Here is a 461,373-nt window from a genome sequence, read left to right as displayed (position 1 = left end):
AAAAGCCATGTTTGCCTGGAGCTGGCAGACAACTACCGACTACCACGGCGAAATTATTCTGAAAGAAGCCTTCGAGCCAAACCGGTATGTATTCGATTATGACACGCAGGAAGAAGTCTATGCGTACGTTCAGAAGCTGGCCAATGACGCGCTGACCGACCTTAACCGTACCGATGGCAATGTGTCGCAGGCATCACTGGCGCGGGGCGATCTGACCTACGGTGGCGATCGCAGCAAATGGATCAAGTTCGTTTATGGCGTATTGGCCCGTAATGCCAACCACATCAGCAACAAAAGCACGTACAAACCCGATGCCGTAATTGATTTCTGCAATAAGTCGCTGGCCAGCAATGCCGATAATTTCAACGTACCATTTACAGCAGGCGGCAATTCGGCTCTGGCCAACTTTTTTGGTCCTTCCCGAAGCAATCTGGGTACCTATCGGCAAACTGATTTTCTGGTGAGCCTGCTCGATGGTCGTGTATTTAAAGGGGTTGTCGATCCTCGCCAATCCATCTTGACCACTGCCTCACCCGATGGTGTTTATCGCGGTGTGACACCTACACAGGGCGACCCCAACAACCTGAATGGCAATACCAAACGCATTCCAACTTTCTGGGGCGAATTACCCAACCTTGTCGTAGCGGGCACCACGCCAGGTAAGTACGTTTACAAAGACGGTGCGCCGTTTCCAATCCTGACTTACTCCGAAATCCAATTCATTAAGGCAGAAGCCGCGTTTATCAAAGGCGATAAGGCGATGGCCCTGACTGCTTATCAGGCCGGAATTGGGGCCGCCCTCGACTATGCGGGTGTGGCCGCGGCCGATAAGGCAAAATATCTGGCCAGTGCTGCAGTAGCACAAGCTGCATCCGATCTGAAAATCAGCGACATCATGCTGCAGAAGTACCTCGCCTTAGTCGGGCATGGAATCATCGAAACCTGGGTCGATATGCGCCGTTATCGCTATGCACCAACTGTCTATACGGGTTTCACACCGCCATCAACAGAGCAGCTTTTCCCCGATAACAACGGGAAAATTGCCTATCGGGTACGGCCACGTTACAATTCAGAGTATGTCTGGAACCGGGCATCGCTGGACAAATACGGCGGAAATGCGCTTGATTACCACACCGTTGAACCGTGGTTTATCCAGAAATAAATTGGGTGGTGTCGATTTTCTGGAATCGACACCTACTTAAGAGAACAAAGACAGGTACTAAAAAGCCGATACCACGTCAACATGAAACATATTCTAAAATCAATATTGCTCTTTAGCACTGGCCTGCTATTGCTCGCCTGTGGCGATGAAGCTAATTTTTTGGATTCGGTGGCTCCTTCAACAGGTGCCCGGGTGAAATTTTATAACCTGGCTCCCGACGTGACAGGAGTCGACATTTACGTAAACGATCAAAAATTTTCGGGCGTAAATACCGTACCGCCAGCCACATCGCTTCCACTGAGTTACACAAACTCATTTCCAGCTCTGGATTACGCGCTGGTAACACCAGGCACTGCTAAAGTGAAAATTGTAGCCCCTGCCAGCACTACGGCCAGTTCGGATGCCACATTGGCTACAACCGACCTTACGACTCAGGCCGACACGTATACATCGGTGTTTTTTTACGGGAATGCACCAGCTTACAGCAGCCTGATTCTGACCGATAATCTCACAGCAGCTGATCCAACTAAAGCCTACGTTCGCTTTATCAATTTGGTATCGGGAGCCGATGCCAGTGCTACGTATGACCTTGCCATAAACGGTGCAGTTGTTGCCACTGGTGTAGCGCCGTTGAAAGGTGTTGCTACGTTCACGGCCATTCCGGCTATTGCCTATAATACCACTGCCGTACCGGTGCAGCTTCGGGCAGCAGGTACAACGACGCTTGTGGGTGCGGCAACGACTTTACAGCCATACGCTGGTCGATTCTACACATTTATCGCCAGAGGAATTGTGGGCGGAACAGGCGCAAGAGCGGTGGGTATAACGGTTTCTACGAACCGGTAATTTTCTCGTAAACCTTCCAGGGTCTTCATGCTTATGTGCATGAAGACCTTTTTTTATGCCTGCCATTTTCCGGGTACTTTCTAATTTCCCGACTATCCCTACTGATTCAACCAGAAATAATCCGATATCATTTTTCTTCTCGTAGCTGGATCATGTGGGGAGCGATTTGTTACAATCGTTAGTGCCCGCTGTATCATCGTTTCAGAAATTGAGTGATCGGGCAATCCTATCGGTTAATTATGTCGTAAGTACTACATGAGGTGGTATGTCGTTGCTTCCGGGAAGTATACAACCGTCAGACCGTCAGTCTATTGGATAAGCTTTTCTGTTATCAAAGGCAACCCAGCATTGCGGTATATAAGTGAAAACTGTTCATTGATTATGATGCTTAGCGTTATAATACCAACACTTAACGAAGCCAATAACATTGGACAACTGGTGCACGACATTAAAACGTATGGTGGTCAGGATGTAGTTGATGTGCTCGTCGTTGACGGAGGCAGTTCCGATCAGACTATAGAACGAGCAAAACAGGCAGGGGCCAGCGTTATTGTTTCTCCCCTGCCCGGACGCGCCTATCAGATGAATTATGGAGCCCGGCTTACTACAGGTAATGTACTTTACTTCGTCCATGCCGATATAAAAATTCATCCTGATTTTGTGGCCGACATCACCAATTCACTAACAGATGGGAATGAGGCTGGGTGTTATCGGTTTCGTTTTGCGTCGTCTCATCCTTTATTACGGCTGAACAGTTATGGCACTCGCTTTCCAGGGCTAATGAGTCGCGGGGGTGATCAAACATTGTTCATTACACGTTCATTGTTTGACAAACTGGGTGGATTTCGCGAACGCTACGTTGTCATGGAAGACTTTGATATTATTGCCCGCATTCGGTCAATAGCTCGATTTTGCATTATTCCCAAGGATGTTATCGTCTCGGCCCGCAAGTATGAAGCGAACAGCTGGTTGCGTGTCCAGATAGCTAATCTAACCGCATTTTCACTCTTTTTTATGGATGTGTCGCCAATGCGAATTGCCCGCACGTATAAACGAATGCTGAAAAATGTATAGAAAATGAAGTAGAACAGAAACAGTTTGTGCCATACACTTTAGATCATGCATTGATAAGCGTATGAAAACGGTATTGCTGACGGGCGCCAACGGTTTTCTGGGCGGGCATTTATGCCGGGAATTACTTCAGCGTGGTTATGCTGTCCGGGCGTTTGTTCGTCCGGGAAGTGACAAGCGTGCACTCGACGGTTTACCATTAGATATCTGGACGGGTGATCTTCGTGAGCCAGCAAATGTACGGGCAGCAACCTATGGTTGTGATTATGTTATTCATGCCGGTGCTTTGACACAGGTTAATCCAGCTCGTTCACGAGCAGTTGTCGATAGTAACATTAACGGTACGGCAGCCGTTTTGGCCGCTGCCGTGCAGGCCGATATTGAACGGCTGATCTTTATAGGAACGGCCAACGTCTTTGGATTTGGTACCAGAAATAACCCCGGCGATGAAACTTTACCCTACATGGGAGCTCGGTATGGCCTGGATTATATGGATAGCAAACGGGCAGCAACCGATCTGGTCCTTCAGGCGGTTCAAAGCGATGCACTCCCGGCAGTACTAGTCCATCCGACATTTATGATTGGCCCTCTGGATTATAAAATCACATCAAATTCACTGCTACTGGCTCTGTATCGACGGCAAGTGGCAGGCATTCCGGTTGGCGGAAAAAATTACGTTCATGTTGCTGATGTAGCCACCGCAACGGTGAATGCCTTAACAATGGGAGCCGTTGGTGAGTCGTATATTCTGGGCAATGAGAACTTAAGTTACCGGGAGTTTTTTTCGCTTGTGGCCGATGTATCAAAAATCAGCAAACCTGTCTTCTCTGTTCCTCCCCTACTAGCGTCATTAATTGGTCAGCTAAGTGAAGTACAGCTACGACTACTTGGGCATCCAACCCGTCTTAATTCAGCCATGGCGATGGTCGCCAATGACGGGCACTACTTTCGTGTAAAAAAAGCAATTGATGCACTCAACTTACCCCAGACTCCAATCCGGGTCGCTGTTAGGCAGGCTTTTGACTGGTTCCGAACCCATAATTACCTCTAAACGGGTGAACATTGCCGCTAACCCTATCTTCTCTGAGCAGCAGAAACTCAAAAAAAGTAGCTCTGGAGCATCCGCTCTTTTTGCCGGAAAAGTAGCCATAGTCACCGGTTCCGAATCAGGTATCGGCCGTGCAACCGCCCGTGAACTCTGCCAGCAAGGGGCCAGTGTTGTGCTCAATGGTCTACATCTTGACCGACTGGAGCAAACCCGAATTGACTTTCAACGGGAAGGGCATCAGGTGGTTAGTTGCCTGGCAGACGTGACCGATTTCGCTCAGTGCGAATTGCTGATTTCGACGGCCATAAAGGCATTTGGTCGTATTGATATCCTTGTTACGAATGCGAGCATATCGATGCGAGCCTATTTTGTAGATCTCGCACCGGATATTTTTCAACGTGTATTAGACAGCAATGTCTATGGCTCGGTCTATCCGCTTAAAGCCGCACTCCCCTATCTTATCCAATCTGCCGGAAGCGTCACATTTATTTCTAGTATCTCGGCGCTGAATGGAATGCCCAGTGGTTCAGCCTATTGCGCCGGTAAAGCCGCACTTGTCAATCTGGCGCATACGCTACAGCTTGAGCTTCATCCAACGGGCATTCATTTTGGTGTGGTTCACATTGGTTTTACCGAGAATGATCCCGACAAACGGGTACTTGACGGCCATGGAAACCCTGTGCCAATTGCTTATCGAAATCCACGTTGGCAAATGACCCAGACTGAAGTAGCCCGGGCCCTGTTAAAGCATATTCATCGACGACGAAAAAAAACGATTCTCTCACCCACGGGTAAACTTAATTACTTCATGAATCGGTATTTTCCACGTCTAGCCGACCGTATTGTTCTCTGGACAATGAAAAACTGGGCTCACTTCTACGAATAAAGTGTTACCGCTTCACGAATCGTTGACGCAAGACACGGCTATCTGTCGTTCGGACCTCCAGTATATAGATTCCGGCTGGCAATGCCGACACATCAAGTTGGTTTATGGCACTGGTTGACTGGCTCACGGGGTGGCCCTGCATTGTATATACCATAACCTGCCCGATTTTGGCGCTGCTGTTGATACGAATTGTCAAATCACGATCAGCGGGATTTGGTGATAGATTGAGCTCATCGCCAGTTAAAGCAGCTTCATTAAGAACAGCGACTAGTTTAGAGTAGCTTGTTTTACCATCAATGTCGACCTGTTTGAGCCGGTAATAATTCCAGCCAGCCATAGGCACTTCATCAATGAACGAATACTGTTGTTTTGCATCACTCGTGCCTTTTCCCTCGACGCGGCCAATCAGTTGAAACGACTCAATATCAGCACTACGCTCAATATCAAAGTGCGCATTATCATGTTCTAATGACGTTGCCCAGGTTATTGCTACTGTTTTTGACTCTGTATAGCGGGCATTGAAGCCGGAGTAAGTAACAGGAAGAGGAATATCTGTGCCCTGTACAGTTACCATATCGAAGCGATAAGTACCGCTTGTACTATAGCCGCCACTAACTCCTTCATAAGCAGTTCCGCCACTACCACTCATTGTTGAAACAACTCGAAAACGAGCATTAGCATTGTTATTTAAGGCCGTAACTGATGAGAAATCAAACGTGTTACCATTAACCCAGGTAGTAGCAGTTGCTATTGTAATGGTGCTAAAGTCGACCCAGCTAGTGCCTCCAGTTGTGGAATACTGGATCGTTGCCATTTTTGCAGCTGATGCGCTCAGACGGAGGTCAAAAGAAAGTTTGATGTTCTGCTTGCCAGCCGTCGATACCCGTATTTCAAGCCCTGCGCTTTTGTTGTTTGTACCCTGAGCGGGAAACGATGCCAGGTTATCCGCAGAATTAAGAAGTAATGCGGGATCAGAACTCCCTGAGCCACTGTTAAATGCCGATGTAGTTCCGCCAACATTGGCTACGCTACCACTTCCTATAGAAGGCGTTGTCGTCCCAAGTCCAAGCAGTCCGTTAAAGTTCCATTGGGTGATTATCTGTGCCTGTGCAGCCAGGGTGAAAAACAACGAAACGATCAATAGGTAAATTTGCTTCATGGATCAATTGTATTTTTTATAAACTATTTAATGACAAATGTATAAAAATATATGTTACATTATTTCATATTTGATTATTTAATGAATTTTGATCATTTAATACAAAAAAAGCCCCTGACTTCAACGTCAGGGGCTTTCAATCTCTATTTTGCTGGCAACAAATACTAAGCTATAGTTTCCAGTTCTCTGTTCACTTTACGACTGCGTGAACGATCAGCCGGTTTTAAGCGAAGCAGAATGCGTTCTTTAATGCGCATCCAGCGTTCATATAATTTAGATTCTTTCAGAAAATTCCACTTTTCGGTTTTCTCTTCCTGCTTATGCTCTTCCGGATCATAAAGCATACCGGTGCAGAGACAATGTTTGCGGTTAGTGCGGGTTAGAATATCGAAATTAGCACAAGTCTGGCATCCTTTCCAGAATGCCTCATCGCCGGGCAACTCACTGAGTGTCACGGGCTGATAGCCCAGATCAGAGTTGATTTTCATCACGGCCAGACTTGTCGTAATACCAATAATCTTGGCATCCGGAAACATTGTCCGGGAAAGTTCGAAGGCTTTCCCTTTGATCCGTGTAGCGATACCACTCTTGCGATGTTCAGGATGAACAATCAGACCGGAGTTCGCCACGAATTTACCGTGCTCCCATGTCTCGATGTAGCAAAACCCAACCCAATCGCCCGAAAGGGTCATGGCAATAATGGCTTTACCTTCGAGCATTTTCTCCATAACGTAAATGGGTGAACGCTTGGCGATACCGGTTCCCCGGGCTTTCGCGCTCTCTTCCATTTCATGGCAGATTGTTTCGGCTAACCGCAGATGATTTTCATTGGCAACCTGAACAATGTATTGATCGTTTACTATTTCTGGCGTAATCATCGTCGTTAATAAGGCGGTTAGTTAACCGCAAACGGAGACGGCGTAATCCGTGCTGTTTGTTAAGATGAAAAAATGAGAAAAAGGCGGAAAACGTTTACCACATAGGCAAACAAAATGAAATGGTCCTTTCGGACCTAAACCGAAATGGCGTAGTATGGAAGAAGGTCGGTATGTATACGAGCTTAGCCATCGGTTTTTCGCTGAAAACGCGGACAATGTTAGAGAGATTATCCGGGTCTTGCAATAGAATAACGGTTTTTTTTTAAGATAGTTCGGCAACGGTCAAAACATTATCATTAATTGCTGTTCATACGCATCGCTCCACGAATTTCTGCCTGTTAATCAGGCTCATTTACTACCTATTACAAGTCAAAAACTTCCAATAACTCACGGCTTATTAACCTTTTATACACGATGACCAACTTTAAGCGAAAGCTTTCCAGTCATCAATCATACGGATTCCTTTATAAGGAGTAGTGTAGCAAAAAACGGGCCTACCGTCAATTTAGTATAAAGGAATGTTGAAATTAACCTGATCGCCGTACTTGATTATGGAGGTAACCACTCGTTTGACGATATGAATCGCCCCAGCGTTAGGGCTACTTCGTGTTAGTATAGAAGCGATTCGTGACTACTTTAGGAATAATAAGCTTCCGATTATGCCGATTACACGTCTACAGCATGAGTTACTGTATACTGGCTTGACCAGTGTTTTTGGTGAATTTGATGATCGCTTTTTCGCTTTAATTGAGCCTCAACTTCAGTGGGTGGAGATGAGCGGGGGCGACGTGCTCTTTAATCAAAATGATCCTGGTGACGCCATGTATTTTGTAAGTAGCGGACGCTTGCAGGTTTTCGTCGATGATAGCGATGGGAACCCCAGGCGAATTGGCGAAGTCATGCGGGGTGGAATCGTGGGCGAAATGAGTATTCTGGCCAATGAGCCTCTTTGGGCTACGGTCATTGCCTTACGCGATAGTGTCCTGATAAGGATTTCGAAAGAGGTTTTTGAACTACTCATCGCAGCCAATCCAAAAGTGGCGATGAACCTGAGCAAACGAATAATTGAGCGGCTTAAGTTCGCTCAACTTCCCCAGAAATCCATTAAGAAACGGGCCAATATCTGTCTGCTTGCCCTCCATGAACATATTGATCTGGAGAAAATAGGCCATGATTTAAGTGAGGTACTCCAGCAGAAAAGTACTGTTTACATCGCATCCAGTAAACTGGTGAATCAGTTATTTCAGAGCGATATAGCCCAGACGGCTAAAATTGACTGCGAAGAAAACTGGCAACTCTCCAACTGGCTCGATGAACAGGAATTACAACATGACTTTTTGATTTTGCTGGCCGACAAACCGGTTCGTCATGAACCTTATAACGAGTGGACAAAGCGGTGTTTACGTGAGGCCGATGAAGTCGTGCTGATTGCCGATGCCCAGCAATCTTTCCAATTGACCGATGCCGAAAAACACCAGCAGCTGGGGCGTTTGGTAACGGACCACATGCAGACACTGGTGCTGGTACACCCCGCCGATACGGTTACTCCCCACCATACTGCCGACTGGTTGCAGCACCGGCCACTGGTAAAACAGCATTATCATATTCGGCAGGGGCTGTCCCGTGATATAAGTCGTCTGGCCCGACTGCTTAGCGGAACGGCCATCGGGCTTGTACTGGCTGGGGGTGGCGCTAAGGGGTTTGCGCATCTGGGTGTATTAAAAGCCCTTCAGGAGTTCGATATTCCGGTTGATTTTGTGGGCGGTACCAGTGTTGGCGGCCTTCTGGCAGCGTCCATCTCATTCGATCAACCGCTGGATATTATGCGGCAGCATTTGAAAAAAGCAGCGTTTTTTAATCCAACTAAAGATTATAACTGGCTACCGTTGATTTCGCTCATCAGGGGAAAACGAATCGACCAGATGATTCAGGATACGGTCAGGGCTTTTATCGGACATTCGGAAGCGGATATTGAAGATATGTGGCTGACTTTGTTTACAGTATCGAGTAATTACACTCTGGCTCGCGAAGAGATCCATACGCGGGGGCCACTGGTCAAATACCTGAAAGCGACGACGGCTATTCCGGGCGTATTTCCTCCGGTTATCGATGGCGACAATCTGCTGGTCGATGGTGGAATGTTCAATAATTTTCCGGTAGATGTAATGAGCCGAATGCCCGTTGGCAAAGTGATTGGCGTTGATTTGAGCATCGATAAACTCCATAAGATGACTATCGATACCATACCAAGCCCAACTGAACTGTTGCGCGACCGGCTCCGACCAAAAAAGCTGCGAAAATACCGACTTCCTTCGTTACTCGCGATTATGCTCAATGCTACCCTATTGAGTAGTGCGGCCCGGCGAAACGAAACCAAACAGCACCTGGATCTTTACTTTAACCCCGACGTAACTCAATTCGGGCTGATGCAGTGGGCTTCGTTCGATAACGTAGTAGATATGGGTTATGAGCACGCCAAAAGCATATTACTGCAAATGACCGAAGCTGAACGGGAGGCTTTTCGGGGGTAAATTCGTCTTGATGTCGCGTCGGTCCTGATACATCAAAACGACGAATACAAGTTTCCTGCCAGAAGCCAAGAGTCAGTCTAAGTCTCGACTGGCAGCCGGTACAGCAAAAGCACCAGATTACTGACCCTAGAATCATTGAATGCCTTCAACTCCCTGTTGATCAGCAAAGATAAATCTACATGCATGAGCTGCCTGTTAGTCGTCTTCAAATAAATCGTACCGTTATTGCCGAAAGTAGGTGATTCAACTTTCAGATTTGATAAGTAGCTTGCAGTACTACCGGCCGTACCGTTATGCTACATCTCCGTAAATCCCTTTTCCGTATCCTCGAGACCTCGGCTGGCAAGCGCCGGGGAATCAGTTTGATCTTCAATCTGCTGCTGATCACCATTATTACGCTAAACGCACTTGCGATTGTACTTCATACTGTTCCGGAATATAATCAGCGTTTTGCCCGATTATTTTACGATTTTGAAGTGTTTTCAGTCGGTTTTTTTACCGTCGAATATGTGTTGCGCATCTGGGTATGCGTCGAGAATGAGAAGTATCACCATTGGTTCTGGGGGCGGGTGCGCTACATTTTCTCTACAGCTGCCCTCATCGATTTTCTAGCCATTTTCCCCTTTTACTTTACCTTATTTGCCACCGATCTCGCCATCGTCCGGATTTTGCGGCTATTCCGAATTTTTCGTCTGTTTCGCATCTCGCGCTATTCGCACGCATTCCGCATGATTCAGAGTGTGGTCAAGGACAAAAAAGAAGAACTCATTTTAAGCACAATACTTGTCATTTTCATGCTGATCATTGTCTCCAGTGTCATGTATTATGTCGAGCATTCGGCCCAGCCCGATAAGTTTTCGAGCATTCCGGCTACCATGTGGTGGGGTGTTACCGCAATGACAACGGTTGGATACGGTGATATTCACCCAATAACTCCGCTTGGAAAATTGCTGGGCGGTACTGCGGCTATTGTCGGAATTGGGCTGTTTGCTTTACCAACCGGTATTTTAGTATCAGGCTTCAATGAACATATCCGTGTTCAGAAGAAACCAAGAATCACCTACTGCCCTCATTGTGGAAAAGAGATCGTCAATCATTAATCGTTGGTAGAATAGCCAGTTTGGTAGACGGCAAAACGGGGATTTCCTACTATTTCTGTCTTGTTTTGGTGATGGAATGAATGGTCTGTAAAAATCACGTTCATAGTACTATAGGCCATATTCTGGGTCATTTATTATGAATAAAACAATGCTTGCCGACAGCTAATAATCGAGCAAACAGGGCCAACTGACCCAATCCCTCGTTTGAAATCCGGCCTGACCTTGCTAACTTTGAGTATGGAAAATTTCGTGGTCTCGGCCCGCAAGTACCGTCCTGCCACCTTCGACACCGTCGTAGGACAGGAGCACATTACCACCACACTTAAAAACGCGATCAAGACCAATCACTTAGCGTCAGCGTTTCTATTCTGTGGGCCGCGGGGAGTCGGCAAGACGACCTGCGCCCGTATTCTGGCCAAGACAATTAATTGCCAAAATCTAACTGCCGAGGGTGAAGCCTGCGATACCTGCGAGTCATGCGTGAGCTTCAACCAAAGTGCGTCGTTTAATATTCACGAACTGGATGCGGCTTCTAATAACTCCGTTGAAGATATCCGTAATCTGATCGATCAGGTTCGTTATCCGCCCCAGTCGGGTAAGTATAAGATTTACATCATTGACGAGGTGCATATGCTCTCGTCGGCGGCTTTTAATGCCTTTTTGAAAACACTGGAGGAACCCCCCTCCTACGCTATTTTCATTCTGGCAACGACCGAAAAACACAAAATTCTGCCGACAATTCTGTCACGATGCCAGATTTTTGACTTTAACCGGATTCAGCCACAGCATATCGCCAGCCACCTTGCCCAAATCGCACAAAAAGAAGGCATCGTGGCAGAAAGTGAAGCGCTTGACCTAATCGCCCAAAAAGCCGATGGTGGGCTTCGCGATGCGTTGTCGATGTTCGATCTGAATGTCACGTTCGCTGCCGACCGAATCATCCGGTATAAGGAGGTGCTGGATAATCTGCACATCCTCGATTACGACTACTATTTCAAACTGACCGATCTGCTGTTGTCGGGCAATCTACCGCAGAGTCTCCTCACGGCGGATGAAATTCTGCGCAAAGGATTTGATGGCCACCAGTTTGTAGTTGGTTTATGCCGCCACTTCCGCGATTTACTGGTTTGCAAGGATGCAGCAACCGTTCAGTTACTGCAAGTGACCGAGAACGTTCGGCGGCAGTACCTCGACCAATCGGCACGGGCTCCCATGTCATTTTTGCTGTCGGCGCTGAGCCTGGGCGGGCAGTGTGATATGAACTACAAGCAGGCCAAAGACCAGCGGTTACATACCGAACTTTGGCTGATGAAACTGGCCAATCTGCGTAACCTGCTCAATTGGGAGGCTGTCCCTGAGTTACCGCTCAATGGCTCACTAACCAGCGAGTGTTCTACTGCCGATCAGCCGGCAGATGAAAAAAAAAACAGCGATCCAATTCACGAACAGCCCATTCAGTCAGCAGCTAGTATCGGCCAGTTGATTGAACAGCACCCAATCACCAGCGAACCCATTAATGGTTACAGGACTGCCCCGGCAACAAACGGCACCAATGGAACGGCGTTTACAGGTAGTCCTACAAATGGGAATACAGCCGTAGGCAGCACATCCATTATCGATACGGCTACCCTACCAAATCCTTCTACAATAAAGCCAAAGATTGCTCCACCAACACGCCCGGCCACGAGCCGTCTTCGGCCAACGGTTGCGCTAACTGCCAGCCCTGTTCAGCCTACGACAGAAACGGCGGAAGAAGTTGTTGTAGCCGTGCCTATGCGGCCAGATAAACCATTCAGTCTGGAGGAGTTACAGGATTCCTGGTTAACATTTGCCAAAATCCGGCATAGCCAGAATGATTCCGCTACGGAACAGCTGGTATTGAATCGAGTAATCACGCTCGATGGCACTACTATTCATATAACCCTGGACAACACTTTGCAGGTCGGTTACCTCACAGAGTTAAAGCCCGAATTGCTTGGCTATCTACGCTCCGAACTACAGAATAGCAAGATCCAGGTTGAACACACGGTGATGGTTCAGGAGGTTAAGAAGATGATTTACAGCTCGCTGGACAAATTTAATTACCTCGCCGAAAAAAATCCGGCTCTGCATGAACTCAGAAAGGTGCTGAACCTGGAAGTTGATTATTAATCTGAACCGGGATTTAAGTGATTCTAAGATTTACAGGGTTTTGTTTGTCTCTTTCCTGAATACGTGAATGAAGCAAAATCAGATTAATTCTGAAATCATTTAAATCCCGGTTCAGACAGGCTAAACGCTTCTGCTGGGTTATCAACCAGAATCTGTTTCCAGTCGTTTTTCGTGAATCCCTGTTTATTCAGGATCGGCATAAGCCGTTTAAACAGGACTGTATAATCCCGGTCAATGGAGCCTCCATCTGGTTTCGCAGGATCATACCAGCCTGCATCGTGCGAAAGGAGCGTCCGATGAAGGAATCTGTTTTCTTTCATCAGCAAGAGTGTTTCGGCATATTTATCAACATTGCTGTCGTCTAAACCATCCAGGCTAACCCAGGCACCTTCCCGAACAAAACGGGCATAATGAACTGTATTGCTGCCCTGCGCATGAACCCACACAAATGCCTCTGGCCGAACACCTTCCTTTTTCAGAATAGCTAACTCCTCAAAAGCGGGAATGTAGGGGCCTGTATGCGAGCAGATGGTCAGACCAGTACGTTTGTGTGTACGGGCGGCCGCTATGACGAGCTTCCGATGAAGTTCCGACAATGATCCAGGATTAACTCCGATTTTGATAAACCCCGGCCGAATATCCGTTCCATCAATGCCCTTCTCAAAATCAGCGACCCAGCGTTCGGCCAGTTGGTCGGCGGTTTCAGTTCGGGCATGAGCCGGTATAAATTTATTATCGGACGCTCCATAATAACCCGTATTCGTCAATATCCGGACACCAGATTGCTGAGACAGTTGCTTTAGTAATAGCGGATCTTTACCAAGGTAGGACGGTGTACAATCCAGAATGGTTTGACAACCCATCTGTTTTAACTCCGTCAGATGAGGTAGCATTTTTGCAACGACCTCGCTTCGATTCCAACGATCCTGACTAATCCTGTCCGCGCCAATAAAGTCTACCAGCACGTGTTCATGAATGAGTGTCAGACCCATGGCCGATGCGGATAACGGTCCCGTTACGGTCTGAATAATCCGTTTGGGTTTGCGAACAAACAATAGGCCAGCCAGTGAGCTTTGCAAAAACGAACGACGGGAGTACATATTCTGACAGCGAAAGACAACCTATACAAGGTCGGTCATTCTGTATGAAGCCATGCGATGGTTAACCATCGCGGCTTCATAGCATAATGACCGACCGAAGATTCTTCACAGCACAAGTCAATCATTGACCTGTTTTACCTATACGCTTTCGCTTCCTGGATTAACGACTTATATTCCCCAACAGCCAACGCTTTTTTATAGTATTGTCTGGCCCGGTTCCGATCGTTGGAGCGAGCGGCAATCCGTGCAATTCCGCTATAGGCAAAGGCATGATATTCCTTCGTATAGGATTCACTGAAGGGTAATTTAAGAGCTGTCTCGTAGAACTGGGCGGCCGCTTTATCATCTTTATCGGCATATTCGGCCAGCATACCCTCGAATGTGTTGACAGCCAGGGGTACGAGCTTATTGGACATTTGCTTCAACCGTTGCACGTAAAGTCGCGCTTCGGTATACCGTCCCGACAGCAACAAAGACTCTGCGTTGATCATACCAAACAACGGGTTATTTGAGTATTTATCAGCCAGGTATTTCGTATAAACAACCGCCCGGACGGGGTTCATCTCATGCTTGAGGTAGATATGAGCCAGGTAGTAATTGGCCACGGGTCGCATAAACATACCTTTTTTGCTGGCAACGTCCATCTGTTTCAGGCCTTGTACCATATCGCCATCCTGAAAGAAAAGCATGAACGGCCGAACAACCGAATGATCCATCGGGTAGCGTTCTATGTAATAATTGTAAAGACCCGATGTGAAATGAAAATCAGGACTCTTATTCACTAAGGCGAAACCCGTCCGTAGAAAACTATACGCTTTTTTCGACTCACCGACAGCTTTAAGGGACTCGCCTTTGTTATTATACAGCGAAGCCAGATAACTGTGGGCCGTCAAGGCAAAAAACACCCCTTCCGGATCATCTTCGTTTTTATCGAGCATCTTTTTAGCCAGCTCCAGCCCCTGATTCGCGGCCTGAACGAATTGCGCCGTAGCCACTTTATTCTCGTGAAGGGGCAAATACTGCAACTCCAGTTCAGTGGCTTTAAGAATCGGGCTGACGGGGTGCTGTGGATACCGGGACTGAATCTGCCGAATTAACCCATCGGCTTCCGAAAACTCGAAATTATAGATATGATCCAGCGTTTTCAGAACAGTTTGTTGCAGGCCTGAGTCAGTTAAGGCCTGAGCCCGCATACATAGCGGCAGGCACAACAGGCTGAGAAAAAAAAGGATATTTTTCAAGATCAATACTATTGTAGTCAAGAACCATCGTTTGATTCTATACAAGCAGGACCGTACTTTTGTTAACGGCGTATTATCTAACGAGGGCTATACGCAAAAGTTTTACCATGATTTATTACGAACAGTTTGTGCTGGACAATGGCCTGCGGGTTTTTGTTCATGAAGATGAATCGACGCCCATAGCGGCTGTTAATATTCTCTATAATGTTGGCTCCCGCGACGAAGATCCGTCACGCACAGGCTTTGCCCACTTGTTCGAGCATCTGATGTTCGGCGGTTCACGGCACATACCGAGCTACGATGAACCGTTGCAGAAGGTTGGGGGCGAAAACAATGCCTTTACCAGCCCCGACATTACCAATTATTACATCACCCTTCCGGCAGCCAATCTGGAAACGGCTTTCTGGCTCGAATCAGATCGAATGCTGAGCCTTTCTTTCGATCCACAGGTACTCGATGTACAACAGAAAGTAGTGATCGAAGAATTTAAGCAGCGGTATTTGAACCAGCCTTATGGCGACGTATGGCTGAAACTGCGGCCGCTCGCGTATCAACAGCACCCCTACCGCTGGGCAACCATTGGCAAAGACATCAGTCATATTGAAAATGCCACACTGGACGATGTAAAAGCATTTTTCTTTAAATATTATCTGCCCAATAACGCGATTCTGGTGGTGGCAGGCAACGTAACCGTTGAGCAGATCAAGCAGTTATGCAAGAAGTGGTTTGAGCCAATTCCGGCGGGAGAGCAGTACATCCGGCAGTTACCGTCTGAGCCGATCCAGGGCGAAGCCCGAAAGCTGGAAACATCGGCAAAAGTCCCCCTAAATGGCTTATATAAAGCCTATCACATGCCCGGTCGTTTTGATCTTGATTTCTACCGTACCGATCTCCTGAGTGATATGCTTGGGCGGAGCAAATCGTCACGGCTCTATCAGAAACTACTCCGCGACAACCCATTATTCAGCAACGTAGGCGCTTATCTTACCTCGTCTATCGATCCTGGCCTTCTGGTCGTTCAGGGAACGTTGAATGCGGGTATCTCTCTCGAAGAAGCTGACGCAGCCGTCGAAGCCGTTATTCAGGAATTTGTTGAGCAGACCGTGCCAGAAGATGAGTTGGCCAAAGTGAAAAATCAGGCTGAAGCAACGCTTGCTTTCGCAGAAGTTGAACTGCTGAATCGGGCCATGAATCTTGCGTTCGCGGCCAATTCGGGCAATCCGGATCTTGTCAATGAGGAAGCCGCTCACATTCAGGCCGTCACCGCCGATGATGTACAGAGCATAGCAGGCAAGGTGCTGCGGAAAGAAAACTGTTCGACGCTGTATTACCGGGCTGCGTAGCATGAAAATACGAGTAGGACAAGGATACGACGTTCACCGCCTGGAAGCAGGACGACCTTTCTGGCTGGGAGGTATTCATATTCCGAGTGCATTTGGACCCGTTGGCCATTCCGACGCCGATGTAGTTTGCCATGTGTTGTGCGATGCGTTGCTGGGTGCCGCTAACATGCGCAACATTGGCTATCATTTTTCCGATAAAGACCCGCGCTGGAAAGGCGTAGACAGCAAGTTACTGCTGGCCGAAGTGCTAAAAATGGTGCGTGGTGCAGGCTACGAAATCTCGAATGTGGATGTGACTGTCGTTTTGCAGGAACCAAAACTCAATCCGCACATCCCGGCCATGAAAGCGTGTCTGTCGGAGGTTATGGCCATTCCAGAAGATGATATTTCAATTAAAGCAACCACCTCCGAACACATTGGGTTTGTGGGCGGGGCGAAGGTATTGCAGCTCATTGTGTGGCGCTTATCTTTAGGGGTTAGTTTGTAAATACAATCTGTCTATGAAGAACCTCCTCTACCTTCCGGCAATCCTGCTGACAGGATTAGTTGCCTGTGGTCAGCCTAAACCTGCCCAACCCGCCGAACCTCTGGGCTTTGAAGAATATGATCCGGTTTCGACGCTAAAAGTGCCGGAACATAAACTAACACGCTCGAAATATCCATTCATCGATGTGCATAACCATCAGTATCAGATGGATAATGCCGATCTGAGCAAGCTTATTGCGCAGATGGATAGCCTGAATATGGGGTTGATGGTTAACCTGAGCGGACGCGGATTTAGTAGCAACGAAACCGAAAGCACTAAATTCTTCGATAATGCAATGGCCAATGTTCAGAAAAGCAACCCGAAACGGCTGGCCCTGTTCACAAACCTTAATTTCGGCGATGTGAACGATAAAGACTGGACAGCGAAGGCTGTAAAAACCCTTGAAGACGACATAAAAAAAGGAGCCCGCGGATTGAAGATCTATAAAAATCTGGGATTCAGCGTCAAAGACGACAAAGGCAAGCGCGTTCGCGTGGATGATCCACGCCTTGACCCCATCTGGGCCAAATGTGGTGAACTGGGCGTTCCGGTATTGATTCATACAGCCGATCCCAAATCGTTCTGGGACCCCATGGACCGCTACAACGAACGCTGGCTCGAACTGAAGCTCCACGCTGGTCGCAAACGCTCTCCGAATGACCCTGTCCCCTGGGAACAACTCATTGCCGAGCAGCACAATGTATTCCGCAAACACCCGAAAACTACGTTCATTGCGGCACACATGGGCTGGTATCCGAATGACCTCAATAAACTCGACAGTTTAATGAAAGTTTTCCCAAACATGAATGTCGAGATTGGGGCTGTTATTGCCGAACTGGGCCGCCAGCCCCGAGCCTCCCGGAAGTTTTTCGAGAAATATCAGGATCGTATTCTATTTGGTAAAGACAGTTGGGTTCCATCAGAATATGCGACTTATTTCCGCGTCCTCGAAACCGACGATGAATATTTCCCTTACCATAAAAAATACCATGCGTTCTGGCGCATGTATGGCATGGGGCTTCCGGATGAAGTTCTGAAAAAGGTGTATTACAAAAATGCCCTGCGCATTATTCCTGGCCTTGATAAGGGGCAGTTTCCGAAGTAATTTTTAAACGCACTGGTCGCCAAGTACGCTGAATGACTTGGCGGCCAGTGCGCTATCCTTTGCGTGTAAGCATGAAAATCACCCAGATTGCCCTCTATCGCTTCGACATTCCGCTGAAAGCACCAATTGCTATTTCACTGGGTACGATTGAAAACGCCCGGAACATACTAGTCGAAATTCAAACCGACGAACATATCACCGGTTGGGGCGAAGGGTCACCTTTCTGGATGATCGTTGGCGAAACGCAGGCATCGGGCCTGGCTGCGGCCGATGACATGGCCCGACTGCTGATTGGTCGTGATCCGCTCGATATAGAAGGTTGTATCAATGCACTGACACGATACCTGCCCGGCCACCCGACTACGCGCTCGGCCTTCGATATGGCTCTGTATGACATTGCTTCCAAAGCCGCCCGGATGCCGCTCTACCAATTTTTAGGCGGATCGAAACGGCCACTCGTCACCGATGAAACGATCTATATCAACACGCCCGAACGGATGGTGGAAGATGCGATGCGGATTCAGGAAAAGGGTGCAGATGCCATCAAGGTAAAGTTGGGCACCACATTACAAGACGATATCAGACGTATCGAAGCCATTCGAAAAGCGATTGGCGATAGTACACCCATCCGCACCGACGCCAATCAGGGATGGGATGTAGTGACTGCTTCAGGTGTGCTCCGTGCTATTGGTAATTGGAATGTACAATACTGCGAGCAACCGATTAAGCGTCATGATATTGCCGGGCTACGCCAAATTCGCCAGCTTTCGACCGTGCCGATCATGGCCGATGAAAGCCTGTTCGATTCGACGGATGCGATCCGGCTGGTACGTGAAGAAGCCGTTGATTACTTCAATATTAAACTCTCCAAAAGCGGAGGCATTTTTGAAGCCCTCAAAATCAACGCCATCGCCGAAGCCGCCGGTATCCCCTGCATGATCGGGTGTATGTCGGAGTCGCGGTTGGCATTAACAGCCAACGCACATTTTGCTGCTGCCCGTCAAAATGTGCGTTTCTGCGATCTGGATGGCTGTTTTGAACACGCCCATGATCCGATCTACGGCGGCATTACCTACAACGGTTATCAGATTACGCTACCCGATACACCCGGAATTGGTGCTGAAGTAGACTCCGCGTTCCTGGCCAAATCGGAGCGAATGACAATTAGTTAAAAATGAAGAGTCAACATTCTTCACTCTTCATGCATAATTCTTCATTAGATGACTATCACCACCGTCCAGTCTGAAGCTGATGTGCAGGGAATTCTGGCTCTGCAACAGGCAAACCTCCGCAAAAATGTACCCATCGAGGTCCAGGTCGAGCAGGGGTTCGTAACGGTCGAGCATGACCCCGCCGTTCTGAGCCGCATGAATCTGGAGGCTCCAAGCATTATTGCCAAAGATGGCGAAAAGGTAGTCGGTTACGCCCTGACGATGCTGCCGGAATTCGGAGCCGATGTTCCGGAATTATTACCTCTTTTCGGATTGATCGACACACTACAATACGATGGTAAACCTCTACGCGACCATGCCTGGTATGTAATGGGGCAGGTTTGTGTGGCAGATGGTTATCGGGGACAACGGGTATTCGACCGGATGTTTCAGCACCACCGCGATGTTTATAGCGACCGATATCAGGTCTTAATAACCGATATTTCGGCTAACAACATCCGCTCCCTTCGCGCTCACGCTCGCGTTGGCTTCGAATCACTACACGAATTCTACGACCCAGCCATTGGCGAAACCTGGGTGATTGTCTTGTGGGACTTCCAGAAGTGAAGTCAATCCAGAAGGTACAGAAATCGGTATCGACTTGTTTTCTAGCCCTTATTTTTCTTGTAAACTAACGGACTTCCTTATAGCGATTTCGCCAAAAAAAATTCGAATCCTGTTCGAACAGGCATTGGAGTAAACACAACGTTCAGGGTACTTTAGTTAATAAAAGATCGCTCGCACACGTTCCAGATAATACAGAAAGGCATTCGTTGAAGAATAACAACGTCAATACATTTAAAACCAAATCGTCATGAATCCGCAAAAAACTGCCGTTGTCCTGATCGAATATCAGAACGATTTTACGTCGCCGGGTGGTAGCCTGCACGATGCCGTTAAGGGTGTAATGGAATCAACCAACATGCTGGCCAACACCCTCGATCTGGTCCAGAAAGCCCGTGAAGCCGGAGCCGTTGTTATTCATTCGCCGATTAGCTTTCAGGAAGGCTATTTTGAGATTACGAAGCATCCATATGGGATTCTGAAAGGTGTGGTCGACAGTCAATCCTTCCGGAAAGGTTCGTGGGGCGTTGACATTATCGACTCGCTGGCCCCACAACCCGGTGATATTGTGCTGGAAGGCAAGCGCGGTCTTGATGCGTTCGCCAGTACCAATCTTGACTTTATTCTTCGGAGTAAAGGCATCGAAACGATTGCGCTGGGTGGTTTTCTTACCAATTGTTGTGTGGAATCGACCATGCGATCTGGTTACGAAAAAGGCTTTGAAGTCGTGACGCTTACCGACTGTACCGCCACACTTAGCGAAGAAGAACAAAAATTTGCCTGCGCCAAAAACTTCCCGATGTTTTCTAAACCCATGACCCACGATCAGTTTTTAGATGAACTGACAGGTGAAGCTGTTCAGGAAGTAGAAACACGGGGCTACTCGGCCTGATTCTGTTTGAAATCCTACATTTCCAGAAAACGCGACTGACGCCGATAGAGCAATTGGCTCCAGTCGCGTTATTTTTAGTAAATTCATGAACTATTCCTGTTCGCCACTCTTAGGTAAGAGCCGCTATTCCAGTCAATGAGTAGGCATACACCCTCAGATTCTTATCAGAGAAGGCGCGTAAAACGTTCTGTTTCTGAACACGGCAGGAAAGAGCAGGAAAGTTCTCTCGTCATTACGTATCATCTTTACAAGTTACTGTCATTTTCCCTGACCGGTGGGCGGTTGATCCGCCTGACATTTTCCTAAACCGTTTTTCTATGAATGCCATTTTGGGAGTTTTTTATCATGCTGTCGGCGGGTTTGCTTCCGGCAGTTTTTATTTGCCCTTCCGTAACGTTAAGCAATGGTCGTGGGAGAGTGCCTGGATTGTCGGCGGGGTGGCATCATGGATCATTGTGCCCTGGGTAATGGGTAGTATAACCGTACATGGGCTTGTTCCGAGTATTACATCGGCCGATAGCAATACGCTCTTCTGGACCTACTTTTTTGGCGTTCTCTGGGGTATTGGCGGATTAACCTTCGGCCTGACGATGCGGTATCTGGGTATCTCTCTGGGTATGGCCGTAGCACTGGGTTATTGTTCGGCGTTTGGCACACTCGTACCCCCCATCTGGGACGGAAAAATAGATATGCTTCTCTACACCAGTACGGGCCATTACACTTTGGGCGGAGTTGCGTTATGCTTAGTGGGCATTGCCGTTTGTGGCTGGGCGGGTGTATTGAAAGAGCGGGAACTTAACCCGGCGCAACAAAAAGCCACCGTTGCTGAATTTAACCTTAAAAAAGGGATTATCGTCGCTACCATTTCGGGCATTCTGAGTGCCTGTTTCGCTTTTGCGCTCACAGCAGGGAAACCGATTGCAAAAATGGCCGTTACGAACGGAACCGACCCGCTCTGGCAAAACAATGCCATTTATCCGGTGCTGATGTTCGGTGGCTTTACGACCAATTTCATCTGGTGTATGATTCTAAACCGCCGAAATCGGTCGTTCGGTGATTATACGGATAGTCAGACACCGCTGCTTCGCAACTACATCTGGGCAATGCTCGCCGGAACGACCTGGTATTTTCAGTTTTTCTTCTACGGCATGGGCGATAACTACCTGCCCGATGGCATTCGGTTTGCGGGCTGGACAATGCACATGGCCTTTATTATTACCTTCAGCACACTCTGGGGATTAGTGCTTTGGGAATGGCGGGGAGCCAGCCGCCGAACCTATAGTGTGGTGTTTGCTGGTTTACTACTGATTGTTCTGTCGACCGTATTAATCGGTCTGGGAACCCAGGCTTAAGGAGCCTGTCGTTGAGTTTATTGACAGAAATAGGCTCGTTTGTGCGCCGTATTTCGTTATTTTCGTAGGTGATTTCATGTAAAAGATGAACGTAGGCTTATTTATTCCCTGTTACGTCGATCAGTTTTATCCGAATGTGGGCATTGCCACACTACGCTTGCTCGAATCACTCGGTGTTAAAGTTGTGTTTCCAATGGAACAGACCTGCTGCGGCCAGCCAATGGCCAACTCTGGCTTCCAGAGCTTATCGGCCGGTTGCGACAAAAATTTTATCCGCAATTTCGCTGATTGCGACGTTGTTGTCGGGCCTTCCGGCAGTTGTGTCCTGCATTTAAAAGAACACCTTCATTCCGACGAACAACCCGCCGAAGCAACCCGGCTACGCAACAATGTTTATGAACTCTGCGAATTTCTGACGGATGTTCTGAAAGTCGAAGAATTGCCCAAAGCGCGTTTCCCGCATCGGGTGGGGTTACATACCAGTTGCCACGGCCAGCGGGGTCTGAAATTGTCGTCAATGTCAGAACTGGTCGCGCCCAAGTTTTCGAAACCCGAACACTTGCTGAATCTGGTGGATGGCCTCGACCTCGTACCACTCTCTCAGCCTGACGAATGCTGTGGCTTCGGTGGCACATTCTGCGTGTTTGAAGAAGCGTTGTCATCCAAGATGGGGAAAGATCGCGTCGCTGATCACCTCCGTCATGGCGCTGAAGTGATTACAGGTGGCGACATGTCGTGCCTGATGCAGTTAGAAGGTGTTTTACGTCGTCAGAAAAGTCCGGTACGCGTGATGCACATTGCCGAAATTCTGACATCAGGGAATTAAATAACAAACGAATGGATACTGCATCTCCCAAACACGCCAAAGCCGCTGAGGCTTTCCTGCGTGACGAGGAAAATACGGACTGGCATAATGAAACACTCTGGTTTGTGCGCAGCAAGCGCGACCGGGCCGCTCAATCGCTGCCTGAGTGGGAGCAATTGCGCGAACAAGCCTCGCAAATAAAGGCGCATACGCTCTCGAAGTTAGACGATTACCTGATCCAGCTGGAAGAAAATGCCCGACAAAACGGCATTATTGTTCACTGGGCAGCCAACGGCGACGAACACAATCAGATCGTGCTGGATATTATGCGGAAGCATAAGGCTACCAAGATCGTCAAGAGTAAGTCCATGCTCACCGAAGAGTGTCATTTGAACCCTTTCCTGATCAAAGAAGGAATTGAGGTTATCGACACGGATTTGGGCGAGCGGATTGTGCAGCTTCGTAATGAGCCGCCGAGCCATATTGTTCTGCCCGCCATTCACCTCAAAAAGAAACACATCGGCGATCTGTTTCACATCCATTTAGGTACTGAAGCCGGAGCAACCGATCCGCAATACCTTACCGAAGCTGCCCGCATTCACCTTCGTCAAAAATTCCTGCTGGCCGACGTAGCCATAACGGGTGTCAATTTCGCCATTGCCGAAACAGGCGGTTTTGTCGTCTGCACCAACGAAGGCAACGCCGATCTGGGTGCCCATCTGGCCAAGGTTCACATTGCCTGCATGGGTATCGAAAAAGTCATTCCGCAGGCCGAACACCTTGGTGTATTCCTGCGACTGCTGGCTCGCTCGGCTACGGGTCAGGCGGTAACGACCTATTCCAGCCATTTCCGGAAACCCGCGCCGGGCCAGGAAATGCATCTGGTGCTGGTCGATAACGGTCGGACACGCCAGTTGGCCAGCCCCGACTTTCGTAACTCACTGAAGTGCATTCGCTGTGGAGCCTGCATGAATACCTGCCCGGTGTATCGGCGTAGTGGCGGACATAGCTACCATACAGCTGTTGCGGGGCCTATCGGTTCCATTCTTGCCCCAAACATCGACATGAAAGAGTATGCTGATTTACCTTTCGCGTCAACGCTCTGCGGCTCATGCACCAACGTTTGCCCCGTTAAGATCGACATCCATCAGCAGTTGTATAAATGGCGGCAGGTATTGGGCGAAGCAGGAGCTGTAGAGTCTACTAAAAAAGTGGGAATGACCGGTATGGATGTTTTATTTAGTCATCCGTGGTTGTATCGGTTTGCCGGTCGGGCAGGACGTTGGTTCATGCAGAAATTTCCGTCGCTGGCCAACAAACCTGGCCTGAATCCGTGGGCCATTCATCGCGATATGCCTAAGCCCCCCGAGCAGAGTTTCCGGGATTGGTATGCTCAACAAAACCAGAAAACAAATGGCTAACCCAACCACCCGAGAAACCATTCTGGCCGCTATTGGCCGGGGTAAACCCGATTTACTGCCCTTACCTGAAACAATTGGTTTTCCACCCAATATTTCGGTGGATAATCTGGTAGACTCGTTCATGAAAATGGTGCAGACCAATGGGGGCCAGGCCATACGGGTACCTTCATTGGTGGAAGCCAGTGCATTCCTGGCCGAAGAGTATGACCTTACGTTACCGATACTAAGTCGCGTTCCAGGCCTTGATATTAGCAATTTTACCCCGCAGGAGGATCTCCGCCTTTTAGATGATCTTCATCTGATTGTCCTGCAAGGCATTGTTGGCGTTGCCGAAAATGCAGCGATCTGGCTCGATGAAACAGCGATCGGTATCCGTGCCATGCCCTTCATCACGCTCAATCTATCGATCGTATTGTCAGAAAAGAACCTCGTTGGCAACATGCACGAAGCTTACCGGCTTATCGACACCAGTACAGGATTCGGAACGTTCATTGCGGGCCCATCCAAAACCGCCGACATTGAACAGTCGCTGGTGATTGGTGCTCATGGCTCCAAAACATTAACCGTATTTTTATTGCCCTGAAAAGGAGAATCGGTTCAGGCCCGGCTTTTGGCTGCATACTTTTATCTAAGAACGTATGCAGCTCAATCGTAGGCTTTTTCTGAAACAATTAGGTTTTGGTGCCGCGGGTATTGGCCTCCTCTCATCGCTTCCCGGCGAGGTATGGGCAAAAGGCACAACCAGGCTTCTCCGCAGTACGCCCGAAGCACAGGGCATATCATCGGCAGGTTTGCTGAATTTTGCCAATGCTGTCGAAACGCAGAAACTAAACGTACATAGTATGATGGTGCTGCGTCATGGCAACGTAGTAGCCGAAGGCTGGTGGGCTCCCTATGCACCTGACCTCAAACACACGCTCTATTCGCTGAGTAAAAGCTTTACATCAACAGCCGTTGGCATGGCCGTTACCGAAAAACGCCTGACGGTCGACGATAAAGTCATCAAGTTTTTCCCGGACGATGTTCCGGCTACGGTCAGCGAGAATCTGGCAGCTATGCGTGTGAAAGACTTGCTCACAATGTCGACCGGTCATGATAAAGAGCCTGCTGTTCGCGCCGAAAAGAACTGGGCGAAAGCATTTCTGGCCCAGCCGGTTGAGCATCAGCCTGGAACATTTTTCCTTTATAACAGCATAGCCACCTACATGCTGTCGGCCATTGTTCAGAAACTTACCGGCCAAACTGTGCTGGCTTATCTGAAGCCTCGCCTTTTCGACCCGCTGGGTATCGAAGGAGCAGACTGGGAAGTCAATCCACAAGGCATTAACACCGGCGGATGGGGATTGAGAGTCAAAACCGAAGACATCGCCAAATTCGGACAGCTTTATCTGCAAAAAGGCGTCTGGAATGGCAAGAAAATACTGCCCGCCAACTGGATTGAGGACGCAACCAAATTCGAAATCCAGTCAAAAGGCGGATCGCGAAAAAAAGAAGAAAATGACTGGCTACAGGGTTATGGTTATCAATTCTGGCGCTGTCGGAATGATGCCTACCGGGGCGATGGTGCCTACGGACAATACTGTATCGTTCTGCCCAAAGTAGATATGGTTGTTGCGATCACAAGCGAAACTGGCGATATGCAGGCCGTTCTGGACAATGTCTGGAACCACATTCTGGGAGCCGTAAAAGATAAAGCACTGCCAGCGGATGCGAAAGCACAGACTGACTTGAAACAGAAGCTAACGTCGTTGGCACTTCCTTTACAGAATGTGCAGTCGACTTCGCCAATCATCGCGCAGATTGACAATAAAACGTTTAACATTGCCGAAAATGCCCTCCATGTCAAAGCGGTCTCACTGAATTTTGGGAAAGACGGCGGCATTTTCAGAATTCAGGACGATAAGGGCGAACACCGCATCAACTGCGGCATGGGTCGCTGGGTCGAGAAAGAAACCGACCTTTCTGCACTGCCGCTAAAATTGACACCAACATTGATTCCGGGCGAAACTCAGACCAAAATTGCTTCCAGCGGCACCTGGACCGACCCCAACACCTTTGTGTTGACTGTGCGGTTTATTGAAACAGCCCACTACGAGACCATAACCTGCAACTTCGACAAAGACACGGTCAAGGTCGAATTCAGGAAAAGCCTGGCTATTCTCAACTCAGCCATAAAAGATGATCGGCCTGTATTGCAGGGGCGGTTGCTGGCTTAAATAAAGTAGGCAGTAAACAGTCAACAGTGGGCAGTATTCAGTTGGCAAAGGCCCATTGTTACTGCCCATTGCCTACTATCGACTGGATCTTGTATGTTTGTAGTCGGATTCCCCGATTTTGTATGTGGAAAAAGATTGCGTTAGGGGTACTATTGATTTTGGTTGTCTTTGGTATATGGCAGCGGGAATTGGTCAGTTATGGATGGATGCAGGCCCGTGGTCAGCTCCGCATTTTATGGAATACAAAGCCTGTTGATGAAGTTCTGGCCGATAGGACTTATCCGGACTCATTAAAACGAAAAATAGAACTTATCCGCGAAATTAAACGTTTTGCAATTGACTCGCTTGGGTTAGATAAGTCAGGTAGCTATGAATCCTTCTATGACCAGTATGGAAACCCAATCCTATGGGTCATTACGGCGGCAGAACCCTACCAACTTGTTGCCCGACAATGGCATTTCCCGATAATTGGCACATTTTCGTATAAAGGTTTTTTCGAAAAAGATCGGGCCGATTCAACAGTTGCCGAATTGAAACGAGAAGGCCTCGATACGCGTATAGGTGAAGTATCGGCCTGGTCGACTTTAGGATTTTTGAATGATCCGATCCTGTCCAGTTTTCTGGACCGACCGGTTGGAAGTCTGGCAGAACTGATTATTCACGAATTGACACACGGGACATTGTTCGTCAAAAACAGTTTAGAATACAACGAGAATCTGGCTGATTTTGTGGGCGAGTACGGCGCATTGCGCTTTCTGGCTCAGAAATATGGCATAAATTCAACGCCCTACCGTGACTATTTGGCCACGAAAGCGTTTTATGAACGGTATGACCAACACATCCTGCGTGGAACCCAAATGCTCGATAGTCTTTACCGAACATTTAACATTACAACGGTTGTTGCGGTTAAAGACTCATTGAAGTGGCAAACCATCCGGCAGATTGTTGTCTCGTCGGATACAATTACCGACGAACGGAGCAAGGGCGCGATACGTTCAATAAAAAAACGACGTTGGGACAAACTAAACCTACCGAATAATGCGTATTTTATTGGTTATCTGACCTATAGAAAGCAGCAAAATCGCTTCCGGCAGGAATTTGAGCATAAATTTGGCGGAGACTTTAAACGGTATCTGACTTTTCTTAAACAAACTTATCCATCTTTATAAACGATGCCCGAAGTGGGCGGTTGTTCCTATGAAGAAGTACTTAATTGGCCTTGGTATCATCTCCATTTTGGGAACTGGTTTTTCGACCCTGAACGCTTACCGGCGTGTGGTCAATACCAGCTTTGGACCGGGCGAACATCTTGAATACCGGGTTCACTACGGGTTTCTGAACGCGGCCGAAGCTATTGTAGACGTTAGTCCAACGGTTTACAAGGTCAATGAACGGCCCTGTTATCGCGTCAATGTAGACGGGCGTACGGTTGGCGCTTTCGATCTCGTAACGCGTATTCGTGATACCTGGCGCTCATACATCGACACCTCGGCCATTCTTCCTCAAAAGTTCTATAGCAACCTTCAGGAAAACAATTATCGCAAAGAGGAAAACATTACGTTTAACCACGAAGCCAACACGGTGAAAGCGGAAGAACGTACCGAACGCGATGTGTTTAAGGTCCCTGATAACGTCCATGATTTCATTAGTGGTTACTATTTCCTGCGAACGTTTGATTTTAGCCGTATCAACAATGGGCAAGTCATTGAGCTGCCCGCTTTCTACGATGATACGGTCTACAACATGAAGGTTCGTTACCGTGGGAAGGATGTTATAAAAACGAAATCTGGCAAAATTAATGTCCTGAAGCTCAACCCTGTTCTACCTCAGAACAAATTATTTAAAGACGAAGAATCGATCCGTATTTTTGTGTCTGATGACGCCAACAAGGTTCCAGTTAAAGTTGAGGTTGATTTGTGGGTTGGCTCGATGGTAATGGACCTGAAACGTAATGTTGGCCTGAAACAGCAACTGAAATATTATTAGAAGCCTGCATTACATTTTTTTTAACGTGACCAGACGACTTAAGCGAACTAACACTCGCTCGAATGCCGTTAGTCGGCTCCATCGAAAGGAATAAAACGACTCTCTGGTCGAGCCGAAGCTCTCATAGAAGCTTGCAATAGATTGCTTCTCCGGGCTTTCGAAATCGAACACGAGCTTCTGACCTGCATAGTCCCGGATGACCTGATCGATCAGTAGCGTCCGGGCATTTTTTTTTCGTCCTGTCTCCGATGCCGCATTAAACAGGTAAATAATTCGATTGCCTTCCCGCACAAACAAGGCCCCCGCTTCAATGCGCCCTTCCTGCATGGCATACCGCAAAATGCCAAATCCTCGCTTTACTAACTCATCCCCAAGATTGGCAAAAATCGTATACGCCCAATCAGCTACACCACCCCGAATGGTATCAGCATGGTTCAGGCGAAACAGCCCAAGTAACGGATTCAAATCGGATGAGTCACTAATGGTCCAGTTGGCGGCTTCGGCCCGACGCAGATTTATCCGGCGATCGGACGAATATTGACGAAACACAGCGTCGTAACCGACTGACAAGTCAAGTACGTGTGTGGTAAGTGTTTGTGCCTCACAGGAAAGTGGTTTCGATACATTCAGGCTTAATGAAGATCCATAGCGAAACCGATTCTGAATCGCTTGTAAAAAAAGAGCGGGATCAAGGGACGTATCCAGGCTAAAAACAGACAGGAACTGGCAGAAAAAGGGCTGATGAACGACCCACGGATGCAATATTCCGGCAACCTGCTTCCGGCGAAGTGGCACAGGCATTACTGCCCGATAATTTCCTCGCTCATCATATACAACTAACCCCATCCAGCACCAGTCGGGAGCTGGCAACACAGCATCCAGATACCACGAATAGCCATAAACGATTCGTTGTGTTGATGCCAGCACACAGGCATCCCAGGCAGCGGCATTCAGTTGCTGCCGAGGCACAAATGTTGGCATTATAGAGTCAGCAGGTTGGCGGGAAGAGAGTTGGCTCATCGATTATACTGCGCCTGCTATAGGCTGTGAATCGCCTATTTAAAAAGCGCCTTCAGCTTTTCGATCGAAGCGCGGGTTTCGGCATTTTTAGACACCTGATCGCTGATTGTCTGAATGGCGTGAATAACGGTGCTATGGTCGCGCCCACCGAAATGATAGCCGATCGATTTGAGTGACAGATCCGTTTTTTCTTTGGCCAGATACATAGCCACCTGACGCGGATAAACCAGTTCACGTTTGCGGCTCTTGGCCTTCAGATCGGCGATTGTTACGTTAAAAAACCCAGCAACAGTCTCCTGAACTGAATCGATCGTGACTTCACGTTCCGAATCTACGACGATGTTGCGAAGCGTATGCTTGGCCAGTTCAAGATCGATTTCGCGCCGGTTCAGCGATGCCTGCGCCATCAGCGAAACAATAACACCTTCTAGCTCACGAACGTTAGTATTCACACTATGAGCCAGATATTCAATCACGGTATCTTCGATATAAATACCTTCAGCCTGAAGTTTTTTCTGAATAATGGCAATACGCGTTTCCAGATCGGGCGTCTGTAGATCGGCCGAAAGCCCCCATTTAAACCGCGACAGCAGCCGATCTTCCAATCCATCCAGTGCCCGCGGAGCACGGTCGGAGGTCATGATAATCTGTTTACCAGACTGATGGAGGTGGTTGAAGATATGGAAGAAAATTTCCTGCGTCTTCTCTTTTTTCTGTAAAAACTGAACATCGTCAATCACGAGCACATCCACCTGCATATAGAACGCTGTAAAATCGCGTATCCCATCGCTACGGATAGCATTCAGAAACTGGTTGGTGAACTTCTCCGACGTTACATAGAGAACAAACTTGTTCTGGTTGTTATTCTTGATGTAGTTCCCAATTGCCTGAACCAGATGTGTTTTGCCAAGCCCCACTCCCCCGTGAATCATAAGCGGGTTGAACGACGTAATGCCCGGACGTTCGGCCACGGCATAGCCAGCCTGCCGCGCCAATCGATTGCAATCTCCCTCCACATAATTGTCGAAGGTATAGGTGGGATTCAGATATGAGTCGAGTGTGAGCGAATCGAGGTCTTTAAGCTGGAATGGGCTTTTTAAAATGTCTGGGTTGACGTTGTCGGGTTTGGATGTCTGGGGTGATTTTGTCGTTGGCACATTAACCGTCAACGGGCGATTTTGCTCATTGCCTTTGTCGACGATGATTGAATACTCCAGTTGCCCATCACGACCAATGGCCGTATCCAGCGCTTTACGCAGGGCATGAACGAAGTTTTCTTCGAGCCACTCGTAAAAAAATTCACTCGGGACCTGAATCGTCAGTACATTACCGCTGAGCCGAAGGGGCACAATTGGCTCAAACCATGTATTGAAGCTTTGTTCGGGTACAATCTCCCGAATAACGCTCAGACAGCGATTCCATACCGTCATCACTTCACGCTGCATGGTTGTCTGGGTAGTTACATTCACGGGAGTACATTTCTGTTACGTTGGTGTCGCCAAAAAAGGGAGACAAATGTAGGGAATAATCTGACCGAAACTACCGGGCCGGATGGCGTTTTTTTTGAACCATAACGCCTACCCTATCATTCATTAAGCTAAAATTAATTGTTTCAGACGGAACGTCAATGACTTACAGTAATCCCTTTGAATAATGCAACAGACTTGTTACCTAAGGGGATAAGAAAGCGTTTTTGTCCCCGAAAAGAGAAAATACTACTTTTACTTACGCACTTTATAATTATTCAATGGAGCCACTTTTGAGTGACCTCTTTCCGGACGCCGACAAGTCTGCCTGGCTGATGCAGGTTCAGAAAGAACTGAAGAGCACTAGTACTGGCAATTCTCCGTATGAGAGCCTCCGTTGGCCCACTGACGAGGGTTTTGTTGTTGAACCCTATTACACAGCCGATGATCTGAATAGTCTGCCGCTCGAAACGATACAGGCAGTACAAAAGCAAGTTCCAGGCTGGCTCAATGTGCCGGAGCGACAAATCACCAACGAACGAACTGACAGTATAATTTTACGTGATTCGATCAATCGCGGGGCCGATGCGCTTATTCTTAACCTGCCATCGGCTGCTATTGATTTATCGTGGCTGCTGAATGGAATTAAATTAAGTGACAACCCTGTTTTTTTCAAAACCAACGACCCGACGGCATTCGTTGACTCATTGAAAACCGTTGCGCCTTATCAACTAAGGGGTGGCTTACTCACTGATCCGATGGCACAATGGCTACAATCCGGCCAACCCGTTGGCGCTGGTTATCAGACGGTAGCCGATGTCACGAAAGCCACCTTTGATTCACCTCAGTTCCGAACAATCTGCGCTAATAGCCATTTATTCCACAATGCCGGTGCGACGGCTACGCAGGAACTGGCCTTTCTGCTGGCATCACTCGCCGACCAGTACGACCATCTGACTGATCTGGGCTTGACGATTGAACAGCTCGTGTCCAAAACGCTGCTGTCCGTATCGGTTGGCACCCATTATTTCATGGAGATCGCCAAGCTTCGTGCCCTGCGTGTCCTGCTGGTTCGATTTCTTACAGCTTATGGGTCAGTTCAGTCATCGTTGTTTATTCACTGCCAAACCTCTACGTTCTACGACGCAGCCGTTACGCCTTACGCCAATTTATTACGGGCAACAACCGAAACAATGGCGGCTGTGATGGGCGGCTGTGATGCCCTGACTGTTCATCCCTACGATACGGTTTCAGGCTTAACATCCGATCATGAGTTTGCCGACCGCATTGCCCGAAATATATCGATCCTGCTAAAAGAAGAAAGCTATTTAAACAAAGTCGCTGATCCGGCTGCGGGTTCATACTACATCGAAAATCTGACCCAGCAGCTGGTCGAATCAGCGTGGGCATTGTTTCTGGCGGTTGAAAAACGGGGAGGATTTGAAAGAGCATTTACCGATGGGTTTATTGCCGGCGAAATTGAGCAAGCCTATCAGGCTAAAGTCGACGCAATAAGGGCTGGTAAAGTATTGGTTGGCGTCACGAAGTTTCGATCCGATGAGATCATGAATCAACTGAATCAGTCGTCAGAAACGTCAGCAAGTTTATTACCCGACCGCCGATTAGCTGCCGAATTTGAGTAAACGCACCGATCTATGAAACCCGACTTCAGCAAGATACAAACTCAGTTGCCCGTTCAGTGCGAGCCGTCACCAAACCTCACTCAACAGCCTAACACCTTCCCCACCGCTGAAGGTATCAGGCTCAAACCTCATTTTTCGGCTGACGATATCGATGACGCGAAACACCTGAATTATGCGGCTGGAATTCCGCCGTTTCTGCGTGGGCCATACGCGAGTATGTATGTCCGCCAACCCTGGACAATCCGGCAATACGCAGGCTTTTCAACCGCCGAAGAATCGAACGCGTTCTACCGGCGAAACCTCGCAGCCGGTCAAAAAGGCTTATCGGTTGCGTTCGATCTGGCCACGCACCGGGGCTACGATTCCGACCACCCACGCGTAGTAGGCGACGTAGGTAAAGCTGGGGTAGCCATTGATTCAGTGGAAGACATGAAGATTCTGTTCGACCAGATTCCACTCGATCAGATGTCGGTGTCGATGACGATGAATGGGGCCGTATTACCGATTATGGCGTTTTTTATCGTGGCGGCCGAAGAACAGGGCGTTCCATCCGAAAAACTATCCGGCACGATCCAGAACGATATTCTGAAAGAGTTTATGGTCCGGAACACCTACATCTACCCGCCTGAACCGTCGATGCGAATCGTTGGTGATATTTTCGCGTACACGAGTCAGCATATGCCCCGATTCAACTCCATCAGTATCAGCGGCTATCATATGCACGAAGCGGGTGCACCGGCTCAGCTCGAACTGGCCTATACGCTCGCAGACGGGCTCGAATACATTCGTACAGGGTTACGCGTGGGTATGGGCATCGACGATTTTGCGCCCCGTTTGTCGTTCTTCTGGGGTATCGGCATGAACCACTTTATGGAGATCGCCAAACTACGGGCAGGTAGGCTTCTCTGGGCAAAACTAGTGAAACAGTTTGACCCTAAAAATTCAAAATCACTGGCGCTGCGAACTCACTGCCAAACCTCCGGCTACAGCCTGACCGAGCAGGACCCGTTCAACAATGTGGCCCGAACAACGATCGAAGCGCTGGCCGCCGTACTGGGTGGTACGCAGAGTTTACACACGAACTCACTGGATGAGGCCATTGCCCTACCAACTGATTTTTCGGCCCGCATTGCCCGAAACACGCAGCTTTATCTCCAGTACGAAACCGATATAACCCGTGTAGTCGATCCGTGGGGCGGCTCTTACTACGTTGAATTTCTAACAAAAGAATTAGCCGAAAAGGCCTGGGCACTGATTGACGAAGTCGAGCAATTGGGCGGCATGACCAAAGCTATTGAAACGGGTTTGCCCAAACTACGCATTGAAGAAGCAGCCGCCCGGAAGCAAGCCCGGATTGACGGTGGTAAAGACGTGATTGTGGGCGTAAATCGCTACAAACCTGCATCTGACACCCCGATCGAACTTCTCAACATTGACAATCAGGCTGTGCGGGAATCCCAGATTCAACGGCTGGAACGAGTCAAGGCAACTCGCGACAATGATCGGGTAAAAGCCGCGCTTGCAGCACTTACAGAAGCAGCCGGGAACCGGTTACCGAATACCGGAACAAATCTACTGACCCTTGCTGTTGAGGCCGCCCGACAACGCGCCACGCTGGGTGAAATTTCTGACGCTATGGAAAAAGCATTTGGCCGCCATAAGGCCACGATCCGTGCTGTATCGGGTATTTACTCGGCCGAAGTATCGGATGATGAGAACTTCCGGTTAGCCCGTGAGATGAGTGATCGCTTCGCCGAACTCGACGGTCGACGGCCCCGGATTCTGGTTGCCAAAATGGGGCAGGATGGCCACGATCGGGGTGCCAAGATCATTGCGACAAGCTTCGCCGATCTGGGCTTCGATGTTGATATGGGACCGCTGTTCCAGACACCCGCCGAAGTAGCCCGACAAGCTGCCGAAAACGATGTGCATATTGTGGGCGTATCGAGCCTGGCAGCGGGCCACAAAACATTGGTGCCACAACTCATCGACGAACTGAAAAAGATTGGCCGCGACGATATTCTGGTTATTGCCGGGGGTGTTATTCCGGCACAGGATTATCAGTTTCTGTATGACGCGGGTGTTAAAGGCGTTTTCGGGCCGGGAACCGTCATTTCGATTGCTGCCCAGAAGATTCTGAGCGAGTTGATGAAAGATCAAAATTAAGATGGTTATAGCTAATCTCCGTTGCGTCATTATTGAAGACGAGCCACTGGCGCAGGAGCTACTCGAAAAGTATGTTCGTCGTGTACCATCGCTTCAATTAATTGCCACATTCGACGATGCCATTGAAGCATTTGAGCAATTGCCCGCCCTCCAGGCCGATCTTATTCTGTTGGACATCAATATGCCCGAAATGACGGGCATTGAATTTTTGCGGGCCTACCCGACCCCTCATCCCGCCATAATTCTGACAACGGCCAATCCCAATCATGCACTCGACGGATTTGATTTTGGTATAACCGATTACTTGCTCAAGCCCATTCCGTTCGACCGTTTTCTGAAAGCCATCGGCCGGGTCAAAGAGCGATTCCCACAAACGAAAGTGGGTATTATGCCCCTTTCCACTCCAGTCGTAGCGGATCAACCGGGGCCTGAGCTTACGAATGAATTCATCTATCTGAAAACGGATAAAAAGCTGGAGCAAATTCGATTCGATGACATCATCATGGCCGAAGCCCTGGGCGACTACATCAAGGTTTTTCTGGCAGATCGGTTTCTCGTCACGAATCTTACGATGAACAAACTAACCGAAAACCTGCCTTCTGATCGCTTTTTACGCATTAATCGTTCATTTCTGGTTCAGTTGAAGCACGTCAAAACGGTCGAAGGAAATTCCGTAATACTCACTAATGGCCGTGATCTGGTTATTGGGTCAAGCTATCGGGATACGGTAAAGGACCAGATTCGACGGTGGTTGGTGGCCTAGCTATTACGGCTTGGCAGGCAACTTTCCAGACTGGAGCTGCTTTACGGCTACGTCCAGCCACTCTGATTCAGGCAGGTGAGCCAGGCTGATATCGGGCAGAATACCCGTTGGATCGATAGGAGCCGTGTCGGTCCAGGGCGATTTGGCCATCGGAATGACCAATCGTAAGTCGGGGCAGGGAAGCGGTAGCGGGTGTCGTAGATCGCCGTAATCCATCATACCCGACGTGGGACTACCCATCACCGAAACACCGGGGCTCTGCTTGGCAATCTGAATGATAAACTCTGAGCTACTGGCGCACACATCGTTGATAAGCACGACCACACGACGGGGATTTGGGCGAATATTGTCGAGTTTTATCGTTACATCAGCACTTCCATTATTGACCAGTTCCCCCATGTGTTGCTTCAACTTTTCCACGAATAACTTTTCTTTGGCCCACTGGGCTGGCGTATAGTACCCCGAATCCCGTTCGATCATCTGGATGTTATCGACCGACGATCGCATGAGCCACCCTCCCGGCCACGTAACAGGCTTCGAATAAACGTAGGGCAAGAGTTTTTCCCAGGTATTGTTCCCTCCTCCGTTGTCGCGCAGGTCGATAATCAGGTTGGGGGTTTGGCTAAGCATAGGCTCATGATAGCGCAGCACCGAATCCATGACCTTATCGGAGAGCGAAAAACCACGGCGCAAGCTGATCAGGGCTACGTCGTTGGCCAGGGGTTTTATGTAAAAACCGTTGTTGACCCGATTGGCAGCGAGTTCGGCCTGTTCAGCGGCTGTTGACGTAAACGGAAATTCACGAATAAGGGTCATCCCCCAATAGGCGTAGAAAATATTGCCATGCTGCTTTGTTGGGTGCTGGTGATTACTGCGTCCAGACAAGATGGCTTTTACGAAATAGGATTGCCCATGACGCTTGGCTCTGAACAACTCCAGCCCCGGCCGAATAGTCGTGTCCTGACTGCTTAGCACAATACCCTGATAATCGAATCCATTGGGGGAGCGGCCTGGCTGATGCAAAATAGCAACCTCAACCTTACCATTCTCGCTACGCCAAATGCCCACTGGCTCATCTCTGCGGGCATTACTCGTCAGCTGCCGAGCCTTAGCCAGCGTTAGTGGTTCGTAGTTTCTGGGTAGTTTGGCGGTTTGATAATTGCCCAGTTGCAGATGCCGATCCTGGAAAAATAACGTGTAGGCAGTCAGCAAATCAAAACAGGTCCCCTCAACAGTCGTGCGGGCGGCCACCGTACGAAGGCTATCGCACAGCCGATTATAGGCTATCTGTTTCTTTCCGTTGGTCTTATCCATAAAACCGGCATAATTGAGTTGAACTTTCCTGACAATAGCATCAAAATTATGGACGCACTCGCAATTAGGCTGTGCCTTCAACACAAGTGTAGTTAGGAGCAGAAACCAGAGCAGTAAAAAACGTAAGTTGGGCATCGGAAGCGTTTCGTTTACTAGATGATGGCCAAAATTGGCCTACTGATAAACGTTGGTCTACTTTTTTCGATGAACATGCTTTTTTTTTCGATGAATCCATCGCCAGTTATTTCAACGATAATCTATCGACATCCAGCGAATGTATTTGCTTAAGCCGGACATGAGCAAAATCTTTGTCTTAAATCAATCAGCCAATGCTACTAAACCTGCTCACGAACGAAATCCGATACCGGGGTTATATACGGCTTCTGTTTCATGCCTTGCTGCTGGTTGGTATTGGTGCATTGGTGGGCATTTTCTACCTATCCTGGTTTGGACAGGGAGGATTTACAATAGGTATCTGGGCTGCTTACGGGCGTGAAGTGATTGGGGTTGCCATTCAGTATTATCTGTTGGTCTGGCTATTCCGAAGCGTTGGGACCAGGCTTATTTTCCTGCTACCTGGCCTATTGGCTTATTACTGGCTTACGTATACCTATTATTTTGTAACAGCCATTCAGGTCTACCAGTACACAAATGTCGATGACTTTTCAGGTGCAGCCTATCACTTTATCCAGCATAAAGACCAGTACTGGCAAACGCTGTTCTCCTTCAATACACTGATGCGGCTGGTGCGTTTTCCGATGCTAATGACGCTTTTTCCGCTCCTGTTGTGGGCTGGTGTAGCAGCTTACCGTCGGCAGATTCTCCAGACTCAACTGGAATACAATTATCTTAAAAGTCAGGTTAATCCTCATTTTCTGTTCAATGTGCTGAACAGCATCTACGCCCTGACCGAAGAAGAGAACCCGCGAGCCGCTCAAATTGTGCAGCAGCTATCGGGCATGATGCGGTATACACTTTACGAAACCAGCGAAGCCTTGGTACCGCTTACCAGAGAGCTGGATTTCATACGCGACTATGTGGCATTGGAAAAGCTACGAACGGGAAAACGCCTTTCGTTAACGATAGAGCTACCCGATGCGATTGATAAACCGCTGCAAATCGCCCCGTTTATTCTGATCACATTTGTCGAAAATGCCTTTAAGCATGGTGTAGAGAACACCACAAAAAAAGCCTGGGTCACAATTTCCGTTCAGTTACTGGCTGAGCGACTTCATTTGCATGTGTCGAACAGTAAACCAGAAACTCAAAAGTCGGCTACGAGTGGGCTGGGGCTGGCTAATGTTCGTAAACGGCTAACGATGCTTTATCCAGGCCGATACTCCCTTCAGGCTAACGATACCGGTAGCACTTATTCCGCTGATCTCTATATCCAGCTCCGGTCGTTATCACTATCTAGTAGCTCAAAGGGAGTGGCAACAGAAAATCCCCGACCCGTTACCAAATAAGTTATCCTCAGAAATCTGCACCATTACCCCCTCTTTTCATGTTAGCTCATTACGAACTAATTCCCGACGTATTATGAAAATTGGAGTAATCGGGGCCGGTAACATCGGCCATACAATCGCCCGTTTGCTTATCAAGGCAGGTCACGAAGTTGCCTTAAGCAACTCGCGCGGTCCCGAATCATTGAAAGATATTATTGATGAACTAGGCCCACAGGCCCATGCCGAAACCGTTGACAATGCAGCCGCTTTCGGTGAAATTGTCTTGCTGGCGGTTCCCTGGCGATCACCCGAAGCACTCCCCCACCCCGATCTGGTTGCGAATAAAGTGGTGATCGATGCCATGAATCCCTACGGCACGGGTGGCAGCGTTATTGACCTGGGCGAGTCAACATCGAGCGAGGAAGTCGCCCGGCGCCTACCCGATACCCGACTGGTTAAAGCCTTCAATACAATCTGGTATAAGCATTTAGCTGAACTGGGCGACGTTTCGAAACCCGAAGCCGAACGCCGGGCGATCTTCATTGCCGGGAATGATTTAAACGCTAAATCCATCGTTTCAGACTTGATTCGGGCTATAGGCTTTGCCCCCATCGATGCGGGTTCACTCCGCGAAGGAGGGCGAAAGCTAGAGCCTAACGCGCCCTTATATGGCAAAGAGCTAACTGCAACCGAAGCGCAGGAAACGCTGACCAACTTATAAAATAAGTCCCCGCCAGATGATCTTCCGACGGGGACTTATTGAGTTTCAGGCACTAAATAAACACTTGGTACTGCAATATCAGCTGGCCACGTCGACCACCCGACGAAATTTGTGAAGTGCCCGTTGATGGCTCGTAGTAAGGTCGGTTCTGGTAATCGAGTGTAAGCTTACCGTTGTGGCCTTTAATCAGGTAATTGACGCCGACATTGTAAACGCCAAGCGTACTTGTTACCCGCTGATAAGTAGCGATCTGAGCCTGTACGTAAGGCATGAGCGTGCCATTACCGGGCCCAAACAGATCTCGTTTCAGGAGGTAGCCAAACTGACCATATACCACACTACCCGTTCCGAACATTGGGAACGCATTACCCTGGGTGCCACCCAATGCACCGGGCCGTTGCGCGGTAACAATATCACTGGCAGGATTCATCGCACCGTTGAAACGAAGATAATTTGTTCCGTAATCGGTATGAAAATAGCCAAGATAGGCGTTAAGGGCCGTTCCTTTTTCCCGATTCAGGGGCATATCCAGAAACGAAGCAATCGACCACAGGTTCATGTTCTGATAAGTCGTATCGCCGGGTGCGTCTACGCGTACCATTGCGTTTTTCTGCGTAATAAACCCAGCTTCCAGGTTAAATACTTTTTTCGCGCCCAGATACGTACCCGTATTATAGCCAGGTGCCTGGTGAGCTTCCTTATCGAAGAATTGCCACATCAACAATCCCTGAAATTGTTTAGTATGGCCTTTTAACGCGAAAATGGAATTAGGTCCATAAACTGGCAATGCTGAACCATTGGTCTGGATTGGGAATGGATCACTGATAGCCACACGGTAATCGAGGTGGCCAACCTGCCCGCGGGCATAGAGGCTTAATTTGCGGGAAAACTGGTCCGTTTGATCAACGGTAGCCTGCGCAAATACGGGCACATCCATCGTCATGATGGTACCCACGCTGGGTGCACTAAACCGCGAAAGCCCATTCACAATGGTCAAACCAGCGCCAATGTTCAGGTAGTTTTTGTTCCTGAACACTAAATATTCACCAACCGCATCGTGGAAAAAAGCCTGTATTTTTCGCTGCGATGATGCGGTTTGATTAAATCCACCATTCAGGTAGTTAAAATTGTTCATCCCAAACTGGAAGTACAGGAAAACATGATCGCTGAGTTGGCCGAACATCTGAATTCGTGTCCGACGGAGGCCAATGGAGAACGCATTATCTTTTGGAACACCAATAACGGTCGATCCGGGGTTATTCTGGTTGAACTGTAACCACGCCTGATTCAGAAATGTAGCCTTAAAAAAGTGCGAACCCGATTCGTTGAGGTTGAATTTCAACTCGTTTTTTTCGGCTGATGGCTTTGGCGTAGTCGCTGGTCTGTCACCAGGTGTATCGACTGATGGGGTAATGGGTTGTTGAGCAAAGGTAAACTGGCTGGTTAATAAAAGAGCCCCAAGCCACACAGTTTTCGCGGTTTTATTCATGCTACTTCCGTTTTTGGATATTCAATAAAGCTTTGTTCACGGCAGGGAGGCAAGTCCAGCCATTCGTTAAATTGTGATTAAACTTAGGATAACATCGTGTATTATGTCGTTATATTTTTAAGAAGTAAAATCAAAAAGCCGCCTACTGTTAAAATAGGCGGCTTTTTGATGTAATAATTATCGCTAAAAACCGTAGAATGGCTTCCAGCGAGAGACCCGATTGGTTTATACCTCTGCAGGATTTGCGGGTACAGGCTTATCTTTTTTACCTGTCACTCGTCCATACAAACGACGGAAACTATTAAAAATATTCTCGAATGTCAGGTATACAGTCGGAACCAGTACCAGCGTCAACAGCAGCGAACTGATCAGTCCACCGATAATAACCCAGGCCAGTCCATTCTTCGACTCCGAACCATCGCCAGTGGCCAATGCCATCGGTAACAGACCAATAGCCATCGCGATGGTCGTCATCAAAATCGGGCGAATCCGTTCACGACCGGCTTCCACGAGTGCATCGACCGTACTCTTACCTTCTTCTTTCTGCGCATTGGCAAAGTCTACCAGCAGAATAGCGTTCTTAGCCACCAGACCAATCAGCATGATCATACCCAGCATAACGAAGAACGAAATCGGCTGCTCGGCCAGCGCCAACGCCAGGAATGCACCGATTATGGCCATCGGAATCGAGAACAGGACCACAAACGGCCGGAAATACGAATTATACAAGGCCACCATCAGCAGGTAAACAAACGTAATGGCCAGTCCCAGCGCAATACCCAGGCTACTGAAAGCATCCGATTGACGTTCCAGATCGCCCTTAAGCTTATAGGTTACGCCACCGGGCAACTCTTTGGTCTTCAAAATATTATCAATCTCCGTACCAACCGTACCCGTTGGGCGACCCACCACGTTAGCGTTAACGAACAGAGAACCAACCCGGTTATACCGTGTCAATTGAGTTGCCCCCGTACCAAGCTGTAAATCAGCAATCTGCTGGACTTCGATTAGTTTACCCTGCGCATCGGGCACTGTAAGATTACCGACATCGTCTTTACTCTGGCGGTTAAATCTATTCAGCTCTACCCGAATATCGTAATCACGGCTGCCAACCCGGTATTTACTGTCCGTATTGCCCGAAAAAGCAGTTTGTAACGTTGCGCCTACATTAGCTACGGAAACCCCATATTGCGCCATTTTACGCCGGTCGAGGTTTACTTTGAGTTCCGGCTTCGGATCGTCTACGGCTAATTCGACATCGGTGGTTCCGCTGACCGATTTCACGACCTGCTTCACAATGGCCGCTGCCTGTTGTAGATCCTGCTGGGTATTACCCTGCAACAGAATCTGAATCGGAGCCGCATTAGCCCCGCCCGTAATTCCAACGGGTGCCGATTTTACGTTCAGGCCGGGTGTTTTCAGAACCTCCGCTTTCGTTTGGGCGGCAAACTGCTCAATCGAAATACTACGCTCCTGCTTCGGAACAATGGTTACCGTAATTTCTGCTTTATGATATGGTGTTGAACCCAATCCTCCACCCGACGCCGAACTCGAATAGCCAACGTTGCTGTTGACTTTCCTGACTAGCTTATTCCCCATCAGTTGCTTCTCGATCTTCTGACAGATACGGTTCGTCTCGGCAAGGCTATTGAATGGTTCACCCTCGATCTGCACGATAAATTCGCCCTGATCGCTCTGCGGGAAGAACGTCGTACCAATAAATCCTCCACCAACCAGACCAAACGACCCGATAAGGAGAACAATAGCCGTAAGATATACCCAGCGTTTATGGCGAAGGCTCCAGGTCAGCAGGCGGGCATACCCATGCTTGAGTGAATCAAACTGCCGTTCGAACCACGACAAAAACCGTTTGCCCAAACCGGGGCCGCTGAGGTCTGTTTCTTTCGCAAACCGTGACGCCAGCAAGGGTGTAATGGTGAATGACACCACCAGCGACATGAGCGTTGAAAACACAACCACCAGTGAAAATTCACGGATAATATTCGCGATCAGTCCCTGCACAAAGACGAGCGGCAGAAACACCACCACGTCAACCATCGTAATGGCTACTGCCGTAAAACCAATCTCATTTCGACCATCGAGGGCGGCAGTCCGTCGGTTTTTACCCATTTCAAGGTGCCGGTAGATGTTTTCCAGTACCACAATCGAGTCATCGACCAGGATACCGACCACCAGCGACAGGGCCATCAATGTCATCAGATTCAGTGTAAAACCGAGTACATACATCGGTACGAAGACCGAGATAATCGAAGCCGGTACCGACACCATCACAATAAAAGCGTTTCGGATGCTGTGCAAAAAGAGCAGCATCACCAGCGCCACGAGCACAACCGCAAATTCAAGGTCAAATATTACCCCATCGGCCGAAGCAAGCGTATAGGTCGACGAATCGCTGGTAATCTCGAATTTCAGCCCAATGTTGGCATATTGTTTTTCAATACCGCCCAGAATGCCCCGCACCTGCTGACTGATCGCAACGGCGTTGGCATCCGTTTGTTTCTGAATGGATATTCCGATGGATTCGCGTCCATTGATCCGGTTAATGGTTGTTGCGTCGGCAACGCCATCTGTCACGGTTGCTACATCGTTCAGTACGACTTTCGTGCCCGTGGCCGATGTGATCAGAGCCGCATTCCGAATCTGGTTGATGTCGGTAAATTTGCCCGCCAGCCGGATGGCATACTGAGCCTGATCGGTTTCGATACGACCGGTTGGGTAATCGAGGTTGGCCGAGTTGACTGCCTGCGTTACCTGCGCCAGCGACAGGTTATAAAGTTTCAGTTTATTCGGATCGATACCAATCCGGATTTCACGCTCGCGACCACCCGTCAGTGTAACCTGCCCGACACCGTCTACTTTTGTCAGCTGTGTCCGAATCTGATCATCGACCAGATCATAGAGCTTGGTCGCTTCCAGGTTAGCGCGAACCCCCATCCGGATGACAGGCACATCGTCGGTCGAGAACTTTTGCAGAGTTGGTGACTCTACTTCGTCGGGCAGTTGCGAAAGAACCGCATTTACTTTTCGTTGTGCATCCTGCAAGGCCTGATTAGGGTCAGCACTGGCAGCCAGCTCGATCTGAATAATCGACAACCCTTCCTGACTCGTCGAACTGATGTTTTTCAGATTTTCGAGCGATGACACGGCATCTTCGAGTTTGCGCGTCACCGAATTTTCGACCTCCCCTGCCGCAGCCCCCGGATAGGTCGTAATGACGGTCACGACCGATGCATCAAACTTAGGCAACAGGGTGTAGTTCAGGCTTTTGTAGGATATATATCCTAAAATACCCAGGATAGTAAAAGCCACTACAACCAGCGTCGGGCGTTTGATGGCTATTTCTGTTACTGACATAAGACTATTATTTTCAGTTTGTAGTGTTCAGTTTAAGGTATTCAAAGGGTTGAGGTAAACAGGTTTAAGTGCTTCTCTCCCCGTAAACCCAAACTGAAAACTGAATTAAGGATTTACCGCTACCGACGTATCCGTTTTCCCCTGAGCTGCACCATTCTGGTTAACAGTGACTTTGGCCCCGTTACTTAGATTCAGCTGACCATTTACAACGACTGGTTCGCCCTGTTTCAGGCCATCGAGCACCTGGTATTGATCGCCATTGTCGTAGCCAAGCCGGATTTTACGCAGCCGGGCTACGTTGTTCTGCACCACATAGACACTGGCACTGTCGGCACCACCAACCAGGGCACGACGCGGAATAAACAATCCGGCAATCCCTTTTTTGAAGGTGAAGTTGGCATTGGCCAGCGTACCCGCTTTCAGCTGGTTTTTGCTGTTGTTGCTCAGATAAATTTCGACCGGGTAATTATGCAGATCATCGCCTTTAGGGCTGATATAATGCACACTTCCCGAAAAAGTTACCCCCGGAAACGCCTGAGCCGTAATCGTTGCCTTATCACCCTGTTTAAGCTGATAAACCGCCTGTTCCGGCACATTAACAACCAGTTTCAATTCCTGTAAATTAATCACCGATGCCAGAACCGCACCCACAGCTACATATTCGCCATTCTCTACCTTTTTGTCGTACACGTACCCACTGATAGGGGCAACCACCGCTCCATTGCCCAGTACACGCTGCTGCTGTTTCGAATTCAGGAGAGCGGTTGCATACTGGTCTTTGTATTTCTGATAGGTTTCCTGGGTTACGGCTCCACCTTTCAGAAGTCGCTCGTAACGCTCCATTTCGCGTTTGGCATTTTCGACGGCAGTCTGGTTGTTTTCGACAACAATACCCTGTACTTCGTCCTGGATATAGCCAACCTGCTGGCCTTTTTTGACAAATGAGCCCAGCACCAGTTTGAAGTTCTGAAGCTTTCCACGCGTTTCAGAAATGATATTCCCTTCATACTGTGCTTCTACTGTTCCCAGCAGCGACAGGTTCTGGTCGAGACGCTCGTAAGAAACAGGCTGTACATCCACAACGGGCGTTGTCTGGAATTGTACCGAAGACGTCTTGGCGGCCTCAATATCTTTTTTGTTGTTTATCAACCGGAAGGCAATCAGTGCGATAAGGGCAGCTACCGCTCCAATAATAATAATTCGTTTCATGGTAACTGTTTATTTTTGAGTGACGTATTGAAGAATGGTTCCCTGTGAGTTTTCGTAATCCAGCCGGGACTGATACAGACTAATCAGTTTATTAGCCAGGTTGTTTTGAGCGGTGGTTAACGCATCTTTAGCATCGATCAAGGTAACCGATGTAGCGATTCCTTCCTTGTACTCCAGTTCGGTAACGGTCAGAATCCTGCGCGCCAGTTCGATGTTATCGCGTTCACGCTGAATGTCGGTCACCAGATTCTGGTAGCTTACCTGGGCATTGCTCAGACTCAACTGCGCCGACTCGCGCGTCAGAATCTGCTGAAGCCGCAGCGTTTCGAGATTCAGCCTGTTTTCGCGATCACGATACCGGCGCTGATTGCCGTCGAAAGGCGTCCAGGATAAGGTCAGGCCAATTGTCGAGCTTTGGAACCAGGGCAGACTCCCATCAAAAAAGCTGAACGTTTGTCGTTGGGCGTTCGTGGCATACGTACCATAGAAACCAAGCGATGGATAATACCCCCGGTTGTTAGATTGCCGGTTTAGGTCCTGCAACTGCGTATTCAATAACAATTGGCGAAAATCGGGGCGGTTCTCAAAAAAGCGACTGTCGGCAAGAGGCAATTCGTTCACCTGCAACTCTTTTTCAATGGCCAGCGGCTGAAGCGACAATGTTTCTGAAAGTGGCATACCCATCTGGAATTTCAGTTGGTTAATGGCCTGCTCGTAGTTGCGGTTTGCCTGTTCCAGCTGCGACTGTAAATTGTTGCGGTTTAACTGAATACGCCCAAAATCGATCTCACGTGTGGTCCCGTTTTTCAGCCGAACCTGTTCCTGTTGCAGCAGCGTGTCGGACGAGTTCAAATCACGGATGGTCAGGCGTTTCTGTAAATCAATGACCAGAGTCTGATAATACGCTTTGGCAATGTTGTATGCCTGCGTTTGTTCAGCCAGTATGGTTGCCTGCGCCTGTACCTGGGTTGAAATTTTGGCTGCCTTCAACGCCAGCCCAAACGAAGGATCGAAGAGTTTCTGATCGACGCGCCCGGTCAGCGTTGTATTGTATTGCGTACCGAATTTTACAGGGACAAATGTTCCGGGTTGGCCCAAAAACTCGCCGGGCAGCAACTGCACCGGAATCTTAACGTTATCCAGCACCGAACCCGAAACGGAAACCTGCGGAAGATTTCGACCAATAACCTGCTGTGTTTGTGCAAGCGATATTTGCTCATTCACCCGCGCGATCTTGATGTTTGGGTTGTTTACCCGTGCGTACTCAACACACTGTGCAAGCGTGTACCCACCCGACGGCGCATCCTGTGCACTGACCCAGTTTGCCAGTAGACCCAGCACTATCAGCATTGTCTGCTTCATGCCTTTCATTGTTTCTAAAAATTATAACCTTAAGATGTGAATGATGGGAGTTAAAGGCTCCGAATAAACCGGCGAATGGCTCGTTCAAAAAGCAAATCTGGTTGCTGAAACAGGGCTACCATTTTAGGATCTTCCACTCGCTCAAGCAGTTTAGCACCCTGTTCGGGCTGAATGTTGATAATCAAATTAATATAACCCTGCATCAGACAAAACCAGTTAAAGATCACTTCACCGATATTTTCTGGTCCTGAACAGAGCTCCCGGAACAAACTTTCAATTTTCAGTTTGCCTTCCTGCATACCTTCCCGAACCATTTCCCGTTGCTGGGCCATGCGTTCCGGGTTGTGCATCAGCCGGAATACTTCCGGTTGTTCGCGGGCAAATGTCCATTGTACCATCGATAGCCGGACAATTTTCTCTTCAGCGCTCAATTCCATGGCCAGAATCGCATCAAACGTCTGCCGATTGGTCGTGTGCCCCTCTTTTACGATGTTGAGAAGGACATCTTCTTTGTTTTCGAAATGCTCGTATACAATCGGGGGCGTATAGTCGATAGCATCGGCAATACTTCGAATAGTCACGGCATTCCAGTCTTTCTCGCGGGCTATTTGCCGGGCTGCATCCAGAATACGTTGCCGTATCTCTGCTTTCTGCCTCGTTCTGCGGTCTATTACACTCATTTTCTAACGCTATGCAAAATATCTAACAAAGATAGATTTTATTTGTTTCGTTAAATTCGTTTTTTTAAACTTTTTGATAAACGGCTGTTTTTAAACGGCAAATGGCTTTCGCATCTCAACGAAGCAGAAGCCATTCCATAAAAAATACTATATTTTATACTTAAAAAAATGATTTCGGAATTGATACAGATAATTGCTTTTAAGACACGTTTATAGCTCCCACATGCGACAGGCTAAACTATAAGAATAGTATCCTATATATCCTGATAATTGCCCGGTATGAGCCATTATTTCCCAGAAAACAAGCATAAACAAGACTAACATGAGTCTAATTAGCTGTTATCGATATGCAATTCAGTCGTGTTTTTGTTAGATAGGGATTATCAATATCAATTGAGATTATTTTTGTTTAGATTAATTATAAATAATTTTTTATCCTCTGGTTTTTACTGTTCATTTGTATAAGGAATCGCCAGATAACAGGTTAATAGGCGTAGTATCTTAGATCATCAGCTCATAATCTTCGACTTACAAACAGATTATGAGTAAACCATGGATCTTAGACGGGATACAGCAAAACAGGGGTGATGAGTGATATCAAACTTAAAACCGGAAAGCTGCTATAGTCATATAGTAGATAACAATAAGTAATTGTGTAAAGTCAGGAAATGCCTAAATTTTAGTAAATAGAACGGACCAGATGCAAAAACGGTATCGAGCCTCTCGATACCGTTTTTTATTAATCAGCCTTTCTCAGCGAACCGTACACGATTAAGTTACTTCTATTTAGCTCACCAAGCAGAACTTACGCTGACCAGGCATTATGGCTTCCAGTCGCAGTCTGGCGAAAGCCACTCCTGGCCTGGATCGATCGGGGCTCCGTCGGGAGGGGCTTGTGCACTAGTTGGGCGCAGATCGGCAATATTGCCTTCGGCCCGGCGAATCTGATCGCTGGCAAACAATCGATGGGCGGCTGATTTAGGGTTCGCACTGGGTGCGCCAAGTTTGCTCTTTAATTGGTCAAGCTTTTGAAGAGCAACCGCCCGCGCCTGTGATGTTACTTCCGGATTGTTGGCCAGCTCAATTAGTTTTTGCAGGAACAACTTATCGGTAAGCCGTTTTACTTCGGCCTGATAACCATCCGTTGGATCAGCTTTATACCAGGTAGCATTAAGCAATTGCTCAAGCATTGTCTCCAGGCTAACCTGTGCCGGGTCGATAGCAGACTGCACGACTAAACGACTGACGCGCTCGGGGTTCAATAACATCTGAAGTGTCATACCAGCCGCGGCTTCGGGCGCACCCATCGGATCAAATGTGATACCTGTCCGGCGTTTGAATACTTCCCGTGGATTAGGATCATACCGGAATGGGCGGGGCGGAATCATCGCCATGATAGACGTTGGAAGCGCCAGAAAAGTCGGATCAATCGTTGCTAACAAGGCATCGATCGCGCGCTTCTGTTCCTGTGCCGGAACGGTCGACATAACAGGTTGCCCATCACCACGCAAAGCATTGGTATACGTTTGTCCACCGACTACTTTCGCAGCGGCTTCTACCTGATACCGGTGGAACATATACATCGGAACAAGCACTTCTTCAAGCGTTGCCATTGGGGCACCGGCCGGAATCTTGTTAGCCGAAAAGTTTGCCAACGCTATTTTTCGAACTTCCGACACGCGTTTTAGTTCATCGACGGCATTAGCACCGTTGTCCCATAGATGCGTGCCGGGGTGTGCAGACCCTTCGGGCCGGGCATCCTGATCGGTCAGGAACGTCAGACCTGCCTTGTGCATATCGACCACGATCTTGTCCAGCGCCTGTTTCTCGTCTGTTCCACCCGGAAACTGCTCGTAACCATACCGGATACTCCATTTATCGTACGTTCCAATACCTTTGGCATATGCGTCTGACAGATCGATGCCAGCCCCTTTTACCTTGGCGACCATTGTTGGGTAATCCATAACCGACGCCCGATTTTGCGTACTGGCGATGTAATTGTGGGGTAAGCCAAGCGTATGCCCAACTTCGTGCGCAGCAAGCTGCCGCAATCGGTCAAGCGACATCTGGAGCATCGGATCATTAGCAGGATTCATTGCGCTGGCAAAGTCACCGATCAACCCCTGCGCAATCAAATAATCCTGACGAACGCGAAGTGAGCCAAGGGTAACTTTCCCCTTGATGATTTCGCCCGTGCGTGGGTCGATGATACTCCCGCCATACGACCAGCCCCGCGTTGAGCGATGAACCCACTGCACCAGATTATATCGTACGTCCATTGGGTCGGCATCGGCAGGAAGCAGCTTCACCTGAAATGCATCTTTGTAACCGGCGGCTTCAAATGCCTGATTCCACCAGGCGGTTCCCTCCATCAGCGCCGAACGAATCGGTTCGGGCGTGCCAGGATCGAGGTAATAAATGATTGGTTTAACAGCCTCGCTAACGGCTGCCGATGGGTCTTTCTTCTCCAGCCGGTGCCGCGAAATATAGCGCTTCATAATTGGCTGACTCACGGGCGTTGCATAGTCAAAATACTCGATACCACCGTAACCGATGCGCGGATCGAACAGACGTGGTTTGTAACCTGCGTCGGGAAGTTGCACAAACGAATGGTGCTGGTGCATGGTCACGGCCGATGGCGTAGGCACAACCTCGCGCAGGTAAGCGCCCGGATTATCGCCCGTAAGGGTTATGATCGTCTCGAACTCCGTATTTTGCGGAAAGGATTTTGTATGTGGCAGGTACATGGCACTCCGCGCCGGATCAAATTTGAAGGCTCCCTGCTTGGTTCGGGTGATGGCCTGCACAGCGCCAACCGCGTCCTGCATCAGAAAAGGAGTCAGATCAACCAACACTTTGCCTCCTTCTTCGGCCGCAATGTCAAAACCAGCATGAACCGACTTGGCAAACGACTCTTCTACTGCCCGACGTTCGAGGGGGTCGTTGCTAATGGCACGATAGGCGTAGTTTGGTTCGATAAGCAATACTTTCGGACCACTGCGCTGAAACTTCACAATGTGTTCCTGCCCTAGCCGACCCCGATCAAGGCCAATGTCATTGGAACCCACCCCCTGAGCCAGGGTTGGATAGTACAGAAATTCAGTATCGAACTTTTCGATTTCAAGCCAGATCTTTCCTTTTTTAGCATCCCAATAATAAGTCAGGAAACCAGGAGCACGCTCCATACCTGATGTGAAAGTGGCAATACTGGCAGACGTATTCGTGGGCGACTGGGCATTAATTTGGCTATAAGCCGATAGTAAGAGGTAAAAAAGAGCAAATACGCGTTTTTTCATACTAAATGATCGGTTGTATTTGCCGCTCAAGATACAGCCAAATCGCTTATGTATTGATGCCAAAAGCTGGAGACTGCTTAATCACTACCAGATTAAACAACACAAAAAGCTATTAGAAATCATAAAAGCAGCCCCAATTTGCTCAGCGGGCAAGTTGCCGTTTCAGTACTCCACCGATAAAACTGCCGATAAATGTTAGCCCTATCGACCCATATAGGCTAAATAACTCCAATTCCCGTTTGCCGCTTGTTTCTGGAATCGTAGTGAAGAATATGTAACTGATCCAAAGCGTCAACGCCTGTACGATTGCCAGTAACCACCCTTTCTTTGGTTCGAGAAAGCCAATGGTGGCGGCTGCTACGGCTGCCAGCAAATAAGGCAGGTGAACAACCGTCGCTTTTTTGATCACCACTAATAAAATCGCACTGTTGACTAAAATAAGCACGACATGGCTCAAAAATTTGCGATCAAAAAACGCTCTTTGCAGCGAACTGGCAGAAGATTTTGTCGTCTCGGTGGCTTGTCGGATCGTGGCAGCGCGATCCAGATCATTCGCTGCTTCATCGCTTTGCCGGAGTTGCCGACGGGTCAGACCACGCCATTGATAGGGAGCGGCCAGTTCACCCTTTGAATGAAAAACCGCTTTGTCGAACTCCAGGAATGCCGTTTTATAATCCCGCTGATCATACAGAATCTGTCCCATTTCCAGGTGCAGTTCAGCCACAGTGTCGTCGTAGCTTTCGCCAGTCTTTAAGGCATTTACAGCAGCGGGCACATTTCCTAAAGCACGATAACAGCGGGCTAAATACAGATAGGCGATACTCGACTTAGGTTCAGTCTTGATATGCCGGGTAAAGTACTCAAGTGCATCACTGAACTGCCCATTCGTATACAACCTGACCCCAACCTGCACGACTTCGAGTTCTTTCTCGGATTCGTTTCGAAGGTCAGCGTAGTAGCGCAGATAAATGATATAACCAATTATAGCAGCTGTTACGAGTATTTCCATAGGTCAGGAAAACTGGGTATGTCAGGTAAGTTCAATTACCCCACTGAGCCAGTCAACGTTTGGTTAACACTAAATGGTCTAAAAGGAACAACATACCGGCGCTGATCAACTTATCATTTACCACAACGAAACAGCAAATTTAACCGTCCCCATTGGTGATCCAACGCATTTTTAAATTCGCTGGTGCGCAGCGATTGTGTGAACGAAAGCTGTGTATTTTTATAGGCAATAACACCCCCAAAGTCAATCTGGCCCAGAAAATGTTTCAGTTCAACGGCAGGGAGTGCATAGTAATTATGAACTCCATTGAACCAGCCTCCCTGAAGCAGTGAGTTATCGAGTACCGCCCGAAACGATGTTCCCAGAGTTGCATAGAACTGCACCCGTCGCCGTGAACGGCCCGCAGAAGGATCATATAACCCGGTGGCGTTCTGGAAGTAATCATTGAACAGTCCAATGCGTATCAAGGTGCCCATACTGGCGTAATTACCAAGCATACCAATATTCGCATCCACCCGGCCAATAAGGTCGAACACGGGCGTAACCTGCGGAACAAGACGAGCTTCGTAACCAACGTAATAGCTGATTGCCGGATCGTTCTGCATCTGCGTGCCCCATCCCTGCGGCTCCTTAAAATTCTCGGCCAGATGAAATCCCTTTTGTACTTCAGCGGCTCCGCTTAGTGGACCTATAACACCTACGATGAGCTTTGACGTTAGCTTACGACCACTTACGGCATCACTCGTAACCAGACCCCACGATAGATACAGATAACCCGCGTATGGGCGATCATTCGGATAGAGAGGTCGGTCACGAACCGATAAATTACGGGGCGTGTAAATTTCCTGACCTATCCCGAAATCATACTGATAGTCGTATCGGCGATCCGATTTGGCCGTTAATTTCAGTAAGGCATACTGAGTCGGCCATTTCTGAAAACCGTTGCTGAGTAGTTTTAAGTGAATGCCGTTGGTGTAATACCGATCAGATGTGTTTTTAGCACGGAGCTGAAATGCGTCATTATCCCAGGCCAACTGAAAGTAACTGCCAGTAGACAAACTGTCGGTAAATGGCACCGATTGAGCCAATCCACCGACAGTTTTTATCAACAGGAAACATAGCAAAGTTATCGGCAGGAATCGCAGCACAAGTGTATGTACGTATTCAAACGCTAGTTGGGATTGACAAATATACTCAAATTACAACAATCAGTAACTTTAAGTATTCGTTAACCACAAAAAACATATTAACAGGGCTTTCGCTCAGAAGCGTGCCACGGTTAACAGGAGCAGTCTCAGTAACCGTGGCACGCTTCTGAGCGAAAGCCCTAATTAAATAACAAACTAATTGATCCCTGCGCCTTTCAAATTGGTTTCCAGATAGGTTGTATATTGCTGATAAAGTAAGAGTTGCGTACCCGAACTATAAGCCACACCGTGTGCACCTGGTGGGTATATGCGCAGGTCGGCATCCTTGCCTGCGTCTTCGAGTGCATTCATGAGCTGGAATGTGTTGCGCACATGCACATTCTCGTCCATAGTCGAGTGAGCGATGAACATCTTGCCAGCCAGGTTTTTGGCGTAGGTAGACACTGCACTAACTTTATACTTGTCGTCATTTTCCGGCAGTACACCCATATAACGTTCCGTATAAATGGAGTCATAAAGCCGCCAGTCGGTAACTGGAGCCCCTACGAGCGCAACCTTGAATACGCCGGGGTGGGTAAGCATGGTGTAGCTGCTGGTATAGCCACCATAGCTATGCCCACGAATGGCCAGTCGGCCACCGTCAACCCACGATTGCTTGGCGAGCCAGGCTGCGGTTTCGGCGAAATCCTGACTTTCATATTTACCTAATTTCTCGTAGACAACCTTCTGGAAATCGCGACCATAACCTCCACTCCCCCGATTATTGACGCTTACTACGATATAACCTGTCTGAGCCAGCCATTGATGCCAGCCCGTCGTGGCAAAATCATTATAAACCGACTGGGCACCCGGTCCGCCGTAAATGTCCATAACGACCGGATATTTTTTAGTCGCATCAAAATCAAGCGGTTTGATGATCGAAATATCGATTGCCTGACCATCAGAAGTGGTAAATGTAGTCAGCTCTTTTGGCGCATAGGCATGACTGGCCACGTAATCAGCTACTTTTTTGTTCGACTCCAGCGCTTTGATAAGCTGGCCTTTGGTGTCACGTAGTTCAACCTGCGTTGGTGTCTGTACATTCGAATATCGATCGATAAAATACTGACCGTTGGGCGAGAAATTGACGGTATGACGCCCCGCCACTGTTGTTAACCGGCGTTTATTTTTACCGTCCAGATCGGCAACAAAAAGGTGCCGTTCCAGTGGCGACACTTCTGTTGACGTGAAATAGACCTTTTTCGCTTTCGGGTCAATATGATGAAGGTAAGTTACCCCCCATTTCCCACTGGTAACAGCATTGAGTAGTTTACCCATATAATCATAGCGGTAGAGATGAGCAAATCCATCGCGGTCCGATACCCAATAAAACTCCTGAACACCCGCCGGGAAATACAGTAAGTGGTTGATGCCCGCAAAGAAGTCAAAAACATCGATCCAGGTCGTTGATTTTTCTTCAAGAATCGGTTTAGCCTCGCCAGTACGAGCGTTTGTCATGAACAGCTGCATGTGGTTTTGCTTACGGTTCAGATGCAGAACGGCGAGCTGACCTTCCAGGTTTGTCCAATAAATACGTGGAATATAGCCGTCGCCCAAATCGACCTTCATCCATTGCTTTGTTTTATTGGCAATCTCAATGACGCCGATGCGAACCGTCGGATTTTTATCGCCCACGCGCGGGTAAGGCAACGAATCGAATTTCTCGTCAAATCCTTTATAATCAGTCAGTTTATAGATTGGCACTTGTCGTTCATCCGATTGCCAGAAAGCCATAAACTTGCTATCGGGAGACCATTCCCAGGCCTGCGCCAGGCCAAATTCTTCTTCGTAGGCCCACCCAAAACGACCGTTATAGAATGCTGGCTTAGCATCATCCGTCAGCTGCGTTTCTTTCTGGGTAGCAAAGTCAAATACAAACAGATTACCACCCCGCTCATAGCCTACTTTCTGACCATCCGGTGCCAGCTCGGCCGTTTGTGCATCTTTCGCGACAAGTTTCAGGCTCTTGTCGGCCACCGCATATACGTAATAATCCGACACGCCCGACCGCCGGTACACGGGTCGGAAATTGGTCTGAAACAGGATATTTTTCGAGTCCTTCGACCATTGGAATGAGCCGTAGGTAAAAGGCTTGTCGGTTTCAGGGAATTTAAGCTGGCTACCATCGAAAACGACCTCTTCCTTCTGATCTTTTGGCGACAGGGTTTTGATAACACTTTGCCCGTCGATGAACGAGAACTTATTGCCCCCTTCGATCCAGTTCACACTGCGCGGGCCATTCGATCCAGTAAGCTGCCCGGTTGCCTGGAGTGCTTGCTGAAGGCCAGCATACCGCTGTTTGGTTTGTGAATTAGCCGTTTGAGCTGCTACGGTCCAATTCAGTAAGACAGCTATGCAGAAGAGCCAGCTGGCTTTGGTACGAGTGATCATGCGTCTGTTGACTTAATTGAAAACACCAAAGCTACTGAAAAATGGTTTTCGTAAAGCAGTTCGCACTTGCTTACAGGTAAGTCTTAAGGTAGCGTTTTGACAGGAATTAACTGCATTAAAAAGCGGACATAGAACTCACTGTGCGGCTTTTGCTATAATTTGGATGAGCGGTAATTGAGCAAAATAATTTATAAGTATATTTCGCACTTTGGCAAATCTTTTTAATTGTATTAACTAACTACTACTTACCTATGACTAACAGGTACTCACCCGTTGGCCATAGCTTCCAGAAAGTCTGGATGCTATGGCTTACCCTGTTACTATGCGCGAATGCATTCGCGCAGAACACACGTTACACGATTAAAGGCCATGTCACGGATCCAGAGAAACAGCCACTTCCTGGAACAACAGTCGCTATTGTTGGTACAACGCTCGGTACAACGACCGATGCCGACGGCGATTTCACACTTACTGTAACACTCAAACCGGGTCCGGTAACAATTGCCTTCTCGGCCATCGGCTACGAAACGCTACGAAAACCAATCACACTCGGTAATGCTGAACAAGTTACGGCCGATGCAGAGTTAGCTGCCGCCACGACCAACCTGGACGAGGTTGTGGTGACTGGCTCAACCTTATCGGCCCCCAAACGAGAACTGGGGAATGCGATTAGCACAATTAAAGGAGCAGACCTGCAACAGAGTGGTTCTGCTAATCTGATCAACTCATTACAGGGGAAAGTGCCGGGCGCACAGATTACGCAGAACTCCGGCGACCCGGCCGGCGGTATCAGCATCCGGCTTCGCGGGATTAAGTCGCTGGTTGGCTCGTCTGACCCGCTCTACGTTGTCGATGGTGTTATTGTGAGTAATGCCAGTACCAATGTGTCGCAGATTGCGCTGTCGAACGATGTAGGAAATGCAAACGTTGGGCAGAATCGCCTGTCGGATATCAACCCCGACGATATTGCTACCCTGAACGTAATCAATGGTGCAGCTGCGGCTGCTCAGTATGGTTCACGGGCTGCCAATGGTGTCGTAATTATTACAACGAAACGCGGGCAGAGCGGTAAAGCACAGGTAACGTTCTCGACATCGTTTACCATTAACGAACTTCGAAAAGGTGTACCTGTAAATACCTACGGGAAGCAGTTTGGTTTTGCTGCACTCCGGCTCTATCCCATCGGTGGAATTACAGCGGCTCAGGTTGCATCCAACCCCGGTACAACCATAACGGATATTTACCGCGATGGTGCTTACACCTCCCTAGCCACCAATCTGGTCGATGTACAACGTTACAATTATTTCGATCAGATTTTCCGGACAGGTTACGGCACGGATAATAATCTATCGGTTTCGGGTGGTCGCGACAACACGCAATTTTACGTTTCGCTGGGTTATCTGAAAAACGAGGGAATCATTAAAGGCACCGATTTCACCCGCTATAATCTCCGCGCCCGTGTTGATCAGCGGTTAACGAACTGGGCTAAACTGTCGGTAGGATTAAGTTATGCCAATAGCCTTTCTAATGAGAAAGCGAATGGTAACGTGTTCTATAGTCCTATTAACTCGGTCAACATCACCAATAACATCTACGACATCACCAAGCGTGATGCAGCCGGAAATTTGCAGGCCGTTGAACCAACCCGTGTGAACCCACTGTCGACTATCGACGATATGAAGTTTTCGCAATCAGTGAGCCGCACGATCAATAGCCTTCAGTTGAATCTGACACCGCTCAAAGGCCTTACTATCGATTATATCGCGGGTGTAGATGCCTATTCGCAGTTCGGTAAAAACTATATTCGTCCGTATCCGTATCAGGCCATTGCCGGTCTTCCGGCCGCTCGTTACCCGCTTGGTTTTGCGGCCACTGCTACCAATCAGGTACTGCAATTCAACAATGATCTGAACGCACAGTATGAACGGCAATTCAGTGATAAATTCAAACTGAATGCGGCTATTGGGTATAGCTACCAGTATTTTCAATCCGACTACTCGATCAATAGCGGACAAAACCTGACTCCCTTCATCGAAACAGTGAGTGGTGCCAGCAACACAACCTATCAGGTGCGTTATGACCTGGATCGGTACAGTTTGAGCGGATTATTTGCTCAGGCCACTTTAGGTTTCCGGAATCTGGCATTCATTACCGGGGCCGTCCGTCGCGATCAGTCGTCGAAATTCTCGCCAAGCCAGACAAATCAGTATTATCCAAAAGTGAGTGGTTCATTCATCGTATCGGATCTTGATTTCTGGAAGAATCTTTCGTTCAGCAATACATTCAATAGCCTGAAACTGCGGGCTAGTTATGGCGAAGCCGGTAACCTGTCAGGCATTGGTTCTTACGCTCGTTTCTATCAGTTTAGCCCGGTTGGTTTCCTTGGCAAAAATACCATTACGCCCGGCACTCAATTAGCGAACCCAGATGTTCAACCCGAGCGTATGGCCGAATTGGAAGGCGGAATTGATCTCGCTTTCCTCAGTGGTCGGATTGGCTTGGGAATAACCGCCTATAATCAGAAAATCAGCAGCCTGGTTGTAAACCGGACAGTGGCACCCACTACGGGTGGTACGAGTATTGTCAATAACGTAGGGTCTATGGAAAACAAAGGGTTTGAGATCGTTCTGGATGTCAATCCCGTCAAAACGAAAGATCTGAACTGGGACTTTACCGTTATCTACAACCATAACCGAAACAAGGTGCTGGATCTGGGTGGCCAGCCGATCATTAATCCCGATGCATCATCGGCATCGGGTACACCGGTCAACCTGATTGTTGGTCAGCCGGTTGGTGTTTTCTACGGAAGTGCCTATGCGCGCAATACTGATGGCTCATTTATACTTTCACCGTCGGGCTTCCCACAGTCAGAACGAGCTACAGGACAGGCGAATGGAGCTATTGCTTACGTACCCGCCCGTAATTCTGATGGTTCGGTCGACGTAAGCAAACCAACGGCCAACGTCATTATCGGCAATCCGAATCCAAAATGGACTGGCTCATTCAGTACGAATCTATCGTACAAAAAGCTGAACCTGCATATTCTGCTGGACGCCGTTCAGGGTGTCGACGTCTTCAATGCCGATAAACGGACGCGTCAGGGGGTAGGATTGGGGGATTATGCCGAACAGGAATTGCGCGGTACACTAAAACGCGGGTACATTTTTGGCATTTACAATACGCAGGAATTTCGTGTTGATCCGGGTTCATACACCAAACTGCGTGAGGTATCGATCAGCTATACATTACCTCCGCTGGTTAAAGGTATTAGCCGCTTAAACGTGGCCGTGGTAGGCCGTAATTTGTATTCGTGGGATAAATACACCGGTTTCGATCCCGAAACGAATGCCGGGGGCAACAACGATTTGTTACGAGGCATCGACTTCGGAAACGTCCCCATTCCACGTACGTATCAACTTAAACTGTCTGCGACATTTTAATCATGAAAAAACTTCACATACCCATTCTTGTGGTCAGTCTGCTTCTAACACAGGCTGCCTGCAATCAGCAATATTTGAACCCAAGCACCATCAGTCAGTCGCAGGCAGTCAGTTCGCCCGATGGGCTGATGACACTTTGCAACGGGCTACAATACCGCTACACAACCGGTGGCGCGTTGAGCGTACTTTATGCCAGCACCGCCGGTGGTGGCCTGACTACCCGCGAAGATTTCGTATTGAACGTTGGCAATGCCGACGAAGCGAATCTTGCGCTGGGTGCCAGTAACGTTAACAACATTAATAGCGTTGTGCGTAACCTATGGACACAGAGCCACTTAGTGCGGTCGAACGCAGAATTGATCCTGGCGAATATCGGTGTAGTTAATGACGCTGGTACGAAAAGTGGAATTGTTGCCTATGCATCGATCTTCCGGGCCTTATCGCTTGGCACACTGGGGTTGTTTTTTGAACAGTCACCGATTACAACAGGCAATAATGCGCCCTTCGTTCCCAGAGCACAGGTGTTTAAAGAAGCCATTACTACACTTGAAGCAGCCGCAACACAGGTAGCCTCAGCGCCCGTTTCGGCCGACTTTACGAGTAAAGTTGTCACGGGAATTGACCTGGCTAACACCATTCAGGCCCTGATTGCCCGCTATGCGCTATTTTCAGGCGATTATGACAAAGCACTGGCTGCTGCGGCCAAAGTTGACTTAACAAAAAAGTCAATCTATAACTTTGACGATAATACCCGTAATCCGCTGTTTGAATACACCTTTGGTAATCTGAACGTGTTTCAGCCTACCAATGCCAGCCTCGGTCTGACTGGTGCATTGGCTCCTGATGCCATTGATAAACGAATTGCTTTTTTAACCAAAGTCAGTTCTAATCCGGCGGTAGCCCCTGTCATTGCCACAGCTTTCTATACGGCAAACAATGCGGCTGTGCCGGTCTATTTACCCGGTGAGATGCTGCTGATTCAGGCGGAAGCGTATGCCCGGAAAGGCGATTTGACGAATGCAGTGGCTCAACTGAACAGAGTCCTTACCAAAACAGCTGCGACAGATGCATTCGGGCTTGGTGCCGCATTACCTGCCTATACGGGTGCACAAACCGCCGACGCTATTCTGACCGAGATTTATCGGAATCGTCAAATTGAGCTGGCTTTTCAGGGTTTCAGACTCGAAGATAGTCGCCGGTTTAGTCGACCAGGGCCAGGCACTGCCGGAGCCGAGCGAAATCGAAACTTCTTCCCGTATCCCCTGACCGAACGCAACAATAATACAGCGACTCCAGCCGATCCGGCGATTTAAGAAAAAGTAAAACGAAGGAAATAAACGGGAAGCGGGAAAGGATTATGCTCTTTCTCACTTCCCGTTTTTTATTTTCACAGCTTCACCGGTAAACCCGTGCGAGTCGATTCATAAATAGCCTGAAACAGGGCAACTACCTTTCGGCCATCGTCTCCCGTTACCGATGGCGGGCGGTTCTCGCGAATGGCATCCCGGAATTCGGCAATCTGGAGTCCGAAGTAATAAACTGTTGCGTCGATTGTGTTAAAGAAAGCGGTGTCTTCTTCAACGAACTGAGCCAATAGATTCTCTTCGCCGGGCACTGTCCAGAGATCATTGACGGGTGGATCGGTAATACTCGACATCCCGGCAATGAACAAAGCGCCACCGTCGGTCTGAACACCTACCGATGCGCCGTTTTCACCGTGAACATGAACCTTACCGAAAATGCCCGGCTTCTGCGAATTACTCACGATGATATTTCCCAGCCCGCCGTTCTTAAACTTGATGATAGCCAGGGCCGTATCATCTACTTCAATATAGGGGTGGTTCAGGTTGCGCCACACACCATACACTTCGTCAATCTCGCCCATGTACCATAGAAGCAGATCCAACTGGTGTGGCGACTGATTGACCAGAACACCTCCGCCTTCGTCAGCCCAGGTTCCTCGCCAGGCATCACTTTGATAATAGGCTTCACTGCGCCAACCGAGCATCTGAACCGTTCCGAGTACAGGCGTTCCTATTTTTCCCTCGTTAATAGCCCGGCGAATTCGCTGGCTGGGTTCGTAGAAACGTCGCTGGCTGATAACACCCAGATAACGGTTGTTGCGGTTAGCGGCTTCGATCATTGCGTCACAATCTTCGAGCGACGACGCAAGCGGCTTTTCGACCAATACGTGTGACCCCGCATTGAGAGCCGCTACCGTAGGTTCGCGATGGGCGGGATGTGTCGTACAAACCAGGCACAGATCGACATTCTCACGATCGACCATGTCGTATATGTCGCTGTAAGCCCGGATACCGTATTGGTTGGCAAAATCTTCTGCTTTTTGATAGGTCCGCCCATAGACAGCAACCAATTGGGTGTCGGGCGTTTGCAAAACGGCTTTGGCATGAAGGTGAGCCACTTTGCCAGGGCCGATAATGGCGATATTCATAATAGCGATTTGTTAACTTTCAATAGTACGGCTTTTGCCTACCATGCGGAACTGCTCCATCAATACTATCTAAATGAATGCACTTGCCACATATCTACTGATTTGTTTTGCACTAATTAAAGCATAAGCTCAAACAAAGTCGGAATCATAAACTATTGATTCAACGAGTTTGTCCGAAAAATTTGGTGATCACATAAAACAAGAAAGCCGGGTCAAACCGTTGCTGATCTGTACCCGGCTATCTTCGAGTGGTGTACGAAACAGTGATTACGGCTTCAGAACCACTTTAATTAATCCCTTTTCTTTTTCATAGAGCCGCCGAAACCAGTCGGCCCCTTCTTCGAGAGGTACTTCCGCGCTAAGAATGGCTTCGACGTTCATGCGTCCCGACGAAATCAGCGCCAGTGCGGCTTCATATTCCCCATTTATGGCACAGGAACCCTGCAACCTCAATTGCCGGGTTACCACAGCCTGCAATGGCATTTCGACGGTGGGCGCCAGATTTCCGACCAGCGTTACGGTCGCTCCCTTCCGCACACAGTCGATGGCGGTTTTGACAGTTGGGCCAGCGCCAACTACCTCAAAAGACACATCAGCGCCACGCCCGTTGGTGATTGCCTGTACCTGTTTGGCCATATCGCCACTTCGGGCATTGAGCGTATGTGTGGCACCCAGAGTTTTAGCCAGCGCCAATCGGTCGTCGTCGAGGTCAATAGCGATGATGGAGCCGCAACCGGCCAGTTTAAGCACCTGAATAACGAACAGCCCGATCATGCCCGCTCCAACAACAACGGCCGAATCATTAACCTGAATGGGTGTCAGGCCAACCGCATGCAGCGCAACCGCAACGGGTTCTACCAGTGCAGCCTGTGTGAAGGATACATTATCGGGAATGGCATACAGAATATGCTGTGGAACAGCCACGTATTCGGCAAAAGCGCCCTGTCGTTTAAAATCCGGCGTAGATACCCCTACGACTTCACGGCCATCACTAAGATTATACATACCCCGACGGCTATACCAGTCATCGAGAGCATATACTGTTGAATCAAATGTAACGCGGTCGCCAGTCGCCCAATTGTGAACATCGGCACCTACTTCGGCAATAATACCCGACGCTTCGTGGCCCATAACGATGGGTGGAATGCGTCGGCCACTGCTACCGTCCATGCCATGAACATCGGAACCACAGATGCCCACCGCCTGAACCCGTACCAATACTTCATTGGGCCGAACCGTCGGCTTTGGCACGTCCTGTAGATCGAACTGATTGTATTCGGTTAAAACAAGTGCTTTCATACATCATGCGAACGTCTAGTCCGCTTTTTATACCTAACGACTAAAGCAGACATCCCGTCTGCGTTACTATTTCTGGTAAATTTTAATGAACACATCGACCGACACCTGTTCATAATCGCCCCGCTGTAAATGGGGATTTATTTCATAGGTAATGACCTCCTCGACCGAATCGGGCATTTCACCAAATAATTTTGCAGCTGTTGACGCGGTGTATTTCTTTTTCACCCAGACCAGTCGCTGATCGGGATCTTTACCCCACGCTGGATTATCGCCCAGAACCAGTTGAATTTTTGCCCAATCATTGAAAAAATACTCCTGCAACAGTGGGATAATTCGATCCCGAAAAGCATCGCACAGCTCAGCATGAGTCGCTATGGTTGTCAGGTACGCATGGCCAATCTGGTGGTCCCGATCAAGGAGGTATTCAATCCGTTCATTTATAGTTCGGAGTAATTGGGCTAAATCGACGCCATCTACAAAACTCAGGACCGTTGGATCAGGTGTCATTTCCCGGAAGGCAAACCGTCGACGCAAGGCAATATCCAGCAGGGCAATCGAACGGTCGGTTGTGTTCATCGTTCCAACTACAAACAGATTGATGGGGACCCCGAACCGTTCCTGCGAGTAGGGTAATGTTAGCCATAATTCATTCTCGGCGCCAAGTCGTTTGTCGGCTTCGAGGAGTGTGATCAAATCGCCGAATACGCTGGCAACATTGGCTCGGTTCACTTCATCGATAAGCAGATAATGGGCCGGAGCCTGCCGGAGCCGACGGGTTCGATTTTCGGCTGTATCGTTCAGGCAATCGGCCAGTGTAGCATAACCGGCCAGATGAATCGCCGACAGGCACGCTTTGTGAAAAATACCTCTTCGGATTCGGTAACTGATCTGCCCATTGATCACTTCCGGCCGGATACCTTCAACGAATTCCTCGTAGCTATAGGATGGATGGAAGGTAATCAGGCTCGAATTCTCTTTTTGTAAATACGGCTGTAAGGCAAATGTTTTTCCCGTACCCGGCGGCCCGAACAAAATCAGGTTATGCGGCTGAATGGGCAAGTCTGGGAGGACTTCATAACCGGCTTCGGGTTCTTCCACAGCATGACCATTCATACCCCGTTCGCCGAGTGTAGGATCATCGGCGAGCCGAATAAGATCGCTCAGAAATGCTTCATCTTCGGCCGCCCGATACACATCCGCATTATGCCGGGCCGAATGCGGTCCTCGTTTCGTACTCTCAACGAGTTCGAGCAGGCAATCTTCCCAGCACGTTCGCAGTGTTGGCTGATACAGCAAATGAACGTTCGACTGGCCCACAATAACCCCCAGGTAATCCGATTTTTCGGTAATGGGTTCAAAGACGAGTTCATCGATGCTTTTCAGGCGATCCTGACATGATTTCTTTACTGTCAGATGGTATTCGACCTCTCCCCTACGCGGTTTTTGGATGCGCAGTGCCTGAAAGAAGTTGATATCGGCCGAAATAACACCCTTTTCGCGTCGGCCCGGCGAAAAAGCCAGCCGCGCGTCGCCATTGGGCAGGTTAATAATATCAATTAACTCCTTTAGCAAGCCAAAGAAACGCCGAACCGCTTCGGAATGACCGATGGCGCGGATATTTTCAATAAGTGGTTGCTGATGAGTTTCTGTTAGCACGTGAATACAACGATTTTCTTCTTTTTTGGTGTCCTAAAGTATAGCAATAAGTCGTTCTCTCAAAACAACGCTATAACCTGTTGCGAAGCTACAATTTTTTAAGCGTACACTTTAGGTAAGACTATTGTAGAACTATACATTTGCTATTGCTTATCCAGCTAGATATGAAAACTAAATTTCTACTAATTTCTCTATTCATAGCAACTTTGCTGGCAGGAATGTATGCCTGCAAATCGGAGGAGAACCCGGTTATTGCTACCTGCCGCCTGAGCAATACAACCGATCAGCTTGTAGAATCCACCGGCCAATTGACCGACGAGCTAAAACGAACGTTCGCGTATAACAAGGGGACATTGGCATCCATTGCCGAAAAATCAAAAAGCCAGGATGCTACCTTTACCACAGCCTTTACGGATTCCCGCATTGCATCGGCAACAAATGGTCAGGATATTATAATGCTGGCTTACGGATCAGCCACAACGCCAACAAGTTCAACGTTCAGCCGGGGAGGGAAAGTGATGTCTACGTTTGTAATGGAGTATAACCCATCGGGGCGTATGACTAAAATCACGGAAAACCGGCAGGTGTTACCAACTAATTCGCTAACCAAGCAACGGGTCTATACTTTCAGTTACGATACCAACGGAAACCTGACCAACGAACGTGCTCAATTTACGTTAACTGATGGATCTGTTGTTCAGCAGGAAACGGAGTACGTATTCGATACGAAACCTTCGCCCTATAAACGCTTTGATGAACTGCCTTTGCTGACGGTTGTGGCACTGAGTCAGACTGTTGAAACGCGACCCGGCCGCTTCTGGCAAATCAATTCCCCGCTCTCCCTGAAGGCTTATAACCTGACGGCGACAGGCAGCCGGTCGAACCTCCGCGAGTCATCGACCTTCACGCCCGTGTATGACACCGATAACAAGCTAACGAGTCAGGACCAGAACGCATTACTCTATCAGTCAAGCGTTCCTGATCCGGTGACGAAAAAAAACAGACAGTCGTTTACCTATCAGTGTGATTAATTACGCCAAATAACTCCCGATACTGACCACATCGGCGAACACCCCCGAAGCCGTTACTTCAGCACCAGCACCAGGTCCTTTTATTACCAGCGGGCGCTCTTTGTAGCGTTCCGTTGTGAACGACACAATATTATCGGCCCCGGTTAACTGATAGAACGGGTGATCGACTCCTACCGGCCGCAGCCCAATGGTTGCTTTGTTATTCTCAAAACTGGCAACAAACCGGAGTTTTTCGCTTTTTGATTCAGCTTCTACAAGCAAGTTCTCAAAGTAAGCGTTGTTGCGTTCCAACTCCTCGAAAAAGGCGGAAATAGTAGGCGCATCGAGACACGACTGTGGAAGCAGATTCGTGATTGTTACATCCTCAGGTTCGAGCGGAAAACCAGCCTCACGGGCCAGAATGAGAATTTTTCGGGCTACATCCAGTCCGCTCAGGTCATCGCGGGGATCGGGCTCGGTATAACCTTTTTCTTTGGCTTCCCGGACTACATCAGCAAAGGAAATACCGGGCCGGAACGTATTGAAAATGAATGATAACGTACCGGACAGAATGGCTTCGATTTTCAGGAAACGGTCGCCCGCTGTCATCAGGCCCTGCACGGTATTGATGATTGGCAATCCGGCCCCGACATTAGTCTCATAGAGAAACTTGACACCCCGGTTGAGGGCCGTTCGCTGCAATCGTCGGTATTCGGCATACGAGCCGGAATTGGCCACTTTGTTGGGCGTTACAACCGAAATGTTGGCATCTAACAACGACTCATAAAACTGTACGATATCTTTATCCGACGTGCAGTCGATAAACACCGAGTTAGGCAGGTTATAATCTTGAATTTTCTCCACAAAAGCGGGTAGCGAGGTGGTTACACCTTCGGTCAATAGCCGTTCGCGCCATTCGTCGAGAGCAATGCCTTTGGGATCGAGGAGCATTTTTTTGGTATTGGTCATGCCCACAACACACACCTTCAGGAGTTTTTCGGTACGCAGAAATTCGAACTGGTTGAAAATCTGTTTCAGCAGGGTTTTACCGATCAGGCCCGTACCGACCAGATACAAATTCAGCACCCGTGCTTCAGACTGAAAGAAGATGTTATGCAGGGAGTTAAGCGCTTTCGAGAGGTTATTTTTGTTAATAACGACCGAAATATTGATCTCCGACGAACCCTGCGCAACGGCCACAATGTTGACCCCGTTTTTGCCCAGTACCGAAAACAGTTTCCCGGCAATCCCAGAGCTTTTCTTCATGCCTTCACCCACGGTAGCAATTACCGATAGGTCGCGCTCAATAACGATATTGTCGATATGGCCATGCGAAATTTCGGTAGCAAACTCGTCGTCGAGGATCGTTTTCACATTTTCGGCACCGCGTGGATCGATGGCGAAACAGATTGAGTGTTCCGATGAAGCCTGTGAGATCAGAATTACGCTGATTTTATGCGCTGCCAGCACCCCAAACAACTTCGCCGATACACCCGCAACACCAATCATGCCCGATCCCTGCACGTTCACCAGGGCGATGTCGTCGATACTCGAAATGCCGGTAATGGTATATTGCCGCCGTTCGGCAGTACGGCTAACTACCGTGCCGCTGTGCGTTGGATTAAAGGTGTTCAGGACCCGAATTGGGATGTTACGGGCAAAAGCGGGTTGCAGGCTGGGCGGATAAATGACCTTCGCCCCAAAATGCGACAACTCCATCGCTTCGGCATACGTAATTGTCGGAATATTGAATGCATTGGGCACCTTCCTCGGATCGGCCGTCATCATCCCGTCGACATCGGTCCAGATGTCGATGATGTCGGCGTTCAGGGCTGCTCCAAGGATGCTGGCGGTGTAGTCGGAGCCACCCCGGCCGAGGGTTGTTGTTTCGTTCTTTTCGGTCGAGCCAATAAACCCCGTTACCATTTGCACCGGAGCGCCGGCTCGGTCATTCGTTTTGGCGAAATGCTCCTGAATCAGTTGATTCGTAAGGTTATAGTTTACTTCCGCCTGCCCAAATTGTGCATTGGTTTTAATAATTGTACGGGCATCGCAAAACTGCGCTGGAATACCCCGGCTTTTTACACATTCGGTAATGACCGTTGTGGATAAGCGTTCGCCAAAACTGGTGATGAGGTCATGAGTACGAAGCGTCAGTTCGCGGATAAGCGACACTCCCCGGAGTAAATCTTCCAGTTCATTAATAATGCCCCGAATATGGGCAAAAACTTTACTCTGTTCTTTTACAGGAATCAGCGCTTTAATGACATTGAAGTGCCGGTCTTCAATCCGCCGAACTAATTCCATATAATCGGTTTCACCGGTGGTAGCCATCCGGCCAATTTCAATGAGCTGGTTTGTTATACCCCCCATTGCCGAAAACACAACTGTTATCTGATCGCCATTCTGTCGGTGATTGTCAATAATCTGGATAACCTGTTTGATACTTTCGACAGTGCCAACCGACGTACCGCCAAATTTCAGAACCTGCATAAAATAATGAATAATGGAGAATGGAGAATGAATAACAGGTTCATGCACAGGATTCATTGTACATTAGCCATCATTCATTTAAAGTAGCTGTTGACGAAGGTAGTTTTGGGAGGGCAAAGATAAGAGGGTGAGCAGACTTTTAGACGATTTTAACAGAAAAGGCGCATCAGTGATGCGCCTTTTCTGTCAGGAACAGTGCGATAAGCTACGCTTCTTGATGAACGGAATGGTCCGGTTTCATCAGTTGCCAGCTTGTTCCAATCGCAATTGCATCTTCAGCCAACGCAACCAGCGGGTCGGGCAGGCCCTGTTCATGCGTGAGCCAGTGACGGATATGAAAAAAAGCTACCGTTCCGATCACCGCGCCCAGTCCACCAATGAGGGCACCACAGGCCACCGATTCGCCCTCGATCTCGCTAAACGCAGCCCCCGATAAAGCACCAGACAACACCCTGCCAATGAATTGGGGAGGCATTGTACGGTCGGGGGCGTTTGGCACTTTGTCTCCAACCAGTTCACCCCCGGCCAGTAGTTTCAATATAGTCGCCGTTGTCGGTGAAGTCAGAAAATGGAGCTTTGAGTTGGCTAGTCCTCCTGGTTGGTCGTGCGCTAGTTTATGGCTGATAAAAGCAGGTGCCATCATACTGCGCATTCCCGCAACAATACCAATCTGTAAGGTCTCTAAATACGTTCGATTCATGATTTCTTTGCGTTGAGTACAGTTTTTTGATGTGAACCCGTGCCACGGTTCCGAACCGTGGCACGGGTTCACATCAAAAAAGCGAATTATGTAATCAAAACAGCCACGACAGCCCTTTGTTTGATTCCGTAGCTGCTGGGTTGCTTTACCGTAATCGCATCACATGTCCACCAACAGCAGCCAATTTCACGGAGAAGCTTACCATACCACTTTGTTGTGTCAGGTGGTTTGGATTCCGGGCAACGCCGAGAGTTCAATTGTCTGGACCACAGGTTTTGTCGGGCTAAAATTTGGGCCAAACACATCATTTCCCTGAACTATCAGGCTCAACTCCGAATCGTCGACAAGCGTTTTACCCTCAAACATCACCCGGTAAGTCGGCGCGGTTTTCGTTAGCATAAACGAGAAAACGATTCGACCGCTGAGCGACCTAAGGCGTAGGTTTCTTTGGGGCCAGAACTGGTACAGAAAAACCGTAAATCAGCAGAAAAAATAAGGAAATCTGTTCCATTAAAACATCGTATTGGCGTTTGCAGACGTGCCTGGCACAAGCTGTAGAACATCCCAGTGTTCAACAATTTTACCGGCATCGTCAAAACGAAAAATGTCGATTCCGGCCCAATCTTCGATGCCTGTACCATCGGCAGTCGGCCATTGCTGAAAACAGTGAAGCACCACTAAATTACCCTCAGCAATGGCTCGCTTTACGTCCATCCGCTTACCCGGATACGCCTTGTTCATCTGTTCAAAATAGGCAATAAAGCCCTCTTTGCCATCGGCAACCATTGGATTATGCTGGATGTATGTCTCTCCAACATACTTCGCAATGGCCTCTGCTGGCTGGCATTGATTAAACATAAGATCGTAGAAGCCAATAGCATTCTTCTTGTTTTGTTCCAGTTGATCCATAGTCCCGATTGGTATATGTCGTATTAGTCTGATAAGTAATCTACATAGCGTCGAAATTGTTACGGCAGCTTACCGATCTGGTATCCAAGGTAAACGAATTTTATTGGAGCGGGCAAAGTCGTGTTTATACAGGTAAAGAAATCCAATTGGGAACCATCGCCGTAAGTCTACTGAACCGTTTGAAAAACACGGTCTTTTCGACACATAACTTTTTACTCAGTATGAGCAAAGAACAGAAAGATTCGGGCTTGACCATGTTGCCGGGTCAGTTGGAGCCGGTGATGGTAGGACGCCGGTTATTTCTACGATACGCCGGGGCTGCGGTAGCCGGAGGTGCTGTTTTAGCCTCCTGTAAAGATGAAGAGAATCCAACAACAGTCCCCTCATCGGTCGATTTAGGGATGGGTGATATCGGTATTCTCAATTACGCTTATGCGCTCGAGCAGTTGGAAGCGGCTTTCTACACCCAGGTAATCGCTACTCCGTATACGGGCATCACCGATGCAGAAAAAACCCTGTTGACCGACATTCGCGATCATGAGATCATTCACCGCGAGTTCTTCAAAGCAGCGATTCCTGTAGCAAATCGCATCACAGACCTGACGCCGAATTTTACGGGTATCAACTTCAGTGATCGAGCCAGTGTATTAGGGACTGCTAAAGCATTCGAAGATCTGGGGGTATCGGCCTACAATGGTGCCGGTCGCCTGATTAAAGATCCCAATTATTTAGTCTTAGCGGGCAAAATTGTGTCAGTAGAAGCTCGTCATGCAGCGGCCATCCGCGACCTGCTCAATCCAAAATCAGCCGACTTTGCCGGTGACGACATTGTTGCACCCACAACGGGTCTTGATCCAGCGACCAAACCAGCGGATGTATTACCAACCGCACAAAAATTTGTGCAAACACCCTTGAGCGGTGCCAATCTTCCAACCGCCTAAACCTGACACAACGCCATGAATTTATTTAAAATCTTCTCTGAAATTGAGCAATTTGATCCCGAAGCGACTGAGCGATACAGCTTTTATTCGCGTCGGAATCTGATTAAATACGGTACAAATCTGGCAGCGGCAGCTATTCCTACGCTTGTGGCTACCACATTCAATCAGGCGTTTGCTCAGGCTACGACTCCACCGTCGGCAGCAGCTATTGAGGTAGCGAATTTTGCGCTGACGCTCGAATACCTCGAAGACGAATTTTACAGAACGGGACTCGCAGCGGCCGGCCTTGTTCCGGCCGCCGACAGAACAGTTATCAGCCAGATCAGCAAACACGAAACGGCCCACGTAAATCTGCTGAAAACGGCGCTGGGAGCCGGAGCAGTAGCCAAGCCGACGTTTAAGTTCCCTGCCGGTACGTTTACGAATTACACGACCTTTCTTGCCACTGCCCGTGCCTTTGAAGATACAGGCGTGCAAGCCTACAAAGGTCAGGCGGCAACCCTGATCAATGACAAAGATATTTTGCAGATAGCCCTTCAAATTCACTCCGTTGAAGCCCGGCACGCATCAGAAATCCGCCGGATGCAGGGAATGAAAGGCTGGGTTTCTGATACCACGCAGACGTCGTTCACCCAGGCCGGAATTAACCTGAAAACGCTGACGGGCAAATCAGACGATGCCATCCGTGAAGCATTCGATGAACCGCTCACCAAAGATGCGGTACTAGCCATCGTGAAGCCGTTTTTGGCTTAAACCCAATTGCGGCCACGTATAGGGAGGCCGGGAAACCGGCAAGGTGATGAAAGGCATCGGAGTTTTCTCTGGTGCCTTTCTTGTTTTCCTTTCCCATCCGACTCTTTTTTTGTTGCTTGCGGGTAAATTCGCCAGTGTCGGTGGCACAGCCGGTATGAAATTCCTTCGTATAGTTTTTAGAGTCCTGCTCGGACTGCTTGTATTCCTTCTCTTATTTCTGGCTATCAGTCTGGCGCCTGTAGACGAAACGCCATATCGTGAGATGCCGTACTACGCCCAAACCAAACAGCGACTCGCCATGCTTCAGGTTCCGCCTGCTGGCAGGCAACCGCTTCGGGCGGGCTGGGCCAAAGTCAACATTACGCCATCCTACACGACACCGACTGGCGGGTATGGCGAACGGTTAGGAAAACACTGGAAGATTATCAGCGATTCGATTTTTGTTCGGGCGATCATGCTCGACAATGGCGGCACGAAAGTAGCCGTAATAGCTCTGGACCTCGTCATCACGCCCCCAACGGTAGCTGAAGCGCTCAAAAAACGCTTACCAGAGGTTGGTCTTCAATGGGAAAACCTCTATATGGGCGCTATCCATTCACACAACAGCATTGGCGGCTGGGCACCCCGTTTGGTTGGTCAATTGATTGCCGGAAGTTATGATGAAAAAATCGTGACGCTCATTACCAACGGCATTCTGGCGGCTATTCGCAAGGCCCAATCGAACATGGCGCCTGTTCAAATCGGCTTTGGCGAAACCGATGCTACGGACCTTATTTCGAACCGACTTAGTTCGTCGGGTCCTACGGGCCCACTCGATGGAAAAATCAGGCTGCTGGAGCTTCGGAAAAAGTCCGGGGAGTCGGCACTACTTTGCTCATTTGCTGGTCACCCAACACTTTTCGACGGCGACAATAGTGCTTATCTCAGTCGCGATTACCCCGGTTCACTGGTCGATCGATTGGAGAAAAAATCGGCTACGTTTGCCCTGTTTCTGGCCGGAGCGGTTGGCAGTACCGCACCCAAACCACGGGGAAAAACCGACTTTCAGGAGATTCGTAATTATGCGGGCGATCTGGCCATACGCATTGAACGCACGATGCCAACGATTCAGACTCATCCAGACAGTACGTTATCGATACTGACGTTACCGCTCGGTCTACGCGAGCCGAACCCACGCGTGATCGGAAACTGGCGGGTTCGCCCGTGGTTGTTTTATGCGCTTTATGGCGATTATCCGTCCGACTTAAAAGCCCTACGCATTGGCGAAACCGTACTGCTCGGTACTCCCTGCGACTTTTCCGGGGAATTAGCGGCCGAGCTTCACCCACTGGCAGCAAAAAAAGGACTTCACCTGATGGTGACCAGCTTCGATGGTGGCTATATCGGCTATATTACACCCGATCGTTATTACGATCGGCAAGCCTACGAAATCCGCGACATGAACTGGTTTGGCCCTTACAACGGAGCCTATTTTGAGGAAATGATGGCAGGATTACTGGAGAAATTTAACTGAATTAATAACTCAGTAAAGTTGGCAAAATACGTTCAGACAAACTCCGGGCCTTTGTGACTCGTGATTTCAAACGCAAATTAATTGCTAACAATTAAAAAAATTTCACCACTCCTCAAAAAAAACTACCCCTTGATAACCAATCAATTACACAGAAATAATCTCTTTAAGGAGAAAATGTAGGTGGCTTTCTGAAAAAAAGTTTCTTCCAAAGAAATCTGAAAAATCTCTTTTCACGTAAGAATGATTGATAACACTTTTCTTTTCGCGGGCTGCTCTTTCGGGGGTGGCCTATTTCTTTTTATATAGCCTTAACTAATTGGCGTTGAGGGCATACAAAAACGGTCGTCAATCTGAGCGAGTGCCTTGCCCAGATTACGACTGCTTCTTCTATCTATACATACTCTGAACGCTCTGGCATTGAGGAGGTAGAGCGTTCATAACAAAATCACGCTGGCTTTATGGGCAACGTCTGACAGGGACATGAGTAGTAATAGAACGAATCTCCGAACTACCCGGCCAGCCCTAATGATACATCCATAGTTCTCCTGTGTACCTTATCCTACATTCAGCGTTCTGGCAAGACAACCTACCGATTGTCTTTTTTTCGCCTTACGGAGGTTCGCGCAGCTACTTCTGCCTGGAACTTAATCTTTAATTGCCGGTCAAGTTCTTTATCACGCGGTACATAAATACTGGTTTTGCCATCCGAAAATTTGAGCATCCAGTAGGCGTTGTCTGTAGTAGGAGGAATGGATGTATAAATAAGTTTGGACATGATTTGGGTGATAAGAAAAAAGTCTCCTAAAGACACATTCTTTAGGTAGCTATGCCAACTTTGTACTCATTAACAGAAATAAAAAATACAGCGCATGCAATAGTATTAGCCTCAGCCAGCTTATACGGCTTTTCTAACATCAATTGCATTGGGGCCTTTTGGCGTTCTGGTAATTGAAAAGCTCACCTTATCCTGTTCGTTGATGGGATCGATCAGTGCATTTATGTGCACAAAAATACTGTCCTGAGACTGTAGGTCTTTGATGAAGCCATAACCCTTCGATGCGTTAAAGAATGTAACTACTCCCTGGCGGATCACGTCTGGAGCAGCTTCATCTTCCTGTTTAGCAACGCCAAGCTGTATGTCTTCTTCGTTGATTTGTCTCTTTCTTCTGGGATCGGGAGGAGTAGACGAAATATTGCCGTTCTCATCGACGTATGCCAGCATCTGGTCAAGAGGTTGACCTTTCTGGGCATTCGCTTTACGGTCCTCTCTCTTTTCCTGCTTATCTTTTCTCTTTTTTTGTCTTTGCTTTTCTTTTTCTTTTTTACTGAACGTTTCCATAGTTCGTGTTTATTCCCGTGGGCTTACCATGTTATAACATCATGATTTTATATCGAGAATGATGCCCTTTTTAGATCAAATAGCCTGATTATAAGTATAATTAAATCAATCTATTTCTTATTGAACCATAGTTAACTGAAATAAGTTGTTCGTTACTCACTTATTACAAAAATCTTCCTGATTTGTATACATTAACGGGCAATAGGGCCGCTTCAGGCGGATTCGCCTTGCTATTTTCACAAAAAAGCCCGGTATAAACCGGGCCCTCCTTGGTAGTGTACTTTAACACAGTGCCCACACACAGGCACAAGCGACTAACCGAGTGTATAAGGCAAGTGTTTGACTCTGGATAGGGGCAGATCCTTTTTTGATACAATGGCTACCTACTCAGGGTACATTGTATTCTATCGTTGCCTGATCCAGCGTTTTAGCGTAGCTGTTTATTATTTCGTTTATAAATAGAAACGCTCCATTGCTCGATTCATCATTGACGATCGGTTCATTTTCGTAGGTGTTACCCGGATTTCGGGAAGTTGCCTGTCCTTTAAATAATATGACTCCGTTTTCGAGTGTGGCCAGCAGACGTATCTGAATGGGTTCTCTGATTGTTTTGAACTCTGTTATCGTTCTGTATTCAGTTATGATCGCCCCTTCTTCTTCATTCGCAACGTCGATATCAAATCCTGCCTCTTCCAGATAAGACTGAACCGATTCAAACAGGGCAGAATCGGCTAAGGTGGTCGTTAGTTCAATGGCATCAGCTCCCTTTGGAATTTTCTGCGCCTTGACGGCCACCGAAACAAGTACCAGATTGAGGACTAAGCAGAGCAATAGTTTCATTGTCTTGGGTGCAAAGAGGATGACAAATATTCTTTTATTTGGCCACAACAACCAAAATTTTATGCGAAAGCATTAGGGTTTAGATGCATTTTGGTATCCTTAGTACTAAACAAAAAACGCCCGGCCAATATGCCCGGACGTTTCGATACCCACCGTAACTTGTAAGCCACAAAAATACAAAAAACGCCGAATGTAATGCTGATCTATTAAGTACAGAGCACTAGCATCAGGCGTTTTTTTTATCAAAAGTATCGTTATCCCGGATAAGAATATATTTATTTATACAAAAATATCAATATAGACTACTTAACAACAAAGTATTCATAAACTCACAGTCTGTTTACCTGCTTTCAGTGGTAAGGCTTTTCCTTTCCAACGGAGTGTACCTGTCAGATTGGCGGGCAAAGTGATCGTTCCGGTCAGGCTACCTGTCGGTGTTTTCTGAAACTGCACAGCGATGTCACCCAGCGGATGTGGCATCTGCCCTTCTACCGTTGTCAGGTCGCCCAGATAGGGCTCGATACGCACCGATTTAAATCCTGGCTCAGCCGGACGGATTCCACAGGTGATCGATAAAAATTCATAGAGTGGTGAAGCACTCCAGGCGTGGCAATCAGAGCGGGTCGGTTCAGGATTCTCGGCAAAGGTGGTCAAACCCATAGCCAGCATGTCGCGCCAGGGTTTCAACTGCGCTACGAACTGATCGCCAAGACCTGTTTTCTTCATGGCTTCAAACAGATAGTATTTGAAGTAGAAAGTTGCCTGGGTCAATGTATCGGAACCGATGTTTTTCTCCGTCATCACTTTTTGCAACAAGGCTGCCTGCTGAGCAACGGGCACCGCATCCGTTAATACGGCAAGAATATTCGCGTGCTGGCTGAATATGTTTTTTCCGGGCTGACCAGGAGGTAATATGGGCGTATCGGCAATAAGACCCCGGCTGGCATCCCAGCACTGAGCAAACACGGCTTTGTTTAATTTACGACCTAATTCGCGATAGTGTTCAGCGCGTTCGTTCAGACCATAATGCGATAGCAGATCGCCCGCCCGGAAGTAGGTATACGCCTGTTGTAACGACAAAATACTCGACCCGCCTTTCCGCGCGCCGGCCGGAACACCCCCTGCTGCTTCGTCTTTCGCGTTTTGCCACTTCGACCAGTCTACGAAATTCCACCATTCCAGCGGACCATTCAGGCCCGTCTTGGCAATACGCTGTTCGTGCCAGTTCAGTACGCCCAGAATTCCGGGCAGCATCGACTTTACAAACGCATCGTCCTGGCGGTTCATCCAGTAATCATGCACCATACAGACCCAGAACAATGAAAAAGTTGGAATCACCTGAAAATCAGCCGATGGGTAGCGGCTTTGGGTCAGTCCGTCGTTAAAGCGGCTATGTTCATAGTCTGTAATAGCTTTTCGCATCAGTCGGTCGTCGCCCGTTACGTAGAGTGAAATCATTGATTGAATGCGTGTGTCGCCCGTATACTGCAACTGTTCGTAGTAAGGGCAATCGTAATAGTTTTCGCCCGCACAGAGCCGCGCTGTTCGCCAACCCACATTCCAGAGCGATTTGAGGGTAGTGTCACTGGCTGCGAATCGAGCTTTTTCTTCGAACGGATAACCCGTAAATTGCCCAAGCAGATCATCCAGCACAAGCGATTCCTCTTTGGTATCAACGGTCAATTGCAGATAACGATAGGTACGGAACCAGAGCGGCCTGAATGTACGCTTGCTGTTACCATCGGCAATGAACTGATCCTCAAAACCACGCATCGTGCGACCTTCAATAGCGTTTCGATTTCCTTTCAGCCCTTTAGCATCGATCAATGCCTCAGCATACGCCAGTGTTACGGTAGCTCCTTTCCCTTTGCTAACGGTCAGTTCCGGGTATGCATTGGTCAGATAGCCCTGATCCAGAAGGAAAACCGCCTTTGTATTGGCCGGAACCGTCACAGGTGCTTTCCCTTGCAGGAAAGCGTTCTCCATTTTGCCGTTTTCGCTCCGCCGAACGGTTGCCAGCCGAACGCTTTTTTCCTCCATCATGGGAATCGTACGAGGCACTAATCCCCAGTTTCCATCGGTGCCCAGGCCACGCGGTTTGGTCGGAAAACCGAGTGGCTTAGCAGAAACCCAGGCTTTGTCGTCAAAATTTGGCTGTTCCCAGCCCCAGGGGTAAGTGGCGGCATCGACTCGATCGCCATCACCCACAACGATGTAAGTACGAAGCTTAGGAATGTCGTTCCTGATGGGAGAATAAGCCGGATTATGCAGTATTCTCCAGCTAGCGTCTGTGTTGGCTATTTTTTCAGTGTCGCTATCACCCTGTAACAAAAAACCCAGCTGATAGCTCATCTGCGAAAAAGGAGCGCCTTCTCCCATGTACCACACCTGTGCAGCCAACGTGTTTTTTCCTGCCTGTAGGTATGGTGCAAGATCGATGGTTTCGTAATTCCAGTTTTGCGTATCACTGCGGGCAGGCCCGATGGCTACGGCTTTTCCATTGACAAACAGCCGATAGCGGTTATCAGCCGACACATGAACCACAAAACGGGTGGGCTTCTGCGGCAGATCGATGGTTTTCCGAAAATGAAAGATACCATACTGCCGGGACGGAGCAGTTGGATGCAAAATCCAGCGGGCGGGCCAGTATTGGCTGGTCCAGTTGGAAGGGGATGTCTGGGCAAATAGCGAATTGGCTAGAAACAGCAATCCGGCTATCAGATTTAACCGACGAATGACACAAGGGAGGGCGTTCACGCAAGTACGTTTTTGGGCAAAAATACAACCTGGCCCCTATTGTTTAAGCAGAGACCTACAAGTTGGTGTTTGCTCACACGTAAACACCGTTGGCTATCGAATTTACTGTCCTACCTTTTGACGCCCACGGGACTATGGGCAGACTCCGTAACAGAAGCCGTTTGCGTTACGCTATCAGATGCGCTGAATCAGTTCTTTTACCTGATGCACTTCGCGGCCCATAATGTGATCGATGATCGACTGAGCGTGTTCGCGACCATTCTCGATAAAGACTTTTTCAGTATAAATTCCAGCCATAACTGTTCCACAGACGTAGAGCCCAGGCACAGTCGTTTCGAAGGTTTCTTTGTTATAGACAGGCACCTGCGTAACCGGATCCAGTTCAATACCACAGCGACGAAGCAATTCAGCATCAGGAATATAACCCGTCAATACCAATACAAAATCAGCAGGCAGATGGCTTTCTTCCCCGGTTTTCAGGTTATTTATGGTTACTGTTTTCTCACCGATCTGCGTTACCACCGAGTCGAATACGGTTTTGATTTTCCCTTCTTTTACCCGGTTTTTCACGTCTGGCACAAGCCAATATTTCACCGTACTCCGGAAATCTTCACCCCGATGAACAACTGTTATGTTCACGTCATGACGATACAACTCAAGTGCTGCTTCGACCGCCGAATTGGATGCCCCGATTATGACTACATTCGTGAACGAATATTTGAATGGTTCGTCGTAGTAGTGCGACACATGTGGCAGGTTTTCGCCCGGAATACCCAGCCAGCGCGGACGGGTAAAATAACCCGTAGCCATAATTACCTTACGGGCCTGATACTGCTCACCCGTTGTCGTTGAAACCGTAAACAGGTCGTCTTCTTTCTGAACGTCCCAAACGGTCTGGAATAACTTAAAATTCAGGTGATAATAAGCTGCTGCCTTCCGATAATACTGCAACGCTTCATCACGACCCGCTTTTACCCCCGAAATCGGGAAAGGTAGTCCGCCAATTTCAATATTTTCGGCCGTTGAAAAGAAGCGCATTCGCCGGGGATATTGCCGGATCGATTCGGTCAGACTACCCATTTCCAGGATCAAATGACTAAGCCCGGCTTTGGCTGCTTCAATACCAGCGGCCAGCCCGCAGGGGCCACCACCAACGATAATGACATCAAAAAGTTGCATAATAGTAACGCGGGCTTAACCCGCAAAATAGGCAGGTTTTCACCCGCATTACAGTATTTTAACACACAAAAAGACCTCAAAGGTTGCGTCATTGAGGTCTTTTTACACGTTCGTCCGGAATTCCAACGGAGCATCTCCCCTGGCGATCTGTTTCTCTTCGGGAACGGGATTCCCGGTTGTATCTGTTGTAAGTTGCAAATTGCCAGGTACCATTAGCTTAAACACCAGCTCGCTGGCACTGGCAGGCAAAACACGATAGCTCTGTAAAAAACGTATATTCTTCTTTACCATTCCTTTTGTTTAACGATGTCCATTGGCAGGCCACTCTTAGACAAATTCTTTACCAGCAACTGGCTGTTTTCTGCCTATATTTACTAGACGTACCGATTTGATTCGTGGAAAATCAACCTTACTCACTCTTTTCATCCCTGGAAGCCGAAGAAGTCACTTTCTTCGCTGATTTGATTTTACCGATTCCGGTACCCAAATTATTTACCTATCGCGTGCCTCGCGGTATGGCCGACATACTCAAAATTGGCGCCAGAGTTATTGTCCCTTTTGGAAAAAATAACGGTCGCGTACTGACCGCCGTGGTGTATAGGCTGCATAACACACCACCCGGCAATTATCAGGCGCGTTACATTAGCGAAATACTTGACGAATACCCATTAGTAACAGGCTATCAGCTAGAGCTTTTCAATTGGATGTCAGCCTATTACATGTGCTGCATTGGCGATGTAATGAATGTGGCCTTACCATCTGGCCTGAAGATCTCCAGCCAATCGAAGGTGCAGTTCAACCCTGATTTTGACTATCCGGAACTGCTCACCGAATTTGAGTCAACCCTGCTGACCGAACTCAAAAAACACCCTGCCCTCTCCTACGATGAACTTAGCCGACTGGCGGGCGAAAGCACCAATATTCCGGCTTTGATCAAATCGCTGATTGGTAAAAAAGCGGTCATCGTTTTCGAAGAAGTCAAAGAAAAATACATTCCCAAGATGGTGCGGAAGGTCAGGCTGCACCGGAATTATGAGGAGCGGGAACAGTTACTGGTTCTTCTCCAGCGGCTCGAAAAATTACCCAAACAACAGGAAGTGGTCATGCGCTACCTGAGTCATATACCGCTTCAGCGCGACCCAACGCTCAACCAGAAAGGCCTGGATAAAACCATCCTCAATCAGGATGAAGAGCTTTCGCAATCGTCGCTTTCGACCCTCCTGAAAAACGGCGTTTTTGAAGCCTTTGAGGTGATCCAGCCCCGTTTCTCTGACAATTCACCCGCGTCGTCGGTTGAGATTAAACTAACGGATGCCCAGCGGACGGCCTCCCGGCAAATCATGGCTCAGTTCGAGAGTCAGAACATTGTACTCTTTCACGGCATCACGGGCAGTGGTAAAACGGAAGTGTATATCGATCTGATTCAGCAGGCGATCGGCAGCGGGTCACAGGTATTGTACCTGCTCCCTGAAATTGCGCTTACAACCCAGATTGTTGTTCGGTTGCAGCGTGTTTTCGGCGATAAAATGGGAATCTATCACTCCAAATTTTCGGATAACGAGCGCGTGGAGGTCTGGAAAGGCGTTGTATCGGGTCAGTATCAGTTTGTAGTGGGGGTACGGTCTGCGGTCTTTTTGCCCTTCGACAACCTCGGACTGATCATTGTAGACGAAGAACACGAAACCTCGTATAAACAGCACGATCCCGCTCCCCGCTACCACGCCCGCGACGTAGCCATCATGCTGGCTCACTGGCAACAGGCTAAAGTATTGCTGGGATCAGCGACCCCATCGCTCGAAACGTACTATCAGGCCAGGCAAGGCCGCTACGGGCTGGTTGAACTGTTCCAGCGTTTTGGTGAAGCAACGCTGCCAAATATTGTATTAGTCGATACCAGGCAGGAGAAAAAACAGAAAACGATGAAAAATGAGTTTTCATCTGCGCTGCTTTATGCCCTGGAAATGAACATGGAACGGAAAGAACAAAGCATTCTGTTTCAGAATCGCCGGGGTTATTCGCCTTACATGCAGTGTGAAGACTGCGACTGGACGGCCGAATGTCCCAACTGTGCCGTTAGTCTGACCTACCACCAGCGGGATGCCGAATTGCGCTGCCACTATTGCGGCCACAAAGAAGAAGTGCCTCGTGTATGCCCAACCTGTGGCTCCACAAAAGTGCGTACGATCGGCTTTGGTACGGAAAAACTCGAAGATCAGTTACAGATTTATTTCCCTGAATCACGAATACTACGGATGGATCTGGATACGACCCGCGCAAAAAATGCGTATCAGCAGATTATTCAGGAATTTGAGGGTGGCCAGGTGGATATGCTCGTCGGTACACAGATGATCACGAAAGGACTGGATTTCGACAACGTCAGCTTGGTGGGTATTTTCGATGCCGACCGCCTGATTCGTTTTCCTGACTTCCGGGCTACAGAGCGGGCCTTTCAGATGCTTACACAGGTCAGTGGTCGGGCCGGTCGCCGGGCTGGCCGCCAGGGAACCGTATTGATCCAGACCAGCAATCCGCAGCAGACGATCCTGCAAAAGATCATCGAGAATGATTACAAGGGCTTGTATGACGAAGAAATTCAGGAACGACAGGATTTTAATTACCCTCCGTTTTCGCGTCTGATCAAACTAACGGTTCGCCACCCAGACCGAGCCATCAGCCAGCAGGCTGCCGAACGACTTGCTGCCGAACTCACTGATGCACTGGGCAGTAGCCGTGTCTTAGGACCCGAAGAGCCACTTGTCGAGCGGATTCGGAACCAATTTCTGTTCGACATTCTTATTAAGTTAGAACGTGATAAGGTGAATGTTAAGGCAGTTAAAGCCTATATTCAAGACCGAATCAACGATATTCTGACCGACAAAGGGCTGCGGCAGGTCAGTGTAGTGGCTGATGTGGATTGCCTTTGAGCAACCGACTGCCTTTTGTTCTGTTGCCTTTCAGGATGAACACCGCCAGCAACTTACGGTGTACCTGATCCTAATTTCATGATCGTATATGGCCAAAGTACTCATTCAGTTTGCACATCCGGCATTGAGTAAATCCAATGTCCATAAAGTATTGATTAATTATTGCCGTGACATAAAAAACGTGACGTTCAATGATCTTTACGAGTACTACCCAGACATGTATATTGATGTAGAACGGGAGCAGAGGCTTTTACTGCAACACGATATTATCGTTTTTCAGCATCCTTTCTACTGGTACAGTTGCCCGGCCCTCATCAAGCAATGGTTCGACTTAGTGCTGGAACATAACTGGGCCTATGGCTCACACGGGAACGCGTTGGTCGGGAAAAAAATGTTCAATGTTATTTCGAGCGGTGGTGCCCAGGATGCCTATTCCGAAACGGGTCGTAACCGGTATACTGTACATCAGTTTCTGGCTCCATTCGATCAAACAGCCATCACCTGTAAAATGGAGTACTTACCCCCGTTCGTTATTCATGGCACGTACCGCATTACCCCCGAAGACATAAAGCGTTATGGGGAGCAATACCGAACCATTTTATCTGCCCTCGCCAATGACCAGCTTTTGGCGCTGGATTATAAGCAGGTAGACTACCTCAATGAGCTGGTCCCTGCCTTGCAGACACTTCAACATTAAGCTTACATCATTCCGTCAACTCTCCTCTACGAAACGTATCAACGATGAAAGAAACATTCTTTTTTCAGGCGATGGTTTATCTGGCCGCAGCCGTCATTATGGTCCCGATTGCCAAAAAATTAGGATTGGGGTCTGTGTTGGGCTACCTGCTGGCCGGTATTATTATTGGCCCGGCCTGCCTGGAATTCATTGGCAGCGAAGGAACCGACATTATGCACTTCGCCGAATTTGGGGTTGTGATTATGCTTTTTGTCATTGGGCTCGAACTGGAGCCATCCCGGCTATGGCGTCTACGCAAATCCATTCTTGGCATGGGTGGCATGCAGGTTGGGCTTACATCTGTATTGATTGCGGGTTTGGCCATGCTTTTCGGTATTGACTGGAAACAGTCACTGGCATTGGGCATGATTACATCGCTTTCGTCTACAGCCATTGTGCTACAATCGCTGAACGAAAAAAACCTTATGAAAACAGCAGCCGGGCAAAGTTCGTTTGCCGTGCTGCTGTTTCAGGACATTGCTGTCATCCCCATGTTAGCACTGTTTCCGTTGCTGGCCAGCGAAACAAACGTAGCAACCGCCGAGGGCGGTCATGGCAGTGCTAGTCTGGTAAGTTCACTACCTTCCTGGCTACAGCCAATTGTTGTGCTGAGTTCCGTAGCCGCTGTTGTGGTAGCGGGTCGGTATGCAACTCCACCCCTTTTCCGCGTCATTGCACGAACCGGTATGCGGGAAATGTTCACGGCCACCGCCCTGCTGTTGGTGGTAGGTATTGCTGTATTAATGACAACAGTCGGGCTAAGTCCTGCTTTGGGTACATTTCTGGCAGGTGTCGTACTGGCCAATAGTGAGTATCGTCATGAACTGGAAAGTGATATCGATCCATTCAAGGGTTTACTGCTAGGCTTATTCTTTATCGCCGTTGGAGCATCCATAGACTTTCCGTTAATTCTTGCTAAGCCATTGCTGATTATAGGTTTAGTTGTCGGCATTATGATCTGCAAGCTACTTGTCCTATTCAGGCTGGGAAAGTCTTTTTCGCTTTCGACCGATCAGAATTTCATTTTTAGCTTTGGCCTTTGTCAGATCGGCGAATTTGCATTCGTCCTGTTCAGCTTCTCTTCCCAGCAGGGTATTCTATCCAAAGAATTGACAGATACCATGACAGCAGTTGTGGCCATCAGTATGGCCTTTACGCCCCTGGTGATGGTACTGAACGAAAAACTGATTCTGCCCCGATTGGGTGTCAAGGAAGCCGCTGAAGAACGGGAAAGCGATATCGTTGAGGAAGACAATCCCGTAATTATTGCAGGCTACGGGCATTTTGGAAGCACCATAGGCCGTTTTTTGCAGGCCAATAACGTAAGAACAACCGTCCTGGATGTCAACAGCGACAATGTCGATCGCCTTCGCCGGATGGGGTTCAATGTCTATTATGGAGATGCCAGTCGTCACGATTTACTGGAAATAGCGGGTGCGGCTAAAGCTAAAGTTATTGTTATTGCCATTAGCGATGAAGAAAAACGTCTTGAGCTGATCGAAACGATCAAAAAGCATTTTCCGGAGCTTCACATTCTGGTTCGTTCGACCAACCGTTACGATGCCTACGACCTGATGAACGCGGGTATATTGCACATTTACCGCGAAACATTAGACACCAGTCTTCGCCTGGGCGTTGATGTCATGAAATTATTGGGGCATCGGGCACACGAAGCCAACCGGGCGGCAAAAATGTTCTTTACGCACGACGAGCGAACCCTGAAACGCCTGTCGGCCATTCGTAATGACGAAGAATACTTCTATGCGGTTCGTCAAAATCAGGAAGAACTAGAGCGAGTCATTCAGGCCGACCGCACTGCGCATACTCTTCAAATTGATGAAGGCTGGGATGAAGAGAGTCTTATTGCCGAAAACAAAGGCATTAGCTATGAATAAAGGACTGGTTTGTTTATTGATACTGTCAACATAACGAATTCAGCCTCCCGTTTCGAAGCATGGTTGGCCAACCTGGAGGTGCTGGCTTTTATAGTTCATAGCATCGGCTAGCTATACCTATTCACCTTGTTTTACGTACACAGCAAACGCCCGGTTTCGATGAGATCGGGCGTTTTTATAAGCTGCGTCTAAATCAAGCCCGTACTTTTCCTACTAAAAATATAAGTAGTATTTACTAAGTAGTAAAAATAGTTTATAACTAATACATCTAATCCCCTCATATCTACGTATATACCCCTGTTTTTGTGCCTGATAAACGAAAACCAAATCTCTTTATTCACCATTTATCGCCCTTCTCTTTACCCTATGCAACTAACAATACTTTTTGCTGCTACTGGCTAAGTTCTATCCCGAGCCGACTCTCTCACATGTCTGCTACGTTGGCGGCTCTACGGGTTCATCGATTTAATCCCTGTTCTGTTTACTCATCCTTTGTTTAACCAATCCTCGTATATGAAAAACCTGTTTACTTTTCTAACTTGTTTAGCTGGTGTCTTAGGGCTCTATTCTTCGGGACAAGGCCAGCTCATTGACCGACTCAGGTCAAGACAACCCAATCCATACAACCTTCAACCGGTGGGCCGGCCAGCTCAGCCACGGACGAATCGTCCACTTCAGTCCCGTAATTCTTCACTCACCCAGCCAACAGCAACCGCGCCAGCCGGGGCGGCTCGTCTGACAGCGGCCACCTCACAGACCTTTACCTACTCTGGCCAGATCGTTACCTACACGGTGCCCTCGGGCGTCACTTCGCTAATTATTGAAGCTCGAGGAGCCGAGGGAGGGGATAACCCTAATTCGCAATTTCCCGCCGGCAAGGGGGCCATTATCAGAGCTCAGGTCAGCGTCACCCCTGGCCAGGCGCTGTCTGTTCTGGTGGGCCAGCAGGCACCAGCAGTTAATAACTCAAGAAATGGTGGAGGGGGCGGCTCGTTTGTGGTTGGCCCTGGTAATACCCCCCTGGTAATCGCCGGGGGGGAGGCGGTAGTGGAGGGTCCGGTGAGACGGCTGTTGACTCCGATACCAAACACGGACAGCTGACCGGTACTGGCGGAGCGGGGGGTAATGATGGTTCGCCCGGAGGCAGTAATGGGGAGGGCGGAGGTACTAAAGGCACTTCCATGAGTTCTGGGGGTGGTTTATTAACCAATGGGGCTGATAACGTACTTTTCAACGGCGGAGGCAGGGCCTTTGTCAATGGCGGAGCGGGGGGAACTAGTGATGGTGGAAGTTCGGGTACTTTTGCGGGGGGTGGTTTCGGGGGCGGAGGCTCAGGAACCGGAGGTTCAGGAGGGGGTGGAGGCGGTGGTTACTCCGGCGGTGGTGGTTGTAATTTAGCTGGTCGCCAAAGTGTTGGAGGGGGTGGGGGCTCGTTCAGTGCGGGTACACGGTTATTCGAGGCCGGTGGGCCTACCGATGGCAACTCAGGCAACGGCCTGGTCATCATATCCTCTCCCCCTGCCTGTGAAGCCTTTACGGCCACTCTGGCCAGTAGCGGCACACTGACCTGTGCCAAAACTAGTGTCAGCCTCAGCGCTGGTGGAGGGCTTGAGGGAGCTACCTACCAGTTCAGTAGCCAGCCCTCACCGGTCAGCAGCGCAACCACTAGTGTGACCAATTCGGGGCCTTACAGTGTGACGGTGACGAATCCCGGTGGCTGTTCCTCTACGGCTACCACTACCGTCATGAGCAGCACCTCAGCCCCAACGGTGAGCATTACCCCTTCCAGCACCGCTGTCTGCGCCGGTCAGACGGCTACCTTCACCGCGTCGGGCAGCCCGGCTAGTTATAGCTGGAGCAGTGGGCAGAGTACAACCATGATCTCTACGACAGCCCAGGGACCTTACTCGGTGACGGCTACCAGCACCGGGAATGGCTGTCGCAACACGGCCACCGCTAGTCTTACCGTCAACCCCCTACCCCCGGCCAGCCTGCAAAACAATGGTCCGTTGACCTGCGCTCTGACAAGCGTGACCTTAACCGCCAGCGGAGGGAGTACGTATCAGTTTAGTGGCCCTTCAGGTGCGATCGCCAGTTCGGCCAACACGGCTATCGTCAACCAACAGGGCGTTTACTCGGTAACGGTAGTCTCCAGCAGTGGCTGCTCGGCGACGGCTACGACCACGGTTAGCAGTAACACGGCGCTGGCAGCGCCAGGCCTGCAAGCCTCTTCGCTCTCAACCACTAACCAGCCCATCTCCGTAACGGCTACGGGTTGTGGGGGTACCATCAACTGGATACCGCAGGGGGGAGCCGGTCAGGCTACGGGCACTGTTTATACCTTCACCCAGCCGGGTAACTATACCCTCACCGCTACCTGCTCAGTGGGCAGTTGTACTAGTTCCCTGGCAACTCCGGTAGCCTTGCAGATTCTGCCCGGTGGCTTTGCTATCCAGGCCGTCAAGATGGTCAATTGTACGCTCATCGATGAAGCCAAGGGCGGCTATCAGGTCCAATTCACCCCCCAGTATAGTGGCTCCAATGGCAATCAAATCACCTTCGCGGTGGTCAATGAAAAGGCGGCTACCACGGAGGCTCCACCCTACTCCTTAAAGCTCTATACGGATAACCCGGTGATTACCCTGGTAGCCAATCAGGCGGGAAGTACCGAAGCGCGGTATGCCTACAACTGGTTTGCCTCCTGCCAGAGCGGCACTGATCCCAACCAGCAGCCCACCACGAGTGGTATTCCCAACCAGACCATCCTGGTGAATCAGGCCTATCAGTTGAATCTGAACAACTACTTCTCGGATCCCGATGGGCAAACGCTAACCTATTCCGCCACAGGTTTACCTAGTGGACTCTCAGTCAGTGGCAGCTTGATCAGCGGTACACCTTCGACTACGGGTGTCAGTAACGTTCAGGTAACGGCGCTGGATCCGGGCGGCTTACAGGTGAGCAGTAGCTTCCAACTCACGGTCAATCCGATGCCCAGTACACCAGCTGGTTTTACGATTGTGGGTGTCTCGACGGTAAGCTGTGAGGTGTTGAGCCCTGGCCAGCGCCGGGTAACCTTTACGCCCCAGTATGGCGGAGTAGACAGCTCACCCATCTCCTTCTCGGTGGTCAATGAGATGCCAGCTACGGCCAGTCCGGGTCCTTATAGCCTGAATCTGTACACGGATAATCCGAGCATTACTCTCAGTGCAAAACAGGGCGCTACAACGGCAACCTATCTGTATAACTGGCTGGCGGTCTGCACGGCTCCCACCCGAGTGGGGGTGGCCGAAGCCGGAGCGGGTTTACAGGTGACTGTATTGGGCAATCCGGTGGAGGGTAAATCCGTTGAGGTTGAAATTCGAGGGATAGCGGGTCAGGCCGTGCAGTTGAATCTGGTGGACATGCAGGGTAAAGTCCTGCATCAGCAGCGTCTTGAGGAAGCGAACTCATTGGAACGTGTGAGTGTGCCGGTGGACAATAGCAAAGGATTATTGCTCCTGCACGTAAATACGCCTTCTGAGCGACAACAAATCAAGGTGCTCAAGCCATAGTAGCATGTGAAGCAAACTTCCTGCTAACTCAAAAAGCCCGGACCAAGTCGATCCGGGCTTTTTAAGTTGACAGCAAATACTATTTTTTTATAAACTAACTGGCATTGAGTTTGGCTTATTAGACTTACGGCCACGCTTAACAAAGCGAACTCGATTATTAAACCGGGTATTGCCATTCACCCCGGTAAGCACGGCTTAGGAGTTTATTCGCTTCCGGATCATTCGGAATCTGTTGGCCATCCCAGGCCACACTCCGCCCTAATTTCATCGAAAGCATACCCAGCAAGGCCATGTTTGTTGAGCGGTGGCCGATTTCGATGTCGCAAACGGGCAGTTTATTGGTTTTAATACTGTCCAGAAAATTTGCCCAGAGTAGAGCGATGTTCTGATCGTCAGGCTTATCGAGCTGAGCATCCTGATGAATCGGGGGCTTTTTGGAGTCGGCAGGATAGAAAGTCCAGCCATCGAGCCAGCCCATGTGAAATGTGCCTTCTGTTCCGTAGAAATACACCCCAACGGCCTGCTGTGGATGTGTTTTCTCGGCGTTATTACCAGCAAATGTCCGGTGTTCCCAAACGGCGGTAAAATCCTCAAACTCAAATGTAGCTACTTGATGATCCGGTGCATCGCTGCTATCTTGCTTGATCGATCGACCGCCAGTCGAATACACTTTACGCGGGTGCTTTTCTTCTGTCCACCACAGAATCTGATCCATCCAGTGAATTCCCCAGTCGCCGAGGGTGCCATTCGCATAGTTCAGAAAATTACGCCAGCTTCGGGGGTGCATAGCCGGATTGTAGGCTCGCAGCGGAGCCGGACCGCACCACATATTCCAGTCCATTTCCTGGGGTGCTTCGCCATCGGGTGTAGGCTGGCCTGCTCCGCCCGCATAGTGCACAAAAGCCCGCGCCATACCAATTTTCCCGACCTTTCCCGACTTCAGAAACTCCATCCCTGAAACATTGTGGGGCGACACCCGACGGTGCATGCCAACCTGACAAATCTTGCCCGTTTGTCGGGCTGTCTTAACCATTGCTTTCCCTTCGTTGATAGTATGGCTAATGGGTTTCTCAACATATACGTGCGCTCCTGCCTGCATAGCCGCAATAGCAATAAGCGGATGCCAGTGATCGGGTGTGGCTACAATAACGATTTCGGGCTTTTCGGCCGCCAGCATCTCCCGGTAATCCCGGTATAGTTTGGGCGTATCAGATGTGAGTTTACTTAATTCATCGCCGGTCTTTTTGAGTTGGCGCGTATCTACGTCGCAGAGGGCGACGATCTTCGACTCGCCAGCCTGAACGGCGGCTCGTAGAATATTGCCCCCCCACCAGCCCGCTCCAACAACAGCAGTACGGTATTTTTGAGCAGGTTTGCGTGCAATAAATGCCCGGACTTGAATGGGATCGGTAATGAGCGTAGCTCCGGCAAGTGCCGAGGTTTTTAGAAAGTCAGAACGATTCATGCGAAAGAAAGAGTCTATTAAAACCAAAAGGCCTGTTTACTCTTTCTTTACCGATTTTGATGATTAATTAACCTATGTCCTTGACAGGCCGCAAGCTACGGGATGTGACAACCCATTAATCGCTTAGGCTTGAGAGGAGGGGTTTCCCCGAAAGTGCTCCGGCCAGTAGGATCGACACACCAATGAAATACAAAATCGCAACAAAAACGACCTGCCGAGGGCGTTTAGCCACATAATAGCCAAAGAGTGGCAACAGCTGAATGGCATGCATCCCGAAGAAATGAGCGACCCGCAGATCACCATAGCGCGTACTCCAGTTCGTTATGGGCAAGCCCGGTCCACCGTCTGGTGCTCCCACCGTGTGGCTCAACCGGATTGCCATAACGAAACCTTCGAAGGCAAAGATGACAAATAGCAGAATTCCGAGTCGAATGCCCCATAAATATTCTGCTTTTATGCCTACCGATTTATGTTTAAAAAATAAATACCCAATATAAGTCGTCCATAACGTAAATACGGTAATGGCAAACCCCATTAAATCGAAGAGTCGGGCATTCAGAGACGATGTAATGTTAAAATGCGACAATTTACCCAACGCAGCCTGGCCGGTAATAATGACCATTTCTAGAGTCATCATGACAACAAAAACCCAGCTATAGATCACCACCTTTCGCCGATGTATGAGCAGGCCGGTAAAGCAGGCCATTGTCCAGCACAGAATCCAGATCGAGATAAAGAATTTTGCAGGCTTAATAAACGCATTGATACCCAGCACCTCCCGATCAGTAACGAATGATAATCCGATGCATACGACTCCACCAATCAGGCAAACCAAGCCGAACCCGTACAGGATGGCATTTCGGCTTTTCAACGTTTGTAGCATCATATTCATGGAGTCTGTCGGTTACATTTATTCGACTTTTGCCTGCCCTAGTACGCGCAGCAGATTACCACCCCAGATTTTGGCGATGTCGGCCTCCGAATAGTTCCGGCGCACCAGTTCAACCGTCAGGTTTTCAATCTGGCTTACATCTTCGAGACCATTAACGCCCCCGCCCCCATCGAAATCAGAGCCGATGCCAACGTGGTCGATCCCGACGAGTTTAACGATATGATCAATATGGTCGACAATATCGGACAGGCTGGCCCGTTCTGAGGCATATATCTTCGCCACGGAATCGCTTTGTGCCGTCATCCGGGCTTCCATTTCGGGGGTTACAACCTTGCCTACCCTGGCCATCCGGATTTTTGTTTTGGCAGCCCGGTTCGCATCAGAAGGTTTTTTGAGGTAATCGCTCACAAAGTTTACCTGCACCACCCCCCCTTTGGCAGCAATCGCTTTAATCATATCGTCGGTCATATTTCGGGGAAAATCACACAAGGCTCGACAATTGGAATGCGACGCAATAACGGGCGCCTTCGATAAAGCCAACGCGTCATAGAAGGTGCTGTCGGCCACGTGCGAAACGTCGATCAGAATACCGAGTCGATTCATTTCAGGCACTACTTTCTTCCCAAAATCACTCAATCCACCATAAATCGGCCCATCAGGATCAGTGGATGAATCGCCGATAAGGTTATTGGCAAAGTGAGTCAGGGTCATGTAACGACACCCTAAATCATAATACGTTTTGAGCATTGACAGATCACTACCAACCGGATATCCGTTTTCCATTCCAATAAAAACGGCTCGCTTACCAGCCTTCTGGATTCGGTATGCATCAGCGGGTGTTGTGGCCAGTTCGGCTAGATTCGGGTATTTTTTCAATGCCTGATGGATCAGATCAAACTGGTTCAGGGCATTTCGTTTGGCTTCGGCATGCCCTTCGTCCGTACGAGGCCCCTGCGAGGTATATACGGCAAAAAACATGGCATCCATACCGCCTGCTTTCATCCGCGGAAAATCGATCTGCGACCCATCCCGTTTGGTATCATGCGTAGCGCCAACATCGAACCCCTGTTTTTGCATCATGATCGGTGCATCGGCGTGGGTATCGAGCGTCAGAACGCGCTGGTGAATTTTATGCGCTTTTTTCACCAGTTTATCATCATCGATTGGCGGATGGCTCGTATACGAATTAAAGGCCAGAAAGGCCGACAGAATGAATGGAAACATAACGGATCAGATTGTAGAGGAGAGTGACACTCATTCGAAAACTACGCATTGCCCAGCGCAATGTCAAACTTTCGCCCGAAACGTGCTGTTATCGCATTACCTTTGTTGTCTTAACCATTGACTGATAGAGTGACTGCATGATTGAATCAGCAACAATTCAATCATGCAGTCACTCTATCAGTCAATCATTCAATCTATGGCTGTTGTACCTTACAAAGATAAAGACACCTCCAAACGCGAACAGGTCGCCGAAATGTTTGATAGCATTTCGCCAAAATACGACTTGCTCAATCACGTTTTGAGCGGTGGTATTGATATTCTCTGGCGCAAACGGGCAATCCGTGAACTCCGTCCATATGGCCCAAAAACCATTCTGGACATTGCTACCGGAACCGGTGATTTTGCCCTCGAAGCGCTGGCCCTGAAGCCTGAAAAGATAATTGGTGTCGACATTTCAGAGGGTATGCTCGCTGTTGGCCGCGACAAGATGAAGCAGCGCGGAGTGGATAAAATCATTGAGATGCGGTCGGGGGATTCAGAACGTTTACCCTTTGGAGACAATGAATTCGATGCTGTCATCGTTTCGTTTGGTGTACGTAACTTTGAGAACCTGCTTAAGGGGTTGACTGACATGCACCGAGTAGTACGTCCAGGTGGCGTATGCGTAGTGCTGGAGTTCTCGAACCCGCGCCAGTTCCCATTTAAGCAAGTATACGGTTTTTACTCCCGGACTATCCTGCCGCTCATTGGGCGCGTAGTGAGCAAAGACGCGTCGGCTTATACCTACCTGCCCGAATCGGTGCAGGCGTTTCCCGATGGCACTGACTTTCTGCGTATCTATGAAGCAGCCGGATTCACCAATACCAAATGGATACCCCTTACTTTCGGCGTCGCGTCAATTTACATAGGTCACAAACGGTCAGGTCAGGATTGATCTGGTCGGGATGGGCTATACAGTGGCCACAACGCACTCGCTCGACTCTATTCGTTTTTCTGCTTGTTGCCATCAGTTTGCAGACACAGGCGCAGGGATACAAATACGTTCGGAAGCATCTGGAACGCTATGATGACAAAAGCATTCACTATGGCTTCTTTTTCGCAGCTCCAGTTACACGGTTTAGTGTTGGCCATAGCCCATCCTTTTTGACTGCGGATTCGGCTTACCGCATTTATTCACCCAATAAACCCAGCTTTCGTGTTGGTTTTGTTGTGAATGCGTTTCTGGATGACCGTTTCGATCTTCGCCTGACTCCCTCTGTATCGTTATTTAGCCGGGAGGTGCATTATGATTATCCGGGCGGTACCTCAAAAACGGAGGTACGAGAATCGACTTGGGTTGATTTTCCCCTCTTACTAAAATACAAATCGGAACGTCGGAATAACTCTCGAATGTATCTGCTGGCTGGCGGTGCATTCAGTATCGAAACGAATGTACGACGGAAAGAGCTTCAGGGAGCAAGTCGCTTAAGCACCGGGACAATGGATTTGGCAATCGAATATGGTATTGGTTTTGAGCAGTTCTTTGAGTTTTTCAAGTTCGCCCCTGAACTACGTTTCTCACACGGCTTGATCAATCTTTATCGGCCCACGAGCAACGCAGCCGGTGTTGGCATCAACCGATTGACAACGCATTCGGTCACGCTCTATCTGAATTTTGAGTGATCTGTTTCGTCCTCTGGCTATCAGTCGATTAGAAAAAAGTTTAATTTTTTTCATAGAAATGCTTGCAAAACGACTCTATAGCCCCCTATATTTGCACTCCCAAACGACAACAATCGGGCGGCAAAAAAAATAAATTTGGGAGTTTAGCTCAGTTGGTTCAGAGCATCTGCCTTACAAGCAGAGGGTCGGGGGTTCGAATCCCTCAACTCCCACGCTGAAAATCAAGCACTTACAACGTAAAAATTGTAAGTGCTTTTTTATTTGATACACAATTTGATACACAGTGCGGCTCTAAAGAAAATGCGATGACTAATCGTCTCCGATTCCGCTCCCCCTCTTTCGCACTTTTGTGGCTATCGATTCTTATCCTCTCACTTTACGAGTGTAAGTCGCCATCAATACCCGTTCCACAAAACACCACGCCGACTCGTGACGATAACATGGCCATGGGCAATCCTGATGGAGTCAAGCGAAAGCAGCCCCAACGCTTACTAATCACCCGACCAGCCTACAGTTTATAAGCGAAGCGGCAGGCTGGTGCAGCTTAGCACCTGAATCGTTAACCAATGGCTTAAAAAGTTCACAATATCAGTAGACTCCTATCGCTTGTCGGTTATGATGCTAACTTATTCTTGCGACAGGTAGTATGCGCAAGAATATTACTAAAGTTCATCTATATTATCAACTGTTAGCATATCTATCACTATCTCAAACTTGTTCGGTTTTATGAAGCAATTTATCTACCTCTGCTTGCTGTTGCTCACGTCTGGCTCCCTGCTGGCTCAGAACAACTATGTGGCCACGTCACCAATTTCAGCCACACCAGGCGCTAATAACACCCTGGTGGGTGCCGATGCCGGGAATAGTTCAATGATGGGGTCTTCTAATACGTTTTTAGGCTCCAGTGCGGGGAGGACTAACTCGACAGGAGCTAACAATGCATTTATCGGCTATCAGGCGGGTTTCTCCAATACCACCGGCTCTGAAAATGCCTTCATCGGCTATCAGGCCGGCTATTCTAATCAAACGGGTGGGAATGCCTTTATCGGGCATCAGGCGGGCTATGCCAACACCAACGGGGCTAACAATGCCTTTATCGGTTATCAGGTGGGTTTCTCCAATACCACCGGCTCGGCCAATGCCTTCATCGGCTTTCAGGCCGGGAAGGCTAATACGACGGGGTCTAACAACTCTTTTATCGGCAACAGTGCTGGCATTGCTAACACCACCGGTCTTGATAATGCCTTCATCGGCACCTATGCAGGATACTCTAATACCACAGGCAGCGATAATGCCTTTGTCGGTCATGCGGCTGGTAACGCCAACACGACCGGCAACGGTAACGCCTTTGTGGGACCCTTTGCCGGGTATGCCAACACTACGGGCCATAGTAATGCCTTTCTTGGACAGCGGGCAGGGCAAAATAACACCACGGGTTTTTATAATACGTTTGTGGGTAGTGTATCGGGCTTTTCCAATACAACAGGAGTTAACAATGCCTTTATCGGTCAGGAAGCAGGCTTTGAGAACACCACCGGTGAGCTTAATACGTTTCTGGGCGCATCAGCAGGCCGTACTAATACCACCGGAGTAGCTAACACCTATGTGGGCGGTCGAACGGGCTATTATATCCTTGGAGGTAGTCGAAATACCTTCCTGGGAGTGGATGCCGGGTTTTCGGGTGGATTTGTCAATTCTTCCGATAACGTCTGTATTGGCTATAATTCAGGCTTCCTCCTCGGCAGTTCACTAACCAATGCGGTGGCTATTGGGGCCAATGCCAAAGTTGGCCAGAGTAACTCAGTGGTTCTGGGCGGTACAGGCGTAAATTCGGTGAGTGTGGGCATTGGCAATACAACTCCTTCGGCTAAACTGCACATCACTAGCGGGGTAGCCAATACGTCGGGCTTACGCTTAGAGAACCTCACCAGTTCCTCACCTGCCAGCACCACCGCTCAGACTAAGTTTTTGTCGGTCGATGGCAGTGGTAATGTGATTCTGGTCAGTTCTACCAGTTCGCTCCGGGAAGCGGCTACCGAGACGCTGTGGCAACGGAACGGTTCTTTTCTGGAAAGTGCACAAGGTGAGGCTGTCGTTATTGGTCAGGGTGTCAGCAAGACGCCTGCGGGCTATAAGCTCTTTGTAGCGGAGGGAATTCTGACCGAGAAAGTAAAAGTTGCGATTAAGACCACTGCTGACTGGTCAGATAAGGTCTTTGAGAAAGATTATAAGCTCAAAAGTCTGAGAGAGGTTGAGCAAGCCATTCAGCAAAGGGGCCATTTGCCCGGTCTGCCTTCGGCGGCAGAGGTTGTCAAGCAGGGCATTGATGTGGCGAAGATGGATGCTAAGTTACTCGAAAAGATCGAGGAGTTGACCCTGTATAGTATCCAATTGGAAAAACAGAGCCAAAAACAGCAAACAGAAATTGACGAGCTGAAAGAACTGGTTAAGCAATTACTGGAGAAGAAATAATAATCATTCATTTAAGAGTCTCAAAGCTCGGGACTATCTATTACCGAGCTTTGAGGCTCATGCTGTGTACAAATGTAGATTTGACTTTGGCATATTATCCAAAATTGATTTTGCGAGATTGATGGTTTCTTTCGCTGGCAAACAAATCCATATTACGTTTTTTAAAAAGTGCAGGAAGGATTCTAATTGAATGGAATCGGTTCACAGCTATACCCGATACCCTGTGGATAAAATGTACAAAAAGCATGATTTGGTTAGCAGACACCTCCCAAAACTCGGTTCAAAGGATCATTGATGAGGCAATCTGATAGTGTCAGCTGTCAAACCCCCTATATAGACTTTGACAGAGATACCATTGATTCGAGAATAATAGAGGGAAAAATAAAAGATGTTTTTCGAGCCTCACTTTCGTCACTATCTCCACTTTTTCTCTAGTAGTTTGTCTTCATCCTGGTTACATCTTCAACTGGAAGCAGTCCCCGAAGCGCCTACCACAGATAACGAAAGGCATAGCCAATTTCCATGCTAAATACTATAGCGCTCACTTCATCCAGCATCCGGATTAAGTCCGGGTTTTTCTTTTGGCTGCCCGCTTTCGTAATGGCCACATGAATGTGGTCGGTGTGAGGCCCGTTACCACCCGTATAAGGACGAGGACCGCCTTTTTCAACACTCCAAATCTTCGTATTCCAGATGACATGATCGACTCCTAAGCTTTGATGATACCGGATGAACCCATCTCGCAGCGCATCGCCGATGTGGCGTTGTTCCGCATCAAATGCATTCAAATAAATATCGGCAGCCCGCCCTTCGGAATGGAAGGAAAAGCTACCTGTCTTTGTCGTCCTCTCCACATATCCCCCTACGCCTCTGCCTCTAGGATGCTTTTCGGCAATGATAGGAAAGTAAGTCGGGATCTGCTCCCGCATAAATAGAATAAGGGGCTGGGTTTTGTCCCAGTTTACTTTGGATAGATCAGCCATGTCGGTACTTGTTTATGGGAATACATTAGCTTATAAACTATTGGTATGTAGAAGAATAAAAAGATTTGGTACAGAGTATTGAAACAAAACTAATTTATTTGTCACCCTGTGAATTGTAAAAATGCGACATTTCACTAGTCAATACTCAAACACAATATGGCTTTGTAAACACAAAGAAATCCCTGGTTCGGGACCATTTATTACCCATGCCGCCGTTCACTAAATACGCGTAGTAGCTATCGACTAAGGACGGTCTTTGATGCACATCTAACAATCGCACCATTATGAAATACCTATCCTTTTTTGCTATTGCGCTGCTGTTATCCAGTTGTAGCGCTACGTTTATTCCTACTGAAGTACAAAATGGAAAGCTATTGGGCATCATGCCAATGAAACACGGCAAGGCTACTTATCAATACACATCAAAGCTGCAGGCCAGCCGGGAGGACATTTTCCGCCAGTCCCGGCGGTGGGCGGCTTTTCACATCAAGAATGCGCCGAGTGCCTTGCTGATCGGGGATAATTTAACGGGAGACATTATCGTGAATGGTACCATCAGTGGCCGAACATATGTGATGAATAAAACCAATTACATTCTGCCAACGGTTAATTACGCAGCCAGTATTGAGAGTTATGAGGGCTCATTCCGGGTCACCTTTACTAATTTCTGGTTTGATGGTGTATTGTCCCATCCGGTAGAAACCCGGCTAAAGAGCTTGTCCAAAAAGTCAGTGAGTCAGCAACTGGAGATCATTCACAACGAAGCCGAATCGATGCTGGCTGACATCCGGACCTTTATTGCCTCAGAAATCAGGGAGTCGCCAACGACGAGCGAAAAATAATTCTTCTCTACCACCTGCTGGAACGTCCAGATCTGATGATTGTGGGTCTTACTTTATTGCCTTCTAGAAGCAGGCAACGTACTACCCCTCTAACTTCTGCACTCGTTTCTCAATAAAGTCATTGATCTATATAGGCATTCCTTTATACTTCAAACGTGTTGCTTTGTATGGCAAAGTGCATTAAGTTTACAGTAGATAATTAAGCAAATGGCAAAGACAACTACAACCTATCGGCTTTCTGAAGAAACACTGGGCAAAATCAAAGATCTATCTGCAACTTTTGATGAAAAGGGCGGAAAAGTCATTGAAAGGGCGATTAATTTTCTCTATGCGAACCAAGCAGAAGCCATTGAGTGGGAAAGTAAAATGCGAATTGCCAGTTTAAAAGCGAAGTGACATAATCACTACAGGTTTATTCAATAAAAATATATTCGCAAATCTAAATGCAACACGTTTTACATAGAACGTGTTGCATTTTTAGTTTATCCCAGTTAATATTGCGTAAGCTTGAGTTAAATAGAAGAGACCACACAGTATCGAAAGATTGCCTGGTTGAATTGTTTAACCTACCAGTAAACAGTAAGCCCCCTCGCTACGGCCCTAGGAAAGCACAGTGAGGGGGACTTATAGAATCATCTTTAAACTTTCATCTAAAAATGAAGACGGTGCAAATTTACCGTACAGGGGATTCCTGTGCAAACACATCTTCGCCAGTGGTCCAAAACACCACACCAGCGGCAAAATCAGGGGTACTCCTTATCCAGGACTACAAACCCCGTATCTCCTTCATCCTCTCCGGCGGCTTCGGTGACCAGTTGGCCAATCCCCACCAGGTGCAGGCCATGCGCGAATCCATTAGGGCCTGGTTCATGACCTGGATACCCCGATGGGAAGAACAACCCGGATCCGGTTTGACCGAGGCTATCTGGCTCTATCAGTACCTGGATGAATTTCTGAGCGATATGTCCATGGCTATTCTGGAAGATCAAGCCAAAAATGACTAGCCATGAATCAGCCTAATAAGCCCTTTGAGTTTCCTTATTACCTGGAGGAGGCCATGGCAGACCTGGAGAGCGCTTTCGCCCTCAAGGCTGATCTTCGGGAAGTATTTACGGTTTACTTTCTCTCCGAGGAGCACATCACCCTCACTAGTAAAGCCCGTAAGTGGGCGTATTTCGAGTTGTACAACAGCCTGACTACGCTGTTGGAGCACTATATCATGCAGCGGCTGGGACCGTTGCCTGATCAGCCGACTCTGCCACTACCTGCGAGTGAAGAGGACTCGTTGCAAACGGGGATGCTGCCCCAGTTTACGGCGAACCCGCACCTGTGTGAAGATGTGCTTAAGCTCCGGGAATGGGTGTTTTTTCTGCAGGAGTCGGGCCGCATTCAGGAGAAGCGGATCGAGTGCCAGGAGCAACTCATTGCCACCGAGGCTCAGATGCGCTACATCCAGCAGCAGCAGATCGCGGCTCTGAAAGGCCTCAATGAACGGCTGACCCGGTTGCAGACCGACACCACGGCCCGGCTTAATTAACGATTACTTTTTATCTCGACTGGTCTAGAAATTACTACCTGCATGCACTTCGAGTTACCATCTAATCAATCTTTCCTTCAACTAGTTAACGTCTTTTAACCCCAAAATACCATGTATAAATACCATCGCCCCGATGCCTCGCTGGACGTTCACTTCAGCTATCGGAAAAGCCGATCCAAAGCCACTTTAAGCACACCCGACGCCAGACCCACTTATGACTGCTCGGTGTACGTTAGCCTAACCGTTGGACACAATGAATACGGTCCCTATGCTACTGGCTAAGCAGGGAGGGCCAGGCCAATGAATAATACCCTTAGCAGACGTTGCCAAACGGTACGAGTTCGGTTCGAGTTTAGAAAAACCCGCGCCACCAAACACAACTATGCCGGTACGGCCGATGCCCTGCCCGATTGTGATGGATGCCTTTACGTCAAGCTTTATTTAAACGACATTGCCTGCACGCCCTTCTCGACCCGGATCAAAACCTTTCGCTCCATCTGGGATGGTCGCAAGGCGCTGCGGGTGAGCCAGGAGAGTCAGGCGCTGACCAAACAGATCGTCGACTTTCAGACCCTGATCGAAACGGTTCACGAAGAGCTGTGCCGCTCGGGCCGGGTCGTTACGCTGAAAGCCATTCAGAAAAATATCTTCTGGCTCCGAAAGAACAGCAAAAAAGGCGACCTGTCGGCGGCTTCCTCCCGGCTGGGTCCGCTCGAAGTGGTGAGCCTGGCGACGGTCTATAAGGAGTTCCGGCGGATTCGCTCCAAGATGATTCAGGAAAACGGCATCATTCGCAAGCCTGACGAAATCTCGCTGGGCACCTACAAGACCTACGGGGTCCGCTGGCGGCTGATCGATCGCTACCTCAAACACATCGGGGAGCCCGACTACCCCGTACTGGATGTCAACGTCGCCTTTGCCACCAACTTGCAGGAGTTCATTATCGATCAGCGCAAAACAACGGGAATGCCTTATGACAGCTCGACGGTACGCGCCGTGATTACCCTACTGAAGAGTCTGTTAAAATATGCCGTGGCCAAGGGCTATCTGGGCGATAAAAGCCCGCTGAGTGATTACACGGTTCGGGGTGGTTCGACGCCCAACCCCAACCCGATCACCCGCGAGCAGCTTGATTACCTGGAAACCCTGACGCTTAGTCCTGAACTGCGCGCGGTCTGCGATAGCTGGATGGTGGCTGCGGAGTTGTGTATGCACCATGCCGATTATTTGAAGTTGCAGACCGCCCGGATTATCGACCTGGAGGGGGAACAGTTCGTTCAGCTATCCCGCACCAAACAGAAAGGCACCCGGCTCAAACAAACCGTGTTCCTTACGCCCCGCACCCAGCGGATAATCTTAAAGTACGGCGGCCTATCGGGGCTGGTCTACGAAGATTATAACTATTTCTCCAAGCGCCTGGTCAAACTATCGGATCAGGCCCGGCTGGTAAACGAAGAGGGCAAACTAATCAAGCTCCGCTTTGGTGATGCCCGCGATACAGGCCTGACCCAGTGGGCCATCGAGGGGGCCAACAGTGTGCAGCTCTCCACGATGGGCGGCTGGTCGAAGCCCTCCTATTCGGATCGTTACATCAAAAACGCGCTGGGCATTGTCAGTGCGCTGGTCAAGCGCACCAAAGAGACGGTGACTAGTGGCTCCGAAGTACCACAAAAGCCAGCACCTAATCGCGCCCACCCTTTTCTGCATATTCACAAAGCCTCCTAAGCAGAGAAATGGTCAACGTATGCGGGATACGTTCGGCGCAGAGGCCATTCACTCCCGACGGGTATAAATCAATTGACGGGTACTTACTAGAGTGTATGTGCCCTGTCGCTGGGTATAGTTCTTTCTGGGTCTAAACAACCTAAAACGTGGATAAAGGCAAACGCCCGGTTTCGATGAGATCGGGCGTTTTTGTGAAGGTTTAAGGCGGTATGTGTATAAGATAAAGTCATAATAGAGATGTATGAAGACTTTAACCGCCTAGTATATTCTTCGCCTATTTCCTGTAATCGATATTACTTTGCTACCCTATTCGCCAATGCTGGCTTGATCCGTGATTTAACTCCTTTCTATGAAAACACCTGTTTACGCATTAATCATTCCTCTGATTCTATTGACTTTTCAACTACAAGCTCAGAACAACTTTATTCTTACTGCTCCTGCCTCAGCAACTCCTGGCTCAGCGAATACCATTATTGGCCTACAGGCAGGCAATAGTATAACCTCTGGATCGGCGAATACATTCATAGGTCGTCAGGCTGGTTATTCAACCACGGAAGGCAACCTTAACACATTTTTAGGAGATGCTACTGGCTATTCCAATACAACCGGCTTTCGCAATACGTTTTTAGGATATCAATCGGGAAATAATAACGCAACTGGCTATCAGAATACGTTTGTTGGCTCTGATGCTGGCTATTCCAATACAACCGGCTTTTTTAATACGTTCCTGGGACAAGGATCAGGTAATAAAAACACAACTGGGGCAGATAACACGTTTGTTGGTGCCAATGGAGGAAATAATAACACAACTGGAGGGCAGAATATGTTTGCTGGCTCTGCCGCAGGACAATCCAATACGACTGGAGCATCAAATTCATTTATAGGCGCTGGCGCCGGATTTTCCAATACGACTGGAGCATCAAATACATTTATTGGTGGTAGGTCAGGCTTCTCTAATTCAACTGGAACACTTAATACATTTATTGGCGTCGAATCTGGTTACACTAATACTACGGGAATTAATAATTCCTTTATTGGCAATAATGCTGGAAAAGCAAATTCTCAAGGGTCTGCCAATACATTTGTGGGTTCGAATGCTGGTGCTGCTAATACCACAGCGTTTGCTAACTCCTTTTTGGGGTATAGTGCCGGCAGCAATACGACAACAGGTATCAACAATACCTATATGGGCTATGTAACCGGCCAATCCAATACATACGGATATGCTAATTCATTTTATGGGGCCTTTACCGGTGGCCTTAATTCCAGAGGATATAGTAACTCATATTATGGTACCTCAGCGGGATACAATGGTGATTCTGGGCACGACAATTGTTTTTTTGGTGCAGGAGCAGGTTTTGGCATTTACAAAACACCAAACATAGGAGTAGTATCAGCCTCTAATAATTGTTTATTTGGCAGTAAGGCAGGGTATAACAATGATGGAGACTATAACGTAATAGTTGGTGACTCGGCTGGATTCAATAACCAAGTATCAGGTAATGTTATGGTTGGCAGTCGGGCTGGTCGTGCCAATAAGACTGGTCTGCAAAACACTTACCTCGGTTTTCAATCGGGCTATAACGCCGTTACCAATTCCAATACCTTTATGGGCTATCAATCGGGCTATACAACGACCACTGGCACTGGCAACACCTTCTTTGGCACCTCATCTGGCCGAGGCAACAGCACCGGCAATAACAATACCTTTGTCGGTAATGGAGCAGGGCCCGCTAGTAGTAACTCTGATGACAATGTCTACATCGGCTTCAATACCGGTAACCACGATAGCGGTTCCCGCAATACGTTTCTAGGTACTGGTGCCGATGCCATCGCTCAAAACCTCACCAATGCTACGGCTATTGGAGCAGGAGCTACTGTGGCTATTAACGATGCTGTTGTGTTGGGCAATCAGGCTAACGTCGGCATTGGCACCTCGGCCCCGACAGCCCGTTTGGAGGTTAACAGCGGAGTGGATAATGAATCGGGTGTTCGGTTAAGCAGACTCACAGCCAATAGCCCTGTTCAAGTAGCCGCAACGGATAAGCTGCTGACTGTCGATGCCACCGGTAAGTTGGTCCTAACCTCCACAGGTCATTACTCGGTACGTAGTGTAGCAGACTGGTCAGATAAGGTGTTTATGGCAGGCTACAAGCTTCGTTCACTAACGGAGGTGGACCAATACATTCAAGCTAATCAGCACTTACCTGGCGTTCCTTCTGCGGTTGAGGTAGTTGAGCAGGGTATTGATGCGGCTAAAATGGATGCCAAATTACTGGAGAAGATTGAGGAGCTGACCCTGTATAGTATTCAGCTGGAAAAGCAATTGGCCAAAGAGAACCAGGAGCAGCAAGCCATTAATCAAAAGCAACAGGCAAAAATTGACCAACTCGAGCAAATGGTCAAGCAATTGCTGGAGAAGAAGTAAATCGATTATTCACTATCAATCATGACGTAAAACGCCCGGTTCAGCTTGAGACCGGGCGTTTTTTGCAGTTAGTGAGTAACCTTAATACTAGAAAGTAATTAGCTGTTGTTAAGCAATTTTTGGAAGCCAGGGCAAGTACACATCTTGTCACCGCCTCGCATAGATCAATGTTTTTTAGGGGTAGGTGAGCCCGTTGTCGGGAGTGTTCCTCCGATAAGTTGATACCCTAATTTGTAGGCCTCGATAAAGCTATCCAGGCCATGCACCCCTCCATTGACGGCCCGTCGGGCTTCATGGAAATCAAACGTTAAGATGGCCTTTTCAATCCGGTTTCTACTTCTGCCGATAAAGGAGGCAACCAGTTTGGCTGCAATGTCAGGATTATTAGCGAGTCGTGGATTCTCCATCATCTTGTGGCAAGCAATGTTGGCCGCATGAATATTGTAATTGTAGCGCCCGGTTAATTGAATAAAACCACGCCCCATGAATCGTACCCCGTCCCCAAAGTGTGTATTGCCTAGCGTTTTAGTGTCCTTATATTCGGATTCTTTAAAGTTTATATTCTTAAATCGTCCCTCATATAAGTTCAGCTCCACTCCTCCATTAAACTCCACCGGCAAAAGCACCCGTGTATTGTACTTGTTTTTCGCTTCATCAATGGGCTCAAAAGCAGCAGACTCCGCTCGGATTGAGGCATAAGCAACTAGCTGCAATTCTGGCGATGTAATACTGAAATCCGTTAAGGCTTTGTGAATTTTCGCAAAGTATTTCTCCACATTCTTTCTGGAGTGTGGTTCGGGGAACATTTTTAAAACAACCGCCATGGTGACGGGCTGAAGCGCTTTCCGGGGAGCTGAATGAGGAGCCACTGAATGGCCAGGTGCAGGATGTGCAGCCATTTGTTTGTAGAGTTTTTGGTGTGAAAACCAATAAAGCAAAACATCCCCGGCTTCTTTACAATTCTGAGACTTATCTAACCCCTAACTTATTAAAGGGTCGAAAAGATGTCTATTTTCATACAATCGACCTTTTCGTAAAGGCTCCTTTCTACTGTAGATCAAAACTTTAACCTCCTATTTCCTTGCCTATCACGTCAAAATGATGTATTATTACTTTGTAATTAAAAGTACTTTTTTATACATAGCTATAAACCTATGGCCAATCCAGTTAATATAGTCCTGGGTGTCACCGTTACCCAATTCCTTCAGGGTATGGCTCAGGCCAGGTCAGCAACCCAGCAACTAGGAATCGCCCTCAATACCACCCTGGCCGCTGGCTACGCAGCTGCTGATCGAGAGCAACGCATCTATGATCGGGGCTTGGGCCGGTTAGGCGAAAATATGAAAGCCTTTGGGAAATCAACGGCAGTTATAACCGCCGGACTCGGTTTGATCGGGGCCAGTTCCTTTAAGACCTACGCCGATCTCAACGCTCTTAAATTGGGTCTGGAGAGCGTTACCGGATCGGCAGCCGGGGCTGCGGCCCGCTTCGCCGAACTAGGCCCTGTTGTTAAACTCCCGGGCCTGGGTCTGGAAGAGGCCGTTAAGGGGGACGTGCGTTTACAGGCGGTAGGGTTTAGCGCCCAGGAAGCAAAGCGCTATCTATTAGAGTTTGGCAATGCTATAGCCAAAACGGGCGGGGGCAAACTTGAACTGGATTCGGTTTTGACTCAGCTCACCCAGATGGGTAGTAAAGCCAAGGTGCTGGCCGAAGATCTAAAACCCATCCTCAACGCCAGCCCCGCGGTGGCCAAAGCTATACGCGATATGTTTGGGACGGTGGACTCTGAACAGATCAGCGCCAAGCTACAGTCTGTAGGACGCGGGCCGAAGGAGTTTATCAATGATCTGACCACTGAGCTTTCCAAGTTGGAGCGGGTCAAGGGCGGGCCGAAAAATGCCATTGAGAACTTTACCGATTCGCTCACCATAGCTCAGGCCACGCTGGGTGAATCCGCCGACCAGACCTTAGGACTAACCAGCAAGATCGACGGATTAGGAGAGTCCATCAGTAGCCTGGCAACCGGCTTTGCGGGACTCGACTCAACCACCAAGGGGGCAATCTTTGGCCTGGCGGGGGCCACCGCAGCCGTCAGCTCTCTCTCGGTTGCTCTGGGTACGGTTCTAACGGTACTGCCCTCCATTAAATCCGGCTTTGCGGGACTGGCCAGTCCCATTGGCCTGGCGATCACAGCGGCCGGGGGACTTGCCTTGGCTGTATCGTCAGTCGTCTCCTACCGTAAGGCCATTAATTCGGTGGTCGATGAATCGGAGCTATTCTCCAAGGTTAACCGGGAGGTGGCCACCAGTATCGTTGGGGAAACAACGGCCCTGAATGCCCTGATCTTTGTGGCCCGTAACGAAAAGGAGTCAAAAGAGAAGCGACGCAAAGCCATTGCTGATATTAACGCCATCTCGCCGAAGTACCTGGGCAATATTAGCCTGGAAACCATCAACACCGATGCGGCTACTACCTCTATCCGGAAATACATTGACCTCCTGAAGCTAAAAGCCAGGGTACAGGTTCAAACTGCCAACCTGCAAGCGGCCGAGGCTGATCTGATTGCCAAGAAAAGCAAAAAAGTCGACGTTAGTGGGTTTGACCTCATCGGGGCCACTATTGGCGAAGGCTTTAACCTCAGCCGGGGAGCTACTAAAGCATCCATCAAGCAACTGGAAATTCAGAATCAGGAAATTCTGGATGCGACCCGTATCCGGGATCTATACGCTAAAGATTTAGCCCTGGCTACCTCCCGGCTGACGGATCTGGGTGAAGCCCCAGTGAAGCCAAAATCGTATAACTATTTGGACGGTATCATTGGAACCGATACCGACCTCAAGAAAGCTAAGGACCGGCTAAAGGACTTAAAGGCCCAGATATTCGCTGATCAACAGAAAGGGCTCGATGTGAGCGCCAAAATTGCCGAGGCCAAATCCATTGACATGGCCATTAAAGCGGCCACCAACTCCTTCAAAACCCAGAAAGTAGCCGTCGATAGGGTGGGTAGTGCCCTGTCGACTAATGAGCGCTTACTGAAGCAGTTTAGCAAACAACTCCTGGAACAGGGCGATAAAGCCCCAGCCTCGCTACGCGAACAGGTTGGCTTACTGACGCGGGCTGTCGAACTGGATAAGGCGCGGCTTGATCTGGCCAAGAATCCCCGAACGACAATAAACGCGGAGCCGATACAACTAGGAACGGATACCCAGGTAAAGGCCATCATTGACGATATGAAAACCTTGCAGGGGATCTTGCCTGAGCTACGCCAATCAAACCCGTTCGGTATCCAGCTAACCTCTTTGCAAAAGCTCATGCCGGGGGTTGAGTTCTATCAGCGCCGGGTGAGTGAAATCAAAGACCTGGTTGCGAACCTGGCAGTAAAGGGACTTTCAGTTCCCGCCTCAGCCATTGCCTCACTAACGGACTATACTGCCAAGCTAAGGTCTGTAGCCGATACGGAATACTTAATAAACCTCAAGGTAGACAACGCCCTGGGTGGCGATGGGCCCGACGCTGATTTTGTCGGGGGTATTGTTCAGCAGCTTGCCGATGGCAAAAATAAGATCATTATTGCCGCTCAGTCGATGGGAGAGGCACTGAACGCCCAACGCGAATCCCTGGCTAACTCCGCGAGTGGTTTTCTATCCGGTATCGGGGAAAGCATAGGGAAAGGAGGGAATCCACTAGCGGGGGCGCTTAAAACAATACTAGGTTTTATAGGCGACTATGCCATTCGGATTGGTACAGCCGCCCTAATAGGATCTAAAGCGTTGTTACTGGCCGCTCCGTTCCTGGCTGGTACGACCTTACCACAGGGGATCGGCTTACAGGTTGCCGGGGCCGGATTGATTATTGCCGGGGGCGCAATCAAGGGGCTAACGGCATTAGAAGGTGGTGGGTTAATTAAACGGCCTACAATGGCACTAATGGGGGAAAGCATCAAAGCCCGCGCGGGTGGTGGTGAGTTCGTTTCCTCGGTCGCTCAGGGGGCTAATTTAATCGGTGATCGCATCTTTTCTAATCTGGCCAACATGTCACAGAATCCATTAGGGTATGGGGCAAGCTTTGTGAAAACGCCTGACATGAGCAAGCTACGGCAATCCCGCCCTTCAATGGATGTAAATATAAGCGGAGAAGCGAAGCTACGTGGTGGCGATTTGTATTGGGCGATTGAAGACTTTAAGCACAACGTTTTACCCTCTTTTACTTAGCATGTACCCAGACAACTTTTTTTACCAGCACGACGACCGGAACTACCTTTCTGCAGAAGGGTATGCCTACCTAAAGGCCCATGACGACCTGTTTATTGACGCGACTCAAGGAGGACTTATTATGGCTCCTTCCTTGCTCATGGGTGGTTTCCGGCTCGTCAGCTACACGGTTAAAGGCGAGTTCTTTGTCAACGACCCCGTTGATGGCTGGTGTTATTTGCTGAACGCTTACGCGGACTTTCATTGTCAGCAGGAACTATCAACACTTACGATTAGTCCCGTAGACGCGATTACCTTTAGACACGGCTATGAGGTGCCGGAAACAGTATCCATTTTCAATGCCTGCCCTCGACTCATTGATGGCCAATCCTTCACGCCATTTGTTTTTACCGGATCACCCCAGATGGGTATTGTGGACCGGGTTACAACCAAACGCCACATCGCACGGCTTGATCAACTCAACCGGCAGGCATGGGAGACGTATTTTACCGGCTACCGAAAGAATGAAGAAATCAATGGGATAGGCACAGCCGCCTATTTCGTACCCCGACATACTAACTAACCTTCAGATGCCCACTGTCAAGAAGATCCATCGGCCCTGGATGGGACCAACCCCCAAGAAAAACGCCCGCTGGGCCAACGAAGCGCAGGGGGGTGTCCCTAACCAGTTTTACCGTAATGCGCCCTGGCGACACCTGCGTCAGCGCTGGCTGGATCAGCATCCCCTCTGTGTGAGTTGCAAACAACAGAATCGCCTGGTGGAGGCTACTGTGGTTGACCACATTACGCCCATCCGACTGGGTGGTGCACCGCTCGATGAGACCAACCTGATGAGTCTCTGCAAACGCTGCCACGCCCGCAAGTCCGGTAAGGAACGACACCAGACTAACCCCTAACTCCATATGAAACGAGGAGCCAAACCCATCCCTACTGCCCTGAAAAGTTTAACCGGTACACTCCGCACTGACCGGATGAACAGCCACGAACCCCCTGTTTCCCCGCTGCCCGAGCTACCTGCCCCGCCCGACTGGCTGAACCCCTGGGCCAGAGACGAATGGGTACTCGTTGCGGGCTGGCTGCATAGCGTGGGGCTGTTGACCGCTACGGATCAATCCATCATCGGCGCCTATTGCCAGCAGCTGGGCATCTTTCGCGAGGCCGAGGAACAACTCAAGCTGCCCGGCGCTCGGGTGATCGTCACTGACAAGGGCTACGAAATGCCTTCGCCCTGGGTCGCTATCGGCAACAAGGCCCTCATGCAGGCGATGAAGATTGCCAGTGAGTACGGCTTAACGCCCTCGTCCCGGTCACGCATTCAGTTGCCCAAGGAAGAGGAAGAAGACCCCTTTGAGACGTTCCTGCGCCGCAACTAGCTCCTACCCCAGGGGTGGGTTAAATCGCTAAGAGACTGGTCAGCACGAATCGCTGTCCTACCCAAAAAAAATCGGTGTCACTTCAAAATTGACTTATGCCCAATCCCAGAAAGTCCCAGGCGGAGAAAGAATTGACCGGAACGGCCCGTAGAGACCGTACAGAGCCTGTTTTTGTCCAGCCAGCGCCGGTGGAGACCCTGCCTGAACCACCCCCATACCTGACCAAAACGGGTCGAAAACAGTGGAAAAAGTACCTAAAACTGCTCCAAAATGAGGGTATTCTGGCCGAAACGGATCTGGATTCGCTGGGTTTGTACTGCATGCATCTACAGATTGCCGAAGAAGCGGCCGAGGAGTTAAAGAAAGGCGTGGTGCGGGAATGCCGCGATGAGACCGGCAAAGTGTACTACGTAGAGACACCCAACCTGCTGAAGATCTTCAACGAAGCCAGTGCGGCAGCTCTGAAGTACAGCCAGCAGTTTGGCTTTACGCCTGTGTCGAGAAAGAACGTGGCTGTGCCCCGGAAGAAAGAGCGGCCGAGTCGCCTACAGGAACTCATCAACAAACGGGACCCTGCAAACCCTGGTGTTTTTAAACTCGCCTAGTGATGCTTCCTCGACCCAGCATTAAACAGCAGTTTCTGACGGTGTATTTCGAGCCCCTCAGCCGGGAGGTGCGTAGTTTCCGCTATAACTTGGAGGAGCGCTTTGAGCTGGCCAGAGAGCGCTATGAAGCCGAGCACAGGCATCAGTTGCCTTTCTCCTTTGTGACCTTCTATCGGTATTACTGCCAGCGGTAGAAAGGTGAGGATGCTGTGCTTGTTAGATCACTTTTGTCTTGTCTAGTTTCCATGGTCTGGAAATTTAACGCGTCAGGCGAAGTCGTGCCAATAGCACAATTCTAGTTCATAAAACTAAGTAGTTTATTTGATTTATATAAAGGATTTATACCCATATAAGTCCTATTAATTATTAGATATGTTATTTTTTTTAATTAAATTATAATATAAGCTTATTCATAAAAGAGTACATATAAATTAGCAGAATAAACTTTCACATTACTTAAGGACAACTCTTACAGGATTCAAAGTCCTCGTCCAGTAGTCTTGTTAAAGTTTTGCCAATTTTCTACTCCCGACTTTACCTTTTTCATGATGAAAACGTTACTCCCTCTGAAATCAGCCTCTATTGGCTGCTGCCTCCTGATTGCTTTACTTTTTGCTACCTGCCGGTCTACTAACGAATCAAGTAATAATGACCAGGTTCTACCTACCTTTTCTTTTGACGTTAAGAAGAATACGGCCATTCAGATTGCCAATATTTTTCATCAAGTTGTGGCAGACCCAAAAGCTCGGATCAGTGCTGAATCACTTTCAGATAGTTCACTCATTGAAAATACACTAACGTACTCGGATGAACTGGACCGGCCAGTATTTCATATTATTAACTATAAAAAAGAGCAAGGCTGGATTGTCGTTTCAGCGGACCGACGGATGACACCTGTCTTAGCGTACGCTCATTCTGGAAAAATGGGTTTAGCTCAGGCACAAGGAGGTTTTAGCCTATGGGTGGATGGGGTTAAAGATTTAATGAAAAATGCCCGAAATAAATTAACCGCTCCCAACGAATTAATTGAAAATCGTTGGCGCTATTTTGAAAGTAAAGGCCGTAGTACAACCCCTAATGGCAGAACTTCGGATAGCAATTGCTCATCTTACGACATATATATGCACCAGTGTCCATCAGGAACGATGTATGCCAATCAGGGCTATCCAAATGATTTAGCAGGTAGTTTTGCTGATTCTTGGTCGCAGAAATATAGCTATGCTTATAGTTGCCCCCAAGTGGATCCACTCAATACCGCGGGAGCCTGCGCATTATGTAGTAACAAAACGCTAACGGGATGCGCCCCTTTAGCTACGGCGATGGTGTTACGAGCGAATTTCCACAACAAGGGTACTCGAAAACCAGCATCAGGCTATGATTGGGATCTCATGGATGATGGTTCTGTTCTATGTTCAGCCATGGGTGCAGGAAACATAGAGTTATCCAGACTAATTAGTTTTTGTTATTTGAGCTTAAATGCACATGATGAGTCGCCTTTTAGTTGTGAGATCAGCGTAACGAACTCGTTTATACCCAGTGCTTTTCAAGCCGCTGGCTATTCGAATCAGGGGGCAATGGTTGATTTTAATGCCAATCAGAGCTCAGTTCAAACGGATTTATACAACGGCTACCCTGTTGTGATGACAGGATTCAAAAGTGGGACAAGTCTGACTGGTCACGCCTGGGTAGCGGATGGGTTCCATTTGGATACCTTTTACAATCTGGATTGTAGTGGGTCTTCTCCCGTTTGCCAGGAATCTGCTTTTTTATTTTATCATTTGAATTGGGGCGAGGGCGATCAATCGACCGCACCGAATGGCTGGTTTGGTGTTGGTGGTTTTGTGATGGGTACAGATACCAACAATACCAACTTGCAGGCCAATGTGGGTGTGCGTCCTTAATACTAGATTGTACGAGTATGAAAGCGATTCATCGTCAATTTGTCCGCCTGGGGTTTGGTACACTGCTGAGTTTATTGCCAGCTTGTCATCACCCGGTTGATCCTTATTCCTTATATGCTGGCTCTTATGGCTACTGGGAATGGGTCAATACAACCACGCCCCACAGTATCATAACCCCTCAAAGCCTTGGCTACACCCAACAGATGGTTCGATTGACTGATCTGGATCCCAATGGGGAGCATTCGCTGAGTTATGTCGCTTTTTATAAGAATGATACCCTCCAGTCGAAATTTAAAGAAACTGCAAAACAGTCCTATTTTGGGGATAATGTCCGCAGCACAGTCACGGTTGAGTATGACTCGCTGGGCTACTTAAAATGGTATATAGATCCCAATAGTACCCTGCTTAAAATTAGCCACATTCAGAATCCATATGCTATAGGAGCTGATACCGTGGTGAGTACGTATCGGATTGACCCGACCTTAAAATACAAGGTGTATCCTCCCTGATCGTTAAAATACTGTGCTGTCCATGCCTTCACAGAACCGTATCTTTTTGCCATTTGCCTACGATTAGCGGAAGGAATAAACCCGGCTGAGTCTAACTAAACAAACTATCCTTTTATCATATGAAAACAGCATAGCCCCCCTATGCTAATTATGGCAGCAAGTGTGAAACACTGGACAAGCGATTCGTGGTAAGCTTGCTTTTAGCGATTTACCATACCCCTCCCACATCAACTCTGTGGGGTGTATTGCGATAGCCTATGCACATCCCCATTTTCTATCATATGAAGACGACAGAATCCCCCTATGGAGTTTTGCACGTACACAGACAAAACAGGGCAGCGATTCGTGGTAAGCACCCCTTCAGGGATTTGATACACCCTGGGTAGGTTAATTACAGCCGCTCAGGGAATAGTCGGTGAGCATGCCCACCACATTCTCCTGCTCACCATAATAATCGCCGGGGAACGTCATGCGTAGCATGGCATCGAGTCGTTCCAGATCCTCAGCAAAAACCAGTACGGCTCGAAAGGTTTTTAGCGAATCAATCAATTGATCGATCTGTGGCCGGTTTAGCGCGTAGTGTTCCGTTTCCTGAACCAGCTCCCAGGTCAGTTCGTGTAGTTTGGTCGCAAAGCGCTTAATCATAGGGTCGATGATCGGCTGAGGTCCGGGCGCATCGTCGGCCGGGTCTATATTGATTTGCATAGCAGGATAGGTTAAACTTTTCGTAAAGGAGACACGCCAGTTTGCTGCATGTGCTCATAGATCGTATCCAGTACCCGGTTATCACTCATCATAGCCTGGGTGGATTTATAACCTAAGCATTCGGCCACACTGCCGGCGTCGAAGAGGATCTCACCCGTTTGGCGATCGCGCAGGATCTTTACGGGTGTGCCCTGGAAGTAATCCAGATAGTATTCGTATTTCTCGTCGGTATGGGTGGGTATCATGCTTGAGTTGATTTTGAATTGAATTGATACAGGGGTAATTGATCAGGGGCAATGCTCAGCAGGCGGGCAAACTCCTCCCGGTTGGGACTATCGACCAGACTGTACGTACTTGTTCCTTCACCTCGCTTGTGGTCATCCCAGGGCGAGCTGTCGGGAATCACCACGTCTAATAGTTCGCCCTCTTCCGGGTTGAATCTGAGCCGGGGGCGGGGTGGTGGAGTCCTTTTGTAGGTTTTGTAGGCAGGTGGAGTGCACGTTTTTTTATGTATTGTTAGTGGGATGGTGCGTTCTTCCGGATAGATTGGTGCGGTTTGTCCATAGCGGATACCATCCCGAATTGTTTTCTGCGACTTACTATGCATGGGCCACTCACTGGCGATGGTCTCCAGGGCATATACCACGGTTTGTTCGTCCAGTCGTCCAGCGGCTATATACCCTCCCGCCAACCGGGAAGCACTGAACAGTGTAGCATGTCGGTTACCCTCACTGGCGGATTCGGCGTAGCGAACAATACGACTTATTAGGGCCGAATCATCCTGATCCTGAAACCGGCTGTAATCAAAACTACGGGCGGGTTGAGGCTTGGGCTCATCATAGAGTTCAAACAACATCACCTGACTAGAGAAATACCCGGCTGGGTCATAGGAGTACCCACGCAGACTGGCCACGTTACGAGGCTTGTCATCCAGATTGATTTTGTAATGGGCAAACACCCGCTTCAAGGCATCAAAGTGCTGGCCATGCCGCTCCGGGAAAGCAATGGGTACCAGGCCCCAGTAGCCCGTACCTGACACAGAGAGCCCGCAGTAGGCCACAAAGGGTAGTTTAGCAATCTGAGCCTTCAGGTCAGCGTAGTTGCGGATGTGCGGGTTGTCTTTGAGGTCAATGTCAAACTGAATTAACCCGCTGTGTCCATTGGGTTTAAGCTTACTGGCAGACCGGTACTCGAAATCACCACTGGGCGTAATGGCGGGTAAGGTGGCTTTGTCCAGGTCACGTTTTGTCTTGTCCGACTCGGCCCGGATACGCTCAACAACCTGCTGATACTTGGTATTGTCTTAACCCCCTGAATGGCTGGACAAAATTGTAAAACCAGTTTAGTCCTACTACATTCAGAAATCATGAGCAAAATAAGGCGAAGTTTTACTCCCGAGGACCGCTATTCTATCGTTCAAGAAGCCATCCGTGACGGCCACGCCGAGACGTGTCGCAAGTACAATTTATCCCCTTCCTTACTGCGTAAGTGGCGATTGAAATATTTAAGCAAAGGCAAAGAAGGACTCAAGGACTCCTATACACGTATCGATCCCCAGCTTCGAGCACTCGAAGAAGAGAATGAACGTTTGAAGCGGATTGTGGCTAAGCAAGCTTTGGAATTGGAGATTAAAAGTGAGCTGCTAAAAAAAACACCTATTCAATCCAGGAGAAGCTAGCCCTGATGAAACAGTTTGAGACACGCGTTAATCGTACCCTGTTATGTCAGTGGCTTGACCTGCCTCGCAGTGTATATTATTACCAACCCCAATCAGGCAGGCCTGGGGCACGACCTAGCCGGATGACCATGAAGTTGGATGGATCGTGGGTTGATAATCAACAAGTAGTGCTGAGTATCCGGCAATTACTAAATGTTGAATTCAATGCGCTGGGCTACGAATACATCACCTATGAGCTGAAAAAAGAATATCTGATCAATAAGAAAAAGGCGGCCGCCGCGCGGTATACCGGCTCATGCAGGAGCATAATTTGCTCTTAGGCAGGATGATCTATCCGACGATGGGCAAGCGGGAGTTTGTTAAGTTCAAACGGATCGAAGCTACTAAGCCATTAGAATACCTATGCTGGGATATTAAATACGTCTGGGTGCAGGGCGAACGGCGGAACTACCGCTGCGGCGGGCCGCTATTTATTGAGTGTTATGGATGTTTATACCCGCAAAATTTTAGACTGGGTCTTCCAGGGTAGTATTCGCCAACTTGATCTGATCAACCTGCTTCGACGCGTAAACCAAAACCATGAACTGAAAGGTGTCATTCTACGCAATGATAACGGTAGCCAGTTCATTGCCCATTCAGTACGTAACTTTTTGAAAAGTTCAGAGGTCAAGCAGGAATTTACCCACATTGCCACGCCGGAGGAGAATTCCTATATTGAAGCCTTCCACAGCATTTTGGAGCATGATGTGATTGAACGCAATGAATTTGCTAGCTACTATGAAGCGAAAGAAATGTTGAAGCGTTATTTTTTCCATTACAACTACTGTCGGCTTCACCGTTCCATTGGCTTTATAACACCTCAGCAAAAATGGGAGGAAGCACAAGTAGTTTATAACACAACCTTTTCAGAAAATCTGTCCAGTTAATAGGGGGCTAAGACACTCACCTAATCTAACTGGCGAAAGAAGTATGTCATTCATAGTCCGGCTTTATATAAGTTCGGACACAAAGAAATTAGAGAAAAAATGGATAAAACAAAAATTTCATTACCCAATTACACAAGTGTAAATTGGGTAATGAGGGTATTATTCAACAGTAGATGCTGGCGGGATGAAAGTCAAATCAAAGTCCTCAGGATTCGCTTTTTTAATAGTTTCTAAGCTAATTGGGTACCTAAATGTGTTTTGAGCTATTTTTTGAATTTCTTCGTGTGTCGGTGTTTTAATATAGTATCCTTGTAAGCGCAAAGATTTAATTAGTGCAGCCAAATATCCTTTACTGCCCGTCGCTGTGTCACTCCATATATAAGTGAGGGGATGGCAATACTTATGCTGAACCAGCAGTTCCATTATCTTTTTGTATTTTGATGTGGATTCAAAAAATGCTTCTAGCACTCCATCACTTCTGGATACATCTAAATCCTTTTGTTTTCGATCCTCGTCTGTTACATTAGTAGAATTAGGAATATCAAAAATTGCTTTAAGATCTTCAGTGATATGAAGAAGTGCTCCTTCCTTATACATTAAAGCATCATGCAAGTCAGACCAGAAATCATCAGTAGTTTTTAGATTAAAAAAATTTACGCCACCTAACCCTTTATTATTTATGGGAATATTGAAAAGGTGAAAGAAGTTAAGTTCAAAATTTTGAGCAGAGAAATTACCCTCATAGAAGAAATGGAGATGCTCAAAATAAAGAGTCCATGCTTTAGAAAATTTCTCTGAAATTAGTGCAAGACGTTTTAAGAAGCGCTGACACTCCTCGAATGAGATAAACGCTAATTCGGTTAGAACCTGTTCTACAATATTATTAATATAGTAATCATAAGCCTCAATGCCATCTATTCTAGATGAATAACGACTAGCCCTTATAGCTATAATATTTGTATTTGATTCATCTACGAAGTGCCCGTATCTATCTATATTTGAGCTATCTATGTCTATATTCGTTAATTCATGTATTAGCTCTGCTATATAACTCCCTCTGTTATTGATCGAAGACATTATAAATTAAGATTTAAAGTTTAGGAGATTATTCGCGTATTGCCGTTTCACGTCATCCTCAAAGCTATCCAGATAGTTCTCTGTTGTTCGTAGATCGTGATGCCCCAGGCTTTCACTAATGAACTCAATTGGAGCCCCGGAACGCTTCAATACGGTGCTGAATGAATGCCGGGCCGTATAAGTAGTAACAGGCTTGTCAATGCCTAATTCTATGGCGATACGTCCCACATACTTATTGATTGAGCGCGTCAGATACTGCACGAGTTCCCGTTCCCGCTGTGGCGTAACATCCGCTGGCAGTATAGGAAAAACATAGCCGTCAGGCGTCTGTTGCTTATTCGCCCACTTATCCAGAATAGCACGGGCCACATCGGTCAGAATAACAACGACTGCTTTTTGATTCCGACGCTTGGTACGGGCGGTTTTTGCCCGAATGAAGCTTACCCGGTCCCCATCAATATCCTTCCAGCGCAGGCGGCAGATATCCTTTACATTGATGCCATTGCAGAGGTAGGAGAAAAACCAGAAGTCTTTCGCCCTATCCGCTATGCTACCCGTTTCGGTCTGATAGTGATAGATCTTCTCGATCTCAGCCAACGTCAGGGCTTTCTTGACATTTCGGGCCGCAGGAACCTCGTACCGGTTCTTACCAAAAGGATATTCATTGGCTGCGATGAGACCTTTTGCCTTGGCCGCATTGACCATGGTTCGGATATTGCGCAGGTAGATACTCACCGTCGTCACCGACTTACCCCGAGAGGTCAGATAGTCGTCATACTTTTCCAGAAACGTGGGCGTGATTTCCTCAAAGCGCAGGCGGGGTTTGAACGCTTTCAGAGAGTTCAGCGTCGTCTGATAGATCGAAGCCGTTGAGGCACTCCCCTGCTGGCTAAGTCTTTTGATCTGCTCCTCAAAGGCATGATACACGTCCTGCGCTTTCTGGCTGGCGTCCGTGGTGTGATCATCGAAATAAAGCTTTTCAAACCGGGCGAACGTAAACCGGTCCATATCCTTTAAGACCGAATCCGCATCGCTCTCGTAGGTCTTGATCTTGTCCCGGATTTCACGGAGTTTATCATCACGTAACCGCTCCCCGCTTAGTTTATCCCATTCAGTCTGGGTTAAATCAGTCAGCTTGATACTATAATACTTTCGTTCCCGCTGGTAAGTGACCCGAAGACGAAGCGGATAGGTGCCGTCCAGTTTTTGCCGCCGGGTGTCCAGCACAACGGCAGCGGTAGGTCTGGATTCCTTAGGAGCTTTGGCCATGACGTATAGACCCTTTTAGCACCAGGCAGAGGGTCGGGGGTTATTTCGGGTTTGATACACAATTTGATACACAAATCTAATCAATAAAACGAAACAACGATAAATAAAGAAAAGAATAAAACGGCTTAATTAACACGTATGCGCTATATTTGCATAAGAAAGGGAGATAGGGAGTACTACTAATAAAGGCATTACTTCTGCCTTACAAGCAGAGGGTCGGGGGTTCGAATCCCTCAACTCCCACCACTGAAAATCAAGCACTTACAACGTAAAAATTGTAAGTGCTTTTTTATTTGATACAAAGCTCGGTCCTTTGGTTGAATATCCCTTTCTGTGTCTGTTATAGCCGGCTCTTATACAGTAGCGATATCTTGCTCCAATTTTTGCGGATCGGCATCTATTTGTATATAGTTTTACATTGATCTCCCGATGATAATATCACTGTTTTGTCAACACACCATCAATGGCTAGTGCAAAACAGATTATCCACACCTATTCCTCCTTTGATGTGGATAAAATTTACAAAAAAGAAAACTCTCTACAGTTGTTACTGAGCTTAAAACAAGCTATACCATTATCCTTTAGGCCATTTTAAATGCTCTTCATAGGCTTTAGGATTTTTCTTCCTGGTCGTAAAGAGTTGCGTGTCTCCAAATTCACTGAAGACAGTGTGGGCAATTTGAATGAAACCTGCTATCCTTCAAACTTGCCCCTTCCCTCCGACGACTTACAGGCAATGATCCTCTGAGTTTATGGAAAGTTCGCACAGTCCGACCCATAATTCACTCTCTTAGGGAAGGCGCTCCAAAATTTTAACTGCTTAATAGCTGTTTTTATCCGCCAAATCATTTTTTAAGGAAATTATTTCTCAATAACATACAATTTTAGATTCTTTGCGTTATAATTGTATGCAAAACAATAATTGCCTTAACAAGTATATTTTTCATCAATAAACAAACGACCTGCTGCACTCGGCTGACCAGTTATCAGCCGAGTGCAGCAGGTTTGCCAGACCCTATGCCATTCTATCATACGCTCGGCCAGATTCCCTCTAAACGGCACACGCAGTTTGAGAAAACTGCTCCGTCTGGAAGTTCTTCAGGTTTTTATTACGAGCAGTTGTTCGGTACGATAGGTTTCGAGGGAATGTCGTCACTGTTGTACCACGTTCATCGGCCAACGATGGTTCGTGAAATGCTCGACAGCATCGATGTTACCCCAAAAGTTGCAGTAGGGAAAAATATGCTGTCGCGCAAATTGGTTGGCTTTGCGATTGAACCCGCTAATGATTTTCTGGATAGCCGGGTGCCCTTATTGATCAATAATGGCCTGATTTTCGGGCTGGCAGCGCCCCGGCAATCAATGACAGATTACTTCTACAAAAACGCCGATTCTGACGAAATGCTGTTCGTGCATCGGGGATCGGGGAAACTCCGGACTCTATTTGGTTCAATCACATTCCAATACGGTGACTACCTGGTTATTCCGCGCGGAACAATTTACCAGATCGAATTTGATACAACTGATCTTGAGCAGCACCAGCCCAGGCTGCTGTATGTTGAATCTCATTCGCCGATTTATACGCCTAAACGATACCGAAACCAATTCGGGCAGTTGCTCGAGCATTCGCCTTTCTGCGAGCGTGATATCGTTCGGCCAGTCAGCCTGGAAACACATGACGAAACTGGTGATTTTCTGATAAAAATCAAAAAACAAGGTTCGCTCCACTCGCTGGTGTACGCCAGCCATCCATTCGATGTGGTGGGGTGGGATGGTTATAACTTTCCGTATAGCTTTTCGATTTTAAATTTTGAACCCATAACGGGCCGTGTACACCAGCCACCACCTGTGCATCAAACCTTTCAGACCGATTCGTTTGTGGTTTGTTCGTTCGTGCCGCGTCTATACGATTATCACCCAAAGGCTGTTCCTGCCCCCTACAACCACTCAAATATTGACTCCGACGAAGTCATTTATTACGTAGACGGCGATTTTATGTCGCGCAACGACATCGCACCGGGTCACATTACGCTTCATCCGGGAGGGATTCCACACGGGCCGGCTCCAGGAGCCATGGAACGCAGCATCGGTAAGAAAGAAACGCAGGAATACGCCGTTATGGTCGACACATTTCGCCCGCTGATGCTCACCGAACAGGCGATGAAACTTGATGACGGAAAGTATTATAAATCATGGCTGGACCTGTAGCCACACCGCCGGCAATACACATCAATCAACAAAGACAATGGAAGCAGTAGAAACTCTAGAACCTCAAATAACCGATTTTCTGCCACTCAACGGGACCGATTATATCGAGTTATATGTTGGCAACGCACGGCAGTCTGCACACTATTTTCAGACAGCGTTCGGCTTTCAGCCAGTTGCCCATGCAGGGCTATCAACGGGTCTAAAAGATCGGGAATCCTTTGTATTGCAACAGGATAAAATCCGGCTTGTCCTAACATCTCCTTTGCACGGCAATACCCCAATAGGAACACATCTGGACCAACACGGCGATGGCGTTCGTGTGGTTGCCTTATGGGTCGATGATGCGACCAGTGCTTTCCAAGCAACCGTTCAGCGGGGGGCCAGAGCGTTTATGGAGCCAACCCGCGAACAGGATGCTCATGGCTACGTGGTGCGGTCGGGGATTCATGCCTATGGCGACACGGTACATGTGTTCGTGGAACGAAATGACTATAAAGGCGTATTTCTGCCTGGTTATGAATCATGGATTCCTGATTATCGCCCCACCAGCTTAGGATTAAACTACGTAGACCATATGGTCGGGAACGTCGGCTGGAATGAAATGAATGTCTGGATGAGCTTTTACCATGATGTAATGGGCTTTCAGCAACTTGTTTCGTTCGATGACAAAGACATTTCAACGGATTACACGGCCCTCATGAGCAAGGTCATGAGCAATGGCAACGGGCGCGTAAAATTCCCGATCAATGAACCCGCCGAAGGCAAGAAGAAGTCCCAGATTGAGGAGTATCTGGATTTTTATGGCGGACCGGGTATTCAGCATATAGCCGTAGCAACCGACAACATTGTTGAGACCGTCATGGCGCTACACGACCGGGGAGTTGAATTCCTGACCGTTCCCGATGCCTACTACGACCATTTAGCCGATCGGGTTGGCCCTATCGACGAAGAAATTGACCGGTTACGATCGTTGGGAATTCTGGTTGACCGAGATGACGAGGGTTATTTGCTCCAGATATTCACGAAGCCAGTCTGTCCCCGTCCTACATTATTCTTTGAGATCATTCAGCGGAAAGGAGCCCGATCATTCGGAAAGGGCAATTTTAAAGCGTTGTTTGAAGCCATCGAGCGCGAACAGTCCTTGCGGGGAACATTATAATAATTGTGAAAGAGTGAAAGGGTGAATGAGCGACCAATGCCGACACCAGCGTTTCACTCTTTCACTCATTCACTCTTTCACCATGTTCCAGACCTATTCACAATATACTCCCGACGATCAGGCTGTATGGCAGCTGTTGTTCGAGCGTCAGATGGCGCAGTTACCGGGCAAAGCCAGTCAGGCTTATCTGGATGGTATTTCGGCAACGGGTTTTCGGGCAGACCGGATACCTGATTTCGAGCGGGATTTAAATCCAAGATTGCAACAGCTGACAGGTTGGCGGGTTTGTGCCGTAGAGGGCTTAATTCCAAACCGCACGTTTTTTGAGTTGATGGCGAATCGAAACTTTCCGGCAACCACCTGGCTGCGTCGGCGTGATCAACTGGAGTATCTGCCCGAACCGGATATGTTTCACGACACGTTCGGCCATGTTCCGATGCTGTCAAATCAGGCCTTCTGCGATTTTCTGGCCGCATTGAGCCGTATTGCACTCCGGTTTGTCGATCATGAAGAAGCGATTGACATGATTTCCCGATTGTATTGGTATACTGTCGAATTTGGTTTGATACAGGAAACGGACGGCCTTCGGATTTATGGTGGCGGTATACTATCGTCTGTCGGCGAAACGACTTATAGCCTGTATAGCAGTGAACCGAAGCGGCTGCCCTACCATGTTGATACGTTACTCCGGACACCATACATCATCGACCACTTCCAGATGCAGTATTTTGTTATCGACTCCTACGAGCAACTGTATCATTCAGTTCCTGAAATCGAAGCGACGCTGGAAGGGTTATTAGTCAGTTAACGTTATTGTCATTAGCTTCGCGTTATCAGGACATCCTTACCGTGGATTCTGTAAGGATCATTTTTAACCAATGACAGTTGCCGATGACGCATCCCTCCGATAACCGGGCCTACTTTTTTAAAATTGACACCACCATCAAGAAAATCCGGAATGCGCTCCAGAAACAATTTAATGACGCTGGATTTGAACTGACGGTGGACCAATGGGTCGTCATTGACCATCTCTATCGTAATCCCGGCATCAGTCAGAACACGATCTCGGAAATGACAACCAAAGACGCCCCAACCGTTACCCGAATCATTGACCTACTCTCGCAAAAGGGTCTGACTGAACGACGCATGGCCGATAACGACCGACGTAAGTTTCTGGTTTATTTAACCGAAGCCGGTGAAGCCAAATACAGCGAGGTGCTGCCCGTTGTGTCGGCCATGCGACGAAAAGGCTGGGGCGACCTGAGCGACGACGATTATCAGCATTTCGTTCGGATCATGGATTCAATTTATAGCAACATCAGTGAGTAAAATCTGGAATAATCTCCTGATTAGTTAGCGAGATTATTTATAGAAAACGACCTGAAAATTGGCTCAGACAAGATGTACGGCATTTTCAGTTACGACATTGCATCGCCCCGCGTGGGATTAAAACTCGGCGGCCGAATTCTTGACCTAGAAGTAGTCGGACTGTTGGGCTATTTTAACGACCTGGCTATTGATCCGGCAGTTTTCGCTCAACCGGCTCTGAATGAGTTTATTGCTTTAGGAAAACCAAGACATCGGCTTATTCGACAACGCCTGATTGAGTTGTTAAGTGATGAAAACGCTGCTTTCAAAGACGTTCACGAGCAGGTTTTCATTGACGAATCGCGGGCCAGGATGCATTTGCCCGTGCGTATTGGCGACTACACGGATTTTTATGCGGGCATTCACCACGCCGAAAACGTCGGTCGTATGTTCCGGCCTAATGCCGAACCTCTACTGCCCAACTACCGGCACTTACCTGTGGCGTATCACGGGCGAGCCTCCTCTATTGTGGTATCCGGCACGCCTATTCAGCGGCCAAATGGACAGTACTTAGGGCCTGATAATCAGCCCCTTTTTGGCCCATCAAAAGCTTTGGACTTTGAGCTTGAACTGGGGCTTATTATCGGCAAAAACAATGCACTAGGTAATTCGATCGCAGTCGATGATGCTGAAGATTACATTTTCGGCCTAACGCTTTTTAATGACTGGTCGGCCCGTGACATTCAGCGTTGGGAATACCAGCCGCTAGGGCCTTTCCTTGGGAAAAATTTTGCATCGAGCCTATCTGCCTGGGTTGTTCCGCTCGACGAACTGGAACCCTTTCGTGTTCCGGGCATCCAGCAGGAACCAATACCCCTCTCCTATCTGCGTTGTGCAAAAGCTGCCCACTTTGACCTGGAATTAGAAGTCATTTTACGCACAGCGACTGGCGACGATGTTGTGATTAGCCGCACAAACGCCCGGAATCTGTATTGGAGTTTTGCGCAAATGATTGCTCATCATACGGTGGGTGGATGCAACCTTAACATTGGTGATGTGCTGGCTACGGGCACCATTTCTGGCTCTACACCCGGTTCATACGGCTCTCTGCTCGAACTCAGCTGGAATGGTACGCGGCCTCTTCATTTGTCAACTCAAACGACACGTACATTTTTAGAGGATGGCGACAACCTGATTTTACGGGGATGGGGCCTTTCGGATGGGATTCGGGTTGATTTGGGCGAAGTGTCAGGAACGATTAGCCCAAAACAGGAGTAGTTTAATTGACCTACCATTCATTTCCCGAAATGATTAAAACCATAAATCCGGCCGACCTGCAACCCAGCGAATTCTATCGGTACATGATCGGCACGATTGGCCCGCGCCCAATTGCTTTTGCCAGCACTATCGATGCTAAAGGCCAGGTTAATCTTAGTCCGTTCAGTTTCTTCAACGTATTTGGTTATAACCCACCCACACTGGTTTTTGCCCCAAGTATCAATCGGCATGGCCACAAAAAACATACGCTCCTGAATCTGGAAGAAGTTGGCGAAGTAGTCATCAACATCGTCAACTACGCCATGGTCGAGCAGGTGTCATTGGCTAGTGCGGAGTTTGAGCGTGGTATCAATGAATTCGACAAAGCGGGCTTTACGGCGATTCCCTCCGATCAGGTTCGCCCACCCAGGGTTGCCGAGTCACCAGCAGCATTCGAGTGTATAGTCCGGCAGCTTATTCCAACGAATGAACGGCCCGCTCATGAGACTCCCGGCGCAGGCTATCTGGTCATTTGTGAGGTCGTAATGGCGCACATTCACGACACGATTTTCAATGAAGCCGGTGCCATTGACCCTCATCGCCTTGACCTGATTGGCCGTATGGGGGGCGATTGGTACGCCCGAGCTCATGGCGACGCACTCTTTGAAGTAGCCCGGCCTAAAATCGGTATTGGTATCGATCAGATTCCTCATTCTATCCGGAATAGTACGATTCTGTCGGGCAACGATCTGGGCAAATTAGGCAGTTCAATAGCCCTGCCAACTGCCGACGAAGTAAGCGCATTCGGAGCGTCAGACCAATTGAAGGAGTTAATTGATGAAGCACGCTACGGTTGTCAATATTTACCGGATTTATTGCATCTGCGAGCGAAACAGTTGCTGGCGGAAAACAACGTTAAAGATGCCTGGCTGACGTTGCTGCAAGCTCCCTAAAAACAAGAGCCCTGAAAGTGAGTTGTCATAAAACCACGACTTTCGCTTTGAGCCGTCGCCTGGAGCCGTGCCACAGTTACTAATATGCGCAAACAAACCGTAGCACGACTCCAGGCGACGGCTCAAAGCGAAAGCCTAAAAACAGCAAAACCGAACCAACACCATGAAACCCACTACCTCACTCGCAATAGTACTCGTCGGCCTCATGCTCACGTATGGATGCTCATCAGGCAGCGACAACACAGAAAAAGCCGAGAAAATCAACAATGACAAAATCGACAAACAGGCTATCGCGGTCAGCAATGACGCGAAAGAAGAAGCGAAAGGCGTCAGTAAAAATATGGTCGAGCTGGCCAATAGCAGCCTGACCGAATTCGAACTGAGCAAGGTTGCGCTCAAAAAAGCCACCAATCCCGAAGTGAAAGCGTATGCACAACAGGTCATGAACGATCACCAGCAAGACGACAAAACCTTACAATCGCTTGCCAAACAAATGAACGTTACGTTGCCGACCGGGCTCTCCGACAAAAGTAATGGTCATTTAGGTAAACTAACCGGTATGAAAGCTGGTACTGAATTCGATTTACAATACCTCGAAAACATGATCAGCTTAAACGATGATGCGCTCGATTCTGCCGACGATCTCCGCGATCATGCTCCTAATGATGCTGTTAAAACCTTTGCCAGAAAGCTTTTAGACGACGACGAGAAACATAAAAAGCAAGCCAAACAATTGAAAAATGTGCTGGACTAACTGATAGATAACGCGGGCGATTCGAATCGCCCGCGTTATTGGTTCTTAATATCCTCTTGCGGTATTATCGGCTCGTGGGTCCGATGCACCTTCATACGAACCATCGGGGCGAATCAGCACGCAATCCATCCGGCCAAGGGTATTCGTCAGTTTTTCGAGTATATAGCCACGACTTTGCAGCGCCTGAACAGTCGCATCGGAGAAAGCCCCATTCTCAAATGTAGTCTTATCAGGAAGCCACTGATGGTGGAATTTCAAGGCATTGACAGCCTGTTGCATGGTCATACCGTGTTCGATTACGTTCAGAATAGTCTGGTAAACCGAGGTTATGATAGTTGAACCACCCGGTGTTCCAACTACCATAAACAACTTACCATCTTTTTCCAGAATAGTGGGTGTCATGGACGAAAGCATTCGTTTGTTGGGCGCAATGGCGTTGGCCTGATTACCAATCAACCCGAACATATTCGGGACACCCGGTTTAACACTGAAATCGTCCATCTCGTTATTCATGAAGAAACCAGCACCGCCCACCACGACCCGGCTTCCATAACCACCATTGAGCGTTGTGGTAATACTGACGGCATTGCCCTCTTTGTCGACAATCGAAAAATGAGTCGTTTCGAGGCTTTCGTAGCCGGGAATCATGCCCCCTTTTACGGTTTTACTATCGCTTGCTTTAGCGAACGAGAAATCTGTCCAGCGCGTGCTGAGATAATCCGGGCTCATTAGCTTGTCAACCGGTACTTTCACAAAATCGGGATCACCTAAAAACTTAGCCCGGTCGGCATACACGCGACGTTCAGCTTCAATCATGACCTGCACCGTTGAATCACGATTCCAGCCCCATTTACGCAACGGATAAGGTTCTGTAAAACGCATCAGCTGCACGAGCGCTACGCCCCCACTTGAGGTCGGTGGCATCGTGATAACATTATAGTTTTTGTATTTTGCCTGAATCGGGTCGCGCCAGACAGAATGATAATTTTTAAGGTCCTCTTCAGTAATCAGGCCTTTCCCGCGCTGCATTTCTTCGGCAACCAGCCGCGCTGTTTCACCCTCGTAGAACCCGGCCCGCCCCTGCGCCTGAATCCGTTGCAGCGTTTTAGCCAGATCGGCCTGAATCAATAGGTCTCCCTTATGCCAGGTAACCGTGTCTGCTGGTGCTGTGCTTTTCAGGAAGTAGGTTTTGTCGGGGTTGATCGTATTCAGATCCGTTTTGATTCGGTTTAACCCTAATGCATCCCGCTCGGTGAGCGCAAACCCTTTGGCGGCCAGATCAACAGCAGGCTGTATGACCTGGCTCCAGGGTAATTTACCGAACCGTTTGTGGGCCTCGGCCATACCGTCCACTGATCCGGGTACGCCACTCGCCAGGTGACCACTAATGCTTAATCCCTGCCGAACATTACCGAGCGAATCGAGGTACATGTTCTGGCTGGCCTTACCGGGGGCCTTTTCGCGATAATCGAGCGTATACGCTTTCCCTGCATTATCCCGATATACCATAAATCCTCCCCCCCCAATATTGCCCGCTCCAGGATACACGACAGCCAGCGCAAACTGAATCGCCACGGCAGCATCGACAGCATTACCGCCCGCCTGCAGAATAGCCAGACCGACCTGAGAGGCTTCGGGATGCGCGGAGGCAACCATACCATTCCGCCCAATAACACCTTGCCGGTTGGAGAAAAATGGCTTTACGGTTGGATCTTCGTCGCGATATTGATAAACTCCCTGGCTCTGCTCTACTTTTGAACTGGAAGTAGTAGACGGAGCCTGGGTTTTGCAGGAAGCAACAGTAAGGGCAAACAGTATTAGGGAAGGATAATAAATACTATTTTTTTTCATACGGGGGTCCGGTTAGGCGGTTGTAAACCCCTAAACTACAAAAATTGCTTTACCTGAGCGCGTTATATCGGCAAACAAGCTGCTTGCTTAAGGCCCCTTTTACGAATCAGCCGACGCTACCGTTTCAGACAAACTTGTTAACGCTACATGCATTTGAAAGCACGATTTACGATTAGTGACAACCATTTATCCGTCAGAATCTTGTACTTGTCCGAAATGATTGGGCAGGGAAGCATTTTATTTATTTCTTTGTTACTCTCGCCAGATTAAAGTCTGCCAGAACCATAAAACACCATGCGGTTTCTTCGTCAGGTATTAGAAAGTTTTCGGTTTGCGTGGCAGGCTCTGCGCTCCAACCTCCTTCGTACAACCCTCTCACTGCTGGGCGTAACCGTCGGGATCTTTGCGATTATTGCCGTTTTTACGCTGGTCGATTCACTGGAACGCAATATCAAGGATAGCCTCTCATTTATCGGCGATAAGGTCGTTTACGTACAGAAATGGCCTTGGTCATTTGAGGGTGAATATCAGTGGTGGAAGTATTTTCAGCGCCCTGAACCATCCTTTAAAGAGTATAAATTTCTGGCCGACAAGCTCGAAAATGCACAGGCTATAGTAGCGATGGATTTTAAAGGCCGAATTACGGTCAAGCACAACAATAACAGCATGATGTCGCTGATTCAGGGAACGACATTCGAGTACAATAAAATTTCTGAGGTTGCCGTCGCCAGTGGGCGCTACTTCACCCAACAGGAAATTGATGTGGCCCGCAACGTAGCCATTATTGGCGCTGATGTCGCGGAGAATCTGTTTCCTGCTGAAGAACCTGTCGGTAAATCGTTTAAGATAAATGGCATGAACTTTACCATTATTGGCGTTCAGGAGAAGAAAGGCGAAAGCCTTGTCAACTTTGGCGGCAACCCCGACATTAAATGCCTCATTCCCTACGGCGCGTTTTCAAAAATGTTCCATTCCATCAACCCCAGTATTGATATTGCGATTAAAGGATACGATGACGACGAAGGGTTGCTCGAACTGGAAAGCGAAATCAAGGGCTTGTTACGTACCCGACGGGGAGTTCGCCCAACCCAGGACGATAACTTTGCCATTAATCGACCTGAAGCGGCTGCACAGGCCATTAGCGGCATTTTTGCGGTATTAACTGTAGCGGGTTGGGTTATTGGCGGCTTTTCAATTCTGATTGGTGGCTTTGGCATTGCCAATATCATGTTCGTCAGTGTAAAAGAACGAACCAACATTATTGGTATTCAGAAATCGCTGGGCGCAAAGAATTACTTTATTCTGTTCCAGTTTTTGTTTGAAGCTGTTCTGCTAAGTTTAGTCGGTGGTTTAGCGGGTATAGCGCTGGTTTACCTGCTTTCCTTTATGCAGCTAGGCAGTCTGGAACTCCACCTGACAGCGGGCAACATTATACTGGGTTTAGGCGTATCGAGCGTGATCGGTATTCTGTCAGGCATCATTCCTGCCTTTTCGGCGGCCCGGCTCGATCCTGTTATTGCAATCCGGGCTAAGTAAATTTAAGGAGACTTCTGGCGCTTCCCACCGTCAGGCAGCAGCCTTTTTACGAACAATTCCTGCCAGACTCCGTTCTGTTTACTGAACATATACAAAAATTTCGTCTATTTGCACGGTATAAAACCGCAACTTAACCAACCAAGTCCATGCGAGGGTTACTGTACTTCCTGTTATTTTTATTAGTTGTTTTTGGTGTTCTGTATGCACTTACCGGCTGGAGTTTCAGCGATGGAGAACGAGCCGGTACGATCTCTAAATTTAGCCGTCGGGGTTATCTTTTTAAAACCTACGAAGGTGTTCTCAATGTTGGTGGATTCTCCGGCGAAACAGGCTCGCTCACTCCGCAGTATTTCGATTTTTCTGTTAAAGATGAAGCAGTAGCGAAACAGATTACCAATGCGGTGAAAACCGGGCAGCGCGTTACGCTCCACTATGAAGAAAAGATCCTAAAATTTCCGTGGAATGGCGAGACGAAATACTACATCACTGGTTTAGAAGTGGTGGGCCCTCCCCCTTCGCCTTACGGTACGAATCCAGCCTATCCGGGTGGACAGCAAACCGCTCCGCAAAAACCTCAACCAACTCAACCGCAGTCACAATCGGCCACGGCTGATTCTGTTATTTAATTTCCTTAGTTTGCTATTGTTACTATCGGGCGTACCCACTATTAGGGTACGCCCGTTTTTATTTCCAAACCAACCGTTCCCTAAAAACGAACGCATAAAGTTGGCGGCCGGGGGAACAACTCTTGATTTTAAAATACTGATTATCAATATTTATATACACCTTTCCCTCCCTTTCACATGGTTGCCTCCCTCCCCCAAAATTCACCAAAATCGGACGATGATTCTGACTCCTGGTTTCATATCGACACTATTCTCAAATTAGGTTATCGGTATCGCGTTCTGCTTTTAGTACTGTCGTTAGTCATCTCATCGGTCCTGCTTTTTCTGGAAGCTCCTTTTGGTGAATATCCCATTCAGACTTTAAGCCAAAAATTAGCGTTCGGTGGCCAATCTCCTTTTCTAACGATTCAGAAATGGGGGCCCGACAAACGACAATTAGCTCAGCTAGAGCTCATAGTCGATACATTCTTTATTTTCATCTATGGCTTTACATTGATCACATGGTGCTCACTTTTCGCCCATACGTCCCTTTTCGTGATTGGTAATGATGGCGCTAAACTCGATACGCCGACAGCCCGTTTGATGCGTCAGTTAGGTCTAAAGCTGGCTCTTTTTGTGCTGGTTGGAATGACTGCCGATTTAATCGAAAATACTGTTCTAAGCACCTGGCTTTATATAGGAATAAATTCCATTCCGGAGTGGCTTCGCTGGATATGGACAATAATCGTAAGTCTGAAGTTTCTTCCGGTTATTACTGCTATCTGGTACATTCTATTACATCCACTAGGCATTCTTTATTCATTTATTGAACTGTGGCCAACTAAAAAAAACGCATTCAGCGCCAAACGGGATAATCTACAAAATCATGCCAAAAGTCAGCAAGACTATATGATTACCGTTCAACAGCAATATAAAGAAGCCGTTGAGAAGGAAAATATCAGTCATTCAAAAGGCGTGAACCAAAGGAATCGTGGTAAATCATCTGATTCGATAAGCTCTGACAGGCCGGGTAAGCCAGAAGATCCCAGTAAACCAGATGGATCGCAAAAGTCAGGTGGGTCAACTAATCCCGACGAACCGCCACCTTCAAACGGTGGGCCTTTCCGATGGCTTCTAACCTTCTGGAGTAGCGTCCTTGGCGTTCAATTCCTGCTTTATCTGCTTTTGTTCATGAGCATTATCATCAATCTGGATCAATTTGATGAAATCTTCTTTCTCTGGCTATCTTCTACCAATAGCCTTAAGATTGCCGGTACCATATTCTGTTTTTTGCTGACGTTAGTAGGCTTAAGTGCTATGTTTTATGTTACCAGTAAAATTTTACTCTATCTCAAACCGATAAAAGGGCTTGAACTAGCCAATATTCTGGCGACCGATGCCACCACAACACAAACAACGAGAACGTTAATGGCCCATTCGGGTGACTTTCGGTTTGTCCAGGCCTTACCACTGGTTTTTGTGGCCCTCCCGTTTGTAATTACGTTTTTGGCCTTTATGAAAAGCTATGGTGACTTGCCACTCAACGAGCAAGGCGCAATCTCACACGTTTACCAGTTTTTTTTACTCATCACCGTGCTAGTACTATCGGGTATTATCACGGTCTACATCTTTAGCAAATACCACCGGCCCAGTGAAGAAACCGACATGTTGTTGTTCACGTCTACCACACCTACACAGGACTATGCTTTGCTGGTACGCCTGATTCCAGGGAGTATGCTGTATGGTCAGGGGCTATTAAATATACTGCTGCTCATTTTCATTCCGCCAACAGGGCTCGCCGTCGCGCAATTCTTCGGGCTACACGCTGTTTTATTATTATGGCTATGTGTTATTGCCTACCTGGGAACATTACTCATTCAGTTTAATAAACTCCCGCTCTACCCATTAATTCTTGGCCTAGCCGTATATACTTTTATCGTTTCTATGTTTAACGACAACAGTACGATTCGACAAACACCCGACAGTGCTTCAATCGTTAGCAGTCGTCCTACAATTCCTCAGTATTTCAGTCAATGGTACAAAGACCGAAAAAATCCAACGGATTCAATCCCACTTCCTGTCATTATTGTAGCCAGTGAGGGAGGGGGCATTCGGGCAGCTTCCTGGACAACGGCCTGTTTACATCAGCTCGACGTGCTTATCCCTGGTTTTAGTCATTATGTGTTTGGCATTAGTGGCGTATCTGGTGGGGGAGTAGGTGCCGCAACGTATGTGGCCTTGCAGCGAGCAAAGGCAGTATCCTTCAGCGATACATTACCTTTTGTTGGTAATGAAGCCCAGGATGTTATTTCGCAGGACCTCATTTCGCCCACAACAGCCTCTATGCTCTTTCGCGGAGGCATTCACAACTTTTCGCCAGGCCCTATACCATCATTAGACCGTAACCGATGGCTGGAAGACGCCTGGGAAAACGCAGCCTTTTCAACAATATCCAGTCATAGCGATTCTGTAAGGAACCTGCTTAGCCAATCCTTCCTGAAAATCTGGCGTGATTCGTCAGGGCGTCCCCAAACCCATTTTCCGTTGGTTTTTCTGAACTCGTCCGTAGCCGAAACGGGTCAGAAAGCGATATTGTCCCCCATAAATCTGGGCAATGAGCCGTCGCTACCACAGAATGCTCAAAATCCAGTTCATCCGTTTTATGATGTAGTCGATTTATTCTCGACTATCCAGTCCGACTTACCTTTCAAAACGGCCACTTTCCTTTGTGCACGCTTCCCTTTCGTAACCAGCGGAGGGCGCGTTGAAGGTCAGTTACCCAACATGAAACCAAGCTGCCAACCCGCATTTCACCTGATTGACGGGGGCTATGTGGAAAATACGGGTATCATGACCAGTGTACAACTTATTCGAAGTTTACAGCGATTAAATAGCCCGCCGAATAGTCACTATAATGTTCAGTACTACCTCCTTTTTCTACGCAATGGACAAGCCAGTGATAATGCCAGTTCAACGACTACTTTTCGCTTTTTAAGTGAGCCATTGACAGGCTTTCTAAACGCCACTGGACGACAGGGCCTTACGCTCGATCAGCTGGTTGCCTACACGCTAAAAAAAGGCATAAATGATTCGGAAAACGAACTTCATTTTTCGTATGTAAATATTGCGCTTGACCGTTCTACAGGTCATCAGTATCCGCTTGGCTGGTACTTATCTCCTACTGCAGCCAAAGAGATGAGCACAACAGCACAAAAATCCATCAAAAAACTGATTGACAAGGAATTAAAGCCCATCAAAGACGCTATATCAGCGCAACATAAATGAAGCTATAGGGCTGTGCATCAAGGCTGATGGGGCTTACTTTCAGCTTACCATACCGGCCATTCCCAATCATCAACTATTTCAAAAAACCGTTTGGTAATCCGGCCAATTTTGGTTAATTTTATCTGTTTAAAACAACCATCCTAACATGGCAAAATCAGATACGGCGCAAGCCACAGCATCTGCTAATGACAACAAGTTAAAGGCCCTGCAAACCACTATTGAAAAGTTAGATAAGGCTTTTGGGAAAGGCACTGTAATGCGCCTGAGCGAAAGCAAAGTCGTAGATGTTCCTGTCATTTCGACGGGCTCACTAGGGCTTGATTTGGCATTGGGTATTGGTGGAATGCCGCGTGGTCGAGTTGTTGAAATTTATGGTCCTGAATCATCAGGTAAAACCACGCTGACGATGCACTGCATCGCCGAAGCACAGAAAGCTGGTGGTCTGGCTGCATTTATCGACGCTGAGCACGCTTTTGATCGGGTCTACGCTGAAAAGCTTGGCATCGACACGAAAAACCTGCTTATCTCGCAACCTGATAATGGCGAACAAGCCCTCGAAATTGCGGAACACCTGATCAGTTCGGGTGCTATCGACATTATCGTTATTGACTCAGTAGCTGCACTTGTACCAAAAGCCGAAATCGAAGGCGAAATGGGCGAAAGCAAAATGGGGCTGCAAGCACGACTGATGTCGCAGGCGTTGCGCAAACTGACTGGTACCATCAATAAAACAGGCTGCTGCTGCATTTTCATTAACCAGCTTCGCGAAAAGATTGGTGTGATGTTCGGTAACCCTGAAACAACAACCGGTGGTAACGCTCTGAAATTCTACGCTTCGGTCCGTATCGATATTCGTCGCATTGGCCAAATCAAAGAAGGCGCCGACAACGTTGTGGGTAACCGGACCAAAGTGAAAGTCGTTAAAAACAAACTGGCGGCTCCATTTAAAGTTGTTGAATTCGACATTATGTATGGTCAGGGTATCTCAAAAGTTGGCGAAATCCTTGACCTCGCTGTTGAAATGGAGATCGTTAAAAAGTCGGGTTCATGGTTCTCGTATGGCACCAGCCGTCTTGCGCAGGGACGCGATGCCGTTAAAGAGTTACTGCTCGATAACCCCGAACTGATGGCTGAACTGGAAGCAAAAATTCGGGCAAAAATCGCTGATGATCAGGAGGCCCTGCTCGATCCGGTTCTGGCAGCCACTGAAGCCGACGACGAAGGCGAAATCGACGATTAAGTTTTATTATTCTTTCTAGAATGAGGTGGTTGGGTTTTCTCGGCCACCTCTTTTTTTATTTTTGCAAGTGAGTATCCAGATCGGAAGGCATTACGGCTGCCCGGTTTACGCTTTAGTTCGCCTACACACCCACCCGGATGTGGCTGCTGATACACCAGCCTCAACCAAGCAACCAGGCAATGTCGAATCATCACAACAAACTCACCGTCTGCCCGAACTGTGGCACAGACTTAGGTCCGGAAGACAATTTCTGCCCGAACTGTGGTCAGGAAAACCACGAAGTCAAACTGCCACTTGGCCATATTTTCTATGAGTTTGTTGAAAGTATCACCCACTTCGACAATAAATTATGGAACTCATTAAAAGCAATTTTCACGCGGCCGGGCAAAATGACCGCCGAATTTCTGGAAGGGAAGCGGGCACGGTATGTACCACCAGCCAGGTTGTATGTTTTTGTGAGCGTTATCTTTTTTTTCCTGATCGGCAAATTTGCTGATCATCAGTTAGAGGAAAGCCTCAGGCGGATGAATGGGAATTCTACCAATCAAACAGATGCTGATACGACCGATCGTGACACAGGAATAAAGGTTGATCTGGAGGGTCTGATTAACAACGATAGCCTATTGGATAGTCGTGGTCTGCACAAAATAGCGACCAGGATCGACTTTAACACATTGGTGGATTCGGTGGGTCTGGCCCGAACATCCCGTCGCATTAAACGACTTCAACCCTACCAACTGGACTCATTGTTGACCAAAGCTAAACTAACCCTGGCAGACTCGAACCGAGCAAAGCTTCGGGAGTTAATTGAGCTTGTTCCGGCTAACCCCAAAGTGTCGTTTAGTTTTGGGCCTACCCTTAGTAGCAAAGAATTTAAAACAGATGCCGAACGGGATGAATATGAAGAGAAGCTAAGCCACATGCCCGATGTTGAGATAGACTCGCTCATTCGGGCCGAAGGCGACACGCCAAACTGGTTCATGAGAAAGCTCTATCGGCGACAGGGTAAACTTGCACATTTAGGTAAAGGCGAAAATACAGAGAAGTTTCTACACGCCAGCACGAAGAACCTTTCGATCGTCATGTTCATCCTCATGCCATTTGTGGCTGTTTTTTTACTTTTAATCTATTTTCGACGTGGGCGGTATTATTACGAACACCTGATCTTTTCTGTCCATATTCATACCGTACTCTTCCTGATTTTTTCATTAGTCTTACTCTCTACTTATTTCGCAAATCCCAAAGTAACCACTTCCATTCTGGGTTGGACGTTGTGGATATGCTGGCTGTATTTTTTACTGTCGCTAAAACGGGTTTACCAGCAATCATGGGGTAAAACAGTTTTGAAGTTTCTCCTGCTCAGTGTGATGTATTGGTTTGTCGCAACGATTTTTCTGATCGGCTCCTTCGGTGTTGGACTGCTTACCTTTTAAACGTAAAGGTCATAAAACAGGAAAGCCCAACTGCATAGCTGGGCTTTCCTGTAAAAAGATGGAGTCAAGTACTGACTCCCTTTTTGTTAGCGTTGGTCAATCGCCTTGAATTCCCGAAGTGTAGCCCCGGTATAAATCTGGCGAGGGCGTCCGATTGGCTCTTTCTGTTCACGCATTTCTTTCCATTGCGCAATCCAGCCCGGCAGACGACCAATAGCAAACATCACCGTAAACATATTCGTTGGAATGCCCAGCGCCCGATAGATGATTCCGGAATAGAAATCAACGTTCGGATACAATTTACGCTGGATGAAATATTCGTCGTGCAAAGCAGCTTCTTCCAGTCCTTTGGCAATTTCCAGAACCGGATCATTGACACCGAGTTTGTTCAACACATCATCGGCCGCTTTCTTGATGATTCGGGCACGAGGATCGAAGTTTTTATAAACGCGGTGACCAAAGCCAAAGAGACGAAAGCCCGTTGTTTTGGCATTTTTCGCCATATCAACGTACTTGCTGACATCGCCACCATCGGCTTTGATGGCTTCAAGCATTTCAATGACTTCCTGATTGGCACCACCGTGCAATGGGCCCCATAATGCACTAATACCTGCCGAAATAGACGAATAGATATTTGCCTGCGACGAACCAACAAGCCGCACGGTTGAGGTCGAACAGTTTTGTTCGTGATCGGCGTGCAGAATAAGCAGAACGTTTAACGCTTCAGCAACAACGGGATCGACTTTATAATCCTCTACTGGCAGAGCGAACATCATATTCAGGAAGTTCGGAATGTAGTCGAGGTTATTTTTGGGATAATTGGTCGGATGCCCTAACGAACGCTTATACGACCAGGTAGCAATTGTTGGCAGTTTGGCTAACAACCGCACAATATGCAGAGCCGGATCATTCTTTTCGTCCTGCGAATCAGGATAGAAAGCGCTCATGGCACTCACCAGTGACGATAAAACACCCATTGGGTGGGCATTTACCGGAAATCCATCAAAAATTTTCCGCATATCCTCATTAACGAGGGTATGACGGCGGATACCGTTTTCAAATTGAGCATATTGCTCTTTAGTCGGCAACTCACCGTAGATAAGCAGATAAGCAACCTCCAGAAACGACGCTTTGGCAGCTAAGTCTTCAATCGAGTAGCCCCGATATTGCAGGATACCCTGCTCACCATCCAGAAACGTAATAGCGCTCTTTGTGGCACCGGTGTTTTTATAGCCCCGGTCTAAGGTAACGTAGCCGGTTTGGTCACGGAGGTTGGAGATGTCGAAGGCTTTTTCGTGTTCCGTTCCTTCAAATGTCGGGAATTGGTACGATTTACCATCGACAGTAAGTTCAGCAGTGTTGGCCATACAAAAAATCAGGGTAGAGTATTCAGAAATAACGAATTAGGAGCCTGTCGAGCACCGGAGCACGTCCATGCCGGGCGAAATTAAGCCAAAAACCCAAACGGCGGATGAAATTATGTGAAAAAAGCCGCATTACCTTTGTATTAAAATGTAACAGGTAGAAAGCACAATAAGTTTTTCTCTATTGTTTATAGAAAATACCGCCTTTCATAACTGCCTGAACGCGACGTAAATCGGCAATTGTTTTTGTTGGATCGCCTTCTACAACGACCAGATCAGCCAGTAACCCCGCCTTAACCCGCCCACGGTCGGCCAGGTGAAATACATCAGCATTGACCGACGTAGCCGATCGCAATACATCGAGTGGTTTCATTCCATAATCGACCATCATGCTCAATTCACGGGCATTGTCGCCATGGCTGAACACACCCACATCGCCCCCGGCACAGATCGTTACGCCCGCATCGAGTGCCTGTTTAAACGTTACACGCTTCTCACGGATACGCACAGGCTCAGGGTCCTGGCCTTTTTTCCAGCCACGATACTGGCTAACGGCATCACCGGCGGCCAGCGTTGGGCAAAGCGCGGTTCCATGTTGTTTCATAAGCGCAAAAATATCGGGGGTGCCAGCGTCTCCGTGTTCTACAGTTTCGCAACCACCCAGAATAGCCCGGCGCATACCTTCGGCGGTACTGGCATGCGCTACTACCGCGCGCCCACTGCTTTTAGCCACCTCGACAATAAGCTTAATTTCATCAACAGTATAGGTCGGTCGAGCTTCGGCCATGAGTCCCCAGCGGTAATCGGCATATATTTTTATGGCATCCGCTCCTTTACCGATCTGCCGCCGAACAGCCTGAATCAACACATCATGTCCATCGGCTTCTTCGGCTCCCTGGGGTATATCGATATCGGCACTGAAACCTTTGGGGGCATAGCTGCCCGTTGCAATCAGCGCACGCGTGACCACGATCATACGTGGGCCGGGAATAATGCCCTGATTAATGGCTTGTTTGAGTCCTACGTCGTCATAATCGGCACCTTCAGTACCCAGATCACGCACGGTCGTAAAACCCGCCAAGAGCGTTTTCTGCGCATGAACGGTTGCCCGCGCTACCCGCAGCGACCGGGCCTCTTTCAGGACCTGATCGTCCCAGGGTGTTTCATTATAGGGATGCAACAAGAGGTGGGAGTGGCCTTCAATCAGGCCGGGCAACAAGGTTGCACCTTTTAAGTCGACAATCGAAACGTCGGCCCCGCTTGCAGAAACCGAAGAAGGAGGTCCAGCCGCTTCGATCTTATCGCCTTTTACCCGTACGACCCAGCCTTCATGCATGGTTTCACCATCGAAAACACGGTCGGGGCGTAATAAATAAGCAGTTTGAGCAAAAAGAGTACTAGGTAAGCAGAATACAACCAGAAGATAGAGTCTGTTCATGAAGTAAGGTTCATTGTAAAACCAAAAATACGCAAAAAGGAGCCATTTGACTCCTCTTCACCACTACCTATCTGGTATTGATCGATTAACTACGCTTTGTATTAATTGCATCCCAAACACCTTTCCCAAATACGAGAACGACTAATCCCGGCAGCAAAATAGCTCCGGCTCGAAAACCCGCTCCTGTAAGCTTGTAAACGCCTGTATTGTATTGTGTAAAGCTCTGAAACAGATAGTAGACAGATGCAGCCAATAGTGCAACGGTTATACCAATAGCCAGTGGCTGGCTAAGCCGTCCGGCAATCCAGGTTATCAGAAGTGATGCTCCAACAACCAGAGCAACCGAGCCGATCGCTTTCGGAAAGGTTTCGATCGCTGTATAATCAAAAAAGAACACCCCAGCCTGACCAATCAGATTGGGGTGCGCCAGGAGCCAGCCGTCAAGCAAGACCAACACGAGGAGTAAAATGTAAAAGAGTGGGTTACGCATAAAACTGTTTTCTCAGGCTGTATTAAGTGCAACGAAGATAACAGCTTTTCTGTCTTCCTATCCCGCCAACTCCATTTTCAAAAACTTCCCGGTATAGCTTCCTTTCACTTCGGCTACCTTTTCGGGCGTTCCTTCGGCAATGATGTTGCCCCCTTTATTTCCGCCTTCGGGACCAAGATCAATGAGGTGATCGGAAACTTTGATCACGTCCAGATTATGTTCGATGATCAGTACTGTATTGCCTTTGTCGGCGAGTTTATTCAACACATCGAGCAGGTGCGCAATATCCTGAAAGTGCAGCCCGGTGGTCGGTTCGTCCAGAATGTATAGCGTTTTGCCCGTATCTTTTTTGGACAACTCTTCGGCGAGCTTTACACGCTGCGCTTCACCGCCCGATAAGGTAGTAGCATGTTGACCAAGCGTGATGTAACCCAGCCCTACATCGTTCAGTGTCGTTACTTTACGCAGAATTTTCGGCTGACTGGCGAAGAAATCAAGTGCCTGCTCAACCGTCATATCGAGCACATCGGCAATGGATTTACCCTTAAACCGCACTTCAAGCGTTTCACGATTGAATCGTTTGCCTTTGCAGGTTTCGCACATGACATGCACATCGGGCAGAAATTCCATTTCTATTTTCTTCATACCCGCTCCCTCGCAATCTTCACAACGACCGCCTTTCACGTTGAACGAGAACCGACCGGGTTTATAACCTCTGATTTTCGCTTCAGGGAGTTCGGCAAATAACGTCCGGATTTCAGAGAACATCCCGGTATAAGTCGCTGGATTCGAGCGAGGTGTCCGACCGATTGGCGATTGATCTACTTCGATAACCTTGTCAAGATATTCCAGGCCCTCTACCGATTTGAACGGCAGTGGTTCGCGCTTCGATTTATAGAAATGGCGATTCAAAACCGGAAACAGTGTTTCGTGAATCAGCGACGATTTACCACTACCCGACACACCCGTGATGGTAACCATCCGGCCAAGTGGCAGTTTGAGCGTTACGTTTTTGAGATTATTTCCTGTTGCGTTCTTGATTATCAGAAACTTACCGTTCCCCTTACGGCGTTCGGACGGCACTTCGATGTTCCGGCGGCCGCTTAAATAATCGGCGGTTGTGCCACCGTTTCGAATGAATTCAGCGGGCGTACCGATACCAACCACCTGACCGCCATGACGGCCAGCGCCGGGGCCAATATCGAGTATAAAGTCAGACTCGAGCATCATGTCTTTATCGTGCTCAACAACCAGCACTGTATTGCCCAGATCGCGCAGATTCTTCAGCGAATCGATCAGTTTAACGTTATCGCGCTGGTGCAGCCCGATACTTGGCTCGTCCATAATGTAGAGCACGCCCACCAGTTGTGTTCCAATCTGCGTTGCCAGACGAATACGCTGCGCTTCGCCCCCCGAAAGCGTACGTAGCGGCCGGTCGAGCGTAAGATAATCAAGACCAATATCGAGCAGGAAACCGATTCGCTTCCGAATCTCTTTCAATATTTCCTTAGCGATTGTATTCTGACGATCGCTAAGGCGACTTTCCAGTCCATCGAACCAGGCGGTCAGTTCCGAAATGTCCATACGGGCCAGTTCGGATATATTTTTCTGGTCGATCCTGAAATACAGTGACTCTTTTTTCAATCGTGCACCGTCGCACTCAGGACAGCTCTTTACGACCATAAAATCTTTAAGCCACTCCTGAATTTTATCTGTACTGTTCTCCTGCTGGCGTTTCAGAAAATTAACAATTCCCTCAAACTTAAAGCTGTAATAGTCTTCACGAGTGTCGGCCCGGCCGGTATCCTTTTTCGAAGGTATAGCAGCTTCGTCTTCCGTGCCATACATCAGTGCATGGAGCAGGTCTTCAGGAAACTTAATAACGGGCGTCGTGAGGTTGAGTTTGTACTTTTTCAGAATGGCTTCGATTTCCTTGAAAATCCACAACTCACGGTACTCACCCAAAGGCGCAATAGCTCCCCGACTAATACTCAATGATTTATCTGGAATAACTGACTCTTCTGTAATTTCTTCAACCACCCCAAGACCATTGCAAACCGGACAGGCTCCGTAGGGTGAGTTGAACGAAAACGAGTTCGGTGAAGGCTCATCATAACTGATACCCGATTCCGGGTCCATCAGATTCTGCGAGAAATAGACCAGTTGCCCCGCACCATCCAGCATCTGCATGGCCCCTTTTCCCTGTTTTAGTGCCGTTTGAATCGACTGGCTCAACCGGTACCGATCTTCGGTTTTCGGCACCAGTCGATCAATCACGATTTCGATGTCGTGGATTTTGTAGCGATCCAACTGCATCTTCGGCGCAATATCCTGCACGACGCCATCAACACGAACTTTGGTATAGCCCGTCTTGGCAATCTGGACAAAAAGTTCGCGATAGTGCCCTTTCCGACCTTTAATGATTGGGGCCAGCAAGGTCAGTTTTTGGCCAGCATATTGTTCCAGAATGGTATCAATAATCTGGTCCTGCGACTGCCGTTCCATTTTCCGGCCCGTCACATAAGAAAATGCTTCACCAGCGCGGGCGTAGAACAGACGCAGAAAGTCATAAATTTCGGTCGTGGTCCCAACCGTTGAACGGGGGTTTTTGGAGGTAGTTTTCTGTTCGATGGAAATCACCGGACTCAGCCCGTTGATTTTGTCTACATCAGGCCGCTCCATATCGCCAATAAACGAACGGGCATAAGCCGAAAAACTTTCCATGTAACGCCTTTGGCCTTCGGCATAGATCGTATCAAAAGCCAGCGACGATTTGCCGCTGCCGCTGATACCCGTCACGACCACCAGCTTGTTGCGGGGAATCGTGACATCAATATTTTTCAGGTTGTGTTCGCGGGCTCCGAGGACTTCTATCTGGTCGTAACCCGTCAGGTCAATATCGGTAAGTCCGGGCCGAAGCTCGGTTGCTTTTTCTTCTGTCACGTTGGATTGGCTTATTCTAAAGAACAACGTAAAACAGGCAGGGGTAGTTTCCCGAAAGTCAACAGGTTTTAGACAGTAAACGGCTCTATATTTAGGTCGACTCTATAAATTCAGTACAATTGTAGTATTGGTGACACAAACACTATATGGTAGTTTTTAAGTTAGACAAACTGCAATCCTGGAGACTTTGTTGTCTTGATATAAAACGGCTTAGCCATGTTAACTGCAATTCAGGGAACTTACGAAAACGGGCAGATAATTTGGGATGAAACGCCCCCGGTTCAGAAACGAACAAAGGTGATCGTGACTTTTTTGGAACAGGAGGTATTTTCTTTAAAAAAACACATAAAGCTGGTTCTTTAGCTGGGCATGGGTCAATTCCTGCCAACTTCAATGAGCCAATTGACGATCTGAGTAATTTTATATGTGATGCGATTACTACTCGATACAGCTAAAGAAATTTTGATAAGGCACAAAAATCATAAACAACAAGCTATTAGAAACTAGCTTGTTGTTTAGATTACTACTATTAAATTCGAAAACAAACGGCCAGCTATCGCGACAGAGCGATAGCTGGCCGTCTTTTATAAAATTGCGCGACTTAATTTCCTTTGCTCGAACCGCCTTCTTGCGACAATGCCAATTTGACCGCATCGTAGAGATTCACGATCCCGCCTGTTTTCGATAAACTGGCAAAATCAACCGTGTCGGTCGATTCAGGCTTGTGGACTTTCGTTTTGTAAGGCGTTGCCGACTGTACGATAATTCGCTTGATATCGGCATAGGTCAGTTTCGGGAAATACGATTTCAATACCGCAGCCACACCCGCTACCACTGGCGAAGCCATGCTCGTACCGCTGTTGTTTTCGTATTTACTGCCCGGCACCGTCGAATAAATGTCTTTACCCGGCGCAAAAACGTCTACAGTCTGTTTGCCGTAGTTGGAGAAGCTGGCAACCAGATCGGCATTGTTCGGTTCGGCACTCGCTCCTACCGTAATAACATTCGGAATAGACGACCCATCGATAAACCGGGGAGCCGGATAATTGGCGGCCGTATCGATATCCTTACCGTCATTGCCAGCCGCATGAATCATGAGCACGCCCTTCGAAAGCGCATAGCGTTCAGCATCTTCAACAACTTTTCGCTGGGGCGAATAATCCTTACCAAAACTCATATTGATAATCTGCGCGCCGTTATCCACAGCATAGCGAATGGCATTGGCAATGTCTTTATCGCGCTCATCGCCATCGGGAACGGCCCGAACACCCATAATCTGAACGGCATCAGCGATACCCATCACCCCTAATTTGTTGGTGCGATCGGCCCCAATGATACCGGCAACGTGGGTGCCATGATCGGCCCGAGGACCAGCGATGTCCGAATTGCCATAATCGCGCTGTGTCAGATCGTTTGGATTGTCACCCACAATGGCCCGGCTGTCGAAGTCAGGATTATAGTTGTATTCGGCGCGGGACTTCAGTTGCTCATTTGCCTTTTCAAGTTCATTCGTCACCACGTCGGCGTCGGCAGCCCCCTGTTGGTTCAATAGACGCAACACACCCATCAAAGGGCGTTTCAGGGCCGCATTCGTAATCGTATCGGCAGCTTTTCGTAGTGTGATCGTATCCAGCTTTGTTACGTTCAACGCTTTTTTCAAGGCAGTGACGGCTGCTGTATACTGTTCATAAAACTGACTAATCCCTTGGTATTGCGCCTTGTACTGAGCCTGATTTTTTTCGACTTCAGCTTTTGTTTTTACGTATAGATCGTATTCTTTTTGCTGGTCCGGCTTTAAGGAAGATCGGGTTTTGCCATCATACTTTGGCTTAAGCTGAGCATAGAGCCGGGTTACTTCGGCCGTTTCATAGCTAACATTACGGCCATCTTTCCCACCAATGAAGTTCCAGCCATGAACATCGTCAACGTAGCCGTTTTTATCATCATCTTTACCGTTACCGGCAACTTCTTTGGGGTTGATCCAAAGCACTCGCTTCAGGTCTTCATGGGTTGTGTCGATGCCGCCATCGATCACAGCGACCACTACGGGCGTAGCTTTACGATCTTTGAGGAGTTCGCGGTAGGTGCGCTCAACGCTGATACCTGCTGTGCTATCGGTTTTATCACGCAGATACCACTGCGTTTCCTGCGCCAAAGCTGCTACAGAAAGCAGGCAGATCGACGCGCTGATAAGGAGTTTCTTCATGAATTGGTAACAAAAAATCTTCACAAATTACGTATAAACAAGTAGTTGTGAGACTTAAAAGTTGTTAAATGGCACACATATTTTTAGTTATAGTCTATAATTGATGACTTATTTACTAATTGATATCCTACCTTACTTGCTCTGTTTAGCCATCTTGTCCGAAAAATAAAACTCCTTAAACGCTTTCGGATAGTGCGGAAAAACAACTTCTGGTTCTTCGAGATCAGGGTGCCAGGTTTTCTCCCACTCGAAACTATAATAGCCAGTATAGCCCCCATTCGCTAACGCAGCAATCGCATCAAAAATAGGTGTTTCGCCCTGGCCCAGCGGGGTGTAATGGAATTTTCCATCAATCAATTTGGCGTCTTTGATGTGCGTGTGCCGAATATAAGGTTTTAGCTTTTTGTATACATCGGCGGGCGATTCTTTGGTCACCGACCACATGTTAAACACATCCCAGATTAACCCGACTTTTGGCGATTTAGCCCCGTTCATCATGCTGACCAGCTCGTCGGTCTGAACGCCATCGCCATGAGTTTCGAGCAATATACTTACCCCGCTTCCCTTCGCATAGTCGGCCAATTCGATCAGGCCCTTCGTAATTCGATCGAGCGTTGCACTACGCTCCTGATCCTTGGGCAACGCATCCGGGAAAACCCGCACAAAGGGACATTGCAACTCATCAGCTAGTGTAATGAATCGCTTCGCTTCGTCTAAATGCCGTTGGCGAGTAACCGGATCGGCATGATGAAGTTGGGTAGAGGCCCCTAGATTAATAATTTTTACGCCTTTGTCAGCAGCCAGTCGCCGGGTACTGGCGATATGTTGGGCATTATCGAATACCGGCGTTTTTGTCAGGTCCATTTCCCCCTGCAAACCCCGGATTTCTATAGCATCGTAGCCATTTTTTGCAGCGGCCTCCAGACTGGTCGCTAAAGACCATTTCGGGCAACCAAGTGTCGAAAATGCCAATAATGGTTTTTGCCTGCCAGGACTCAAGGCAGTTGCCGTACCAACGGTTGCCAGTAAGCCAATAGTTGATTGCAAAAAGGTTCGGCGATTGAGTTCGTTCATAAAGAGAGGATTGAGAATACTGTTGCTGCCTGCGTTCCAACAAAATCGGCCTGAACTATTTTTTAAACTACAACTTCCCTTCTTTTAGTTGTTTTACGGCATAATCAGCAGCACGAGCGGTTAGCGCCATGTAGGTCAATGAAGGGTTCTGGGTAGAGGTCGATGTCATACAGGCCCCGTCCGTTACAAACACATTTGTGCAATGGTGCAACTGATTCCATTTGTTCAAGAGAGAAGTTTGCGGATCTTTTCCCATCCGAACACCCCCCATCTCGTGGTTTTCACTACCCGGCCGTCGTTGCGTGTCCAGCGTCTTTATATTTGTAAAACCGCATTGGGCATACATTTCCGTAAACTGCTGAAAAAAGTCTTTGAGAATCTTCTCGTCGTTATCGTCAAAGGCAACCGAAATGCGAAGCTGAGGAATACCCCAGGCATCGGTCTGGGTTTTATCAAGCTGAACCGTGCTAATTTCTTTTGGAATAGTTTCTGCCATCATGCTTGAGCCAATCTGCCAGGGCCCCAGTTGTCGCTCCAATAGCTTTTCTTTTAAGGATGCACCGATCAGATCCGAGTTTTGCAGAGCCGACCGCGATGCACTGAATGTAGACGCGTAACCGCGCAGGAAATCGGTTTCCTGTTTAACGACATTGCGAAACCGGGGAATGTAACAGCTATTGGGCCGCTGACTACGGTTGGTTGAGTCAAGCAGTCCGTCAAATTCTGCCGAAATACGGCCCCGGTAGCTATGGAAAGCAATGAACTTGCCTAACAATCCATTGTCGTTTCCTAACCCAGCTGGAAACCGATGTGACGTCGAATTGAGCAGGATCAGGTTTGTATTGAGAGCCGATGCGTTCAGAAAGATAACGTTGGCAAAATAGTCGACCATTTCGCGGGTAGCTGAATCGATAACCCGCACGCCCTTTACCCGCTTTTTCGTCTCATCATAAATCAGTGAGTGAACAACCGAATGCGGCCTGAGAGTTAATTTACTAGTTTTAGCTGCCCACGGCAGTGTCGACGCATTGCTGCTATAGTAACCGCCATACGGACATCCTCGCTCACAAAGTAATCGATTCTGGCACTGCGCCCGGCCCTGCTGGGCATGAACAGACGTTGGCTGGGTTAGGTGGGCCGCCCGACCCATAATGACATGACGATCTGAATAACGCTTTCCGATTTCGTTTCGAAAATGTGTCTCCACACACGACATTTCGTGCGCAGGCAGAAACTCACCATCGGGCAACGTTGCCAGACCGTCGCGATTACCGGTTATGCCAACAAATCGCTCGACATAACTGTACCAGGGCGCCAGATCTTTATACCGAATAGGCCAGTCTACGGCGAAACCATCGCGGGCCGGACCTTCAAAATCAAAATCGCTCCATCGCTGCGTTTGCCGCCCCCATGTTAGTGAACGTCCGCCAACCTGGTATCCATGCAGCCAGTCGAACGGCTTTTCCTGAATATAAGCCTGCTCATTATCTTTCGAAAAGAAATGCATGGTATCTTCCCGAAACGCATAATTCCGACTAACGATCGGATTCTCCTGCCGAACTTTGAGTGGCAACTGCCCGCGATGTTCCACTTCCCACGGATTGAGCATCATGGTGGGGTAGTCGGTAATGTGTTTTACATCCCGTCCCCGTTCCAGAACTAATGTTCGCAGGCCGTTTTTCGTAAGCTCTTTGGCAGCCCAACCTCCACTGATCCCGGACCCAACTACAATAGCGTCGAAGGTGTGGGCAGCCAGACTGTCGCCGATCAGATTCGCCATAAATTTCCAAAAACAGGTTTATACAAGCGTTGACCTTAAGGAGTTTAGGGTTTCCCTAAAGTCAACCTTTTTTAAGGAAGCTATATTGAACCAGCGATTTCAGGGCTTTCCGTGGGCCGTAGTTCTGTAGTGCTCCCGTAACAAGTCTTCCCCAAAATCATTGGTTAAATCTCTCACAACCGTATGAATATGGTTCGCGTTGGTTTGTGTATTATCGTACTCAATCAGAATCGTTGGTCCGTGAATTCGATAATACCATCCCTTGCCCTCTCCTAACTCAGGCGTAAGATCACCCGCCCAACCAAAGCGAAGGCTATCCAGGCCCGTTTTTTGCAGTTTTGCCATTTGCTGGTTGGCAAGCGTAATTCGGTAGTTGTTTAGGTAAACCTGCAATAAACCCAAAAACAATTTGCGTTGATCAGCCGTCATTTCAGAGAGCATCAGACCATCCATTTTTTCGAGCACAGCACTACGTTTATTGCTCGTAACCATCTCGGGATAGGCCACAGCAGCCAGCACGGCCTTTTTTCGCTGATCTGGATTCAGGGTTTTCAATAGAGCAAAAGCCTGCTCCGTTTCCTGCTTTAATATTTCGCGGCCTTTCTGAGGCAGATCGGATACGCGCGGATCGCCCATTCGTTTATCGGCCATGGATGGGTCGTATTTCAGAATACCCGGATTGCTCCCAAAAAATGTGGGGGTCTGCGCTATTACCCGGCCTGTTACGGACATAAACTGAAGCGACAAGTGGTGCCCTTCAATTCGCCAGCTCCATGGATTTTTTGTTGATGGATCGCCAAAAATGGTGAACGAATAATTTTCCGGATCACGATACGTATCATTTGGCGGGCGATTATCAATGACACGCAGCACATTCTCCATATCGATAATGGACGTTGCTTTATCGTATCCTTGCTGGCTAAGTCCCGTTTTAAGCATAGCCATTGCCGCCTGACGCTGTTCAGGAGTCATCTGTTTCAAGGGAAGACCTTTACGCTCTCTCGGCACAAAGTGCCAATTGAACCGCTCCGCATCATCGAGCGGAAAAGTAGCCTTTTGACGCTGTTCCGGCGATAAGGTTTGTAAAAACGCCTGAGCAGATTCCTGCATCTCATCACGTACCTGTTGCGCAGACGATTTAGCTTTGGGCTGGGCCACAGTCTGTGCTACAGCCTGGCCTACTATCAAGCAGAAGAAAAGGATACGAATCATAACCGACATCAGTAAGTCTTTCTGAGTAAAGCACTCTCCTCATTGAATTTACTGAATGTAGAATTGTACTCTAACACGGATTTCGAACAAGATGATTACTGGACTAGTATGGACGTTCCTGCACGAATTACTTACTGATCTTTCATTATTTACTTTCTTTTTGCCAACAACCCGACCTGTTCATTAGTTGTAGAAATAAATCCACTGTCACACTACGATCATGTCAACCCGGCCACCGAACAACAGTTTTGGTCCATTAGACCATCTGGCTATGCGCTATTTACGGCAGGCACTCGACACGTCGCATCCGACTGATGAGCCTTATGTACTAAGCCCTGTAGAAAGTCGCGTTATCCGACGTACTAAAACGTTGACGCTTGGTTTAGCCTCTCTGCTAGGCGTTCTGGGCGTTCTGTTCCTTTACATACCTCAATACAATTGGCCTGTTCTGTTCCAGAATACACCAATAACGCTCTTCGGAACAACCTATAACCTCCCAATTGTCACGACTCTATACGGGTTACTGCTGGTTTATATAGAAGTGAATCTCTTAGTTGGCCTGAATCTACTGGGTGTAAAGGCAATCATGCAGGTGTGTCAGTTTCCACGCGCTCACGATGCACAGTATGACCGCCATCTCCAAGCTCTTGCCGACGCAGCTTTGGAGAAAACAAATCGAGGTATCCTTCGTTTCGGGATTGATCCGTACCTGAACATGCCGCGCTGGGGGTTAACGATCTTTTTCCTGCTAAATATTACTAAAGCAGCACTAAGTAATCTGGCGTTAAAATTTTTTCTGAAGCGTTTTCTGGGCCGATTTGCTCTCCGCCAGGTGACTGATCTCGCAGGAATGCCAATTTATGCCGCTTGGAATGCATATGCCTCCTGGCAGGTGTTGCATGAAGCACAGATTCGCGTGATGGCTCCGCTTACAATCCGTGAATTTGTCAATGAACTTCACGACGAATGGGGCGCTAATGAGCAATTCAGGCCGCTTATTTTAGAAGCCTTACAGTATGTTGCCATTCTGAAACGACAATACAATTACGCCCATTTTCTGCTCACAGAAACGCTGGTAGACCGATTCAATCTACGCACAAACACTACACTGACAGGTCATTTTGTCGAACAGGCTGCCAATGCCCCGGTTGAAGTTCGTAGAAGCCTGGAGCGGCTTATTGTCTTTGGGGTGCTGGTAGACGGTAACTTATCCTGGCTCGAAAAACGGCGGTTACGCCAACTTCGTGCCAAGAATTTTCTGACCTACTCAACCGATGACATACAGCGAATTGGTGAAGATTATAATCAGGGTCGCGGACTCTGGGTTTGACAACTATCCGATTTGTCCCGTCCCTATTGACGAACCGCCATTTCAGGCTTTATTATCAGCAGGATCATCTTTCGTAACCCGGACTTCGTTAATACGCTTGTCGTCGGCCGATAACACATAAAATGTGTACCCGGCATACGTTGTTTGATCACCAGGCTTAGGCAAACGGCTGAATAATTCGAGTAATAATCCTCCCAGCGATTCACTATCGCCCTGCACCGATTCGAATGTAGTGGCATCGACATTCAGCACCCGGCAAACGTCAGTGATGGGTACTTTACCTTCAAAAACTACTGTCCGCTCATCTTCACGATGGTAGCCAACAGGCGTTTCATCATCAAATTCGTCGTTGATATCCCCAAAAATTTCTTCAATAATATCCTCAAGTGTTACCAGCCCACGTGTGCCACCATATTCGTCCACAACAATAGCGATATGCACCCGGCGTTTCTGGAAATCCTGTAAAAGGTCATCAACTTTTTTATTTTCTGGGATAAAGAAGGCAGGACGCACTAAGGACTGCCAACGGAACGAGTCATCTTCATGGATATGGGGCAGTAGATCCTTGATGTATAAGATCCCATCAATCTGATCCAGTGATTCTTTATAAACAGGCACTCGTGAATAACCAGATGCATTGATCTGAGTCATTAGTTCAGAGAATGTCAAGTCGTCTGCTACAGCCGAAATGTCGAGTCGTGCCCGCATGACCTGACGAGCCGTCAGGTTACTGAAATTGACAATACCTTTCAAAATTTCTTTTTCTTCTGTCGTCGCATCAGTGCCTGTCAGTTCGACGGCCTGACTAAGCTCTTCGACCGACAATTTATAGCCCCGTCGCTCAACCCGCTTATCGACCTGGTTGCTCAGATTAACAAGCAACATGGCCAGTGGGCGTAATACAGCAAGCCCAATTTGTGCTAGTGGGGCCGTTCGCCGGGCAACTGTCATGTTGTTCTGGCTGGCATATACCTTCGGCACGATTTCACCAAAAAGTACAATTGCCAGCGTTGTGGTTAATGTTACTCCTGATAATACCCATCCCGAAGCATGGTAAGCCTGCGAGAACTCCCAGGTCAGGTAAGTAACAATCACAACAATGGCAATATTCAGCAAATTATTAAAGATGACCAACGACGCCAGCAGTCGTTTCGGGCGGTCGAGTAACATGGCAATACGCTGATCGCCAGGCTGTATGCTATTGCGACAACGCGTGCGGTCATCTGGGGAAAGAGAAAAGAATGCAGCCTCGGAAGCTGACACCAGGCCGGCCAGCAACAATAGTAATAGAATCAGACCCGCATAAGGGGCGTATAAATCAAAATAGGTGCCCCAGCCATCTGCGGCTGGGAGCACCTGTCGGGGAAGAGGATCACTACTAGGGTCCATGTATCTTAAATCTCGTTCAACAATAGAGCATTGAGCGGTTTAGAACGGAAGATCGTCGTCACCACTATTGCTCTCAAAAGGTACCGGATCAGGCTCCCTGCGCGGTGGCTGCTGACGTGCAGCCTGTGGAGCAGGGGCAGCTTGCTGACGCGGGGCTGGTGCTGCCTGCGGTGCCGGTTGCTGGCGCGGAGCAGGCTGTTGGGTTTGCGCCGGTGCTTCGTATGAACCGCCATCCTGACGATCATTAGGCCCACCTAAAAACTGGAACGTGGTAGCACGAACGCCAAGTGAAAACCGTTCTTTACCTTCCCGGTCCGTATATGTCTCTGTCCGCAAGCGACCTTCTACATAAATCTGCTGGCCTTTACGTACATATTTTTCAATTGTCTTAGCCTGATCATTCCAGACTTCAATTCGAAACCACTCCGTTGATTCAACCTGTTCTCCAGTACGGGTTGTGTATCGTTCATTAGTAGCAACGCTGAATTTGGCAACAACTGAGCCGCCATCCAGGTAGCGGACTTCCGGATCGTTGCCAACGTTACCAATAATAATTACTTTATTAAGGCTTGCCATACTCTGTGTTTTGTTAGTTACGTATGAAAAAATGCGTAGGGCTTAAAGAGATTAAAGATACTGAAATAAACGCACTTATCCAAACGACTTTTCCAAATAGTTAGCAATTAAAACAGGCTTGGGGAGGTCTCCAATCATGGCCTGTGAATACCATTTTAAACCTGTCGGCAAATGTCCTGCCACCTTATCCGGCAGGTCAATTACATAGAACATCGCCTGAATTCGTTGATGAGATAGTAACTGCATTGCTCCCGTCGGCATAGTCGACAGAACGCCTTGCTGCACTATTTCGTTCACCGAATCAGGCAATAACAGGTCACGTAACATTGATTTAGGCTCGTCAGTTTCAAGCAGATAGAAATCGTAAAGATTTTGCCAGATATCCCGATCCGTGCGTTCCCGCATGGCGATTTTGTCGCCGTTCTTAAAAATAAGATACTGAAAATATCGATTCCTGACGGGCGCTTTTTTAGCCTTAACGGGTAATCGATTCTGCTGACCTGTCAAATACGCGACACACTGCTGCTGAACCGGGCATAACAGGCAATCGGGCGCTACCGGTGTACACTGAATCGCACCAAATTCCATGATTGCCTGATTGTAGGTTGCCGGATCATTGGCTTGCTGAATAAGCCGTGCTGCCAGTGCCGCAAATGTTTTTTTAGCACTGGTCGTGGTTATATCTTCGTCGATTCCAAACACGCGGGCTAACACTCGATAAACATTTCCATCAACAACCGATACCCGCTCTCCGAACGCAAAAGACGCGATGGCAGCAGCCGTATAAACACCTATTCCCTTCATTTTCAACAACTCATGGTATGTTTCCGGAAACTTTCCGTTCAGTTGTTCGGTTATATGACGAGCTGTCTGATGTAAATTCCGGGCACGGGAATAATACCCAAGCCCTTGCCAGAGACGGAGCAATTCGCGCTCATCGGCATGAGCCAGGTCGTTAATCGTTGGATAAGCCGCTATGAAACGTTCATAATACGGTTTTCCCTGCGCAACGCGGGTTTGTTGCAGAATGACTTCCGACAGCCATATATAGTACGGATTGCGAGTATGACGCCACGGCAAGTCGCGTTTATGGTACTCATACCAGCGCTCCAGACTAGGTACAAATACGGTTTCACTGACGTTAAGGTCTGATTGCCAATTCAAAATAAAAAAAGAAAAAGCGTCGTTGATTATGAAAAACTGGAACACAGGGTTTTATAATTTCTCAGAAACCGCTACCTTTGTGCTCCCATTTTTGACACCCGAATTTTCAACAACACAGTAAACGTTAAAGTTTAAGAAGTCGTGACGAAAGCAGACGTAATTGCAGAGATCGCCGATAAGACCGGAATCGATAAGGCCGAGGTAACGAACACTCTTGAGACCTTCTTTTCGGTGGTTAAGGACTCGTTGGCCGAGGGAGAGAATATCTATGTGAGAGGGTTCGGCAGTTTCATTAACAAGAAAAGAGCCAAGAAGGTAGCCCGGAACATCTCGAAAAACACCGCTATGGTGATTGATGAGCATTTCATCCCGAGCTTCAAGCCCGCCAAGGTTTTCGTTGAGCAAGTGAAAACCAGCGACAAAGCCAAAGTAGCGGCTGAGTAAGCAAACAAGCGGTCCCCACCGGCTGAGCATCAGTCCAGGCATTTGCGACGTGATTAGTTCCCACCATGAATAAGTCAATATTGTTGGTTGTTGTGTTGGCTACGGCCTTAACTGCAGGGTTATATACTTTGCCTAAGGTTGTTGTACGTAACGAGACCAAACAGTTGAGTGAATCCATGCCGGGAAGTCGGACGACGCAGGCGCCTATGGCTACTCAGCCAGGGGCAACCGCTGGTAACGGAGCGCCAGATCGCTCAACGATTCATCAAAAGCCGCTATCACCTGAACAGCAGAAACAGCTGGATCGGCTGAAAACTCAGTTTTTGGCGACCGGATCTGTTCAGAAAGAAGCATCGGCAGCAAAGTTAATTGCCCTGTTCCGGGAAGTTACCCAGTATGATAGCGCGGCTTATTATGCCGGTCTGTTAGCCACGGATCAACCAACCGAACAGAATTTGCTTCAGGCAGGTGATCAGTATTTTGAAGCGTACACATTTGCTGTCGACGAAGCGAAAACGGCAATGCTGGGTCAAAAAACCCGCGGTTTTTATCAACAAGTCCTTGCAAAGAATCCAGGTTTACTAGCGGCCAAAGCGAATATGGCGATGACCTATGTTAACACGGATACACCAATGCAGGGAATCATGCTTTTGCGCGATGTGTTGAAGCAGGATCCAACCAATGAGTTGGCCTTATTTAACCTCGGGCTTCTGTCAATGCGGTCAGGCCAGTATGAGCGTGCTGTTGAACGGTTCCGTCAGATTTTAGTTACCAATCCGGCCAGCCGAAAAGCACAATTTTATCTGGGCGTAAGCCTAGCCGAATCAGGACAAAAAGAGGAAGCAAAGAAAGTCTTGGCTCAGGTAAAAAAGCAGGAGAAAGATCCACAGGTTCTGGCCGCTGTTCAGGAATACGAAGAGCGGTTAAAGTAAGTGAGTTATACAGTTGAAAAACTATAGAGCCGCCTGGTTGATGATTAAGTCAACGCTCTATTGTTAGTCAACTTTAAAACTATACAACTTTTTAGGGCTTACCGACTGGTAAGTCGACATGTATTTTCAACCATTAAACAGCATTCGCACTATGCCTTGCGGTAAAAAACGGAAACGGCACAAGATTGCCACTCACAAGCGGAAGAAACGGCTCAGAAAAAACCGGCACAAGAAAAAGTAGTAAGTTAGTCGGCAGTTTACAGTCGATTTTTTGCCGATAGCTGCCTATTGTAAACTTGCCTACTGCCTACTCATTTTGGAAGCCTCGTGCCGGTCTGTAAAGCCCGAGCGTGGCTTCTTTTTTTTTATATAGCCATTCTTAACCGTTCATTCATCTTGTGAGTAATGAATTAGTTATCAGTTCGACTCAGAAAGGTGATCGGATTGCGCTCTTGCAAAACAAGAGATTGCTGGAATATCACGAAGAAGAGTTAGACAGCAGCTTTACCGTTGGCGATCTTTATTTAGGAACAGTCAAAAAACTTTCATCAGGCCTCAATGCAGCTTTTGTGGATGTTGGCCACGAAAAAGATGGTTTTTTGCACTATCAGGACTTAGGGCCGAATATCAATTCGCTCAATAAGTTTGTTAAAGATGTAATCGCCAAGCGCGTCACCACCGGTCGGCTCAACAGCACACAGCTGGAGCCGGTCATCGAAAAAATTGGGAAAATCGATAAGGTACTGACGAAAAACGCGCCCATCCTGGTTCAGGTGGTTAAAGAACCCATCTCAACCAAAGGTCCACGCCTTTCCTGCGACATTTCAATTGCGGGCCGTTATCTGGTCCTCGTGCCGTTTTCAGACGGCGTTAATTTATCAAAGAAGATTACGGACCGAGCCGAGCGGTCGCGTCTGCTACGGCTTATGTCGTCATTAAAGCCCCAGAATTTTGGGGTTATTGTACGAACTGTTGCACAGGACAAAGATGTCGAAGAACTCGACCGTGACCTTCAGCACTCACTCGCCAAATGGGAGCAGGCCGTTAAGACATTAGCCGATGCCAAACCCAGAGATCGCGTATTGGGTGAAATGAATCGCGCTTCCTCTATTCTACGGGACATGCTCAATGAAACATTTGAGAGCATTACAGTAGATACCCGCGAGTCGTTCGACGAGATTCGAGAATACATTCATACCATTGCTCCTGACAAGGAGAAAATTGTTAAACTTCACAATGGTAAGGCAAAGGTTTTTGAAGCCTTAGGATTAGAAAAACAGTTAAAATCTCTATTTGGTCGCTCAGTGAGTTTACCGGGTGGCGGTTATCTAATTATTGAGCATACTGAAGCATTACACGTTATTGATGTCAATAGCGGCAACAAGTCGAATTCAGAAGAAGATCAGGAAGCTACCGCCATTAGTGTCAATCGTGAGGCTGCCAAAGAAATAGCCCGCCAACTTCGGCTGCGTGATATGGGCGGCATTATCGTCGTTGATTTTATTGACATGAAGAAAGCAGAAAACAAAAAGCTTCTGCAGGACATCATGCGCGATGAGATGAAAACTGACCGCTCGAAGTTTACGATTTTACCCCTGACCAAATTTGGGCTGATGCAAATAACACGTCAGCGTGTACGGCCCGAAATGAACATTGTTACTCGCGAGGTTTGCCCAACATGCGGTGGCACTGGTACCATTCAGGCTAGTGTTCTGGTTACTGATGTGATCGAAAACAATCTCGATTACATTTTGACAAAACAAAATGAGCGCGGTATTTCAATCGCAATGCACCCATTTTTATATGCCTATTATACCAAGGGATTATACTCCAAACAAATCCAATGGTATATGAAGTATAAATCATGGATCAAACTCGTTAAAGACAGTTCATTAGGTATTGTGAATTTCAAATTCTTCAATAAATCTGGTGAAGAGATTGAAACAGGCAGTGGCGCCTAGATTCTTCTAGTAATCCTCTAAAAGAAGGCCTATAAACCTTTATAAATCAACGGGCTCAATCCATTGAATGGATTGAGCCCGTTTTCAATTATGAAGGAAGTGTCTTAGCGGAGAACCTCCATTTCCATTAACTCGCCGAACATCTCTTTTCCGACGAGTCCTTCTACCGAATCAACTGAGTTGATGTTTAGAAGCAGATCACGCAGGTCTTCCGTAATTTCATAGGTCTGATAGAGTCGCCGATCAAAAAGAATCGGTGCCTGTTCCAGATCGCAAAGTGAATAGCGGTCCTGATTAAAGGTCGGTCGCGATGGCCAACCATTAAACCGCGTATTTTTTGCTAGCTCCGGCTCTAAAAATAAGTGGATAAATGTCCAACCCTCCCATTGAGCCGGGTATCGCTTCAGATAAGGCCAAAAAGCCTTATAAAGTTGCGTCATTGCCTCACGGCAATACATATCCCGATCACTATTCCGAATCGGTCGAATCGGATCAAGACAATGCAGAACGTTTGTCAGATCAGGCTGTCGATAACTGACAACCGGTATTATTGGCGCTCCAGTGGCATGTGACAGGTAGCCTACGCCTTTTCTGGTCAGGACACTACGGCTCCCCAACGGAACTGATAGGAATTTATCCTCTTCGCCAGGCTCAGGAGCCGTTTCTGGACTGCCATCTACAAATACAATTAGTGATCGACCGGCTTTCAGCTCACGCAGAACCGTTAATCCCGCCGATGGATGCCCCGCTTCAACAACACGGAAGACATTTGTCAAACCATGTTTCTCTCGCAGAGCCTCAATATGTTCTGTCATATCGTCACCCTGGGTGCGGTTCATATTGTTACCGACCAGCAATATGCAATCTACTCCCCGGCGAAACAACACACTTGTCAGGAGCCGATATGAGCCAAGGTGATAGGTACAGTAAATCCTGGGGCCGTCTTGTTTGGCAAGATATTCCTGCGCTCCTCGCGTCTTTACAAGATCGCCAGCCGTTAGGCACTTCTGATCGAAGTTTGTAAAGATCTGTTGTAACAATAACTCCTGAAACAGTGTTTCATGTTCGCTACGAGGTATAGACGGCATGATGTTTTCAACGTTCGCTGAGAACGTAGTGAGTTTCATCAGATACCCCCTTTCCTTTTGTAGGTTAAGCTGCCGGAAGTGATCACGACAACGGGTAAGTTCTTGTTTGTAAAGACGCAGTGAAGACGGCATAGTCTTATACTGATAAAATTAAAGAGAGAAGGATGTTTTAGGGGTAAGTCCCTGAAATGTTGGAGTAAAACTTCCACAGCACACGCTGTCTTCAAACAGCCATAGTAATTTGGAAGACTCTTTTTTAGCGGCAGACAACGTGATAGCTTTAGAGACCTGAACTGCTTTGATGGCGAATTGCTTTTTCATGATTTTTCTGTTTTTCGATTGAATGTTAGTTGCCTGATTAGCGCTGGTTTGTTTGCGCCGTTTGACTGATACAAAATTAGATCAGCCAGGCAGGGTCATCAATCGCAGAAAATTCTCATTCTACCATATTGGATTAGTCAATTATTACCACTATTTTAGTCCGGATTTTTGCTAAGGGACGCATGAAAGTCATATACCTCACCAGGATACTTCTGAGAAAACCCATTTATAGTATTGGGCTTCTGCTGTGTGTGGTTTTGATTATAGAAGGGCTATCGTGGACTATTGCTTATAATCCCAAATTGGCCCTTGTTGCCCGTGCGGGCGGGTTTTTCCCTTATATCAGTGCACTTTTCAAGAATCTCTTCTTACCTGAAATCTGCACAGTTGTTATTTTGACAACTTTACTCGATCAACAACACATTCGACTTAAGCTAAGCTCTGTTGGATTAACATTAAAAGATATAAGCCGGTATGAACTGACTTTTCTTCCAACCATACTGTTATCTTACTTTCTGTTTAACCCTGCCACACAAACAGCCCGTTTTTTTTTAGAAGCCTTTCCGAATTACACCTTTTCCAATTATTGGCATAGTTATTTAGGTGGCACATTTACGATGGCCATTTATTTCCGTTATTTGATCCCTATATTTTTAATTGGCTACACAACGCTCAATGTCTCCTTGATCTCTGATTATTTCAAACAGCGACAGGAAGCTCAGGAAGCGGCCGAAAATAAGGCTCAATTAGCTGTCCAGGCTGCACAGGCAGCCTTAGCAGCACAAACAACAGCTGTAAATCCCTCTCCGAATAACTATTTATCACACCTAAAAGGTAAAAATCAGCACGGTGAACTTGATTTTCCCGTTGAAGATGTTTACTTTTTCACCATTGAAGATCGTTATTATTATGCCCAACTCGAAAAGGGACAATATTTAGTTGGAAAAACCCTAAACGAGTTAGAGACTGAGTTAGACCCAAGCCGTTTTTTCCGTATAAAACGGGATTACATTGTGAACCGACAATCGGTTCTCAACTACGCTTATTGGGAAAATGGTAAATACATTGTTCGTTTGAATACACCTGATCGGCACGAAATAGTCGTCCCTCGTGCTCGTATGCAGGAATTTCGTGAATGGTTACAGGGTAATGGTAACAATCAGCGTCCCTACGCCGATAGTTCCACCGATTCCTTCATTTTGGCTTCTTAATAGTCCTTTCTCATAAGTAACTCTTTACTGAAATACCATAACGAGGTAACTGGCGGCAACTGCTAAGCTCCAGCTTTTTTGCAATATGTGCTTTATGGTTTACGGCTGTTCGGTAACTAATCCCAAGCTGATCAGCTATTTCATTAGCTGTCAAGCCATTAGCAATCATACGCAAAACTTCTCGTTCACGATCGCTCAGTCTGCTTAATTCATTTCGGGTTGTATCTGATATGACCTCGACACCAAAGTTCTTAAGCAGATTCATGAAGCCATTACTATAGTAACATCCTCCAGAACTAACCGTCTGGAAACAGCGATAAAGTTCATCTAAACCATCACTAGCGTATAAAAAGCCAAAAAAGCCCATTTGCATGGCTTTGGCGATCATACGTAAATCTGGTTTACTGGTATAGAGAATAAACTTGGTCTGATAATTAGCCTCCTGCATCTCTTGTACTATATCAAAGGTCCGCTGGCCCGATATTTCTGACTCCAGAATTACACACTGCGGACGCTTGACACGAATTTGCTGAAGCGTGTCCTCCATCTCAACGGCGCGCCCAACAACATTGTAGCCTTGTTCCTTTAATAATTGGCTTAACACTTCGCAGTTGAACACTTCAGACTGCGCCACAAGAATCGAGAAATCCCGTCGACGTAGTGCGAAATTCTTTGTGGCTTCCTGATCTATCGGTGGCTGATTCATATCTATAAGATGTAACGAGTGGTTGAATCTACTATCCAAATCACTCTATAAGCAATAGCAACTTACTGAAATCACCATTTCTCCGGATGAAATCAACGAAATGGGTGATATTATATGGGTGATTTCGTCCGGAGAAATGGTGATTTCACGCAAAACGACTTGTTTTACCTTATAGTACCGTACTACTTTTGATCATCAGCCAAATATCTGTCTATTCAGAAACTAGCGTATGATGATCCAGGAAGAAACAGTGTCGTCCGCTTACGAAGCGTCCTCGACCGAGATACAAAACATAATTATGGAATGGGTAGAAGCGACTGAACAGTTTCATCGTCGCTACGCCAAACTCACTGAGGTCATCAACTCGCTCCAGTCTGCTGGTCGTCGGCAAGCAACTACGAACCGGCCACGATTGCGTAAACTGATCACATTACGTCATCACATGAGTGATGTATTGATGACTTTGATGTTGGATATGACTGGCCAGAAAAACGGCCGCTCATCGCAACCTTCTAAACCAGGTCAACTTCACTCGCACGCTCGTCTGCTAGCTGAACTGAACCGAGAAATCGATGCTGAATTGACTCCATCAGTCAAAACAGTAGCTCTTGCATAGTGTTCACCTCTCCCGCTTGATAAAGGTAAGCTTCCTGACTAGTCAGGAAGCTTTTTTTATGAGTACTTATAGTAAAAAATTACTACGCCACCCGGCAAAACAGGTAATTGACCGAATTAAAACCTGATCAATTGCCAAGTGCACATTCTGCAGTTTTTTTGCAGGATATACCTACATCATCCGGATATTACAGTGCCTAGTAAGCGTGATATCTCTACATCAATCCGTTTATAATGCATGAACTCTGTAAGAAGCTGGTCTGCTTCTTCAGGCGTTTTCCCATTAGCATCGCGAAGTTCCTGTTGCAACGTAGTCATGCGTTGTTCAGCCAGCATCTTTTTAATGCGTAAAATATTTCTGTAGGCTGAATCAGCCAGAATACCAATTTCTTCTTCTGAGGGTACGTATATCTCGTGCTTTAGCCAACCTTCGCTAATTTCATAGCGAGGTGTTGTCAGATGAATTGCCTGATTCTGCATTTCTATTTCGCTGGGTGACCGACGATTAAGAAAATCACCAGCGGTTAAAATATCACCCCGATGGTAACCTTCACGAAACAGGCTTAGAATTAAATCATAAGGCTGCGTCTGAAATTCAATTTCATGAAGCTCGCTTAAGATATATTGACAAAGTGTAATACCTGGTTCGAGTTCACGAGCGCCATAATTAATCAAAAGTCGAATACACTCTTCTTCCTGATACGATAAAGGGGTCCGTACGGCTTTTATACGCTCACCAGGAGCATCAACAGGCGTTCTGTTAGAAATAGCTGGCTCAACACCATTAATGCCTGCATCAGCAAATAACGCATTCAGTTCATCAACCGTCGGTTCATTCTGTACAGTGGTCTGTTGACGTGCCTGGCGATCAAAATCCTTCTGACTCTGTTCCTGTTGTTTCCTAAGCAGGCGATTTATCTCAGAAATAACCGACTGCTCACTCACATGGAAAACCTGGGCAACCCGTTGCGAAAGTGTCTGTCGCTTTAAGGGATCAGGTATTTTAGTGATACTGGCACATACATCCGAGATTCCTTCTGCACGTTTATTCGGGTCATTACCGGCTTCTGCAAGCCACTGCCCGGCTTTGAAATCAATGAAATCCTTCGAATTCGCCTTTATATAGGCTTTAAACTCTTCGGCACCAACTTTATGAACGTAGCTGTCTGGGTCTTCACCGTTGGGCAAGAGAAGTAGTTTCAGGTTTAGACCTTCCTCAAGCACCATATCAAGACCACGTAAAGCTGCTTTTATACCGGCAGCATCACCATCGTATAAGATTGTAATATTGGGTGTAAAACGCGCAATAAGCCTGATTTGCTCGGTGGTAAGTGATGTTCCCGATGAGGCAACTACATTCTTTATTCCCGCCTGATGAAGTGAGATTACGTCGGTGTATCCTTCAGTTAAATAACAAACATCTTCCTGTCTAACAGTCTGTTTAGCTTGATAAATTCCATAGAGAACCTGGCTTTTATGATAAACTGTCGTTTCGGGTGAATTTAGATACTTGGGCTGGCTCTTGTCTGTTTTGAGAATACGCGCGCCAAAGGCAATGACACGACCGGAAACATTATGAATGGGAAACATAACCCGTCCCCGGAACCGGTCAAACGTTTTTGGGCTCCGGCCATCGGCACCCTCTTTGACCAGGATCAGTCCGGCTTTCTCAAGAAGATCGCGGTTGTAGCCTTTACGCAACCCTTCCTGCATTAGCGCATCCCATTGGTCAAAGCTATAGCCAAGTTCAAATGCTTCAATGGTTGGATTGGTAAAACCCCGTTCCCTGAAATAGCTCAAGCCAATACCTCTACCCTCATCTGATTTTTGTAAGGCTTCCTGAAAAAATGTTTTGGCAAAATTCAGTACAATAAGCAGGCTCTCGCGCTCATTCTGGCGTAGAAGATCTTCAGGTGTTTGCTCCTGCTCTTCAATCTCTATGCCATACTTCTTTGCCAGATAACGCAGTGCTTCACCATAACCGATGTTTTCGATATCCATTACGAATTTTACCGAATCACCAGCCTTCCCACAACCAAAACACTTATAAATCTGACGCGTTGGATTAACGTTAAAAGAAGGTGTTTTCTCATTATGAAATGGACAGCACGCAATGTAATTACTGCCTCGTTTCTTAAGCGAGACAAAATCATTGATTACTTCCAGAATATCAGTAGCCTGTCGGATTCGGTCAACAGTTTCTTCGGGAATTCGCATGCAAAGCGGAGAAGCCAGTGAGAATGAGAAGTCAAATTTACGCTGAAAGTTGACCCTTTCGGAATTTTGTTGTCATAAAAACAATAATGTTACCCTGCCGTCTGGCAACATTATTGCACAATGGAGCTATATTCAAGTAATCCGACGCTTTTGTGGTTACTGATCAATACTTCAACTTGTAGCGTATGAACGATTATTTACCACCGTCATTAAGTAAAATCTATCAACGACTCGGCATATGGGCAATAGCATTTATGCTTGTATTTGTCCATGCCTGTCGTGTTCAACCAGTTGACCCAACCCAACCGGGCACTGGATCACCAACCGGTAAAACAGCTGATCAGTATAGTGCTGATGTAGCCATTCAATGGGCAAGCCTCCAACTGAAGTTAACAAAAACAACGGCCGGTTTTTCACCCACGGTAGCATCACGTGCGTATGGCTATGCGGGGATAGCCATGTATGAAGCGATTGTTCCGGGTCTGCCCGACCATCAATCATTGGCCGGGCAGCTTCAGGGTTTAACGACATTGCCCTTACCCGAGGCAAATCAAACCTACAATTGGGCATTAAGTGCCAACGCGGCACAAGCGAGCATCATTCGAAATTTATACGTCACTACGTCGGCCGCCAATAAAGCACTGATTGATTCTCTGGAGAAAGTCTTGAACGCTCAATTTAAAGAGTCGGATGAGCCCGCCAATCAACGATCAATCGCATTTGGACAAAAGATAGCCGATGCACTCTTTGAGTGGTCAAAAACCGACGGAGGGCATGAAGGTTATAATCGAAACTTCCCGGCTAGTTATGTGGTACCTACTGGCCCTGGACTCTGGCAACCAACCGAAAATGGGTTAAAAATTCCAATGCAACCATATTGGGGCCAGAACCGAACGTTTTTAAAAGCGAACAACGACTTACCAATGCCTAAACCGTTGTCGTATTCTACTGATGTTAAGTCATCAATATTCGCACAGTATCTCGATGTTTATGCGAAATCGAAGAATTTAACCCAGGTAGAAAAAGAAATTGCCGTTTGGTGGGCCGATAACCCAACCGATACCTTCACTCCTCCGGGCCATTCATATAGTATCGCTACCATCGCGGTGAAAACGGCGAAAGCAAATTTGGCGAAAGCCGCCGAAACATTCGCCAGAACAGGCATTGCCGTTTCTGATGCTTTTGTTCTGTGCTGGCGGTGTAAATTCGTATATAACAATCTCCGTCCCTATACCTACGTTCGGCTGGCTATTGACCCAAAATGGATTCCATTCTGGCCGGCCCCGCCCTTTCCTGGCTACCCATCAGGCCATGCAACACAATCGTCTTCAGCGGCTACAGTTCTGTCTGATCTATATGGCGATAACTTCGCTTTTACTGACGACTCGCACGTGGGTCGTGAAAAAGACGTAAGCCGAAATGTTGAATTTAAGCCTCGATCCTTTAAATCGTTTATGGAATCAGCTCAGGAATCGGCAGATTCGCGCTTCTTTGGTAATATTCATACCCGCCAGGATAATGAAACAGGATTGGCTGAGGGAAAGAAAATAGGTGCTAACATTAACGCGCTGATCTGGAAAAAATAAATGCTGTAATCAACCTGATTACAGCGCGCCTTATCGCATGCCTGCCAGCATTTCGTCTCTACTAGGGCGATCAGCGTTCAGGTCATAGCTAATGCCCTCCAGGTCAAGATAATTCATAAAAGCAGGGTAAGATCCCTTCTCGACTGAAAATATATACCAGTTCACATAAGGTTCATTAAAGAGCTCTACTTCGGTCAGTGAGGCTTTTTTCTGCAAAGCCCGGTACTGTCTCGTTTCAAGATCTGCTTGCTTGATCAGGAAATACCACATTTTATTGTTGATTTTACCGGATCACTAAACGAAAACCCTGCATAACTGGTTGCTATGCAGGGTTTTCGTTTAGTGATCCGGTAATCGTACCCGAGTTATTTATTAACTGCCAGAATGTAATCTGCCAGCACCAAACCTGCCTCAGTTAGATACAGATCTTTTTTCTTCTTAGGTGCAGTAGGTGATCCGGTTTCGTCCACTGGAGCCGTTACCTGCGAAACTTTATTAGCCGCGGCACGCTTGCGTTCAGCCTCATCCCGTTCTTTCCGGCGCTTAGCTTCCTGCAACGATACAACCGTATTCTCTTTCGCTTTTTTGAAATCAGCCAAATCCTGAGCCAACTGCTTCAATTCTGGATCTGATTTAAGGCGTTGATCGAAACGGTCGCGCAGGCGGGTTAAAATTTTATCGTCCAGGCCATGCGATTGCTCATAGCGAGTTGAGTTAATCTGATCCCAGGGCAGCGCACTTGGCTGTGAGCTTTCTCCATACTCTTCAGCCGAGAAAGCGGATGGGAGTTCAATATCCGGTGTAACGCCCTTATGCTGTGTGCTGCTACCATTGATGCGATAGAATTTCTGTATCGTCATCTTCACCTGGCCAACTTTCTCCGGCTCTTTGGGCAACCATTGATTCAGGTCGATCAGGGTCTGAACGGTTCCTTTACCAAATGTCTGTCCACCAACAATAATACCACGCTTATAATCCTGAATAGCTGCAGCAAAAATCTCCGAAGCTGAAGCGCTGAAACGGTTTACAAGCACGGCCATTGGCCCATCGTAAGTTACTGATGGATCAGGGTCTGTATATACCTCTGTTTCGCCTGTTGACTCACGAACCTGCACTACGGGGCCTTTCGGAATGAACAATCCGGTCAGGTTAATGGCTTCGGTCAGAGAACCACCCCCATTGTCGCGCAGATCGATCACAATACCGTCAACTTTTTCGCCTTTCAGTTCTTCTACAAACTTTTTAACATCACTTGTTGTGCTGCTAAAGCCTTCTTCGCGCTTCCGGGCTCCCTCAAAATCACGATAGAACATCGGAATGTTGATAACGCCGATCTTAAAAGGCCGACCATTGTCGGATACTTCAATGACTTCTTTCTTGGCGCGCTGCTCTTCCAGCTTAATTTTCTCACGTACCAGCCGAATCTCTTTTGGGGGAGCACCAGCCAAAGCATTAGGCGAAATAACCTGCAACCGAACAACGGTACCTTTGGGTCCTTTGATGAGCTTGACAACATCATCGACCTGCCAGTTCATGGTATTGACCATTGGGCCGTTATCGCCCTGTGCTACACCCGCAATCTTATCGTCTTTATTGAGCAGTTTGCTCTTGAAAGCCGGTCCACCGGGCAGAACATCGGTAATACGGATATAGTCACCGTCTTCGCGAAGCATAGCGCCAATACCTTCCAGCGATTGGCTCATTTCCTGATTGAAACGATCGGCATTAGTAGGCGACAGGTAATTTGTATGTGGGTCAAGAGCCTCCGCAAACGAGTTCATATACATTTGAAACACGTCGGCGCTCTTAATGCGGTTAATTGCTTTGTCGAGGTTCGTGTAGCGTTGAGTCATCAAGGCCGTAACGGCGCTATCCTTACGGCTACCCAAACGGAGTTCCAGCTCCTGATTTTTCAGAATCTTACGCCAGAGTTCATTTTGTTCGTCTACCGTTTTAGGCCAGGCGGCTTTTTCGCGATCGGTATTGAACGTTTCGTCGGCAGTAAATGAGAATGGTTTTTTAAGCTGATCCTTGATAAAATCGCTACGCTCCTGGTAGCGTTTCCGGAACACATTGTAGAGATCATAGGCCGCCGTAAGATCACCGTTAACGAGCGCATCGTCAATCTGGTAACGATATTTCTCGAAAGCGGCTACATCTGACGCCAGCAGGTATGTTTTGCTGTTATCGACCTCTTTCAAATAATTATCCCATACGACGGATGACAGCGAATCGTTCAGGCGCACCTTGCGGTAATGGTAGGTCGTTAAGAGTTTAGCCACTAACGTTTCTACTTTCTCCTGCGAGATAGATGGTTTCAGGTCGTCTGTTGGAGACGACGTTAGCGCCCCCTGAAGGGGTGCACCGCCCGGAGTGGAAGCTCCTGAAGGCGAATCCGGCTGAAAGCTTAGCATCAGCACGGGCAATAGGGTCACCAGATACTTCTTCATCTACATTACCCAAGTTAATTGCGAATGTATAAATGAGCGAATGAGTGAATTAAGTCTGTATTCCGTACGAATTCACCCATTCGTTTATTCACCATTCACTTATTGTTTAACAATATCAAGCAATTCGACATCAAAGACCAGTGTTGAGCCTGGTTTGATATCAGCACCAGCTCCCCGATCGCCGTAAGCAAGATCTGAAGGAATGTACAGTTTCCATTTAGAACCAACCGGCATCAACTGGAGCGCTTCTGTCCATCCTTTAATGACCTCGTTCACGCCAAATTCGGCAGGCTGACCACGTTCAACGGAGCTATCGAATACTTTTCCGTCCAGCAATCGACCCGTATAATGTACTTTAACACGATCCGTGGCTGTTGGTTTAGCACCGGTTCCTTCTTTTTCAACAGAATACTGTAATCCACTAGCTGTTGTCACTACACCTGCCTTCGCTTTATTCTCGGTCAGAAAAGCGGTACCAATCTTTTTATTTTCAGAAGAAACTTTCAGGCTTTCGGCATTCCGAACGGCCATCTGTTTTTGGGCATATGCATTCAGTAGCTGGCCTGCCTGTTCCTGAGACAATTTCGTCTTTTGCCCTTGTAATGCATCTTCAAGACCTTGTGTGAGTAAAGCGCTATTCAGGTCGGTCATGCCTTGCTGTTTCAGATTTTGCGCCATAAAAAGGCCAATACTATAGCTAATTGAATCCTGAGATGATACCAAGGCACCAGTTGTGGCTGGTTTAGCGGCAGAAGCGGGCTTAGCCGCAACGGGCTTTTTAACAGCTGGCTTTTTAACTTGGGCAGTCGCAGCACCGGCGACAAAAACAGCTGACGCAATACTGGCCAGCATCCATTGGTTGAACTTCATGCGAACTAAAAACGGAGTGATATGCACTAAACTGATTTATTGATAAAACGTGAACAGATAGCAGAAAAGTTTGGAGAACAACACTTTCACTAAAATTTAACCCTGCTCCTTAACGCGCAAGGTACTGTATTTTACCCTAAAAAGACTATTCTGTATAGCCTATAAAAGTAGCGCAAACTGTCTGCTTTTGCTAATCTTACTTTCTTAAAATACTCCAAATTTGGACAAACGGTTTAATTGTTTGCTCAATGGTTTAGATATTATATAGCGGTTTATCGGAAAAGTCTAACATTCAGCCGTTGATTATAAAAATCATCGCATTTTTATCAAATTTTAATCGTACCTTTGCGGCCGAAAATCAATCTCTAAATTTCATCCTACTTATATGGAATCCGTAAGACCCGACGAGATATCAGCCATTCTGCGCCAGCAGTTAGCCGGTACACAAACCGAGGCTGAACTCGAAGAAGTCGGTACGGTGCTGCAAATCGGCGACGGCGTAGCGCGTATCTACGGCCTCTCGAAGGTGCAGGCCGGTGAACTACTGTCGTTCAACAACGGGCTTCAGGCTATGGCGCTGAACCTCGAAGAAGATAACGTTGGAGCTGTATTGCTCGGCGATTATTCGGACGTTAAAGAAGGCGATACCGTTAAACGCACCGATCAGATCGCTTATGTAAACGTTGGCGATGGCATCCTCGGTCGGGTTGTAAACACGCTTGGCCATCCAATTGACGGTATGGGCCCCATTCAGGGCGACCTGTTTCCAATGCCTCTGGAACGGAAAGCGCCGGGTGTTATTTTCCGTCAGCCCGTAAATGAGCCACTGCAAACAGGGATCAAAGCGATCGATGCTATGATTCCCATCGGCCGTGGTCAGCGCGAATTGATCATCGGTGACCGTCAGACAGGTAAAACTGCCGTGGCCATCGATACGATCATTAACCAGAAAGAATTCTACGATAAAGGTCAGCCTGTATTCTGTATCTACGTTGCCTGCGGTCAGAAAGCATCAACCGTAAAGCAGGTAGAGCAAACGCTGCGTAAGGCAGGTGCTATGGACTACACGGTCATCGTGTCGGCCAACGCATCGGACCCTTCACCAATGCAGTTCTTTGCGCCGTTTACGGGTGCCGCCATCGGTGAGTACTTCCGCGACACAGGCCGCCCGGCTCTGGTTGTTTATGACGATTTGTCGAAACAGGCCGTTGCTTACCGCGAAGTATCATTGCTGCTGCGTCGCCCACCAGGCCGTGAGGCTTACCCAGGTGACGTATTTTACCTGCACAGTCGGCTACTGGAGCGGGCCGCCAAGATCAACTCGAACGACGAGATCGCTAAAAACATGAACGACCTGCCGCCTTCCCTGAAGGATAAAGTAAAAGGTGGTGGTTCATTAACGGCTCTTCCAATCATCGAAACGCAGGCTGGTGACGTATCAGCTTATATTCCAACCAACGTAATTTCGATTACAGACGGGCAGATCTTCCTGGAGTCGAACCTGTTCAACTCAGGAATCCGGCCAGCCATCAACGTAGGTATTTCGGTATCACGCGTAGGTGGTAACGCTCAGATCAAATCGATGAAGAAAGTGGCTGGTACTTTAAAACTTGATCAGGCCCAGTTCCGTGAGTTGGAGGCCTTTGCCAAGTTTGGTTCAGACCTTGATGCGTCGACGAAACTGACGATCGAGCGGGGTCGCCGGAATCAGGAAATACTGAAACAACCTCAGTATTCGCCGGTTCAGGTAGAACAGCAGGTAGCGATTATCTATGCCTCTACGAATGGGCTACTCGACCGGGTTCCCGTCAATAAAGTGAAAGCATTTGAAAGTGAGTTCGCCATGGTATTGAACGCCCAGTATCCGGCGGTTCTTAATGACCTCCGGGCGGGTAAGCTTACCGATGAAGCAACGGCTGCGCTCAAGAAAGTAGCTGCTGATCTGTCGGCACAATACTAAACTGGTTTTCAGTTTTCAGTTTTCGGTTTGCTGACCGCATAGGTTCATTCTGGTATCAGCAACCGAAAACTGAGAACCGAAAACTGAAAACTAGCTATGGCATCACTAAAAGAAGTACGCGCCCGGATAACATCGATCAATTCAACGCAGCAGATAACCAAAGCCATGAAGATGGTAGCGGCTGCCAAGTTACGTCGGGCCCAGGATAACATTACGCAACTCCGCCCCTACGCGAAGAAACTGAGTCAGATGCTTGGCACAGTATCGGCGGGTGCAGAAACCGCGTCAGAAAGCCCCTACAAACAGGCACGTCCTGTTGAACGGGTACTCCTGATCGTTATCACGTCGGATCGCGGATTGTGCGGGGCGTTCAATACAAACGTTGTCAAAGCCGCACTGACTGTAATTGATGAAAAGTATGCGTCGCAGGCTCGTTCGGGTAACGTCGAAATCATGGCCATTGGCAAAAAGGGGGCAGAAGCTTTCCAGCGCCGGGGCTTTAAAGTTAATACGTCACACGTAGATGCATTCGGCTCTCTGAGTTTCGCTACCGTACGTACTGCCGCAGAAGAAGCCATGAACGGCTTCGCCAATGGCAGATACGACGTTGTAGAAGTCATTTATAACGAGTTCAAAAATGCGGCCATGCAAATCGTGCGAACAGAGCAAATGCTGCCGATTGTGGCAACAGAAGCTCCGGCAGGCTCGACCGCTCCGGCCATTAATTACATCTTCGAGCCATCGGAAAAAGAAATCATTACTGAACTGATACCGAAAACGCTGAAGATTCAATTATACAAAGCCGTACTGGATTCTAATGCTTCGGAACACGGAGCAAGGATGACAGCCATGGATAAAGCGACTGAAAACGCTGGAGAGCTTCTGAAAGAACTCCGACTGGTTTATAACCGGACTCGTCAGGCAGCCATCACGACCGAGATTCTCGAAATCGTGGGTGGTGCCGAGGCTCTGGCCAGTGCTTAAAACTTTTTTCTGGATTATGGAAAAACACGGCTGGCTCGGCCGTGTTTTTTTTATACTAAATCCGCGGGTAAACCGTTCTGGCGACGAACAGAATAACGTATTGAGAACGCCAAAATTACCTGTCAATTAAAATATAATTAATTGTTGATTATCAGTTGTTTACGATCATTCTATTCATCTACTTTACGTTCAGAAATCGGAACGAATTGTTTCTTTATTTAGTTATTCAATTGTCATATACGAACGACGGATTTCTCAGCGTTAACTAATCGATTTGACAGCACATAACGATTCAAACCAAATGAAACTCAAAGGCATAATCAGCAGTCTTTTTATCGCCGGTACGCTGGCGTCCTGCGCTCCGGCCATTACGGTTAAGTATGACTATGACCCTAAAGTGAACGTTCGGCAATTTGCAACCTACCGCATTGAAGCCGATCGTCAGCGTAACGCCGATCCAATTGTAGGCAGTAACCTGAATCAACGCAGGATTGCTGATGCACTGGATCAGTCACTTAAAGCTCGTGGATACAAGCCTGTAACCCAGGGTGAAGCCGACCTCATTGTCCGTTTCTTCACGGACTCGCGTGATCGTCAACAGATCCAGTCGAATAACATGTACTCGCCCTATTCGTGGTGGTATGGTGGTATGGGAAATAACGTTTACTCACGGCAATATGAAGAAAACCGTGTTGTAGTTAATGTTTCGGATGCTCGCACGAACGATATCATCTGGCAGGGCTGGGCAACGGGTCAGCTCAATAACCGGAATAAAGAACGTGATCGCGATCAGACCTTCCGCGAAACAGTAACCAGTATTATGAAGAACTTCCCAGAGAGTGCCGGTCAGGACTACGGCGCAGCACGGTAAGCGTTTCTGTTACTTAAGTAAAAAAGCCTATGACTCATTCCAGTTATAGGCTTTTTTATGGCCGTAGCTTTTTGTTTATTTGCAGCTTTCCCCTGTACCCCGCCTACACCTCATGACTGCTGCAAGCCGAGGAGTTGTTTATTCACTTCTGACCGTAGTATTTGTTCTGCTATTAGGCATCGCAGCACTGCTCGCTGTGGCTTATCACAGGCATCAGCGGCTTGAGGATGCTACGCAGGACCTTCGACGGAACCTTACCCAGCAGGAAGGTCAGATTAAAAATTTACAACAACGCCTTGAAGACTGTGATACCGTTGAGGTCAAAGCGCCAGTTGATACGTCCTGGAATTCTTCCTCTGTCAGTGATTCGGTACGAGTTGTTAGCCAGAATACTCCTGACAAATAAGATGTGCATCGGCTGAGGTTTCTATTTCTATACCCAAATCATGAGAAACGCTACTTTAAATATTGTTCTATCGTCTGATGAATGAGCTGTTTGTTCGCTTCCGATGCAACAGGTTGTTTCTGATACGCTTTTTCCAATTCGTCCAGATCACGGCTTAACACATTGCCTTTTACCTGTCCTTTAATAGCAACGACTTTTCGATTCGTTAAGACCTCATTCCAGACAGCCCTGACATCAGCCCAATAAGCTCTGTTTTTAGCCCACCAGACTTTGGCGGCCTGGCATTTTTTTTCGTCGATCCGGTGGTACGTATTAAGGCCTTTTTCTGAAGCAACTAGCTGATCACCCGCTTCGGACCGAATAATCTTGTCGTTATCCTGTTCATGGATATAGCCATCTGGCTGGATTTCATGGTGATTCGTCCGGCGCATGACATTATAATCTGTGCGTTTGGTGTATTCCCGGCGCGGCAACGGAGCATCAGCCGTGTTTTCCCAATAATGCCGACCGTCAGCATGAATCCAGGTGGCTGATCCTTCATAACGCGGACTATCATCTACTTCAAATACTTTCTGCGTCCATTGCCCTTTAGCCTGCGCCGTCGTAATATCAGCCCGCTTCCAGGATGCACTCTGATCAAACTTAAGCAGACTTGTATTCTGATAGAGCCAGTCTTCCCGCCAGTGTTTAATGACGAGTGTATCACCAATAACCAACAGGTGCTGAATCACCACTTTAGTGGGTCGATCTGCCGGGCCGGATTCTTCTTCAACAAATACCCACTCGATGCCTTTAGCCGCATAGCGATCTTTGAAGGAGTAAGCCTTGTCAGGGGCAAAGGTTTCTGCGTATAAAAAGGTTACATCATGGCAACCACATTGGCCTTTAATAGCTGCAACATCTTCAGGTCGGGGTTGTGCTATAACATGACTCAACCCCAGCAATAACAATGAAGTAAACAAAGTCACGTGCATGATAAAAACTGCTTTATGTGATCAGTAAACTAAGGTCGTAAAACTATATTTGTTTATAATGATTCCAAATAATCAATCACATTATTTGGAATCATTATAAACAACTAATAGGTTTGTGCAATCAACAACAGTGTCCTCAACCAGCCACTGCACACCAGTTTGCTGCGATGCAGCTGTATACACAGAACATTCTGGCTATAAAACTCAACTCGTATGCTATGTCAATGTCACCTTTTATCAGAATCGACTAGTGGACGCATTGTGCTCTATGGGCATACGGCGTCTGATAATACACATAATATCGCTTTACAATTCAATAACATCACGCAATGGCTTTGTTACGACGATTTTCTGACTTTGGAATGGAATGTAAGAAGCATTGATACGAAGGCGTATTTCGATGTTCATCCGCACGAAGACCGCATTCATCTAAGTACTCCTTCCCGATACCTGAGTTTCAGTTTTCGAGTGAATGAACTAACTGAACTGAAAAAGATGCTCAACCAGGCCGTAGCCCGGCTGCACTGGTTCGAAATGCTCCGCAACGCACAGAACTAACCCGATATGGAGTATGCTAAACGTGCTTGTTTTCCGAACCAACATCAATACCGACCAACGAATCCATCAGGCAGCCTGTCAGTTGTGCAAACTGCAGGGGCAATCTGCCGACGCCGTATGTCGCTGGAGCATTGATCTTGAGGATTGCGATTGCGTCCTGCGAATCGAAACAAAATCACTCACCGAGTCCGACATAATCCGACTTCTGACACGAGCCGGTCTACAGTGTACTGTGTTAAACTAATCATTCTGTCACTGTATTGACCATAGTTCACCTTCCCTCTAACAAAAAAGCGGCACCCGGATAGAGTGCCGCTTCTGTTTGTTCTTTCACGAAAATTACCCTTCAAAAACGTTTTCGGGGTAAGTAACGCTTGATACTTTTTTATCCAGATAATAGAGTTGATCGGCAGGAATCTGATCGAAGAGATCAAGACAACGACGGGCGATATACTCTTCTTCCATCTGTTCTTTCACATACCATTTCAGGAGTTCTTCGGTAGCATAATCGTTTTCACGACGGCAGATACCGATAATGCGATTGATTGAATCCGTAACCGCAATTTCCTGGTCCAATGCGGCTTCGAATACCGTACGCAACGAATCAAACTCCTGACCTACTGCTGGTATTTCAGGCGAATAAGCCGTTGCTCCCTGATCACAGAGATAATGAAAAAGTTTCATGCCATGCTTACGCTCTTCTTCCGACTGTTTGTAGAAGAAGCCCGCGCTATAGTCCAGCCCGTTACGGTCGCACCAGCCCGCCATCGCCAGGTATTTCGATGACGAAATCAGTTCCATTTGTATCTGCTGGTTTAGGGCTAATTCGACGCTTTCCTTGATTGACGTACGAAGTCTTGCTAGGTCTTTCATAGTGTGCTACCGTATGCGGTGAGATAATTTAGTAACAAAAAAACAACAAAAAACCGGCCATTGTTATACAGCCGGTTGATTATCAGAAAATTTAGAAGAAGTCTATATATAGTTATTCTGCTAACGAACAGCCACACTCACGAAGCATGGCGTTAAGTTCCAGCATAAGTTTAGCTCCATTAAGCAATTCACGCAAGTGAACAATTTCACAGAGGGTAAGTACATAGCAGCGCTCAGAGCGGGGTGGTGTCAAAATCTCGAGATCATAAGCCGCATCAGTGCTCAGAGCCATCTGTCGAATGTCGACCGTTTCGACCATGCGCCGAAATTGGGTAAAATCGCGCGCTGATAGTGCTGTGTGGGTGTCCCAGAACTCCAGGATCAGCCGATTCGTTGCATCGCACTGATAAACAACCCCTTTATCTGTCTTAAATATTACCTGGTACGTTGCCGGTAGGTTACTCGTCATGATCACGCTAAATGATGCACAAAGATACAAAGCAACTCGTAATTTAGAGCACTTCTAAATAATAATTTATACCACGTTTACGGAGCGGTTGTAGGCGCTAACCAGCCTGTCTGCCCATCAATACCACGAACGAGTTGAAAACCAGCATATGTAGACAGTACATCAACAGCGTAACCGGCTGGTAATGTCTTCATAGCACCTGCCCTTCTGTCGGCCGCATCCAGCAAATCAGATGGTGAAGTAAGTGACCAGTGACGAAGCGGACGTTTCACGGGTTCAGTTGTATTACTGGCCACATAGCCAGTTTGCCCATTGGGGAGTTCAACACGAAGCCAGGCTTCAGTACCCCCAATAATCATCAACGCCGTCGATTTACTCAGTTCATTCACCATGCTGGCATCGCTGGAAGGGGCAGATCGAACAAAGGTACGGGCCGCCGAAACCCGTATTGAATCACCTAATCGAGATACAGGCAGCAGCGCCTGACGAGCTGGGCCGCGACCGAGCCGGATGAAGGGAAGGGGGTCTGTGGCTCCATCACTAAAGCCATATATACCAAAATGAAGGTGAGGTCCTGTTGTACGGGCGTTTCCCGTATTGCCAACAAACCCAATTGTATCACCTATGGTTACGTGCTGTCCTGCATTGACATTCCATTGATCAAGGTGAGCATAATACAATCGAATATTACGTTGATTGTCTGACAAGAACACCACATTGCCGCCTAAGCTGTTTGTACTAACGCTCGTAATAATGCCATCAACCGATGCTACAGCAGGTGTTCCTCGGGGTGCAAAAATGTCGACTCCTTCATGTCGCCTGCGCCCTGCATCGCGCGATGCACCAAAAAAGCTGCTGATCTGTCGGCTATCCCGGCCTTGAACGGGAAAGCTAAGTGCTGGTTCCCGCGTAACAGAAACAGTATAGCTACCGCTTCTCAGTAATTCAGGCTGGATACGAATCAGAAAATTCTGTGTCCGCCGGGGTTCCCAGGCCAGTACGTTTGTATCGGCTTTTGAGGCCGCTACCAGGCTGGTCCGGTTGCGGTCGTCTAAAGCGAAAACATCAATAAATACCTGCACATCTTTCTGGCCCTGCGTTTCAACACGTACCAGAAAACGATCGCCACGCTGGGCACTCATCCGGTAACCAGCCGCAGTGGGTTTATTAGCCGAAAAATAACCCCGCTCACGATACGGAATCGAGATTGTAAGCGAATCCTGTAACGCCCGTTCGCCAGCTGCAACCCAATCAGCGCCCAGTGCCGTTTGATCAAGTTTGGCGGCTTTCAGCGATTGTCCGTACTGTTCATGCGGTGACGATGGACGAAATAAAGTGGTAGCGGGACCAATACCCGTGCAGGCATGTAGGGCAACTATCCCCACACATGTATAAAAAAAACAGAATAACGATTTTAAATCCATAGTAGAACTATAGCATTAAACGACTAATACATGATTAATATTTCGGCAAATTCCTGGCTGACCAAAGTGCTACTACAACAAACCCTGAACGAGTTGATAACTCAGCTCGCTAAACCTTTGATAAAAAATAGGTTGTCTGCCTACCTTCTTTTAGACAGAGAATCCACAAAATTGATTTTCCGGCCTAAAACGCTAAATTTGTGACGACGTTGCTCCCTCTTCCATCGTGGATTCAATTACAGTATTTGCTCCTGCTACCGTAGCCAATGTGGCTTGCGGCTTTGATATTTTTGGTTTTGCCGTCGATAATCCCGGCGACCAGATTACCCTGACTGCCAGCCCAGAACCAGGGGTTCGTATTACCGACATTATTGGTGATGAAGGCCGACTACCTCGCGAGACAGGCCGCAATACGGCTGGCATCGCCATTCAGTCGTACCTTCAGCACATTAACCGAACAGACGTTGGTGTTGATGTCGTGCTGCGTAAACAAATGCCGCTCGGCAGTGGATTAGGCTCTAGTGCAGCCAGCGCTGTAGCTGGTGTTTATGCCATCAATGAATTGCTTGGCAGGCCGTTGCCAACGATAAAATTATTACCCTTCGCTATGGAGGGTGAGCGCATCGCCTGTGGTTCAGCCCACGCCGACAATGTAGCGCCGTCTCTGCTGGGCGGCTTTGTTGTTATCCGGAGTTATCAACCGCTTGATGTCGTTCGCATTGAAACGCCGGCAACGTTATTCTGTACAATCGTTCATCCTGACATTGAAGTTAATACGAAAGATGCGAGGTTCATTCTGAAAAATGAAGTCTCGCTGAAGAACACAATCATACAGATGGGTAACGTGGCCGGCCTGATTGCAGGTTTGATGACACCCGACTATGGGCTGATCAGTCGATCGCTGGTCGATGTCATTATTGAACCTGTGCGTTCGATACTGATTCCGGAATTTAATGAAGTGAAGCAGGCTGCGCTGGAGAACGGTGCGCTCGGATGCAGCATTTCGGGCTCAGGCCCATCGATGTTTGCGCTTAGCCGTGACGCCCTGACCGCCGAGCATGTTGGCGCGGCCATGCAACAGGCGTTCCTGTCGGCGAGCATCACCAGTGAAGCATACGTATCAGAAATCAACCGACAGGGGCCTAAAGTGCTGGCTAGTCAAGAGGTTGTTCATTGAAAAAACGGGTACTAATGGCAACGGGGTGATTGAATTTAGCTAAATTCAATCACCCCGTTGCCATTAGTACTAGATCAAAAACTAAAGTTGCTCCCACGTCAGTCGCCACCCATCAATCCGGGATGGAACAGCGACACCCGGATGCCTGGGCTGTTCGGTAGCGACTAATTTTAACGGAATCGTTTCCTGGGTCTGTGCAGTTATAAGCCGGTCTGTACGCAAAAAAACGCGCCCCGATGCCGCATCAACCAATTCGACGTGGGCATGAATTACATCGCCAACGGCAAACGTCCGTTCATTGATTGTAACAGGCTGCACAACCTGGAATATGTAAAACTGCCCTTCAGCCAAAGAACCCTCGCTTAAACTCCTGGTAACCAGTCGGTCTGGCTGAGCCGTTACCTCGGGTGAAACAGGTTGAACACTATTTAGTTTCTGCGGGGCATCAATCGGACTACCTGCCGAATTTGCTGATTCTACTCCATCAGGAGAAGGCTCATCTTCAGTTAACAAGACAACTGTTGTGGTGGAATCCGCAACAAAGGCCAGTTCTATATCTTCTGACTGGCCTTCAACAGCAGCCGACATCGTAGCCTCATCTATGTCGAATGATGCCAGAATAGACGCTCGCTCCGAGGAAGGAACGGGCGTTTCAGAATCACTCAGAGCCGCAATATGATGACTGCTTAAGTGGTCAGGATAAGCTTCTGGCCGGGTAAGTAATTCTTTAATTGCCACAGTCTGAAATAGATAGGCTCTGGTTTCGGCGGTCCGGTAGGGCAAAGCCATTGGATGCACATCGGGATGTTTACGGCTCAATTGCTGGATATAATTCGGCCCAGCATTGTATGCTGTTGCGACCAGCATCCAGGAGCCCAGTTGATCATACAATTCATTGAGATAGCGGCAGGCAGCATGAGTTGCTTTGCGAAGGTTAAACCGCTCATCATGGCGACGCGATACGCTCAATCCCAACGACTGGGCTGTCTGAGGCATTAGTTGCCAGAAACCAGCTGCGCCTTTTCGCGATACAGCCCGGTTTGTTACCGCGCTTTCAAGAAGTGGCAAAAACTTAAAATCAGACGGAATTCGATACTGTTTAAGGATTGGTTCAATCAGCGGAAACACGACTGCAGCCCTGCGTTTAAGCAAAGTCAGGCTACTGGCCAATGCAGCTTGCCGAATAAGCGTTCGGGTCCAGTTCGTAGAAATCGTCGGGTGATTTGTAGGCAGATTTTCTCCACAAAAATTAACAACCTTCTCAAGGTCAAGTCGGGAAGAAAATGAAGTTTCAGAGGACAGATTGCTCGTATTAAGCGCTAGAAAATGGCTGGTTTGGGCAACGGCCGACAGGCTGGCAAGGGTGATTAAGCAGCCGATTCCGGCTGTAACCATCAGGATCAGTTTCGTCATTGACAACAGTGGGTACGATTGGTACGCTTTCCGGCCGTTCACGTTGAACGGCAATCGATACTCTGCGGCATCTCGCTCCTCTTCCTGTTCTGTCTTTGCTGCACTAATCCAGCAGCCGCACTACAAAATTCTTTATTGAGTTATGTTTAATCACCTTTACCAATCGACCATTCTGGTAGAAGTACTCATCTTCCCGGTCATTCAGCATAGCGCGGTATGTTCCGGTAGCCTTTTGAGTAAAGGCAAAATAATCGCCAAAGTACTCGGCGTACACCCTGCTGCGTCCAGCTGGTTCGTAAAAGTACAATGAGGAAACGGAAAAATCAATGTTTTGCGACTCCGTTGCCTGTCGTTTGTACTTGTATTGATCGGCAGAGATGTCGTAATGATCACCTTTCCATTCAGTCCGTGATGCATAATTACCACGATTTGTGTGCGCTTCGACGGTTGACAGCATTAGTTTTTTACCCTCGAACTGGCTAATGACCTTGTAATAAATTTTTACAGTATACACCAATAATGACACGTTCACATCGCTGATAAGCGTGTAAGTCGTATGATTACCCGCCTGTGGCTGGCGAATAGCAGTCATCGTTCCAACGCGGATTCCGGCCATTTCAATGGCATAATGGTGAGTCTCGGCGGTGGCTGGGCTACCAGAGATTTGAGCATTAATAAAGCTCGAAGGATAGACTGAAAACAGTAAGGATAAAAAGGGTATTTTCAGATTCATTTTGAACAGAAAGTGGCGTTGCGAACCTAACCATGCTATTCTTTTCTAAAACCATAGAATAAGATAAGTTATATTATTTACATTTATTAGCCAATATACACCACAGCTATTCACGATCAAACGATCCATAGGCCACGCAAAAAATGAAAAAACTGTCATACTGGGCTCGCCAGCATTCATGGTCGGCTATCTCGCTGATCATTATTCTGGAAATTATAAAAGGCTGGATAGGCATACGTTTTGGCTTTCGCATCCTTATGGCACTTCCAGATTTGCTCATTGAGCTTAGTGTACTTGCCATTGCGATGGGGGCTTTAGCCATTGAGAAAAACTATTTTCGCCAATCAGCAACACCATTTTTGACAAAAACAGGAAGCTATGACTTACGGGTACGGAGCTCATTCTATTTGTTTACAGCCAGTTTCCTACTGTTTATAGTATTGGGTAATCGTTGTCAACATTTCGTCACTCCTCATAAAAACAGCTTCTCAGTATGGGCAGCTAGTAGTCGGATCGAAGGCGCCATCGATGGAACAGAAAACCAGAAAGAGATAAATCCCGATAACCATAGAAGCACACGTCTCACCCGTAAAGCACTACGCGAAGAGCGACGGTTATCCCGCCAAAAATCCAATCAACATCCGGCAAATACCGATACGGTAGCCAACATTCTCCTTTTTCTACTAGGTGTAGGCCTGGCCTTTCTGGGGGCTGGTTTAGCCTGTAATTTAAGTTGCTCCAATCAAGGGCTTGCGGCCGCATTAGTTGGCTTACTGGCATTAGGCGCTTTTGCAGGAGGCATCTATTTTTTAGTCAAAGCATTTCGGCGAAAATCACCTAAAACGTCCTCGTCACTAAATTGACAAAACAATATGGCTTTCCAGAAGAAGTTTACTGGATATGGCGCGTATATATGGTTTGAATACCATTACACGTTGATGCCATAGGTTACTACCTGCCATTCTTGTTGTATTTATGTTGAATCGTCTTGTTGTGTTTTTCGGCCTGTTTTGGGTGGTGACATCCGCCTTTGGCCAATCGATTGAGCGTTACTCGATTATTCCTCGTCCAGCCCAGCTCGAACCCCGTGCCGGTGAGTTTATCATCAGTCGTTCGACTACCATTGGCGTGCCGTTTGGCCAGCCCGATCTTAAAGCAGTAGTCGACACATTGGCAAATCACATGAATCGTAGCACCGGCATGAACCTGTCAGTGCGCAATGTCAATAAATTGACGGTGCCAGAAAATCTGATTGAGTTCATCCCTTCTCCCGATACTACCCTTGGCGATGAAGGTTACCGGATCGACGCCACCAACAAACTCATAACCATTGAAGCGTCGAGTTCTAAAGGTTTTTTTTACGCCGTTCAAACCCTGTATCAATTGCTTCCACCGGCAGTTTTTGCCACAAAACATCCAGTACCAGCCACAAACTTAACCACGCTTTCGATTCCGGCCTGCCGCATTCAGGATCGGCCACGCTATAGTTACCGTGGGCTACACCTTGACGTTGGCCGGCATTTCTTTCCGGTTCCGTTGATCAAAAAATACCTGGATCTGATGGCCATGCATAAGTTTAACAACTTCCACTGGCACTTAACCGATGATCAGGGCTGGCGAATTGAGATTAAAAAGTACCCGAAACTAACGCAGATCGGTGCGCAACGTCGCGAAACCATCGTCGGCCACTACGATGATTATGATCCTCAGGTATTTGATGGAAAACCGTATGGTGGCTATTACACACAGGACGAGATTCGCGAAGTTATTCGCTATGCCGCTTCAAGGTATATAAATGTGGTGCCGGAAATCGAATTGCCTGGTCATGCGCTGGCCGCTTTGGCTGCATATCCTGAACTGGCCTGCTCCCCCGGCCCTTATCAGGTAGCGACCAAATGGGGCGTTTTTGATGATGTATTCTGCCCAACGGAAAAAACATTCTCGTTTTTGCAGGATGTGCTGACGGAAGTAATAAATCTGTTTCCGGGTAAATACATTCATATCGGGGGGGATGAATGCCCTAAAACGGTTTGGAAAAAGAATGCTTTTTGCCAGCAGCTGATTAAGCGCGAAGGGCTGAAAAATGAGAATGGTCTGCAAAGCTATTTTATTAACCGCATCGACAAATTTGTGACCTCAAAAGGTCGACGAATAATTGGCTGGGATGAGATTCTGGAGGGAAACGGACCAGCGATTCGACTTTCACCCAACGCTACCGTCATGAGCTGGCGTGGCATAAAAGGCGGTATTCAGGCTGCCCGCCAACAGCACGATGTTATTATGACACCGGGTCAGTTCTGTTATTTTGATCATTTTCAGGGTGATCCGGCGCAGGAACCAACGGGATTTGGCGGCTCATTACCCCTGGCTAAAGTGTATTCCTATAACCCCACACCGCCCGAACTAACGACCACGGAAGCCACTCACATTCTGGGAGCACAAGGTAATATCTGGACCGAATACATCAGTACCTGGGACCAACTGAACTATATGCTCTGGCCCAGAGCCGCTGCCCTTGCCGAAGTAGTCTGGACCCCGCTGAACCAGAAAAACTATGAGGATTTCACCCGGCGATTACCTGTACTCTTTGAGCGTTTATCTACGCTGAACGTTACGTATGCCCGCACGATTTATGACGTTTCGTTCTCTGCTAAACCAACGGGCGATGGAAAGGTTGACGTTTCGCTATCGGCCGACAAACAGGCTCCCCAAATTCGCTACACACTCGACGGTAGCATCCCTTCCGACGAATCGCTCCAATACGAAAGATCGCTTGTTTTAGACAAATCAACAACGATCAGAGCGGCAACGTTTGCCGACGGATCGGCATTGAGTCAGCTGGCCAAAATGCGAAAAGATTATATCGTCTCGAAAGCGACCGGAAAGCCATACACCCTTCTGAATGCGCCCAGCGCCGGGCGACCCGACAAAAACTACAGCCTGACCGATGGCGTTACTGGCGGCATGGGAGGCTATGAAGTAGCTGGTGTCGTGTCGTTCAGCAATGATATCAACGCCGTGATCGACCTTGGCCAGTCACAGTCGATAGAGGGCGTGCGGGTGGGTTTCCTGAAATACACCGCTAAGAATATTTGTCTACCCAAACAGGTTGAAATCTCAGTTTCGGAAGATGGAAAAACGTTCCAGCTCGTACTCACGGCCAAAACCAATCCCGCCGAAGCGGGAAAAAGAGGCTTTGTACGATTACCGTTCGACTTCTCCCCTACCACAGCCCGCTACGTACGGATCATTGCCCGGAACATCGGGCGGGTACCCGCCGGACTACGTAATCCGGGCAAGGCAGCACAGTTAATGGTGGATGAGATTGAAGTAAGGTGATTCAGATTCAGATTCAGCATAGAAATGAGGCAATGCCCCCATAAATCATTAGCCCGGCAATGTCCCATAGCAATACAGTTATCGGAATACGTTGCCCTGAATGGAGTGTAGACTTAGTGTGTGTCGTTTTCATTGGTTAAACGAAATAGTTTAGGAGAAAATGAATTTCACTACTATTTACACCAGCGATACAGTATTGGATTTCAGCAATTTGTTTTTCTCTATCCAGCGTTATAACTATCTGCTAACTAAGCCCCGACGCCTATGGCAACGGCTTAAAAAGTGATGCAGGTTTTAGCGGACCAGGCATACAAGGGCGATTTTCAATTCAGGAAATAGCGCCAATTCACATCTCCCCCTTACTCCTAAACAGAAAAAAATCAGCCGCTACCTGGCTTAGCAGGGTGGCTGATTAGTTATTGAGGATCTGCGTTGAGCTACATTTATTGTAGCCACATCGTCAACTAGTTGACTTCAAGCTCGCGTTTAGCATCGATCGGAGCCGAAGTTGACAACAAAACGGGATAATCCATTTTATCCTTACCGCTGACAACCGAAACCGTATACTGACCGTCGGGCAGTTCAGTCAGGTTTAATTTGAGTCGGAATTTGGTTGTTTTTTTAGAAACGACCTGATTCCATACCAGTTGGCCATTCTTGTTTTTAATTTCAATAATACTAGGTTGATGGTTAAGCTTATCAACCAGCACATAAACCATGGCTTGATTATGTGCTTTAAAAACGGCAGTCCGAAATGCTTCGTCAGGACGATCACCCGTTGGACGGGCATTGGCTGATTGGGCCGTAAGAAGCAGAAGTCCACAAAACGCACCGAGTAAAATCAGCGCCAATACTACAGAATAGAGGAAAGTTTTCATTAGCTTATTTGTTGTTGTTTGTTTCTTGTTCAATTGAACGATACAAAAGTAGGTGCCTTCAATACGGCTAACCATCGTCAATGAACAACTGGTAGCATTCATTGTATAACCCACGAAAACTACCCATTGAATCGCAATACGAAGGAATCTATCGGCACAATCAGAACCTGCTATTCTTGCCAAAACAAGCCATGTTGACGATACGTTTTTCAATCCAATTGGTCAGAATTACGGTTCATACCCAATTTATCCCGCCTTACCGCCCAGTGCATTTTTCGGGGAGAAAATTGGTCTTTAATTCAAAGGCGTATAATTTTAGAACTATGGACATCCTGATTGTTGAGGACGAATTTCTGGCCGTTCAGAAATTAATGAAGTTGCTGAGCCTGAGCGAGTATTCTGCTGACGTAATCGGCGTTACCGATGGTATTGAATCGACCGTTGAGTGGCTCCAGACGCACCCTCAGCCCGACCTGATTTTGATGGACATTGAACTGGCAGACGGGCAGAGCTTTGAAATCTTCAATCTGGTCACGATCACTTGCCCGGTTATTTTCACTACCTCCTATGATGAATCTGCGATTAAATCATTCCGGGGTAACAGCCTTCATTATCTGCTTAAACCCATTAAAAAAGACGAATTAGAGCAGGCACTCCATAAATTTCAACAGGCATCCGTAGTAAGGCATGTTACCGCAATCGATATTGGTCTTCTTATCGATGATCTCAAAAAACAGAATTGGCAGGAAACCGTCAGGAGTCAGTTTCTGGTAAACCATGACCAGCAAATGATTCCCATTGATACAGCTGATATTGCCTATTTTTATACCAGAGGTAATGCAACCTATCTGTGTGGCAAAAACAAAACCAGTTACCTGATTGAGTATGGCCTCAACGATTTGGAGAACTTACTTGACCCCGCTTTCTTTTTCCGTCTTAATGACGAATTCCTTGTTCAGCCAATGGCCGTTTCACGCATTCATCACTCTCTGAACGGGCGGCTTAAAATAGACCTGAATCCCGAAATAGAACACGAAGTACTAGTGAATCGCGACCGTGCCAGCGAATTTACCGAATGGCTAAGCAGATAAAATGCAGAAACTGAACGATAAGTGGATGCGCATTGTCGGCGTTCCGTTGCTGGCTCTGGCGGGTCAGTGGATGATGTATGGCTATACCAACATGCCCTACCCCGACGACTGGCGTATTCCGTTCTTTTTCACTTTGGGGACCATTATTGTCTGGGAACTGAACCGATGGGGCATTATCCTGTCGCGCCGGCATTATCCCGAACTCGCCCAAACCCGCCAGCGGGTGTTGTATCAGCTCATGTGGTTTTTTATTTTTTCGAGCATCATCCGGATTACGCAAACGTTTTTCTACCACATCATAGGCCTCTGGCCATCGGAAGACTATCTGCTTTTTAAGCCCTATTTTTTCAATACGCTCGTATCGGTCGTCGGAACGATCCAGGTTGCGGCCTACTACGAAGGAGTTTATCTCTATCAACGCTGGAAAGTATCGTTTACCGAAGCACAGGAGCTAAAGAAAGTGAATCTTCAAAGTCAGCTCGATTCACTGAAAACCCAGATAAATCCGCATTTCCTGTTCAACAACCTGAACTCGTTATCATCGCTGATCACAAGCGATGCCGAACAGGCCGAGCGATTTCTCGATGAACTCTCGTCGGTATACCGCTATTTGCTCCAGCAGAATAATCGTGATCTGTGCCCGCTCATTGACGAAATCTCATTCATTAATGCCTATTTCCACTTGCTTAAAACCCGCTACGGGGACGGCATTTTTATGGAGAATACAGTAGAAGGAACTTACATGCGCTACCTGATTCCACCGCTGACACTACAGATTCTTTTCGAGAATGCAATTAAACACAACGTCATTTCGGTGAATCGCCCGCTGACAATCAGGCTCTACACCCAGGACAATAACCTATATGTGGAAAACAATTTGCAGAAAAAGAAACTGGCCGTTCCGTCTAATCAGATCGGTTTGCAGAACATCATGATGAAGTATAAGCTACTGGATCATTCGTCGGTTATAGTACACCACGACGACGAGAAGTTTCTGGTCCGCGTGCCTTTAATCTCACCCGCTCTGGAAATTGTAGCTGCTGGATGAAAAGGAGCACCCCGAAAGTTCTGGACGTTCGGGTGTTGCTGCTACCGTCAAAAAACGATCTGACAACCTACGTTATACGGCCTTCAACCGCTGAATGATGGCTTTAACGGGTGTTTCGGAAATAACCCGAACGGTATGCTCCAGATCAAGCGGAACCGACAGGTAATCGCCCGCCGACAGTTGCACCAGCTCTCCGCCGATGGAGCATTCGCAACGACCCTCCAGAATCAGGAAACTCTCCTGCTCATCGTGATGATCTTCTGGATTGATGGTGTGGCGCACCCACACTAAAAACTGCTCTGCTTCCTGATCCTGCCGGAGCACATGGCCAAAAATATTTCGATACGTTTCAGGAGGCTGAATCGCTTCAACCGTCCGTTGCCACTGATCAGCATCAGAGAAGGCATTAATGAGCGGTAAATTGTTCAGATCGAACGTTGGCGCTTCTCCTAGTTGGCTCAATGTCATCATCACCCGGCTTTTCAGAACCGGGCTGGGCGTAACGGGTTCGTCGATAGCATAATCGGCCAATAGCAACGTAAGCCGGTCCAGCTCGTCGCGAATGGCCGGATAAGTACGCGCTAACTGTTCTACCTCCGCAGCTTCATCAGGGCTAAGTAATCCTAAACAATACTGTTCAAGTTGATCGGACTGGAGGTATTCCTGCTCGTTAAATCTCATCGGTCAAATAGGTCTTTCAGTTGTTGCAATGCCATACGGGTTCGGGTTTTAACCGTACCTAATGGCATTTTCAAATGGTCGGCTACCTCCTGCTGAGTATAGCCTTCAAAATAAATCAGGTCAATCATTTGGCGAAGTTTCGGTTCGAGCCGAGCTACGGTGTCGCTCACGCCAATGTGATTAACATTGATTGCATCGGATATAGCGTTCCTATCCGTATGTACACTATCGGCCAGCGTTTGGATGTCGGTATGATCCGAATTTCGTTGCGAACGCAGGAAATTGATGGCTGTATTCCGGGCAATGTTTAGAATCCACGTAAAAAGCCGTCCCTTACTGGCATCATAACTATCAATGTGTCTCCATATTTTTACGAATGTATCCTGAAGAACATTTTCGGCTTCATCATTATCTTTCACTACTTTGCAAATAATAGCCAGCAAGGTAGGCGCATACCTGTCGTATAAAACAGAATATGCCTTCTGGCTACGGGCTTTCAGAGCCTCAACCAGTTCATCCTCAGGAATAGTCGGTGGCTTTTTCATAAATAATCATCCTTATAAACAGCGGGTTAATCAGGCGTTACCATGCAAAATAAATTCTGGCATCAAGCCGACTACCAGAATTTTTAGTATGCGGTTACTAGGCATTTACGGGCAAAGGTTTGTTTTTTTGCACAATAGACCGCTTCTTGTCAATATATCTTCTTCTTCAATGTCAGAAAACGTACCTCAACCCGTTTCGTCGGTCAATGAGACCACAGAACCAACCGAATTCAAACGCTCACTGAGCCTCATCGACTCTACCCTTATCGTTTCGGGTTCGATGATCGGTTCGGGTGTTTTTATTGTCACTGCTGACATGGCCCGTAACCTCGGTTCGTCGGGTTGGCTACTGATGCTTTGGGTATTAACCGGCGTATTAACGGTGGCCGCAGCACTCAGCTATGGCGAGCTGGCAGGCATGATGCCCAAAGCAGGCGGGCAGTACATTTACATTCAGCGCGCTTATGGTCACCTGACGGGCTTCGTATACGGATGGACCGTTTTTATGGTCATCCAGACGGGCACCATTGCTGCCGTAGCAGTGGCCTTCACAAAATATACAGCGGTCTTTATTCCGGCATTGGGGCCCGATAATGTCTTACTGGCGCTGGGGCCGGTTAAAGTTACACTGGGCTCGCTCTTCGCCATTGCCAGCCTGGTATTACTTACCTGGCTAAACAGCCGGGGCGTACAGAGTGGCAAATTGATTCAAAACGTGTTTACATCGGCCAAGCTGATTGCTCTGCTTGGTTTGATTGTCATCGGAATTACGATCGGCCTGAGCAGTGGCTTGCTCTCAACCAATCTCAGCAATGCCTGGGATGCGAGCAGCACATCGGCAACAGGCGATGTTATTCCATTGGCGGGCATGGCGCTTATACTCGCTTTTGGCACCTCCATGATTGGCTCTTTATTTTCAGCCGATGCCTGGAACAACGTAACGTTCATTGCCGGAGAAATCAAAAATCCGCGCCGAAATATTCCGCTCGCTCTGTTTTTCGGAACGCTCATTGTCACAACGATCTATTTCCTGGCCAACGTTTCCTACCTTTCTCTGCTGCCTCTCAAAGGCTTACCAACAGCTACGGACATCGTCGGCCGGGGCATCCAGTTTGCCGACGCCGACCGTGTCGCAACGGCGGCCGTCGAAACAGTTTTTGGAAATGTAGCCGTCGCGATCATGGCCGTTCTGATCATGATTTCGACTTTTGGCTGTAATAATGGATTGATTCTGGCCGGAGCACGACTCTATTATGCGATGGCTAAAGATGGGCTGTTTATCAAGCAGGCATCGCACCTCAACAAAAATGCCGTTCCGGGCCGCGCATTATGGCTTCAGTGCATCTGGGCATCCATCCTGTGTCTTTCCGGAAAATATGGCGATCTGCTCGATTACTGCACGTTTGCATCGCTCCTGTTCTACATGGTCACCATTGCGGGTCTGTTCCGGCTTCGGCGTACCGAACCAAATGCCGAACGGCCTTACCGCGCATTCGGTTACCCGCTTGTGCCAGCGCTCTATATCATTGCCGCACTGACGATTTGTGCTATTCTGCTTTATACCAAAACCTTCAATACAGGCATGGGCCTGTTAATTGCAGGGTTAGGGATTCCGGTTTATTACCTCACAACACGAGGGCGATAGCCTGCCTAAAGCCAGATTCTGTCCCCGTGATCGATGAGAACAGAGCAAGCCCATTTTATAAGCAGACGGCAATTTATAGGTTCGGTAGCAACAGCCGGGCTAGTATTGCCTTCACTGGACTTTGCAGCCACTGAACCCTTGCCTCCGATGGCTGGCAAGGGTTCAACAATCTGTATCTTCTCCAAACATCTGCACTGGTTATCCATACCAGAAATGGCCGAAACGGCAGCTACTCTGGGATTTTCCGGCATAGATCTCACCGTTCGGAAAGGTGGACATGTTGCCCCCGAACGCGTTGTAGACGATCTGCCTAAAGCCGTATCGGTTATTCGGACAGCAGGTTTAGACGTACCCATGATCACGACTGACGTGATTAGCCCGGACGATCCACTTACCGAACCGATCTTAAAAACGGCGACCAGACTTGGCATACCCAATTATCGGACAGCTTACCTGAATTACGACCGGGCTTTAGGGGTTGCCCAGAGCCTCGACCGTTATAAAGAGCAGTTGCAGAAACTGGCGGCTTTGAACCAGAAATATGGGATCCACGGTGCCTATCAGAATCATGCCGGTACACGAGTTGGGGCAGCGGTTTGGGATTTGTGGGAGCTCATCAAAGACATCGACCCTCGCTGGCTGGGCTGTCAGTACGATATCAAACACGCCGTTGCAGAAGGTGGCATGTCATGGATAAATGGATTAGATGTTCTGAAAGCACACATTCGGTGCATTGATATCAAGGATTTTATCTGGGTGAAGAAAGCAGATAAATGGCACGATCAGGTGGTGCCACTTGGCGAAGGTATGGTCGATTTCAAAGCATACTTCGCACTCTTGAAACAGTACAGTTTTTCGGGACCAATGTCAATCCATTACGAGTTTCCGCTAGGCGGGGCCGACACGGGTCAACGGCAGCTTACCATGCCCAGAGAAACCGTTTTAGCCGCAATAAAACACGATCTACAAACGCTTCGTGGCTTTCTTAAAGCGGCCCAGCTGGACTAAACGTTGATAGGATGAGGAATGCCTACGGTATTTCTCATCCTATCAACGTTTAGTCACTTAATACCCAGGGTTCTGGGCCATCCTGGTTGGATTCAGTTTGTATTCATTGAACGGAATCGGGTAATAATAATCTTTCGGACCAAAGTTGGTTAGCTGAGCCGCTCCAAAATCGGTCTGGGATTTGGCACGGAAATACGTTACTAATTCATCGGGGGTAAAAAATCTTAATAAGTCGAACCAGCGCTGGTTTTCGAAGGCCAGTTCAACGCGCCGTTCGTGCAGGATGGCAAGTTTGAGCGTTGAGTATTTCGCACTATAGGCCGCATTGTTTTTCGCAACGGCATAAAGCGGCAGCTTAGCCCGGTCGCGTACCTGATCGAGCAAGCTAATAGCCGTAGCCTCGTCACCGAGATACAGATTCACCTCGGCCAGCATCAGAATCACGTCAGCGTAGCGAATCAGCAACCAGTCGTTTCCGCCGTAGCCACTCGTGCCAGCCGTCAAGCTCACATCCCGAAATTTGGTGATAAAATAGTCTTTCACCACAGCCGCATTCGCGTATTTGATCGAAAAATCTTTCCGCACATCACCTTCTTCATAATCTTTTACCAGATCGGGCGTCACGTTACCGCCAACGCCCGTTGCGGTTTTCAGTGAGTTGATCGTTTCTCCCTGTGCCTGATTGTTGGCTGCGATGCTCGACGAATAGTTAATGTCGCCCTGCTTATAGACAATCTGAAAAATCGCTTCGGGATTGGCCGTCTTTTTGCTCACATCGAATACATCGGCATACGGGATTTCTTTCAGCAGTCCGAACGTCCGCTTGCTGTAGGCATTGGTCAAATAGGTCTTGGCCTGATTGAGGTTAGCTGCCCGATTAGCCTGATCAAGCGTCGTTGCCATAGTGAGATATACCTGTCCTAATAGCGCATTACCGGCCACTTTCGAAACGCGACCCTTATCGGCCGATGTCCGAATGTCGGGTAGCGAGCTATTAATCACGTCTGTAAGATCAGCTACGATCTGAGCGTAGACCTTTTCTTTTTTCTCGCGAAAGGTATTTGTCGTCACATCGTCGGTAGTGGTAAGTGGCTTTGTGACAAGCGGCACATCACCCCATTTCCGTACCAGATGGAAATAAATCAGGGCCCGAATAAATTTGGCTTCAGCCTGATACTGGGCTTTCGTATCCGCTTTGGCATACGTCACGGTTTCGGAGCCAGCCAGCACATAGTTAGCGCGGGTAATGGTCTGATACAACGACGTCCAGTGCGTTTGCAGGTACGAATTGCTCGGTAAAATCGCGAATGCATTAAACTGAAACGGCTCTCCGGCGTTTGACTGATTGTCGTTCCGCCCCGTATTGTCGGAGCGTTCTTCCGAATAAAGTCCACTCCCTTCGGCAATACCACTATTATCGCGCAGGGCATTATACACGCCGTTTAGTGCCAGCAGTACGTCATTCTCGGTTTTGTAATAATCGGCCGTAGCGATGGCATTGGGGTTGGTTTCAACCAGAAAATCCTGACTGCACGATCCTAGCAAAAAAAACGTCAGCAGGGGTATGTATCGAAGTGGTGATCTAAAGTTCATGATTATGTTGGCCAGTGAACCCTGTACGATGAATACTGGATAGAGATCCTCATTATTCATCGTACAGAGTCCGGTATTGATTACTTAAAAAGTGATTTTCGCACCGATGTTGTAGCCGCGTGCCAGCGGATATTTCCCATAATCGACACCAGGAGCCAGGTTAGCGCCATTGTTGTAGTCTACTTCAGGGTTATATCCTTTGTATTTGGTGATCGTAAAGGCATTATTGACGTTAACGTACAGACGCAGGCCGCTTACCCGCGCTTTGCTGATGAGTGCAGCAGGCAGGTTATATCCCAGTGTGATATTAGCACAACGGAAGTAGGAGCCATTTTGCAGGTAGAAAGTCGACAGTCGGGTGCTATTGCTCTGCGTACCGCCCCGTGATGCCCGGAAAATCTGGCCATTGCCCGGCTGATCTTCTGACCGATAGCGATCAGCCACGACCGAGTACTGATTACCCGAGCCTTCCATGTTGAAAAGGTAGTAATCCTGCCCATCGAGCACCTGGCTACCATATATGCCGTTGAATGAGGCATTCGCATCGAATGCTTTGTAAGTGGCCGTTACCGAAAAACCATAGGTGAACTTTGGATACGGCGATCCAATCACCTGCTTATCAGCATCATTCACAACGCCATCGCCGTTTACATCCTGAAAAATCAGGTCGCCGGGACGAAGCGGGTTGGTCGATGCCGTTGAGCGGGCGGGCCCTTTCAGGACATAACCCGCCGGGAACGACTGCGTAGCCGAGTTGTAAACCGCATTGTCGGCGGCAATATTATCCATGTCTTTTTGCCGCACCATCCCAATGGCTTTAAAACCATAGAACATACCCACTGGCTGGCCTTCCTGCGTAATGTGCGTGATGTACGAACGCTCAGCACCTGCCGACAGAATCGTGTTGGCTCCGCCCATGTTCAGGACTTTATTGCGGTTGAAGGAGATGTTACCACTCAGATTCAGTTTAAAGTCCTGGGTCGAAACGGCCCGGCCATCGATCTGTAACTCAACGCCCTGGTTGCGAATTTTAGAATCCCGCAGGTTCGTCAGGATACTTGTCGTACCCGAAATAGCCGAAATCGGTTGGTTGAACAACAGGTTATATGAGTCACTTAGATAACCATTGGCAATCAGTAATAACCGGTTATTGAACAGACCGACATCCAGACCAAGATTATACTGCGATGTCGACTCCCAGCCAAGTTTCTGGTCTTTGATGGCTCCCGAATAGAAGGCTGTCTGTATCGTACCCGATCCAAATACGGCTCCGGTAGGGCTGTTCATCGTTTGCAGGTAATTGTAGTTACCAACATTATAGTTTCCGGTGAGTCCCCAGCTTCCCCGAAGTTTGAGCGTGGAGGCTGCGCCCAGCCAGTCTGTATAAAACGGCTCATTCGAGATAGTCCAGCCTCCCGATATTGACGGAAAATTACCCCAGCGATTGAGCGGCCCAAAACGCGACGATCCATCGGTACGGAACGCTGCCGTCAGAAAATACCGGCTGTCGTAGTTATACTCGGCCCGTGCCAGATAGGAAAGTAGCGTTTCTTCCTGCTTGCCGGTTCCAGTAAATCCAATGCTACTGGTTGACAGTGAAGTGGTTGTATTCGGAACCCCGCTACCCGGTGCGGGAGGTAGGTTCAGGAAAAAGTTCGTTGGATCGGCTCCCTTAGCTGTAATTTCCTGAATGGCGTCGTTCTGAAAACCCTGCGCCGACACACTAATCTGGTCGAGGTTCGTTTTCTGAGCTGTGTACCCAACCAGACCGTTCAGGCTGTGTTTGCCCCACTGTTTTGCGTAGGTTGCCGTAAATTCAGCCAGTACATTCTGAGTCGTAAGCTGTAGTGCAGAGGCTGTTGCAGCCGCAATTGCCTGGGGCGAATAGGGTGGATTGTTTCCGTTACTCAGGCTGGTTGGCAAATAGTAGCTATACTTTTCGTTATAGGTTTGTAGACCGAGGCTAGCTTTGGCAACCAGGCCCGGAATGATCTCATAGCTGGCCGAACCGTTGTATGTGCCGCGCAGACCTTTACGCGTAATGTTGGTTTCCATCGCCATTGCAACCGGGTTTTCGATCGTCTGATACCCATATACAGGTTGCTGGGAGGCCATCTCGTTTTTCACCAGATTGCCTTTGTCATCGTAAGCCCTGAAAATTGGGGCATAAATCAATGCACCCAGAATTGGCCCCTGGTTGAAGCGACCTTCCTGCACTTCGCGATTGCTGGTCGATGTAACAAAAACGCTGGCCCCCACCTTGAATTTCTTGCTGATATCGCCATCAATGTTCGCCCGGAAATTGACCCGTTCCTGCTTGGTATTGACAATGATCCCCTGTTGATTCTGATACCCACCGCTCAACAGATAACGAACCCCATTGTTACCGCCAGAGAAGGTAAGGTTATGACGGCTAACGGGCGCATTCCGGTAAAGCTCATTCTGCCAATCTGTGTTATATTTTGGCGTAATGAGTTTCTGACTGGCAAAATCATACATATCGGTCGGAATACTGACGGAGCTGGCATTTCCGACCTTAGCGATGCGGGTGGCGTTGTCGTCGGAGAACATCGCGTCGGTCCAGGGCTTGCCGCTGTTCTGTACCAGATCGCGGTAGGTGTTGTTACGGCCATCAATCATCACTTGAGCAAAGCCGCTGGCATCCAGCAGATCCACTTTCTTAGCCAGCTGGTTGATGCCATACTGATATTCATAATCGAACTTCCCTTTGCCGTCTTTACCGCGTTTGGTCGTAATGATAACAACCCCACCCGACGCCCGCGACCCGTAGATAGCCGCCGAAGCCGCATCTTTCAGAATATCGATACTTTCGATGTCATTCGGGTTGATAAACACGTCGTTACCAGCCGGGAATCCATCAATGACGTAGAGCGGATCTGAACTGGCGTTGATCGACCCGATACCCCGCACCCGAATTTTGGTCGAATTATACGGAGCACCACCTACCTGCGACACCTGTACCCCAGCGAGCTTACCCACCAGCGCCTGTCCGAGCGTTGGGGCAGCAATGTTTAGTTCTCTGGCTTTTACGTTCGAAATGGCCCCGGTAACATCACTCTTTCGCAATGTCTGATACCCCACCGCCACGACTTCGCTCAACTGATTTACGTCTTCTTTCAGCGTAATGTTCAGTGTTAATTGCGAACCAACGACAATCTCCTGCGTGGCAAAACCGACTGACGAAAAGACCAGTGTTGCCCCTGCGTTCACATCGATGATAAACCGTCCTGCAGCGTCAGTAACGGTACCTTTGCGCGTTTGTTTTTCAACAATATTGGTTCCCGGAATTGGCTGATTTTGTTCGTCCGTTACAATTCCCGTCAGTTTGACTAACCGGCTGGTCTGGCCCGACATGAGCGAGGCATTAGCTGCCCAAACCGGTCTATAGACGAGTGGACTAAGCAGTAGCAGCAGGCACAAGAGTCCTCTGCTCAACTGAATTGAGTAGTGATTCATATCAAGTTGTATGTTGGAATTAGATTTTGGTAAGCTCGGTTGGAAACCTCACCAGTTGAGGTTCATAAAATGCACATTATTGCTGCGGGATGACGTATCAGCGATTCCCGTCCTGAGATTGTTCAGGAGCGTAAAGCCTTCTAATTCATCGGCTTTATCCACGTCAATTACCTTGATAACCTGTTCTTGTCCAGACTCAATGGATTTTTTCAAATCTACGAACGTAAATCGCCAGCGACGTCCTTCGATCTGATTCTGAATCAGCACGAGTACCCCTTTCGACGGAATCCAGTGCAGGTTTTGCACCCAGGGTGAGCAGGTAAATTTTTTCACAACCACACCCGGCTCGCTGGTTTTTTTGGCTTTTGCCAGCAAGACAGGATCGTAGAGCCGGACTTCATTGCGTTTGTCGCCATAGTCGGCAGTGGCCACGTACCACTTTTTCTGGTACTGGACATATTCGGGCCGGGTGCCCTGAATGCAGGCATCATCTTCGATTGTACTCAGCAAATTGCCATCGAGCGTTCCGGTACGGAGCAGTCCCGCCCAGTTCACCAAATAGATCACCGCCCGCCATTGCGTGCCTTCGGGATTCAACCGTATACTGTTGCCGATGAAGGTTGGGCCGGTTTTATTGTACGCGATTCCGGTCGGGTGGTTAATAACATCCTTACCCTCTACCGTTAATTTAACTTCCTGACCGGCATAGGTCAGCGCATCTTTACCAACTGCATAGGTGCGAATCACACCCACTTCACGATCGCCGTAGAGATAGGCCTTGCCCGACTGGTAACTCACTCCCTGACAGGCACCCAGCGAATCGATTGTTGTTGATTGAGAGAGGATAACATTAACATCAAATCCTGAAAAGGAAAGTATGCCAACGAAACAGGCTACGAGGCATAGTAGCATCTTCATAAGCATTGGATTAAGCGCCCGTGCGATCGGCACCATTTAGGGGTAATTGCCTGAATGTCAACCGAAACAAAGGCAACTGACAGAACGATCTTCATAGGCTATTTTCGAAGCACAAAGGAAGTGCTTAAACATTACCCGTATTTTAATCTACTGTTTTCAAGCTGTTATTATTCAGCATTTTATTTGTCAAAAAATTAACACAAATCGTTTGCTTTCGTGATAGGATCTTCGGACCGGGCGAACACTATTTGCTTAATGTACCGTCGACCCTCTTATAATGAGCTGCGTTTCCAGCACAATTGTTCTTGGAGGTACAGTATTGTCCTTATCCGTTATTTGCTCCATCAATAAGGCAGCGGCCTGCTGGCCAATTTCACTAACAGGCTGAGAAACAGTCGTTATGCCTGGCTCGACCAACGCAGAAATCGGATCGTTGCTGAATCCAACAATGGCAATATCGTCGGGAATGCGCAGTCCACGACTTTTGATCACCTTGAGTGCTTCGATGGCAGTGGGGTCATTGATCGTAAACAACGCGTCGGGTGGCTGAGGCAGATTTAGCAGGTGATTCACATAGATATTAGCCTTCTCCAGCGTCAGGTCATACGAAATGACCAGTTCCGGTTCTTCGGCAATGCCATAATGCCGCAGCGCATCGCGGTAGCCATTGAGCCGATTACGGCTATTGGGCAGGCTGTCTGGCCCGGCAAGGTGGGCAATACGCCGTCGGCCGGTCTGGATCAGGTGCTCAATAGCCCGAAAAGCCCCGTCGTAATCATTGACCGTAACCTTCGACACATTCATATCTTCGCAGACCCGGTTGAAAAACACGACCGGAACGCCCTTGCGCTGAAAGATGCGAAAATGATCAAAATTGCGGGTTTCTTTGGTGTGCGACACGATCAACCCATCGACACGACTGGCCAGCAGTGCTTTAGCGTTCTCTACCTCGGTTTCGTACGATTCATTGGAGTGACAGATTACGACATTGTAGCCAGCTTCGGCCAGCACTTCCTGCGCACCAATAATCACTTTTGGAAAGAAAAAGCTGATGAATTCAGGCACCATAATACCTATGGTCCGGGTCTGATTGGTCAGCAGTGAGATGGCTAACTGATTCCGTTGATAATCCAGTTGTTCGGCCAGTTCCAGCACCCGTTGCCGCGTCTTCGCACTCACATTGGGATGTGCCGTTAAGGCGCGCGATACTGTCGATTTTGATATACCCAGTTGCCGGGCAATGTCGATAATAGTAGGCAGGTGCTGTTGCATAAAATTGTACTTTCCCGAATTAACGATATTAGAAATCTAAAACCAGCACTTAAAGATCATTTTTTTCTGGGAACATTCCCAATTTAAATTGGGAATGTTCCCAGAAAAATAAGTAAAGTTTTCCTTGACAAAAGGCAGTTTTGAAGAGAAATTCAAACAAACAGCGCTGGAATAGGCATCTTCCGTGTGATTTGGGGCTTTTTTAATACCTACCACCACAGAAGAAAGTACCAGACGCCAGGACCAAAAAATTTAATTATTCCTATAACTAACCTCATGAAAAAACGAATACGATTCCTCTTCTGTCTGGGACTAACGGTTCTTGCAGCGGCATCGGGTGTGCTGGCTCAGGGCCTTACTGTCAATGGGCGTGTAACAGGACCAGACGGCAATGCGTTGCCAGGTGTCAGTGTCATACTGAAGAATACCCAACGCGGTACGACCACGAATGCAGAAGGCCGGTATTCTTTACCCAACGTATCGACCGAAAACGGAACAGCAGTTCTTACATTCTCCTTTATCGGCTATGTCTCGCAGGACGTTACAGTAGGAAATCGCTCGACGATTGATCTGACGCTTCAGACCGACGACCGGTCGCTGAACGAAGTTGTGGTCGTGGGTTATGGTACACAACGAAAAATAGAAACGACAGGCGCTATTGCGTCGGTAAAAGCCGCTGATCTGGTGCAAACGCCAGTTGCCAACGTGGCTCAGGGGCTCCAGTCGCGGGTTGCAGGCGTTCAGGTGAATCAGAATACGGGCGCTCCCGGCGGAAACGTCAGTGTACGGATTCGGGGAACAAACTCGATTAACGGGAGTTCCGAACCGTTGTATGTCGTGGATGGTATCCAGATTTCGAACAGTGGCGGTATTAACGATGTCAGCCCGCTTTCGACCATCAATCCGAACGATATTGAGTCAGTCGAAATTCTGAAGGATGCCTCTGCCTCTGCCATTTACGGGTCACGGGCAGCCAACGGCGTTGTACTCATTACAACCAAGCGCGGTAAAACAGGCGCTACCCGCGTAACGCTCGACAGCTATTATGGTGTGCAGAAAGTAAATAAAACCTTACCGGTTTTGAATGCGGCTCAATTTGCGCAATTGGAAAACGAGGTTTTCAAAAATAATTTCTATCCCGATCCAGCATCGTTAGGGGCAGGCACGAACTGGCAAAATCTCATTTTCCGTGAGGCACCCATCCAAAATCACCAGTTGTCGATCAACGGCGGAAACGAAAAAACCCAGTTAGCTCTTTCGGCTAGTTACTTCAATCAAGACGGTATCATCATTAACTCGGCCTTTAAACGGTATTCATACCGGTTGAATGTTGATCACCGAATAAGCGAACGGTTAAAAGTAGGAACCAGTATCTTAGGCAGTTACGCCATTAACTCCGGTATCACAACCGGTTCTGAAACGATCGGTGACGCGGGCGTTGTAACGGCTTCCATCCTCGGTGCGGCCATTGGTGCCCCCCCAACGCTGGTACCTTACCGTGCTGATGGTACGATTTTTCCATTTGGCGAGCAGGCTGGCGGTCAGTATCGGGAAGTTACCAATCCGCTCAACTTCGCCAGTGTGCTGAACCGGAACGCCATCAAACGGACCCTCATCAACCTCTATGCTGATTTTACTATTCTGAAGGGTCTAACGTACCGGGCATCCTTCAATACGGACCTGCAAAGTAGTTTGCGCGATGGGTATTCGCCCCGTTCGATCGTTAACAAAGCGGATTTGAATGATAATTCGGGATCAGGCTTTAAGGTGAATACTAACGGGCTGGCTTTGCTGCACGAAAGCATCCTGACCTACAGCACCCTGTTTGCTCAGCATCATTCGTTTAAGGCGACGGCGGTAGTGGCTTCCCAATCGGAGGACAATAATTCCAATCAAATCAACGCCACTGGCTTCCCGAACGATGCCACCCAGAACGAAGCCCTGCAACTGGCGTTAACCCGAACGATCACCAGCAGTCGGTCTCGTACCCGTCTGGACTCGTACCTAGCCCGTATCAATTACGGCTACAAAGACAAGTATTTCCTGGACTTGACTGCCCGCGTCGATGGGTCCAGCAGATTCGGAGCCAACAACAAATACGGTTTATTTCCGGCTGTTTCTGCAGCATGGCGGATCATTGAGGAGCCATTTGCCAAGAACCTTTCCTGGCTTTCAGATTTGAAACTGCGTGCTAGCTACGGTATTACCGGAAATGCCGGTGGTCTCAACCCGTATCAATCATTGGCGACTGTATCGGCACCCAATCCCGGTAGTGATTACAACATTAATCACACGTATATGATTGGTATTAATCCGTCGGGCATCGCCAACCCCGATTTACGCTGGGAAAAATCTACCCAGTCAGACATTGGCCTTGACATTAGCCTACTTAATAACCGTATCAGCGTCATTATCGATGCGTATCAGAAGACCACCAAAGATTTATTGTATGTGAAAGGCTTGCCGTTGAGCTCTGGCTACAGCACGATCACGGGCAATTTTGCTTCGCTGGAAAACAAGGGACTGGAATTCGCCGTAAATGCCCGGATTCTGGATGGCCCGCTAAAATGGAGTGTTTCTGGCAATATGACTATGAACCGCAATAAAGTGCTGGATCTGGACGGTGGCACCACGCAGGAGCGGTTCATCACGGCCTATTCGGTATTGAAAGTTGGCCAGCCACTGGGCGTTTTCAAAACCTATGTTTTCGACGGAATCAATCAAACTGGCGAGGCAATTCTTCCTGGTTATGACGGTCGTTTGGGCGGTCTGAAAGTGAAAGACATCAACGGCGACGGCGCTATTTCGGCTGCAGACCAGGTGATTACCGGAAATCCGAACCCGAAATTCATTTACGGTTTTTCCACCAATCTATCGTTCAAAGGCTTCGATCTGAATATGTTTCTGTCGGGTTCACAGGGAAATGATATTTACAACGCGAGCCGTCTTTCGTTCGAAATGCCGCTGGGACAACGGAATCAGTTGGCAGGGCTTGCCAATCGCTGGTCGGCTACCAACCCAAGCAATCAGTATGTGAGCGGTTTTCAGGCAGGTCGCCTGCCCGTAACCAGCCAGGTAGTTGAAGATGGCTCGTACCTGCGTTGCAAGAATCTGACGTTGGGTTATACGCTGCCACGCATCAAAGGACTCCAGCAAATTCGGGTGTATGTGAGTACCAACAACCTCTTCACGATCACTAAATACAGTGGTTTTGATCCGGAAGTGAACACGTACGCGGGTTCAAATACCGCCATTGGTATCGACAATCTGGTGTATCCACAAGCCAAATCATTTCTGGGCGGTCTTCAGGTAACGTTTTAACCAATGAGCGAAAGAGTGAATGAGTGAACGTGCAAATAGATCGCATTCATACAATTCACAACTATTACAATCCTTCACCTTTCGCTCATTCACTCTTTCGCTCTTTAAGCAAATGAAAAAGATACTTATTCCTATAGTAGTTGCCTTCAGCCTGGCATCCTGCCAACTGGACGAAACCATTTATTCGTCCATCTATACCGAAGCGTTTTACAAAACCGCAGCCGATGCGGAGAAAGGGCTCATAGCGGCTTATGATCCGTTTGCGGATATGTACAGTGGTCCAGCCGGAACATTGATCGCCGATTTTAGCGATGACCAGACCTACCCACGGGGGGTTGTAGGCCGTAATACGCTGACACTTTTCACTTATGATGTCAACTATACGACACAGAAAAGTAATTCCCGGCTCAATGAAGCGCCCCAGCAAATCTGGACGTCGGGCTATGACGGCATTGAAAAAGCGAACTGGATCATTGCCAAGGTTCCGGCGGCCGTAATGGACGAAACCCGCAAAAAGCAAATCATCGGTGAGGCCTATTACCTGCGGGCGTTCTACCTCTGGATGTTAACCAAAAACTTCGGGGATGTAGTTATCAAGACCACGCCCAGCTATTCGCAGGCAGATGCCATTGTTGGAAAAAGCCCCAAAGCCGATGTTTATAAACAGATTTATGCCGATTTAGACATGGCCTTCGCAGCTGGTTTGCCCTCGTATCCGGCGGTTGACAAAGGCCGTCCGTCAAAGGAAGTGGTAAATGCACTTTACGCAAAAGCAGCTTTATATAACGAAGAATGGCAAAAAGCGCTCGAAAAAGCACAGGCGGTGATCACATCGGGAAAATACGCCCTGATGCCGGATGTCCGCAACGTCTATAAATATGATCAGGAAGATGCGGCTCGCATCGAGAATATGTGGGCGTTTGAAGTTGACCCGATTTCACCCGGCCGGGGCCACCAGTTGACCGGTCTGTGCGGACCGCCTGCCAGCGCAGGACCGGAATACGGCAAAACGACGTTCGGTTCGATGTTCGCTTATCAGTCTTTCTACAATTCATTCAACCCGCAGGATAAACGCCGGCTTTTGCTTGACACAACCTACGTGGATAAAAACGGCAAAACCGTTCCGCAAAAGAGCATTACGCCTATTACAACTGACGGTGTGTTGATCAAGAAATACCAGGACCCGGTTTCGACGCTGAATGAAATCAATAATATCCCGATTTTCCGACTGGCAGATATGTACCTGATTGCTGCCGAAGCTGAAGCCCGCCTGAACGGTGCAACCCCAACGGCATACGGTTATATCAATACCGTTCGGAAACGGGCCGGATTGCCTGATCTGCAAACGGGTTTGAGCAAAGATGCTTTTGTTGATGCGGTTATTCAGGAACGTGCCTGGGAATTTTTCGCGGAGGGCGATCGCTGGTATGACCTCACCCGCACCGGCAAATACCTGACCGTGATTCCCAAAGCTGTCAACGCCGTTTATCCAGTTCGAAACGTAACGGCAAAGAACAAATACTTCCCGATTCCGCAGGATGAACTGAATGCCAATCCAAAACTGGAGCAAAACACAGCCTGGAAGTAAACAGGTAGCCCAAACCTATAAGGTCTCAAAGACCTTATAGGTTTCTAACCGGGTGTCTAATCAATCATCAAAATGGTACGCTCAACGGCTTTTCTAGTAATCCTGCTGCTACTTTCCGGCTTTTCGGAACGACCAGCACCTTTTGCCCGAAAGCCAGCCAAAATACGGGAGTTTACCATCACCGAAAACGACACAACTTCTTACACGCTCAAACTGGCTTTCGATGAGTCAGATCAGCCGTCGTACTTCTTTCGTAATGTATTTACGCCCGTTTGTCTGACGGGCGAATGTAAACCGGTGTATATCAATTTCTACTGGGATTTATTGGGCAATTACACCCGGTATGATTTCCCGCCGGGGCAGGTATTGACCAAGATGGATCACCGGGAATTCAAGCAGGAAGATTATGACAAGTTACAGGACATCCTGAACAACCCGAACTCACTCCTGAAAGATGTAGCGATGGAGGATCTGGTTGGGAAAGGAACCGAAAATCTGGCCGATTCTGTAGACGCCAAAGCGGGGGCCACACTGAAAACGGTAAAAAATGAAGTGATCGACGGTGCGGTCTACACCTGTTATACGCTCTGGCACATTGTTCATGGAAAGGTGGTCGATGAAATGCAGAAGATAACGGAGACCTATCGAACCGAGCCACTACTGCACCGTTTTCTGGCCAGCAGCAATCACTTTTACCAATACTGGGCCATGGAAAAAGTCGTCGCTCAAGACGGGACGGTCCTGGAGTCGTTCAGCCCTGATATGCTGAGCATTATTCGGGGAAAAAATATTTTTACCGCCCGTTCGGCACTGCAAAAACTCGGCAACCCGTTTTTCATGGAAAATGCCCGTCAAATCTGGCTGTGGGAAACATACCGGTCGGCGGGCTACCCGCTACAAATTGCGATCTTAAAAAAACTGGCCAAAATTCCCTTTCAGAATGCGCTGGCCGAAGCAACCGCCAGCGAGATGGCCAATGCCAACCGCGAACAGTTTACGATGATGCTCAATTTGCTGGCTGCCCAACCAAGGCTATCAGACAAAGCCCAGCAAACGATGGCGAATCATCTGAATAATGCCAATCAGGACTATGCCGCTGAAATCTACCGGGTACTGACCGCTTTCCACCCTCGGAATCACGATGTTGTGGCGAAGATGAATGCGTTTAAAACAAGAGCTACTCAAAAATGAAAACAATCCTTCAATTTCTGTTATGCCTGTTGCTCACTCTGCCCCTTTCGGCGCAGAATCATGTCTTTCTGGAAACAGAATCGTTTCAGGATAAAGGCGGTTGGGTAATCGATCAGCAATCGTTTGTCGTGATGGGTTCCTCTTACCTGATGGCACACGGCATGGGTCGCCCGGTAAAAGATGCCACCACCACCATTACTTTCCCCCAAAAGGGTAAATATCAGCTCTGGATACGTACCAAAGACTGGGCACCCTTCCCGAAAGGACCCGGTAAATTTCAGGTTGTCGTTGATGGCCAGCCGATAAAAACCATCTTTGGCGAAAGCGGTTCCGACGAATGGAAATGGTATAGTGGCGGAGAAATAGACGTAAAAAGTGAGCAGATGAAGCTGGCTTTACATGATCTGACCGGTTTTAACGGACGCTGCGACGCCATTCTGTTTACCAATGCACCCAAATTCACACCACCCGATAAGCCCGAAGCACTGACCGCTTTCCGAAATAAGCTGTTGAACTTGACGGATAAACCCACCGAAGCCGGAAACTTCGATCTGGTTGTTGTGGGTGGCGGAGTTGCCGGAACCTGTGCCGCTATTTCTGCCTCCCGAATGGGGCTGAAAGTCGCGTTGATTCAGGACCGTCCTGTTTTGGGGGGGAACAACAGTTCCGAAATCAGGGTACACCTTATGGGCGATGTCGACAAAAACCATTACCCCAAGTTGGGACGCATTGTTCGGGAAATGGACAATGGTGACCCCGGCAACGGAAACGCCGACGCCAAAGAGTATGGCGATGCCCGAAAATTTTCCATCGTCAAAGCCGAAAAGAACATTTCACTTTTCCTGAATACCCACGTCTATAAAGTCGAGAAGAAAGGGAATGCCATTGCCGCCGTGATTGGGCGGGACATTGCGACCAATCAGGAAGTGCGTTTTACGGGTGCTTTGTTTTCTGACTGCACCGGCGACGGTACATTAGGGCATCTGGCCGGAGCCGACTATCGGTTTGGCCGGGAGAGCAAAACCGATACCGGCGAATCACTGGCGGCCGACAAAGCCGATGATTTTACACTCGGCACATCAAATCTGTGGGCGTCGCTGGAGCGCGATACGGCCTCTTCATTCCCCGAAACGCCTTGGGCAATTCCCTTTTCAGATGAATATCACATCGACGAGGCCAAAGCCGACTGGCAATGGGAAACAGGTTTTGGTAATTTTAACACCATCACTGATGCTGAAAAAATCCGCGACCATAATCTGCGGGCCATCTATGGAAACTGGGCGTATCTGAAACACAACAAACAGGCCAAATATGCCAAGCGCGAACTCGCCTGGGTGGCTTATATCGGCGGCAAGCGCGAATCCAGAAGGCTCATGGGCGATCATGTCCTGAACCAAATGGACATTCAGGAAGGGAAACAATACCCGGACGGAACCGTAACAGCCACCTGGACCATCGACCTTCATTTTCCGGATGCCAAAAACAGCAAATATTTTGAGGGACAGGAGTTTTTTGCCGGAACCAAGCACATTAAAGTGGCGCCTTATACCATTCCGTATCGGTGTCTGTATTCCCGCAACATTCCCAATCTATTCATGGCTGGGCGCAATATCAGCACAACCCACGTTGCGTTTGGCAGCACGCGGGTTATGCGTACCTGCGGTATGATGGGCGAAGTGGTTGGCTTTGCGGCTTATCTGGGCAAAAAATACAATACATCACCGCGCGGAGTTTATCAGGAACACCTGCCGGAATTAATGGCAATTATTAAAGATGAACCAACTGCGGCCAAACCTTAACCGGATTCCCTGGGTATTCCTGCTCCTTCTGCTCTCTTTTTTGGGGAGAGCAGAAGCGGTAACAGAGCACCCAATGGTCAGTCTGGAAGGGGAAACGCAGGGCACATCCTACCACATCAAATACAGGGACGAACAGCAGCGTAATCTCAAAAAAGAAATTGATTCGGTTCTGGTAACAATTGACAACTGTCTATCCACCTATGTGGCCGATTCCGAGATTTCGCAGTTTAATCGCTCGGAGACGATGCATCGATTTCGGCTGCCCTATTTCTACCCGGTCCTCAAAAAATCGGAAGAGGTGTTCCGGGAAACGAATGGTGCTTTCGACCCAACGGTGATGCCGCTGGTTGAAGCCTACGGGTTTGGGCCTAAAAAAGTACGATCGACAGGACCGGTCAATGTCGATTCATTATTACAGTTAGTTGGTTTTCGCAACGTCTTGTTTGATGCTGTGTCTATCCGAAAAGTAAAGAAAAACATACGACTGGACTTTAATGGCATTGCTCAGGGCTATAGCGTCGATGTCATTGCTGAGTTTCTGGAACGCAAAGGGATTAACCGGTATATGGTAGAAATTGGCGGGGAGATCCGGACGAAAGGGCCGAAAGGTGATGGTCAAACGTGGACAATCGGCATCGAGAATCCACTCCAGCCCGGAAAAATGCAAACGACCATGAAGCTGGTCAACCGGGCTATGACAACCGCCGGAAACTACCGGAACCACTACCAATCGAACGGCCAGACGTTTAGCCACATCATCAATCCAAAAACGGGTTCGATGGAGCAAAGTTCGGTGTTGAGCGTAACCGTATTTGCGCCGGATGCCATAACCGCCGATGGCTACGACACCGCGTTTTTTGTGATGGGCCTGGAAGCAACGAAGCGTTTTTTAGCCAGGAGACCCGATTTGGATGTGTATATCCTCTATACCAGCGAAGATGGTCAACTGAAGGCGTTTGCCAGCGAAGGATTGAAAAACTTGTGACGAATAAATTGATACTCAACCGGATTACAAGCAGTAACTCTGAAACCCTGACATGAAGAATAAAACCTTAATTGCTGTTTATCTACTGACGCTAAGTGCTTTTTCGGGCTTTCATCCAGTAACAGGACAGACGATTACACCTCAGTTGGCTAATGATCGTATTCGCCTGGTCTGGACAAAAACCACCCGTGGTTTCGAAGAGAAGCAGATTCAGGTCAGGAAAGGCGACCGCTGGCAAACCCTTGGTACGCCTTCTGGTGAAAATACGCTGCTCTATTCAGCAGATAAGCCCAATCCGAAACCCGATACGACATTCAAAACGATTACGGGCGAAGATTTCCCCAGTCCGAAATATCACTACCAGCAAGTGCAATGGGCAGAAAGTACCAATCCGGTTTCGCTGAATAAGGCCGGACAGGCCATCCACTTCTTCCCGAAGAAGGCAGAACAGAGTGGAAAAAACAAGGTCGTATTCAGCCAGGAAACCGAAGTCGCTACCATTGTTTCGGAATGGACGTTAGACCCAAAATTTTCGTCAGATATTATTGTCAGGCAAACCATTAAGCCCAAGAAAGATGGGTATTTTTCGCTTGCCAGCCCGACAATCGCCACGATCTCAGAACAGAATCTGACCTGGGCAACGGTTCCCGGCTATTTTCAGGGAAATAAAATCCAGACAAATTTCGCACTGGCCTATGCCTATGGTCACGGCATTCCATCCTTGCCCGTCCTCTACCGTGAACGCTGCGCCAGTACACTCAGTCCGATGATAACGACCAAAAACGGCATAACCCTCTCGGTTATTCCCGAGCCCGGTCTGGCGCGCGACCCCTGGGCGAATGATAAAATCACGCAAATAGACTGGAACATCGGGTTATCGCATATGAACCGGAAAGCCCAGCTTTCGCCGACGCTGTATTATCCGGTATTGGGCGAACCAAAATCGGCCTTGAAAGCGGGTGAAACCATCAGTTATAGTTTCCGATACAGCCTGACCGATGGGGACTGGTTCAAAGCGCTGAACCATGCTGTTTACGACGTTTATCGGTTCAACGAAGCATTGGCATTGCGGCAGAGCAAACAATCATTAACGGACCGGATTGCCAAAATGCACCACTACCTGACCGATCCGAAAACGTCCTTGTGGAACATTGAGGATTTTGAGGGGAAGAAAATTGGGGCACAATCGTATCTGGGTGGCGTGGTAGGATCGAACAAAGACGCCATGAAAAACTCCGATTACGGCGCCATGTGGATGCTGGCAACGGCTACCAAAGACACGGCGTTAACAAAAAACGTTCTGCCCTACGCCGAGAATTTCAAACTGGCTCAGCAGGAAACCGGAAATAGTTTTTTCAAGGGTGCTCCTGAGGGACAATACTACCTGGCCAAAGCAAAAAAATTCGTCGAAGAATGGGGTGAAGTGGTCGAACCGATTGGCTTAACCTACTACACCATGCTCGACATCGGCAATATGCTGTTATTCGAGCCAGAAAACGCCGAATTGAAAGAACGACTGCGCTTCGGTGCCGACCGTTTATTAACCTGGCAGAAATCAGATGGCCACTGGGCGGTCGCCTACGATCGTCATTCGGAGCAGGAAATCTTCAAAGACATTCAGGATGTAAGGCCGACATTTTACGGATTGATTGTTGCCTATCGGATTCTGAAAGAGCCGAAATACCTCGCTGCCGCCCGAAAAGGAGCCGATTGGCTGATTAAAAACGCCGTTGAAACGGGGAGTTTTCTGGGCGTATGTGGCGATGCCCGTTATGCCCCTGACTTTGCTACGGGTCAATCGGCGCAGGCGTTTCTGGATTTGTTTGACCTGACCAGCGACGTCCGCTACAAAGACGCAGCTATTACAGCGGCCAAGATCTATACCACTTCGATTTATACCCACCCCATTGCCAGTCATCAGGCAAAAACCGTGAATGGGACCCCACGCGAAGATTGGGAAATCAGCCAGGCGGGTTTGAGTTTTGAACATGGTGGTATTTTCGGTTCGGCCACCCGGTTAGGTCCGATTCAATTGTGTAGTCATGCCGGGATGTTCATCCGGATGTATGGCCTGACGAAAGAGCCAATTTTTGCGGACATGGCCCGTTCAGGTGCCATTGGGCGCGACGCGTTCGTTGACCCTAAAACCAGTGTTGCCTCCTACTATTGGCAAGCCATGAACAGAGGCTCCGGGCCGTATCCACACCACGCCTGGTGGCAAATCGGCTGGCTCACCGATTACCTGATGGCTGAAGCGGAGTTGCGGTCGGGCGGAAAGGTAACATTCCCGCGTGGGTTCGTAGCCCCTAAAGTTGGCCCTCACCAGACGTATGGTTTCGCACCAGGGACGATCAATGGCGAAAAAGCGACACTGCTCATCGATGAAAACCTGGCCAAGATCGATAACCCGTCGATTGACTATCTACTGGCCAAAGCCGTAAAAGGCGAAAAGCTGTTTGTCGTCTTAATGAACAATCGGGCGCAGGCATCTGATTTTCAACTGGCTATCAGAAACGGAAAATCCATTTCGAAGCGGTTGCCCGCGTTCGGAATCGAGGTGATTACGGTCGAATCCAAGGATTTATAACCCTTAACCTACTTATCCATTGAATACAACCATTGATACTGCCGTCATCGTCATATTCTCGGCTTTTGTGCTGGGAATCGGGATGCTGTTTGCCCGGACGGGACGAAACCTGAAATCGTTTTTTGCGGGAGGAGAAGCCGTTCCGTGGTTCATTGGTGGATTGTCTCTTTTCATGAGCTTTTTCTCAGCAGGCACTTTTGTTGCCTGGGGATCAATTGCTTATAAGTATGGCTGGGTCGCAATTACCATTCAGTGGACAATGTGCATTGGCGCTTTGGTAACGGGTCTGTATCTGGCCCCTCGCTGGAAAGCCGCCGGAGCCCTCACTGCCGCCGAGTTTATTCGTGAACGGCTCGGCCTCACGGTCCAGAAAGTCTATATTTTCATTTTCACGCTGGTCAGTATTTTCATTAAAGGATCGGTACTGTATCCAGTAGCTAAACTGGTCAGTTCATCCCTTAACCTGCCACTGGTACCCTGTACCATTGGTCTGGGTCTGTTCATGATTGCCTACACCGCCGTGGGTGGGTTGTGGGCGGTTATGGTTACCGACATTCTGCAATTTGTGGTGCTGTCAGCCGCCGTATTCATTCTGTTGCCATTGTCATTGGATAAAGTCGGTGGTTTCGATGGCTTCACACAGGCCGTACCCGTCGACTTCTTTTCTCCCCTCAATGGGGAATACACCATTGGATTCGTGCTGGCCTTTGTGCTTTATCACATCGCTTACATCGGCGGTAACTGGACATTCGTACAACGCTACACGAGTGTGGACAGCCCAAAATCAGCGCGAAAAGTCGCCTTTCTGTTCGCGGGACTCTACCTCATCAGCCCGATTATCTGGATGATGCCGCCTATGATCTACAAAGCCATCAATCCAGGGCTGGTTGGTTTAGACACAGAAAACGCCTACCTGAAAATCTGCCAGCTTGTGTTACCACCCGGTTTGCTGGGTCTGATGCTGACAGGTATGTATTTCTCGACCTCGGCAAGCGCCAATACGGCCCTGAATGTGGTATCCGCTGTTTTTACGAATGACATTTATAAGGGCATCATAAACCCGAAGGCATCGGACAAACAACTGATTCGGGTAGCACGCGGGTCGTCGTGGGTATTTGGCCTGGGCATGATCGGCATTGCGCTGCTCGTTCCGGCAGCAGGCGGAATTGTTGAAGTGGTACTCAGTATTTCGGCCATTTCGGGAGGACCGCTGCTGGCTCCTCCCCTCTGGGCTTTGTTCTCCAAACGCCTGACTAGCCGTGCAACGCTCTGGATTACCAGTATCGGCCTGGCGGTTAACTTATTCTTTAAAGTACTATCGCCTTTATTGCTGGATTTCAAACTCTCAAGATCGTGGGAAACAGCCATTGGCATGGGGATACCTCTGTTGCTCTTGCTTGGTTACGAACTCTGGGCACGTTCGCAGGACAAAACGGCCAATGAGTATTATAGCTACCTGGTGGCCCGACAACAAAAACGGGATGACGCACAAAGTAAGGAAGCACAAACGGAGTTAGCAGCAGAGGCCATCGAGGTAAAAAAACAAAATCGCTTTGGCTTACAGGTCATTGCGGGTTCACTGGTGTTCACGGCCCTGATGCTGTTCGGGCTAAGCTTTCTGACCGCATCCGGCGCGGGTATTACAGCAGGCATTGCCGTAGTCATTTTACTGGCCGCTCTGATTCCCTGGCGGGCTGCCGGTACTGTTGTTAAAACTATTTCCTCAAATGCGCCGATCGACAGGCCAGTTAACGAACAAATATAGAATGATCAGTAAATTCCATAGGTTGATAGTGATGGCTGTTTTTTTGCTGGCGGGTTCGGCGCAGGGCCAATATGCAATCCGTGACCCGAAAGCAATTCCGCTACATGGCGAATGGCGGTTTGCGCTCGATCCGGCCGAGGCCGGCGAGTCAGAACAGTGGTTCTCCAATAAGATACCGGCCAATGGCTGGGATAAAGTCAGTGTGCCGCATTGTTTTTCGGTCGATCCACGGTATCAATTTTATACCGGCACGACCTGGTATCGACGCACATTTACCTGGCAACCATCGGGCAAAAAACGGGTTTTATTGCATTTCGACGGGGTTTATTATGCAACGACGGTATGGCTCAATAACCGTAAAGTCGGTTCACATGAAGGCGGCTATACCCCGTTTAGCTTCGATGTTACCGACTACCTGACAGCCGGTTCAGAAAACAGTCTGGCTATCTCAGTAAATAACAACACCTGGAAACCGGGCAGTATACCCGGAGCCAAAGACAATGGCCGTCCCAATGATCCGTTCCCAGGCTGGGTGAATTACGGTGGTCTGATTCGGCCGGTTTATCTGACTGTCGAACCGGAAGTCTACGTGGAGAACATGAAGGTGGAAGCCTTACCTGATTTAGTCAAAGGAACAGCCACGCTCACCCTCAAAACCCGCATTCGGAATACATCGGGTCAGGCGGTTACGCCTGCTATTCAGTATCAGGTTAAGCAAGGAAATAAAACACTGGTTCTGAAATGGAAGAGTGCAACTGGTACTGTCGGTCCTAATCAAACGGCCGTGCTGGAAGCCGAAGCGCCCTTAAAAGCCACTGATGTGGCTTTATGGAGCGTTGACAAACCGACACTCTACGATCTACGAGTTATTGCCGGGACCGATACAACCACGACGCACTTTGGTATTCGGAAGGTTGAAGTTCGTAATGCGCAGCTTTTGCTCAATGGCCAGCCCATCAAAGTAGCGGGTGGCAATCGGGTTGTCGATTATCCGGGGCTGGGCTCGATGGAACCCGACTGGCTGATCGAGAAGGATCTGCGGCTGATGAAGGAAGCAGGCATGGAATTTCACCGTCTGACGCATTATACCCCCAGCGAGGCCGTTTACGACTGGGCCGACCGAAACGGAATGCTGATTATTTCGGAAGCGGGTAATTGGCAGCTTACCCCAAAGCAGATGGCAAACGATACGATCCGCCGAAAATTCCAGCAGCAATTCCGGGAAATGGCCGAACGCGACTGGAATCACCCCAGCGTAATCGCTTATAGCGTTGGCAATGAATACCTGTCTGAAACGCCTTCGGGGCAGAGTTGGACGAAAGACATGATTGCTTTTGCCCGCACACTCGACGCCACCCGGCTCTACACATTTGCATCGATGCGGTTGAACATACTGCCCAAAAAACCGGAGGATGAAGCCAGTCAGTATTGTGATTTTGTTTCAACAAATTCCTACGGCAATCATGCCAAAGTACTGGATCACATTCATCAGCTCTATCCCGATAAGCCTATTCTGATCAGCGAATGGGGTCGCCGGGCCGACACCGAAATGGGCGATGCCGGACAGATTGCCGACGTGGAGCAGGTTGTTCGGGAAATCAGGAAGCGGCCTTACGTAATCGGCGCGTCGTGGTGGTCATTCAATGATTATCAAAGTCGGCATCAGGGCACCAATCCCAACGGCTACCGGCCCTGGGGGCTGGTCGGGCCAGAACGGGCAAAACGACCGATGTACGCGACCTATCAGCGCGAAATGGCACCCGTAACCGTTGAAAAAACAAGCTGGACTCCTGGGCCAGAAGGCGTTCATACACTTACCATCCGGATAACGGCCCGTAACGATTTTCCGGCCTATACGCTTCAGGGCTACCAGCTAAAAGCCAACGATGACAGCCTTACTATACCAACCTTGCAACCGGGTCAAAGCGTTGACCTCGTTGTTCCCGTTCGTGGGTTTGACAAAACCCTTTCTGTAACCATCCTGAAACCAACGGGCTTTTCAATTCTTACTCAAACGATTGATCTAACGAATGATACGCGAACAAGCAACCGATAAACGAACCTTAAAAACCATCCGACATGACGCCGATCTGATTGTAGTTGGCGGGGGCTTATCGGGTGTCTGTTGTGCCATCACAGCAGCTCGGGCAGGCATTCGCGTCGTGCTGGTGCAGGACAGGCCTGTGCTCGGCGGCAACGCTTCGAGCGAAGTACGGCTGTGGGTTCTGGGCGCAACTTCACACATGGGCAACAACAATCGATGGGCCCGCGAAGGCGGTGTCATCGACGAATTGCTTCTCGAAAACTGGTACCGAAATCCGGAAGGGAATCCGCTGATTTTCGATACGATTCTGCTCGAAAAAGTAATTGGCGAATCCAATATCACCCTGTTACTGAATACGGCGGTGTATGAGGTAGAGAAATCGACGCCGGATACCATCAGTGAACTGAAAGCCTTTTGCAGCCAGAATAGCACGCTATATGAGCTTGTAGCTCCTTTGTTCTGCGATGCCTCAGGCGACGGAATTGTAGGTTTTCAGGCGGGTGCAGCCTTTCGGATGGGAGCTGAGTCAGAGGAAGAGTTTGGCGAAAAGTTCGCTCCTTCGGCCGAATACGGCGAGTTGCTGGGCCATTCGATGTACTTCTACACGAAAGATACGGGTCGCCCGGTTCGCTTTGTTCCACCGTCTTATGCACTGGATGACATCACCAAAATTCCACGCTACCGTCGGTTCAATACCCAGGAATATGGTTGTCAGCTGTGGTGGATCGAATATGGTGGCCGCTTAGACACCGTTCACGATACCGAAAAAATCAAATGGGAATTATGGAAGGTTGTCTATGGGGTCTGGAACTACATCAAAAATTCGGGGCAGTTCCCAGAAGCCGAAACGCTGACGCTGGAATGGGTCGGTCATATTCCGGGTAAGCGCGAAAGCCGTCGGTTTGAGGGGGATTACATTCTTCGCCAGCAGGATGTTGTCGAACAACGTGAACATGTCGACGCGGTGGCTTTCGGGGGCTGGAGTATCGATTTACACCCGGCCGATGGCGTATTCAGCGAAAAACCCGGCTGTAATCAATGGCATAGCAAAGGAATTTATCAGATTCCATATCGCAGTCTTTATTCCCGTAATATCAATAACCTGTTTCTGGCTGGTCGCCTGATCAGTGCCTCGCACGTTGCATTCGGGTCGTCGCGTGTGATGGGCACCAGTGCCTATGTAGCGCAAGCCGTCGGTATGGCTGCTGCCCTATGTACCCGCGATGGGTTAAAACCCCGTGATCTTGTTGACAGGCCAGAGCGGCAATACGTTGCGTCTCTACAGAAAGAACTGCTGAAAATCGGTCAGTACATACCCGGCCTTCGGTTGCACGATGACCAGGACTTAGCCCAACAGGCGCATCTATCGGCATCCAGCGAATTTGTTTTGAGCAGCTTACCGCCCGATGGCCCACTTGTAACGCTGGCGCAACCATCGGCACAGATGCTGCCAATTCCGGCAGGACCCGTACCTCATTTGAAGGCGTATGTGACGGCTGATCAGGACACAACCCTTACGGTAGAACTACGTCGAAGTAGCAAACCCGGCAATCATACGCCCGATGTAACGCTGCAAACCCTGACAATTCCCGTACGAAAAGGGAAGCAAGAAGTAGACTTACCGTTTAATGCAACGCTGGACCACGCGGGTTATGTATTCGTGTGTTTCTTGAAAAATGAACACATCCGGCTCCAGTACAGCCAATTGAGAGCGACGGGTATTGTATCGGTGTTTAATAAGAGTAATCCGGCGGTATCAAATTATGGCAAGCAGGAGCCAACCGACGACATTGGTGTCGAAACGTTTGAATTCTGGTGCCCGGAACGTCGCCCAAAAGGGCATAATATTGCCTTACAGATTGAACCCGGCATCCGGCTGTTTGCGGCTGAAAATGTGCGAAATGGCTTTCAGCGCCCTACGAACCAGCCTAATGCCTGGGTAGCAGCTCCGACTGATCCCAACCCGACGTTAACGATGAGCTGGGCCGACCGGAAGCAAATTAGTCGGGTCGAGTTGTTTTTCGATTCGGATTTCGACCATCCGCTCGAATCGGTTATTATGGTACACCCCGAAACAGCATCACCCTTTTGCGTTCAGGAATATGTACTTTGTAATGATCGCAATGAACGCATTTTTCACCAGACCGAAAATCACCAGAGCCGGAACGTTATCCGGTTCGAGCAACCACTTGATACCAGTAGCCTGACAATCCATTTGAAAGCCATGAACGGCAATGCACCGGCTGCTTTACTGGAGGTCAGAGTTTATGCATGAATGAGTATTGGGTAATTAAGGCAATCAGGTGAATAAATAAGCCTTAATTACCCAATACCTTAAACTAGCTTATTTCCCTGGCCTTTTGGTATACTCCGTGAAACGAAAAACCTCCTGCCGGACAACATCAAATGAGCGGTTAATCTGGCTCTGAAGTTTCGTCGTCTCGCTGCTTGCCGGATTGGCCAGTACATTCGTGTTTGCCATAGTCTGAAAGGCGATCAGATTATATCCTTTCTCGCTACCTTTTGGTACAATCAGCGTTGACACACCTGCGCCAGAAGCCTCGTTTTGCCGGACACGAACAGCGTTCAATTGCTTTATGGGCGTAACCAACGTTAACCAATCAGCCGTGGGATCGCGTAATTTCATAAAGTCAACCACAACGATGGGGGATTTATCGGGCGAAAATCCAGTGCCAAACGATGCGTCTACCGTCTCCCACACTTCCATTTTCACGACAGGTGCCGTAGCCCGGTCACGTTTTTGCAGATTGGCCATACGGGTTTGCACACTATCGCCATAGATTTTCGCGATGGCCGCCGGAGAAGCGCCCTGAATACCCATTACCGGGGAAACAATCACCGTTACATAGTCATAATCCGGGTTCGGGTTAGAACTCATCTGTTTGACCATCATGTGCCAGCCAATCATCTTGCCTTCATCTACTGCAGCCTGATTGATGACCCGCCACTCCCGCTCAACGGGCAGCGCATCCTGGATAGTAAGACCGGGCGACAGTTTATGAAAAATGAAATACGTATAGGTTTTGGCGGTGGGAGCCGACTGAGCCAATAAGCGACTGCCGGACAGGCATACCAAACCAAGCAGGGCGACTTTGCAGACGAAGAGGAAGAACTGTTTCATAAAATCTACTTCTTTAATTGATGGGCCAACATTGCCTGAATCGTATCTGCCTGTTTATAAAGCCGTTGATAATCTCTTAGCAACTCCTCACGTGTCGTTTGACGAACGTACATTGTGTTTTTAAACTCGATCTCATTGATAATTGAGCGTAAATCAACCTTCTTTTCTAACGCGTTATCGCCAATCACCGGAAAGCGCTTTAGCAGAACAGGAGCAATAACAAAGTTCGTGGTCTGGAGTTCAGCCGTTTCGACCTGATCGATCGACTCATAGCCTTTGTAGTAGTCGAACAAACTGCTTTTTAACAGATAGCTGGTAATCAACTGCATGTTTCCTGTACTTTTCAGATCAGCAAACGTGGCATCTTCGGCAATGAAGCGGGGACGTTTAAACACAAACTTGACATCTCTGATCACCTGATTATACCCTAGCTTATCAATATCGGACTGGCTGCTGAGTTTCACCAATGTCCGTGCTTTCTGCACAATCTGCTGCGTTTCTGCCATGACTTCCCGCAGCAAAACACGATCTCGCTTCAGGTCATCCGAAAGCCCCTTCAGGTAGATCTGTTCAACTTCCTGCTTGCGTTCCTTCTCTTTCCATTCGTCTAAAGCAAACGAGATGGTGATACTAAAAATAATGACGACAATTTCGAGGACATATTCTGGCCAACGTTCCTGTACTAGCTCATAAACCCGGCCAAGCCCCTTTTTTTGTGCTGGTGGCTTATTGGCTGGCTCCTGATCCGATTGAGGTTGAGGCTGCTGTTGGTTTTCCATACGATCATCGATCTGCCAGACAAAAGCCGCCTAACCAATAAATCTCACTAAAGTAGAACGTAACGACTTCGTCGTACGCTTTTTTAGACTTCAAACAGGTATCGAACAACAACGGATAATTCTTACCCCCGGCAGTTACGTATGTATGCCAGCACAAACCCTATGTTAAAACCCGATTGAATTACCCCCATCAACGGGCAGTGATACGCCAGTGACATATTTGGCGGCTTCAGAAGCCAGGTAAACAGCGGCCCAACCGATATCATCGGGTTTGCCAAATTTTCCCATCGGTGTCCGGCGCATGGCGCGGGCAAACCGATCTGGATCTCCGCCCATCGCTGTTTTGCTCATCGCCGTCTCAATAAATCCGGGGGCAATCGCATTGACGCGAACGCCATTGCCCGAAAACTCCGACGCCAGCACTTTAACCATGCCCTCAACGGCCGACTTGGACGCGGCATAAGCCACCACCCGATCAAGACCATAATAGGCGGCCATCGACGAAATCATGATGATCGAACCACTTTTACGCGCCATCATGCGTTGCGCACAGGCACGGGTCAGGCTGAAAACGGAGTTCAGATTTGTGTGAACAATACGGTCGAAATCTTCGTCGGTTACTTCAAGGGCAGGTTTTTTCATGTTGATACCGGCATTATTGACCAGAATATCAATGGGACCGTGTGCGGCTTCAATTTCCTCAACCAGGCCATCCAGCGACTCCCTTGCTGTCACATCGTTCACTTTGTAGTAGGCCTGAGCACCGGTACGGCTGTCAACAAGCTGTTTGGCAGCTTCCTGCAGGGGTTGCTCCCGACGACCTGTGATGACAACACTGGCTCCGGCCAGCACCATACAACGGGCAATATCAAAGCCAATACCACTCCCCCCGCCCGTAATGAGCGCGAGTTTACCTTCGAGCGAAAAAATAGTTTGAAACGTTGGATTGACTGCCTGCTGCACGTTCGTATTCTCTTGCACTTGTTCCATTTTTTAGGTTGGTTATTCTGTCGGTTTATGGTAGTTGGTTTCAGCGGGCTTTCTGCCTCTGGCCATTCCAGCTTACCGGAAACCAACTACCCTAAACCGTAAACTATTTTATAGGTGTATCCCTCGAATCGGCGTAGGCTTTACTGAAATCGATTTTCCTGACCTGCCCGACCACGAAACGGACGCCCTGAAAAATGTGCTGGGTAAACGTAGGGTCTTCGTAGTCTTTTTTATCGTGACCAAGCGCCGTACACCAGGTATATCCTCCATCGAAATTGTAATACCAGGCCGCCGGATAGAGCTCGGTATATGAACCCCGGTTTGCCAGTATCTTGTCTTTTTCTTCCTGATTTTGTGGAGTCAGTGAGGTCAGATCATGTGCCATTACGACCGTCGGACCAGGCGACATTTCTTTCGAGAAATAACACTCATCCCCTTTCTCCCAAACCTTGGGCAATCCCTGCATAGACGGATGGTTCGTGTCGATAATAGTGAGTTTGAGTTTCTGAAAGTGAGGGTGCCAGGCAAACGTCCCGCCAAGCATTCGCTTAAACCATAGCCAGTTACGCTCGGTACCTATAACGGAATGAATGCCAACAAACCCGCCACCAGCCTCAATATACCGTCGAAACGCCAGTCGTTGCGCATCGGTATCGAACACGTCGTTGTTGGTACTTGGAAAAATCAGGGCGGTATATTGCTTCAGATTTTCTTCGGTGAAGACCGCCGGCTGATCTGACACATCAACCTTGAATCCATGCTGCTGCCCAAGTTTCTGAATACACTGAACAGCATTGGGGATGTTATCGTGAACATATCCTTTCCCATTTTTTGTGTAGACCAGCACCCGAACTTTCTTCCAGTTCACCTGATCGTCCAATGACCAGCCGACACTCGTGGCAACCAGAGCTAAAAGCAGGGTAAGTACGTATTGTTTCGTCATGTGTCAATATCGGAATTCGGCTTCCCTATCGCTCAAAACGTTCGGAAAGCTCGGCGTTTCAACGCCTTAACTCTTATTTTTCAGGTGAATTGGTTGAGCCTGCTTCTGGGCTTTAAGGGCCAGCTCGGTAGCCAGAAAACAATGCTCCTGCGTCATAGCGGTTTCGGTACGATTCAGGATGTCGTTCACGAGCTGTTCGCCATAGGGCAGTGTCTCTTTGCTACAATCGAAGTAGCGGGTTTCTTTATTGTCTGTCAGAAACAGATGGTTTCCGCCTTCGCGCCCACCCGGATCAATGTTCTTACGAATCTCAATGAAGCCTTCTGTACCAAGAATTGTCAGGCGACCATCGCCCCAGGATTTCAACCCATCCGGCGTAAACCAGTCGACCCGAATGTAGCCCACACCGCCATCACCGCGCAGCATCACATCGCCGAAATCTTCGAAGTTTGGGTATTGCGGATGGTTCGTATTGCCAATCTGCGAGGCAACCACATCGGCTTTGGAAGAACCGGTAAAGTAGAGAAACTGATCGAACTGGTGCGAACCAATGTCGCAGATAATGCCACCGAACCGCTTCCGGTCGAAAAACCAATCCGGACGCGACTTAGGCGTTATGCGATGCGGCCCCAGGCCAATTGTCTGGATCACTTTGCCAATTGCTCCGGCCTTAACCAGCTCTCCGGCTTTAATCGTCGCCTTATTCTCGAAACGTTCACTATACATGATTGAGTAGATACGTTTCGTTTCCTTCTGAACGCGACGTACTTCGGCCAGTTGTTCGAGTGTTGTGATACCGGGTTTATCAGCCATGTAATCCTTGCCAGCCTTCATGACCCGAATGCCCAATGGTGCCCGTTCGTCGGGAATGGCAGAACTGAGAACAAGTTGTATGGACTTATCATCAAGAATTTCCTGCTCACTTTTGGCGAGTTTGGCCTGTGGGTATCGTTTGGCAAACGCAGCGACCAGATCAGGCTCTTTCGCGTAGAAAGACGTTAATTCGCCACCGCCCCGGACCGTAGCCTCCACCTGACCGTAAATATGGCCATGATTCATACCAATAACGGCGAACTTAATCCGTCCGGCCTTGGGAGCCAGCGAAGTCTTCGTTTCATTTTCGATGACCAGTCGTTGAGGAGCCGTCAACACCTCACCGGGCAAACCCGGTAGCATGATCAGGCCAGCCGCCGTTGCGACGGACTCTTTAAGAAATTTGCGTCGATTATCCTGTGGGTTGTTCATGATTTTAAGGGGATGAAAGAGGTAATGAGCGAAAGTGTGAATGAGTGAATGAGTGATGCTTCAGCAAAAAATGACGTGCACCGCTCATTCACTCTTTCGCTCTTTCAGTCATTTACTCTTTGATTTTTTCGCCAGTTCCAGCGCTTGAGTTGTGGTATAATATTTAGCCAGCATGTTGGGGACCTCCCAGGCAGGCATCTTGCCTTCTTTCAGGTATTGCAGGTATTTTTGCGTTACCCGGCCAAAATGGGCTTCGTGACCTTCCTTGTATTTTTCAGGAATGACGACTTCCCAGCCTTTTGCTATTTTCTTGATTTCCACACCGGGAAACTCCTTCTGAATGGTCGGCAAAACGGTTTTCAGCGAGGCATCGAGGGCAGTATTTCCTTTGATCGGCTCGATATAGAGCGTTGGCTTATACTGTTGCTCGGCTCCCTGTCGAATGATCAGGTTGGCTTTCGTTCCGCGCATAATCGAGTAGTGGGTGTCGCCTGCTCCTTCCGGTGCTTTATAGGCCCAGGTAACCGATACTTTCGCATGAACACCCCGGAGCTGATAGTTAATTTCACCGTTGCTGTATACCCGCAGTATGCTGTCTTTCACGACATCTTTTTTGAGGTAATCCGGGAAAGCATCCAGTTTGGTTATCGCCTTAAATTGGCTCAGGCTCATATCCGTCGTCCATCGCCGGGCCGATGTAAGGCTAATCTCTTTCTGATAATCAATGGTTTGTTCGGGAAAACATTCCCACTGAACGAGATCGACGAGGTGAGTCGTTACATCGACAATACCCTCGCCCTGCTGAGCAACGTCCATAAACCAGGCCGGGCGCGTCAGGATGCTACCCGACACATTTTTATAGAAATGGTGAACGCTCTCTTTCGTAACAGCCGGATTGTCGGGCGTCCCTTTTTCCAGTGTTCCGAACACGTCGGCCTGCATCGAAAAGGCCCGCTGCAACATGGTCGAGATTTCGTACCGTTCCGTCATGATGTCATAGAGCAGCACCTTATTTTTCTCCGCCGTAGCGAAAGCATCTTTCAATTGGCCAAAATTCGACGAACTAATAACCATTGGTTTATCGGCCAGTACATTAAATCCGGCGTCAACCGTTTTCTGGATGTAATCTGTTTTCAGGCGGTTGTTCCCAGCCATTACCACTACATTCCCGGCCCGATCAGCGATCATTTTGTCCAGGAAATCCGCGCCTTTATAGACTTCTTCTTTCCAATGCGTCGGATCGTCGGAGCGGGTATTGTAGCCCTTAATTTTATCCAGATGCAGTTGCAAATCGGGCCCTTCGGATGCATACACATGCACGACCGAATCCACGCCGTCATACATCGTTTTCTGCACCAGAGCCGCATGAAAATGACCGGGGTCTAACGTGATCAGGTGTATCATACCATCTTCAGAATCCTGTCCGGCTTTTTTCTCCGACGATTGACAGGCGACAAGTAGTGCAGCCATAAACAGGCTACCAACAGTGGGCAATAACTTCATTTTAGCTAGCATTATGATTTAACTAATTTACGACCAATCAGTTACGATGAGCTGACACATCCGTTTCATGTCGCTTCGGCATATCGGCCCACCCTAGCTTCCTGACCGTAAACACTTATCTCCCCTTCGCCGAGGCCACGGCCTTAATAGCATACGTTGCACGCTGTGGGCGCGACAGCAGTTTATTGGCTTCAGGGTCGTTTTTGAACTGTTCTTTTTTCGGGTCCCAATAGAGTTTCCGATTCAGTTTCATAGCCGCATGATGGAGCAGGCAAGCCGAGCAGGAACGGTGACCAACTTCGGCCGGAGCAATCGGTTCCTTGCGGCTGATGATGCTTTCCAGCCAGTTGCCGTGATGTTCTTTACTAACAGTCAGATGAACTTCATTGGGTCCGATAACCGATGTAAGGAGTTTTGGATCACTGGCATCCAGCTTCTTGGCTGCATTTTGTTTCGCAATGGGATCGCTGGCCGTTACGGCTGCATCGCCACGAGAGACGAAAATCCAGCCTTCGGTTCCTTCGAATTTAATGCCATTGGCAATCTCATTCGTGACAATCATCCGCACGCCATTTTCATACAGGGCTTCTGTACGGAAAATGCCATGTACATCCCACAGGCCTTTTTTCGGAAAATCGGCTTTACCCCAGATTTCAACGGGCCCCGTATATTCTGTATTCATGGCCCAATGCGCGGAATCGACATGGTGTGCGCCCCATCCAGTGATCATTCCGGCTCCGAATTGTTCACAACGTAACCAGCCGGGCCGATCGTAACCAACTTGTGGATGCACTCGTTTTTCGGTATAGTAAACCTCCGGCGTTGTGCCCAGCCACATGTCGTAATTCAGGTTTTTCGGAACAGGCATCTGGGGTTCCTCCTCACCCGATGGGTCGCCGGGCAAACCCACATAGACCGTTTTTAACTGTCCGATCCGGCCATTGCGGACCAGCTCGGCAGCGTACCGAAACTGCTCCGATGAACGCTGCTGGCTACCAACCTGTACGATCTGGCCCGATTGCTTGACCGCATCAGCCATCATCCGGCCTTCGGCGATGGTAAGCGACGCTGGTTTCTGCATATAAACGTCCTTTTTGGCCCGCACTGCATCAACCACAATCGGGGCATGCCAATGATCGGGTGTGCTGACAATTACAGCATCGATATCTTTGTTATTCAATAATTCCCGATAGTCGGTGTAGCCCCGAACGCCATCATAATCTTTACCTGTTTTTTTGGCATAATAGCCGTTGACCAGCTTTTTGGCATCTTCAACCCGGTTACTGTCCAGATCGCAAACGGCCATAATCAGTGCGTTATCATATTGCCAGACCCCTGGCATATCGTGTCCACGTGAGATACGTCCTGTGCCAATGGCAGCGATATTGATTCGATTACTGGGGGCATTCTTCCCAAATACCGACGCAGGCACAATCGTTGGAAAACCACCTATGATCGTCGTGGCTAAGGCTCCTGTTGCTGTCGTTTTCAGAAAACTACGTCTCGATACGTCCACTACTTCGTCTTTTTTCATGGCATTAAGGATTTAGGAATCGTTAGTATACAAAGCTTATTAAACATTACATCTATCTGTTTTTCAGAAAATGATTTCTTACAGATTGCTGCCGGAACTCAACGAAGCAGGTAAATATCAACCAGTTGTTTTACCTCATCCAATGTTCGTTTCGGCTTTTTGTAGGGAGCCGGAATAGGCTGGCGCGCATACTCCTGTAGATACAAAACCCATGCATCCCGCCACCAGATTGCTTCTTTATGCTGGGTTTCCAGTCGGGCAGCGACGTCGGCATATGTTTCCGGATCAATATTGTTCTTCACTTGCGCCCACTGTTGCTGCATCCAGCCAACGGAATCGGCACCCGTATAGAAACGCGTACAGAGTTCATCCCAGAGCGTGCGGCCTGTTGCCAGTTTTTTGGTCCACGGCACATGGTGGAACCAGAGCAAATAGGGCAATGGGCAGGTTTCGGCGTTATTCCAGCGTTGCTGCACCTCCGGACTATATTGTGCCAGCGCATTGCTCCCTGTTGACGTCCGGTCAAAACCCAACCCGACGGAATCGGCCCGGTGGTAATAAATGGCTGTCCAGTCGGGCCGGGAGCTTTTATTTTGCCAGGGTTCGGGCGCAAAGTGAACGCCCGACCAGGGGCGCGAAAGCCCAAGCGGGGTATTGTAATTCACATAAATTTCCCGCGATCGGAGCATCAGATCAGCGATGCGTTTTACCGCCTGGGGCTCATTGGTCAGCGTCATTTTTATCCATTCGTTCGCAATCGCTTCAGCAGACAGCGTATTGTCCCAGGCCAATCGTCCATAAGCATACCAGTTTGCCTGCGCCATCGGATGGCCCGTCCAGTTACGGTCGGAGCCCGTGTTGGCAACACCCGCCATGGCCGTTATTGCATAGCCGTGTAAGCTACCATCCACAACCCTGGCGACGGTTGAATTTTTACCTTTCGCGTAGGTATCTGTCTCCAGGCATTCCTTAAAAATGGGCGCTTCGTAGACCATGTGCGTCGCAAAGCCGAGGTATTCCTGCGTAATCTGGAACTCCATGGCCAGCGGTGTTTTGGGCATTTTCCCGAATAAGGGCGAAAATGGCTCACGAGGCTGAAAATCAATAGGGCCGTTTTTTACCTGAACGATCACTTTTTTATCGAACTTACCGTCGAGATCACCAAACTCTTCGTAAGCCGCCTTGAAGCGGTCGGCTTTAGGGTCAGCCTTGTAGACAAAGGCCCGCCACAGCACAATACCATCGTAGGGTTTCAATGCGTCGGCCAGCATGTTGGCCCCATCGGCATGATTGCGGCCGTAATCCTGGGGACCAGGCTCCCCTTCCGAATTGGCCTTAACCAGAAAACCGCCAAAATCCGGAATGAGCGCGTAGATTTCTTTGGCCTTATCAGCCCACCATTTCCGAACCTCCGGGTCGAGTGGATCGGCTGTTTTCAGACCGCCAATGGTTTTGGGAGCCGGGAAATAAATCGACAGATAAACCCGAATGCCATAAGGCCGGAAAACCTTAGCCAGTGCTGCTATTTTCTGGATGTATTCGCCTGTAAGAAAACGAGCGCTGGCATTGACGTTATTGACTACCGTTCCGTTGATACCCAGCGACGCATTGGCGCGGGCATAATCGCGGTAGCGGGGGTCCAGCCGTTCGGGGAGTTCGAACCATTTCCAGAGCGTTCCTCCTGCGTAACCCCGCTCAATTGTGCCGTTGGTATTATCCCAGTGGTTGAGCATCCGATAGCGAACCTTTGGGTTACTGGTCAGTGAAATAGTGGAGAGAGGCTGACGCGTCTGAAGTTGGCGTAGTAGCCCAAAGGCACCATACAAAACGCCCGATTCGGTTTTTCCGTTGATGACAATGTTGTTTGACCGGCTTGAAATCTGGTATCCTTCTGCATTCAATTCCTGATTGCTGGCCGTTGGCCCATTCCCGACAGCCAGAACAATGCCACCCGTCCGGCTACCAGCGTTGGCAATAATGGGTATCGATTTACCCAGCAACCCCTGCAAACCGATCTGCAACTCATCGGCCGCGGCTTTCAAAACCGGGTTGTTACCATTCACCACGATAAACTGCGCCGAACGCGCGTAAGCATCCCGCTGACCCGCGTCGTTAATCAAATCATATTTCAGCCACAGCCGATACCCGTCCTCCCGGTCTGGTGGTCCGGCGTAGGTACTGGTGGCGACCAGCAGCAGAAAGACAACGAGTTTACTGTACTTTATCGAATTCATGTGTTGCTAGTAACGCTTTTTGAAATTGGGTAGCAGTAGCCAAGGCTGAGGATGTCCGATCAGAATTAGTCAAAAAATTAATAGTCGGCCGATTGCTGGGTCAGTATACCTTCTGTTTCCTCCAGCGATCGAATGATTCCGAACTCCAGGCCCCGTAGTTCAGCCAGTCCGCGCAGCCGACCAATTGCCGAATAACCGGGATAGGTTCGCTTATGCAAATCGTCGAGCATCTGGTGGCCGTGGTCAGGACGCATCGGTATCGACGTCACCCCAATACCCAGCTGCGCTCTCCGCTGCTGTTCCAGTACAATTGCCTTCACCACAGCATACATATCTACATCGCCAGCCAAATGATCTGCTTCATGAAAGTTGCGAGCATCACCCGAACCATCGGCACCTTCCCGCTTCGTTGTGCGGAGATGAATGAAGTGAATGCGATTACCGAATCGCCGAATCATTCCGGGTAAATCATTGTCGGAGCGAATACCCAGCGAACCCGTACAGAACGTGATGCCATTGGCGGTTACGTCGCAAGCCGCCATCAGTTGCGCCAGGTCCGCTTCAGTACTGACCACGCGGGGCAATCCTAACAAAGGTCGGGGGGGATCGTCGGGGTGAATGCAGAGGTTGACCCCGACTTCCTGAGCGAGTGGGGCAACTTCCTGAATAAAGTAATACAGGTTTTCACGAAGCTCCTTATCGCCAATTGTCGCGTACTCATTTAACAGGCTCTGAAATGTATCGAGCGAAAAGGCCTCTTCAGAACCCGGTAATCCAAGTAAAACAACATTGGTCAATGCGGCAATTTCGTCAGGCGTCATCTGCTCAAACTTCTGTCGAGCCGACCGGGCCACTTCAGGTTCATAATCGGGTTCAGCACCCGGACGCTTTAAAATGCACAAATCGAACAGCGCGAAATCCTCCCAAACGAACCGCAGAGCCCGCGACCCATCCGGCATTTCGTAGGTAAGGTTGGTACGCGACCAGTCGAGCACCGGCATAAAATTGTAGCATACTGTGTTGATGCCACAAGCGGCCAGATTGCGGATCGACTGTTTATAATTTTCGATATACGCGGTTCTGCCCGAACGACCTTTTTTTATGTCCTCATGAACGGGCAAACTTTCGACCACTGCCCATTCTAAAGACGAATAACGATCATTACTGGCCTCGACAAGCTGTTTTCGCTCCTCAATGGCTTCGACTGACCAGACCTCTCCGACCGAGATCTGATGCAATGCCGTCACTACGCCCGTACAACCTGCCTGTCGTATATCCATTAATGAAACCGGGTCGTTCGGGCCGAACCAGCGCATAGTTTGTAACATTCCCATAATAAATACTCGTCGCATTTGGACACACAAGCTGATTAGCCTGTTCCAAACCGTTTATTTAATTCGTTTAAATTGTTTTTCGGCAAATTCCAGAAATACCGGCCAGTCGGGGGCATCGGTATGACCACCTTCATGGTTGCGGAAAGCCAGCTCGCCGTCCATCAGCGCTTCGTCAGGTTTGGGCATTTCGGTTGTAGTCAACCCTTTTTTACCAAGCAGATTATACACCGGGCTGGCACCAACACAGGCCAGAAACATTCCATACGAGTCGCCCCAACTGTCTTTTGTGCCACCCGTAATAAATAACGGCCGGGGAGCCACCAGGGCTATCAGTTCATGCGCATCGACGGGCATGGCCGCCCAGTTGCCCCCGTATTTAATGAAGTTCTCAGCCATCCAGTGATATTCACCCGAGCCAGCCACGTTGTCGATGGTTTCGCCATAATTTCGTTTTTCGAGGGAAGCCCCCATCGATCCGGAACAACTGGCAAAAACAATGGCCCAGCGAGGATCGGTAGCCCCTGCCAGCAAGGCGGTTTTCCCCCAGCGCGAATGCCCCTGAATCCCGATTTGTTTGGCGTTGATGGCTTTGTCAGTCTCGAAATAATCGAATGCACGACTTAGTCCCCAACACCAGGCCGACAACACGCCCCAGTCGTCGGGTTTTCGGTCTTTCCCTTCATTGACCAGGCCAATAATACCTTCATGCAAGCCACCCCCGTTATCCATCTGAATAGAGCCGGTATTGACAGTGGCTACCGCCCAGCCCGCCGTAATGACCCGATTAATAGTCAGCATTGGCGCGGGAAATGATCCCCAGACCAGCACCATCAGGGGAACCGGTCCTTTGGCACTGACTGGTGTATACAGGGTTATATTGATACTTGGTTTGGCGCTGGGGTAGCGTGAATTGTCGATGTGGCCAACAATTGTTTTTCGGATAGCTTTGCTTTTGAGTGCGGTATCGATCACCTCTGTGACTTCAAAGCGTACTTTGGGCGTATTCTTCGGTGTTTTACCGTATATCTCGGTCAAATAATCATTCAGGATTTCGGGTCGGCGCTGTTTCCACCAGGCATTCGCATCCTTGACAGGCTTACCACTTTTCAGCACTAGTGGATTCGGCAAGTCATGGCCTTCAGCTTTCGCTTCGTCGTAGTTGGTCCAGTTGCCCCATCCCGATCGAACATGAGTATTGCCCGCATCATCGTACCAATTGGTTGACCCCTCTTTCTGTTTGAGTTGCGGGGGTCGTTTAGGATCATCGGCAGGCGGAGGCAGCGTTGGCAATTTCAGATTAAACTGATTCATTACTTTCTGCCAGTCTTCCTGACTGGCCTCCCGCATTTTGTTCATATAAGCCGTCCGTTGTTCGGGCGTCATTTTCTGAAAATCGGGTGCCTGAGCGTTCGCAACAGAGCCGGGTAGGATAATGGCAACCAGGCAACAGAGACGAATCGCTGCGAGAAGTCTGGGCGATCTACCTAAAAGGTCAACACGTTCGGGCAGGGAATTATGCATTAGGAAAATTATTTTTCATGCCATTTAGCTTATCCTTTTCAGGGATAATTACTTATTAGTCAGCGCATTGCTTTACATAGCGATCAGCGCCGTCCGGCAAAGCGAGAATACATAAATGCGAAAATTACAGTCAGGCGTTTAGACAAAAAATGGCACATCTTTCGGCGCGTACTTCCGCATTCCCTCTTCATTGATTTCCACGCCAATACCAGGCTTTTCCGATAGGGGAATAAATCCCTTTTCTACCATTGGTCCATCGAACGTAACGATCTCTTTAAACATAGGCTCCTCGTGGAAGTAGATCTGCCACTCCAGAATCAGGAAGTTCGGCACCGACGCACAGACGTGACTCGATGCCATTGCTCCCAGGTATGAGGCCACCATGTGTGGGGCAAACGGAACGTAATAGAGGTTGGATAGATTGGCAATCCGCTGCGCTTCGCCCAGGCCCCCTGCTTTCTGCAAATCAGGCATAATGATATCCACCGCCCCGATTTCGAGCAGTTTGCGGAAACCGTGTGCCAGGTAATGATTTTCACCGGCACAGATGGGTGTATTGGAGGCCTCGCGAATCTGTCGGTATGCTTCGGGATTTTCAGCGGGAATCGGTTCTTCGAGAAAGAGGAGATTCAAGGGCTCCATCATCTTGGCAACGCGTCGGCCTGTGGTTACGTCGTACCGGCCGTGCATATCCACGCAGATGTCGATCTTCGGGCCGACGGCTTTCCGGACACCGGCAATCTGGTTGTACATTCGCTCCAGCTCGCCCTGGCTGGCTGTCCAGTTGTAGGCGTCGTATTTGTTGGGATCATTGCGCTCGTCGATGTCGTATTTCACGGCAGTAAAGCCCATATCGACGGCTTTTTTAGCGCTTTTCCCGAAAGCATCCGGGCTCGTGTCTGTTTCCCGATAGGCCCCCGTATCGCAATAAACGCGAATTTTATCCCTGAATTTCCCACCCAATAACTGGTAAACCGGCAGGCCGAGCGTTTTACCGACCAGATCCCACAGGGCCGTTTCGACCGCCGACAGCACAGAGATATAGATACCCGCCTGAGCGCCTTCAAAAAACCCGGCTTTACGAACATCTTCGAATATTCGGTGGACATTCAAGGGGCTACGGCCTTTTATGCGCTCACCGATCAGCTTTACCAAATGATAGGTACCAACCGACGCATCGACCGCTTCGCCACATCCCCAGATGCCCTGATTGGTATGAACTTTGACGAACAGGCTATGTCCGTTGCGCGTGTAGCCGCATTTGATGTCGGTAATTTTGAGGTCGGAGGGAGCTGACGATTGCGGAGTCCGATCAACAGCCGTTTCCAGGCCATTTCCAAAGCCAGATAATGAACTGGCTGTTAGCGCACTGGCGATGGCACTTTTAGTAAGAAATGAACGACGGGATGTTTTCATGGTTAAAAAGGTTTAGGCGGTCGATTTACCAGGTGCGGGTTTTGAGATAATCCTGAATTTGCTCTTTCGGAACGGGCAGTTCGTTCACGTGTGCGTTCAGCCATTGCGAGAAATCTTTCTCAATATCATCTGACCAGCGCGAGTCGATTTGACCTGGTGTGTATTTCTGCTCCCGTAGACGCAGGTGACCAAACATGTCACGCAACCGGATAATCTCGGAGGTTTTGACAACTTTCTCGGCCAGATGTGGCGGAATAAAACAAACACCCCCATCGCGCCCAAGCACCACATCGCCCGGCATCACCATGACCTTACCAATGCGCGTCGGCCGGTTGATGCCCACCAATGTCGTATTCAGGTTGCCTTCCGGATTATGATGGGAGGGATGATAACTCCGGAAATAAGACGTGAACCCTCCAATTTCTTTTAGTCCGGCCACATCGCGAACGGCTCCTTCATAAACGATACCGTTGCCGGTTTTGGCGTAGATGGAGTTGCCGAGGTTATCACCAATGGTCGGCCCATCTTCGTGCATACCAAACTGATCGACAACGTACACATCGCCTTTAATCAGCATGTCAATGGGCCAGGCATTCTGCGATTTTACGCGCCCGTCTTTCGTGTGCCCTTTTTCGTCTGTAACACGGTGTACATCCGGTCGACCAGGCATAAACGTTGCCGTGAGTGCCCGCCCAACCAGTACGCTATCCGGGTTGATCGTTTGCCAGTCACCGGCAAACTGGTAGCGGTAGTTTTCACCTTTCAGCACTGCCCAGGCTTCTTCCTGTGTAACCCGTTTCATGCGTTTCAGTATAGCATCCGGCACCTTCGGACGCCCATCGGGGAAGCGTTCTCCTTTCCAGTCGGGGGTCAGGAAGATAAGTTCTTCGCGGGAAATCTGCTGGGCTACCGTTCTCGTTACCGATCCGGTCAGAGACAGCATGGCAGCAATAATGACGAATAGTTTCATAACAAACTATACAGAATTAAGAGGTTTAGTATTTGCTCAGCATAAGGACTTTAGTGTAGGCTTCTACCCTTTGCAACCGATTGAATTTTTGCAGCGAAGGAAATGAACCTCCTACCAAATCACCTAAAAACAACCCTCCCACCCACCGACAGAAGGGTGTATTACTTACCATGTATAATGAACAAAAAGGACAGTTTAAATTGGGTATTGACTCATTAGTTACGGTTGAGGTGCTCATCCCAAAAACAGGCAGTCCATGCCTGACCATTTATCTATACCGGTACAGCTTCACTTTCTGGATTCCATATTCACCTACCGGAATGCGCACATGCCGCCCCTGGTGGTCCTGATCGCCATTCAAGCGTCGTCCCGGTTGCCATTTTCCATCAACGTATTTCCCCTCATCGACCCGAACAATACCCGCAATGGGCGCTTCGGGCTTATCAGACGAAAACGTGATAACCACACCGGTTCCTGCTACCGTAAATTCATCGGGGGCAGTTTGAATGATCAGCCCACCCGTCATTGGCCACTCCTCATCTTTGGCTTTTGGCGACCAGCCCAATGTATAATCATGCTTTACCAAAAAAGTATAGTCTCCCAGCCGAACCGTATCGGTAGTCGTCTTTTTATCGAACAGAAACCCATCCATCAGACGCTTACCCTGACTGGCCAGAATAACCGGACTTAGCTGATCGAGTACCGAATAGCTTTTTGCAAGAGGTTCCTCCCCGGGTTTATCCGTTGATTCAATCGAAAATGGCGAAAAACCCATCCCATCATAATGACCAAGGGTATAGAAAGCTTTGGGGGCCACAGACGGCTCAAACTTTATTTCTGGAATAAATAGCGGGTTATCCTGACGCTTATAGAGGTCGTTCCAGTGTTTGAAATCCGGGTTATAGAAGTCAGGGGAGAGAAAATCGAGGGCGGGCGCACCAGCTTTCCAGATGTCGATGATGTGCGGAAGCGGCCCACCACTGGGGTAATCGCCCGGTTTGACATTCGGACGATTCAGAGCTGCATTAACAAACATGGGCAGTGCATAAATCGCTTTCCCTGCTTCAGTCACTCGGTTGGCATACTGCGCAAAATGCCAGGCAATGAAGATTTCATCGGTTGCCAGACTTTTACCAAAAACGTCGTCCCAGCTTCCACTGGTTTTATAACCAGCATTTTTCCAGGCTTCCAGCACAGCGGGAGCCAGCGTAGTTTTATTCGTTTGTAAGTACTGAAGCAGCGTTTTAGGTACTAATTGCCGAAAGGCTTCATTGGCAACGGGCGAATGGTCACGGGCATCGGGCAGCATTCCGATCTCGTTTTCGACCTGAATCATGATAACCGTTTGCTGCCGCTCGTCGGTATCACGAATGTGCCGCATGAGCGCACTGAAGGCTTTTACATCGGCATCCAGATTGTTTTTATCGAAGGGTGTCAGAATTTCCTGACCTTGTCCCGCTTTGTTTTGTGCTCTTGGGAAGCGTTTCGTGTCGGTTTTCACCCAATCGGGAACATAACAGGACATGCTGTTTTTCCAGCTGCCAAACCATAAGAGCACCAGTTTGATCTGATGAGCGCGGGCATCCCTAATCAGTTCATCGACCAGTGTAAAGTCGAACTTACCCTCCTTAGGCTCCAGTAATTCCCAATAAACCGGCGTTAAAACCGTGTTTACGTGCATTTGTTGCAGTTTAGGCCAAACGGATTTCATATAGGACATGTCCGATGCACTGGAATTCCCTAATTCACCACCGAGCATCAGAAACGGTTTACCCGCCACGATTAGCTGTGTAGCATTGCCCTGTTTCTGAAGATGGGGCAGGTTAGCAGGCGATTGCGCAGTGGCCGAAAACGCCACAAAAAACAGGAGAATCTGGCAGTAGCAACGAATCATTCGATTGATAGAATTTGTACACGTTTTCCGAAAGCATTGGCCAAGATGCATAATCTTTCGGGAATTCATGTACCGGGTCTTATCAGACTGGTCACACAAACGTCGGTCAGTAAAACAGCTACGTATCGTTTGGGTAGACGTCTTATAATTCATCAATTGGGTGTATTGGTTGATCCTTTTCGTTACGCTGAAAACCTCAGGTTGTATGCAGAGGCTATGCTTTCTGGCGGATTGAATTTTTTCATGTATTAGTTTTCCTATCCTCCCATTTTGACTATAAAGTTCCTGCTAATTTTTACAATTGCAACCGATTGCAAAGTATTTTTTTAATTAATTAAATTTAACATCTATAACGTGCACATTTTTCAATTTTCAGTATTTTTTACATAAATTATTGCAATAAAGATATCAGAATAATTTCTTTACTTTTGCTTCGCTTGGTGAAAAGCGGATAGTAGTAGTGAGATAAAAGTTTACAGCTATTTATTAATCAACTGAAAGTCAGTACAATAATCATAGATTGTCAATTTTTCCGGCCATTTACCCGCCTGATTGTATTTAAAAGCAACCGATTGCAATAAAATTGAGCAAAAAGAGATTTTGCGTTACTTTGATAATCCAGCCCCAGCGGCCATTCTGTTTATGGAAAAAGAAACGACTATATACGACATCGCGAAACTGTTGAATCTATCCCCCGCCACGGTTAGCCGAGCGTTGAACGACCACCCCGCCATCAACAGCAATACAAAAAGCATGATTGCTGCAACAGCCAAGGAGATGGGTTATCGATCGAATACGTTTGCCAGTAATTTGCGACGTCAGCGAACCAATACGATTGGTGTTATCGTGCCCCGGCTGAATAGTAACTTCATGTCGACTGTGCTGGCTGGCATGGAAAAGGTAGCAAACAAATCATCTTATAATCTGATTATCAGCCAATCACTGGAGTCAGTCAAAAAAGAAATCGCGAATGCAAAAACGATGTTCAACAGCCGGGTCGATGGGTTGTTGGTATCTGTCGCCTACGACACAGACAAAGCAGACCACTTTGATTCGTTTGTAAACAAAGGAATTCCGCTGCTATTTTTTGACCGCGTACTCGAGCATAAACAGGGAACCAGTATAGTTATCGATAATACCAAAGCAGGTTATGAAGCTACTGCTCATTTGATCGAACAGGGATGCCAGCGGATTATGCACGTAACCGGCAATCTGAAACGGAATGTTTACGCTGACCGGCTCAAAGGCTATCGATTGGCCTTGCTTGAGTATAATTTACCCTATGACGAAGACTTGGTTATGGTAACTGATTTAAGTCAGGAAGCGGGAGCAGAAGCTGCCCGGCGTATTCAGGCAATGAAAATACGGCCTGATGGCCTTTTTGTGACCAATGATTTCTGCGCGGTGAGTTGTATGAGTGTCCTAAAACACGCTGGATTTTCGATTCCTGCCGACATCGCCGTTGTGGGCTTTAACAATGACCCTGTATCAACAGTTATTGAACCCAATCTGACAACGATCAACTACCCCGGCGAAAAAATGGGCGAAGTAGCAGCCCAGAGCCTGATCAATCATTTGAATGGTGCAATGGATATTCTAACGACCAATACCATTATTTTACATTCGGAATTACTTATACGGGAGTCATCTCTGAAGATTAGGGAACAGCACTGAGCCAGGTAAATCCCATCAGCTCATTCCTCCTGCTGTTTCTCACGATGTATGTCACCCCAGTAAGCCATGGCGTTCAGGATTTCCCGCAACGAATTCCCTAGATCTGTCAATTGATAGTCTACTTTGGGAGGGACATCAGCGTAAACCGTTCTTTCAATCAAACCGTCACGCTCTAGCTCTTTGAGCTGTGTGATCAGCATTCGCTCAGACACCCCCACAAGCTTTCTTCGGATTTCATTATATCTGAGTTTTTCACCGTTCATCAAAAAGCCAAGGATGCTTAATTTCCATCGTCCGCCAATGACGGCTAACGTATAGGCCATCCCACATTCTTCATTCAAGCTCTTCCTGTTCAGGGCATTTGTGGACGTTTCTTTGTGCATATACTGCTTTTTTTATCAGTATCATACAATTCTGTATGTACATTGTTCTTCGTAAAGTAGACCAATACTTTTGTCATCAAAAAAGATGATGGAAAAAATTACGAGTGTCGTTCACTGGCTATGCTACTCCTATTACCTGTATCTATTTGGATACGCCGGGCTTTTTAAAGTTCTTCAAAAGCCCAAAATGATGACGAGTATGTTATCGCTTGGCTTTGATAAAACCTGGACAATCTGGATTGGCATTGCCGAAACAATTGGTGTAGTAGGGTTGCTTGCTGGTGTCTGGAATCACCAGATCAAGAATGCAGCCGTATTGTTTTTATTCCCATTTGCTGTAGGAGCGCTCATCGCCCATTTTGCACATTCGGAATACAAGCATTTTTATAATGCTTTAATCGCCTGCATTTTATCGCTTTGTCTGCTTTTAACGGAGAAACATTTCAAGCTCTTTTTGTAGCTGCAGCTCAACAAAAAACCCCGGAGAAATCGTATCGCCGGGGTTTTCGCTCAGACATATTCTCTCAATATGTTCTCACAGCGCAACATCCATCTGTGCTCACGCCCCTGATGGAAAATCGCTCGATATTGTAACCAAAAACAGGGTATTTTGTTCGTTAGGTACGCGCACCTACCGCCTAACTCAGTGCATTCCGACAGAAATTCACGCATTTCTTTACTTCAGCTACGGCATTAGATCCTTCCGGTACTTTGTATTCCAATTCGACCGTAGCCGGGAAATTATATTTCTGATCACGCATCAGTTTCAATACCTGGAGTAAGGGCGTATCGCCTTGTCCCCACGGTAAATTGCCCTTGCCGTGGTCGGCCGTTTGGCGATCCTTGATGTGCATACTGGCAATTCGATCATGCTTTTGCTTCAGGAAGACCAATGGATCGGGATTCCCGGCGGCTACGTAATGGCCTAAATCGAAATTAATGGCATTACCCGGCGATTGAGCAAGGGCGGTATCCCAGAAAGTGGGTGTTTGCTGCTCATGTCCATGATAACCTACTCGTAAACCCTGTTTATGAGCCATCGTTCCTAATTTAAGCGTATGCGCATCGTTGCCCGGATGTTCTACCGTGACCTGATTGGCACCCAGCAGTTTAGCCGCCTTTAAACCATATTCTATTTCGGCGTCCGAATTTTGTACACCAAACGTATCAGGCTTAAATCCATAAATTTTTACGCCTGCCTGATTGTACATCTTACGGACCTGCTCGAACTTATCCATAGGCACCGATAGTCGCCATTTGGCCACCTCCTCCCGATACGCTTTCATTTGGGCATCGGCATCGGCCAGTTGTTTCTTTTCGTCTTCGGTAAGTTCCTGCTTCTCCCGTCGCTTTCGCATCAAAGGGAAAACAGCCTGCATATTAACCGTATTTTTCGGAGCACCGGCAAACGATTCGGCAGGCCCACCCATCAATTCAATAGCGCTGATCCCAGAATCCAATACATAGTTCAGAGTGGCTTCGGCGCTTTGGTCGGGCATGTCCCGAAACGAGTAGGTGATGACGCCAATCTGTACGCCATCGATCAGCGAATTGGGCTTATCACCCAAACTACGGATTAGAGCAGGAGCGCCAAAAAGTTTATGGCTGCCTGCGACAGTCCCCGCAACGAGAGCTGCCGTAGCTCCCAAAAACTGACGGCGTGTTGGTTGGTTTTTCATGATTTTCAAGGCTATCGAATTGATTAAACTCCAAGCGTATAAAGCATTTATTCCTGGGCAAATACTTTTAGTTGACTCATTGACCATGGAATATCATCACCATCGTCGGCTAAATTCTCGCTCAGTTGCATCTTCAGAAATTTGGCCTTAGTCCCATTCAGCGAAATGATATTATCTCCCGAAACACCTTTCGTTTCGGGCTGGATTTCATGCCAGGTTTGGCCATCGGAAGACACCAGAAGGACAAAGGCTCGGGGGTAGTTTTGAATAAACGGTATCGTCATCGATGCCATGGGTTGACCAGGTGTTGGCTTCCAGCCCTTTTTAATGGTTTGCGATGCGGTAAATCGTAATTCGGCTAAACTTACCTCTTTGGGAAATTCCAGCTGATACCACATACCCTTTTCCTGACGCTTACCCGTTGACCAGCCCTCGTAGGTAAAAGCACTTGCAGGCGACACATTACCGCCGATCCGGGTAGAGGCCGTGTGGCTGGCGGTAACCTGTAAAGTCTGTGGCTGCAGTTCATAAGGAATCAATTTCGACAGGTGAGCGTACTGATACGACCCTTTTTGATCCGCCGTTTTATGGCGAACCCGCGCCACCTGTTGCGGTGAAATCAACGACGCATCGTTTGACAATCCATTTCGTATGTAAGAAAGCACATCAGCGACCCACTCGTCTGACTGTTCTTTCATGCTCGCCATCAGGCCACCAGCGTATGTTTTGCCTTCAATAGGACCTTCCAGCCCATGCAGAACAACGCGTATGGCATAATCTGGGTGCGCCTGCATGTGTTGCGACCCTGCCAGCGCAGGAGCCAGCAACCGGCCATTTCCGGCGGGGGTTCCCATGCCATTGTTGCCGTGACATTGCGAACACAATTCGTTATAAATCAAAGATCCGCGCTCCACCTGCGCCTTCTGGTTCGCGCTCAGTTCCGGTGCACCAAACGGCCCCATATTCCGCTGTTTGGGTGGCGTCAGGATTTGTTCGCCAACCAGTTTAACCCCTGCGGCTTTACTACTAGCCATGGCCGCTTTGATGCCCTCTTCCAATCCGGGTAGTTTCAAAAATTTGGCCGTCAACATGGCCTGAATCTGAACGTCGGTGCTGGGATCGGCCAATGCCTGTTTAAAATCCCCTTCCAACGTTTTGTCACCCGCTTTATAGAGACTTTCACCCGTGCGAAGTGCCTGAATGCGTAGTTGTGGGCTGGCGTCTTTCAGCATTTTTTGCGCGACGCTCGTTTTCAATGCGCCGAGCCCTTCCAGTGTCCAGAGGGCGTGGGTCCGTGCTGGTGAGTTTTTGCTGGTGAGTGCCATTGTAGTCAACTGCGGCACGACCGACAGATCGTTGCGCTGAACCAGTACCTGCTGGGCCATATCGCGCCACCACCCGTTGGGATGCGTCAGATGCTTCACCAGATCGGCCGATTTTTCAGCATACATAGCCGGACGAGTCTTATCACGCTCTTTGCCCTCGTAGGTGATGCGCCAGATTCGGCCCAGCCCAACCACTTTATCCAGCTGATACTGCTCGATTTTTGTCCGCAGATAGGTTCCTTTCTGAGTCCACTGCCCCTCCTGAATGATGCCGTGATACATATCGGTGATATAGAGTGTACCATCGGGGGCGGTGGTCATATCAACGGGCCGGAACAGCGGATCGGTCGAGCGCAGAAACTCGGATTTCTGATCCTGATAAACGTTGTGTAGTGTGGTCAGTCCCTCGGTTACGATGGGGTTGATCTGACGAACAATCCGGGCGACGGGCTCCCCGTAAAAATATTGTCCCTTCAAGTCGGCGGGGAGTCGATCACCCCGATACACGTCATTGCCAGCCGCGCCTGTCACCCGGTTAAGCGACCCGTCGGGCTGGCGGACTTCGTCCATACCGCCCTGCATATCAGCCAGTTTTACGGGCGCTCCCCAGGGCACGTCGAAACCCTTCGCAAATTCATTCGGTACTTCGAAATTGCCATAGTGAATCGGAAACTGAAAATAGGAAGGCAGACCACTGGCTCCACCCTGAAACCACAATTTGCCATTATCATCATGAGTGATACCCCATTGAGCCCGGTTAAAGCCCGTTTTTTCACGAATGACGCCGTTGGGCGTTTCCCGCACCCGGAAGGCATTGACGGTACTGTAGAGCCAGTTGTCCATGCCCCAATACAGAAAAGCCTGCTGGTGCTCGACATTGCCCGACCGCCCATATTTGTTGGTAAACAACTCTTTTTTATCGGCTTTGCCATCGCCGTTGGTATCCGTGTATTTATAGACATTATCGGCATCAGATTCCATGGTGAGAATGCAGCCTTTGCCGTAGGGTAGCACAAAACGGGGGAAAATCAGGTTGTCGACAAAGGCGGTTCCGGTTTCGTAGACGCCATCGTTGTTTTTATCCTCCCAGCGTGAAATCCGGCTCGTCGGCTGCAATTCATCTTTAGAATCAGCCGTGAGCATATAGGTCCGTAGCTCCAGCACGTACATGCGGCCATTACCATCGAAGGAAATGGCTGCCGGTTGCTGAATAGCGGGTTCGGTCAGGACAGGTTCGATTTTATAGCCTGGTGGTAGCAGGAATAACCTGGCTTCCTCGGCTGGGGTTAAGGGCTGTACGGGTGCTTTAGGGTCTAAATCAATGCCTTTCCAATCCGGATCTTCGGGGTTTGCGCCTTCGGGTAACGTTGGCTTAGGTAGCGTATCGGCCGCAAAAAAAGTCTGTTGAAGCCGAATTTGCCGGATCGGATTAGACCCTATAAACGACGATAAAGCGATTGCACCGAGAGCAATTGCCAGACTGGCTTTAGAGAAATTTTTCAACATAATATCAAACCTCTTTGGTTTTTAGTATACTAAAAACCCATGGCTGCACATAGTATCACCGTTCCAATTCATTGTAATAGTATACTGTCTTTAGCTGGTGAATGTAGGCTGACGGTTGCTGGTTAAAACTTGTGGCGGGAGATTTTCCGTAGCTTCTTTCAACTGGCCCAACATATACTCAAAGCAATATTTTTTCCAGTGAATATACAAATCTAATAGACTATTAAGCAGAAAACGCCGATAGTTCGACGTTTTTAACCGATAGGCTGAACCAGGAGAGAAAATTAATCAGCTTGTATTTAATGCAATTTGTGTGATAAAACGATTACTGATCTTCGTTCAGCGACTAACGCATTCATTATATGGAAGATGGCGATAATAAAATAGTAAGAAAATCCAGGGTAGATAGGTAAATGGAGAAGTCACTAAACCTTATTACCGGGATGGCTGATTGTCTCTTTCTGAAAGGTTTAGCCAGCTAATAAATTCCTCACGTAAAAGGTGCTATCCGGTCAACACCTGTCAATCAATTAGCCAGCATACCCAGCGAATGACACCTTACTACCCTTCCCGTCGCACTTTTTTGATGACTACTCTTGGTCTGGCCGCAGCCAGAACACTTCGGGCAACGCCTTACCAATCCCTGACAGCGGGGCAGGTTATCGAGCGGATTAAAACCAATGTGGGCATTCCCTGGCGTGAACAGACCGTTGATCGATTGATTGCAGGTACACCGGAGTTGCCCGTTAAAGGGATCGCCAGCACAATGATGGCTACCCTCGATGTGCTCCAACGGTCTGCTGCCAAGGGTCTCAATATGGTCATCACCCACGAGCCAACCTATTATTCGCATCAGGATCGGACGGAGCCTATCGAGCAGGATTCGCTCTATCAGCTAAAGCGTGATTTTATTCAGCAGAATGGTATGGCGGTGTTCCACTTCCACGATCACTGGCACGGTCGTAGGCCGGATGGTATCGCCACAGGCATGATTCGGGAACTGGGTTGGGAAAAGAATGCCGACCCGCAAAATCCTCGTCTGTTTGTCTTTCCGGAAACATCCCTGGCACGCTTCGCGCAGGGGATGGCGACTAAATTGAACATAAAAACCATGCGGGTCGTGGGCAATCCTCAAATGCCCGTCAGACGGGCGCTGGCCAGTTGGGGCAATGTCAGCCTGATGCCCGGTATCCCTTACCTGGCACAGGCCGATGTACTGATCGTTGGGGAAACCCACGAATGGGAACTGGTGGAATACGTACAGGACGCTATTGCCTCGGGGCAAAAAAAAGCGTTGATCATCATGGGACATTTAGTGTCTGAGCAGGCTGGCATGAAATACTGTACTGAGTGGCTGAAGACGTTCATCCCGGAAGTTCCTATTGAATTTATGCCCGCAGCTGAGCCCTACTGGCGTCCTGATCAGCCGGCAAAATAAATCACAACTGATGCCATAGACGACACTGCACCCTGGATCTTCTTTAGGTTGCGTTTTTGCCAGTTGGCTAATCGCTCCTGTTAATGACCCGAATTCACTTTGCCATTGCGCTACCCTTTCTAAAGAAACGGTCTAAGTCAATGAGTACCATTCCAGTGCTTCAATGGGTTTCCAACAACGTTTCTGGTAACTCTATTGAAGTTTTTCCCTCCTGGTAAATCTACTGTTGGGTTTCTTGTTTCTGTTCGTATATTTGAAACCAGTAGCCATACTGAAACGAGCCTAACTTGCTCGCATTGACTCGCTTTCAGTAGCTCACCTGAGTTGCCCGCCGGAATTCAGTTTTCGATTAGTTACGTGCCTTTTCTGGCTGATTATCCGTAGTTAAGCTGTATATTATTGCTGTTGCTGTATCATGAAAGTTTCGCCGTCCGAACCCTTCCAGATTGTTTACTCGCTCCTCGAGCACGAATTCCTGGGCTATCTCATTGAAGCATTTGTAGTGCAATTAAATGGGCGGAATGAGCTAACATTACTGAATCAAACGCTTTCTACGCAAAATGTCGGCGAATTCTCTCAGGAATTAGATCAACGTGATTTTGAGCTTGTCCGGCTTATTGAAAGCATTCAGCAGGACACGATCGTTAAAAAATTCAATACCCGCAAGTTACCCGCTGTTGATTTCTTCCTGAAAATATACGATCCGCACAAAGGCGATAAGCTCGTTCAGGAAGCTATTTGTGGCTATCTGGAAAATATCAAGGCCCAGATTATGGCACTCCTGCCCGGAAAACCATTTTACATCATGGGCACGGATGGGAATCCGGCCTGGGCGTCGATCGAGTGGATGCCGGAACCAGCCAGAGTCCATTTCCACTTCGTCCGAAATGCTGACTCTACTCACTATTTTCCCATTATCCGCTATCCGATTGGTGAACAGGGTGAGACTGAACGCGTAGAATTTCAGTTTAAGGGTGCCCTGATGATCTGCGATGAACCGGCCTATATGATGGTCGATAATCGGGTCTATCATTTCAGCAAAAATGTGGACGGCAAAAAGCTACGTCCATTCTTCACCAAGAACCATATTATTATTCCAAAAAATATTGAACAGCAGTACTACGAACGGTTCGTTACCCAGCTTATAGCAGCTTATGACGTATACGCCAAGGGGTTTGAAATCCGGGCAGAAGTCATTGAACCGGTACCCGTACTGACTGTTTCAGAAATGGTTACGTCGAGTCGTACCGTATCTGCAGGGCTGCTCAGCGATGGAACAGACGCTGAGGATGAATCAGGTCAGCGAATCGCTTTCGACCTCTCGTTTCAGTACGGTGATTTTACGTTTCGGTTCGATAGCTTTGGGCCATCGGCCAACGTTAGCTTAGAGAAGAAAGGGGAAGAATACGTTTTCCATAAAATTCGGCGTGACCAGCGTCTGGAACGCCAAAAACTGGCTTTCCTGCGCGAAACGGGCCTCGATTTACGACATGGTCGGCTGGCCATTCCGAAGTCCGAAGCGTTCGCGTGGTTATCAGCGAATAATCAGCCTTTGCATGAAGCTGGTTTTTTACTTCGGCAACATGCCCAGGATTCGAAGCGGTATTTTCTGGGCTATTCGAGCATTAGCGTATCGATCGAAGAAGGTCGTGACTGGTTCGATATTTATGCCAATGTTCGTTTTGGCGAATTTGAGATTCCATTCCTGAAGCTTCGGACACTTATTCTCAACAAAAAACACGAGTTTACTCTACCCAATGGCGAAATAGCGGTCATTCCGGAAGTATGGTTTATAAAATATTCGGAGTTGTTCGGCTTTATGGAACAACCCGATAGCGTAGACCCACGTGACCTGGACCGGCTGGTTCTGCAAAAGCATCACCTCGCCCTGGTGCAGGAACTGGAGCGCGATAATCTCGCGACCACGATCATGAGCCGTAAACTCGAACGTCTGCGCGACTTCGAGGAAATCGAATCATTTGCCCTACCCAAAGGATTCCATGGGACACTAAGACCTTACCAGCAGGCCGGTTATGACTGGATGAACTTCCTGCGGCAGTATCGATTCGGTGGGTGTCTTGCCGATGATATGGGGCTTGGAAAAACCGTTATGACCCTGGCCATGCTTCAGGGACAGAAGGAAGCCGGAGTTGCTAATCCAACTCTATTGGTAATGCCTACCTCCCTGCTCTACAACTGGGAGCTGGAAGCGCAAAAATTTACACCCGATTTGCGGGTTATGGTCTATACTGGCACATATCGGGAGAAGAACACCGCTCAGTTCGATGGTTACGACCTGATTCTGACCTCCTATGGTATTGTCCGGATTGATATTGACTTATTAAGCGATTACCGCTTCAACTACGTGATTCTGGATGAGTCACAGGCGATCAAAAACCCATCGTCGCATATTACCAAAGCCGTAATGCAACTCAATACGGCCCATCGGCTGATTCTGACCGGTACTCCGCTCGAAAACAGTACGATGGATATCTGGACCCAGATGTCATTTATCAATCCCGGGTTGCTGGGTAGTCAATCGTTTTTCCGCAATGAGTTTCAGATACCCATTGAGAAGCGCCACGATGATGCCAAAACCAGTCGGCTTTATAGTTTAATTAAACCGTTTATGCTCCGGCGCAACAAATCGCAGGTAGCCACCGATTTACCCGAAAAAGTAGAAAGTGTCCTCTATTCGGAAATGACGCCCGACCAGGAGAAACAGTATGAAGAAGCAAAGTCATACTACCGAAACTTGATTCTGGAGCGTATTGAGGAAGACGGTATGGCCAAGTCACAAATGGTCGTATTACAGGGCTTGACCAAACTCCGCCAGATTGCAAACCACCCCCGGATGGTTGATGATGAGTATGAAGGCGATTCGGGTAAGCTTTCGGATGTGCTCATACGGCTGGAGAGCGCCATGATCGAGCACCACAAAGTATTGGTGTTCAGTCAGTTTATTAAACACCTGAATGTGGTTCGGCAATACCTGAAAGAGAAAAATATACAGTACGCTTATCTGGATGGCTCTACGCAGGATCGTCAGAGCCAGGTAGCATTATTTCAGACCGACGATTCGGTAAAGCTTTTCCTGATTTCACTGAAAGCGGGCGGTTTAGGGCATAACCTGACAGCCGCCGATTACGTCTTTATTCTGGACCCCTGGTGGAACCCTGCCATTGAGGCTCAGGCAGTTGACCGAGCGCACCGCATTGGTCAGCAGAAGACCGTATTTACGTATAAGTTTATTGCCAAGAACACCGTTGAAGAGAAAATCTTATCGTTGCAACGGGCCAAGCAGCAATTAGCAGGTAGCCTGATTGCTACTGAAGAGAATTTCATGAAATCGCTGACCAAAGAAGATATTATGGTACTGCTGGAATAGCAACGATAGTCAATCTGCGAGTTTTTTGGGAAGATATTGTCTGAAATTAGTTACTATACCGACAATCGATCATTCACCTTCACAAACTCAACGATGAACGTTAAAAGCATTTTCGGCATGATACTAACCTTAATTGGCCTGGGTGGTCTAATATATGGTGGTATCGATTTTACCAAAGGTGGTGTTGCTCAGGCATCCTTTGTTTATCTCATTCTGGGAGGTATCTTTTTTTTCGCCGGCATCAGTCTGATTCGCGGCACAAAAGCATAAAATGGGGTGATGGCAAGAGAAGATTTCCTGCCATCACCCTGTTCTTCACCTAAGGTATACGCCGGTTCTACTGGCATCGCTCAATATCACGTCTACATGTTCCGTTAGGGTCGTGCTGAGCTCATAGCCTTTATAATCGGCAGCAACCGGATAGCGCGGGTAGTTCCGATCGATCAGCACGGCTACCTGTAGTTTTCGTACCGGCACGCCCAGAAACGGTTGCAGACTAAATGCCAGCGTACGGCCCGTATAAAGAACGTCGTCGACAACAACGATAACTTTATCGGTATAGTCACTGGCCGGATGGTCGAGTTGTACGGTCGGTTGGGCAAGTTTCGTCTTATCCAGATCGATCTGAATCAATTCGACCGTAAAGGGCGCAATGACCTGCAATTCATGGGCCAAAGCTTGTGCCAGTACATAACCTTCACCGGCAATACCGGCCATTAAGAGCGCCGTTTCCTCAAAATTGTTTTCATAAATCTGAAAGGCAATCCGACGAATTTTCTGGCGGATTTGCTCGGCATTCAGAATAAGCGTCGGCTGAGCGGTTTTCATAGGGACTGCAAATGCAATTAACGGCGCAAAGATGAGAAAATACCCGTAAGACAACGAAGTAAGTTCAATCAGAAATCAAATTTATCGCGATCAACCCAACTTATTTGGCATAATTTTCGCCAAGGAAGTTCATAAGCTTCTCCTTTTTACCTGCTATGAACTTCCTTACAACCATTGCTTTACTGCTTATTCTCCATACGCTGCCTGAAAAAACAGCAACCGACGCCGAGGTTATTCAAACGGTGCAGACCTCGTTGCGGAAAGGAAACGCCGGACAATTATCCACTCGCTTTGACCGAACCATCGAACTGGTAATCGACGCCGAAAAAGTCGAGTTCCCGTCAGTGCAGGCTACCCATGCCGCCTTAATTCTTCGGTCATTTTTTCGAAAATACCCTCCTCACGGTTTCCAGTTTGTATACCGGGGCGCATCGGACCGACTGCGTTATAGTACAGGCACGTATTCGACAGAAGGCCGTACGTTTACCGTATATGTGCTCATGCATCAGAATGCCGACCATCAATATGTCATCAATGCGCTGCACTTTAGAAAGGAATGATGATTTCCTGCATGCCGGATCCCATGGGGTGTATTGCAGGAAATCCTGCATTATACATCCAAAAGGATATATCATACATGCTAAATCACTGTATCTTTGTGCTTCATTTTGACGCTTGGCCGTTGCCAGTACTATGATTGTTAAGACCAAAAAATACGCATTAGACCAGAAAACGTACATCAATATCGCATTGCGGCAGTGGGTAAGAGATAACTGGAAATGGGCGTTTGTGCCGTTGGGACTTATTCTGTTAAACGTCGTTCTGAGTCTGACAGGAGTTTACCCTAATTACTGGATTTATATCGTTATTGTGTTGCTTACCATTCTGTATGTGCTCTTCTGGGCTGTCCAGATTACGGGTATCGCTCAAATGGAGCAGAGTAAAGCTCTTTTCCAGAAGTATATTTATGAAATTGATAGCCGTCAGATTCTGATGCGCATCAATGTAAAAGAAGGCGGTATTCTGAAATGGGATCAGATTAGTAGTGTAGCGAAAGACAAGGAAGCTTACATTCTGTTTCTCAACAACGCAGAAGCACTTAAAAACGTAAAAGCCAGCTGGATTGCCCGGACTGTCACCAAAGGGTTATCCAAAGCGCAGTTTATTTATCTGCCCTATTCGATTTTTAACAGCGACCACGACCTGAAATTTACCGATGCCGTTATGCGTCGGAAAGGTCTACTGCCCGACACTGCGGTAGCGGAGCCAGTTAAATAAGCGCAGTTAGTACGTTCCTACACACTGAGGCACAAAGAACACAGAGTGATCCGTTGATACGGTTTTCTTTGTGTGCTTTGTGCTTCCGTGTTTAACTTACTTTTCTTTACACTCATGACAAACAGCCGCTCTTTGCGCTGGCTTTTGCTAGTGCTGATTACGGTTCCGGCCCTCAGCCAGCCGAAGAAATCGATCACGCTCGAAGACATCTGGGGTCGTAATGCCGGAACCTTCAGCCAGCGAACGGTGGAAGGTGTCAACTGGATGAAAACCGGTGGCTTCTACACGACGCTTGATGGTGGCCGAATTGTAAAGTTCAGTATCGTTACGGGTTCAGCTGTTGAAACGTTATTCGACGAACGGCAGGCCACCATTCCGGGCTCAGCGAAGCCTGTTGGTATCGAGGGTTATCAGCTCTCGGGCGATGAGCGTAAGTTGCTCATTACAAGCCAGGAAGAACCTATTTACCGTCGATCGAGCAAGGCATTATTTTATGTGTATGATCTGGCGACCAAACAAGTAACATCATTAAGTAAAGGCGGCAAACAGCAGTTTGCTACGTTCTCGCCCGATGGCAAACGTGTGGCTTTCGTTCGGGAGAATAACCTGTTCGTTGTTGATTTGGCGACCGGAAAAGAAACCAAATTAACCAGCGATGGTAAACGTAACGCCATTATCAATGGCGCTGCCGACTGGGTTTATGAAGAAGAGTTCAGTATGGCGCGCGCTTTTGAGTGGTCGCCCGACAGCAAACGTGTCGCCTGGATTCGGTTTGACGAGAGTCGCGTTCCGGAATATGACATGCAGCTTTGGGGCGGTTTGTATCCCGTCGAATACAAGTTTAAGTACCCTAAAGCCGGTGAAGCCAACTCGATTGTATCGGTCTGGATGGCCGACGTTGTCAGTGGAAAGAAAATAAAAGCGCAAACCGGCACCGAAACAGACATTTATCTACCCCGGATTCAATGGACGAAAAATGCAAATCTGCTTTCGGTTCGCCGGATGAATCGCCTGCAAAATAAGCTTGACCTGTTGCATGTTAACGCAACGACCGGTCAGGCAACGAACGTTCTGACAGAAACGCCCGGCACCACAACGATTACCGGGCCAACTTATGTAGACCTGGAGTTTACGGATGACCTGACCTACCTGAAAGACGGCAAATCATTCATCTGGAGTAGTGAACGAAACGGTTACAAGCATTTGTACCTGTATGATATGACCGGTAAACTACTTCGACCAATTACAAGCGGATCGTTCGAAGTAGCTACAGTATCAGGCATAAACGAGACAACTGGCACGATTTTTTACACCTCCACCGAAATAGCTCCGAGCCAGGCCGACGGGTCGGTAAGTTCTCCGCTGGAACGACACCTGTACAGCATCGGCCTGAATGGTCAAAACAAACAACGACTCACGACAGCGGCAGGCACCTATACCGCTAACTTCAGTCCTGACTTCGCCTATTATCTGCTTTATCATACATCGGCGAATGCACCGTTGATGGTTAGCCTTCGTGATACCAAAACCGTCAATACACTACGCGTTCTGGAGTCGAACGATGCGCTAAAAGCACGGCTGGCAACGTATTTGATTTCGCCCAAACAATTTTTTCAGACCAAAGCCGCCGATGGTACACCATTGAACGGCTGGATGATTCGGCCAACGAATTTCGATAGTACAGGTTCAGCCAAAAAATACCCGGTTCTGATGTTTGTCTATGGTGGTCCTGGTTCACAAACGGTTAAAAACGATTGGGATGCGCGTGATTTTTTCTGGTATCAGACACTGGCGCAAAAGGGTTATATCATCGTGTCGGTTGATGGGCGTGGAACTGGGGCACGAGGAACTGCCTTTCGTACGGCCACCTACGGCCAACTTGGTAAACTGGAAACCGAGGATCAGATTGCAACGGCCCGTTACCTTAAAACACTACCGTATATCGATCCAAACCGAGTCGGTATATGGGGATGGAGTTACGGTGGCTATATGACTGCCCTCTGCATGACGCTTGGAGCCGACGTGTTTAAGGCAGGTATCTCAGTGTCTCCCGTTACGAACTGGCGATTCTATGACACAATCTACACCGAGCGTTACCTAAAACGCCCGCAGGACAACGCAGCCGGTTATGACGACAACTCGCCCGTAACCCATGCATCCAAGCTACGCGGCCCCTATCTGCTCGTCCACGGAACGGGCGACGATAATGTGCATTTTCAGAATTCTGTTGAATTTGAAAATGCCTTAATTGCAGCCGGAAAGCAGTTTCAGTCGTTCTATTACCCGAACCGGAATCACGGTATTTATGGTGGCAATACACGATTACATCTGTATCAAATGATGACAGATTTCGTGGAGAAGAATTTATAGTAATGAGCAAGGCGTCTAGGCTTGTTCCATGCGCCTTGCCCATCGCTCACTTTTTGTTAACTTTGATAAAAAGCCTAACGTATGTCTATGCAGGCCATTACGCTGACCATACCACCGAATTTGAATGTCTTTTCGGACGACGAACTGTATGCGTTCTGTTTGGCGAATCCCGAACTGCATATAGAACGCGACGAAACGGGCCACATCATTATCATGCCTCCCACCGGATTAGAAAGTAGTTTTACGAACAATGACCTCCAGACGGAAGTCAGTATCTGGAATAGAAAAACGAAAAGTGGTCGCGTATCAGATTCCAATGGCGGCTATACGTTACCTGATCGGTCGATGCGAGCGCCCGATGTAGGTTGGGTCAGTAAAGAAAGGCTGATGAGCGTATTGCCAGAAGAACTGAAAAAGTTCGCTCATATCTGCCCGGATTTTGTTATCGAGGTCCGTTCCGAGTCGGATAATCTAACTGAATTGCAGGCAAAGATGGACAAATGGCTCCAGAATGGCGTTCGGTTAGGCTGGCTGGTTGATCCGCAATCGAAAACGACAACCATTTATCGCCCGGATCAGGAACCCGAAGAGAAACCATTTACAGAAACGCTTTCAGGGGAGAATGTTTTAGTGGGATTTACCCTGAACGTTCAGGAGGTTTTAACTTATTGAGGGAGTCATGTAACAATAAGGAGAAAGGCGCTGGTAATGCCAGGTCAAATCCTCTTTTTCCCTTTCTTTGATAGGAGAAGTGAACTAGCCTATTGGTTGCTATAGCCTATGCAAAAATCTACCCTATTCCTCTTCCTGCTCGCGATTTCTTCGTTTTCATTTGCTCAGCCAGAAGCAGATACCGTTGCCCGGATCGAGAAAATTTTCAGTCGCTATTTACCTCAGAATCCTGGGTGTCAACTCTCAATCTCCCGAAATGGGCGGGTTATTTTTTCGAAAGCCTGGGGTATGGCCGATCTGGAACATCAGATTCCGCTCACTACAGAATCAATTATTGAATCGGGATCCGTATCAAAGCAGTTTACAGCAGCAGCGATACTGCTACTAGAGCAGCAGGGCAAATTATCGTTAGATGACAACATTCGGAAGTATTTTCCTGAACTGCCTGACTATGGCACTCCGATTACGCTTCGGCGCATGATGCACCACAGCAGTGGCCTGCGCGACTGGGGTAGTGTAGCGGGTATTGCCGGCTGGCCCCGTACGACCAAAACCTATAGCAATGCCGATGCACTGGATATTATCATTCACCAAAAAGCCCTTAACCATAAACCTGGCGACGAGTTTTCATACTGCAATTCCAATTATAACCTGTTCGCCATTCTAGTAGAACGGGTAAGTGGCCTTAGTTTAGCTGATTTTACCAGAAAGTACCTGTTTGAACCGGCCGGTATGACCCACACCCAATGGCGCGACAATTTCAAACGGATTGTCGCAAACCGGGCTGTAGCCTACGATAAAACACCCGATGGGTATGAAACCGACATGCCCAACGAATACGTCTACGGCAATGGTGGCTTATTAACCACAACAGGCGATTTACTGAAATGGAATGAATATTACTGGAATGGTCATTTCGGTACTCCTTCTTTATTGCCCAGGCAACTAACGATTGAAGTTTTTAATAACGGGACAACTTATCCCTACGCTGCTGGCCTATATGTCACGAAAAATAAAGGCCAGGATTACGTTTATCACACTGGTTCGACAGCTAGTTACAGGGCCATTTTAATTCGCTATCCGCAGTCGAATCTGTCCATTGCGTGGTTAAGTAATACCGCCCAGTTTGACGGTGCACCCTATAACGTGGTCAAAGAGGTAGAGAATCTTTTTATCAGCGATCAGGCGTCCAAAAGCGAAGCAGCCAAACCGGACAATCCCGCTTCAACAGCGCGAAAAACGACGAATCCCATCCCCATTGAATCACTACCGGGTTTTGCTGGTGAGTATTATTCAGAAGAAGCGCAAACAACTTTCTCGATTTTTGAAAAAGACGGTAAACTAACTCTCCGTCAGGCACCCGGCGTTGATCTGGTACTGACGCCTACGGATCTGGACACCTTTAAAGCCCCCGCAACTTCCCGAGGCCTGGGTGGTGCAATTCTAACCTTTCAACGCGACAAGAAAAACGTGAATGGTTTTACCGTAACGGTTTCGAGAGCACGGAATGTGTCGTTTCTAAAAAAACGGTGAGTTCAGTCAAGTATCAAACAGTCTGCAAGCTCGACGGATTATAGCCAAACTGCTGTTTAAAGGCGGCCGAAAAGTGAGAGAGATTTTCAAAACCAACCTCCAGATACACGTTCGAGGGTTTTTGCTTTCGTTTAGCGATGAGAAAGTGAGCTTCTTCTAACCGCTTTTGCTGAAGCCATTTTTGCGGTGGACTACCAAATGTTTTCTGAAAATCCCGCTTAAACGTAGCCAGACTACGGCCCGTGAGCCGGGCAAACTGACTGATCGGAACGTTATAGACATAATTCTGGATCATAAACGCTTCCAGATCGATCTTATAGGGCTCGCTGAAGTCAAAGAGGAAATCTTTCAGGTTATAGTCGAACCGTAAAAGCAACTCAATTGCTTCTCTGGTTTTAAGCTCCGACAATGTGCTGGTAAGCCCTTCGGGATGATCAAAGTACGGCAACAGCGAATCAAAATAGCCTTTAAGGAATGGATCGAGTGATAACTGGAGCATGGGAACACCCGTATAATGCCCTGTGGCTTCAATGTGATTTTCGGCACTATACTGACGTAATGTATCCTGGTCCAGAAAGATATTGATGGACTTGAACTGGCCACCGGGAGGTGGAACTTTAAGCGATTTGACCAGCTGGTTCCGCCGGACGAGCCCAATCGTACCCGCCCCGTAAACCTGCGTACCTTTAGCAGTCAGAAAATGGCTTTCGCCCGATAAAATACACCCTAGGGCATGTTCAGGGACGAACTGCTCATTTCCCCGTTTCTTCTCATCGACACAGGAATACAGGATGTTGAGCTGCGCTTGTGTTTTCATCATTAGTTAGCTCCGTTCATTAGTTAACCTGGCTCATGATCACTTTGTCCATCAGGCTATCCGACAACAGGTTTTTCATAAAAATCGCTGGTCGGGCCATATAGCCTGCGATGTACCGAGCTTTGGGCTTGCGGGCTTCAATGGCCTTACGAATCAATTCAGCGATAATAATTGGCTCCGGATTCTTCCCTTCTGTTGCTTTGAATGCGTTGGCAAATTTATTGGCCATCGTCTTATAAGCTGTATGTCCGGAAACCTTCATCAGGCTAGTAAAGGCAATTTCACCCCATTCCGATTTCACCCCGCCGGGTTCAATGACAATCACATCGATACCAAACGGCTTAACTTCGTTGCGAAGGCTATCGCTTAGCCCTTCAAGTGCAAACTTACTGGCATGATACCAGCCACCCAATGGCGTAGCCATCTTTCCCCCGACCGAGGAGATGTTAACGATCTTCCCCGATTGCTGCTCACGCATATAAGGAAGCACTAATTGAATCAATCGGGCAGCACCAAACAGGTTTACATCCAGTTGATAAGTTGCCTCACGAATCGAAACGTCTTCAATAGCTCCGTAAGATCCAAAACCTGCATTGTTGATTAAAACGTCAATTCTGCCTTCGGCGGCAATAAGTTCTGCCACGCCGTTCTTTACAGAATCCTCGTCTGTCACGTCCATCTGAAGCACCTTGACACCCAACTTTCTTATTTTCAGCATCTTATCGACACGTCGGGCTGCTCCGTAAACGATATACCCGTTTTGTACCAACAATTTGGCGGTTTCCATTCCCATTCCGGCCGAGGCCCCGGTAATTAACACGACCTTTTTCATCTCTTTTGTTGATTTACCAGTTACTGGCTGCGTTGTATGTGAGACAAAGGTCGATGAATGAGCCATGCAGTTGGTTTGGTGAGAAGCTCAAGGATTGTTTGGTGAGAAGCTCATGGCCATAAACAGAACTTCCCGAAAGTTCTGAGCTTTCGGGAAGTAAGTAGTGGCAAGTTTAGTTGACCTGCGTTATTATTTATTTTGCCTGATCGGTAAAATCAACGACTGTCACCTCGGCCAGCCAGGGTCCAACAATGGTTCCAAACTTTTTGTGGGCGGGATGAGGCAGATAGGTATCGCGATCTTTCTCGTTATCAAATGTCAGGATAAATGCATGGGTCAGCCCTTTATTGAGCTTCTCAGGGCTGTTGTTGGTCCCCCACTTAAATCCTTTGATTTCCTTGATCTGCGAAGGCAGCGCTTCAAAAGCGGCCACAATCTCGTTTACTTTCTCCGGTGTCGTTTCGGCCTTGAATTTAAACAGTACAATGTGCTGAACGGTAGCATTTGCTTTCATTTTCTTTGCAGGTGGTTCGCCATTTGGCGTGTGAGCATAAGTCTGGGTGATCGATAACAGGGCCAGAGCGATGATGGCAACAATATGTTTCATAAGCGAACAAGTGTTTAGCTGATAAAGAAAATAAAAGTGCCACCCTACTAAGAGTGGCACCTTTTTCTGAACCGGGATTACACAGATTTGAGGATTTACAGGATTTTGCTTTCAGCAAATTGATTAACAAAATCAGATTAATCCCCTCAAACCTGTGTAATCCCGGTTCAGAAACTAAGCTAATTTCGCTTTCAGGTTTTCGTCCAGCGCTTCGAGGAAATCTTCGGTGTTCAGGTAATGCTCACCAGCGGCCAGTTTCGTGCCAGCCGGATAAGCCGACAACGCCAGATCTTTGGTCATTTTACCACTTTCAACCGTTTCAACGCAAACAGCTTCGAGGGCATTTGCGAAATCGATCAGCGGTTGATTGTCGTCTAGCTGACCACGGAAGGCCAATCCACGCGTCCAGGCGTAGATCGACGCAATCGGGTTGGTTGAAGTTTTGTTACCTTTCTGGTACTCGCGGTAGTGACGCGTTACGGTACCGTGGGCTGCTTCGGCTTCCATCGTTTTGCCATCTGGCGTAACGAGTACCGATGTCATCAGACCCAAAGAACCGAAGCCCTGGGCAACCGTATCCGACTGAACGTCGCCGTCGTAGTTTTTACAAGCCCAAACGAAATTACCTTCCCACTTCAGTGCCGATGCGACCATGTCATCGATCAGGCGGTGTTCGTAGTGAACGCCTTTCGCCTTGAATTCGGCATCGTAGATTTCCTGGAAGATATCTTTGAAACGACCGTCGTATTTTTTCAGGATCGTATTTTTGGTCGAGAGGTACAACGGCCAGCCTTTTTGCAGCGCCATGTTGAAGCAGGCTTTAGCAAAACCACGGATCGACTCGTCCAGGTTATACATACCCATGGCAACCCCTGCGCCAGGGAAATTGAATACTTCGTATTCCTGAACCGTTCCGTCTTCACCTTCAAACTTCATGGTCAGTTTACCCTTGCCTGGTACCAGAAAATCGGTAGCACGGTACTGATCACCAAAGGCGTGACGGCCGACAATGATTGGCGCTTTCCAGTTGGTAACTAACCGCGGAACGTTGTTCATAACGATTGGCTCGCGGAAAACCGTACCATCCAGAATATTGCGGATCGTGCCGTTTGGCGACTTCCACATCTGTTTCAGATTGAACTCTTTAACGCGATCTTCGTCGGGTGTGATGGTTGCGCATTTGATACCAACCCCGTATTCTTTAATGGCATTAGCCGCATCAATGGTTACCTGATCATTGGTTTCGTCGCGGTACTCGATACCAAGGTCATAATATTTAATGTCAACATCAACGTAGGGCAGAATCAGCTTGTCTTTGATGAATTTCCAGATGATGCGTGTCATTTCGTCGCCATCCAGCTCCACAACCGGATTCGCCACCTTAATTTTTTCCATTGGACTTGGGTATATAAACGATTGAAAACGATACAAGAATTTGGCTGCTTGCGCCCCGGCGCAAAAGTAGTGAATTAGGCCCAACCGAGAAAACCTAAACCCGTATGATGTCTGATCAGTCAGCTAGAGAAAGTCAGCAGCCGCAGTCTCGCCTGTAAAGGCGAGCAAAATCAGTTGTATTGGGGGTCGTAAACCGGTTAAATCATGAAGCCACCTGACCGATCCTGATTCATCAATTGATGAAGATAATTACCAGCTTTTACATGTAAAAGCTGGTAACATCGCACACTATTAGTAAATTTATTCGCCAATTACCCAATCATACAACATAAAATTTTGAAATACCCATGAAAAACTGTACAAATCTGTTATTTGTGCTGTTATTGCTTCCCGTATTCGTTTTCGGGCAGGCAAAAAAAGCGCCTAAATCCAACGACCGGATCGATAAACTGAAACAGGAGGCTGTTGCCGCTGTTGAGGCTAATGCTGTTATGGCGCAACAGATCAACGATATGTTGTTCAGCTTTTCAGAACTGGGCTTCCAGGAAGAAGAATCGTTCAAATACCTGACTACGCTGCTCGAAAAAGAAGGGTTTACGATCAAGAAAGGCATTTCAGGAATTCCAACGGCCTGGATTGCTACCTGGGGATCAGGAAAGCCGCTTATTGCCGTTGGCTCCGACATTGACTGCATCCCGAAAGCCAGCCAGAAACCCGGTGTTGCCTACAAAGATCCGATTGTCGATGGAGCTCCCGGTCACGGCGAAGGACACAACTCAGGTCAGGCGCTCAACATTGTAGCCGTATTGGCCGTCAAGAAACTGATGGAACGGGAGAAAATTCCGGGTACGCTGATGCTCTGGCCGGGCGTAGCCGAAGAACTCGTCGGTACGAAAGCGTTTTATGTACGCGATGGTTATTTCAAAGATGTCGATGCCTGTATTTTCACCCACGTTGGCAACAACCTTGGCGTTTCGTGGGGTGATAATGGAAATAACGGTCTTGTTTCGGTAAAATTCAATTTTGAAGGACAGGCTGCCCACGCAGCAGGGGCTCCCTGGCGCGGACGCAGTGCCCTGGATGCCGTAGAATTGATGAATATTGGCTGGAACTTCCGGCGCGAACACCTCGAACTGACCCAACGCTCACACTATGTCATTTCGGACGGGGGTGATCAACCCAACGTCGTACCGTCAAAAGCAGCTGTTTGGTATTATTTCCGCGAACGGACCTACCCGAAAATCAAGAAGCTTTATGAAACGGGCGTAAAAATAGCGGAAGGTGCTGCAATGATGACCGATACCAAATTCACCTATGAAATTTTGGGATCGGCCTGGCCAGTGCATACAAACCGTGTTATTGCAGCCGCGGCATACGATAACATCAAAAAAGTTGGTTTGCCAACCTGGTCTCAGGAAGATCAGCTTCTGGCCAGAGCTTCGCAAATTGAGTTGCAGGCACCCAAGACCGAAGGGCTGGCTGTAAAGCTGGATTCAATGGGGATGCCAACATCGTCGGCTCCGGTTGTTATGATGGGCGGTCAGGCCATGACCCCAATGGGCGGTGGATCTGATGATATTGCCGATATTTCGTGGTCGCTGCCAACGATTGTACTGCGCTATCCCAGCAACATTCCGGGTCTGCCCGGCCACCACTGGGCGAATGCCATTTCGATGGCCACGCCTATTGCTCACAAAGGCGTCGTATATGGTGCCAAGGCGGAGGCCATGACCCTGCTGGATTTGCTCCTGAAACCCGAAATCATCAAAGATGCCTGGGCTTATTACAAAGATGAGCAGACGAAAGACATCAAATACGAACCGCTGATTTCGAACAAAGAACAACCGGCTATCTATCTGAATAAGAAGATCATGGCCGAGTTCAAACCAAAGCTCGAGAAGTTTTACTACGACCCAAGCAAGTACAAAAGCTATCTGGAGCAACTGGGCATCACATATCCAACCGTACGTGACGATCAGCGCGAAGCCGTTAAGAAAGTAATGGAAAAAGAGAAATCGACGGCGGCAAAAGTATCTTCCTCGTCGTCGCGCGAATAAACCTGACTAGATCTGGAATGAAACATCCCGGAAGCTCAACGCTTTCGGGATGTTTCATTTTATAGAGGTTATACATCGCTAAAAAGCAACTGATCGCTGATGGTTGACCATCAGCGATCAGTTAATAACACTCAGAATTATTTAAGCACAACCTTGGCGACTACCGGCTGATGGTCTGACGGATAACGTTGCTCTTTGGCATCGGTTAAAACACCATATTTCAATACCGTAAACTGCTTGCTAACAAAAATATAGTCGATTCGTTTATCCATCGGCGCGTCGAACTTAAAGCTATTGAAGGTGCCTTCCGGACCATAGGGCGGCTGAGCCGTAACGTTATGGGCATCGCTCAGCAATGTTTGAAGCGTTTGAACCTGTTCGGTTTCGGGCGTAGAATTCAAATCACCGACCAGAATAACCGGGTCATTTTTAGCGATCTCCTTAATTTTAGCGACCATAAGCTTACCTGATTGCCGACGTGCTTCAACCCCCTGATGATCGAAATGAACGCTGAAGAAGAAAAAGGTCTTCTTCGTTTTCAGGTCGGTAAACTTAGCCCAGGAACAGATTCGATTGCAACAGGTGGCATCCCAGCCTTTGCCCGGTTTATCGGGGTTTTCGCTCAACCAGAAATTTCCCGATTGGCCTATTTTAAACCGATCTTTCCGGTAAAATATGGCCGAGTGTTCGCCCGCTTCCTTACCGTCATCGCGACCTGCTCCAAAAAAAGCATAATCGTTTAGTTCGGCGATGCCATTCAATTGGTCGCGCAAACCTTCCTGCGTCCCGAAAATATCAAATTCATGGAATTGAATTAAGGCTTTTACATTTTCCTTCCGGTTCGGCCATGCGTTTACACCGTCGCCTTTGTTGTTGTAGCGCAGGTTATACGTAGCAACGTTAATGAAATCAGACTGCTGGGCAAACGATCCTTGTGTAGTCAAAATACCACCCAATAAGAGAAAAAAGAGTACGCGCATTTTATATTGGTTTTATAGACTTGCTATGTGAAGAGAGAACCGGTTTATTTCTACCTGAGCGATGATTTTGACCCAAACGGTATTTCGCCATTTGGGTCAACTGGTTACCAGCCTGGATTCTGCCCAATCTTAGGATTCAATAACCGATCGTTTTCCGGAATTGGGTAGAGATAATATTTCTCATCCCATTTTCTTGGAATATTGCTCAGCCATGTCAATTCGCCAGATGTATCGTTTTTCAACCGCTGTGGATTCGCTACGCCGTTCACGGTTTCAGCGACGTTAACGTAGGTAACACCTGGCAGTTGAGTGGCTGGTTTTGTTTTGTAGAAAACCACATCGTTTTTACCATCTTCGTTCAGGTCGAGTGGCTTGTCGAGGGCCGGTACGTAAAATCCATTCCATACCTGATCCATTAACGGCCCGCGATTCCAACGGACAATATCGTAAAAACGGAACCCCTCCAGCGCTAACTCAATGCCCCGCTCCCGCCGAACTTCAAGCAGCACAGGATCAGCGATATCCGGGAAATAGTTAGCCTTCAAATAGGGATCAACCACTGCAGGTTTGGTCGTTAAGCCGCTTGTTATACCAGCCCGTTTCCGGAGTGCGCCAACCGTTTTTGCCCAATCATCATTCGTAAGCGTACCGAGTTCCGTTTTCGCTTCGGCATAGTTCAGCAGAATTTCGGCGTACCGCATGATGGAAATGGAATTATCGTTACGGGTGCCACCATCATAGTAGGTATCATCCAGCGACCACTTAATGGGCATGTAACCCGTGTAGGTATAGGAGAAAACGGGTGGCCCCGGCTCAACGGCTCCTCCATTGATCCGGGTATAGTTGCCCATACGAATGGTTTGTTGCAACCGTTTATCGCGGTTCTTCACTTCGTCCATGAATGTCATGGTCTGATAACCTGGTTTATCCGTAAAAGGGGTTCCATCAATGTTCAGATAGGTATTAACGAACGTCCGGATCAGGCTCACGCGTGAGCCATAAGTCGCGCTCGTCCACCACCAGTTGGCATCGTTATAAACACTCAACGTGGCATCAACCACCGCCGACAGCATGATCTCATTCGCAACTGGTGTTTTATTGATAAACAGTTGCCGATACGATTTATCCGTTCCACCTGCTTCATTCAGACTGAAACCACCTTCTTTAATGACTTTGTCGGCCGCATTGACCGCTTCATTCAGCCACTTATCGGCCGTGCTGCCCAGGTTATAGCTAGTACGGTATTTCCGGAATGTTCCTTCGAACAGACACACCCTCGATTTGAAGCCATACGCAACTGATTTCGTGATCAGGCTACGGGAGTTATCGCTTGTGGTCCGTATGTTCTGCGTGGCAAAATCCAGATCGGCCAAAACCGAATCCATGACCATCGCGCGCGAATCGCGACCGTTATACAACGTCGGGTCGCTGATATCCTGGGGTTTGTTAATCCAGGGAACATCACCAAAACGCTTTACTTTATCGAAATAAAACAAGGCTCTAAAGAACCGGGCTAATCCGATGTAATGCCGCTGTACGTCCGGCGCAATAGCGGGGTTTGGTACATTGGCAATGAAATAATTGATGTTCCGTAAAGCACGCCAATCCCAGCCGGAGCTTTGCCGGGGTCCATAAGCGCCTTCACGCAGAAAATCAGGCACCTGTGTACGAGCCGAATAATCAGCCATTTCATCGGCCCGAATGATGCTGTTGGCCGTTGGAAGAATACTAAAGTCAGGACCAGTCAACGGCGTATAAAATGAATTGGCGTATAATTCCAGTCCTTTTTCGCTACCAAATACGGCAGCCTTTGAGGCCGTCGATTCCGGAACTTGCTCCAGTTCGCTGCATCCTACCAGGAAAAACCCGGCCAGAAAAAGTAAACTATAATATGATTTCATTTTTTGAAGATGTCAAAGTTTATCGAATCGATACCACTACGCAGTTTTGTCTGACGGATCAGAATGTAGCCGACAACCCCAGTGTGAAGCTTTTCAGAATCGGGTAGTTGTTCCCGTTACCGCTGCTATTACTATTCGGATCGCTGTTAGAGGGCGGGTTCAGCACAGCATCGGATCGGCCAATATTCTCGATATCCAGATCTTTTGTAATCTTGTAGAGCGGAGACCAGGTCAGGAGATTTTCGCCCGAAACAAAGATCCGGGCGCTATTCATACCCACTTTCCGGATCAGCAAACGCGGCAGGTTGTAGCCAATCTGAATGTTCTTCATCCGCAGGTATGCAGCGTTCTGAAGGTATTTCGTTTGCTGCTGATACAATTCACCAGCGCTGTTCTGAGCCACATAGCCACGATACCGGGGCAGATAGGCATTCGGGTTATCGGCCGACCAGATGTTGCCCAGTTGCCACTCCGGTAGTTTGTTGTAAGGACGATTATACTGCCCCCAGAAGATACCCGCTTCCGAACCCGGCCACCAATCCTGTTTGCCGACGCCCTGGAAAAACGCCGAGATGAAAAAGTTATTCCAGTCGGCACCCAGCATAACGCCATACGTATAGCGTGGAGTCGAGTTACCGATAATCCGCCGGTCGCCGGGGCTGTCTACTGTATTGTCGCCATTGTTAATGACGCCATCGCCATTCAGGTCACGGAATTTAATATCGCCCGGCAACCACTGTCCTGTGTTTGAGGCTTTAAACAGCGTTTGTTTAGGTGAATTTTTAACGTCTTCTTCGGATGTATAAAAACCGGCCGTTTCGTATCCCCAGATCTCTCCCACTTTCTGACCAGCGTAATAATCCGTCAATCGCCTGTTTGGATTATTGAACTGGTCGATAGTAGCCTGATAGTCAGACATAGTTAGTCGAACTTCATAGTTAAATGGCTTGCTGGCAACCGAGAGCTTATCACGCCAGGTAAGCACCGCTTCCCATCCTTTGGTCGTGAGATCAGCATAGTTACCCTTCGGTACGTCAGTTCCAAATACAGCAGGCAGCGTCATACCCACGGTGAACATGCCGGTTGTTTTCCGAATGTAGGCATCCCCCGTGAAGGTCAGTCGGTTATTCAGCATACCGAGGTCGATCCCTAAATCAGAGGTCGTCGATGTTTCCCAGGTAAGTCCATTTGGAATTACACTAGGCTGCTTTGTATACTGCGGCTTAACGCCATTCAGCACGGCACTCGATTGAGCAATCGAAAATTGTTCCTGGAAAGCGTAGGAGCCAATACTTCCATTCCCCAGAGAACCATAGGAAGCTCTAATTTTGAGGTCAGTAAAGAGCTTCGGCGAAACTTTCCAGAACGGTTCATTCGATACGCGCCAGCCGGCCGAAACCGACGGAAAGAATGCATATCGTTCGCTGGTTGGAAATTTGGACGAACCATCATACCGGCCATTCAACTCAAGCAGATATCGATCTTTAAATCCGTAGTTTAATCGATAAAAGCCACCCAAAATAGCCCATGTTTCCATACCACCACCTGTCGTGATCGACTGACCCAGCGCCAGGTTGATGTCCTGAGCGTTCTCGTAAATAAGGCCATTCCGTACAACTTCCAGCCGTCGGTAATTCGAGTTCTCGTAGTTATAACCGGCCAATATCTTTACGTAATGGCTCGGACTGAATCGGGGCTCATATTCGGCATAGAGGTTGGTAGCCGTATAGAGTGTTTGCCGGTATAAATTCTGAAGGTCGTTGTAATTCGTGCCAACATATTCGATAACGCCCGGTTTGCGGCTATAGGGAACCGGCACACGCGTACGGTATTCGTTGTTGTCAGTCGTCTGGAACGTAAAATTCCCTTTCACCCGGAATTTGTCATCGAAGAACTGAGTAGCAAAATCAGCCGTGTTCCGGAACACACGCCGGTCCATGTTGATCCCATTTTTGCCATACCAGAAATCGCCAACGGTGTAAGCCGCCGAATACGTAAGGGTTCCATCGGGGTTAAACATCGGGGCAACCATATGACCTTCATCGGCAATGTTACGCCAGATACCACCGCCTTCACCAACGTTCAGCGGATTATGGTACTTCATGGACGAGAAGTCGGCATTATTCGAAATCTTGAGCCACGGATAGAGCTGGATCGACCCTTTTGCCCGCAGGCTCAGAATCTTGTAATCGTCGGAATTGTACCGAAACAGGCCATCCTGTGAGTAATAGCGGCCCGTTACATAAAAGTCGGCCTTTCCGCTACTTCCCGAAAACGACAGATTGTGTTCAGTAGCGCTGGTCGTGTTTTTATACAGTTCGCCATACCAATCCGTATTTTCGTAATAGACATACTCACCGGAAGTCGGATCGACAACTGTTTTTGGTAAGCTTGGATCGTTATTCCGGCGTTCCAGCTCCGTCAGATACGCGGGCGAGAACCGAACCGTTTTGTTGATATTCTGGGGTGTCTGCGAATAATCGTTCCAGGCTGTCCAGCCTTCGTTGAACATCTTGGCAAACTGATAGCCATTCGTTACAAACTTCGGAACGGTGGTTGGGCTTTTGATGGAGTGATTAACCGAATACGTTATGCTGGTTCGATCTTTTGTCGGATTCTTCGTTGTGATCAGCACCACACCAAACGCTCCTCTGGCCCCGTAAATAGCCGCCGAAGCCGCGTCCTTCAGGACCGAAACCGTTGCGACATCGTTGGGATTGAGTCGGCTGGGATCGCCTTCTACACCATCGATCAATACAAGCGCATTTCCACCTTGCCCTATCGAAGTAGTTCCTCTGATGTTATACGAAGGCGACTGAGTTGGCTTACCATCACCCATGGTTAAGTTCAGGTTCGGAATTGTACCCTGCAAACCCTGGGAGAGGTTAGGAAGCGATCGGTTTTCGAGTACCTCACTAGTTACCTGATCAACAGCGCCAGTCAGATTAATTTTCTTCTGCGTACCATAACCAACCACAACAACCTCTTCCAGTGATTTAGTATCGGTTTTCAGGGTAACGCTTAAGACCGTTTGATTGCCAACGACCAGTTCCTGCGGCAGATAGCCGACAAAGGAAAAAACCAATGTGGCCGACCCGTCGGGAACGGTGATACGGTATTGCCCTTTCGTGTCGCTATTGGTTCCGCGCTGCTGGCCTTTTACCACAATGCTCACTCCTGGCAGGGGATCGCCTTTTTCGTCGGAAACTGTGCCCGTTACTACCTGATCGGCAAGGGCAGTTGGTAAATGCCGCATTTCGGACAGTTCGTCCGTCAGCGTAGTGCCTGTTGCATATCCGTTGCTGGCTACAGATAATCCCCAGAAAAGTAGTGAGGCTGCAAACTGCGCACGAGGTATCCTACTGGTCTGTAGCACAACCCGTCTTAGAGGTACATCTCTCTTCATAATTGTGAGTTGTTAGAAAATGAAAGAAGTATTAATGTCCTGAGAAGCCCGAACTGTATGAGCCTCGACCCCTCAGAGACAGCCATTATAATCTCTTTAGTGGCGCAAAATTAGGAGCGCTTATGTTACTACAGAGTTAAATGTACCTACATAACATTAAAACAAACTTATTCTACTTATTTGATTTTCTAGATAAGAGGAATTATTTTCAGTCAATACTATCTTCGTATAGTATAATATATTGATTAAAAGTAAGGTCGATAACGAATAGAATAAACCAAAAATGCCCCCAAGCTCCTGAAAAGCTTGGGGGCATTTTTGGTTGGGGATAAGGGTGTTTTATTTCTTTGTCTGATGAGCGTGGCTCACCTCACGGACCATTGTCATCAACCGTTTCCAGCAGCGGCTGATCGTCTTTTTATCGTGCGTTTTCTGTTCTTTAGGGTTCGTAGTAGCGGCAGTAGTAGGTGTCGTTTCCGTTTTAGCAGGGGCCTTGCGTATCAGGACAGGTGCTTTGGCCATTTTCTCCGACTCAGCTTTATCGCGGGAAGGTGCCGTTTCGGTGGTAGTCTTCGCGCTCGCTATCAGCCCTCCCTGCAAGGGAGCCGAACTAGCAAAAGTCGTTACGAACGGACTGGCAGCTACTAATGTAATGGATACGCAGCCTGTTACTTTTCTGATTAAATTAGTTCTCATGAGGTTGTTTAGTAAAAGTTACTCCGGTGTCGTATCAGCAACCTATGCACGCATGACGCATTGTTACAAATATAACAACTAGATTAGTACAATCACCCCATATTTTTGGATTTAAGTAGTAATAAATAAACTCGTTATGTTTTCATCCTATCAACTATAATGCCAAATATTATATTGTTCCTAAAAGGTTAGAAAGAACAGATTTTTCGGTACGCCGAATGAGAAGTACGTTTTCAACTATATTTTGTGTCCAAGAGGCAGGCAAACGCAGGATACTTACCGCTAAAAATGTAATTCGTTGTCGAACCGATACGTCTCTACAGCAATCAATGCCCGAAGGAAACTGTTATCTTTGTGCTATCGTTTGTAATAGACTATGTTCGAGAATCTTCAGGATAAACTTAATAAGGCTATCAAGACCCTGAAAGGGCAGGGCCGCATCACCGAAATTAACGTTGCCGCAACCATTAAAGAAGTGCGTAGGGCGCTTACCGACGCTGACGTAAACTATAAAGTTGCGAAAGACATTACAGACCGTATCCGCGACAAGGCGATCGACCGCAAAGTGCTGATATCCGTCGAACCAGGCCAACTGTTCGTCAAGATCGTACAGGAAGAGCTGACCGAGCTGATGGGTGGCGAAGCGCAGGGCATCAATGTCAAAGGCGATCCGGCGGTGATACTTATTGCGGGTTTACAAGGGTCTGGTAAAACAACATTTTCCGGCAAACTGGCGTCGTACCTGAAAAGACAGGGGCGTAATGTGCTCCTGGTTGCGGCCGACATTTATCGCCCGGCAGCTATCGACCAGCTGAAAGTGCTTGGCGAGCAGGTCGGGGTTGAGGTCTATTCAGAGCCAGAAAATAAAAACGCCGTTCAGATTGCCCAAAATGCAATTATCCAGGCTCGTAAGACCGGCAAAAAAATCGTGATCGTCGATACGGCCGGGCGTCTGGCCGTAGATGAGGCCATGATGAAGGAAATTGAGGCCGTTAAACGGGCCATCACTCCGACTGAAACCTTATTCGTTGTCGATTCGATGACGGGTCAGGATGCGGTTAACACGGCCAAAACCTTCAACGACCGGCTTGACTTCGACGGCGTCGTGCTCACCAAACTCGACGGTGACGCTCGGGGCGGAGCAGCGCTTTCGATCAAAACGGTTGTCAATAAGCCGATTAAATTTATTAGCACGGGCGAGAAAATGGAAGCTCTCGACGTGTTTTACCCTGACCGGATGGCAAGCCGGATTCTGGGTATGGGCGACGTGATATCGCTGGTGGAGCGTGCACAACAGGCATTCGACGAAGAAGAATCGAAACGCATCAACGCCAAGATGCGAAAGAATCAGTTCGATTTCGACGACTTCCTGAGCCAGCTACAGCAGATTAAAAAGATGGGTAACGTCAAAGATCTGCTTGGTATGATTCCGGGAATGGGCAAAATGATCAAGGATCTGGACATCGATAACGATTCATTCAAGCCCATTGAAGCCATCATTAGCTCCATGACGCCTAAAGAACGCCAACGGCCCGACATCATTGATGGAAGCCGGAAGAAACGCATAGCAGCTGGTAGCGGCACGAACATTCAGCAGGTGAACAATCTATTGAAGCAGTTCGATGAAATGCGCAAGATGATGAAGAAAATGAATACCATGCAGGCATCGGGCAAGCTCAATAAAATGATGCGATAGATTTAATGAGTGAAAGAGCGAATGAGTGAAAGACTGGTAGGATAATCTTTCACTCATTCGCTCTTTCACTCATTAATTTAAACCAGAACTGCCCCTCCGTCAACTACCAGTATCTGCCCGGTACTCCATTCCTGCTTCATCAGGTAAAGGTAGGTTTGGGCAATATCGGATCCTTCACCAATCCGCCCCACCGGCAGCGATCGGCCAATTTGATCATACATCGTAACACGATCGGTTTCCGACATATTCTTCCATAGATCTGTTTTGACGACGCCAGGGCATACGGCGTTTACCCGAATCGGGGCGAGTTCCATGGCCATCGCCCGCGTAAATGCGTCCATAGCCCCACAGATACTGGCGCCCAACGACCACCCTTTTTGTGGCCGTAAGCTTACTATCCCCGTTGTAAAAACAATAGACCCACCTGGCAGAATGTGCGGAGCCGCATATTTAGCCGCCATGAAAGCGCCCCAATAACGTAGATTGAAATACTGTTGGGCACTATCGAGGCTAGTCGATGCCAGCTCGCCAAGCTGAAGGGATTCACCGGCCGTAAAGACCAGGTGATCAAACGAACCGACCGAGTCGAAGAATCCGCGCACCTGATCCTCATTGGTTAAATCAACGGCATATCCTTCGGTGCCTTCCGGAAGCTCGGCAACAGCCTGATCGACCCGCTGTTTGTTACTAGAGACAACAACAATTAAAGCGTCTTCCTGTGCGGCTGCCTGAGCCGTTGCAAACCCGATCCCAGATGTTCCTCCCAGCAACAGAATGCGTTTACCAGCCAGGCCTGACCGGCTGTTCATCACGGTATTTTCCTTCGTATTCATTATTCATGCAGTTAATCGAAGGCAAAATTCGGAAGTGCCAAACAGGAACTAGTTAACAAATGGTAAAAAGCGTTAGCGGCTATTTTTACGAATTCGACTCAGCGATTGCTGCGTAATACCCAGATAGGAGGCAATGTCCTGTAGCGAAACCCGCATGGCAATTTCAGGTTGCCGGAGCAAAAACTGTTGATAGCGCGCCGTAGCGTCCTGACCCAGGTAGGCATTACGGGTCTGGATTTTTGTCAAAAGGGTCTGTTGAGTGAGATAACTGATCAGTTCTTTCAGATAGGGTATCTTCTCATATAAGTCCAGCAGACTGCTTTTCGAGATGGCAATCACTTCTGCATCACAGGCGGCCTGGATACTTTCTTTAGCTGGGGTATCGTTTGTGAAACTTTCGAGAATGGTAACCAGCTGATTTTCTTTCAGAAAGAAGTGGGTTACTTCTTTTCCCTGTTCGTTCTGAGCCACAATCCGCACAATGCCCTGGCAAATGAAATACAGCCTATGACTAACGGAACCCTCTTTAAGCAGATACTCATTTTCGGCCAGGATATGGTACGTTAAGGCCGATTCTATCAGCTTACGGTCAGCCTCCGGAATGCTTTTAAAAAGGCTCAGGTATCGAAAAAAAGGCTCAAACATGGCGTAAAAATAACACCTGACATGATCCTACCCTAACGTAGGTTCTGTTTGACAAGCCCCATGCCTTGAAGCCAATCAGTCGTTTTACAGACAGTTACCTTTGTTTCTTAACAGAAAGTTGTTGTTTTGCGGCCATGAAACACGTATTGACCGCACTTTTGCTTAGCGTTACTGCTGCTGCTTTTGGTCAGGCTTCTGTAGCCTACTACCCCTTTAATTCCATTGTGTCGGTGAGTACCAACGCCGATCGCCCTTTCTGGCTCGATGCCCGGTTTCAGACCAATACGGCATTCGAGTCGCTGAGCACCACACTCTGCCCGATGGTAAACGTTGCCCGACGCGAACAGGTGAATTACTATGTGGGGTTCGGTATTCGGGCCAACTTCCTGAACGGGCTCGATAGTCGCGACGTTCTGGAAGGCTATTCATTACACTTTGGTGTTCGGGCCAAAATTCCGTTTATCCCGAATCTTAGGGCTGCTTTTGAGCTTGCTCCTTATTCGCGCAAAGACTTCAAATATGGTATTATGCAAACCTATTTGGGGCTCGCTTACCAGTTTGCTAAAAAACAGAAACAGTAGGCAGTTAGCAGTCTACAGTAAACCTGTAGCTGAAAACTGCCTACTGCAGACTGCTAACCCTCTTTTATTTTTTCTCCGGCGCGTTGTAGGTAAACATGCCGTGTTCGAGCTTATCGGCTCTGTCGAAAAGTTTCAGCGCTTTCTGGTAGGTATCGTCCGATTCGCCGATAACGCGGAAGAACTCATTGTTCTGACCGCCTTTATTGTTTTTCTGATAGATTGTGCGGGCAACGAGTGCCTTAATCTGCGTCCGAATATAGTTTTTCGAGCGATTATACTCTTTCTCGTTAAACTTCACCCCTTCGTCTGTTGCGTCTTTGATGAGTTTGTTCATCTGCTCATCATTGATCGTAACAGTCCGATCGAACTCCGTAAAGGGCAGTTTTTCCAACTTCTTCCGGTTCTCATTCGTATATTCCATCGCGAACTCACGGATGATGTTTTTGCTATACAACTGCACCAGATAGCTTGTCTGCCAGGTTGAATCCCGCGGAATAAAATAATCGGGTGTAATGCCACCACCCCCATAAACAACCCGTCCGCCATCGGTTTTGAACTTCAGCTTTGGATCGTTCTTGATTGAGTCGGCAATGTAGTATTCGCCCCGCTTTGACCGTTGTTCGAGATCTTTCTCGTAATCACCTTCGTGACCCGGCACGTAGGGCTTCTGGATGCTACGACCACTGGGTGTGTAATAGCGTGAGATCGTTAACCGCAGTTCAGAGCCATCAGACAACGTAACGGGCATCTGAACCAGCCCTTTACCGAACGAACGTCGACCTGCTATCAGCGCCCGGTCGTGATCCTGCAAGGCACCCGCCACAATTTCAGAGGCCGATGCGCTGCCTTCATCAACCAGCACAATCATTGGCCCTTCTTCAAACTGTCCGGCAATGCGGGCAAATGTCTGGCGATCATAGCGATTGTCTTTCCCATCCGTATAAACCAGTAATTTGTTGCCTGCAATAAACTCATCAGCGATGCTGGTTGCGCGGTCCATGTAACCACCGGGATTATTACGAAGATCCATCAGCAGTTGGGTCATTCCCTGTCCCTTCAGCGCCGTTAACGCTGTTTTGAACTCATCGTACGTTGTTTCGGAAAACCGATTGACCTTAATGTAGCCGGTTTTATTGTCGATCATATAGGCGGCATCGACCGAGTAGGTCGGAATCCGATCGCGGGTAATGGTAAAGACCTTAGGCTCTTTTTCATTTTTGCGCAGAATGGTTAATTTGACATCCGTGCCCCGTTTTCCACGCAATGCTTTAAATACGGCACTGTTTTCGATCTTCTTCCCGGCCAGAGGTGTATCATCTACTTTAATGATCTTATCGCCACTCAGAATTCCGGCCGTTTCTGATGGTCCACCGGCCAGCGGTGTTACAACATAGACCGTGTCCTTGAAAATATTGAACTCGACCCCTATGCCATCGAAACCGCCTTCCAGTTGCGACCGGGCAGCAACCGCGTCCTGCGGGTTCATGTAGGCCGTGTGCGGATCAAGCTTTTCGAGCATCTTCTCAATGGAGAAATCGACCAGCTCGTCGGTATTAACCGTATCGACATAGTTGTTCTCGATCAGTTGAAGGATTTCCCGGTATTTGGTATAGCCTCGCCCAATGGTATTCAGGCTCTTCGAACCACCAAAAAACGTGGCTCCGATGAGCATTCCCCCAGCCAGTGTAATACCCAACAGCATGGGTAAACGGACCGTTGCCTTACTGTTTTGAATCTCTGAACGGGTCGGCTTTTGCCCCGTCGTATCTTTATTGAAGCTCTCTCCTGACTCCATTCGTTCGTCCCCTTCTTAACACATAGTATATACCCCTAAACGTATTCAATATAGCGAAATGTTTGCCAGATGCGCTTATATGGTATAAAAAAATACCCAACGTTAAAAAACTGTTGATTTCTGCACGAATTAACGAACAAAACAGGCGTAACCGTCCAATTCACAGTCGCTTAAAAAACTTCTTAGGACTGGGTTTAATGATGATACATTGGGCGTTACCTCCAGTTCTGGCAAGCCCTGATTAATGCAAACTTTCACTTACGATTTGCCATTGGGCAACCACTGAGGAACAAAGAACTTATTCTTTTAACGGATAAAGGTTGACGTTTAAAAGCCTGTATCCTTTGCCCCCTGTGGTTTGCTTAACATTGCCAGTTACTTAATAACTACTAAGCTGTTTCCTTCTTCAGTCGATCGCGTAACTGAAACAGCTCGTCGCGTAGGCGGGCAGCCTCCAGAAAGTCGAGATCTTTGGCCGCACGCTCCATTTTGGACTGGGTTTCGTTTATGACTTTTTCCAGATCGCCTTTGCCCATGTATCGCACCACAGGATCAGCAGCAATTCGGATTTCTTCGGGCTCCACATAGAAATGCTTGACCTTCGAGTCGGCAACTTTGGTCTGCCCCATGATAGACTCACGGGATTTAAGTACCGTTGTTGGCGTAATATTATTGTCGGTATTGTATTCCATCTGAATAGCCCGGCGTCGATCGGTTTCCTCGATGGCCTTTTGCATGGACCCCGTAATTCGATCGGCATACATAATCACCTTCCCGTTGGAGTTCCTTGCAGCCCGTCCGATAGTCTGGATCAGCGATCGGATGTCACGAAGGAAGCCTTCCTTGTCAGCATCCATGATGGCTACCAACGATACTTCCGGCAAATCAAGTCCTTCCCGCAAGAGGTTGACCCCCACCAGTACATCAAAGTTTCCGAGTCGCAGATCACGCAGAATTTCGACCCGATCGAGGGTTTTTACTTCGGAGTGAATGTAACGCGTTTTAATGCCAACCCGGTCGAGGTATTTGGTCAGCTCCTCAGCCATTCGCTTGGTTAAGGTTGTTACCAGTACCCGCTCCTTGTTTTTGATACGACTATCGATGGATTCAAGCAAATCGTCGATCTGGTTCAGGCTCGGTCGTACTTCTATTTCAGGATCAAGCAGACCCGTTGGCCGGATAAGTTGCTCGACAACAACGCCTTCGCTCTTCCGTAGCTCATAATCGGATGGAGTTGCCGATACATAAATTGTTTGCCCCGATAGATCTTCAAACTCCTGAAAAGTGAGCGGTCGGTTATCCATAGCCGAGGGCAACCGAAATCCATAATCGACAAGGGCCGTTTTGCGGGAACGGTCACCACCCCACATCGCCCGAATCTGCGGAATCGTAACGTGACTCTCATCGACGACCATTAGGTAATCGTCGGGGAAGTAATCAAGCAGACAGAACGGTCGTTGCCCTGGCTGGCGACGGTCGAAATAACGGGAATAGTTTTCGATACCGGAGCAGTAGCCCAGTTCGCGCATCATTTCCAGATCAAACTCCGTACGCTCGCGAATACGGGTCGCTTCCTGTTCCCGAAACTCCGACTCGAAGTAGCGAATTTGCGCTACCAGATCATCCTGAATTTCGTACATAGCGCTGTTGAGCGTATCGCGACCCGTTACAAAAAGGTTCGCGGGAAAGATGGTAACCAGCCGTTCTTCCGAGATTTTTTTGCCCGTTGAAGGGTCGATTCGCTGAATGGTTTCGATCTCGTCGCCGAAGAAAATAACCCGATACGCAAAGTCGGCATAGGCAACGTATAGGTCAACGGTATCGCCTTTGACGCGAAAGTTTCCCCGTTGGAAATCACCTTCGGTTCGGCTGTACAGAATCCCAACCAGTTGATGCAGAAACTGGTTACGGCTCATCTGTTCGCCAACGCCAATGCGCACAACATTCCGCTTAAACTCTTCGGGATTACCCATACCATAGATGCACGACACCGATGCGACGACAATCACGTCGCGCCGACCGCTCATCAGCGCCGATGTAGCTGACAGCCGCAGTTTATCGATCTCTTCATTAATAGCAAGATCTTTCTCGATGTAGGTGTTGGTTGTGGCAATAAACGCTTCCGGCTGGTAGTAGTCGTAATAGCTGATAAAATACTCGACAGCGTTGTCGGGAAAGAACTGCTTAAACTCGCCGTATAGTTGTGCTGCCAGCGTTTTATTGTGACTCAGCACCAGGGTTGGCCGGTCGGTTTGGGCGATGAGGTTAGCGACAGTGAATGTCTTTCCGCTTCCGGTTACACCGAGTAATACCTGCGATGGTTCCCCTTCTCTTATACCTTTGACCAGTTGTTCGATAGCCTTTGGCTGATCGCCGGTAGGCTGAAATTCTGAGGTTAATTTAAAGCTCATTAGCGTTGATAGTAATCTGGCTAATTTACGAAGATTTGGGCTGGATTGCAAGGAGGAATCAAACATCATTCTCTTTCTGAATTGCCACCCAATCCAACTTGCTTTTCGTTGCGTGATTGCGTTTCTACAGACCCATCCCAGACAATACTATCGATACAGGGAACTTGTTCAATCCATGAACTCTATGTCTTCTCCAAACCCGTTTGCTCCTCAAACGATACAGCTCCTGAAGCATGAATCTATTGTCGTTCGTTTACTGGAAGCAGCCGACGCCCCGAAGCTTATTGCGTATTTCGACGGCTTATCCGCTTCGACTAAAGGCTACTTTGCGCCACATCCTTTCGATCCAGCAACCGTCAATACCATCTGCGCTACGTTGAATCCGAATGAATGCGTCCGGCTCATTGCCACCTCAACCGCCAACCAGGCCATTATCACCTATGTGCTCTTACAGGCTGGAGCTATACCTTCAGATACGGACCGATACAACAGTTTAGGTATTGACATAAATCCAGCGACAGACTGTTCACTGGCCCCTTCAATCGCCGATGCCTATCAGAGCCAGGGATTGGGTGGATACCTTATGGAGAAAATTATCGCGATTGCGCGAACGATGGCAAAAAAAAGAATTATTCTCTGGGGCGGAGTTCAGGCAGGAAATAGCCGGGCCGTTCGGTATTATCGAAAATATGGCTTCGCTGAGATTGGGACTTTTGAGCACAACGGCCCCAATTACGACATGTGCCTTACACTGGAATAGCCTTATGTACTTTGTCTGGTTAACCGCTAGTGGCCACCGGAGGATACATCGACCAGCTTATCAGCGACACCAGTTCTGGCCTGCATCCGACGGAAGATGGTTAGCAATACCAACAACAATCCGATGGGCACGAGTGAGAAATAGAATGCCGTCTGTCCGCCATAAGCCTCAAACACATGGCCCGTTATGATGGACCCGGTTGTTCCGCCAAGCGCTGAGAAAATGACGATCAGGCCGGCCATCGGGCCATGCTGACGCAAAGGCAGGCTACTCAGAATGGCCGAGTTTATAGCCGGATAAATGGGAGCAATGAGTAAACCGATCATCGGAAAAATGAATGCGGCAATGGGTGCATCGCCCCAGCCCGTCACCGCTTTGTCGCCAACTGAACTCGCCAGTGGCAAAGCCAGCAACACCAAACCCGCAGCCACAACCAGGCAACCGATCAATAGCCAATACCACGACAACCGACGCAGCAGCAGTCCTGCCAGGAAACGCCCGGCCGCTGTCGATGCCGCCAGTATGCTCGCCATCTGAATACTGAGTGAGATCGGCAATTTTAGAATTTTGCTGTTAAAAGTGGGCAGCCAGCTCATGATTCCCTGTTCCATCAGTACGTAAATGAAAGCGGTCATGACAAACACCAGAACGACCGGCGTTATGGCGAGTTTAAACATATCGCCCAGATCGTCAGCCAGTGATTTACTAGCCTCATGACGAACACTCGATTCATCAACCGGTGTGCTGAGTAGTAACAGAAAAGCAATCAGCGAGATAACCGCCAGCATGTAATAAACCGATAGCCAGGCTGTCGATTGCGGGTTTGTATCATCGACGAACGCGCTGAACATAAAGTATCCCGACAAAACGCCAATCATAAAAAACGATTCGAGGAAATTCATGAAACTGGCGTGCTCGTTCGAATCCTTTGTAATGAGGCCAATTGTTGCAAAGATCGAGACTTTAATAAGGGCAAAACTGGCCCCTGTAGCGGCAAAAAGCAGTTTGGTTGTCCAGAAACCTGGCACTTGCGGCATGAGCAGGCAGGCGAGTGTCACCACTCCCAACGCAATCAGCATAGCTCGTTTGTAACCAATGCGGGTGCTATAGGAAGCAATGATAAAGGAGACAAAAGCAATCGTAAGATCTTTGAAGGCTTCGAGCACGCTAGCCGAGGAAGCCGATACGCCATAATTGTTCTGTACTTGCAGGATAACGGTTCCAACGCTGTTTAGCAGAATTGCAAAAACAAAATAGTTAAGCAGCAGGGACAATTTGATGCGCCAATAGTTCATAAGAAACGGTGGTTGCCAGTTCAGAAAGGATAAACTTACGGATTTTCTTTTCTTGTCACAGTTATACTATTTCTTTTGTTCAGAATAGTTGTTTAAAGCCGTAGAACGGTTATGAGCAACCGTTCTGGTCTGTGACAAACCACCGTTACTTAGTTGTTTCACCGAAAAATCGTTTTCTTACCTTGGCAAATCAACCGCATCTTCTGTCGCCCGATCAGCTTTTTGGTGATTTATTCCGCGACGTACAGCTAAGTCATATTTTTGCTGACTCCAAAACATTCGTCGATTGTATTCCCAAGTTGCCTCCTGCATCACTCATTGAATTATATCATACCGAAAAAACGAAGCCTGATTTCGATCTGGAAACGTTTGTGCGAACGAATTTCGTCGTCCCGGAAAAAATAGCCAGTGATTACGTCAGTGATACAACCATCCCGACGGCAGAACACATCAATCGCCTGTGGGATCGGCTCACACGCCCAACTGATGAAGTTATCGAAGGAAGCTCACGGGTAGCCTTGCCGCATCCCTATGTTGTGCCGGGTGGTCGATTCCGGGAAATTTTCTATTGGGATAGTTACTTCACCATGTTGGGTCTGCAAGAATCAGGGAGAGTCGACCTGATTCGGGATATGATTGATAATTTCGCCTACCTGATCGATACATTTGGCTTTATACCCAATGGAAACCGAACCTATTTTTTAAGCCGGTCGCAGCCCCCCTATTTCGCCCTGATGGTGCATTTACTGTCCGAAATTGACGGTAAAGAGATTCTGGTAAAATATCAACCGCAGTTGCAGCGGGAATATGATTTCTGGATGGCAGGTCAGTGGAAGTTTCCCGGTGATGATACCATCCATCAGCGGCTGGTTAAAATGGGCGACTATACCTATCTAAACCGTTACTGGGATAATACGCCCACTCCGCGCCCTGAAGCATACCGGCAGGAAATTGAACTGACCGAAGAAGCCAATTCGCTAGGCGTTATTCCGGAAGCGCTCTATAATCACATTCGGGCGGCCTGCGAATCGGGTTGGGATTTCAGCAGCCGATGGTTCTCCGACCAGAAAACAATGGCCCTGATCCATACCGCCGACGTGATTCCGGTCGATCTGAATTGCCTGCTGTATTGGCTTGAGGTGATGTTGCACGATTCTGCCCTACAGATGGGCTCCTGGAAACTAGCCTATGACGACTTTGACCCTCGGCTTACTGATCGCAGGAAAGCCATCCTGAGCACTTTCTGGAATGAAGAAACTGGATTTTTCCATGATTATGATGCCGTTACCAGTCAACAAACAACGGCCCTAACACTGGCCGGGGTTTTTCCGCTTTTCTTTAAACTCGCTACTCCTGAGCAGGCCAGCCGAGTTCATGACCGACTCAAAGCTGATTTTCTGCAGGCAGGTGGCTGGGTAACAACGTTCAATCATACAGGCCAGCAATGGGATTGGCCCAATGGCTGGGCTCCTCTGCAATGGATCGTTTATCGCGGCTTACAGAACTACGGGTTCGTAGAGACCGCACAGGAAGGGCGCGATCGCTGGCTTGCCCTGAACGATAAAGTTTTTAAGACAACGGGCAAGATGATGGAAAAATATAATGTGGTCGATGCAGCCATCACCACGGGCGGGGGCGAATACCCAAACCAGGATGGCTTCGGCTGGACCAATGGCGTGTATCTCAGGCTTTTAAGAGACGTCAATACGATTTAATTGATCGGTCTATTCTAAAAGCGTAAACATGGCATTGAATTTGTAAGCATAAGCCTACAGAAGGCATATACCAAATTCATTTATAGCCCATTACGCCATGAAAAAGCTCTGCTTGACCGTTTTAGCGGCTGGTATGACCACCGTTTCGTTTTGTCAAAAAACGTTTATCTTATCACATCAGGATAAAAAAGGATTCTTTGCTATATCTGCCGGAGCCAGCCTGCCTATAGGCCAGTTCGGCAGCTGTTCGCCAACTGATAATCAGGCCAGTATGGCCGGACATGGTTTAGCCGTAAACATCTCGGCAGGTTACCGCTTTGTTGGTCGTGTCGGTTTAATGATAAAAGGAGAACAGCATCGGAATGCATTACAAACCGATGCGCTGTTAGCGACCGTTTACCGCAGCGAAAACGACGTGTGGACGGCTAAAGCCGATAATTGGTCCGTTACAACGGTGATGGGTGGCCCTTATATTAACATTCCATTTGGGCGGTTTTCTGTCGATGCACGGGTATTAGCTGGGCGCGCCCGGGCTGTTCTGCCCAGTACGTCGATTGTCGGTAACTTTGGCAATGTTGATATGTCGGTGCAAACCACAGGCTCTGAAAGCATGGCGACTGCCTTTGGCGGTGGCTTGAGCCTCAATTACCGATTAGGCCGGAGTTTCTCGCTGAAACTCAATGGTGATTATACCCAGGCCCTCTTTACGTTTGATAACCTGATTTCGAAGGCCAGGAGCAACAATGGGCAATCAGAAAGCTCGCATTACAGCGCCGATCGTACGGTTGGTGTAGTTAGTGCCTCGGCTGGCGTAGTACTGTTATTTGGTAACAGCCATCGTCCGTTCTGACGACCGTTAGTTGAGACCCACAACGGTTTATCCGTATCTTCTTGCAACCCAGTGAGTGGTGCGGTAGTTTAGCAGCCATAAACGTCTTATGCTATGACACCGGTCCGCAAACATGCCGTTCTTCGGCGCGTTAAAGATATTACCCTTAGTGCCACGCTTAGTCTGGCTTTGCTCAACGGTGCGGCTTTATTACAAAGCTGCGGTAATAACCGGTCCGACGAGGATGAAACCGAGCAAACCGAGACCAGCTTCCGGCGTGGAGTTCGAACCTATATTACAGAAACAGCTCCCGGCAATTTTAAAATTACCGACGAAGTTCAGGCCGAGCCCGGTCAGGCCGGAGCCATTGTGAGCTATTTCGATGGTCACCGCGACACGCTGAGTGTTGAAGCGGCAAAAAAACTGGTCGAAACCGATCAATCGACTCGCACGTATCTGCACAATCCAGGATCTTATGGAGCTTATCACCACAACGGATTAGCGAACGCCCTGCTCTGGGGAAGTCTGGGCTACATGCTTGGTCGTTCTACGGCCCCGCAGTACCGCGCCGATGAACGTCGATATGGGTCAGGTATTTATGCAAATCCTTCGACCTACGATCGGTCGCAGCAACTTCGCGAGAACGTCCGCACTTCCCGTGTTGTTCGTACCACGCGCCCATCGGGTGGACGCAGTGGCTTTTTCGGTGGTCGGAGCCGGAGTTCTTCGTCTTAATCGAGTTGTGTTCCTGAACCAGTTACTCAATTCTACCCAGCAGATGGGCTTTTCTTCACAGTATGGTTGATGGAGCAAGGCTACTTTTTGCTTATTTTTACGGCTGAACCGAATTAGTCACTATGTCGGCTACCAATCCTTCCGCCGTCTATTTCCCCGGATTTAACGGAGTTCGTTTTCTTGCAGCCTCGTCGGTGGTGTTTCACCACATCGAGCAGTTTAAAACGATTTTCGGCTATACCGATACGTTTACCAATACCAACGAGCACCCGGTTGTTTATCAGGCGGGTCGATTGGGAGTTGCTTTGTTCTTCGTATTGAGTGGGTTCCTGATCACCTACCTGCTTTTGGCAGAGAAGCAGTCATCGGGCCGAATACATATCGGCAATTTCTACGTCCGACGCATTTTGCGGATATGGCCGCTCTACTTCTGGATCATCGGGCTCAGCTTTTTTGTATTTCCGCATATTCCGGCCTTTCATATTCCCGGCGTATCCGACTATGCCTACGATCATTTCTGGCCAAAGCTGGCCTTTTTCGGGATCGTCATGCCCAATATTGCCCTGACACTCTATCACGAAATGCCTTTGTGTTCGCATACGTGGTCAATTGGTGTCGAGGAACAGTTCTATCTCATCTGGCCGTGGTTGATTGGTAGTCTTCACCCCCGCCGAACGCTACTGGTTCTGGCCAGTATTGCGCTGGTTTTGGCTGGTTCCTTCTTCTGGCTTCGCTACGGCCCTGGTTCAACGGCTCCGGAAGCGGGCACAACGATGCTTATGGTATCCGATTTCCTGGCTCACTTCCGCATCGGTACCATGGCAATTGGTGGCATTGGGGCTTATCTGGTTTTCAAAAAGCATCCTATTCTCAACGTCCTTTATAGCAAACCTGTCCAATGGGTGGTTTATGCCGTATTGGCAACGATGCTCGCCATGGGCGTTCGGATTCCGGGGCTGAATTATGAAGGTTACGCGCTGTTCTTCGCTTTTTTACTGATGAACCTGGCGGCTAATCCGAACTCTGTGATCAATCTGGAAAACCCGTTGTGCAATTTCATGGGCAAGATTTCGTACGGATTATACATGTACCACCCCATTGCAATTGTTCTATGCCTGTATATTATTCGCCAGTTTCTGCCGTATAGTCTTGGCTTTTCTATCCTTCTATACATAACCAGTTATGCTTTGACAACGCTGTTGGCCTGGCTCTCGTATGAATATTTTGAGAAGCAGTTCCTGAAACTGAAAGACCGTTTTGCTCCCGGCGATAAGCCGGTTAAGCGAGAGCAGTTGGCGGTTGGCAGTAGATAGCCATGCATATCTTTCATTTTACAAAATCCTTTCCTAAAGCATCTCGTTATTCGTTAATAAATCAGAGACAGCTTGCAAGCTGTCTCTGTCTGTTTAGCATTAGGTGAAGATTATCGAAAACGACAATACCTAGTGCTCGGCCAAGTTAAACCAATAAGGTTTTTGAAACCTTATTGGTTTGTAATCACTGCCAACTGAAGACTGCATATTATTTTCCCGGTCGTTTCATAAACCACGGCCTGGTTTGCTCTAATTGACCAGCTAATCGAAATAAAGTAGCTTCGTCACCAAGTTTGGCGGCAAACATGACACCGATCGGCAACCCATCTGGCGACCAATGCAATGGCACAGACATTGACGGCTGGCCTGTCATGTTTGTTATAACCGTAAACGAAATGTAGCCTAACGATCGCTCGGCCAGATCCTCAACCGTTTTGCTGCCATTCAGGTATTTCAATGCACCCAGCGAATCGACCAGCTTGAGTAACCGTTGCTCTGATGCGGTGTTCTGAAATGTACCGATCGCAATGGGTGGACACGGCAAAGTCGGTGTCAGCAATAGATCATAGGTCTCGTGTAATTGCCCCATGCTGCGATTAAGGGTATTCCAGCGCCGTTTCTGGTAAGCGGCATCAGCCGCCGTGAAACCTTCCGCCAGCCTGGCCTGCGCCCATGTATTCAGTTCAACATCTTCGCGTCGAACCGGGCGGCCAAGGTAGTTTCCCAATTCGCGCAGCGTAGCTGCGGTTTCGCCCAGCACGTTCACAAAAAAAGCCTCTGTTATAATTGTTTTTTCGTAGGGTAAGGGTACTTCTTCAACTGCATGCCCCAGGCTTTCCAGCAATCGGGCTGCTTCCTGAACAGCTTTTACACATTCAGGGTCAACTGGCTGCGACGCAATCAGAGTTTGCGTCGAGAAGGCAATCCTAAGCGGCCCTGGCTCGCGTCCTACTTCTTCTAGGAAAGGTCGTTCGGGTGGAGTAATGCCATACGGGTCGCCCGCAAACGGCTGATACGCAGGCCCGCCAGCCACAACGTCCAGCAATCCGGCACTATCACGAACGCTACGCGTTACTGAATGTCCAATTACGGCTCCATTCCATAGCTCTCCAAAGCGCGGCCCCATTGTAACGCGCCCTCGCGAAGGTTTCAGGCCGAACAAACCACAGCATGATGCAGGAATCCGGATTGACCCGCCCCCATCAGAAGCCGTAGCCGCCGGTACAATGCCAGCGGCTACAGCCACTGCCGAACCACCACTCGAACCGCCCGGCGAGTGTGTCGGTTTCCACGGATTTCGGGCCGGGCCGTATAATTGCGATTCGGTGTAGGGTGTCAGGCCAAATTCGGGCGTATTGGTTTTACCGAACAAAACCAAACCAGCTTCCTTTAGCCGCCGAACTACTTCGCTATCAATTGTAGACACGAAATTCTGGTAACCTCTGGACCCCAGCTTCATAGGTGTTCCGGCCCAATCGAATTCCAGATCTTTCAGCAAAAATGGCACCCCTCGAAACGGCCCCGATTCGGGCAATTGTGCTGCCATTTCACGCCCTTTCTCGTATAAAGGAGTGACAATCGCGTTAAGTTGCGGATTAACCTCTTCGGCACGCGCAATAGCCGTTTCGAGAAGTTCAGCGGGCGTCACTTCGCCAGAACGAACGAGTTCGGCAAGGGCTGTCGCATCGTATTTGACGTACTCGTCAAAGGCAAGAACAGGAGTTGAAGAGGTTTGCATGTCAGGTTCAGGAAACAAGTAGGTGGTTTTGCTCTTTGACAATGGGCTACTTAGCCACAACATTTTTACCTAACTTTTCTTTGGGAATCAGTCCTTCATGCGGTAGTTCGGTCAGTAATCCGCCAAACCAGCGCGCCCGTTGCTGGCCAGCCGCCAGATCATCCAGTTCCAACAAGCGAATACCGCCAACAGAATCAGGGCCAGGTTCTTCATAGGTTATTGCCAGCCCAACCCAGTGCAGGTATTCATTAAGTTTCGATTCGAGAGGCTGGTTTCCAAAAATACATAAGTCGTAATACCAGTCCAGCGATTCGCCCGCTACCGACTCAGTAACCGCGCGGTAATCATCCAGTGTATAGCCGATAAATGGCTTTCCAAAACGTTGCCACATGATTCGCATCACATCATCCAGCGAACGGGCATGATCAGTCACTTTCCGAATGTGTAAATCCAGGATTAAGGCCGAAATAGCTCCTTTATGATACACCGAGACCTTGCGATCGGGCACTCCTTTATCGTAACCGTCCAGCCACAGATCCCATGACGATTCGACCAGTGACTGAAAGGCCCGGCCATTGTTTTCAAAGTGTCGTTTGAACAACACCTGTAGCTCTTTTAAGTACGCTTCATCATCAAAAACTCCAGACTGACGCAGCATTAAATCACCATAGTAGGTAGTCACGCCTTCAGCCACAAAGCAGGTTTGAAAGTAATTTTCCTTCGTGAAATCATACGGTAACAGTTCAATCGGGCGAATCCGAATGATATTCCAGGCATGAAACAACTCGTGCGACGACACGCCCAGCAGGTCCTGATACAATCCTTCGCCTTCGTCGTTAGGGCCCAGCACGAGCACGGTCGAGTTACGATGTTCGACGCCATGGTAGTAAGGCGTCGGTAAAACAAGCGTCAGAAAATGATACTCACGTTCGGGGAATTCGCCATAAAGCGCTAGCTGCTTCTCCGAGAATCGGCTAAAATCAGCCACGATCCGGTCGGCATTGAACGTTGGATCGCCATCCGTTCGACGACCGCCCTGAATCCAGACATGAAACGAAATGCCTTCCAGCTGGTATTGAACATGCTGTATGATGGGTGCAGCGATCAGCGGACAATCGACCAGTTCGTAGAAATCAGACGCCTGTAATGTCTTTGCATCTACCTGTTCTAATCCACAAGCCACCATCCAGCCCTCTGGAATAGCCAGCTCAAGGGCACAAGGCTCATTGATGTAGCCTTGTGCATACAGACAAAGATTTACCGGATTAACATAGAGGAGCGTATCGCTGATAAAGCTACTACCTGCATTAAGTAAATTAGGCGTTGGCAGGAGCGAATAATAGTTATATCGAGCTGTCAGTTTGGTAGCTCCCCTGGTTTCAACGAGCCATCGATCTTTAGTGATTTTCCGAAAAGGCAACGGTTGGCCGTTTTGATCGACAATGTCGAAACGCTGAATATTTTTGGCAAACTGCTGCAATTCATATCGTCCGGGTCGCCAGGCAGGCAGTTGCAACTCAATTTCCGACGGATTTTGATTAAGTACCAGGTGGGCTTCAACGGCGATGTAATGGGGTATTTCAGGATCAGCAGACAGGCGATAATGCATTGGCGAGTGTGTAGTTGGTCGTTCAGGTAAGCTGTAAATGGCGGCAAGGATAAGTATCGTAAATGGCAATTGTACCTTATCCTGATAACCAATTTACCACAATTACCCAATTAACCACTTCCCTAATCAGTAACTCGCTTAAAGTTAAAACGTTTTTCAAAAAACGGGCTTGGTAAACTGCCTCTATTCTCCTATCTTTGCGGACTCATTTGGAAAAACAAGGGTTTTAGGGAAGATATATCATGAAAAGAACGTACCAACCATCGAACCGGAAGCGGAAAAACAAGCATGGCTTCCGCGAGCGGATGTCAACCGCCAATGGCCGTAAGGTGTTGGCCGCCCGCCGGGCAAAAGGTCGTCACAAACTAACCGTTTCTGACGAGAAAAAAGGCGAACGCTTTAAAATTTAATAGTCTTCAATCTACAGCTAGCTAATGCATAAATGGCTGTAGACTGAATACTATAAACTGAACTATGCAGCAAACCTTTACCAAATCGGAGCGGCTTTGCAGCAAAAAAGTTCTGGGTGAGTTATTTAAAAAGGGTAGTACGACCGGGTCAAGTCAGACTGTACGGACGTTCTACCTTTTTCCGTTTCGGGTGCTTTATCTGCCCCAGCCCGAAGCCCAGTTAATCGATGAGCCCCCTTTACCAGCCATCGTCATCACGGTTCCCAAACGAACGTTTAAACGCGCCGTTGACCGCAACCTCATCCGTCGGCGCGTTCGTGAGGCCTACCGGCTAAACAAACATCTTTTCAAGGCCGATCAACCTTCACCTGCTTCCATTGCTTTTTTGTATACCGCTAAGCAGATAATTTCGTTTGAAGAAATAGAAAAAGGCATGAAATTGGCTTTTAAAAAAATGTAACCTGAACGGTTCGCCTGGCAGCCACCCATGAACTTACCCCTTTCCAAACTTCGCTGGATTGTTTTATTCGTTGGGCTGACTCTAGCAGTAATTGGCCTGGAGATAACTATTGTGCGATCGGCTGCATTTGGTCAAGGGCACGACTGGATAGCGATGGGGGTTATAGTCGATCTGGCTTTGGGCATTCCAACGCTCTACTACTTCCTGATTATTCGTCGATTAACGGTTCCGGCTCGTAGCCTGCTTGGTATTATTGGCCTATCGCTAACCCTGACTGCTCTTATCCTTCCCACAAATCATCAGCAATTGGTCGGATCATTGAGGTGGACATTCGTGATTCTTGAGGTTGGGTTTCTTGGTTATGCCCTTATTCGTGTCAATCAGATTATCCGGCATTACAGGCAGTTGACTACAAAGGCGGTCGATTTTACCGCTAATCTTCTTAAAAGTCTCGATGTAACGCTGGGGCATTCCCGATTTAATCGTATTTTGGTAAGCGAACTGTCATTGCTACGCTATGGCCTGGCTGGCTGGCTGGTTCCTGTTGAAAAAGCAGAATCTGATGTGGCCTTCACATCGCATCATAAATCGGGTCAGGCTACGTTAACGGTCGGGCTTGTTCTGATTGGTTTAATCGAAACGCTGGTCGTACATCTGCTGGTGAATCGATGGAATCCGACAATAGCCTGGTTTGCAACGGTAGCGGGTTTTTATGGTCTTTTATTTTTCGTGGCCGATCTGATGGCAACCATCAAACGGCCAGTGCTGATACAAACCAACCGAATTGTGCTTCGATTTGGCCTTCGGGGATACGGCGTAATTGATCGCCAAAACGTTGAACAGATAAGAGCGATAAACAATAAACCGGAGCGCAACGCCAACACCATGAATGGCGCGTTCCTTACGGCACCGAATGTGCTTATTACCGTACAGGAACCCGTAACAATGAGAGGACCGATGGGCATTCAACGATCCGTATGTCGAATTGCCTTATTTATTGATGATAAAGAGAAATTTATTCACGAATTGACGGCCTGAACTGGCTTCCTAATGCCCGATGGTTATGAAAAAACAGTGGAAATCCCTTGCCCTGGCTGGTGCCCTGGCCGGAAGTTTATCGCTGGTTGCGATGAAAACCGACGATCGTTTCTTCGAGATCGCACGCAACCTCGACATATACGCTACCTTGTTCAAAGAACTGAACATGTATTATGTTGATGAGATAAACCCGAATCGGATGGTCAAAACCAGCATCGACGCCATGCTGAAGGCGCTCGATCCATATACAAACTTCTTTGCCGAAGACGAAATTGAGGACTACATGACCATGACCACGGGTCGTTATAATGGTATTGGTGCCTTGATTGGCCAGCGGCAGAATAAGAGTATTGTGCTCATGGTTTATGAAGGAACTCCGGCCGAAAAATCGGGGCTACAAATCGGTGATGAGATTCTGAAGATCGATGGCGTGGATATAAAAACCCGCAAAGATACCGATACTGGTAAGCTCCTTAAAGGTCAGACAAATACGAACGTTAAACTGACAGTTCAACGCTACGGACAAAAAGGTCCGCTTGACCTGACCGTTAGCCGCGACGTCGTGAAAATGACCAATGTGCCTTACTACGGCATGATCTCAGAGGACGTTGGCTATATAGATCTCAAGGATTTTACGGCAACGGCTTCGCGCGAAGTTCGTACTGCTTTCCAGGAATTGAAGGGAAAGGGAATGAAAAAGCTCGTTCTCGACGTTCGTGAAAATCCGGGTGGGTTGCTGAACATGGCCATCGACATCTGCAATATCTTTATTCCGAAAGACTCAGAAGTTGTTACAACCAAAGGAAAAGTAACGGAATGGAATAAGACCTACACGGCTCTAAACCCGCCTTTAGATCTCGAAATTCCGATCGTTGTGCTTACAAACAGCCATAGCGCATCAGCGGCCGAGATTGTGTCGGGCGTCATTCAGGACTACGACCGGGGCGTCCTGATCGGTCAGCGTACGTATGGCAAAGGCCTGGTACAAACCACTCGTGAGCTTTCGTTTAACACTAAACTTAAGATTACAACAGCCAAGTATTACATTCCGAGCGGACGTTGCATTCAGGCCATCGATTACAGCCACCGCAATCCCGATGGCAGTGTCGGCAAAATAGCGGATTCGCTCAAAACGGCATTCAAAACCAAAGCCGGACGGGTTGTATACGATGGTGGTGGCGTTTTACCCGATGTCGTGATTGAAGCCCAGACACCAACGCCCATTGCGCTGAGCCTGACGAACAAGGGGTTGATTTTCGATTATGCCGTAAAATACCGTCATGAGCATCCGACCATTAAACCCGCCCGCGAATTTCACCTGACTGATGCTGAATACCAGGAATTTGTCAAATGGGCCAGCAATCAAGAGTACGATTATACGACGCAGGTTGAAAAAGATTTAGGTACGCTGGAAGCATCAGCCAAGAAAGAAAAGTATTTCGATCAGATTCAGGATCAGTTAAAAGCTCTGAAAACAAAAGTTTCGCACAGCAAAGACGCCGATATGATGACCTTCAAAACCGAAGTCCAGACCTTACTGGAGCAGGAAATTGCGGGGCATTACTACCTCCAGAAAGGTCTTAAAGAAGCATCTTTTGCTACTGACCCCGAACTAAAAGCAGCGCTCGATCTCTTTAAAGACATGGGTCGGTATACAGCGACACTAAAAGGAGCCAAATAATAATCCATCAATAATGAAGCGTGTAACGTGAAGACCAAAGCCTGATTGGTATTAATCTTCACGTTACACGCTTCATTATTCTTTGCTATGCTTATTCTCTCGCTTGATACGTCTACAGCAGCCTGTTCGGTAGCGCTGCACAAAGACGGTACACTAGTAGGCTGTTACGAGCTATTTACGGAACGTACGTCGGCCGCTATGCTCACGACGCTACTTGACAATGTCGTGCAGCACAGCGGTTTTACACTTAGCCAACTAGATGCCATTGCCGTTGCTAAAGGGCCGGGATCCTATACAGGCTTGCGAATTGGCATTTCAACCGCCAAGGGCCTTTGCTTTGCGCTTGACAAACCGCTTCTGGCCATAAATACACTAGCCGGCATGACCGAACAGATTCGGGCGCATTATCCGGCGAACTACCTTCTCTGTCCCATGATCGATGCTCGTCGAATGGAGGTTTACTGTGCGTTGTTTGAGGCCTCTGGTCAGGAAGTAAGCCCGACTTCGGCACAGATTATCGATGAACAATCATTCAGCGACTGGCTGGCAAAAAATACGGTTGTGTTTTTTGGCGATGGAGCCGAAAAATGCCGGGCAGTACTTGCCCATACTCCTGCTGCCATTTTCCCGGAGCAGCTAATTATTCCCTCCGCCCGGACAATCGGCAAACTAGCGACGGGTGCCTTTGAGGCTCGGCAGTTCGAGGATGTTGTCACTTTCGAACCTTTTTATTTGAAAGATTTTATGACAAATAAGCCGAAAAAGGCCATTCTTTAAACCAGGTATTCTTTTGATAACCTGAAGTTAATTCATGATTGAGGTCAATTTTGTGGGAATCTGACGTTTTTCTCCTTATTTCGCCCCGGCAACCGTCCCCATTCCGCTCTCGTGCAGATTATCGTTGATGTTGGTAATACCGACGCCGTTTTCGGACTTTACAATCAAACTGGCTGGCAAAACATCTGGCGAACTCCCGCCCGACGCGATGAATCAGCGGCTTCCTATGAAGCACGACTCCGCTTATGGCTCTTGGAAGCCAATGTACTGCTGAGTTCTATTGAGACCACCGTTCTTAGTAGCGTAGTTCCCGATTTAACGCCAACAATCAGAACTATGCTAGCCGAGCTATTTGGGTTAGAGCCCATTGTGGTTGGTCCGGGCGTATATCCCCTACTCCCCCTTGAGATTTTAAGACCCCACGAAATAGGAGCCGATTTAGTAGCCAACGCGCTGGCTGCCTATACGCGCTATCACCAGAATTGTGTTGTGGTCGATTTTGGCACAGCACTGACCTTCACGACTGTTTCAGGTGAGGGAAAGATCATTGGGGTTGCCATTGCTCCGGGTCTCAAAACCGCCATTCGGTCTTTATTTGCCAATACGGCTCAACTACCGGAAGTCCCAATCGAAGTACCCTCATCGGCATTGGGCACCAGCACGACGCATGCCATTCAGGCGGGTGTGGTGTTAGGTTATGAAGGCCTTGTTCGCTCGCTACTTGATCGCATTCGGATCGAGCTTAATGGCGACTGTATGGCCGTTGCTACTGGCGGATTATCGGGCCGGATTCCGTCACTACGGGATGCCTTCGCCGAAATTATTCCATCTCTTACGCTGGATGGTGTGCGCCTGATTGGCGAAACTGTGACGGATTCAATCAAATAAGCAACTATTTTATGTATTGAATTTACTCAACGGCAGATGCCGTTGGCATAGGTTATTTGTGGCTTTATGTGCTGGCCTGTCGATTTTTGTCAAAAAAAATTATGTACGGTACGCCGTTCTACAACTTTACTAAACAACAAAATATCCTTCTAATATCCAGTTATTTACCTCTAAATTAAGCAGTTTTTAAGAGTAGAGGCAAATTTAATATAATTTAAAAAATACAAAAAAATAATCAATTAGTACCATTGAATAACTATTGCTAGTAAATCGCTTCCTATACCTCCAATTTCCCGTTCACCAACGGTCAGATTCGGCAATATTATCCGGGTCATGACGACGAGTGATTATGAAAAAGGGGATATTATTAACAATTCTTTGGTTAAGCTTTGTGGGAGGCAAGGCAATGGCTAAAACGCTGTGGAATCGTGGCGAATTATCACTGGCTAATGGTACCGTTCTGACAGGTGATCTAAGTTATAATTGGAAGGCAGAAATTGTCCAGTTTCAGGAAGGAAATACGATAAAGGCTTTCTCAGCTTTTCAAGTTAAGGAATTCAAGTATTTTGATACGCAGTTTAACGTTCTGCGTAAGTTTATAGCCGTCGATTATCCCTTAAAGCAGTCGTTCAAGAGGGTTCTGTTTCTGGAGGAATTCGGGATTGGACCAATGATGATCTATCGCCGGTTGCGTCATGCTCATGATCCGATTAAAATCGGTAACCCAAGTGCTTTCGGCGTGGATGATCAGACGATCAAACGGCTTGATAACTTCACGTACTATATTTTTGAAGGCGACAAAATAACGAATCTGGACGACTTCGCTCAATCGTTGTGGCCCCGCATGAAAACCGAATTTTCGGATGAGCTTAGTCACTATTCCGAGACGCTGCACATGGATATGGGCTCTACCCTTGCCCGCTTACTGCTCATTACTCAATATAACCAATTGAAAGTTCGTGCTGGCCACGTAACCCAAGTTCTATTAGAGTCCCACTCCGAGTCAGTTAGCCTCTAACAAGACAAAGGTCATTCTCTTTCTTACCTTACTAATATTTCCTATTTTCGAATAAAGCTTTACTAAAATTTCGATAAATAATGCAAAAAAGGCACCTTTATATGGGGTGCTTTTTTGCATTATTCCAAGTCAATAAAATAATTACAAAAAATCGATAGCCATAAAATAAATGTTCATACACGATTCATTTTAAGCTAAAAAGAAAATAATCCAATAGCAGTCCATTTTTCCCTTATCAATTCTATTCAATCTTAACATAATCAAAATCAAGCCAATAGGATAATTTTTTCGCTACTAAGCAGGCATCTATCTGTTTGTTAACTTGCCTAAAGAGTCAATACATTATCCTACCTCAGATCGATGTATGCCTCAATAGGTGTCTTATCCAACAAACAATAGTCGGTTATGAAAAACGTATATCTATTTAGCAAAATAGTACTAATTATAGTTTTCTTTTCGCCTTCCAAATCGTCGGCCTTACCAGCCTCCGTTTGGCATAAGGGGCAGATGACACTCTTTAATAAAGTTACACTGGAAGGAGAGTTATCGTATAACTGGAAAACAGAGATCGTATTATTGCGTCAGTCAGACGGCCGCGTCCGTGCCTTCTCGGCTACCCAGGTCCAACAATTTGGCTGGTTTGATTATTCGTTTCATAAGCAACGGAACTTTCTCGTTCTGCCGACTTTAGTCAATAAGCAGACGAAATCCGCTTTTTTTGAAATCTATATGGATGGTTCATTGGCCGTGGTTCGTCGACTACGAAAGTCGCATGGTCTATTTAAGCGCATGTTCAACCATCCGGCCTATTACAATGATCAACCGTCGCTCGCCCAAACCACCGACTTTTTCGACTACTTTGTCTACGATGCTGGTCAGTTGAGAGCATTTGACCGATTCAATCTGGACATCTATGAGCCGCTGTTAACCGCTTATGACGAGGAGATGCGGCAGTACATTACAAGCCATAACATCAATGACCACACACTGCTTGGTCGACTGGTACTGATCGATCACTACAATTTTTTAGTACAACACGATCCAAAAACGGCCTCAGCCAGAGGAGCTGGCTACACGCAGGAACCTGCTTCTGTTAGCTATCCATAGGCATCTCTGGCCCGTTATCCGGTGTGTCTTTCGGGCGTTTTTTCCGTTTTCGAAGGGCGTCATTCAGCAGGAATTCAATCTGCCCGTTCACGCTCCGAAATTCTTCCTGTGCCCAACGCTCCAGTTCCTTCAGGGTTTCAGGCTGAATGCGTAATACAAAAGCTTTTTTTTCTGCCGCCATAATCTAGTAGACACAGTAAGAGTGGGCAGCAGGCAGTTAGTTGACAGCGTGAATCCTATCCGTGAGCTGCCTGCTCTTTACTGATAAAGCGTGCCTGCATTCACAACAGGGCTAACTGATTTTTCACCACATAATACCACGAGCAGGTTGCTCACCATAGCGGCTTTACGTTCTTCGTCCAGTTCAACGACCCCCTTCTCAGCCAGTCGCGTCAAGGCCATTTCAACCATGCCGACTGCCCCCTCAACTATCTGTTTTCTGGCCGATACAACGGCCGTAGCTTGCTGACGTTGTAGCATCGCACCCGCAATTTCGGGTGCATACGCCAGGTGACTAATGCGTGCTTCCATAACCCGAACACCCGCCTGACTCAATCGCTCATCCAGTTCCTGCTCCAGAAATTTGTTAATCTGACCCGTATTGTCTCGCAACGTAACCGCTTCGTGTTCGTCTTCTATGTTATCATACGCGTGTGAACTCGCCAAAAACCGTACGGCCGCTTCGGACTGGATCTGCACGAAATTTACGTAGTTATCCACATCAAATAATGCCCTTGCTGTATCGGATACCTGCCAGACAACGACAGCCGCAATTTCGATCGGATTTCCCATTTTATCGTTTACTTTCAGGGTCTGCCCGTTCAGGTTCCGGGCGCGCAGGCTAATCTTCTGTTTGCTGTATAACGGATTCACCCATTGCAGGCCCGTTTGCTTGATGGTTCCAACATAATCGCCGAAGAAGGTAGCCGCCAGTCCTTCATTGGGATAAATAATCATAATCCCTTTCAGGATAAAAGCGCCAAGCAAAGACATAAATCCCCCCAGGATGGGGCTGTAAGCAAACAGAAAGACGGCTAATCCAAAACAGCCCAAACCCAGTAGTAAAAACAGATAACCCGAAATCGATGTAAGCTTTTTCTCTTGCATAACCGTAAAATCTAAGGCCAGGAAATGATATCATTTTGATAGTACAATAGTAGCTTGTTTTTCGTTGATTTTCAGTCACTTTTTGTACGAACGGTTGCGTTGATGGATAGACATCACTAAAATGACGGCCAGCAATTCAATCAATAAGTGGCCTGACTACAAGCGCCTGACTCACAAGCAAATTTGTGGCGAAACGTTGTAGATTAACCGAATAAAATGGGGTAGAATAATAGAAGAGTGCCTACCTGATAGCCAGTCAACATAAAACAGCTATAACAAAGGCCATAGGGCCACATCCAGACCCAAAAGATCATGGCTTTCCGAGCTACTTTTAGCCTCTACGTAAGCTACAGCAATTGGAGTGCTTCCTGATTTATACCAATCTTATAAACAGGGGTTTCCTCGTACCGGGAAGCCAAAATAAGCTGGGTATTCTCCATATGAGGAGTAAATAAGTCCCGAAGCAGGTCTGGTGAATTATTGTCTTTTGATAAGTGAGACAGCAGGACATGGCTCATAAACGAAGGTTTATGATTTTTAAATAAATCCAGTGCCTGCTGATTAGAGAGATGCCCTTTATCCCCCCGAACTCTACTTTTTAGATAGTAGGGATAGCTTCCTTTCTCCAGTAACTCATCATCATAATTAGCCTCCAGAAAGGCGGCATGACATTGGCTAAAGTGGTTGATAACGTGTTCGCAAGGCGCGCCAATATCGGTGAGTACCCCTATATTGATACCTTTATACGCAACAAGAAAGCTATGCGGATCGGAGGCATCGTGCTGCTTGGGAAAAGCAGTGACGCAAAGTTCGCCAATCCAGACGGGTTCATACCCCCGTAAGGGTTTAACAGGAAAATCGCGTTGGGGTATTCTTGAATTGTTGAGCGTGCGGGGGGTAATGAAAACAGGCAATTGATATTTCTTGGCCAGTTGCGCAACTCCGCGGATATGGTCGGTATGTTCGTGGGAAATAAAAATGGCCTTCACGGTATGCATGGACAAGCCAAGGCGCAGCATTCGCCTTTCAGTCTCCCGACAGGAAATTCCGGCATCGATTAAAACAGCCTCCTGCTCGTTTCCAACATAATAGCAGTTTCCATTGCTGCCCGAATTTAAGGAGGTAATAAACAATTGCATAGTACTACAAAGAAACAGCTTTTTAGGGATTGTTTCTACTGGCATTTATGACGAAAACAGGAGTTTGCTGAGAATCAGCGGCAATCATTGACGCTTGGTTGTTGCCTTGAGAATAAACTCAACGATCGGTGTTGGATTGGGTAGGCTATGCGGATGATGGCCGATGCCCGGTTTGTGAATTACCTGAATGTCACCTCCACTCTCCCTGACTTTCTGCTCAAAAGGCGCTGTATTCTCACTCAACAGAACCAAATCGTCAGCGTCGCCCACAACATGCAAGAGTGGATAATGGCCTTTTACTATATCGGCAACCTTATCCATCGGATTTCCTTTAAAGGCCATTGCCTGCTCATCAGTTGTTAGCCCAAAATCTTTTTTAAAAATCTCCCAATCGCTCGGACTACCCTTGCCCTGCCCTTTTCCTCCCGGCCAGCTTTTCAGATCGAGCACGGGTGCATCGACGTAGACGCAAGCTACCTTCTCGGGATTTTCGGCGGCCCAGTTATACGCATAAACACCCCCACGACTCAATCCTTCCAGCGCTACTTTTTTAGCTAATCCCGCTTGTTGGGCAAATGCATAAAAATGATTCCAGATAGTCACCGCCTGAGCATTACCGAATAGCTCGGCCACATCGCAGTAGACAACATGAAACCCACGATCCAAGAGCGCAATATCCGTTTGTGGTTCATGCCCCCAGAATCGGGCGCGCCAGATCCAGGGCAGATCTTTCGCTGGTCGTCGTGGTTTAACGACTTTACAGGCTCTTCCTTCAAAGGAAAAATCAGCGCAGTCGTATCCATAGAATGAGGAAACGGTGTACGCTGCCTTTATTTTCGGAAAGAAATCGAAGCCATTTTCTTCCTGCGCATTTATGGTTTCGTATAATCGTTTGGCAATAATTGTTGCGCCCGACGAGTTGGGGTGCAGTTTATCCGGAAATAGCTCCGGGTGATCGACAAAAAGGGAATGCAAATCAATCAGCTCACATTTCTCCTCGAAGGCAATCTGGCGAATTCGGGGCATGATCAGCTTGATTATGGCCTGATCGGTTTGTCGGGTCGTATCAGTCAGAAACGACGCCACCGGTAGTAACAATACGATACGTGGATTGGTCGGCAGCACCTTAAATGACCGAATCAGGGTTTTGTAATCTGTGGCGAAGCTATCGATCTGCAAACGGTAGGGCAACCGACTATCATTTGTTCCGAGCTTGATAAAAACCAGATCAGGACTACTCTCTAAGGCTTCTTTATAGGCAGGAGTCGCCATGTATGAATTTCCCGGCTGGCGAAGTACTGTCCTGCCGCTCACGCCAAAATTCAACACGTCATAGCTGCTGCCTAACAGATTCTGCAATTGGCTGGGATACGAATTTTGTTCCCGATTCTCAATTCCGCTCCCGTAGGTGATGCTATTGCCCACGCAGGCAATCCGTATTTTTTTCTGAGCAACCGCTACAGAATATGACAACACAAAGCAACTTACAACTACGATCAGTCGCGAAAAATGAGAAGTCATAAATCAGAAGGTATATGTATGCACAAGGACGCTATGCGTCTTTCTTACCCAATCAGTCGTTATTCTTATTTATCTAGGCATCTAATTGGGCTTCTGCCGGTCAAAATACTGCCGCATGAACAGCAATTGGTAGTTGACTGCATTGTTCCAGTAGGCCCAGTTATGACCGCCGGGCCGGGTAATGTAATCATGAGCGATGTTGCGTTCCAGAAGCTTCTCGTGAAGGTTGTTATTGACGCGAAAGAAAAAATCCTCACTTCCACAATCAATAATCAACGATAGAGCGCCCGGTGTAAGCAAATGAAGCAGGTTAATGACCGTATTTTGTTCCCAACGTTCCGGAAACTGGGCATACGTTCCCAACCGTTTGGCCATATCCCAATTATTAGGAAATGGCCGGATGTCGACACCGCCACTCATGCTTCCGGCCGCCCCGAAAGCAGTCTGGTGCCGGAATGCCAGGTATAAAGCGCCATGTCCGCCCATGCTTAGCCCCGTAATGGCCCGGCCCGACCGATCTTTAATTGTTTTGTAATGGCTATCGACCCACGCTACCAGTTCACTGGCTACGTAGGTTTCGTACCGGAAGGAAGGGTCGGCAGGGCTATCGTAATACCAGCTGCCAATATTACCATCAGGACACACAATAATCATCTGGTGCAGATCGGCGGCATTGCGAATAGCAGATGCTTTTTTGACCCAGTCACTGTAATTCCCGCCATAGCCGTGTAGCAGGTATAAAACAGGCAGTTCCTTATCATTTGTATAGGTATCCGGGGTCATAATAACGGCCTTGATCGACTTCTTCATCGAAGCACTATAGGTTTCTACCGTGTCAATTTTAGCCGCCTGTACTGATTGATTGACTAAAAACAGAATTCCGAAAGCCAGCAACGTACGCAGATAATGCATTGTGTTAAGGTTTACAAAATGAGTTGCTAAATTAAGCCAGAGATGGCATAGCAAGGAGCAGTGATTTTCGTAAAAAGTGATTCGTCCCGATCAATTTCCCGAAAGTTCACCGTCCCGGCTTTATAGTTTACGCTAACGCGAAAACACATAAAGCCCCTTTCGACTATAGTCTATTCAACCTTATACCTGTAAACGCCAATCCTTTTCACTATTTTTGCGCCCTCAAATAGTGGTCGGTTCTTTCCTTAGGCCGACCGACACATTGACTATCATGCTACTGAGCGAACAAGAAATAAACCGCCGACAAAAACGCGAAGAATTAATACGGATGGGTATCGATCCCTATCCTGCTGCATTATTCGATGTAACAACGACCATTGCCGATATCCGCGCTGCTTTCGACAAGGGCCCAGGAACTGAGATTGCCCCCGAAATGGACCTGTCTGGCGACGAACGCTGGGGAAACGTTCAGCTGGCTGGTCGGCTGATGGGTTTTCGCATTATGGGAAGCGCATCCTTCGCCGAAATTCAGGATTCTACCGGACGGCTTCAGTTTTATTTCCGGCGTGATGACATTTGCCCTGGCGAAGACAAAACGCAGTATAACACGGTATTTAAGAAACTGCTTGACATCGGCGATATTATTGGTGTTCGTGGGCATGTTTTCTCGACCAAAACCGGCGAACTGTCGGTTTACGTGAATGAGTTCAAGGTCTTGAATAAGTCGCTGCGGCCCCTCCCCGTAGTGAAAGAAGTGGTGAACGAGAAAGGCGAAAAGGAAACCTTTGATGCTTTTACGGACGCTGAACAACGCTACCGGCAGCGCTACGTTGATCTGATCGTGAACCCGCATGTGCGCGATGTGTTCGTGAAGCGAACCAAGCTGGTCAATTCAATTCGTCAGTTCCTGAGCCAGAAAGGTTATCTGGAGGTCGAAACACCGATTCTTCAACCAATTCATGGTGGAGCAGCGGCACGGCCATTCCGTACGCATCACAACTCGCTCGACATGACGCTTTATATGCGGATTGCCAACGAGTTGTACCTGAAACGACTCATTGTAGGCGGCTATGATGGGGTATTCGAGTTTGCCAAAGATTTCAGGAATGAGGGGATGGACCGAACTCATAATCCTGAATTTACGCAGGTGGAGTTTTACGTTGCCTATAAAGATTATCTCTGGATGATGGACACCATCGAGGAAATGGTCGAAAAAGTGGCGTTAGACGTGGCCGGAACGACGAAAGTGACCGTTGGCGACAACGTTATCGACTTCAAACGCCCCTGGAAACGCCTGACTATGTTCGAAGCCATTCAGGAATATACGGGTGTTGACGTGTCGGACATGGAAGAAGCGGAACTCCGGCAGGTAGCCGAAGGTCGCGGAATCAAGGTCGACAGCACAATGGGCAAATCGAAATTGATCGATGAACTCTTTGGTGACGCCTGCGAACCCAATCTGATTCAGCCGACATTCATTACCGACTACCCGGTTGAAATGTCGCCCCTTACCAAAAAGCACCGGAGCAAGCCAGGACTGGTCGAACGTTTCGAAGCTATCTGTAATGGGAAAGAGATTGCCAACGCCTATTCTGAGCTAAACGACCCGCTTGATCAGCGCGAACGCTTCGAAGAGCAACTGCGGCTGGCCGAACGGGGCGATGAGGAGGCAATGGCACTGGACGAAGATTTTCTGCGGGCTCTTGAATACGGAATGCCGCCAACGGCGGGCGTTGGCCTGGGCATCGATCGGCTAACGATGATCATGACCAACCAACCCTCCATTCAGGACGTACTCTTTTTCCCACAGATGCGCCCCGAAAAGAAACTGGAGCAATCGGATGAGAGTGACTTTGTGGCGGCTGGCGTTCCGGCAGAATGGATACCAGCTGTGCAAAAGCTTGGTTTTCTGACCGTTGAGCAACTCCGCACCGCTAACCCCAATAAACTCTTTAACGATTTGGGGGGTGTACGCAAAAAGCTCAAACTGGAAGTTCCGATGCCCAATATCGCCGACGTTCGTAGTTGGACGGGGCAATAAGGGCAAACCGGCACTACCAGAGTTATAGATAAGCCTTTTGCTGAGAAGCGTGCCACGGTTTTTATGAGTTCGATTAAGAACCGTGGCACGCTTCTCAGCAAAAGGACTCATTGAAAAACCCCGCTCAGATATTGGGCGGGGTTTGTTATTCCGTGGTCAGAGGAGAAGGTTTAATAATCTGACTCAATTTTTTTCACTTTTACAGCGTTGAGGCCTTTTTTGCCATCAACAACTTCGAACTGCACCCGGTCCTTTTCGCGGATGGTGATACCATTGAGACCCGTAATGTGGACAAAAATGTCACGATTGGAATCATCCTCAACGATAAACCCGTAGCCTTTGCTTTCGTTGAAAAACTTTACTACACCTGTTTGCATAAAACTAAAAAAAATTAAACTAATTAAACATACAAAGGGACAGAGAGTAACAAAGGACGCGAAACAGGCACCAAAGCATACAGCAGAGATAATACTTGGCTGAAACTCAACGGACTTTGTTGACAATAGCAAGCCAGTAGTTTAAATAACCACTGCCCACGCTACAACACAAAGTAAATAAATTTGTTCCAAATTCAAGGCGAAAAGCACCTATTTTTAGGTAGTTTTACCCGATATATTGCGTTTTTCTGTGTAAACGGCAAACAATCTATTGATTTCGTTCGTTAGCTTTGTTATAGCAGTATTAGCGTATAAACTTTTAGAGCCATACGCCAGCTGAAATAGTATGGATAAACTTAGGTATTTTGTCGAGAAACAGGCATTTGGGGTCTGCTCGTTACTGGGAGAGAAAATGAACATCTCGGCCAGCAGCATCCGGCTGTACTTTATCTACACCTCGTTTCTAACGTTAGGATCGCCCGTTGTCCTTTATTTAATTCTGGCCTTCTGGATGGAAATGAACAAGCATCTTCGCCGGCATGCTCATCCAACCATCTGGGAACTGTAAATTACTGAGTAGTTTCAGTTTCCCGGAACTAACCTAACGATTGTCAGTTTTGAGAAACTGACGACACATCGCGCATCTCCTTAAATAGCCTCTCCCCTTTCATAAAGTAGGACCAGACAATGCTGTGCGGATACAGAACAGCATCGGCTTTCTGTTGCTGCAGCAAAACTTTGCGTTGCCTGTGTAACTCCGGCAAATGGCGATAAAAAGCAAAGTGCGCCCGGATAATCGCCAACACATCGCGCCATTGCCCTACTTTCAGGAAAAGCAGCGACGACACGCCATCCAATACGAGCCGTAGTAGAAATTTTCCCCACAACCAGCCATCGGCAGGCCAGTTCTTATACAACATGAACAGGCTGTTTCGGTAATTCAGGTAGGTTTTTTGGGGATTCGATTTATGGAGCGTACCACCACCCACATGATAAACTGTCGATTGGCCACATGCCCAAACCTGGTAACCAAGCCGCTGCAATCGCCAGCATAGGTCTATTTCTTCCATGTGGGCAAAGAACGATGCATCGAAACCGCCAACCTGATGAAATAAATCGGCACGTACGAACAGACAGGCGCCCGTTGCCCAGAAAACCTGCCGATTATCGTCGTATTGCCCATGATCGGTTTCGAATGTAGCAAAAATACGCCCCCGGCAAAAAACATAACCAAGCCAGTCGACAAAGCCACCAGCCGCGCCCGCATGTTCGAACTGGTCGCGCTGGCTATACGAACGGATTTTGGGCTGACACGCTGCTATCTGTGGATTTGCCTCCAATAGTGATAATATGGGCGAGATCCAGCCGGGTGTTACTTCAATATCTGAATTGGGGAGAACATAGTACCTGGCTCCACCGTAGTGAGTCCGAATGTACTCAAGGGCCATATTGTAACCACCGGCATAGCCACCGTTATAAGGTAGTTCAATCAGACGAACATTGGGGAAAGTAGCCCGAACATAGGCTACGGAATGATCTGTCGAGGCACTATCGGCGACATAAACCGGGTACCCTTCAGCATAGGAAAGTACTATCGGAAGAAACTTGGCTAAGAAAGATTGACCGTTATAATTAAGAATGACAATTGCGAGGGTATCCAAAATTAATTTGCAGTTTGCAGTTTGCAGTTTTACAGTTGCAGGAAGTAAACCGACTGTAAACTGCAAACTTAAACACTTTACCCCATTAGCCCGTCCAGGTTGAGGCCGGGAATATTTGGTAATAGTCCTTCAGTAGCTTTTCGGAGGTGTTCACGAGCTTTGACTTCGACATTGGCCATTGCCTTATTGGTGGCAGCTACGATCAAATCCTGTAACATTTCCCGGTCTTCGGCCGGAGATTTGATCAGATCAGGGTCTATCTCAATTTTCAGAACATTTTTTAAGCCATTGACCGTGACTTTAACCAGCCCTGCCCCCGACTCGCCCGTTTCGGTAACGGCGCTAAGGCTCTGCTGAGCATCCTGCATCCGAGACTGCACTTCCTTCATTTTTCCGAACATATCCATCATAGCGGTATCTTTTAAGGGATTCTGGGCGTTTACATTTTGACGTCGAACAGCAAAAATCAGTCATCTGCCGTTGTCTAACGTACTAATAACAACGCACCGTTACGGACAGTTTTCTGATCGGTAAAATCTATTACTTCAACCCGGTACATATACTGCCCGGCATTGGCGGGTTGCCCGTTAATCGTGCCATCCCAACCCTGGTTTCGATCGGTCGTTGTAAAGATTACTTCACCCCATCGACTGAAAATTGTCAGCCTGAATTTATCAAAGAAAGTTCCCCTTATCAGAAACGTATCATTAACTCCATCGCCATTTGGTGTAAAGGCATCGGGCGCAAAGATTTTAGGGTCGCGCCTTAATGTAAAGAAATTCGAATAACTAATCACCCCATCAGCCGATTGGGCAACGACCCGGTATTGCTGCGATTGCAGATTTGGATCGTTCGGGTCAGGTTCATAATGTGTATTACCGCCAAGTATGATTGTCTTGCTTATGTTATTGACAGAATCGACTACTTCAAGCGAATAACTGGCTACGTTGCCCGGAGAAAAGGGCGAGCCGGTTGTCCAGTCAAGACCCGTTGGCGACTGCGACGATAAAAAGACCGAACAAACAGTTTCCGACGGAGCCGATACCTGCCCACAGTTATTCTGATAAGTCAGCTGATAACAATAGGAACCTGCCGACGCATCGGCGCTCTCGTCAGTAAATGTGTTTTTAGATGTTGTTCCAACGACCTGAAACGGACCTGACGGGCTACTTGCCCGGCTTATTGTCATTGTATAACTAGTCGATGTATTGGTCGTAGGCAAGGCCGCAATTAAAAAGGGATGGTTATTTTGAACGGTAACTAAAATATCACCAAAATTTCCTGGCTTTTCGGTATTCGTTCCTGTTACGCAGGCTTGCGCCGATTTAATAATGGTCTGGCCAACCGTTGCTTCCAGCGAATAGCAATATTGTACTCCGCATTCTATTTTATTATTATCTGTATAAGCGGTGGTGGTCCTATTAGGAACAGTACCCGCCTGCCCACTACCCTTATAAATTCGATAGGCCCGGAAGGTGTTTGAAGCAGATGTAGAGCCTGCGTAAGCCTGCCAGGAAAGATCATTTTGTTTGTTACCCGCTTTCGCTTCCAGCACCAGGCTACATACCTGTTCAGATTTAATGCCAACCGAATTATCGCAGGCATCCTGATACTGCAATTGAAAACATTGAACCTGTTTGGCATCCGTCTGGACAGTAAACGTGCCCGAGCCGGTACCCGTTTGCCCGCTTGCCGTAAAGATACCGGAAGCATCTTTTTGCAACAATTGAACAGGTATGGTAGCATCAGACTGATATTTTAGTGATATGGAGTTATCACTCTTTACCGTTAATTCATTGATAATGGGCGCCGACGGAGTAGATACGGGCCGTATCAGAGCACTTTCCACGGGTGGTTGACACGCAACTGGGGCATTATAAAGCCCCTGCACAGTTACTGTATACGACGATCCAGCTCCAGTATAGGTATGAGTCGGCTGGGCAGCCATCTCGGCCCGTGTTTTTTGTTCCCGTACACCGTCACCCCAGTATACTTCATATTTGTCGTATTGCCCAAGCGTAGCCTGATCAGGCACGATAACGGCTTTCCGCCCGGAGCATAGTTTAACTGTAAACTTAACTGGGTCAACGGCTAATACCGTAACGACTTTACAGGCAATTGATCCTGAGCCAGCACTGCCAACCTGTATAATCGTGTAGGAACCTGGTTTCGTATAGCCGGAATAAGTAACCAGATTTGTAGGAGTCAGTGGTATACCTTTTCCGCTGTACTCATAATTATATCCGGCATTGACAACATTCGGCTGTACGGCTGTTATTCTAACCGTCTCCCCAAGACAGATCCTGTCTTTTTCCAGCGTGAATCCACCTTCGGCTGTTCCTTTTCGGTCTACACAGTAGTTATTGTTAGGGTCCTGCGCCTGTGCCACTAAACCTATAACCAAAAACAAGCCGGTCCAGAAAGCGGATAGCCATCTGGCTTTCACCCCAATTTCAATCGGCCACATTCGTAAAATTCGCACAAGGGTAAAGTTTTTTTCAATGATGAAATAAGACGGTTTCTATTCCTAAAAACGCCATAACGGACATTTTCGCGTCCAGCGAAACGTATCTTTCCCAAAAACAGTTTTGAGTATAAAAGTAAGTAGTTTTGGGCATTCAATAGACTAAAAAATCCAGAACTATAAACGCATAAGCTAAAAGTTGGCACAGTTCCGCCTACACGCATCGACCAAACCAATGAGCAATAATAATACCAACATTACCGGAACCGAATCAGGGAATCAGCCCGAACTGGATGCTATTCGACTGGATCGTATTGAAGATGCTATCGCTGATATTAAGGCGGGCAAAATCGTATTGGTAGTGGACGACGAAGATCGCGAGAATGAAGGCGATATGATTTGCGCGGCCGAAATGATCACGCCTGAAATGGTCAATTTCATGGTTCGTGAAGGTCGTGGCCTTATGTGCGCTCCTCTTACTCAGGAGCGTTGCGATGAACTTGGATTAGACATGATGGTGACCAGCAACACCTCTGTTCATACGACCCCCTTCACCGTTTCTGTCGATTTGCTGGGTAATGGCTGTACGACTGGCATCTCGGCTTCCGATCGCGCCAAGACCATCCGGGCGCTGGTTGATCCCGCCACTACGCCCGAAGATCTGGGCCGACCAGGGCACATTTTTCCGTTGCGCTCGGCCGAAGGAGGAGTCATTCGCCGGGCAGGTCATACCGAAGCCGCCATCGATCTGGCCCGGCTGGCAGGGCTGGCACCCGCAGGCGTTCTGATCGAAGTTTTGAACGAAGACGGCACTATGGCCCGTCTGCCGCAATTGCGCGTTATGGCCGATCGTTTTGGCATGAAACTGGTTAGTATTCAGGATTTAATTGAATACCGGCTGCGAACCGAGACCCTGATTCGGCGCGAAATTGGCGTGGATATGCCTACGGAATGGGGCCACTTCGATCTGATTGCCTATAAACAAAGCAATACGGGTGACACACACCTTGCCCTGGTAAAAGGCACCTGGGAGCCCAACGAACCCGTTCTGGTACGTGTCCACTCTTCCTGCGTTACGGGCGATATTTTTGGTTCATGCCGCTGCGACTGTGGTCAGCAACTTCACGCAGCCATGGAAATGGTTGAAGCGGAAGGCAAGGGCGTTGTGGTCTATATGTTTCAGGAAGGCCGGGGAATTGGTCTGCTCAATAAGCTCAAGGCCTATAAACTACAGGAAATGGGCCGCGATACTGTTGAGGCTAACCTTGAACTTGGTCTGCCAATGGATTCCCGCGATTACGGCGTTGGTGCTCAGATACTTCGCGATCTGGGCATCCGGAAACTCCGGCTCATCTCGAATAATCCTAAAAAACGGGCAGGCTTAATGGGTTATGGTCTGGAGATCGTTGACACCGTTCCGATCGAAATTCCATCCAATCCCTACAACGAGCGGTATCTACGCACCAAGCGTGACAAGATGGGCCACACGATCATGAATGAGCCCATTAATGAAGAACAATAAGTAGTGTTCGGATTTCAGTAAGCAGTTCATTGTAGGCTACTTACTGAAATCCGCATACTGTTTATCTGAACCCGCCTGTGTCATAGAAACTCCGACGGCGGCTTAGTTTGAGTTCCTGAAGAATGGCAGACCGCACCCGCAGGTCAAACGAGTAGTTACCCGACCGAATATTACTGCCCGAATAAGGAGTCCAGTTAAAGGCCATTTCCCAGCAATGCAGATCACGATTAATGCCAATGGTTGTCAGCGTCGGGCTGTTGAACTGGAAATCATAACCGGTGTTGAATGTAATTTTCCATTTAGGCGTCAGACTTAAATCTCCCGTTAGGGTAAGGGCCTGAATCACCTGCGAAATTTCGGGCGTCAGCTTGGTTAGCCCAAAGGTATAGCTGATATTGAGCGACCAGGGAATCGTAAAATCAACGTATAATTCAGGGTTGTTATTGATTGACTTTAGGGTCGCGTCAGTAGCATTCGGGCTGGTTTTCTTTTTGTCGGCTTGCTTGGGAGCCAGGCGCGTACTCACATAGGCCTGGAGGTTGGTCAGCCGTGCCAGGCCCTGTCCATCCTGAAAGGCATACAGATTTGGCACACGAGCGAACTGCTGATCGCTGTAGCCAATTGTTCGCAGAAGGAGTTGCGAATAGGTATCGGGCGGAATCGCCGTTGAACCCGATGTAGCGGCTAACAGTGCATAATAGGCCGTTCCGCCGTAAGGGCGCGATGCGTAGGGATCGAACGTAGACGAGAAGTTAAAGCTAACATTCTTGAAAATCTGCGTATTGGCGCTGATTGAAATGGGCGACAGTTTATAATCGGGCGCGAGCAGATTATAGCTCCCGTTGATACTGATGTTATCAAAAATTGGAATCTTCTTAAAGTCCTGCCCCGCCGAATCACCCCGCGTTCGCACCTTCATCTCCAGCTGGTTCACGATGCCAAACGTAATAAAGGCCGATTCGGTGCTACTGCTGGAACCGCTACCGCCCAACCCACGAAATACCGATAGCGTCCGGCGGTATTCGGGCAGACTCGCGAGACTTCCTTCGCCGGATAAAACCTGAAACTGGCCAAATGATGGATTGGTAAAGTCAGGAACATAGCTGAAAGAAATGGAAGGCGCTACCGTATGACGAATGGCTTCAATACGCTTTCCCCGGATGAAATACGTGCCATAGAAGCGCGTGTTCATACTCACGTTAGCCGAAAAATTATAGGACGGGAAGAAACCCCGCATCGTGTCGATCCGAACCTTATTCCGATCCGATAAATACAGCCCCGTAGCTGGGTCGATTGCTACTGTGTTTTGGTAACCTAAATACGTGTACTTGAGCTTCTTGGTATAAATGCTACCCTGTAATGAAAACCCTGGCGTGAGGTTTATGTAGCGAAGAAGTTTAAAGTTCGGTAATGAAATAGGAATGCTGTAATTAGCCTGAATGGTACGATTTTGCCAGATCCGGTTCAGGTTCTGCATGTTAAATGCAATCAGGTTCGGATCGGGTTCTGGTACGCCATTTCGGATAGCCGTTGCCCGCGCAATACTGTCCAATGCCCGCTGGACACTGCTGATTGTTCTTAGGTCTGTAACAACGGGAAAGCCCAAACCACTGGTATCGACCTGCGTGCGGATGGTGTTACTGATACCGATGGAACCGCTAACGTCTAGTCCAACGCGGAAGCTTTCATACCAACGCCCTGTTCCCCCTTTAAGTGCAAAGGGCGCAATCTGATTGATACCGAAGTTGAAATCCGAAGACACATCCGTTTTACCATTTTCACGAATGAGCGTTTGTGGGTTTACCTGCCCAAACTGCTGGTTTACCCGGATGTTAGCGCCCGCCCGTGCATACTGCCCGAACTGGCGGCTATACTGCACCGACGACCCCGCCACGTTGGAGATATAAGCGTTGCTGCCTGTGCCGGAGTTAAATTGGTTATAGCTGTTGCTACTGACGTTAACATTGGCCGAAAAGCTCCCTCGCCCCCGAGGCACAGGTGAGTGCGACCATGTAAACGAGAAGTCATTCCGGGGCGTCTGAGAGGTATCCACCCGGTCGCCGGAGCGGTTGCGATTAAAGGCCAGGTTCACACTACCGCTGTACCGATAGCGCTTGTTATAGGCTGATGCAACCCCCAGTCCCCAGCTTCCTCTCGAATAAATCTGCCCTTTGAACTGTAGCCCAAGATTTTCACTGACGGCCCAGTAATATCCCCCATCCCGAAGATAATACCCGCGTCCATTCGGTTCTTCGCCATAGGTTGGCACCAGGATACCGGATACGCCAATGTCTTTTTTCTTTGGAAACGGAAAGAAACCAAACGGGAGGCCAAGCGGCAACGGTATCTGATTAATGACCAGATTAAATGGCCCCGCCACTACCTGTTTGTTGTGAACGACCTTTAATTTGCTGGCATTGATGTGAAAGTGCGGTGTCTCCAGATTACAGGTCGTGTAAATCGCTTTACCGATGTACAGATTATCTTCAGCATCTTTCTTTACGTTCTGCCCGCGAACATTCCCTTCGCCCTGCTGCGTAATGACGCCCTGTATCTTCCCTTTTTTGGATTTGAAATTATAGCGGATCTCTTTGGTGTCATATTTCCCTTCGCCATCCTGAAAAACAGGTCGGCCAATCCATTTTTTTGACGTTGAATCATACCGACCTTTAGCGTATACCTCGTTAGTAATATAATTCAGACGTATATATTCTGCCTTGAGGGAGATATCGCCATAAATAACGCTGGCTTCCCCAAACAATTCGACTGTTTGTCCATCTGCAGCATAGATCGTTGAATCTTTGGCCTGATACTTGACAGTGGTTGCAAAAGAGTCAGCACTTTTGAGCGAGTCGGCTTTGGCAGTGTCACCGGCAGCAATCCGGGCAGAGTCAGGCGCAATAACCGTGTTGCTCTGCGGACGAACAATATTGGGTGATACAATGCCCGGACGGATCTGGGTTTTACCGACCGGAACCGTTTGCGAACGAGGAATGGTTGCGATTGCCGTCTTGCTGGCTGGCGTTGTGGTGGTGCTGGTTGGTGAAACGGACGTAGGATTGTTGGCCGATGAGCGCGCTGCGGGCGTACTTCCTGTTGGCCCAACAGTGGGTGTATCAGCAGGGCGCTGCACAGACGTAGTAACTGGTGGTATTACTTGCTGACTTCCGACAGATTGCGACCGAACGGCTGGAGTCGTTTTAATCGATCGGGACCGTAGGCTATCTTTTTTAACGGCTACACGATTTGGTTGACGACCTTTGAGTGTATCGCGCACTAGTTTGGTCGATCGGGTTGCGCGGTTAATTGGATTAGACGATGAAGTATTCGCCTGAGGTTTAGTAGCTTGCGTAGAAGCGGACCGTGACAAACCAGCCCCCAGCCGATTTAGAACAGCCGATGGTGGGTTCAATGCACGGTTCAAATTACTTGCTTTGATCGCGTCTGTTGTCGTGGTGGCTGCCAGAGGTCGCGTTGATTTAACCGATGGAGAAACCAGCTTCCGTTTTGTCGCAGCAGGGCCTGTGGGTATAGTGTCTTTAACCGATCGCTTAAGCGTCGGCTGGCTCTGCCCCAGTGCGCTGAACGACAGGACTGTCCAAAGGAAGCAGATTACAACTCGTATGAGCGGGGACCGTAAAATAAAGTGTCCTTTTTTGAGTTTTATCAAAAAAATTATATTTGCCATAGCGGTACTAAACCCATGGCTTACAAAGGTATTCACGAACAGTTATCCCGCTATCGCCTTGAAACGTTTTCAGCTGTTAAAAATTATTAAATCAACACGTGTTCGGTTCACGTTCCCGGCTCCCGGAAAAGTGACAACATTACTGTTGGTAGCCCTGCCATTGCTGGCACTCACTGTACTTCCTGCTCCCACTGCTTTAATGCAGGATCTGAATCAGGATACAGCTCGTCGGGCTGGTACCCAAGAACCCGAAGTTTCTGCCAATGCTCCCAACCAAGTTCGTACAATTGTACTTGACGCGGGGCACGGCGGCAAAGATCCGGGTACTCATGGTCGTTACGCCAAAGAAAAAACGATCAACTTAAATTTGATTCTGCAATTAGGGCGTAAAATTAAGGATAAGTATCCAAACGTACGGGTCATTTATACGCGGACTTCGGACCATTTCGTCGATTTATACGAACGGGGTGCCATTGCAAACCGCAATCGGGCCGATTTATTTATTTCCATTCACTGCAACGCCAGCCCGTCCAGCAGCCGGGTCTATGGCACCGAAACCTATACATTGGGTCTGCATAGAACCCAAAGTAACCTCGACGTGGCACGGCGCGAAAATGCCGTAATTCTACAGGAAAAGAATTACCAGCAAACTTATAAGGGCTTTAATCCGAACTCGCCCTTAGCAACCATTATGCTGGCTAATTATCAACACGCATTTATAGCCAGCAGCATAAATTTTGCCGAAAAGCTGGAGCGTAGTTTCCGCCAGAATGCCAGCCGGAAGAGTAATGGGGTTAAACAGGCAGGTTTTATTGTGCTCTGGAAAACTACAATGCCCAGCGTTCTGATCGAAAGTGGTTATTTGACCAATCCAGATGAGGAAGATTACCTACGGTCAGAAGAAGGTCAGGAAGAAATTACCACTGCCATCTGTAAAGCCTTTGCTCAATATAAGCAGGAGATTGAAGCGGAGGGGTAAGGTTATAACAAGCCCTTGACAGCTTCAATGGGGAGTGTACAATCTACACGAATTAATTGATTATCAACACCACTCACTGCTCGCTGTAGACCATCTACAGAAGGCTACTAATTACCTACTTTCAACCGTTCATGGAAAATCCCATCTTCGCGGGACAAACGGCCGCTAAAGTTGGTTATACCTTCAATCAAATTGATTGGCGAGGCCCAAAGGGTTGTTCTCCTTCTCACACGCATGAAAATTTCTAAGGAAGTAAAGGTTGGTTTGCTTGCCGTCATCTCCCTGATGATGCTCTATTTCGGATTCGAATTTTTGAAAGGTTCTGACTTTTTCTCTACTACCCGCAAGTATCAGGTCATTTACGATAATATTGATGGGCTAACAGCATCCAACCCAGTACGTATCAATGGGTTATCGGTTGGTCAGGTTAAGCGCATCGAGATTTTACAGGAACAGGGCAACAAATTGCTTGTCACTCTTGAGCTTCGAAATGACATTCGTGTGACGAAAGGGTCAAAAGCCATTCTGGCCGATGATGGTTTGCTGGGCGGGAAAAATATCATGCTCAGCATAAATCCCGGAGCGCCGGAAATAGAAGATGGTGGCAAACTGGTTGCAGCTAAAGAATCGGGACTTTCCTCGCTAATCCGGGAAAAAACATTACCCGTATTAAACAACGTTGATTCGCTGACCTACCAGTTAAACCGGGTGGTGGCTCAGTTCGACCAAACGGGTGTTGTGCTTAATCAAACGCTAAAAAGCGCTAATGCTGCGGTTGGCGCGCTTGGCCTGACTGTTGCCGAGAACCGTGCTGGTTTACAGGCAACGCTGGCAAACGTTAACCGATTGTCGGCATCACTGATCGAAACCGAGAAGCAACTCAAGCCTATTCTGGCCAAAGCCGACACATTTGCCGATTCGCTTCAGGGGCTTCAATTGAAGCAAACACTCGTCAGTGTCAACAAAACGATCGAAAATCTGCAACATATTCTGGGTGACATTACTAGCGGACGCGGTTCTTTAGGTAAATTAACATCCGATGAAGCGCTCTACAGTAACGTCAACAAAACTACGGCCAGCCTGGAAAAACTCCTGACCGACCTGCGTGAGAATCCCAAACGATACGTGCATTTCTCGCTCTTTGGCCGGAAAGACAAGGCTATCACTACACCAACTGGTAGCACGACAATAACTACGTCGACGGTCGTTCCAACTCCTGCCGATTCAACTACTAAGTAGCCAAGCAGGCTTGCCAGTCTGCCGATGTTGTCACTTGTATCCGCATTGGGATTAAAACGCATACACGTCAGTCAGTAAGAATTTTCGTATGCTTGCATTTACGAACTGAATTTTCGTGTGATTCTCCAAACTGTTCGCGCGTGAGACCACAGCGGTATGCTTACGTCTCTACAAAAATGACTATTCCATGCAAGCCTTCATCGACGAACTAAACCAGCGCACAGCCCAGACCCAACTGGGTGGCGGCCAGAAAAAAATTGACGATCAGCACCGTAAAGGCAAACTAACCGCCCGTGAACGCATCGCTTATCTGATCGATGATGATCGTCCTTTTGTTGAAATTGGGCTGTTCACGGGCGAAGGTATGTATACAGAACACGGTGGCTGTCCATCGGGCGGTGTCGTAGTCGGTATTGGTTATGTTTCCGGACGGCAGTGTGTCATCGTGGCAAATGATGCCACTGTAAAAGCAGGGGCCTGGTTTCCGATTACGGCCAAAAAGAACCTCAGGGCACAGGAAATCGCGATGGAGAACCATCTGCCGATTATTTACCTTGTCGATAGCGCTGGCGTATACCTCCCCTTGCAGGATGAAGTCTTCGCTGATAAAGAACATTTCGGCCGTACATTCCGCAACAATGCGCACCTCTCGGCCATGGGCATTCTACAGGTAGCTGCCATAATGGGTAGCTGTGTAGCTGGTGGAGCGTACCTGCCCATTATGTCTGACGAAGCGCTTATTGTGGAAGGGACCGGCTCCATTTTTCTGGCTGGCCCGTATCTAGTGAAAGCCTCTATTGGGGAAGATGTAGATGCCGAAACCCTTGGTGGGGCAACAACTCATACTGACATCTCTGGCGTAGTCGATAACAAATACCCCGATGACAAAAGCTGTCTGGATGCGATCAAGCGAATCTTCGATAAAATTGGCCATCACGAAACTGCTGGTTTTGATCGTATAGCGCCAGTCCCGCCCACCAAAAATCCGGATAATATTTATGAGATTCTGCCCATCGATCGTGTAAAACCCTACGATATGCAGGAAATTGTGGATAGACTTGTGGATAACTCGGCCTTCGACGCGTATAAACCGGGTTATGGTCAGTCACTGATTTGCGGCTATGCCCGAATCGATGGGTGGGCCGTTGGCATTGTCGCCAATCAACGCAAGGTTGTGAAGGCCAAAGGTCGGACCGGACAGCCAACCGAAATGCAGATGGGCGGTGTCATTTATGGCGATGCGGCCGACAAAGCCGCCCGATTTATTATGAACTGTAACCAGAAACGGATTCCACTTGTGTTTTTGCAGGACGTGTCGGGCTTTATGGTTGGTAGCCGGGCCGAACAGGGTGGCATTATTAAAGATGGTGCCAAGATGGTTAGCGCAATGGCCAATTCAGTCGTCCCTAAATTTACGGTTGTTATAGGTAACTCCTATGGCGCGGGCAATTATGCCATGTGCGGAAAGGCGTATGACCCCCGCCTGATGCTGGCCTGGCCAACGGCCCAGATGGCCGTCATGAGTGGGGCTTCTGCGGCAAAAACACTCCTCCAGATTCAGGTAGCAGCTCAAAAAGCCAAAGGACAACCCATGACGCCTGAGGACGAACAGGCGCAATTGAAAAAAATTACGGATCAGTATAACGCACAGCTCTCGCCGTATTACGCAGCGGCCCGACTCTGGGTCGACGCAGTCATCGATCCTCTTCAAACCCGGCAAATCCTGTCGGAAGGAATTGCAGCCGCCAATCACGCACCGATTACGAAGGCATTTTCAGTAGGCGTGATTCAGACATAGTTTTTGGGTATTCCCTGAAAATCGACAAACCGAATACGAAAAACGCTACTTTGCAGCTCGGGCCGATTTCACCTCTTCGGCGGTTATCGCACTGGCTTTATTGCCGAAATTACTGCGAACATAGGTGAGCACATCGGCAATCTGATCGTCGGTTAAAAAGTCATGCGCAGGCATAGCATTATCGTAGGCATCGCCTTCAACTTCCTGCCCCTGTAGACCTTTCAGTATCACATTGATGAGCCGGGTTTTATCGCCATTAACCCAATCCGTTCCACGAAGCGGAGGATTCAGGTTAGGAACTCCCGACCCATTGGCCTGATGGCAGGTCAGACAGTTTTGTTCGTAAATAAGTTGTCCCGGTAATTTGGCAGGTGCAGCCGCAGGTTTAGGTGATGCCTTAGCCGCTGGCTTTTTAGTTTGCGCAACGGCAATAGTGGTCGACAGACAAACAAGAAAAATTAGTAGTTTCATAGAGTCAGGTTGTTAAAATATTCCGGATTAGGGCGTTCGGCAACTAACGACGACAAGGAGAGATCATGTATCAGCGATTGAACACCTAAACTGGTATTATTTCCGCCATTTCAGCGTATTCAACAAATGGACGATGTCCTTGCGAATGTACTGAATAACGGGTTGTAGTGAATCGTTTTCGGTGGCGGTATTGAAGTATAGCGCACCCCGCAGAAAATTGGTCGTCGAGTCGGTTGTCACAAATTGAACCTGGCTCGGCACCTCCCCCGACAGATCAATGATGCTGGCCTCTAAACCCGACTTCATCCGAATTTTCTTCTCTTCAATGGCGTATGCCTTAATGTTATGCCGGGCTGCCAGTTTATACGCATCTTCCAGCATGGCACGCAACCGATTGATGTCGTTTCGAACGGGCTTATAGGTCAGTTGAACGCTGGCATGATAAGCCGGATAATTAATAAAAATCCAGTGAGGCTCCGAACGGGCAAACGTGTCGGGCAGAATTCGGGCAATTTTATTGTACTCGAACTGATAGGGATGCGTTGGCTCAAGGAGTTGATAACTCGGTTCGGGCAGATCGAAACGCGGATAGCCCTTGGGCTTAGGCGTGTAATTATCGGATGAATTACTACCGCAGGCAGCAGTAAACAAACCCGTGAGCAGAATAAGAACGTATTTTACCACAGTTTTTGTCATGCCGCCGAAGGAAGCATCTCCGGTAGCTGGACTGTATGAGTACGGGAAGATGCTTCCTTCGGCACCGGGCTGGTGTTCCAGCATGACAACAACAACGAAAAAGCCCGGCGATTTGGTGCAGGGCTTTTTAACTATGTACAAAAACGCTCGATCAGGCGTTTACATCTTCTAATTCTTCCTGTCGCACCGGCTGCCCCAGCAGTGTAGCGAAGCGGTTGATGTTGAACGTTGGTTCAAACCAGACTTCCCCCATAACCGGATGCTTAACCGGCACTTCAGGGTTCTGAATCTCATTCAGCAATACGCCCGTATCACCGGTTGTATGGCGCTTAACCTGCCGGATCGTATACAGCTGATCGCGCTTGGGTGTCTGAATACCAAACTCAGCGTAGAACGCCAGTACAGGCGCGGGGAAATTATCGTTTGTGCAAATGACTTCCATCTGGACGGCGATTTATTGGATTTTACTGATTAACATGATTTTGCCAAAAAATGTCTTAGCTAAGCAAAATAACAACTATTTTTTTCGTCTAACCCTGTAAATCAGGCAAATCGAACGAATACGACCCGCATCAGCTGCTCGATCCGGTTAGTCTTCAAACAAATTTCCCAATTGGCCTAATACGGAACCGCCTTCTTTGTGAGCCTGTCCACCATTAGGTGCTAATCGCTGAACGAGTTTAGAAATTGGCATCGACTGAATCCAGACCTTACCCGTTCCGCGAAGCGTTGCCAGGAATAGCCCTTCCCCACCGAAAATCATGCTTTTCAGCCCACCCGACCGCTGAATATCAAAATTAATACTGGGTTCAAATCCGACGACACAACCAGTATCGACCCGAAGCGTTTCATTGTTCAGCGTCCGTTCGATAACTACGCCCCCTGCATGGATAAACACCATACCGTCGCCCTGAAGTTTTTCCAGAATAAATCCTTCCCCGCCAAAAAAACCGGCTCCTAACCGCTGGTTAAACTGAATGCTCAATTTCGTACCCAGTGCCGCACACAGGAAGGCATCTTTCTGAACAATAAGCGTATTGCCGAAAATATTAGCCAGGTTAACCGGCATTACTGTACCCGGATAAGGAGCCGCAAAAGCCGCCTTACGTTTGCCTACACCCCGGTTGGTGAAGTGCGTCATGAACAGCGATTCGCCCGTAATCATGCGCGTACCAGCCTGAAGCAGTTTGCCCATAAAGCCCTGATTCGGCTGGGAACCATCGCCCATTTTGGTCTCAAACTCAATGCCGTCTTCCATAAACAGCATGGAGCCCGCTTCGGCAATAACGGTTTCGTTAGGGTCCAGTTCAATTTCTACAATCTGGATGTCTTCACCAATGATTTTGTAGTCGATCTCGTGAGAGTACATACTGAGAGCGGTTATGGTTGTCGTATAGTCACCGATTGCCGGTGCAGTTATTTATGGACGAAAACTACGGAAAGACGGTCATTTTACAGTCGTTTATTCGTATAAACGGCACAAAAAATGCCCGACCGGGCGTTTTTGCGGGTCGGGCCGTTAGCGTTGATTGATATCGTCGGGCAGATCGTTATCGGTCTCATCGAAGAGTCGTTCATCGTCCGGATCATCATCTGTTTCGTCCGGCTCCGGCTCACCTTTGAGATTAAGATCCGTTCGATGGCGCAGTTTCTTATCGTCAACCGTCTTATTCAGAAACTGGTTGATTTTGTCGATATCAAAACTCGTTGTGATTTCACCAAACGAGTTAATCTGAATATCGAAGCCTTCGAGTTCTTTATGAACGCGTGGCTTATCGTTTTCGTCAGGGTTCGTTTTCTTCTTTGCCATGAGTGTTCTATCGAGATACAAACCTATAAGGTCTTTGAGGCCTTATAGGTTTTAAAAATCATTAACTAACAGTGGTCTTCAGCGTGTTCAATGCCTGTTCCAGCCGCTTAATCGTTTCGTCTTTACCAATGATTTCCATGGTAAGCATCAGGTCAGGACCGGCGCCAGAGCCTGTAAGAGCTAAACGCATTGCCTGCATAATTTTACCTTGTTTGATACCAGCCTGCTGCATCGCATCGCCCAGTGTGTGTTTGATGTTATCGGCAATGAACTCACCGTCGAAGGTCTGCAACGCATCGCGGAAGGCTGTTACAGCCCGGATTGCATCGTCGTTCCATTTGGCAGCGGCAATCGCTTCATCATAGCTCGTTGGCGCATTGAAAATCGTTCCGGCTTCAGTAAAGATTTCGTGGGCAAAATTGACACGTCCTTTCAGTAACGCGACAATCTTTTTGGCTTTCTCCAGCGAGCAGCTAAACCCGGCCGTTTCGGCCTGTTGCTTAACAGTTGGAGCCAGTTCTGCATCTGGCCGTTGCCGAACATACTGGTGATTGAACCATTGTGCTTTCTGGATATCGAAACGCGCACCGGCTTTGTGAACCTGCCCAATATCGAAACTCGCAATCAGCTCATCCATCGTAAAGAGTTCCTGTTCGGTGCCCGGATTCCAGCCCAGCAAGGCCAGGAAGTTGACCGTCGCTTCGGGCAGATAACCCTCTTCGCGGAATCCTTTAGCAACCTGACCCGAAAAAGGGTCGGTCCACTGCAACGGAAAGATGGGAAAACCGCCTAAATCGGCATCGCGCTTACTAAGTTTGCCATTGCCTTCGGGCTTAAGCAGCAACGGCAGGTGGGCAAACTGCGGCATGGTATCCTCCCAGCCCAAATACCGATACAAGAGCACATGCAACGGAGCCGATGGCAACCATTCTTCACCCCGGATTACATGCGTAATACCCATCAGGTGATCGTCTACAATGTTGGCCAGGTGATAGGTCGGCAAACCGTCCGATTTTAGCAGAACTTTATCATCGATAGCCGACGAATGCACATTGACCCAACCCCGAATAAGGTCATTCAGTCGGACCTCCTCTTTGCGTGGCGTTTTTAGCCGAATAACATACGGATCGCCCGCACCTATACGTGCCTGAACCTCATCGAACTTCATAGTCAGTGAGTTCCGCATCTGCATCCGGGTAATAGCGTTGTATTGAGCGGCTGGCGCATTGGCTTCCTCAAGCCGTTTGCGCATCGCATCGAGTTCATCAGCCGTATCAAAGGCATAGTAGGCTTTCCCTTCGTCAACTAATCGCTGAGCTTCTTTCTGGTAAATGTCTCTACGCTCCGACTGGCGGTAAGGCGCATGAGGCCCGCCCGTTCCCTGCCCTTCGTCGATCTCGATACCAACCCAGCGAAGGGCTTCCAGAATATAGTCTTCGGCACCCGGCACAAAGCGATTCTGATCGGTATCTTCGATACGAAGGAGCATTTTGCCGCCCATTTTCCGGGCGAACAGGTAATTATAAAGCGCAGTACGCACCCCGCCAATATGCAGCGGGCCGGTAGGACTGGGTGCGAAACGAACGCGAACAGTGTTTTGCATGGGAGTAATAATTAGTAAATGAGTGAATGGGTGAATGAGTAAATGAGTGAATAGCTTAGGCGCACCACATACGCTAACCAGGCTATTCACTCATTCACTCATTTACTCAGTCGCCCATTCACTCATTGCACAGCTATTACTGAAATTTCAACATTTACATCTTTTGGCAAACGAGCCACTTCAACGGTTTCGCGGGCGGGTGGTTCGCTGGTAAAGAACCGGCCATATACTTCATTGATAGCCGCGAAATTGTTCATGTCTTTGACAAAAATACTAGACTTGACAACGTTAACATAGTCCATTCCAGCAGCTCTCAGAATGGCTCCGATGTTTTCCATTACTTTCTGCGTTTCAGCCTGGATGTCGCCAAGTGGAGCTAATTCAATGGCTACCTGCCCAGAAACGAATAGCATATCCTTCACCTTTACGGCCTGACTATAAGGCCCGATCGGCGCGGGAGCCTGTTCCGTATAAACAATTTGTTTGCTCATGGTTTTATTAGTGTTTAGTGACTGGTGATTAGTGGTTGGCTGGCATTTACGCCAGACGACTAATCTCCAATCACTAATTTCGTTCGCAAGTTACCACCAAACCCTCGTATGGCCGAGAATCACCTTATTATCTTCGTTAAAAACCCCATTGCCGGTCAGGTCAAAACGCGCATTGCCCGAACCGTTGGCGATGAACGGGCCGTACAAGTATATCGGCACCTGCTTCGGCATACTCAGAACATTACGCAGGGGTTACCGTATCATAAAGTTGTATACTACGGCGATTTCATAAACCCGAGCGACGGTTGGGATCGTTACGAGAAACGACTTCAGACTGGTGATGACCTGGGCCAACGTATGCTGAACGCTTTCCGAGAACAGATTAGCGAGGGTTCTTCCGGCGACCGAATTGTCATTATTGGCAGCGATTGCCTCGATATTACTTCAGATCATATCCAACTGGCTTTCGACGCGCTGAACGTAGCCGACGTTGTGATTGGCCCGGCGACCGATGGTGGTTATTATTTATTGGGTATGAAGCAATTGTTTCCTTTTTTGTTCGAAAATATGCCCTGGAGCCAGCCTGAACTTCGGCAACTGACCGAATTAGCTATTTTGCAAAACAGTCTGACCTTCGAGTTATTAGCCGAATTAACAGATATTGACGAGTGGGGAGATTATGAACGTGCCATCAAATGACGACCTGGAAAGATTTTTTAGTTAGTGCCTCAACCGACGCTGAAGCTCAGTTCGACCGCCTTAAAAACCGTCTTTTCAGCCGACTCGACGCAAAAAAACCGTATAAAATTGTTTATTACCGTGGCTTTGGCAGTCCAACGGCCGTTTGGATCACTGGACGTGTTTTGCGAGAACGCGATCTAAGCACCCCCAGCGACAATGATACATTCTGGCAAAATTTGCTGGCTACGTACCAACGGTTCGAAAGCGACGAAGTGCCGGGCGTAACGGTACGTGTGGACGCATTTGGCAAATCGAATACGGCCGTAACGGATAAAGAAGGTTATTTTGAAATGACGATTAACCCACCAGACAATCTGCCGCCTGGTCGTGCCTGGTTTCCCGTTCGGTATTCGCTGGATGCTATTGTGCAACCAACTGGCGAACCGGTGATTAAAGATGGCTACCTGATGATTTCGCCCCTTTACAGCCAGTTTGGGATCATTTCTGATATCGATGATACGGTGCTCGTAACGGGAGCAACCAGTCTTCTGCAAACGGCCCGGCTTACGTTTCTTGGGAACGCTTACACACGCCTGCCCTTTGCGGGAGTAGCCGCGTTTTATCGGGCATTACAGAGCGGGCCTGTCACGACATTGTTTAATCCGATCTATTTTGTATCGAGCAGCCCGTGGAATTTATATGATCTCCTTATCGACTTCTTCCGGATTCAGGGCATTCCCAAAGGTCCGATTTTGCTGCGCGACCTGAGTTTTAGCCCAGCTATACTTTCGTCGCAATCCCATCACACCCACAAACTGGCCATGATCAGAAAAGTGCTGGATGTGAATCCGCAATTGCCGTTTGTACTGATCGGTGATAGTGGCCAGCAGGACCCCGAAATTTATACGCAGGTAGTTCGCGAGAATCCCGGCCGAATACGGGCAATCTACATTCGCGATGTTTCGGAAGACCGGCGCGACGAAGACGTTCGTGAACTTATCCGGACGGCAGAAGCATTCGATGTACCGATGCTACTGGTTCCCGATACGGTTGAAGCCGCTGAACATGCGGCTTCGCTGGGATTGATCGACCCGGATACCATTCCAGAAATCCGGGCCGACAGGCGTGCTGATAAGGAATAACCAGGAATTAAGCGTGAAACGTGTCGAATAAATTATTCACGCTTTTCACGCTTAATTCGTCACTTACATCATGCTACACCCCGACCACCATATTTTTCATCTTCTCCATTGACGTCTTAGCGACCGTCATGGCCTCCTGCGCGTAGTAGTTTTTATTGAACACTTCCAGCGAAAGGATGATCGATTTGTTAGGATCTTTAATTCGTTTCAGGGTCTCTTTAATCGGCGCAACACCATCGCCGGGGTATACCCGATCGGCATCGGTAATGACCTGACGAGTCATGTTGGCAGGATAATCATTGACGTGAAAGACCTCAATGGCTGGCTTACCAATTAGGGGAAGGCTATCGAGACTGGAACCACCTTTAAAAATATGGTAAATGTCAAGCAAAAGCCGGGCCGACGGATGGCCCGTTTCAAGAGCCACATACATGACTTCACTTACGCGGCTAAGGTTTTTCGAGAAGCCCCACATTTCCAGTTGTGGAACGACACCTGTTTTGTCGCCTAGTTCGAGGATAGCCCGATAGCGTTCAGCGGCTTTTTTCAGGTCAATGATGGGTGCTTCGGCCGTTTGGGCACCGATCGACGGCGTTGCTACCCGCTTGCAGCCAATCTGAGCCAGCAGTTCCATTTCACTCTTCATCTGGTCGAGACCTTTGGCGCGGGCAGCATCGTCATCAATAATCCAGGGCGCAAATCCAATCGCGTTTTCGACCCGAATCCCCAGATCGGACAACACTTTACGGGCATCGGCCACGGTTCCACCCGATTTAATATATTGCTGCAACGACTCAATCCAGATTTCAACATGCTGAAAGCCTGCTTTTGATGCAGTTTCCAACTCTTTGACAAAGCCAAGCTTATGCCCACGAAGGGTGCTCATATTCAGGCAGAGTGTGAAAGGTGGAGGAGTGGCCGCAGGTACAGCCGATGTAAGTTCAGACTGCGAGGATGCCAAAGCAGGTGAAAAGGACGCGCCAGCAGCAGCGGTCAACGTTGCCATTAGTTGGCGACGAGTCACGGATTGGGACATAAACGTTGGAAATCGTGCAGGTTATTTTTAGATGTCATGGTAAACCGCAACTCAGTTTACCATGACATCTAAACCAGAAAAGTGCCCGAACCTACTGTTTACAGAAGCGGTTCGTTTACCTGCGTATCAAAGACGCCCGTTAGAACACGACCATTTCGTTTCACCTGCACCCAGATCCGATAATGTCCGGCACGCGGGAAAGCGTAGGGAAACTCAACCATGTTGTTGGTTTTCATCGCATGGCTCATGGCCGGCATGGCTGTCATCAACAACGTATTCTTTTCGGCCTCGGGCAGCGAATTTAATTTGGTAACGTAGGTATCGATACTATCCCGGAACTTAGCCGCATCAGGGTAATGAAATGTACGGGCAGTATCTGCAATACGACCTACCAGTGAGCCTTCGGCTGCCATTGAATAGGTCCCGACCGGATGCAGATGGATATAAACGGTTCCATCCGAGCGCAGGATAGCCGCATGGCCACCCATTCCCAGATACGGTTCTAATGGGGCCGCTTTCCCCTGTGCATCAGCGACTGCAAATTTCAGATTATACAATTTTCCAGCTTCCAGATCCGGCGACGCTTTGTCCATCCAGAGCATACTGGAACCATCCTCCAGTTTCATGCTGGCACCAGGTTTGCCACACACAACCATATCGTTATCCAGATGCGGCATGTTCACAGCATTGGCTTTTACGCCCATCGGTTCCGTTACGAGCCAGCTGTCATCACGATCCGTCGGTTTGGCATTTGCAGCAACTTCGGGGCTAATTTTTAACGAAGGTATTTCTACCGTATCGGTCAGAGTTTCGGCAAAACCACTGCGATACACGACATCCGCATAAAGCAGGTATTTACCCCCCGGCAAAGGCGGGAGTGCCACGTTATAGTGTAATGTATCCTGCCGAATCGGATGTAAGTGCGCGAACGCATCCAGCCCCGGCATTCTGACTAAAAAGGCGTGCATGAGCTTCCCATGATCAGGAAGGATATAACTCAGTGTCCGCCGACGCCCGTTTTTTTTAAAATCGGTTGTATCAATCTGAATCGTCAGCTGACGCTGGCCATTTGCCACGTTCACGGATGCATGAATTGGCAAAGGCTGATATAGTTGTTGTGTTCGGTATTGTTCCGATGTGCTGTTCCACCACGACCGCCATCCGGCCAAAATCAGCACTAACACAACTAAGCCAATGCTCATTCCGAGCAGTCGCCGTCGCCGAAGTGCTGCACCAATTGACTGATCAGGAGCCACAATTCCGTCGGCATTACTGGCTCCAATAATTGTAATCAGCATGACAACCAGCAACAAACCCATAGCGGCCAGTCCCCAGCCCGTTCCGGCGGGCATATCACGCAGAGCGGTGGCCAGTGCCATCACGGGCACAACAACTTGTTGCTTTCCGTCGGGTCCATCGATGCTTAGTTCAACGCTCGACGAGCCCGATGCCATTAACCACAGGTCAGCTTCATATCGGTTGTCGCCTACTGGTGTCAGCACATCGTGGGTTGGCGCACCTTTATCGCCCGAACGGAAATAAATTGGCCGTGCACCAATACTACTGACGCGCCCCTGTTCAACAAATACCGTAACCTTAGCCGTTCCGGGCACCACATCGGGTGGATTGACCTGAATCAATAACTGATATTTACCGGCCTGTTTTTGCACAATCACGCCCGAACTACCCACATGAGCCGTTGCCGTCAGTGAATAAGTCAATGAGTTGATGAGTGCACACAGAAACACAAACCACTTTAATTGATAGTAAACTCTACTTGTATCCTTAGTCATACCCATTTCTGTTTGAATGCATCTCATCTCGCTACCCGTTTCATCCAGTTCCCCCAAAGTAGACCAACACGGGCCGACAGCGTGGCATATAGTAAAGCCTTACCGAAACTAATCCAGAAATCAGTAGCCGACTCGATGTTCCAGGGGGCAAAAGCATAACGGTATTCCCAATCAGGGGGACTATCGTATGACCAGGAATTAGACAGAAAAAAGCCGTTGTGGGCAAAAGGTGAGGTGAGCAAAAAATCGCCAAATGGCCACTGAACGGCCAGTAGTACGACCATAAATACTACAGCATATAAAAGAGCCAGCACCCAATCATTCAGTTTTCGTTTTCCATTGGCGGGTAGCTCAACCCGGTGCATCAACCAGTCGAGAGCCAGCGCCGGGATAATTAAGACCACCGGAAACAGAAACGGCTGATAATGGGTGATCGGGTTGAGAACGGGACCAAGCCGTGGGGTAGCCGGAAAGTAGGGCAGAATCCAGCTTGGTACTAGCATACCAATCATGTAGATACCTGTAATAGCCGTAATTGGCCAGCGAAGCATGGAACCGCGCCCTACGGCCAGCAGGTAAAATGGGAAGATGATGGCAGCAGTAATATAGTAGCTGGAATGGTGCGATTCGCGCATTCCCATTGACTCGGAAAGCAACGTATATAGCATCATCAGCAGCAACCCTGCTGAAATTGCGAACAACCATTTCAGCAGCAAAAGCCGCCGATTACCGCCAGTAATCTCACTTACGGTTTGGTTTCGATATTGATTCTGTAAAGCCAATACACCAACCATTGCCCCAAACTGCACAGTCATGATCCCAATGGCCAGAATTGTATGGGGTGGGGTTAGTATCTGAACATCAAGCCCATACGTATTATGCCACCAGTCGTCAAATGGTGCTGATGTCAACATAGCCAATGCACCCCAAACGCAGAACATGGCCCCCAATGGTCCATAGAAAACGCCCCAGAAAGGAACTGCCTGAGCCCGGCCCGGATGATTTTTAGTGAATGTTAATTTCAGGATCTGGTAGGCTGAAAACAGGCCGGAGACCACCGCTCCTACGTAAATTACAACATGTGGTGGCGCAAACAAACCATCGCGGCCAATACTCATGTGCCACATAATGTCCCACAACAGGCCCATCATTACACAGAACGACGAGAAAACAACAGCATAAATGTAGTTGGACGTCCAATTAGTAGGTAAGCGGCCTAAGCGCTCATTCGGGTGCATAAACGGGAAGTTATGTGTTTGGATACGGATGCAGAAAAATACAAAAGGTTGTCATTTATACCTACAAATAGTCCTAATGAAGTGATGTTATCATTAACCTACGGCTCTTATAAATCAAGCAAATACATTTATATACTCATCTTTAAGAGTTAGGTAATCTAAAAATTATTATACCGATCGATAATTTTCGACTGACCAAACGGGATACCGATTCGTTTATTTATAGCGTTATTTGCACAAAAGTTACGTCTTTCTGTTTCATCGTTATGCTTCGTTTTGATTCACCGGTACGCTCTTCGGCACTCGCAGCTAAAGCACTTCTTGTGGGTATTTGCCTGTTCATGAGCGCATGCGTGCCCGATTTTCTGCTATCAAATCCGGATTGGGTTGTTATTGAAGAAGGTGAGCATGAGCCAATGCCCAAACGTAAGGTAGGTTTGCTAGTCAGTCCGGGTCAGATAACGGCTGAAGTTACCTTCGATAGTAGCTGTATTTACGATATTGGGGCTGTTGATGCCGACGACTGGAACAAAGTTATTGGTTTAGGGTTCGTTGGCTCAAAAGATCAGTCGCTCGATGGTGTACCACCCCATCAGGTCGATGGTGCACGGGTAGGCTGGCGATGGAATCCCAAAACCAGCCGTATCGATCTGGGTGCTTATGTGTATGTGGAAGGCAAACGAATTGATTTTAAAATAGCCGAAACCGCCATCAACCAACCCACCCGGATGACCATAAAGATTGATTACGACCGGAAGGTTTATCAGATTCTCGGTGGTACGCCCATTCCGTTTACGCACGATAAATCATTTGCCTACAGCACCGGCCTTTATTTCGGTGGTAACCAGCCCGCACCACACCGAATTCGGGTAAAGATTGTGGATTAGTGGCTTTTCCCAGAAATAGCAGGCCAGCATATCAAGTGAAATGCGCCCGTATCGATAGGCCTTTTCTGCATGACTATTTCTCCCTTTGACCTGATCTTACTGCTGGGTGCCCTTCAAGGATTTATTCTGGCAACGCTCCTGTGGGTTAACCGAAAGGGTCGTCAATTATCGAATCGACTGCTGGCGACACTCATTGCTTCACTATCGCTGATGAGCTTTGCGGTGGGTGTACCCGTTTCCAGTCGATGGTTGAGCCTGGCCATAGAGATCCTCCCCTTCTTTCTGGCCATGCCCATCGGGCCACTTATCTATTTCTATACAAAATCGGTTCTTGACCCCGCTTTTCGATTGAGCAAATCGGAACGACGGCATTTTTACTCAGTTATTCTGGATCTGGGGGCGCCACTGATGGGTTGGGTATTTATTGGCGGTCTACTCCTGGGTTTCTTTCCTCAAAAAGAAGGACCGACCTGGGGGTATGTCATGGACGAATACAATACCTATGTCGATATTCCACGCTGGATTTCGGTCACCATCTACTTATTTCTGACCAAACGCCTGCTGAATCGCCAATCATCGCCTTCGCAGGATTCAGATACCGTCCAGCAGCGTTTACGCTGGCTTCGTCAGTTCATCAACGCCTTTCTGCTCTTTCAGTCAATCTGGCTATTGTTCATGATCCCGTATATCGTACCGGGCTGGCGAGGCCCGTTGCTTGATCAGTTAGGCTGGTATCCGGTTTATGTTCCCATCGCTATCCTGATTTATTGGCTGGGGCTGAAAGGTTACCTGAACACCCGGTCGGAGGCCATCAGTAAACTCCCCCCGAAATCAGTCAGTTCGTCCGATTTACCGGGTGAAACAATTAGTCAGGTAATCGGTCTGCTGTCGACAGCCATGCACACAGAGCGTCTTTTTTTAGATCCCGAGTTGACCGTCGAAAAATTGGGTCAGCATACCCGATTACACCCCAAGATCATATCGGCTGTACTGAACCAACACGTAGGAAAAAATTTCAACAGCTTTATTAACGAACACCGTGTCAATGAAGTGAAACAGCGGCTAACTGATCCGGCCTACGAATACCTTACACTGACTGGCATTGCGTTCGAGTGCGGTTTTAATTCGCAGGCTACCTTTCAACGAACATTTAAGCAACTTGCGGGTATGTCGCCGGGTGAATACGTCGCCCAACAGAAGAAAGCATCTCTCAAATCGGGATTTGAGTAGATAAGCACGTCGGTTTTAGGCTGTTTTGGTCAAAAAACAACCTACAATGAAGCTCATTTTCGGTTTTCTTATTGTCCTGTGTTCGTTCACACTCAGCGCTCAACCGGGTATTGATACCTTAAAAACCAAGGTTCTACAACCCGTCGATATGCAGGCCGACTTCCGGTATTTGCGCCGACTTCTGGAAGAAACACATCCGGGGTTGTACCGCTATACGTCTAAACCCATCATGCAGGCTAAACTGGACAGTATTGCCGCGACATTGACAAACCCACTCCCTTTCTACGAGTTTTATAAGACCATTGAAGCGCTTATTGCCGACATTCGCTGTGCCCATACGCATTCCCTCCCGACCAAAAACTGGCAAAAACTGTTTGTCAGCCATTGGAAAACACTTCCTTTCTTTCTGTTTCCCGTGCAAAATCATTCCTACGTTCTGTTCAATGGTACAACCGACCAGCGCATCAAACCAGGTTTCGATTTGCTGCGTATCAACGGGCAATCGATGGACAGTATCAGGCAGGTATTTTATCGCCATCACTGGGCTGATGGCTATAATCAAACATCGAAACAGGCAGCCTTTCAAGGCCAGCTTTTCGCCTTGTTTTATTACTGGTTCATTGACCAGCCGGATACGTTTCGGCTAACATTCAGGAGTCTGACGGGCGATTCGATACAGGTCGATGTGCCCGCGCAAACCTTTTCGGGTTCTATGTCAGCCTATAAGAAAAACCCGGTCAACACACAGATGCTGGCCTGGTATGGCAAAAATCAATCGAAACACCCCTGGCGTTTATCGTTTCTGAAGGATACGACCCAAACTGCCTATTTGCGAATCGACAGCTTCGGTGGCAAAGGAGCCAACAGCAGCGAAACGGCAGCAGCCCGGTTCAGAACATTTATGGATGAGAGTCTGGCGAAAATCGAGAAGAAGAAAGCGCGCCATTTGATTATTGACCTCAGGAGCAATCCGGGTGGGTGGGATATTCAGGGCGTAGAACTGTTCACGTATCTGATGAAGTCGGACTCGGCTGTTCGTTATTATGCTCAGCAGCACACCGTTACCGACAGATCCGAGTTTCTGAAATTTTCGGACCTGTCAGCTGATGATCTAAAAAATGTCAAAAATGAACTGATCCCCGAAAAAGACGGTACGTTCACCGTCAAGGAAGACGATAACAGCCGGGAACTGAAACTCCAGTATCCCAAGCCAAATCGATTTAAGGGTCAGGTCTATATGCTGATGAATGGACGCAGCGGCTCAACAACCTCCGAATTTTTGGCCGTAGCGCATGCAAACCGAATCGGCACCTTTGTGGGTGAAGAATCTGGCGGAGCTTATGAAGGCGGTAATGGGGGGAGTTTTGTTCACCTTGAGCTCCCCCATTCCAGGATTTACGTAGGTACGCCCTTGGTCTATTACAATAACGCCGTTGGAAAGCCCACTCAAACCGGACGCGGCACGATGCCGGATTATGACGTTCCGATCAGCATTGATACTATTTTAAATCACACCGATAACCAGCTTGAGTTTATCAAGAAACTCATTCGGGACAGCATGGGAGACCTGTAAGGTTTTGAAAACCTTATAGGTCTGTTCCGAACAGCCTATTTTAAACTCTGCTCTGGTTTTATTCGTTAGGTAATGACCGATTTCCTGTTTTCATATGGCGCATTACCAACTTCTTCACGACTGGGCTGTTTCACCCGCCGAAGCCATTGCGCTTCAACAGCAACTGCGCTCGCAGATTCGCATTGAGCCATTGGCCGAACCGCCCAAAACCATTGCAGGCTGCGACATCTCATTCAATAAATTTGAAGAAACGGTTTATGCCGGAATCGTAGTACTCCGACTCGATACGCTCGAAACAATCGAAGAAACGGGTGTGATCAGCACAGCGCCGTTTCCTTATATTCCAGGCTTGCTTTCGTTTCGCGAGATTCCATCGCTGTTGCAGGCCTGGGCGCGACTAAAAACCGAACCCGATGTGGTCATGTTCGATGGTCACGGTACGGCCCATCCGCGACGGATCGGCATTGCTTCTCATGCCGGACTTTTTCTGAACCGCCCGACGTTTGGTTGTGGTAAATCGGTGCTCGTTGGCAAGTATAACGACCCAGCCCCCGAACGCGGCTCATGGTCACCCATGACGCATTATGGTGATGTAATTGGCGCAGCCCTACGGACAAAAAACAAAGTCAATCCGGTGTATGTCTCGCCAGGTCATTTGATCGATCTCGAAACGGCCATTTCGCTCACACTCAATTGCGACGGTGGCTACCGGATTCCCGAACCTACCCGCAGGGCACACAATCTGGTCAATGCACTTCGGAAGGGCGAACGGCCCGATCTATCAGTCTAATAACTATGTTCCTCCAGTTTCACTTTTCCACGGAATGTCCAGAACATAAACACGGTGTACATGCCAACCAACGGCATACCGATGAAGGCAAACAGCAGCATTGTCCGCAGGGAGCCATCCGATGACGCGGCTTCGTAGATGCTAATGTGGCCTTTAGGATCAATGTTCGACAGTACAAGGTTGGGATAGAGTCCCATTGCAAACAGGATCAGCAGCAACGCCGTCGTGACGGATGACGATACAAAACCACGCCGATATTGCCGCTTTTCGATACTTCGGCGGATATTCAACACAATGAGCACAGCCCCAATCGGCAAGACAAATAATTCCGGATAATCTTTGAAGATGGCGGTCATGTGCGGCACGTAAATCAGCGTTGCCAGTGAGGTCGCCATGAAGCACAGAATAAAAAACTTACTGGTATTGTTGGCAATAATCGTCAACCGGGCAAAGATTCGGTCTTCGGTTTTCATGATCAGATACATAGCCCCGTGCATCATAAACAACGACAGCACCGTGATAGCAACCAGCAAGGCATACGGGTTGAAGAAATCACGCAGACGGCCAACAAATTCGTGGTTGGCATTCAGCGGAATACCCTGAATGAGGTTCCCCAGAATCAGACCCAACAGCATCGAAATGGCAATACTGGACACACAAAAACTTATATCCCAGAGCTTTCGCCACCACTTCATTTTTTCTTTACTCCGAAACTCGATCGAAATTGCCCGGAAAATAATGGCGACTAAAAACAGGATGAAGGGCAGATAAAATACCGACAGAATTGTGCCGTATACGAGCGGGAAAGCTGCAAACAACGAGCCAGCCCCAATCACGAGCCAGACTTCATTTCCGTCCCAAACCGGCCCAATGGCATTGAGCGCAATCCGGCGACTTTCTTCTTTACGGAAAAACAGGTGTAAAGCGCCGGCTCCAAGGTCGAACCCGTCTAAAATGCCGTAGCCACTAATCAGCGCCCCAATCAGCAAAAACCACCACGTAGGAAGATCAATACCAAGAACAGTATCCATAAGTAATGAGTGAATGGCGAATGAGTGAACGAGTGAAAGATCGATCCGTGTCTGGTTCGCTCATTCGCCCGTACACTCATCCACTCTTTAGTTAAATACCGGATTCATGCGCGACGAAGGTTCCTCCTGATCGGAGTCTATCACATCGGGGCCGTGCTGTATTTTCTTGTTCAGCAAGTACAGAAACAGGCCAAACAGCATCACATAAATGAATGTAAATAGAATTAATGAGGCCAGAACATGCTCTGCTTTAACCGCCTGCGACAGTGCATTTGACGTTCTGAGCAGGCCATAGACAACCCACGGTTGCCGACCGACCTCCGCCGTATACCAGCCAACCTGGTTGGCAATCTGCGGCAGCAACACCGAGAACACAAAAACGACCATCAGCCAACGGGTTTCAAACAGTTTTTTTCGGTAAAGCATGAACAAACTGAACAGGGTTAGCCCGATTAGCGTCATGCCGATGGCAATCATCAGGTGGTAGGTTTGAAAAACGAAGTTGACAGCCGTCGGGCGGTCTTCCGGTTTAATGCTATTCAGGCCAGCAATTGGCGCTTTCGAATCCTGATGCACCAAAAACGACAAACCGCCGGGGATTTTAATACCTGTCGTTTTCTGATCTTTGGCATTGACCCAACCCACCAGGTACATATCGGCAGGCGCTAACTTGTCAAAGTGGCCTTCCATGGCAGCGAGTTTCGCTGGCTGGTATTTCGTGACCACTTCTGCCGACTTACTACCGGTGAACAATTGTGCCAGCGATGATACAGCCGCGACCCACAACGCGATCCGAAACGCAGCCTGCGCATGAACGATATACTGTTTTTTAAGAATATACCAGGCACTAACGCTCAGTACCAGAAATGACCCGGCCAGCAAGGCACCGATCAATACATGCGAATACCGCTCAATCGACGAAGGATTAAAAACCATCGCCCAGAAATCGGTTACAATAGCGCGGGCCTGCATGCCTTTCCCTTCAATACGATAACCCGACGGCGTTTGCTGCCATGAGTTCGCGACTACAATCCAGAGGGCCGAAAAAATAGAACCCAGCGCAACGAGTACCGTTGCCATGAAGTGTACCCGTGGGCTCACTTTATTCCAGCCAAACAGCAGAATACCCAGGAAAGCCGACTCCAGCGCAAACGCAAAAATACCCTCGGCTGCCAGCGCCGATCCAAAAATATCACCGACATAGCGCGAGTAGGTGGCCCAGTTCGTGCCAAACTCAAACTCCATAACAATGCCGGTGGCAACGCCAATACCGAAAATGAGTGCAAAAATTTTGACCCAGAAACGGGTCAGTTCTTCGTAAACTTTGTTTTTCGTTTTTAGATACAGTCCTTCCATCACTACAAGGCAAACGCCTAGACCAATGCTAAGGGGCGGGTAGATGTAATGGAATGCGATGGTGAAAGCGAACTGAATCCGGGAGAGTAATTCTACGTTGTCCATAACCAGAACGATAGCGGGGACAGATCGCCGAGGTCGCAGACAAGCAATGCGATAAGGGGCGAACAGGGCGAGAAAACTATCGCCCGAAAGGTACAACCGGATGCTGATACAGCGGATGTTTATCGAGTATATTTTACCAGAAAACTAAGGCATCGTTTATTCTTGCTGCCTATTTATGGCAATATAATGGCTCAACTGGTCGAAAAACCGGCTATTGTCTGAATAAAAACTTCCTTGATTCTTACTGCTTTTTACCAAACTTAAGCGTCGTCTTACCGCCCGTAATGCGGCCATTGTCGTATTGATAAGAAGATTCAACACGCTGGCTTTTTGGCTTTTCAATACCTAATGCAGGGGTCTGGCCAGATGTAGCAGTCGAACTACCTACGTTAAGCTGGCTCTGGAAACGACCATTTTCTTTATATTTCGCCAAACCAGATGAATTTTTCGATTCTTTCGGCTGAACTTTTGCCGAATCGACCTGCTGAGCAAAACTACCATACGAAAGTAGCAGTGCAAAAAAGAGGAAATTCGCCTTCATACGTGTAAAGGTTTATAAGCAATAGATCCAGTAAATTTATGTCTATAAAACCCTATTCACCCGGCAGAAGTTTAAAACTTGCTGTGTACTCCTATTTATCGTAATTGCTTGTGCAACCTGCCGAACCTCGTTCCTTTCAGCACCAGATTAAAAATTACGTCATTGCGTTTTATCAGACGCAACGGAAGGCGTTTGTCATAATCATTACACTACTCGTTGCGCTCTACGTACTAACCGTGCCTGATCAGGCCGACGACATGGTCAATGCGGTCACCGACGAAGGTGTCTTTAGCCGTCTGTTTCAATATATTCTGCTCAGCACGTTCCTCTGGAGCTGGATGGTTTATGGCTGCACGCGCATGATTCTGCATATTTCGCCTGTTGGCCTGCGGCTTAACAAAGAATGCGACATCCTGCTACGATGGTTGCCTAAACTGGGCGGTATGATTCCAGCGTTGATTCTGGCTTATTCTTTCTGGAAACCCAACCACTGGCAGCCTTACCTCCTGGTGTTCCAAAGCGGCCTCATGCTCGGCCTATTTCTGCTGGTCGAGCAACACGTACCGGTTTTTGCCTTACCTGTTCACTGGAAATTTTCGGAACGCTATACCAACTTCACGCAGAATATTCGCGCACTTTGGCGGAATCCGCTCGGGCGGGTAGTCGTTACTGGTGGGCTCGTGTTCAGTATTGTACTGACTCTTGTGTTCAGCCTGCCCGTCGAATGGGGAATTGCCCGAAGCTTTCGTCCTACAGCCATCATTATTTTCGGAATTACACTCTACACGTTTGCAGGAAGTCTGGTGGTGTATTTCAACGATTACCGGTACCGTCCGCTCATGTTGATGGTATTTGTCTATCTGATCGTGATTAGTGCGTTTAACGATAACACTACCGTTCGACAGGCCACCGGCTCATCAATACCTCTGATTTCGCAACGCCCAACGGTGGAAGCACACTTTGCCCACTGGGTAGCCGCCCGCAGGCAGGAAGAAGGTGACACGATTCCACTAGTACTGGTTGCAGCCGAAGGTGGAGGCATCCGCGCACTGAACTGGACGGCCGAAACACTCATCCGGCTCGACTCTATTATTCCGGGCTTCAGTCGGCATGTATATGCTCTGAGTGGCGTGTCGGGCGGGGGCGTTGGAACGGTTTTTTACACCGCTTTCCTGCGCGATGTTGCCGAAGCTGACCGAAATAATCGATTCCAGCAATTCAGAAAAGTAATTCGAGACGATTATTTATCCGGCGTATCGGCGGCTCTGTTATTTCCGGAGTCCATACAACGGCTTGTGCCTTTCCCCCTACCGACTCTCGAACGCGCCAAATGGCTGGAAGACTCCTGGTCTGGCTCCTACCGCGATAACCTGGGCCTACGTACCCTCGACTCTTCACTGACTCAATTGTATTACACGTCCAGTGGCTACAATTATAACTTACCTTCTCTACTGCTAAACGGAACCCTCGCCGAGTCGGGCCAGAAAATCATTACCTCAAATCTGCAACTCGATCCGCATTATTTCAAGAATGTGGTGTCAACACTGGATATACTTGGATCGGATGTGCCGCTCAAAACGGCGGCCTCGTTATGTAGTCGCTTTCCGGTGGTAACCAATGGCGGGCTGGTTCAGAAAGATACGCTCGTGGCTAATGGCCAAAAACAGCGGTATGGGGGCCACGTGGTCGATGGCGGTTATTTTGACAATTCGGGCGTCGAAACCTGCATTCAGTTGCTAAATAACCTAGTACCTTCCATTCGACGGCTGGATACGGCCGAACGTGTCACCATCATTCCTTACATTCTCTTTATTCAGAACAGCAATACGATTGGCAGTCTACCACAGAAGCGGTCCATATTGCAGGAAATACAGATTCCATTACTGGCTTTTTTCAATGCCTGGGACAACGGTTCTACCACCCGCGACAATATGTTCAATTCCTTTATGGATCGTTTTACCAATCCCCGAACAAATTATCTCACCCTCCGACTGGCTTATAACGATAAATATCCGTTGGGTTGGTTCCTCTCCGACAGCGTTGCCCGTAGCATTAGCCAACAGGCAAAAGACTCAATCAGCCTGAAAAATAAAGAGTTGGTACGGCTAAAGAGTGCATTCGGTCGGCTAGGTGTGAAACGCGTAATGAACTAAGTATTCGACTACTTTTCAGGCGATTCGTTTCCAGTTTCTGCAGGATTCCATAGTCCAGACCTTTGAGAAATGGCCTATGGAATCCTGCCCCTATTCTGCAAAAATCCAACCTTGTTGTACATTCGCCCCCAAACAAATTTCTTTCAACATGAACCTTCGCATTAACGGCCGTATCTGGCTTGAAACAGCCTCTACCGACGGCACCGAACGGTTTATGGGTATTGGTCGACTGGAATTGCTCGGCCATATTCAGCGTACTGGCTCGATCAATCAGGCGGCTAAAGCCATGAACATGTCTTACAAACGGGCCTGGGAGCTGGTCCATTCGATGAATACGCAGGCCGATACACCACTCGTAACGACCCAGACCGGGGGCGAAAAAGGGGGCGGAACCATCATAACAGCTGAGGGCGAAAAATACCTCAGTCATTACCGGGCTTTGCACGAACGGTTCGAGAAATTTCTGGCCGATGAGTTGGCCAATCTTCCGGCTTAATCCCTGCCAGATAGCCTATTCGCAACAAAACGGCATCGTTATTTTCGAATAAACAGAACGATCGTTATCTTTCGGAGGAAAGAACGACGTTCATGAAACACCTGTTCCTGCTGTTTTTTTTAATAAGTCCTGCCCTATTAGCGGCTACCCTGCCCGACAGTACCATCAATCCAACCGATTCGCTGCGCAAAATTCAGCTAAGTGAAATCGTTGTTACGGCTTCCCGCATTTCCGAAAATGTGTTAAAATCGCCCGTTAGCATTGAAGTACTCGATGCGCGACAAATTCGACTTTCGGCTCAGCCTTCGTATTTTGACGCCATCGAAAACCTTAAAGGTGTTCAGTTACTGACACCCAGCCTTGGTTTCAAGGTATATAACACACGTGGTTTCGCAAACCCAACCAATGTTCGGTTTGTTCAATTGGTCGATGGAATGGATAACCAGGCCCCACACATTGGTGGGCCCATTGCCAATGCGCTGGCTCCGTCGGATCTGGATATTCAGCGGGTCGAGATTGTGCCGGGAGCGGCTTCGGCGCTTTACGGTCTGAATGCACTGAATGGATTGGCACAACTCATTACGAAAGATCCGTTTTCGTCAACCGGGCTAAGTATTAGTCAAAAAACCGGGGTTAACCATGTCAGCGATCCGCTCAGTTCCGCAAAAGTATTTAGCGAAACTAGTTTACGTTATGCCAAGACGATTGGCTCCCGGCTGGCTTTTAAAGTGAACCTGACCTATCAGCGTGGCTACGACTGGATTGCCCACGATGCGTCGGATCTGAACCCGAATACCAACACCTCACTTGGCCTAACCGGCACCAATAATCCGGGCAGTGATCTGGTCAATAATTACGGAGACGAATCGGCCAACCGCCGTACGTTGACCATTGATGGTAAAAAATATGTGGTTTCGCGTACCGGCTATTTTGAAAATGAAACGACCGATCTGAGCCTGAATAATCTTCGGGGCGATGTAGCTGTTTTCTGGCGAATCCGGCCCACGCTGACAGTGTCGTACCGGTACAAAGCCGCTACACTCGATAATGTCTACCAGCGCACCAATCGATTCCGGCTCGACAATTATTTGCTCGATCAGCATGGCCTGACGCTCGAATCGCCATCCATTCAAATTCGGGCCTACCGAACCCGCGAAAACACCGGCGATTCCTACAACATCCGCTCAATGGCCGAGAATATTGACAAGTCGTTTAAGTCAGATAACCAGTGGTTTGCCGATTTTACGACTCAATTTACCAATAGTATCTCAGCGGGACAGGCGGTTACGCAGGCGCTACAGAACGCTCGAAAACTTGCCGATTTTGGCCGGCCACAACCGGGTTCAGAAGCGTTCAATAATCAGGTAGCCAAGCTCCGTGACATTAACAATTGGGACATTGGTGCGGCTCTGCGCGTAAAATCGTGGATGTATCATGTAGAAGGGCAGGTAGAGCCGACGCGCGTTTTTTGGTCAGGCTTTCGGCAGAAAACCGGAATCGACCTGCTGGCTGGATTCGATTACAGGCAATACGTTGTATTCCCAGACGGCAACTACTTCATCAATCCTGACCGAACTGACCATAACCTCATTTACGACAAAACGGGTGGCTTCATTCAGGCATCACGGTCGTTTTTCAGCGATCGGCTGAGCCTTCGTGGGTCGTTGCGCGTGGATAAAAACCGCTATTTCGATCCACGTGTAAATCCCAGACTATCACTTGTGTTTTCGCCAACCGAAAATCATAATTTTCGGGCGTCCTATCAAACAGGATACCGATTCCCGTCGTTGTTTGAGGCCTTTTCCAACGTCAATTCAGGTGGTGTGAAACGCGTGGGCGGTCTAAAAATCATGTCGCAGGGCATTTTTGAAAACTCCTATTTCCGCACGTCTATCGACGCGTTTCAGGCTGCGATCAACACCGATGTCAACACCAACAAGTTAACGACTGATCAGGCCATTCAGAAAAACAAAGGTCTTCTGAAGCCCAATACGTATACCTACCTGAAACCCGAGCAGGTCAACAGTATCGAAGTGGGGTATAAAGGGTTATTTTTTACCAAGAAGCTGTATGTAGACATCGACTTTTACTATAATGTCTACCGGAATTTCATTGCGCAGGTTGAAGCCAATATCCCCAGAGGCACCAATCCGGACTCACTCGCCTATTACCTGGCCGACCGCAACCAGCAGGATCGATACCGACTCTGGACCAATTCTAAAACAACGGTCTATAACTACGGTTCCAGCCTGGGCATCCGGTATTCGGCGGGCCGCAACTGGGTGCTTTCGGGTAATGCATCCCTGGCGCGGCTCGACCGGACCGATCAGGGCGATGGCCTGGAAGAAGCCTTTAACACACCGAAATGGATAACTAATTTAGGCGTATCAAATACCGACATCTGGCAAGGCGTTGGCTTTTCGGTCAATTATAAATACCAGAGTTCATTTCTATGGCAGTCGTCGCTGGCAACGGGTACGGTTCCGGCTATCAATACCTTCGATGCCCAGGTCAGCTATGCATTACCCAACCGAACTTTCGGATCGCTTTCCTTTAAAATTGGTGCTACCAATCTCTTAAACCGACCGTACACTACGTTTACCGCTGGCCCTGCTGTGGGTGGTTTTTATTACACAACCGTGGTACTAAACTTGCCGGAATGAACCTTCTGTCATCCGACTATCATTGCCCAAAATTTATGACAATCCAGAAATGGCAAAGTGATTATTGAAACGATAAACACGTAATTCTCACCAAACGAAAAGCGGTTAAGGGTATGCATTGTACACCCTTAACCGCTTTTGTCTTTCTATGCCTACCTATTTCTTCGCCGTGTACATAACACGCCAAACTTTGCCCTTCACCGAATCAGAAATATAAAGCGATCCATCCGGGCCCTGAGCCAGACCAACCGGACGGGCTTTCGCATCACCTGGACTAGCCAGGTCGAGTTTACCGGCGTTAACATCGGTGCCAGGTTTACCTAGTTCGGCTACCCCCGCGAAATTCTCGGCAAATACTTCATATTTACCCGACGGGCGACCATCCTTCCCAAAAGGAATAAAGGCAACAAAGTAGCCACCCTGCTTGAGTGGAGCCCGGTTCCAGGAGCCATGAAAACAGACAAATGCACCGTTTTTGTAACGTGCCGGAAATTGACTACCCGTGTAGAACAGCAAGTCATTGGGTGCCCAATGCCCAGGAAACGCCATAATTGGCTTATCTTTTCCAGCACAACGGTCTATTTTCGAGCCATCACCGCCGTATTCGGGCGCTAAAAATTTCTGATTTTTATAATGATCGTTGTAACAATAAGGCCAGCCAAAATCAGACCCTTCCTTAACCATCAGAAACTCTTCGGATGGCAGTTCTGCGCTCACTTCATCAGTAAACACACCACCCCAGTTGTTGAGGTTGTCGCGGCCATGTTGGAGTGCATAGAGCGTGTTTGTTGCCGTGTTCCAGTCGAGGGCAACGGCATTCCGAATACCGGTTGCATACCGTTTGCCATCTGCTTTGTGCTGATTGAGCTTGTTGGCATCGAACTGCCAGATTCCGCCGTATTCTTCCAGAATCGGGCAGGGGTCCATTCCTTTCGATCCTTTTTGCCGGTCTTTCTCCTGACACGCGTTGGAGGGTGCGCCAAAATTCACAAATAACTTACCGTCTGGACTGATAGCCAATGATTTACTGGCATGTTGACGCTGGAGAGTCAATCCCGAAACGATCGGTTCGGCGGGTGACGTTTCCATTACTTTACCATTGGTCAGTTTATAGCGATAAACCGACGTATCGGATGACGCATAAACATAGCCGTTATAAATAGCCATGCCAGTGCCCGTGTTGTTGCCGAGCATGACAGTCTGATCGGCGCGACCATCGCCATTATTATCGCTCAGCTCAACAATCCCTTTCCCATCATTGAGTTTCTCTAATTTCACGAATACGGTACCAGCCTGATCGACAGCGATATGGCGGGCTTTACCAAGATTATCGGCAAATACGAGACCCTGGAAACCACTGGCAAGTTTAATACCACCGTTGTCGGGGTCCGGGGCAGGCAGGGTTACCGCGTTATGGAGCGATTTCGGATTTCCCGGTTTGACAGGAGACCCGTCATGTCGACCGGTAAAAGCAACAGTTGCGGTCATGGCCAGCAACAGTAACGTTGATTTCATGCTAGTAATTTGATTGTAGGAAGTGTTATCATGCGTGTAACGACTCGTTGTTCACAAAAGTTTTTGGCTTAAAAACCATTGGATGACTAATTTGCGACATGAGTAACGAACCACTAACCTGGTCTGATTTCGAAAAAGTTGAAATCCGTACTGGTACCATTATTTCGGTAGAAGCTTTTCCGCAGGCTCGCAAACCAGCCTACAAACTTATCATTGATTTTGGTGATTTTGGTACCAGACGTACATCCGCTCAAGTTACTAAACTGTATCAGATGGACGACCTGATTGGTAAGCAGGTCGTGGCTGTTGTTAACTTTCCTCCGAAACAAATCGCGACGTTCATGAGCGAGTGTCTGGTGCTGGGAGCCGTAGCCGATGATGGCACCGTTACGCTCCTGCAAACCGAACGTCCCACGACTAATGGCCAGCGTATTGGCTAATACCTGACTCGAACAACTAAACTGGTTGACCACCTGCAACATCCACTTAATTACGTATACCTGTCATTTAAGGGTATATAACTCCCGTTAGTCGTTCAGCAGTTTGCCAAAGATGAGCTGCGAGGGTAGCATTCAGCGCAACTACATCTATTTCGGTCTTTGCCGGATAACCTCTCAAACCACCATCCTGATCGGGCCCATAAAGGCTGGCCCCTTCAACCTCTGACGATACGGCAGCATACAGGCTGGGCAAGGCTCCCTGCGCCGTTTCCATGAGGGCGCCAAGTCGCTGGGTTGCTGCTTCTATGGCTGTCTTCTCCATATTGCGAGAAAGGTCGGTCTGGGTTACGCCGGGATGGGCAGCTACTGACAGTATTCTGTCATGAGCCGTTGTAATCCTTTTCTGAAGTTCAATGGTAAACAGTAAATCAGCCAGTTTACTCTGGCTGTATTCACGCATGGCATCATATCCTTTTTCTGATCGCAGGTTATCAAAATCGATCGTTCCATAGCGATAGGCAAGACTGGTAAGCGTTACTACCCGAGCATTGAGGGTCTGTTTTAATAAGGGATACAGATAGCCCGTCAGCGCAAAATGCCCTAAAAAATTCACCCCGAATTGCAGTTCAAAGCCATCGTTAGTTACCGATGCCGGAGGTACCATAACCCCGGCGTTGTTGATGAGTACATCAAGCCGGGAATGATGTTGCAAAAAATGGTCGGCAAACGGCTTTACTGAAGCCAGACTAGCCAAATCGACTACCCCCACTTCCAGCGTGCCATCCCCAGCATGTGTGTTTAGGCTGGCAATGGCCTTTTGGGCTTTATTCTCATCCCGACAGGCAACCAGTACATGCGCCCCAGCCTGATAGAAGGCCAGAGCTGTTTCATACCCAATACCGGTATTCGCACCGGTAACAATGACCGTTTTACCGCTCTGATTTCTGATGTTTTCTTTTGTCCACATACTATTTTTATTTCAGGGCAAAGTTCCAGCGAAGTAAAAGCAGTATGGTAACACATTCCAATGGAAAACCTATACAATTCAAACAGGCATTTTCCGATAAGTGGCCGGTGTATGACCCGTCTGTTTCTTAAAAAATCGATTGAAATACGTAGCATATTCAAAGCCCAGACAAAAAGCAATATCAGCAACAGGCCAGTCAGTATAGTGCAACAGCATTCGGGCTTCATTGGCTACCCGCCCCTGTATGTGCTGAATGGTGGGCTTGCCGGTAACTTGCTGAATGCTGTGATTCAAGTGATTGACGTGCACATGAAGGGCGTTGGCGTAATCTGCCGGTGATTTCAAGTCCATTCGTTGCCCGGAAGAATGAATTGGGAATTGCGCCTGCATTAATTTGAAAAACTGATCCGTCAGTCGTTCGGCAGCCAGATTGTACACGGGCGACCTGTTGGCCTGGAGCTTCAGTGCTTCGTGCAGGATCAGGCTCACATAATTCCGCATGACATCTTCTTTGTAGGCATAGTCAGAAACGGCTTCATGGCTTAATTTCTCAAACAGCGCGGTCAGTTCGTTCCCTAACTCTTCATTGACGGGATAGGCTGGTACTACATTGGCGCTGAAGAGGGCTGATCGCGCCAGCGTACCTAATTGCTCTTTGTTATGAAAAAACTCTTCGGTAAAAAGACACGTATAGCCCGAATGGACAGCTGACGTGGGTTGCCAGGAGTACGAAAGCAGTGGATTGAAAAACAGCAGATACGGACCATCAACATCCACCCTGGTTCCGCTAAAGTACATGATCCCGGTTCCCCTGGTTATAAACGATATTTTGTAATAATCGCGTCGGTTGTAGGACACCGTTTTGTATTCATCCGACTCAATTTTTACAATGCGTATCGGGCTAATCGGTAAACCTATTAACTGGCTGGTATCCATTCGTGTTGGTTGATGCATAAATTGCACAAATCAAAGTGAACTTAAACGCTCTTTACGGATAAGTCGGACAAAGCAGGTTCCATATTAACCTGCTTTGTTCGACTTATTGACACTTCTTCAAAGATACTTTTGATCTGGCTAATCTAATATATACCAATCGGTATATATTAGAACAAAAAAAGCCACTTTATGCTTTTAGGTGATCGGTGCTGCTGGCAATTTCCTCCCACTCGGCCACTTCTTTTTCCATCCGCTCCGTTTTACTTCTGAAAGAAGCCACGGCATCCTTTCCTACAGGCAAGTGAAGCGGTGGATTTTCGCTTTCTGCTAACTGGATAATAACCTGAGCTAATTTGGCAGGATCGCCCGGCTGATTTCCATCCAGATGCCCGATTGTCACTCTCATTTTCCCTACGGTATCCTGATAAGCATCCAACACAATTTCGGAGGCATTGTAGGAATCACTGGAGGCAAACTGAGTACTGAAAAGTCCCGGCGCTACAGCCGTAACATGGATACCTAACGGCTTGACTTCAAGTGCCAATCCTTCGGAAATGCCTTCTACGGCAAATTTGGTAGATCCATAGATACCGAAGCCTGGGGCTAAAGCACCATAACCAAAAAGCGAAGAAATATTGATAATATGACCTGCTTGGGCATTACGCATGTAGGGCAAAACGGCTCTGGTAACGTTCAGCAGCCCAAAAACGTTGGTATCATACTGCTTTTTGACTTCTGCATCCGTTATCTCTTCTGTTGCGCCCAACAGCCCATAGCCGGCATTGTTGACCAGAATATCAATTTTGCCAAACCGGGCAATAGCATGTTGAACTCCTGCTTTTACCTGACTTTCTTTGGTCACGTCCAGCACGACAACCAGAAGGTTGCTATTGTTATTCAGCGTGGCTGCAAGTTGTTCGGGATTTTTTCGAACGGTGGCTACTACTTTGTCTCCCGAATTCAGGGCAGTTTTTGCGATATCGAAGCCAAAACCGCGCGAAGCTCCCGTAATAAACCATACTTTCTGAGTTTTCATGGCATTTAACATTTAACTGGTTGATAAAATAAAGCTAATCGGAAAATGACCGATCGGTCATTTTCCGATTAAAAAAAATTACACTTCTTTCTCCTCAATCTCTTTTTTTAATGAGCGGGCAATAACCTTCATCGCCTTGTTGTTACCTGCAATGCGCGACATCATGATTCCGCCTTCTACCAGGGCAAATAGTTTGGTGGCAAATTCCCCAGGCTCCCAATCCGATTTGAACTCGCCCGAGGTAATTCCCGCCTGAATAATGCCTTCAATAATATGCTGAGCTCCTTCAATGACTGCATTAACTTTTTTTCGGATCACCTCATCTGTATCGTCGGCTTCCATACCAAAATTGAGCATAGGGCAGCCGCCTTCAAGTGGTGGATCAAGTGGGTCAATAAATGTATCGATGTAAGCGAATAGCTTTGCTTTTGCTGTCTGGTGTTTATTCAACCCGGTTGCAACTACATCCAACAGTTGCGCCAGCTGATAATCAACTACAGCATAAGAAAGCTCCTTTTTGCTTTCAAAGTGCACGTATAAGCTTCCCTTCGCCAACTTTGTGACGTCCAGTATGTCACTCATCGACGTGCCTGCAATACCCTTGGTATTGAAAATCGGAGCAGATTTACTGATAATTAATTGCCGGGTTCGCTCTGCTTTAGTCATATCGCCTAATTAACGACACAAATAAAACTGACCGATCGGTCATTTCCAAGAAATTTTACAAAATAAATTTTTTACTAACAGAAAGTCGTATCAGTAAGGTTGGTTATTGGGTCGATGGGTAGAAGTAGAAACAGGAAAACTATGAGTAACACCGATTCTATGATACAGGCTCTTGATCGGAACAATTGGCTTCGTAATTTACCGGCCCTGCTGCTCAATAAACTTTTATGGCTATAATGAAGTCTTTGTGTAAAGAAGCCAATATGACCGTAAAAAAAATCATTTTTAATTCCATGCCCTGTTTCCGTTTTACTTGTATGAAAACCCTTCTACTGATCGCTTTTTTTATTTTATCACTCAATAGTCTTACCTACGCCCAACGCGCCGACGATACATCGCACTATCGTACAGCTCCCATTCCAGCGCACCTGTTGCCTATCGAGCGCACGGCTGCCTCATCATTTGGTAGTGTCTATTTCTACGGGGGCAAACGGCTTTCTTCGCCCTTCGCGCTTGAAGTGCCTTTTTATGAGCTCAATGATCCGACAGTCAACCACCATTTTCGCGCATTCCGAACGTTAACGACCATCAGCCGGCTCACTTCATTAGCCACGCTCGCCTATGTAATTTTCAATAAAAACGGGCGTAATAGCACCTACTGGATCGTTTATGGCTCGTCTATTGGTGCTTCACTTACCTTAGCGATCATTGGAAATGGTCACGTCAACAAGGCCGTAACGCGTTATAACGAAATGCTTCGACAACCGCGTGTGGGCATGTCCATTGCACCAATTCCGCTAACGGGCCGGCAAGCCATTGGGGTGGGCGTTGCCTATCGGTTCTGAAAGCGTAATCAGTAGGAATCAATCCTGAAATGTCTGTGTTGAATTCTAACGAATCATCCTGTTTACTATGAAATGACATTTCCGTTTCGCTCAACGCAACAACCACCGATAGAATCATACTTTCAGGAGCATTTTTCGGATGAAAGCCTGAAACGAGAAGCCCAGCGGGCGGGCGTCTTATCGGCTTTGTTTCTGTTTAGTACGGTCATGCTGGCTCTTTTACAGCCATTTCTGCGGGCCGATAACCTGATGTATCTTCCCGGCCCAATTATGCTCACAGTTGCCCCTTATCTGGTGGGTATGGGTATTTATGAGTGGGGTATTCGCCGGTTATTCAGGCAACAGCTGGAGCGCCATCAGGACTTACCTACATTTTTTAAGTTTGCCAATGCTACGTTCGAGATTACGTCCATTTCATTCATTCTGTTGATTGTATCGCGTCATCTTGGCGATCCGCTGCTGGTGTTGAACAGCCCGCTGGCCTATATCTATCTGTTTTTTATCATTCTCTCTACCCTACGGCTTAACTTATGGCTGTCGGCCTATACGGGTTTCATTGCCGGGGCTGAATTTATCGGCGTTTACTTCCTGATTGCCAAGCCCGGACTAGTCGAGCCTTATCTGGAAATAGATATGTTCCTGCATTTACCGCTGATGTTTATTGCCAAAGGAGGACTTCTCATTCTGGCAGGGATGGCCGCCGGTTATGTGTCCCGACAAATCCGTCAAAGCATTACCGATACCATTCGCGCAACCGAAACAGAGCAGCAAGCCGTAACACTCTTTGGTCAGCAGGTATCGCCCGAAATTGCCCGCGCGGTACTGGAGCAAAAAGGAAACTACCAGAGTCATCGGATGCGGGTTGCGGTCATGTTTCTGGACATCCGCGATTTCACCAAATACGCCAGCCACGAAACCCCCGAGGATGTAATGGCCTATCAAAATACGTTCTTCGGTATTATCATCCGTATCGTCGAACAGTATGGTGGCGTTGTCAATCAGTTTCTGGGCGATGGCTGCATGATCACATTCGGGGCGCCAGTCGAAGTCGACAATCCAGCCGAGGTGGCCGTTGAAGCTGGGTTCACCATTTTAAAAGAAATCCGCAAAGCCGTTAATGATGAGTTAATGATCCCAACAACCATCGGGATTGGCATACACCTCGGCGATGCGGTAGTCGGTAATATTGGCACCGAAACCCGTCAGCAATACTCCGTAACGGGCAATGTCGTAATTCTGGCTGCCCGCATTGAGCAGTTAAATAAACCCTTTCATACCCAGTTTCTGGTTTCGCGGGAAGTGTATGAATCACTGACAAACCCGCCCGAAACAGTTCGTGCTCTCGGCCCAACAGTCATTAAAGGTGTCGATGAAGAAATTGAATTGTATCAGTTGTTTTAGCAATTCTGTTCTTAAAAGAAAAATCCTACCCGAAGCATGGGGATACGATCTTCGCGGGAGACTGCATAGAGCAATGAAATAACCGCTGTATTGTAGGGCGATAACCACAGACCGCCACCGTAACCATGATGCCAGACGTTTGACTTTTCGCCATCGACCCATACCCGTCCAACATCATTAAAAGCGAGAATCCCCGCATAGGCCGGAAACAGGTAGGTTTTAATCGTAAACAGGCGCATTCGCAGATCCAGGTTGTGGTAGAATGCATTCTCGCCCGCAAAGCGCGTACGCCGAAAACCCCGCAGATTCGTCAGACCGCCGAGCGTGCTGGCCTGGAAAAACTCATAATTATCGTTTAAATTCAGGCTGGTTCCTACGCGCGTTGCAATGGTCAGAATGGCCGGTAACCGAATACTGGCATAAAACGAGAGATCCGACTGTACTTGCGAAAATGATTTCGATTGATCATTCAACCCACGGTAAGCCGTCAGCGATGTTCGCCATAGTAGCCCACGGGTTGTTAGCAACGGATTATTGCGGGTATCGACCGTAAAACCAGCCTTCAGCCCACCGTATAGAAATGAGTTGAAGAGTCGTTGACCATCTGGAATACTCGCAGCATAGTCCTGAATAAACTTCTTCTGGCCTTCTTCCACTTCAATCCGCTCGACCGATGGGCCGTAGTAAAATGTAGCTTTCCCTAATTTATGCTGTAAAAGAGCATTTACACTCCAGTTCTCGAATCGGACCCGGTAATAATTTACGCCCAATTCTTTATTGAATACCGTTTCATTGCCGATGCCAAAGAAGTTCTGGACAAAATTCGGGGCTTTTATGTCGGCATTGAGCAGCAAATCAGCCTTTCCCAGTAAGTCTGTAAATGTTCCGTCGTAATGAAAATTGTAGGCTTCGGTTGCAAACGCATGGCTGACCATTATTCGGTGTTGCTGAGCGAAGGGCTCCTTGCGAAAGCCCTGTGTCCGACGCAAAATACCTCCGCCAATAAACAGACCATCATCGGGGTTAGCCTGTACGGTGACCAGTGGCATGGTAAGGTTATACCGGAATGCCGTGCGGTCGTATTTATTGACATCTTTATTATCCGACAAGCGGTTACGCGTTTCCGACCCTCCCGAAATGGTGGTATTCTTGCGTAGATCATACACCCACGTTCTGCGCGACAGCCCCCGAACCGATGAACTATCCGTTATGACATCATCGCCCTTGCCGCCGATAATCCGGATCAGACTGCCTTCTGGGGCCGTCCCGTGAAGTACAAACCTGTCGTCGCCACCCAGCCCATACAACCGCACCTCCTGCGTTTCGGCCGGATCAAATCGGCGCTTATACAGTTCCTGGGTTGGTTCTTTGTCTTTATTGAGTTTATAAACAACCACCTCCGTCTGGCCGTCAGGTAACCGGGTCAGATCGAAGAGTTCGTCCTTATCGCTACCCACCACATCAACGGCTTTGGCCAGAAAACGGTATTGTTCGTCGGCATAGCGCAGTAGATCCGCACGGCGCTGACGCAGTTTAGCCGCTATCGTTTCGGCGGTCAGGCTTCGCGCTGGCTCAGGTAACTGACGCAGGGCTTTATTAATGGCCTCATCGGTCAGGCTTCGTTGCAGTGAATCGGCCACCGCCAGCCAGTCGGCGCGGCTTGGTTCGGTCAGAAACGAGCGGTCGAAAAAGCGGGCGTTGGTATTGAACCCAGGCACATACCGGATTTTATAATCAAATCCCTGTATTTTAGGCAGTAACCACCGTCGGCTGACGATTTTCGGCAGAATACCTTCATTGACAAAAAACGCCTGATCGCGGTCGCGCGGAACTGGCTTAAAGCGTAACCCTTTACTCGATTTAAAACTGGCCCACCGCCACTGATCGTCATGCCGGTCCCAATCACCAACCAACATATCGAACAGCCGCGCCCTCAGCACGGATCGCTGATCTACGCGGTTGTCGTTATCGTCCTGTAGTTTCTCAAGCAGTTTGGGGGTGCTATAAAGCTTTGATGTATTCCCGAACAGGCCCGTTCCTTTGTAATCACCGTCGGCCCGTTCTTCGAGCAACATCAGCATGTTGGCAAACGTATGTTGGTAATCGCGCAAGGCCGTATCATCGGGCATCACGACTACCTGCGGGTTTGTATGATAGACGCCAGCAGTCTCAGCCAGTGGCGCTATGGCCAACGCGGCAAACGGATGCGAAGCCGAGATCTGATCCTGTACGATATCGTTGGCAAGACCACTCCGCAATGCTTCCGGAATCGCTTTCTCCGGGTATTTTTCGATGGATCGGATTGCAAATTCATGCTTCTTTGGATCAACAAGCCGCAACGACAACGTCTGGAAACCGCCACCCCGCTCAGTAGGCACCAGGCCCGCCTTCTGCATATTCAGCACAGGAACGGTCAGGGGATTCGTCCATACATCGCGGTAATTGGCACCGAACCAGAAACGCTTGCCCGATCCGGCGGCATAGCCAGCGCCCGGCACAGTCCGCAAACTATCCGGTTGTTTCTGCGTCTTTTCGGCCAGATTCGGAATTGGGTCCGGGCGGAGCTGGATCGTTGTCTGATACAATAGTTCGCCCGTCGGCTGCTGATCGCTCGGGGCAAAAAACGAAATGGTCATCTGGTTGCCAATACCGAAATCCAGCCGCGCAAATCCCTGCTTTTCAAGTGCAAATAATGACTCGGCTTTTTTGGCAACCGCCGTATGTTTTGATCCACTGCCACTGGTCAGATAATTCAGGCTATCACGACGGATCAGTTGCAGGTTATGATCGTGGCCGTTGGTATAAATCAGGTTGCGGTATTTCTTAAAAAGAGCAACCATACCATTCCGCATCTCGCGGTATACGGGGTTGGGCAAGTCCTGTAAGCTTCCAAACACCGACCGATAGATCGGGTAGATCGAACCAATAACTGGCAGCGGAACGTACAGCCATTTACGAATGTCTGTCAATGGAAACAGGTGGTCTTTGAGCGTAAAATGCCCTCCATGCTCACCGTGGCTATACATCGGGTGGTGGCCCGCTACCACGACGCGCCGATGCCGGTTACGGTACAGAATATCGTCCAGTTGGGTCAGAAATTCAGGAAGGCTTTTGGCTCCGCAATCTGACTCTTCACCAGGCCTGTCCCACGGGTGCAGCCAGTACTGGGTGTCCATCAGCACCAGCGTCAACGAATCGGACAAAGGCACCTCAACCGGCCCAGGACACCCGTCATTCGGAAAAAAGACATCGTCCCGGCCGGTATATTGACGCACAAAATCCTGCTGATTTTTAATTCGTTGCCATCCTTCCCGTCCACTTTTGTCCCAGTCATGATTACCGGGAATGGCAAAAACCCGCCCAGTAAACGCAGTCCGCAAATCGAGTTGATCACGCATCCGGCGTTCAGCGTCTGCCCGGTTCGGATTATCGGCATCAGGCAATCCGAACTGGTAAATATTGTCGCCCAGCAGAATCAGGGAACTGTTCGGTCCGGCCTTTTGGAGCTGAGCACGCAAGGCGTTCAATACGGGATCCCGACCGTCGGGCAGGGGCGCTCCGGCATCACCCAGCAGAAAGATACTGTACGAAGTCTGTGCCTGGCTGGGTATTCCAACGCTAACAAGAGAAACGACTATAAACAGAGAAATCAGTATGTAAAGAGATCTCATACAAAGAGGAAATTTATCAGGTGTATCATCGAACCTGTCGGGCAGATCCATAACGAATCAAACAATCTACTAAAATTCACATTGAGGGTCAGGGCGATACAGGCGAACAAAATTAACATGGGACTCGTAACGGAATCCGTTTTTTATTCGTTACCTTGTAGCTTACCGGCAAGTATAGTTAAACAAACCGTATGATCGCACAGGAAACCACGTTGCTTCATCAAACCCGGATTTACGCCGAAACGTTGCTAAAGCAGCTCACATTAGATTATACCTATCATAACCTGAGTCATACGCAGGCCGTGGTAGCATTTGCCAATGAAATTGCAGACCACGAAGGACTATCGGACACGGATCGCGAAACGGTGCTGATCGCGGCCTGGTTACATGACACCGGCTATAAGGAAGGCTGTGACAATCACGAAGACAATGGCATTGATCTTGCACGCCCTTTTTTGAAAGAACACGGCCTGCCTAGCAAGCGGATTGAGGAAGTAATCACCTGCATTGAAGCCACTAAAATGCCGCAGTCGCCCAATGGTCATCGGCTGGCCGAGGTGCTTTGCGACGCGGATCTGGGCCATCTGTCAACCGACGATTTTGTTGAACGCAGCGAGCAGCTACGGCAGGAACTAAAACATACCGGCAATAAAATCAGCAAGAAGAAATGGCGTAAAAAGACGGCTGGTTTTCTTGAAAGTCACCAGTATTTTACGCATTACGGCAAAACCGTACTGGGCCCTCGCCAGGCGACTAACCTCCAGCTTCTCCGTCAGCAAATAGCCGATGACGGTGACGATGATGAGGACGATAAGCACGGCAAACCGGACAAGCATGATAAACACGACAAAAACGAAAAGCATGCTAAACAGGAGAAGCAGGACAAACATGACAAACAGGAAGAGATTCTGAATCAATTGTTTGATGCTCCGGCGGCCGGTTCTTCGGCTAAAGCCAAAAAACCAGAGCGCGGAGTCGAAACCATGTTTCGGTTAACATCGCAGAACCATTTTCAATTGAGTGCCATGGCCGATACAAAGGCCAATATCATGATCTCGATCAACACCATCGTCATCTCGCTGGTGGTGAGTATCCTGATCCGGAAACTTGAAGAATGGCCCGCATTAACGATTCCAACCGTTCTTTTCACGATAACCAGCGTCATTGCCACCGTACTGGCGGTGCTGGCTACCCGTCCGAATGTTACGAGTGGTGTTTTCAATCGGGAGGATATTGAAAACAAAACCTCTAATCTGCTGTTTTTTGGCAATTTCTATCGTATGGATCTTGCCGATTACGAATGGGGCATGCGCCGGATGATGGATGACGCTGATTTTCTGTATTCGAGCATGATCCGCGACATTTACTTCCTGGGAAAAGTGCTGGGTCGGAAATATAAGCTCCTGCGCTGGTCCTACTCGGTGTTCATGTTCGGACTGGTTGTATCTGTGCTCGCCTTCGGTGTTGCCGCTTACATGAGCCGCTAATCCAGGTAGTGAACCCGTTCTTGAGCGGCATCTTATCGAAAACAATCATTTGTATAAGCCTTAATCGTCGAAATATTCATTGGCAATCAAGGCACTTAAAAGCGCAAACTAGGCTGGTTTGCGCTTTTTTATTAGCTTCGTTGATTCAATCATCAAACTCATGCAGACAAAGTCTTTACTTCCTCTTCTTCTCGTATTCGTTCTTGTTTCCCCTCTATTAAAAGCTCAAACTATCCTAAATCGTGACGCTCAGATTGCCGATTTGGTCAGTCAGGTTTCGGCCGACAGCCTGCGGGCGCATATCAATGGGCTGGTTAGTTTCGGTACTCGTCATACGTTGAGTGTACCTGCCAATGCAACCGACCAACCTGCCAAAAAGGGGCTGGGAGCAGCCCGGCAATGGATTCTGGGTAAGTTCAATCAATACGCCAAACAATCGGGTGGGCGTTTAACGGCCACTCTGGATACCTGGACACTACAACCCGATGGCCGTCGTGTTGACAAGCCCGCCAATATGGGCAATGTGATGGCCACTCTTAAAGGAACTGACCCGACCGATGATCGCATCTTTATTGTACAGGGCCACATGGACAGCCGTGTCACAAACGTCATGAATCGGGAATCTGACGCACCGGGCGCCAACGACGATGGATCAGGAACTGCTGCTGTGATCGAACTGTGCCGGGTGATGAGCAAATCGTCGTTTCCGGCTACGATCATTTTCGTCACGCTAACGGGCGAAGAACAGGGCTTATTAGGTGCCGAACATCTTTCAGAGCGAGCCATTAAAGAAAAATGGAATGTTGAAGCGGTGCTCAACAACGACATTATGGGGAGCAACAACAGCAGCGACACCCGCATCATCGATAACACGCGGCTCCGGGTTTTCAGCGAAGGCTTACCCGGTGTTTTGCTGAAAGATACGACCGGACGCATTGGGCAAATCCGTCAGTTTGGCAATGAAAACGACGGAAAAGCCCGTACACTTGCGCGTTACCTGAAAGAAATTGGCGAACGCTACGTCGAAAATCTGGAGGTTGTGATGGTCTACCGCAACGACCGCTATCTGCGCGGGGGCGATCATACGCCCTACGTACAACGCGGTATTGCTGCCGTTCGATTGACCGAGATGAACGAAAACTACGAGCATCAGCATCAGGATCTACGAACTGAAAACGCCGGAACGCCAGCCGCCATTGAATACGGCGACTATCCCAAATTCATGGACTTCGAATACCTTCGCAAAAACACGTCTGTTAATCTGGCTACTTTAGCCAACCTGGCAAAATCGCCAACGGTACCGCAAAAAGTGACTGTTGACGTTCGCAATCTGACCAACTCGACGGTGCTCTACTGGCAGGCACCTCAATCGGGCAAGGTAAAGGGCTACTTTGTGCTCATGCGCGAAACCTACTGGCCATTCTGGCAGAAGAAATTCTTCACCACCAAACTCGGCATGACGCTGCCTTACTCGAAAGACAATTATTACTTTGCCGTACAGGCGGTTAGCGAAGATGGCAACGAAAGTTTACCGGTGCTGCCCGTCCCGAATTTACGGTAAACTCCAGTGCCCGTTACCTCAGCCCACTTGATCACTCATGTCTACCTTATCGAAGCGGAAGTTTTTGAAAAGCATGATCGGGGCAACCAGCCTGCCGATGATGCCATGGCCTGACCTGACAGATCTGGTGGGCCAGGTGTCGCATGTTTCTGCCACAGAACTGGCACAGCAGGAAGACTTCTGGACAAAGGTCCGGGCTTCATTTCCGGTCACAACGGACTTCATCCAACTCGAAAACGGCTACTATTCGCTGGCAGCTCAACCGGTGCTGGATAACTACCTTCAGCACATTCAGCAGGTCAATGCCGTATCGTCCTATTACATGCGTACGCGCCAGTTCAACGACAAACGGGAATCGCAGGCACAATTGGCCCGGTTGCTGGGTTGCTCGGCCGACGAACTGATCATTACCCGCAACACCACCGAATCACTGGATACGGTCATTGCGGGGCTGAACTGGAAAGCGGGCGACGAAGCGGTGATGGCCGAGCAGGATTATGGAGCCATGCTCGATATGTTTCGGCTTCAGGCCCGGCGGCACGGTACGGTCAACCGGTTGGTGTCGTTACCCAATCACCCTCAATCCGATGCGGAGATTGTCAGCTTATACGAGAACGCGATTACACCGAAAACCCGATTGTTGATGGTTTGCCATATGGTGAACATTACCGGCCAGATTCTGCCGATTCGCCAGATTGTCGACATGGCGCATAAGCATAACGTAGAGGTGTTAGTTGATGGCGCTCACGCATTCGGGCATCTGGCCTTTACGATGGCCGATCTTGGCGGCTGCGATTACTACGCCAGCAGCCTGCATAAATGGCTCGGCACGCCCCTCGGCGCGGGTATTCTCTATGTCCGCAAGGATAAGATTCCGGCGCTCTGGCCCTTATTTGCCGATAGCAGCGTTCCCGATGATGACATTCGGAAGCTGAACCATACCGGAACCCACCCGGTTGCAACGGATCTGGCCATTCAGGATGCGATCCGGTTTCATGAAGGAATCGGGATTGAGCGCAAAGAAGCCCGGCTTCGCTACCTGCAACGTTACTGGACCGATCAGGTACGACACCATCCAAACATCATTCTGAACACGCCCGAAGCACCTGCCCGTTCCTGCGCGATCGCTAACGTAGGTATAACTGGGAAAAAGCCAGCGGAGTTGGCCAAGCTCCTGTTCGACAAGTATAAAATCTTTACGGTTGCCATTGAAAGCCCAACTGTACGAGGGGTACGCGTTACGCCACATCTTTATACAACCACATCAGAATTAGCTACCTTCGTAAGGGCGTTGAAGGAACTAGCCGGTTGACTATCAGTCTATTTACTATAAGTAAACTATTTTTTTACAAATTCTCACCAAAGCATAGCATCAAAAAGTCCAATTTCAGCGTACTGAACATAGTGCCCTATTCGTTTTTTTCGTAGTTTACGCTCACTTGTCTCATTTCATGCTCTGACTCTAAAAATCTAATTCTTTATGAAACGTTACGTCTATTTATTCTGCTTGGTAATCTCTCTTGCCGGATTAATCTCCTGTAGCAAAAGTAGTGATCCGACACCACCGCCAGCTGCTGTTGGTCGATGGGAATTAAATCGTGGGATAGCAAGCAGTTTCCCTGCCTCTTTAAGTATCAATGGTGCAGCTATAGACTTGTACTATTTAAACTCAGAGGGTTCTACTTTAGATGTATATGCAGACAATACATTTAATGAAAATTATCGTCAAGTTGGCGTAAGTGATGGAGAAGGGACTTGGGACTTTACAAATAACACATTGACTTTGAAGTACAATTCGGGTGGGCAGGACGCCTATACATATGCTAAAACCAAAAATATCGAAGAGCTTACGCAAGTCACACCTTTAACTTATACCCTTCCAACATCTAGCACCTCGACGGCTAGTGGTAAGATTCAATGGGTATATCGAAAGTGATCGATTTTACTTCTTACTTTATCAAAGCCGGTGGGTACCCACCGGCTTTTTTCGTAATTTGTAGCCTTCTTTCCTGTTTAACATGACCATGACAAACCGCCCTCTACTTGTCTCCCTGTTTGCTCTTGCCAGCCTTAGCTGTTTCGCGCAGACAGCACCTAAAAAACGACCGATCGCCCCAAAAGATATTTATCGGCTTCAAACCATCAGCGATCCGCAACTATCGCCCGATGGAAAATGGATAACTTACGGCTTATCGACGGTCGATACCACGAAAGACAAACGGAACTCTGATTTGTGGATGGTGAGTTGGGATGGTAAAGAATCCGTTCAGCTTACGAATAGTCCGGATGGCGAGTCGAAAGCCCGCTTTAGCCCCGATGGAAAATACATTTCGTTTGTATCGGCGCGGCAGGGAGCTACCAAAGGCCAGATCTGGCTCATGGATCGCAGGGGCGGTGAAGCGAAAAAATTAACTGACCTGAAAACCGACCTCGAAGACTATGTCTGGTCGCCCGATAGCAAGAAGATCGCGCTCGTCCTGCGTGACCCCGACTATGCCGATTCGGCTAAAACAAAGGTCCGAAAGCCATACGTTCTCGATCGCTACCATTTCAAGGCCGATATTAAAGGCTATCTGGAGAAAGGGTCGGTTCATTTGTATGTCTACGATGTAGCCGACAAAAAACTGGATACGCTGACAACCGGCATTTTCGACGAAACCTCGCCCGTCTGGTCGCCGGATGGATCACAACTGGCGTTTGTGAGCAACCGTAGCGAAGACCCTGATCGGAATCAGAACACCGATATCTATGTCATCGATGCGCACAAGGGAGCCAGTATGAAGCAACTGACCAACTGGTCTGGTTCCGACAACAACCCGGTCTGGAGTCCCGACGGCAAGCGAATTGCTTATTTACGGTCAACCGCTTCGGGCAATTTCCTGATGTATGACCAACCCGTACTGGCGGTCATGAATCGGGACGGGGGCGAGCCAACGTTATTGTCGAAAGCACTGGATCGCCCCGTTCGGAATCCGCGCTGGGCGAAAGACGGCCAAACGATCGGTGTACTGGTTCAGGATGATCGCCAAACCTACGTTGGCAACTATGCCCTGGCAGACGGCAAATTCACTAAAATAGTAGCAGGCAATCGATCATTCAGTGAGTTAGAATCTGTAACGGCTGGAAACTGGCTGACTCAACTAAGCGATCCGCAAACACCAGCTGAATTATATGCCATCGAAAACGGAACACCCCGCCGGTTAACGCACGTACACGACGCGTTCCTGGCTCCGCTCGAACTGGCCACTGTCGAAGGGTTTACCTCAAAGAGTAAAGACGGAGCGCAGGTATCGAACATCCTGCTTAAGCCCGCCAACACGCCCGCCAACAAAAAACTACCAACCGTATTTTACATCCACGGTGGCCCCGTTTCGCAGGATGAATTCTCGTTCGATCTGACGCGCCAGTTACTGTCGGCGGGTGGTTATGCCGTTGTGGCGGTCAACTACCGGGGCAGCAATGGTCGTGGCCTCGACTACACAAAGGCGATCTACGCCGACTGGGGCAACAAAGAAGTGCTGGATATTCTGGGAGCGGCCGATTATGTCGTTGAAAAAGGCATTGCCGACCCCGACCGCCTGGGCATTGGCGGCTGGAGCTACGGTGGTATTCTGACCAACTATACCATTGCCACCGACACCCGGTTCAAGGCCGCAGCCAGCGGAGCCGGTAGTTCGTTACAGTTATCGATGTACGGTGTCGATCAGTACACCAATCAATACGAGAATGAATTGGGAGCGCCCTGGAAAAACACCGACAAATGGTTAAAACTCTCGTACCCATTCCTGAAAGCCGACCGGATTAAAACGCCAACGATGTTTATGGCCGGTGAAAAAGATTTCAATGTGCCTGCTGTAGGTAGTGAGCAGATGTTTCAGGCCCTTCGGTCGTTGGGTATACCCACCCAGTTGATTATTTACCCAGGTCAGTTTCATGGCATCACAGTGCCCAGCTATCAGAAAGATCGCGTTGATCGGTATTTACAATGGTTTGATAAGTATCTGAAACCTAAAACGCTGTAGGTGCCGGTTATCCCGAAACCGTTTAATCTTTTTTTACGCTTAATTCTCCATTTTCAGTCCCGGTGGAGAACCGCAAAAACCTAACCCAGACGAACCAGTTTCTTAAAGTAGAAGCAAGCAGTTTTCCAGTACAGGCAAGCGGTAATATGCTGAATTTCAGCAAGAGTGCTTACTACTTGTATCGAACTGGACCAACATTCACTCAGTAAGATAGCGATCTAGCCATGACGATAGCCATCGACACAATCCTTTTGCGGGGCCGCAACTCGCGACGCTAGGGCAGCCGTTGAGTGCTGAAATTGCTGAAAGAACAGAATAAAGACACGTTTTTCGCAACACTCATTTCTAAAGGCAGCAATCATTTATTTAGCTTAATTTTACACGTATTAAACGCCCGTTAGTGGACGACTGTCCTGGCTAAACGCTGCCTTTCCCGAGACAGTTGTCTAAATTTGCTTATATGAAACCCTATATCTTAGTGCTGTTGCTGGGCGCGATGATCGCAGTGTCTTGCCAGTCCGGGGATCAATCCCCCTGTACACAAACCACTGTTACGACGAAAGCACCTCAAGAAGAAGTCGCTGCCCTCAAAAAATTGATTGACAGCCATAAGATTTCGGCTCTTCTGGATGAACGAGGTTTCTATTACCACATTCAGTCGCCTGGTTCTGGTGCGAAACCAACGGTGTGTTCGACTGTAACCGTCAATTATACGGGCACACTCACCAGCGGAACAACCTTCGATAGCGGATCAGGAGTGCGCTTTGGCCTTGATCAGCTCATTGTAGGCTGGCAGGAAGGCATTCCCTTAATTACACCTGGCGGTTCTATCATCTTATACCTGCCACCCAGCCTGGCTTATGGTCCCCAGGCTCAGGAAGGCATTCCCGCTAATTCCATTTTGATCTTTAAAATTGATCTGCTGAAAGCAGAGTAAGGATAGAACGTTATGACGGCCGGCATACTATCAGAAAGCTAAAGGTGCTCGATAAGCCAGTGCTTTGGCCAGTTTTGAATTCAATTCATACATGTATTTGCGAATCAACTTCACTTGAATAATCAGTATATGAACTTATTGATTTTACCGAACGTTCGGCATTTATAAGGTCAAAATAGATGACATGGCAACTGTAAAAGTAGAAACCGATGTGGTCATCGAGCGACTAATGGAAGTATTCCGATCGGTTGGATACGATGGTGCCAGTATGGCCCAACTGGCCGACGCCACCGGTTTGCAGAAAGCCAGTCTGTATCATCGCTTTCCGGGAGGGAAACAGGAAATGGCAATGGCCGTTCTTGACCAGGTATCCGAATGGAATCAACGACAGCTAGTGGATGTGCTATACTCCTCCGCTCCACCCAAAACCCGGCTTATAACAGCGCTCCGTTCAATTAGCCAGCTCTATGATGGTGGGCGATTAGCTTGTATCCTTCGGGCTTTGTCACATGGTACGGCTGCTGATTTATTCCGCCAGCCGATTGCCGCCATTTTTACCAAATGGGTAGATGCCTTTGCGCATCTGGCTCAGGATTTGGGCTTTGATCAGCAGACATCCAGGCATTTGGGCGGATCGACCTTGGTTCGAATTCAGGGCTCGTTAATTCTCGCACAGACCCTCAATCAGCCAACTCTATTTGAGCAGGCATTACACGACATAGAAACTGATTTTCTCATTAACTAACGAATCGAGCAGGGAAAAGAGCACCCAAGGTAACCTAGCAGACTGCTTCATTCATTTCACTTAGCGGATACCAGAATCCAATCCGCCTATTCTCTTTATGAATCATGACCGCGATCAACGACTTAGATGATGTCCCCTTTGTCAACGAAGAATGTGGTGACACGATGTGGGATGAAACTATTCTCAACCAGATTTACACACCTATGACTACCCAACGATTACCCCTTCCACCCTTTACCCTGGAAACGGCCCGTCAGAAAGTACAGATGGCCGAAGATGCCTGGAATAGCAAAGATCCTGAGCGGGTCAGCCTGGCCTATACGCTGAATACCGAATGGCGGAACCGAACCGAGTTTATCAACGGGCGTGAGGAGGTTAAAGCTTTTCTGACTCGAAAGTGGACTACCGAATTGGATTATCGGCTCAAAAAAGAACTGTGGGGCTTTCGGGAAAACCGGATGGCCGTGCGCTTTGAGTACGAATGGCACGATGAAACTGGTCAGTGGTATCGTAGTTACGGCAATGAACTGTGGGAATTTGATCAGAACGGTTTGATGGCCAAACGCTATGCAAGCATCAATGATGCCCCCATTACCGAACAGGAACGGAGAATTTTTTAACGTAAAAGCCAGTCTGTGTTGTAAAAGGCCAGACTGACTTCAACATATTTCTCAGTCAGAAAATGGCAACAAACTATGCCTCTTTGGCTTTTACCGATGCCATTAAGGCCTTGCAGGAACGGGCCGGTAGCCGCCAGGTTTATGCCCGTGTTGAGCAACAGTCGACATTCAACGGGCTAATGCAACGCGAAATCAACTTTATTCAGGAGCGCGATAGCTTCTATTTAGCCAGTATCGGAGAAAATGGCTTTCCTTATATCCAACATCGGGGCGGCCCCAAAGGATTCCTCCGAGTTCTTGATTCACAAACAATTGGTTTCACCGATTATCGAGGCAATAAGCAATACATTTCGGCTGGCAATATTCTGACACATCCACAGGTATCGCTGATCCTCATGGATTATGCCCGGCGAACTCGCTTGAAAATCTATGCCGAAGCTGAAATCATTGAGCTAGCTGATCGTCCCGACCTGTTGAGTCAACTCGACTCGACGGATTCGGAGCATACGTCCGAACGCATGGTATTACTGCATGTTCGGGCTTATGACTGGAATTGTCCCCAATACATAACCCCACGGTATACTATAGATGAAATCAACGAGGTCTTAGTACCATTAAAGGAATATATCGCGCAGTTAGAAGCAAAAGTAGAGGTGCTAAGCAAAGAGAAAAACCAGACGAATAGATAAGTATAAGAACGAAGATTTATTAACAAACTCCCTTTAGACAGGCAGTTAACTTTCCTTTTCACTACTGCCATAAGATGTTAAGGTAATAACTGGTGTTTGACAGACCATTTTCCGCCATCAGGAAGTAGGCATATTGGTCCACTAACTGATATGAATCAATAAAAGTAAAGCACCAAAGACAATCTTCTCCCAATTTAAGTGCCTGTATTTAGGAGGCTTATAGGTTTGTTCGGGCATTAAACAAAAAGCCCTGTCAATCAATCCGTTGACAGGGTTTTCCTAACCTAACCTATGAGATGAGAAAATAACGTTGCTGTGGCTAGCCATCAGCTACGATACAAAGATAACGCACGCACCAGCATGTATTTAAGAGCAAAAACCCTGTTTTTGCATAGAGCAATACAAATAGGCAGAAGCCCGTAATTTACTACGTAGAAATACCTGATTAAGCTAGGATAGAGCCGTATAATACACAAATCCCCTGCATTTAATTGACAAGCCCAGCGTTTAGTAATAGTTTTCGGCAGTTAATTTCTTCTTTATTTGACAATAGTATGGCTGCTATTTTTACTGAAAACGCTGGCCGTTTTCTTACTCCCTACGAAACCAAGTCGATGACGAGTGCTTACCGTGATCGTAAATTAGCTGTCGGTTTAGCTAAAGACGATTATGTTCGTTCAGAATATTTCGGTATCAATCAGATAAAACAACTCTTAAACCACCCCGATTGCGTTGGCATTCGTGTTCATCATGCCAAACGGTGGGAAGATATCGATGGGAAACCAACAGAGGAAGGCATTGGTCAGCTTAAACCTCGTGTATTATTAACTGCCGTTGATGCCAAAGGAAAGGATATTACCATTCAAAACAGTACGAGTGGTTTGAAAGACGGCCCAGAAGATGGCGATACCTTAGGAGACGGCCTGCCCTGCCCGAGACATTGCGCTGATACTAATTAAATTAGTCAAAATGATGCTGGAAAGGCTACTGCTACTATTTGAGAAATATCCTTTGGATTTTATCTCAGATCTTAGCAGTATCCTACCCATTATTATAGGTATAATTAACTATAAATTTTTAAGTAATAATTTAAGAATTATCTTATTATTTTTCAGTATGTATCTTATTGGAGATACGTATATGATCTGGCTTGGCCTGATCAAGAAAAATAATCTTTTTGTTCTGAATATATATCCTATTGGGGGAATATTACTTTTAACAACTGCCTATATTTCTGCGTTTAAAACGTCCTCGGCCAAACGATTAATTATAGGATTATCTATACTTTTTTCTATTATTTGTTTAGCTTACTTTAAATTTCTGGAAATATCAGCAGTTGAATTATTCGCGTATAGAGCCTATATAATCATATTGGTATTAATGTATTTCAACAAAACCTTGGCCGACATGCGAATAAAGAACATACTGATTCACAGCCTATTCTGGGTAAGTTCTGGCATAATTATTTATGCAACAGGTACTTTTTTTATTTCTATTTTTAGTGAAATTATTTTTAATCCTACTCTAATTGATGATCGAACATTTGATACATATTGGAATCTTAACAATGTATTATTTATTCTGCTCGTCGTTCTTTCGTCGATCGGTATATGGTTCAGTAAATATGAACGTGAAAACTTATTATAAATAAACATCCGACAAGTAATTATATTCATTATAAATAAATCCTTCTTTTTACCATTCGCTCAATGTTAATTATTATTTTTTGAAATCTAGGCCAATTTAGTCAACTTTACTTTATTTGGCTACGGCCATAATTAGACACAACATCGATGAACTCTGGTTTTGTTATTGCCGTTGGTACAGCCGTGCTGTTGATGATGGCAGTGTTCATCATCATCTTCGTGGCCTATTACCAGCAAAAACAGGCAAAGCAGCAACTGGCCCTTAAAGAATTGCAGGAGCAACACCGGCGAGAACTGATGACTGCAACCTTCCGGGGGCAGGAGGAAGAGCGCAGGCGACTTGCCGAAGACCTGCATGATGGTATTGGCACCATGCTTTCGGTAACGAAAATGAGCCTGAATCAGTTAGAGCGGCAGTTAGATGAAGATAATATTCGAATAAATCTTCATGTCCAGAAAACCCGCTCGATGATCGACGAAACAATGACGAATGTCCGTCGGATCAGCCGCGACCTGGTACCCACAACACTCGAACGCTTTGGCTTGTTGCCAGCACTCGAAGAATTAGCCGACCGTGCCAATGATAGTGAATTAAAGGTGCAGTTGGATTGCCCCGAAAATATGGGACATCTTTCGGCATCCATTGATTTAATGCTGTACCGAATTGCCCAGGAGTTGGTTAACAATGCGATACGTCACGCCCGCGCCCGCCACATAACCATTCAGTTACAGTGCATTACCGATGCGGTTCGACTATCGGTCATGGATGATGGTGTAGGATTTGACTTTGATGCCGTTACCGAAAGTAAACAGGGAGGTCTTGGATTACGTAATATTGAAAGTCGGTTAAGCGTAGTCGATGGTCACGTAACCTTCGATGTAGCCCCTGGAAGAGGTTCGCAAATTCATGTACAAATCCATTTACAAGCTCCTCAGCCAGTGGCTTTATTAGGTTAATTTGCTTGTCTGTTCAGTTGTTCGTTTGTTTGCTTAATTTTTTACTATTCGGTTGTTTGCCTTGCACCCGAATAAGACGACCAACAGATCAACAAAGTACTGAACAGAACCTTACCTCCCACTCTCATGCGAAAAATCAAACTGGCACTCTGCGACGACCACACCCTATTTCGAGTCGGTATGGCCACCATTCTGGGGCAGATTCATGATTTTGAGTTGCTACTTGAAGCAAGTAACGGACAGGAGCTAATCGAAAGAATTCCCCGCAAAACGCCGGATGTTGTACTGCTCGATCTGCAAATGCCAGTCATGGACGGAACCGCCACGGCCGACTATCTCCGCGAGAATTACCCGCTTATCAAAATCGTTGTCCTGACCATGCACGACGAAGACCGAATGGTACTTCATTTGCTTGAAAAAGGCGTTAGTGGTTATTTGCTCAAAGATGCCGAAGCGGGCGAGGTTGAAAAAGCGATTCGGAAGGTAATGGACGAAGGTGTTTATCTAAATGAGTTTGTCTCCAAAGCGATGCTTCGCAAAATGACAAACAAAACGACGGTCACGAAGCCCGCGAATTCGTTTTACAACAGCAAAATCCTGCTTTCTGAACGGGAGAAGGAAGTCTTGATGTTGATTTGCGAAGGACTTTCGACCAATGAGATAAGCGAAAAAATCTTCCTTAGCCCACGTACTGTTGAAGGACACCGTTTACGCATTCTCGAAAAAACCGGCACGAAAAATACCGCCGGAATGGTCGCCTATGCGTTTAAGAATAGTTTGGTGTAAGTCGTAGCGTCGTAAAGTTGATAAGCATACTAGTCAAGACTACAATTCCATTTTACGACGCTACGACGTTATAATTTACTCATAAACTTCCCGTCTTGCCACCATCTACCGGAACATTGATCCCGTTAATCGATGCCGCGGCCGGTGTACACAGGAATGCTACCGCAGCCGCAACCTCCTCGGCCGTAGCGAAACGTCCCGTCGGAATTTCGCTTTCCATTTGAGCAGATACCTCCTCTTCAGTTTTCCCGGATGCCCCTGAGCGCATCGATAACACGGCATCCAGACGAGCTGTACGTGTGTACCCAGGCAGTACATTATTGACCGTGATACCAAAGCGGGCGATTTCCAGCGACAGTGTTTTAGCCCATTGCGCAACCGCTCCCCGAATGGTATTCGATACCCCCAGGCCCACAATGGGCTGTTTAACGGAGGTGGAAATAATATTCACAATTCGTCCATAACCGGCTCGTTTCATGGCCGGTACGATAGCCTGAACCAGGGCCTGATTATTGAGCAGATGGTTATGAAACGTCTGCACAAACTCTTCAGGTTTGGCATCAATCAGCGGACCACCCGCTGGACCGCCTGTGTTATTAATGAGAATATGGAGATCCGGAAACTGGGCCAGGTGCTGCGTAATAGCTGTAGTTACAACGCCTGGTTGACTAAAATCGGCGACCAGGTAACGATGGACTTGCCCTTTAGTCATGTCTAAATCGGCTAACGTGGCTTTAAGCGCATCTTCGTTTCGGGCCATTAGAACAATGTTTGCTCCCAGTAAAGCCAATTCAATGGCCGAAGCTCGGCCAATGCCCTGTGTGCTACCACCTACAAGGGCAGTTTTTCCGGTTAAATCAAGATTCATTGCGTTTGATTAGTTATATCTACCTGCCGGTATGAGGTTAAACCTTTTACGACTTACTTGCGTATGTATCCGTAAACAAACGAAAAATTCATGACACGTTGCATCCTAAAAGGAATGACTATTGGCCTACTCGGTCTTACCCTGGCTGGGCTGGCAGCGTTTACTCCTCCTACCGATATAGCTACCAGTTCTGCGCTGCCAACGAGCGCTCCAGTTGATCATAGCAGTTATGACCGGCTTCTAAAAAAATACGTCAATGAAAAAGGGCTTGTCAATTATAAAGGTTTTAAGGCGGATGAGAAAGAGTTGAAAAAATACCTTGATGTAATCAGTAACAACCCTCCGACCGACAAGTGGAGCAAAAACGACCAAATGGCTTACTGGATAAACGCCTACAATGCGTATACCATTCTGTTGATCCTAAACCATTACCCGGTTGCCAGTATTAAAGACATTGGCTCCAAGATCAAGATTCCCTTCGTAACGACACCCTGGGCCAGTAAATTTTTTAAAATTGGTGGCGAGGAGATGAGTCTCGACAATATCGAACATGGCACGCTGCGTAAGAAATTCAACGAACCACGTATTCATTTCGCGCTAGTGTGTGCGGCCCGGTCGTGCCCCCGTCTGCGTAATGAAGCTTATGAGGGCAATAAGCTGATTGCCCAACTCGATGATCAGGGTAGCGATTTTCTGAATAATCCGGCAAAAAATGCCATTACTCCCCAAAAGGCCAGCCTGTCGAAATACTTCGATTGGTATAAAGGAGACTGGAATGAAAACAACAGATCAATTGAGTACTGGGTAAATCAGTATTCAAAAACGAAAATCAATAAGGACACTCCAATTTCATTTCTGGATTACAACTGGGCGCTGAACGAACAGTAGTCATTGGGTAGGTTTATAGCAGGCCATATGGCTAGTTTATGGAACAGGAGCGGAACTGTATTTTTCCGATATTGTTACTGTCTACTATAACCCTGCCTATTGTAAACGGATATGGCCAAACGTATTTTATACTGGTTTCGTAACGATCTCCGCCTGCACGATAACGAAGGATTCGCCCGTGCTCTCGAAACGGCCGACGAAGTGCTTCCCGTATTTGTGTTCGAACCACGCTGGTTTGAGGAATTGCCTGAGCTTGGCTTTCGAAAAACCGGCATCTTTCGTGCTCAGTTTATGCTTGAGGCCGTAGCCGATCTACGCAGGTCGCTACAGGCTAAAGGCGCTGACCTGATCATTCGGGTCGGTCATTCCGCAAAAATTCTGGCTCAGTTGGCCGAAGACAGCGAGGCCGAAGCCGTTTACGCCAGCAAGGAGGTCACTGAAGACGAGACGGATACTGAATCGGATCTGAGTAAACGGCTCAAACCGCTTAACATTGATCTTGATTTGTTTTGGGTATCAACGCTTTACCATGTCCGTGATCTACCCTTCTGGGTTTCGCGTTTACCCACAACCTTCACCCAGTTTCGCCACGAAGTAGAGGCCCACTCCGACGTAAGAAAGCCTATTGCTACCCCAAAAACCATTCGATTCGTTGCTGGCATTCCTTCAGAAGAGTTCCCTTCGCTAGCGACATTTGGCTTTTCTGCCAAACAGATTGAGGAGTCAAACCGAACAGGATCGCTCTTTAAAGGAGGTGAAACAGCGGGGCTGGAACGACTCCAACGCTACGTCTGGGAAGATGAGTTGATCAAGACCTACAAAGAGACTCGTAATAGCCTGTTAGGCGAATCTTATTCCTCCAGATTTTCGGCCTGGCTATCGCTCGGCTGTCTGTCGCCCAGACTTATCTATCAGGAAATCAAGCGCTACGAAGCCGAACGGGTTAAAAACGAATCAACTTATTGGCTCATTTTTGAGCTAATCTGGCGTGATTACTTTCGCTTTGTTGCGCTTCGCTACGGAACCCGGCTCTTTAAGCCAAGCGGTATTCAGCAAAATTTAACCAAAACATGGCTTCGCGATTCTGATCGGTTCAGGCGCTGGGCTGACGGCAAAACCGGTATTCCGTTTATCGATGCAAACATGCGCGAGCTGAATGCAACAGGATTCATGTCTAACCGAGGGCGGCAAAACGTCAGTAGTTTTCTGGCCAATGACCTGGGTATCGTTTGGACGTGGGGAGCGTCTTATTTCGAAAGTTTACTTATTGATTACGACCCCTGTAGCAATTGGGGGAATTGGAATTATATTGCTGGCGTTGGCAATGATCCTCGAGAAAACCGCCACTTCAACATCTATAGTCAGGCAATGCACTATGATAAACACGGCGATTACGTTAAATGCTGGCTTCCGGAACTAGCGGCAGTTCCGGCGGACACGATTCACACGGTTTATACCTTATCATCGGCTGAACAAGCGCAATATGGCGTTGTTCTGGGCAGTACTTACCCCCTACCAGTCATCAACCCAAACAAGTGGACAATCGAGGAAAAAAACCGTTGACGTAGTTTTAAGGTTACAATTTAACGAGTTTTGTTCAACTTTAACTCAGTAACAACTTTTCCCATCTTAACAGACCATGTCAAGAACATTAATTATTGTGGTGGTTATTGCCCTGATTTTGGGCATGTATGGTTGTAGTTCCTACAACGGCCTTGTTCAAAATGACACCAATGTACAGGAAAAATGGTCGCAGGTGCAGACGCAATACCAGCGTCGGGCCGATCTCATACCAAACCTTGTCCGGACGGTTCAGGGAGCCGCAAACTTCGAAAAGAGCACACTAACGGCAGTTATTCAGGCACGGGCAAACGCAACCGGTATGAAACTCGATGCCAGCCAGTTGACGCCAGAAAATATCCAGAAATTCCAGGCCGCACAGGATCAGCTTAGCGGTTCGTTATCGCGGCTGCTGGCGGTAGCAGAAAGCTACCCGAATCTGAAAGCCAACCAGAATTTTTCTGAGCTACAGGCTCAACTGGAAGGTACGGAAAACCGGATCGCTGTTTCGAGAAACGATTTCAACGGAGCCGTTAAGACTTACAATCAATCCGTACGGTCGTTCCCGAATAATATCTTCGCCGGTATTTTCGGATTCCCCGTTAAAGGGTTCTTCGAAGCTTCGCAAGCAGCACAAAGCGCCCCAACGGTGCAGTTTTAATGAGCAGTGGCATGATGGCGTGAGCATGGAAAAGCTTTACTCTGTGCTCATGCCTATATGCTCCAGGCCCCATGCCCATGCAAACGAATCCATTTACTCCTGAGGATCAGCAACGTATTGTTAACGCCATCCGGGAAGCCGAAAAGGCAACATCGGGTGAAATCCGGGTACACGTTGAGCCGCACTGTGCTACTGCCGACCCTGTTCAGCGCGCTATTGCCGTATTTGCCCAATTGGGTATGCACCAGACTAAAGAACAAAACGGGGTCCTATTTTATCTGGCCCACGCTGACCGAAAGTTTGCGGTGGTAGGCGATAAAGGAATCAATGACAAAGTCCCTGCCGATTTCTGGGAAAGTACGAAAGACCTGATTCGAAGCCATTTTGCTAGCGGGCATTATGTTGAAGGATTGAGCCGGGGAATTGAAAAAGCTGGACAACAGTTAAAGCAGTACTTTCCATATGACGGCGAAACCGATACCAACGAACTCGCCGATGAAATTTCGTTTGATTGACACATCCGTGAACATACCCACCCTTCAATACCGATCGATTCAGTTCATTGGCCTGGTAATCCTGCTGTTTTGCCTGGCGTTACCGGGTAATCTGCTGGCGCAGGATACGGCAACTGATGAGGCTAACACGGCCATTCCCAATAAACCAAATCCGCCACGGCTGGTTAATGACTTTGCTGGTATTTTGAGCAGTAACGAACGGGCTCAGCTAGAGCAGAAACTGCGCACCTATAATGACTCGACATCGACGCAGATCACCATTGTTATTGTTAAAACAACTGAACCTTATCCGATTGGCGACTTTGCGTTTCAGGTAGGTCGTAAGTGGGGCGTTGGTCAGCAGGGCAAAAACAACGGGCTGGTGATTGCCTGGGCAACCCAAACCCGCAAAGTCTTCATTGCACCCGGATATGGCCTTGAAGGCGCTATTCCCGACGCTATTGCCAAACGAATTATTACCAATACGATTGCCCCGGCCTTTAAACAGGAACAGTATTACCAGGGGTTAGATGCTGCAACAACCGAAATCATCAAGCGCGCGAGTGGTGAATATGACGCCGAACCGAAGCAGTCTGATGGGGATGGCTGGGGTGAATTCCTTATTTGGGCCGTTATCATCTTCGTGATTATCCTCGTTATTTCTCGTCGGAGTGGCGGAGGCAGTAACCGTAATCGCGGTGGCGGCTTTTTCCCACCGGTCTTTTTCCCAACTTCAGGCTGGGGTAGTTCGGGGGGTGGATGGAGCAGCGGTGGCAGCGGAGGTGGTAGTGACTTCGGTGGTTTTGGCGGTGGTAGTTTTGGTGGTGGTGGTGCCGGAGGAGACTACTAGCGTCGTGTCCCGGTCCTTAACGTGATTAGGGGAAATAAATCTAGCCAACTGACCTTACTAATCCTGTCTCTTTAATTGCCTTTTTTCCCAAGTGGGGCTGCGAGATAAGTAGCCCCAACCAAGGCAGCCAGCAATAAAATTCCAACGATTTCAAAAGGGACAACATACTCTGTCATGAGTTGCTTGCCGATCGTGCCAATCGTTGTCTGCCAGCCTACAGGACGCTCCAGTAAGGTAAAATTAGCGCGGGCCAATAACGTATAGAGAGCAACAAATAGCAGTCCAGCGGTCACGAGTGCTATTAACCATGAATAGGCACCGGCCCGATTCAAGGCTGGTATGCGGTTTGATGACTGGCTGTTTGTCTCGGTTGGGGATACTGCTTTATGGGTAAGCATGACGCCAAAAATCACCAATACCAATACCCCCCCAACATAAATCATGATCTGTGCTACAGCCAGAAAATCGGCACTCGCTAACACAAAGATCCCAGCAACACCCAACAAGGTCAATAATAGAAAAAAGGCGGCATAGAGAACGTTACGGGTTAATAGGACCGCTAGTGCCCCGCCTAATGTCAGAGCAGAAAATCCATAAAAAGCTATCTGAATCACTAATTCGTCGGAATTTTTCTGGTTAAGCTGATTTTCCATCGTCGTTCGACGGTGGGGTTGATGGTGGTGCTTTGGGTTTCATCGTTGGCCGAAAAACAGGTTTGGGCTTGGGCGTTTCAGTAACTGGAGTGCTATCCGCAGTCGCTGTCGTTTTTTCTCCTTCCTCCGGCTCAGCAGCTGGCTGACTGGGTTTCGGTTTCATCGTCGGTCGGAAAACGGGCTTAGGCTTTTGGGTAGCTGGCTCTGGCATTTCGGGAGTTTCGTCAACTGGTTTATCGATAGCCGGTTGGTTCTCGGGACCAATTGGAGCCGCTCCAGACTGAGCCGTTTTGGGCTTCATCGTCGGGCGGAAAACCGGGCGAGGTTTGGCTTCAGTAATTGGTTCTTCGCTGGTCGGTTGAGGCTCAGAAGTTGTTGCCGAATCATCCGTTACCGGCTTGGGTGGTTTCATGGTTGGCCGAAAGACCGGTTTAGGTTTGGGCGGCTCTCCCGACTCCAGTAAATCTGACTTTTCAGCCGAATCGGTAGTGGTGGATTTAGCCGGTTTCATTGTCGGGCGGAAGCCACCGGAAGCCACCTTTGGCTTCGGTGCAGTTTCCGTCGATTCCTGTGCAGTTGTAGATTCCTTTGTGGGTTCATCACTATCCGCTTCTTCCGGAACACCAGTTGTAGGGCCTGCTGGCCTTTTAGCGGGGCGGAATACAGGATGTTTCATTGACTCAAGGCCTCCCTGTGCAATATGCTGCATTTCATCGGGTGTAGCATCGGTTAATGGATGGTCCATAGATGCCCCCGAAGCATTGGCAGGCTCAGAAGATGGCGGAGTAGCTATTGGTTTAGGAGTTGGCCGAAATGCTGGTTTAGGTTTGTTGGCCGGTTGAGCGGTTGATGGTTGAGACGCGGCTTTTGCCACAGCCTGAGCGGCTTTCTGTTCTTCTTTTTCCCGTAGAAACAGTTCGTATAAATTCCGCTTCTCGTCTGCTTCTTCCGTTGTCAGATTGGCAAACTCATAGGTTAACTTTCCAAGCTCAAACTCACTATAATCAAACTTTTTGTCCATTGTCAGGCATTCGGTCGGGCAAACAACCGTGCAAAGGCCGCAATAGCAGCATTTGGCCATATCGATATCGAATGTGGCAGCATACAGCCGAATCGGTGAACCATCTGATGCCCGGCCAACCTCTTCCGTTGCTTTGATGGCGTCGATCGTGATGCAATCGACGGGACAGACTTTAGCGCACTTGTCGCAGACAATACAATCATCGATTTCATTACGGAGTCGATAGCGGCCATTGTCGGGAATGGGAAGCTGCTCGTGGGGGTATTGAAGCGTAACAAGACCATTTTGCTGGTCAAAATAAGTAGCCTCTGCAATACCCTCGGCCGTTCGGCGATGCGTTGCATTACGTATGTGCCTGAACGTTAGACTCAGACCCTTGAGCGTAGTTCGGATACCCGCTTTTATATCGTTGAAATAAGCCATTTTTAAAGAGCGAAAGCCGGCATCCTGGCCGATCATTCATTCGCTAGATAGGCGGAAACCGATCCGGTTCGCACTCACTCATAATTGCATAAGCCACGTCAATGATATCATCAACGTTCGGTTTTGAAAAATAATCGCCATCTGACCCATACGGTGGTCGGTGTGCTTTTGCCGAAATTGTTCTGGGCACAGAGTCCAGGTAGCGATAGGCGTTTTGCCCCTCCACGACCTGTTGCATCATGTAGGCCGATGCACCACCAGGCACATCTTCATCGGCAAATATAACCCGGTTGGTCTTCTTTATGGAGTCGACAATGGAATGATGAACATCAAATGGCAACAAGGTTTGTACGTCGATCACCTCAATACTTACCCCCATTTCGGCTAGCTGCCCGGCGGCCTCCAGCACAATACGGCACATTGAACCGTAGGTAACCACGGTAACGTCAGTACCACTTCGTAATACATCCGGTACCCCCAGCGGCACACAGAATTCAGCCAGATTATCGGGGACTTTTTCTTTGAGCCGATAGCCATTCAGGCATTCGATTAGCAGTGCCGGATCGTCGCCTTTGATGAGTGTATTGTAAAAACCGGCGGCTTGCGTCATATTGCGAGGCACCAGTACATGAATACCACGCAGGCTACCGAGCATGGCACCCAGTGGTGATCCGGAATGCCAGATTCCTTCCAGCCTATGTCCACGAGTCCGGATAATGAGCGGAGCCTTTTGACCACCCTTTGTTCGGTAAAGCAGCGTTGCCAGATCGTCTGTGAGCGTTGCCAGCGCATAGAAAATATAATCGAAGTACTGAATTTCGACGATAGGCCGTAAACCACGCATGGCAAGGCCAATACCCTGTCCGATGATGGTCGTTTCACGAATGCCCGTATCGGTAATCCGAACTTCACCGAATTTTTCCTGTAAACCGGCGAAGCCCTGATTGACGTCGCCAATCAGGCCAACATCTTCGCCAAGAGCCACTACGCGCGCATCCCGTTCAAACAGACTCTCAAAATACCGCTGCATCAGAATATAACCGTCCACTCCTATCGAATCGTCGGTATAATGCGCTGGTAGGGGTTCTACCAGCATGGGCGACTCAGGTGAATGACTATATAAATAAGAATTGTAACGGTCGGCATTCTCCTCCTTTGTTCGCTCTAACCAGGCTTTCAGATGAGAACGGGAAGCGCCCGTATCATTTCGAAGCAATCGTTGCGCCTTTCGAATAGCGGCAACAGCATCCCGGCGAAGGGGATTAACGGTTTTGCGTAGCTCCTCCCGAATGGCCATCAATTCAGCTGACTTCGGATTATGGCGCGCAACTTGTTGTAATAATACAATGGCCGAATCGAAATCTCCTTTCATCGACTGTTCAAAGGCATGCCAGGAATCGGTACGCGCTTTTTTAGCTGTCTGCCGGGCCTCTACTTCAATAGCTTCGAGCTCGTCGTGAGATGCATAGCCGTTTTTAAGAATCCACTGGCGGAACGTTCGATTACAGTCGTGTTCGGTTTCCCACGATAACCGTTCTTTTGATTTATAGCGTTCGTGTGATCCGGATGATGAATGACCCTGAGGCTGAGTAAGTTCCTGTACATGAACCAGTACCGGAACATGTTCTTCCCGGCAAATCCGGGCAGCCTGCTGGTAGGTTTCCAGCAAGGCAACGTAATCCCAGCCTTTTACGGTAAAAATTTCGATGCCTTTTTCATCCTGACTTTCACGCTGAAAACCAGCTAACGCTTTTGAAATACTGCCCTTGGTTGTCTGGTATTCGACGGGTACCGAAATGCCATAGCCATCATCCCAGACCGACATCAATAACGGCACCTGCAATACGCCAGCCGCATTCATGGTTTCCCAGAACATTCCCTGCGACGTAGAAGCATCGCCGATCGTGGCAAATACGACCTCATCGCCGTTATGCGAAAAATTTGTCAGGTTATGCAGGGCATCGTTATTCCGGAAAAGTTTGGATGCATAAGCCAGGCCGAGCGACCGTGGAATCTGGCCTGCTGTTGGGGCAATGTCGCAAACCGAATTAAACAATTCCGTTTGATTACGCCACAACCCCTGTTCGTCGAGCCAGCGCGTAGCAAAATGGCCATTCATAGACCGGCCCGCCGTGCTGGGTTCTGCCTCGATATCGGTATGAGCATATAACTGGGCGAAAAATTCCGTCCAGCGAAGCTCACCCAGTGCGGCCACAAAGGTTTGGTCGCGATAATAACCCGATCGAAAATCACCCTGACGAAAAGCACTGGCGGCTGCGAGCTGCGCCAATTCCTTGCCATCGCCGAAGATTCCGAATTTCGCCCGACCGCCCATAACATCACGACGGCCCAATAAGCTTACCTGGCGGCTTTCGCAAGCCATTCGATAATCAGATAGGATTTTTTCGCGAGTCAGAATATCAGTCGAGCGGAGTTGTTCGTTTGCTATCACAGCAGAGCTACGGGTTGAAAGCGTCCAACATTTAGTTTTTTAGATGAAGTGGGTGACCTGGGTCATCCAAGCGTCATGAGAAAGTAAATTTAAAGCAAAACAAGCCAGCTTTCAAAAAAACGATTTTTTCTGTTTCTTTGTTAAGTCAACAACAAGCAGTTAGCCTTTGGCAGACTCTTTGCTCTGGAATTGATTAGTAAGTATCTTACTTAAACAACCAAACCATAATTCCGTTTAGTCCAATGAAAAAGTTTTTTTCACTTTTCGTAGCTTTATTTGTGTTCGTCGCAGTTGGCTACGCGCAGAAGGGAGTCCTGAAATTCGCCAAAGAAACTCATGACTTCGGTAAAGTTGAACAAGGCAAACCAGTTACCTACGTGTTTGAGTTCAAAAACGCTGGTACTGATCCTGTCGTTATCAACGATGCTACCGCTTCTTGTGGCTGCACCAAGCCGAGCTGGACCCGCGAACCAGTAATGCCGGGCAAAACGGGTAGTGTATCGGCTACGTTCAATGCCGCTGCTGCCGGGCCGTTCAACAAATCGGTAACGGTAACCAGCAACGCAGAAGGTGGCCAGACAGTTCTTTATCTGAAAGGTGAAGTCGTTGCCCAGAAAGACGCTCAGACAGTAGCAACGCCTGCTGTCGCTCCAGTTGGCAAAGACAAGAAAAAATCACGCTAACACGCTGAAGGGTTAATAGTGTGGTCAAGAAAGGCATCTGGTTGTTTACCGGATGCTTTTTTTGTGCCCTCTTCTTTTGTTTATCCTAGCCCGCAGCCAACTGCCAGACCCTGTTTCCATTCCTGTATAACTCCTTGGTTTCCTTGCCTTAATCATCTACTTTTAGCCTGTTCTTCAAGTAGATCCATTCTCATGACTCCGCCCCAGCGCCGATAAATTTGGCTGATTGCTTCACTCTTTACAGGAGTCATTTTATGCAGCTCTTTTCTTTTCGGGAAGCCCTTAACCGGCACTATTTTCAATAGTATGCCACCAGTCAGTACTTGTCTTAATCTACCCAATAATCATGTTCTTTTTTATTCTGGGCATCTTCGCGCTTATTGCCGGGTTTGCCATCAATACGCCTGCGCTAACATTTTCGCGCTTTGCCCGCCCACTCAAGGTGGCCGGTATTATTTTAATCGTGCTTGGTCTGCTTACATCGAGCATCCGTCAGATTGACGCTGGTCAGGTCGGTGTCATCTCGCTGTTTGGTAATGTAAGCGATCGTACACTGAATTCGGGATTGAGTTTTGTCAATCCGGTCGCTACTGTTACAGAATTTGACATTAAAACACAGAATTACACCATGTCGGCAACAAACGATGAAGGTGCAAAACAAGGTGATGATGCCATTCGTGTCTTAACGGCTGATGGGCTGGAAGTAGTTATTGATCTGACAGTTCTGTATCGGTTAGTACCCGCCAATGCGCCAAAGATTTACAGTGAGATTGGTACCGATTATATGGACAAAATTGTTCGGCCAATCACACGTACCCGTATTCGCGACAACGCCGTTTATTATGATGCGGTGGCCTTGTATTCGACCCGGCGCGATGAGTTTCAAACCCGTATTTACAAAACAATTGAGGTAGATTTCAGAAAACGGGGACTCATGCTGGAACAGTTGCTAATTCGTAATATTGACCTGCCTACTTCCGTCAAAAAAACCATCGAGTCAAAAATCAATGCCGAGCAGGATGCCCAGAAAATGCAGTTCGTACTTCAGAAAGAACGGCAGGAAGCTGAACGAAAACGCGTTGAAGCACAGGGTATAGCCGACTATCAGAAAATTCTTTCGACAGGGCTATCCGACAAGCAATTGCAGTATGAACAGATAAAGGCCCAGCGTGAACTGGCGGCATCGCCTAATGCCAAAATCGTGATTATGGGCGGCCGGGGCAATGTTCCCCTAATTCTGAACGATAACTAATTGACGATCAGCTTTAATATCCTCTCCGAGAGGATATTAAAGCTGATCGTCATGTGGATAGAACAGCCACAGCTCTACTTGGTCAATTCATAGCGCGTATTAACACCACCCGTTTTAAGGTTTTGAGACAGCCGATTCAAGTTAAGGGCGGTTTCGCTCGCGTCGCTGTCGACGGTATACTCAATAGTGCCATTACTCCCTGAGGGCTGAGGATTCAGATCGCTAAGCGTCAATTTCGTATTATCAGCCGACAGGGTCCATGTTCCCACAAATGTGTTGTTGTCAACTTCAGTGAGTCGAACGGTCTTTTCCTGAGTGAGGTCGAGTTTGAATTGGCCATAACCCGGTTTAGGATTGCTTGACGCTCCTTTTGTATAGACGGTTGTGCTGTTTTCTTTGACAATATTGACCGTCCATACTTGCCGAATACGTTCTGAAAGTGACTTTTCAGGTTCTTTCGTACCGCAGCCAAATAGGCTGACAACCAATATACTTAGTAAAAGCATGTATGTTTTCATTAGGAAAATGGGGTAGATAGTCAGTTTTTGAGTACTTTTTCACTTGCTGTTTTGTCATTAGCCTTTACCTGTATGATGTATAACCCAGCAGGCAGGTCAGCTAGCCTAAAAGTGGCTTCATGAAAACGTGTGGACTTGTTCGACTCCCATTGCCGTACTTCTTTACCTGCCGTACTGAGTAATCGCACCATCGCGGGAGCGGGCTTATCAAGTACGAGCTTAATGGTACATTCTTCCGATATGGGATTAGGCGATACAGTTAGCCCAATGCCATCGGCGTCGGGTTCGATACCCGTAATGAGTGAAACCGTCACCTTCACGCTGGCACTAGCCGTACAGCTCTCGGTATTTGTCACTTTAACTACATAGTCGCCCGACATACCGGCTTTTGCATTCGCAATGGAAGGATTCTGTACACTCGATGAATAGTTATTAGGCCCCTGCCAGAGATAAGTCCCGCCCCCGGTAGCCGACAGTTGAATAGTCTGGGTTTCGTAATAATTACCACTACTGCTAGCCGATGCCGTTGCGGTCGGCACTGGTTTGATAGAAATTGTCAATGGAGTCGATGGCTTGCTAGTCCGACCTCCATCTTCACAAACCGCGGTGTAACTCGTCGCTGCTGTCGGTTTTACCGTAATCGTTAGTCCGGTCTGACTGGTTGACCACCTTACGGTACCAGTACACTCACTAGCAGTCAGAATTACTTCCCCGCCGGGGCAAATACTTAACACATTGGCAGCTAATTTGGGCGGCAATACAGTATCTCGGGCTACTTCCAGTGTATATGGATTATAGCTATATGCATTACTGTTTCGTTCGACACGAATATAGTAGACTCCGGGGTCGTAGGCATTTCGATTGACTACCAGGCTTTTTTCATTATTACTGAATGCCTGTAGAATTTGGCTCTGGGACGCATTATAGATACGGACTGTCGAACTAACCTGCGCCGGAATATCCAACATTTTAACAATTAATGTAGTCCGCGTATCAACTGTGAATTTGAAAAAATCGACATCTTCAGCGTCAGCCAACGTAGCCTTAATGGGCTTTGCAATTGAAATCGACTTAGCTTCTGTGAACGTGTTGTTACATTCATATGCATCTGTAGTATCATGCAGCACCACTAAATCAAAAAGATCATAACTATAATTTGTGTAGTTGTTTCGACTTATCACCACATAATATGTACCTACACCACAAACACTTTTGTCCATGTAAGCATTTTGGCCTGAATTGCCTGATACACGCCTGATTTCACGATTAGCAGGGTCGAAAATTTGCATATAGACCCCAAACTCCTTAGGTATATTCTCGGCAGCTACGTATAGGAGTCCAGGTTTTGTTACATTGATTTTAAAGTAGTCAGCGTCATCTTCGTCGGCCATTTGAATTTTCAATTTCTGGCCACTTTTTATTTCTTTCGCTGTTGTAAATGCGTTGTTGCACTCATACACATCTGCGGTGTCAATACCAATGCGAAAGTCGAATAGTTTTGGGCTATACGTTGTGTAGTTATTTCGAGCGACTACAACATAATATATTCCTGGATCACAGATAGTATAATCAATGTATCCATTCGCGCCATTACCGGAAGACCATTGTTCTAAAGACTGCGTAGCACTATTATAGATCTGCAAATAGGTGCCAAACTCAGTGGGAATATTTTCGGTTGCGGCATATAGGATACCTGGCTTTTTGATGTCAATCTTAAAGTAATCAACATCTTCAGCATCATTTAAAGCAATCCTAAGCTTATCGCCGTTTTTGACCGGTGTAGCCGTCTGGAACGTATTGTTACATTCATATACATCCGTGACATCAAGCGTAGCCTTTAACGTAAATGTCTCCTTGCTGGAGCTATAATTGCCAGCCACAACCACATAATATGTACCTGGAGCACATACCTGAGCATCGGCATAGGAGCTAAAGCCATAACCTCTAGACCCTTCACTTGCTAGCCTGACCGTACTGGCGTTGAATATTTCAATAGCAATGTTTATATCCTTTGGTACTTTTTCGACGGCTACATTCAGGACTCCTGGTGTCGATATGGTTACTTTAAAATAATCAATATCGCCCGAAGGCAAAGAAGCCTGAATTTCATTGTCCAACGCGATAGAATTGGCTTGCGTAAATGAGTTGTTAGGCTCCGTTTCGGTCGTTTGGCCCCAGCCTGGCTGGTAGGCAAGGCTCAATAGCCCAATGAGTAGAGTGAAAAGTCGATTCATACAAAAATGCTATGGATAGAAGTTGTAAGTAAACATTCCTACAGAAAAAATAGCCGAATCCGATCAGGCCAGGTGAGTTTTCAGGCACATAACCGGCTATCGTTCGCCCAGAAAGTACGTGACTGATAGGCCAAACGTGCTGTTTTTAAGCTTTCCCCTAGAGCTGGGGTTGATATTGGCTAAGCCCACATTATAGAACAGGTTAAGCATCAGATTCTTTTCGGTCAGTTCATAACCGCCCAACAGACGCAGTCCGGCATCGAGTGCTTTCACGTCCGTACCCACTTCAATCCGTTCATCATCATCCATGCCACCCAGTAAAAAGCCTAAGTAAGGTCCAATACCGCCAACCAGCTTGCCATTACCTACCTCGTATTTATAGACGGCCTGAATGGGTACTTCGAGATAAGTCAGGCTCGTTCTGTATTTGTCAAAACCATCACTTAGGGTTCCTCCTTTAAAACTGAACAGTAACTCTGGCCGAATGAAGAAGTTGTCGTTAACGGTATATTCGGCAACACCACCCACGTGAACACCAAATAAACCACTGGTATTGACGCTGAGGCCGGATGCACTTACCTGTAACTTAGATGTTTGCAGGCCGCCGGTCAGCCCAAAACGAAGCTGAGCATAAGTCGACAGGTGAAAGCAGATCAGCGATGTGGTTAGAAGCAGTATTTTTTTCATTTGATCGATTGGTTTGAAGGTAAAAACGGGGTGGATTAACGCGTATAGCGGGGTTTCACTTTCCAGATATTATAATTTTTATCCGCATTGGAATAGAAATACACGGTGCCATCCGGCCCAAAGCAGGGGTCGCCCTCATCCGTATCGCCCTGCGTAAGCTGAATCAGATCGGTACCTTCCACTTTCATGACATAGAGGTGGTGATTTCTCTTTTTTGGATTTTCGCGGTTACTGACGAAAGCGATGTATTTCCCATCCGTCGAGAAAGCGCCATCCTTGTTATTGTAGTCGCCATTGGTGAGCTGGGCTTTCTGGCCTGTTTTAAGGTCCATCGTAAACACCTGCACAACTTTGCCAACTCGGGCGTTGTAAATAATTTTTGTATTATCATTCGGATTAAGCGCCAGGTGTCCACCTTCGGTTAAGACCGTGAAATTGCCGCCTTTCGCATCCATTGAGCAGATCATCCGGCTTCGTCCCATAATCGTTGTGAAGTAAATTTTGCTCATGTCCCGCGTGATAACAGGCTCAGCATCATCTTCTCCCATTTCGCCCTGCGACACATAGTTCAGGCCAACACCGGCCAGGCTGGAACGAACAATGACCGCACGCACCGGTTTGACGTAAGAGAAAAGAATACCGGAATTGTTTGGCATCCAGGTCGGATAAGCCGCATCGGTAACCAGTGGGTTCGTAACCGGGGAGCCAATTTCCTTCTTGATAATCCGGAGTTTTTTATCCGTCTTGGCCATCAGATTGCCGGTCTCCGAGAGTGTGAAATAGGTGGTCTTTTCCAGGCTATTATACAGCAGCAGTTTTCCATCAGGGCTAATGCGCGGATAAAATTCCTGCCCGGCATCAACGGTTTCCCGGATGAGCCCTTCCGCATTACCCGTTGGTGCTATTACCATCGACGATTTTTGCGCGTATACGATTCCAGAGAATGAGCCCAGAATCAGGAAAATCAATAGTGCCTTTCGGATGTTCATGACAAGTAAAATCAAGTAAATTGAGAAAAATGGCCCCACGTCACCATAGCCTTTATGGCTGTGGGGCTTTTATGGTGTGGTAGAAACGGAAAGCGTTGCAACAAGAGCGATTCAATTCATTTTCAGGCTGGCCTTGCCCGTTTCCAGGCTCACGACATCAAATTTGATTGCCGGATTTTTGCTGAGTTGATCAACCAGCTCATCGGTTGTGCCCAGGTGTTCAATATGAAGCACACCATCGCTGCCTTTCAGGTTTTTCTGGACAGCTTTTACTTTGGAGTTTTTCTTCAGGAACTCGGCCACCGCGGTAAGTTTCGCGTAACTGGTATTGGCAATATCGATATCGGTCACAGCCGCTGCTGGTACGGAAGCAATGGCAGCCGGGCTTGCCGTAGATTTACCACCACCGCCAGCGCTTGCAAACTGCACGTTCATGGAACACAACCGTTCGAGCAGATACTGTGTCATGTTCTCGGATGCATTCCGAATCGCAATTTTATTGGCAATCGCTTCAGACACATCAATACCACCACCTGCCACAGCATTCGTCGCCAGAATCGACCCGTCTTCAGTAGCGATGGCCCGAATTTCGAGCCGGGCCCGGCAAGAAACCATTCCTCCCTGCGAGTTGGTACGTTCTGAAATCGTTTGCCCTGTAACGATGATGTTAGCACCCATTTTCAGACCGAGCGATGCCATAGCTGCCAGATCAGCTGACGAGTCAGCGACCTGTCGCATCTTTCCGTAGATTTTGGGATCAACGACGCGGAAACCCGCTTCGACAAACTGGCGAATTAACTCTGTCTCGGTAGCCGATTGCTCGATCACGACGGGTTTAAACACCGCCGACGAGGCTGTCTGCCGACTGGCTGGTTCTTCTTTTTTCGCGTCCCGATTGCGGCCACCAAATATTCCCTTAACCACCTCACTCGCCAGGCCTACATTCGCTTCCCGTTCCCGGAGTGCTATTTCGCGCTCACGCCGATTCAGATCCGTCGTCGTATTGTCGCGGGCGGTACCGGCAGTCGTCGCTTCTGTTACCAGAATAATCACTTTAGGTGAGCCATTTCGGAGCATCTGACAGTTTTGGGCCGTGTACCGTTTGATTTCCTTCGGTTTCATCGGCTCAGGCATTTCAATCTGATCTTTGGCATCCGACATGACCTCAACAGCCTTGATAATGGCCTTCTGGACAGCATCCTGCACAGCACGGTTCTCGGTAGAGCCCCCAATTGCCAGGCCATTCGCTCCACCGAGTTTCATACCCCGAAAACCCGACGAATTACCTTTCATGTTGATGTCGCGACTGAAAAGCAGTTCGCCTGTTTGTGGATTGAGCAGCTTCAGCGTAAATCCTAGCGTTGCCGTATTGCCGCCAAAATTGAAGCCGCCAACCTGTGTCGATTTATTCCCTTCGGTAAAGTCAGTCACTTCGCCTGTCACAACTAGCTGTGCTCCAACCATTTTACCAGCCTGTGGACCAGAGCCATCCGTAAAACCGTCCTGACCAAAAGCCATTTCACCCGTAGCATCACCCACATTGCGGTTCATTTCCATAACTCGGAAGCAGTTGGTCTGCTGAATAGCCGAGGTCAGCATCGTGGCTAACTCATCGCCAAATGTTGAATTAGCCTGGGCCGATTTGGTCGATACATTAAAGCGGGCCACTTTCACCACCACCCGTTTGTCGCGGGCAAGTCCTTTGCATTTTTCAGCGACTTTTTCGAGCGTAATCTCAGGTGTTTTCTGAGCGGCTAAAGGGCTGGTCAGCAGCATCAGAAGCGGGAGTACCAGCCAACCATTGCGTATTAGTTTTACCATAAAATATAGTCTTTGATTGTGAGTAGGTTATCGGTGGCCAGCTCTCCGAGAGAATCTGCTAACTGGCTTTTAATTCTTTATGCCTGCCAGCTGACCGAGGTAACAGTGAATTGTAGAAGTATTTTTAACGAAGCGAAAATCAGATGATCCATCGAGCGGAGAGGCACAAAAAAAGTAGGGCTTAGTATCTGACTGTCAAGAGTATATCTTAACAATCAGACACTAAGCCCTACTTTCAAAAATTGTCAGTTTAGTAAACCAACGTCCGGTATAATGGCGAAATCTTACTCAGAAACCAATACTTTACAGGTTCTCACCAGCGGGTAAAATTGTATTGAAGGGTGACGTCTAAATTGTGTGATTTTGTTTTAGGTTGCGGATCGGTATTGAGCTGAATATTCTGACACTCATAGCTTACTGCAAGTTTGTAGGCACCCGCCCGAATAGTTTTTCTAAGCAATTCGATGCCTATTGTTACACGTGGACTAACGGATACTTGAAGCGTCGGGACATTAGCCGGGGCTACAGTCGTAGCCGTATTAGTATAGTCGATGCCCAACGGCAGTCTCAAAGTTGGTCCTGCACTCGCAAAGAAACCAATCCGGTTAGCAACAAATTGATTGCTTTTTCGGCCCAACGGACTCCAGGTAACCTTCGGGAAGATTGTCAAATAGCGCAAATCCAGTGTTTCGATCAGCCGCTTTGAGCTACCATCGCCAAACATTGTACCATACCGCTGGCTCGAGAAAGCTACATCTGCTTCATAACGCACGGGGCTATGCCACTTAAAACGGCTAATATTCAGGCCAGCATACCAGTTTTTCGTATCAGGAAACGAATAAAGCAGACCAGCTACCGGTAGCCCATTTGACGTAAACACAGGCTTTCCTGCTACTGTCATGCCTACCACGAATCCCAGATCCCAAATAGTACGTTCGGGTTGTAGTTCAACATAGGCGGCATTGGCTGCATCAGAAAAGTAATGGGCTCTGGCAAGGGTTACACGCTTAGCCTGGAGTTTATCCCAAAACTGCGTCATTGCCTTAAGCCGATCCCCAAAAAAAGGATGCGATGCTGACTCGACAGATGAGTCATGGGAGCGGTCTGATTTGTTTCTAGTCGTGGTTCGCCTTTGGCTTTCCCGTTCCGATGAACGAACGAAGATGCTATCGAAACTAGTGATAAAACTCCTGAACGAAAACCGGTCATTACTATTCATAAGCAGCCATACAGCAAAAAAATCGGCTTCTATTTCTTTGGCCTGCTGATTAGCCTTAACATGCCTCTCGGATGCTTTTTGTTTTGCATTTTGCCCCTTCACAGCCTTATCGCCCTCACCAGATTTTGGTTCTTTCTCAAATGCTATTTGGGCCGGATTGATCGGGCTACTACCATCCAGATGACCCAACACATGGTGGCCAACTTCGTGTGCTAGTACATGCCAATCTACCCAGGTCAATTTATTCTTTTCTTTGGAGATTCGGTTTAGGTACTCATTGTTGTAAGTGATCAATCGCTCTTCGCCATTTGCCGTCGAGGTACAAAGCAAGGCGCTTGGGTAGGGACAATCAGTCTCTATAACTTTAATCTTACCCTTAAACCGAATCTGGGGTGCATACTTTTTAATATCGACCAACATCTGGCTGACCAGTTGTATGGCCTTTTCTTCATTTATCAGATAACCCTGCCTCTTTTTAACAGGAATATCTTCACAGTCACAGCGGTCACCATCACGCAGCAACTGCGCCTTGACTGGCGTAGCTAGAAAGAGAGTTCCAACTAGCCCGGTCAGGGCGAGAATGGAAGCGATTGAGGAGCTTGAGTACATTCGAGGAGTGGTAGAAGCGGTTTATTAAGCCTACTGACATACAATATCTGTTTCTCCGAATTAAAACGCAACCCCACCGACTGCCACTGGGCAGTATCCTGAGGATTTTTCAGAAAAACAGTCAATGTGTCACGGCAGAATGTATAGGCTTGTGGTATCTTTTGTTGCTGATTCTGCTTCCATTGTATCCATATTGAACCACCGTAGTCATCATATCCCATCGTCGAGTTGTCTGTCAACAAACGAACATCCCGTTTCTCTGATTTAACGATTTGTGGCGTACTGCCTGGCTGAGTGAAAAGATTTCTTAACCAGTCTCCTTCACCTACCCACACACCTACAAGTAGCACTGAAACACAGGCAGCCATGGCATAGGCATATGGATGGCGCCATACAGTAGCCAGAACGGTAGAGCGTTTGCGGGCTTTAGCGCGTGCTTTACCGGCAGCTTCCCATAACTCCTGATTAGCATCCTGCCTGAATACATCGGTCAACATGGTATGCGTATTGACATCGTCGTAAAAGGAGGGATCAGTCCGCAGCAATTCCTGATATTGCTGATTCTCCTCTTCAGTCAGTGTACCCCGCTGGCGTTTTTCGATAAGTCGTCGACGTTGAGATGGTGTCATCGGGGGTATGGTATTAGTTGTTGTTTTTTATAAGCGTCCTGAGCCATCTTTTTTAATCGCTCCATGCATTTCTGGTACCTGCTTTCCAGGGTTTTGGCCGATCCGCCAAATTCGATAGCCAGCGTCTTGAACGGTACTGGCTGGCTAAACCCATCGTTGTAATGTCTCGTAATAAGGTCGCGGCACGTTTCGCATAACAGTTTCAAACACGAACGCATGATATTTCGTAGCTCTTCCAGATGATCGGATGCATCGAAAGCAAACGCATCATCAGTATCCTCCAAATCGTCGGCCTCATGCGGATCATCGTCATAAGGCGTGTATTCAGTACTGGCGTTTTTACTGGTCAGTTCGTCTTCATTACTATCCTGTTTCTGCGCGGCCAGAAGCTTGCTGATAGCGGCACTTCGCTTAACGAAACCAGTCAGATAACTCGTCAGTCTGGCGTCCAGATAAAACGTTTCCGGATCGGCCCGGTAACGCTGGCATTTGTTGATGAACTCCAGTTTCACCTTGCTGACAATATCGTTGATGCCTTCGATGAGTTCCGGCCCCATTCCTTCTGCCCGATCGGCCACCTGCGCCGTTACCCAGTGCTTTACTTTACTCAGGCTCTCTTCAATGAAACCGGCCTCGCTGGATTTATGGAATAAATATACCCGCAGTGCGATCTGTTCGAGTAAGTACTCCCGAAAAAGATTGATTCGCAGCTGAACACGCCCATTACGAAGCCAGAATAAAGGGGTTGTGTGGATAGGCTGATTCTGTTTTTCCAGATAGGCCAGAAAGGAGCGCAATGTTCGGTAGACCACCTCCTGTTGATCGGTCGGAGTTAGCAGGAGCGCCAACTTCTGGGCATGGCTGGGTTTCTGACGTTCACGAAGCTGGGTAATCCACCGCCGAATGTCCGTCTGCCGCTGCCCGCTGTTCTGGGCCATTTCCACAAAGGGAATATCCTTGATCTGGACTTTCCAGCGGCAGGCATCAATCAGATCATCCAGAACGGTCTTATAGTGTTCTATAAAATACGTATCCGTAATGGTCAGCGTACCGATCAGACCACAAAGCTCGAAAAGGATCGTTTGCTGTAGGGGTTCATTGGCGCGTTCGGCTTTTGACAGACGACGATCGATCAGCGGATCGAAGACCTCGCCAACCTGTTCGGCGAAGTTTTGCTTCGATTCGGCATCGAACAGCAGTCGGCTCTGCTCGATCAGACGGGCAATGTCTCTTTTACGATTCGGGAAAAAAGAAAATGTGGACATGTTCACCGATGAAGATCAAAAAACATTAGCTGAGCCACTGTGCCCATTTGATTTGCCACCAGATTTTCCAGCGGTCAACCGTTTTGATCGGATACTCACAATCGATACACTGCGTAAATTGGGCATATACGCGCTCTGCCTTATCAGGTTCACCGCTTTTCAGATAGGCGACGGCCAGATGCCATTGGGCTGCTTCGCGGAAATAGGGCCGAATATCCGATGATCTCAGCACCTGTTCGAAGTTTTTCACAGCCAGCGCATACTGGCCTTCGGTCAGGTGAGCCTGTCCGTCAAAAAACTGATTGAAGGCCCGTTTCTGAACCACGGCGACGGTGCTACTATCGTCGGCCAGGCTGCGGGTTACGTTGATGTCGTTTTCGGAGTCGGGAAAGACCACCGGCACAACCGACAGGTATAGAATTAGCATGAAGCCCGCACTGACAACCCCCGACAGCGAACGGCGGACTAACCGAATGCGCTGCGTTCGCTGGCGGCTTTGCTGTTGAAGTTGTTTCAGCGTGGCCACGGCCCGCTGTTCCAGAAAAGCTTCCTTCATTAGTTCGTGTGTGCGTTTAAGGAGAATTACTTCATTATCGAAGTCGGGGTCGGTTTGCCTTTCGGCCTCAACCTCAGCCCTTTCGTCGCTGGTCATCTGACCGCTCAGATAACGCTCTATCCACTCGTGCTCCTGTTGTTTATCAGTTGGTCTTTTCATGATGTCATTAGTTTCCTCAGCGCAAGCACGCATCGGTACTTTTTGGTTTTGGCGTTGTCTTCCGTTCCCAATCCAAACTCTTCGGCTATCTGTTTCATCGACTTCTTATCGAAGTAAAATGCCTTCAATAGCTCCTGGCACATGTCGCCCAGCCGCCCGAAGATGGCCCGTGCCGATCTCACTTCCTCATCGCTCATAAGCTCCTGCTCGGGACTGGGCGCATCCGGTTGCTCATCACTCTGCTGCTGGCCGTAGCGGTCGTTGCGTTTGTTCTGGGCGGCCCGCCTGCGCAGCTCTTTCAGCCACATCAGATGCGCGATTTCGTAAATGTAGGTCGTCACGCGGGTGTTCTGACGGAGCTGGAATTTACCATCCCAGGTGTTTTGCAGAAATACCACGATTACCTCCTGAAACAAATCCTCGGCATCGGCATCAGAGCCTTTGTTGCGGGTTACCATCCGCGTCACGCTTCGCTGACACTGATCATAGAGGAAGCATACGATGGCTTCCACTACGGGGGCATTCTTCGTGAGTAAACCGTCAAAAATCTGCTGGTCTGTAAAGGTTCTCTGCATGAGGAAGGATAAAAGCTTCTTTGTGTCTTTATGCCGCCCAATGCCGACGAGGTAACACACTTAAAAAAAAATTAAAAATTTTTGAGCACGCATCAGGAAAAGTGAAAAGCCAGGACGTGAAGCTGTGAATCCGGGGGGATTCGGTTTCCCAAACTTCAAATCCTGCTTTCTTATGCGTACCAACCTTAAAAATCTGTTGGTCCTCTTCGCTCTGGCGACCACCTTTACCCTGGCTTCCTGCCAGTCGGAGCCTGTTGAACCTCAAGCCGCTCCGGTTAAAAAAACCACCGAAGCCCATCCTACCCTCGCTGATGACGAGGCCGACCAACCGCCCAAAAATGGTAACAATGGTGGAGACGGAAATTAAGCTTGCTTCTCTTATAAAAATGAGCCTCCAAAGGGCTCATTTTTATAAGAGAAGCAAGCTTACGATCAGAAAAAGCCTAATTTTAAGCGTTTTACCAATTATTCAACCCATGCGTACCAACCTTAAAAATCTGCTGGTCCTGTTCGCCCTGACGACCACCTTTACCCTGGCTTCCTGCCAGTCGGAGTCCGTTGACCCTCAAGCCGCTCCGGTTAAAAAAACCACCGAAGCCCATCCCACCCTCGCCGATGACGAGGCCGATCAGCCACCTAAGACTGGCTGGCCGAATTGATTTTGCCATAAAAATGAGCCTCAAACGGGGCTCATTTTTAGTTATAGGCTCTGCTCAGCGTACAACCCTTATAGATTTAGGCCACCTGCTCCTTTTCTCTTAAAGTACGTACCAATCGTTTTCGCTGCCAGAACACAAGCAGACCAATGCCCACAACAAGAAGCAGCCACCAAACGGCCATTGATTGATCCCCATCCGGCATCACCGGATCATAGTTGCCAAGCAAAGTATAATTGGCCCAGTAATAGGGATGATCGTATTTAGGGAATATCGGCGATTCGAAAAAATCGAGTCGGGCCTGCTGTAACGCCCGATCGGTAGACATGCCCTCCTCCAAATAATGGTGGAGCCGAATGGTCAGAAAAGACGTGGTTTCGTCATTGGCTTTCCAGAGTGTCGTGACAACTGATGGGCACCCCGCATACGCAAACGCCCGCGCCAGTGACAGAATTCCTTCCCCTTTCCTGATCTGGCCCGACCCGGTTTCGCAGGCCCCCAGTACAGCCAGTCCCGTGGATGACAGCGACAGATTATAGATGTCGTCGGTATAAAGTTTATCCGTTTCGCCGGGATAAAACGCGATGTAGGAGTTGGCCGGATCGGCGTCGTCGGTTTTGGCATGCGTAGCAAAGTATATAACCGGCCGATCGAAACTTGTTTGCAGAAAATTCGGCAAATTGGCTTCAGGGCCAATCAGCACATCGCCACCAATGCTACGGGCTTCGGCTTCGCTCGATGCAAGTGTCTGCGCTGTACCCTGGCGGTTGACGGTTGATTCAAGTGCCTCAGCCCGCGCAAATGGGGCCATCACCAGCACGGGGTTGGTACTGGCAGAACGTTGGTGTACATCGAAAAACGACTGGGCCGAAAAGGCATAGGCAATAGCTACATGGCGGGTCAGGTAATCCCGCGACTGCCTGCCCGTTTCAAGCACTTCGAATGGCAAAAAATTAAAGCTCCAGTCGCGGCTGATAACGAGCCGTGTTTTGCCCGCCAGCTGCTTCCGAATCGGCTCGATGCAGGCGGCATACAACCCTGCGGCATAGGCCGTTCCGTTGTATCGTCCCAGCACGGGGTCATGGTAAAGTTCCTGACTCAATTTTACCAACTGCTCATCGAAACGAGCCGCATCGATGGGCTGACGAATAACATCAATGGCCCCATCGGTAACCACCAGGATAAATAGTGAAGCCCCCCGCCGAACATAGGCAATGTAGGCAGCCTGATGGCCCAGTTGCTGCTGTAGGGCTCGGCTACTCATGGCCACATCCTGATAGTTGAGCCGGTAATAGGCCGGATAATCCTGGCGGAACGTTTCCATGAGCTGGTGCCACTGGAGCTGGCAAGCCGTAAGTTCAGTACTCGCGGCCGTATCGCTTACCGAACGTTTTTTCAGCTCACTGATCCGTTTTTTCAGGCGTTGCTCCCGTTCGAGCATGGGGCCCGGTATAGTCTGGGGTTTTATGGTATTCAACAGGAAGGCTTCGCGCAGACTACTGGCCTGCGCCTGCTCGAAAAGCTGAAACAGGGCCTCTCGCAACGCTGTGCCTGGCTGATGCTGGTACGCTTCGAATGTAGCCGCTATGGCATCGGGCACAAGCGCGTGCTGGCGGTCTGAAAAAATAACCTGCGACTGATCGGTATCGATTCCATGCCGAATGCGCTGCTGAAGTCTGACACAATAGCGGTAGGTGTCAACCGATGCGTTCAGGTAAGTATTTTTGTGCGTGGCGTCATACTGTTTTTTCAGAGCAGCCGCTTTATGGGTAGCGGCCAGTAGTAAAGTGGCTTCATCAGAAGCAGTTTCAGCCGAAGGGTTTCGCCAATTATTCGTCAATCCGGTTGTATCGCGGCAAACGGCCCGAATAGCAGCCTGATAGGACCTTAGAGCCCGTTCGGGCTCATTCCGCGCTTCATAGAGTTTCCCCTTTTCTAGCAACACCTGAGCCAATAAAGAGCCTTGATTACCTATGTATTGATAGTGCAAGCGAGTTGCCTGATCGATAAAGTGATCGGATGTCGACAATTGGTTAACTGCTCGATAGCAGTTGCTCATCATGCGCCAAAGATGGATTTGATCTGATAAATAATCTGTTGTTTTTTTCCCCAGACGTAATTCAAATATCAATCGTTCTGATTGATCAAAATAGCTTATAGCTTCAGAGTAACGCTTTAATCCATATAAAGCCCAACCAATACCTGATAAATTTCCACATTTACGAATATCTCTTTTTCGATAAAATTTATTGGCTAATAATCTATGTGCTAATGCTTCCTTAACAACACCCATTGCACTGTAACACCCCGCTAGATTACTTTCTATATAAGAAATTTCCTCCGACAGATTATACTTTATGGCTAACTCTCGTGACTTAGCTAAATACGAGAGGCTTCTAGTGTAATTGCCCATTTTAAAAAACCAACTCCCCTGGTTGTTAAAATGGTAAAGCACATAAAGCGCAATCTGTGCTTCAATGCGTGGATTTTGTGCTAACAATGCATTGGCTTTGTGGAAATAATAGAGTGCCGAATCATTCCGGTATAGGGCTATATAATACGTCCCTAAGCTCGAAAAGAGCTTAAAACGAACCGAGTCAGGGGCTGTTTTCAATGGATTAATGTAGCGCAGCCCGAGCAGGCAACGGTCGGTAGCCTTACGGGTATGGTTCTTCATGTAATCCATGCTGCTGAGGTCAACGCAGAGGTTGGCTGCCCGTACGGGGTCGCTATGCTGCACCAGCCCAAAGGCTTTTTCGTACCAGATTATGGCTTTCTCATATTTCCCCTCGCCATAAAGCGACTCGGCCCGCTGGCGGTATTTATCAGACAGGGCCGCCTGCGCCCACGTAAGTCTGGGCACCCAAAGGAGCAGAAGCAACAGCCAGCAGGCAGATCGGCAGTTCACGGAACAGAAGAAGGCTAACTAAGAGGAAGGTAATTCAGGTTATTTGTAATCCACGACTACCGTATAGGCACCGGTATTGTCGGTTAAATTGAGATCATTGACCCCAAATGTAAAATCAGCATATTGTGTTTCAGGCGTAGAAAAACTGCACTCCTTACTACAATAATGCCAGTTCGCTTCATTGTTGAGTTTGTACATTAAGGAAGCATGGAGAAACTCTGGTACAATGCTATATTGAGGAATTGGAAAGCCAAAAAGCCCATCTTTCCCATCTGGCCCCGAAATACCAACAAATGAACCTACAGTTATGAGTCCAGTAGCTTTTACCGAAATGATACCTTGCTTATCTAACCTGACCGTTTTAGTAATTGGTCCATTTACTTGCAGCGTAAAGGGCATATAACTCACAGTAAGGTCTTTGCAAGTAGTTGTATACAGTTTATTGATCGCTGCGGAATCTGCTTTTGAAGCACGAATCGATTGCCCGACAAATAGCGTCGACATCAGCGAACTCGATTCGGCAGAAGTAGCCATTCCCAGAAAGAGACCCGCATGGTAAGCAATGGCCTTGGTCAATGCCGTTTCGCTCCAGTCGTAGGTGTCGCTTAATAAAATGGTGTAGGTTCCGTTACTTTCTCTACGAAGCCCGCCTGTCACGGTTGCTGCCCCTCTTACCAAACCTACCGTTGATGTAGCCGTCTGATTGGGTATTTCTGATGGATCGACAAACTTAACCGCCAGCACGGATCGGTTCGGTAATTCCAGAAAGCCGAGATTGGGATTTACTTTTTGCCACAGATCAAACCCAGCCCGAATGGCCGCCCGTTGGCCGTCGTTGTTGAGTCTTTTAAAGGTATTAACAATGTTATACCGAAATGCGCAGTCGGTAGTTACCCGGCGAGCCATGTCATTCTGGTCGGCGCTCACGTAGACCAATCTGGAGGCTGTCGGCGGAATGTCCTCGCATTGCCAGAACAGGCCAACCAGTAAAATAAGAGAAAGTGTTACTGTTTGTGTAGATAGTTTTCGCATAAAAGAGGTCATCGGAGCAAGTTGTCGCCCTACGATTCAGCAAGTTATTGAATGCCATTGGGCATCAATAATTACGGCTAACGCCTATTTATTAAACGTACCTTATTTTATTAAGCGTTGGATATCCGCCGGGTTTTGCTATCGATCTATACTTCTCTACCGATTCTGTTGCGTAGTCTGCTAGAACAGACAACTGCTTCGCCCGGCGTTTATGCAGGGCGCTATGTTCTGGATGATTGATGGAGAAGCCTTTTTTCGTGAGCTGCCGAAAAGGTACTGTCAACGCTATCGACCAGCAGCGAATCCATTCAGGCAATAGGGTGATTGCCTTACAGGAAAATAGCTTAGCGTCTAAACACACTAATTATGTTTAGGGGCGGTCAAGGCCATTAACCAGGCTTTACAGGTTTCGGGCCATGTATTGAGTGATCCGAATTTTGCGGTGCGAAGCCCGTAGCCATGACCACCTTTGGGGTAAAGGTGCATTTCAACCGGAATATTATTTTTCAGGCAGGCGAGGTAATAATTAATGCTGTTTTCAACCGGAACGGCCTTATCATCTTCCGAGTGAACCAGAAACGTTGGTGGCGTCTGGCTGCTGACCTGTAGCTCGTTCGAATAGTAAGCAATCATCTCAGGCGAGGTATTCAACTTCCCTAATAATTTATCCCGCGAACCGACGTGCGCTTTATCACCGAAGGTTACCACCGGATACAGGAGAATAGCGAAATTCGGCTTGGACTGCTCACTGGCCTTAGGTCCCCGATGATAGTGGGTAGCAAGTGTTGCTGCCAGGTGTCCACCCGCGGAGAAGCCCATTACGCCAATTTTATTAGGATCAATGCCATATTTGGCCGCATTTTGCCGAATCAGCAGCATACCCTGCATCGCGTCCAGCAGCGGAACTTCCTGCTGATTGGTCATGATTTTCTCATTAGGCAGACGGTATTTCAACACGAAAGCCGTCACGCCCATCTCATTGAACCACTTGGCCACATCGACCCCCTCATGTCCTGACGCCAGGATCGAGTAACCACCACCGGGGCAAATCATTACGGCAGCACCTGTTTCTTTCCCTTTGGCGGGTAAATAAGCAGTAAGTGTTGGCACCGACACGTTACTAATACGCATAATGCCATCACTACCGGGTTCAGCTTTTTCGTCAATCTGCACGCCAGCAATGGCATTGGGGATGGCATTATCGGGCCATAATTTCAGGATTTCCTGCGAGCGGGCAGTTTGCGTAAGGAGCATAGTCAAAAGCGTCGTAACAAATAAGGCGCGCATAAAAGGCAACGGGTTAACAATGAGCAGACATTCATGAGTACAGAAAAGCCGACCGGGTGATCGGCTCTACTCATATTTCGGCTTCTGCGTCATCAGTTACCTCTGAATTTTTGCCCCCCCCATGCAACACGTCAATGAGTTCTTTGACCCGATAGACCGTTTTATTGTACTTATTACCGAGCATGATAATGACGTATTCATCTTTGGGGCTAAACCAGAACATGGTATTATAGCCCTTCCACCAGCCTGAATGATAGATAAATTCAGGTTGGTTGCTGTCGTTCAACATCATTCGGAACCCATATCCATAGTTCTTCGCGCCTTTCCGTTCGAAGCTTCTGGGTATAAATGCCTCTTTCAGTGTCTTTTTCTGCAACACACAATCCCCGTTAAGCGCCCGATACCAACGGAATAAATCGCCAATTGTCGAATAGATCCCTTTATCTCCTACTACATCGTCGTAATAATCTTTAGGTATTCGCCTATTCCACTGGTAACCTGCGGTCCGGTGGTAATTTAGTGAGTCGTTTTTAGTCGTAGCAACAAAGGTCTGGTGCATGCCCAGAGGCTCAAAAATTGCCGAATGAATATAGGCTTCATAGCTCTTGCCCGTCACTTTTTCGATTATGGACGCCAGAACCATGTAGTTTGTATTGCTGTAACTAAAGCCTCTCCCCGGTACGTTATAGGCGTGCGGTGTTGGTTTGACCGTTGCAAACCAGTGCATAATGGTCGCATTGGTCGGGTATGGCTTCTCTTTTTTGTAGAAATTCACCTTCATACTATCGTCGAAGGCATATTGATAATTGGGCAAGCCGCTTCGATGGCTCAGCAACTGACGAATCGTAATGCCATGATAGGGGAATTCCGGGTAAAATTTCTGAATGGTATCCTCAAAATTAAGCTTACCGAGCTCAATTAATTTAAGGGTTCCAACGGCAGTAAAGGTTTTGGAGAGGGATGCCAGCTGGAATTTAGAGTCTTCGACCAGTGTATCTCGGGCACCTCGTTCAAAATGGCCCAGGCCAAAGCAATGTTTGTAGAGAACCATGCCTTTCTGAGCCACCAGCACATTCCCATTCAACCCCTCGCGAACTTTCTGCTGAAAAATACGCTCAATCTGCTGCGCTTTTTCATCGGCATTAATCTGCTGGCGAATCGTTGTTTGCTGGTTGGAAGTTAGTACTTGCTCATCGGCACACGTGCGCAGGGCATTCGCTGACTTATCCAATTGCTTCTGTGTACTCTGGCCACAGGAAAGAATAAGGTTTAGCAGGACTAATACACTTATTGTACTCCAGATTTTGTTCATCCGCACCATCCTCACACACATGTTTTACGCTTACTCTACTTATTATTTATGCACAAAAATAAACCTAGCAACCTTACAGATAATACCCGTTCGTTCGAAATTAGCTAAAAAAACTGACGATCTGAAGTAGTTACTATTAGCTATTACCAACGGTAGTTCGGCGTTTCACGTGCTGAGCGTCTCTTCGGATTTGTAACTGGTTTAGTTCGTGATGGTTGACTGCCCAGAAAACCCGTTTTCTTCAGTCCCAGATAAGCGCCAACACTTCCTGGCAGTAATTTTCCGGCGTCGGCCGCAATCGATCCGTTAATAACGGCACCCCCCAAAATATTGATGGGTACCCCTAAAGTTACTAAACCCGAAAACTGTCGGGGAAGATTAACAAACGGTATGTCGTACGTTCCGGCATTAATACTGTAGGATAGCCGTGTAGTTAAGTCAATTGCATTAAACAACAAAGCACTAAGACCGACATGAAACACGCTAACCCGGTTATTGGCAATAGCGCTACTAAACGTAGATAAATCCGGATTAATTTCAGTTCTAGGCATCAAAAAGGGTGTACCTATTGTACGGCCAAAGTAGGTCCAGCCGTCAACAAACTGGCTGTGATTGAAATAATTATCACGTCCACGGCGCTCAGGATCGTCGATGACGAACTCGGATCCACCCTGACTACCAGTGAAAAGGTATTCAAATGTAAATTGCCGCAGAAAAAATGCGGATCCGGTTGGCTCAGTCAGGTTCTTGATCCGTAACCCATTGAGCCCATCCTGGATGTTTGTTCCATAAAACAACGATCCGTCATCGTACAGAAACTGTCTGTAGACGTAGAGATTCCAGGAATTGAAGTCAACATCGGCGGCTAAATCGAGCGAGCCCAAATGATTGCCGATGCGGTTATCTTCAAATGAGGTAAGGTTATTATCATTGGCGAAATCATTGCCCCTCGTCCCTAAAATTACGTTCGGGTAGTACCGTAAACTCGATGGCAATTTTCCATCTACGGCAACAACAGGACCCAATACTTTAGGATCAGCATACCCCCCCCAGATAACCTGGTGATTAAATCCGCTGTATAGACGAACCCGCCAGGATGGTTTACCCAATCGCAAATAGAAATATTTATGATGTAAGTAAGAACCTTTCACCAGGCGATCAGAATTTTCGAACCAGCCGTGTGCCCAGGCACCTAACACAGATATGACCCCTTTTGTAAATGGAATCGGCGTAAAGGTTGGTAACCCAATCTGGATTTTAGGAATCGGAAGCGCATTTCCTGACCAGGCATAAGCCCCCGTTGTCAGGAGCGTATCAACCAGCCCAACGATTTCTTTTCGGCGACCGGCATAAAATTCAAACGCCCCTAATCGGCCTTTGATGTATGCTTCCGGGAGTAAAAACTGGCTGTTTTGTCCAGCATTAGCCACAACATTTAAACCGTAACCCCAATCTGATTTATGACGGTAACCTGTGCTGTCTGTTGGCTGGTAATCGGAATGCAGGTTGACATTCAGACGCAGGAATGGAGTAGTCAGTGGCACTGTACCATATTGATTGGCACGCAACCAGAAAGGCGTTTGATCAGATGAAGCCATTCCTCCTACTTCAGCCGAATACTGATTCATTCGTTGTCCGTACGATGTACTAGAACATCCCCCCAGAAAACAAAGCCAACAAAAAACGAAAAAGGAAATTCTCATAAAGAGAGAAAAAAGATGGACTAGTACCGGCCGCTTTAGCAGCTACTTACCACGGCCCTGTACCATCACCCGAACTGTTTGGGCAATTATCCACATATCAAACAGGAAAGACCGACGCTCAGGATAGAGTAGATCATATCGTAAACGCTGCACCATTTCTTCAATATTAGCAGCATAGCCAAATTTGATTTGGCCAATTGATGTAATCCCCGGCTTAACTTTAAGTAATGAGCGGTATTCAGGAGCTACCTCAACAATCTGGTCAATGAAGAACTGTCGCTCCGGACGTGGCCCAACAACAGACATATCTCCTTTGAGTACGTTAAAAAATTGAGGTAATTCATCCAGTCTGGTCTGACGCATAAACCATCCCCAAGATGTAATACGACCATCACGATTACCCGCTGACAGCACGGGGCCATTGGTTTCCGCGTTAATGTACATACTACGGAATTTATAGATACGAAACGGTTTCCCATTACGTCCAATACGCTCCTGTGCATAAAGCACTGGCCCTTCTGAAGTAAGGCGGGTTATAAGCGCCATTAGTAAAAAAACAGGAGCCCCAAAAAGCAGTACGCCAAGTGAGAAAGCGATATCAAAACCCCGCTTAAGTGTATTAACCTGAAAATCAGCGAGCATCTGCGACGACAGATTCAGCACTGGCAGAATATCATGGTACTCAACAGAAGCACCTCTTGCCAGAAATCCTCTAAAGTCAACTAAAAGCTTTACCTGATAGTCAACTTCTTCAGCATCGTCTACAATATCCTTTAGGCGGCCATTATCAATGTAAGGCATACAGCAATAGACACAGTCGATTTGATTAATTCGAACATAATCAAGAAGTTGATCGTAACCCCCTCTTAGCAACGTAGCGGTATCGGTTGTGGGTTCATCAAAATAGCCGTAGAAATGGAATCCCATTTCAGGATGAGCGTCATAAAAACCGCGAATTGTAGTTGCCAATTTGCCGTATCCTACTACAATATATTTGCGGTTATTGTACCCTCTGGCACGATATTCCTTTAAAAAAATCAACCCCCCGATCCGAAAGGCTATTCCCAAGCTAGCAAATATTCCATAAGTAATGGCTAAATGCTCTCGTGAATAATAATACCCTTTAACAGCAACCCAATATAAGGCAATGACAGCCATATGAACGGCCATCAGAACAAACATTTTTTTGATTAAATGGTCAGCCTTAAAAAGCTGGCGCGGGAAAATGTAGGGTTTAAATAATAGAATCTCTACTAACCAGATCAAATTAAAAACCCACCATAATGTAGCGTAAGGTGGTTCAAAAACGGGATCAATCGTTCCAAACTTTATTCCATACGCACCAATAAAAGCCGCATTCAGGCTCAGGAAATCAACTATCACATGGAGCGGAAAGAATAATATGGAATAACGATGCCTCATATTAATTGATTTAGTGTGCGGACTAGTACTACTACTTATTTACACTTGTAGGGCTAATATAATGCCTGAAATTGGCGTCATTTCTTAAAATTATCCTACGGTTCATCACAATGCCCCGCAATGTAGTGATTTTTATCCTATTTGTTGACATGATCTGTTGATAGGTTTAATATGCAGTGTATTATTCTATCGGGCCTGCCAGTTTTTCTTCAGGCTAATATATCCCCCTATTCCATTCTGATACAATGTTCCAGCATCTGTAGCAATACTACCGGTTAGGTGAATACCCCCTAAAAGATCTAAAGGAGCCACTATACTTGCATATCCTGAAAACTGGTTTCGAATCGTTGGAAAAGGATTGTCATAAGTGCCAAAGTTTCGGCTAAATGACAACTTCACCTGATAGGAAATAGGGCTCGTCAGCAGACTTCCCTGTATCGGTAGACTTCCAGCCATTCCTACATGAAAGACATATAATCTATTATTTCTGGTAAATGTCCCATATGGATACTGGTCTTGTGCGCCGAGGGCAGGGGCAATAAAAGGGGTGCCAATCGTATGTTGGCGATAAGCCCAGCCATCCCGATATTGTTGATGATTAAAATAATCATCTTTCCCTCGTTTATCAGGATTATCAATAATAAATTCAGGACCACCCTGACTGGTTGTATTGAGAAACTCAAACAAAAAATCCCGCACAATTGCATTTGGATCATTCCGACGTAAACGGATGCCATTCAAACCATCGGCGATATTAATTAAATAAAACAGGGAGCCGTCTTCGTATAAATTCTGTCTGTACATATACAAGGTATGACGCACCAAATCGAACTCAGCGGCCAGATCGATCGAGCCAAGGTGATTACCCACCCGATTTGTCAAATCAAAAAAGGTATATTGCTGCGTATCTGTACGGCCCGAATTAATTGTACTCACTACATACAGATAGTTAATTAAACCATTCGGCAGTTTACCACCAACCGGAATAGTTCCTGGAATGCCTGTAGGATCTGTTGCATGTCCCCCCCAAACGGCCTGATGGTTGAGTCCCCCATATACACGCACAGGATCCCGCTCCCGCCCTACACGTAGGTACAAAGACTTTTGGTGTAGCATGGTGTTTTGAATATAACCCTGGGCATCCAGATAACCATGCGCAAACGTACCCTGGACGGCGACCCAACCTTTTGTAAAGCCAATAGGCGTGAAAACGGGAATAGATATCTGGATTTTAGGAACAGGCATGGCGTTTCCTGACCAGGCATACGAACCTGTTGACAATGTCGAATCCGCCAGGCCGAATTTTTCCCGCTGCCGACCGACATAAAGCTCGAAAATACCGCGACGCACTTTTACATAGGCTTCAGGCAATAACACATTATGTTCGTAGGACAATTGATTTTGGGTCGTATTAACGACTACATTAAGACCATAAGCAAAATCATACCTTGAATCATGCCACCTTCCTGTACTATGTTGAGTGGAATCGTAACCACTGTAGACACCAGCCCGAAACGTCGCCAAAGGGGATCTGTTGGGGACAATACCATACTGATTCGCTCTTAACCAAAATGGAGTTTCTGTTGAGGAAGCCACATAGGTTCCTATTTCAGCAGTGTAATAATTAGGTTGACGGATTGATTGAGCCTGCGCGGAAGAAGCAAAACCGGTGAGTATACCAACAAAGTAGTGTAAGAAACCTGACCTTAAACAATTATGCATTGATTGTCGGGTAGAGTGAGAAAATAAACTCACAATAATAATGCCTGAAGTTCGTCTTTATTGCTAACCCGCTTACTTTTTGAGTTTACGTGTTCAGACTTTCTGTTTAGATTTATACATCGTACTAAATAATGGATCTAAATATTCATAAAAAAGGCCTGTGCAGTAAACACAGGCCTTTTTTATGAATGAAGTAATTCCCTATTATTTCTTTACGATACGAGTAGTCACTTTTTGCTGATTAGCTTCAATAATGGGTATGTATATACCTGCTTCCAAAGCTGAAGGTTTCCATTCCAGTTGATGCTTACCAGCTGATTGGTTCTCTCCCTGTATTAACTGGCCGACTATCTTACCCTGCGCATCGATAACCCACAAGTTGACAACGCCATCGGCTGGAAGATAGTAATCGATTCTTGTTGAATGCTCAAATGGATTCGGGTATGCCTTCAATTGCAATAAAAGTTCCCCTTTACTAGTAACGGGCTGAATATTAGCGGTAAAAGTGCTTCCCGACTTGGCTTCAAAACCAGCCATCAATGTAATAGAACGACCCGCTTTATAGTCGACAGTACTGGCCAGACCTATCGTATTTGTGGCTTCTATAGTTTCAACCGCTTGTTGAAGGTATTGGCCGGCCTTTTCATAGCTCAGTTGAATCCGAAGATTTTTCGGTGGATTCTGCGCCTGACTAGTCAGGGCAAGACAGCAGCCCGCTAGTATAGTTAATAGCTTCATATTACTTACGGGCTTTAGAGTGGAGTTTATTGATGCGATTCTCTAGTTGAGTGCTCTTCTGTTTTAACGCATCATTCTGTTTTTTCAACTCAATTACATAAAGTGTAAGCTCTTCTACTTTCTCAAGGAGTTTCGCCTGCATTTGCCCAACGTCTACACCCTCTTTAACAACTTCATCCGCGGAAGGCACGCCTGGTAAATGTTTCGCCTGGTGAATATAAGACTCTACTTCTGCTAAGCTTTTCAGCCGATAACCCTGTTCAAAAACCCGGTCAGACCAGTCATTGGTACTCTTAACAGCTACTTTTACTTTCTCGGTCAACACTCCATCGGCTACATACAACCGATAGCCGACTGGTGTCTTGCTTACTCCAGGACCGATCACAACACCACCTGTATTCGTATTCTGGATGTTATCTCCGGCTACTTTCCAACTAGCATCTGCATCCTCTGCACCAACGCGAGCCGAGCTATTAAGGCTACCTAAAACTACATCACCCTGAGCATTAACGGTTAAGAACTTCGTTTGGTTAAGGGCAGTAGCCGGTGATCCGGAGGTCAGGTTCGTAAACCGTAACCCACTATTCCCAGCCGTTCCCTGGGTAATTTCCAATTTATTGGCTGGGGCCGTATTACCGATACCAACATTGATAGCATTAGCCCCTGTTCCACCAAGCACAAGTGAATTACTCTGGGTAACAATTGCATTAGCTCCAATAGCTGCTGAATTATTAACTACAGTTCCAGCGGCATTCACACCTGCCCCATAGCCTATAAAAACATTATTAGTACCTGATACATTGCCTGTAGAGCCCGCATTTTGGCCCAAGTAAGTATTCTGCCCACCTGTAGTATTACCAAAACCTGCTGCACCACCCAGAAATGTATTACCATTACCAGTAGTAGTATTTTGTCCTGCTCGTATACCTACAAAAGCATTACCTATGCCGGTAGTGGTATAATATCCTGCAAATGAACCTATGAAAGCATTCCCCGTTCCCGTTGTATTGAAAGTACCCGCGGCATGCCCGATAAAAGCGTTACTTGAACCGGTAGTATTCGTATATCCTGCGTAAGTGCCAATAAAAGAATTATCAGCGCCTGTTGTATTGGCTTGACCTGCATTATTACCAATGAAAGAATTATTAGCTCCTGTAGTATTAGCTTGGCCTGCCGCAAAACCAATAAATGAATTCGAATATCCTGTCGTATTAGAAAGACCTGTCTGGTAACCAATAAAGGCATTGTAGGTACCAGTTGTATTTGACAAACCAGACTTATAGCCAATAAAAGCATTATTGGATCCCGTTGTATTGTTTTGTCCTGTGTTTAAACCAACGAAAACATTTCCCGTTCCTTCACTATTACTTGCTCCTGAAAGTGACCCTATAAATACATTTTCCTTACCAATGGTATTCGAAGATCCCGCATCCGAACCTATAAAAGTGTTATCATTGCCACTAGTATTAGCATATCCCGCTCCGGTACCTAGAAATGCATTATTATTTCCTGTTGAGTTAAAAAAGCCGGCTCTATTACCTAGAAATGCATTGTTGTATCCAGTGCTGTTCGTATAACCAGCGGAAGAACCCAGAAATGTATTGTTGTTACCTGATGTGTTATTAAAGCCTGAACTAAACCCTACAAATGAGTTACTTTGACCTGATCCGTTTTGGTTACCGGCTAAAGCGCCCATAAATACATTCTGTGTACCAGCCATATTTTGAATGCCAGTTCCCCGCCCAACAAACAGATTACTTGCGCCACTCATATTGAGATTACCAGCACCTACTCCAACAAGAGTATTATCAGAACCTGGTGTAGCCGAAGATGGAGTTGTTGCAACGTAATTTGTTTGGCCATAAGACTCTACAGTCATCAAATAAAATGACAGTAAGATGCCAAGTAAAAACTTTCTCATATTCCTAAAAGTTTAGCAAGTAAATCACAAGTGTACAATTAATAATAATAACCTACAAAAGTCAAGATAAATCCTGAACATTAAAGCAAACCATGTGATGTTTGTGTATAATAAACACTTTTAACAACAATCCGTTTAGTAACACTAAGGTAAGCAACATAACCTTAAAAATGTTATTTTAACTTGAATTAAATGGCAATAAATGTTAAAGATGCTCCTTTTAACGCTAAAGGAGACGGATCAGTCGATGATTCGGCAGCCATCCAGCAAGCTGTCAATTTTGCTAAATCACTGAGCTTCAACACTGGAACTCCTTATCGGGCAACTGTCTACTTTCCCGCCGGCTATTATTTGATAGGCACATCTATTAATTTAACCAATACCTCTGGAATATGGCTGAAGGGTGATGGTGGCTCATATTTAAATACTAATATAATCGGTAATACAGGAAGTAGACCCATGTTCGACTTTACTGGTTCGTCTAATTCCGGCTGCGAAAGCTTCTCATTTATTTCTTCGAATGGAGCTACAGCTACCAATCCATCTGCTCTAGGAATTCAGTTTGCACGCACCACTAATGGCGGCTTAAACTGTGGAATAAGGAATTGCTATTGTCAATTGAACGATTTACCATCAGCTAACGGTGGTTTAGGATCTCTTGGGCTCCTAAATATTCGCAGCGAAGAATTTTTCATTCATGAATGTCTTATAAGGGCCAATACTCCTCTCCTATTAAGTTATACATCAAATATTGTCACAACGAATATAAACTATACCGCTTCCAGTGCCTACCAAACTCTAGCAACAGGGACTGGATCAATGGGAGTGGTTAATATTAACGCTACTTCATTACAATCCCTTGAAAAACGCCAACCAGGAATGATTCTAATTGGCACAAATAGCGTTAACTTTCAGGGATATATAAGTCGGATTACAGCAAGCACAGGTACTAATGAAACAGCCGTACTATGTCTTATTTCAACGATCAATTTGAAAATACATGCAACTGTAGAATCCTTTTCACGTGTACTACAGGTACTTAATAGCGGATTTGAAAATTGTACGCTTGAAATTGTAGCAGCTAATGCGACAACCCCTAGTACAGAATTAATCGATGTAACGAACTCTATAGTAGCTGGCCTAAAAGCATATATATCCCAACCTAATGGCTCGGAACGAAACCGCTTAATTATATATCATGCACCAAGCGGTGGAGGAACACAGCAAGCAGCAGGGTACATAATTAATAGCGAAATAAATTGTCTGACTGTTCCAAATAATACCTATATAATATCAGCGAACTTATTAAAAAGGGCAACTAACGTGGTTTTTAATACATCAAATCCATTTGAAAAACGTAATGGTCGCTTAAAATTACTTACAAATAATATTATTGTTTCAGGCGTAATTGGTTCATTAAATCAAATAAACATACTTCAATTTCAAGAGGCCAGACAAGCTACATTAAGTAATAACAGTGGTTTTTATAGAGTGTGGATTGATGGTGTGATTAAAGCAGGGGGATATGGATCTGGAAAGGCAGCGGCTTTATGCTTTCAAGCCCAAATTGTAGTTAACCAACGTTATGATGGTGTACTCGATCCTCAATCTGTAACAATTATTACACTAGATCATAGTGTAACAGATCCGACTTATTTAAATATCACAGGTATATTAGTTAATCTTACATTAAACAATAACATTGGAACAGTGACACTCATTCCAAAAATATCAGGCAGTGGTACGGGAGAGCCAATATACTATGAAGGGTATAGCGAACTACAAAGTGATTTTTTCATAAACGACCCTATACCATTGACTTAATATCTATTTCCAAAAAGAGCGATGCATACTTAACTTTCTATTTAAAAAAATAGGAAAGTAATTAAAAAGTTTTCCTGCCCGATAACCGACCAGCTTGGCAACAGTTCTTACATATTGCATTGGCAGTAATCGTTTCTTATTCATTTGAATTAAATAATTACTTTCATCTAGAACATACCGAAAGCCTTCTGCTTCAGCTTTTCTAAATGCTTTTAGAATTTCTCGTTGTTGCTGATGAAAAACCCCTATATCAAAATAACGTCGAAATTCTTCAGGAATTGAATAGGTGTGAGAATGATAAACTTGAGCTTCGGCACAATAGACTAACGAATAACCATCTAAAATAAAACGTGCTGCCACAGTTACATCTTCCCCCAAGATTGTATTTTTAGGAAAGCCACCAATCTGTTTTAGCAAAGTCTTTTTATAAACTGCAAACGAATTTGAACAAGAGCAAGTCTTAATACCAAGTTGCGGTATCATCGATTTGCTCTTCACTAAACTTTGTTCAGGATAATTAATATATCTAGCAAAACGGCCAAATATATCAGTCTCAGGATAAGGCAATTGTCTACCATAAGCCATAGCCGAATTTGCATCATTTTGAAGTCCTTTCACTAACGCTTCCAAAGTTGTATCAGATGCCGGCAAAGCATCCTGGGTTAAAAAAACTACAATTTCATACTTTGATAATTCGACTCCTAGATTTCGTGTAGTACCATGATTAAAGCTAGATTTGGGAACCGTTATAAAAGGAATGGCTGCTTTTGAAAGTAATAAACACGTATCATCTGTTGATTCTGAATCAAGAATGATTAACTCATATTGTATAGTTTGTGTGCTCAATGCTAAAAGTAATTTTGGTAAATATTGAGCAGCATTAAAGGTCGGAATTACTACTGAGATCATGTTAAAAAGACAAGAATAAAATTTATTTAAACCATCTTACCAATAAATTGACAAGCAAAAGTAAGCGATTGAATGTTCGAACAATAAAACTATACTGCGAAGCTTCTCCAGTAGGAGAAGCATTATTGCCATGCCTAACATACTTCATTAAAGGTCGATCAATAAATCCAACGCTGCCTCGTAGTTCAACAAGTAAACCAATCCACCAGTCGTGCATATGTATAGATTTAGGAAATGGTAATGCATACTTCAATACATCACGCCTAAACGCCATACAGCATCCCATATAAGAATTTTTATATATATTATAAAAAAAGCCAGCCCTACTATTTCTGAAATAAAAAAAAGAAGGAATTAGTACTTCTAAATTTTCATTTACTACCTCACAATCACTTAATACTAAATCGTACTTTTTAAGTTCGTTTTTCATTACTTCAATTTTATTGACAAACCACACATCATCCTGATCGCACAAAAATATAAAGTCGCCATTAGCGTTATTCAATGCACTTTCAAAATTTGCTATTGGCCCTTTACCTTTCATATTCTTAATAAGTTTAATTCTAGAATCTTGAATCGAACTTATTAATTGAAGAGTATTATCGGTTGAGTTATCGTCCGAAATAATTATTTCGTCTTCATCTAACAGTTGTGGCAAAATTGACTCAATTTGTCGAACAATATACTTAGCTCCATTATAGGTTGCTAAACAGATACTTATCATAAACCATTAATATTTTCTTCAACAATTAAAGAGTTAAAGTTAACTTAAGAAAAAATATTTAGTAGTTTATAATGTAAAAAATATTTAATTTTAATTGCATTAGAAACAACAAGTTTCAAAATAAAATTATAATATTTATCATGAATTAAATCCAATTCTTGAAGTGTATTATCGACCTCCGAACTAAGACCATGTAAATTGCATTCTGATACCACAATATCTAATTTTTTCCTCCTCATCCGAGCCAAATATATTAATAGATTAAGTTCATAGTCAGCCATAATTTTAATAGAAATATCATATCTAAATGTTTCAAAAATTTTTCTATTGTAAAATGCCCCTTGATGGTGTACAGTATTATTCAATAAGGTTTTGACATTAAAAGTCGAGTTATATTTTTTACCATTCGTAAATATAACGTTACCAAATATTAAATCCATTGAGTCATCTAAATATTTGTTAACTTCATTAAGTATGTTGGGCTCTAGTCGATCATCAGCTCCTAAAAATAGTATCCATCTACCTTCAGCTTTTTCTATACCTTTATTCATAGCATCATAAATACCTTTATCTTGCTCACTTATCCAATATTTAATATCTTTCTCATATTTTTTTATGTAATCTACTGTCCCATCATTACTTCTACCATCAATTATTATGTATTCAAAAAGTGTTCTATCTTGCAATAAAACACTTTTTATTGTTTGTTCTAAGGTTTTAATAGCATTGTAACTAACAGTAATGATTGAAAAGGGTGGAGAAGGCATTATCCTGTCCATTTTAATTATATCAGAATTACTACTATAATAAAAGTAAACATTTTTTTTTATATTTGTATTCTACTGCTAACAAATGTTTTTATTGGCGCATCGTTAAAATGAATTTAAGTGGTTACGAAAATTACATAAAACAAAGATAATCAACCACTTAAGAAAATAAATAACTCTATATGGACTCATATAACCCCTTAATTAGTATTATTATTGCTGTTTACAATGGCGCTAAATACTTAGAGGGTGCTATTAAGAGTATAATCGACCAAGAATACGAAAATTATGAAATAATTGTGATTGATGCGGGTTCAACTGATAATACAAACGATATTATTAACCTTTACAGAGAGCATATTTTCTATACAATTAGTGAAAAAGATAATGGTATTTATGACGCCTGGAATAAAGGGCTTAAAGCCTCAACTGGAACTTGGATTGCTTTTTTAGGCTCAGATGATTTATATTATCCGCATGCATTGAAATCTTACGTTAGCTACATTGCTACTCATATAAATAAAGATCGCCTGGAGTTTATTTCGTCAAAAATTGATCTTGTTGATAATAATTTAATAAGGCTAGAAACTGTTGGCAAAGAATGGGAATGGGATCTGTTTAAACATAAAATGATTACTTGGCATGTGGGTTGTTTTCATTCTAGAGCCTTATTTAACAAATATGGCTTCTTTGATGATACTTTCAAAATATCTGGAGATTATGAATTTTTATTGCGTCCTAAAAATTCATTAAATGCAGCATATTTACCAGTTAGTACTGTGATGATGCGGCATGGTGGCGTAAGTACTACATTATTATTTAAAGCAATCGATGAAACATATAGAGCTAAAGTTAAAAATGGGATAATATCTCCTTTAATTGCTCCAATTTTTATCTATAATAATAAGATAAAGCTTTTTGTTAAAATGCAATTTGTTAAGTACGGATTTATAGATAAACTGTAATAATCATTTGATCCTTATTATACTTATTACTCTATTGGGATTTCGGCAATACTTTTTCTTTATTTAGCATATTGAACACAGAATAAGTACGATTCTGAATTCCTATACTATCTAAATGATAGACGGTATCATAAAAATATTTATCTTGAATAACTGAAGTCACCACACTACCCAAAATCGGGCATCTTAAATATTTTCTATATTGAAGTTCTAAATTTTGTAATGTATGTATATTTTTTTTATATGCTGATTGCTGGTAAGCAGGGAATATAAAAAACGTACGCGCTCCTTTTTTATTACAAATTTTTATAAAAGAGTTAATTGAGTTTATTTCGTTTGAATAATCAATATTAGCAAACTTTACACTCCCACCAACTAAGTTTGGTTTAGGCTCATTATATGGAATAATTAAGTCTCCTTCAAAATTAAAAGCTTCACGATAATAATGTGGGTCTTTGTCTCGACCAATAAGTTTATAAAAAGTGCTACTGATACATAATTGTAATTTTGAAACAAAGAGTCTTATTTGATCCAAAATATCCAAATCTAAAAACTCCTCGCTATTTGGATTAATAGATATTAATTGTGCTAATAGTTTCTTATTACCACCCGCCAAAAAATGCTCAATTGATAAAACTACTATATCTCCAGGTCTTATGCAGTTCTTAGCTTCATTAAGTATAAAGTCGAGCCCCAAACCAGCATGAAGTCCCATATTAACAACATTATAGCCTGTTTTTCGACTTAAAAGTGGGCTATTTAAACCTAGCGCCAAATTTGATCCACCCACAAAAATAAGTCTCGGAGATTTAACTTTTCGCAATCTGTATTCTTTATCCAGCGAGGCCGCAACATAACTTGATGAGTTTCGTGAATAATAAGCTAATACAGCAATTATTATCCAGATAGTGCCTACACAATAAATAATTATGATCAGCAATCTTTTGGCAAGTTCAATGAGTTTGTTCATTAGAATTGAAAATATATAAACTGTTCTTCCAAATCAAACATGCCAAACAATAAAATACACATAATTAAAGCGCAATAGATTAATGTACGCATCATCATCGGCTGATGATTTAACCATTTGTTTATAGAAATCTGCATTTGTATTTTTTCAACTAGTAGTAGTACAGAAAGTGCCAAGAAACCAATTAAATAATCATATAATGTAGACCCTAAAATACCTGGTTTCAGATTATTAATACTGGGCACAAAATTTGTTGTCAAATTTGAAATAATATAATAGGCATCATGCAAATCTTTTGCTCTAAAAAAAATCCATGCGAAGCAAGTTAGCATAAAGGTGCTACAAAGACTTAATTTCGAGATTAATAATTTTTTGTTATGTAATCCAATAAAATTATAAAATTTGATACGTACCGAGTCTGTAGAATTCTCTACAATCAAATAAATTCCATTTAAACTACCCCAAATTACGTAGGTCCAATTGGCGCCATGCCATAAGCCACTAATTAAAAATGTAATAAACAGATTTAAATACCAACGAAATTTTGATACCCTATTGCCGCCTAATGGTATATAAAGGTAATCACGAAACCACGTCGATAATGAGATATGCCATCTTTTCCAAAATTCCGAAATCGATTTAGAAAAGTAAGGAGTATTAAAATTTGTCATTAATCGAAATCCTATTGTTCTAGCTGTCCCCAGAGCAATATCAGAGTAACCTGAGAAATCGCAATAAATTTGAAAAGCGAATAGAACAGTCGCAAAAATGAGTGGAGCACCCTCAAATTGTTTGGGGTTATTGTAAACTGTATTGACAATTACACTTAATCTATCCGCAATAACTACTTTTTTAAAAAGACCCCAAGCTATCAGCTTTAAACCATCAGTTATATTTTTATTATTGAAACTATGTTTTTCATAAAATTGGTGTAAAACATTTTGTGGTCTCTCAATTGGTCCAGCAACTAATTGTGGATAAAACATTACGTATAATGCATAAATACCAAAGTGTTTTTCTGCAACTTGATTCTTTCTGTACACTTCAATTGTATAACTCATAGCTTGAAATGTGTGAAAAGATAAACCTATTGGTAAAAGTATTTTTAGCATCGGGAAAGGAGTAGCATGCCCTAAATTGCCTAAAAGTTCATTCAGATTGTCATTTAAAAAATTGTAATACTTAAATATAGCCAGTACACTAATGTTTGCTATCAAGCTCGCAATAAGAAATATTTTTCTTAAAGGACCTTTTGTTCTCTCAATATAAATACCAGCAAAAAAATCAATAACAATTGTAAATCCTAATATCAAAATATAAACTGGAACAAATGCCATATAGAAATAGCAACTACCAGACAATAACAATATCCACCTAAAACGGTATGGTAATAAGTAGTATGTTACAGTTATTATAATAAAAAATACAGCAAAATGTAATGAATTAAATAGCATTTTGTTTTCCTATTGCGTTTAAACCGGCTTTCATTTAAATTAAATAAGGCATCAATTTTGGCCGATTTGTTTTAAAATGGCCACGCGTATTAAGTATTTTGTTTAAGCCTGGAATAATCTTTGCCTTTTTACTCTATTCCAAATCCTTCGTAAAATTAGCTTTTTTTCTAAGAACATTTCGAGAATTTAACTATACATGCACAAATTAATATTTATACATGTATAGTTAAATTCTCGAAAATCCAGACCCTTGTATACTTTGTGTTTTAGCTTATATAATCAAATCTATCGTTTATGGAGCATAATCGTACCGAGCCTAGAGCTTTCATTCCTTATTTATTATCCCAACAGCTACGTCATAGTTCACTTACTCTTGCATTAAGTTAGCACTGATTAATTCGTGAGCGAGGTTGTTAAAATCATTTCTTTGTCCGTAATAGGTATAAACTTCCCGTTCATGAACTCCTGCTCTTATGCTGTATTGAAAGTTCATGTAATGTAACAACCATAAATTGTTCAGTATCTGCTACTCAAAGTGGGGTGGGCTTGTCTAACCTTGAAAAGTATCTTCTTAAAGTCAGGGCTAATTTAGAGAAGCTGAATCCCTATATACTTAGAATGTGTTTGGGAATTAAGAAAGGTTGAGAGTCGTGCCAACTTTGTAGTCGCCAAACGACAAAGTCATGACCAAACAGTTCTCAAAACTGACCGACCCCCAATGGGCCGCAATTTCACCTTTTTTCAAGCTTAAACGCAAGCGAAAACACGATCTACGCCAAATGGTGAACATCATTTTATGGCTTCTGCGAACCGGTTGCGAATGGCGTAATCTGCCTGAAGAGTGGCCAAACTGGCAAACTGTCTACTATTATTTTGATCAGTGGAAGCAAGACGGCACCTTCGAGCGAATTAATGTAGCCCTTAATCAACTGGATCGTAAACGCGTCATGAAACAAGCTCACCCTTCCGTTTTATGTGTTGATTCACAAAGCGTTAAGTTAAATCCAATGATCTGCGAACACCGTGGTACTGATGCCACCAATAAACACGTCAACGGCCGTAAGCGCCAGTTCGTGGTTGATACCCAAGGCCGACTCTGGGTAGCGGCTGTTCATGCCGCTAATCAAGCCGATGGCCCCGTTGCGGTTTCGTTGATTGGTGATATCCTTTGGCGAGCCGGTGAACGTTTAGAGAAAATCTATGGCGACCAGTCCTATAATGGCGTTTTTGCTAAAGCACTAGCCGATTGGAGCATTAATTTTGAGAAGGCATCTCGGCCCGAATCGGTCCAAGGTTTTGTGCCCGTGGCCAAGCGCTGGGTCGTCGAACCGGTCCGCCGGCGCGGCAGTATTGCTTGGACCAATTACTTCCGTCGTATCGTCAAAGATTACGAGTATACGCTATTATCTTCGGTGAGCTGGTTGTACTTAGCTAATATTCAACTGATGCTTCAGCGAATCTAACTTCACTGCCAAAGATAATTCCCCAACACGTTCTTAATTGCTTATTTAACTTTTACAATTGGTTCTAGTACTGCTTAGGTCCGGTTGCACATGGTTTTCCGGTAGCAGTTTAGACTGGACAATATGTGAACTACATCATCAAGAAGCCGTTTGTTATAGGAGTAACCCTTATTTAATAGGGCGACCTGGTTGTTAAAGAAAGCTGGCTTAAAACACTATAAACCATACTAATGGCTTGTCAATATTATTCTTTGGTATCTCACGCTTCACAAATTCAAATAAAGCCCAGACTAAAAAATGAGTGATAATGTATATTGATGAATCGACCAGTTACTTACAGCCACTGTCAGCTCATTTTTGGGCTCCTTGTAGTAGCCGCCAGTGATTGTTGGGCAAGCAGGACAAGCCTTATTGCGTTATTAGCTTTTAATGTGTGATGGTATTTGGTCGGCTAGGGCTAGGCCTTATTTTTTAGCAATAACATCGTCTGGTACGCAAATAAGGTGGGTATAAGCAACCGAATGTAGAATTTACGTTTAATTTTGGACTGGTAACCATTCCCCTCAATCCTATTTCATTGCTCAATCCAATAATGGCTGGCTCGCCAATTGGAATTAGTTTTATGGAATAGACCAAGCTGGAACTCCAGAAACCATTTTAAGTATTTGCCCATTAGTGCCCTTTGGTATACGAGTCCATTTTGTACCATCGTAATAAAGTAAATCTCCTGCAACAGGAGTCTTGTCTTCAATTGAAACGAACGATTTAATATTGATTATACCATTTTTTTCTGGCGCATTAACAGCATAGGGCGATGCAATATTCGTAAACGTATTGTGAGCAATTTCATTATTAAGATTGTTTTCACTGGGCATCGATATTGCATTTAATTGCGTCACATTTATACTATAAAATGAATTACCAACAATAGCAGAACCTTGTAGCCCAGAACTGTTTGCAATATCTATTAACTTATTATTCTTATTCGCAGCACTTGAATAAATGCTATTCCCAATTATTGAAACTCCATAAATTACTCCGGGTTGGTTTGCCTTTATAAAATATCCATCTGTATTATATCCAGCGTTACTACTGATACTGCATCCGAACAAATGAATAGGCAAATTTGCAAAATTACGAACATTTGTATATTCATTACCTGTTACAGATAAGGATGTAATTATATCTGCGCCGTAGCCGTTTATGAACGTAGTTGAATGGTTTGAATTGATACTATTTGATACCCTATTGTTCGATACAGTTATTCCTTTACCACTATAAAGACGGATAATATCAAGTGAAACCTCAAAAAATGTATTGTTCATAATACTTACATCTACAACGGGCGGCTGGCTTGTTTTTCCAATTGCTATCGCTTGAAATGGCACTACATCAAAGGTGCAGCCTGATATTTGAATGTCTCCACCTTTTGTAATCCAAATAGCCAAATTTTCTGGTGTTTGAAACCAACAGTTTCGAATGTAATTAGAATTGCCATTTCCCGTACCAATAATAATTTGTGAGACTGTCGGACTTTGTTTTGCAGAACCTGATTTAAAAATAATATCCTCAATGACAGTTGCATTAGATACTTTATCGCTTCCAGCATCAAGGCTAATCATTGAAATTCCCGTTACACCTTGTATCAATTGTGTTCCAGCATAAGCCCCACCGGCACTGCCTTGAAGCTTTATTGTACCAGAAATATGAATAGTATGGTTTATTTTATAAGTACCAAGTGGTAGATAAACCGTCAGATCTCTACCTTTCCATTTAGAGCTAAAGGCGCCATCCTTTGCTGGATCCTGAAGTTCTGTAGCAAAATTAATAGCCGCTTGAATTGCTGGTGAATCATCCGTATTAGAACCATCTCCTTTAGCTCCAAACCATCTTACTGATATAGCACCTTCTATTACGCGTTTGTAACGCAGTTTTGAACGCGTCACTAGTACAGTACCTGTATTATCAGGCGTAGTAATATCATTAGTATCTAGTATGAAAATCCCTTGTTTACCACTGTCGGTTATATTTACGGTTGCAGGTGCTGAAGCATTGGTTAAAATAGATTCTCTAAGTTTTGCAATACTCTGATACGTAGTTAAGTTATTTGCCTTGGGGTCTATTTTCAAGGGCACTTCTTTACCTGCTTTCGTTTTTATATACCAATAACCGTCAGGTTTTGGAGAAAGAGACTCTTTACTGATCTCAGTAGATTCTCTGGGTAAATTAGTAGTTTTTTTCTGCCCTTGACAAAATAAAGTGACTAACATTAAAGTAAAGAATAATGAGATTTTCATCAGCAGTCAGGTATAATTTATATAAGTTTAAATTAAAATCAGTATTGAGACAAATACCGAGGAATATAATTTGTATCTGGGTGTACCAAACTTAACGAACGTCCGATTTTCAATCTTTAATGCTCCAATATATTGAAGACCCAAACACTCAACTTTTTTCATTGCTCATAAGCTCATTGGGTTTTATAACTCGATTGTTTATTGCTTGGTCAAATAAGGGGTATGATGAACCCTTTATTTCAAAACACTCCAGTTAAACAGAGGGAGGTCAAAATTAAATGTAAATTTTCTAATAGGATATATGAAAATAAAATAAATAAATAAACATGCACACAATTGTAAAATAAAAAATTCGGCATCAACAACGAGCTGAAATGTCAAAAGCCCTAGAACAAACGACAAAGGCTGGCTACTAATATATTTTTTTGAAATTTTGTTACCCCGTAAGAAAGCAACAATAAAACTAATTAATATAGTATAAGGAATAACAAAAAGCTTTCCAATTAAAATTACCTGCAGAGGTAGAATAAAATTAGGCCCAACAGAAATAGGAGATATTATTCCTTTTTCTAGCTCATAGAGTTTCCATCCTATTGATTGCGTATCAATTGGTATAATTTGTTTTATAAAAATCCCAAAAACGGCTTTTATATATTCGCCAATTCCCGTTTTAATGTGAACTGCTGCATTATTGGAAAGATACATTTCTAAACCATCACCTGCACTAAGTACACGATTTGCCATATGCATGCTACTTTCTGCCAGCGATACTTCACTGTTATAAACAGACGTCACTAAAACGCTATTCAATATGGATAGCGCAAGAAAACTTATTCCGTACCAATTTAAATTATTTACCGTCTTGTTAGAATATAAGGGTTTAAAATAATATATAAAATACCCATATGCCTCAACTAGACCAAGCAACGATGACCTACCACCAGCTATTATATCTAAAACACTATTTATGATTAATACTGAAATAAGGTAATATCTCCACTCTTTTTTTGTTTTTAGTAATACAAAAGTATAGTAAATAAAAAAAGGCCTAGCTCCAATTTGCAATATATATTGCCAGAAACTACGACCTTGCCATTGCATAAATTTATAAAAGAACCAGTGTGTAATTGATGGATTTTCTATTGCATACAGAATAAATTCATATCGACTAAGTATATTTAATACTATACAAACAAAAAAAATAACGACGTTTTTCTTGTTATTCAATCCACTCTCTAAAGTTGAAATACTCCTTGATGGATTACCTAAGAATACATACAAACCAGTAATATATATAATATACGATAAAAAAAAGGTGAGTCCATCAAGGTTCACAGATTTTTCAAAAAAATATCCCGTGAGTAACGCTAAACCGCTAGCGCACCAGATTATATTAGATACAAGTGGATCAATTATTGAAGTAATCCTTCTCCTTAATAGTACAAATAGTACAAAAGAGAAGAAAAGAAAGGACAATACCATTATAACAATATCGTACTTCTCGTAATAATACATGAAATAATGTTTTAAAGTTAAAAGCTCATTTTAATATTACTGCTTATGTTTTTCATTTTTATAATAACATTCACAAATCTGATCTTTTTTGTTCTTTAACTAACATAACTAACTAATTTTTTAAGTTAGTTGATTATATAGATTTAGGGTTTCATTAACTGTTCGTTGCCAAGAGAAATGAGTTAACTGATGTGTTCCCCGATGAGTCAGTTCATATCTAAGGCTATCATTTAATAGTATATTCTCAACTGCATTAACAATAGAATCTGGATCTGTAGGATCAATATATAAAGCACCATCACCAGCTACTTCAGGTAATGAACTATTATTACTTACAATACAAGGACATCTGCATGAAAAAGCTTCTAGAACTGGAATACCGAACCCTTCATATAAGGAAGGGAATATAAATGCAGTTGCATCTTTATATAGTTTTTTTAGGATAATGTCATTTATAGGCCTAAACTGAACTAGCTCATTTACTGACAGATCATTAATAAGGTTCTTTTCTTCCTGTGTAAAACTCCCACCACCAGCACATACTAACTTAATCTTATACTTAACTAATATGTGAGCAACTGAACGCAAAAATGGAATAAAGTTTTTGTAACCAAATCTATTCCCAACATACAATAAATATGGTCCATCAACAATCGAAGTTACCTTACTTGTATCAGACTCATCTATAGCAAATGAGCTTCCTAAATAAATAACTGTGATTTTTTCAGGAGCTATACCAAGCAATTCAATCATATCACGCTTAGTACTCTCCGATATGGCAATTAGATGAGTAGAACTTTGTGCTATTTTCTTTTTTTGAGGAATAATCAATTTATCTGCAGAGAGTTCAATGAATTGATCTGAAAGGCGCTCATAAATCATATCATAAAAAGTAGTAACCATTGGAATGGCGCCAACTTTTTTACTTAAAAAAGAATCAAAGTATGTGCTGTGGTAGATATCGTATTTCCCCGGTTTAAAATCCCAAAAATTATATAATTTATTTGGTATATGAAGTGCTTTACTAAACTTCGTTTTAAAAGGATACGAATTCATAGGCAAATTGTATTCCTGCAAATGCGCATTATTTGACCAAAAGAGAGACAAATGCGCTTTATTGTTTACGCTCTTATTGATACCAGTGATAAGCTCACAAATATATCTAGATATTCCTCCATACTGTTGTAAAGCAAAAGCCTGGTAATCAAAGAAAATATTCATTTAATAAAAATGGTTACTTAAAATATTTTTTTGAGAAAATTATATAACTAACTACAACTTGACGTTATCAATCTTTTCAAGAAAACTTTAATATGAGCAAGAGATATGCTTTAATATGTGCTTTACTTGCCTTACAACAATAGGCCAATAGTAAAGCAAGAATTTCAATCTAAAATAGTTTTTGAAGGTGGCATAAGATTCTCTCTTAATCGTTTTTGCACCGATAAAAAATCTTTTTGTAGAAAAGTATCTCGTTCTCCTGAGATAGTATTATACCAGCGTCCCCAACGTGGATGCGTGATAATTTTAAATAAACTATTATTAATTTTTTTACGGCTAAACAGATGAACATCCTGTTCGTTCCAATTATAATTTAGATTAAAACGATCAGCTAAAGCCTGTAACGATTTTCTACTATATAATGCTATATGCTGCCCAGTTTCAGGAGTAAAATACCACCATGAATCAGGCGAAACATCTCCATGGGGCTGCACCATTGTAGAGAATAATATTGTATCACTCAGAGCAAGCATTTTTTCTAATTCGGCAACAGGATCAATCAAATGCTCGAACACTTCGAAGGCTGTTAATACTTCAGCCTTAAAGGGGGGAATATCTACAATATCAAATGATTCTGCATAGAGATTTTCACAATGAATATCCTGTCTATAATAATCAAACCCTCTATCCCGCATCATACGCACCAGCATACCATATCCTCCTCCATAATCAATAAAGCGTCCATTCGGATCAAACCATTTATTGATTACTGATTTAACGATAGGGGCCATTGCCTCATTGCGAATTATTAAACCAATATCTAACTTGGTAATTGCTGAGCTATAAGCTTCATCTAACCAGTATGGGGGCTCAGTAAAAATAAACATACAACTCCTACACCTTAAATACTGTATATCATATTTGCCAAGAACTTTGGCTGTACAGTAAGGAGAGGCAGCGGATTCGCAAATAGGGCAAGACATACTCATAAGAAAATTTAAATTATTTATCCCAAATACCTTTCGCGGTGCCAGACATAAGTTTTCTTACTTGCAGACCACCTATTAGTGAACAAAAAAGTAAAGATAAACTAGTTGCCAAAATTACCCCTGAAGCTCCCATGTTTAACTTTTTTCCAAGCAAAATAGCTAAAGGAATATTGATAACTGCTGAAAATAAAGCATAGTAAAGTTGAAGTTGTACTTTCCCCAACCCATTAACAACAGCTGCTATGATACTATTCCATGAGCTCACCAATATAAACACTCCCATGCAAATATTCAGTTCCATTGGAACCATTACGCGATCACCTACCCATAGTGAATAAACATAATCAGCGGCAATTACCATTAATACTACTATGGCGGCTAGGCCTATCCATAACTTCTGAAGGTAACGATGTGATTTCTGCATCCATGAAGTATCAAATCTTACTGCAGCTTCTGTAAATGCTGACCAATAGGGGGTAATGGCAATCGCAAATAATGTACTTGCCGCATTAAAATATCTAAATGCCACATTATAAGTAGTTACCTCTGATGGTCCAAATAATTGTGTGATAATGAGGTTATCCGTGTAGAAAAGTACAATCACAGATATCTGAATAAAAAAAAATTTATAGCCTAATGATAATAAGCTCCTCGCATGCTTAATTCTAACTAAACTTAACGACGGTTTATACGCTTTCAATTGGTTTTTGTATAAAAAATACCCGCTTATTAATAATACTATTATAGGACTTGAAACAGTAATGATTGCCAAGTATATTAGATTTCCGTGAGTTAATTTTGATAAGGTATATGTCCCAGTAAGTATTAATATATTTGATAATAAATTAATAAATCCTACACGGCCTGATTCTTGAAGCGCCAGTAAAACGTAAGTGAGTATGTCTAGAACCAACTTTATCGCCATAGCAACAAACGTTGTCATTATAACTAGTTGAAGTGGCTCTGTTTTTATATGTGTGTTAAAAATTTTCTGCCATGGTACAAACTGAAAAAAGATTAAAAATAACAAAATAAGTCCTAATTGAATTAAACCAAAAATCAAATAAGATGTACTCACATAGGCTCTCGCTAAAATTTTATCATCTTTTGTAACAGCTTCAGAAAATTTATTGCGCAATCCATTTCCAATACCAATATCAAGAAATGATAACATTGTCACGATTGAGCTAATTGTCAACCATGTACCGTAAGTCTCTTTAGATAAGTAATCGATTGTTATTGGTACTAATAATAATGAAATAAGCATACCGCCACCTTTAACACCCAATCCCCAGATAGTATTTAAATGAGCCTTTCGAGTGCGCGGATGAGTGTTTCGTATCTGTTCGCGAACATATTGAAGTGAAATACTTTTCATTAAGGCAATTAGTTATTTCTATCTAACTTTTTTAACCATTCTTCAACCATTATTTGGCCAATTGTCTCCATTGAATAATTTGCGACCCAATTTAATTCTTTAGCAGCTTTAGTTGGATTAGCATGTCCTTCTTCAATATCTGTTGGACGAAAAAACGAATTATCTATCCGAACATGATCTTGCCAGCTGAGGCCTACCGTCTTAAATACCACGTTTATAAAATCACTTAATTTACAAGTTTTACCTGTAGCAATAACATAATCGTCAGGTTGCTCTTGTTGTAGCATTAACCACATAGCTTCCACATAATCGGGCGCCCACCCCCAATCACGAGCAATATTTATATTACCTAGAGTCAGAGTTTCGCTACTACCCTTTGCAATACGGCAGGCTGCCGCAACAATTTTTTGTGTAACAAAACGCTCTGGTCGTAAAGGAGATTCATGGTTAAAAAGAATTCCTGTGCATGCCTTTAACCGATAAGCTTCGCGATAGTTAGCCACCTGCCAAAAAGCAGCAGCTTTAGCTACTCCATATGGACTACGTGGCCGAAAGGGAGTTGTCTCATTGGCGGCTTCGCTACCAGTATCGCCAAAACATTCACTAGAACCTGCATTATAAAATTGTATTGGCTGGCCGGTAAAGCGAATAGCCTCCAGTAAGTTAAGTGTCCCAATACTAATACTTTCCAATGTCTCAACTGGTTGTTCAAATGATAATCCAACCGAGCTTTGGCCTGCTAAATTGTAAACTTCATCCGGCTTTGTTCGCTGTAAAGTTTGTAATACAGATCTAAAATCATTAATACTTATTGAAACAGTTTCAACATCTTGCCTTATTCCTAGATGGTTTAGGTTTCCAAATGAAGACATTTGGGCATCACGAGAACCCCCAAATACTTTATACCCCTTGCTTAACAAGAGCTTTGCCAGATATGCTCCATCCTGACCTGATATTCCACATATTAGCGCAGTCTTCACTTCACAATTAATTAGCTGACTTAAAAATAAACGTTCGTATCACACAAAAGATAGTTCCAAAAACACTACCCAAAACGACAAAACTGAGTATAGTTAATATACGGTTAGGCCCGCTCTTCTTCAAAGGTATTTGCGCTGGCTCTAAAATTTTAAAAACTGGCGACTGCTCTTCTACCTTAATTTTGGCTTGTTCAAGCTGTTTGGAAAGATCCCCATATACATTTTGTGCCAGCAAAAAATCGGATTGTAATTTCTGCTCTTCAATCTTTGCCGTATTCAAAAATAAACCTCGATTTTTATCTCTGTAATTCGACAAAGCATATTCAGCTACTTGGTATCTCTTTTTTGTATCTTCTACTTGATGAGTGAGAAAGCGAACTTGATTTCTAGCTTTCTCCGTTCGATAACTCGTTATATAATTTGTTAAATATTCCAGTGACAACCGGGCTACAGTTGCTGCTACAACTGGATCAGGCAGGGTCGAGGAAACAGTAATTAAGCCCGTTTTCTTATCAAATGTAGCCGACACCGATTTATGTACCTGCCTAACGAGCACTTCCTGAAACTTAGTAATTTCTAGCGTCTTGCTTCTATGGTTAGGATCAAGTACTGGGCTAGTATCTTCATTAGCCTTTGAACCAAATAAATTACTTATCAGTGTTCGTCCGCTTTTTTCTTTAAGAAATGATTCTAGTGTGGTCTCTTTCGTTAATAGCTGCGAATAAACAGGTTGCTTTAAGAGATAAAGAGCAAACGGTACACTATGTAATACATCTGGATATATATCAGGCCTAATGGCATCCATTCCTCCACCTGCGACACCCCCAATATCAATTCCAGCAAGGCCAGCCAATGAACCTAATCCATTTAGCCCACCACCTTTCGATTCCATTTCTGGTAAAACTCTGACTTGAGCGCTATATTGATTTTCTATCGAAAAAGCATATACTAAGCCCAAAACAAATCCCACCAGCGTAAACACAAGAATTCGCCAACGATTTCTTTTTAAAAACCGCACAATATTGCTTAGCCGAATTTCGATTTCGTCCTCATCATTGGTTTCCTTTCTTTTTGTCTCTGTAACTGACATGATTAATTTTGTAGAAGAAAGTAATTAACGAAGTAGAACATTAACTAAAGCAATCGATACTGTTGCTAATAAAGAGAATATTCCTATGCGCTCTGCCGAAGTTAACCTATTTGTATCTAAGGGCTTAAAGGGGATGATCACCGTTGAGCCAGGCTCAATAGTTGGTCTAGACGAAAAAAACAGAAATCGGTGTGTTCGATCTTTCCGACCATTTGGATACACTACATATCCTTTGCTTTTCCGGGCATTTTCAGTATATCCTCCTGCTTCACTAATGTAGTCTTCAAATTTATAATCACCCTTAAAACTGACTGATGAAGGGTTTAAAACACCACCTTGAACAGATACAATTTCTGATCGGCGGGGTATGAATAAGGTATCGCCATTCTGAAGCAGCAGGTTCTCTTCAGAGCCAGGATCGTTAAGAATATTTCGCAGGTCATTTCCGACTACTTGGCCCATCCGCCGAAGTTGGGCACCAGCAATGTAGGCTTCGGGCTTTAATCCACCCACCCGTTTTATCAGATCGCTAATACGCTCCTCTCGATTATAGATAGCATAATTACCGGGTTGCATGACTTCGCCATAGATCGTTACCTGTTTCTGCGCTTCGTAATTAACCGACGTTCGGACATAAACAATATCGAAGGGCTGTAGTCGAAATTCCGGCGAGGTACTTTCTATTGGTGTAATCTGCAAATTGCGATCAACTGAAAACCGGAATATCTCCAGCATGGTAGTGCGAATACCCGCTGAATCCTGTCGAATACGTCGGGCGACTTCAACCAGATTTGGCTTGGCACCTTCCTGAAAGCCACCCGCCTGGGCAATCAGATCGGCCACCGTCATATTATTCACAAAAGCGACAGTATCAGGCTGATTAATAGCCCCTTCAATCGTTACATAATAAGGTTCCCGCAAATCCCGAATCGACAATACGGTCAGGCTGTCCTGACTTTGAAGTGGAATGTCGGCAATTTCTCCCCGTAAAAGCTTCCCCAAATCGAATGATAAATTCTCCCGATCCATATCCGCTCGTTCCCGTACAATGGTAGCTCGATTCGTGAAGGCGTCCTTCCGTAGCCCTTCTCCCCGGCCAATCAATTGTTTCACTGTCTCGAGGCCCGGTTCTAGCGCATAATCGCCGGGGCGCATCACAGCACCTGCCAGTTGAACCCGGTTTTCATAACGCTCCAGAATTTTTCCAACAAAATATTTATCACCCCGCTGCGGGATAAAACTAGCCAGCTGCTCTTCGGTAATTGTAACGATACGCCGTTCACGGGCCGTATTACGTCGAAGCGTGATCGACGCCTGATAGGCATCGTCGGCAAAACCGCCTGCAAAACCCAGGACTGTTTTTAATGTTTCGCCGGGCAATACTTCAAAAATAGCCGGTCTTCGTACCTGTCCTGTCAATTCAACATGCGTTTCGTAATCGGCGACCCGAATAACGTCCTGATCCTGGAGCCGTACATTGTCCCGTTGGTCGGCTTTCAGAATAAAATCATACAAGTCGACCGTACGTATAACGCGATTACCCCGAATAATATTGATTTTTCGGAATGAGCCTGTTTCCGGATTAGGACCTCCTGCCAGATAAAGGGCATTAAACGCTGTTCCCAGCGATGAGATCGTATATGTCCCCGGCCGAACGACTTCACCAACCAGTGTAACGCGAATACTACGAATATTGGTCAGTGTCACGTTGGCCGTAGTCCCACTCCCAGACTGGCCAAGGCCTTGATAGCCCCCCTGCCTTAACCGGGCAATGATGCGTTGTTCTGCCTGTTCAATGGTGAGCCCCGCCACGAAGATGGCAGGTAAATTAGGCACCTTTACTGTGCCATCCGGCGTAACTTTCAACTGAAATTCACCAGTTGATGCGCCCGAAATATCGATTCTTATTTCATCATCCGGGCCAACTACGTAGCTACGGGGAGTAGCAATTCGCAGATTGGGTTCAAATGACAGTTTGGCATTTTCGAATAACGAGGCTCCAAAAACCTGTAATTTTCGACTTGTATCCTTACGTACGCCAGTCGTCAATGACGAATCTGTTCGCTGAGAAAGATCTGTCGGCAATGTTCGTCCGGTTACAGTGCCCGTTTCTGTTTGAGGCTGTGATGTTCGCGTACGAAGGTCATTGATCCGTCTTCGCATCTTCGCTATATCATCCAGCGTATAGCCCTGCGACATTGCTGCCTGTTCAATCTGGGCTTCGCTTAAACCGCTGGCCTGTGCCCGCTTGTAAAAATTCTGTACGTCTTCGTCACTGAGTTGATCAACGCGCGAACGAGGGGCCTGGGCACTAGCCTGATACGTTCCTGTCAGTAGTAATAGTACTAAACCAATATAAAACGGTCCTATACGGTGGTTAAAACGTGACAATTTGTCGGTGGTACGCATGAACAGCGGCTGTTGGGCCAATATTTGATTCGCAAAAGTAATAGATTCCTTTTAAAACATCATTCCCATACAATAAGGTGTATCTGACAATGTAACACTTACCTTGTAGTCCCATTGTAATGCACTAAATTTGTGGAAAAATGGTGATCGGTGGTTTGCAACCAGCAGTGCCTATCTTACTGTCTGCTAACTACTGAACGAAAGCCGATACTTATTTCTGAAAATATGATTAATCTGATAGCTAAATTTTTCGGTACCAAATCACAACGGGATATCAAGGAGTTGCTTCCTTACGTTGAGAAGGTCAATACCGAATTTGCCCGGTTAAAAGACCTTTCCAATGACGAGTTGCGCCGGGTATCGGATGAGCTAAAAGCTCAGATCGCTGATGAACTTGGCGACATTGACAATCAACTGGCTGAACTTAGTGAGGCAGCCAGCCACCCCGATGTAGATGTTAACGAGAAGGAGCGTCTGTTTAACCAGATCGACAAACTCGAAGCAGATCGCAATGTCGAACTGGAACGTGTTCTGTTAGACATCCTGCCCCGTGCCTTTGCCGTTGTCAAAGAAACCGCCCGTCGATTTACCGAAAACGAGCAATTGACCGTAACCGTCAATGATTTTGATCGCGAGATCGCTTCCCGGAAGAAAAACGTCGTTATCGATGGTGATCAGGCCCACTGGGCGAATAGCTGGGATGCAGCTGGCAGTCCGATTAAATGGGATATGGTCCATTATGATGTTCAGATTATCGGCGGTGTCGTGCTTCATCAGGGTAAAATTGCTGAAATGGCCACGGGCGAAGGTAAAACCCTTGTGGCTACGTTCCCCGCTTTCCTGAATGGCCTCGCCGGACGTGGTGTGCATATCGTTACGGTCAATGACTATCTAGCCAAGCGTGACTCCGAATGGATGGCTCCGCTTTTTGAATTCCACGGTCTTCGGGTCGATTGTATCGACAAACACCAGCCCAACTCAGTAGCCCGGAAGCATGCCTACCTGGCCGATATTACGTACGGAACAAACAACGAATTTGGGTTCGATTACCTCCGCGATAACATGGCCCGCGAAACGGGTGAGCTGGTTCAGCGGAAACACCATTATGCTATGGTGGATGAGGTTGACTCCGTGTTGATCGATGACGCCCGTACTCCGTTAATTATCAGTGGCCCGGTGCCCCGCGGTGATGAACAGGATTATATTGAACTCAAGCCCCGTGTAGCACGCGTGGTTGAGGCACAGCGCAAGTTAGTCTACGATTTTTTGAACGACGCCAAGAAGAAAATCGCGGCTGGTGACGAAAAAGAAGGGGGACTATCGTTATTTCGGGCCTACCGTGGTTTGCCGAAACACAAACCGCTTATCAAGTTTTTGACCGAAACCGGCAATAAAGCACTGCTCCAGAAAACGGAGTCCATTTATCTGGCCGAAAACCAGAAGCTGATGCCCGAAGCCGATGCGCCACTCTATTTCACCATCGACGAACGGCATAATGGCATTGATCTAACCGAAAAAGGTATTGATTTTATTACAGGTTCGGGTGAAGATCCTAATTTCTTTATTCTGCCTGACCTGTCGATCGATCTGAATGCGATCGATAAAGACAGCGAATTTTCGGAACAGGAAAAAATTCTCCATAAAGAATCTGTCGTTCGTGATTACGCCGTCAAAACACAGCGCATTAATACCGTCAATCAGTTACTGAAAGCGTTCTGTTTATTTGAACGCGATACGGAATACGTCATCATGGACGGTAAAGTAAAAATCGTTGATGAACAGACGGGGCGGATTATGGAAGGTCGCCGGTGGTCGGATGGCTTACACCAGGCAGTTGAAGCGAAAGAAAACGTAAAAGTTGAAGACGCTACGCAAACCTACGCAACGGTTACACTCCAGAACTACTTCCGGATGTATCATAAGCGGGCGGGTATGACGGGTACTGCAGAAACCGAAGCGTCTGAATTCTGGCAGATTTATAAAATGGATGTGGTCGTTATCCCAACGAACCGATCCATTAGCCGGAAAGATGAAGAAGATAAAGTTTACCGGTCGGTGCGTGAAAAATACAACGCGGTCGTCGATGAAATTACGAGTTTAGTCGAAAAAGGCAGACCCGTTCTGGTCGGTACTACATCAGTCGAAAACTCCGAGTTGTTAAGCCGTCTGCTAACGCTGCGTAAAATTCAGCACCAGGTCCTGAATGCAAAGTACCACCAACGCGAAGCCGAAATTGTTGCCTCGGCCGGTTTGCCGGGTACGGTAACAATTGCCACGAATATGGCCGGACGTGGTACGGATATTAAACTGACGCCCGATTCACGGTCGGCAGGTGGTCTGGCTATTATTGGTACCGAACGGCACGAATCACGTCGGGTCGACCGGCAGCTGCGCGGTCGTTCAGGACGTCAGGGCGACCCAGGTACATCGCAATTCTTCGTATCGCTCGAAGATAGCCTGATGCGCCTGTTTGGTTCCGAACGGATTGCCAAAGTCATGGACCGAATGGGACTCGAAGAAGGCGAAGTGATTCAGCACTCCATGATCACGAAGTCGATCGAGCGGGCGCAGAAGAAAGTCGAAGAAAATAACTTCGGAATTCGGAAGCGGTTGCTGGAATATGACGATGTCATGAATTATCAGCGGGAAGCTATTTACAAACGGCGTCGAAACGCGCTCTTTGGCGACCGGTTACCGCTCGATATTGCCAACACAATGTATGACGTTGTGGAAGAAACCGTTAACAATGCCGAAGGCAATTACGAAGAAGTAAAGCTTCAGTTGTTAACTACACTAGGTGTTACGCCGGAGCTGACAAGTGAAGAGTTTGGCCGGTTGAAAAAACCCGACCAGATCCGGCGCTTGTATGACGAAGCTGAATCGCAATACCAGGCCAAGAACCACGCAATAGCCGATAAGGCGTTGCCCGTATTGACCCAGGTGCTCAATGAGCAAGGCAGCCAGATCAAAAATATTGTGGTGCCCTTCTCCGACGGTATTCATGAATTAACGGTTGTTGCTGATCTGCGGAAAGCTGTGGAATCGGGTGGACGAGAAATCGTGACGGAGATGGAAAAGGCCGTTACGCTGTCGGTGATTGACCAGGAATGGAAAGAGCACCTCCGCGAAATGGACGACCTGAAACAGTCAGTACAAAACGCGGTGTTTGAGCAAAAAGACCCTTTGCTGGTTTATAAATTCGAATCGGTGGAGTTGTTCAAGCGTTTCCTGAACAAAGTTAACTTCGACACGATCAGCTTCCTGACCAAAGCAGACATTCCGGCTCAGGAACCTGAAGAGGTACAGCAGGAAATTCGGCAAGCTCCAGCTCAGCGCCGGCCAGAACCACAGCCAAAGCTACATACGAACATGGAAGACTTTGACGATGATCACCTCGCCACAGGTCCGGAAGAGTATGCACGTAGAATGGCCGAAAACAACGCAATGGGCGCTGGCTCTCCACCCATGCCGGTCGAACCACCTCGCCAACCAGCGCGTGTAGCTAAACTTGACCGTAATGCGCGAGTAAACGTTCAGTACGCTGATGGCTCCGTAAAACGTGATGTCAAATTTAAGACGGTTGAAAACGATGTCGTAAGCGGCAAAGCAATGCTCATCGAATAACCCGATCAATTGTTGGTAGAACGCCCCCCGGATTGTATATTCGGGGGGCGTTTTTGTAAGAAACCAATGCTTATACAGAATGCTCGTATAAACATGATGAGCCGTTTTTTAAGGCAGATGCAAAACGCATTATTGGGGCTGGTTTTAATGGGACTTCTCTCTTTTTCTCCACCAGTTGGCCCTATCCGGCTCAGTCCTCAGTCGTTGCCCTTTACCCCAAAAGAGTTTTATATAGCGACTGTTACTGACCAGCGTTCAGAGCAGGGCCCAATTGCCCGGCTGGCACTCATGCTCAACCAATCGGCCCAACCCGTTGATCTGGATGATGGCGTAGCTTCGCATTTCCGGCAGTTTATCAATCAGAATTTAAAGCAGAATCGATCATTGCGGCCTATTGCCATGCGAATTCGCCAATGTAAAGTAAGCGAAACAGCCAATGGCAATCGCGTAACGGGCACATTCACATTTGCCGCTGCCTTTGAGCTATTAGGGAAAGACGATTCCGGAAACGAAACCAGCACACGCCTGACCGAATACCGGGGAAGTGCCAATTATACCCGCCCCCTTAATCAGCTTTCCGTGATCGAACCGACCATTCGCCAAGCGTTGGTAGCTTCGTTAAAAAGCCTGAACGACTACATGAATCGGGAAGCAGGACAGAATGAAAAACTGGCTAAAAGTCTCAACGTCACCATTATTGATGATACCCGCATTACGGATGATGATACGGTGCATTACAATCCTTCCCGTAAACTAACCTGGGCTGACTTTCGGGCCACACCACGCCAGGGGAGCCATTATGCGGCCGAAGTATTTACGAGTTTCGCTTATGAGGGTAAAAGCTCCGTGAAAGATGGCATTATTAATGTCAATCTGACGCTAAAAGGCTATATGCTCAAAAACTCATCCTGGGGCAGACAGGAAGCGCGCAATGACTATTCACTAAACCATGAACAACGGCATTTCGACGTTGTCAAAATCATCGTTGAGCGCTTCAAACGTAAGATTCAGCCGGATAGCCTTACGCTGGACGATTATAACAGCATCATTCAATATCAGTTTATTGAATCGTTTCGGGAAATGAATCATATGCAGGAGCAGTATGATGGCGAAACCAATCATGGTATCAATCAGGCAGCACAGGAACGCTGGAATCAAAAGATTGACGCAGAACTACGTACTTTTGGGGTAAAGAAATGACTATTTCTTTTTAACGTCTGCGCAGGAAAACAAATGAATCGCATATCGCGGCTTGATTTGTGCATAAATACCTTCTGCGATTCTGGCATTTTATGAAGAAAGTCCGCATTCTGCACGTCAGTACGGCTCATCCCTCCCAGGACCCACGATTAGCCTATCGGGTCATTCCAAGTCTGGCTCCCCATTACGAATTAATTGCAGCCTTACCCCATGTATCTACTGGTCACAAATATGGCGTTAACTATTTATGGCTTCCCAAATTTCGGCGTGTATGGCTGCGAATCCTGTTTAGTCAACCCTTCGTGCTTTGGTACGCGCTATGTACCCGACCTAAACTACTTCATTTGTATGATCCTGAGCTATTACCTCTTGCCCGATTTATTCAGATTTTGTTAAGAATACCGGTTATCTATGAAGTCCACGAGAACCTTTATAAAAAGTCGCCTGAAAAGGCACAGAATCAGGGAGCTATTGTAATGCAGCTATTCTACTGGTTTGATGCAATGGCCCAACGTCGGTTTTACCTCATTTTCACCGAACATGCCTATCTCGATACGTATCGGCAGCTGGCGAACGCGCACGTCATTATTTATAATTATCCGCTCCTGTCTTTTTTAGAGACATTTCGGCAGCCGTATGATCCAGACCAGGAACAGCCAGCTTTTTTTTATATCGGGTGGATGAGCGTCGAACGGGCTTTCGATACGCTAGTAGCAGGGTTATCCATTCTGAAGAAAACGCATCCGAAATTTCAGGCTCATTTTTTCGGCGAACGAACCTTCACGGATAACGACCTGAACCAGCTCCCCGGTTTTACCTCCATTCAGGATAACATACATTTCTACGGCTATACCGATCAACAGCAGGCTCTCCCCTACGCCAGCCGGTCAACAGCAGGTTTTGCGTTGCTCAAAGCCGTTGGCGACTACCCGGACTCCTATACGACTAAAATGTTCGAATATATGGCTTTGGGACTACCCGTGATTACCTCCAACTTTGCGCTCTATCGTCATGTGGTCGAACAGCATCAGTGCGGCTTTTGTATAGATCCTACTGACCCAAAGCAGTTGGCCGAGGTATTAACTTTCCTTATTGAACATCCCGATGAAAGTCGGGCAATGGGTGAACGGGGTCGGGTGGCTGTTAAAAATTACTACAATTGGGAATCAGAAGCGCAAAAATTACTAGGCTTTTACGAAACGGTTTTGAACCAGTCGTAGGCTTTACTGGATTCACATCAGCTCGGCCGAACGCTCAGATTTGCGAAAACGATACCGGAACGGTTAACCACTCTATAGACTTTTGATCTATTCAACATTCGCCATATAAACCATAAAGTGCCCTTTACTTCGTAGATTTGTAGCAAACTAATGATGGTTGGCCCGCAACAAGGAAGTCAGATGCGAATGAATAGCATCGAAAAGTAGTCTAAACAAAGTTGAGCATCGACACCTTAAAGTCCAGAATGGCATAATTGTAGAGGGATTATGTCAGTAAAATAGAAAAATCTTATCACTTATCCCCCACATTATAGTATTGTTCTAATGTTGAATACCACGATTTCACGGAAGTATTTAACTTTCGATGTTAATTCGGGTTATGCCTGCATTAGCCTTACTTTTTTGACCTGATGTATATTCATGCAGTAAGTCATTACCTCCCCACAGAGGTAGTCGGCAATGAACATTTTACGAGGCTAAATGGCCTTTCCAGCGATTGGATAATTGAGCGTACCGGCATTAAGGAGCGCCGTAAAGCGTCTCCCGGTGAGAATACAAATACCATGACAGTTGATGTGGTTCGGCGGCTGATGCCCAAAGCCGACCTCTCGACTGTTGATTTGATTGTTGGGGCAACCTATACGCCTTACGATACGATCGTCTCACTGGCGCACGAGGCTCAACATCTACTTGGCATTGCTGATATTCCGGTCGTATCGATCTCAACGGCCTGTTCGTCGTTACTCAATGCTATTGAGGTGGTAGAAGGTTATTTTGCGCTCAACAAGGCGAGCCGTGCTCTGGTTATCGTGTCTGAACATAATACAGCCTATAATAACGAGAATGATACGATCTCCGGACATTTATGGGGCGACGGTGCTGCAGCACTACTGATTACGAAAGAGCGCCAGAGTGAAGGTGATTTTACAATCAAGGCCTTATTAACAGGCGGAGCGGCTCACACGTCCAAAGCAACCACGGCGGTTATGATGAAACCCATCGATGGAGGTGTTACAATGCCCTTTGGTCGTGATGTGTTCATCAATGCGTGTCAATATATGCCTAAGGCGACGTTACAGGTACTTGACCGTTGTGGTCTGACCCTTGCCGACGTAGATTACGTACTTCCGCATCAGGCCAACCTGCGTATCTCACGCAATGTAATGAATACGCTCGGCCTTCCGGAAGAAAAGCTTATCTCGAACATTCAGTATTATGGTAATACGGGTTGCGCCGGTTGCGCTATTGCACTCTCGGAGCAATGGGACACATTTCAGAAAGGCCAGCGCATTGCTGTAACCGTCTTTGGGGGTGGTTATTCATTCGGAGCGATGCTTATTGAAGTCTAGCCTTATAAGCATAAAAAGGGGAGCAGGGAAAATTAGTTGGTTCATAAGTAATGCTCCAACTAATTTTCCCTACTCCCTTTTTATGCAGTCACCTATTGAGCTTCTGCCCGCCAGGTATTGTTCTTTTCATTAATGTCCGGCAGTTTCTCATCCGGATCAAGAACAACCGTCTTCAATGGCGATGTCGAATTATATTTGAACGTCCAGGTCCCACCTCGCTGCCAGACTTCTATCGGCAGGTTCACACGGCCTTTTTTACCATTGCTTTCGGTCACTTCAATGGTAGCAGGCATCGCAAATTTCTCCAGATTTTCGATCGAAATCAACGAGCCTTTCTCAGCAGAACCATCCACGTACTTTACTTCTTTAATACTCTGGTCCAGCTTCCAGGTTTCGTAGAAAAATCCACGCCAGAACCAGCCTAGGTCTTCGCCAGCGCCATCTTCCATGCTCCGGAAGAAATCATAAGGTGTCGGGTGTTTGAACGCCCAGCGGCTAACATAATTTTTAAACGCAAAGTCGAAGCGATCCGGGCCAAGAACAACCTCACGCAGGAGTTTCAACCCCATACCAGGTTTGTAGTAGGCCAGAATACCCAGAGCACGCGCCTGTTGCACATCGGGGATCGTCATGATCGGCTCGGCCGGATAAAACAACGCCGGAGCAATATCATGCATTGTGCCACGCTCCCGGTCATATTCGCCTTTATTAAAGTTGGTCGTAGACAGGGTATTGATGAAGGTATTAAATCCTTCATCCATCCACGGGAATTTCCGCTCATTATTGCCGACAATCATCGGGAACCAGTTATGCCCAAATTCATGGTCTGTTACTCCCCATAAGCCATCCTTACGGCTTTTATGATCACAAAAAATAATACCTGGATATTCCATGCCGCCCACAATACCTGCTACATTAGTCGCTACCGGATAGCTGAATTCATAGAGGTATTTGGAATAGAACTCCACACAACCTTTCACATATTCTGTAGAGCGTCCCCATGAATCATTGGTGGCGCTTTCAACCGGATACACAGATTGAGCAAGAGCGGCTTTACCACTCGGCAGATTCATTTTTGCCGCATCCCAGACAAACGCCTTCGACGAAGCCCAGGCAACATCGCGCGTATTCTGACAACGGAATTTCCAGGTTAGTGTACCCGATTTTTTCGGGCGGGAATTCGCATCAGCAACTTCTTCTTTACCCCGAATAATAACCGTTTTATCGCTCTGATGAGCCTGTGCCAACCGTTTGATCTGGTCAGCGGTCAGCACGTCGTTTGGATTGAGAAGTTCGCCCGAACCAACAACGATATGATCCCAGGGGACAGTCACATTGTATTCGTAATCACCATAATCGAGGTAAAACTCGCCCGCTCCCAGATAAGGCAGTACGTTCCAGCCTTCAATATCATCGTAAACACACATCCGTGGATACCACTGCGCAATTTCGTAGATGATACCATCTTTACGCTTCAATTGCCCCATCCGGTCAGAACCATATTCGGGGATTTTAAACGAATAGGCGACTTTGACTTTCACCACATCGCCACCTGGTTTAACTGGCTCAGCCAATCGTACCTGCATTCGGGTGTCGGTAATCTCGTAAGGAACCGTTGCGAATTTATTTTTGCCCTGATCAACAGTCACACTCGTGATGGAAAGGCCACCAGCAAACCCCTGATTCCCAAATCGTCCGCCTGTTACGGGCGTTGTTTTAGAAGCCCTGGACGTATCGCTAAAGGCATTCTGATCAAGCTGTAACCACAGATAGGCCAGCGTTTCGGGTGAGTTATTTTTATATGTAATCGTTACCTCACCGGTAATCGTATTTTGCTGATCATCGAGCGCAACGTTAATCTGGTAGTCCGAGCGGTTCTGCCAGTAGCGAGGCCCAGGGGCACCACTACCGGTTCTGTAGTCGTTGCCCGGCTGCATATTGAATAAAGGATGAAACAAAGCAAGAGGATCATATTTTGACCCCACTGCCGACGTTGACGACGGTGCGTTCTGAGCGAAAGAGATTAAGCTAAACGCCCATAGCCCCGCCCAAAGAGCGATTTTTTTCATGAAGCAATTAAAAACAGATTTTATACAAATAACGCGATAAAGTAGTAAAACTGGATGGTCACGTTTACCAGTAATTAGAAAGGTAGCCGTAAATCAAGACCATGATGAATCAATAGAAACACAAACAGGCCTACCCAAAGAATATCGACAAAATGCCAATAGAGCGTAATAAGTCGGATTTTAAGCTGATTGGGCGGATTGACACTATAAACAAACGAGTCGACGTAAGGCCGACGGCGCAACGCTTCAGCCAACGCTATAACTAAAAAAATCAAGCCAATTAAAATATGTAGCAAGTGTATTCCAGAGATGATATAGACAAAACCGCCCGCCGGATTACCTTCTAATTTGATACCCGCTAAAATCATCTGTCGCCAGCCCCAGCCCTGAAGTAGAATAAACAAGGTTCCCAGCACCAGCGTCGTCGCAATATTTGTGCGATAACTGCCAAAGCGTTCGTGCCGAAACGCCTGGGTTGCATTATTAAGCGTAAAGCTACTCAGGACGATTACTACCGTGCTGATTAAAAACACATTGGGCAATTTCACATTGACCCAGTCTGGTCCGGTTCGGCGGATAATATAGGTTACCAGAAGAATAGTGAAGAGCATGACGCTACTCGCAATTCCAAGCCAAACCATAAAGCGGAACGGCTCCCGCCGTTTCGTGATGAAATTACCCATTGGTGAGCTTCGTGGTTTGTAATTTCTGGTTAGACCTCGGTCAATATAATCCTGAATCAGAAACTACAGAACATAAACTGGTTTAAAGTCTTCCTTGCCAAACGTTGTAATCCGAAAATTGGTTTGGGACAAGTGGAGGGGCGTTAAAAATTCCGTATACTGTTGAACCGGAACCGCTCATGCTGGCATAAACCGCTCCTGAATCATAGAGCTGCTGTTTGATTTCGCTCAATACCGGATAGCCCGGAAACAGGCTGGTTTCAAAATCGTTATGGACCGTTTGCCGCCAGGTTTCAATCGGTTCCTGAAGGTGTTTCCGTAAGGATTGCTCAGGTTTGCGAGGGCGTATATTCGCATACGCTTCGGCGGTAGAAATGGCTAGGTTTGGGTAAACAAGCAGGATGTAATAGCCACTTAGATCAAGGGCTATTTCTTCAAATACATCGCCTTTTTCGAGACAATAGGCGGGTTTATTCTCAATAAAAAATGCACAGTCACTACCCAGTTTTCGGGCATATGCCTGCAGGTGCGAAACGCTCAAGCCTAATGTAAACTGTTCGTTCAGAAGTTTGAGCGCAAAAGCAGCATCGGCAGAGCCGCCCCCTAAACCCGCCCCAATTGGAACAATTTTGTGTAAATGCATCTGAACCGGCGGCAAGTCAAAATCAGCTTTTACCAACTCATAAGCACGAACACAGAGATTTGTCGAAGCATTGCCGGGAATGGGGAGCCCACTGCTGCTAAAACTAAAATTCTCTGCCGAAATTACTTCCAGCATATCGGTCCATCCGACCGGATAAAAACAAGATTGAAGATTATGAAAACCATCGGTGCGTTTTTCGGTAATGAGCAGTCCGAGGTTTATTTTGGCGTTTGGGAAAGTAAGCATTGACGCAAATGATGACGGGATACCAGTGCCGTTATGAACGATGAATGTACTACAGGTGCCTCATCATTCATAATTCATCACGCATCATTTTATTGACACTACCTTAAACTCTGTCCGGCGATTTCGCTGATGTTCGGCATCGGTGCAGATAACACCATCGGTACAGTTGTTCACTAACTGCGACTCACCCATTCCGATTGCCACCATGCGCTTACGGCTAATCCCTCTCGAATTGAGGTAATTGGCAACAGCTTTAGCCCGTTCGGTCGATAGTATTTTGTTATGGCCAGCGTCGCCCCGGCTGTCGGTATGCGATCGAATTTCGATGACTAACGACGGATATTTACGCATCGTAGCAACCAGTCGATCCAATTCACGGGCCGCATCCGGGCGGAGGCTATACCGATCCAGATCGTAATAAATGTTATCAATCGTAACAACGTCTCCAACACTCAGCATGCGTAAATCGGCCGACAACTCCTTTGGTTTTGCCTTTTTGGGGAGCCGTTTGATTCGATTGGTATTTGTTCCAAACTCCGGTTTCGACGCAACCAGTGTATAATCACAGCCGGGGTCAAGATCGAAGCTATAGCGTCCATCGGAGCCGGTCACGTATTCAAGCTGGGTACGATCACACTCATTCCGAAGCCGAACCGTTACGCCTTCGATAGGCCTTCGGTCGCGTTCGCTAATTACGATTCCTCTAATTCGCGAGCGCGTCAACGAAACAGGTCCTGCCGACGCATCCGGAATGGTATCCATAATTACCGTCGGTTTCATCATCGATATCTCAAGCCGCGAAGGCTGATCGTCGGTCAGCGCGCGAGTCGTAAAACCAATCGTGCTGTTGATGTAGCCGTCGCGACTGGCCTGAAAGGTAAAATTGTTGTTTCCCTCCAGGCATATGCGCACCAGTCCGCTGCGATCGGTTGTTATGGTCTGATCCGGCCGTCCTTCGCCCTTTGCTTTCACCAGTACGGTGACGCTGTCTAAGGGCGCATCGGTGTTTGTGTCATACAGTCGAATCGTCAGGTCACGGCATCCATAAAGTGAGCTTTCCCGAACGAAACGATAGATATTATCATTGCCATCACGCCGGCTACTACTGAAGTACCCGCCACGCCGACCGGCGTCGGTAATCAGGCCAAAATCATCTTCGGCGGAGTTGATCGGTGCATCCAGATGCTCAACCGACTGTACTGTCGACGGATTGGCCAACGTGGCGAAAAAGACATCCAGAGCGCCAAGCCCTCCACGACCATCGGACGAGAAATAGAGGTTGCCCATATCGTCAACAAAGGGAAATAACTCATTTCCTTTTGTATTCACGGTCTGCCCAAGATTGACCGGTCTTCCCCATTGCCCATTCAGAAAGCGACTAACGTAAATATCTGTCCCACCAAAACCGCCGGGCATATCTGACGCAAAGTAAAGGAACTGTTCATCGCGGCTCAGGGTTGGGTGACCAACCGAGTATTCATCGCTATTGAAAGGTAGTTCTTCAACATCGATCCAGATCCCATTCTGCTGGCGAGCCGTATAGAGTTTGAGTTTGTTAACACCTTCATCACTCTTTCCGGAGCGGCCTTCATTGTAGTTATTGCGCGTAAAAATAATGCGGGAGCCATCTTTGGAGAAGGTTGCTGGCCCTTCGTGGTATTTAGTATTAATTGTTTTACTGAATCGTTGCCCGGAACTCGTAGATCGTGCATCGTAACCCAATCCCTCTGTAATGTTGATGCCGGCATCGAAACCGGGCACCGTTCGTGAATCGTTGGCCGTTGGTCGCGTATATTCATCGCTACCCACCTGCCGCTCGTTTTTTATCCGTTCGTTTACCGGCTTACTGGTACTTCCATCGGCATTGATGATACTGGCGATTTTCAGGCTATTCCGATTCGGGACATAAAATAAATCCAGATAACCTGCCCCTCCGCCATTCCCTTTAGTTTCAATAGCGGAGCCTCCTTTTTTACCAGATACGTACACCAATCCTTCCTGATAAAACGCCGGACTAAATTCTTCTCCTGATGAATTCAGGGCCAGGTATTCTAATCGGTAACGGATCGCTTCTTTTCGGCCACCTGAAATCGGGACATCACTATCTGGCGTTACTGATGGTCGACGGGAGGGCGCATTTTCCCTTAATTGCAGGTATCGTTCATATTGTTTTTGTGATTCCTGATACTTGCCATTACTGGCCAGTGTCTGTGCAAACTGCAATAGCTGCTGTGGATCCTCATCCGTTCCGGTGGACAGAGCCTCGCGATAATAGCGTTCGGCCTTCACGCCATCGCCAACCTGCTGATAAGCGTAAGCCAATTTCCCCTGTGCTATGGCTTTCTGGGCAGCAGTAAGCTGGTCGCCCTGTTCTGACAGGATCTGCGAGTAGGCATCAATGGCGCGGCCATACGCTTTATAACTGAGCAGACGTTCTGCCTGCCGTAATAACGAATCTGCCTGTGACCAGGCCGTTGTTGAACAGCCAAGCCATAGTATCACGCCCAAAATCAGCTTTACCCAACTTGTTCTCATTGGTATCGTACTTACGTCCGGCAAAGCCGGTTCTGATCTATCAATTGGCAGATTTATCCGCCTTAAAGTTCACTTCTCAAAAGTCAACGGGCCATTATCAAAAAATGCACGAATTCAGGGCCGTCACTTAATCAAATCTGATTATAATAAATCCAGTCTGGTAATCACTAACTGTTGTTGGCAGTCTTGGCTCCCAGATTTGCGGCATCATCTCAGTTATTTTTATACTCACTGCTCCGCTGTTTAGTGTTTCTCCAACGATTATATATCTCCGATTACACGGGCTGGTTTGTCGTTGTCGGTTGGCTCTCCATTCTCGCCCGGATCGGAACTGATTCCGTTCATTGATTGATCATCACAAATGCCCGTGTAGACAGGATTTGTCACTGATTCACCTGCGGCATACACTGACTGTGCTCTGTCGCTTATAATGACCAATACAGCATCCAGATCATTCAAAACCAGTGGCTTCGTCAATGCCAGTTTACTTCCATTCAACACTTTTAATTGATATGCCAAGTCGACTAACCGCGCAGTACCTTCCTCAGCCCAACCGAGCTCATTCACATTCTTCCTGAAACTCGCCATTTCCCGCGACCCAACCTGAGCAATTGTCTTAATCCGAGTTAACACATTAACACAAAGGCTGCTCCTATCAGGCTCGGGGCTGCTTGAGGTTAACAGACCAGCAACAAATCGTTCTCCAGTGCTCTGCCAGGAAGCCTCGTCAGTGTGGCTCCCGAGCCCGTTCTGCAAACATACAACGCCTTTTACCCATTCTAGCGTGTCTATGCGAATACCAGAGTTTAGGCTAGTAGTACTAAATGTCTTTGCTAAATAAGGTATCTGAAACGGATCGCCGTGCGTAAGTGTAGAAGTAAAGAAGAATTTCTGGGCAATAGGCAGGACGGTTATCGATTTAGCTTCTGAATTACCATTTCGGCAGGATCCAATTTCACCAATAGCCCGAAACCTGGCCTTTATCCAAGGAGTTACGGAATGAACTACGGCTTTGCCCCCAGTCGACCATATAGCAGTTCCTGTGAAGCCCGTAGCAGTCAATGAGCCAAATTCATTACAGCATTTAGATTTGACTGTACCAATAATAAGGGCTGCCTCTGGGTTTTGGTATGTATTAGCCAATGCATACCTGCTGGCAACAGAAAAATTTGTTACCAGTATCCCGATAATCACCCACGAAATATTTTGTATAAATTTATTCAGTAGCCGTTTTGTCATACATCCTGCGTAATAGCAGTATAATAGACTAATATCATGCCAAGCGCTACTGAAAGTAACACATGAAGGGAAGTTGAGTATTATTCAATTTATAATAGACCACTTATTGTTCTAATGACAAGGCAGATTCATCCAATTTGCCATTATAAAAAGTGAGGCTCTAATTCCTCACAAACCATGCCAACGTTATCAAACTTGTGCACCTGGAGAACCACAAAAAGCTACTAGACTTATAGAAAAATACTTTTTTAGTAACTTTTTTGTCAACAAGTTTTACATAAACTCCGTTACGTTAACTCAAAAACCTGATCAACGCTATTGGGTAGTTCTCGCCGGTCGTGTGTGACAAACAAAATAGTCTTGTTAAGCAACGAATCAAGTAATTGCCGGGCCAATTGAATACGATGGGTATCCATTGCCTGAAATGGCTCGTCAAGAATTAACACCGGTGCATTTTTAAGCAGCGCCCTCACCAGTAAGGCAAGCCGTTGTTCGCCGACAGATAAGGTTCCAAATGCACGATCCATTAATTGTACTATGCCAAAGTAGGACAACAGGCTATGTAAGTCGGTTTCAGCGTTGACTGGCACACGGGCAGGAACGGTCAGGGTATCGGTCAGGCCCGTAAAGGCAACCTGTGCAACCGTCAGATGTTGAGGAAAATATAAATGCAGCTCAGGAGAAACAAAACCTATCCGACGTTTGACATCCCAGATACTCTCACCTTTACCTCGCCGATGCTCAAATACACGCACATCGTTTGCATAAGCCTGCGGATGATCCCCATAGAGCAGACTCAGCAATACCGATTTGCCTGCCCCATTTCGTCCCATCAAAGCCCATCGTTCATTCGCTTTTACGGCCCAGTTGATTGAATCCAGAATAATCCGATCGCCATAACGCACACTAACATCGGTGAGTCGGAATGCTTCAGAGAAATCAGCAGGTTTTGGGGGCGTTTCTAAGTCAGGAAATGATGGATTCGTCGGAAGCACTCCTGTCCAAACACTGCTTTGTTTAGGACCTGCTTCCACCATCCGTCCATTTTCCAGCACCAATACATGGGTAATAAAGGGAGGCAGCTGATCAGGTTCAGCTGCTACGACAAGTGTGAGCCCATGCTGAATGAGATCGCCCAACCAATGGCTCAAATCCTGGCGAAAAGTAGCATCAAGCCCAACAAAGGGATTATCGAGCAAGAGTAACTCAGGATGTTGTAACAATGCGCGGCCAATTCGAGCTTTCCGAGTCTGCCCATTTGACAGTTTTATAAATGCCGAATCAAGGAGAGGTTCAAGTCCGAGCCGTTGTACTAAATTCGTATCTTCTACTGATCCAGAAAAGCGAAGATAGTCACGTAATGTCAACGCAGGTTTTCCGCCATGAGAGTCACTCATGGTCGCATGATAACGCTGCTGATAAAAGTGCCCACTATAGGAGAATTGCTGCGACTCTTCTTTGAACGAGACAAATGCAGCAGACTGTTTACGGGTTAGCGTACCCGGTACGACTGGTAGTTGGCCAGCAAGTGCTTGTAGAAGTGTGGTTTTACCGCTGCCAGTGGGCCCAGTAACAGCCCAGCATTCACCCGAGCGAATCGTTACGGTTAGCTCTGACAGGATAACCTTGCCAGATCTATTGACAGAAAAATTTTTTAATGCTATTAAATCGGTTTGAGTAGACATGAAATAAGCCGGGAGAACAACTTCGCAAAGTTATCCACACGGCTTATTTCTTTACGTATTGCGCTCAATTAATACGTCATAGAAGATGGTCGAGTCGTTGTTGTCGACGACGGACGACTATTCGTACGAGTTGGCGGATTGCCTGTCGTACCACCATTTACACGGTCAGTCGTACCCGTTGTTGGCTGGCTACCAGTAGTAGAACCGCTGTTCATTGTACCGGTTCCGGTTGAATAGGATCCAGACGTTGTACTGCCTGTTCCTGTAGCTCCGGTGGTACCAGTCGTACCCGTACCGTATGTTGTTCCTGTATTTGTGGTTGGCGGCTGGGTGCCCGTCGTACCCGTGCCGGTCGTGCCTGTACCATACGTTGTTCCATTATTCATGGTACCCGTATTCGTAGGTGGCTGAACTGTACCGGTCTGCGGCTGCGATTGGTAGGTCCCTGTGTTTGTTCCCGTATTCTGACCGTTCGAATAAGTACCTGTGCCTGTCGTGCCGGTAGTGGTACCCGTCGTGCCGGTTGAACCTGTGTTCGTAGTCTGTGCTTGCGCATTAAGGGCCAGGCCGGCTGCCAGCATGAAACCCATCATTAGTATCTTTTTCATAGTTGAGTTATATTGATTACCACTTTTACCTGATATTCTATAGTATAACTCAACTAATAGGGTGTTGTTTAACTTTTTTTAGTTTTTTTCCTGTAAAACTTAATAAATCCGTCTTTTCGCAGTTCGCTAAAATTGAATACAAAATGCTAATTTTCAACATATTATCTGCCATAAAATCTAATAATGGCACTAAATTAACATAGATACGTAAAATCCTGAATAACTACATTCTTATCAACAACTTTTCAATTCAAATCCGTTGTTCTATCCCAGGAATATCAATTGTACAGGCTGCTTTGTACCGAACTGATCCAGGAAAGTTCAGCAGCATTCATAACGGACAATACCGATTTTTTTAAGTTTCGCTTTCAATGATTTTTTAGCACGAACCAGTTGTGATTTGGAAGTGCCTTCGGAAATATCCAGTAATTGGGCAATTTCAGGATGGTTATAACCATCCATGACATGCAACTTAAAGACCATCCGATATCCATCGGGTAGTTCATGTACCAGTTTGGCTACTTCGTCGGCCGATAAGCGGGCAAATGTGTCACGATAATCATGCGCACTGCATTCGAGTGCAGCTTCGCCTATCTCGTCCAGACGATCTGTTTCATATCGTTTTTGCTGGTTCTTGTGATAAGCATTGATAGCGGTATTAACCATTACCCGTTTCATCCAGTGAAGCATTCGTTCGGGTTGCTCAATGGTATGGAGTTGCTGAAAAATCCGGATAAATCCCTCCTGAAACATATCTTCGGCTTCGGGCCGATTGCGGGCATATCGACGATGCAACCCCATCAGGTGCCCCTTGAATCGTTGATATAATACGGTTTGTGCACGAGGGTCATTGCGCTGACACGCCCGAAGAAGCTCCAAATCTGTCATGAGTTTTTGATCAATAGCTTCCCATTTATAGTCAACCGAATCATTATGTGAAAACAATTCGTGGCGTTGTTACAGCCCAACCCGACTCGCTATGTCAAAAGCATAAATGATCAACATCAGCAATTAAAAAAGGGGGGTGAGCAACCGTTGCCCACCCCCCTTTTCATATAAATGCAATTTATTAGAGATTCCCCTTTTTCATTTCTTTTACGGCAAAATCGGCAGCGCGAGCCGTCAGGGCCATATATGTCAGCGAAGGATTCACACACGATGCTGATGTCATACAGGCTCCATCGGTGTTAAACACGTTTTTAACCGTATGGATCTGATTGTGTGCGTTCAGGATCGATGTTTTTGGATCACGACCCATGCGGGCTGTACCCATTTCGTGAATGCCAATACCTGGATGCTTCGACTCATCGTTGTAGGGCGTCACGTTTTTAATACCAGCCGCTTCGAGCATTTCGGCCGCATCGTTCATCATGTCGATGCGCATTTTTTTCTCGTTTTCGCCGTAAGCTGCGTCAAACACAATCAGGGGCAGTCCCCACTTGTCTTTCTGGTCGGGTGATAGGGTCATGCGGTTGTTCGGATCGGCAATCATTTCGCCGAAGCCCCCCAGACTCATCGTCCATGGACCGGGTTTGGTCAGGCTGTCTTTGAAATCACCACCAAAACCTTCCATGCCATTTCCACGTCCCCAGCCGCCCCGACCGGCACCGCCCTGATAGCCAAAGCCACGAACATAATCGCGTTTGTCGCCAGCCCAGTTGCGGTAACGTGGTACATAAACCCCATTGGCCCGACGACCATAATAATACTGATCTTCCATGCCATCGAATGTGCCAGCCGCTCCAACCGCCAGATGGTGATCCATAATGTTCCGGCCAAGCTGGTCAGACTCATTACCCATTCCATTCGGGAACCGGTGCGACTTTGAGTTCATCAGAATCGACGTACTGGCAAATGCCGACGCATTCAGAAAGATAATCCGGGCATAATACTCGCGAACTTCTTTCGTGTTCTGATCGATCACGCGAACGCCGGTAGCCTTTCCTTTTTTCTCGTCATACAGGACCTCAGCCACAATCGAATCAGGACGAAGCGTTAACCGGCCCGTTTTGACTGCTGCTGGCAGCGTCGCCGACTGTGTGCTAAAATAAGCGCCATAGGGGCAGCCGCGCATACACTGATTACGGAATTGGCAGGCAGCCCGGCCCAGATCGTAATGCAGCTGTTTGGGTGCAGTCAGGTGAGCCGTACGACCCATTGTTACCGTGCGGGCCGGGAACGCTTTTTCGATTTTCTTTTTCGCTTCCTTCTCCAGGCAATTCATCTGCATGGGTGGCAGATAATTACCATCCGGCAGAACGTCAAGCCCATCTTTGCTACCCGAAATACCTGCGAAGGTTTCTACGTAATTATACCAGGGGGCAAGGTCTTCATAGCGAATTGGCCAGTCGACACCGATACCCTCTTTGGCATTCGCCATAAAGTCTTCTTTGTTCCAGCGATAGCTCTGGCGTCCCCACATCAGGGAGCGGCCGCCTACGTGGTAGCCGCGAATCCAGTCTACTTTTCGTTTTTCGAGGTAGGGATTCTCTTTATCGTTCTCAAAAAAGTGACGCCACTCTTCATTGGCGGTATAACCCGTACGCATGTTTGCCCAGTATTCTTCAGCAGCCATGGTCGTAATACGCCCCCGGTGTGGAAAATCCCACGGGTTATTGGTTGCGGTAGGATAGCCTTCAATGTGTTTCACATCGCGCCCGCGCTCCAACATCAATACTTTCAGGCCTTTCTGGGTCAGCTCTTTAGCAGCCCAGCCTCCCGAAATACCTGACCCTACGACAATAGCGTCGTAAGTCATATCTTTTTTTGCGTCTATGTTAAGATTCATGATTTTTAAATGGATAATGAATAATCGGGGTCGCCTGTAGGGGATAATGGAGATAGCTCCATTCAATTATTCATTGTGTATTATTCATTATACATTAAATGGCCCAGGCCTTCTGACCGGCTTTGAGCGGAACACAACCATCGTAACGGCCCGGAACGGCTACGTATTCAAGGGCTTGTGTGGCACCAATTTCCGAAGTAAAATAGCCCGTTAGGGTCAGGTCTTTAAGAATCGTAAAGAAGGGCGTGTAGCGTTTCTTCGAATCGGGCATTTGCAGGTCGGCCTGCGAATTTTCCACTTTGGCGGCTGCCTTTGCACTAGCCATCTGCGCGAGTTGTTGCTTGGCTTCTGCTTCGAGCTTTTTCACAACCTCAATACGTTGTGCAGGATCGAGCTGTACAAACGCTTTACCATAGGCATCCTGGCTCAATTTGTTTGTCTGAGTGAGACCTTCCAGAAAACGCTGCTGATCCTCTGGTTTGTAGCAGTCTTTCAGAAGAATATCAATGACTTCGTTCACCTTAGCGGCTTTAGCGCCGGGGGTTGATGTTGTCGGAATAATGGTATCAGCCAGTTCAGCAACGGTCGCATCCTGATCGGCCGTAAAAAAGAGCGGCTTGCCCGTCAGGGCGCGTCGGGTAGCCGAAGCTTCGAGCGTTTCGGCCAATGCGGGCAACGTCATGGTTGCACCGGCCAACGCAGCTACCCGCATGAGGGCGTCTCTTCTGTTCATGTGCTTAGAGCGAGTTAAACTTTCAAATAGAACGATGTAAGGAATTACAAATGTATAACAATCAAGGAATGGATTGTGCAATTTATAGATACACTTTTAGAAGATCATATCAATTATAAAAATGATTTTCAGCTAAACGAAAACTCCCCAAACTTCATATGAGGTCCGGGGAGATTTCATTTAGTCTTGATATCCACTATACAAATTACTTAACTCTTGTCTATTAAGCGCTTACACGCTTCAAGAGTAAGCGTTCAACACCCCGACTTTCGGTATAAACGGCGCCATGGAATGCGGATGAGTTCTCACCATTGCTGATTACATTAGCTGCAATTCCTGCACGGCTAGCCAGCTCATCAGACCAGCCCCCGTTTCCAGAGCAGCTTCGTCAATGTCGAACGTTGGCGTATGCACACCTGAAACGATACCCCTTGCTTCATTGCGAGTTCCGAGCCGGTAGAAACACGAGTCGACGACCTGCGAATAGAACGCAAAGTCCTCACCAGCCATCCATAGATCCAGATCAACGACATTTTCTGCGCCCATGTATTCGACGGCCTGCGCCCGTACACGCCTTGTCAGCTCGGGGTGGTTTTTCAAATACGGATAGCCGTGAACAATTCTGAACTCGCAGGAGCCTCCCATCGCTTCAGCAATACCTTCGGCCAGTTTAACCATCCGGCGTTTACCTTCGGCCCGCCATTCCTCATTCATACACCGAAACGTACCCTCAATGTTGACTTCGTTAGGAATGACATTGGTGACGCCATCGGCAATAAACCGGCCAAACGATAATACGGACGGACTGGCGGGTGGGCGGTTGCGGCTGATGACTTGTTGCAGGGCGACAATAATGTGCGACGCAATCAATACTGGATCGACAAGGTTATCGGGCATGGCCGCATGACCACCTTTTCCCCGAACGGTCAGGTAAAGTTCGTCGGTACTGGCCATATACATTCCTTCGCGGAAGCCAATTTTACCTACTGGAATATTCGGAGCTACGTGTTGGCCGAGCATACTCACCGGAGCCGGATTTTCCAGAACGCCTTCTTTAATCATCAGCGACGCTCCGCCAGGTGCTTTCTCTTCGCCAGGCTGAAAGACCAGCTTCACGGTTCCGTCGAACTGGTCGCGTAGCACATGCAGAATACGGGCTACACCGAGCAGGCTTGCCGTGTGGGCATCGTGCCCACAAGCGTGCATGACTCCATCGACGGTCGATTTGTAGGGCACATTGTTCGCTTCATGGATAGGGAGCGCGTCCATATCGGCGCGCAGTCCAACCACTTTCGATGTAGATAATGAACCATTACCTGTTTTGCCTTCAATAATGGCCACTAAACCCGTATCGGCGACACCTTCTTGCGGAGTTATACCAATAGCTTTTAGCTGGTCAGCCACAAAACGCGCCGTATTGCGTTCGTGAAACGAAAGTTCGGGATGTGCGTGTAAGTGGCGACGCGTCTGTACAATGTCAGCCGCATACTGCCGGGCGAGCGATTTGATTGATTCGAGCATAATTATCTGGGCCAAACTTGAGTTTGACCCGTTATAGAAGAGAATGGGCCCAATAGGACGGCCTGCCGTAGCAATCTGGGCCAGACATTACTGTGTTGTTATAAACTGATAATCGCTGACAACCGTTTCCAGAAAGGCCTGACTTGACATAGAACTTTGAATGCCGGTAACTTCCTTGATCTTGTCAGCGGTGCGGATCAAAACATCGGTATCTCTCCGGCGCAGTGCTTCGCGAACAATGCCAATATCGCGGTCGCTCAGTAAACGAACATCGGGGAACTGAACGATGTAATTTTCTGTCAATGGGCGAATCAGGATATCGTCTAATGAAACTGCTGGTTTAAGTTTAACAACGGTCGTTCCGGCTGCAATATCGCCCAGACGTTGCCCTTTTCCATTAACGGCTACGGTAATAACCGGAACAATTCCACCCACAAATAGCACCGACTCCACGATCCGGAGCAACCACCGAATCAGGTAAGCGCCCAAACCGGGCGGTGATCCATCGAGCATAACAACCCGGATGCCCAAGGCCAGTTTGCCGATACTTCGTCCATTCAGAAACCATTCCGAAATCAGGTCATAGGAAACAACGGGCAGCATCGCAAAAACAACGTAAAAATTACCCGTCCGAATCCCTAGGCGATTCGGTATCGTAACCATTAGCACAACCCAACCAAATATAACCAGATAGTCGATCAGTGCGGCCAGAATCCGTTCACCAAGACTGGCCGGTTCGTATTCCAGTAAAACATTTTGGGAAGTGCGGATAGCAACAGCCATTGTCAATGATTTGTCGTCAATAACCAGTAATCACCGGCAAATTACCGTTGAGACGGGTGAATCGTCAAAATTAACAAGCTTTCTTTTGTTCTTAGTAAACAAATAACCAATTTTCACGATCTGCTACATTAGCCGATGAAATACTGGAACTAACAATCGATCAACAACCTATGCGTGAAGCCCTTTTCGTTAAACGCAACTCCGACAAGTGGCGCGATATCGAACAGAATTCAACGGCAAAGGCTGCCCGGCCAGATCCCGACGAACTAACCGATCGCTTCGTTGAACTAACCGATGATCTGTCGTATGCCCGAACGTTTTACCCAGATTCAAATGTAACTCGTTATCTCAACGGGTTAACTGCTCAAATGCACCGGGGGCTGATGCAAAACCGGCGCGATGATCGCAGCCGCTTTATCACCTTCTGGAAGTATGAGTTACCGCTGCTATTCCGTCAGTCGCATCGTTTGCTGGCCGTATCGGCGGCCATTTTCCTGGCAGCTGGTATTCTTGGCTGGGTATCGGCCGCTCACGACAACACCTTCGTTCGGTTGATTTTGGGTGATCAGTACGTCAATATGACGCTCGAAAACATCAAGAAAGGTGATCCACTGGGTGTGTATAATAGTCAGGGCCAGGCATCGATGTTTATTCAGATCACCCTCAATAACATTTACGTAGCTTTCCGTACATTTATATTTGGCTTGTTCGCATCGTTCGGCACGATGGCCATGCTGTTCTATAATGGCGTGATGCTTGGCTCTTTCCAGTACTTCTTCTATGAACGTGGGTTGCTGCTCGATTCAATCCTGAAAATCTGGATTCATGGTACGCTTGAGATTTCGGCGATTGTCATTGCGGGCTGTGCGGGCCTGACTGTAGGGAATAGCCTGTTATTTCCGGGGACTTACTCGCGGCTGGAGTCGTTTAAGCGGGGAATCAAGCAGGGGCTCAAAATCGCTATTGGACTAGTGCCGATCTTTATCATGGCTGGCTTTCTGGAAAGCTTTATTACCCGGCTGACCTTACCACCTGTCATTAGCGGTAGCATTATTCTGGTTTCAGCCGCTTTTATTATCTGGTATTTTATCCTGTACCCTATTTCACTTAACCGCAATAGTCAGCCATGATTCAACTTTTTCTGCAGCGCGATTTTGGCAACAAGATCAATGCTACGTTTCAGTACATCGGCCAGAACTTCCGCAGTCTGGGAATGGCCTTACTTTATATCGTTGGGCCGGTTGCGCTGGTCGCGGGAATTGCAACCGGCATTCTCCAGTCAAATTTTCTGAAAATAGCGACACAGGCAGGCGGCAATAAAAATCCGGACCCAATGGCCATGTTTCAGATCATGAGCCAGTTTGTATCGCCTACATTCTGGCTGGTTATCCTTCTGAGCATCCTGGCCAATGTCGTTGTTATTCTCACGACCTACGCCCACATGAAGATTTATGCCCGAACGAATGGAGCCCCAATTGGTGTACAAGAGGTCTGGAATGAAGTGCAGCCCGCCATTGGCCGCGCGATTATCATTTCGCTCCTGAGTTCTATTGTCACCTTCGTTGGCTTTATGTTCTTTTTCATTCCGGGCATTTATGTAGCCGTTGTCTTATCGCTTTCTTTAGCTGTCACCTCATTTGAAGGCACCGATTTCGGGAAAACCTGGGAGCGCTGTTTCAAACTCATCCGGGATAAGTGGTGGTCTACGTTCGGGCTGATTATTGTAATGGGCATCATTGTCGGTATTGTAGGGCTCATTTTCGCCATTCCAAGCGCCATCGTTGGTTTTCTTATTGGTGGCAAACTATTACCTGATGTTTCGGTGGTATGGCTCACGCTGGCTAATGTTATTGCCCTCGTTGGCCGGACATTACTGAATTCCATGCTCTACATCGCTATTGGTTTTCAATATACCAATCTGGTTGAAAGACAGGAGGGTCGTGGGCTGATTTCGGACATCGACTCTATTGGTACGAACCCCAGTCAACCCCGCTCAACGGATGAAGGTAGTTTTTAAGTTAGCCAGTCGGTTTTGGAGAAAAAGAGACCTCACAAGGCTCTGGTCAATGGCACTGGTCATGGCGCTTATCTGCACTTCTGTTTCGGTCTTTGCTCAATCAGGCAAACCGAAAAGCCAGTCGGTGGTGGCCCCTGATGATCGTTCAGCGATTCATGTGCGGTATCCACTACCCGAAAAACTCCGCGAGTTTCAAACCGACCGTGACTACCAATATGATCATGAAGCTCCTCCGCCCGAAAACCCCGTAGCCCGTTTTTTTAACTGGCTATACCGAAGACTCATGGATTTTTTGACTAGTGAAGCCTATCAGAACATCTGGCAATACGTTCTTTTGGCAGCCATAGCGGGCTTTGTTATTTATCTGCTTATGAAAGCCGAAGTACTTGGGTTTTTATTCCCCAAAAAGGCACAATCAACTGGTCTGGATTATGAGAATCTGGCAGAAAACATTCACGAGATCGATTTCAACGCGGCCATTGAGGAAGCCATCAGTCAGCGTAATCTCCGGCTGGCTGTACGTCTTCTTTATTTACAAACACTCAAACACCTGACCGATTCAGGTTTAATTGCCTATAAACCAGACAAAACCAATCGACAGTATGTTTATGAATTGGCAAATACCCAATTTCAGCCTGATTTTGAACGCCTGACCCAGCAATTTGATTTTATCTGGTATGGTAACTTTCCGATCGATGCAAGTCGCTTTGACGAGGTAAGGCAACAGTTTCAGGCCTTTAACCAGGCCGTTTCCCAACCGAATACTGTAAACCGCGCGGGCGGACCCGTACAACCCAACTTTGCGAAGACCTAACAAATATCTCCTTATTCTGCTCGCTACTGTAACGGCCTATGTGCTCTTTGAGTATTACCGGCCTAAGCCTCTCGACTGGACGCCTACCTACGAAAACGACGACAAGATTCCGTTCGGGACAAAGGTGTTATATGAGCTGCTGCCGGGTATTATGCAGCAATCGAGTGTAAAAACGGTGCGTTTACCGGTTTACAATTTTCTGACCGAAACCAAACCAGCGGGGCGCAGTAATTACGTAATCATCTGCCGGGATTTCAATGCTGACGGCAACGACCTAAAACAGCTTTTGCCTTATGTCCGAAGCGGTAATACTGTTTTTATTTCAGCGTATGGTATGCCCGATTCACTGGGCGCAGTTTTAGGCTTTAAAGCAGATGTAAAAGAACCCAACGAAGCCGATTCGACGCTGCGCCAGAACTTCGCCAATCCAGAATTAGTCAAATCCAGGGGCTATAATTTCTTCCACGACGACGGTCGAAATTTTCTGCTTATCCAGAAAGCTAAATACATAACGGTGTTGGGGCGTAATGCCCGAAAAGAGCCCGTTTTTATTCGGGTTCAGTACGGCAAGGGGCAATTTTTCATCCATAATTTGCCCCTTGCCTTTACGAATTATTATCTGTTGTCTCCCAAAACGTCTGACTATGCGTTTAAAGCCCTCTCCTACCTGCCTGCCCGGCCAACATACTGGGACGAGTATCAGAAACAGGGACGTTTTGACGAAGAACAGCAATCTATCTTCCGCTATATTCGAAGTCAGCCAGCACTGAACTGGGCGTATTACCTGGTTGTATTTGGGTTGATTTTCTACGCTATTTTTGCCGGGAAGCGTACGCAACGCATTATCCCTGTTATAGACCCTCCTCAGAATACCTCGCTTGATTTTGTAAAAACGGTTGGACGGCTGTATTTTCAACAGGGGGATCACGATAATCTGGCTCGTAAGAAAATTCAGTATTTTTTAACTGAACTTCGCGAACGATATGGCTTGAATACAACCGTTCTGGACAAAGAATTTACGGAAACACTGGCCCAGAAGAGCGGTACTCCACTCAGCGAAACCGATGAACTGGTCAGGCTCCTGCGTAGTGCGCAGAAAAGCATTTCACTATCGGAATATGATTTACTGACGCTAAATGCAGCCATTGAACGATTTAAACACCTAATCTGAATCCTACAGGTGCCTGTAGGATTCAGAACTATTCTATGGAAAATATACAAACGCGCATCGACCTTACTCCGCTCACCACCGCCATCGATGCCATTCGGGCTGAGGTCGGTAAAGTTATTGTGGGTCAGCAACAGACGATTGATTTGTTACTGACTGCCCTTCTGGCCGACGGTCATGTCCTGATCGAGGGCGTGCCCGGCGTGGCCAAAACACTGACCGCTAAATTACTGGCGAAAACGCTGTCGGTGGGTTTCAGCCGGATTCAGTTTACGCCGGATCTGATGCCATCCGATGTGCTGGGCACCTCCGTTTTTATGCCTAAAACGGGCGATTTCGTATTCAGGCAAGGTCCCATTTTCTCAAACCTCGTACTGATCGACGAAATCAACCGGGCTCCTGCCAAAACCCAGGCCGCACTTTTTGAGGTAATGGAGGAACGCCAGGTTACCAATGACGGTACAACCTATTACCTCCAAGAGCCATTTATGGTGCTGGCGACTCAAAACCCCATTGAACAGGAAGGGACGTACCGACTGCCCGAAGCCCAGCTAGACCGATTTCTGTTTAAGATTGTGGTTGGCTACCCCGATGCTGCCGCAGAAGTGAATATTCTACGCGGCCATCATCTCCGCCGGAACCTCAGCGATGCACTGGATGCAATCAGCGCGGTTCTCACTGCCGATCAGTTGGCGATCTTACGAAGTCAGGTTCATCAGGTTCATGTTGAAGACAAATTATTCGATTACATCGCCCAGATTGTTCAGGCTACCCGTGCCAATAAATCGCTCTACCTTGGGGCATCGCCCCGCGCATCAGTAGCCTTACTTAACAGCGCAAAAGCTCTGGCCACACTCCGGGGCCGTGACTTCATTACCCCTGAAGATGTACAGGAACTTTCGGCATCGGTTCTTCGTCACCGCATATTGCTCACCCCTGAACGGGAGATGGAAGGTGGTACCGCCGATGAGGTTATTGCGCAGTTGGTGCAAAAGATCGATGTACCCCGATAGGCAATGAATACTGGATACTATACGATGAATAGGTATTCAATTTCAACCGTTCGCAGAAGAAAAGGGAGGCTGTCGAGCCTCCATTGTGTCTTATTTATTTTTCATTTTTCATTGCTATCGGCCCAGACACTCACTCGTGAACAGTTAACCGGAACGTGGGTTGGCGTATATACAGAATGGGATACCGATGCGTTATGTCCGCTCCCAACCTATATCCGGCTAGATCCTGACAACACGTATTTACTCGGTATGACTGACGGTTCGGCCAAAGCAGTCAGATCTACCTGGGCTATTCATGGCGATCAGGTACGATTGGATACGATTCATTTTGCACCGCGGTTAATCACCCTGAAAAATGATTTGCTGCGCATTGGCAGAAACTATCCAATGGTTTTTCGTCGGTTTAAAGACATTCCACTCGATTCGGCCAACACCGCCTGGCAATTAAACGGCCACGTCTGGCAATCTGATAGTTTGCTACTCTATTGCTATGCCAATGGGAAAATCGCTTTAGAAAATCCTGTATCTAAACAGCGTACTATTCATTTTTGGCGATTAGCCAGGTTCGGAACGTCCTTATTTTTGATCGCACAAGGCAATCAATACACGCCTGATGGTAACTACAAATTCTTATGGCAGCTGAGCAGTCTGTCATCAAAACAACTACAGGTCCTCAGTTGGACCAACGATGCAGTGGTTCAAAAAACATTCCGGTTGATCAGGAATCTGGCGCCCGGTGATTCCTGTCGGCCAACTGGTTTTCAGTCCTGCTCGAATTGTTTTGTTCGTTCATTTTCAGAAATCGGCATCGGTCGAACTCCATCACGCTACAACCTTAGCCAGTTATTGAAAAAGCATTACAGACCAGTTAATCATACCGGTCAATCGGGGTTGATTCATGTTCAGTTTGTTGTTAATTGCAGAGGTGAACAAGGGATGTTTACCCTAAGTGGCTCAGACAATGACTACTGTCCCAAAACGTTCGATACTCAGATTACCGATCAACTACTGGCTATCAGTAGGAATTACGTTGCTACTGATCAGTTTTTGCGCGCCGACGACCAATCTGGCAATCGGCAGCATGATGTCGCCGTTTCATTTACGGTTCGGTTGCAGGAGGGCAAACTAACTGACATTCTGCCATGAAATCGTTTCGTATCTTAATACTTTTAGTCCCAATTGTTTCCTATGCACAAAATGGGGAACGTTTTTTAACGTCTTGCCAGTCGATGCTGGCCACTAACCGAACGGTTCAGCTATCTCTTTTTCCGCCGACCAGGCGAGAGACGTTCGGCCTGGATACCCTTTCGTCACCTCCTCAGAATTATCATCGACGGGCCCTGTATTACCTTTGGCAGCACGACTACGAACAGGCTACTGACTGGTTGGAGAAAGCGGCTGTTTTATACCCGAAAGCACATGGCTCCATTGGTGAAACGTACCTGAATCAATTGCACGACTATGATCGTGCCTTACAGCATCTTAGTGCTTACGATGCTTTAACGCCCACCTTCGACGATATTATCCATAACAATCCGGTTAGCTATTTACTCGGGCTGGCCCACCGTAATCTTGGCGATTATAACAAAGCTGTTCAACTGTTTTGTATTGGTATCGATTCGCTTTCGATCAGGCATGGTGCTGAATGGGTAAACTATCGGCACTTTGTAAGCCGGGCAGTGAGTTATATTGCGCTTCAACAGCCCGAAAAGGCATTGAGAGATCTGGACAGTGCTCTCAAAAATTTCAATCGAAGCGCCCTGGCGCAATACCATCGAGGTCGGGCTTTGGTTCAGTTAAATAAAAAAGCCGAAGCACGAACTGCTTTTCAGGATGCCTCTTTTTTTTTCAAAGCCCTTCGCGCCGAGCGAAAAGGGGATTATCAGGAAGACGATTTTAATCCACTTTACGAACCGGAAATTGACGAAGCTCTTTCCAACCTGAAACCCTAACGCCTTGAAATTACTCCGCTCTCTTTTCGTTGCTACACGTCTGTGGTTTGCTCTGATAGCCTTCGTGCTATTATTTGTAGCCGCTTATGCCTTCCCAATTCTGTTTCCACTCATACAGATCGCGTTTGTCATATTTCTTGTTCTGATTGGACTGGATTACTGGTTCCTGTTTCGGAGAAAGAGCCGAACGGACGGATCAACGTTTTTCGCCCGTCGCGAAGTACCTGACCGACTATCGAACGGCGACGAAAACCCGTTGACCATCTATCTGGAAAACCAGTATTCGTTTCGGGTCGATGTCGAGATAATCGACGAAATTCCGTTCCAGTTTCAACGGCGCGACGTGTTATTTAAGGCCCGGCTAAATCCGCGCGAAACGCAGGCAATCCGGTATGAGCTAAGGCCAACACGCCGTGGAGAATACAGCTTTGGGTCTGTCAATGTATTTGTGCTGACCCCATTGGGTTTGTTGAAGCGCCGATACCAGTTCGGACAGGGGAATATGGTTGCCGTATACCCATCCTTTTTGCAGATGCGCCAATACGAGTTGTTGGCAGCCACTAATCGCTTGAATGAAGTAGGAATCAAGCGAATTCGACGGATTGGCCATAGTATGGAATTTGAGCAGGTACGTCCCTATTCCACAGGTGATGACGTTCGTACGGTCAACTGGAAGGCAACCGCCCGACGCACCGACTCGCAGGGTGCCTCATTGATGATCAATGCTTATCAGGATGAGCGATCACAACCCGTTTATTGCCTGATCGATAAAGGTCGTGTCATGCAATCGCCCTTTGAAGGATTAACCTTACTTGATTATGCGATTAATGCCAGTTTGGTGTTAAGTAACATTGCTCTCATCAAGCAGGATCGCGCCGGTATTCTGACCTTCTCCGATCATGTAGGTCAATTGCTGCCCGCCGACCGTCGTACGGGCCATATGCTGAAGATTCTGGAATTGCTCTACCGTCAGAAAACACGCTTTCTGGAAACCGATTATGAGAGTCTGTATGCCAGCGTTCGCAGCCATATTCGTCATCGGAGCCTGCTTTTGTTATTTACCAACTTCGAGACGGTTAGCGCTATGCATCGGCAACTGCCCTACCTGCGTCGACTAGCCAAGGATCATCTCCTGCTGATCATTTTCTTCGAAAACACGGAGCTTCGTAGTCTGCTCGACCAACCCGCAACTGACACGGAACAGATTTATCTCAAAACTATTGGGGAGAAATTCGCTTACGAGAAAAATCAGATCGTGAAAGAATTAACCCAATATGGTATTCAAACCATTCTGACTGCGCCCCAAAACCTGACGGCCAACACCGTAAACAAGTATCTGGAACTGAAAGCAAGAGGAATGATTTAATTATCACCCAAACTACCCTTTACGGATTCGTAATCAGATTTTAAGCGGCCCATTTCTTTGGCCAGAAACGTTTGTAATTGCCGGTTAAACTCCGCTTTCTCCTCTTCTGACAACGATGTATAGAGATCTTTCAACTCCTGATTAATGGCTGCCCGTTCGGCATCGTCGGCCGCGTTGATGGATCGGTAATGGTATTTTCGGAAATTGTACTCCATTGGTTTTACAAAGAAACTGGACGTTATAAGCTAAACCAGAATCCGTTTAGCTTATAACGTCCAGTCATTCATTGACTAAATCTATTTTTCCAGCTCCCGTTGCTCTTTCAAGCGGGCACGTTCAACAGAGCCCGACACGAGAATACTAACCTCATATAAGCCAGCCAGCGGCAAGGCTACCAAAACCTGGCTATATATATCAGGCGACGGCGTGATAATACCAGCCACAACCAGAATAACAATCCAGGCATGACGCCGATACGAACGCATGAACTTTGGCGTCAGAACACCTACTTTTGACAGAACATAGGCGACAATTGGCATCTGGAACATCAATGCGCACCCTAATGAAAGTGTTACAAGAACACCGACATAAGACGTAACATCGAATTGATTCTTAATCTGAGGGCTGATCTGGTAATTGGCCAGGAAGTTAATGGCCAACGGCGAAACGATGTAGTAGCCGAAGAATAAGCCCATCAGAAACAGCATCGAGACATAAAAAACAGCCCCACGGGCAGCCCGTTTTTCTACTGTTTTCAACCCTGGTTTAATAAACCGCCACAACTCCCAGAATGCATACGGGAAAGCAAAACAAAGTCCTATGATAAGTGACGAAGTTAAAGCCATCGTAAATGGATCGGCCATACCCAGAGCCTGCAACGTAAAATCCAGCTTCCTGACACACAAATCGGCATAACCTGTCATATCAGACAGCTTACACATCATCCGGTACGTCCAAAAATCTGCCCGAGATGGTGCCAGAACTACTTTCTCAAAAATGTCCTGAATAAAGACAAAGGCGATAATCGCAAAGACAAAAATGGACCCAACGGCCCGAATAATGTGCCAGCGTAGCTCTTCCAGGTGATCCAGAAAAGACATTTCTTTGCCTTCGGATTCGATTTCTTCGTCGGTCAGTTGATCGAGTGGCATTGCTATAAAGAGTGAAAGGGTGAAAGAGCGAAAGAGTGGTAAAGATTGGCGGTATATTGGATTCGCTCTTTCACTCTTTTACTCTTTCGCTCTTTAATTATTAACTAACTTTTATAGAGTGGAAATGCTTTCATCCACTCATTAATTTCTTCTTTAACGGTCGCCAGGGTAGCATCGTCGTCGTGGTTCATTAAAACCTTGTCGATATATACGACGATTTGCTCCATGTCCGATTCTTTCAGACCCCGAGTCGTCATGGCTGCCGTACCAACGCGGATACCCGACGTAACCATCGGCGATTTGTCGTCGAACGGAACCATGTTTTTGTTAATCGTGATATCGGCCTTTATCAACGTATTTTCGGCCAGTTTACCCGTCAACCCCTTCGAACGCAGATCAATCAGCATCAGGTGATTATCCGTTCCGCCCGAGATAATTTCATACCCACGGCTCAGGAATGCATTGGCCATCGCCTGGGCGTTGGCTTTTACCTGAACGGCATAATCGTAGAAATCGTCGGTGAGGGCTTCGCCAAAGGCAACTGCTTTAGCAGCAATAATATGTTCAAGCGGGCCACCCTGCGTTCCTGGGAATACGCCGGAATCCAGCAGCGATGACATCAATCGAAGCTCTCCTTTTTGTGTTTTGATACCAAACGGATTTTCAAAATCATTCCGCATCATGATCATGCCCCCACGTGTACCCCGCAACGTTTTGTGCGTTGTTGTCGTGACAATGTGCGAATGAGCCAGCGGATCATTCAGCAATCCTTTTGCAATCAGACCAGCCGGGTGCGAAACGTCGGCCAGCAACAACGCGCCAACTTCATCGGCGATGGCCCGTAAACGAGCATAATCCCAGTCGCGGCTATAAGCGGATGCGCCACAGATCAGCATTTTAGGCTTTTCACGCTTGGCTGTTTGTTCTACGATATCATAGTTAATAACACCGGTTTCTCTTTCAACACCGTAGAATGTAGGGCGGAAATATTTACCCGAAATGTTAACGGGCGAACCGTGAGTCAGGTGACCGCCATGCGAAAGATCAAAGCCAAGAATCGTATCACCAGGCTTCAGCGCAGCCAGAAATACGGCCGTATTGGCCTGGGCACCGGAGTGCGGCTGCACATTGACCCAGGTTGCTCCGAAAAGTTCTTTCGCGCGATCGATGGCAATCTGCTCAATTTGGTCAACTACTTCACAGCCACCATAATACCGCTTGCCGGGTAAGCCTTCAGCATATTTGTTAGTCAGTACGCTCCCGGCCGCTTCCATAACGGCGGGTGATACGAAATTTTCAGATGCAATTAGTTCAATGCCCGACTCCTGCCGGTGTTGTTCTTTGGCAATCAGGTCAAATACCTGGGTATCGCGGGTGGTGGTGACGGTAGTCATGCTTCGAGCGGTTTGTTCGTTCGGTTATTTCAATGTCTGATTGCAAAAACGTTAAACTAATAAGCAACCAAACAAGCAATTAGATGCAAAGGTACGGCGGAAAACGGTAGAATGGGAAGGAGATTTTTAGACTCAGTTAAACTACGATTAAATATAGTTTCTGTAGCTGAAACTACCTTCATTTTCCTGTTTTTCATTAAACCTTCAATCATAACCTTTATCCTATTGAAAAAATGGAATATAGCCGCCAGTTATTGATACTGGCAGTTCATGACTCTTAAACGTAACGCTATGAAAACGATGACAAATCAATGGAAAGCCCTGTTCGTGGCAGGAATACTGTTTCCTGCCTTGTTTACGGCCTGTACCACTACAGCAACTACGCAAAGCCCTCCGCCAACTCGGGTTGAAGTTATTCCCAGAGCTCCTTCTGTCCGTCATGTCTGGATACCAGGCCATTACGTCCGTCGAAGACGGAATTATGCCTGGGTCAATGGCTATTATCGGGTAGCTCCGGCTCGTTATTCGGCCTGGACTCCCGGACAATGGCGTCAAACTCGTCGTGGCCCGGTTTGGGTTGAAGGTCATTGGCGATAATCTGCTATAAAAGTAGGCCACTGCCCGGTCAGAGCAGTGGCCTTTTAGATTGTGCCTACTTCTGCTTGACTAAGGTTTGGTACCGAAAGGGGGTCATACCGGTATATAACTTAAACTGCCGGTGAAAATGCGAACTATTATTAAAGCCACACTCCATGCCTACCTGCCCAATGCTCATATCTACGTCGGTGAGAAGTTTTCGAGCATGGCCAATCCGCAGTTCGTTGAGGTATTCAACAAACGACTTCCTCGTCCGCTTCTTAAAATAACGGCAAAATGCCGCTGAAGCCATCCCAGCTATCGATGCAATCTGCTCGACCCGTATTTCTTCACGAAAGTTTGTCAGCATAAATTCCAGAACCCGCTTCATACGTTCAGTTTCAGCTGCGCCGGGTGCGAGTTGGTAACCATCACTAGCTAGCAAAGTAGCGTTGCGGTCATCTGCCAACTGATCAAGAATTTTTAATAAACCAAGTAATTGCAGCAAACCTGTACGTTCTGGCAACAACTCAAGCTGCGCCCGTACCGCTTCGATGCCAGACGGGCTAAAGCGCAGGCCATACCGGGATCGTTCGAGGAGATGGCGTATCGCACTGGCTTCTGGCACACTAGCCAACCCTTGTTGGGTAAATTCACCTGAAAACTGAATAACAATCGATTCAGCCTGGTAATCAGAATCTGGCTGATAAAAATCGTCATCATTGCGCCAGAAGTGAGGTAAGTCGGGCCCTAACAATACCAGATCGCCGGCTTCGAAGGGTTCAACATGATCACCAACAAACCGGCGTCCGTAACTTTTAACAATATAAGTCAGCTCATACTCCGGATGGTAATGCCAGGGAGCATCGAAGTAGGGCAATCGAAACCGCCGAACCAATAATGAGCTCTGTTCGCCAAACGTCAGTTTCTCAAATAAAGCTTTCATTAATACCCTATTTTAACACAATTGTCGCTACATCTAAATTTAATCAGTCAAAATTAAATACAAATTAGTAAAAACAGCGGTATTTCTTTTGCCAGCTATCGAATACTTTTGTAGAGCTTATGCACATTTACAACTCATCCCCTCTCCTCCCCTCGTTCGTATATGGAAGCTACAATCGACAAAGAAATAGCACTTCAGGAGCTAAATAGGCCGTACGAAGTCAGTCAGGAAGCCGTCAACTTTTACAGAAAAAACGGCTATGTCAAGCTAAAGCAAGTGCTCAGCCCTGCTGTTCTGGACTATTATGGCGACATCATTACCGATCTGGTTTTTCGGCTTAATACCCTCATTAAGCCGATGGAAGAGCGTACAACCTACGAGCGGGCATTTCTCCAGATAATGAACCTTTGGCTTGAGGATGAACGGGCCAAAGAATTTGTTTTCTCAAAACGACTGGCAAAAATAGCGACCGATCTGATGGGCGTTCAGGGTGTTCGGATTTACCATGATCAGGCCCTTTACAAAGAGCCTTCGGGAGGCATTACACCCTGGCATGCCGACCAGTTCTACTGGCCATTGGCGTCGCCCAACACCGTAACGGTCTGGATTCCATTGCAGGCAACCCCGATGGAAATGGGACCACTCGCTTTTGCCGAAGGAAGCCAGTGCGTAGAAATTGGTCGTGATGTAGAAATCAGCGATGAAAGCGAAAAAATTCTGGCCGATGAACTCCAGAAGCTTAATTTTAATGTTCATGACACCCCATTTGAACTTGGCGAAGTGAGTTACCATGCAGGCTGGACGTTTCATCGCGCAGGGCCAAACGTTTCGGATCGACCACGTAAGGTGATGACCATGATTTATATGGATAAGGATCAGACGGTTATGCAACCACGAAATCAGTTTCAGGTAGCCGATCATGCCAAATGGCTCAATAATGTTGCGATCGGCAGTCAACCACAGGATGATCTGAATCCTGTATTATTCAGCTACTAACTAGCGCTTTTCCGCCGTTAAAATGAAACCCTGGCCTTCGCCGGGGTTTTCTGTTACATCAAGGACAAAAAAATGGAAATATTTTTGCAGTATTTCTGTTGTTCTTGCAAACCATCACTTACCCAAAGCGGTATGAAATCATTTTTCGCACTCGTTGTGTGGCTGTTGCTGCCTCTTGCTACGTTTGCCCAGATCATTAAACCAGCAACATGGACGTATAAACCGGCGAAGTCCTCGGTTAAAGTTGGTGAAATAGTTGAACTACGGTTTACAGTTACTATTCAGGCCGGTTATCACGTCTTCTCATCGGACATAAATCCTAAAATGGACGGTGGGCCACTACCAACAGCCTTTACGTTTACCCCCAACGCTACTTATGAATTGATTGGGAAAGTTAGGCCAACCAGTAAGGTAGAAACTAAATATGAGGAGGTGTTTGAGGGCGATGTGTATTTAATGCACGGCCCGGCTCAGTTTGTTCAGAAAGTAAAAATCCTGAAAGAAAATCCAGTTATTGCCGGTAATATTGATTATCAAGTCTGTACGGACAGAGATGGTCAATGCATACCCGGTAATGAAGACTTTTCCATTAGCGGCCTGGTTGTTTCCCCTCCGACTACTACATCAACAGCAGTGGCCTCGGTTCCCCAGACGGCTTCGGTTGCAACATCGCCAACCTCTCAAACCACCGTTGCAGCCACTTCGCCAGCACCCGCTCTGACCGCAACGGAAGCGTCTGCCTCGGCTGAACCAACAGTCAAAGAAGCCTTAAAAGAACCAGAACAGGCACTGGATGAATCCGCTACTGCATCGGGTGGATCGTTGTGGGGATTTATGCTGGCCGCTTTTTTGTCTGGTCTGGTTGCCCTCTTAACGCCCTGTGTTTTCCCGATTATTCCGGCAACGGTTAGCTTCTTCACCAATCAGCAGGGTGGCCAATGGAAAGCCCTCTTATATGGTGCCTTCATTATTGGGATCTACGTACTGATCGGCACAGTTGTATCACGGGTTAACGGACCAGCCTTTGCTAATTTCGTTAGTACGCACTGGCTGCCGAACATCCTGTTCTTTGCCATATTTTTTGTTTTTGGACTATCGTTTCTGGGGCTCTTTGAGATTGTACTACCGAATTCGCTGATTAACAAAGCCGATGAGCGGTCGGAAAAGGGCGGCATTGCAGGAATTTTCTTCATGGCTTTTACGCTCGTACTGGTATCATTTTCCTGCACGGGTCCGATTGTCGGTAGTCTACTGGTAGCCTCGGCAGGTGGTGAAGTCATTAAGCCGATTTTGGGCATGGCGGCCTTTTCGTCGGCTTTTGCCGTACCATTTACGTTGTTTGCCGCTTTCCCGCAATGGCTCAAAAATTTACCCCGGTCAGGTGGATGGCTCAACTCGGTTAAGGTTGTACTTGGATTCCTGGAATTGGCGCTAGCCTTAAAATTCCTGAGTGTCGCCGATCAGGTTTATCACTGGCATCTGCTCGACCGCGAAGTGTTCCTGTCCCTTTGGGTTGTCATTTTCGCACTGATTGGGTTCTATTTTCTGGGAAAACTTCGGCTCCCACACGACAGTGAGGTGAAATACATCAGTGTTCAGAAGCTTTTGCTGGCAATTGTTACCTTCTCTTTCGTGGTGTATATGATTCCCGGCTTGTGGGGAGCGCCCCTGAAAGCATTATCGGGCTACTTACCTCCCGAAACATCGCAGGATTTTAACATCAGCCAGCAATCAACAGGCAGCCTGGAGTCGGCAAACTCAATATCCGAGCGTATCAAATATGCAAACCTATTTCATTTTCCACGCGGTTTGCAGGGTTTCTTTGATTACAAGCAGGGATTGGCCTATGCAAAAAAAGTAAACAAGCCAGTTTTCATTGACTTTACAGGTCACGGTTGCGTAAACTGTCGCGAGATGGAAGCCCGCGTCTGGTCAGATCCCGCCGTTATGTCGCGACTTCAAAATGATTTCGTCTTAATTGCTCTCTATGTAGACGATAAAACCGAATTGCCTGAGTCAGACTGGTACACCTCAACGTACGATCAGAAGGTTAAGAAAACGATTGGCGGGCAAAATGCTGACTTACAGATCACGAAATACAACAACAATGCACAGCCGCATTACTGCCTCGTTAACAGCGACGGGAAGTTACTGGTAGCACCAAAGAACTACGACCGAAGCGTGGAAAACTTCGTCGCCTTCCTGGAATCTGGCAAGGCTAAGTTTTAGCCTTTCAAATAAAAAACAAAAGCCCTGCCGAAACTCGGCAGGGCTTTTGTTTTTCGACAAAGCAGATTAAGCAGTTACCTTAGCTGGGTATTCCTGCGTTTGTACAATTTCTAAATCAGGCTTGGATTGGTCGGCAATGGTTACCCGCCCACGCTCTTTGCGTACAATCCGTGAATAAAGTGAAATCTCCTGATCGAAGAGGAACCGGAAAAATAACCGAACGAACGACGTATGGTATTTCAGGGTATCGTAGTATTCAGGAGCCGACTTCTTGATTTCCGGGAGTTTGTTCCAGGGAATCGAAGGAAAATCATGGTGTTCGTTATGAAAGCCTACGTTTAGATTAGGCCCATTCAGTCGGCCATAGTAACTGTAAGTCTCCTGTTCTTTATCGAGCGTTAAGTAATGCTCCTGAATCCAGCGGGCTCCAAGCGGGTGAAAGCCAACCGAGAAAAACAGGCAAAGGCCAAGGAAAATCAGTGCTTTCCAGCCAAACAAGACAACAATTAACACGTCGAAGGCAACCTGAACAATCATATTTGCCGCAACCCACTTATCGATAACGGCCAGTTCGCGACAACGAATCGTCCGAATACCCTGAAAAATAGGAAAAAGGAGTAGCCAGATCGCTTTGCCAATCGCATAGTTATTAATGAGTTTGGCTTCATACCAGTCCGGCAAATCAGCATCTAACTCATGAACGCCCTGAAACGCATGGTGCTTGATGTGGAAATTTTTAAAGGACAGTGCGGTCGGAAATACAGTTGGCAAGTTGGCAAAAATAGCTGCCCACATATTTGCCGACGGTTTCCGGAAGATCAGGTTGTGAGCTGCTTCGTGAATGCAGACAAACAGCGTATGAGCCGGAAAAGCACCAATAAACCAGGCAGCCGCTACAACGACCCACCAGGATTGATCACGAACCAGATAAGCCATACCGGTCATCAGCGTGACACAACCCAGTATAACCCAGAATGTCGTTGGATTCTTCTGGCCAATAAGCTTTTTAATTTCGGGATGCGATTTCAGGATTTGCCGCGTACGAATACGGTGCGGTTCGGTAGTATTTGATCGGACAAAGTCTGTGAATGTTGCCATAAGTAAAGCGTCGCCGTACAATTCGGTGAATAACGAACTGTAAATTTAACAAATTTTCGGATTGTATAGACTCTTGGCCGTTCCGTTACTCAGATAATCTTTATTTCCAATCAACTTAAACTCGGCTTACTCTATCACCTAAAAGGATTGTAGACTACACAGTGAAAGCTAATTAGTTAGTATACAACTTTTTACATAATGCACATTGAGTAGATTTATTTCTTGTAAAAGGGAAAAATCGCTTTCAATTAGCCAAAATAAAAGAGCCGCGTCTTCTCATCGAGCAGAGATCGCGGCCCTTCTTAATCGATTTATCAGTATAAATTCGATATTAGTCCATTGAGGGTTGGGGTTCGTTCTGTGGCAATATATCTGCCTTAATCTGCTCAATCACCCGTTCAATCATTTGGGCGGCCCCACGAAGGGCTCCGAAAATAATACATAACGGCAAAATGATGGGCAGAAAGAAAACCCATTGAAAGATCATGTACAAACGAAATTTTCTCATCGGTTCGGTCAGTGATTTATTAGATTAAGTTAACGGTTTTTTCTATTTGTAAAAAAGAGAATGTCGATTGTTTTCTCATCTTCCATCCATAATCAAAACTAAACTTGTATTAATACAAAAACAAGTTATTTATGAAAAAGTTCGATGAAATCAGATTCACGTGATCGAGCATACTCATAAAATCGTTGTCACCTGTATGCTTGTTTTATCTATAATCAATTTTGGTGCCAAAAAAATAACACAAAATTGATTATTTTAGTAAGTAACAATAAAATAGCAATGGCCTCTCATTTATACTCTATATTTTAATTTTAATTCAAATATATTTCGTCATCAGGCCATTCTATAACAAAATAAAGGAGCCCGGAAAATCTCTCCGGGCTCCTTTGCCAATTGTTTACTCTATCTCGTTTATTTCAAAGTTGCCACAGCATCCTTGATTCGCTGTACAGCTTCAGCGAGTGACTCATCGGAAGCAGCCGTGGAAATCCGAAGGCAGTTCGGTGCTCCAAAACCTGAACCGGCAACGGTTGCCACATGAGCGGTAGTTAATAACCATCCAGCAAAGTCATCCGAGTTTTCGATGGCCGTTGTGCCATCCGATTTACCGTAATAATAGCTGATATCAGGGAACGCGTAGAAAGCACCTTCGGGTACATTCGTACGGAACCCAGGTACTTCCTTCAATAATTTTACGACCAAATCGCGCCGACGATGGTAGGCTTTGGTCATTTCAAACGATGGCTCCAGAGTGCCCGTCAAAGCGGCAACAGTAGCTTTCTGAGCTATTGAGTTCGTACCCGACGTAACCTGACCCTGTAGTTTTTCAACACCATCAGCAATCCATTTAGCGGCTCCAATGTAGCCGATACGCCATCCCGTCATGGCAAAGCCCTTGGCAACGCCATTGACAGTGATAACCCGCTCCGCAATTTCAGGAATCGAGCCAATACTGAAATGACCTTCCGGCGTAAAGTTGATGTATTCGTAAATTTCGTCGGCCAGTACATAAATGTTATCGTGACGAGCTACGACATCGGCAATGGCCCGTAGCTCGGCTTCCGAATAAATCGAACCGGTCGGGTTATTAGGCGATGCATACATCACAATCTTGGTCCGGTCGGTAATGGCAGCTTCGAACTGTTCAGGAGTTACCTTAAAATTATTTTCGAACGAACCGTCAACGACAACCGCCTTCCCTTCGGCCAGTTTCACCATTTCAGAGTAACTAACCCAGTATGGGGAAAAAATAATTACTTCGTCGCCTGGATTGATCAATACCTGAATCACATTCGCCAGCGAGTGCTTGGCTCCGGTCGAAACAACGATGTTTTCGGGTTTCCAGTCAATATTATTGTCGCGCTTGAACTTATCAGCAATGGCTTTGCGAAGATCAGGATAGCCAGCAACGGGCGAATAGCCATGAAAACCATCATCAATGGCTTTTTTTGCCGCTTCGCAGATGTGTTGGGGCGTTTTAAAATCTGGCTCCCCGACGCTCAGGCTAATTACTTTGTGGCCCTGAGCGGCCAGTTCACGGGCTTTTTTGGTCATCGCCAGCGTGGACGACTCCTCCAGCGCGTTGATGCGGTCGGCTAACAAACTCACGGTGTCAAGCGTGGCAGACATAATCGGTGGTGATTTTTTAAGAAAATTACAACAAACTGACTACAAAGGTACTATGTTTTCAGTGGAGAGGAGGTATTTTTCAGAAATTAAAAATTACTACCTCACTCTCATCCATACACTCGTCTAGCAACTCAACTATTGTTTTTTGTAACACCGGATGAACAAAATCCGGTGCGATCTCGGCCAGTGGCACCAGTGTAAACCGTCGCACGTGCAGATACGGATGCGGAATGGTCAGGGTTTCCGTTTGGAGTATCTGTTGCCCGTAAAACAGGATATCAATATCGATAACTCGGGCGCCCCACTTTTCGAATCGCACCCGACCAAGCTCCTGCTCAATAGCCTGTGTCTGTTCAAGCAGTTGCTGTGGTTCCAGTTTAGTGTCAACAGCCAGCACCTGATTTAGATAATCCGGTTGGTCTGTTACACCCCAGGGAGCCGTTTGGTACAAACTTGATTGTTTTGCCAACGGCCCAATATGTTTCACGATCAGGTCAACGGCCCGGTTCAGTGTCTGGACACGGTCGCCAAGATTTGCGCCGAGAAGGAGAAAAATTTTCAATGAGAAAATGGTAAAAAAAAAGAATGAGTGCGTATCACAAAGAACCCTTTCACGCATTCTTTTTTTAGTCTTTAATAATCTTTGATTGGTTTGATATCGTAATACGCCTTGATTTCCTCCTCAGTTGGCGTTTTGGCCGGACGAACAAAGCGGAAGCCTACGAACGAAGCGGAGGTTAGCCACCAGTCTGATTTCGGGCTTTGTGGATCGAGTACTTTCCAGGCTGGGGCCGACGGTGTCCGGGCAGCCGACCGCAACACAGTCGGGTCATCGTCCCAGGAGCCGCCCCGCACTGAGTTTGGGTAAAGTGTCGTTGTCGGCGCATAAGGTTCCTTTGCTGTCCCTTTCGCCACCGATGCGTAATAACCCTCAATATACTGATCCTGAGTCCATTCCATTACATTACCATGCATATCATAGAGCCCAAACGAGTTTGGCTTCTTGGTTCCAACTTTTTTATAGCCGCCACCACTATTGCCATTAAAGACCGCATATTCGCCTAATTTCTTCACATCGCTTCCGAATGAATAGGCTAACGTAGCATTCTTATCATTTCCCCGACAGGCATATTCCCATTCAGCTTCTGTTGGCAGGCGATAAAAAACACCCGTCTTGGCATAGAGCCACGCGCAGAATTTTATGGCTGCATATTGTGTCATATTAATGGCCGGATATCCCGAACGGCCCATCCCGAACGACATATCGACATACGGTGGGCTGGGACGCGTGGTCGCGTCAGTTTTGGCAAGATTTGCGTCAGTTTGTGTGTATTTGGCGGCCATTTCCTTCTCCATATTGGTGAAGGCAAACAAGTCGTAGAGATCCCAGGTCACTTCATATTTACCCATATAAAAGGGCTCAATCACGACGCTATGCTGCGGGCTTTCGTCAGGTTTATGACCTTTCTCTGAAGGCAGACTACCCATCAGAAATTTACCGCCCGGAATGGCTACCAGGGCGTAAGTCTGGTCGCTACCCGGAATAACCTGTGTGTACGATTTAAAAGTGGTAGTCGTTTGTGCAGTTGTTTGAACTACCGAACCAATGGTAATGGCAATGGCTACACTGAGATGTTTCAGATGCATTGTTGGTTATTAGGAAAGGATTCTCGTTGGTCTGTAAAAGTACGAACGATTTTCTTTCTTGTACCTTTGTAGTAATAGATAGACGTTGGTCGACCAGGCGAACCATCTAAACGAATTAAACGGAGCAACGAGTTAACTCGTTATCTGACCTGATTGATGCAAGCATAACTAATGAATTACCTTTCAGCCGAAAATTTAACAAAATCATACGGCGACCGTATGCTGTTCCGTAACCTGACATTTGGGGTGAACCGGGGCGACAAGGTTGCTATTGTCGGAGCTAATGGCTCTGGGAAAACAACGCTACTCTCGATCCTGGCCGGATCTATGCCACCCGATTCGGGTATAGTCAGCCATCGGAAAGACATTAGCATCGGTTACCTCGATCAGCAACCTGATCTCAACGATGCACTGACCGTGATGGAAGTCGTTCTGGCGGGCGAGAGTGCGCAGCTCGATGCCGTACGGGCTTATGAACACGCGCTTGCCCACGACGACCATGCGGCTCTCGAACGGGCCATGTCGGATATGGAAAAGCTGGAGGCCTGGGATTATGAAGCCCAGATCCGGCAAATTCTGGGCGAGCTAGGTATTCAGGATGTTGAGCAGTCGGTTGGGTCGCTATCGGGCGGGCAACGCAAACGGGTTGCACTGGCGCGTGTACTGATTCAAAACCCCGACCTGCTTATTCTCGACGAGCCAACCAACCACCTCGATCTGGAAGCGATCGAATACCTCGAAAATTTCCTGAACACGAACAATGGTACGCTGCTGATGGTCTCTCACGACCGCTACTTTCTTGACCGGGTCTGCAACCAGATTGCCGAGTTAGATAGTGGGCAGCTTTATACCTACAAGGGCAATTACGCCTATTTTCTGGAGAAGAAAGACGAGCGCGAAACAGCGGCTGCCTCTGAACTGGCTAAAGATCGCAACACATTCCGGCGCGAGCTGGAATGGATGCGTCGACAACCCAAGGCGCGCGGAACGAAGGCGCAATACCGAATCGATGCGTTTGACGAACTGAAGGAAAAAACCAGCGGCAAACGGAACGATGGCGAACTGGATCTGAATCTGCGTACATCCCGATTGGGCAGTAAGATCCTTGAGGTAGAGAATCTTAGTAAACGTTTTGGGGAGAAAATACTGCTCGATCATTTTACCTACACCTTCAAACGGTCCGACCGAGTGGGGCTGATCGGGAAAAATGGAATGGGTAAAACCACACTGATGAACATGCTAACCGGTCAGTTGCGTCCTGATTCGGGGAAGATCATAACGGGTGGTACGGTCAAGTTCGGGTACTATACCCAAACCGAGCTGGATCTCCCCGAAAGTCAGCGTGTGATCGATGTCGTGCAGGATGTAGCCGAAGTTATGAAGCTTGCCAATGGCGATACCATAACGGCCAGTCAGCTGTTGACTCGATTCCTCTTTGACCGATCGAAACAGTATGATTATGTTGCCAAACTAAGCGGTGGCGAAAAACGTCGGCTGCAACTCCTGCTCGTGCTGGTACAGAATCCGAATTTTTTGATTCTTGATGAGCCAACGAATGACCTCGATATTACGACACTCAACGTTCTGGAAGATTTCCTGCTTAATTTCTCCGGATGCGTGCTGATCGTTACCCACGACCGGTACTTCATGGACCGACTCGTCGAGCACGTTTTTGTGATGGAAGGTGCGGGTAAAGTCCGTGACTTTCCAGGAAACTACACCGATTATCGGGAGTGGCGCGACTCACAGCCGAAGAGCACTTCACAAAATGATAAACCAGCGGCATCGGCGCCGAAGAACCAAACTCCTCCGCCCGTGGTTTCATCCGCGACGGTTGATGGGAACACGAATGGCGCCCGGAAGAAACTGTCATTCAAGGAAATCCGCGAGTATGAAACGCTCGAAAAAGAAATTGAGTCACTGGAGCAACGGAAGGCCGAAGTTATTGGTCTGCTTAATACAGGTGGGCATCACGAACAGCTAACGGCCTGGGCGCGGGAAATCGAAGAAATTGACCAAAGCATTGCTGAAAAATCGGACCGCTGGCTTGAGTTGGCGGAATATATTTAAAGAGCGAAAGAATGAATGAGCGAAAGAGTGGCCATGCTGCGCTTTCACCGCTTCGGCGTTATGCTCTTTTCGTCTTTCACTCTTTCTCTCGTTAAGCATGAACCAGATCGCTGAGTTTTTTCAATACCTGCTTAATTCAGAAGAAATCATCCGAACGGGTGGTTTAGTGCTGATTACGCTGATTATCTTCGTTGAGAACGGGATCATCTTCGGCTTCTTTCTGCCGGGTGATTACCTGCTGTTCTTATCGGGTGTGTTTGCAGGGACGAAAATCCTGAATGTTCCGCTGTGGATACTCTTACTCTGTATCTTTAGTGCCGCTGTTCTGGGTTCCTTAACAGGCTACCTGACGGGCTACTATTTTGGTGCCCGGATCAAAAATCGCCCTGATTCGCTCTTTTTCAAGCAGAAATACATTGATGATACACGGGCGGCTTTTATTCGTTACGGTAACGGAGCACTCATTGTTGCTCGTTTTTTACCCGTTGTCCGCACTTTTGCCCCGATTTTGGCCGGATTAATTCATATGCCATCCCGTTTTTTTATCCTCTACAACATTATTGGTGCTTCCATTTGGGTTTTAACCCTTGTGGGCGGGGGCTTTTATTTCGGAGAGCGGTTTCCATGGATCATCAATTATGTCCACTGGGTTATCATATTCTTCTTAGCTATCACAACATTCACCGTTGTGCGCGGATACCTAAATGCCCGTAAGGAAAAACAGGCCGAGAAGGTGTAAAAATTGTTAAGGGTAGTCGGTTTACTAGTGCTGACGCATGTTTTTTTTCAAAAGCTTAACATAAACCGACTACTATAACCAGTCTTAATTCCGCAATGGCTTACCGCCTGTCAGGAGGCTCTGAATACGTTCCAGTGTTTTCTTCTCGCCCGATAAGGATAGAAAAGCCTCACGCTCCAGATCGAGTAGGTATTGTTCCGATACGTTCTGCGGTGTACTCAAATCGCCACCGCAAATAACATAAGCTAACTTGTCGGCAATTTTCCGGTCGTGATCCGAAATATAGCGCCCCATGTGCATGGCCGTGATGCCCGCTTTGAACAAAGCAATACCTGTTTTACCCTGCACTTTGATATCCGTCCGTGGTTTGGGCTGCGTGTAGCCATCTTCAGCCATTTCAATGGCCGCTTGCTTGGCTTCAGCCAGCAGGCGACTACGGTTCAGCACGATCTGATCTGTTGAACGCAGGTAATTCATCTCACGGGCTTCCTGTGCCGAGGTCGACACCTTTGCTGTCGCGATATTCATGAATACATTTTGCAGAATATTCAGCTCAGGATCGCCGGTCTGGTAAAGGTCAGACGCGCGGGCGGCCATTTCTTTTGTGCCACCACCGGCTGGAATCAGTCCCACTCCTACTTCAACCAGTCCGATGTAGCTTTCGGCGTGGGCTACAGCACGATCGGCGTGCAGAACAGCCTCACAGCCACCTCCCAGCGTAAGTGTATGCGGAGCAACTACAACGGGTATCGACGAATAGCGTAAACGAGTAATCAACTTCTGGAACTGCGCAATCATCAGGTTCACTTCGTCGAACTCCTGTTCCACAGCATACATGAACAACGTGCCGAGATTGGCTCCGGCCGAGAAAGCTTCGGTCGAATCATTGCCGACAACAAGACCACGAAAATCTTTTTCGGCCAGCGATATTCCTTTTAGCAGCGCTTCAGAAACCTCCTGTCCGAAAGTATTCATCTTACTGCGGAACTCAACATTTAAAATACCATCACCAAGATCAACGACGTTTGCACCTGAATTCTTCCAGACAATATTGTTGCTGAGGTTTTCGAGGA

The 461,373-nt window shown here is 47.4% G+C and carries 373 protein-coding genes, 2 tRNA genes and 1 pseudogene (2 of these 376 only partly in view); 186 read left to right on the top strand and 190 right to left on the bottom strand.

Going from position 1 to position 461,373, the window contains the following annotated elements:
* The 5 genes from G8759_RS06590 to G8759_RS06570 form a co-directional block, all read left to right on the top strand.
* Positions 1–1,162, top strand: partial view of a SusD/RagB family nutrient-binding outer membrane lipoprotein gene (locus G8759_RS06590; RefSeq protein ID WP_167206352.1) — the 3' portion only. Its footprint begins 362 nt before the window's first position; 1,162 of the gene's 1,524 nt are visible here — the last part of the coding sequence; its start codon lies beyond the left edge, outside the window; it ends in the stop codon at positions 1,160–1,162.
* An 81-nt stretch (positions 1,163–1,243) separates the two neighbouring features.
* Complete coding sequence (locus G8759_RS06585; RefSeq protein ID WP_167206350.1) at positions 1,244–2,008, top strand: DUF4397 domain-containing protein; 765 nt, start codon at positions 1,244–1,246, stop codon at positions 2,006–2,008.
* A 381-nt stretch (positions 2,009–2,389) separates the two neighbouring features.
* A complete protein-coding gene (locus G8759_RS06580; protein ID WP_167206348.1) occupies positions 2,390–3,082 on the top strand; it encodes a TIGR04283 family arsenosugar biosynthesis glycosyltransferase in 693 nt (230 codons plus the stop codon).
* Between the two features lie 61 nt (positions 3,083–3,143).
* On the top strand, positions 3,144–4,130 hold the full coding sequence (locus G8759_RS06575) for an NAD-dependent epimerase/dehydratase family protein (protein ID WP_167206346.1): 987 nt from the start codon (positions 3,144–3,146) through the stop codon (positions 4,128–4,130).
* 4 nt (positions 4,131–4,134) lie between these two features.
* Positions 4,135–5,013 (top strand): SDR family oxidoreductase, encoded by an 879-nt coding sequence (locus G8759_RS06570; RefSeq protein ID WP_232074153.1) that lies wholly within the window; start codon positions 4,135–4,137, stop codon positions 5,011–5,013.
* Between the two features lie 4 nt (positions 5,014–5,017).
* On the opposite strand, the gene G8759_RS06565 is transcribed toward G8759_RS06570, so the two are convergent.
* Together G8759_RS06565 and G8759_RS06560 are read right to left on the bottom strand one after the other, a co-directional pair.
* On the bottom strand, positions 5,018–6,172 hold the full coding sequence (locus G8759_RS06565) for a T9SS type A sorting domain-containing protein (RefSeq protein ID WP_167206342.1): 1,155 nt from the start codon (positions 6,170–6,172) through the stop codon (positions 5,018–5,020).
* Positions 6,173–6,336: 164 nt separating this feature from the next.
* Positions 6,337–7,050, bottom strand: a complete 714-nt coding sequence (locus G8759_RS06560; RefSeq protein ID WP_167206340.1) for a GNAT family N-acetyltransferase — start codon at positions 7,048–7,050, stop codon at positions 6,337–6,339.
* 659 nt (positions 7,051–7,709) lie between these two features.
* Between G8759_RS06560 and G8759_RS06555 the strand changes: the two genes are divergently transcribed.
* The 3 genes from G8759_RS06555 (at position 7,710) to G8759_RS06545 (ending at position 12,832) form a co-directional block, all read left to right on the top strand.
* A complete protein-coding gene (locus G8759_RS06555) occupies positions 7,710–9,581 on the top strand; it encodes a patatin-like phospholipase family protein (RefSeq protein ID WP_167206338.1) in 1,872 nt (623 codons plus the stop codon).
* 293 nt (positions 9,582–9,874) lie between these two features.
* On the top strand, positions 9,875–10,681 hold the full coding sequence (locus G8759_RS06550) for an ion transporter (protein WP_167206336.1): 807 nt from the start codon (positions 9,875–9,877) through the stop codon (positions 10,679–10,681).
* A gap of 237 nt (positions 10,682–10,918) precedes the next feature.
* Entirely contained in the window at positions 10,919–12,832 is a 1,914-nt protein-coding gene (locus tag G8759_RS06545) for a DNA polymerase III subunit gamma/tau (RefSeq protein ID WP_167206334.1), read from the top strand.
* A gap of 95 nt (positions 12,833–12,927) precedes the next feature.
* On the opposite strand, the gene G8759_RS06540 is transcribed toward G8759_RS06545, so the two are convergent.
* On the bottom strand, positions 12,928–13,932 hold the full coding sequence (locus G8759_RS06540; protein WP_167206332.1) for a phosphotriesterase family protein: 1,005 nt from the start codon (positions 13,930–13,932) through the stop codon (positions 12,928–12,930).
* A 134-nt stretch (positions 13,933–14,066) separates the two neighbouring features.
* Positions 14,067–15,173: a tetratricopeptide repeat protein gene (locus G8759_RS06535; protein ID WP_232074152.1), complete on the bottom strand. Its 1,107-nt coding sequence runs from the start codon at positions 15,171–15,173 to the stop codon at positions 14,067–14,069.
* 107 nt (positions 15,174–15,280) lie between these two features.
* Between G8759_RS06535 and G8759_RS06530 the strand changes: the two genes are divergently transcribed.
* From G8759_RS06530 to G8759_RS06470, 13 genes and pseudogenes are all read left to right on the top strand, one after another.
* Positions 15,281–16,516 carry a M16 family metallopeptidase gene (locus G8759_RS06530; RefSeq protein ID WP_167206330.1) on the top strand — a complete coding sequence of 412 codons (1,236 nt, stop codon included), beginning with the start codon at positions 15,281–15,283 and terminating at the stop codon, positions 16,514–16,516.
* 1 nt (position 16,517) lies between these two features.
* Positions 16,518–16,996, top strand: a pseudogene (gene ispF, locus G8759_RS06525) (2-C-methyl-D-erythritol 2,4-cyclodiphosphate synthase).
* A gap of 20 nt (positions 16,997–17,016) precedes the next feature.
* Positions 17,017–18,147: an amidohydrolase family protein gene (locus G8759_RS06520; RefSeq protein WP_167206328.1), complete on the top strand. Its 1,131-nt coding sequence runs from the start codon at positions 17,017–17,019 to the stop codon at positions 18,145–18,147.
* A 71-nt stretch (positions 18,148–18,218) separates the two neighbouring features.
* Complete coding sequence (locus tag G8759_RS06515) at positions 18,219–19,319, top strand: mandelate racemase/muconate lactonizing enzyme family protein (protein WP_167206326.1); 1,101 nt, start codon at positions 18,219–18,221, stop codon at positions 19,317–19,319.
* 48 nt (positions 19,320–19,367) lie between these two features.
* Positions 19,368–19,925 (top strand): GNAT family N-acetyltransferase, encoded by a 558-nt coding sequence (locus G8759_RS06510; protein ID WP_167206324.1) that lies wholly within the window; start codon positions 19,368–19,370, stop codon positions 19,923–19,925.
* A gap of 247 nt (positions 19,926–20,172) precedes the next feature.
* Positions 20,173–20,814, top strand: coding sequence for a cysteine hydrolase (locus G8759_RS06505; protein WP_167206322.1), 642 nt, complete (start codon positions 20,173–20,175; stop codon positions 20,812–20,814).
* 317 nt (positions 20,815–21,131) lie between these two features.
* A complete protein-coding gene (rhaT, locus tag G8759_RS06500; protein ID WP_167206320.1) occupies positions 21,132–22,166 on the top strand; it encodes an L-rhamnose/proton symporter RhaT in 1,035 nt (344 codons plus the stop codon).
* An 85-nt stretch (positions 22,167–22,251) separates the two neighbouring features.
* A complete protein-coding gene (locus G8759_RS06495; RefSeq protein WP_167206318.1) occupies positions 22,252–22,992 on the top strand; it encodes a (Fe-S)-binding protein in 741 nt (246 codons plus the stop codon).
* A gap of 11 nt (positions 22,993–23,003) precedes the next feature.
* Positions 23,004–24,392 carry a lactate utilization protein B gene (locus G8759_RS06490; RefSeq protein ID WP_167206316.1) on the top strand — a complete coding sequence of 463 codons (1,389 nt, stop codon included), beginning with the start codon at positions 23,004–23,006 and terminating at the stop codon, positions 24,390–24,392.
* On the top strand, positions 24,385–24,975 hold the full coding sequence (locus tag G8759_RS06485) for a LutC/YkgG family protein (RefSeq protein ID WP_167206314.1): 591 nt from the start codon (positions 24,385–24,387) through the stop codon (positions 24,973–24,975). Before G8759_RS06490 ends, G8759_RS06485 begins: the two co-directional genes overlap by 8 nt.
* 55 nt (positions 24,976–25,030) lie before the next feature.
* On the top strand, positions 25,031–26,608 hold the full coding sequence (locus G8759_RS06480) for a serine hydrolase domain-containing protein (protein WP_167206312.1): 1,578 nt from the start codon (positions 25,031–25,033) through the stop codon (positions 26,606–26,608).
* Between the two features lie 122 nt (positions 26,609–26,730).
* Complete coding sequence (locus G8759_RS06475) at positions 26,731–27,777, top strand: aminopeptidase (RefSeq protein ID WP_167206310.1); 1,047 nt, start codon at positions 26,731–26,733, stop codon at positions 27,775–27,777.
* A 28-nt stretch (positions 27,778–27,805) separates the two neighbouring features.
* Positions 27,806–28,594 carry a DUF3108 domain-containing protein gene (locus G8759_RS06470; RefSeq protein WP_167206308.1) on the top strand — a complete coding sequence of 263 codons (789 nt, stop codon included), beginning with the start codon at positions 27,806–27,808 and terminating at the stop codon, positions 28,592–28,594.
* 9 nt (positions 28,595–28,603) lie between these two features.
* On the opposite strand, the gene G8759_RS06465 is transcribed toward G8759_RS06470, so the two are convergent.
* Positions 28,604–29,575 carry a GNAT family N-acetyltransferase gene (locus G8759_RS06465; RefSeq protein ID WP_167206305.1) on the bottom strand — a complete coding sequence of 324 codons (972 nt, stop codon included), beginning with the start codon at positions 29,573–29,575 and terminating at the stop codon, positions 28,604–28,606.
* Positions 29,576–29,649: 74 nt separating this feature from the next.
* Positions 29,650–31,059: a chromosomal replication initiator protein DnaA gene (dnaA, locus tag G8759_RS06460; protein ID WP_162391773.1), complete on the bottom strand. Its 1,410-nt coding sequence runs from the start codon at positions 31,057–31,059 to the stop codon at positions 29,650–29,652.
* Between the two features lie 302 nt (positions 31,060–31,361).
* Here dnaA and G8759_RS06455 point away from each other — a divergent pair, with 302 nt between their 5' ends.
* From G8759_RS06455 to G8759_RS06445, 3 genes are read left to right on the top strand one after another with little or no spacing between them, the layout of a single operon-like run.
* On the top strand, positions 31,362–32,723 hold the full coding sequence (locus tag G8759_RS06455; protein WP_167206303.1) for a methylmalonyl-CoA mutase family protein: 1,362 nt from the start codon (positions 31,362–31,364) through the stop codon (positions 32,721–32,723).
* 12 nt (positions 32,724–32,735) lie between these two features.
* Entirely contained in the window at positions 32,736–34,889 is a 2,154-nt protein-coding gene (gene scpA, locus G8759_RS06450; protein ID WP_167206301.1) for a methylmalonyl-CoA mutase, read from the top strand.
* A gap of 1 nt (position 34,890) precedes the next feature.
* Positions 34,891–35,652, top strand: a complete 762-nt coding sequence (locus G8759_RS06445; RefSeq protein WP_167206299.1) for a LytR/AlgR family response regulator transcription factor — start codon at positions 34,891–34,893, stop codon at positions 35,650–35,652.
* Positions 35,653–35,655: 3 nt separating this feature from the next.
* On the opposite strand, the gene G8759_RS06440 is transcribed toward G8759_RS06445, so the two are convergent.
* Complete coding sequence (locus G8759_RS06440) at positions 35,656–37,101, bottom strand: S41 family peptidase (protein WP_167206297.1); 1,446 nt, start codon at positions 37,099–37,101, stop codon at positions 35,656–35,658.
* A gap of 194 nt (positions 37,102–37,295) precedes the next feature.
* Between G8759_RS06440 and G8759_RS06435 the strand changes: the two genes are divergently transcribed.
* Together G8759_RS06435 and G8759_RS06430 are read left to right on the top strand one after the other, a co-directional pair.
* Complete coding sequence (locus G8759_RS06435; protein WP_167206295.1) at positions 37,296–38,432, top strand: sensor histidine kinase; 1,137 nt, start codon at positions 37,296–37,298, stop codon at positions 38,430–38,432.
* A 73-nt stretch (positions 38,433–38,505) separates the two neighbouring features.
* Positions 38,506–39,132 (top strand): NADPH-dependent F420 reductase, encoded by a 627-nt coding sequence (locus tag G8759_RS06430; RefSeq protein ID WP_167206293.1) that lies wholly within the window; start codon positions 38,506–38,508, stop codon positions 39,130–39,132.
* Positions 39,133–39,184: 52 nt separating this feature from the next.
* Here the strand turns inward: G8759_RS06430 and G8759_RS06425 are convergent, their stop codons facing one another.
* The 9 genes from G8759_RS06425 to G8759_RS06385 all read right to left on the bottom strand — a co-directional run bounded on the left by G8759_RS06425 (position 39,185) and on the right by G8759_RS06385 (position 55,130).
* On the bottom strand, positions 39,185–40,621 hold the full coding sequence (locus tag G8759_RS06425; protein WP_167206290.1) for a hypothetical protein: 1,437 nt from the start codon (positions 40,619–40,621) through the stop codon (positions 39,185–39,187).
* Positions 40,622–40,846: 225 nt separating this feature from the next.
* The gene (locus G8759_RS06420; protein WP_167206273.1) at positions 40,847–43,996 is read right to left on the bottom strand and encodes an efflux RND transporter permease subunit; all 3,150 of its coding nucleotides are present in this window, start codon (positions 43,994–43,996) and stop codon (positions 40,847–40,849) included.
* Between the two features lie 105 nt (positions 43,997–44,101).
* Positions 44,102–45,205, bottom strand: coding sequence for an efflux RND transporter periplasmic adaptor subunit (locus G8759_RS06415; RefSeq protein ID WP_167206271.1), 1,104 nt, complete (start codon positions 45,203–45,205; stop codon positions 44,102–44,104).
* Positions 45,206–45,214: 9 nt separating this feature from the next.
* Positions 45,215–46,576 (bottom strand): TolC family protein, encoded by a 1,362-nt coding sequence (locus G8759_RS06410; RefSeq protein WP_167206268.1) that lies wholly within the window; start codon positions 46,574–46,576, stop codon positions 45,215–45,217.
* 41 nt (positions 46,577–46,617) lie between these two features.
* Positions 46,618–47,247: a TetR/AcrR family transcriptional regulator gene (locus G8759_RS06405; protein WP_167206266.1), complete on the bottom strand. Its 630-nt coding sequence runs from the start codon at positions 47,245–47,247 to the stop codon at positions 46,618–46,620.
* An 821-nt stretch (positions 47,248–48,068) separates the two neighbouring features.
* Entirely contained in the window at positions 48,069–50,543 is a 2,475-nt protein-coding gene (locus G8759_RS06400; RefSeq protein WP_167206264.1) for a zinc-dependent metalloprotease, read from the bottom strand.
* A 142-nt stretch (positions 50,544–50,685) separates the two neighbouring features.
* Positions 50,686–51,552 (bottom strand): tetratricopeptide repeat protein, encoded by an 867-nt coding sequence (locus G8759_RS06395; RefSeq protein WP_167206262.1) that lies wholly within the window; start codon positions 51,550–51,552, stop codon positions 50,686–50,688.
* Positions 51,553–51,665: 113 nt separating this feature from the next.
* Complete coding sequence (locus G8759_RS06390; protein WP_167206260.1) at positions 51,666–52,661, bottom strand: lipid A deacylase LpxR family protein; 996 nt, start codon at positions 52,659–52,661, stop codon at positions 51,666–51,668.
* 234 nt (positions 52,662–52,895) lie between these two features.
* A complete protein-coding gene (locus G8759_RS06385) occupies positions 52,896–55,130 on the bottom strand; it encodes a S9 family peptidase (protein WP_167206258.1) in 2,235 nt (744 codons plus the stop codon).
* Between the two features lie 299 nt (positions 55,131–55,429).
* Here G8759_RS06385 and G8759_RS06380 point away from each other — a divergent pair, with 299 nt between their 5' ends.
* Complete coding sequence (locus tag G8759_RS06380) at positions 55,430–58,570, top strand: SusC/RagA family TonB-linked outer membrane protein (RefSeq protein WP_167218765.1); 3,141 nt, start codon at positions 55,430–55,432, stop codon at positions 58,568–58,570.
* Positions 58,571–58,572: 2 nt separating this feature from the next.
* Positions 58,573–59,883 carry a RagB/SusD family nutrient uptake outer membrane protein gene (locus G8759_RS06375; protein WP_167206256.1) on the top strand — a complete coding sequence of 437 codons (1,311 nt, stop codon included), beginning with the start codon at positions 58,573–58,575 and terminating at the stop codon, positions 59,881–59,883.
* Positions 59,884–59,957: 74 nt separating this feature from the next.
* Here G8759_RS06375 and G8759_RS06370 read toward each other — a convergent pair whose 3' ends face one another.
* The 3 genes from G8759_RS06370 to G8759_RS06360 form a co-directional block, all read right to left on the bottom strand.
* Positions 59,958–61,022, bottom strand: coding sequence for a Gfo/Idh/MocA family protein (locus G8759_RS06370; protein WP_167206254.1), 1,065 nt, complete (start codon positions 61,020–61,022; stop codon positions 59,958–59,960).
* 267 nt (positions 61,023–61,289) lie between these two features.
* The gene (locus G8759_RS06365) at positions 61,290–62,321 is read right to left on the bottom strand and encodes a galactitol-1-phosphate 5-dehydrogenase (RefSeq protein WP_167206253.1); all 1,032 of its coding nucleotides are present in this window, start codon (positions 62,319–62,321) and stop codon (positions 61,290–61,292) included.
* Between the two features lie 66 nt (positions 62,322–62,387).
* Positions 62,388–63,977: an McrB family protein gene (locus G8759_RS06360; protein WP_167206251.1), complete on the bottom strand. Its 1,590-nt coding sequence runs from the start codon at positions 63,975–63,977 to the stop codon at positions 62,388–62,390.
* A gap of 164 nt (positions 63,978–64,141) precedes the next feature.
* Between G8759_RS06360 and G8759_RS06355 the strand changes: the two genes are divergently transcribed.
* A complete protein-coding gene (locus G8759_RS06355; protein WP_167206249.1) occupies positions 64,142–65,008 on the top strand; it encodes a hypothetical protein in 867 nt (288 codons plus the stop codon).
* On the opposite strand, the gene thrA is transcribed toward G8759_RS06355, so the two are convergent.
* From thrA to G8759_RS06335, 4 genes are all read right to left on the bottom strand, one after another.
* On the bottom strand, positions 65,009–67,480 hold the full coding sequence (gene thrA / locus G8759_RS06350; protein WP_167206247.1) for a bifunctional aspartate kinase/homoserine dehydrogenase I: 2,472 nt from the start codon (positions 67,478–67,480) through the stop codon (positions 65,009–65,011).
* 205 nt (positions 67,481–67,685) lie between these two features.
* Positions 67,686–68,180, bottom strand: coding sequence for a DUF4126 family protein (locus G8759_RS06345; RefSeq protein ID WP_167206245.1), 495 nt, complete (start codon positions 68,178–68,180; stop codon positions 67,686–67,688).
* A gap of 219 nt (positions 68,181–68,399) precedes the next feature.
* Entirely contained in the window at positions 68,400–68,579 is a 180-nt protein-coding gene (locus tag G8759_RS06340; protein WP_167206243.1) for a hypothetical protein, read from the bottom strand.
* Positions 68,580–68,690: 111 nt separating this feature from the next.
* Complete coding sequence (locus G8759_RS06335) at positions 68,691–69,089, bottom strand: nuclear transport factor 2 family protein (protein ID WP_167206241.1); 399 nt, start codon at positions 69,087–69,089, stop codon at positions 68,691–68,693.
* A 221-nt stretch (positions 69,090–69,310) separates the two neighbouring features.
* Between G8759_RS06335 and G8759_RS06330 the strand changes: the two genes are divergently transcribed.
* The 3 genes from G8759_RS06330 to G8759_RS06320 all read left to right on the top strand — a co-directional run bounded on the left by G8759_RS06330 (position 69,311) and on the right by G8759_RS06320 (position 72,296).
* Positions 69,311–70,030: a ferritin-like domain-containing protein gene (locus G8759_RS06330; RefSeq protein ID WP_167206239.1), complete on the top strand. Its 720-nt coding sequence runs from the start codon at positions 69,311–69,313 to the stop codon at positions 70,028–70,030.
* 15 nt (positions 70,031–70,045) lie between these two features.
* Entirely contained in the window at positions 70,046–70,783 is a 738-nt protein-coding gene (locus G8759_RS06325; protein WP_167206237.1) for a ferritin-like domain-containing protein, read from the top strand.
* A gap of 154 nt (positions 70,784–70,937) precedes the next feature.
* Positions 70,938–72,296, top strand: a complete 1,359-nt coding sequence (locus tag G8759_RS06320) for a neutral/alkaline non-lysosomal ceramidase N-terminal domain-containing protein (protein ID WP_167218763.1) — start codon at positions 70,938–70,940, stop codon at positions 72,294–72,296.
* 586 nt (positions 72,297–72,882) lie between these two features.
* Here G8759_RS06320 and G8759_RS06315 read toward each other — a convergent pair.
* From G8759_RS06315 to G8759_RS06290, 6 genes are all read right to left on the bottom strand, one after another.
* Positions 72,883–73,071, bottom strand: a complete 189-nt coding sequence (locus tag G8759_RS06315) for a hypothetical protein (RefSeq protein WP_162385016.1) — start codon at positions 73,069–73,071, stop codon at positions 72,883–72,885.
* A 120-nt stretch (positions 73,072–73,191) separates the two neighbouring features.
* Positions 73,192–73,635 (bottom strand): cold-shock protein, encoded by a 444-nt coding sequence (locus G8759_RS06310; protein WP_167206235.1) that lies wholly within the window; start codon positions 73,633–73,635, stop codon positions 73,192–73,194.
* Positions 73,636–74,022: 387 nt separating this feature from the next.
* Positions 74,023–74,475: a hypothetical protein gene (locus tag G8759_RS06305; RefSeq protein WP_167206233.1), complete on the bottom strand. Its 453-nt coding sequence runs from the start codon at positions 74,473–74,475 to the stop codon at positions 74,023–74,025.
* A 321-nt stretch (positions 74,476–74,796) separates the two neighbouring features.
* Entirely contained in the window at positions 74,797–77,196 is a 2,400-nt protein-coding gene (locus tag G8759_RS06300; RefSeq protein WP_394353320.1) for a family 78 glycoside hydrolase catalytic domain, read from the bottom strand.
* Positions 77,197–77,406: 210 nt separating this feature from the next.
* Entirely contained in the window at positions 77,407–78,411 is a 1,005-nt protein-coding gene (locus G8759_RS06295; RefSeq protein ID WP_167206231.1) for a YpdA family putative bacillithiol disulfide reductase, read from the bottom strand.
* A 102-nt stretch (positions 78,412–78,513) separates the two neighbouring features.
* Entirely contained in the window at positions 78,514–78,702 is a 189-nt protein-coding gene (locus tag G8759_RS06290) for a hypothetical protein (protein WP_167206229.1), read from the bottom strand.
* Between the two features lie 104 nt (positions 78,703–78,806).
* On the opposite strand from G8759_RS06290, the gene priA reads away from it, so the two are divergent.
* The 5 genes from priA to G8759_RS36155 all read left to right on the top strand — a co-directional run bounded on the left by priA (position 78,807) and on the right by G8759_RS36155 (position 87,517).
* On the top strand, positions 78,807–81,335 hold the full coding sequence (gene priA, locus G8759_RS06285) for a replication restart helicase PriA (RefSeq protein WP_167206227.1): 2,529 nt from the start codon (positions 78,807–78,809) through the stop codon (positions 81,333–81,335).
* Between the two features lie 88 nt (positions 81,336–81,423).
* Complete coding sequence (locus tag G8759_RS06280; RefSeq protein ID WP_167206225.1) at positions 81,424–82,032, top strand: NAD(P)H-dependent oxidoreductase; 609 nt, start codon at positions 81,424–81,426, stop codon at positions 82,030–82,032.
* Positions 82,033–82,076: 44 nt separating this feature from the next.
* Positions 82,077–83,966 (top strand): monovalent cation:proton antiporter-2 (CPA2) family protein, encoded by a 1,890-nt coding sequence (locus tag G8759_RS06275; protein ID WP_167206223.1) that lies wholly within the window; start codon positions 82,077–82,079, stop codon positions 83,964–83,966.
* Positions 83,967–84,602: 636 nt separating this feature from the next.
* Positions 84,603–85,067 carry a glycine-rich protein gene (locus G8759_RS06270; RefSeq protein WP_167206221.1) on the top strand — a complete coding sequence of 155 codons (465 nt, stop codon included), beginning with the start codon at positions 84,603–84,605 and terminating at the stop codon, positions 85,065–85,067.
* An 80-nt stretch (positions 85,068–85,147) separates the two neighbouring features.
* Positions 85,148–87,517: a putative Ig domain-containing protein gene (locus tag G8759_RS36155; RefSeq protein ID WP_167206219.1), complete on the top strand. Its 2,370-nt coding sequence runs from the start codon at positions 85,148–85,150 to the stop codon at positions 87,515–87,517.
* Positions 87,518–87,674: 157 nt separating this feature from the next.
* Here the strand turns inward: G8759_RS36155 and G8759_RS06260 are convergent, their stop codons facing one another.
* The 3 genes from G8759_RS06260 to G8759_RS06250 all read right to left on the bottom strand — a co-directional run bounded on the left by G8759_RS06260 (position 87,675) and on the right by G8759_RS06250 (position 91,098).
* Complete coding sequence (locus G8759_RS06260; protein WP_167206217.1) at positions 87,675–88,982, bottom strand: Gfo/Idh/MocA family protein; 1,308 nt, start codon at positions 88,980–88,982, stop codon at positions 87,675–87,677.
* A 115-nt stretch (positions 88,983–89,097) separates the two neighbouring features.
* Complete coding sequence (locus G8759_RS06255; RefSeq protein WP_167206215.1) at positions 89,098–89,874, bottom strand: hypothetical protein; 777 nt, start codon at positions 89,872–89,874, stop codon at positions 89,098–89,100.
* A gap of 18 nt (positions 89,875–89,892) precedes the next feature.
* Entirely contained in the window at positions 89,893–91,098 is a 1,206-nt protein-coding gene (locus tag G8759_RS06250; RefSeq protein ID WP_167206213.1) for a dipeptidase, read from the bottom strand.
* Positions 91,099–91,294: 196 nt separating this feature from the next.
* On the opposite strand from G8759_RS06250, the gene ubiE reads away from it, so the two are divergent.
* The 5 genes from ubiE to G8759_RS06225 all read left to right on the top strand — a co-directional run bounded on the left by ubiE (position 91,295) and on the right by G8759_RS06225 (position 95,232).
* Positions 91,295–92,032 carry a bifunctional demethylmenaquinone methyltransferase/2-methoxy-6-polyprenyl-1,4-benzoquinol methylase UbiE gene (ubiE, locus tag G8759_RS06245; RefSeq protein WP_167218759.1) on the top strand — a complete coding sequence of 246 codons (738 nt, stop codon included), beginning with the start codon at positions 91,295–91,297 and terminating at the stop codon, positions 92,030–92,032.
* Entirely contained in the window at positions 91,966–92,760 is a 795-nt protein-coding gene (gene porT, locus G8759_RS06240; protein WP_167206211.1) for a type IX secretion/gliding motility protein PorT/SprT, read from the top strand. Before ubiE ends, porT begins: the two co-directional genes overlap by 67 nt.
* Positions 92,761–92,897: 137 nt before the next feature.
* Positions 92,898–92,972 (top strand) — tRNA-Val (locus tag G8759_RS06235).
* Positions 92,973–93,065: 93 nt separating this feature from the next.
* A complete protein-coding gene (locus G8759_RS06230; protein WP_167206209.1) occupies positions 93,066–93,281 on the top strand; it encodes a hypothetical protein in 216 nt (71 codons plus the stop codon).
* A gap of 205 nt (positions 93,282–93,486) precedes the next feature.
* On the top strand, positions 93,487–95,232 hold the full coding sequence (locus tag G8759_RS06225) for a prefoldin domain-containing protein (RefSeq protein WP_232074150.1): 1,746 nt from the start codon (positions 93,487–93,489) through the stop codon (positions 95,230–95,232).
* A gap of 488 nt (positions 95,233–95,720) precedes the next feature.
* Here the strand turns inward: G8759_RS06225 and G8759_RS06220 are convergent, their stop codons facing one another.
* Positions 95,721–96,215, bottom strand: coding sequence for a hypothetical protein (locus G8759_RS06220; RefSeq protein WP_167206207.1), 495 nt, complete (start codon positions 96,213–96,215; stop codon positions 95,721–95,723).
* Positions 96,216–96,499: 284 nt separating this feature from the next.
* On the opposite strand from G8759_RS06220, the gene G8759_RS06215 reads away from it, so the two are divergent.
* The 7 genes from G8759_RS06215 (at position 96,500) to G8759_RS06185 (ending at position 102,747) form a co-directional block, all read left to right on the top strand.
* Positions 96,500–97,057, top strand: coding sequence for a DUF4468 domain-containing protein (locus G8759_RS06215; protein WP_167206204.1), 558 nt, complete (start codon positions 96,500–96,502; stop codon positions 97,055–97,057).
* Positions 97,058–97,264: 207 nt separating this feature from the next.
* Entirely contained in the window at positions 97,265–97,453 is a 189-nt protein-coding gene (locus tag G8759_RS06210) for a hypothetical protein (protein ID WP_167206202.1), read from the top strand.
* A gap of 260 nt (positions 97,454–97,713) precedes the next feature.
* Complete coding sequence (locus G8759_RS06205) at positions 97,714–98,061, top strand: hypothetical protein (RefSeq protein WP_167206200.1); 348 nt, start codon at positions 97,714–97,716, stop codon at positions 98,059–98,061.
* Positions 98,062–98,063: 2 nt separating this feature from the next.
* Positions 98,064–98,594 (top strand): hypothetical protein, encoded by a 531-nt coding sequence (locus tag G8759_RS06200; protein WP_167206198.1) that lies wholly within the window; start codon positions 98,064–98,066, stop codon positions 98,592–98,594.
* A 111-nt stretch (positions 98,595–98,705) separates the two neighbouring features.
* The gene (locus G8759_RS06195; protein WP_167206196.1) at positions 98,706–98,876 is read left to right on the top strand and encodes a hypothetical protein; all 171 of its coding nucleotides are present in this window, start codon (positions 98,706–98,708) and stop codon (positions 98,874–98,876) included.
* 18 nt (positions 98,877–98,894) lie between these two features.
* Positions 98,895–100,319: a phage integrase SAM-like domain-containing protein gene (locus G8759_RS06190; RefSeq protein WP_167206194.1), complete on the top strand. Its 1,425-nt coding sequence runs from the start codon at positions 98,895–98,897 to the stop codon at positions 100,317–100,319.
* A 349-nt stretch (positions 100,320–100,668) separates the two neighbouring features.
* Complete coding sequence (locus G8759_RS06185) at positions 100,669–102,747, top strand: beta strand repeat-containing protein (RefSeq protein WP_232074149.1); 2,079 nt, start codon at positions 100,669–100,671, stop codon at positions 102,745–102,747.
* A gap of 164 nt (positions 102,748–102,911) precedes the next feature.
* Here G8759_RS06185 and G8759_RS06180 read toward each other — a convergent pair whose 3' ends face one another.
* Entirely contained in the window at positions 102,912–103,646 is a 735-nt protein-coding gene (locus tag G8759_RS06180; RefSeq protein ID WP_167206192.1) for a hypothetical protein, read from the bottom strand.
* 255 nt (positions 103,647–103,901) lie between these two features.
* On the opposite strand from G8759_RS06180, the gene G8759_RS06175 reads away from it, so the two are divergent.
* The 8 genes from G8759_RS06175 to G8759_RS06140 all read left to right on the top strand — a co-directional run bounded on the left by G8759_RS06175 (position 103,902) and on the right by G8759_RS06140 (position 111,346).
* Entirely contained in the window at positions 103,902–106,958 is a 3,057-nt protein-coding gene (locus G8759_RS06175; protein ID WP_167206190.1) for a tape measure protein, read from the top strand.
* 1 nt (position 106,959) lies between these two features.
* Positions 106,960–107,520, top strand: a complete 561-nt coding sequence (locus G8759_RS06170) for a hypothetical protein (RefSeq protein ID WP_167206188.1) — start codon at positions 106,960–106,962, stop codon at positions 107,518–107,520.
* A gap of 7 nt (positions 107,521–107,527) precedes the next feature.
* Complete coding sequence (locus tag G8759_RS06165; RefSeq protein WP_167206186.1) at positions 107,528–107,854, top strand: HNH endonuclease; 327 nt, start codon at positions 107,528–107,530, stop codon at positions 107,852–107,854.
* A gap of 6 nt (positions 107,855–107,860) precedes the next feature.
* Positions 107,861–108,331, top strand: a complete 471-nt coding sequence (locus G8759_RS06160) for a phage terminase small subunit P27 family (RefSeq protein WP_167206184.1) — start codon at positions 107,861–107,863, stop codon at positions 108,329–108,331.
* A 95-nt stretch (positions 108,332–108,426) separates the two neighbouring features.
* Positions 108,427–108,936 (top strand): phage terminase small subunit P27 family, encoded by a 510-nt coding sequence (locus G8759_RS06155; protein WP_167206181.1) that lies wholly within the window; start codon positions 108,427–108,429, stop codon positions 108,934–108,936.
* Positions 108,937–108,938: 2 nt separating this feature from the next.
* The gene (locus G8759_RS06150) at positions 108,939–109,130 is read left to right on the top strand and encodes a hypothetical protein (protein ID WP_167206179.1); all 192 of its coding nucleotides are present in this window, start codon (positions 108,939–108,941) and stop codon (positions 109,128–109,130) included.
* Positions 109,131–109,481: 351 nt separating this feature from the next.
* Complete coding sequence (locus G8759_RS06145) at positions 109,482–110,837, top strand: Spi family protease inhibitor (RefSeq protein ID WP_167206177.1); 1,356 nt, start codon at positions 109,482–109,484, stop codon at positions 110,835–110,837.
* A gap of 17 nt (positions 110,838–110,854) precedes the next feature.
* Entirely contained in the window at positions 110,855–111,346 is a 492-nt protein-coding gene (locus tag G8759_RS06140) for a hypothetical protein (protein ID WP_167206175.1), read from the top strand.
* Positions 111,347–111,733: 387 nt separating this feature from the next.
* Here the strand turns inward: G8759_RS06140 and G8759_RS06135 are convergent, their stop codons facing one another.
* Genes G8759_RS06135 through G8759_RS06125 form a run of 3 tightly spaced genes read right to left on the bottom strand, consistent with a single transcriptional unit; the run spans position 111,734 to position 113,264 of the window.
* On the bottom strand, positions 111,734–112,051 hold the full coding sequence (locus G8759_RS06135) for a hypothetical protein (protein ID WP_167206173.1): 318 nt from the start codon (positions 112,049–112,051) through the stop codon (positions 111,734–111,736).
* An 11-nt stretch (positions 112,052–112,062) separates the two neighbouring features.
* Positions 112,063–112,296: a hypothetical protein gene (locus G8759_RS06130; RefSeq protein ID WP_167206171.1), complete on the bottom strand. Its 234-nt coding sequence runs from the start codon at positions 112,294–112,296 to the stop codon at positions 112,063–112,065.
* Complete coding sequence (locus G8759_RS06125) at positions 112,293–113,264, bottom strand: BT4734/BF3469 family protein (protein ID WP_232074298.1); 972 nt, start codon at positions 113,262–113,264, stop codon at positions 112,293–112,295. Before G8759_RS06125 ends, G8759_RS06130 begins: the two co-directional genes overlap by 4 nt.
* A 153-nt stretch (positions 113,265–113,417) precedes the next feature.
* Between G8759_RS06125 and G8759_RS06120 the strand changes: the two genes are divergently transcribed.
* The gene (locus G8759_RS06120; protein ID WP_167206169.1) at positions 113,418–113,729 is read left to right on the top strand and encodes a transposase; all 312 of its coding nucleotides are present in this window, start codon (positions 113,418–113,420) and stop codon (positions 113,727–113,729) included.
* A gap of 482 nt (positions 113,730–114,211) precedes the next feature.
* Positions 114,212–114,655: an integrase core domain-containing protein gene (locus tag G8759_RS06115; RefSeq protein WP_167206167.1), complete on the top strand. Its 444-nt coding sequence runs from the start codon at positions 114,212–114,214 to the stop codon at positions 114,653–114,655.
* A gap of 159 nt (positions 114,656–114,814) precedes the next feature.
* Here the strand turns inward: G8759_RS06115 and G8759_RS06110 are convergent, their stop codons facing one another.
* On the bottom strand, positions 114,815–115,732 hold the full coding sequence (locus tag G8759_RS06110) for a hypothetical protein (RefSeq protein WP_167206165.1): 918 nt from the start codon (positions 115,730–115,732) through the stop codon (positions 114,815–114,817).
* Between the two features lie 6 nt (positions 115,733–115,738).
* Entirely contained in the window at positions 115,739–117,001 is a 1,263-nt protein-coding gene (locus G8759_RS06105) for a site-specific integrase (protein WP_167206163.1), read from the bottom strand.
* 169 nt (positions 117,002–117,170) lie between these two features.
* On the opposite strand from G8759_RS06105, the gene G8759_RS06100 reads away from it, so the two are divergent.
* From G8759_RS06100 to G8759_RS06065, 8 genes are all read left to right on the top strand, one after another.
* Positions 117,171–117,247, top strand: a tRNA-Val gene (locus tag G8759_RS06100).
* Positions 117,248–118,018: 771 nt separating this feature from the next.
* Positions 118,019–119,209: a homogentisate 1,2-dioxygenase gene (locus G8759_RS06095; protein ID WP_167206160.1), complete on the top strand. Its 1,191-nt coding sequence runs from the start codon at positions 118,019–118,021 to the stop codon at positions 119,207–119,209.
* Between the two features lie 37 nt (positions 119,210–119,246).
* The gene (hppD, locus tag G8759_RS06090) at positions 119,247–120,368 is read left to right on the top strand and encodes a 4-hydroxyphenylpyruvate dioxygenase (RefSeq protein ID WP_167206159.1); all 1,122 of its coding nucleotides are present in this window, start codon (positions 119,247–119,249) and stop codon (positions 120,366–120,368) included.
* A gap of 82 nt (positions 120,369–120,450) precedes the next feature.
* The gene (gene phhA / locus G8759_RS06085; protein ID WP_232074148.1) at positions 120,451–121,176 is read left to right on the top strand and encodes a phenylalanine 4-monooxygenase; all 726 of its coding nucleotides are present in this window, start codon (positions 120,451–120,453) and stop codon (positions 121,174–121,176) included.
* Positions 121,177–121,259: 83 nt separating this feature from the next.
* Positions 121,260–121,697 (top strand): MarR family winged helix-turn-helix transcriptional regulator, encoded by a 438-nt coding sequence (locus G8759_RS06080; RefSeq protein ID WP_162385555.1) that lies wholly within the window; start codon positions 121,260–121,262, stop codon positions 121,695–121,697.
* A gap of 72 nt (positions 121,698–121,769) precedes the next feature.
* Positions 121,770–122,954, top strand: a complete 1,185-nt coding sequence (fahA, locus tag G8759_RS06075) for a fumarylacetoacetase (RefSeq protein ID WP_167206154.1) — start codon at positions 121,770–121,772, stop codon at positions 122,952–122,954.
* A gap of 32 nt (positions 122,955–122,986) precedes the next feature.
* A complete protein-coding gene (locus G8759_RS06070) occupies positions 122,987–123,886 on the top strand; it encodes a flavin reductase family protein (protein ID WP_167218751.1) in 900 nt (299 codons plus the stop codon).
* A 163-nt stretch (positions 123,887–124,049) separates the two neighbouring features.
* A complete protein-coding gene (locus G8759_RS06065) occupies positions 124,050–124,640 on the top strand; it encodes a DUF4142 domain-containing protein (RefSeq protein ID WP_167206152.1) in 591 nt (196 codons plus the stop codon).
* 45 nt (positions 124,641–124,685) lie between these two features.
* Here the strand turns inward: G8759_RS06065 and ggt are convergent, their stop codons facing one another.
* Entirely contained in the window at positions 124,686–126,491 is a 1,806-nt protein-coding gene (gene ggt / locus G8759_RS06060) for a gamma-glutamyltransferase (RefSeq protein WP_167206150.1), read from the bottom strand.
* 294 nt (positions 126,492–126,785) lie between these two features.
* On the opposite strand from ggt, the gene G8759_RS06055 reads away from it, so the two are divergent.
* The 5 genes from G8759_RS06055 (at position 126,786) to G8759_RS06035 (ending at position 134,590) form a co-directional block, all read left to right on the top strand.
* Positions 126,786–128,027 (top strand): ABC transporter permease, encoded by a 1,242-nt coding sequence (locus G8759_RS06055; RefSeq protein WP_167206148.1) that lies wholly within the window; start codon positions 126,786–126,788, stop codon positions 128,025–128,027.
* 146 nt (positions 128,028–128,173) lie between these two features.
* A complete protein-coding gene (locus G8759_RS06050) occupies positions 128,174–128,653 on the top strand; it encodes a hypothetical protein (RefSeq protein WP_167206146.1) in 480 nt (159 codons plus the stop codon).
* 177 nt (positions 128,654–128,830) lie between these two features.
* Positions 128,831–131,917: a hypothetical protein gene (locus tag G8759_RS06045; RefSeq protein WP_167206144.1), complete on the top strand. Its 3,087-nt coding sequence runs from the start codon at positions 128,831–128,833 to the stop codon at positions 131,915–131,917.
* Positions 131,918–132,062: 145 nt separating this feature from the next.
* Positions 132,063–133,157 carry a recombinase RecA gene (gene recA / locus G8759_RS06040; protein WP_167206142.1) on the top strand — a complete coding sequence of 365 codons (1,095 nt, stop codon included), beginning with the start codon at positions 132,063–132,065 and terminating at the stop codon, positions 133,155–133,157.
* 179 nt (positions 133,158–133,336) lie between these two features.
* Positions 133,337–134,590 (top strand): DUF3667 domain-containing protein, encoded by a 1,254-nt coding sequence (locus tag G8759_RS06035; protein ID WP_167218749.1) that lies wholly within the window; start codon positions 133,337–133,339, stop codon positions 134,588–134,590.
* An 86-nt stretch (positions 134,591–134,676) separates the two neighbouring features.
* Here G8759_RS06035 and G8759_RS06030 read toward each other — a convergent pair whose 3' ends face one another.
* The 8 genes from G8759_RS06030 to G8759_RS05995 all read right to left on the bottom strand — a co-directional run bounded on the left by G8759_RS06030 (position 134,677) and on the right by G8759_RS05995 (position 147,097).
* Entirely contained in the window at positions 134,677–135,957 is a 1,281-nt protein-coding gene (locus G8759_RS06030) for a citrate synthase (RefSeq protein ID WP_167206140.1), read from the bottom strand.
* 178 nt (positions 135,958–136,135) lie between these two features.
* The gene (locus G8759_RS06025) at positions 136,136–137,392 is read right to left on the bottom strand and encodes a metal-dependent hydrolase family protein (RefSeq protein ID WP_167206138.1); all 1,257 of its coding nucleotides are present in this window, start codon (positions 137,390–137,392) and stop codon (positions 136,136–136,138) included.
* 85 nt (positions 137,393–137,477) lie between these two features.
* Entirely contained in the window at positions 137,478–137,882 is a 405-nt protein-coding gene (locus G8759_RS06020; protein ID WP_167206136.1) for a hypothetical protein, read from the bottom strand.
* A gap of 57 nt (positions 137,883–137,939) precedes the next feature.
* Positions 137,940–140,825 carry an excinuclease ABC subunit UvrA gene (gene uvrA, locus G8759_RS06015; RefSeq protein ID WP_167206134.1) on the bottom strand — a complete coding sequence of 962 codons (2,886 nt, stop codon included), beginning with the start codon at positions 140,823–140,825 and terminating at the stop codon, positions 137,940–137,942.
* A gap of 601 nt (positions 140,826–141,426) precedes the next feature.
* A complete protein-coding gene (locus tag G8759_RS06010; RefSeq protein ID WP_167206132.1) occupies positions 141,427–143,031 on the bottom strand; it encodes a S8 family peptidase in 1,605 nt (534 codons plus the stop codon).
* A gap of 132 nt (positions 143,032–143,163) precedes the next feature.
* Complete coding sequence (locus tag G8759_RS06005; protein WP_167206130.1) at positions 143,164–144,105, bottom strand: sugar phosphate isomerase/epimerase family protein; 942 nt, start codon at positions 144,103–144,105, stop codon at positions 143,164–143,166.
* Positions 144,106–144,172: 67 nt separating this feature from the next.
* The gene (locus G8759_RS06000) at positions 144,173–145,885 is read right to left on the bottom strand and encodes a GMC oxidoreductase (RefSeq protein WP_167206127.1); all 1,713 of its coding nucleotides are present in this window, start codon (positions 145,883–145,885) and stop codon (positions 144,173–144,175) included.
* A gap of 99 nt (positions 145,886–145,984) precedes the next feature.
* On the bottom strand, positions 145,985–147,097 hold the full coding sequence (locus G8759_RS05995; RefSeq protein ID WP_167206125.1) for a DUF3500 domain-containing protein: 1,113 nt from the start codon (positions 147,095–147,097) through the stop codon (positions 145,985–145,987).
* 220 nt (positions 147,098–147,317) lie between these two features.
* Here G8759_RS05995 and G8759_RS05990 point away from each other — a divergent pair, with 220 nt between their 5' ends.
* Positions 147,318–148,427: an LBF_2804 family protein gene (locus G8759_RS05990; RefSeq protein WP_197933099.1), complete on the top strand. Its 1,110-nt coding sequence runs from the start codon at positions 147,318–147,320 to the stop codon at positions 148,425–148,427.
* A gap of 42 nt (positions 148,428–148,469) precedes the next feature.
* Here the strand turns inward: G8759_RS05990 and gldE are convergent, their stop codons facing one another.
* The 3 genes from gldE to mutY all read right to left on the bottom strand — a co-directional run bounded on the left by gldE (position 148,470) and on the right by mutY (position 151,556).
* On the bottom strand, positions 148,470–149,816 hold the full coding sequence (gldE, locus tag G8759_RS05985) for a gliding motility-associated protein GldE (protein ID WP_167206124.1): 1,347 nt from the start codon (positions 149,814–149,816) through the stop codon (positions 148,470–148,472).
* Between the two features lie 39 nt (positions 149,817–149,855).
* On the bottom strand, positions 149,856–150,392 hold the full coding sequence (locus G8759_RS05980; protein WP_167206122.1) for a single-stranded DNA-binding protein: 537 nt from the start codon (positions 150,390–150,392) through the stop codon (positions 149,856–149,858).
* Positions 150,393–150,467: 75 nt separating this feature from the next.
* Positions 150,468–151,556, bottom strand: coding sequence for an A/G-specific adenine glycosylase (gene mutY / locus G8759_RS05975; RefSeq protein ID WP_167206120.1), 1,089 nt, complete (start codon positions 151,554–151,556; stop codon positions 150,468–150,470).
* A gap of 141 nt (positions 151,557–151,697) precedes the next feature.
* Here mutY and G8759_RS05970 point away from each other — a divergent pair, with 141 nt between their 5' ends.
* From G8759_RS05970 to G8759_RS05960, 3 genes are all read left to right on the top strand, one after another.
* Complete coding sequence (locus G8759_RS05970; protein ID WP_080237187.1) at positions 151,698–152,000, top strand: HU family DNA-binding protein; 303 nt, start codon at positions 151,698–151,700, stop codon at positions 151,998–152,000.
* Between the two features lie 65 nt (positions 152,001–152,065).
* On the top strand, positions 152,066–152,932 hold the full coding sequence (locus G8759_RS05965; protein WP_167206118.1) for a tetratricopeptide repeat protein: 867 nt from the start codon (positions 152,066–152,068) through the stop codon (positions 152,930–152,932).
* Between the two features lie 398 nt (positions 152,933–153,330).
* Positions 153,331–154,893 (top strand): Rne/Rng family ribonuclease, encoded by a 1,563-nt coding sequence (locus tag G8759_RS05960; protein WP_197933098.1) that lies wholly within the window; start codon positions 153,331–153,333, stop codon positions 154,891–154,893.
* 104 nt (positions 154,894–154,997) lie between these two features.
* Here the strand turns inward: G8759_RS05960 and G8759_RS05955 are convergent, their stop codons facing one another.
* Complete coding sequence (locus tag G8759_RS05955; RefSeq protein ID WP_232074147.1) at positions 154,998–156,020, bottom strand: lysophospholipid acyltransferase family protein; 1,023 nt, start codon at positions 156,018–156,020, stop codon at positions 154,998–155,000.
* 111 nt (positions 156,021–156,131) lie between these two features.
* On the bottom strand, positions 156,132–156,302 hold the full coding sequence (locus tag G8759_RS05950; protein WP_167206114.1) for a hypothetical protein: 171 nt from the start codon (positions 156,300–156,302) through the stop codon (positions 156,132–156,134).
* A 182-nt stretch (positions 156,303–156,484) separates the two neighbouring features.
* Between G8759_RS05950 and G8759_RS05945 the strand changes: the two genes are divergently transcribed.
* On the top strand, positions 156,485–157,513 hold the full coding sequence (locus G8759_RS05945) for a LytTR family DNA-binding domain-containing protein (RefSeq protein ID WP_167206112.1): 1,029 nt from the start codon (positions 156,485–156,487) through the stop codon (positions 157,511–157,513).
* Between the two features lie 10 nt (positions 157,514–157,523).
* On the opposite strand, the gene G8759_RS05940 is transcribed toward G8759_RS05945, so the two are convergent.
* Positions 157,524–158,219 carry a response regulator transcription factor gene (locus G8759_RS05940; RefSeq protein ID WP_167206111.1) on the bottom strand — a complete coding sequence of 232 codons (696 nt, stop codon included), beginning with the start codon at positions 158,217–158,219 and terminating at the stop codon, positions 157,524–157,526.
* A gap of 229 nt (positions 158,220–158,448) precedes the next feature.
* Here G8759_RS05940 and G8759_RS05935 point away from each other — a divergent pair, with 229 nt between their 5' ends.
* Positions 158,449–158,835: a hypothetical protein gene (locus G8759_RS05935; RefSeq protein ID WP_162385578.1), complete on the top strand. Its 387-nt coding sequence runs from the start codon at positions 158,449–158,451 to the stop codon at positions 158,833–158,835.
* Between the two features lie 176 nt (positions 158,836–159,011).
* On the opposite strand, the gene dnaG is transcribed toward G8759_RS05935, so the two are convergent.
* Positions 159,012–161,051 (bottom strand): DNA primase, encoded by a 2,040-nt coding sequence (dnaG, locus tag G8759_RS05930; RefSeq protein ID WP_167206109.1) that lies wholly within the window; start codon positions 161,049–161,051, stop codon positions 159,012–159,014.
* Positions 161,052–161,305: 254 nt separating this feature from the next.
* Here dnaG and G8759_RS05925 point away from each other — a divergent pair, with 254 nt between their 5' ends.
* Positions 161,306–162,637, top strand: a complete 1,332-nt coding sequence (locus G8759_RS05925) for a vanadium-dependent haloperoxidase (protein WP_232074297.1) — start codon at positions 161,306–161,308, stop codon at positions 162,635–162,637.
* Positions 162,638–162,667: 30 nt separating this feature from the next.
* Here the strand turns inward: G8759_RS05925 and G8759_RS05920 are convergent, their stop codons facing one another.
* The 3 genes from G8759_RS05920 to G8759_RS05910 all read right to left on the bottom strand — a co-directional run bounded on the left by G8759_RS05920 (position 162,668) and on the right by G8759_RS05910 (position 165,957).
* Positions 162,668–162,907 (bottom strand): hypothetical protein, encoded by a 240-nt coding sequence (locus tag G8759_RS05920; RefSeq protein ID WP_167206105.1) that lies wholly within the window; start codon positions 162,905–162,907, stop codon positions 162,668–162,670.
* A gap of 95 nt (positions 162,908–163,002) precedes the next feature.
* On the bottom strand, positions 163,003–165,087 hold the full coding sequence (locus tag G8759_RS05915) for a carboxy terminal-processing peptidase (protein WP_167206103.1): 2,085 nt from the start codon (positions 165,085–165,087) through the stop codon (positions 163,003–163,005).
* A 99-nt stretch (positions 165,088–165,186) separates the two neighbouring features.
* Entirely contained in the window at positions 165,187–165,957 is a 771-nt protein-coding gene (locus tag G8759_RS05910; protein ID WP_317166768.1) for an FKBP-type peptidyl-prolyl cis-trans isomerase, read from the bottom strand.
* A 385-nt stretch (positions 165,958–166,342) separates the two neighbouring features.
* Between G8759_RS05910 and atpA the strand changes: the two genes are divergently transcribed.
* The 4 genes from atpA to G8759_RS05890 all read left to right on the top strand — a co-directional run bounded on the left by atpA (position 166,343) and on the right by G8759_RS05890 (position 170,178).
* On the top strand, positions 166,343–167,917 hold the full coding sequence (atpA, locus tag G8759_RS05905) for a F0F1 ATP synthase subunit alpha (protein ID WP_167206101.1): 1,575 nt from the start codon (positions 166,343–166,345) through the stop codon (positions 167,915–167,917).
* Positions 167,918–168,013: 96 nt separating this feature from the next.
* Entirely contained in the window at positions 168,014–168,901 is an 888-nt protein-coding gene (atpG, locus tag G8759_RS05900; RefSeq protein ID WP_167206099.1) for an ATP synthase F1 subunit gamma, read from the top strand.
* A 301-nt stretch (positions 168,902–169,202) separates the two neighbouring features.
* Positions 169,203–169,772, top strand: a complete 570-nt coding sequence (locus G8759_RS05895) for a DUF4136 domain-containing protein (protein ID WP_167206097.1) — start codon at positions 169,203–169,205, stop codon at positions 169,770–169,772.
* Between the two features lie 112 nt (positions 169,773–169,884).
* Complete coding sequence (locus tag G8759_RS05890) at positions 169,885–170,178, top strand: hypothetical protein (RefSeq protein ID WP_167206095.1); 294 nt, start codon at positions 169,885–169,887, stop codon at positions 170,176–170,178.
* 50 nt (positions 170,179–170,228) lie between these two features.
* Here the strand turns inward: G8759_RS05890 and G8759_RS05885 are convergent, their stop codons facing one another.
* A complete protein-coding gene (locus G8759_RS05885; RefSeq protein ID WP_167206093.1) occupies positions 170,229–171,152 on the bottom strand; it encodes a DUF6607 family protein in 924 nt (307 codons plus the stop codon).
* 213 nt (positions 171,153–171,365) lie between these two features.
* Between G8759_RS05885 and G8759_RS05880 the strand changes: the two genes are divergently transcribed.
* Together G8759_RS05880 and G8759_RS05875 are read left to right on the top strand one after the other, a co-directional pair.
* Complete coding sequence (locus G8759_RS05880; RefSeq protein ID WP_167206091.1) at positions 171,366–171,710, top strand: DUF6686 family protein; 345 nt, start codon at positions 171,366–171,368, stop codon at positions 171,708–171,710.
* Positions 171,711–171,723: 13 nt separating this feature from the next.
* Positions 171,724–171,954, top strand: a complete 231-nt coding sequence (locus tag G8759_RS05875) for a hypothetical protein (RefSeq protein WP_167206089.1) — start codon at positions 171,724–171,726, stop codon at positions 171,952–171,954.
* A gap of 95 nt (positions 171,955–172,049) precedes the next feature.
* Here G8759_RS05875 and G8759_RS05870 read toward each other — a convergent pair whose 3' ends face one another.
* The 3 genes from G8759_RS05870 to G8759_RS05860 all read right to left on the bottom strand — a co-directional run bounded on the left by G8759_RS05870 (position 172,050) and on the right by G8759_RS05860 (position 174,476).
* A complete protein-coding gene (locus G8759_RS05870; protein ID WP_167206086.1) occupies positions 172,050–172,583 on the bottom strand; it encodes a ferritin in 534 nt (177 codons plus the stop codon).
* 112 nt (positions 172,584–172,695) lie between these two features.
* Positions 172,696–173,052: a DUF6686 family protein gene (locus tag G8759_RS05865; protein ID WP_167206085.1), complete on the bottom strand. Its 357-nt coding sequence runs from the start codon at positions 173,050–173,052 to the stop codon at positions 172,696–172,698.
* Positions 173,053–173,129: 77 nt separating this feature from the next.
* Positions 173,130–174,476: a M23 family metallopeptidase gene (locus G8759_RS05860; protein WP_167206083.1), complete on the bottom strand. Its 1,347-nt coding sequence runs from the start codon at positions 174,474–174,476 to the stop codon at positions 173,130–173,132.
* 226 nt (positions 174,477–174,702) lie between these two features.
* On the opposite strand from G8759_RS05860, the gene G8759_RS05855 reads away from it, so the two are divergent.
* Positions 174,703–175,653, top strand: a complete 951-nt coding sequence (locus tag G8759_RS05855; RefSeq protein WP_167206081.1) for a homoserine kinase — start codon at positions 174,703–174,705, stop codon at positions 175,651–175,653.
* 81 nt (positions 175,654–175,734) lie between these two features.
* On the opposite strand, the gene G8759_RS05850 is transcribed toward G8759_RS05855, so the two are convergent.
* Entirely contained in the window at positions 175,735–177,066 is a 1,332-nt protein-coding gene (locus G8759_RS05850) for a lytic transglycosylase domain-containing protein (protein ID WP_167206079.1), read from the bottom strand.
* Positions 177,067–177,169: 103 nt separating this feature from the next.
* Complete coding sequence (locus G8759_RS05845; RefSeq protein ID WP_232074146.1) at positions 177,170–177,799, bottom strand: DUF6134 family protein; 630 nt, start codon at positions 177,797–177,799, stop codon at positions 177,170–177,172.
* Positions 177,800–177,942: 143 nt separating this feature from the next.
* Between G8759_RS05845 and G8759_RS05840 the strand changes: the two genes are divergently transcribed.
* Both G8759_RS05840 and G8759_RS05835 read left to right on the top strand, forming a co-directional pair.
* Entirely contained in the window at positions 177,943–178,662 is a 720-nt protein-coding gene (locus G8759_RS05840) for a hypothetical protein (RefSeq protein WP_167206077.1), read from the top strand.
* Positions 178,663–178,774: 112 nt separating this feature from the next.
* Positions 178,775–181,138 (top strand): glycoside hydrolase family 20 protein, encoded by a 2,364-nt coding sequence (locus tag G8759_RS05835; RefSeq protein WP_167206075.1) that lies wholly within the window; start codon positions 178,775–178,777, stop codon positions 181,136–181,138.
* 464 nt (positions 181,139–181,602) lie between these two features.
* Here the strand turns inward: G8759_RS05835 and G8759_RS05830 are convergent, their stop codons facing one another.
* Positions 181,603–182,016, bottom strand: coding sequence for a hypothetical protein (locus G8759_RS05830; RefSeq protein WP_167206073.1), 414 nt, complete (start codon positions 182,014–182,016; stop codon positions 181,603–181,605).
* Between the two features lie 323 nt (positions 182,017–182,339).
* Between G8759_RS05830 and G8759_RS05825 the strand changes: the two genes are divergently transcribed.
* Together G8759_RS05825 and G8759_RS05820 are read left to right on the top strand one after the other, a co-directional pair.
* On the top strand, positions 182,340–183,107 hold the full coding sequence (locus tag G8759_RS05825; protein ID WP_167206071.1) for a LytR/AlgR family response regulator transcription factor: 768 nt from the start codon (positions 182,340–182,342) through the stop codon (positions 183,105–183,107).
* Position 183,108: 1 nt separating this feature from the next.
* Positions 183,109–184,155 (top strand): sensor histidine kinase, encoded by a 1,047-nt coding sequence (locus G8759_RS05820; protein ID WP_167206069.1) that lies wholly within the window; start codon positions 183,109–183,111, stop codon positions 184,153–184,155.
* Between the two features lie 72 nt (positions 184,156–184,227).
* Here the strand turns inward: G8759_RS05820 and G8759_RS05815 are convergent, their stop codons facing one another.
* On the bottom strand, positions 184,228–184,836 hold the full coding sequence (locus tag G8759_RS05815; RefSeq protein ID WP_167206067.1) for a cupin domain-containing protein: 609 nt from the start codon (positions 184,834–184,836) through the stop codon (positions 184,228–184,230).
* Complete coding sequence (locus G8759_RS05810; protein ID WP_167206065.1) at positions 184,833–185,381, bottom strand: RNA polymerase sigma factor; 549 nt, start codon at positions 185,379–185,381, stop codon at positions 184,833–184,835. Before G8759_RS05810 ends, G8759_RS05815 begins: the two co-directional genes overlap by 4 nt.
* Before the next feature lie 169 nt (positions 185,382–185,550).
* Here G8759_RS05810 and G8759_RS05805 point away from each other — a divergent pair, with 169 nt between their 5' ends.
* Positions 185,551–187,026 carry an APC family permease gene (locus tag G8759_RS05805; RefSeq protein ID WP_162385600.1) on the top strand — a complete coding sequence of 492 codons (1,476 nt, stop codon included), beginning with the start codon at positions 185,551–185,553 and terminating at the stop codon, positions 187,024–187,026.
* 33 nt (positions 187,027–187,059) lie between these two features.
* A complete protein-coding gene (locus G8759_RS05800) occupies positions 187,060–188,034 on the top strand; it encodes a sugar phosphate isomerase/epimerase family protein (RefSeq protein WP_167206063.1) in 975 nt (324 codons plus the stop codon).
* Between the two features lie 57 nt (positions 188,035–188,091).
* On the opposite strand, the gene G8759_RS05795 is transcribed toward G8759_RS05800, so the two are convergent.
* From G8759_RS05795 to G8759_RS05780, 4 genes are all read right to left on the bottom strand, one after another.
* The gene (locus G8759_RS05795) at positions 188,092–189,687 is read right to left on the bottom strand and encodes a RagB/SusD family nutrient uptake outer membrane protein (RefSeq protein WP_232074145.1); all 1,596 of its coding nucleotides are present in this window, start codon (positions 189,685–189,687) and stop codon (positions 188,092–188,094) included.
* 24 nt (positions 189,688–189,711) lie between these two features.
* Complete coding sequence (locus G8759_RS05790) at positions 189,712–193,104, bottom strand: SusC/RagA family TonB-linked outer membrane protein (protein WP_167206061.1); 3,393 nt, start codon at positions 193,102–193,104, stop codon at positions 189,712–189,714.
* A gap of 48 nt (positions 193,105–193,152) precedes the next feature.
* Complete coding sequence (locus G8759_RS05785) at positions 193,153–194,022, bottom strand: hypothetical protein (RefSeq protein WP_167206059.1); 870 nt, start codon at positions 194,020–194,022, stop codon at positions 193,153–193,155.
* A 252-nt stretch (positions 194,023–194,274) separates the two neighbouring features.
* Positions 194,275–195,294, bottom strand: a complete 1,020-nt coding sequence (locus tag G8759_RS05780) for a LacI family DNA-binding transcriptional regulator (protein WP_167206057.1) — start codon at positions 195,292–195,294, stop codon at positions 194,275–194,277.
* A gap of 276 nt (positions 195,295–195,570) precedes the next feature.
* Between G8759_RS05780 and G8759_RS05775 the strand changes: the two genes are divergently transcribed.
* From G8759_RS05775 to G8759_RS05735, 9 genes are all read left to right on the top strand, one after another.
* Positions 195,571–198,615: a SusC/RagA family TonB-linked outer membrane protein gene (locus G8759_RS05775; protein ID WP_167206055.1), complete on the top strand. Its 3,045-nt coding sequence runs from the start codon at positions 195,571–195,573 to the stop codon at positions 198,613–198,615.
* Positions 198,616–198,727: 112 nt separating this feature from the next.
* Positions 198,728–200,203 (top strand): RagB/SusD family nutrient uptake outer membrane protein, encoded by a 1,476-nt coding sequence (locus tag G8759_RS05770; RefSeq protein ID WP_167206053.1) that lies wholly within the window; start codon positions 198,728–198,730, stop codon positions 200,201–200,203.
* Positions 200,204–200,275: 72 nt separating this feature from the next.
* On the top strand, positions 200,276–201,394 hold the full coding sequence (locus G8759_RS05765; RefSeq protein ID WP_167206051.1) for a hypothetical protein: 1,119 nt from the start codon (positions 200,276–200,278) through the stop codon (positions 201,392–201,394).
* Positions 201,391–203,193 carry an FAD-dependent oxidoreductase gene (locus G8759_RS05760; RefSeq protein WP_167206049.1) on the top strand — a complete coding sequence of 601 codons (1,803 nt, stop codon included), beginning with the start codon at positions 201,391–201,393 and terminating at the stop codon, positions 203,191–203,193. Before G8759_RS05765 ends, G8759_RS05760 begins: the two co-directional genes overlap by 4 nt.
* Positions 203,168–204,178, top strand: coding sequence for an FAD:protein FMN transferase (locus tag G8759_RS05755; protein ID WP_167206046.1), 1,011 nt, complete (start codon positions 203,168–203,170; stop codon positions 204,176–204,178). Before G8759_RS05760 ends, G8759_RS05755 begins: the two co-directional genes overlap by 26 nt.
* Before the next feature lie 52 nt (positions 204,179–204,230).
* Positions 204,231–206,765 carry a glycerophosphoryl diester phosphodiesterase gene (locus G8759_RS05750; protein WP_167206044.1) on the top strand — a complete coding sequence of 845 codons (2,535 nt, stop codon included), beginning with the start codon at positions 204,231–204,233 and terminating at the stop codon, positions 206,763–206,765.
* Positions 206,766–206,784: 19 nt separating this feature from the next.
* The gene (locus G8759_RS05745) at positions 206,785–208,530 is read left to right on the top strand and encodes a sodium:solute symporter family protein (RefSeq protein ID WP_167206042.1); all 1,746 of its coding nucleotides are present in this window, start codon (positions 206,785–206,787) and stop codon (positions 208,528–208,530) included.
* A 31-nt stretch (positions 208,531–208,561) separates the two neighbouring features.
* The gene (locus tag G8759_RS05740) at positions 208,562–210,586 is read left to right on the top strand and encodes a glycoside hydrolase family 2 protein (RefSeq protein ID WP_232074144.1); all 2,025 of its coding nucleotides are present in this window, start codon (positions 208,562–208,564) and stop codon (positions 210,584–210,586) included.
* Positions 210,561–212,849: an FAD-dependent oxidoreductase gene (locus tag G8759_RS05735; RefSeq protein WP_167206037.1), complete on the top strand. Its 2,289-nt coding sequence runs from the start codon at positions 210,561–210,563 to the stop codon at positions 212,847–212,849. Before G8759_RS05740 ends, G8759_RS05735 begins: the two co-directional genes overlap by 26 nt.
* Positions 212,850–212,918: 69 nt before the next feature.
* Here G8759_RS05735 and G8759_RS05730 read toward each other — a convergent pair whose 3' ends face one another.
* The 13 genes from G8759_RS05730 to G8759_RS05670 all read right to left on the bottom strand — a co-directional run bounded on the left by G8759_RS05730 (position 212,919) and on the right by G8759_RS05670 (position 230,079).
* Positions 212,919–213,716: a hypothetical protein gene (locus G8759_RS05730; protein WP_167206035.1), complete on the bottom strand. Its 798-nt coding sequence runs from the start codon at positions 213,714–213,716 to the stop codon at positions 212,919–212,921.
* 5 nt (positions 213,717–213,721) lie between these two features.
* Positions 213,722–214,495, bottom strand: a complete 774-nt coding sequence (locus G8759_RS05725; protein ID WP_167206033.1) for a hypothetical protein — start codon at positions 214,493–214,495, stop codon at positions 213,722–213,724.
* A gap of 165 nt (positions 214,496–214,660) precedes the next feature.
* Positions 214,661–215,485, bottom strand: a complete 825-nt coding sequence (locus tag G8759_RS05720; RefSeq protein WP_167206031.1) for an SDR family NAD(P)-dependent oxidoreductase — start codon at positions 215,483–215,485, stop codon at positions 214,661–214,663.
* A 103-nt stretch (positions 215,486–215,588) separates the two neighbouring features.
* Positions 215,589–216,428, bottom strand: coding sequence for a ThuA domain-containing protein (locus G8759_RS05715; RefSeq protein ID WP_167206029.1), 840 nt, complete (start codon positions 216,426–216,428; stop codon positions 215,589–215,591).
* Positions 216,429–216,494: 66 nt separating this feature from the next.
* Positions 216,495–217,673, bottom strand: coding sequence for a Gfo/Idh/MocA family protein (locus G8759_RS05710; protein WP_167206027.1), 1,179 nt, complete (start codon positions 217,671–217,673; stop codon positions 216,495–216,497).
* A 108-nt stretch (positions 217,674–217,781) separates the two neighbouring features.
* A complete protein-coding gene (locus G8759_RS05705) occupies positions 217,782–219,176 on the bottom strand; it encodes a putative oxidoreductase C-terminal domain-containing protein (RefSeq protein ID WP_167206025.1) in 1,395 nt (464 codons plus the stop codon).
* Positions 219,177–219,291: 115 nt separating this feature from the next.
* A complete protein-coding gene (locus G8759_RS05700) occupies positions 219,292–220,710 on the bottom strand; it encodes a Gfo/Idh/MocA family protein (RefSeq protein WP_162385620.1) in 1,419 nt (472 codons plus the stop codon).
* A gap of 98 nt (positions 220,711–220,808) precedes the next feature.
* Entirely contained in the window at positions 220,809–222,944 is a 2,136-nt protein-coding gene (locus tag G8759_RS05695) for an alpha-glucuronidase family glycosyl hydrolase (protein ID WP_167206022.1), read from the bottom strand.
* 77 nt (positions 222,945–223,021) lie between these two features.
* Positions 223,022–224,278 carry a mannonate dehydratase gene (gene uxuA, locus G8759_RS05690; protein WP_167218737.1) on the bottom strand — a complete coding sequence of 419 codons (1,257 nt, stop codon included), beginning with the start codon at positions 224,276–224,278 and terminating at the stop codon, positions 223,022–223,024.
* Between the two features lie 54 nt (positions 224,279–224,332).
* Complete coding sequence (locus tag G8759_RS05685) at positions 224,333–225,799, bottom strand: alpha/beta hydrolase family protein (RefSeq protein WP_232074143.1); 1,467 nt, start codon at positions 225,797–225,799, stop codon at positions 224,333–224,335.
* 138 nt (positions 225,800–225,937) lie between these two features.
* Complete coding sequence (locus G8759_RS05680) at positions 225,938–227,215, bottom strand: mandelate racemase/muconate lactonizing enzyme family protein (protein WP_167206021.1); 1,278 nt, start codon at positions 227,213–227,215, stop codon at positions 225,938–225,940.
* 25 nt (positions 227,216–227,240) lie between these two features.
* The gene (locus tag G8759_RS05675; RefSeq protein WP_162385625.1) at positions 227,241–228,185 is read right to left on the bottom strand and encodes an RraA family protein; all 945 of its coding nucleotides are present in this window, start codon (positions 228,183–228,185) and stop codon (positions 227,241–227,243) included.
* A 268-nt stretch (positions 228,186–228,453) separates the two neighbouring features.
* The gene (locus tag G8759_RS05670) at positions 228,454–230,079 is read right to left on the bottom strand and encodes a GH35 family beta-galactosidase (RefSeq protein WP_167206019.1); all 1,626 of its coding nucleotides are present in this window, start codon (positions 230,077–230,079) and stop codon (positions 228,454–228,456) included.
* Positions 230,080–230,721: 642 nt separating this feature from the next.
* Here G8759_RS05670 and G8759_RS05665 point away from each other — a divergent pair.
* Positions 230,722–231,753 carry a LacI family DNA-binding transcriptional regulator gene (locus G8759_RS05665; protein ID WP_167218733.1) on the top strand — a complete coding sequence of 344 codons (1,032 nt, stop codon included), beginning with the start codon at positions 230,722–230,724 and terminating at the stop codon, positions 231,751–231,753.
* Between the two features lie 20 nt (positions 231,754–231,773).
* On the opposite strand, the gene G8759_RS05660 is transcribed toward G8759_RS05665, so the two are convergent.
* On the bottom strand, positions 231,774–232,136 hold the full coding sequence (locus G8759_RS05660; RefSeq protein ID WP_167206017.1) for a winged helix-turn-helix transcriptional regulator: 363 nt from the start codon (positions 232,134–232,136) through the stop codon (positions 231,774–231,776).
* Positions 232,137–232,221: 85 nt separating this feature from the next.
* Here G8759_RS05660 and G8759_RS05655 point away from each other — a divergent pair, with 85 nt between their 5' ends.
* Positions 232,222–232,596 (top strand): DoxX family protein, encoded by a 375-nt coding sequence (locus tag G8759_RS05655; RefSeq protein WP_197933097.1) that lies wholly within the window; start codon positions 232,222–232,224, stop codon positions 232,594–232,596.
* A 178-nt stretch (positions 232,597–232,774) separates the two neighbouring features.
* On the opposite strand, the gene G8759_RS05650 is transcribed toward G8759_RS05655, so the two are convergent.
* Together G8759_RS05650 and G8759_RS05645 are read right to left on the bottom strand one after the other, a co-directional pair.
* Entirely contained in the window at positions 232,775–233,815 is a 1,041-nt protein-coding gene (locus tag G8759_RS05650; protein ID WP_167206015.1) for a sugar phosphate isomerase/epimerase family protein, read from the bottom strand.
* A gap of 47 nt (positions 233,816–233,862) precedes the next feature.
* Positions 233,863–236,646 carry a DUF7133 domain-containing protein gene (locus tag G8759_RS05645; RefSeq protein WP_167206013.1) on the bottom strand — a complete coding sequence of 928 codons (2,784 nt, stop codon included), beginning with the start codon at positions 236,644–236,646 and terminating at the stop codon, positions 233,863–233,865.
* A 586-nt stretch (positions 236,647–237,232) separates the two neighbouring features.
* Here G8759_RS05645 and G8759_RS05640 point away from each other — a divergent pair.
* The 3 genes from G8759_RS05640 (at position 237,233) to G8759_RS05630 (ending at position 241,742) form a co-directional block, all read left to right on the top strand.
* Positions 237,233–238,084, top strand: a complete 852-nt coding sequence (locus G8759_RS05640; protein ID WP_197933096.1) for a Nif3-like dinuclear metal center hexameric protein — start codon at positions 237,233–237,235, stop codon at positions 238,082–238,084.
* Positions 238,085–238,499: 415 nt separating this feature from the next.
* The gene (locus G8759_RS05635; protein ID WP_167206009.1) at positions 238,500–241,472 is read left to right on the top strand and encodes a DEAD/DEAH box helicase; all 2,973 of its coding nucleotides are present in this window, start codon (positions 238,500–238,502) and stop codon (positions 241,470–241,472) included.
* Positions 241,473–241,565: 93 nt separating this feature from the next.
* Positions 241,566–241,742 carry a hypothetical protein gene (locus G8759_RS05630; protein WP_167206007.1) on the top strand — a complete coding sequence of 59 codons (177 nt, stop codon included), beginning with the start codon at positions 241,566–241,568 and terminating at the stop codon, positions 241,740–241,742.
* A 45-nt stretch (positions 241,743–241,787) separates the two neighbouring features.
* Here the strand turns inward: G8759_RS05630 and G8759_RS05625 are convergent, their stop codons facing one another.
* A complete protein-coding gene (locus tag G8759_RS05625) occupies positions 241,788–242,300 on the bottom strand; it encodes a phosphoribosyltransferase family protein (RefSeq protein WP_162385633.1) in 513 nt (170 codons plus the stop codon).
* A gap of 155 nt (positions 242,301–242,455) precedes the next feature.
* On the opposite strand from G8759_RS05625, the gene G8759_RS05620 reads away from it, so the two are divergent.
* The 5 genes from G8759_RS05620 (at position 242,456) to G8759_RS05600 (ending at position 248,153) form a co-directional block, all read left to right on the top strand.
* Complete coding sequence (locus tag G8759_RS05620) at positions 242,456–242,860, top strand: DUF4783 domain-containing protein (protein ID WP_167206005.1); 405 nt, start codon at positions 242,456–242,458, stop codon at positions 242,858–242,860.
* A gap of 133 nt (positions 242,861–242,993) precedes the next feature.
* A complete protein-coding gene (locus G8759_RS05615) occupies positions 242,994–243,578 on the top strand; it encodes a YcxB family protein (protein WP_167206004.1) in 585 nt (194 codons plus the stop codon).
* A 114-nt stretch (positions 243,579–243,692) separates the two neighbouring features.
* A complete protein-coding gene (locus G8759_RS05610) occupies positions 243,693–245,948 on the top strand; it encodes a S9 family peptidase (protein WP_167206002.1) in 2,256 nt (751 codons plus the stop codon).
* Positions 245,949–246,029: 81 nt separating this feature from the next.
* A complete protein-coding gene (locus G8759_RS05605) occupies positions 246,030–246,620 on the top strand; it encodes a Uma2 family endonuclease (RefSeq protein WP_232074142.1) in 591 nt (196 codons plus the stop codon).
* A 108-nt stretch (positions 246,621–246,728) separates the two neighbouring features.
* On the top strand, positions 246,729–248,153 hold the full coding sequence (locus tag G8759_RS05600) for a serine hydrolase domain-containing protein (RefSeq protein ID WP_167206000.1): 1,425 nt from the start codon (positions 246,729–246,731) through the stop codon (positions 248,151–248,153).
* A 13-nt stretch (positions 248,154–248,166) separates the two neighbouring features.
* Here the strand turns inward: G8759_RS05600 and G8759_RS05595 are convergent, their stop codons facing one another.
* The 4 genes from G8759_RS05595 to G8759_RS05580 all read right to left on the bottom strand — a co-directional run bounded on the left by G8759_RS05595 (position 248,167) and on the right by G8759_RS05580 (position 251,804).
* Complete coding sequence (locus G8759_RS05595) at positions 248,167–248,973, bottom strand: helix-turn-helix domain-containing protein (RefSeq protein WP_167205998.1); 807 nt, start codon at positions 248,971–248,973, stop codon at positions 248,167–248,169.
* Positions 248,974–248,989: 16 nt separating this feature from the next.
* The gene (locus G8759_RS05590) at positions 248,990–249,868 is read right to left on the bottom strand and encodes an oxidoreductase (protein ID WP_232074141.1); all 879 of its coding nucleotides are present in this window, start codon (positions 249,866–249,868) and stop codon (positions 248,990–248,992) included.
* A gap of 127 nt (positions 249,869–249,995) precedes the next feature.
* Complete coding sequence (locus tag G8759_RS05585) at positions 249,996–250,409, bottom strand: Dabb family protein (RefSeq protein WP_167205996.1); 414 nt, start codon at positions 250,407–250,409, stop codon at positions 249,996–249,998.
* Positions 250,410–250,583: 174 nt separating this feature from the next.
* Positions 250,584–251,804 (bottom strand): NADP-dependent isocitrate dehydrogenase, encoded by a 1,221-nt coding sequence (locus G8759_RS05580; protein WP_167205994.1) that lies wholly within the window; start codon positions 251,802–251,804, stop codon positions 250,584–250,586.
* A gap of 347 nt (positions 251,805–252,151) precedes the next feature.
* On the opposite strand from G8759_RS05580, the gene G8759_RS05575 reads away from it, so the two are divergent.
* Positions 252,152–253,861, top strand: a complete 1,710-nt coding sequence (locus tag G8759_RS05575) for a peptidase dimerization domain-containing protein (RefSeq protein WP_167205992.1) — start codon at positions 252,152–252,154, stop codon at positions 253,859–253,861.
* Between the two features lie 137 nt (positions 253,862–253,998).
* Here the strand turns inward: G8759_RS05575 and G8759_RS05570 are convergent, their stop codons facing one another.
* From G8759_RS05570 to G8759_RS05555, 4 genes are all read right to left on the bottom strand, one after another.
* Entirely contained in the window at positions 253,999–254,841 is an 843-nt protein-coding gene (locus G8759_RS05570) for an endonuclease/exonuclease/phosphatase family protein (protein WP_167205990.1), read from the bottom strand.
* A 104-nt stretch (positions 254,842–254,945) separates the two neighbouring features.
* Positions 254,946–256,742, bottom strand: coding sequence for a RagB/SusD family nutrient uptake outer membrane protein (locus G8759_RS05565; RefSeq protein ID WP_167205988.1), 1,797 nt, complete (start codon positions 256,740–256,742; stop codon positions 254,946–254,948).
* A 58-nt stretch (positions 256,743–256,800) separates the two neighbouring features.
* The gene (locus G8759_RS05560) at positions 256,801–260,148 is read right to left on the bottom strand and encodes a SusC/RagA family TonB-linked outer membrane protein (protein WP_232074140.1); all 3,348 of its coding nucleotides are present in this window, start codon (positions 260,146–260,148) and stop codon (positions 256,801–256,803) included.
* Positions 260,149–260,487: 339 nt separating this feature from the next.
* Positions 260,488–260,844 carry a hypothetical protein gene (locus G8759_RS05555; RefSeq protein ID WP_167205986.1) on the bottom strand — a complete coding sequence of 119 codons (357 nt, stop codon included), beginning with the start codon at positions 260,842–260,844 and terminating at the stop codon, positions 260,488–260,490.
* A 376-nt stretch (positions 260,845–261,220) separates the two neighbouring features.
* Here G8759_RS05555 and ffh point away from each other — a divergent pair, with 376 nt between their 5' ends.
* Complete coding sequence (gene ffh, locus G8759_RS05550) at positions 261,221–262,540, top strand: signal recognition particle protein (protein WP_167205984.1); 1,320 nt, start codon at positions 261,221–261,223, stop codon at positions 262,538–262,540.
* A gap of 77 nt (positions 262,541–262,617) precedes the next feature.
* Here ffh and G8759_RS05545 read toward each other — a convergent pair whose 3' ends face one another.
* Positions 262,618–263,373, bottom strand: a complete 756-nt coding sequence (locus G8759_RS05545) for an SDR family oxidoreductase (protein ID WP_197933095.1) — start codon at positions 263,371–263,373, stop codon at positions 262,618–262,620.
* 72 nt (positions 263,374–263,445) lie between these two features.
* Entirely contained in the window at positions 263,446–264,018 is a 573-nt protein-coding gene (locus G8759_RS05540; protein ID WP_167205982.1) for a Crp/Fnr family transcriptional regulator, read from the bottom strand.
* Positions 264,019–264,152: 134 nt separating this feature from the next.
* Between G8759_RS05540 and G8759_RS05535 the strand changes: the two genes are divergently transcribed.
* Positions 264,153–264,599 carry a hypothetical protein gene (locus tag G8759_RS05535; protein WP_167205980.1) on the top strand — a complete coding sequence of 149 codons (447 nt, stop codon included), beginning with the start codon at positions 264,153–264,155 and terminating at the stop codon, positions 264,597–264,599.
* 64 nt (positions 264,600–264,663) lie between these two features.
* Here the strand turns inward: G8759_RS05535 and G8759_RS05530 are convergent, their stop codons facing one another.
* Both G8759_RS05530 and uvrB read right to left on the bottom strand, forming a co-directional pair.
* Complete coding sequence (locus tag G8759_RS05530; protein ID WP_167205978.1) at positions 264,664–266,394, bottom strand: S41 family peptidase; 1,731 nt, start codon at positions 266,392–266,394, stop codon at positions 264,664–264,666.
* 389 nt (positions 266,395–266,783) lie between these two features.
* Positions 266,784–268,805, bottom strand: coding sequence for an excinuclease ABC subunit UvrB (gene uvrB / locus G8759_RS05525; RefSeq protein WP_167205976.1), 2,022 nt, complete (start codon positions 268,803–268,805; stop codon positions 266,784–266,786).
* A 184-nt stretch (positions 268,806–268,989) separates the two neighbouring features.
* Between uvrB and G8759_RS05520 the strand changes: the two genes are divergently transcribed.
* A complete protein-coding gene (locus G8759_RS05520; protein ID WP_167205974.1) occupies positions 268,990–269,565 on the top strand; it encodes a GNAT family N-acetyltransferase in 576 nt (191 codons plus the stop codon).
* Positions 269,566–269,591: 26 nt separating this feature from the next.
* On the opposite strand, the gene G8759_RS05515 is transcribed toward G8759_RS05520, so the two are convergent.
* Entirely contained in the window at positions 269,592–270,860 is a 1,269-nt protein-coding gene (locus tag G8759_RS05515; RefSeq protein WP_167205972.1) for an MFS transporter, read from the bottom strand.
* A 182-nt stretch (positions 270,861–271,042) separates the two neighbouring features.
* Here G8759_RS05515 and treF point away from each other — a divergent pair, with 182 nt between their 5' ends.
* The 4 genes from treF (at position 271,043) to G8759_RS05495 (ending at position 275,452) form a co-directional block, all read left to right on the top strand.
* Positions 271,043–272,575, top strand: coding sequence for an alpha,alpha-trehalase TreF (treF, locus tag G8759_RS05510; RefSeq protein WP_167205970.1), 1,533 nt, complete (start codon positions 271,043–271,045; stop codon positions 272,573–272,575).
* A 97-nt stretch (positions 272,576–272,672) separates the two neighbouring features.
* A complete protein-coding gene (locus tag G8759_RS05505; protein WP_167205968.1) occupies positions 272,673–273,425 on the top strand; it encodes a hypothetical protein in 753 nt (250 codons plus the stop codon).
* A 93-nt stretch (positions 273,426–273,518) separates the two neighbouring features.
* The gene (locus tag G8759_RS05500) at positions 273,519–274,139 is read left to right on the top strand and encodes a hypothetical protein (RefSeq protein ID WP_167205966.1); all 621 of its coding nucleotides are present in this window, start codon (positions 273,519–273,521) and stop codon (positions 274,137–274,139) included.
* A 122-nt stretch (positions 274,140–274,261) separates the two neighbouring features.
* Positions 274,262–275,452, top strand: a complete 1,191-nt coding sequence (locus tag G8759_RS05495; RefSeq protein ID WP_167205964.1) for an acyltransferase family protein — start codon at positions 274,262–274,264, stop codon at positions 275,450–275,452.
* A 208-nt stretch (positions 275,453–275,660) separates the two neighbouring features.
* On the opposite strand, the gene G8759_RS05490 is transcribed toward G8759_RS05495, so the two are convergent.
* The gene (locus tag G8759_RS05490) at positions 275,661–277,190 is read right to left on the bottom strand and encodes an amidase (protein WP_167205962.1); all 1,530 of its coding nucleotides are present in this window, start codon (positions 277,188–277,190) and stop codon (positions 275,661–275,663) included.
* A 46-nt stretch (positions 277,191–277,236) separates the two neighbouring features.
* Complete coding sequence (locus G8759_RS05485; RefSeq protein WP_167205960.1) at positions 277,237–278,799, bottom strand: M61 family metallopeptidase; 1,563 nt, start codon at positions 278,797–278,799, stop codon at positions 277,237–277,239.
* A 242-nt stretch (positions 278,800–279,041) separates the two neighbouring features.
* On the opposite strand from G8759_RS05485, the gene rpmH reads away from it, so the two are divergent.
* From rpmH to G8759_RS05445, 8 genes are all read left to right on the top strand, one after another.
* Positions 279,042–279,209 carry a 50S ribosomal protein L34 gene (gene rpmH / locus G8759_RS05480; protein ID WP_162385660.1) on the top strand — a complete coding sequence of 56 codons (168 nt, stop codon included), beginning with the start codon at positions 279,042–279,044 and terminating at the stop codon, positions 279,207–279,209.
* Between the two features lie 64 nt (positions 279,210–279,273).
* A complete protein-coding gene (locus G8759_RS05475; RefSeq protein WP_167205958.1) occupies positions 279,274–279,669 on the top strand; it encodes a ribonuclease P protein component in 396 nt (131 codons plus the stop codon).
* A 27-nt stretch (positions 279,670–279,696) separates the two neighbouring features.
* Positions 279,697–280,707 carry a hypothetical protein gene (locus G8759_RS05470; RefSeq protein ID WP_167205956.1) on the top strand — a complete coding sequence of 337 codons (1,011 nt, stop codon included), beginning with the start codon at positions 279,697–279,699 and terminating at the stop codon, positions 280,705–280,707.
* Positions 280,708–280,732: 25 nt separating this feature from the next.
* On the top strand, positions 280,733–282,388 hold the full coding sequence (locus G8759_RS05465; RefSeq protein WP_167205954.1) for a S41 family peptidase: 1,656 nt from the start codon (positions 280,733–280,735) through the stop codon (positions 282,386–282,388).
* 87 nt (positions 282,389–282,475) lie between these two features.
* The gene (gene tsaB / locus G8759_RS05460; protein WP_167205952.1) at positions 282,476–283,165 is read left to right on the top strand and encodes a tRNA (adenosine(37)-N6)-threonylcarbamoyltransferase complex dimerization subunit type 1 TsaB; all 690 of its coding nucleotides are present in this window, start codon (positions 282,476–282,478) and stop codon (positions 283,163–283,165) included.
* A 111-nt stretch (positions 283,166–283,276) separates the two neighbouring features.
* Positions 283,277–284,053, top strand: a complete 777-nt coding sequence (locus G8759_RS05455; protein WP_167205950.1) for a type III pantothenate kinase — start codon at positions 283,277–283,279, stop codon at positions 284,051–284,053.
* A 349-nt stretch (positions 284,054–284,402) separates the two neighbouring features.
* Positions 284,403–285,071: a hypothetical protein gene (locus tag G8759_RS05450; RefSeq protein WP_167205948.1), complete on the top strand. Its 669-nt coding sequence runs from the start codon at positions 284,403–284,405 to the stop codon at positions 285,069–285,071.
* A gap of 405 nt (positions 285,072–285,476) precedes the next feature.
* Positions 285,477–286,178: a hypothetical protein gene (locus G8759_RS05445; RefSeq protein ID WP_167205946.1), complete on the top strand. Its 702-nt coding sequence runs from the start codon at positions 285,477–285,479 to the stop codon at positions 286,176–286,178.
* Here G8759_RS05445 and G8759_RS05440 read toward each other — a convergent pair.
* From G8759_RS05440 to G8759_RS05420, 5 genes are all read right to left on the bottom strand, one after another.
* Positions 286,165–286,359, bottom strand: coding sequence for a ribbon-helix-helix domain-containing protein (locus G8759_RS05440; protein ID WP_167205944.1), 195 nt, complete (start codon positions 286,357–286,359; stop codon positions 286,165–286,167). The genes G8759_RS05445 and G8759_RS05440 overlap by 14 nt on opposite strands.
* Positions 286,360–286,436: 77 nt before the next feature.
* Positions 286,437–287,285 carry an SPFH domain-containing protein gene (locus tag G8759_RS05435; RefSeq protein WP_167205942.1) on the bottom strand — a complete coding sequence of 283 codons (849 nt, stop codon included), beginning with the start codon at positions 287,283–287,285 and terminating at the stop codon, positions 286,437–286,439.
* Positions 287,286–287,632: 347 nt separating this feature from the next.
* Complete coding sequence (locus tag G8759_RS05430) at positions 287,633–288,424, bottom strand: MBL fold metallo-hydrolase (protein ID WP_167205940.1); 792 nt, start codon at positions 288,422–288,424, stop codon at positions 287,633–287,635.
* An 84-nt stretch (positions 288,425–288,508) separates the two neighbouring features.
* Positions 288,509–289,945, bottom strand: a complete 1,437-nt coding sequence (locus G8759_RS05425) for a GDSL-type esterase/lipase family protein (RefSeq protein ID WP_167205938.1) — start codon at positions 289,943–289,945, stop codon at positions 288,509–288,511.
* A gap of 81 nt (positions 289,946–290,026) precedes the next feature.
* A complete protein-coding gene (locus tag G8759_RS05420; RefSeq protein WP_167205936.1) occupies positions 290,027–290,857 on the bottom strand; it encodes an alpha/beta hydrolase in 831 nt (276 codons plus the stop codon).
* A 271-nt stretch (positions 290,858–291,128) separates the two neighbouring features.
* On the opposite strand from G8759_RS05420, the gene lysS reads away from it, so the two are divergent.
* Complete coding sequence (lysS, locus tag G8759_RS05415; protein ID WP_167205934.1) at positions 291,129–292,898, top strand: lysine--tRNA ligase; 1,770 nt, start codon at positions 291,129–291,131, stop codon at positions 292,896–292,898.
* A gap of 170 nt (positions 292,899–293,068) precedes the next feature.
* Here lysS and G8759_RS05410 read toward each other — a convergent pair whose 3' ends face one another.
* Positions 293,069–293,275 (bottom strand): cold-shock protein, encoded by a 207-nt coding sequence (locus G8759_RS05410; RefSeq protein WP_162391015.1) that lies wholly within the window; start codon positions 293,273–293,275, stop codon positions 293,069–293,071.
* Between the two features lie 346 nt (positions 293,276–293,621).
* Between G8759_RS05410 and G8759_RS05405 the strand changes: the two genes are divergently transcribed.
* On the top strand, positions 293,622–293,843 hold the full coding sequence (locus G8759_RS05405; protein ID WP_164035161.1) for a PspC domain-containing protein: 222 nt from the start codon (positions 293,622–293,624) through the stop codon (positions 293,841–293,843).
* Between the two features lie 43 nt (positions 293,844–293,886).
* On the opposite strand, the gene G8759_RS05400 is transcribed toward G8759_RS05405, so the two are convergent.
* The 3 genes from G8759_RS05400 to G8759_RS05390 all read right to left on the bottom strand — a co-directional run bounded on the left by G8759_RS05400 (position 293,887) and on the right by G8759_RS05390 (position 297,418).
* Positions 293,887–294,936: a glycosyltransferase family 2 protein gene (locus tag G8759_RS05400; RefSeq protein WP_167205933.1), complete on the bottom strand. Its 1,050-nt coding sequence runs from the start codon at positions 294,934–294,936 to the stop codon at positions 293,887–293,889.
* A 77-nt stretch (positions 294,937–295,013) separates the two neighbouring features.
* Complete coding sequence (locus G8759_RS05395; protein WP_162391012.1) at positions 295,014–295,346, bottom strand: YbaB/EbfC family nucleoid-associated protein; 333 nt, start codon at positions 295,344–295,346, stop codon at positions 295,014–295,016.
* Positions 295,347–295,420: 74 nt separating this feature from the next.
* Positions 295,421–297,418 carry a T9SS type B sorting domain-containing protein gene (locus tag G8759_RS05390; RefSeq protein ID WP_167205930.1) on the bottom strand — a complete coding sequence of 666 codons (1,998 nt, stop codon included), beginning with the start codon at positions 297,416–297,418 and terminating at the stop codon, positions 295,421–295,423.
* Positions 297,419–297,635: 217 nt separating this feature from the next.
* Here G8759_RS05390 and G8759_RS05385 point away from each other — a divergent pair, with 217 nt between their 5' ends.
* Entirely contained in the window at positions 297,636–298,922 is a 1,287-nt protein-coding gene (locus G8759_RS05385; RefSeq protein ID WP_167205928.1) for a bifunctional 3,4-dihydroxy-2-butanone-4-phosphate synthase/GTP cyclohydrolase II, read from the top strand.
* Between the two features lie 61 nt (positions 298,923–298,983).
* On the opposite strand, the gene G8759_RS05380 is transcribed toward G8759_RS05385, so the two are convergent.
* The gene (locus G8759_RS05380) at positions 298,984–302,610 is read right to left on the bottom strand and encodes a putative LPS assembly protein LptD (RefSeq protein ID WP_232074139.1); all 3,627 of its coding nucleotides are present in this window, start codon (positions 302,608–302,610) and stop codon (positions 298,984–298,986) included.
* A gap of 130 nt (positions 302,611–302,740) precedes the next feature.
* Here G8759_RS05380 and G8759_RS05375 point away from each other — a divergent pair, with 130 nt between their 5' ends.
* The 3 genes from G8759_RS05375 to G8759_RS05365 all read left to right on the top strand — a co-directional run bounded on the left by G8759_RS05375 (position 302,741) and on the right by G8759_RS05365 (position 306,626).
* Complete coding sequence (locus G8759_RS05375; RefSeq protein ID WP_162392027.1) at positions 302,741–303,589, top strand: N-acetylmuramoyl-L-alanine amidase family protein; 849 nt, start codon at positions 302,741–302,743, stop codon at positions 303,587–303,589.
* Positions 303,590–303,823: 234 nt separating this feature from the next.
* On the top strand, positions 303,824–304,828 hold the full coding sequence (locus tag G8759_RS05370; protein WP_167205924.1) for an MlaD family protein: 1,005 nt from the start codon (positions 303,824–303,826) through the stop codon (positions 304,826–304,828).
* A 187-nt stretch (positions 304,829–305,015) separates the two neighbouring features.
* Positions 305,016–306,626 (top strand): acyl-CoA carboxylase subunit beta, encoded by a 1,611-nt coding sequence (locus tag G8759_RS05365; RefSeq protein ID WP_167205922.1) that lies wholly within the window; start codon positions 305,016–305,018, stop codon positions 306,624–306,626.
* A gap of 45 nt (positions 306,627–306,671) precedes the next feature.
* Here the strand turns inward: G8759_RS05365 and G8759_RS05360 are convergent, their stop codons facing one another.
* The 7 genes from G8759_RS05360 to G8759_RS05330 form a co-directional block, all read right to left on the bottom strand.
* Positions 306,672–307,097: a c-type cytochrome gene (locus tag G8759_RS05360; protein ID WP_167205920.1), complete on the bottom strand. Its 426-nt coding sequence runs from the start codon at positions 307,095–307,097 to the stop codon at positions 306,672–306,674.
* 96 nt (positions 307,098–307,193) lie between these two features.
* Positions 307,194–307,793, bottom strand: a complete 600-nt coding sequence (gene gldD / locus G8759_RS05355) for a gliding motility lipoprotein GldD (RefSeq protein ID WP_167218721.1) — start codon at positions 307,791–307,793, stop codon at positions 307,194–307,196.
* Positions 307,794–307,944: 151 nt separating this feature from the next.
* A complete protein-coding gene (locus tag G8759_RS05350; protein WP_167205918.1) occupies positions 307,945–308,235 on the bottom strand; it encodes a hypothetical protein in 291 nt (96 codons plus the stop codon).
* Between the two features lie 147 nt (positions 308,236–308,382).
* The gene (locus tag G8759_RS05345; RefSeq protein WP_162391002.1) at positions 308,383–309,162 is read right to left on the bottom strand and encodes a TIGR00266 family protein; all 780 of its coding nucleotides are present in this window, start codon (positions 309,160–309,162) and stop codon (positions 308,383–308,385) included.
* A 150-nt stretch (positions 309,163–309,312) separates the two neighbouring features.
* The gene (locus tag G8759_RS05340; RefSeq protein ID WP_167205916.1) at positions 309,313–309,603 is read right to left on the bottom strand and encodes a hypothetical protein; all 291 of its coding nucleotides are present in this window, start codon (positions 309,601–309,603) and stop codon (positions 309,313–309,315) included.
* Positions 309,604–309,664: 61 nt separating this feature from the next.
* Positions 309,665–311,206, bottom strand: a complete 1,542-nt coding sequence (gene gltX / locus G8759_RS05335) for a glutamate--tRNA ligase (RefSeq protein ID WP_167205914.1) — start codon at positions 311,204–311,206, stop codon at positions 309,665–309,667.
* Positions 311,207–311,328: 122 nt separating this feature from the next.
* Positions 311,329–311,697, bottom strand: a complete 369-nt coding sequence (locus tag G8759_RS05330) for a Rid family detoxifying hydrolase (protein ID WP_167205912.1) — start codon at positions 311,695–311,697, stop codon at positions 311,329–311,331.
* Positions 311,698–311,805: 108 nt separating this feature from the next.
* Here G8759_RS05330 and G8759_RS05325 point away from each other — a divergent pair, with 108 nt between their 5' ends.
* Positions 311,806–312,396 carry a TIGR04282 family arsenosugar biosynthesis glycosyltransferase gene (locus G8759_RS05325; RefSeq protein ID WP_167205910.1) on the top strand — a complete coding sequence of 197 codons (591 nt, stop codon included), beginning with the start codon at positions 311,806–311,808 and terminating at the stop codon, positions 312,394–312,396.
* On the top strand, positions 312,393–313,520 hold the full coding sequence (locus G8759_RS05320) for an App1 family protein (protein ID WP_167205908.1): 1,128 nt from the start codon (positions 312,393–312,395) through the stop codon (positions 313,518–313,520). Before G8759_RS05325 ends, G8759_RS05320 begins: the two co-directional genes overlap by 4 nt.
* A gap of 73 nt (positions 313,521–313,593) precedes the next feature.
* Here the strand turns inward: G8759_RS05320 and G8759_RS05315 are convergent, their stop codons facing one another.
* The 3 genes from G8759_RS05315 to G8759_RS05305 form a co-directional block, all read right to left on the bottom strand.
* Positions 313,594–314,556: a sugar phosphate isomerase/epimerase family protein gene (locus G8759_RS05315; protein ID WP_167205906.1), complete on the bottom strand. Its 963-nt coding sequence runs from the start codon at positions 314,554–314,556 to the stop codon at positions 313,594–313,596.
* Positions 314,557–314,654: 98 nt separating this feature from the next.
* Positions 314,655–316,349, bottom strand: coding sequence for a hypothetical protein (locus G8759_RS05310; RefSeq protein ID WP_167205904.1), 1,695 nt, complete (start codon positions 316,347–316,349; stop codon positions 314,655–314,657).
* Between the two features lie 23 nt (positions 316,350–316,372).
* A complete protein-coding gene (locus tag G8759_RS05305; RefSeq protein ID WP_167205902.1) occupies positions 316,373–317,587 on the bottom strand; it encodes a hypothetical protein in 1,215 nt (404 codons plus the stop codon).
* 266 nt (positions 317,588–317,853) lie between these two features.
* Here G8759_RS05305 and G8759_RS05300 point away from each other — a divergent pair, with 266 nt between their 5' ends.
* The 4 genes from G8759_RS05300 to nfi all read left to right on the top strand — a co-directional run bounded on the left by G8759_RS05300 (position 317,854) and on the right by nfi (position 322,067).
* The gene (locus G8759_RS05300; protein ID WP_167205900.1) at positions 317,854–318,474 is read left to right on the top strand and encodes a hypothetical protein; all 621 of its coding nucleotides are present in this window, start codon (positions 317,854–317,856) and stop codon (positions 318,472–318,474) included.
* Between the two features lie 69 nt (positions 318,475–318,543).
* Complete coding sequence (locus G8759_RS05295; RefSeq protein ID WP_167205898.1) at positions 318,544–319,704, top strand: helix-turn-helix domain-containing protein; 1,161 nt, start codon at positions 318,544–318,546, stop codon at positions 319,702–319,704.
* A 46-nt stretch (positions 319,705–319,750) separates the two neighbouring features.
* Positions 319,751–321,277 carry a S41 family peptidase gene (locus tag G8759_RS05290; protein WP_167205896.1) on the top strand — a complete coding sequence of 509 codons (1,527 nt, stop codon included), beginning with the start codon at positions 319,751–319,753 and terminating at the stop codon, positions 321,275–321,277.
* 94 nt (positions 321,278–321,371) lie between these two features.
* Positions 321,372–322,067: a deoxyribonuclease V gene (nfi, locus tag G8759_RS05285; protein WP_167205894.1), complete on the top strand. Its 696-nt coding sequence runs from the start codon at positions 321,372–321,374 to the stop codon at positions 322,065–322,067.
* On the opposite strand, the gene cydB is transcribed toward nfi, so the two are convergent.
* The 3 genes from cydB to G8759_RS05270 form a co-directional block, all read right to left on the bottom strand.
* On the bottom strand, positions 322,064–323,098 hold the full coding sequence (gene cydB / locus G8759_RS05280; RefSeq protein ID WP_167205892.1) for a cytochrome d ubiquinol oxidase subunit II: 1,035 nt from the start codon (positions 323,096–323,098) through the stop codon (positions 322,064–322,066). The genes nfi and cydB overlap by 4 nt on opposite strands.
* An 87-nt stretch (positions 323,099–323,185) precedes the next feature.
* Positions 323,186–324,559 (bottom strand): cytochrome ubiquinol oxidase subunit I, encoded by a 1,374-nt coding sequence (locus tag G8759_RS05275; RefSeq protein WP_167205890.1) that lies wholly within the window; start codon positions 324,557–324,559, stop codon positions 323,186–323,188.
* A 241-nt stretch (positions 324,560–324,800) separates the two neighbouring features.
* Positions 324,801–325,100, bottom strand: a complete 300-nt coding sequence (locus G8759_RS05270) for a hypothetical protein (RefSeq protein ID WP_167205888.1) — start codon at positions 325,098–325,100, stop codon at positions 324,801–324,803.
* Between the two features lie 110 nt (positions 325,101–325,210).
* Here G8759_RS05270 and G8759_RS05265 point away from each other — a divergent pair, with 110 nt between their 5' ends.
* From G8759_RS05265 to G8759_RS05255, 3 genes are all read left to right on the top strand, one after another.
* Entirely contained in the window at positions 325,211–327,253 is a 2,043-nt protein-coding gene (locus G8759_RS05265) for a hypothetical protein (RefSeq protein WP_167205886.1), read from the top strand.
* A gap of 148 nt (positions 327,254–327,401) precedes the next feature.
* A complete protein-coding gene (locus G8759_RS05260; protein ID WP_167205884.1) occupies positions 327,402–327,749 on the top strand; it encodes a winged helix-turn-helix domain-containing protein in 348 nt (115 codons plus the stop codon).
* Positions 327,750–327,841: 92 nt separating this feature from the next.
* Entirely contained in the window at positions 327,842–330,412 is a 2,571-nt protein-coding gene (locus G8759_RS05255; protein WP_167205882.1) for a TonB-dependent receptor, read from the top strand.
* 156 nt (positions 330,413–330,568) lie between these two features.
* Here the strand turns inward: G8759_RS05255 and G8759_RS05250 are convergent, their stop codons facing one another.
* Positions 330,569–331,927 carry a PQQ-dependent sugar dehydrogenase gene (locus G8759_RS05250; protein WP_167205881.1) on the bottom strand — a complete coding sequence of 453 codons (1,359 nt, stop codon included), beginning with the start codon at positions 331,925–331,927 and terminating at the stop codon, positions 330,569–330,571.
* 98 nt (positions 331,928–332,025) lie between these two features.
* Here G8759_RS05250 and G8759_RS05245 point away from each other — a divergent pair, with 98 nt between their 5' ends.
* Positions 332,026–332,367: a tRNA-binding protein gene (locus tag G8759_RS05245; RefSeq protein WP_167205879.1), complete on the top strand. Its 342-nt coding sequence runs from the start codon at positions 332,026–332,028 to the stop codon at positions 332,365–332,367.
* Between the two features lie 67 nt (positions 332,368–332,434).
* Here the strand turns inward: G8759_RS05245 and G8759_RS05240 are convergent, their stop codons facing one another.
* The 4 genes from G8759_RS05240 to G8759_RS05225 form a co-directional block, all read right to left on the bottom strand.
* On the bottom strand, positions 332,435–333,334 hold the full coding sequence (locus G8759_RS05240) for an oxidoreductase (RefSeq protein WP_167205877.1): 900 nt from the start codon (positions 333,332–333,334) through the stop codon (positions 332,435–332,437).
* A 78-nt stretch (positions 333,335–333,412) separates the two neighbouring features.
* Positions 333,413–334,288 carry an AraC family transcriptional regulator gene (locus G8759_RS05235; protein ID WP_167205875.1) on the bottom strand — a complete coding sequence of 292 codons (876 nt, stop codon included), beginning with the start codon at positions 334,286–334,288 and terminating at the stop codon, positions 333,413–333,415.
* A gap of 169 nt (positions 334,289–334,457) precedes the next feature.
* Positions 334,458–335,306, bottom strand: a complete 849-nt coding sequence (locus tag G8759_RS05230; RefSeq protein WP_167205873.1) for an oxidoreductase — start codon at positions 335,304–335,306, stop codon at positions 334,458–334,460.
* Between the two features lie 78 nt (positions 335,307–335,384).
* Positions 335,385–335,972, bottom strand: coding sequence for a TetR/AcrR family transcriptional regulator (locus G8759_RS05225; RefSeq protein WP_167205871.1), 588 nt, complete (start codon positions 335,970–335,972; stop codon positions 335,385–335,387).
* Positions 335,973–336,289: 317 nt separating this feature from the next.
* Here G8759_RS05225 and G8759_RS05220 point away from each other — a divergent pair, with 317 nt between their 5' ends.
* Both G8759_RS05220 and G8759_RS05215 read left to right on the top strand, forming a co-directional pair.
* The gene (locus G8759_RS05220) at positions 336,290–336,817 is read left to right on the top strand and encodes a hypothetical protein (RefSeq protein ID WP_167205869.1); all 528 of its coding nucleotides are present in this window, start codon (positions 336,290–336,292) and stop codon (positions 336,815–336,817) included.
* A gap of 72 nt (positions 336,818–336,889) precedes the next feature.
* Positions 336,890–338,218 carry an adenylate/guanylate cyclase domain-containing protein gene (locus tag G8759_RS05215; protein ID WP_167205867.1) on the top strand — a complete coding sequence of 443 codons (1,329 nt, stop codon included), beginning with the start codon at positions 336,890–336,892 and terminating at the stop codon, positions 338,216–338,218.
* Positions 338,219–338,229: 11 nt separating this feature from the next.
* On the opposite strand, the gene G8759_RS05210 is transcribed toward G8759_RS05215, so the two are convergent.
* Positions 338,230–341,889, bottom strand: a complete 3,660-nt coding sequence (locus G8759_RS05210; protein ID WP_167205865.1) for a BamA/TamA family outer membrane protein — start codon at positions 341,887–341,889, stop codon at positions 338,230–338,232.
* A 191-nt stretch (positions 341,890–342,080) separates the two neighbouring features.
* Here G8759_RS05210 and G8759_RS05205 point away from each other — a divergent pair, with 191 nt between their 5' ends.
* The 12 genes from G8759_RS05205 (at position 342,081) to G8759_RS05150 (ending at position 355,339) form a co-directional block, all read left to right on the top strand.
* Positions 342,081–343,376 carry a Pycsar system effector family protein gene (locus tag G8759_RS05205; protein WP_167205863.1) on the top strand — a complete coding sequence of 432 codons (1,296 nt, stop codon included), beginning with the start codon at positions 342,081–342,083 and terminating at the stop codon, positions 343,374–343,376.
* A gap of 160 nt (positions 343,377–343,536) precedes the next feature.
* The gene (locus tag G8759_RS05200) at positions 343,537–344,937 is read left to right on the top strand and encodes a M28 family metallopeptidase (protein ID WP_167205861.1); all 1,401 of its coding nucleotides are present in this window, start codon (positions 343,537–343,539) and stop codon (positions 344,935–344,937) included.
* A gap of 37 nt (positions 344,938–344,974) precedes the next feature.
* Positions 344,975–346,249, top strand: coding sequence for an aminotransferase class V-fold PLP-dependent enzyme (locus tag G8759_RS05195; protein WP_167205859.1), 1,275 nt, complete (start codon positions 344,975–344,977; stop codon positions 346,247–346,249).
* A gap of 168 nt (positions 346,250–346,417) precedes the next feature.
* On the top strand, positions 346,418–346,873 hold the full coding sequence (locus G8759_RS05190; RefSeq protein ID WP_167205857.1) for a hypothetical protein: 456 nt from the start codon (positions 346,418–346,420) through the stop codon (positions 346,871–346,873).
* Positions 346,874–346,961: 88 nt separating this feature from the next.
* Entirely contained in the window at positions 346,962–348,959 is a 1,998-nt protein-coding gene (locus G8759_RS05185) for a S9 family peptidase (protein WP_232074138.1), read from the top strand.
* 460 nt (positions 348,960–349,419) lie between these two features.
* The gene (locus tag G8759_RS05180; RefSeq protein WP_167205853.1) at positions 349,420–349,896 is read left to right on the top strand and encodes an FKBP-type peptidyl-prolyl cis-trans isomerase; all 477 of its coding nucleotides are present in this window, start codon (positions 349,420–349,422) and stop codon (positions 349,894–349,896) included.
* Between the two features lie 184 nt (positions 349,897–350,080).
* Positions 350,081–350,641, top strand: a complete 561-nt coding sequence (locus G8759_RS05175; protein ID WP_167205851.1) for a TetR/AcrR family transcriptional regulator — start codon at positions 350,081–350,083, stop codon at positions 350,639–350,641.
* A gap of 203 nt (positions 350,642–350,844) precedes the next feature.
* A complete protein-coding gene (locus G8759_RS05170; RefSeq protein WP_167218719.1) occupies positions 350,845–351,261 on the top strand; it encodes a nuclear transport factor 2 family protein in 417 nt (138 codons plus the stop codon).
* Positions 351,262–351,323: 62 nt separating this feature from the next.
* Entirely contained in the window at positions 351,324–351,950 is a 627-nt protein-coding gene (locus tag G8759_RS05165; protein WP_167205849.1) for a pyridoxamine 5'-phosphate oxidase family protein, read from the top strand.
* A 554-nt stretch (positions 351,951–352,504) separates the two neighbouring features.
* On the top strand, positions 352,505–352,909 hold the full coding sequence (locus G8759_RS05160; RefSeq protein ID WP_167205847.1) for a hypothetical protein: 405 nt from the start codon (positions 352,505–352,507) through the stop codon (positions 352,907–352,909).
* 834 nt (positions 352,910–353,743) lie between these two features.
* The gene (locus G8759_RS05155; RefSeq protein ID WP_167205845.1) at positions 353,744–354,553 is read left to right on the top strand and encodes a sensor histidine kinase; all 810 of its coding nucleotides are present in this window, start codon (positions 353,744–353,746) and stop codon (positions 354,551–354,553) included.
* Between the two features lie 126 nt (positions 354,554–354,679).
* Positions 354,680–355,339: a response regulator transcription factor gene (locus G8759_RS05150; protein ID WP_162390857.1), complete on the top strand. Its 660-nt coding sequence runs from the start codon at positions 354,680–354,682 to the stop codon at positions 355,337–355,339.
* 79 nt (positions 355,340–355,418) lie between these two features.
* Here the strand turns inward: G8759_RS05150 and G8759_RS05145 are convergent, their stop codons facing one another.
* Positions 355,419–356,207, bottom strand: coding sequence for an SDR family oxidoreductase (locus G8759_RS05145; RefSeq protein WP_167205843.1), 789 nt, complete (start codon positions 356,205–356,207; stop codon positions 355,419–355,421).
* A 90-nt stretch (positions 356,208–356,297) separates the two neighbouring features.
* On the opposite strand from G8759_RS05145, the gene G8759_RS05140 reads away from it, so the two are divergent.
* The 5 genes from G8759_RS05140 to G8759_RS05120 all read left to right on the top strand — a co-directional run bounded on the left by G8759_RS05140 (position 356,298) and on the right by G8759_RS05120 (position 360,660).
* A complete protein-coding gene (locus tag G8759_RS05140; protein WP_232074137.1) occupies positions 356,298–357,095 on the top strand; it encodes a DUF547 domain-containing protein in 798 nt (265 codons plus the stop codon).
* 111 nt (positions 357,096–357,206) lie between these two features.
* Positions 357,207–358,658: a DASH family cryptochrome gene (locus tag G8759_RS05135; protein ID WP_167205841.1), complete on the top strand. Its 1,452-nt coding sequence runs from the start codon at positions 357,207–357,209 to the stop codon at positions 358,656–358,658.
* 76 nt (positions 358,659–358,734) lie between these two features.
* Positions 358,735–359,316 carry a LemA family protein gene (locus G8759_RS05130; RefSeq protein ID WP_167205839.1) on the top strand — a complete coding sequence of 194 codons (582 nt, stop codon included), beginning with the start codon at positions 358,735–358,737 and terminating at the stop codon, positions 359,314–359,316.
* 77 nt (positions 359,317–359,393) lie between these two features.
* Positions 359,394–359,831: a TPM domain-containing protein gene (locus G8759_RS05125; RefSeq protein ID WP_167205837.1), complete on the top strand. Its 438-nt coding sequence runs from the start codon at positions 359,394–359,396 to the stop codon at positions 359,829–359,831.
* Positions 359,812–360,660, top strand: coding sequence for a TPM domain-containing protein (locus G8759_RS05120; protein ID WP_197933093.1), 849 nt, complete (start codon positions 359,812–359,814; stop codon positions 360,658–360,660). The genes G8759_RS05125 and G8759_RS05120 overlap by 20 nt, the downstream gene beginning before the upstream one ends.
* 71 nt (positions 360,661–360,731) lie before the next feature.
* Here G8759_RS05120 and G8759_RS05115 read toward each other — a convergent pair whose 3' ends face one another.
* From G8759_RS05115 to G8759_RS05105, 3 genes are read right to left on the bottom strand one after another with little or no spacing between them, the layout of a single operon-like run.
* Positions 360,732–361,274, bottom strand: a complete 543-nt coding sequence (locus G8759_RS05115; protein ID WP_167218713.1) for an NADH-quinone oxidoreductase subunit J family protein — start codon at positions 361,272–361,274, stop codon at positions 360,732–360,734.
* 22 nt (positions 361,275–361,296) lie between these two features.
* Entirely contained in the window at positions 361,297–362,757 is a 1,461-nt protein-coding gene (locus G8759_RS05110; RefSeq protein ID WP_167205835.1) for a 4Fe-4S dicluster domain-containing protein, read from the bottom strand.
* A 43-nt stretch (positions 362,758–362,800) separates the two neighbouring features.
* Complete coding sequence (locus tag G8759_RS05105; protein ID WP_167205833.1) at positions 362,801–365,209, bottom strand: alpha-ketoacid dehydrogenase subunit alpha/beta; 2,409 nt, start codon at positions 365,207–365,209, stop codon at positions 362,801–362,803.
* A gap of 242 nt (positions 365,210–365,451) precedes the next feature.
* Here G8759_RS05105 and G8759_RS05100 point away from each other — a divergent pair, with 242 nt between their 5' ends.
* Complete coding sequence (locus tag G8759_RS05100; protein WP_167205831.1) at positions 365,452–365,892, top strand: DUF1573 domain-containing protein; 441 nt, start codon at positions 365,452–365,454, stop codon at positions 365,890–365,892.
* A gap of 346 nt (positions 365,893–366,238) precedes the next feature.
* Entirely contained in the window at positions 366,239–367,144 is a 906-nt protein-coding gene (locus G8759_RS05095) for a prohibitin family protein (RefSeq protein ID WP_167205829.1), read from the top strand.
* 74 nt (positions 367,145–367,218) lie between these two features.
* Here G8759_RS05095 and G8759_RS05090 read toward each other — a convergent pair whose 3' ends face one another.
* The 10 genes from G8759_RS05090 to G8759_RS05045 form a co-directional block, all read right to left on the bottom strand.
* Positions 367,219–367,662: a hypothetical protein gene (locus tag G8759_RS05090; RefSeq protein WP_232074136.1), complete on the bottom strand. Its 444-nt coding sequence runs from the start codon at positions 367,660–367,662 to the stop codon at positions 367,219–367,221.
* A gap of 20 nt (positions 367,663–367,682) precedes the next feature.
* A complete protein-coding gene (locus G8759_RS05085; RefSeq protein WP_167205828.1) occupies positions 367,683–369,896 on the bottom strand; it encodes a T9SS type A sorting domain-containing protein in 2,214 nt (737 codons plus the stop codon).
* A gap of 96 nt (positions 369,897–369,992) precedes the next feature.
* Positions 369,993–370,583 (bottom strand): porin family protein, encoded by a 591-nt coding sequence (locus G8759_RS05080; RefSeq protein ID WP_167205826.1) that lies wholly within the window; start codon positions 370,581–370,583, stop codon positions 369,993–369,995.
* A 35-nt stretch (positions 370,584–370,618) separates the two neighbouring features.
* Complete coding sequence (locus tag G8759_RS05075) at positions 370,619–371,572, bottom strand: DUF5050 domain-containing protein (protein WP_167205824.1); 954 nt, start codon at positions 371,570–371,572, stop codon at positions 370,619–370,621.
* Between the two features lie 111 nt (positions 371,573–371,683).
* Positions 371,684–373,393 (bottom strand): CsgG/HfaB family protein, encoded by a 1,710-nt coding sequence (locus G8759_RS05070; protein WP_167205822.1) that lies wholly within the window; start codon positions 373,391–373,393, stop codon positions 371,684–371,686.
* Positions 373,394–373,706: 313 nt separating this feature from the next.
* Positions 373,707–375,221, bottom strand: a complete 1,515-nt coding sequence (locus tag G8759_RS05065) for a hypothetical protein (protein ID WP_167205820.1) — start codon at positions 375,219–375,221, stop codon at positions 373,707–373,709.
* Positions 375,182–375,850, bottom strand: a complete 669-nt coding sequence (locus G8759_RS05060; protein ID WP_167205818.1) for a hypothetical protein — start codon at positions 375,848–375,850, stop codon at positions 375,182–375,184. Before G8759_RS05060 ends, G8759_RS05065 begins: the two co-directional genes overlap by 40 nt.
* The gene (locus tag G8759_RS05055) at positions 375,847–377,115 is read right to left on the bottom strand and encodes a hypothetical protein (RefSeq protein ID WP_167205816.1); all 1,269 of its coding nucleotides are present in this window, start codon (positions 377,113–377,115) and stop codon (positions 375,847–375,849) included. Before G8759_RS05055 ends, G8759_RS05060 begins: the two co-directional genes overlap by 4 nt.
* 25 nt (positions 377,116–377,140) lie before the next feature.
* Complete coding sequence (locus G8759_RS05050; protein ID WP_167205814.1) at positions 377,141–377,830, bottom strand: tetratricopeptide repeat protein; 690 nt, start codon at positions 377,828–377,830, stop codon at positions 377,141–377,143.
* Positions 377,827–378,405, bottom strand: coding sequence for an RNA polymerase sigma factor (locus G8759_RS05045; protein WP_167205812.1), 579 nt, complete (start codon positions 378,403–378,405; stop codon positions 377,827–377,829). The genes G8759_RS05050 and G8759_RS05045 overlap by 4 nt, the downstream gene beginning before the upstream one ends.
* A gap of 172 nt (positions 378,406–378,577) precedes the next feature.
* On the opposite strand from G8759_RS05045, the gene G8759_RS05040 reads away from it, so the two are divergent.
* Together G8759_RS05040 and G8759_RS05035 are read left to right on the top strand one after the other, a co-directional pair.
* Complete coding sequence (locus tag G8759_RS05040) at positions 378,578–378,772, top strand: hypothetical protein (RefSeq protein ID WP_167205810.1); 195 nt, start codon at positions 378,578–378,580, stop codon at positions 378,770–378,772.
* A 109-nt stretch (positions 378,773–378,881) separates the two neighbouring features.
* Positions 378,882–379,064 carry a hypothetical protein gene (locus G8759_RS05035; RefSeq protein ID WP_167205808.1) on the top strand — a complete coding sequence of 61 codons (183 nt, stop codon included), beginning with the start codon at positions 378,882–378,884 and terminating at the stop codon, positions 379,062–379,064.
* 76 nt (positions 379,065–379,140) lie between these two features.
* On the opposite strand, the gene G8759_RS05030 is transcribed toward G8759_RS05035, so the two are convergent.
* The 9 genes from G8759_RS05030 to G8759_RS04990 form a co-directional block, all read right to left on the bottom strand.
* Positions 379,141–381,924, bottom strand: coding sequence for a CHAT domain-containing protein (locus G8759_RS05030; protein WP_232074135.1), 2,784 nt, complete (start codon positions 381,922–381,924; stop codon positions 379,141–379,143).
* Between the two features lie 84 nt (positions 381,925–382,008).
* Positions 382,009–383,001 carry a matrixin family metalloprotease gene (locus G8759_RS05025; RefSeq protein ID WP_167205806.1) on the bottom strand — a complete coding sequence of 331 codons (993 nt, stop codon included), beginning with the start codon at positions 382,999–383,001 and terminating at the stop codon, positions 382,009–382,011.
* 360 nt (positions 383,002–383,361) lie between these two features.
* Positions 383,362–384,288 carry an alpha/beta hydrolase gene (locus G8759_RS05020; RefSeq protein WP_167205804.1) on the bottom strand — a complete coding sequence of 309 codons (927 nt, stop codon included), beginning with the start codon at positions 384,286–384,288 and terminating at the stop codon, positions 383,362–383,364.
* Between the two features lie 70 nt (positions 384,289–384,358).
* A complete protein-coding gene (locus G8759_RS05015; RefSeq protein ID WP_394353299.1) occupies positions 384,359–385,621 on the bottom strand; it encodes a serine hydrolase domain-containing protein in 1,263 nt (420 codons plus the stop codon).
* Between the two features lie 122 nt (positions 385,622–385,743).
* Positions 385,744–387,228 (bottom strand): capsule assembly Wzi family protein, encoded by a 1,485-nt coding sequence (locus G8759_RS05010; RefSeq protein WP_232074134.1) that lies wholly within the window; start codon positions 387,226–387,228, stop codon positions 385,744–385,746.
* A gap of 117 nt (positions 387,229–387,345) precedes the next feature.
* On the bottom strand, positions 387,346–388,725 hold the full coding sequence (locus G8759_RS05005) for a sugar transferase (protein WP_167205801.1): 1,380 nt from the start codon (positions 388,723–388,725) through the stop codon (positions 387,346–387,348).
* Between the two features lie 186 nt (positions 388,726–388,911).
* Positions 388,912–390,363, bottom strand: coding sequence for a capsule assembly Wzi family protein (locus tag G8759_RS05000; protein ID WP_232074295.1), 1,452 nt, complete (start codon positions 390,361–390,363; stop codon positions 388,912–388,914).
* Between the two features lie 288 nt (positions 390,364–390,651).
* The gene (locus G8759_RS04995) at positions 390,652–391,185 is read right to left on the bottom strand and encodes a T9SS type A sorting domain-containing protein (RefSeq protein ID WP_167205798.1); all 534 of its coding nucleotides are present in this window, start codon (positions 391,183–391,185) and stop codon (positions 390,652–390,654) included.
* 1 nt (position 391,186) lies between these two features.
* Entirely contained in the window at positions 391,187–393,106 is a 1,920-nt protein-coding gene (locus G8759_RS04990; RefSeq protein ID WP_232074133.1) for a beta strand repeat-containing protein, read from the bottom strand.
* Between the two features lie 192 nt (positions 393,107–393,298).
* On the opposite strand from G8759_RS04990, the gene G8759_RS04985 reads away from it, so the two are divergent.
* Positions 393,299–394,930, top strand: a complete 1,632-nt coding sequence (locus G8759_RS04985) for a glycosyl hydrolase family 28-related protein (RefSeq protein ID WP_167205796.1) — start codon at positions 393,299–393,301, stop codon at positions 394,928–394,930.
* Between the two features lie 3 nt (positions 394,931–394,933).
* On the opposite strand, the gene G8759_RS04980 is transcribed toward G8759_RS04985, so the two are convergent.
* The 3 genes from G8759_RS04980 to G8759_RS04970 are packed head-to-tail and all read right to left on the bottom strand — an operon-like array spanning position 394,934 to position 397,330.
* The gene (locus G8759_RS04980; protein WP_167205794.1) at positions 394,934–395,839 is read right to left on the bottom strand and encodes a glycosyltransferase family 2 protein; all 906 of its coding nucleotides are present in this window, start codon (positions 395,837–395,839) and stop codon (positions 394,934–394,936) included.
* A gap of 22 nt (positions 395,840–395,861) precedes the next feature.
* Entirely contained in the window at positions 395,862–396,563 is a 702-nt protein-coding gene (locus G8759_RS04975; RefSeq protein ID WP_167205792.1) for a glycosyltransferase family 2 protein, read from the bottom strand.
* 44 nt (positions 396,564–396,607) lie between these two features.
* The gene (locus tag G8759_RS04970; protein WP_167205790.1) at positions 396,608–397,330 is read right to left on the bottom strand and encodes a glycosyltransferase family 2 protein; all 723 of its coding nucleotides are present in this window, start codon (positions 397,328–397,330) and stop codon (positions 396,608–396,610) included.
* Positions 397,331–397,512: 182 nt separating this feature from the next.
* On the opposite strand from G8759_RS04970, the gene G8759_RS04965 reads away from it, so the two are divergent.
* Positions 397,513–398,295 carry a glycosyltransferase family 2 protein gene (locus G8759_RS04965; RefSeq protein WP_167205789.1) on the top strand — a complete coding sequence of 261 codons (783 nt, stop codon included), beginning with the start codon at positions 397,513–397,515 and terminating at the stop codon, positions 398,293–398,295.
* A gap of 31 nt (positions 398,296–398,326) precedes the next feature.
* Here the strand turns inward: G8759_RS04965 and G8759_RS04960 are convergent, their stop codons facing one another.
* Together G8759_RS04960 and G8759_RS04955 are read right to left on the bottom strand one after the other, a co-directional pair.
* Entirely contained in the window at positions 398,327–399,265 is a 939-nt protein-coding gene (locus G8759_RS04960; protein WP_167205786.1) for a hypothetical protein, read from the bottom strand.
* The gene (locus G8759_RS04955; RefSeq protein WP_317166765.1) at positions 399,265–400,602 is read right to left on the bottom strand and encodes an MBOAT family O-acyltransferase; all 1,338 of its coding nucleotides are present in this window, start codon (positions 400,600–400,602) and stop codon (positions 399,265–399,267) included. The genes G8759_RS04960 and G8759_RS04955 overlap by 1 nt, the downstream gene beginning before the upstream one ends.
* A gap of 800 nt (positions 400,603–401,402) precedes the next feature.
* Here G8759_RS04955 and G8759_RS04950 point away from each other — a divergent pair.
* A complete protein-coding gene (locus G8759_RS04950; protein WP_167205782.1) occupies positions 401,403–402,182 on the top strand; it encodes an IS5 family transposase in 780 nt (259 codons plus the stop codon).
* Between the two features lie 620 nt (positions 402,183–402,802).
* On the opposite strand, the gene G8759_RS04945 is transcribed toward G8759_RS04950, so the two are convergent.
* From G8759_RS04945 to G8759_RS04910, 8 genes are all read right to left on the bottom strand, one after another.
* Positions 402,803–404,479, bottom strand: coding sequence for a glycosyl hydrolase family 28-related protein (locus G8759_RS04945; RefSeq protein ID WP_167205781.1), 1,677 nt, complete (start codon positions 404,477–404,479; stop codon positions 402,803–402,805).
* A 234-nt stretch (positions 404,480–404,713) separates the two neighbouring features.
* On the bottom strand, positions 404,714–405,994 hold the full coding sequence (locus tag G8759_RS04940; protein WP_167205779.1) for a hypothetical protein: 1,281 nt from the start codon (positions 405,992–405,994) through the stop codon (positions 404,714–404,716).
* Positions 405,995–406,114: 120 nt separating this feature from the next.
* Positions 406,115–407,215 (bottom strand): glycosyltransferase family 4 protein, encoded by a 1,101-nt coding sequence (locus tag G8759_RS04935; RefSeq protein WP_167205776.1) that lies wholly within the window; start codon positions 407,213–407,215, stop codon positions 406,115–406,117.
* A 164-nt stretch (positions 407,216–407,379) separates the two neighbouring features.
* A complete protein-coding gene (locus G8759_RS04930) occupies positions 407,380–408,102 on the bottom strand; it encodes a class I SAM-dependent methyltransferase (protein WP_167205774.1) in 723 nt (240 codons plus the stop codon).
* A gap of 115 nt (positions 408,103–408,217) precedes the next feature.
* Positions 408,218–409,582, bottom strand: a complete 1,365-nt coding sequence (locus G8759_RS04925) for a lipopolysaccharide biosynthesis protein (RefSeq protein ID WP_167205772.1) — start codon at positions 409,580–409,582, stop codon at positions 408,218–408,220.
* Between the two features lie 8 nt (positions 409,583–409,590).
* Entirely contained in the window at positions 409,591–410,562 is a 972-nt protein-coding gene (locus tag G8759_RS04920; protein ID WP_167205770.1) for a GDP-mannose 4,6-dehydratase, read from the bottom strand.
* Positions 410,563–410,569: 7 nt separating this feature from the next.
* Positions 410,570–411,652 (bottom strand): Wzz/FepE/Etk N-terminal domain-containing protein, encoded by a 1,083-nt coding sequence (locus G8759_RS04915; RefSeq protein WP_167205767.1) that lies wholly within the window; start codon positions 411,650–411,652, stop codon positions 410,570–410,572.
* 24 nt (positions 411,653–411,676) lie between these two features.
* The gene (locus G8759_RS04910) at positions 411,677–414,061 is read right to left on the bottom strand and encodes an SLBB domain-containing protein (protein ID WP_167205765.1); all 2,385 of its coding nucleotides are present in this window, start codon (positions 414,059–414,061) and stop codon (positions 411,677–411,679) included.
* A gap of 225 nt (positions 414,062–414,286) precedes the next feature.
* Between G8759_RS04910 and secA the strand changes: the two genes are divergently transcribed.
* The 4 genes from secA to G8759_RS04890 all read left to right on the top strand — a co-directional run bounded on the left by secA (position 414,287) and on the right by G8759_RS04890 (position 421,454).
* A complete protein-coding gene (secA, locus tag G8759_RS04905) occupies positions 414,287–417,685 on the top strand; it encodes a preprotein translocase subunit SecA (RefSeq protein WP_167205763.1) in 3,399 nt (1,132 codons plus the stop codon).
* 117 nt (positions 417,686–417,802) lie between these two features.
* A complete protein-coding gene (locus G8759_RS04900; RefSeq protein ID WP_167205761.1) occupies positions 417,803–418,885 on the top strand; it encodes a hypothetical protein in 1,083 nt (360 codons plus the stop codon).
* Between the two features lie 92 nt (positions 418,886–418,977).
* Complete coding sequence (locus G8759_RS04895; protein WP_167205759.1) at positions 418,978–420,105, top strand: glycosyltransferase; 1,128 nt, start codon at positions 418,978–418,980, stop codon at positions 420,103–420,105.
* Positions 420,106–420,515: 410 nt separating this feature from the next.
* On the top strand, positions 420,516–421,454 hold the full coding sequence (locus G8759_RS04890) for a 3-oxoacyl-ACP synthase III family protein (protein WP_167205756.1): 939 nt from the start codon (positions 420,516–420,518) through the stop codon (positions 421,452–421,454).
* Positions 421,455–421,546: 92 nt separating this feature from the next.
* Here the strand turns inward: G8759_RS04890 and G8759_RS04885 are convergent, their stop codons facing one another.
* The 12 genes from G8759_RS04885 to G8759_RS04830 all read right to left on the bottom strand — a co-directional run bounded on the left by G8759_RS04885 (position 421,547) and on the right by G8759_RS04830 (position 436,987).
* A complete protein-coding gene (locus G8759_RS04885; RefSeq protein WP_167205754.1) occupies positions 421,547–423,523 on the bottom strand; it encodes a M1 family metallopeptidase in 1,977 nt (658 codons plus the stop codon).
* Between the two features lie 74 nt (positions 423,524–423,597).
* Entirely contained in the window at positions 423,598–424,206 is a 609-nt protein-coding gene (locus G8759_RS04880; RefSeq protein ID WP_167205753.1) for a cytochrome c oxidase subunit 3, read from the bottom strand.
* An 82-nt stretch (positions 424,207–424,288) separates the two neighbouring features.
* Positions 424,289–425,095, bottom strand: coding sequence for a 4-(cytidine 5'-diphospho)-2-C-methyl-D-erythritol kinase (gene ispE / locus G8759_RS04875; protein WP_167205751.1), 807 nt, complete (start codon positions 425,093–425,095; stop codon positions 424,289–424,291).
* Positions 425,096–425,179: 84 nt separating this feature from the next.
* Positions 425,180–427,630: a carboxypeptidase regulatory-like domain-containing protein gene (locus G8759_RS04870; protein ID WP_167205749.1), complete on the bottom strand. Its 2,451-nt coding sequence runs from the start codon at positions 427,628–427,630 to the stop codon at positions 425,180–425,182.
* Between the two features lie 261 nt (positions 427,631–427,891).
* On the bottom strand, positions 427,892–428,263 hold the full coding sequence (locus tag G8759_RS04865) for a hypothetical protein (RefSeq protein WP_167205747.1): 372 nt from the start codon (positions 428,261–428,263) through the stop codon (positions 427,892–427,894).
* Positions 428,264–429,156: 893 nt separating this feature from the next.
* Positions 429,157–430,554 carry an ATP-binding cassette domain-containing protein gene (locus G8759_RS04860; protein WP_167205745.1) on the bottom strand — a complete coding sequence of 466 codons (1,398 nt, stop codon included), beginning with the start codon at positions 430,552–430,554 and terminating at the stop codon, positions 429,157–429,159.
* Positions 430,555–430,622: 68 nt separating this feature from the next.
* Entirely contained in the window at positions 430,623–431,162 is a 540-nt protein-coding gene (locus G8759_RS04855) for a hypothetical protein (RefSeq protein ID WP_167205742.1), read from the bottom strand.
* Between the two features lie 321 nt (positions 431,163–431,483).
* Positions 431,484–432,050 carry an RNA polymerase sigma factor gene (locus G8759_RS04850; RefSeq protein ID WP_167205740.1) on the bottom strand — a complete coding sequence of 189 codons (567 nt, stop codon included), beginning with the start codon at positions 432,048–432,050 and terminating at the stop codon, positions 431,484–431,486.
* 181 nt (positions 432,051–432,231) lie between these two features.
* Positions 432,232–433,950 carry a GMC oxidoreductase gene (locus G8759_RS04845; RefSeq protein WP_167205738.1) on the bottom strand — a complete coding sequence of 573 codons (1,719 nt, stop codon included), beginning with the start codon at positions 433,948–433,950 and terminating at the stop codon, positions 432,232–432,234.
* A gap of 94 nt (positions 433,951–434,044) precedes the next feature.
* A complete protein-coding gene (locus G8759_RS04840; protein ID WP_232074132.1) occupies positions 434,045–434,683 on the bottom strand; it encodes a gluconate 2-dehydrogenase subunit 3 family protein in 639 nt (212 codons plus the stop codon).
* A 318-nt stretch (positions 434,684–435,001) separates the two neighbouring features.
* Entirely contained in the window at positions 435,002–436,204 is a 1,203-nt protein-coding gene (locus tag G8759_RS04835) for a M20 metallopeptidase family protein (protein WP_197933092.1), read from the bottom strand.
* Between the two features lie 87 nt (positions 436,205–436,291).
* A complete protein-coding gene (locus tag G8759_RS04830; RefSeq protein ID WP_167205734.1) occupies positions 436,292–436,987 on the bottom strand; it encodes an RDD family protein in 696 nt (231 codons plus the stop codon).
* Between the two features lie 170 nt (positions 436,988–437,157).
* Here G8759_RS04830 and G8759_RS04825 point away from each other — a divergent pair, with 170 nt between their 5' ends.
* The 8 genes from G8759_RS04825 to G8759_RS04790 are packed head-to-tail and all read left to right on the top strand — an operon-like array spanning position 437,158 to position 445,317.
* Positions 437,158–438,117 (top strand): stage II sporulation protein M, encoded by a 960-nt coding sequence (locus G8759_RS04825; RefSeq protein ID WP_167205732.1) that lies wholly within the window; start codon positions 437,158–437,160, stop codon positions 438,115–438,117.
* Positions 438,114–439,004: a hypothetical protein gene (locus tag G8759_RS04820; RefSeq protein ID WP_167205730.1), complete on the top strand. Its 891-nt coding sequence runs from the start codon at positions 438,114–438,116 to the stop codon at positions 439,002–439,004. The genes G8759_RS04825 and G8759_RS04820 overlap by 4 nt, the downstream gene beginning before the upstream one ends.
* 49 nt (positions 439,005–439,053) lie before the next feature.
* Positions 439,054–439,818 carry a DUF4129 domain-containing protein gene (locus G8759_RS04815; RefSeq protein WP_167205728.1) on the top strand — a complete coding sequence of 255 codons (765 nt, stop codon included), beginning with the start codon at positions 439,054–439,056 and terminating at the stop codon, positions 439,816–439,818.
* Entirely contained in the window at positions 439,805–440,989 is a 1,185-nt protein-coding gene (locus G8759_RS04810) for a DUF4350 domain-containing protein (protein ID WP_167205726.1), read from the top strand. Before G8759_RS04815 ends, G8759_RS04810 begins: the two co-directional genes overlap by 14 nt.
* A 35-nt stretch (positions 440,990–441,024) precedes the next feature.
* On the top strand, positions 441,025–441,999 hold the full coding sequence (locus G8759_RS04805) for an AAA family ATPase (protein WP_167205724.1): 975 nt from the start codon (positions 441,025–441,027) through the stop codon (positions 441,997–441,999).
* 24 nt (positions 442,000–442,023) lie between these two features.
* Positions 442,024–443,145: a hypothetical protein gene (locus G8759_RS04800; protein ID WP_167205722.1), complete on the top strand. Its 1,122-nt coding sequence runs from the start codon at positions 442,024–442,026 to the stop codon at positions 443,143–443,145.
* The gene (locus G8759_RS04795) at positions 443,142–443,951 is read left to right on the top strand and encodes a tetratricopeptide repeat protein (protein ID WP_167205720.1); all 810 of its coding nucleotides are present in this window, start codon (positions 443,142–443,144) and stop codon (positions 443,949–443,951) included. The genes G8759_RS04800 and G8759_RS04795 overlap by 4 nt, the downstream gene beginning before the upstream one ends.
* A 4-nt stretch (positions 443,952–443,955) precedes the next feature.
* A complete protein-coding gene (locus G8759_RS04790) occupies positions 443,956–445,317 on the top strand; it encodes a DUF58 domain-containing protein (protein WP_167205718.1) in 1,362 nt (453 codons plus the stop codon).
* Here G8759_RS04790 and G8759_RS04785 read toward each other — a convergent pair.
* The 3 genes from G8759_RS04785 to G8759_RS04775 all read right to left on the bottom strand — a co-directional run bounded on the left by G8759_RS04785 (position 445,314) and on the right by G8759_RS04775 (position 447,862).
* Positions 445,314–445,532 carry a hypothetical protein gene (locus tag G8759_RS04785; protein ID WP_197933091.1) on the bottom strand — a complete coding sequence of 73 codons (219 nt, stop codon included), beginning with the start codon at positions 445,530–445,532 and terminating at the stop codon, positions 445,314–445,316. The two genes, G8759_RS04790 and G8759_RS04785, sit on opposite strands and share 4 nt — an antisense overlap.
* A gap of 81 nt (positions 445,533–445,613) precedes the next feature.
* Positions 445,614–446,468: a twin-arginine translocase subunit TatC gene (tatC, locus tag G8759_RS04780; RefSeq protein WP_167205716.1), complete on the bottom strand. Its 855-nt coding sequence runs from the start codon at positions 446,466–446,468 to the stop codon at positions 445,614–445,616.
* Between the two features lie 104 nt (positions 446,469–446,572).
* Complete coding sequence (locus G8759_RS04775) at positions 446,573–447,862, bottom strand: serine hydroxymethyltransferase (protein WP_167205714.1); 1,290 nt, start codon at positions 447,860–447,862, stop codon at positions 446,573–446,575.
* A gap of 291 nt (positions 447,863–448,153) precedes the next feature.
* Between G8759_RS04775 and G8759_RS04770 the strand changes: the two genes are divergently transcribed.
* Positions 448,154–448,459 carry a YXWGXW repeat-containing protein gene (locus G8759_RS04770; protein ID WP_167205712.1) on the top strand — a complete coding sequence of 102 codons (306 nt, stop codon included), beginning with the start codon at positions 448,154–448,156 and terminating at the stop codon, positions 448,457–448,459.
* A 55-nt stretch (positions 448,460–448,514) separates the two neighbouring features.
* On the opposite strand, the gene G8759_RS04765 is transcribed toward G8759_RS04770, so the two are convergent.
* A complete protein-coding gene (locus G8759_RS04765; RefSeq protein WP_167205710.1) occupies positions 448,515–449,384 on the bottom strand; it encodes a helix-turn-helix domain-containing protein in 870 nt (289 codons plus the stop codon).
* Between the two features lie 162 nt (positions 449,385–449,546).
* Here G8759_RS04765 and G8759_RS04760 point away from each other — a divergent pair, with 162 nt between their 5' ends.
* Positions 449,547–450,380 carry a phytanoyl-CoA dioxygenase family protein gene (locus G8759_RS04760; protein ID WP_167205708.1) on the top strand — a complete coding sequence of 278 codons (834 nt, stop codon included), beginning with the start codon at positions 449,547–449,549 and terminating at the stop codon, positions 450,378–450,380.
* A gap of 132 nt (positions 450,381–450,512) precedes the next feature.
* Positions 450,513–452,609 carry a protein-disulfide reductase DsbD family protein gene (locus G8759_RS04755; protein WP_167205706.1) on the top strand — a complete coding sequence of 699 codons (2,097 nt, stop codon included), beginning with the start codon at positions 450,513–450,515 and terminating at the stop codon, positions 452,607–452,609.
* A gap of 66 nt (positions 452,610–452,675) precedes the next feature.
* On the opposite strand, the gene G8759_RS04750 is transcribed toward G8759_RS04755, so the two are convergent.
* From G8759_RS04750 to G8759_RS04730, 5 genes are all read right to left on the bottom strand, one after another.
* A complete protein-coding gene (locus tag G8759_RS04750; protein WP_167205704.1) occupies positions 452,676–453,707 on the bottom strand; it encodes a fatty acid desaturase in 1,032 nt (343 codons plus the stop codon).
* A 331-nt stretch (positions 453,708–454,038) separates the two neighbouring features.
* Entirely contained in the window at positions 454,039–454,215 is a 177-nt protein-coding gene (locus tag G8759_RS04745) for a hypothetical protein (protein WP_162383932.1), read from the bottom strand.
* 411 nt (positions 454,216–454,626) lie between these two features.
* Positions 454,627–455,844, bottom strand: coding sequence for a pyridoxal phosphate-dependent aminotransferase (locus G8759_RS04740; protein WP_167205702.1), 1,218 nt, complete (start codon positions 455,842–455,844; stop codon positions 454,627–454,629).
* Positions 455,845–455,923: 79 nt separating this feature from the next.
* On the bottom strand, positions 455,924–456,406 hold the full coding sequence (folK, locus tag G8759_RS04735; RefSeq protein ID WP_232074131.1) for a 2-amino-4-hydroxy-6-hydroxymethyldihydropteridine diphosphokinase: 483 nt from the start codon (positions 456,404–456,406) through the stop codon (positions 455,924–455,926).
* 71 nt (positions 456,407–456,477) lie between these two features.
* Positions 456,478–457,491, bottom strand: coding sequence for a formylglycine-generating enzyme family protein (locus tag G8759_RS04730; protein WP_167205698.1), 1,014 nt, complete (start codon positions 457,489–457,491; stop codon positions 456,478–456,480).
* A 171-nt stretch (positions 457,492–457,662) separates the two neighbouring features.
* On the opposite strand from G8759_RS04730, the gene G8759_RS04725 reads away from it, so the two are divergent.
* Together G8759_RS04725 and G8759_RS04720 are read left to right on the top strand one after the other, a co-directional pair.
* A complete protein-coding gene (locus G8759_RS04725) occupies positions 457,663–459,561 on the top strand; it encodes an ABC-F family ATP-binding cassette domain-containing protein (RefSeq protein ID WP_167205696.1) in 1,899 nt (632 codons plus the stop codon).
* Positions 459,562–459,658: 97 nt separating this feature from the next.
* Positions 459,659–460,300, top strand: coding sequence for a DedA family protein (locus tag G8759_RS04720; RefSeq protein ID WP_167205693.1), 642 nt, complete (start codon positions 459,659–459,661; stop codon positions 460,298–460,300).
* Between the two features lie 84 nt (positions 460,301–460,384).
* On the opposite strand, the gene G8759_RS04715 is transcribed toward G8759_RS04720, so the two are convergent.
* Positions 460,385–461,373, bottom strand: partial view of a 3-hydroxyacyl-CoA dehydrogenase/enoyl-CoA hydratase family protein gene (locus tag G8759_RS04715; protein WP_167205691.1) — the final stretch only. It continues 1,462 nt past the right edge of the window; 989 of the gene's 2,451 nt are visible here — the last part of the coding sequence; its start codon lies off the right edge, out of view; its stop codon occupies positions 460,385–460,387.

The sequence above is a fragment of the Spirosoma aureum genome (assembly GCF_011604685.1).
Taxonomy (GTDB): domain Bacteria; phylum Bacteroidota; class Bacteroidia; order Cytophagales; family Spirosomataceae; genus Spirosoma; species Spirosoma aureum.
This window is presented reverse-complemented; position numbering and strand designations above follow the sequence as displayed.

Excerpts from the sequence above, each read along its gene's own strand:
- G8759_RS06585 (WP_167206350.1), top strand. The coding sequence starts at position 1,244 with ATGAAACATATTCTAAAATCAATATTGCTCTTTAGCACTGGCCTGCTA.
- G8759_RS06580 (WP_167206348.1), top strand. The coding sequence starts at position 2,390 with ATGATGCTTAGCGTTATAATACCAACACTTAACGAAGCCAATAACATT.
- G8759_RS06575 (WP_167206346.1), top strand. The coding sequence starts at position 3,144 with ATGAAAACGGTATTGCTGACGGGCGCCAACGGTTTTCTGGGCGGGCAT.
- G8759_RS06565 (WP_167206342.1), bottom strand. The coding sequence starts at position 6,172 with ATGAAGCAAATTTACCTATTGATCGTTTCGTTGTTTTTCACCCTGGCT.
- G8759_RS06560 (WP_167206340.1), bottom strand. The coding sequence starts at position 7,050 with ATGATTACGCCAGAAATAGTAAACGATCAATACATTGTTCAGGTTGCC.
- G8759_RS06555 (WP_167206338.1), top strand. The coding sequence starts at position 7,710 with ATGCCGATTACACGTCTACAGCATGAGTTACTGTATACTGGCTTGACC.
- G8759_RS06550 (WP_167206336.1), top strand. The coding sequence starts at position 9,875 with ATGCTACATCTCCGTAAATCCCTTTTCCGTATCCTCGAGACCTCGGCT.
- G8759_RS06545 (WP_167206334.1), top strand. The coding sequence starts at position 10,919 with ATGGAAAATTTCGTGGTCTCGGCCCGCAAGTACCGTCCTGCCACCTTC.
- G8759_RS06540 (WP_167206332.1), bottom strand. The coding sequence starts at position 13,932 with ATGTACTCCCGTCGTTCGTTTTTGCAAAGCTCACTGGCTGGCCTATTG.
- G8759_RS06530 (WP_167206330.1), top strand. The coding sequence starts at position 15,281 with ATGATTTATTACGAACAGTTTGTGCTGGACAATGGCCTGCGGGTTTTT.
- G8759_RS06520 (WP_167206328.1), top strand. The coding sequence starts at position 17,017 with ATGAAGAACCTCCTCTACCTTCCGGCAATCCTGCTGACAGGATTAGTT.
- G8759_RS06515 (WP_167206326.1), top strand. The coding sequence starts at position 18,219 with ATGAAAATCACCCAGATTGCCCTCTATCGCTTCGACATTCCGCTGAAA.
- G8759_RS06510 (WP_167206324.1), top strand. The coding sequence starts at position 19,368 with ATGACTATCACCACCGTCCAGTCTGAAGCTGATGTGCAGGGAATTCTG.
- G8759_RS06505 (WP_167206322.1), top strand. The coding sequence starts at position 20,173 with ATGAATCCGCAAAAAACTGCCGTTGTCCTGATCGAATATCAGAACGAT.
- rhaT (WP_167206320.1), top strand. The coding sequence starts at position 21,132 with ATGAATGCCATTTTGGGAGTTTTTTATCATGCTGTCGGCGGGTTTGCT.
- G8759_RS06495 (WP_167206318.1), top strand. The coding sequence starts at position 22,252 with ATGAACGTAGGCTTATTTATTCCCTGTTACGTCGATCAGTTTTATCCG.
- G8759_RS06490 (WP_167206316.1), top strand. The coding sequence starts at position 23,004 with ATGGATACTGCATCTCCCAAACACGCCAAAGCCGCTGAGGCTTTCCTG.
- G8759_RS06485 (WP_167206314.1), top strand. The coding sequence starts at position 24,385 with ATGGCTAACCCAACCACCCGAGAAACCATTCTGGCCGCTATTGGCCGG.
- G8759_RS06480 (WP_167206312.1), top strand. The coding sequence starts at position 25,031 with ATGCAGCTCAATCGTAGGCTTTTTCTGAAACAATTAGGTTTTGGTGCC.
- G8759_RS06475 (WP_167206310.1), top strand. The coding sequence starts at position 26,731 with ATGTGGAAAAAGATTGCGTTAGGGGTACTATTGATTTTGGTTGTCTTT.
- G8759_RS06470 (WP_167206308.1), top strand. The coding sequence starts at position 27,806 with ATGAAGAAGTACTTAATTGGCCTTGGTATCATCTCCATTTTGGGAACT.
- G8759_RS06465 (WP_167206305.1), bottom strand. The coding sequence starts at position 29,575 with ATGCCAACATTTGTGCCTCGGCAGCAACTGAATGCCGCTGCCTGGGAT.
- dnaA (WP_162391773.1), bottom strand. The coding sequence starts at position 31,059 with ATGCAGCGTGAAGTGATGACGGTATGGAATCGCTGTCTGAGCGTTATT.
- G8759_RS06455 (WP_167206303.1), top strand. The coding sequence starts at position 31,362 with ATGGAGCCACTTTTGAGTGACCTCTTTCCGGACGCCGACAAGTCTGCC.
- scpA (WP_167206301.1), top strand. The coding sequence starts at position 32,736 with ATGAAACCCGACTTCAGCAAGATACAAACTCAGTTGCCCGTTCAGTGC.
- G8759_RS06445 (WP_167206299.1), top strand. The coding sequence starts at position 34,891 with ATGGTTATAGCTAATCTCCGTTGCGTCATTATTGAAGACGAGCCACTG.
- G8759_RS06440 (WP_167206297.1), bottom strand. The coding sequence starts at position 37,101 with ATGCCCAACTTACGTTTTTTACTGCTCTGGTTTCTGCTCCTAACTACA.
- G8759_RS06435 (WP_167206295.1), top strand. The coding sequence starts at position 37,296 with ATGCTACTAAACCTGCTCACGAACGAAATCCGATACCGGGGTTATATA.
- G8759_RS06430 (WP_167206293.1), top strand. The coding sequence starts at position 38,506 with ATGAAAATTGGAGTAATCGGGGCCGGTAACATCGGCCATACAATCGCC.
- G8759_RS06425 (WP_167206290.1), bottom strand. The coding sequence starts at position 40,621 with ATGAATAAAACCGCGAAAACTGTGTGGCTTGGGGCTCTTTTATTAACC.
- G8759_RS06420 (WP_167206273.1), bottom strand. The coding sequence starts at position 43,996 with ATGTCAGTAACAGAAATAGCCATCAAACGCCCGACGCTGGTTGTAGTG.
- G8759_RS06415 (WP_167206271.1), bottom strand. The coding sequence starts at position 45,205 with ATGAAACGAATTATTATTATTGGAGCGGTAGCTGCCCTTATCGCACTG.
- G8759_RS06410 (WP_167206268.1), bottom strand. The coding sequence starts at position 46,576 with ATGAAAGGCATGAAGCAGACAATGCTGATAGTGCTGGGTCTACTGGCA.
- G8759_RS06405 (WP_167206266.1), bottom strand. The coding sequence starts at position 47,247 with ATGAGTGTAATAGACCGCAGAACGAGGCAGAAAGCAGAGATACGGCAA.
- G8759_RS06400 (WP_167206264.1), bottom strand. The coding sequence starts at position 50,543 with ATGAAAAAACGCGTATTTGCTCTTTTTTACCTCTTACTATCGGCTTAT.
- G8759_RS06395 (WP_167206262.1), bottom strand. The coding sequence starts at position 51,552 with ATGGAAATACTCGTAACAGCTGCTATAATTGGTTATATCATTTATCTG.
- G8759_RS06385 (WP_167206258.1), bottom strand. The coding sequence starts at position 55,130 with ATGATCACTCGTACCAAAGCCAGCTGGCTCTTCTGCATAGCTGTCTTA.
- G8759_RS06380 (WP_167218765.1), top strand. The coding sequence starts at position 55,430 with ATGCTATGGCTTACCCTGTTACTATGCGCGAATGCATTCGCGCAGAAC.
- G8759_RS06375 (WP_167206256.1), top strand. The coding sequence starts at position 58,573 with ATGAAAAAACTTCACATACCCATTCTTGTGGTCAGTCTGCTTCTAACA.
- G8759_RS06370 (WP_167206254.1), bottom strand. The coding sequence starts at position 61,022 with ATGAATATCGCCATTATCGGCCCTGGCAAAGTGGCTCACCTTCATGCC.
- G8759_RS06365 (WP_167206253.1), bottom strand. The coding sequence starts at position 62,321 with ATGAAAGCACTTGTTTTAACCGAATACAATCAGTTCGATCTACAGGAC.
- G8759_RS06355 (WP_167206249.1), top strand. The coding sequence starts at position 64,142 with ATGAAAACTAAATTTCTACTAATTTCTCTATTCATAGCAACTTTGCTG.
- thrA (WP_167206247.1), bottom strand. The coding sequence starts at position 67,480 with ATGCAGGTTCTGAAATTTGGCGGTACGTCGGTTGGCACTGTCGAAAGT.
- G8759_RS06345 (WP_167206245.1), bottom strand. The coding sequence starts at position 68,180 with ATGAATCGAACGTATTTAGAGACCTTACAGATTGGTATTGTTGCGGGA.
- G8759_RS06340 (WP_167206243.1), bottom strand. The coding sequence starts at position 68,579 with ATGCTAACGAAAACCGCGCCGACTTACCGGGTGATGTTTGAGGGTAAA.
- G8759_RS06335 (WP_167206241.1), bottom strand. The coding sequence starts at position 69,089 with ATGGATCAACTGGAACAAAACAAGAAGAATGCTATTGGCTTCTACGAT.
- G8759_RS06330 (WP_167206239.1), top strand. The coding sequence starts at position 69,311 with ATGAGCAAAGAACAGAAAGATTCGGGCTTGACCATGTTGCCGGGTCAG.
- G8759_RS06325 (WP_167206237.1), top strand. The coding sequence starts at position 70,046 with ATGAATTTATTTAAAATCTTCTCTGAAATTGAGCAATTTGATCCCGAA.
- G8759_RS06320 (WP_167218763.1), top strand. The coding sequence starts at position 70,938 with ATGAAATTCCTTCGTATAGTTTTTAGAGTCCTGCTCGGACTGCTTGTA.
- G8759_RS06315 (WP_162385016.1), bottom strand. The coding sequence starts at position 73,071 with ATGTCCAAACTTATTTATACATCCATTCCTCCTACTACAGACAACGCC.
- G8759_RS06310 (WP_167206235.1), bottom strand. The coding sequence starts at position 73,635 with ATGGAAACGTTCAGTAAAAAAGAAAAAGAAAAGCAAAGACAAAAAAAG.
- G8759_RS06305 (WP_167206233.1), bottom strand. The coding sequence starts at position 74,475 with ATGAAACTATTGCTCTGCTTAGTCCTCAATCTGGTACTTGTTTCGGTG.
- G8759_RS06295 (WP_167206231.1), bottom strand. The coding sequence starts at position 78,411 with ATGCAACTTTTTGATGTCATTATCGTTGGTGGTGGCCCCTGCGGGCTG.
- G8759_RS06290 (WP_167206229.1), bottom strand. The coding sequence starts at position 78,702 with ATGGTAAAGAAGAATATACGTTTTTTACAGAGCTATCGTGTTTTGCCT.
- G8759_RS06280 (WP_167206225.1), top strand. The coding sequence starts at position 81,424 with ATGGCCAAAGTACTCATTCAGTTTGCACATCCGGCATTGAGTAAATCC.
- G8759_RS06275 (WP_167206223.1), top strand. The coding sequence starts at position 82,077 with ATGAAAGAAACATTCTTTTTTCAGGCGATGGTTTATCTGGCCGCAGCC.
- G8759_RS36155 (WP_167206219.1), top strand. The coding sequence starts at position 85,148 with ATGAGTTCTGGGGGTGGTTTATTAACCAATGGGGCTGATAACGTACTT.
- G8759_RS06260 (WP_167206217.1), bottom strand. The coding sequence starts at position 88,982 with ATGAATCGTTCTGACTTTCTAAAAACCTCGGCACTTGCCGGAGCTACG.
- G8759_RS06255 (WP_167206215.1), bottom strand. The coding sequence starts at position 89,874 with ATGAATATGATGCTACAAACGTTGAAAAGCCGAAATGCCATCCTGTAC.
- G8759_RS06250 (WP_167206213.1), bottom strand. The coding sequence starts at position 91,098 with ATGTTTCCATTCATTCTGTCGGCCTTTCTGGCCTTTAATTCGTATACG.
- ubiE (WP_167218759.1), top strand. The coding sequence starts at position 91,295 with ATGGCTGTTGTACCTTACAAAGATAAAGACACCTCCAAACGCGAACAG.
- porT (WP_167206211.1), top strand. The coding sequence starts at position 91,966 with ATGGATACCCCTTACTTTCGGCGTCGCGTCAATTTACATAGGTCACAA.
- G8759_RS06230 (WP_167206209.1), top strand. The coding sequence starts at position 93,066 with ATGACTAATCGTCTCCGATTCCGCTCCCCCTCTTTCGCACTTTTGTGG.
- G8759_RS06225 (WP_232074150.1), top strand. The coding sequence starts at position 93,487 with ATGAAGCAATTTATCTACCTCTGCTTGCTGTTGCTCACGTCTGGCTCC.
- G8759_RS06220 (WP_167206207.1), bottom strand. The coding sequence starts at position 96,215 with ATGGCTGATCTATCCAAAGTAAACTGGGACAAAACCCAGCCCCTTATT.
- G8759_RS06215 (WP_167206204.1), top strand. The coding sequence starts at position 96,500 with ATGAAATACCTATCCTTTTTTGCTATTGCGCTGCTGTTATCCAGTTGT.
- G8759_RS06210 (WP_167206202.1), top strand. The coding sequence starts at position 97,265 with ATGGCAAAGACAACTACAACCTATCGGCTTTCTGAAGAAACACTGGGC.
- G8759_RS06205 (WP_167206200.1), top strand. The coding sequence starts at position 97,714 with ATGAAGACGGTGCAAATTTACCGTACAGGGGATTCCTGTGCAAACACA.
- G8759_RS06200 (WP_167206198.1), top strand. The coding sequence starts at position 98,064 with ATGAATCAGCCTAATAAGCCCTTTGAGTTTCCTTATTACCTGGAGGAG.
- G8759_RS06195 (WP_167206196.1), top strand. The coding sequence starts at position 98,706 with ATGTATAAATACCATCGCCCCGATGCCTCGCTGGACGTTCACTTCAGC.
- G8759_RS06190 (WP_167206194.1), top strand. The coding sequence starts at position 98,895 with ATGAATAATACCCTTAGCAGACGTTGCCAAACGGTACGAGTTCGGTTC.
- G8759_RS06185 (WP_232074149.1), top strand. The coding sequence starts at position 100,669 with ATGAAAACACCTGTTTACGCATTAATCATTCCTCTGATTCTATTGACT.
- G8759_RS06180 (WP_167206192.1), bottom strand. The coding sequence starts at position 103,646 with ATGGCTGCACATCCTGCACCTGGCCATTCAGTGGCTCCTCATTCAGCT.
- G8759_RS06175 (WP_167206190.1), top strand. The coding sequence starts at position 103,902 with ATGGCCAATCCAGTTAATATAGTCCTGGGTGTCACCGTTACCCAATTC.
- G8759_RS06170 (WP_167206188.1), top strand. The coding sequence starts at position 106,960 with ATGTACCCAGACAACTTTTTTTACCAGCACGACGACCGGAACTACCTT.
- G8759_RS06165 (WP_167206186.1), top strand. The coding sequence starts at position 107,528 with ATGCCCACTGTCAAGAAGATCCATCGGCCCTGGATGGGACCAACCCCC.
- G8759_RS06160 (WP_167206184.1), top strand. The coding sequence starts at position 107,861 with ATGAAACGAGGAGCCAAACCCATCCCTACTGCCCTGAAAAGTTTAACC.
- G8759_RS06155 (WP_167206181.1), top strand. The coding sequence starts at position 108,427 with ATGCCCAATCCCAGAAAGTCCCAGGCGGAGAAAGAATTGACCGGAACG.
- G8759_RS06150 (WP_167206179.1), top strand. The coding sequence starts at position 108,939 with ATGCTTCCTCGACCCAGCATTAAACAGCAGTTTCTGACGGTGTATTTC.
- G8759_RS06145 (WP_167206177.1), top strand. The coding sequence starts at position 109,482 with ATGATGAAAACGTTACTCCCTCTGAAATCAGCCTCTATTGGCTGCTGC.
- G8759_RS06140 (WP_167206175.1), top strand. The coding sequence starts at position 110,855 with ATGAAAGCGATTCATCGTCAATTTGTCCGCCTGGGGTTTGGTACACTG.
- G8759_RS06135 (WP_167206173.1), bottom strand. The coding sequence starts at position 112,051 with ATGCAAATCAATATAGACCCGGCCGACGATGCGCCCGGACCTCAGCCG.
- G8759_RS06130 (WP_167206171.1), bottom strand. The coding sequence starts at position 112,296 with ATGATACCCACCCATACCGACGAGAAATACGAATACTATCTGGATTAC.
- G8759_RS06120 (WP_167206169.1), top strand. The coding sequence starts at position 113,418 with ATGAGCAAAATAAGGCGAAGTTTTACTCCCGAGGACCGCTATTCTATC.
- G8759_RS06115 (WP_167206167.1), top strand. The coding sequence starts at position 114,212 with ATGGATGTTTATACCCGCAAAATTTTAGACTGGGTCTTCCAGGGTAGT.
- G8759_RS06110 (WP_167206165.1), bottom strand. The coding sequence starts at position 115,732 with ATGTCTTCGATCAATAACAGAGGGAGTTATATAGCAGAGCTAATACAT.
- G8759_RS06105 (WP_167206163.1), bottom strand. The coding sequence starts at position 117,001 with ATGGCCAAAGCTCCTAAGGAATCCAGACCTACCGCTGCCGTTGTGCTG.
- G8759_RS06095 (WP_167206160.1), top strand. The coding sequence starts at position 118,019 with ATGCCATTCTATCATACGCTCGGCCAGATTCCCTCTAAACGGCACACG.
- hppD (WP_167206159.1), top strand. The coding sequence starts at position 119,247 with ATGGAAGCAGTAGAAACTCTAGAACCTCAAATAACCGATTTTCTGCCA.
- phhA (WP_232074148.1), top strand. The coding sequence starts at position 120,451 with ATGTTCCAGACCTATTCACAATATACTCCCGACGATCAGGCTGTATGG.
- G8759_RS06080 (WP_162385555.1), top strand. The coding sequence starts at position 121,260 with ATGACGCATCCCTCCGATAACCGGGCCTACTTTTTTAAAATTGACACC.
- fahA (WP_167206154.1), top strand. The coding sequence starts at position 121,770 with ATGTACGGCATTTTCAGTTACGACATTGCATCGCCCCGCGTGGGATTA.
- G8759_RS06065 (WP_167206152.1), top strand. The coding sequence starts at position 124,050 with ATGAAACCCACTACCTCACTCGCAATAGTACTCGTCGGCCTCATGCTC.
- ggt (WP_167206150.1), bottom strand. The coding sequence starts at position 126,491 with ATGAAAAAAAATAGTATTTATTATCCTTCCCTAATACTGTTTGCCCTT.
- G8759_RS06055 (WP_167206148.1), top strand. The coding sequence starts at position 126,786 with ATGCGGTTTCTTCGTCAGGTATTAGAAAGTTTTCGGTTTGCGTGGCAG.
- G8759_RS06050 (WP_167206146.1), top strand. The coding sequence starts at position 128,174 with ATGCGAGGGTTACTGTACTTCCTGTTATTTTTATTAGTTGTTTTTGGT.
- G8759_RS06045 (WP_167206144.1), top strand. The coding sequence starts at position 128,831 with ATGGTTGCCTCCCTCCCCCAAAATTCACCAAAATCGGACGATGATTCT.
- recA (WP_167206142.1), top strand. The coding sequence starts at position 132,063 with ATGGCAAAATCAGATACGGCGCAAGCCACAGCATCTGCTAATGACAAC.
- G8759_RS06035 (WP_167218749.1), top strand. The coding sequence starts at position 133,337 with ATGTCGAATCATCACAACAAACTCACCGTCTGCCCGAACTGTGGCACA.
- G8759_RS06030 (WP_167206140.1), bottom strand. The coding sequence starts at position 135,957 with ATGGCCAACACTGCTGAACTTACTGTCGATGGTAAATCGTACCAATTC.
- G8759_RS06025 (WP_167206138.1), bottom strand. The coding sequence starts at position 137,392 with ATGAACAGACTCTATCTTCTGGTTGTATTCTGCTTACCTAGTACTCTT.
- G8759_RS06020 (WP_167206136.1), bottom strand. The coding sequence starts at position 137,882 with ATGCGTAACCCACTCTTTTACATTTTACTCCTCGTGTTGGTCTTGCTT.
- G8759_RS06010 (WP_167206132.1), bottom strand. The coding sequence starts at position 143,031 with ATGAAGAAACTCCTTATCAGCGCGTCGATCTGCCTGCTTTCTGTAGCA.
- G8759_RS06005 (WP_167206130.1), bottom strand. The coding sequence starts at position 144,105 with ATGAACGAACTCAATCGCCGAACCTTTTTGCAATCAACTATTGGCTTA.
- G8759_RS06000 (WP_167206127.1), bottom strand. The coding sequence starts at position 145,885 with ATGGCGAATCTGATCGGCGACAGTCTGGCTGCCCACACCTTCGACGCT.
- G8759_RS05995 (WP_167206125.1), bottom strand. The coding sequence starts at position 147,097 with ATGATTCGTATCCTTTTCTTCTGCTTGATAGTAGGCCAGGCTGTAGCA.
- G8759_RS05990 (WP_197933099.1), top strand. The coding sequence starts at position 147,318 with ATGTCAACCCGGCCACCGAACAACAGTTTTGGTCCATTAGACCATCTG.
- gldE (WP_167206124.1), bottom strand. The coding sequence starts at position 149,816 with ATGGACCCTAGTAGTGATCCTCTTCCCCGACAGGTGCTCCCAGCCGCA.
- G8759_RS05980 (WP_167206122.1), bottom strand. The coding sequence starts at position 150,392 with ATGGCAAGCCTTAATAAAGTAATTATTATTGGTAACGTTGGCAACGAT.
- G8759_RS05965 (WP_167206118.1), top strand. The coding sequence starts at position 152,066 with ATGAATAAGTCAATATTGTTGGTTGTTGTGTTGGCTACGGCCTTAACT.
- G8759_RS05955 (WP_232074147.1), bottom strand. The coding sequence starts at position 156,020 with ATGAAACTCACTACGTTCTCAGCGAACGTTGAAAACATCATGCCGTCT.
- G8759_RS05950 (WP_167206114.1), bottom strand. The coding sequence starts at position 156,302 with ATGAAAAAGCAATTCGCCATCAAAGCAGTTCAGGTCTCTAAAGCTATC.
- G8759_RS05945 (WP_167206112.1), top strand. The coding sequence starts at position 156,485 with ATGAAAGTCATATACCTCACCAGGATACTTCTGAGAAAACCCATTTAT.
- G8759_RS05940 (WP_167206111.1), bottom strand. The coding sequence starts at position 158,219 with ATGAATCAGCCACCGATAGATCAGGAAGCCACAAAGAATTTCGCACTA.
- G8759_RS05935 (WP_162385578.1), top strand. The coding sequence starts at position 158,449 with ATGATGATCCAGGAAGAAACAGTGTCGTCCGCTTACGAAGCGTCCTCG.
- dnaG (WP_167206109.1), bottom strand. The coding sequence starts at position 161,051 with ATGCGAATTCCCGAAGAAACTGTTGACCGAATCCGACAGGCTACTGAT.
- G8759_RS05925 (WP_232074297.1), top strand. The coding sequence starts at position 161,306 with ATGCTTGTATTTGTCCATGCCTGTCGTGTTCAACCAGTTGACCCAACC.
- G8759_RS05920 (WP_167206105.1), bottom strand. The coding sequence starts at position 162,907 with ATGTGGTATTTCCTGATCAAGCAAGCAGATCTTGAAACGAGACAGTAC.
- G8759_RS05915 (WP_167206103.1), bottom strand. The coding sequence starts at position 165,087 with ATGAAGAAGTATCTGGTGACCCTATTGCCCGTGCTGATGCTAAGCTTT.
- G8759_RS05910 (WP_317166768.1), bottom strand. The coding sequence starts at position 165,957 with ATGAAGTTCAACCAATGGATGCTGGCCAGTATTGCGTCAGCTGTTTTT.
- atpA (WP_167206101.1), top strand. The coding sequence starts at position 166,343 with ATGGAATCCGTAAGACCCGACGAGATATCAGCCATTCTGCGCCAGCAG.
- atpG (WP_167206099.1), top strand. The coding sequence starts at position 168,014 with ATGGCATCACTAAAAGAAGTACGCGCCCGGATAACATCGATCAATTCA.
- G8759_RS05895 (WP_167206097.1), top strand. The coding sequence starts at position 169,203 with ATGAAACTCAAAGGCATAATCAGCAGTCTTTTTATCGCCGGTACGCTG.
- G8759_RS05890 (WP_167206095.1), top strand. The coding sequence starts at position 169,885 with ATGACTGCTGCAAGCCGAGGAGTTGTTTATTCACTTCTGACCGTAGTA.
- G8759_RS05885 (WP_167206093.1), bottom strand. The coding sequence starts at position 171,152 with ATGCACGTGACTTTGTTTACTTCATTGTTATTGCTGGGGTTGAGTCAT.
- G8759_RS05880 (WP_167206091.1), top strand. The coding sequence starts at position 171,366 with ATGCTATGTCAATGTCACCTTTTATCAGAATCGACTAGTGGACGCATT.
- G8759_RS05875 (WP_167206089.1), top strand. The coding sequence starts at position 171,724 with ATGCTAAACGTGCTTGTTTTCCGAACCAACATCAATACCGACCAACGA.
- G8759_RS05870 (WP_167206086.1), bottom strand. The coding sequence starts at position 172,583 with ATGAAAGACCTAGCAAGACTTCGTACGTCAATCAAGGAAAGCGTCGAA.
- G8759_RS05865 (WP_167206085.1), bottom strand. The coding sequence starts at position 173,052 with ATGACGAGTAACCTACCGGCAACGTACCAGGTAATATTTAAGACAGAT.
- G8759_RS05860 (WP_167206083.1), bottom strand. The coding sequence starts at position 174,476 with ATGGATTTAAAATCGTTATTCTGTTTTTTTTATACATGTGTGGGGATA.
- G8759_RS05850 (WP_167206079.1), bottom strand. The coding sequence starts at position 177,066 with ATGACGAAACTGATCCTGATGGTTACAGCCGGAATCGGCTGCTTAATC.
- G8759_RS05845 (WP_232074146.1), bottom strand. The coding sequence starts at position 177,799 with ATGAATCTGAAAATACCCTTTTTATCCTTACTGTTTTCAGTCTATCCT.
- G8759_RS05840 (WP_167206077.1), top strand. The coding sequence starts at position 177,943 with ATGAAAAAACTGTCATACTGGGCTCGCCAGCATTCATGGTCGGCTATC.
- G8759_RS05835 (WP_167206075.1), top strand. The coding sequence starts at position 178,775 with ATGTTGAATCGTCTTGTTGTGTTTTTCGGCCTGTTTTGGGTGGTGACA.
- G8759_RS05830 (WP_167206073.1), bottom strand. The coding sequence starts at position 182,016 with ATGAAAACTTTCCTCTATTCTGTAGTATTGGCGCTGATTTTACTCGGT.
- G8759_RS05825 (WP_167206071.1), top strand. The coding sequence starts at position 182,340 with ATGGACATCCTGATTGTTGAGGACGAATTTCTGGCCGTTCAGAAATTA.
- G8759_RS05820 (WP_167206069.1), top strand. The coding sequence starts at position 183,109 with ATGCAGAAACTGAACGATAAGTGGATGCGCATTGTCGGCGTTCCGTTG.
- G8759_RS05815 (WP_167206067.1), bottom strand. The coding sequence starts at position 184,836 with ATGAGATTTAACGAGCAGGAATACCTCCAGTCCGATCAACTTGAACAG.
- G8759_RS05810 (WP_167206065.1), bottom strand. The coding sequence starts at position 185,381 with ATGAAAAAGCCACCGACTATTCCTGAGGATGAACTGGTTGAGGCTCTG.
- G8759_RS05805 (WP_162385600.1), top strand. The coding sequence starts at position 185,551 with ATGTCAGAAAACGTACCTCAACCCGTTTCGTCGGTCAATGAGACCACA.
- G8759_RS05800 (WP_167206063.1), top strand. The coding sequence starts at position 187,060 with ATGAGAACAGAGCAAGCCCATTTTATAAGCAGACGGCAATTTATAGGT.
- G8759_RS05795 (WP_232074145.1), bottom strand. The coding sequence starts at position 189,687 with ATGAATAATGAGGATCTCTATCCAGTATTCATCGTACAGGGTTCACTG.
- G8759_RS05790 (WP_167206061.1), bottom strand. The coding sequence starts at position 193,104 with ATGAATCACTACTCAATTCAGTTGAGCAGAGGACTCTTGTGCCTGCTG.
- G8759_RS05785 (WP_167206059.1), bottom strand. The coding sequence starts at position 194,022 with ATGAAGATGCTACTATGCCTCGTAGCCTGTTTCGTTGGCATACTTTCC.
- G8759_RS05780 (WP_167206057.1), bottom strand. The coding sequence starts at position 195,294 with ATGCAACAGCACCTGCCTACTATTATCGACATTGCCCGGCAACTGGGT.
- G8759_RS05775 (WP_167206055.1), top strand. The coding sequence starts at position 195,571 with ATGAAAAAACGAATACGATTCCTCTTCTGTCTGGGACTAACGGTTCTT.
- G8759_RS05770 (WP_167206053.1), top strand. The coding sequence starts at position 198,728 with ATGAAAAAGATACTTATTCCTATAGTAGTTGCCTTCAGCCTGGCATCC.
- G8759_RS05765 (WP_167206051.1), top strand. The coding sequence starts at position 200,276 with ATGGTACGCTCAACGGCTTTTCTAGTAATCCTGCTGCTACTTTCCGGC.
- G8759_RS05760 (WP_167206049.1), top strand. The coding sequence starts at position 201,391 with ATGAAAACAATCCTTCAATTTCTGTTATGCCTGTTGCTCACTCTGCCC.
- G8759_RS05755 (WP_167206046.1), top strand. The coding sequence starts at position 203,168 with ATGAACCAACTGCGGCCAAACCTTAACCGGATTCCCTGGGTATTCCTG.
- G8759_RS05750 (WP_167206044.1), top strand. The coding sequence starts at position 204,231 with ATGAAGAATAAAACCTTAATTGCTGTTTATCTACTGACGCTAAGTGCT.
- G8759_RS05740 (WP_232074144.1), top strand. The coding sequence starts at position 208,562 with ATGGCTGTTTTTTTGCTGGCGGGTTCGGCGCAGGGCCAATATGCAATC.
- G8759_RS05735 (WP_167206037.1), top strand. The coding sequence starts at position 210,561 with ATGATACGCGAACAAGCAACCGATAAACGAACCTTAAAAACCATCCGA.
- G8759_RS05730 (WP_167206035.1), bottom strand. The coding sequence starts at position 213,716 with ATGAAACAGTTCTTCCTCTTCGTCTGCAAAGTCGCCCTGCTTGGTTTG.
- G8759_RS05725 (WP_167206033.1), bottom strand. The coding sequence starts at position 214,495 with ATGGAAAACCAACAGCAGCCTCAACCTCAATCGGATCAGGAGCCAGCC.
- G8759_RS05720 (WP_167206031.1), bottom strand. The coding sequence starts at position 215,485 with ATGGAACAAGTGCAAGAGAATACGAACGTGCAGCAGGCAGTCAATCCA.
- G8759_RS05715 (WP_167206029.1), bottom strand. The coding sequence starts at position 216,428 with ATGACGAAACAATACGTACTTACCCTGCTTTTAGCTCTGGTTGCCACG.
- G8759_RS05710 (WP_167206027.1), bottom strand. The coding sequence starts at position 217,673 with ATGAACAACCCACAGGATAATCGACGCAAATTTCTTAAAGAGTCCGTC.
- G8759_RS05705 (WP_167206025.1), bottom strand. The coding sequence starts at position 219,176 with ATGAAGTTATTGCCCACTGTTGGTAGCCTGTTTATGGCTGCACTACTT.
- G8759_RS05700 (WP_162385620.1), bottom strand. The coding sequence starts at position 220,710 with ATGAAAAAAGACGAAGTAGTGGACGTATCGAGACGTAGTTTTCTGAAA.
- G8759_RS05695 (WP_167206022.1), bottom strand. The coding sequence starts at position 222,944 with ATGAATTCGATAAAGTACAGTAAACTCGTTGTCTTTCTGCTGCTGGTC.
- uxuA (WP_167218737.1), bottom strand. The coding sequence starts at position 224,278 with ATGGGAATGTTACAAACTATGCGCTGGTTCGGCCCGAACGACCCGGTT.
- G8759_RS05685 (WP_232074143.1), bottom strand. The coding sequence starts at position 225,799 with ATGCATAATTCCCTGCCCGAACGTGTTGACCTTTTAGGTAGATCGCCC.
- G8759_RS05680 (WP_167206021.1), bottom strand. The coding sequence starts at position 227,215 with ATGAAAACATCCCGTCGTTCATTTCTTACTAAAAGTGCCATCGCCAGT.
- G8759_RS05675 (WP_162385625.1), bottom strand. The coding sequence starts at position 228,185 with ATGAAACTATTCGTCATTATTGCTGCCATGCTGTCTCTGACCGGATCG.
- G8759_RS05670 (WP_167206019.1), bottom strand. The coding sequence starts at position 230,079 with ATGATTCGTTGCTACTGCCAGATTCTCCTGTTTTTTGTGGCGTTTTCG.
- G8759_RS05665 (WP_167218733.1), top strand. The coding sequence starts at position 230,722 with ATGGAAAAAGAAACGACTATATACGACATCGCGAAACTGTTGAATCTA.
- G8759_RS05660 (WP_167206017.1), bottom strand. The coding sequence starts at position 232,136 with ATGCACAAAGAAACGTCCACAAATGCCCTGAACAGGAAGAGCTTGAAT.
- G8759_RS05655 (WP_197933097.1), top strand. The coding sequence starts at position 232,222 with ATGATGGAAAAAATTACGAGTGTCGTTCACTGGCTATGCTACTCCTAT.
- G8759_RS05650 (WP_167206015.1), bottom strand. The coding sequence starts at position 233,815 with ATGAAAAACCAACCAACACGCCGTCAGTTTTTGGGAGCTACGGCAGCT.
- G8759_RS05645 (WP_167206013.1), bottom strand. The coding sequence starts at position 236,646 with ATGTTGAAAAATTTCTCTAAAGCCAGTCTGGCAATTGCTCTCGGTGCA.
- G8759_RS05640 (WP_197933096.1), top strand. The coding sequence starts at position 237,233 with ATGACTACTCTTGGTCTGGCCGCAGCCAGAACACTTCGGGCAACGCCT.
- G8759_RS05635 (WP_167206009.1), top strand. The coding sequence starts at position 238,500 with ATGAAAGTTTCGCCGTCCGAACCCTTCCAGATTGTTTACTCGCTCCTC.
- G8759_RS05630 (WP_167206007.1), top strand. The coding sequence starts at position 241,566 with ATGAACGTTAAAAGCATTTTCGGCATGATACTAACCTTAATTGGCCTG.
- G8759_RS05625 (WP_162385633.1), bottom strand. The coding sequence starts at position 242,300 with ATGAAAACCGCTCAGCCGACGCTTATTCTGAATGCCGAGCAAATCCGC.
- G8759_RS05620 (WP_167206005.1), top strand. The coding sequence starts at position 242,456 with ATGAACTTCCTTACAACCATTGCTTTACTGCTTATTCTCCATACGCTG.
- G8759_RS05615 (WP_167206004.1), top strand. The coding sequence starts at position 242,994 with ATGATTGTTAAGACCAAAAAATACGCATTAGACCAGAAAACGTACATC.
- G8759_RS05610 (WP_167206002.1), top strand. The coding sequence starts at position 243,693 with ATGACAAACAGCCGCTCTTTGCGCTGGCTTTTGCTAGTGCTGATTACG.
- G8759_RS05605 (WP_232074142.1), top strand. The coding sequence starts at position 246,030 with ATGTCTATGCAGGCCATTACGCTGACCATACCACCGAATTTGAATGTC.
- G8759_RS05600 (WP_167206000.1), top strand. The coding sequence starts at position 246,729 with ATGCAAAAATCTACCCTATTCCTCTTCCTGCTCGCGATTTCTTCGTTT.
- G8759_RS05595 (WP_167205998.1), bottom strand. The coding sequence starts at position 248,973 with ATGATGAAAACACAAGCGCAGCTCAACATCCTGTATTCCTGTGTCGAT.
- G8759_RS05590 (WP_232074141.1), bottom strand. The coding sequence starts at position 249,868 with ATGGCTCATTCATCGACCTTTGTCTCACATACAACGCAGCCAGTAACT.
- G8759_RS05585 (WP_167205996.1), bottom strand. The coding sequence starts at position 250,409 with ATGAAACATATTGTTGCCATCATCGCTCTGGCCCTGTTATCGATCACC.
- G8759_RS05580 (WP_167205994.1), bottom strand. The coding sequence starts at position 251,804 with ATGGAAAAAATTAAGGTGGCGAATCCGGTTGTGGAGCTGGATGGCGAC.
- G8759_RS05575 (WP_167205992.1), top strand. The coding sequence starts at position 252,152 with ATGAAAAACTGTACAAATCTGTTATTTGTGCTGTTATTGCTTCCCGTA.
- G8759_RS05570 (WP_167205990.1), bottom strand. The coding sequence starts at position 254,841 with ATGCGCGTACTCTTTTTTCTCTTATTGGGTGGTATTTTGACTACACAA.
- G8759_RS05565 (WP_167205988.1), bottom strand. The coding sequence starts at position 256,742 with ATGAAATCATATTATAGTTTACTTTTTCTGGCCGGGTTTTTCCTGGTA.
- G8759_RS05560 (WP_232074140.1), bottom strand. The coding sequence starts at position 260,148 with ATGAAGAGAGATGTACCTCTAAGACGGGTTGTGCTACAGACCAGTAGG.
- G8759_RS05555 (WP_167205986.1), bottom strand. The coding sequence starts at position 260,844 with ATGAGAACTAATTTAATCAGAAAAGTAACAGGCTGCGTATCCATTACA.
- ffh (WP_167205984.1), top strand. The coding sequence starts at position 261,221 with ATGTTCGAGAATCTTCAGGATAAACTTAATAAGGCTATCAAGACCCTG.
- G8759_RS05545 (WP_197933095.1), bottom strand. The coding sequence starts at position 263,373 with ATGAATACGAAGGAAAATACCGTGATGAACAGCCGGTCAGGCCTGGCT.
- G8759_RS05540 (WP_167205982.1), bottom strand. The coding sequence starts at position 264,018 with ATGTTTGAGCCTTTTTTTCGATACCTGAGCCTTTTTAAAAGCATTCCG.
- G8759_RS05535 (WP_167205980.1), top strand. The coding sequence starts at position 264,153 with ATGAAACACGTATTGACCGCACTTTTGCTTAGCGTTACTGCTGCTGCT.
- G8759_RS05530 (WP_167205978.1), bottom strand. The coding sequence starts at position 266,394 with ATGGAGTCAGGAGAGAGCTTCAATAAAGATACGACGGGGCAAAAGCCG.
- uvrB (WP_167205976.1), bottom strand. The coding sequence starts at position 268,805 with ATGAGCTTTAAATTAACCTCAGAATTTCAGCCTACCGGCGATCAGCCA.
- G8759_RS05520 (WP_167205974.1), top strand. The coding sequence starts at position 268,990 with ATGTCTTCTCCAAACCCGTTTGCTCCTCAAACGATACAGCTCCTGAAG.
- G8759_RS05515 (WP_167205972.1), bottom strand. The coding sequence starts at position 270,860 with ATGAACTATTGGCGCATCAAATTGTCCCTGCTGCTTAACTATTTTGTT.
- G8759_RS05505 (WP_167205968.1), top strand. The coding sequence starts at position 272,673 with ATGAAAAAGCTCTGCTTGACCGTTTTAGCGGCTGGTATGACCACCGTT.
- G8759_RS05500 (WP_167205966.1), top strand. The coding sequence starts at position 273,519 with ATGACACCGGTCCGCAAACATGCCGTTCTTCGGCGCGTTAAAGATATT.
- G8759_RS05495 (WP_167205964.1), top strand. The coding sequence starts at position 274,262 with ATGTCGGCTACCAATCCTTCCGCCGTCTATTTCCCCGGATTTAACGGA.
- G8759_RS05490 (WP_167205962.1), bottom strand. The coding sequence starts at position 277,190 with ATGCAAACCTCTTCAACTCCTGTTCTTGCCTTTGACGAGTACGTCAAA.
- G8759_RS05485 (WP_167205960.1), bottom strand. The coding sequence starts at position 278,799 with ATGCATTATCGCCTGTCTGCTGATCCTGAAATACCCCATTACATCGCC.
- rpmH (WP_162385660.1), top strand. The coding sequence starts at position 279,042 with ATGAAAAGAACGTACCAACCATCGAACCGGAAGCGGAAAAACAAGCAT.
- G8759_RS05475 (WP_167205958.1), top strand. The coding sequence starts at position 279,274 with ATGCAGCAAACCTTTACCAAATCGGAGCGGCTTTGCAGCAAAAAAGTT.
- G8759_RS05470 (WP_167205956.1), top strand. The coding sequence starts at position 279,697 with ATGAACTTACCCCTTTCCAAACTTCGCTGGATTGTTTTATTCGTTGGG.
- G8759_RS05465 (WP_167205954.1), top strand. The coding sequence starts at position 280,733 with ATGAAAAAACAGTGGAAATCCCTTGCCCTGGCTGGTGCCCTGGCCGGA.
- tsaB (WP_167205952.1), top strand. The coding sequence starts at position 282,476 with ATGCTTATTCTCTCGCTTGATACGTCTACAGCAGCCTGTTCGGTAGCG.
- G8759_RS05450 (WP_167205948.1), top strand. The coding sequence starts at position 284,403 with ATGAAAAAGGGGATATTATTAACAATTCTTTGGTTAAGCTTTGTGGGA.
- G8759_RS05445 (WP_167205946.1), top strand. The coding sequence starts at position 285,477 with ATGAAAAACGTATATCTATTTAGCAAAATAGTACTAATTATAGTTTTC.
- G8759_RS05440 (WP_167205944.1), bottom strand. The coding sequence starts at position 286,359 with ATGGCGGCAGAAAAAAAAGCTTTTGTATTACGCATTCAGCCTGAAACC.
- G8759_RS05435 (WP_167205942.1), bottom strand. The coding sequence starts at position 287,285 with ATGCAAGAGAAAAAGCTTACATCGATTTCGGGTTATCTGTTTTTACTA.
- G8759_RS05430 (WP_167205940.1), bottom strand. The coding sequence starts at position 288,424 with ATGCAATTGTTTATTACCTCCTTAAATTCGGGCAGCAATGGAAACTGC.
- G8759_RS05425 (WP_167205938.1), bottom strand. The coding sequence starts at position 289,945 with ATGACTTCTCATTTTTCGCGACTGATCGTAGTTGTAAGTTGCTTTGTG.
- G8759_RS05420 (WP_167205936.1), bottom strand. The coding sequence starts at position 290,857 with ATGCATTATCTGCGTACGTTGCTGGCTTTCGGAATTCTGTTTTTAGTC.
- lysS (WP_167205934.1), top strand. The coding sequence starts at position 291,129 with ATGCTACTGAGCGAACAAGAAATAAACCGCCGACAAAAACGCGAAGAA.
- G8759_RS05410 (WP_162391015.1), bottom strand. The coding sequence starts at position 293,275 with ATGCAAACAGGTGTAGTAAAGTTTTTCAACGAAAGCAAAGGCTACGGG.
- G8759_RS05405 (WP_164035161.1), top strand. The coding sequence starts at position 293,622 with ATGGATAAACTTAGGTATTTTGTCGAGAAACAGGCATTTGGGGTCTGC.
- G8759_RS05395 (WP_162391012.1), bottom strand. The coding sequence starts at position 295,346 with ATGATGGATATGTTCGGAAAAATGAAGGAAGTGCAGTCTCGGATGCAG.
- G8759_RS05385 (WP_167205928.1), top strand. The coding sequence starts at position 297,636 with ATGAGCAATAATAATACCAACATTACCGGAACCGAATCAGGGAATCAG.
- G8759_RS05380 (WP_232074139.1), bottom strand. The coding sequence starts at position 302,610 with ATGGCAAATATAATTTTTTTGATAAAACTCAAAAAAGGACACTTTATT.
- G8759_RS05370 (WP_167205924.1), top strand. The coding sequence starts at position 303,824 with ATGAAAATTTCTAAGGAAGTAAAGGTTGGTTTGCTTGCCGTCATCTCC.
- G8759_RS05365 (WP_167205922.1), top strand. The coding sequence starts at position 305,016 with ATGCAAGCCTTCATCGACGAACTAAACCAGCGCACAGCCCAGACCCAA.
- G8759_RS05360 (WP_167205920.1), bottom strand. The coding sequence starts at position 307,097 with ATGAAACTACTAATTTTTCTTGTTTGTCTGTCGACCACTATTGCCGTT.
- gldD (WP_167218721.1), bottom strand. The coding sequence starts at position 307,793 with ATGACAAAAACTGTGGTAAAATACGTTCTTATTCTGCTCACGGGTTTG.
- G8759_RS05350 (WP_167205918.1), bottom strand. The coding sequence starts at position 308,235 with ATGGAAGTCATTTGCACAAACGATAATTTCCCCGCGCCTGTACTGGCG.
- G8759_RS05345 (WP_162391002.1), bottom strand. The coding sequence starts at position 309,162 with ATGTACTCTCACGAGATCGACTACAAAATCATTGGTGAAGACATCCAG.
- G8759_RS05340 (WP_167205916.1), bottom strand. The coding sequence starts at position 309,603 with ATGGCAAAGAAGAAAACGAACCCTGACGAAAACGATAAGCCACGCGTT.
- gltX (WP_167205914.1), bottom strand. The coding sequence starts at position 311,206 with ATGCAAAACACTGTTCGCGTTCGTTTCGCACCCAGTCCTACCGGCCCG.
- G8759_RS05330 (WP_167205912.1), bottom strand. The coding sequence starts at position 311,697 with ATGAGCAAACAAATTGTTTATACGGAACAGGCTCCCGCGCCGATCGGG.
- G8759_RS05325 (WP_167205910.1), top strand. The coding sequence starts at position 311,806 with ATGGCCGAGAATCACCTTATTATCTTCGTTAAAAACCCCATTGCCGGT.
- G8759_RS05320 (WP_167205908.1), top strand. The coding sequence starts at position 312,393 with ATGACGACCTGGAAAGATTTTTTAGTTAGTGCCTCAACCGACGCTGAA.
- G8759_RS05315 (WP_167205906.1), bottom strand. The coding sequence starts at position 314,556 with ATGTCCCAATCCGTGACTCGTCGCCAACTAATGGCAACGTTGACCGCT.
- G8759_RS05310 (WP_167205904.1), bottom strand. The coding sequence starts at position 316,349 with ATGACTAAGGATACAAGTAGAGTTTACTATCAATTAAAGTGGTTTGTG.
- G8759_RS05305 (WP_167205902.1), bottom strand. The coding sequence starts at position 317,587 with ATGCACCCGAATGAGCGCTTAGGCCGCTTACCTACTAATTGGACGTCC.
- G8759_RS05300 (WP_167205900.1), top strand. The coding sequence starts at position 317,854 with ATGCTTCGTTTTGATTCACCGGTACGCTCTTCGGCACTCGCAGCTAAA.
- G8759_RS05295 (WP_167205898.1), top strand. The coding sequence starts at position 318,544 with ATGACTATTTCTCCCTTTGACCTGATCTTACTGCTGGGTGCCCTTCAA.
- G8759_RS05290 (WP_167205896.1), top strand. The coding sequence starts at position 319,751 with ATGAAGCTCATTTTCGGTTTTCTTATTGTCCTGTGTTCGTTCACACTC.
- nfi (WP_167205894.1), top strand. The coding sequence starts at position 321,372 with ATGGCGCATTACCAACTTCTTCACGACTGGGCTGTTTCACCCGCCGAA.
- cydB (WP_167205892.1), bottom strand. The coding sequence starts at position 323,098 with ATGGATACTGTTCTTGGTATTGATCTTCCTACGTGGTGGTTTTTGCTG.
- G8759_RS05275 (WP_167205890.1), bottom strand. The coding sequence starts at position 324,559 with ATGGACAACGTAGAATTACTCTCCCGGATTCAGTTCGCTTTCACCATC.
- G8759_RS05270 (WP_167205888.1), bottom strand. The coding sequence starts at position 325,100 with ATGAAGGCGAATTTCCTCTTTTTTGCACTGCTACTTTCGTATGGTAGT.
- G8759_RS05260 (WP_167205884.1), top strand. The coding sequence starts at position 327,402 with ATGAACCTTCGCATTAACGGCCGTATCTGGCTTGAAACAGCCTCTACC.
- G8759_RS05255 (WP_167205882.1), top strand. The coding sequence starts at position 327,842 with ATGAAACACCTGTTCCTGCTGTTTTTTTTAATAAGTCCTGCCCTATTA.
- G8759_RS05250 (WP_167205881.1), bottom strand. The coding sequence starts at position 331,927 with ATGAAATCAACGTTACTGTTGCTGGCCATGACCGCAACTGTTGCTTTT.
- G8759_RS05245 (WP_167205879.1), top strand. The coding sequence starts at position 332,026 with ATGAGTAACGAACCACTAACCTGGTCTGATTTCGAAAAAGTTGAAATC.
- G8759_RS05240 (WP_167205877.1), bottom strand. The coding sequence starts at position 333,334 with ATGTGGACAAAAGAAAACATCAGAAATCAGAGCGGTAAAACGGTCATT.
- G8759_RS05235 (WP_167205875.1), bottom strand. The coding sequence starts at position 334,288 with ATGCATCAACCAACACGAATGGATACCAGCCAGTTAATAGGTTTACCG.
- G8759_RS05230 (WP_167205873.1), bottom strand. The coding sequence starts at position 335,306 with ATGAAAACTCAGAAAGTATGGTTTATTACGGGAGCTTCGCGCGGTTTT.
- G8759_RS05225 (WP_167205871.1), bottom strand. The coding sequence starts at position 335,972 with ATGACTAAAGCAGAGCGAACCCGGCAATTAATTATCAGTAAATCTGCT.
- G8759_RS05220 (WP_167205869.1), top strand. The coding sequence starts at position 336,290 with ATGAAAACCCTTCTACTGATCGCTTTTTTTATTTTATCACTCAATAGT.
- G8759_RS05215 (WP_167205867.1), top strand. The coding sequence starts at position 336,890 with ATGACATTTCCGTTTCGCTCAACGCAACAACCACCGATAGAATCATAC.
- G8759_RS05210 (WP_167205865.1), bottom strand. The coding sequence starts at position 341,889 with ATGAGATCTCTTTACATACTGATTTCTCTGTTTATAGTCGTTTCTCTT.
- G8759_RS05205 (WP_167205863.1), top strand. The coding sequence starts at position 342,081 with ATGATCGCACAGGAAACCACGTTGCTTCATCAAACCCGGATTTACGCC.
- G8759_RS05200 (WP_167205861.1), top strand. The coding sequence starts at position 343,537 with ATGCAGACAAAGTCTTTACTTCCTCTTCTTCTCGTATTCGTTCTTGTT.
- G8759_RS05195 (WP_167205859.1), top strand. The coding sequence starts at position 344,975 with ATGTCTACCTTATCGAAGCGGAAGTTTTTGAAAAGCATGATCGGGGCA.
- G8759_RS05190 (WP_167205857.1), top strand. The coding sequence starts at position 346,418 with ATGAAACGTTACGTCTATTTATTCTGCTTGGTAATCTCTCTTGCCGGA.
- G8759_RS05185 (WP_232074138.1), top strand. The coding sequence starts at position 346,962 with ATGACAAACCGCCCTCTACTTGTCTCCCTGTTTGCTCTTGCCAGCCTT.
- G8759_RS05180 (WP_167205853.1), top strand. The coding sequence starts at position 349,420 with ATGAAACCCTATATCTTAGTGCTGTTGCTGGGCGCGATGATCGCAGTG.
- G8759_RS05175 (WP_167205851.1), top strand. The coding sequence starts at position 350,081 with ATGGCAACTGTAAAAGTAGAAACCGATGTGGTCATCGAGCGACTAATG.
- G8759_RS05170 (WP_167218719.1), top strand. The coding sequence starts at position 350,845 with ATGACTACCCAACGATTACCCCTTCCACCCTTTACCCTGGAAACGGCC.
- G8759_RS05165 (WP_167205849.1), top strand. The coding sequence starts at position 351,324 with ATGGCAACAAACTATGCCTCTTTGGCTTTTACCGATGCCATTAAGGCC.
- G8759_RS05160 (WP_167205847.1), top strand. The coding sequence starts at position 352,505 with ATGGCTGCTATTTTTACTGAAAACGCTGGCCGTTTTCTTACTCCCTAC.
- G8759_RS05155 (WP_167205845.1), top strand. The coding sequence starts at position 353,744 with ATGAACTCTGGTTTTGTTATTGCCGTTGGTACAGCCGTGCTGTTGATG.
- G8759_RS05150 (WP_162390857.1), top strand. The coding sequence starts at position 354,680 with ATGCGAAAAATCAAACTGGCACTCTGCGACGACCACACCCTATTTCGA.
- G8759_RS05145 (WP_167205843.1), bottom strand. The coding sequence starts at position 356,207 with ATGAATCTTGATTTAACCGGAAAAACTGCCCTTGTAGGTGGTAGCACA.
- G8759_RS05140 (WP_232074137.1), top strand. The coding sequence starts at position 356,298 with ATGACACGTTGCATCCTAAAAGGAATGACTATTGGCCTACTCGGTCTT.
- G8759_RS05135 (WP_167205841.1), top strand. The coding sequence starts at position 357,207 with ATGGCCAAACGTATTTTATACTGGTTTCGTAACGATCTCCGCCTGCAC.
- G8759_RS05130 (WP_167205839.1), top strand. The coding sequence starts at position 358,735 with ATGTCAAGAACATTAATTATTGTGGTGGTTATTGCCCTGATTTTGGGC.
- G8759_RS05125 (WP_167205837.1), top strand. The coding sequence starts at position 359,394 with ATGCAAACGAATCCATTTACTCCTGAGGATCAGCAACGTATTGTTAAC.
- G8759_RS05120 (WP_197933093.1), top strand. The coding sequence starts at position 359,812 with ATGAAATTTCGTTTGATTGACACATCCGTGAACATACCCACCCTTCAA.
- G8759_RS05110 (WP_167205835.1), bottom strand. The coding sequence starts at position 362,757 with ATGGCTTATTTCAACGATATAAAAGCGGGTATCCGAACTACGCTCAAG.
- G8759_RS05100 (WP_167205831.1), top strand. The coding sequence starts at position 365,452 with ATGAAAAAGTTTTTTTCACTTTTCGTAGCTTTATTTGTGTTCGTCGCA.
- G8759_RS05095 (WP_167205829.1), top strand. The coding sequence starts at position 366,239 with ATGTTCTTTTTTATTCTGGGCATCTTCGCGCTTATTGCCGGGTTTGCC.
- G8759_RS05090 (WP_232074136.1), bottom strand. The coding sequence starts at position 367,662 with ATGAAAACATACATGCTTTTACTAAGTATATTGGTTGTCAGCCTATTT.
- G8759_RS05085 (WP_167205828.1), bottom strand. The coding sequence starts at position 369,896 with ATGAATCGACTTTTCACTCTACTCATTGGGCTATTGAGCCTTGCCTAC.
- G8759_RS05080 (WP_167205826.1), bottom strand. The coding sequence starts at position 370,583 with ATGAAAAAAATACTGCTTCTAACCACATCGCTGATCTGCTTTCACCTG.
- G8759_RS05075 (WP_167205824.1), bottom strand. The coding sequence starts at position 371,572 with ATGAACATCCGAAAGGCACTATTGATTTTCCTGATTCTGGGCTCATTC.
- G8759_RS05070 (WP_167205822.1), bottom strand. The coding sequence starts at position 373,393 with ATGGTAAAACTAATACGCAATGGTTGGCTGGTACTCCCGCTTCTGATG.
- G8759_RS05065 (WP_167205820.1), bottom strand. The coding sequence starts at position 375,221 with ATGTACTCAAGCTCCTCAATCGCTTCCATTCTCGCCCTGACCGGGCTA.
- G8759_RS05060 (WP_167205818.1), bottom strand. The coding sequence starts at position 375,850 with ATGACACCATCTCAACGTCGACGACTTATCGAAAAACGCCAGCGGGGT.
- G8759_RS05055 (WP_167205816.1), bottom strand. The coding sequence starts at position 377,115 with ATGTCCACATTTTCTTTTTTCCCGAATCGTAAAAGAGACATTGCCCGT.
- G8759_RS05050 (WP_167205814.1), bottom strand. The coding sequence starts at position 377,830 with ATGAAAAGACCAACTGATAAACAACAGGAGCACGAGTGGATAGAGCGT.
- G8759_RS05045 (WP_167205812.1), bottom strand. The coding sequence starts at position 378,405 with ATGCAGAGAACCTTTACAGACCAGCAGATTTTTGACGGTTTACTCACG.
- G8759_RS05040 (WP_167205810.1), top strand. The coding sequence starts at position 378,578 with ATGCGTACCAACCTTAAAAATCTGTTGGTCCTCTTCGCTCTGGCGACC.
- G8759_RS05035 (WP_167205808.1), top strand. The coding sequence starts at position 378,882 with ATGCGTACCAACCTTAAAAATCTGCTGGTCCTGTTCGCCCTGACGACC.
- G8759_RS05025 (WP_167205806.1), bottom strand. The coding sequence starts at position 383,001 with ATGCGAAAACTATCTACACAAACAGTAACACTTTCTCTTATTTTACTG.
- G8759_RS05020 (WP_167205804.1), bottom strand. The coding sequence starts at position 384,288 with ATGCGCGCCTTATTTGTTACGACGCTTTTGACTATGCTCCTTACGCAA.
- G8759_RS05015 (WP_394353299.1), bottom strand. The coding sequence starts at position 385,621 with ATGTGTGTGAGGATGGTGCGGATGAACAAAATCTGGAGTACAATAAGT.
- G8759_RS05010 (WP_232074134.1), bottom strand. The coding sequence starts at position 387,228 with ATGAATCAGTATTCGGCTGAAGTAGGAGGAATGGCTTCATCTGATCAA.
- G8759_RS05005 (WP_167205801.1), bottom strand. The coding sequence starts at position 388,725 with ATGAGGCATCGTTATTCCATATTATTCTTTCCGCTCCATGTGATAGTT.
- G8759_RS04995 (WP_167205798.1), bottom strand. The coding sequence starts at position 391,185 with ATGAAGCTATTAACTATACTAGCGGGCTGCTGTCTTGCCCTGACTAGT.
- G8759_RS04990 (WP_232074133.1), bottom strand. The coding sequence starts at position 393,106 with ATGAGAAAGTTTTTACTTGGCATCTTACTGTCATTTTATTTGATGACT.
- G8759_RS04985 (WP_167205796.1), top strand. The coding sequence starts at position 393,299 with ATGGCAATAAATGTTAAAGATGCTCCTTTTAACGCTAAAGGAGACGGA.
- G8759_RS04980 (WP_167205794.1), bottom strand. The coding sequence starts at position 395,839 with ATGATCTCAGTAGTAATTCCGACCTTTAATGCTGCTCAATATTTACCA.
- G8759_RS04975 (WP_167205792.1), bottom strand. The coding sequence starts at position 396,563 with ATGATAAGTATCTGTTTAGCAACCTATAATGGAGCTAAGTATATTGTT.
- G8759_RS04970 (WP_167205790.1), bottom strand. The coding sequence starts at position 397,330 with ATGCCTTCTCCACCCTTTTCAATCATTACTGTTAGTTACAATGCTATT.
- G8759_RS04965 (WP_167205789.1), top strand. The coding sequence starts at position 397,513 with ATGGACTCATATAACCCCTTAATTAGTATTATTATTGCTGTTTACAAT.
- G8759_RS04960 (WP_167205786.1), bottom strand. The coding sequence starts at position 399,265 with ATGAACAAACTCATTGAACTTGCCAAAAGATTGCTGATCATAATTATT.
- G8759_RS04955 (WP_317166765.1), bottom strand. The coding sequence starts at position 400,602 with ATGGCATTTGTTCCAGTTTATATTTTGATATTAGGATTTACAATTGTT.
- G8759_RS04950 (WP_167205782.1), top strand. The coding sequence starts at position 401,403 with ATGACCAAACAGTTCTCAAAACTGACCGACCCCCAATGGGCCGCAATT.
- G8759_RS04945 (WP_167205781.1), bottom strand. The coding sequence starts at position 404,479 with ATGAAAATCTCATTATTCTTTACTTTAATGTTAGTCACTTTATTTTGT.
- G8759_RS04940 (WP_167205779.1), bottom strand. The coding sequence starts at position 405,994 with ATGTATTATTACGAGAAGTACGATATTGTTATAATGGTATTGTCCTTT.
- G8759_RS04935 (WP_167205776.1), bottom strand. The coding sequence starts at position 407,215 with ATGAATATTTTCTTTGATTACCAGGCTTTTGCTTTACAACAGTATGGA.
- G8759_RS04930 (WP_167205774.1), bottom strand. The coding sequence starts at position 408,102 with ATGTTTATTTTTACTGAGCCCCCATACTGGTTAGATGAAGCTTATAGC.
- G8759_RS04925 (WP_167205772.1), bottom strand. The coding sequence starts at position 409,582 with ATGAAAAGTATTTCACTTCAATATGTTCGCGAACAGATACGAAACACT.
- G8759_RS04915 (WP_167205767.1), bottom strand. The coding sequence starts at position 411,652 with ATGTCAGTTACAGAGACAAAAAGAAAGGAAACCAATGATGAGGACGAA.
- G8759_RS04910 (WP_167205765.1), bottom strand. The coding sequence starts at position 414,061 with ATGCGTACCACCGACAAATTGTCACGTTTTAACCACCGTATAGGACCG.
- secA (WP_167205763.1), top strand. The coding sequence starts at position 414,287 with ATGATTAATCTGATAGCTAAATTTTTCGGTACCAAATCACAACGGGAT.
- G8759_RS04900 (WP_167205761.1), top strand. The coding sequence starts at position 417,803 with ATGCAAAACGCATTATTGGGGCTGGTTTTAATGGGACTTCTCTCTTTT.
- G8759_RS04895 (WP_167205759.1), top strand. The coding sequence starts at position 418,978 with ATGAAGAAAGTCCGCATTCTGCACGTCAGTACGGCTCATCCCTCCCAG.
- G8759_RS04890 (WP_167205756.1), top strand. The coding sequence starts at position 420,516 with ATGTATATTCATGCAGTAAGTCATTACCTCCCCACAGAGGTAGTCGGC.
- G8759_RS04885 (WP_167205754.1), bottom strand. The coding sequence starts at position 423,523 with ATGAAAAAAATCGCTCTTTGGGCGGGGCTATGGGCGTTTAGCTTAATC.
- G8759_RS04880 (WP_167205753.1), bottom strand. The coding sequence starts at position 424,206 with ATGGGTAATTTCATCACGAAACGGCGGGAGCCGTTCCGCTTTATGGTT.
- ispE (WP_167205751.1), bottom strand. The coding sequence starts at position 425,095 with ATGCTTACTTTCCCAAACGCCAAAATAAACCTCGGACTGCTCATTACC.
- G8759_RS04870 (WP_167205749.1), bottom strand. The coding sequence starts at position 427,630 with ATGAGAACAAGTTGGGTAAAGCTGATTTTGGGCGTGATACTATGGCTT.
- G8759_RS04860 (WP_167205745.1), bottom strand. The coding sequence starts at position 430,554 with ATGTCTACTCAAACCGATTTAATAGCATTAAAAAATTTTTCTGTCAAT.
- G8759_RS04855 (WP_167205742.1), bottom strand. The coding sequence starts at position 431,162 with ATGAAAAAGATACTAATGATGGGTTTCATGCTGGCAGCCGGCCTGGCC.
- G8759_RS04850 (WP_167205740.1), bottom strand. The coding sequence starts at position 432,050 with ATGACAGATTTGGAGCTTCTTCGGGCGTGTCAGCGCAATGACCCTCGT.
- G8759_RS04845 (WP_167205738.1), bottom strand. The coding sequence starts at position 433,950 with ATGAATCTTAACATAGACGCAAAAAAAGATATGACTTACGACGCTATT.
- G8759_RS04840 (WP_232074132.1), bottom strand. The coding sequence starts at position 434,683 with ATGAACAGAAGAGACGCCCTCATGCGGGTAGCTGCGTTGGCCGGTGCA.
- G8759_RS04835 (WP_197933092.1), bottom strand. The coding sequence starts at position 436,204 with ATGCTCGAATCAATCAAATCGCTCGCCCGGCAGTATGCGGCTGACATT.
- G8759_RS04830 (WP_167205734.1), bottom strand. The coding sequence starts at position 436,987 with ATGGCTGTTGCTATCCGCACTTCCCAAAATGTTTTACTGGAATACGAA.
- G8759_RS04825 (WP_167205732.1), top strand. The coding sequence starts at position 437,158 with ATGCGTGAAGCCCTTTTCGTTAAACGCAACTCCGACAAGTGGCGCGAT.
- G8759_RS04820 (WP_167205730.1), top strand. The coding sequence starts at position 438,114 with ATGATTCAACTTTTTCTGCAGCGCGATTTTGGCAACAAGATCAATGCT.
- G8759_RS04815 (WP_167205728.1), top strand. The coding sequence starts at position 439,054 with ATGGCACTGGTCATGGCGCTTATCTGCACTTCTGTTTCGGTCTTTGCT.
- G8759_RS04805 (WP_167205724.1), top strand. The coding sequence starts at position 441,025 with ATGGAAAATATACAAACGCGCATCGACCTTACTCCGCTCACCACCGCC.
- G8759_RS04800 (WP_167205722.1), top strand. The coding sequence starts at position 442,024 with ATGAATAGGTATTCAATTTCAACCGTTCGCAGAAGAAAAGGGAGGCTG.
- G8759_RS04795 (WP_167205720.1), top strand. The coding sequence starts at position 443,142 with ATGAAATCGTTTCGTATCTTAATACTTTTAGTCCCAATTGTTTCCTAT.
- G8759_RS04785 (WP_197933091.1), bottom strand. The coding sequence starts at position 445,532 with ATGGAGTACAATTTCCGAAAATACCATTACCGATCCATCAACGCGGCC.
- tatC (WP_167205716.1), bottom strand. The coding sequence starts at position 446,468 with ATGCCACTCGATCAACTGACCGACGAAGAAATCGAATCCGAAGGCAAA.
- G8759_RS04775 (WP_167205714.1), bottom strand. The coding sequence starts at position 447,862 with ATGACTACCGTCACCACCACCCGCGATACCCAGGTATTTGACCTGATT.
- G8759_RS04770 (WP_167205712.1), top strand. The coding sequence starts at position 448,154 with ATGAAAACGATGACAAATCAATGGAAAGCCCTGTTCGTGGCAGGAATA.
- G8759_RS04765 (WP_167205710.1), bottom strand. The coding sequence starts at position 449,384 with ATGAAAGCTTTATTTGAGAAACTGACGTTTGGCGAACAGAGCTCATTA.
- G8759_RS04760 (WP_167205708.1), top strand. The coding sequence starts at position 449,547 with ATGGAAGCTACAATCGACAAAGAAATAGCACTTCAGGAGCTAAATAGG.
- G8759_RS04755 (WP_167205706.1), top strand. The coding sequence starts at position 450,513 with ATGAAATCATTTTTCGCACTCGTTGTGTGGCTGTTGCTGCCTCTTGCT.
- G8759_RS04750 (WP_167205704.1), bottom strand. The coding sequence starts at position 453,707 with ATGGCAACATTCACAGACTTTGTCCGATCAAATACTACCGAACCGCAC.
- G8759_RS04745 (WP_162383932.1), bottom strand. The coding sequence starts at position 454,215 with ATGAGAAAATTTCGTTTGTACATGATCTTTCAATGGGTTTTCTTTCTG.
- G8759_RS04740 (WP_167205702.1), bottom strand. The coding sequence starts at position 455,844 with ATGTCTGCCACGCTTGACACCGTGAGTTTGTTAGCCGACCGCATCAAC.
- G8759_RS04730 (WP_167205698.1), bottom strand. The coding sequence starts at position 457,491 with ATGCATCTGAAACATCTCAGTGTAGCCATTGCCATTACCATTGGTTCG.
- G8759_RS04725 (WP_167205696.1), top strand. The coding sequence starts at position 457,663 with ATGAATTACCTTTCAGCCGAAAATTTAACAAAATCATACGGCGACCGT.
- G8759_RS04720 (WP_167205693.1), top strand. The coding sequence starts at position 459,659 with ATGAACCAGATCGCTGAGTTTTTTCAATACCTGCTTAATTCAGAAGAA.